Source organism: Streptomyces sp. NPDC001594, assembly GCF_042893675.1.
GTDB lineage: Bacteria > Actinomycetota > Actinomycetes > Streptomycetales > Streptomycetaceae > Streptomyces.
Genome location: NZ_JBIAVB010000002.1, coordinates 223,511 through 587,065, shown reverse-complemented (window position 1 = coordinate 587,065; position 363,555 = coordinate 223,511). Strand labels below are relative to the sequence as shown.

The 363,555-nt window shown below is 73.0% G+C and carries 344 protein-coding genes, 3 tRNA genes, 1 rRNA gene and 3 pseudogenes (1 of these 351 running past the window's edge); 151 read left to right on the top strand and 200 right to left on the bottom strand.

Going from position 1 to position 363,555, the window contains the following annotated elements:
- A 16S ribosomal RNA gene (locus ACFY0O_RS06295) occupies positions 1–88 on the bottom strand; the annotation flags it as partial.
- A gap of 902 nt (positions 89–990) precedes the next feature.
- Here ACFY0O_RS06295 and trpS point away from each other — a divergent pair.
- A complete protein-coding gene (gene trpS / locus ACFY0O_RS06290) occupies positions 991–1,989 on the top strand; it encodes a tryptophan--tRNA ligase (protein WP_388943412.1) in 999 nt (332 codons plus the stop codon).
- A 42-nt stretch (positions 1,990–2,031) separates the two neighbouring features.
- Here trpS and proC read toward each other — a convergent pair whose 3' ends face one another.
- The 5 genes from proC to ACFY0O_RS06265 all read right to left on the bottom strand — a co-directional run bounded on the left by proC (position 2,032) and on the right by ACFY0O_RS06265 (position 5,450).
- The gene (gene proC / locus ACFY0O_RS06285) at positions 2,032–2,841 is read right to left on the bottom strand and encodes a pyrroline-5-carboxylate reductase (protein WP_388943409.1); all 810 of its coding nucleotides are present in this window, start codon (positions 2,839–2,841) and stop codon (positions 2,032–2,034) included.
- A gap of 95 nt (positions 2,842–2,936) precedes the next feature.
- A complete protein-coding gene (locus ACFY0O_RS06280) occupies positions 2,937–3,674 on the bottom strand; it encodes an ABC transporter permease (RefSeq protein ID WP_388943406.1) in 738 nt (245 codons plus the stop codon).
- Positions 3,671–4,489: an ABC transporter ATP-binding protein gene (locus tag ACFY0O_RS06275; RefSeq protein WP_388943404.1), complete on the bottom strand. Its 819-nt coding sequence runs from the start codon at positions 4,487–4,489 to the stop codon at positions 3,671–3,673. The genes ACFY0O_RS06280 and ACFY0O_RS06275 overlap by 4 nt, the downstream gene beginning before the upstream one ends.
- Positions 4,490–4,537: 48 nt before the next feature.
- The gene (locus ACFY0O_RS06270) at positions 4,538–5,065 is read right to left on the bottom strand and encodes a hypothetical protein (RefSeq protein WP_388943401.1); all 528 of its coding nucleotides are present in this window, start codon (positions 5,063–5,065) and stop codon (positions 4,538–4,540) included.
- Between the two features lie 79 nt (positions 5,066–5,144).
- Positions 5,145–5,450, bottom strand: a complete 306-nt coding sequence (locus ACFY0O_RS06265) for a peptidase (RefSeq protein WP_358896804.1) — start codon at positions 5,448–5,450, stop codon at positions 5,145–5,147.
- Between the two features lie 106 nt (positions 5,451–5,556).
- Between ACFY0O_RS06265 and ACFY0O_RS06260 the strand changes: the two genes are divergently transcribed.
- Positions 5,557–7,707 (top strand): protein kinase, encoded by a 2,151-nt coding sequence (locus ACFY0O_RS06260; protein ID WP_388943399.1) that lies wholly within the window; start codon positions 5,557–5,559, stop codon positions 7,705–7,707.
- 155 nt (positions 7,708–7,862) lie between these two features.
- Here ACFY0O_RS06260 and ilvD read toward each other — a convergent pair whose 3' ends face one another.
- The 3 genes from ilvD to ACFY0O_RS06245 all read right to left on the bottom strand — a co-directional run bounded on the left by ilvD (position 7,863) and on the right by ACFY0O_RS06245 (position 11,294).
- On the bottom strand, positions 7,863–9,713 hold the full coding sequence (ilvD, locus tag ACFY0O_RS06255) for a dihydroxy-acid dehydratase (protein WP_358896808.1): 1,851 nt from the start codon (positions 9,711–9,713) through the stop codon (positions 7,863–7,865).
- A gap of 151 nt (positions 9,714–9,864) precedes the next feature.
- On the bottom strand, positions 9,865–10,488 hold the full coding sequence (locus ACFY0O_RS06250; RefSeq protein ID WP_388943396.1) for a TetR family transcriptional regulator: 624 nt from the start codon (positions 10,486–10,488) through the stop codon (positions 9,865–9,867).
- Positions 10,485–11,294 carry a sugar phosphate isomerase/epimerase family protein gene (locus ACFY0O_RS06245; protein ID WP_388943393.1) on the bottom strand — a complete coding sequence of 270 codons (810 nt, stop codon included), beginning with the start codon at positions 11,292–11,294 and terminating at the stop codon, positions 10,485–10,487. Before ACFY0O_RS06245 ends, ACFY0O_RS06250 begins: the two co-directional genes overlap by 4 nt.
- Positions 11,295–11,506: 212 nt before the next feature.
- On the opposite strand from ACFY0O_RS06245, the gene ACFY0O_RS06240 reads away from it, so the two are divergent.
- The gene (locus ACFY0O_RS06240) at positions 11,507–12,043 is read left to right on the top strand and encodes a DUF6879 family protein (RefSeq protein WP_388943391.1); all 537 of its coding nucleotides are present in this window, start codon (positions 11,507–11,509) and stop codon (positions 12,041–12,043) included.
- Positions 12,044–12,069: 26 nt separating this feature from the next.
- Positions 12,070–12,573: a DUF6879 family protein gene (locus tag ACFY0O_RS06235; protein WP_388943388.1), complete on the top strand. Its 504-nt coding sequence runs from the start codon at positions 12,070–12,072 to the stop codon at positions 12,571–12,573.
- Between the two features lie 12 nt (positions 12,574–12,585).
- Here the strand turns inward: ACFY0O_RS06235 and ACFY0O_RS06230 are convergent, their stop codons facing one another.
- The gene (locus ACFY0O_RS06230) at positions 12,586–13,929 is read right to left on the bottom strand and encodes a hypothetical protein (RefSeq protein ID WP_388943385.1); all 1,344 of its coding nucleotides are present in this window, start codon (positions 13,927–13,929) and stop codon (positions 12,586–12,588) included.
- Between the two features lie 155 nt (positions 13,930–14,084).
- Here ACFY0O_RS06230 and ACFY0O_RS06225 point away from each other — a divergent pair, with 155 nt between their 5' ends.
- Positions 14,085–14,243, top strand: coding sequence for a hypothetical protein (locus tag ACFY0O_RS06225; protein ID WP_388943485.1), 159 nt, complete (start codon positions 14,085–14,087; stop codon positions 14,241–14,243).
- 1,597 nt (positions 14,244–15,840) lie between these two features.
- Here the strand turns inward: ACFY0O_RS06225 and ACFY0O_RS06220 are convergent.
- On the bottom strand, positions 15,841–16,767 hold the full coding sequence (locus ACFY0O_RS06220; RefSeq protein ID WP_358896823.1) for a Ppx/GppA phosphatase family protein: 927 nt from the start codon (positions 16,765–16,767) through the stop codon (positions 15,841–15,843).
- Positions 16,768–16,829: 62 nt separating this feature from the next.
- Between ACFY0O_RS06220 and ACFY0O_RS06215 the strand changes: the two genes are divergently transcribed.
- Positions 16,830–17,630, top strand: coding sequence for a hypothetical protein (locus ACFY0O_RS06215; protein ID WP_388943382.1), 801 nt, complete (start codon positions 16,830–16,832; stop codon positions 17,628–17,630).
- Between the two features lie 70 nt (positions 17,631–17,700).
- Here ACFY0O_RS06215 and ACFY0O_RS06210 read toward each other — a convergent pair whose 3' ends face one another.
- The gene (locus ACFY0O_RS06210) at positions 17,701–19,491 is read right to left on the bottom strand and encodes a hypothetical protein (protein WP_388943380.1); all 1,791 of its coding nucleotides are present in this window, start codon (positions 19,489–19,491) and stop codon (positions 17,701–17,703) included.
- A gap of 647 nt (positions 19,492–20,138) precedes the next feature.
- Between ACFY0O_RS06210 and radA the strand changes: the two genes are divergently transcribed.
- Both radA and disA read left to right on the top strand, forming a co-directional pair.
- Complete coding sequence (radA, locus tag ACFY0O_RS06205; protein ID WP_388943377.1) at positions 20,139–21,563, top strand: DNA repair protein RadA; 1,425 nt, start codon at positions 20,139–20,141, stop codon at positions 21,561–21,563.
- A 356-nt stretch (positions 21,564–21,919) separates the two neighbouring features.
- Positions 21,920–23,044 (top strand): DNA integrity scanning diadenylate cyclase DisA, encoded by a 1,125-nt coding sequence (gene disA, locus ACFY0O_RS06200; protein WP_358896829.1) that lies wholly within the window; start codon positions 21,920–21,922, stop codon positions 23,042–23,044.
- A gap of 33 nt (positions 23,045–23,077) precedes the next feature.
- Here the strand turns inward: disA and ACFY0O_RS06195 are convergent, their stop codons facing one another.
- Positions 23,078–23,866: a hypothetical protein gene (locus ACFY0O_RS06195; RefSeq protein WP_388943375.1), complete on the bottom strand. Its 789-nt coding sequence runs from the start codon at positions 23,864–23,866 to the stop codon at positions 23,078–23,080.
- 159 nt (positions 23,867–24,025) lie between these two features.
- Between ACFY0O_RS06195 and ACFY0O_RS06190 the strand changes: the two genes are divergently transcribed.
- The 7 genes from ACFY0O_RS06190 (at position 24,026) to ACFY0O_RS06160 (ending at position 30,510) form a co-directional block, all read left to right on the top strand.
- Entirely contained in the window at positions 24,026–24,640 is a 615-nt protein-coding gene (locus tag ACFY0O_RS06190; RefSeq protein ID WP_388943372.1) for a phosphatase PAP2 family protein, read from the top strand.
- Between the two features lie 23 nt (positions 24,641–24,663).
- Positions 24,664–25,563 carry an A/G-specific adenine glycosylase gene (locus ACFY0O_RS06185; protein ID WP_388943370.1) on the top strand — a complete coding sequence of 300 codons (900 nt, stop codon included), beginning with the start codon at positions 24,664–24,666 and terminating at the stop codon, positions 25,561–25,563.
- Positions 25,564–25,821: 258 nt separating this feature from the next.
- Positions 25,822–26,382, top strand: coding sequence for a SigE family RNA polymerase sigma factor (locus tag ACFY0O_RS06180; RefSeq protein ID WP_358814434.1), 561 nt, complete (start codon positions 25,822–25,824; stop codon positions 26,380–26,382).
- On the top strand, positions 26,370–27,083 hold the full coding sequence (locus ACFY0O_RS06175) for a hypothetical protein (protein ID WP_388943368.1): 714 nt from the start codon (positions 26,370–26,372) through the stop codon (positions 27,081–27,083). The genes ACFY0O_RS06180 and ACFY0O_RS06175 overlap by 13 nt, the downstream gene beginning before the upstream one ends.
- 45 nt (positions 27,084–27,128) lie before the next feature.
- Positions 27,129–27,842 (top strand): two-component system response regulator CseB, encoded by a 714-nt coding sequence (gene cseB / locus ACFY0O_RS06170; protein WP_388943365.1) that lies wholly within the window; start codon positions 27,129–27,131, stop codon positions 27,840–27,842.
- 10 nt (positions 27,843–27,852) lie between these two features.
- Positions 27,853–29,166: a two-component system sensor histidine kinase CseC gene (gene cseC, locus ACFY0O_RS06165; RefSeq protein WP_388943362.1), complete on the top strand. Its 1,314-nt coding sequence runs from the start codon at positions 27,853–27,855 to the stop codon at positions 29,164–29,166.
- A gap of 258 nt (positions 29,167–29,424) precedes the next feature.
- Positions 29,425–30,510: a LamG-like jellyroll fold domain-containing protein gene (locus ACFY0O_RS06160; protein ID WP_388943359.1), complete on the top strand. Its 1,086-nt coding sequence runs from the start codon at positions 29,425–29,427 to the stop codon at positions 30,508–30,510.
- Positions 30,511–30,520: 10 nt separating this feature from the next.
- On the opposite strand, the gene ACFY0O_RS06155 is transcribed toward ACFY0O_RS06160, so the two are convergent.
- Together ACFY0O_RS06155 and ACFY0O_RS06150 are read right to left on the bottom strand one after the other, a co-directional pair.
- Positions 30,521–31,102 carry a M23 family metallopeptidase gene (locus ACFY0O_RS06155; protein ID WP_388943357.1) on the bottom strand — a complete coding sequence of 194 codons (582 nt, stop codon included), beginning with the start codon at positions 31,100–31,102 and terminating at the stop codon, positions 30,521–30,523.
- A gap of 954 nt (positions 31,103–32,056) precedes the next feature.
- Positions 32,057–34,582: an ATP-dependent Clp protease ATP-binding subunit gene (locus tag ACFY0O_RS06150; RefSeq protein ID WP_351890196.1), complete on the bottom strand. Its 2,526-nt coding sequence runs from the start codon at positions 34,580–34,582 to the stop codon at positions 32,057–32,059.
- Positions 34,583–35,033: 451 nt separating this feature from the next.
- Here ACFY0O_RS06150 and ACFY0O_RS06145 point away from each other — a divergent pair, with 451 nt between their 5' ends.
- Positions 35,034–35,624, top strand: a complete 591-nt coding sequence (locus ACFY0O_RS06145; protein WP_388943353.1) for an SCO3374 family protein — start codon at positions 35,034–35,036, stop codon at positions 35,622–35,624.
- Here the strand turns inward: ACFY0O_RS06145 and ACFY0O_RS06140 are convergent.
- The 12 genes from ACFY0O_RS06140 to ACFY0O_RS06085 form a co-directional block, all read right to left on the bottom strand.
- The gene (locus ACFY0O_RS06140) at positions 35,603–35,941 is read right to left on the bottom strand and encodes an Lsr2 family protein (protein ID WP_358896846.1); all 339 of its coding nucleotides are present in this window, start codon (positions 35,939–35,941) and stop codon (positions 35,603–35,605) included. The two genes, ACFY0O_RS06145 and ACFY0O_RS06140, sit on opposite strands and share 22 nt — an antisense overlap.
- A 163-nt stretch (positions 35,942–36,104) precedes the next feature.
- The gene (locus tag ACFY0O_RS06135) at positions 36,105–36,635 is read right to left on the bottom strand and encodes an amino-acid N-acetyltransferase (RefSeq protein ID WP_358896848.1); all 531 of its coding nucleotides are present in this window, start codon (positions 36,633–36,635) and stop codon (positions 36,105–36,107) included.
- Positions 36,636–36,645: 10 nt separating this feature from the next.
- Positions 36,646–37,131, bottom strand: a complete 486-nt coding sequence (locus tag ACFY0O_RS06130; protein ID WP_388943350.1) for a BlaI/MecI/CopY family transcriptional regulator — start codon at positions 37,129–37,131, stop codon at positions 36,646–36,648.
- A gap of 79 nt (positions 37,132–37,210) precedes the next feature.
- Positions 37,211–37,375, bottom strand: coding sequence for a hypothetical protein (locus ACFY0O_RS06125; RefSeq protein ID WP_167747589.1), 165 nt, complete (start codon positions 37,373–37,375; stop codon positions 37,211–37,213).
- 14 nt (positions 37,376–37,389) lie between these two features.
- Entirely contained in the window at positions 37,390–38,169 is a 780-nt protein-coding gene (locus ACFY0O_RS06120; RefSeq protein ID WP_388943347.1) for a hypothetical protein, read from the bottom strand.
- Between the two features lie 88 nt (positions 38,170–38,257).
- Positions 38,258–38,446 (bottom strand): DUF397 domain-containing protein, encoded by a 189-nt coding sequence (locus tag ACFY0O_RS06115; RefSeq protein ID WP_388943344.1) that lies wholly within the window; start codon positions 38,444–38,446, stop codon positions 38,258–38,260.
- Positions 38,447–38,576: 130 nt separating this feature from the next.
- On the bottom strand, positions 38,577–39,329 hold the full coding sequence (locus ACFY0O_RS06110; protein ID WP_358896856.1) for a GntR family transcriptional regulator: 753 nt from the start codon (positions 39,327–39,329) through the stop codon (positions 38,577–38,579).
- A gap of 166 nt (positions 39,330–39,495) precedes the next feature.
- Positions 39,496–40,305, bottom strand: a complete 810-nt coding sequence (locus ACFY0O_RS06105; RefSeq protein ID WP_358896858.1) for a type III pantothenate kinase — start codon at positions 40,303–40,305, stop codon at positions 39,496–39,498.
- A gap of 3 nt (positions 40,306–40,308) precedes the next feature.
- Positions 40,309–41,277: a carboxylating nicotinate-nucleotide diphosphorylase gene (gene nadC / locus ACFY0O_RS06100; protein ID WP_388943340.1), complete on the bottom strand. Its 969-nt coding sequence runs from the start codon at positions 41,275–41,277 to the stop codon at positions 40,309–40,311.
- 35 nt (positions 41,278–41,312) lie between these two features.
- Positions 41,313–43,067, bottom strand: a complete 1,755-nt coding sequence (locus ACFY0O_RS06095) for an L-aspartate oxidase (protein WP_388943337.1) — start codon at positions 43,065–43,067, stop codon at positions 41,313–41,315.
- Positions 43,064–44,071 carry a pantoate--beta-alanine ligase gene (panC, locus tag ACFY0O_RS06090; protein WP_358896864.1) on the bottom strand — a complete coding sequence of 336 codons (1,008 nt, stop codon included), beginning with the start codon at positions 44,069–44,071 and terminating at the stop codon, positions 43,064–43,066. The genes ACFY0O_RS06095 and panC overlap by 4 nt, the downstream gene beginning before the upstream one ends.
- Entirely contained in the window at positions 44,068–45,015 is a 948-nt protein-coding gene (locus ACFY0O_RS06085; protein ID WP_388943334.1) for a Rossmann-like and DUF2520 domain-containing protein, read from the bottom strand. The genes panC and ACFY0O_RS06085 overlap by 4 nt, the downstream gene beginning before the upstream one ends.
- 168 nt (positions 45,016–45,183) lie before the next feature.
- Here ACFY0O_RS06085 and ACFY0O_RS06080 point away from each other — a divergent pair, with 168 nt between their 5' ends.
- Both ACFY0O_RS06080 and ACFY0O_RS06075 read left to right on the top strand, forming a co-directional pair.
- Positions 45,184–46,308, top strand: a complete 1,125-nt coding sequence (locus tag ACFY0O_RS06080; protein ID WP_388943331.1) for a threonine aldolase family protein — start codon at positions 45,184–45,186, stop codon at positions 46,306–46,308.
- A gap of 149 nt (positions 46,309–46,457) precedes the next feature.
- Positions 46,458–47,054 (top strand): hypothetical protein, encoded by a 597-nt coding sequence (locus tag ACFY0O_RS06075; protein ID WP_388943328.1) that lies wholly within the window; start codon positions 46,458–46,460, stop codon positions 47,052–47,054.
- 27 nt (positions 47,055–47,081) lie between these two features.
- Here the strand turns inward: ACFY0O_RS06075 and ACFY0O_RS06070 are convergent, their stop codons facing one another.
- Entirely contained in the window at positions 47,082–47,294 is a 213-nt protein-coding gene (locus ACFY0O_RS06070; protein WP_358896872.1) for a hypothetical protein, read from the bottom strand.
- Positions 47,295–47,458: 164 nt separating this feature from the next.
- Between ACFY0O_RS06070 and ACFY0O_RS06065 the strand changes: the two genes are divergently transcribed.
- Positions 47,459–48,583 carry a DUF5937 family protein gene (locus ACFY0O_RS06065; RefSeq protein WP_388943325.1) on the top strand — a complete coding sequence of 375 codons (1,125 nt, stop codon included), beginning with the start codon at positions 47,459–47,461 and terminating at the stop codon, positions 48,581–48,583.
- Between the two features lie 211 nt (positions 48,584–48,794).
- Positions 48,795–50,345, top strand: a complete 1,551-nt coding sequence (locus ACFY0O_RS06060) for a M28 family metallopeptidase (RefSeq protein ID WP_388943322.1) — start codon at positions 48,795–48,797, stop codon at positions 50,343–50,345.
- A gap of 111 nt (positions 50,346–50,456) precedes the next feature.
- Here the strand turns inward: ACFY0O_RS06060 and ACFY0O_RS06055 are convergent, their stop codons facing one another.
- On the bottom strand, positions 50,457–51,443 hold the full coding sequence (locus tag ACFY0O_RS06055) for an SAM-dependent methyltransferase (RefSeq protein WP_388943319.1): 987 nt from the start codon (positions 51,441–51,443) through the stop codon (positions 50,457–50,459).
- A gap of 107 nt (positions 51,444–51,550) precedes the next feature.
- Here ACFY0O_RS06055 and ACFY0O_RS06050 point away from each other — a divergent pair, with 107 nt between their 5' ends.
- Both ACFY0O_RS06050 and ACFY0O_RS06045 read left to right on the top strand, forming a co-directional pair.
- Positions 51,551–52,756, top strand: a complete 1,206-nt coding sequence (locus tag ACFY0O_RS06050; protein WP_388943316.1) for a sensor histidine kinase — start codon at positions 51,551–51,553, stop codon at positions 52,754–52,756.
- Positions 52,757–52,759: 3 nt separating this feature from the next.
- A complete protein-coding gene (locus tag ACFY0O_RS06045) occupies positions 52,760–53,437 on the top strand; it encodes a response regulator transcription factor (protein ID WP_358896879.1) in 678 nt (225 codons plus the stop codon).
- A gap of 14 nt (positions 53,438–53,451) precedes the next feature.
- Here ACFY0O_RS06045 and ACFY0O_RS06040 read toward each other — a convergent pair whose 3' ends face one another.
- From ACFY0O_RS06040 to ACFY0O_RS05975, 14 genes are all read right to left on the bottom strand, one after another.
- Complete coding sequence (locus ACFY0O_RS06040; RefSeq protein ID WP_388943313.1) at positions 53,452–54,066, bottom strand: hypothetical protein; 615 nt, start codon at positions 54,064–54,066, stop codon at positions 53,452–53,454.
- Positions 54,067–54,179: 113 nt separating this feature from the next.
- The gene (locus ACFY0O_RS06035) at positions 54,180–55,595 is read right to left on the bottom strand and encodes a DUF6177 family protein (protein ID WP_388943311.1); all 1,416 of its coding nucleotides are present in this window, start codon (positions 55,593–55,595) and stop codon (positions 54,180–54,182) included.
- Between the two features lie 4 nt (positions 55,596–55,599).
- The gene (gene eccCa, locus ACFY0O_RS06030; protein WP_388943310.1) at positions 55,600–59,652 is read right to left on the bottom strand and encodes a type VII secretion protein EccCa; all 4,053 of its coding nucleotides are present in this window, start codon (positions 59,650–59,652) and stop codon (positions 55,600–55,602) included.
- The gene (locus ACFY0O_RS06025) at positions 59,649–60,938 is read right to left on the bottom strand and encodes a hypothetical protein (protein ID WP_388943307.1); all 1,290 of its coding nucleotides are present in this window, start codon (positions 60,936–60,938) and stop codon (positions 59,649–59,651) included. The genes eccCa and ACFY0O_RS06025 overlap by 4 nt, the downstream gene beginning before the upstream one ends.
- A gap of 16 nt (positions 60,939–60,954) precedes the next feature.
- Positions 60,955–62,295, bottom strand: coding sequence for a type VII secretion integral membrane protein EccD (gene eccD / locus ACFY0O_RS06020; protein WP_388943483.1), 1,341 nt, complete (start codon positions 62,293–62,295; stop codon positions 60,955–60,957).
- A gap of 22 nt (positions 62,296–62,317) precedes the next feature.
- Positions 62,318–62,560 (bottom strand): hypothetical protein, encoded by a 243-nt coding sequence (locus ACFY0O_RS06015; protein WP_358896885.1) that lies wholly within the window; start codon positions 62,558–62,560, stop codon positions 62,318–62,320.
- A 29-nt stretch (positions 62,561–62,589) separates the two neighbouring features.
- Positions 62,590–63,384, bottom strand: a complete 795-nt coding sequence (locus tag ACFY0O_RS06010; RefSeq protein WP_388943304.1) for a hypothetical protein — start codon at positions 63,382–63,384, stop codon at positions 62,590–62,592.
- Between the two features lie 98 nt (positions 63,385–63,482).
- Positions 63,483–64,508 carry a hypothetical protein gene (locus ACFY0O_RS06005; RefSeq protein ID WP_388943302.1) on the bottom strand — a complete coding sequence of 342 codons (1,026 nt, stop codon included), beginning with the start codon at positions 64,506–64,508 and terminating at the stop codon, positions 63,483–63,485.
- The gene (locus ACFY0O_RS06000) at positions 64,505–66,895 is read right to left on the bottom strand and encodes a hypothetical protein (RefSeq protein ID WP_388943300.1); all 2,391 of its coding nucleotides are present in this window, start codon (positions 66,893–66,895) and stop codon (positions 64,505–64,507) included. Before ACFY0O_RS06000 ends, ACFY0O_RS06005 begins: the two co-directional genes overlap by 4 nt.
- Positions 66,892–67,269, bottom strand: coding sequence for a DUF6507 family protein (locus ACFY0O_RS05995; protein ID WP_388943297.1), 378 nt, complete (start codon positions 67,267–67,269; stop codon positions 66,892–66,894). Before ACFY0O_RS05995 ends, ACFY0O_RS06000 begins: the two co-directional genes overlap by 4 nt.
- A 49-nt stretch (positions 67,270–67,318) precedes the next feature.
- The gene (locus tag ACFY0O_RS05990; RefSeq protein WP_358895935.1) at positions 67,319–67,630 is read right to left on the bottom strand and encodes a pore-forming ESAT-6 family protein; all 312 of its coding nucleotides are present in this window, start codon (positions 67,628–67,630) and stop codon (positions 67,319–67,321) included.
- A 21-nt stretch (positions 67,631–67,651) separates the two neighbouring features.
- On the bottom strand, positions 67,652–67,984 hold the full coding sequence (locus ACFY0O_RS05985; protein ID WP_388943294.1) for a hypothetical protein: 333 nt from the start codon (positions 67,982–67,984) through the stop codon (positions 67,652–67,654).
- Between the two features lie 126 nt (positions 67,985–68,110).
- On the bottom strand, positions 68,111–69,439 hold the full coding sequence (locus ACFY0O_RS05980; protein WP_388943291.1) for a PH domain-containing protein: 1,329 nt from the start codon (positions 69,437–69,439) through the stop codon (positions 68,111–68,113).
- Positions 69,436–69,927 carry a PH domain-containing protein gene (locus ACFY0O_RS05975; protein ID WP_388943288.1) on the bottom strand — a complete coding sequence of 164 codons (492 nt, stop codon included), beginning with the start codon at positions 69,925–69,927 and terminating at the stop codon, positions 69,436–69,438. Before ACFY0O_RS05975 ends, ACFY0O_RS05980 begins: the two co-directional genes overlap by 4 nt.
- Positions 69,928–69,958: 31 nt before the next feature.
- Between ACFY0O_RS05975 and ACFY0O_RS05970 the strand changes: the two genes are divergently transcribed.
- The 3 genes from ACFY0O_RS05970 (at position 69,959) to ACFY0O_RS05960 (ending at position 72,347) form a co-directional block, all read left to right on the top strand.
- On the top strand, positions 69,959–71,101 hold the full coding sequence (locus tag ACFY0O_RS05970) for an NADH-quinone oxidoreductase subunit D (RefSeq protein WP_388943285.1): 1,143 nt from the start codon (positions 69,959–69,961) through the stop codon (positions 71,099–71,101).
- Positions 71,102–71,179: 78 nt separating this feature from the next.
- Positions 71,180–72,076 carry an arylamine N-acetyltransferase gene (locus ACFY0O_RS05965; protein WP_388943283.1) on the top strand — a complete coding sequence of 299 codons (897 nt, stop codon included), beginning with the start codon at positions 71,180–71,182 and terminating at the stop codon, positions 72,074–72,076.
- A 58-nt stretch (positions 72,077–72,134) separates the two neighbouring features.
- Complete coding sequence (locus ACFY0O_RS05960) at positions 72,135–72,347, top strand: hypothetical protein (protein ID WP_344169714.1); 213 nt, start codon at positions 72,135–72,137, stop codon at positions 72,345–72,347.
- A 13-nt stretch (positions 72,348–72,360) separates the two neighbouring features.
- Here ACFY0O_RS05960 and ACFY0O_RS05955 read toward each other — a convergent pair whose 3' ends face one another.
- Positions 72,361–73,236, bottom strand: a complete 876-nt coding sequence (locus tag ACFY0O_RS05955) for an NAD(P)-dependent oxidoreductase (protein WP_388943280.1) — start codon at positions 73,234–73,236, stop codon at positions 72,361–72,363.
- Positions 73,237–73,374: 138 nt separating this feature from the next.
- Between ACFY0O_RS05955 and ACFY0O_RS05950 the strand changes: the two genes are divergently transcribed.
- A complete protein-coding gene (locus ACFY0O_RS05950; RefSeq protein ID WP_388943276.1) occupies positions 73,375–73,998 on the top strand; it encodes a TetR/AcrR family transcriptional regulator in 624 nt (207 codons plus the stop codon).
- 51 nt (positions 73,999–74,049) lie between these two features.
- Here ACFY0O_RS05950 and ACFY0O_RS05945 read toward each other — a convergent pair whose 3' ends face one another.
- The 4 genes from ACFY0O_RS05945 to ACFY0O_RS05930 form a co-directional block, all read right to left on the bottom strand.
- Positions 74,050–75,060, bottom strand: coding sequence for a hypothetical protein (locus ACFY0O_RS05945; RefSeq protein ID WP_388943274.1), 1,011 nt, complete (start codon positions 75,058–75,060; stop codon positions 74,050–74,052).
- 97 nt (positions 75,061–75,157) lie between these two features.
- Positions 75,158–76,141, bottom strand: a complete 984-nt coding sequence (locus ACFY0O_RS05940; protein WP_388943272.1) for an ABC transporter substrate-binding protein — start codon at positions 76,139–76,141, stop codon at positions 75,158–75,160.
- A gap of 55 nt (positions 76,142–76,196) precedes the next feature.
- Entirely contained in the window at positions 76,197–76,871 is a 675-nt protein-coding gene (locus tag ACFY0O_RS05935) for an ABC transporter permease (RefSeq protein WP_358895927.1), read from the bottom strand.
- Positions 76,872–76,875: 4 nt separating this feature from the next.
- A complete protein-coding gene (locus tag ACFY0O_RS05930) occupies positions 76,876–77,568 on the bottom strand; it encodes an ABC transporter permease (RefSeq protein WP_388943480.1) in 693 nt (230 codons plus the stop codon).
- A 162-nt stretch (positions 77,569–77,730) separates the two neighbouring features.
- On the opposite strand from ACFY0O_RS05930, the gene ACFY0O_RS05925 reads away from it, so the two are divergent.
- A complete protein-coding gene (locus ACFY0O_RS05925; RefSeq protein ID WP_388943269.1) occupies positions 77,731–78,696 on the top strand; it encodes an ABC transporter ATP-binding protein in 966 nt (321 codons plus the stop codon).
- Between the two features lie 89 nt (positions 78,697–78,785).
- On the opposite strand, the gene ACFY0O_RS05920 is transcribed toward ACFY0O_RS05925, so the two are convergent.
- A complete protein-coding gene (locus ACFY0O_RS05920; RefSeq protein ID WP_388943266.1) occupies positions 78,786–79,895 on the bottom strand; it encodes an alpha/beta hydrolase in 1,110 nt (369 codons plus the stop codon).
- A 152-nt stretch (positions 79,896–80,047) separates the two neighbouring features.
- Here ACFY0O_RS05920 and ACFY0O_RS05915 point away from each other — a divergent pair, with 152 nt between their 5' ends.
- The 6 genes from ACFY0O_RS05915 to ACFY0O_RS05890 all read left to right on the top strand — a co-directional run bounded on the left by ACFY0O_RS05915 (position 80,048) and on the right by ACFY0O_RS05890 (position 84,969).
- Positions 80,048–81,895 carry a phosphatidylglycerol lysyltransferase domain-containing protein gene (locus tag ACFY0O_RS05915; protein ID WP_388943263.1) on the top strand — a complete coding sequence of 616 codons (1,848 nt, stop codon included), beginning with the start codon at positions 80,048–80,050 and terminating at the stop codon, positions 81,893–81,895.
- A gap of 80 nt (positions 81,896–81,975) precedes the next feature.
- On the top strand, positions 81,976–82,848 hold the full coding sequence (gene folP / locus ACFY0O_RS05910; RefSeq protein ID WP_358895923.1) for a dihydropteroate synthase: 873 nt from the start codon (positions 81,976–81,978) through the stop codon (positions 82,846–82,848).
- 46 nt (positions 82,849–82,894) lie between these two features.
- Entirely contained in the window at positions 82,895–83,338 is a 444-nt protein-coding gene (locus ACFY0O_RS05905) for a nuclear transport factor 2 family protein (RefSeq protein ID WP_079428079.1), read from the top strand.
- 131 nt (positions 83,339–83,469) lie between these two features.
- Entirely contained in the window at positions 83,470–83,829 is a 360-nt protein-coding gene (gene folB / locus ACFY0O_RS05900) for a dihydroneopterin aldolase (RefSeq protein WP_042809414.1), read from the top strand.
- Positions 83,826–84,434: a 2-amino-4-hydroxy-6-hydroxymethyldihydropteridine diphosphokinase gene (folK, locus tag ACFY0O_RS05895; protein WP_388943259.1), complete on the top strand. Its 609-nt coding sequence runs from the start codon at positions 83,826–83,828 to the stop codon at positions 84,432–84,434. Before folB ends, folK begins: the two co-directional genes overlap by 4 nt.
- A gap of 49 nt (positions 84,435–84,483) precedes the next feature.
- Positions 84,484–84,969, top strand: a complete 486-nt coding sequence (locus ACFY0O_RS05890) for a DUF3180 domain-containing protein (RefSeq protein ID WP_388943257.1) — start codon at positions 84,484–84,486, stop codon at positions 84,967–84,969.
- Positions 84,970–84,980: 11 nt separating this feature from the next.
- On the opposite strand, the gene ACFY0O_RS05885 is transcribed toward ACFY0O_RS05890, so the two are convergent.
- The 7 genes from ACFY0O_RS05885 to dacB all read right to left on the bottom strand — a co-directional run bounded on the left by ACFY0O_RS05885 (position 84,981) and on the right by dacB (position 92,808).
- Positions 84,981–85,373, bottom strand: coding sequence for a hypothetical protein (locus ACFY0O_RS05885; RefSeq protein WP_388943255.1), 393 nt, complete (start codon positions 85,371–85,373; stop codon positions 84,981–84,983).
- A gap of 4 nt (positions 85,374–85,377) precedes the next feature.
- The gene (folE, locus tag ACFY0O_RS05880) at positions 85,378–85,986 is read right to left on the bottom strand and encodes a GTP cyclohydrolase I FolE (RefSeq protein WP_358895920.1); all 609 of its coding nucleotides are present in this window, start codon (positions 85,984–85,986) and stop codon (positions 85,378–85,380) included.
- Between the two features lie 93 nt (positions 85,987–86,079).
- A complete protein-coding gene (ftsH, locus tag ACFY0O_RS05875) occupies positions 86,080–88,113 on the bottom strand; it encodes an ATP-dependent zinc metalloprotease FtsH (RefSeq protein WP_388943252.1) in 2,034 nt (677 codons plus the stop codon).
- A gap of 194 nt (positions 88,114–88,307) precedes the next feature.
- On the bottom strand, positions 88,308–88,868 hold the full coding sequence (gene hpt / locus ACFY0O_RS05870; protein WP_007264874.1) for a hypoxanthine phosphoribosyltransferase: 561 nt from the start codon (positions 88,866–88,868) through the stop codon (positions 88,308–88,310).
- A 67-nt stretch (positions 88,869–88,935) separates the two neighbouring features.
- A complete protein-coding gene (gene tilS, locus ACFY0O_RS05865) occupies positions 88,936–89,970 on the bottom strand; it encodes a tRNA lysidine(34) synthetase TilS (protein WP_388943249.1) in 1,035 nt (344 codons plus the stop codon).
- 191 nt (positions 89,971–90,161) lie between these two features.
- A complete protein-coding gene (locus ACFY0O_RS05860; protein ID WP_388943246.1) occupies positions 90,162–91,307 on the bottom strand; it encodes a zinc-dependent metalloprotease in 1,146 nt (381 codons plus the stop codon).
- A gap of 58 nt (positions 91,308–91,365) precedes the next feature.
- Positions 91,366–92,808 (bottom strand): D-alanyl-D-alanine carboxypeptidase/D-alanyl-D-alanine-endopeptidase, encoded by a 1,443-nt coding sequence (gene dacB / locus ACFY0O_RS05855; RefSeq protein ID WP_388943244.1) that lies wholly within the window; start codon positions 92,806–92,808, stop codon positions 91,366–91,368.
- 151 nt (positions 92,809–92,959) lie between these two features.
- Here dacB and ACFY0O_RS05850 point away from each other — a divergent pair, with 151 nt between their 5' ends.
- Positions 92,960–93,454, top strand: coding sequence for an inorganic diphosphatase (locus ACFY0O_RS05850; protein WP_042818871.1), 495 nt, complete (start codon positions 92,960–92,962; stop codon positions 93,452–93,454).
- A 169-nt stretch (positions 93,455–93,623) separates the two neighbouring features.
- A complete protein-coding gene (locus ACFY0O_RS05845; protein ID WP_388943241.1) occupies positions 93,624–95,264 on the top strand; it encodes a threonine/serine exporter ThrE family protein in 1,641 nt (546 codons plus the stop codon).
- Positions 95,265–95,359: 95 nt separating this feature from the next.
- On the opposite strand, the gene ACFY0O_RS05840 is transcribed toward ACFY0O_RS05845, so the two are convergent.
- The 5 genes from ACFY0O_RS05840 to ACFY0O_RS05820 form a co-directional block, all read right to left on the bottom strand.
- A complete protein-coding gene (locus tag ACFY0O_RS05840) occupies positions 95,360–96,073 on the bottom strand; it encodes a DedA family protein (protein WP_388943238.1) in 714 nt (237 codons plus the stop codon).
- Positions 96,074–96,207: 134 nt separating this feature from the next.
- Positions 96,208–96,966 carry a MerR family transcriptional regulator gene (locus ACFY0O_RS05835; protein WP_388943235.1) on the bottom strand — a complete coding sequence of 253 codons (759 nt, stop codon included), beginning with the start codon at positions 96,964–96,966 and terminating at the stop codon, positions 96,208–96,210.
- A 97-nt stretch (positions 96,967–97,063) separates the two neighbouring features.
- A complete protein-coding gene (locus tag ACFY0O_RS05830; protein WP_388943234.1) occupies positions 97,064–97,579 on the bottom strand; it encodes a DinB family protein in 516 nt (171 codons plus the stop codon).
- 97 nt (positions 97,580–97,676) lie between these two features.
- Positions 97,677–99,134: an aldehyde dehydrogenase family protein gene (locus ACFY0O_RS05825; protein ID WP_388943231.1), complete on the bottom strand. Its 1,458-nt coding sequence runs from the start codon at positions 99,132–99,134 to the stop codon at positions 97,677–97,679.
- Positions 99,135–99,226: 92 nt separating this feature from the next.
- Positions 99,227–100,105 carry a helix-turn-helix domain-containing protein gene (locus ACFY0O_RS05820; protein ID WP_388943228.1) on the bottom strand — a complete coding sequence of 293 codons (879 nt, stop codon included), beginning with the start codon at positions 100,103–100,105 and terminating at the stop codon, positions 99,227–99,229.
- Positions 100,106–100,467: 362 nt separating this feature from the next.
- On the opposite strand from ACFY0O_RS05820, the gene ACFY0O_RS05815 reads away from it, so the two are divergent.
- The gene (locus ACFY0O_RS05815) at positions 100,468–100,962 is read left to right on the top strand and encodes an ATP-binding protein (protein WP_358895909.1); all 495 of its coding nucleotides are present in this window, start codon (positions 100,468–100,470) and stop codon (positions 100,960–100,962) included.
- A 102-nt stretch (positions 100,963–101,064) separates the two neighbouring features.
- Here the strand turns inward: ACFY0O_RS05815 and ACFY0O_RS05810 are convergent, their stop codons facing one another.
- The gene (locus ACFY0O_RS05810; protein WP_042811861.1) at positions 101,065–101,310 is read right to left on the bottom strand and encodes a DUF397 domain-containing protein; all 246 of its coding nucleotides are present in this window, start codon (positions 101,308–101,310) and stop codon (positions 101,065–101,067) included.
- 107 nt (positions 101,311–101,417) lie between these two features.
- A complete protein-coding gene (locus ACFY0O_RS05805) occupies positions 101,418–103,466 on the bottom strand; it encodes an FUSC family protein (protein ID WP_388943225.1) in 2,049 nt (682 codons plus the stop codon).
- A 134-nt stretch (positions 103,467–103,600) separates the two neighbouring features.
- Between ACFY0O_RS05805 and tatA the strand changes: the two genes are divergently transcribed.
- On the top strand, positions 103,601–103,774 hold the full coding sequence (gene tatA / locus ACFY0O_RS05800) for a Sec-independent protein translocase subunit TatA (protein ID WP_045946127.1): 174 nt from the start codon (positions 103,601–103,603) through the stop codon (positions 103,772–103,774).
- Here the strand turns inward: tatA and ACFY0O_RS05795 are convergent, their stop codons facing one another.
- On the bottom strand, positions 103,775–104,944 hold the full coding sequence (locus ACFY0O_RS05795) for a DUF2786 domain-containing protein (protein ID WP_388943477.1): 1,170 nt from the start codon (positions 104,942–104,944) through the stop codon (positions 103,775–103,777).
- A 231-nt stretch (positions 104,945–105,175) separates the two neighbouring features.
- Here ACFY0O_RS05795 and ACFY0O_RS05790 point away from each other — a divergent pair, with 231 nt between their 5' ends.
- Positions 105,176–106,900, top strand: coding sequence for a bifunctional 3'-5' exonuclease/DNA polymerase (locus ACFY0O_RS05790; protein ID WP_388943222.1), 1,725 nt, complete (start codon positions 105,176–105,178; stop codon positions 106,898–106,900).
- 10 nt (positions 106,901–106,910) lie between these two features.
- On the opposite strand, the gene ACFY0O_RS05785 is transcribed toward ACFY0O_RS05790, so the two are convergent.
- The 14 genes from ACFY0O_RS05785 to bldG all read right to left on the bottom strand — a co-directional run bounded on the left by ACFY0O_RS05785 (position 106,911) and on the right by bldG (position 125,444).
- Positions 106,911–107,375, bottom strand: coding sequence for a GNAT family N-acetyltransferase (locus ACFY0O_RS05785; RefSeq protein WP_388943219.1), 465 nt, complete (start codon positions 107,373–107,375; stop codon positions 106,911–106,913).
- Between the two features lie 94 nt (positions 107,376–107,469).
- Entirely contained in the window at positions 107,470–108,729 is a 1,260-nt protein-coding gene (locus ACFY0O_RS05780; protein ID WP_388943216.1) for a hypothetical protein, read from the bottom strand.
- Positions 108,730–108,799: 70 nt separating this feature from the next.
- Positions 108,800–109,315, bottom strand: coding sequence for a SigE family RNA polymerase sigma factor (locus ACFY0O_RS05775; RefSeq protein ID WP_388943213.1), 516 nt, complete (start codon positions 109,313–109,315; stop codon positions 108,800–108,802).
- Between the two features lie 153 nt (positions 109,316–109,468).
- Positions 109,469–109,542 (bottom strand) — tRNA-Thr (locus ACFY0O_RS05770).
- A 106-nt stretch (positions 109,543–109,648) separates the two neighbouring features.
- Entirely contained in the window at positions 109,649–111,184 is a 1,536-nt protein-coding gene (locus ACFY0O_RS05765) for an alpha/beta hydrolase (protein WP_388943210.1), read from the bottom strand.
- A 141-nt stretch (positions 111,185–111,325) separates the two neighbouring features.
- Positions 111,326–112,537, bottom strand: a complete 1,212-nt coding sequence (locus tag ACFY0O_RS05760) for a DNA polymerase III subunit delta' (RefSeq protein ID WP_388943208.1) — start codon at positions 112,535–112,537, stop codon at positions 111,326–111,328.
- A 103-nt stretch (positions 112,538–112,640) separates the two neighbouring features.
- Positions 112,641–115,916 carry a dTMP kinase gene (gene tmk, locus ACFY0O_RS05755; RefSeq protein WP_388943205.1) on the bottom strand — a complete coding sequence of 1,092 codons (3,276 nt, stop codon included), beginning with the start codon at positions 115,914–115,916 and terminating at the stop codon, positions 112,641–112,643.
- A gap of 162 nt (positions 115,917–116,078) precedes the next feature.
- On the bottom strand, positions 116,079–118,943 hold the full coding sequence (topA, locus tag ACFY0O_RS05750) for a type I DNA topoisomerase (protein ID WP_388943203.1): 2,865 nt from the start codon (positions 118,941–118,943) through the stop codon (positions 116,079–116,081).
- 267 nt (positions 118,944–119,210) lie between these two features.
- Positions 119,211–119,408 (bottom strand): hypothetical protein, encoded by a 198-nt coding sequence (locus tag ACFY0O_RS05745; RefSeq protein ID WP_388943201.1) that lies wholly within the window; start codon positions 119,406–119,408, stop codon positions 119,211–119,213.
- A gap of 198 nt (positions 119,409–119,606) precedes the next feature.
- The gene (locus ACFY0O_RS05740; protein ID WP_388943198.1) at positions 119,607–121,121 is read right to left on the bottom strand and encodes a methyltransferase; all 1,515 of its coding nucleotides are present in this window, start codon (positions 121,119–121,121) and stop codon (positions 119,607–119,609) included.
- Positions 121,122–121,219: 98 nt separating this feature from the next.
- The gene (locus ACFY0O_RS05735) at positions 121,220–121,774 is read right to left on the bottom strand and encodes a small secreted protein (RefSeq protein ID WP_388943196.1); all 555 of its coding nucleotides are present in this window, start codon (positions 121,772–121,774) and stop codon (positions 121,220–121,222) included.
- 123 nt (positions 121,775–121,897) lie between these two features.
- Entirely contained in the window at positions 121,898–124,303 is a 2,406-nt protein-coding gene (locus ACFY0O_RS05730; protein ID WP_388943193.1) for a sodium-translocating pyrophosphatase, read from the bottom strand.
- 257 nt (positions 124,304–124,560) lie between these two features.
- Positions 124,561–125,001, bottom strand: coding sequence for an ATP-binding protein (locus ACFY0O_RS05725; RefSeq protein ID WP_358895896.1), 441 nt, complete (start codon positions 124,999–125,001; stop codon positions 124,561–124,563).
- A 101-nt stretch (positions 125,002–125,102) separates the two neighbouring features.
- A complete protein-coding gene (gene bldG, locus ACFY0O_RS05720) occupies positions 125,103–125,444 on the bottom strand; it encodes an anti-sigma factor antagonist BldG (RefSeq protein WP_358895895.1) in 342 nt (113 codons plus the stop codon).
- An 80-nt stretch (positions 125,445–125,524) separates the two neighbouring features.
- On the opposite strand from bldG, the gene ACFY0O_RS05715 reads away from it, so the two are divergent.
- Positions 125,525–127,972, top strand: a complete 2,448-nt coding sequence (locus ACFY0O_RS05715; protein WP_388943189.1) for a DEAD/DEAH box helicase — start codon at positions 125,525–125,527, stop codon at positions 127,970–127,972.
- A gap of 75 nt (positions 127,973–128,047) precedes the next feature.
- Here the strand turns inward: ACFY0O_RS05715 and ACFY0O_RS05710 are convergent.
- From ACFY0O_RS05710 to ssd, 7 genes and pseudogenes are all read right to left on the bottom strand, one after another.
- Positions 128,048–128,245, bottom strand: a pseudogene (locus ACFY0O_RS05710) (Rv3654c family TadE-like protein); the annotation flags it as partial.
- Between the two features lie 59 nt (positions 128,246–128,304).
- Complete coding sequence (locus ACFY0O_RS05705) at positions 128,305–128,682, bottom strand: TadE family type IV pilus minor pilin (RefSeq protein ID WP_388943187.1); 378 nt, start codon at positions 128,680–128,682, stop codon at positions 128,305–128,307.
- Positions 128,669–128,866 carry a DUF4244 domain-containing protein gene (locus ACFY0O_RS05700; RefSeq protein ID WP_358895892.1) on the bottom strand — a complete coding sequence of 66 codons (198 nt, stop codon included), beginning with the start codon at positions 128,864–128,866 and terminating at the stop codon, positions 128,669–128,671. The genes ACFY0O_RS05705 and ACFY0O_RS05700 overlap by 14 nt, the downstream gene beginning before the upstream one ends.
- A gap of 114 nt (positions 128,867–128,980) precedes the next feature.
- Positions 128,981–129,760: a type II secretion system F family protein gene (locus tag ACFY0O_RS05695; RefSeq protein WP_388943184.1), complete on the bottom strand. Its 780-nt coding sequence runs from the start codon at positions 129,758–129,760 to the stop codon at positions 128,981–128,983.
- Positions 129,760–130,644 carry a type II secretion system F family protein gene (locus ACFY0O_RS05690; RefSeq protein WP_388943181.1) on the bottom strand — a complete coding sequence of 295 codons (885 nt, stop codon included), beginning with the start codon at positions 130,642–130,644 and terminating at the stop codon, positions 129,760–129,762. Before ACFY0O_RS05690 ends, ACFY0O_RS05695 begins: the two co-directional genes overlap by 1 nt.
- A complete protein-coding gene (locus tag ACFY0O_RS05685; protein WP_388943179.1) occupies positions 130,641–131,789 on the bottom strand; it encodes a TadA family conjugal transfer-associated ATPase in 1,149 nt (382 codons plus the stop codon). The genes ACFY0O_RS05690 and ACFY0O_RS05685 overlap by 4 nt, the downstream gene beginning before the upstream one ends.
- The gene (gene ssd, locus ACFY0O_RS05680) at positions 131,786–132,949 is read right to left on the bottom strand and encodes a septum site-determining protein Ssd (RefSeq protein ID WP_388943474.1); all 1,164 of its coding nucleotides are present in this window, start codon (positions 132,947–132,949) and stop codon (positions 131,786–131,788) included. Before ssd ends, ACFY0O_RS05685 begins: the two co-directional genes overlap by 4 nt.
- Before the next feature lie 492 nt (positions 132,950–133,441).
- Between ssd and ACFY0O_RS05675 the strand changes: the two genes are divergently transcribed.
- Positions 133,442–134,311, top strand: coding sequence for an HAD family hydrolase (locus ACFY0O_RS05675; protein ID WP_388943177.1), 870 nt, complete (start codon positions 133,442–133,444; stop codon positions 134,309–134,311).
- Positions 134,312–134,667: 356 nt separating this feature from the next.
- Here the strand turns inward: ACFY0O_RS05675 and ACFY0O_RS05670 are convergent, their stop codons facing one another.
- Complete coding sequence (locus ACFY0O_RS05670) at positions 134,668–135,489, bottom strand: oxidoreductase (protein WP_388943174.1); 822 nt, start codon at positions 135,487–135,489, stop codon at positions 134,668–134,670.
- Between the two features lie 109 nt (positions 135,490–135,598).
- Between ACFY0O_RS05670 and ACFY0O_RS05665 the strand changes: the two genes are divergently transcribed.
- On the top strand, positions 135,599–136,609 hold the full coding sequence (locus tag ACFY0O_RS05665; RefSeq protein WP_388943171.1) for an ATP-binding protein: 1,011 nt from the start codon (positions 135,599–135,601) through the stop codon (positions 136,607–136,609).
- On the opposite strand, the gene ACFY0O_RS05660 is transcribed toward ACFY0O_RS05665, so the two are convergent.
- Positions 136,566–137,873 (bottom strand): hypothetical protein, encoded by a 1,308-nt coding sequence (locus ACFY0O_RS05660; RefSeq protein WP_388943168.1) that lies wholly within the window; start codon positions 137,871–137,873, stop codon positions 136,566–136,568. The two genes, ACFY0O_RS05665 and ACFY0O_RS05660, sit on opposite strands and share 44 nt — an antisense overlap.
- A gap of 234 nt (positions 137,874–138,107) precedes the next feature.
- Between ACFY0O_RS05660 and ACFY0O_RS05655 the strand changes: the two genes are divergently transcribed.
- From ACFY0O_RS05655 to ACFY0O_RS05630, 6 genes are all read left to right on the top strand, one after another.
- Complete coding sequence (locus tag ACFY0O_RS05655; protein WP_388943165.1) at positions 138,108–140,621, top strand: bifunctional SulP family inorganic anion transporter/carbonic anhydrase; 2,514 nt, start codon at positions 138,108–138,110, stop codon at positions 140,619–140,621.
- A gap of 267 nt (positions 140,622–140,888) precedes the next feature.
- Positions 140,889–142,844 (top strand): acetate--CoA ligase, encoded by a 1,956-nt coding sequence (gene acs, locus ACFY0O_RS05650; protein WP_388943162.1) that lies wholly within the window; start codon positions 140,889–140,891, stop codon positions 142,842–142,844.
- 224 nt (positions 142,845–143,068) lie between these two features.
- Entirely contained in the window at positions 143,069–144,514 is a 1,446-nt protein-coding gene (nhaA, locus tag ACFY0O_RS05645; protein ID WP_388943159.1) for a Na+/H+ antiporter NhaA, read from the top strand.
- A 54-nt stretch (positions 144,515–144,568) separates the two neighbouring features.
- Entirely contained in the window at positions 144,569–145,027 is a 459-nt protein-coding gene (locus ACFY0O_RS05640) for a phage holin family protein (RefSeq protein WP_388943157.1), read from the top strand.
- Complete coding sequence (locus ACFY0O_RS05635) at positions 145,024–145,998, top strand: alpha/beta hydrolase (RefSeq protein WP_358895880.1); 975 nt, start codon at positions 145,024–145,026, stop codon at positions 145,996–145,998. The genes ACFY0O_RS05640 and ACFY0O_RS05635 overlap by 4 nt, the downstream gene beginning before the upstream one ends.
- A gap of 160 nt (positions 145,999–146,158) precedes the next feature.
- On the top strand, positions 146,159–146,335 hold the full coding sequence (locus tag ACFY0O_RS05630) for a hypothetical protein (RefSeq protein ID WP_388943154.1): 177 nt from the start codon (positions 146,159–146,161) through the stop codon (positions 146,333–146,335).
- Between the two features lie 57 nt (positions 146,336–146,392).
- On the opposite strand, the gene ACFY0O_RS05625 is transcribed toward ACFY0O_RS05630, so the two are convergent.
- The 3 genes from ACFY0O_RS05625 to nth all read right to left on the bottom strand — a co-directional run bounded on the left by ACFY0O_RS05625 (position 146,393) and on the right by nth (position 149,280).
- The gene (locus tag ACFY0O_RS05625; protein ID WP_388943471.1) at positions 146,393–147,595 is read right to left on the bottom strand and encodes a MarP family serine protease; all 1,203 of its coding nucleotides are present in this window, start codon (positions 147,593–147,595) and stop codon (positions 146,393–146,395) included.
- Between the two features lie 13 nt (positions 147,596–147,608).
- A complete protein-coding gene (locus ACFY0O_RS05620) occupies positions 147,609–148,328 on the bottom strand; it encodes an NUDIX hydrolase (RefSeq protein ID WP_388943152.1) in 720 nt (239 codons plus the stop codon).
- A 115-nt stretch (positions 148,329–148,443) separates the two neighbouring features.
- A complete protein-coding gene (nth, locus tag ACFY0O_RS05615) occupies positions 148,444–149,280 on the bottom strand; it encodes an endonuclease III (RefSeq protein ID WP_388943149.1) in 837 nt (278 codons plus the stop codon).
- A 335-nt stretch (positions 149,281–149,615) separates the two neighbouring features.
- Here nth and ACFY0O_RS05610 point away from each other — a divergent pair, with 335 nt between their 5' ends.
- The gene (locus ACFY0O_RS05610) at positions 149,616–150,290 is read left to right on the top strand and encodes a Crp/Fnr family transcriptional regulator (RefSeq protein ID WP_042811540.1); all 675 of its coding nucleotides are present in this window, start codon (positions 149,616–149,618) and stop codon (positions 150,288–150,290) included.
- A gap of 130 nt (positions 150,291–150,420) precedes the next feature.
- Positions 150,421–151,230: a nucleotidyltransferase domain-containing protein gene (locus tag ACFY0O_RS05605; protein ID WP_388943147.1), complete on the top strand. Its 810-nt coding sequence runs from the start codon at positions 150,421–150,423 to the stop codon at positions 151,228–151,230.
- On the opposite strand, the gene ACFY0O_RS05600 is transcribed toward ACFY0O_RS05605, so the two are convergent.
- From ACFY0O_RS05600 to ACFY0O_RS05580, 5 genes are all read right to left on the bottom strand, one after another.
- On the bottom strand, positions 151,227–151,523 hold the full coding sequence (locus tag ACFY0O_RS05600; RefSeq protein ID WP_388943144.1) for a ribosomal protein L7/L12: 297 nt from the start codon (positions 151,521–151,523) through the stop codon (positions 151,227–151,229). The two genes, ACFY0O_RS05605 and ACFY0O_RS05600, sit on opposite strands and share 4 nt — an antisense overlap.
- Positions 151,520–152,365: an MBL fold metallo-hydrolase gene (locus ACFY0O_RS05595; protein ID WP_358897656.1), complete on the bottom strand. Its 846-nt coding sequence runs from the start codon at positions 152,363–152,365 to the stop codon at positions 151,520–151,522. The genes ACFY0O_RS05600 and ACFY0O_RS05595 overlap by 4 nt, the downstream gene beginning before the upstream one ends.
- Positions 152,362–153,273, bottom strand: coding sequence for an NUDIX hydrolase (locus ACFY0O_RS05590; RefSeq protein WP_388943141.1), 912 nt, complete (start codon positions 153,271–153,273; stop codon positions 152,362–152,364). The genes ACFY0O_RS05595 and ACFY0O_RS05590 overlap by 4 nt, the downstream gene beginning before the upstream one ends.
- A gap of 125 nt (positions 153,274–153,398) precedes the next feature.
- Positions 153,399–153,872, bottom strand: a complete 474-nt coding sequence (locus tag ACFY0O_RS05585; RefSeq protein ID WP_358897652.1) for a RidA family protein — start codon at positions 153,870–153,872, stop codon at positions 153,399–153,401.
- On the bottom strand, positions 153,869–154,030 hold the full coding sequence (locus ACFY0O_RS05580) for a DUF4177 domain-containing protein (protein WP_007264966.1): 162 nt from the start codon (positions 154,028–154,030) through the stop codon (positions 153,869–153,871). Before ACFY0O_RS05580 ends, ACFY0O_RS05585 begins: the two co-directional genes overlap by 4 nt.
- A gap of 46 nt (positions 154,031–154,076) precedes the next feature.
- On the opposite strand from ACFY0O_RS05580, the gene ACFY0O_RS05575 reads away from it, so the two are divergent.
- Both ACFY0O_RS05575 and ACFY0O_RS05570 read left to right on the top strand, forming a co-directional pair.
- Positions 154,077–155,063, top strand: a complete 987-nt coding sequence (locus tag ACFY0O_RS05575) for an ArsA-related P-loop ATPase (RefSeq protein ID WP_358897650.1) — start codon at positions 154,077–154,079, stop codon at positions 155,061–155,063.
- Positions 155,060–156,349: an ArsA family ATPase gene (locus tag ACFY0O_RS05570; RefSeq protein WP_388943137.1), complete on the top strand. Its 1,290-nt coding sequence runs from the start codon at positions 155,060–155,062 to the stop codon at positions 156,347–156,349. Before ACFY0O_RS05575 ends, ACFY0O_RS05570 begins: the two co-directional genes overlap by 4 nt.
- A 38-nt stretch (positions 156,350–156,387) precedes the next feature.
- Here ACFY0O_RS05570 and ACFY0O_RS05565 read toward each other — a convergent pair whose 3' ends face one another.
- Entirely contained in the window at positions 156,388–156,738 is a 351-nt protein-coding gene (locus tag ACFY0O_RS05565) for a WhiB family transcriptional regulator (RefSeq protein ID WP_052713450.1), read from the bottom strand.
- Between the two features lie 397 nt (positions 156,739–157,135).
- Here ACFY0O_RS05565 and ACFY0O_RS05560 point away from each other — a divergent pair, with 397 nt between their 5' ends.
- Complete coding sequence (locus tag ACFY0O_RS05560; RefSeq protein ID WP_388943134.1) at positions 157,136–159,460, top strand: transglycosylase domain-containing protein; 2,325 nt, start codon at positions 157,136–157,138, stop codon at positions 159,458–159,460.
- Positions 159,461–159,524: 64 nt separating this feature from the next.
- On the opposite strand, the gene ACFY0O_RS05555 is transcribed toward ACFY0O_RS05560, so the two are convergent.
- A complete protein-coding gene (locus ACFY0O_RS05555; protein ID WP_358897644.1) occupies positions 159,525–159,986 on the bottom strand; it encodes a GatB/YqeY domain-containing protein in 462 nt (153 codons plus the stop codon).
- 68 nt (positions 159,987–160,054) lie between these two features.
- Between ACFY0O_RS05555 and ACFY0O_RS05550 the strand changes: the two genes are divergently transcribed.
- Both ACFY0O_RS05550 and ACFY0O_RS05545 read left to right on the top strand, forming a co-directional pair.
- Positions 160,055–160,993 (top strand): metallophosphoesterase, encoded by a 939-nt coding sequence (locus ACFY0O_RS05550; RefSeq protein ID WP_388943130.1) that lies wholly within the window; start codon positions 160,055–160,057, stop codon positions 160,991–160,993.
- Positions 160,994–161,102: 109 nt separating this feature from the next.
- Positions 161,103–161,176: transfer RNA gene (locus ACFY0O_RS05545), tRNA-Pro, on the top strand.
- Between the two features lie 131 nt (positions 161,177–161,307).
- Here ACFY0O_RS05545 and ACFY0O_RS05540 read toward each other — a convergent pair.
- The gene (locus ACFY0O_RS05540; protein ID WP_388943127.1) at positions 161,308–161,538 is read right to left on the bottom strand and encodes a hypothetical protein; all 231 of its coding nucleotides are present in this window, start codon (positions 161,536–161,538) and stop codon (positions 161,308–161,310) included.
- A 309-nt stretch (positions 161,539–161,847) separates the two neighbouring features.
- Here ACFY0O_RS05540 and ACFY0O_RS05535 point away from each other — a divergent pair, with 309 nt between their 5' ends.
- A complete protein-coding gene (locus tag ACFY0O_RS05535) occupies positions 161,848–162,372 on the top strand; it encodes a potassium channel family protein (protein WP_388943124.1) in 525 nt (174 codons plus the stop codon).
- Positions 162,369–163,700: a chloride channel protein gene (locus ACFY0O_RS05530; RefSeq protein ID WP_388943122.1), complete on the top strand. Its 1,332-nt coding sequence runs from the start codon at positions 162,369–162,371 to the stop codon at positions 163,698–163,700. Before ACFY0O_RS05535 ends, ACFY0O_RS05530 begins: the two co-directional genes overlap by 4 nt.
- Before the next feature lie 75 nt (positions 163,701–163,775).
- Here ACFY0O_RS05530 and ACFY0O_RS05525 read toward each other — a convergent pair whose 3' ends face one another.
- The 3 genes from ACFY0O_RS05525 to ACFY0O_RS05515 form a co-directional block, all read right to left on the bottom strand.
- Entirely contained in the window at positions 163,776–164,369 is a 594-nt protein-coding gene (locus tag ACFY0O_RS05525) for an HD domain-containing protein (RefSeq protein WP_388943119.1), read from the bottom strand.
- Positions 164,370–164,379: 10 nt separating this feature from the next.
- Positions 164,380–165,681 carry a cytosine deaminase gene (codA, locus tag ACFY0O_RS05520; protein ID WP_388943116.1) on the bottom strand — a complete coding sequence of 434 codons (1,302 nt, stop codon included), beginning with the start codon at positions 165,679–165,681 and terminating at the stop codon, positions 164,380–164,382.
- A 79-nt stretch (positions 165,682–165,760) separates the two neighbouring features.
- Positions 165,761–165,928, bottom strand: coding sequence for a hypothetical protein (locus tag ACFY0O_RS05515; protein ID WP_388943114.1), 168 nt, complete (start codon positions 165,926–165,928; stop codon positions 165,761–165,763).
- A 100-nt stretch (positions 165,929–166,028) separates the two neighbouring features.
- Between ACFY0O_RS05515 and ACFY0O_RS05510 the strand changes: the two genes are divergently transcribed.
- Both ACFY0O_RS05510 and ACFY0O_RS05505 read left to right on the top strand, forming a co-directional pair.
- Positions 166,029–167,855 (top strand): prolyl oligopeptidase family serine peptidase, encoded by a 1,827-nt coding sequence (locus tag ACFY0O_RS05510; protein WP_388943111.1) that lies wholly within the window; start codon positions 166,029–166,031, stop codon positions 167,853–167,855.
- A gap of 43 nt (positions 167,856–167,898) precedes the next feature.
- On the top strand, positions 167,899–168,750 hold the full coding sequence (locus tag ACFY0O_RS05505; protein WP_388943108.1) for an SURF1 family protein: 852 nt from the start codon (positions 167,899–167,901) through the stop codon (positions 168,748–168,750).
- Here the strand turns inward: ACFY0O_RS05505 and ACFY0O_RS05500 are convergent.
- The 7 genes from ACFY0O_RS05500 to ACFY0O_RS05470 form a co-directional block, all read right to left on the bottom strand.
- Positions 168,728–169,873, bottom strand: a complete 1,146-nt coding sequence (locus ACFY0O_RS05500; RefSeq protein ID WP_388943106.1) for a hypothetical protein — start codon at positions 169,871–169,873, stop codon at positions 168,728–168,730. The two genes, ACFY0O_RS05505 and ACFY0O_RS05500, sit on opposite strands and share 23 nt — an antisense overlap.
- Complete coding sequence (locus tag ACFY0O_RS05495; RefSeq protein ID WP_388943103.1) at positions 169,870–170,589, bottom strand: SigE family RNA polymerase sigma factor; 720 nt, start codon at positions 170,587–170,589, stop codon at positions 169,870–169,872. The genes ACFY0O_RS05500 and ACFY0O_RS05495 overlap by 4 nt, the downstream gene beginning before the upstream one ends.
- 256 nt (positions 170,590–170,845) lie before the next feature.
- Positions 170,846–171,934: an aspartate-semialdehyde dehydrogenase gene (locus ACFY0O_RS05490; RefSeq protein WP_388943100.1), complete on the bottom strand. Its 1,089-nt coding sequence runs from the start codon at positions 171,932–171,934 to the stop codon at positions 170,846–170,848.
- Complete coding sequence (locus tag ACFY0O_RS05485; protein ID WP_358897607.1) at positions 171,931–173,211, bottom strand: aspartate kinase; 1,281 nt, start codon at positions 173,209–173,211, stop codon at positions 171,931–171,933. The genes ACFY0O_RS05490 and ACFY0O_RS05485 overlap by 4 nt, the downstream gene beginning before the upstream one ends.
- 89 nt (positions 173,212–173,300) lie before the next feature.
- Positions 173,301–173,948, bottom strand: coding sequence for a DUF5063 domain-containing protein (locus ACFY0O_RS05480; RefSeq protein WP_388943097.1), 648 nt, complete (start codon positions 173,946–173,948; stop codon positions 173,301–173,303).
- Positions 173,941–174,540, bottom strand: a complete 600-nt coding sequence (recR, locus tag ACFY0O_RS05475; protein ID WP_388943094.1) for a recombination mediator RecR — start codon at positions 174,538–174,540, stop codon at positions 173,941–173,943. Before recR ends, ACFY0O_RS05480 begins: the two co-directional genes overlap by 8 nt.
- Before the next feature lie 68 nt (positions 174,541–174,608).
- Entirely contained in the window at positions 174,609–174,956 is a 348-nt protein-coding gene (locus tag ACFY0O_RS05470) for a YbaB/EbfC family nucleoid-associated protein (RefSeq protein ID WP_358897602.1), read from the bottom strand.
- 277 nt (positions 174,957–175,233) lie between these two features.
- On the opposite strand from ACFY0O_RS05470, the gene ACFY0O_RS05465 reads away from it, so the two are divergent.
- A complete protein-coding gene (locus tag ACFY0O_RS05465) occupies positions 175,234–175,959 on the top strand; it encodes an SLATT domain-containing protein (RefSeq protein WP_388943090.1) in 726 nt (241 codons plus the stop codon).
- Positions 175,960–175,974: 15 nt separating this feature from the next.
- On the opposite strand, the gene ACFY0O_RS05460 is transcribed toward ACFY0O_RS05465, so the two are convergent.
- The 3 genes from ACFY0O_RS05460 to ACFY0O_RS05450 form a co-directional block, all read right to left on the bottom strand.
- Positions 175,975–176,625 carry a hypothetical protein gene (locus ACFY0O_RS05460; protein ID WP_358897598.1) on the bottom strand — a complete coding sequence of 217 codons (651 nt, stop codon included), beginning with the start codon at positions 176,623–176,625 and terminating at the stop codon, positions 175,975–175,977.
- 110 nt (positions 176,626–176,735) lie between these two features.
- Positions 176,736–177,398 carry a GntR family transcriptional regulator gene (locus ACFY0O_RS05455; RefSeq protein ID WP_358897596.1) on the bottom strand — a complete coding sequence of 221 codons (663 nt, stop codon included), beginning with the start codon at positions 177,396–177,398 and terminating at the stop codon, positions 176,736–176,738.
- 108 nt (positions 177,399–177,506) lie between these two features.
- The gene (locus ACFY0O_RS05450) at positions 177,507–178,859 is read right to left on the bottom strand and encodes an aspartate aminotransferase family protein (protein WP_388943087.1); all 1,353 of its coding nucleotides are present in this window, start codon (positions 178,857–178,859) and stop codon (positions 177,507–177,509) included.
- Between the two features lie 172 nt (positions 178,860–179,031).
- Here ACFY0O_RS05450 and ACFY0O_RS05445 point away from each other — a divergent pair, with 172 nt between their 5' ends.
- The 3 genes from ACFY0O_RS05445 (at position 179,032) to ACFY0O_RS05435 (ending at position 182,127) form a co-directional block, all read left to right on the top strand.
- Positions 179,032–179,691, top strand: coding sequence for a DJ-1/PfpI family protein (locus ACFY0O_RS05445; protein ID WP_388943085.1), 660 nt, complete (start codon positions 179,032–179,034; stop codon positions 179,689–179,691).
- A gap of 55 nt (positions 179,692–179,746) precedes the next feature.
- Entirely contained in the window at positions 179,747–180,217 is a 471-nt protein-coding gene (locus tag ACFY0O_RS05440; protein WP_388943468.1) for a MarR family winged helix-turn-helix transcriptional regulator, read from the top strand.
- A 185-nt stretch (positions 180,218–180,402) separates the two neighbouring features.
- Positions 180,403–182,127 (top strand): serine/threonine-protein kinase, encoded by a 1,725-nt coding sequence (locus ACFY0O_RS05435; RefSeq protein WP_388943083.1) that lies wholly within the window; start codon positions 180,403–180,405, stop codon positions 182,125–182,127.
- Between the two features lie 20 nt (positions 182,128–182,147).
- Here ACFY0O_RS05435 and ACFY0O_RS05430 read toward each other — a convergent pair whose 3' ends face one another.
- Positions 182,148–182,624: an HIT family protein gene (locus tag ACFY0O_RS05430; protein WP_388943465.1), complete on the bottom strand. Its 477-nt coding sequence runs from the start codon at positions 182,622–182,624 to the stop codon at positions 182,148–182,150.
- A gap of 174 nt (positions 182,625–182,798) precedes the next feature.
- Here ACFY0O_RS05430 and ACFY0O_RS05425 point away from each other — a divergent pair, with 174 nt between their 5' ends.
- The 5 genes from ACFY0O_RS05425 to ACFY0O_RS05405 are packed head-to-tail and all read left to right on the top strand — an operon-like array spanning position 182,799 to position 188,226.
- Positions 182,799–183,827: an alpha/beta hydrolase gene (locus ACFY0O_RS05425; RefSeq protein WP_388943080.1), complete on the top strand. Its 1,029-nt coding sequence runs from the start codon at positions 182,799–182,801 to the stop codon at positions 183,825–183,827.
- Entirely contained in the window at positions 183,820–185,004 is a 1,185-nt protein-coding gene (locus tag ACFY0O_RS05420; protein ID WP_388943077.1) for an acyltransferase, read from the top strand. The genes ACFY0O_RS05425 and ACFY0O_RS05420 overlap by 8 nt, the downstream gene beginning before the upstream one ends.
- Before the next feature lie 10 nt (positions 185,005–185,014).
- Entirely contained in the window at positions 185,015–186,337 is a 1,323-nt protein-coding gene (locus ACFY0O_RS05415) for a histidine kinase (RefSeq protein WP_388943074.1), read from the top strand.
- Positions 186,334–186,999 (top strand): response regulator, encoded by a 666-nt coding sequence (locus ACFY0O_RS05410; RefSeq protein WP_388943072.1) that lies wholly within the window; start codon positions 186,334–186,336, stop codon positions 186,997–186,999. Before ACFY0O_RS05415 ends, ACFY0O_RS05410 begins: the two co-directional genes overlap by 4 nt.
- Before the next feature lie 9 nt (positions 187,000–187,008).
- A complete protein-coding gene (locus tag ACFY0O_RS05405; RefSeq protein ID WP_388943069.1) occupies positions 187,009–188,226 on the top strand; it encodes a cytochrome P450 in 1,218 nt (405 codons plus the stop codon).
- A gap of 21 nt (positions 188,227–188,247) precedes the next feature.
- Here ACFY0O_RS05405 and ACFY0O_RS05400 read toward each other — a convergent pair whose 3' ends face one another.
- Positions 188,248–188,889, bottom strand: coding sequence for a diacylglycerol kinase (locus ACFY0O_RS05400; RefSeq protein WP_388943067.1), 642 nt, complete (start codon positions 188,887–188,889; stop codon positions 188,248–188,250).
- 373 nt (positions 188,890–189,262) lie between these two features.
- Between ACFY0O_RS05400 and ACFY0O_RS05395 the strand changes: the two genes are divergently transcribed.
- Positions 189,263–190,546: an adenylosuccinate synthase gene (locus ACFY0O_RS05395; RefSeq protein WP_358809560.1), complete on the top strand. Its 1,284-nt coding sequence runs from the start codon at positions 189,263–189,265 to the stop codon at positions 190,544–190,546.
- A gap of 78 nt (positions 190,547–190,624) precedes the next feature.
- Here ACFY0O_RS05395 and ACFY0O_RS05390 read toward each other — a convergent pair whose 3' ends face one another.
- Together ACFY0O_RS05390 and ACFY0O_RS05385 are read right to left on the bottom strand one after the other, a co-directional pair.
- On the bottom strand, positions 190,625–191,701 hold the full coding sequence (locus ACFY0O_RS05390; RefSeq protein ID WP_388943064.1) for a serine hydrolase domain-containing protein: 1,077 nt from the start codon (positions 191,699–191,701) through the stop codon (positions 190,625–190,627).
- Between the two features lie 57 nt (positions 191,702–191,758).
- Entirely contained in the window at positions 191,759–192,430 is a 672-nt protein-coding gene (locus tag ACFY0O_RS05385) for a DUF4097 family beta strand repeat-containing protein (protein ID WP_388943062.1), read from the bottom strand.
- A 226-nt stretch (positions 192,431–192,656) separates the two neighbouring features.
- Here ACFY0O_RS05385 and ACFY0O_RS05380 point away from each other — a divergent pair, with 226 nt between their 5' ends.
- The 3 genes from ACFY0O_RS05380 (at position 192,657) to ACFY0O_RS05370 (ending at position 195,061) form a co-directional block, all read left to right on the top strand.
- Positions 192,657–193,406 (top strand): helix-turn-helix domain-containing protein, encoded by a 750-nt coding sequence (locus ACFY0O_RS05380; RefSeq protein ID WP_388943059.1) that lies wholly within the window; start codon positions 192,657–192,659, stop codon positions 193,404–193,406.
- A 99-nt stretch (positions 193,407–193,505) separates the two neighbouring features.
- Positions 193,506–194,012 (top strand): carboxymuconolactone decarboxylase family protein, encoded by a 507-nt coding sequence (locus ACFY0O_RS05375; protein ID WP_388943056.1) that lies wholly within the window; start codon positions 193,506–193,508, stop codon positions 194,010–194,012.
- Positions 194,013–194,338: 326 nt separating this feature from the next.
- Complete coding sequence (locus ACFY0O_RS05370; RefSeq protein WP_388943053.1) at positions 194,339–195,061, top strand: hypothetical protein; 723 nt, start codon at positions 194,339–194,341, stop codon at positions 195,059–195,061.
- Between the two features lie 507 nt (positions 195,062–195,568).
- Here the strand turns inward: ACFY0O_RS05370 and ACFY0O_RS05365 are convergent.
- Genes ACFY0O_RS05365 through ACFY0O_RS05355 form a run of 3 tightly spaced genes read right to left on the bottom strand, consistent with a single transcriptional unit; the run spans position 195,569 to position 197,114 of the window.
- Complete coding sequence (locus tag ACFY0O_RS05365; RefSeq protein WP_388943050.1) at positions 195,569–195,994, bottom strand: hypothetical protein; 426 nt, start codon at positions 195,992–195,994, stop codon at positions 195,569–195,571.
- Between the two features lie 20 nt (positions 195,995–196,014).
- A complete protein-coding gene (locus ACFY0O_RS05360; protein WP_388943048.1) occupies positions 196,015–196,260 on the bottom strand; it encodes a DUF397 domain-containing protein in 246 nt (81 codons plus the stop codon).
- Positions 196,257–197,114: a helix-turn-helix transcriptional regulator gene (locus ACFY0O_RS05355; protein WP_388943045.1), complete on the bottom strand. Its 858-nt coding sequence runs from the start codon at positions 197,112–197,114 to the stop codon at positions 196,257–196,259. The genes ACFY0O_RS05360 and ACFY0O_RS05355 overlap by 4 nt, the downstream gene beginning before the upstream one ends.
- 126 nt (positions 197,115–197,240) lie before the next feature.
- On the opposite strand from ACFY0O_RS05355, the gene ACFY0O_RS05350 reads away from it, so the two are divergent.
- Positions 197,241–197,726 carry a hypothetical protein gene (locus ACFY0O_RS05350; protein ID WP_388943042.1) on the top strand — a complete coding sequence of 162 codons (486 nt, stop codon included), beginning with the start codon at positions 197,241–197,243 and terminating at the stop codon, positions 197,724–197,726.
- Here ACFY0O_RS05350 and ACFY0O_RS05345 read toward each other — a convergent pair.
- The 5 genes from ACFY0O_RS05345 to ACFY0O_RS05325 form a co-directional block, all read right to left on the bottom strand.
- On the bottom strand, positions 197,651–198,544 hold the full coding sequence (locus tag ACFY0O_RS05345) for an alpha/beta hydrolase family protein (RefSeq protein ID WP_388943040.1): 894 nt from the start codon (positions 198,542–198,544) through the stop codon (positions 197,651–197,653). The two genes, ACFY0O_RS05350 and ACFY0O_RS05345, sit on opposite strands and share 76 nt — an antisense overlap.
- A 193-nt stretch (positions 198,545–198,737) precedes the next feature.
- Entirely contained in the window at positions 198,738–199,976 is a 1,239-nt protein-coding gene (gene kynU, locus ACFY0O_RS05340) for a kynureninase (protein ID WP_388943038.1), read from the bottom strand.
- The gene (locus ACFY0O_RS05335) at positions 199,969–200,817 is read right to left on the bottom strand and encodes a tryptophan 2,3-dioxygenase family protein (RefSeq protein ID WP_358897929.1); all 849 of its coding nucleotides are present in this window, start codon (positions 200,815–200,817) and stop codon (positions 199,969–199,971) included. Before ACFY0O_RS05335 ends, kynU begins: the two co-directional genes overlap by 8 nt.
- A 128-nt stretch (positions 200,818–200,945) precedes the next feature.
- Positions 200,946–201,359, bottom strand: a complete 414-nt coding sequence (locus tag ACFY0O_RS05330; protein WP_358897930.1) for a DUF3151 domain-containing protein — start codon at positions 201,357–201,359, stop codon at positions 200,946–200,948.
- Between the two features lie 4 nt (positions 201,360–201,363).
- Entirely contained in the window at positions 201,364–202,632 is a 1,269-nt protein-coding gene (locus ACFY0O_RS05325; RefSeq protein ID WP_388943462.1) for a CE1758 family FMN-dependent luciferase-like monooxygenase, read from the bottom strand.
- Between the two features lie 237 nt (positions 202,633–202,869).
- Here ACFY0O_RS05325 and ACFY0O_RS05320 point away from each other — a divergent pair, with 237 nt between their 5' ends.
- Positions 202,870–204,072 (top strand): IS701 family transposase, encoded by a 1,203-nt coding sequence (locus ACFY0O_RS05320; protein WP_388943034.1) that lies wholly within the window; start codon positions 202,870–202,872, stop codon positions 204,070–204,072.
- On the opposite strand, the gene ACFY0O_RS05315 is transcribed toward ACFY0O_RS05320, so the two are convergent.
- The 9 genes from ACFY0O_RS05315 to ACFY0O_RS05275 all read right to left on the bottom strand — a co-directional run bounded on the left by ACFY0O_RS05315 (position 204,045) and on the right by ACFY0O_RS05275 (position 213,903).
- Positions 204,045–206,000: a helix-turn-helix domain-containing protein gene (locus tag ACFY0O_RS05315; protein ID WP_388943031.1), complete on the bottom strand. Its 1,956-nt coding sequence runs from the start codon at positions 205,998–206,000 to the stop codon at positions 204,045–204,047. The genes ACFY0O_RS05320 and ACFY0O_RS05315 overlap by 28 nt on opposite strands.
- Positions 206,001–206,100: 100 nt before the next feature.
- Positions 206,101–206,808 carry a BTAD domain-containing putative transcriptional regulator gene (locus ACFY0O_RS05310; protein WP_388943029.1) on the bottom strand — a complete coding sequence of 236 codons (708 nt, stop codon included), beginning with the start codon at positions 206,806–206,808 and terminating at the stop codon, positions 206,101–206,103.
- 81 nt (positions 206,809–206,889) lie between these two features.
- Positions 206,890–207,618: a ScbR family autoregulator-binding transcription factor gene (locus ACFY0O_RS05305; RefSeq protein ID WP_388943026.1), complete on the bottom strand. Its 729-nt coding sequence runs from the start codon at positions 207,616–207,618 to the stop codon at positions 206,890–206,892.
- Between the two features lie 188 nt (positions 207,619–207,806).
- Complete coding sequence (gene fbaA, locus ACFY0O_RS05300) at positions 207,807–208,829, bottom strand: class II fructose-bisphosphate aldolase (RefSeq protein WP_388943023.1); 1,023 nt, start codon at positions 208,827–208,829, stop codon at positions 207,807–207,809.
- Between the two features lie 326 nt (positions 208,830–209,155).
- The gene (pyrE, locus tag ACFY0O_RS05295) at positions 209,156–209,695 is read right to left on the bottom strand and encodes an orotate phosphoribosyltransferase (RefSeq protein ID WP_388943020.1); all 540 of its coding nucleotides are present in this window, start codon (positions 209,693–209,695) and stop codon (positions 209,156–209,158) included.
- 21 nt (positions 209,696–209,716) lie between these two features.
- A complete protein-coding gene (locus ACFY0O_RS05290; RefSeq protein ID WP_388943017.1) occupies positions 209,717–210,505 on the bottom strand; it encodes an aldose 1-epimerase in 789 nt (262 codons plus the stop codon).
- Between the two features lie 79 nt (positions 210,506–210,584).
- Positions 210,585–211,445: a CoxG family protein gene (locus ACFY0O_RS05285; RefSeq protein ID WP_388943015.1), complete on the bottom strand. Its 861-nt coding sequence runs from the start codon at positions 211,443–211,445 to the stop codon at positions 210,585–210,587.
- A 159-nt stretch (positions 211,446–211,604) separates the two neighbouring features.
- Positions 211,605–213,245, bottom strand: coding sequence for a polyamine aminopropyltransferase (locus ACFY0O_RS05280; protein ID WP_388943012.1), 1,641 nt, complete (start codon positions 213,243–213,245; stop codon positions 211,605–211,607).
- A gap of 139 nt (positions 213,246–213,384) precedes the next feature.
- On the bottom strand, positions 213,385–213,903 hold the full coding sequence (locus ACFY0O_RS05275) for a DUF2617 family protein (protein ID WP_358897945.1): 519 nt from the start codon (positions 213,901–213,903) through the stop codon (positions 213,385–213,387).
- 693 nt (positions 213,904–214,596) lie between these two features.
- Between ACFY0O_RS05275 and ACFY0O_RS05270 the strand changes: the two genes are divergently transcribed.
- A complete protein-coding gene (locus ACFY0O_RS05270; protein WP_388943009.1) occupies positions 214,597–215,781 on the top strand; it encodes a pyridoxal phosphate-dependent aminotransferase in 1,185 nt (394 codons plus the stop codon).
- Positions 215,782–215,788: 7 nt separating this feature from the next.
- Entirely contained in the window at positions 215,789–216,937 is a 1,149-nt protein-coding gene (locus ACFY0O_RS05265) for a hypothetical protein (protein ID WP_388943006.1), read from the top strand.
- Positions 216,938–216,958: 21 nt separating this feature from the next.
- Here the strand turns inward: ACFY0O_RS05265 and ACFY0O_RS05260 are convergent, their stop codons facing one another.
- Positions 216,959–217,501: a YbjN domain-containing protein gene (locus ACFY0O_RS05260; protein ID WP_388943004.1), complete on the bottom strand. Its 543-nt coding sequence runs from the start codon at positions 217,499–217,501 to the stop codon at positions 216,959–216,961.
- Positions 217,502–217,624: 123 nt separating this feature from the next.
- On the bottom strand, positions 217,625–220,216 hold the full coding sequence (clpB, locus tag ACFY0O_RS05255) for an ATP-dependent chaperone ClpB (protein WP_388943001.1): 2,592 nt from the start codon (positions 220,214–220,216) through the stop codon (positions 217,625–217,627).
- Between the two features lie 112 nt (positions 220,217–220,328).
- Here clpB and ACFY0O_RS05250 point away from each other — a divergent pair, with 112 nt between their 5' ends.
- Positions 220,329–220,748 carry a pyridoxamine 5'-phosphate oxidase family protein gene (locus tag ACFY0O_RS05250; protein ID WP_388942999.1) on the top strand — a complete coding sequence of 140 codons (420 nt, stop codon included), beginning with the start codon at positions 220,329–220,331 and terminating at the stop codon, positions 220,746–220,748.
- Positions 220,749–220,933: 185 nt separating this feature from the next.
- Here the strand turns inward: ACFY0O_RS05250 and ACFY0O_RS05245 are convergent, their stop codons facing one another.
- Together ACFY0O_RS05245 and ACFY0O_RS05240 are read right to left on the bottom strand one after the other, a co-directional pair.
- Complete coding sequence (locus ACFY0O_RS05245; protein WP_042820115.1) at positions 220,934–221,248, bottom strand: (2Fe-2S)-binding protein; 315 nt, start codon at positions 221,246–221,248, stop codon at positions 220,934–220,936.
- Entirely contained in the window at positions 221,248–221,520 is a 273-nt protein-coding gene (locus ACFY0O_RS05240; protein ID WP_388942996.1) for a hypothetical protein, read from the bottom strand. The genes ACFY0O_RS05245 and ACFY0O_RS05240 overlap by 1 nt, the downstream gene beginning before the upstream one ends.
- Positions 221,521–221,622: 102 nt before the next feature.
- Here ACFY0O_RS05240 and ACFY0O_RS05235 point away from each other — a divergent pair, with 102 nt between their 5' ends.
- Positions 221,623–222,690, top strand: a complete 1,068-nt coding sequence (locus ACFY0O_RS05235; protein ID WP_388942994.1) for a helix-turn-helix transcriptional regulator — start codon at positions 221,623–221,625, stop codon at positions 222,688–222,690.
- Between the two features lie 143 nt (positions 222,691–222,833).
- On the opposite strand, the gene ACFY0O_RS05230 is transcribed toward ACFY0O_RS05235, so the two are convergent.
- The 4 genes from ACFY0O_RS05230 to dnaK are packed head-to-tail and all read right to left on the bottom strand — an operon-like array spanning position 222,834 to position 227,018.
- Entirely contained in the window at positions 222,834–223,298 is a 465-nt protein-coding gene (locus ACFY0O_RS05230) for a heat shock protein transcriptional repressor HspR (protein ID WP_388942991.1), read from the bottom strand.
- Between the two features lies 1 nt (position 223,299).
- Positions 223,300–224,478: a molecular chaperone DnaJ gene (gene dnaJ, locus ACFY0O_RS05225; RefSeq protein ID WP_388942988.1), complete on the bottom strand. Its 1,179-nt coding sequence runs from the start codon at positions 224,476–224,478 to the stop codon at positions 223,300–223,302.
- A gap of 39 nt (positions 224,479–224,517) precedes the next feature.
- Positions 224,518–225,174, bottom strand: coding sequence for a nucleotide exchange factor GrpE (grpE, locus tag ACFY0O_RS05220; protein WP_388942985.1), 657 nt, complete (start codon positions 225,172–225,174; stop codon positions 224,518–224,520).
- Entirely contained in the window at positions 225,174–227,018 is a 1,845-nt protein-coding gene (dnaK, locus tag ACFY0O_RS05215; RefSeq protein ID WP_358897967.1) for a molecular chaperone DnaK, read from the bottom strand. The genes grpE and dnaK overlap by 1 nt, the downstream gene beginning before the upstream one ends.
- Positions 227,019–227,257: 239 nt before the next feature.
- On the opposite strand from dnaK, the gene ACFY0O_RS05210 reads away from it, so the two are divergent.
- The 3 genes and pseudogenes from ACFY0O_RS05210 to ACFY0O_RS05200 all read left to right on the top strand — a co-directional run bounded on the left by ACFY0O_RS05210 (position 227,258) and on the right by ACFY0O_RS05200 (position 231,819).
- Complete coding sequence (locus tag ACFY0O_RS05210) at positions 227,258–227,827, top strand: sugar transferase (RefSeq protein WP_388942982.1); 570 nt, start codon at positions 227,258–227,260, stop codon at positions 227,825–227,827.
- 111 nt (positions 227,828–227,938) lie between these two features.
- Positions 227,939–230,155, top strand: a pseudogene (locus ACFY0O_RS05205) ((Fe-S)-binding protein); the annotation flags it as partial.
- Positions 230,156–230,871: 716 nt separating this feature from the next.
- Positions 230,872–231,819, top strand: a complete 948-nt coding sequence (locus ACFY0O_RS05200) for a Yip1 family protein (protein ID WP_388942980.1) — start codon at positions 230,872–230,874, stop codon at positions 231,817–231,819.
- A 63-nt stretch (positions 231,820–231,882) separates the two neighbouring features.
- Here the strand turns inward: ACFY0O_RS05200 and ACFY0O_RS05195 are convergent, their stop codons facing one another.
- Both ACFY0O_RS05195 and dcd read right to left on the bottom strand, forming a co-directional pair.
- Positions 231,883–232,380 (bottom strand): phosphoribosyltransferase, encoded by a 498-nt coding sequence (locus ACFY0O_RS05195; protein ID WP_358897974.1) that lies wholly within the window; start codon positions 232,378–232,380, stop codon positions 231,883–231,885.
- Positions 232,377–232,964, bottom strand: coding sequence for a dCTP deaminase (gene dcd, locus ACFY0O_RS05190; protein ID WP_388933269.1), 588 nt, complete (start codon positions 232,962–232,964; stop codon positions 232,377–232,379). Before dcd ends, ACFY0O_RS05195 begins: the two co-directional genes overlap by 4 nt.
- Before the next feature lie 470 nt (positions 232,965–233,434).
- On the opposite strand from dcd, the gene ACFY0O_RS05185 reads away from it, so the two are divergent.
- From ACFY0O_RS05185 to ACFY0O_RS05175, 3 genes are all read left to right on the top strand, one after another.
- Positions 233,435–233,505, top strand: a tRNA-Gly gene (locus tag ACFY0O_RS05185).
- A 280-nt stretch (positions 233,506–233,785) separates the two neighbouring features.
- Positions 233,786–233,986: a hypothetical protein gene (locus ACFY0O_RS05180; RefSeq protein WP_388942976.1), complete on the top strand. Its 201-nt coding sequence runs from the start codon at positions 233,786–233,788 to the stop codon at positions 233,984–233,986.
- A gap of 285 nt (positions 233,987–234,271) precedes the next feature.
- A complete protein-coding gene (locus ACFY0O_RS05175; RefSeq protein ID WP_388942974.1) occupies positions 234,272–235,048 on the top strand; it encodes an alpha/beta fold hydrolase in 777 nt (258 codons plus the stop codon).
- Here ACFY0O_RS05175 and ACFY0O_RS05170 read toward each other — a convergent pair.
- Positions 235,045–235,352 (bottom strand): annotated as a pseudogene (locus ACFY0O_RS05170) (PRC-barrel domain containing protein). The gene ACFY0O_RS05175 and the pseudogene ACFY0O_RS05170 overlap by 4 nt on opposite strands.
- Positions 235,349–235,840, bottom strand: a complete 492-nt coding sequence (locus tag ACFY0O_RS05165; RefSeq protein ID WP_388942971.1) for a DUF5994 family protein — start codon at positions 235,838–235,840, stop codon at positions 235,349–235,351. Before ACFY0O_RS05165 ends, ACFY0O_RS05170 begins: the two are co-directional and overlap by 4 nt.
- A gap of 306 nt (positions 235,841–236,146) precedes the next feature.
- Here ACFY0O_RS05165 and ACFY0O_RS05160 point away from each other — a divergent pair, with 306 nt between their 5' ends.
- The 9 genes from ACFY0O_RS05160 (at position 236,147) to ACFY0O_RS05120 (ending at position 243,058) form a co-directional block, all read left to right on the top strand.
- Entirely contained in the window at positions 236,147–236,752 is a 606-nt protein-coding gene (locus ACFY0O_RS05160; protein ID WP_388942968.1) for a DUF5994 family protein, read from the top strand.
- Positions 236,740–236,949 (top strand): hypothetical protein, encoded by a 210-nt coding sequence (locus ACFY0O_RS05155; RefSeq protein ID WP_388942965.1) that lies wholly within the window; start codon positions 236,740–236,742, stop codon positions 236,947–236,949. Before ACFY0O_RS05160 ends, ACFY0O_RS05155 begins: the two co-directional genes overlap by 13 nt.
- Positions 236,950–237,164: 215 nt before the next feature.
- Entirely contained in the window at positions 237,165–237,440 is a 276-nt protein-coding gene (locus ACFY0O_RS05150; protein ID WP_388942962.1) for a hypothetical protein, read from the top strand.
- A gap of 233 nt (positions 237,441–237,673) precedes the next feature.
- Positions 237,674–238,873: a PP2C family protein-serine/threonine phosphatase gene (locus ACFY0O_RS05145; protein ID WP_388942960.1), complete on the top strand. Its 1,200-nt coding sequence runs from the start codon at positions 237,674–237,676 to the stop codon at positions 238,871–238,873.
- Between the two features lie 524 nt (positions 238,874–239,397).
- Positions 239,398–239,601 carry a cold-shock protein gene (locus tag ACFY0O_RS05140; protein ID WP_388942957.1) on the top strand — a complete coding sequence of 68 codons (204 nt, stop codon included), beginning with the start codon at positions 239,398–239,400 and terminating at the stop codon, positions 239,599–239,601.
- 299 nt (positions 239,602–239,900) lie between these two features.
- The gene (locus tag ACFY0O_RS05135) at positions 239,901–241,328 is read left to right on the top strand and encodes a DEAD/DEAH box helicase (RefSeq protein ID WP_388942955.1); all 1,428 of its coding nucleotides are present in this window, start codon (positions 239,901–239,903) and stop codon (positions 241,326–241,328) included.
- 46 nt (positions 241,329–241,374) lie between these two features.
- Positions 241,375–241,785, top strand: coding sequence for a CBS domain-containing protein (locus tag ACFY0O_RS05130; protein WP_388942952.1), 411 nt, complete (start codon positions 241,375–241,377; stop codon positions 241,783–241,785).
- 66 nt (positions 241,786–241,851) lie between these two features.
- On the top strand, positions 241,852–242,163 hold the full coding sequence (locus tag ACFY0O_RS05125) for an SCO5918 family protein (RefSeq protein WP_388942950.1): 312 nt from the start codon (positions 241,852–241,854) through the stop codon (positions 242,161–242,163).
- A gap of 553 nt (positions 242,164–242,716) precedes the next feature.
- Positions 242,717–243,058, top strand: coding sequence for a MerR family transcriptional regulator (locus tag ACFY0O_RS05120; RefSeq protein WP_388942948.1), 342 nt, complete (start codon positions 242,717–242,719; stop codon positions 243,056–243,058).
- A gap of 84 nt (positions 243,059–243,142) precedes the next feature.
- Here the strand turns inward: ACFY0O_RS05120 and ACFY0O_RS05115 are convergent, their stop codons facing one another.
- The 9 genes from ACFY0O_RS05115 to ACFY0O_RS05075 all read right to left on the bottom strand — a co-directional run bounded on the left by ACFY0O_RS05115 (position 243,143) and on the right by ACFY0O_RS05075 (position 254,203).
- Positions 243,143–244,273 carry a S1 family peptidase gene (locus ACFY0O_RS05115; RefSeq protein WP_388942946.1) on the bottom strand — a complete coding sequence of 377 codons (1,131 nt, stop codon included), beginning with the start codon at positions 244,271–244,273 and terminating at the stop codon, positions 243,143–243,145.
- A 28-nt stretch (positions 244,274–244,301) separates the two neighbouring features.
- A complete protein-coding gene (locus tag ACFY0O_RS05110) occupies positions 244,302–245,981 on the bottom strand; it encodes a DUF6297 family protein (RefSeq protein WP_388942945.1) in 1,680 nt (559 codons plus the stop codon).
- A complete protein-coding gene (locus ACFY0O_RS05105) occupies positions 245,978–246,667 on the bottom strand; it encodes an ABC transporter ATP-binding protein (RefSeq protein WP_388942943.1) in 690 nt (229 codons plus the stop codon). Before ACFY0O_RS05105 ends, ACFY0O_RS05110 begins: the two co-directional genes overlap by 4 nt.
- Positions 246,664–246,903, bottom strand: coding sequence for a hypothetical protein (locus ACFY0O_RS05100; RefSeq protein ID WP_388942942.1), 240 nt, complete (start codon positions 246,901–246,903; stop codon positions 246,664–246,666). The genes ACFY0O_RS05105 and ACFY0O_RS05100 overlap by 4 nt, the downstream gene beginning before the upstream one ends.
- Positions 246,904–246,947: 44 nt before the next feature.
- Positions 246,948–248,771 (bottom strand): ABC transporter ATP-binding protein, encoded by a 1,824-nt coding sequence (locus ACFY0O_RS05095; protein WP_388942941.1) that lies wholly within the window; start codon positions 248,769–248,771, stop codon positions 246,948–246,950.
- Positions 248,768–252,085, bottom strand: a complete 3,318-nt coding sequence (locus tag ACFY0O_RS05090; protein ID WP_388942938.1) for a lantibiotic dehydratase — start codon at positions 252,083–252,085, stop codon at positions 248,768–248,770. Before ACFY0O_RS05090 ends, ACFY0O_RS05095 begins: the two co-directional genes overlap by 4 nt.
- Before the next feature lie 50 nt (positions 252,086–252,135).
- Positions 252,136–253,488, bottom strand: a complete 1,353-nt coding sequence (locus ACFY0O_RS05085) for a lanthionine synthetase C family protein (protein WP_388942935.1) — start codon at positions 253,486–253,488, stop codon at positions 252,136–252,138.
- A gap of 95 nt (positions 253,489–253,583) precedes the next feature.
- Positions 253,584–253,760 carry a hypothetical protein gene (locus ACFY0O_RS05080; RefSeq protein ID WP_388942932.1) on the bottom strand — a complete coding sequence of 59 codons (177 nt, stop codon included), beginning with the start codon at positions 253,758–253,760 and terminating at the stop codon, positions 253,584–253,586.
- A gap of 158 nt (positions 253,761–253,918) precedes the next feature.
- A complete protein-coding gene (locus ACFY0O_RS05075) occupies positions 253,919–254,203 on the bottom strand; it encodes a helix-turn-helix transcriptional regulator (protein WP_388942929.1) in 285 nt (94 codons plus the stop codon).
- 331 nt (positions 254,204–254,534) lie between these two features.
- On the opposite strand from ACFY0O_RS05075, the gene ACFY0O_RS05070 reads away from it, so the two are divergent.
- On the top strand, positions 254,535–255,275 hold the full coding sequence (locus ACFY0O_RS05070; protein WP_388942926.1) for a response regulator: 741 nt from the start codon (positions 254,535–254,537) through the stop codon (positions 255,273–255,275).
- Here ACFY0O_RS05070 and ACFY0O_RS05065 read toward each other — a convergent pair.
- Both ACFY0O_RS05065 and hisS read right to left on the bottom strand, forming a co-directional pair.
- On the bottom strand, positions 255,250–256,368 hold the full coding sequence (locus tag ACFY0O_RS05065; protein WP_388942923.1) for a sensor histidine kinase: 1,119 nt from the start codon (positions 256,366–256,368) through the stop codon (positions 255,250–255,252). The genes ACFY0O_RS05070 and ACFY0O_RS05065 overlap by 26 nt on opposite strands.
- Before the next feature lie 163 nt (positions 256,369–256,531).
- Entirely contained in the window at positions 256,532–257,848 is a 1,317-nt protein-coding gene (gene hisS, locus ACFY0O_RS05060) for a histidine--tRNA ligase (protein ID WP_388942921.1), read from the bottom strand.
- A gap of 256 nt (positions 257,849–258,104) precedes the next feature.
- Here hisS and ACFY0O_RS05055 point away from each other — a divergent pair, with 256 nt between their 5' ends.
- The 8 genes from ACFY0O_RS05055 (at position 258,105) to ACFY0O_RS05020 (ending at position 265,445) form a co-directional block, all read left to right on the top strand.
- The gene (locus ACFY0O_RS05055; protein WP_388942919.1) at positions 258,105–258,821 is read left to right on the top strand and encodes a YqcI/YcgG family protein; all 717 of its coding nucleotides are present in this window, start codon (positions 258,105–258,107) and stop codon (positions 258,819–258,821) included.
- Positions 258,822–258,823: 2 nt separating this feature from the next.
- On the top strand, positions 258,824–259,654 hold the full coding sequence (locus ACFY0O_RS05050; protein WP_388942916.1) for an arginase family protein: 831 nt from the start codon (positions 258,824–258,826) through the stop codon (positions 259,652–259,654).
- 81 nt (positions 259,655–259,735) lie between these two features.
- Positions 259,736–260,704 (top strand): cysteine synthase A, encoded by a 969-nt coding sequence (gene cysK, locus ACFY0O_RS05045; protein WP_388942914.1) that lies wholly within the window; start codon positions 259,736–259,738, stop codon positions 260,702–260,704.
- A 1-nt stretch (position 260,705) separates the two neighbouring features.
- Positions 260,706–261,980: a homoserine O-acetyltransferase gene (locus tag ACFY0O_RS05040; protein ID WP_388942912.1), complete on the top strand. Its 1,275-nt coding sequence runs from the start codon at positions 260,706–260,708 to the stop codon at positions 261,978–261,980.
- Positions 261,872–262,597, top strand: coding sequence for an SDR family oxidoreductase (locus ACFY0O_RS05035; protein ID WP_388943459.1), 726 nt, complete (start codon positions 261,872–261,874; stop codon positions 262,595–262,597). The genes ACFY0O_RS05040 and ACFY0O_RS05035 overlap by 109 nt, the downstream gene beginning before the upstream one ends.
- Before the next feature lie 27 nt (positions 262,598–262,624).
- On the top strand, positions 262,625–263,551 hold the full coding sequence (locus tag ACFY0O_RS05030) for a RimK family alpha-L-glutamate ligase (RefSeq protein WP_388942910.1): 927 nt from the start codon (positions 262,625–262,627) through the stop codon (positions 263,549–263,551).
- Positions 263,552–263,556: 5 nt separating this feature from the next.
- Positions 263,557–264,522, top strand: a complete 966-nt coding sequence (locus ACFY0O_RS05025; protein WP_388942907.1) for a DMT family transporter — start codon at positions 263,557–263,559, stop codon at positions 264,520–264,522.
- Positions 264,523–264,743: 221 nt separating this feature from the next.
- Complete coding sequence (locus ACFY0O_RS05020) at positions 264,744–265,445, top strand: LuxR C-terminal-related transcriptional regulator (protein WP_358891349.1); 702 nt, start codon at positions 264,744–264,746, stop codon at positions 265,443–265,445.
- Between the two features lie 110 nt (positions 265,446–265,555).
- On the opposite strand, the gene ACFY0O_RS05015 is transcribed toward ACFY0O_RS05020, so the two are convergent.
- Positions 265,556–266,509 (bottom strand): UbiA family prenyltransferase, encoded by a 954-nt coding sequence (locus ACFY0O_RS05015; RefSeq protein WP_388942904.1) that lies wholly within the window; start codon positions 266,507–266,509, stop codon positions 265,556–265,558.
- A 120-nt stretch (positions 266,510–266,629) separates the two neighbouring features.
- A complete protein-coding gene (locus ACFY0O_RS05010) occupies positions 266,630–267,562 on the bottom strand; it encodes an alpha/beta fold hydrolase (protein ID WP_388942902.1) in 933 nt (310 codons plus the stop codon).
- A gap of 104 nt (positions 267,563–267,666) precedes the next feature.
- Between ACFY0O_RS05010 and ACFY0O_RS05005 the strand changes: the two genes are divergently transcribed.
- Complete coding sequence (locus ACFY0O_RS05005) at positions 267,667–268,284, top strand: TetR/AcrR family transcriptional regulator (RefSeq protein WP_388942899.1); 618 nt, start codon at positions 267,667–267,669, stop codon at positions 268,282–268,284.
- Positions 268,285–268,302: 18 nt separating this feature from the next.
- Here ACFY0O_RS05005 and ACFY0O_RS05000 read toward each other — a convergent pair whose 3' ends face one another.
- The 12 genes from ACFY0O_RS05000 to ACFY0O_RS04945 all read right to left on the bottom strand — a co-directional run bounded on the left by ACFY0O_RS05000 (position 268,303) and on the right by ACFY0O_RS04945 (position 282,341).
- Positions 268,303–268,491 (bottom strand): hypothetical protein, encoded by a 189-nt coding sequence (locus ACFY0O_RS05000; protein ID WP_358891353.1) that lies wholly within the window; start codon positions 268,489–268,491, stop codon positions 268,303–268,305.
- Positions 268,492–268,617: 126 nt separating this feature from the next.
- A complete protein-coding gene (locus ACFY0O_RS04995) occupies positions 268,618–269,838 on the bottom strand; it encodes a JmjC domain-containing protein (protein ID WP_388942897.1) in 1,221 nt (406 codons plus the stop codon).
- On the bottom strand, positions 269,835–270,845 hold the full coding sequence (locus tag ACFY0O_RS04990) for a thiopeptide-type bacteriocin biosynthesis protein (RefSeq protein WP_388942894.1): 1,011 nt from the start codon (positions 270,843–270,845) through the stop codon (positions 269,835–269,837). The genes ACFY0O_RS04995 and ACFY0O_RS04990 overlap by 4 nt, the downstream gene beginning before the upstream one ends.
- 1 nt (position 270,846) lies before the next feature.
- On the bottom strand, positions 270,847–272,316 hold the full coding sequence (locus ACFY0O_RS04985) for a hypothetical protein (protein ID WP_388942892.1): 1,470 nt from the start codon (positions 272,314–272,316) through the stop codon (positions 270,847–270,849).
- A 13-nt stretch (positions 272,317–272,329) separates the two neighbouring features.
- Positions 272,330–274,312, bottom strand: a complete 1,983-nt coding sequence (locus ACFY0O_RS04980) for a TOMM precursor leader peptide-binding protein (protein ID WP_388942890.1) — start codon at positions 274,310–274,312, stop codon at positions 272,330–272,332.
- Entirely contained in the window at positions 274,309–276,147 is a 1,839-nt protein-coding gene (locus ACFY0O_RS04975; protein ID WP_388942888.1) for a hypothetical protein, read from the bottom strand. The genes ACFY0O_RS04980 and ACFY0O_RS04975 overlap by 4 nt, the downstream gene beginning before the upstream one ends.
- Complete coding sequence (locus ACFY0O_RS04970) at positions 276,144–278,909, bottom strand: hypothetical protein (RefSeq protein ID WP_388942885.1); 2,766 nt, start codon at positions 278,907–278,909, stop codon at positions 276,144–276,146. Before ACFY0O_RS04970 ends, ACFY0O_RS04975 begins: the two co-directional genes overlap by 4 nt.
- Positions 278,906–279,832 carry an ABC transporter permease gene (locus ACFY0O_RS04965; protein ID WP_388942882.1) on the bottom strand — a complete coding sequence of 309 codons (927 nt, stop codon included), beginning with the start codon at positions 279,830–279,832 and terminating at the stop codon, positions 278,906–278,908. Before ACFY0O_RS04965 ends, ACFY0O_RS04970 begins: the two co-directional genes overlap by 4 nt.
- A complete protein-coding gene (locus tag ACFY0O_RS04960; RefSeq protein WP_388942879.1) occupies positions 279,829–280,776 on the bottom strand; it encodes an ABC transporter ATP-binding protein in 948 nt (315 codons plus the stop codon). The genes ACFY0O_RS04965 and ACFY0O_RS04960 overlap by 4 nt, the downstream gene beginning before the upstream one ends.
- Entirely contained in the window at positions 280,773–281,789 is a 1,017-nt protein-coding gene (locus ACFY0O_RS04955; RefSeq protein ID WP_388943457.1) for a hypothetical protein, read from the bottom strand. Before ACFY0O_RS04955 ends, ACFY0O_RS04960 begins: the two co-directional genes overlap by 4 nt.
- A 114-nt stretch (positions 281,790–281,903) precedes the next feature.
- On the bottom strand, positions 281,904–282,062 hold the full coding sequence (locus ACFY0O_RS04950) for a thiazolylpeptide-type bacteriocin (protein WP_094191377.1): 159 nt from the start codon (positions 282,060–282,062) through the stop codon (positions 281,904–281,906).
- 123 nt (positions 282,063–282,185) lie between these two features.
- Complete coding sequence (locus ACFY0O_RS04945; protein ID WP_358891363.1) at positions 282,186–282,341, bottom strand: thiazolylpeptide-type bacteriocin; 156 nt, start codon at positions 282,339–282,341, stop codon at positions 282,186–282,188.
- A 327-nt stretch (positions 282,342–282,668) separates the two neighbouring features.
- Between ACFY0O_RS04945 and ACFY0O_RS04940 the strand changes: the two genes are divergently transcribed.
- The 4 genes from ACFY0O_RS04940 (at position 282,669) to ACFY0O_RS04925 (ending at position 287,772) form a co-directional block, all read left to right on the top strand.
- Positions 282,669–284,216 (top strand): class I adenylate-forming enzyme family protein, encoded by a 1,548-nt coding sequence (locus tag ACFY0O_RS04940; protein WP_388942876.1) that lies wholly within the window; start codon positions 282,669–282,671, stop codon positions 284,214–284,216.
- Between the two features lie 69 nt (positions 284,217–284,285).
- Positions 284,286–285,494, top strand: coding sequence for a 5-aminolevulinate synthase (gene hemA, locus ACFY0O_RS04935; protein WP_358891664.1), 1,209 nt, complete (start codon positions 284,286–284,288; stop codon positions 285,492–285,494).
- Positions 285,491–287,086 carry a long-chain fatty acid--CoA ligase gene (locus ACFY0O_RS04930; RefSeq protein WP_388942874.1) on the top strand — a complete coding sequence of 532 codons (1,596 nt, stop codon included), beginning with the start codon at positions 285,491–285,493 and terminating at the stop codon, positions 287,084–287,086. The genes hemA and ACFY0O_RS04930 overlap by 4 nt, the downstream gene beginning before the upstream one ends.
- Positions 287,087–287,169: 83 nt before the next feature.
- On the top strand, positions 287,170–287,772 hold the full coding sequence (locus ACFY0O_RS04925; RefSeq protein ID WP_388942871.1) for a hypothetical protein: 603 nt from the start codon (positions 287,170–287,172) through the stop codon (positions 287,770–287,772).
- A gap of 66 nt (positions 287,773–287,838) precedes the next feature.
- Here ACFY0O_RS04925 and ACFY0O_RS04920 read toward each other — a convergent pair whose 3' ends face one another.
- The 3 genes from ACFY0O_RS04920 to ACFY0O_RS04910 are packed head-to-tail and all read right to left on the bottom strand — an operon-like array spanning position 287,839 to position 288,996.
- Entirely contained in the window at positions 287,839–288,465 is a 627-nt protein-coding gene (locus tag ACFY0O_RS04920; RefSeq protein ID WP_358891367.1) for a response regulator transcription factor, read from the bottom strand.
- Between the two features lie 33 nt (positions 288,466–288,498).
- Entirely contained in the window at positions 288,499–288,774 is a 276-nt protein-coding gene (locus ACFY0O_RS04915; protein WP_358891368.1) for a hypothetical protein, read from the bottom strand.
- Positions 288,775–288,783: 9 nt separating this feature from the next.
- Positions 288,784–288,996, bottom strand: coding sequence for a hypothetical protein (locus ACFY0O_RS04910; protein WP_388942867.1), 213 nt, complete (start codon positions 288,994–288,996; stop codon positions 288,784–288,786).
- Between the two features lie 318 nt (positions 288,997–289,314).
- Here ACFY0O_RS04910 and ACFY0O_RS04905 point away from each other — a divergent pair, with 318 nt between their 5' ends.
- A complete protein-coding gene (locus ACFY0O_RS04905; RefSeq protein ID WP_388942864.1) occupies positions 289,315–290,244 on the top strand; it encodes a LuxR C-terminal-related transcriptional regulator in 930 nt (309 codons plus the stop codon).
- Positions 290,245–290,355: 111 nt separating this feature from the next.
- Positions 290,356–291,246 (top strand): sigma-70 family RNA polymerase sigma factor, encoded by an 891-nt coding sequence (locus ACFY0O_RS04900; RefSeq protein WP_388942862.1) that lies wholly within the window; start codon positions 290,356–290,358, stop codon positions 291,244–291,246.
- Between the two features lie 23 nt (positions 291,247–291,269).
- Here ACFY0O_RS04900 and ACFY0O_RS04895 read toward each other — a convergent pair whose 3' ends face one another.
- Positions 291,270–291,689 (bottom strand): ATP-binding protein, encoded by a 420-nt coding sequence (locus tag ACFY0O_RS04895; protein ID WP_388942859.1) that lies wholly within the window; start codon positions 291,687–291,689, stop codon positions 291,270–291,272.
- A 410-nt stretch (positions 291,690–292,099) separates the two neighbouring features.
- Here ACFY0O_RS04895 and ACFY0O_RS04890 point away from each other — a divergent pair, with 410 nt between their 5' ends.
- Positions 292,100–293,449, top strand: a complete 1,350-nt coding sequence (locus tag ACFY0O_RS04890; protein ID WP_388942856.1) for an aspartate aminotransferase family protein — start codon at positions 292,100–292,102, stop codon at positions 293,447–293,449.
- Between the two features lie 271 nt (positions 293,450–293,720).
- The gene (pucL, locus tag ACFY0O_RS04885) at positions 293,721–294,638 is read left to right on the top strand and encodes a factor-independent urate hydroxylase (protein WP_388942854.1); all 918 of its coding nucleotides are present in this window, start codon (positions 293,721–293,723) and stop codon (positions 294,636–294,638) included.
- Between the two features lie 58 nt (positions 294,639–294,696).
- Here pucL and ACFY0O_RS04880 read toward each other — a convergent pair whose 3' ends face one another.
- On the bottom strand, positions 294,697–295,152 hold the full coding sequence (locus ACFY0O_RS04880; RefSeq protein WP_388942852.1) for a histidine phosphatase family protein: 456 nt from the start codon (positions 295,150–295,152) through the stop codon (positions 294,697–294,699).
- Between the two features lie 241 nt (positions 295,153–295,393).
- Here ACFY0O_RS04880 and ACFY0O_RS04875 point away from each other — a divergent pair, with 241 nt between their 5' ends.
- The 7 genes from ACFY0O_RS04875 to ACFY0O_RS04845 all read left to right on the top strand — a co-directional run bounded on the left by ACFY0O_RS04875 (position 295,394) and on the right by ACFY0O_RS04845 (position 299,380).
- Entirely contained in the window at positions 295,394–295,609 is a 216-nt protein-coding gene (locus ACFY0O_RS04875) for a CbtB-domain containing protein (protein ID WP_344159961.1), read from the top strand.
- A gap of 41 nt (positions 295,610–295,650) precedes the next feature.
- Complete coding sequence (locus ACFY0O_RS04870; RefSeq protein ID WP_388942850.1) at positions 295,651–296,403, top strand: CbtA family protein; 753 nt, start codon at positions 295,651–295,653, stop codon at positions 296,401–296,403.
- 50 nt (positions 296,404–296,453) lie between these two features.
- Positions 296,454–296,699 carry a hypothetical protein gene (locus ACFY0O_RS04865; RefSeq protein WP_388942848.1) on the top strand — a complete coding sequence of 82 codons (246 nt, stop codon included), beginning with the start codon at positions 296,454–296,456 and terminating at the stop codon, positions 296,697–296,699.
- A 146-nt stretch (positions 296,700–296,845) separates the two neighbouring features.
- On the top strand, positions 296,846–297,841 hold the full coding sequence (locus ACFY0O_RS04860) for a PucR family transcriptional regulator (RefSeq protein ID WP_388943453.1): 996 nt from the start codon (positions 296,846–296,848) through the stop codon (positions 297,839–297,841).
- Positions 297,842–298,067: 226 nt separating this feature from the next.
- A complete protein-coding gene (locus ACFY0O_RS04855; RefSeq protein ID WP_388942845.1) occupies positions 298,068–298,670 on the top strand; it encodes a hypothetical protein in 603 nt (200 codons plus the stop codon).
- 114 nt (positions 298,671–298,784) lie between these two features.
- Positions 298,785–299,141 carry a hypothetical protein gene (locus ACFY0O_RS04850; protein ID WP_388942843.1) on the top strand — a complete coding sequence of 119 codons (357 nt, stop codon included), beginning with the start codon at positions 298,785–298,787 and terminating at the stop codon, positions 299,139–299,141.
- Between the two features lie 56 nt (positions 299,142–299,197).
- A complete protein-coding gene (locus tag ACFY0O_RS04845; protein WP_388942840.1) occupies positions 299,198–299,380 on the top strand; it encodes a hypothetical protein in 183 nt (60 codons plus the stop codon).
- Positions 299,381–299,468: 88 nt separating this feature from the next.
- On the opposite strand, the gene ACFY0O_RS04840 is transcribed toward ACFY0O_RS04845, so the two are convergent.
- Positions 299,469–299,882: a hypothetical protein gene (locus tag ACFY0O_RS04840; RefSeq protein ID WP_388942837.1), complete on the bottom strand. Its 414-nt coding sequence runs from the start codon at positions 299,880–299,882 to the stop codon at positions 299,469–299,471.
- 149 nt (positions 299,883–300,031) lie between these two features.
- Here ACFY0O_RS04840 and ACFY0O_RS04835 point away from each other — a divergent pair, with 149 nt between their 5' ends.
- From ACFY0O_RS04835 to ACFY0O_RS04815, 5 genes are all read left to right on the top strand, one after another.
- Positions 300,032–300,859, top strand: coding sequence for a hypothetical protein (locus ACFY0O_RS04835; RefSeq protein WP_388942835.1), 828 nt, complete (start codon positions 300,032–300,034; stop codon positions 300,857–300,859).
- A gap of 71 nt (positions 300,860–300,930) precedes the next feature.
- Complete coding sequence (locus ACFY0O_RS04830; protein ID WP_388942833.1) at positions 300,931–302,928, top strand: FUSC family protein; 1,998 nt, start codon at positions 300,931–300,933, stop codon at positions 302,926–302,928.
- Positions 302,929–302,967: 39 nt separating this feature from the next.
- Positions 302,968–303,687, top strand: a complete 720-nt coding sequence (locus ACFY0O_RS04825; protein WP_388942832.1) for a hypothetical protein — start codon at positions 302,968–302,970, stop codon at positions 303,685–303,687.
- On the top strand, positions 303,675–304,934 hold the full coding sequence (locus ACFY0O_RS04820; protein WP_388942829.1) for a sensor histidine kinase: 1,260 nt from the start codon (positions 303,675–303,677) through the stop codon (positions 304,932–304,934). The genes ACFY0O_RS04825 and ACFY0O_RS04820 overlap by 13 nt, the downstream gene beginning before the upstream one ends.
- Before the next feature lie 256 nt (positions 304,935–305,190).
- Positions 305,191–306,846, top strand: a complete 1,656-nt coding sequence (locus ACFY0O_RS04815) for a VWA domain-containing protein (protein WP_388942826.1) — start codon at positions 305,191–305,193, stop codon at positions 306,844–306,846.
- An 80-nt stretch (positions 306,847–306,926) separates the two neighbouring features.
- Here the strand turns inward: ACFY0O_RS04815 and aspS are convergent, their stop codons facing one another.
- The gene (gene aspS / locus ACFY0O_RS04810; protein ID WP_388942823.1) at positions 306,927–308,744 is read right to left on the bottom strand and encodes an aspartate--tRNA ligase; all 1,818 of its coding nucleotides are present in this window, start codon (positions 308,742–308,744) and stop codon (positions 306,927–306,929) included.
- A 148-nt stretch (positions 308,745–308,892) separates the two neighbouring features.
- On the opposite strand from aspS, the gene ACFY0O_RS04805 reads away from it, so the two are divergent.
- Together ACFY0O_RS04805 and ACFY0O_RS04800 are read left to right on the top strand one after the other, a co-directional pair.
- Entirely contained in the window at positions 308,893–311,148 is a 2,256-nt protein-coding gene (locus ACFY0O_RS04805; RefSeq protein ID WP_388942821.1) for a SpoIIE family protein phosphatase, read from the top strand.
- Between the two features lie 37 nt (positions 311,149–311,185).
- Positions 311,186–312,319: an AI-2E family transporter gene (locus tag ACFY0O_RS04800; protein WP_388942819.1), complete on the top strand. Its 1,134-nt coding sequence runs from the start codon at positions 311,186–311,188 to the stop codon at positions 312,317–312,319.
- Here ACFY0O_RS04800 and ACFY0O_RS04795 read toward each other — a convergent pair.
- Both ACFY0O_RS04795 and ACFY0O_RS04790 read right to left on the bottom strand, forming a co-directional pair.
- The gene (locus ACFY0O_RS04795) at positions 312,316–313,323 is read right to left on the bottom strand and encodes a pirin family protein (RefSeq protein ID WP_388942816.1); all 1,008 of its coding nucleotides are present in this window, start codon (positions 313,321–313,323) and stop codon (positions 312,316–312,318) included. The genes ACFY0O_RS04800 and ACFY0O_RS04795 overlap by 4 nt on opposite strands.
- Before the next feature lie 98 nt (positions 313,324–313,421).
- Entirely contained in the window at positions 313,422–314,036 is a 615-nt protein-coding gene (locus tag ACFY0O_RS04790; protein WP_388942813.1) for a TetR/AcrR family transcriptional regulator, read from the bottom strand.
- Between the two features lie 103 nt (positions 314,037–314,139).
- Here ACFY0O_RS04790 and ACFY0O_RS04785 point away from each other — a divergent pair, with 103 nt between their 5' ends.
- Positions 314,140–315,177, top strand: coding sequence for an aldo/keto reductase (locus tag ACFY0O_RS04785; protein ID WP_388942810.1), 1,038 nt, complete (start codon positions 314,140–314,142; stop codon positions 315,175–315,177).
- On the opposite strand, the gene ACFY0O_RS04780 is transcribed toward ACFY0O_RS04785, so the two are convergent.
- From ACFY0O_RS04780 to ACFY0O_RS04770, 3 genes are read right to left on the bottom strand one after another with little or no spacing between them, the layout of a single operon-like run.
- The gene (locus ACFY0O_RS04780) at positions 315,174–315,626 is read right to left on the bottom strand and encodes an SseB family protein (RefSeq protein ID WP_358891392.1); all 453 of its coding nucleotides are present in this window, start codon (positions 315,624–315,626) and stop codon (positions 315,174–315,176) included. The two genes, ACFY0O_RS04785 and ACFY0O_RS04780, sit on opposite strands and share 4 nt — an antisense overlap.
- 48 nt (positions 315,627–315,674) lie before the next feature.
- The gene (locus tag ACFY0O_RS04775; protein ID WP_388942807.1) at positions 315,675–315,935 is read right to left on the bottom strand and encodes a DUF397 domain-containing protein; all 261 of its coding nucleotides are present in this window, start codon (positions 315,933–315,935) and stop codon (positions 315,675–315,677) included.
- 1 nt (position 315,936) lies between these two features.
- On the bottom strand, positions 315,937–316,788 hold the full coding sequence (locus ACFY0O_RS04770; RefSeq protein ID WP_388942804.1) for a helix-turn-helix domain-containing protein: 852 nt from the start codon (positions 316,786–316,788) through the stop codon (positions 315,937–315,939).
- A gap of 122 nt (positions 316,789–316,910) precedes the next feature.
- Between ACFY0O_RS04770 and ACFY0O_RS04765 the strand changes: the two genes are divergently transcribed.
- The 5 genes from ACFY0O_RS04765 to ACFY0O_RS04745 all read left to right on the top strand — a co-directional run bounded on the left by ACFY0O_RS04765 (position 316,911) and on the right by ACFY0O_RS04745 (position 321,723).
- Entirely contained in the window at positions 316,911–317,114 is a 204-nt protein-coding gene (locus ACFY0O_RS04765) for a hypothetical protein (RefSeq protein ID WP_388942801.1), read from the top strand.
- On the top strand, positions 317,111–317,497 hold the full coding sequence (locus ACFY0O_RS04760; RefSeq protein WP_388942799.1) for an ATP-binding protein: 387 nt from the start codon (positions 317,111–317,113) through the stop codon (positions 317,495–317,497). Before ACFY0O_RS04765 ends, ACFY0O_RS04760 begins: the two co-directional genes overlap by 4 nt.
- A gap of 94 nt (positions 317,498–317,591) precedes the next feature.
- Positions 317,592–319,418 carry an acyl-CoA dehydrogenase gene (locus ACFY0O_RS04755; RefSeq protein WP_388943451.1) on the top strand — a complete coding sequence of 609 codons (1,827 nt, stop codon included), beginning with the start codon at positions 317,592–317,594 and terminating at the stop codon, positions 319,416–319,418.
- A gap of 171 nt (positions 319,419–319,589) precedes the next feature.
- Entirely contained in the window at positions 319,590–320,327 is a 738-nt protein-coding gene (locus ACFY0O_RS04750) for a hypothetical protein (RefSeq protein ID WP_358891397.1), read from the top strand.
- A gap of 103 nt (positions 320,328–320,430) precedes the next feature.
- Positions 320,431–321,723, top strand: coding sequence for a M18 family aminopeptidase (locus ACFY0O_RS04745; RefSeq protein ID WP_388942797.1), 1,293 nt, complete (start codon positions 320,431–320,433; stop codon positions 321,721–321,723).
- Between the two features lie 36 nt (positions 321,724–321,759).
- On the opposite strand, the gene ACFY0O_RS04740 is transcribed toward ACFY0O_RS04745, so the two are convergent.
- From ACFY0O_RS04740 to ACFY0O_RS04715, 6 genes are all read right to left on the bottom strand, one after another.
- Positions 321,760–323,598, bottom strand: a complete 1,839-nt coding sequence (locus ACFY0O_RS04740) for an NHL domain-containing thioredoxin family protein (RefSeq protein ID WP_388942794.1) — start codon at positions 323,596–323,598, stop codon at positions 321,760–321,762.
- A 57-nt stretch (positions 323,599–323,655) separates the two neighbouring features.
- Positions 323,656–323,886 carry a hypothetical protein gene (locus ACFY0O_RS04735; protein ID WP_215015924.1) on the bottom strand — a complete coding sequence of 77 codons (231 nt, stop codon included), beginning with the start codon at positions 323,884–323,886 and terminating at the stop codon, positions 323,656–323,658.
- 286 nt (positions 323,887–324,172) lie between these two features.
- On the bottom strand, positions 324,173–325,021 hold the full coding sequence (locus ACFY0O_RS04730; protein ID WP_388942790.1) for a helix-turn-helix domain-containing protein: 849 nt from the start codon (positions 325,019–325,021) through the stop codon (positions 324,173–324,175).
- A 12-nt stretch (positions 325,022–325,033) separates the two neighbouring features.
- Positions 325,034–325,552, bottom strand: a complete 519-nt coding sequence (locus tag ACFY0O_RS04725) for a DUF6879 family protein (RefSeq protein ID WP_388942788.1) — start codon at positions 325,550–325,552, stop codon at positions 325,034–325,036.
- Positions 325,533–325,805, bottom strand: a complete 273-nt coding sequence (locus ACFY0O_RS04720) for a hypothetical protein (protein WP_388943448.1) — start codon at positions 325,803–325,805, stop codon at positions 325,533–325,535. The genes ACFY0O_RS04725 and ACFY0O_RS04720 overlap by 20 nt, the downstream gene beginning before the upstream one ends.
- A gap of 472 nt (positions 325,806–326,277) precedes the next feature.
- Positions 326,278–327,588, bottom strand: a complete 1,311-nt coding sequence (locus tag ACFY0O_RS04715) for a recombinase family protein (protein ID WP_388943445.1) — start codon at positions 327,586–327,588, stop codon at positions 326,278–326,280.
- Positions 327,589–327,860: 272 nt separating this feature from the next.
- On the opposite strand from ACFY0O_RS04715, the gene ACFY0O_RS04710 reads away from it, so the two are divergent.
- Positions 327,861–328,367 (top strand): LURP-one-related/scramblase family protein, encoded by a 507-nt coding sequence (locus ACFY0O_RS04710; protein ID WP_388942785.1) that lies wholly within the window; start codon positions 327,861–327,863, stop codon positions 328,365–328,367.
- Positions 328,368–328,414: 47 nt separating this feature from the next.
- Here ACFY0O_RS04710 and ACFY0O_RS04705 read toward each other — a convergent pair whose 3' ends face one another.
- On the bottom strand, positions 328,415–329,194 hold the full coding sequence (locus ACFY0O_RS04705) for a carbon-nitrogen family hydrolase (protein WP_358891401.1): 780 nt from the start codon (positions 329,192–329,194) through the stop codon (positions 328,415–328,417).
- 139 nt (positions 329,195–329,333) lie between these two features.
- Here ACFY0O_RS04705 and ACFY0O_RS04700 point away from each other — a divergent pair, with 139 nt between their 5' ends.
- On the top strand, positions 329,334–330,161 hold the full coding sequence (locus tag ACFY0O_RS04700) for a maleylpyruvate isomerase family mycothiol-dependent enzyme (RefSeq protein ID WP_388942782.1): 828 nt from the start codon (positions 329,334–329,336) through the stop codon (positions 330,159–330,161).
- On the opposite strand, the gene ACFY0O_RS04695 is transcribed toward ACFY0O_RS04700, so the two are convergent.
- Together ACFY0O_RS04695 and ACFY0O_RS04690 are read right to left on the bottom strand one after the other, a co-directional pair.
- On the bottom strand, positions 330,151–331,518 hold the full coding sequence (locus ACFY0O_RS04695; RefSeq protein ID WP_388942780.1) for a nitrate/nitrite transporter: 1,368 nt from the start codon (positions 331,516–331,518) through the stop codon (positions 330,151–330,153). The genes ACFY0O_RS04700 and ACFY0O_RS04695 overlap by 11 nt on opposite strands.
- Positions 331,515–332,180 carry a GntR family transcriptional regulator gene (locus ACFY0O_RS04690; RefSeq protein ID WP_358891404.1) on the bottom strand — a complete coding sequence of 222 codons (666 nt, stop codon included), beginning with the start codon at positions 332,178–332,180 and terminating at the stop codon, positions 331,515–331,517. The genes ACFY0O_RS04695 and ACFY0O_RS04690 overlap by 4 nt, the downstream gene beginning before the upstream one ends.
- 146 nt (positions 332,181–332,326) lie before the next feature.
- Here ACFY0O_RS04690 and ACFY0O_RS04685 point away from each other — a divergent pair, with 146 nt between their 5' ends.
- Positions 332,327–333,502 carry a DUF418 domain-containing protein gene (locus tag ACFY0O_RS04685; protein ID WP_388942777.1) on the top strand — a complete coding sequence of 392 codons (1,176 nt, stop codon included), beginning with the start codon at positions 332,327–332,329 and terminating at the stop codon, positions 333,500–333,502.
- On the opposite strand, the gene ACFY0O_RS04680 is transcribed toward ACFY0O_RS04685, so the two are convergent.
- Complete coding sequence (locus tag ACFY0O_RS04680) at positions 333,486–333,821, bottom strand: protease inhibitor I42 family protein (protein ID WP_388942774.1); 336 nt, start codon at positions 333,819–333,821, stop codon at positions 333,486–333,488. The two genes, ACFY0O_RS04685 and ACFY0O_RS04680, sit on opposite strands and share 17 nt — an antisense overlap.
- Complete coding sequence (locus tag ACFY0O_RS04675) at positions 333,818–335,704, bottom strand: C1 family peptidase (protein ID WP_388942771.1); 1,887 nt, start codon at positions 335,702–335,704, stop codon at positions 333,818–333,820. Before ACFY0O_RS04675 ends, ACFY0O_RS04680 begins: the two co-directional genes overlap by 4 nt.
- Positions 335,705–335,816: 112 nt before the next feature.
- Between ACFY0O_RS04675 and ACFY0O_RS04670 the strand changes: the two genes are divergently transcribed.
- Entirely contained in the window at positions 335,817–336,857 is a 1,041-nt protein-coding gene (locus ACFY0O_RS04670) for a nucleotidyltransferase domain-containing protein (protein ID WP_388942768.1), read from the top strand.
- 102 nt (positions 336,858–336,959) lie between these two features.
- On the opposite strand, the gene ACFY0O_RS04665 is transcribed toward ACFY0O_RS04670, so the two are convergent.
- Positions 336,960–338,174 (bottom strand): FAD-dependent monooxygenase, encoded by a 1,215-nt coding sequence (locus tag ACFY0O_RS04665; RefSeq protein ID WP_388942765.1) that lies wholly within the window; start codon positions 338,172–338,174, stop codon positions 336,960–336,962.
- Between the two features lie 165 nt (positions 338,175–338,339).
- Between ACFY0O_RS04665 and ACFY0O_RS04660 the strand changes: the two genes are divergently transcribed.
- The 7 genes from ACFY0O_RS04660 to ACFY0O_RS04630 all read left to right on the top strand — a co-directional run bounded on the left by ACFY0O_RS04660 (position 338,340) and on the right by ACFY0O_RS04630 (position 344,109).
- Positions 338,340–338,651, top strand: coding sequence for an antibiotic biosynthesis monooxygenase (locus ACFY0O_RS04660; protein ID WP_388942763.1), 312 nt, complete (start codon positions 338,340–338,342; stop codon positions 338,649–338,651).
- 31 nt (positions 338,652–338,682) lie between these two features.
- Positions 338,683–339,411, top strand: coding sequence for a hypothetical protein (locus ACFY0O_RS04655; protein WP_388942761.1), 729 nt, complete (start codon positions 338,683–338,685; stop codon positions 339,409–339,411).
- Positions 339,412–339,458: 47 nt separating this feature from the next.
- Positions 339,459–340,688: an MFS transporter gene (locus ACFY0O_RS04650; RefSeq protein ID WP_388942759.1), complete on the top strand. Its 1,230-nt coding sequence runs from the start codon at positions 339,459–339,461 to the stop codon at positions 340,686–340,688.
- Complete coding sequence (locus ACFY0O_RS04645) at positions 340,583–341,161, top strand: isochorismatase family protein (RefSeq protein WP_388943442.1); 579 nt, start codon at positions 340,583–340,585, stop codon at positions 341,159–341,161. Before ACFY0O_RS04650 ends, ACFY0O_RS04645 begins: the two co-directional genes overlap by 106 nt.
- Positions 341,134–342,339 (top strand): DUF1266 domain-containing protein, encoded by a 1,206-nt coding sequence (locus tag ACFY0O_RS04640; protein WP_388942756.1) that lies wholly within the window; start codon positions 341,134–341,136, stop codon positions 342,337–342,339. The genes ACFY0O_RS04645 and ACFY0O_RS04640 overlap by 28 nt, the downstream gene beginning before the upstream one ends.
- Positions 342,340–342,413: 74 nt before the next feature.
- Positions 342,414–342,827 (top strand): PPOX class F420-dependent oxidoreductase, encoded by a 414-nt coding sequence (locus ACFY0O_RS04635; RefSeq protein ID WP_388942754.1) that lies wholly within the window; start codon positions 342,414–342,416, stop codon positions 342,825–342,827.
- A 133-nt stretch (positions 342,828–342,960) separates the two neighbouring features.
- The gene (locus ACFY0O_RS04630) at positions 342,961–344,109 is read left to right on the top strand and encodes a hypothetical protein (RefSeq protein WP_388942751.1); all 1,149 of its coding nucleotides are present in this window, start codon (positions 342,961–342,963) and stop codon (positions 344,107–344,109) included.
- Between the two features lie 9 nt (positions 344,110–344,118).
- On the opposite strand, the gene ACFY0O_RS04625 is transcribed toward ACFY0O_RS04630, so the two are convergent.
- Positions 344,119–345,531: a DHA2 family efflux MFS transporter permease subunit gene (locus ACFY0O_RS04625; protein WP_388942748.1), complete on the bottom strand. Its 1,413-nt coding sequence runs from the start codon at positions 345,529–345,531 to the stop codon at positions 344,119–344,121.
- A gap of 184 nt (positions 345,532–345,715) precedes the next feature.
- Between ACFY0O_RS04625 and ACFY0O_RS04620 the strand changes: the two genes are divergently transcribed.
- On the top strand, positions 345,716–346,429 hold the full coding sequence (locus tag ACFY0O_RS04620) for a TetR/AcrR family transcriptional regulator (protein ID WP_388942746.1): 714 nt from the start codon (positions 345,716–345,718) through the stop codon (positions 346,427–346,429).
- Here ACFY0O_RS04620 and ACFY0O_RS04615 read toward each other — a convergent pair.
- The 5 genes from ACFY0O_RS04615 to pdhA all read right to left on the bottom strand — a co-directional run bounded on the left by ACFY0O_RS04615 (position 346,416) and on the right by pdhA (position 351,574).
- A complete protein-coding gene (locus tag ACFY0O_RS04615) occupies positions 346,416–346,955 on the bottom strand; it encodes a YcxB family protein (protein ID WP_388942743.1) in 540 nt (179 codons plus the stop codon). The genes ACFY0O_RS04620 and ACFY0O_RS04615 overlap by 14 nt on opposite strands.
- 41 nt (positions 346,956–346,996) lie before the next feature.
- Complete coding sequence (locus tag ACFY0O_RS04610; RefSeq protein WP_388942740.1) at positions 346,997–347,761, bottom strand: hypothetical protein; 765 nt, start codon at positions 347,759–347,761, stop codon at positions 346,997–346,999.
- Positions 347,762–347,890: 129 nt separating this feature from the next.
- Positions 347,891–349,366 (bottom strand): dihydrolipoamide acetyltransferase family protein, encoded by a 1,476-nt coding sequence (locus ACFY0O_RS04605; RefSeq protein WP_388942737.1) that lies wholly within the window; start codon positions 349,364–349,366, stop codon positions 347,891–347,893.
- Between the two features lie 13 nt (positions 349,367–349,379).
- Positions 349,380–350,360: an alpha-ketoacid dehydrogenase subunit beta gene (locus tag ACFY0O_RS04600; RefSeq protein WP_388942734.1), complete on the bottom strand. Its 981-nt coding sequence runs from the start codon at positions 350,358–350,360 to the stop codon at positions 349,380–349,382.
- The gene (gene pdhA, locus ACFY0O_RS04595) at positions 350,360–351,574 is read right to left on the bottom strand and encodes a pyruvate dehydrogenase (acetyl-transferring) E1 component subunit alpha (protein WP_358891422.1); all 1,215 of its coding nucleotides are present in this window, start codon (positions 351,572–351,574) and stop codon (positions 350,360–350,362) included. The genes ACFY0O_RS04600 and pdhA overlap by 1 nt, the downstream gene beginning before the upstream one ends.
- 325 nt (positions 351,575–351,899) lie before the next feature.
- On the opposite strand from pdhA, the gene ACFY0O_RS04590 reads away from it, so the two are divergent.
- Positions 351,900–352,559, top strand: coding sequence for a response regulator (locus tag ACFY0O_RS04590; RefSeq protein ID WP_388942731.1), 660 nt, complete (start codon positions 351,900–351,902; stop codon positions 352,557–352,559).
- Positions 352,560–352,752: 193 nt separating this feature from the next.
- Positions 352,753–353,217: a pyridoxamine 5'-phosphate oxidase family protein gene (locus ACFY0O_RS04585; protein ID WP_388943440.1), complete on the top strand. Its 465-nt coding sequence runs from the start codon at positions 352,753–352,755 to the stop codon at positions 353,215–353,217.
- Here the strand turns inward: ACFY0O_RS04585 and ACFY0O_RS04580 are convergent.
- Positions 353,214–354,830: a protein kinase gene (locus ACFY0O_RS04580; RefSeq protein ID WP_388942728.1), complete on the bottom strand. Its 1,617-nt coding sequence runs from the start codon at positions 354,828–354,830 to the stop codon at positions 353,214–353,216. The genes ACFY0O_RS04585 and ACFY0O_RS04580 overlap by 4 nt on opposite strands.
- 225 nt (positions 354,831–355,055) lie before the next feature.
- Between ACFY0O_RS04580 and ACFY0O_RS04575 the strand changes: the two genes are divergently transcribed.
- The 7 genes from ACFY0O_RS04575 to ACFY0O_RS04545 form a co-directional block, all read left to right on the top strand.
- Positions 355,056–356,738 (top strand): protein kinase, encoded by a 1,683-nt coding sequence (locus ACFY0O_RS04575; protein WP_388942725.1) that lies wholly within the window; start codon positions 355,056–355,058, stop codon positions 356,736–356,738.
- A 140-nt stretch (positions 356,739–356,878) separates the two neighbouring features.
- The gene (locus ACFY0O_RS04570) at positions 356,879–357,376 is read left to right on the top strand and encodes a hypothetical protein (RefSeq protein ID WP_388942723.1); all 498 of its coding nucleotides are present in this window, start codon (positions 356,879–356,881) and stop codon (positions 357,374–357,376) included.
- 59 nt (positions 357,377–357,435) lie between these two features.
- A complete protein-coding gene (locus ACFY0O_RS04565; protein WP_388942720.1) occupies positions 357,436–358,113 on the top strand; it encodes a PadR family transcriptional regulator in 678 nt (225 codons plus the stop codon).
- A gap of 25 nt (positions 358,114–358,138) precedes the next feature.
- Positions 358,139–358,978 carry an ABC transporter ATP-binding protein gene (locus ACFY0O_RS04560; protein ID WP_388942717.1) on the top strand — a complete coding sequence of 280 codons (840 nt, stop codon included), beginning with the start codon at positions 358,139–358,141 and terminating at the stop codon, positions 358,976–358,978.
- Between the two features lie 101 nt (positions 358,979–359,079).
- A complete protein-coding gene (locus tag ACFY0O_RS04555; RefSeq protein ID WP_388943438.1) occupies positions 359,080–361,839 on the top strand; it encodes an FtsX-like permease family protein in 2,760 nt (919 codons plus the stop codon).
- 82 nt (positions 361,840–361,921) lie between these two features.
- Complete coding sequence (locus tag ACFY0O_RS04550) at positions 361,922–362,458, top strand: bacterial proteasome activator family protein (protein WP_388942715.1); 537 nt, start codon at positions 361,922–361,924, stop codon at positions 362,456–362,458.
- A 241-nt stretch (positions 362,459–362,699) separates the two neighbouring features.
- On the top strand, positions 362,700–363,555 hold the 5' portion of the coding sequence (locus ACFY0O_RS04545; RefSeq protein ID WP_388942712.1) for an NTP transferase domain-containing protein. It continues 35 nt past the right edge of the window; the window shows 856 of its 891 coding nt (coding positions 1–856); it begins with the start codon at positions 362,700–362,702; its stop codon lies beyond the right edge, outside the window.

Genomic DNA, 363,555 nt, shown 5'->3' with positions numbered 1-363,555 from the left:
TCCACCCCGAAGGGCTTCATCGTTCGACTTGCATGTGTTAAGCACGCCGCCAGCGTTCGTCCTGAGCCAGGATCAAACTCTCCATGAATGTTTACCGGTAATCCGGTGCACACGCACGAAAGAGCGGGCCAGTCACGGTCGGAATAAGACCGACTGGCCACAACGTCCTCGCTGTGTTTGGTTGCCTGCCAGTGCCCGAAGGCCCGACAGGTCTTTTTCAAAGGAACCTCATCCACCGAAGTGGACGGGGTATCAACTTCTGGCGTTGATTTTTGGCACGCTGTTGAGTTCTCAAGGAACGGACGCTTCCTTTGTACTCACCCTCGCGGGCTTTCCTCCGGGCTTTCGTTCTTGCGATTCAGACTCTATCAGAGTCTTTCTCGCTCGCTTTCCAGTTCCTTCGCTTTCGCGCTTTCCCTTTCCGGCGGTTCCGACTCTATCAGATCCTTTCGGGCCTGACTCCCAGTCAGCGGGATTCACCTTTGGGGCTGTTGGGCCCTTCCGGCGAGTGAGACAGTAGCGGATTCCCTACCCCCGAAGCCAATCGGCGGCTGCGTCCTGGAACGCGGATTCCTCATTCGCAAATACGCATGAAAACGAGACGACAGAGTGCGTCGTTCGTTCGAATGTGTAGTGCGGGATGGCTGTCCGGGGACCGACCGGAGTCGGCGCTCACGTCGGACAACTCGAAGAACCTTACGGACCTGGAACAGGCGTGTCAACCCCGGGCCGGAGCCCCTCGTGTCGGTCCGTCGAAACTCACGTCGTCCACATGCCCCACGGGCTACCCTGCCTCCCATGACCACGCATGCACCCAAGCTCAGCCTTCGCTGGTGGCCCGCCTGACGGCGGCCGACCACCACACGAGCACGCATGCGCTCACGGCCGCCGCTCCGGCGGCCGTTTCTGTTTCTCCCCTCCCGGGAGTGGCGGCCCGCCCGGCGCGGCGGTCCCGACACCACACCGCAGGACACGAGGGAGAGACAGGACATGACGAGGATCTTCAGCGGGATCACCCCGTCCGGGCACCTGACGCTGGGCAACTACCTGGGGGCCCTGCGGCAGTGGGTCGCGGCCGAGCACTCGCCGGCGGACGCGCTGTTCTGCGTCGTCGACCTGCACGCCCTGACCGTGGAGCACGATCCGGCGCGGTTGCGCCGGCTCAGCCGGCAGAACGCCACGCTGTTCCTCGCCGCCGGGCTGGACCCGCGGCGGTGCACCCTCTTCCTCCAGAGCCATGTCTCCGAGCACACCCGGCTGTCCTACCTGCTGGAGTGCACCGCCACCGACGGGGAGCTGCGGCGGATGATCCAGTACCGGGAGAAGACCGCGAAGGCGGAGGCGGCCGGTCAGGGCGTACGGCTGTCCCTGCTGACGTATCCCGTGCTGATGGCGGCCGACATCCTGGCCTACGCGGCGGACGAGGTGCCGGTGGGCGAGGACCAGCGGCAGCACGTCGAGCTGACCCGGGACCTGGCGGTGCGGTTCAACCAGCGGTACGGGCACACCTTCACCGTGCCCAGGGCGACGCTCCCGACGGTGGGGGCGCGGGTCATGGACCTGCAGGACCCGACGTCGAAGATGGGGAAGTCCAGCGCGAACACGGCCGGGATCGTCTATCTGCTGGACGAGCCGGCCGTGATCACCAGGAAGGTGATGCGGGCCGTGACGGACAGCGGCGAGGACGGCGTGGTCTACGACCGGGCCGCGCGGCCGGGGGTGGCGAACCTGCTGGACGTCCTCGCCGCCTGTACCGGCGGTGAGCCGGAGAAGCTGGCCGGGGAGTACGACCGGTACGGGCCGCTGAAGCGGGACGTCGCCGAGGCCGTGGTGGAGCTGCTGCGGCCGCTGCGGGAGCGGCACGCCGGGCTGGCGGCCGATCCGGGTGAGGTGGAGCGGGTGCTGCGGGAGGGCGCCGAGCGGGCGCGGGGCATCGCGCGGCCGGTGGTGGACCGGGCGTACGAGGCCATCGGGCTGTTGGCACCGTGAAGGGAGGGGGAGGGGCCCGCCTCGGAGTCCCTCCCCCCTTTCTCAGCTGTTGCCGGAGGCGAGTTCGCGGCTGCGGTCGCGGGCCGCTTCGAGGGCGGCGATGAGGGCCGCCCGTACGCCGTGCTTCTCCAGTTCGACGATGGCGTTGATCGTCGTACCGGCCGGGGAGGTGACGGCCTCGCGGAGCTTGACCGGGTGTTCGCCGCTGTCGCGGAGCATGACGGCGGCGCCGATGGCGGCCTGGACGATGAGGTCGTGGGCCTGGGCGCGGGGCAGGCCGAGCAGGATGCCCGCGTCGGTCATGGCCTCGACGAGGAAGTAGAAGTAGGCGGGGCCGGAGCCGGAGAGGGCGGTGGCCGCGTCCTGCTGGGACTCGGGGACGCGCAGGGTCTTGCCGACGCCGCCGAAGATCTCCTCGGCGTGGGCGAGGTGTTCGGCGGTGGCGTGGCTGCCGGCCGAGATGACGGACATGGCCTCGTCCACGAGGGCGGGGGTGTTCGTCATGACGCGCACGACGGGGGTGCCGGGGGCCAGCCGCTCCTCGAAGAAGGCGGTGGGGATGCCGGCGGCGCCGCTGATGACGAGGCGGTCGGCGGGGACGTGCGGGGCGAGTTCCTCAAGGAGCTTGCCCATGTCCTGCGGCTTGACGGTGAGGATGAGGGTGTCGGCGCGCTTGGCGGCTTCGGCGTTGGTGACGGCCTCGACGCCGTAGCGGGTGTGGAGCTCGGCGGCGCGCTCCGGGCGGCGGGCGGTGACGAGCAGCTTGGCGGCCGGCCGGCCGCCGCGGATCATCCCGCTGAGCAGGGCCTCGCCGATCTTGCCGGTACCGAGGACCGCGACTGTCTGGGTCATGCCCTATTCACCTCGCCGAACGAACGAACCTTCAGGACTCACGCCCTCATCCTCGCACCCGTCCGCGTGCGGGGGCGGGGGTGTCCGCCCCGTGGTCAGGGCGTGCGGCGGCGGAGGGTGGCGGCGCCGAGGGCGAGGACGAGCAGGGCGCAGGCGGCCACGACGACGGTGTCGCGGACGAAGTCGGCGGTCATGTCGGTGTGGGTGAGGACCTGGGTCATGCCGTCGACGGCGTAGGACATGGGCAGGACGTCGGAGAGGGCTTCGAGGGCGGGCTGCATGGTGGGGCGGGGGGCGAAGAGCCCGCACAGCAGCAGCTGCGGGAAGATCACGGCCGGCATGAACTGGACGGCCTGGAACTCGGATGCGGCGAAGGCGGAGACGAACAGTCCGAGGGCGGTGCCGAGGAGGGCGTCGAGTAGGGCGACGAGGAGCAGCAGCCAGGCGGAGCCGGTGATGTCGAGGCCGAGGACCCAGAGGGCGAGGCCGGTGGCGAGGAGGGACTGGACGACGGCGACGGCGCCGAAGGCGAGGGCGTAGCCGGCGATGAGGTCGCCCTTGCCGAGCGGCATGGCGAGGAGGCGTTCGAGGGTGCCGGAGGTGCGTTCGCGGAGGGTGGCGATGGAGGTCACGAGGAACATCGTGATGAGGGGGAAGATGCCGAGGAGGGACGCGCCGATGCTGTCGAAGGTGCGCGGGCTGCCGTCGAAGACGTAGCGGAGCAGGGTCAGCATCAGGACGGGGACCAGCAGCATCAGGGCGATGGACCGCGGGTCGTGGCGCAGCTGGCGCAGGACGCGGGCGGCGGTGGCGAGGGTGCGGGCGCCGTTCATCGCCGGGCCTCCGTTCCGGGGGTGTCGGTGTGCTCGTTCGCCTCGTCGTTCGCCTCGTCGACGAGGCGGAGGAAGCCTTCCTCGACGGTGGCGGTGTGGGTGCGGGTGCGGAGGGCTTCGGGGGTGTCCTGGGCGAGGATGCGGCCTTCGCGCATGAGGAGCAGGTCGTGGCAGCGCTCGGCCTCGTCCATGACGTGGGAGGAGACGAGGATCGTGACGCCGCGGGTGGCGGTGAGCTCGTGGAAGAGGTTCCACAGGTCGCGGCGCAGGACGGGGTCGAGGCCGACGGTGGGTTCGTCGAGGACGAGGAGTTCGGGGCGGCCGAGGAGGGCGACGGCGAGGGAGACGCGGCTGCGCTGGCCGCCGGAGAGGTTGCCGGCGAGGGCGGTGGTGCGGCTGGTGAGGTCGACGTCGGCGATGGCCCGTTCGACGGCGGCGCGGCGGCGGTCGGCGGCGGCGCGTCCGGGGTCGAGGACGGCGGCGAAGTAGTCGAGGTTCTGGCGGACGGTGAGGTCGTCGTAGACGGAGGGGGCCTGGGTGACGTAGCCGACGCGGGAGCGGAGTTCGGGGTGGCCGGCGGGGCGGCCGAGGACGTCGAGGGTGCCGGTGACGTGGGCCTGGGTGCCGACGACGGTCCGCATGAGGGTGGACTTGCCGCAGCCGGAGGGGCCGAGGAGGCCGGTGATGCGGCCGCGGGGGACGTCGAAGGCGAGGGCGTCGAGGACGGTGCGCGGGGTGCGGCCGGTGCCGCGGCGGACGGTGAGGGCGCGGGCGTGGACGGCGGGGGGCGGACCCTCCGGCGGGTTATTCATCATGTGATGAATAATGCTCCTGGGGGTGCCCGGCGTCAATCAAGCGGGCGGTTACTTCTTGCGCTTGGGGCGGCGGCGGGCGGCCGGGTTGCCCGTACGGGTGCTGCGGCGGCGGTCGTACTCGGCGGCGGCGCGCTCGTACTCGGTGCGGTGGAGCTTCTCGCCGGGGGCCTCGGTGAGGCTGCGCAGGAAGTAGGCGAGGAGGGAGCCGATGAAACCGATCGCCTTCAGCCCCTTGAGGGCGGCCTCGTCGGAGGACGGGGCGGGGCGGCGGCCGAAGGACTCCCAGGTCTTGGCGAAGGCGATGGCGGTGGCGATCGCGAAGAGCACGAGCACGGAGATGCTGAGGAAGGGGCCGACGTTGCCGATCTCCAGGCCCTCGTAGGCGAGGCGCAGGAGGTAGGCGCCGACGGCGGCGGCGACGAGCGAGCCGGCGGCGAGGGCGGCGCGGCGCAGGGCGTAGCCGCCGGTGTGGTCCACCCAGCTGGTGCCGAAGAACCGGATCGGCTCGGGCTGCGGGCCGGCCGGCGGCTCGGCCGACTCGGCCGGGGTGCTCAGGTCTCGCTGCTCTTCGCTCACGTCCGCGATTATCCCACCGGCGGGGCTGCCCGCCGGTGGTGTCTCACCTGGCAGAACGGGTGACCGTCCGGCTACGGCGTCAGCCGCAGCGGCCGGCGACGTAGCCGTCGGCGCCGGTGTGGACGTAGGCGTCGGAGACGAACTGGCCGTTGCCGATGCAGTCCCACAGGTCGGTCGTGCCGTACGGGCCCGAGACCGTCGTGCCGGGGCACTGGCAGCGGATCGTGACGCTCGCGCCCAGCGGCAGGACGCGGGAGACCGAGTAGTTGGTGCCCGGGCCGGTCCGGACGTTCACCTGGTAGCCCGGTGCCACCTGGTAGCTCTGGAAGCCCGCGTCGGCGGCCGCGAGGCTCTCGATCTGGCTGGAATCGTTCTCTACGGACATAAGGAATCTCCCCCCATGGGTGCTGCTCCGCGCAACGCGCGCAGGCTGGCAAGCCCTTGGATGTTCCCACGGGCCATCGACTAGGCTCCGTCGGGGGTGGTGAGCGGTGCAGTCGCGGCGCGCGGACTACGCCGGGTTTCCGGAATACGCCGGGCAGTACCGGCTCGAATCCGTGCTCGGCTCCGGCGGCATGGGCGTGGTCCACCTGGCCACCTCCAGCTCCGGGCTGAAACTCGCCGTCAAGGTCGTGCACGCCCAGCACGCGGTGGACCCCGAGTTCCGGGCGCGGTTCCGGCAGGAGGTCGCGGCCGCGCGGAGGGTGAGCGGTGCGTTCACCGCCCCCGTCGTGGACGCCGACCCCGACGCCGAGCGGCCCTGGATGGCCACCCTGTTCATCGACGCCCCCACGCTGTCCGAGCGGGTACGGGAGCGCGTGCTCGACCCCGCGGAGCTGACGCGGCTCGCGGCCGGGCTGGCGGAGGCGCTGCGGGACATCCACCGGGCCGGGGTGGTGCACCGGGACCTGAAGCCGAGCAACGTGCTGATGGCGCCGGACGGGGTGCGCGTCATCGACTTCGGCATCTCGCGCCCGGCCGACAGCGACCTGCGGACCGAGACCGGCAAACTGATCGGGACGCCGCCGTACATGGCGCCCGAGCAGTTCCAGCGGCCGCGCGAGGTCGGGCCGGCGGCGGACGTGTTCGCGCTGGGTGCGGTGCTGGTGCACGCCGCGACGGGGCGGGGGCCGTTCGACTCCGACAGCCACTACCTCGTGGCGTACCAGGTCGTGCACAGCGAGCCCGACCTGACCGGGCTGCCGGGCCGGCTCGTACCGATCGTGGCGCGGTGCCTGGCGAAGGACCCGGACGCGCGGCCGACCGCCGAGGCGCTGATCGCGGAGGTCCGTGCGGCCACCAGCCCTACGGCGACCGAGGACACCCAGGCCTTCATACCGCAGCCCCGCCTGCCCGCGGCCGACGAGGTCCTCACGCACCAGCGGCGCGCCGGGCTCGCCCCGGCCGCGGGACCGGCGCCGGGCACGGCACCCGCGCCCAAGGCCCGTCGGCGGCGCCGCGCGGCGCTCGCGGCCGTCGCCGGGCTGGTCCTGGCCGCCACGGCCGCGGGCGGCTCCCTGTACCTCGACGCGGACGACGACCCGGGCCGCCCGCAGGCCGTGCAGGCGGCGGAGAAGGAGCCGCCCTTCGCCCCCTGGGCCGCCCAGGTGGGCGACCGGGGTGCGGGCAACCGGGCCGCCGCCTGTTCCTGGCTGGGCGGTGGGCTGTACTGCTCGGCGCAGGGCGTGGCCGTGGCCCGGCTGGACCCCGCGAAGGGCTCCCCGCTGTGGTCCCTGCGGTCGGCGGCCGCCGCCGACCGGACGGCCGCGGACGGCGCCCCCCGGTCCGGCGGCGGGCTGCTCCTCTCGATCCCTTCCGGCAGCCGGCTGCTCCAGGCGCTCGATCCCGGTACCGGTACGGAACGCTGGAAGCGCGCCCTGCCCGACGCCACCCAGACGGTGGTCGTCGGCGACCGGGTGCTGCTGGCCGGGCCGACCGGCGAGGTGACCGTCCTCGACGCGGCCACCGGCGCCGGGCGCTGGACGAAGAAGATCGGCGGCGTGGGCTCCGTCTGGTGGACCGGTCCGGACGAGACCGGTCGGCCCGCGCTGTACGTGGCCTCGCGCGACGCCGAGGGCCGGTCGACGCAGCTGGTCTCCGTCGCCCCGGACAGCGGGGCCGAGCGCTGGCAGCTGCGCACGTCGGGCCTGCTGCGCCCGGCGGGAGCGGCGGGCGGCGGCGCGTACCTGCTGGACGACGACGCGACGGGCAGGACCCGGGCCGTCGTACGGGTGGACCTGACGACCCGCGCCCTGCGCAGGACCGCTCTGGCCACACCGCTGTTCGACGCCGAGGCGGCCGTCGGCAGCGACGGCACCGCCTACGCGTTCGGGACGGGCGGCCGGCTCGTCGCCGTCGGCCCGGACGAGGAGCGGTGGCAGCTGGAGACGGGCATGGCCTCGGCCTCCCGGCCGGTGTTCGCGGACGGGCGGGTCTACCTGAGCGCACCGGACGGCCGCCTGCTGGCCGTCGACGCCGCCGCCGGAAGGCTGCTCGGCCAGACCAAGCCCCGCATGGCCGCCGCCCAGGGCACCTTCAGCGCCACCCTCCCCGCCCCGGTCGTCGCCGACGGCCGGGTCTACGCCTCCGCCCCCGACGGGACGGTGTTCGCCCTGGACGCGCGCAGCCCCGCCGGGTGGTGAGGAGCGGGGCCGCCGGCCGGAGGCCGGCGCAGCGCTCCGACGCCCGGGAGGCGCCCCCGCGCCGAGCGGTGCGAGGGGCGCGTCGAGAAGGGGACACGCGAAACCCCGGCCCGGGGCGGTGGGTTCACCGTCCCGGGCCGGGGTTTCCCTCGTGACTAGCCCAGCTTCGAGACGTCGCGGACCGCGCCCTTGTCGGCGCTGGTGGCCATCGCCGCGTATGCGCGCAGCGCCGCCGAGACCGTGCGGACACGGGTCTTCGGGGCGTAGACGCCGCCGAGCGCCGCGTGGCGGGCGGCCAGCGTGGCCTCGTCCACCAGGAGCTCGATCGACCGGTTCGGGATGTCGATGCGGATCCGGTCGCCGTCCTCGACGACCGCGATGTCGCCGCCCGAGGCCGCCTCCGGGGAGGCGTGGCCGATGGACAGGCCCGAGGTGCCGCCGGAGAAGCGGCCGTCCGTCACCAGCGCGCAGACCTTGCCGAGGCCGCGGCCCTTGAGGAAGGAGGTCGGGTAGAGCATCTCCTGCATGCCGGGGCCGCCGCGCGGGCCCTCGTAGCGGATGACGACGACGTCACCGGGCTGGATCTGCTTCGTGAGGATCTTCTCCACGGCCTCGTCCTGCGACTCGCAGACGACCGCGGGGCCCTCGAAGGTCCAGATCGACTCGTCGACGCCGGCCGTCTTCACCACGCAGCCGTCGGCGGCGATGTTGCCGCGCAGGACGGCGAGGCCGCCGTCCTTGGAGTACGCGTGCTGCACGGAGCGGATGCAGCCGCCCTCGGCGTCGAGGTCGAGGGTCTCCCAGCGCTCGGACTGGGAGAAGGCGGTGGCGGAGCGCTTGCAGCCGGGGGCCGCGTGCCACAGCTCCATGGCCTCCTCGGACGCCGTGCCGGAACGGGCGTCCCATTTCGCGAGCCAGTCCTCCAGGCCCTGCGAGTGGACGGTGGTGACGTCCTTGTTGAGGAGCCCGCCGCGGTGCAGCTCGCCGAGGATGGCGGGGATGCCGCCGGCGCGGTGCACGTCCTCCATGTAGTACGTGCCGCCGGGGGCGACGTTCGGGGCGACCTTGGCCAGGCAGGGGACGCGGCGCGAGACGGCGTCGATGTCCTTGAGGTCGTAGTCCAGGCCCGCCTCCTGCGCGGCGGCCAGCAGGTGCAGGATCGTGTTGGTCGAGCCGCCCATGGCGATGTCCAGGGCCATGGCGTTCTCGAAGGCCTCGCGGGAGGCGATGTTGCGCGGCAGGACGGACTCGTCGCCGTCCTCGTAGTAGCGCTTGGTGATCTCCACGACCGTACGGCCGGCGTCCTCGTACAGGGCGCGGCGGGCGGTGTGCGTGGCGAGGACGGAGCCGTTGCCGGGGAGGGCCAGGCCGATGGCCTCGGCGAGGCAGTTCATCGAGTTGGCGGTGAACATGCCGGAACAGGACCCGCAGGTCGGGCAGGCGTTCTCCTCGATGCGCAGGATGTCCGCGTCCGAGACGTTCTCGTTGGAGGCGTCGACCATGGCGTCGATCAGGTCGAGCTTGCGGACGGTGCCGTCGACGAGCGTGGCCTGGCCGGCCTCCATCGGGCCGCCGGAGACGAAGACGACCGGGATGTTGAGGCGCATCGCGGCCATCAGCATGCCCGGGGTGATCTTGTCGCAGTTGGAGATGCAGATCAGCGCGTCCGCGCAGTGCGCCTCGACCATGTACTCGACGCTGTCCGCGATCAGGTCGCGGGACGGCAGGGAGTACAGCATGCCCGCGTGGCCCATGGCGATGCCGTCGTCGACGGCGATCGTGTTGAACTCGCGCGGGATGGCGCCGGCTGCGCGGATCGCGTCGGAGACGATGCGGCCGACCGGGGCCAGGTGGGTGTGGCCGGGGACGAACTCGGTGAAGGAGTTGGCGACCGCGATGATCGGCTTGCCGATGTCCTCGCTCGCTACGCCCGACGCGCGCATCAGCGCACGAGCGCCTGCCATGTTGCGGCCGTGGGTGACGGTGCGGGACCTCAGCTCGGGCATGCGGTTCACTCCCCATGAGCGCGGCCGTCCCTACGGCCGGCCGCGACTGCGAATATGGCTCGGTTACGAGGCTACGCCCACCGCCCGCGATCCGGACGCCCGGTCCGGATGCCGGGACGGCGGGGTCGCTCCTCGGTCACGCCCGCCGCGCTCAGGCCTCGGTGAGGTAGCGCTGGAGGGTCGGGGCCACCAGCGCCACGATCTCCTCCGGGTCCGCGGACGCCAGGGGCTCGATCTGCACCACGTACCGCACGAACGCGATGCCGATCAGGTGCGAGGCCGCCAGCTCGGCGCGGAAGGTCGGCTCCGGGACGTCGAGGTCGGCGGCGACCCGCTCCAGGACCCGCCGCAGGATCAGGGTCCGCAGCACCTTCGCGGCCGCCTCGTGGGTGAGCGCGGAGCGGATCACCGCGAGCAGCGGGGCGCGCGTGGCCGGGTTCTCCCACACCCCCAGGAAATAGCGGGCCAGCCGCTCCCCGATGCCGTCCGGGCCCTCACCGACGACGGCCGGGACCACCAGGGCGGGCTCCATGGTGACCTCGATGGCGGCGGCGAAGAGGTCGTCCTTGCTGCCGAAGTAGTGGTGCACCAGCGCCGGGTCCACCCCGGCCACCTTCGCGACGCCGCGGACGGAGGTCTTGTCGTACCCGCGCTCCGCGAACACCTCGCGGGCGGCGAGCCGGATCCGCTCCTGCGTGCCCGGCCCCTCCTCCGCCTCGTCCTGCCGCGGCCGCCCGGGACCGCGGCGCCGCCGTACGGGCTCGGCGCCGCTCATCGGGACCCGGCCGCCAGGTGCCGGCGGGTGAAGGCCAGCGCCTCGGCGAGATCGGCCTCACGCTCGGCGGAGGACATGGCGCGCCGCGTGTTGACCTCGATGACGACGTGCCCGTCGAAGCTGCTGCGGGCCAGGCCGGCCAGCAGCTCGGCGCAGGGCTGCGTACCGCGCCCGGGGACGAGGTGCTCGTCCTTGGCGGAGCCGTTGCCGTCGGCGAGGTGGATGTGGGCGAGGCGGTCGCCCATCCGGTCGATCATGGCGGAGGCGTCGGTGCGGGCGGTGGCGGTGTGCGAGAGGTCGACGGTGTAGTGCCGGTAGTCGTCCTTGGTCACGTCCCACTCGGGCGCGTAGGCGAGCATCTCCCTGTCCCGGTAGCGCCACGGGTACATGTTCTCGACGGCGAACCGTACGTCCGTCTCGTCGGCCATCCGCCAGATCCCGCTCACGAAGTCCCGCGCGTACTGCCGCTGCCACCGGAACGGCGGGTGCACGACGACGGTGGACGCCCCCAGCTTCTCGGCGGCGGTCTGGGCGCGCTGCAGCTTGGTCCAGGGGTCGGTGGACCACACCCGCTGGGTGATCAGCAGACAGGGCGCGTGCACGGCGAGGATCGGCACCTGGTGGTGGTCCGACAGCCGGCGCAGGGCCTCGATGTCCTGGCTGACCGGGTCCGTCCAGACCATGACCTCGACGCCGTCGTAGCCGAGGCGGGCGGCGATCTCGAAGGCGGTCGCCGTGGACTCCGGGTAGACGGAGGCGGTGGACAGGGCGACTTTCGGGGCGCTGCTGCTCGGATTACGGACCACGGAGCCAGATTACGGGCCGACCACCCACGCCCCGGCACACAAACCCACTCTCGTCATACTTTTCACATCGACGCCGACGTTCCCCGCCCCGGGGGCGCGGGAACCGGCCACACAGGGCGGAATCGAGCACTCTGCGACGATCCGCCCCCTCCCCGCGACCGCGCGCACCATCCTGGAGCCCCCTGACCAGCCGCCGGGACGGAGCGACGACGATGGCCCCCCTGATCCCCTTCGATGCCGTGGTGCACCACTTCGAGGAGTTCGAGCACACCGCCTGGCGGCTGGAGACCCAGCGGTCGTACGCCGTGGACCGCGCGGGCGAGCGGTGGAAGCGCTGGCAGGAAGGCTCGGCGTTCGGCTACGAACCCGACGTCCCCTGGCACGCACTCGTCCGCAAGGCCACCGAGGGCGGCAAGCGCTTCGAGCGCGTCCGCCTCGTCGACACCCCCGCCACCGACGGCCAGCGCTACCTGCTGGCGACGGGGGCGGGGAACGTCGAGGCGGGCGAGGACATCCGCAACCTCACCCGCGCCGACGCCGTACGACACGGCCTGCCGGACTTCGACTTCTGGCTCTTCGACTCCCGCACGGTGATGCGGTTCGAGTTCGGCCCGGAGGGCCACACCCTCGGCGTACGGCTGATCGAAACCCCCGAGGCCGTCCTGTCCGCCTGCCAGACCCGCGACCTGGCCTGGCACTTCGCGATCCCGACGGCCGAGTTGAGCGCCTCACTGCCCTCCGCCCGGTAAGCCGTCGCCCCGAAGGACCGCCGCCTGTGCCCCGATTCATCACCCTCGCCGACTTCGACGGCATGTTCTCCGGCCTCGCCCATTCGGCATGGCGCCTGGAGAGCCGTCGCCGCTACGCCTCCGACGAGGCCACCAACACCTACCGGCAGTTCGCCGCAGGCCTGCCCGTGGCATGGGACCTCACCGACCCGTGGTGCACCGAGCGGCGCGAGCAGGTGGCCCTGGGCAGGAGGTTCGAACGCGTCCGGATCCTCGACGACCCGGCGACGGAAGGACAGCGCTACCTGCTGGACAACGCCCGCCGCAACCGCGCCGCCGGCGAGGACGTCCGCACCCTGACACGTGCGCAGGCGGACAAGCTGCGGCTCCCCGACGAGGACTTCTGGATCTTCGACGCGCGGGTGGTGACCCGCCTGCACTTCGACGCCGACGACGACCTCACCCGCGTCGAACTCATCACCGACCCGGGCACCGTACTGCGCTACTGCCAGGCCCGCGAAGCGGCCTGGCAGTACGCGAGGACCACATAGCCCACCCGTACGTCACCCCTTGAGCGCGCCCACTGCCCGGGCGCGTTCTCCCAGGTCACGGACCGCGCGGATGGTGCCGTACGGGCGCAGGCGGAGGTTCATCACCTCGAAGTGCTCGTCGCCGCGCGACGACGAGAGCACCTCGTACTCGTCCAGGAACCTCCCCCACGACTCGCACGCCGCCTCCACGTGCCCGATCGACAACTGCCGCTGCGCCAGCAGCCCGTACGCGTGCAGGCGGCCCTGCCGCTCCTGCGCCGGCTGGACCCGGATCGACTCCCGCAGCGTGCGGACCGACCCGGCCACGTCCTTGGTCTCGTTCAGGACGTGCGCGACGTGGAAGAGGTATGCCGTCCGGTCGTACCCGCCCACCGACTCCCGCCGGTCGTCGGCCTGCGCCAGCGCCTCCTCCGCCTCCCGCAGCCGGGCGAAGGCCTGCCGCTTGTCCCCCACCATCGCCGCCCCGTGCGCCTGCTGCCCGCGCAGGAACGCCACCAGGCGCGGCCCGGCGACCGGGGCGGCCTCGGCCGCCGAGTCCGCGAGTTCCAGGGCCCGGCGGCCGTAGCCGAGGTTGGAGGCCTGGAGCGACATCCCGCGCAGGGTGCGGCAGTACGTGACGTGGTCCTCCGCTTCCCCGGCGAGCTTGAGCGCGGACACGTAGTAGTCCTGCCCGAGCCGGTGCTGGCGCTCGTACATGGCCATCCACCCGGTGAGGTAGACGAGGTCGGAGGCGGCCGCGAGCAGGCTCCTCTTCACGGGGGCCGCCGCCTCGGCCTTGAGCCAGGGCCCGGCCGTGTTCACCAGGAAGGCCGCCGCCATCGGCCGGGCGTGCCCGGCGCCCAGTTCGTCGAGGATGTCGGCGATCCGGTCCGTCATCGCCGCCACGGAGTCCACCTGCGCCTGCCCGACCCGGGTCGTCGCCTTCCCGGGCCTGATCGGCTCGGGGCTGTCGGCCCGCGCCAGGGTCGGGAAGAGGGGGATGGCGACGGCGGCGGAGAAGACACCCGCCGCGATCACCCGCCGCCGCGAGGGGTCCATGTCCGCCCGCCCGAGGTCGACCAGTTCCCGGACGGTGTCCCCGTCGTCCGCCGCGCCCGGCGGCGTGAGACCGGCCTCGGCGTAGCTGACCGGCCGGGCGAGCTTGCGCTCGAACGCCTCGATGATCAGAGCCCTGACCTGCGGGCGGGGCTGGTGTCCCGCCACCCACTGGGAGACGGCCGGCTGCCCGTACGTGAGGGCCAGCCCGGCCTCCGCACCGACGCGGTTCACGATCGAGGCGAACTGGCTTCTCGACCATCCGGCCTGCTCCAGCAGGCCGTTCAGACCGGTGTTGGGCGTACGTGAGCGTCGAGCCATGACAACTCCCCACACGTGCATGACTTGCATGCTTCTCCGACTCCCCCACGGTACTCGCGGAGGGGGTGCGCGCGGTTACCTCTTCACATCACGCAGTGACGGGACGGCAGTTGGCCGTGCCGTCCGCTGGACGAAAGCAGGGGAGCGACCGACCCATGACCAGCCGCACCACCGAAGGCCCTTCCCGGGGCGTACTCGGCATCGACACCTCGGACGGCCCCCAGCCGAGCCGTGACCTCCTCGAACGCGCACGGCGCGGCTGGGAGCGTTTCGTGGCCTCCCTGGACGAGGGGGCAGCGTCCGACGAGCGCTGAGCGGTACGAGTACGTAGAGCACTGGGTGGAACTGGCCTACATCCGGGGAGCCTCGGGCCGCGAGTTCACCACGGCGGCGGCCAACGTCGTACCGGCCTGACCCGGGGGCCGGGAGGCCGGGCGGGGTCGGGGGATGACCGGCTTCCGGCGGGGCGGTCTCAGGGAGGGGTTGGGGCTTTCCCGCCAGTCTCATCGTCCTTCCGGTTCGGGCCGGCCTGTCAAGGGCGCTCCTTCGTCGCGTCGCTTCGCGATGGCCTTCGGCCACCCTTGACAGCCCGTCCCGCCCCGGAAAAACGAAGACTGCCGGGAAACCCCCAAAGGAACGGGACGGTGGATTGATGGACATGCGGCGGACTCAGCGACCAGGCGGGATGGTCGGGGGTCGGCAGACATCCCATCCAGGCCGACACGGATGCCTTTCGGGACCGCCCTTCGCGCCAGATCGCTACGCGCTTCTCTGGTCTCAGCGTCCGCGCCCCGTCTGGGGCCGCTGCTGTCGCCAAAGGACGACGCAGTCGTCATCGGGGGCCGGTGGGCGCGACAAATCGCTACGCGCTCCTCTCGGCTCAGCGCCTACCAGCCGTCTGGGGCTGATCCCTGCACCAAAGGCCGACGGAATCGTCATCCGAAGCCGCCAGGCGCATCAGATCGCTACGCGCTGCCCAGATTTCGGCGTCTGCCGCCGGTTTTGGGCTGCTACCTGCACCGAATGACGAACAGGCGGCATCCGGGGCCGGTGGGCGCGGCAGATCGCTACGCACTCCTCGAATCTCGGCGTCGAACCGCCGTCTGGGGCTGGTGACGGCACCAAAGACCAATCCGCAGAGCATCCCGGCCCAAGACGGCCGCCGGACGCCGAGGAAAGGGGAGCGCGTAGCGATTTGTCGCGTCTGAGGGTGGCTGATGGTCTTTCTGTCGGCATCTGGCTACAGCAGCGGCCCCAGGCGGCTGGTAGGCGCTGAGACGGGAGGAGCGCGTAGCGATCTGGGGCGCCCACCGGCCCCGGATGACGAATCCGTCGTCCTTTGGCGACAGCAGCAAGGCCAGACGGGGCGCAGACGCTGAGACGGGAGGAGCGCGTAGCGATCTGGTGCGGAGGGCGGCCCCGCATGGCACGCATGTCGGCCCGGATGGAATGTCTGCCGACCCCCGACGACCCCGAAGATCGCTGATCCGGCCGTATGTCCATCTCTGGACCGGACCGTTCCTCTGGGGGCTTCCCGACAGTCCTTGGTCTTTTCGGGCCGGGACGGCCTGTCAAGGGTGGAGCGCAGCGACATCGCGAAGCGACGCGACCGAAGGGAGCGCCCTTGACAGGTCGGCCCGGACCGGAAGGACAGTGGGACTGACGGGAAGCCCCCAGCACATCCCTGAGACCGGGCGGCAAAGGCCCCGCCCTCCCCCGCCCCCCTCAGCCGTCCGCCACCGCCCGGCGGGATCCGGCACCCCACCACCGCCCCGCACCCCGGGAGGCGGGTGGGCAGCCACCGGCCCGCCCCCGGCCCCTCAAGGGGGAGATGGCGGGCCCGCACCGCGAGGGCTCGTACCGACGCACCCCCACCGCGAGGCCGCGTAGAACAGCCGGCGCCCCGCGCCCCTACGGCAGGTGGTCCAGGCGGCGGAGGATGACGCCCTCGCGGAGGGCCCAGGGGCAGATTTCCAGGGTGTCCACGCCGAAGAGGTCCATCGCCGCCTCCGCGACCAGGGCGCCCGCCAGGAGCTGGGCGGCGCGGCCCTCCGAGACGCCCGGGAGGGTGGAACGTTCCGCCGTCGTCATCGCCGCCAGACGCGGGACCCACTCCTCCAGGGACTTGCGCGTCAGGTCGCGCTGGACGTACAGGCCGTCGGCCTCGCGGGCCGCGCCGGCGATGCGGGCCAGCTGCTTGAAGGTCTTCGAGGTGGCCACCACGTGGTCCGGCACCCCGACGCGGTTGAACTCCCCGACCGTGCGGGCGATCTGCGCCCGCACGTGCCGCCGCAGCGCCTTCACGTCCGCCGGGTCCGGCGGGTCGCCGGGGAGCCAGGCGGAGGTGAGGCGGCCGGCCCCCAGGGGCAGGGAGACGGCGGCGTCGGGGTCCTCGTCGATGCCGAACGCGATCTCCAGCGAGCCCCCGCCGATGTCGAGGACCAGCAGCTTCCCGGCCGACCAGCCGAACCACCGCCGGACGGCGAGGAAGGTCAGCCGGGCCTCGTCCTCACCGCTCAGCACCGGCAGCTCGACCCCGGTCTCGGCCTTGACGCGGGCCAGGACCTCGTCGGCGTTGGGGGCCTCGCGCACCGCGCTGGTCGCGAACGGAAGCACGTCCTCGCAGCCCTTGTCCTCGGCCGCCTGCACGGCCTCGGCGATGACGGAGACCAGGCGCTCGACGCCCTCCGGGGTGATCGCCCCGTGCTCGTCGAGCAGCTCCGCGAGGCGCAGCTGCTCCTTGTGGGAGTGCGCGGGCAGGGGGCGCGCGCCGGGGTGCGCGTCCACCACCAGCAGGTGGACCGTGTTCGAACCCACATCCAGGACACCGAGTCTCATACGGGAAACGCTACTGGGCCGGACGCGGGGCGGTGGAGTAAGGGGCGCTTAGGCTGGTGTTTGTGCCAAATACGAAGAAGGCCAGCAAGAACCAGTCGAAGAAGAACAAGGACAGAGTGGCGGACGAGAAGGGGCTCGACTTCCCCCGGGCCTGGGTGGAGTTCCCCGATCCCGCCGACGAGGAGCAGGTCTTCCGCTGCGACCTGACGTGGCTGACCTCCCGCTGGACGTGCATTTTCGGCAGCGGCTGCCAGGGCATCCAGGCCGGCCGGGCCTCGGACGGCTGCTGCACGCTGGGCGCACACTTCTCCGACGAGGACGACGAGAAGCGGGTCGCCGAGCAGGTGGCGCGGCTGACGCCGGAGCTGTGGCAGTTCCACGACGTCGGCAGCGAGAGCGGCTGGACGCAGCTCGACGACGACGGGGAGAAGCAGACCCGCCGCTGGGACGGGGCGTGCATCTTCCTCAACCGGCCCGGTTTCCCGGCCGGGGCGGGCTGCTCGCTGCACATCCTGGCGCTGCGGAACGGGCAGGAGCCGCTGGAGACCAAGCCGGACGTGTGCTGGCAGCTGCCGATCCGGCGTACGTACGACTGGATCGACCGGCCGGACGACACGCGGGTGCTCCAGGTGTCGATCGGGGAGTACGACCGGCGCGGCTGGGGGCCGGGCGGCCACGACCTGCACTGGTGGTGCACGTCGGCGACGTCCGCGCACGGGGCCGGCGAGCCGGTGTACGTGTCGTACCGGGCGGAGCTGACGGAGCTGATGGGCGCGGAGGCGTACGCGGAGCTGGTGAAGCTGTGCGAGGCGCGGCTGGCGTCGCTGCTGCCGATGGCCCCGCACCCCGCCGATCCGGCGTAGCTCCGCTCGTCCCGGCCCGCACCCCCTCGCCGCCCTAGGGCCTGCCCGACCCTGATCCGCCGGACAGGCCCTAGGGCGCGGGGGATGCCGGGTCGGGGGAAACCGTTCCTCCTGGGCCCGCCGACGGTCCCGGGTCCGTGGGCTGGGTCGGCGTCGGGGTGGGCGTGGGGGTCGGGGTCGGGTCCGTCGGCGGGGTCGGCGTGGGGGTCGGTGTGGGCGTGGGGGTCGGCGTCGGGGTGGGGTCCGGGGCCGGCGGGGTCGGTTCGGGGGCGGGGCGGCCGCGGCCCGAGACGGAGACGACGGCCCCGCCCGGGTCGACGCCGACGCGGGCGCTCCAGGCTCCGACGGGCTGGGCCTCGGTGTCGACGGTGATCCGCAGGGTGACCGATTCTCCGGGGGCGAGGATGCCCGCCGTCTGGCTCGCGCGCAGCCAGGGCGCGTCCGACCAGAGCCGCCAGGCGACGGGGCTGCCGCCGGAGGCGTAGAGGGTGAGCAGGGTGGTGCCGCCGCGGGTGGCCGCGGAGACGGTGAGCCGGCCGGGGGCGCCGGGGCCGGTGGCGTCGGGGGCGGCGGGGGCGCCGCTGCTGATGACCTCGACGGAGACGTCGGGAGCGGCGCTGCCGGTGGCGAAGCCGGGTTCGCCGGTGGTGCGGGCGGTGTTGCCGGTGTTCTCGTAGGCGGTGAGCGGGCGGCCCTCGGCGAGCGGGGGCAGGATCTTCGAGTCGCCGGCGGAGATACGGGTGCCGTCGCCGACGGGTTCGCCGATGGTGGGGGCGCCCCGGTAGGCGGCCCACAGGGCGATGACGGGGGCGGCGACGACGGTGGCGACGACGGTGGTCGTCACGGCCCGGGCCCGGAACCGGTCGCGGCGGGCGGCGCGGTCCTTGGGGTCCATGGGAAAGCCGGTGCGGTCGAAGCGCGGGCCGGGGCGCCCGCCGCGGCGCCGGCCGGAACGCAGCATGGCCGCGCGGACGGCCCCGCGCGGGGCGGCGACGAGGGGGAGCGCGGCGTGCAGGCCGCCGGAGCCGGGCCAGGGGGCGGCGGCGCCGACGCGTTCGGCGGCGCGGCGGCAGCGCGGGCAGTCGTCGACGTGCCGGACGAGCTCGGCGCGCAGGGTGCTGGACAGCAGGACGTCGCGGTCGCCGTCCTCGCCGGTGAGGCGGGAGACGGCGGGGCAGTTCCCGGTCTCGACGACGGCGAGGGCGGCGCGGGTGCGTTCGACCTCGCAGGCGGCGGCGGACAGCAGCTCGCGGGCGGCGGCCGGGGCGGTGCCGAGGACGGCGGCGAGTTCGGTGACGCCGAGGCGGTGGCGGACGGCGAGTTCGAGGGCCTCGCGCTGTTCGGGGGTGGTGCCGGCGGCCTCGGGCCAGGCGAGGCGGGCGAGCTCGGTGCGGCGGTAGGCGTCCACGTCGAGGACCTCGCGGGAGACGTGCGGGCGGCGCGTCTGGGGCGCATGGTCGGCTTCCGTGTGCTCCGGCGTGCGCCGGGCGGAATGCGCCCCCTGGCGGGCGCGCCGCTGCTCGGCCAGCCGGCGCAGGCAGGCCCAGCGGGCGAGGGCGTACAGCCAGGCCCGCCGGTCGCCCTCGTCGGGACATCGGCCGGGGTGCCGGTCGGCGACGGCGAGGACGTCGCCGAGCACGTCGGTGGCGGCGTCGTGGTCGCACAGGACCGACAGGCAGTAGGTGAACAGGCCGTCGAGGTAGGGCTCGTAGGGGGAGGCCGGCGTCTCGTCGGGAGCGTCGGCCCGGGCCGCGTCCGCCCGCGGCTCCCCCGACTCCCCCGGCGGCGGGGGCCAGAGCGCCCCCGGGTCCGTACGGCCCGCGGGGGGCTGGGGCCGGGTCGGGCCGGTCGCGGAGGGCATGCGGACGGTCGCGGTCTCCTCGCGCGCCCCTGCGCCCCCGGGGGCCGCGGCGGTCCAGGGCTCCCCGGCCGCACCCGGCGTCCCGGGCGTCGCGGACGCACCCCGCGTCCCCGGTGTCCAGGGTGTCCCAGGCGTCGCGGACACACCCGGCGTCCCGGACACACCCGGGGTCACCGGCGTCCCGAGGGTCCCGGGCGTCGCGGACGCACCCGGTGTCCCGGACGCACCCGGCGCCGCGTACGCACCCGAGGTCACCGGCGTCCCGGGCGTCCCGGGCGTCGCGGACGCACCGGGTGTCCCGGAGGCACCCGGCGTCGCGGACACACCCGGCGTCCCGGGTGCACCCGGCGTCACCGCCGTGTCCTCCGGCGTCCCTGCGCGGGGCGTGCGCCTGTGCGCCCGGTGTGCGCCGGTGCGTGATGCGGGGTCTCCCTGGTCGCTGCTGTCCACCTGGCGAAGGTAGGCGGCAGGCCCGTGGCCCTCCGGAAGCCTTCCCCGGTTTTAGCCCTTACGGGTGAACAGATCGCCGTCCCGCTGACCGCTGCCCTGACGCCGGGGGATGCCCGGGATGCCCGCGGGCCCCCGGGGGCGTCCGCGGGCGACCGGCCCGCACCCCGTTGTCGGTGGCGCCCGATACCGTGGGCGGCATGGCTGCCCGTACCTCTCGCTCATCCGCCAAGGACCGTCCGTCCTTCCGCTGCTCCGAATGCGGCTGGACGACCGTCAAGTGGCTCGGCCGCTGCCCGGAGTGCCAGGCCTGGGGGACGGTGGAGGAGATGGGCGCGCCCGCCGTGCGGACCACGGCGGCCGGCCGCGTCACGGCCGCCGCCCTGCCGATCGCGCAGGTCGACGGCAAGACCGCCACGGCCCGCAGCACCGGCGTGGACGAGCTGGACCGCGTCCTCGGCGGCGGCCTCGTCCCCGGTGCGGTGGTGCTCCTCGCGGGCGAGCCGGGCGTCGGCAAGTCCACGCTGCTGCTCGACGTCGCGGCCAAGGCGGCCACCGGCGACCACCGCACCCTCTACGTCACCGGCGAGGAGTCGGCGAGCCAGGTGCGGCTGCGCGCCGACCGGATCAACGCCCTGAACGACCACCTCTACCTCGCCGCCGAGACCGACCTGTCCGCCGTCCTCGGCCACCTCGACGCCGTACGGCCCTCGCTCCTGGTCCTGGACTCCGTCCAGACCATCGCCTCCCCCGAGATCGACGGCGCGCCCGGAGGCATGGCCCAGGTCCGGGAGGTGGCGGGGGCGCTGATCCGCGCCTCGAAGGAGCGGGGCATGGCCACCCTCCTCGTCGGACACGTCACCAAGGACGGGGCCATCGCCGGCCCCCGCCTGCTGGAGCACCTGGTGGACGTGGTGCTGAGCTTCGAGGGCGACCGGCACGCGCGGCTGCGCCTGGTGCGCGGTGTGAAGAACCGGTACGGCGCGACGGACGAGGTCGGCTGCTTCGAGCTGCACGACGAGGGCATCACCGGGCTCACCGACCCCAGCGGGCTGTTCCTGACCCGGCGCGCCGAGGCGGTGCCGGGGACCTGTCTGACCGTGACCCTGGAGGGCAAGCGCCCGCTGGTCGCGGAGGTGCAGGCGCTGACGGTGGACTCGCAGATCCCCTCCCCGCGCCGCACCACCTCCGGGCTGGAGACCTCGCGCGTCTCGATGATGCTGGCGGTGCTGGAGCAGCGCGGCCGGATCACGGCGCTGGGCAAGCGGGACATCTACAGCGCGACGGTGGGCGGGGTGAAGCTGACGGAGCCGGCCGCCGACCTGGCGATCGCGCTGGCCCTGGCCTCCGCCGCGAGTGACGTGCCGCTGCCGAAGAACCTGGTCGCGATCGGGGAGGTCGGGCTGGCCGGTGAGGTGCGGCGGGTGACGGGCGTGCAGCGGCGTCTCGCGGAGGCGCACCGGCTCGGGTTCACGCACGCGCTGGTGCCGGCGGACCCGGGGAAGGTCCCGGCCGGGATGAAGGTCACCGAGGTCGCGGACATGGGGGACGCGCTGCGGGTCCTGCCGCGCGGCCGCTCCCGCACCCCGTCCAAGGAGCGGGCCGCGGCGGCGCCGGCGGAGTGACCCGAGGCCGCCCGAGCGAGCTGGGCCGGAACCGCCCGAGCGAAGTGGGCCGGAACCGCCCGAGCAAGGTGAGCCGGAACCGCCCGAGCAGGGGGGGCCAGAACCGCCCGAGCGAGGTGGGCCGGAACCGCCCCGGCGGGACGCGCCGGAGCCGGACCGGCGGGGTGTGGCGGACCGCTTCGGCGGAATGAGGGGCTCCGGTGCGTGGGCCGGGTAGGCAGGTCAGCGGGGCCGTACGGGCTGCCGCCGCGGCGCTGCGGGTCAACGCCCGGCGGGCGCACAGGCGGCGCCGGTAGACTTTGTGCTGGTCCGCCCGGCCCTACGCAGGCGGCGCAACCCGCGACCGGAGGAGTGCAGTGGCAGCCAAGGACGGGGCAGCAGCATCCGGGAAGTCGGGCGCGAGCTCCAAGCACGAGGCGTTGATGCGCGCCTCCCTCACCGCGGTCGCACCTGGTCAGCCGCTGCGTGACGGTCTGGAGCGGATCGTCCGCGGCAACACGGGCGGCCTCATCGTCCTCGGCATGGACAAGGCGGTCGAGGCCATGTGCACCGGCGGCTTCGTCCTGGACGTGGAGTTCACCGCGACCAGGCTGCGGGAGCTGTGCAAGCTCGACGGCGCGCTGATCCTGGACAAGGACCTGACGAAGATCCTGCGGGCCGGCGTGCAGCTGGTGCCGGACGCGTCGATCCCCACGGAGGAGACCGGCACGCGGCACCGCACGGCGGACCGGGTGTCGAAGCAGTGCGGGTTCCCCGTGGTGTCGGTGTCGCAGTCGATGCGGCTGATCGCGCTGTACGTGGACGGTGAGCGGAGGGTCCTGGAGGAGTCCGGGGCGATCCTCTCCCGCGCGAACCAGGCGCTGGCCACGCTGGAGCGGTACAAGCTGCGGCTGGACGAGGTCGCGGGCACGCTGTCGGCGCTGGAGATCGAGGACCTGGTCACGGTGCGCGACGTGACGGCGGTCGCGCAGCGGCTGGAAATGGTCCGCCGGATCGCGACCGAGATCGCCGAGTACGTGGTCGAACTGGGCACGGACGGGCGACTTCTGTCGCTCCAGCTGGACGAGCTGACGGTGGGCATCGAGCAGGAGCGGGAGCTGGTGATCCGGGACTACGTTCCGGAACCGACGGCGAAGCGTTCCCGCACGGTGGAGGAGGCGCTCCCGGCGCTGGACGCGCTGACCCATCCGGAACTGCTGGAACTGGCGATCGTGGCGAAGGCGCTGGGGTACACGGGGTCGCCGGAGACCCTGGACTCGGCGGTGTCGCCCCGCGGGTACCGGCTGCTGGCGAAGGTGCCGCGGCTGCCGGGGGCGATCATCGAGCGGCTGGTGGAGCACTTCGGGGGGCTGCAGAAGCTGCTGGCCGCCAGCGTGGACGACCTCCAGACGGTGGACGGGGTCGGCGAGGCGCGGGCCCGCAGCGTGCGCGAGGGCCTGTCCCGCCTGGCGGAGTCCTCGATCCTGGAACGCTACGTCTGACCGCCGCGCGGGCGCGACCCGCGCGGCGGTCGTTCAGTCCTGCTTCAGGACGAAGGACGTGCGGGCCACCGGCAGGCCCGGGGTGCGGGCTTCGACCACGTAGGTGTCGGGGGCCGGGGTGCCCGCCGGAGGCGACTGGCACTGGTCCGCCGCGCTCAGCTTGCGGTCCCACTCCAGCGACTGCTTCGTCTCGCCCTGGGCCGGCAGGCGGAAGTACGCGTTGGCCGGGCCCGTGGGGCAGTCGGCCGAGGACCACACCTGCTTGGCCCCGGTCGTCTGAAAGATCGTCACGACCGCCTGCTTCGGCCCGAGTCCGAACTTGCAGGTGCTGCCCGAGACGTTGCGGACGATCAGTTCGAGGCGCGGCTTCTCGTTCGTCTCGTACTCGTTCTTCACGCTCTTGACCTCCCACTGCACGGCGCTCGCCGCACAGGTGGGGAGGGGGGAGTCCGCCGGGAGGGCCGCAGGGGCGCCCGCGCCGCCGCCGGAGGAGCCGGAGGCCGCGCCGCCGCCCTGGTCGGGGTTCTTCGAGGCGGCGCCGTCCGATCCGGAGGCGGAGCCCCCGCCGCTGCCCGACTCCGCACGCCCGCCCGGGGCCTGACTGATCGCCGGGCCGGAGCCGGAGGGGCCGGGGGTGATCGTGCGGACCGGGCCGGAGCCGTTGCCGCCGCCCTTGCCGTTCGTACTCGTGCCGCCCCCACCGGAACTGACGAACCATACGGCGAGCAGCGCGGCGAGCGCCGCGACGGACGCCAGAACAGCCCTCCGCCGCCAGTAAATGGAGGAGGGAAGCGGCCCGACCGGATTGCGCAGAGATCCCACGTGCAGAACCTTACGAGAACTCGCGCCGCGATCCGTGCCCCACATGCCGCGCATACGGCGCGTTTTGCCGATGATCATCTTGAGGTATGACGCCGGACCGCCGGGATCAGGCCAGGGTCTGACGTGGCCGCGACCAGGCGTTGAGTACGGTCGGTGACCATGGACACCTCCGGCCTCTACCGCGACATCACCGACTTCGCCCACGACACGCCCCACTGGGTGCAGTCGGCCTTCGAGGCCTGGACCGAATTCGGGCTCCTCGTCTTCGGGTTGCTCTACATATCCGTCTGGTGGCGTGCGCGTGGCCGGCGCGATCCGCGGGACGTGGCGCGCGCCGTGCTCGCTCCGCTGGTGACCGCGCTGGTGTACGTCGCCTCCGAGCTGGTGAAGTCGACCGTCGACGAGGAGCGGCCCTGCCGGGCGGTGGCCCGGGCGGCCGCCTCGCTGGTGCCGTGTCCGCCGTACGGGGACTGGTCCTTCCCCAGCAACCACTCCGCCATCGCGGGCGCCGCGGCCGTCGCGCTGGCGCTGGCCGTGCCGCGCCTGGCGCTGCTGACCCTGCCGATGGCCGTGCTGATGGCCTTCTCCCGGGTGTTCGTGGGCGTGCACTACCCGCACGACGTGGGCATGGGCCTGCTGCTCGGCGCTTCGCTGGGCGCGCTGGCCGTGGCCCTGCTGACCGGGCCGATGACCCGGGTGATCGCCGCCGTACAGGGGAGCGGGATCCGGGCGGCCGTCTGGTTCACCGGTCCGGGCCCGGCGCGCCACCCGTAGAACGTGCCAGGATTGCCCCTGACATGACTGCATCCGCCGCATCCACCGCACCGTCCCCGCTGCACGAGCCCGTCATCGCGTGGTTCGACGAGCACGCCCGCGATCTGCCCTGGCGCCGCCCCGAGGCCGGCCCCTGGGGGGTCATGGTCAGCGAGTTCATGCTCCAGCAGACCCCCGTCAGCCGGGTCCTGCCGGTGTACGAGCAGTGGCTCGCGCGCTGGCCCCGCCCCGCCGACCTGGCCGCCGAGGCGCCGGGCGAGGCGGTACGGGCCTGGGGGCGCCTGGGCTACCCGCGCCGGGCCCTGCGCCTGCACGGGGCGGCCGCGGCGATAACGGAGCGCCACGGCGGTGACGTGCCGCGCGACCACGCGCAGCTGCTGGCACTGCCCGGGATCGGCGAGTACACGGCCGCCGCGGTGGCCTCCTTCGCGTACGGGCAGCGGCACGCGGTGCTCGACACCAACGTGCGCCGGGTCTTCGCCCGCGCCTCCACCGGCGTGGAGTACCCGCCGAACGCCACCACCGCCGCCGAGCGGCGCCTGGCCCGGATCCTGCTGCCCGAGGACGAGGCCACGGCGGCCCGCTGGGCGGCGGCCTCGATGGAGCTGGGCGCGCTGGTCTGCACGGCCAAGAGCCCGGACTGCGTCCGCTGCCCCGTGGCCGGGCTGTGCGCCTGGCGGCTGGCCGGGAAGCCCGCGCACGACGGGCCGCCGCGGCGCGGGCAGACGTACGCGGGCACCGACCGCCAGGTGCGCGGGCGACTGCTGGCCGTACTGCGCGAGGCGGCGGGTCCGGTGGCCCAGGCGCAGCTCGACGCGGTGTGGGACGAGCCGGTGCAGCGGGCGAGGGCGCTGGACGGGCTGGTGTCGGACGGACTGGTGGAACCGCTCGCCCACGGGATGTACCGCCTCCCCCAGGGCTAGGGCCTGTCCGGCGGCCATGGAATCCGCAGGCCCGGGCGCCGGAATCCGCAGGTCGGCCGGGCCCTCCCGGGAGGGCGCTGAAGTTGACGGCGGCGTTCCGTTTCGGGCCGGGAAACCGCAGCTCACGGGCGCTGTTACACAACCTACGGGTGTCCGTGCGCCCACCGCAGGCTGACCCGCACAGTGCCGTGACAACCCGTCCGTACCTTCGGATCCGTAAGGCAGCGGGTGACGGGGACGGCAGCGGAGGCGGTCTAGATGGCGCACGGAGATGTACTCGAGTTCGAGGAGTACGTACGCACCCGGCAGGACGCCCTGCTGCGCAGCGCCCGGCGCCTGGTCCCGGACCCCACCGACGCGCAGGACCTCCTCCAGACCGCCCTCGTGCGCACCTACGGCCGCTGGGACGGCATCGCCGACAAGTCCCTGGCCGACGCCTACCTGCGACGCGTCATGATCAACACGCGGACCGAGTGGTGGCGGGCCCGCAAGCTCGACGAGGTCCCCACCGAGCAGCTCCCGGACGCCTCCGTCGAGGACGGCTCCGACCAGCGCGCCGACCGCGCCCTGCTCATGGACATCCTCAAGGTCCTCGCGCCCAAGCAGCGCAGTGTCGTGGTGCTGCGACACTGGGAGCAGATGAGCACCGAGGAGACGGCCGCGGCGCTCGGGATGTCGGCGGGAACCGTGAAGAGCACACTGCACCGCGCACTGGCCCGGCTCCGCCAGGAGCTGGAGAGCCGGGACCTGGACATGCGTGCGCTCGAACGCGGTGACCACACCACGCGGTACGAGGGGCGGGAGCGGTGCGCGGCCTGAACGGCCAAAGCCTGAGTGGCGGAAGCTCGCTGGTACTGACGTCGGCGGGGACGGTCGTCCTCGTCGGCACAGTGCTGTTCGCGGCCGGCTGTTCCGCCGGCGGCACCGGCCTGCGTGACGGCGGCCCGGCCCGTACGGAGTCGGTGTCCCGCAACAACCAGCCGAACCAGCCCACCGCCGCGCCCAGCGGCCCCGTGGCCCTGGGCCACACCCCCGCCGCGGGGACGGGCAGCCCCCTCAAGAAGGTCGACCCCGTGGCCCTGCTGAAGGCGGACCCGAAGGTCAGCGCCGAGGTCAAGCGGGACCTCAAGCCCTGCACGGGCAAGGAGTACCCGGTCGACGTCAGCTACGGGAAGGTCACCGGGAACAGCGTCGTCGACATCGTCGTCAACGTCCTGTCCTGCGCCGACGCCCTGGGCCGGGGGTCGTACGTGTACCGGTCGGACGGCGGGAAGTACGAGAATGTCTTCGCCGACGAGCAGCCGCCCGTCTACGCCGAGATCGACCGGGGCGACCTGGTCGTCAGCAAGCCGGTCTACGGCAAGAGCGACGCGCTCTCCTACCCCTCCGGCGAGGACGTGATCACGTACCGCTGGAACGGGGAGCAGTTCGCCGAGCAGGACCGCGTCCACTCGGAATACAGCAACGTCGGAGACGGCGGGGGCCAGCCGGCCCCGGCCGTCACCCCCCCGAAGAACTGACCGCACAAGCACCAGCAGACGCACAAGACCGGAGTGAGGCTGCGCATGGCCGAGACCCACGTGCTGTTCGTGGAGGACGACGACGTCATCCGCGAGGCCACGACCCTGGCGCTGGAGCGCGACGGGTTCGTGGTCACCGCCATGCCCGACGGCCTGTCCGGACTCGAGTCCTTCCGGGCGGACCGGCCCGACATCGCCCTGCTGGACGTCATGGTGCCCGGCATGGACGGCGTGAGCCTGTGCCGGCGCATCCGTGACGAGTCCACCGTCCCGGTGATCATGCTCTCGGCGCGCGCCGACTCCATCGACGTGGTCCTGGGCCTGGAGGCGGGCGCCGACGACTACGTCACCAAGCCCTTCGACGGCTCGGTCCTCGTCGCCCGGATCCGCGCGGTCCTGCGCCGCTTCGGGCACGCGGGCGGGGCGCAGAACGGCGGCAACGGCTCGGGCGACGACGACGGCTCCGACGAGCGCGGGGTACTGTCCTTCGGCGACCTGGAAGTCGACACCGAGGGCATGGAGGTCCGCCGGGCCGGCGCCCCCGTCGCCCTGACCCCCACCGAGATGCGGCTCCTGCTGGAGTTCTCCTCCGCGCCCGGCACCGTGCTGTCCCGCGACCGGCTCCTGGAGCGGGTCTGGGACTACGACTGGGGCGGCGACACCCGCGTCGTGGACGTCCACGTCCAGCGGCTGCGCACCAAGATCGGACAGGACCGGATCGAGACGGTCCGCGGCTTCGGATACAAGCTCAAGGCATGAGAACCACAGCATGAGGCGTTTCACCCTGCGCACGGGGATCCGCTGGAAGATCACGCTCGCCATCGCCGCCGTCGGCGCCCTCACCGCGCTCGCCCTGAGCCTGGTGGTGCACAGCGCCGCCCGCGTGTCGATGCTGGAGAGCGCTCGCGACTCCGAGCTGGAACGGGTGCAGTACATCGCCCGCACCCCCGACGCCGGCCGCAAGCCCATCTGGGGTGCCAAGCTCAACGACCCCGAGCTCCCCGCCGAACTCCGCGAGAAGGCCCGCTCGGGGCGGCGCGGCACGTACATCCAGGAGACCCCCAAGCGGGCCCCCGAGGTGTGGGCGGCCGTACCGCTCGGCAACGGGCAGGTGCTGTCCATGCACCACCGGTTCCAGGAGAGCGCCAACATGGTGCGGGACCTGGACCGGGCCCTGGTGGTCGGCTCCCTCGCCGTCGTGATCGGCGGTTCGGCGCTCGGGGTCCTGATCGGCGGGCAGATCTCCAGCCGGCTGCGCAAGGCGGCGGCCGCCGCCCAGCGGGTGGCGCACGGGGATCCGGACGTACGGGTGCGGGACGCGGTGGGCGGTGTCGTACGCGACGAGACGGACGACCTCGCGCGGGCGGTGGACGCCATGGCCGACGCCCTCCAGCAGCGGCTGGAGGCCGAGCGGCGGGTCACCGCCGACATCGCGCACGAGCTGCGGACCCCGGTGACGGGGCTGCTGACGGCCGCGGAGCTGCTGCCGCCGGGCCGGCCGACGGAGCTGGTGCGCGACCGGGCGCAGGCGATGCGGGCGCTGGTGGAGGACGTCCTGGAGGTGGCCCGGCTGGACGGGGCCTCCGAGCGGGCCGAGCTGCAGGACGTGGCGCTGGGCGAGTTCGTCACCCGCCGGGTGACGGCGCTGATGCCGGAGGCCACCGTGCGGGTGGTCGCGGACGAGATCGTCAGCACCGACCCGCGCCGGCTGGAGCGGATCCTCGGCAACCTGCTGGCCAACGCCGCGCGGTACGGGCAGGCGCCGGTCCAGGTCGACATCGAGGGCCGGGTCGTCCGCGTCCGGGACCACGGACCGGGCTTCCCCGAGGCGCTGCTGCGGGAGGGCCCGAGCCGGTTCCGCACCGGTTCGACGGACCGGGCGGGGGTCGGGCACGGGCTCGGCCTGACCATCGCCGAGGGCCAGGCCCGCGTCCTGGGCGCCCGCCTCACCTTCCGCAACGTGGCGGCGCCGGGCGGCGCGGACACCGAGGGCTCGGCCGCCGGGGCGGTGGCGGTCCTCTGGCTCCCGGAACACGCCCCGACGACGACGGGCAGCTTCCCGATCGTCCAACTCCCCGGCTGACCCCTGTTCCTCACGGGGGCGGGGTCGGCGGGGCCGGCGGGGTCGGGGGTGGCCGGGGTCGGGGCCGGGGTGGGGTGCCGTCCGGGGCGGGCTTCGATGTTCGGCGCTCCGAGCCGGGCCGGAGTGGTCCGGCGGTGCATGGCGCCGAAGTCATCTCGTTTTAGCCCCGGACGACACCCCACCCCGTCCCCGCCCCCGGCCGGGTCGTCTCGATGCCGGGGGATCACGGGTTCGCGGGGATGTTCTAGCATCCGTGCCATGACTGACGGTATGGATCGCCCGCACAACCCCCAGCCCCCCGCCTCCGGCGGGTACGGCTATCCACAGCCCGGGCCGTCCAACCCCTACCAGCCGGAGCCGGCGGCCGGGCAGCAGGGGCAGGGCTTCGGGCCGCCGCCGACGGCGGATGAATCGTTCCCGCCGCCGATACCCGAGACCTTCGCCACCGCCTCCACCCCGGACTGGCAGGCGATGGCCGACGCCTCCGAGGCCCAGCGGCGCAAGCGCCGGATGCTGGTCATCGGCGGCGGCGCGCTCGCGGTGGTCCTCGTCGCGGCGGGCACGGCGTTCTTCCTGATGGGCGGCGGCGAGCCGACCGACAAGCCGGTCGCCTCCTCCTCGGGCTCCCCCAGCCCCTCCGGCTCGGCGCAGCCCCCGTCGAAGACCCCCGCCGACGACTCCCCCACCGTCCCCGGCGAGCCGAACCTGCTGCGCGACTTCAACGGCAAGATGGGCATCGCCCTGGGACCGGGCGCCTCACTGGGCGAGCTGAACCAGCGGACCGAGGTCCGCTTCAAGGGCGCGGCGGACTCGTACGCGCAGGGCGCCGAGGCGGCCGTGGACGTGTCGAAGAGCTTCACCGTCTCCACGCGCGCCTACAACGTGACCGAGGGCGGTTCGCGGATGGCGGTCAGCCAGGGCGACGGGGACTCGTACTCGTTCGAGCTGGGCTTCGAGGTCGTCGGCGGCAAGAAGGCCTGGGTGTTCCGGGTGCAGACCGGGGACAAGGGCCAGGCGGCCACGGCCCAGCAGGTCGTGGCGGACAACGTGGACACCACGAAGAAGTGGGCGCTGCTGACGGGCACCTACGACGCGGAGAAGAAGACCATCGCGCTGTGGGTCGACGACAAGCAGGCCGGTCAGGCGCAGGTCTCCGGCATCTGGGCGGGCCCCGGGCCGCTCCAGCTGGGGCGGGCCCGCCACCACGGCATCTGGAGCGCGGCGTGGGACGGGGCCCTCGACCACATCCGGGTCTTCGACCAGGCACTGGGCCAGGAGCAGATCACGGGCCTGAAGAACAACAAGCTCGGCAAGACCAAGCCGACCCACTCCTGGCTCATCTGAGCCGGGAGGATCAGACGGTGATGCCGGCCTTGCGCAGGAAGGCCACCGGGTCGATCGCGGAGCCGTAGTTCGGGGTGGTGCGGATCTCGAAGTGCAGGTGCGGACCGCTGGAGTTCCCGGTGTTGCCCGAGAGCGCGATCTTCTGGTCCAGGGTGACCTTCTGGCCGACCTTGACGAGGATCTTCGACAGGTGCGCGTACTGGGAGTACGTGTTGTCCGCGTGCTTGACCACGATGGCGTTGCCGTAGGCCGGGCCGTCGCCGCCGCCGTTGGGGCCGGCCTTGACGACGGTGCCGGCGGAGGCGGCGTGCACCGGGGTGCCGACGGGGACGGCGAAGTCCTGGCCGGAGTGCTTGTGGGCCCACATGCTGCCGCCCTTGCCGAAGGTCGCGGAGAGGGTGTAGCTCGCGACCGGCTTCTCCCACAGGCCGGCCTTCGCGGCGGCGGCCTGGGCCTGGACGGCGGACAGCACGGTGGGGGTCTCGTCGGCGAAGGCGGCGGTCGTCCCGGCCCCGAGGGCCAGCGTCGCACCGAGGGCGGTGGCGACGAGGGCGGTACGGGTACGACGGGTGCTGACGCGCTTCGCGGACATGCGGGGACCTCCGGGGCCGGGGACAAGGGCATAGGGGCAAGAAAGATCCCGGCACGGCGGCCTGAGCCGTCACTGCCGGGCTTGCCCCACCTTGGTAACCCGCGCCCCCTCCCTTCCCCAAACACCCGATTTACTACCCCGCCTCGTAGCCGAACCCCGGCCGCCGACCCCGTTGACGCCGCCCATCCAGCCCGGACGCGTGGACATTTCGGACGCCGAACCCTACGAGAAGGCCTAGTAGGTCCGATTTGTTCTGTGCGGCTTGTCACCGCCCCGGGCCCTTCGCTCCTCCCCGCCCCGCCCTTCCTCCGTTCCCAGGGACTCCGCCCCTGCCCCCTCCCGGCCACTCCGCCTCGAACTCCCCCAGCTACCGCTGGGAGGGATCTGACGCGCCTGAGGGCGCCCGAGGGTCCTTCCGTCGGCATCCGGCGACAGCAACGGCCCCAGACGGCCAAGAGCCGCCGAGACAGCAGGAGCGCGCAGCGATCTGACGCGCCCACCGGCCCCGGATGGCGAATCCGTCGTCCTTCGGCGACAGCAGCAACCCCGGACGGGGCGCAGACGCTGAGACGGGAGGAGCGCGTAGCGATCTGGTGCGGAGGGCGGCCCCGCATGGCACGCATGTCGGCCCGGATGGAATGTCTGCCGACCCCGACGACCCCGAAGATCGCTGATCCGGCCGTATGTCCATCTCTGGACCGGCCCGTTCCTCTGGGGGCTTCCCGACAGTCCTTGTCTTTCCGGGCCGGGACGGCCTGTCAAGGGTGGCCGAAGGCCATCGCGCAGCGACGCGACGAAGGAGCGCCCTTGACAGGTCGGCCCGGCCCGGAAGGACAGTGGGACTGACGGGAAGCCCCCAGCACATCCCTGAGACCGCTCGACCAAAAGGGGCCGGCCCCCGAGACCAAGGTCTCGGGGGCCGGCCCCTTCGCGCACGCACCTACCGCCTACCGGCTACGCGCCCTTCGACAGGTCCGGGCCGGAGCCCGTGGCCTCGATCGGGGGGAGGTCCGGCAGGGCCGACTTCTCCTCGCCGCGGAAGGTGAACTTCGCTTCCTCACCCTCACCCTCGACGCCGACCACCACGATGTGACCGGGGCGCAGCTCGCCGAAGAGGATCTTCTCCGACAGCAGGTCCTCGATCTCACGCTGGATGGTCCGGCGCAGCGGGCGGGCGCCCATGATCGGGTCGTAGCCGCGCTTGGCCAGGAGCATCTTCGCGTCGCCGCTGAGCTCGATGCCCATGTCGCGGTCCTTAAGCCGCTCGTCCACCTTGGCGATCATCAGGTCGACGATCTGGATGATGTCTTCCTGCGACAGCTGGTGGAACACGACCGTGTCGTCGACGCGGTTGAGGAACTCGGGCCGGAAGTGCTGCTTGAGCTCCTCGTTGACCTTGGCCTTCATCCGGTCGTACCCGGTCTTGACGTCACCCTGAGCCGCGAAGCCCAGGTTGAAGCCCTTGGAGATGTCCCGCGTACCCAGGTTGGTCGTCATGATGATGACCGTGTTCTTGAAGTCGACGACCCGGCCCTGGGAGTCGGTCAGGCGACCGTCCTCCAGGATCTGGAGCAGCGAGTTGAAGATATCCGGGTGCGCCTTCTCGACCTCGTCGAAGAGGACGACGGAGAACGGCTTCCGGCGGACCTTCTCGGTCAGCTGGCCGCCCTCTTCGTAGCCCACGTAGCCGGGGGGCGAACCGAAGAGACGCGAAACCGTGTGCTTCTCGCTGAACTCCGACATGTCGAGGGAGATCAGCGCGTCCTCGTCGCCGAAGAGGAATTCGGCGAGCGTCTTGGACAGCTCGGTCTTACCGACGCCGGACGGGCCGGCGAAGATGAACGAGCCGCCGGGGCGCTTCGGGTCCTTCAGGCCGGCCCGCGTACGGCGGATGGCCTGCGAAAGGGCCTTGATGGCGTCCTTCTGACCGATGACGCGCTTGTGGAGCTCGTCTTCCATGCGGAGCAGTCGGCTCGACTCCTCCTCGGTCAGCTTGAAGACGGGAATGCCGGTCGCGGTGGCGAGCACCTCGGCGATGAGCTCGCCGTCGACCTCGGCGACGACGTCCATGTCGCCGGCCTTCCACTCCTTCTCGCGCTTGGACTTCGCGGCGAGCAGCTGCTTCTCCGAATCACGGAGCGAAGCCGCCTTCTCGAAGTCCTGGGAGTCGATGGCCGACTCCTTGTCGCGGCGCACGGCCGCGATCTTCTCGTCGAACTCGCGCAGGTCCGGCGGCGCGGTCATCCGGCGGATGCGCATCCGGGAGCCGGCCTCGTCGATCAGGTCGATCGCCTTGTCCGGGAGGAAGCGGTCCGAGATGTACCGGTCGGCCAGCGTGGCGGCCTGCACCAGGGCCTCGTCCGTGATCGACACGCGGTGGTGGGCCTCGTACCGGTCGCGGAGACCCTTGAGGATCTCGATGGTGTGCGGCAGCGACGGCTCGGCGACCTGGATGGGCTGGAAGCGGCGCTCCAGCGCGGCGTCCTTCTCCAGGTGCTTGCGGTACTCGTCGAGCGTCGTCGCGCCGATGGTCTGGAGCTCGCCGCGCGCCAGCATCGGCTTGAGGATGCTCGCGGCGTCGATCGCGCCCTCGGCGGCGCCCGCACCGACCAGCGTGTGGAGCTCGTCGATGAACAGGATGATGTCGCCGCGGGTGCGGATCTCCTTGAGGACCTTCTTCAGGCGCTCCTCGAAGTCACCGCGGTAGCGGGAACCCGCGACCAGTGCACCCAGGTCGAGGGTGTACAGGTGCTTGTCCTTGAGGGTCTCGGGCACCTCGCCCTTGACGATGGCCTGGGCCAGCCCCTCGACGACGGCGGTCTTGCCGACGCCGGGCTCGCCGATGAGGACCGGGTTGTTCTTGGTCCGGCGGGACAGCACCTGCATGACCCGCTCGATCTCCTTCTCGCGCCCGATGACCGGGTCGAGCTTGGATTCGCGGGCAGCCTGGGTGAGGTTGCGGCCGAACTGGTCGAGGACCAGCGAGGTCGAGGGGGTGCCCTCGGCCGGGCCGCCTGCGGTGGCCGACTCCTTGCCGCCCCCGGTGTAGCCGGAGAGCAGCTGGATGACCTGCTGCCGGACCCTGTTCAGATCGGCGCCCAGCTTCACGAGGACCTGGGCGGCGACGCCCTCGCCCTCGCGGATCAGGCCGAGCAGGATGTGCTCGGTGCCGATGTAGTTGTGGCCGAGCTGGAGGGCCTCTCGGAGCGAAAGCTCCAGGACCTTCTTCGCCCGCGGCGTGAAGGGGATGTGGCCGGACGGGGCCTGCTGGCCCTGACCGATGATCTCCTCAACCTGCTGGCGAACAGCCTCGAGCGAAATCCCGAGGCTCTCCAGGGCCTTAGCGGCGACACCCTCACCCTCGTGGATCAAGCCCAGGAGGATGTGCTCGGTGCCGATGTAGTTGTGGTTGAGCATCCGGGCTTCTTCCTGAGCCAGGACGACAACCCGCCGCGCGCGGTCGGTGAACCTCTCGAACATCGTTTATCGCTCCTCAGAGCGGTCGGGCAGTTCGGGGTCGGTCCCCGCCCTGTCCTTCCGCATGCTAGTCCCGCGGGACGGGACAGCTCATTCCAACTGCCGACATCCGTCCACGGCTCACCCCCACGTCGGTGAGGAAAACCGGCTGTAAGAGCCGACTACTGCTCCAACCTGATGGTGCGAGACGATGTTCCCGCAGGCCAGGCAGATACCCGTCACACGTGTACGCCGATGGCGAACGGAAGCCGCTCAAATCAGCGTGTCGCCCCGATCCACTAGGAATGTCTTACCCGTAAGGACTGACACTCCATGCCGGTGAGCACGGTTCCCTCCGCTACGGGCGAACACGCTTGTGTCCCGAATGTGGGACTCCGCTCCGCGGATGTTTACGTTCCGCATTGAACCGGGTGCACAACGTAACCCGCCGCCGCCACTCGGAGTTCATCCGTTCATGGCCATCGTCAACGTCGTGGACGCCGTTCCCCCGCCCCGTCTCCCCTCCGGCCCGGACACCCGTACCTGGTACGAGCGCGTGCTCGGCTGGGCCGTGGTGGCCGGGCCGCCCGTGCGGCTGGTCACCGGGGTCCGGTTCGACGTGCTGGAGCTTCCGGCGGACGCGGGGGCCGGGCTGCTGCGCCGTCCCGGCCTGGCCACCGGTCCGGTGGCCCTGGAGGGGCGCAGGATGCGCTTCCTGGTCGCCCCGGGGACCGCCGAGGAGCTGGAGGGGCTGCTCGACTGGCTCGAGTGGGGCGGGGTGGCGCTGGAGCTCACCGCCCTGGGTGCGGGGGGCGGGATCACCGCCCCCGTGCCGCCCGGGCGCGAACCGGGAGGAGATCCCCGGAGGGCCGCCGTGTGGCTGCGGCCCCCCGAGCTGGGGTGCGAGGCCTCGCTGCCGGCCCTGCCGGGTCCGGGGCGGGGTACCGGGGCCGGACCCGGGGGGTCCGGCGGGCCCGATCTCGTACGCCTGGTGGCCGCGGCGGCGACGGAATGCCACCGCGCCCGCCTGTGGCGGCGTACGGATCAGCCCTTGGCGTTCTCGTAGGCCTCGCGGATCTCGGCCGGGACGCGGCCGCGGTCGTTGACGCTGAGGCCCTGGGCCTTCGCCCACGCGCGGATCTCGGCGGTGTCGGGGCTGCCCGCAGAAGCCGCGGCGCGGCCCTTGGCGCGGCCGGCGGAGGCGCGGCCGCCGGTGCGGCGGCCGCCCTTGGTGTACGGGTCGAGCAGCCCGCGGAGCTTTTCGGCGTTCGCGGTGGTGAGGTCGATCTCGTAGGTCTTGCCATCCAGAGCGAACGTCACGGTCTCGTCCGCCTCGCCACCGTCGAGGTCGTCGACAAGAAGGACCTGAACCTTCTGTGCCACCGGATTTCCTTTCATCGAAAATGCAGTACGCGGAAAGGAAACCGCTTTTGCCTGGAAAACACAAACCCCCGGGAGAGGTTCAGGAGCTCAACAAGGCGGGAAACGTACGCGATTCGGACATAGGCCACGGGCGGCTGCGGCCTGGAATACCCCTCGCGACCGATCACAGGTGCAGCAGCATCCGGCTGTTGCCCAAGGTGTTCGGCTTCACTCGTTCGAGACCGAGGAACTCGGCGACTCCCTCGTCATAGGAACGCAGGAGCTCCATGTAGACATCGGTGTCCACGGCGGTCTCGCCGATCTCGACGAACCCGTGCTTCGCGAAGAAGTCGACTTCGAAGGTCAGGCAGAATACCCGGCTCACCCCGACCCGGCGGGCGGTCTCCAACAACTTGGCGAGCACCTGGTGCCCCACTCCGGCGCCCTTCAGCTCGCGGTCGACCGCGAGCGTGCGCACTTCGGCGAGGTCTTCCCACATGACGTGGAGAGCTCCGCAGCCCACCACCTGGCCGTCGGAGTCGCGCTCCGCGACCCAGAACTCCTGGATGTCCTCGTAAAGGACGACCGGGGCTTTGTCGAGGAGGATCCGCTGCTGCACGTACTGGTCCAGCAGGCGGCGCAGTGCCGGAACATCTCCGGTGCGCGCGCGGCGGATGGTCACTGTTTTCGCGTCTGCGGTGGAAAGCTCTCCCATAGGCCGGACGCTATCGCCCCGGCTCGCTCCGGCGCGCGCCGGAGCCCCCTTCCTCCCCGGGTGCGGAGGGGGTCGCGCCCGGGCCGGCGGCGGGCGGCGCGGCCTCGGGGGCGCCGGCGGCCGGGGGCTCGGGCTCGTCGTGCTGGACGATCCGTACGGCGTCGCGGAGGGCCTCGCGCTGTTCCGGGGACATCATGCCGAAGAAGGCGACGAGGGCGGCCGCGGGGTTGTCGCTCGTCGACCAGGCTTCGTTCATGAGTGCGGCCGAGTAGGCGGCGCGGGTGGAGACCGCCGTATATCGATAGGCGCGGCCTTCCGCTTCCCGGCGGACCCAGCCCTTCTGATGGAGATTGTCCATAACGGTCATGACCGTGGTGTACGCGATGGACCGTTCCTGCTGGAGGTCTTCCAGGACTTCCCGAACGGTGACCGGGCGGTTCCACTGCCACACCCGCGTCATGACTGCGTCTTCGAGTTCTCCCAAGGGGCGAGGCACAGCAGCACGATAGTGCGGAATGGGCGGAATTGCCCGACTATTCGCGGGGCAACGCGCGGCCAATACCCGGGCGGCGGTCCTACTTCTGCGGCTGACCCGCTTCGGCGCGGGCGAGCACGGCGTCCACGGCCGCGTCTTCCTTGGCCTTGTTGGCGCCGCCCTGGCTCTTCACGATCGTCCTCACGAGGAAGATGAAGAACGTGGCCATCACGATGGGGGGCACGAGCGCGGAAACGTAGTCCATGCCCCCCAGCGTAGCTATACGGCCGCGAGCCCCGCCGCCGGGGGCGGGGCGGGCTTGCGGCGCGGCGGGAAGACCTCGCCCGGGGTGGGCACGGGCCGTCCGGGGCGCGGGGACTCCTTCGGCGAGGGGTCCTTCGGGGGCGGGTCATTCGGGGAGGGGTCCGCCGGGGACGGCCCCTCCGGCGCGGGCTCGGAGCGGGGCCGCTCGGAGCGGAGCCGCTCGGAGCGGAGCCGCTCGGGGCCCGGTCGCTCGGGGCCCGGCCGCTCGGAGCGTGGCCGCCCGGGGCCCGGGGCGACGGCGACCGGTGCGGCGGCGCCCGGGGCGGTGGCGCACGGCTCCTCGCGGCCGCCGGCCAGGGCGAGCAGGCGGGTGCGGGGCGCGGGGGCCGCGGCCGCGAGCCGGCGGCGCACGGAGCGCTCCGCGACGCCCTGGGCCCGTTCCAGCACGGCGGCGGCGACCGGGTTGGCCCGCAGGGCGCGCAGGGCGGAGAGGTCGTCGGGGTCCGGCTCGTACCCGGCGGCGAGGGCGTCCTGGAGCAGTTCCAGGTAGCCCGACAGGCTCCCGGGCAGGGCTCTGCGGTAGCGGGCGAGGTCGTCGAGCAGGAAGGCTCTGAGCCGGCCCGCCTCCCGGACCGCTTCGTCCACCGACGCCGCGAGGCGCAGGCAGTCCTGGACCTCGGCGGCCGCCAGGGGGGCCGTGGAGGACTGGAGGGCGTGGGCGAGGCTACGCCTGAGCACGAGCAGCTCGGCGGCGCTGAAGGCCATGCCGCCGCGGGATCCGTAGGGCGTGGGCATGGGGCCGAAGATACGCGCTAATCGGACAAAATCCCCTGATGGTGGGGACGTGCGGCGCGGCGCACCGGCGCGCCGCGCGCCGCGGTGATCAGCCGGTCTCCTTCACTGCCTCGACGAAATCGGCCCAGGCGGCGTGGGTGGTGGCCATCACGAGGTGCGCGGGGTCGGCCCGGTCGGCCACCCGTACGAGGGTGCCGGGGGCGGCCGCCACGTAGACGCAGGCCTCCCCCTCACCGCAGTACGACGATTTGCGCCACTCGGTCGGGGCGTTCGTCATGGTGTCTCCTCCCTTGGGGACGAGGCCGCGTTGCCTCTCCAGCGGGACGCTACCTCCGGCTGAGTCACGCTCCGGCCACTTCCCGTAAAAAAACACGGCCGATAAATATCACGCCACCGTCACGCCGCCGTCACTCGACCGGGAAGGCGTAGGCGATCTCGTAGCGGGAATCGGGGATCACCAGATCGGCGGTCTCCACCGGCCGGCCGTCCGCGTCGATGTAGGTCCGCTCGATCCGGGTGATCATCGAACCGAGGCTGATCCCGAGCAGGTTGGCCTGGTTCTGGTTGGCGCGGGCCGGGCGCGGCACCTCCACCACGGAGGTCACGGTGATGCCGATGGACCGCATCCGCGCCACCACCCCGGCGCCGCGCATCTCGCCGGCCTCGGGCAGCACGACCGGGGTCCCGGAGGTGATGGCGAGGGGCTCCCAGGACTCCGAGAGCTCGGCGGGGCTGCCGTCGGCCATGAACTCGTAGCGGGTCAGCACGCAGGGCGCGCCGGGCTCGATGGCCAGCCGGGCGGCGATCCGCTCGGGCGCGGGGACCTGGGGGTGGGTCCGGGAGTCCCAGGAGGCGGCGATGCCGTGCGCGGCGGCCTCGGAGCGGAAGGTGTTGCCGGAGCCGGGGACCCGGCGGCGGGTGCGGAGCATCCGCATGCGCCGGCGCGGGGTGCGCACGTAGGTGCCGGATCCGGCCCTGCCTTCGAGGAAGCCCTCGATGATCAGCTGCTCCATGGCCCGCTGGGTGACGCCCTGGCCGACCTCGTACTCCTCCGCGAAGCGGGCGCGGGAGGGGAGCCGGTCCCCGATCTTCCACTCGCCCGCCTCGATGCGGGCCCGGAGGGATTCGACCACCTTCAAGTACGGTGATTCACGGGGCATTCGGGCCGTCCTCTACCGTCTCGACCGTGCCGCTCGGGAGCGTGTGCGTCCGACGCCGACAAGCTAACCGATCAGCTTGAAGCTGAGGATTCGGGATGACGGTGGGTGCGGAACGCCCGTCCGCCGCGCCCCGGACGGGCGGACGGACGGGCGGAGTCCCGTGCGCTCAGTCGAAGTTGGGCGCGTTGCGCTCGTACACCAGGCGCAGGCCGATCAGGGTCAGCCACGGCTCGTGCTCGTCGATCACCGAGGTCTCGCCGAGGACGATCGGGGCCAGCCCGCCGGTGGCGATGACGCGGACGTCGTCCGGGTCGCCGTCCGGGCCCACCAGGTCCCGGGCCATGCGCTGCACGATCCCGTCGACCTGGCCCGCGAACCCGTAGACCACGCCGGACTGCATCGCCTCGACGGTGGACTTGCCGATCACGTTGCGCGGCCGGGCCAGTTCGATCTTGCGCAGCTGCGCGCCGCGCATCCCGAGCGCCTCCATCGAGATCTCGATGCCCGGGGAGATCACCCCGCCCACGTACTCGCCGCGCACGGAGATCGCGTCGAAGGTGGTCGCCGTCCCCATGTCGACGACGATCGCCGGCCCCCCGTACAGCTCGACGGCCGCGACCGCGTTGACGATGCGGTCCGCGCCCACCTCCTTGGGGTTGTCCATCAGGATGGGCACGCCCGTCTTGACGCCGGGCTCCACCAGCACCGCCGGCACGTCGCCGTAGTAGCGGCGGGTGACCTCGCGCAGCTCGTGCAGGACGGAGGGGACCGTCGCGCAGATGGCGATGCCGTGGATCCCGTCGCCCAGCTCGCTGCCGAGCATCGGGTGCATGCCCATCAGGCCCTGGAGCAGGACGGCCATCTCGTCGGCCGTGCGGCGCGGGTCGGTGGAGACCCTCCAGTGCTCGACGATCTCCTCGCCGTCGAACAGGCCCATGACGGTGTGGGTGTTGCCCACGTCGATGGTGAGCAGCACGGACTACACCGCCTCGCGCAGGTCGAGGCCGATGTCGAGGATCGGCGAGGAGTGCGTGAGCGCGCCCACCGCCAGGTAGTCCACGCCGGTCTCGGCGTAGGCGCGGGCGGTCTCCAGGGTGAGGCGGCCCGAGGACTCCAGGACGGCGCGGCCGGCCACGATCGTGACGGCCTCCTCGGTCTCCGGGACGGTGAAGTTGTCCAGCAGGATCAGGTCGGCGCCCGCGTCCACGACCTCGCGGACCTGGTGCATGGTGTCGACCTCGACCTCGACCGGGACGTCCGGGAAGGCCTCGCGGACGGCCTTGAAGGCCTGGGCGACCCCGCCGGCCGCGACCACGTGGTTGTCCTTGACCAGCGCGGCGTCCGACAGGGACATGCGGTGGTTGACGCCGCCGCCGCAGCGGACAGCGTACTTCTCCAGCGAGCGCAGGCCGGGGGTGGTCTTGCGGGTGTCGCGGACCTTGGCCTTCGTGCCCTCCAGGACGTCCGCCCAGCGGCGGGTGGCCGTGGCGATGCCGGACAGGCGGCACAGGATGTTCAGGGCGCTGCGCTCGGCCGTCAGCAGGTCGCGGGTGCGGGAGCGGACCGACAGCAGCAGCTGCCCGGCCTCGACGCGGTCGCCGTCCTCGGCGTGCCGCTCGACTTCGAAGGCCTCCGTGCACACCACGGAGAACACCGCCTCGGCGATCCGCAGACCGGCCACGACGCCGGCCTCGCGGGCCACGAAGTCGGCGATGGCCTCGGCCTCTTCGGGGACGGTGGCGACGGTGGTGACGTCGACCCCGCCGTCCAGGTCCTCGGACAGCGCCATGTGCGCGATGTCCTCGACCTCGATCGGGTCGAGGCCCGCTTCCACGAACAGCTGGACCAGCGCGGGGTCGAGGCCGCTCTCCTCGCCGTCGCCGCAGCCGCAGTCGTCGCCGCAGCCGCCTTCGTTCTGCTCGATCAGGGGGAGTTCGGGGGTGCTCACGGTCGGTGCTCCTGGCTTGAGGGGTGGGGGAACGGCTACGGGCGGGGGGCGCCGGAGGGGGCGTCCGCGTCCACGGGCGGGAAGTCCGCCGAGTCGGTGGGGGTGACGACCAGCGCGCGGCGCTCGGTGGCCGACAGCCGCACCACCAGGTGGCGGCGCCAGGCGTCGTCGCGGTCGGGGTGGTCCTCGCGCCAGTGGCAGCCGCGGGTCTCGGCGCGCCGCTGGGCGGCGGCGACCAGGACGCGGGCCACGCACAGCAGGTTGGTCGCCTCCCAGGTGTCCACGCCCGGTTCGGCGGTCTTCCCGTGGCCCTCCAGCTCGCCCAGAGCCGTCGTGTAGAGGGTCTCCAGCGCCTCGGCGGCCTCGGCCAGGGACTCGGCCGAGCGCACCACGCCCGCGCCCTGGGTCATGATCCGCTGGATCTCGTAGCGGGCGCTGGCGGGCTGGAGCGGGCCGGTGGCGGGCACGGGTATGCCCGGGCCGCTGCCCTCGGGGGCCCGGGCGGCGATGTCCTCGGCGATCCGCTCGGCGAAGACCAGGCCCTCCAGGAGGGAGTTGGAGGCCAGGCGGTTCGCGCCGTGCACCCCGGTGCAGGCGACCTCGCCGCAGGCGTACAGGCCCGGGACGGTGGTGCGGCCGTGCAGGTCGGTGCGGACGCCGCCGGAGGCGTGGTGCGCGGCGGGCGAGACCGGGATCGGCTCGGTCACCGGGTCGATGCCGTGGGCGCGGCAGGCGGCGAGGATGGTGGGGAAGCGGTTCTCCCACATCTCGGCGCCGAAGTGCCGGCCGTCCAGGTACATGTGGAGCGTGCCCTGCTCCTGCATGCGGCGGGTGATGGCCTTGGCGACGATGTCGCGCGGGGCGAGCTCGGCGAGCTCGTGCTGGCCGACCATGAAGCGGACCCCGTCGGCGTCGACGAGGTGGGCGCCCTCGCCCCGTACGGCCTCCGAGACCAGGGGCTGCTGGCCCTCGGCCTCCGGGCCGAGGAAGAGGACGGTCGGGTGGAACTGGACGAACTCCAGGTCGGAGACCTCGGCGCCGGCGCGCAGCGCGAGGGCGACGCCGTCGCCGGTGGAGACGGACGGGTTGGTCGTCGCGGAGAAGACCTGGCCCATGCCGCCGGTCGCCAGGATCACGGCGGGGGCGTGGACGGCGCCGACGCCGTCGTGCTGGCCCTCGCCCATCACGTGCAGGGTGACGCCGGCCGTGCGGCCCTCGGCGTCCTGGAGCAGGTCCAGGACCAGCGCGTTCTCGACGGTCTCGATACCGGCGGCGTGGACGGCCTCGACGAGCGCGCGGGAGATCTCGGCGCCGGTGGCGTCGCCGCCCGCGTGCACGATCCGGCGGCGGTGGTGGCCGCCCTCACGGGTCAGCTCGATCTCGCCGGTCTCGGCGGAGGTGTCGAAGACGGCACCGGCCTCGATGAGCCGGCGCACCGCGTCCGGGCCCTCGGTGACCAGGACCCGTACGGCGTTCTCGTCGCACAGTCCCGCACCGGCGACGAGGGTGTCGTCCAGGTGCTGCTCGGGGGTGTCGCCCTCGCCGAGCGCGGCCGCGACGCCGCCCTGGGCCCAGCGGGTGGAGCCGTCGTCGAGGCGGGCCTTGGTGACCACGACCGTACGGCGGCCCGCGGCGGCGCAGCGCAGCGCCGCGGTCAGGCCCGCGATGCCGGATCCGACGACCACGACGTCCGCCTCGACGGCCCAGCCGGGGGCGGGGGCGTGCAGCCGTATGCGGGTGCCTGCGGCGCCCTGGGGGGCTGGGCTGCCGGGAGTGCCTGTGGTGCTCACGCGTGTACTCCGAACTCCAATGGGATGTTGTCGATCAGCCGGGTCGTGCCGACCTTCGCCGCGACGGCCAGCACGGCCTGTCCGGTGAAGTCGGGGCCGACGTCGGTGAAGTCCGCCGGGTCCACCAGCGCCAGGTAGTCCAGGACCAGCGGCGGCTCGTGGCGGCCCGCCTCCTCCAGGACGTGCCGGGCCGCGGCCCGGACGGCGTCCGGCAGGCCGCTGCCGGCGGTGGCGGCCGCGGACACGGCGTGGGCGTCGGCGGAAGCGCGGATCTCGCCGAGGCGGGCCAGGGCGGTGGCCCGCTCGTCGCTGGCGGGCGCGGCCTCGGCGCGGGCGCGCAGCGCGGCCTGCGCCGCGAGCCGGTCGCGGCCGGCGAACAGGGCGCGGGAGAGGGCGAGGGCGACGGGGCGCTCGGCCGCGGAGAGGTAGCGGTTGCGGGAGGACAGGGCGAGCCCGTCGTCCTCGCGGACGGTGGGGACGCCGGCCACCTCGACGGGGAAGTTGAGGTCGGTCACCATGCGCCGGATCAGGGCCAGTTGCTGGGCGTCCTTCTGGCCGAAGAGGGCCAGGTCGGGGCGGGTGAGGTGGAGCAGCTTGGCGACGACGGTGAGCATGCCGTCGAAGTGGCCGGGGCGGGTGGCGCCCTCCAGGCGTTCGCCCATCGGCCCGGCCGTGATCCGCACCTGCGGGTCGCCGCCCGGGTAGACCTCCTCGACGGAGGGCGCGAACACGGCGTCGGCGCCCGCCGCTTCGGCGATCGCCAGGTCGGCGTCGAGGGTGCGCGGGTAGCGGTCGAGGTCCTCGTTCGCCCCGAACTGGAGCGGGTTGACGAAGACGGTGACCACGACCTGCCCCTCGGGGCCGGCCTGCTCGCGCGCGGTGCGCACCAGGGTGGCGTGGCCCTCGTGCAGGGCGCCCATGGTCATCACGACGGCACGGCGGCCGGTGCGCGGCAGCTTGTGCAGCTCTTCGGCGGTGTTCAGCAGCTGGAGCGGGCCGGTCATCGCTCCCCACCCTTCGGGTCGGCGGTGTCGGTGTCGCCGGGGCCGGTGTCGCCGGGGGCGTCGGCGAGCACGCCGAGCAGGTCCTCGGCGAGCTCGGGCTTGAGCAGTCCGTGCGCGAGGGCCCGGTCGGCGGTGGTGCGGGCCATGGCGAGGTACCCGGCGACGGTGCCGGGGGCGTGCTTGCGCAGCTCGGAGACGTGCGCGGCGACGGTGCCGGCGTCCCCGCGGGCGACGGGGCCGGTCAGGGCGGCGTCGCCGGAGCGCAGGGCGTTGTCCAGGGCGGCGCCGAGGAGCGGGCCGAGCATCCGGTCGGGGTGCCCGACGCCGGCGGTGCGCAGCAGCTCCATGGCCTGGGCGACCAGGGTGACCAGGTGGTTCGCGCCCAGGGCGAGGGCCGCGTGGTAGAGCGGACGGCTCTCCTCCGCGATCCACTCGGGCTCCCCGCCCATCTCGATGACCAGCGCCTCGGCGGCGAGCCGCAGCTCCTCGGGGGCGGTCACGCCGAAGGAGCAGCCGGCCAGCCGCTGCACGTCGACCTCGGTACCGGTGAAGGTCATCGCGGGGTGCAGGGCCAGCGGCAGGGCGCCCGCGCGGCGCGCCGGGTCGAGCACGGCGGTCCCGTAACGGCCGGAGGTGTGCACGAGGAGCTGCCCGGGGCGCACGGCACCGGTCTCGGCGAGCCCCTCGACCAGCCCGGGCAGGGCGTCGTCGGGGACGGTGAGGAGCACCAGCTCGGCCCGCTCCAGCACCTGCGCAGGGCTGACCAGGGGGACGCCGGGCAGCATCCGGTCGGCCCGGCGCCGGGAGGCGTCGGACACGCCGGAGACGGCGACGGGGTGGTGCCCGGCCTGCTGCAGGGCGCGGGCCAGCGCGGGCCCGACGCGGCCGGCGCCGACGACTCCGACGGAGAGCCGGGCGGGGCGCTCTTGCTGCGATGAGTTCACGCGGGGAATGCCTTCCGTTCCAGTCCGCGGGGGGTACCGGACGATACGTCGCCATGCTAGGCCCTCCGGGCGGGGGACCGCCGGTCAGCCCGTCCCCCTCGGGCCGCCCCCCGGCCCCGGCCGGAAATTCCCCCGGCCGGGCCGGACCCGTCGGCGATGATCGGGAACATGACTGATGACGCGGAGCGGACGAAGCGGGTCGTGGCGGCGTGGCGCGGAGCCGGGCGGAAGCTGACACACGGCATCCGGGAGGCGACCGTCGGGGAGCTGCTGGCGGAGCTGGCGGACGCCCCGTACGCCATGGACGCGCCCGCCGACCTCTACGGCGACGGGGTCGTCGCCGACCTGGAGCGGCGGGTCGCCGAGCTGCTCGGCACCGAGGACGCGGCCTTCTTCCCCTCGGGCACGATGGCCCAGCAGATCGCCCTGCGCTGCTGGGCGGCCCGCACCGGGAACCCGGTGGTCGCGATGCACCCGCTGGGCCACCCCGAGCGGTGGGAGGGCGGCGCGCTGTCGGCGGTGTCGGGGCTGCGCACGGTCCACCCGGTGCGGGAGCCGCGCCAGCCGACGCCGGAGGAGGTCCGGGACCACCCCGAGCCGTTCGGCACGCTGATGCTGGAGCTGCCGCTGCGGGACGCGGGCTTCCTGCTGCCCACGTGGGAGGAGCTGACGGAGCTCGTGGACGCCGCCCGGGAACGGGACGCGGTGGTCCACTTCGACGGGGCCCGGCTGTGGGAGTCCACCGTCCACTTCGGCCGCCCCCTGGCGGAGGTCGCCGGGCTGGCCGACTCGGTCTACGTGTCCTTCTACAAGTCCCTCGGCGGCCTGAGCGGGGCCTGCCTGGCGGGGGCCCGCGGCTTCGTGGAGGAGACCCGCGTCTGGCGCCACCGGTACGGGGGCCAGGTCTTCCGCCAGTTCCCCCAGGCCCTGTCGGCCCTGGCGGGGCTGGAGCGGGAGCTGCCCCGGCTCCCGGCGTACGTCGAGCAGGCCCGGATGGTCGCGGGGGCGCTGCGCGAGGGCTTCGAGGCGGCCGGGGTGCCGTGGTTCCGGATCAACCCGGAGGTACCGCACACGCACCAGTTCCAGGTGTGGCTCCCGCACGAGCCGGACCGCCTGACCGATGCGGGCGTCCGGCTGGCGGAGGAGGAGGGCACGGCGCTGTTCGGGCGGTGGGGCGCGGAGGGCCTGGCGCCGGGCCTGTCGATGACGGAGGTCACGGTGACGCGGCCGGGGCTGGAGTGGACCCCGGAGGCCGTGCGGGCGGCGGTGGCGGGGTTCTTGGGGCGGGTCTAGCTCTCCAGGGGGGCGGCAGGGGCCGGAGGGCGGGCGGTCAACGGGGATGTCGGCCAGGCACGTTGTCGCGCGGGCTCCCGTTCGACAGGCCCCGGCGGGCGGGAGAGCATGAAGGGAGGACCCCCTCCCCCCACAGGTGAGGAACGCCGATGAACCAGCGAACCCGTAGGACCCTGTGCACCACCCTGATGGCCTGCTCACTCGCCGTCGGTCCGGCCGCCGCGGCATGGTCCGCCGGCGCCCCGGCGGGGCCGTCCGGCTCGGAGTGCTTCGTCGAGGCGAAGGCGGGCGACGCGACGAAGGCGACGGTCACCGGCGGGGGGTTCCTGAAGACCAGGGGCGAGGTCTTCCTGGAACAGACCGACGGCCACGGCCACGGCGACGCCTCCGCGACCGCGACCGTGGCCGACGACGGCAGTTTCACCTCCGGTGACCTGCCGGCCGGGCAGTACGTCGCCTTCCAGCACCGTGGTCCCCGCGTGGCCTGCGTGGGCGGACAGCAGGCCCGGGACGTCGTCGACCAGAAGCTGATCCTCTCCGAGCAGGCCCGCGGTACCGACGAGGGCCGGGCCCAGGGGAGGAAGCTGGCCGCGTCCGGTGCCTGTGACGCCGAAGCCAAGCCGCCGAAGCCGAACCTCCACGGCCTCACCCCCGACGCGGAGGCCCGCAAGAAGGCCGAAGAGGCCTACAAGAACGCGTACTCGGTCGCGTTCGACGAGGCGATCGCCCGCTCCTGCCACCACTAGGCCGTGACCCCCGGGTCGCCCCGCCCCTCAGCACGGCCGGGTCCCGGGGAAGAGCAGCCGGGCCAGGGCGTGCCGCCAGGGGTGGGTGGTGGGGGCGCCCTCGACGGCGGCTTCGAACTGGGCCGCCGTGCGGAGCGAGCGCAGCACGGCCACGTCGTCACGGCCCGGGGGCGGGGGCAGGGGGGTGCCGTGCTGCGAGGCGCGGTAGGTGTCGATGAGGTACTGCTCGATCGCGGTCATGACTCCACCCTCACCCCGTCGGCCGCAGTCCGCTCGTCGATTGACGCGAGACGTCAATCGACGCCCTCCACCTGCGGCGCGACCCCCCGCACGCCCCCGGACGGCCCCGGCGCCGGCCCCGCCCCGGGGGTCCGGGCGGGGGTGCCGGACGTCAGAATGGGGTGATGAGCGTGACCATCGACATCGCCGGGCTCCCCGCGGAGCGGATCGCCTTCGCGCCCTCCCCGCTCGCCGAGCTCTGCATGACCCTGCACGCGCTCTCGCAGCCCGCCCACCACCCGGCGCTGCATTCCTGGACGAGGACCACCACGGCCTCGCTCGACCCCTGCTTGGCCGAGCGGCTCCTCGAGGCCGATTTCATGTGGCGCAGTTCCTTCTCCGACATCTTCATGGCCTTCGCCGGCATCCCCGGCGGCAGCGGCCGCCCCGGGGCGACCCTGGCCGAGGAACTGGACGTCCTCGACCGGATGGACGACGAGCGGTTCGTGCTGGCCGCGCTGGAGCACTGCTGGCTGGCGCTCTACAACGAGGGCGGCGCCCCCTCCCCGCTGACCGACCCCGCCGCCCGGGCCAAGGCGCTGGAGACGGCGGCCGCGCGCGGTCCCGGGCGGCTGGAGTTCACGCGGCGGCTGCTGGACGACACCGGGGGCGTTCGGGTCTGGCTGCGGCGGCTGCTGGAGGACTGTGACGAGGCCTTCTTCGCGGAGACCTGGCGGCGGATCGAGCCGCGCCAGACGGCCGACGCCCGGCACAAGACGGAGGTGCTGCGCCACCGGGGGCTGCCGGCGGTGCTGAAGGAGGTGTCCTCGGCGCTGAGCGTGGACGAGGCGCACACCGTGATCACCGCCGACAAGATGGTCAACGGCCAGGCCACCGCCACCGATCCGGAGGTCGGGCCCGGTCTGCTCTTCGTCCCGACGAACTTCGGCTGGCCGCACCTGCTCGTGCTGCACGCGCCCGGCTGGATGCCGGTGGTCCACTACCCGCTGGAGTCGCCGGAGCTGGCCGCGGAGCCGCCGTCGGTGGAGCAGGTGCAGCGCCGGATGGAGGCGCTGGCGCACCCCCTGCGGATGCGGCTGTGCCGCAGCCTGGCGCGGGCCCCGTACACGACCAGTGAGCTGGCCCGGGTGTACGGGATAACGGCGCCGGAGGTCTCCCGGCACCTGGCCGTGCTGAGGCGGGCGGGACTGATGCAGACCAGGCGTCAGGGGCGCTACGTGCAGCACCAGTTGGACCTGTCGGTGGTCGCGCGGATAGGCCCCGACCTCATCGAGGGGATCCTCCGCTGAACACCCCGTCCGCCGGCTCCGGCTCCGGGGTGCGGACGGTGGCCGGTTTTCGCCGTTCCCCCTCGGCGCGGACCGACCGATATCCGGATTTCACAAACCGGAAGCAGTGAAAAGTCTGGCGACGGCGGCCGATTGCTGCCTAACGTGCCCCCACCGCTCACCCCGCAGGCCGCTCCACCCGCAGTCGCTCCCGTGCCGTGAAAGGACCTTCATGCCTTCTCGCCGTATAGCCGCAGCCACCGCCGCCCTGGCGGCCGCGGCCCTCGTCTCCCCGCTGCTCCTCGCCGGCCCGGCCGGCGCGTCGAGCCCGCAGAGCGATGCCGCCCGGGGTGACGCCCTGGCCAGGAAGCTGGTCAAGGACGCGACCGGCAAGGGGGCCGAGAACCACCTGAAGGTCTTCCAGTCGATCGCCGACTACAACAACGGCACCCGCGTCGCCGGGTCGAAGGGCCACGAGCAGTCCGCCAAGTACGTCGAGGGCGTGCTCAAGGCCGCCGGGTACGAGGTCTCGCGGCACGAGTTCGACTTCGTCTACGTCGAGACGGTCGCGGAGACCCTGAAGGTCAACGGCGCGAACGGACGGGACGTGCCGCTCAAGCTGATGACGTACACCGCGAGCGGCCCGGAGGGCGGGGTCACCGCCCCGGTCGCGGTCGCCCCGGTCGACGCGGACGGCTCCAACGGCTGCGAGGCCGCCGACTTCGCCCCCGGCGCCTTCACCGGGAAGATCGCCCTGGTCAAGCGGGGCGGCTGCACCTTCGCCACGAAGCAGGCGAACGCGGCGACGGCCGGCGCGGTCGGCGCCGTCATCTACAACAACACCGCGGGCGCCCTGAACGGCACCCTCGGCGACCCGAACGCGGGCAAGGTCCCCACCGGCGGCATCAGCCAGGCCGACGGCGAGAAGCTGGCCGCGGAGGCCGCCGCCGGACCGGTGGAGGTGACCCTCGACGTCCGCCAGTTCCGCGAGAACCGCAAGACCTGGAACGTCGTCGCGGAGACGAAGGGCGGCGACGCGGACAACACGGTCTTCCTCGGCGCCCACCTGGACTCGGTCGCCGCCGGCCCCGGCATCAACGACAACGGCTCCGGCTCGGCCGGCATCCTCCAGGTCGCGCAGCGCCTCGCGAGCGAGCAGAAGAAGGTCAAGAACAAGGTCAAGTTCGCCTGGTGGTCGGCGGAGGAGTTCGGCCTGCTCGGCTCGGAGGCGTACGTGGCCTCGCTGACCCCGGAGCAAAAGAAGCAGATCAAGCTCTACCTGAACTTCGACATGATCGCCTCGCCCAACGCCGCCTACTTCGTCTACGACGGCGACGACTCCGACAAGGTCGGCTCGGGCCCCGGCCCGGAGGGGTCGGCGCAGCTGGAGAAGCAGATCACCGACTTCCTCGACGCGCAGAAGATCCCGCACGAGGGCAGTGACTTCACCGGCCGCTCGGACTACGGCCCGTTCATCGAGGCGGGCATCCCGTCCGGTGGCACGGACACCGGCGCCGAGGGCATCAAGACCGCCGCGCAGGCCGCGAAGTTCGGCGGTCAGGCGGGGGTCGCCTACGACGTGAACTACCACGGCAAGGGCGACACCATCGACAACATCGACCGCAAGGCCCTCGACATCAACGTCGACGTGATCGCGAACGCGGTGGGCCACTACGCCTACGACCTGGCTCCGCTGTCGCAGCCGGTCGTCTCGAAGCCGACCACCGGCTCGGGCAACGGCGGCGGCCTGCGCCCGGGCCACGACCACGAGGCCGCCGAGTAACAGCGGCGACGGGCAGGGCGGGGCGGCCACCGTCACGGAGGGGCCGGCGTTCGGGGGGATGCCGGCCCCTCCGCCATGCCCGGCCCGCGCCGCCGTCCCCGGCCCGCGCCGCTAGGTTCCCAGGGCCGGGACCGGGACGCCGACCGGCTGGAGCAGCCAGCCGAAGTCGCCGAGACCGCCGCGCGCGGTGAGCTCGGCCGCCTCACCCGCCGAGGCCAGCGCGCGGACGTAGCCCGCCGGATCGGTGGAGGCCAGGGCCAGCGGCGGCCGGCCGCCCGAGACGCCGAGGGCGGTGAGGGCCTCGCGCTGGGTGAGCAGCCGGGCGCCCGGGCCGGCGCAGGAGTCGAGGGCGACGTGCGCGGTGACGTCGCGGCCGCCGTCCGGGACGGGCGCGACCTCGCGGCCCTCGCGGAAGCCGGTGAGGGTGCCGTACGGGGGCCGGGCCTCCCGGGTGTGGGCGTAGTCCACGGCCACCGCCAGGCCCCGCTCCAGGGTGGCGACGGCCGCCGCCCAGGCCTCGTCGCGGGCCCGGCCGATCTCCGCCCGGCCCTCCCGCTCCCCGCCCGGCCACCACCGCTCCAGCCAGGCGCGGTCGGCCGCCTCCAGCGGGCCCCCGGGGGTCTCCGTGCCGTCGGGGGCGACCAGGACGTACCGTCCGTCCTCGGCGACGTCCAGCGGTACGTTGTCCAGCCACTCGTTCGCGAACAGCAGGCCCGTCGTCCCGGCGGGCGGCGCGTCCACCCAGCGGATCCGCGGGTCCAGCCCCTCGGGGGCGGCGGCCCGCTCGACGGCGTACGGGACCACCCGCGCGGCCGTAGCCTCCGGCAGGGCGGCGAGCACCCCGGCCAGCAGCTCGCCCCGCCCGGCGCCCACGTCCACCAGGTCGAGCCGCCGCGGACGCCCCAGCTCCGCGTCCACCGAGGCCAGCAGCCGGGCGACGGCCCCCGCGAACAGGGGGGAGGCGTGCACCGAGGTCCGGAAGTGCCCGGCGGGCCCGGGACCGCCGGGCCGCACGTAGAAACCGCCCGGCCCGTACAGCGCGGCCTCCATGGCCTCCCGCCACCGGACCGGCCCCCCGACACCACCCTGAGCGTTCATCCCGCCCAGGTTAAGGCCCCCCTCCACCTTGGGGAGTACTCCCCCGTCACACGGATCGCACCTGTGGTTGACTCCAGCACCTATCTCCTTTCCCTACGCTGGGTTACGTGCAGCGCCTCTACGACTTCATCCGCAGACACCCGACGGGCGTCGACAGCTTCTGGGCTGTCCTCTTCTTCGGGTTCTCGATGCTGAACGTCGCCGACCTCGGCGGGGCGAGCCGGACGCTGCGGCTGGCGACGGTGCCCGTCGTCGTCGCCCTGACCGCCGTCATCGCGCTGCGCCGCAAGTGGACCGGACAGATGTTCTGGCTGACGGTGGGGGCCGGCCTCTACCAGCTGGCCATCGGGTCGCAGGCACAGTTCTGCGACCTCGCCATGCTGGTGATCCTCTACACGGTCGCGGCCTCCGGCGACGTCCCGCGCTGGATGTCGCGGACGGCGCTGGCCTCCGGGCTGCTGGCCTCCCCGCTCTACTTCGCGCGGTTCGGCGTCGACAAGAACGAGAGCCATGCGCAGGAGGTCCTGTTCGTCCTGTTCATGCTGGTGCCCTTCGCCCTCGCCTGGGTGCTGGGCGACTCGCTGCGCACCCGCCGCGCCTATTACGCCCAGCTCGTGGAGCGCAACCAGCGGCTGGAGAAGGAGCGCGAGGCGCAGGCGAAGGTGGCGGTGGCCGCCGAGCGGGCCCGCATCGCCCGCGAGCTGCACGACGTCGTCGCGCACAACGTGTCGGTGATGGTGGTCCAGGCCGACGGCGCGGCCTACGTCATGGACGTGGCGCCCGAGCAGGCCAAGGAGGCCCTCCAGACCATCTCCGGGACGGGCCGGCAGGCCCTGGCGGAGATGCGCCGGCTGCTGGGCGTGCTGCGCACGGGCGAACCGCAGGAGTCCGAGGACTACGTGCCGCAGCCGGACGTGGAGCAGATCGAGGTCCTGGTCGAGCAGGTGCGGGCGGCCGGGCTGACGGTGGACTTCGAGGTGGAGGGCGCCCCGCGCAAGCTGCCCAGCGGGGTGGAACTGACCGCGTACCGGATCGTGCAGGAGGCGCTGACGAACACGCGCAAGCACGGCGGCCCGGACGCGCGGGCGAGCGTACGGCTGGTCTACTTCGACGACGGGCTGGGCCTGCTGGTCGAGGACGACGGCCGGGGCGCCGCACACGAGTTGTACGAGGACGGCGGCGCGGACGGCGCCGGGCACGGACTGATCGGCATGCGCGAACGCGTCGGTATGGTCGGAGGCACCCTGGACGCGGGCCCCCGACCCGGCGGCGGCTTCCGGATCAGTGCGCTGCTCCCGCTCAAGAAAAGGTGATTGATGTCCATCCGAGTGATGCTGGTCGACGATCAGGTGCTGCTGCGCACGGGTTTCCGGATGGTGCTCGCCGCACAGCCGGACATGGAGGTCGTCGCGGAGGCCGGGGACGGTCTGGAGGCGTTGGAGGTGCTGCGGGCCACGAAGGTGGACGTGGTGCTGATGGACGTGCGCATGCCCCGGCTGGACGGGGTGGAGGCGACGCGGCGGATCTGTGAGCCGGAGGAGCACCCGAAGGTGATCATCCTGACCACCTTCGACCTGGACGAGTACGCGTTCTCCGGGCTGAAGGCGGGGGCGAGCGGCTTCATGCTGAAGGACGTCCCGCCGGCGGAGCTGCTGGCGGCGATCCGCTCGGTGCACAGCGGGGACGCGGTGGTGGCCCCGTCGACGACGCGGCGGCTGCTGGACCGGTTCGCGCCGATGCTGCCGACGACCACGCAGGAGCCGGAGAACAAGGAGATCGAGCGGCTGACGGAGCGCGAGCGGGAGGTCATGCTGCTGGTGGCGCAGGGCCTGTCGAACGGGGAGATCGCGGGGCGGCTGGTGCTGTCGGAGGCGACCGTCAAGACGCACGTGGGCCGCATCCTGACGAAGCTGGGGCTGCGCGACCGGGTGCAGGTGGTGGTGCTGGCCTACGAGACGGGCCTGGTGCGGGCCGGCGGCGGCCCGCAGCTGTAGTCCGGAGGGCGCGGTCAGCCGCGCTGGACGTACTCACAGGTGTGGGGGACGAGGTGGTCCAGGGCGGCCTGGTCGGCCAGGAGGATGTCGAGGTCGGCGAGGCTCTCGCCGCAGTCGATCCTGTCGTGGCCGCCGTTGCGGCTGACGATCGTGTCGTTGCCGCCGCGCCCCTGGAAGGTGTTGGAGCCGGGTACGGCGTTCCAGCCGTCGGCGTCGATGAGCCGGTCGGGGCCGCTGCCGCCGATGAGCGTGTCGTCGCCCGGCCCGCCGGTCAGGTCGCTCGGGATGGACGTCTCGTTCCTGACCACGTCGTCCCGGTCGCCGAGCGAGGCCTGCAGGCGGGTGACGGCAGCGGAGTGCCCGCAGCGGATGATGTGCGGGTCGTTGTTGAACCGGGAGCAGCCGGAACCGGGGACCATCCTGCTGGTCCTGTCCTCCACTTGGAGCCAGCCGCCGGGGGTGCTGAAGGTGACGGTGTTCGTCGCCCCGGGCTGCGCGGTGAAGACCACCTGGTTGTTGTCGCGGGACACGATGGCGGGGGCGGCGCAGGCCGGGCTCGCGAGGACCGTGGTGAGGGTGAGCGCGGCCAGGGCGGGGGCGGCGAGGCGGGCCGGGCGGGAGAGGTGCATCGGGGCTGTCCTTCGGTTGCGGGGCGCGGACCGGATCGAGGGTCCGTCCCGTGCGGCCCTACCCCGGGCAGCCGTCGGATTCGTGTGCTGATCGTGGAGTTACCCCGACCGGCCTACGGCAGCGGGGGGATCGCCGTGCGCAGGTGGGTCAGCAGGGTGGAGAGGGTCTCCCACGCGGCGGGGGCGGTGCCGTCGCCCAGCGGGTAGTGCAGTCCGGGCCGGCGCTCCGGGCCCACCTGGACGGGCTTGAGCGCCAGCGGGGGCCGGCGGGCCTGCGTGAGGGTGACCTCGGTGACGCCGCGGGCACCCAGGGTGAAGGACACCGGTACGGCGGGGGCGGTGAGGCGGGGGGTCAGGCTCAGGTCCCGGCGGCCGGGGCCCAGCGAGACCAGCATGCTGACCAGCCCGTGCCCGGAGACCAGGGCCCCGGCGAGCTCCTCCAGGGCGTCGAGGGGCAGCTCCTCGTCCGGCCCGTACCCGAGGGACAGGGTGACGTCCTCCTCGACCCCGGTCGCGGTGCGGGTGACGCGGACGGTGGCCAGCGCGGGCCGCTCGGGGCGGCCGACGGCGGTGACGAGGGTGGGCTCGGGCATCCGGCCGCGGGCGAGGTCGGTGAACTGGCGCGGGGACCAGGGCAGGTTGACGGGTTCGGCGGTGCCCCAGCCGGCCGGGCCGGCGCCGGTGAGGGCCTGCCAGGCGGTCTCCAGCGCGCCGCCGAGCAGCGTGTCGGCCTCGGCGGGGTGCTCGGTGCGCAGGTGGACGGTCAGCCGCCGCTCCCCGGCGCCAGTGGCGGGCCGCCGGAAGGCGTCGGCGAGCCGGGCCTGGCCCTGTTCGTCGCGGGCGGGGGCGAAGGTGCCGTCCTGCCAGGCCAGGACGGCTCCGGAGAGGCCGTCGTAATAGCCGCAGTCGGGGTCCTGGACCACCCACCGGTTCGGGACGCCGGTCAGCACGGTGCGCAGCGGCAGGCTGAGCCGGCAGTGGGCGGGGGTGACGATGTGCAGGGCCGCGCCGAAGGCGGCCGTGGTGCGCAGGACGTCCGACAGCCAGGCGGTGAGCGGGACGACGGGCCGGTCGGCGAGGACGACGGCGGTGGACTCGGTGACCACGTCGACGGTGGGCAGGGCTCCGACGGGCGCGGGCGCCGCCGAGGCCTCGGAGCCGACGGCGACGGTGGTGACCCGGCCGGCGCCCTCGGGCCAGACGGCGCCGCCGAGGACCTCGGCGAGCCGTCCGGCGACGGCCCCGGCGAGGTCCGCCGCCTCGGGCACGGCGGTGGAGGCGCGGGTCTCGGTCCACCAGACGGGGGTGGCGGCCGGGGTGCCGAGGAGCCGCTGGGCCTCGCCGGGGACCTGGACGAGGACGGGTGCCTCCACGGAGACCAGGGGCCGGCCGCCCGCGCCGAGGAGCTGGACGACGGCGCCCTCGCCGGCGCTCGCCGCGTCCAGGTCGGCGCCGCCGGCCGCGAGGGCCACGAGGAGGGCGGCGGCGTCGGGCATCTTCGGGGTGAGGGCGATGACGTCCTTGGTCACGGTGTCAGGGCGCTTCCTGGGTCGGCGGGGGGGCGAGAGCGGTCTGGACGACCTGGTGCGGGCGGCCGCGCCGCACGAGCGTGCCCCGGCCGGGCGGCTGGGCACTGGCGTACAGCTGCGGGAACAGCTGGCCCTCGGAGCGTTCGCCGTTCATGACGAGGGCTGTGGTGCCCGATTCGCGCAGGGTGGTCAGCAGCGGTTCGTACAGGGCCCGGGAGGAGCCGGCGACGCGGCGGGCGATGACGAAGTGCAGCCCGATGTCCTGGGCGGACGGCAGGTAGGGCACGAAGGCCTGGAGCGGCTGTTGTCCGGCGGTGGTGAGGATGTCGTAGTCGTCGACGAGGACCACGATGCGCGGTCCGGCGAAGCCGGGGCCTTCGCCGGGGTCGGCGTCGGGGTCGAGGCCGTCCTCGGGGAGGCGCTTGTCGAGTTCCTTGGCGATCCCGGCCGACAGCGCGGCGGCGATCTTCGCGTTGTGGGCGTAGCCGCCGCGGTAGGGCTCGGGGACGACGCCGCGCAGTCCGCGCCGGGGGTCGTAGACGGCGAAGACCAGTTCGTCCTCGCCGTGGCGGGCGATGAGCTGGCGGGCGACGAGGGCGAGGAGGTTGGTCTTGCCGCACTCGTTGTCGCCGAGGACCAGCAGGTGCTGGTCCTGGCCGAACAGGTCGAGGAGGACGGGCGCGAGGACGTCCTGGTCCACTCCGACGGGGATGCGGTGGGGTTCCTCGTCGGCGGAGGGCAGCCGGTCGGCGGGCAGCCGGGAGGGCAGGACGCGGACGGGGGAGGCGAGTTCGCCGTGCCAGGTGGCGCCGATGGTGCCGGCGGCCTCCTCCAGGGCGGCGGCCAGGTCGGTGGTGCCGCTGCGGGAGTCGATGCGCGGCAGCGCGGTCTGCGCGAAGAGCTTGCCGTCGGTGAGGACCCGGCCGGGGGTGTCCGGGGAGATGGTCTCGGACAGTTTGCGGTCGATGGCCGAGTCGGAGGGGTCGCCCAGGCGCAGTTCGACGCGGCCGCCGAAGAGGGACTGGTTGGCGATGCGGACGTCGTTCCAGCGCAGCATGCCGGCGACGACGTGGATGCCGTAGCCGCCGCCGCGCTTGAGCAGGTCGGTGACGGCCTCGTCGAGGGCGTCGAACTCCTCGCGCAGGGCCCCGTATCCGTCGACGAGCAGGACGATGTCGGTGGAGCGGAGCTCGGGCAGCCGGCCTTGGGCGCGCAGGGACCGCAGCTGGTCGACGGAGTCGATGGAGTGCTCGCGGAACAGCTGCTCGCGCTGGGCGAGCATGGCCCGTACCTCGGCGACCGTGCGGGCGGCCCGTTCGCGGTCGGCGCGGCCGGCGATGCCGCCGACGTGCGGGAGCCCGGCGAGGGCGGCGAGGCCGCCGCCGGCCAGGTCGAGGCCGTATATGGCGACGTCCTGGGGGGTGTGGGTCAGGGCCAGGGAGAGGGCGAGGGTGCGCAGGAGGGTGGTCTTGCCGGACTGGGGGCCGCCGGTGACGGCGGTGTGTCCGCCGGCGACGGTGAGGTCGAGCTCCCAGGGGCCGCGCCACTGCCGGGCCGGGTCGTCGAGGACGCCGAGCGGTACCCGCAGGGGGGCGCGGCGCGTCTTGTCGAGGAGGCCGGCGGCGCCGGGGCCGAGCCGCAGCCCGTGCTCGGTGACGGACAGGGGTCCGGCGGCGGCGTCGAGGGGGACGGCGTCGGGGAGCGGGGGCAGCCAGATCCGGCGGACGGGCGGGGCGGCGTCGGCGAGCTGGTCGACGATGACGGAGAGCACGCTGGGCCCGGTCTCGCGGGCGGTGGCGGTGGGCTTCTCCTCGGCGGGGTCGGCGGGGCCGGTCTCGTCCTGGAGGGTGTTGAAGGTCGGGTAGGCCAGGGCGAGGGGGCCTTCTTCGGCGGTGCCGGGTCCGGCGGCCGGGCCCCGGTAGCGGCCGGAGACGTAGCCGGCCTTGAAGCGGGTGTAGGTGGAGGTGTCCACCTTGAGGTAGCCGAAGCCGGGCAGCGGGGGCAGCAGGAAGGCGTCGGTGGTGTCGAGGACGGTGCGGGACTCGTCGGCGGAGAAGGTGCGCAGGCCGAGCCGGTAGGAGAGGTAGGTGTCCAGGCCCTTGAGCTTGCCGCCCTCGATGCGCTGGCTGGAGAGCAGCAGGTGCACGCCGATGGAGCGGCCGATGCGACCGATGGACAGGAACAGGTCGATGAAGTCGGGCTTGGCGGTGAGGAGTTCGCCGAACTCGTCGATGACGACGAACAGGTGCGGCAGCGGCTCCAGTTCGGGCTTCTCGGCGCGCAGGACGGCGTAGTGGCCGATGTCGGCGACGTGCCCGGCGTCCTTGAGGACCTGCTGGCGGCGTTTGACCTCGCCGGCGAGGCTGGTGTGGACGCGTTCGACGAGCCCGGCCTGGTTCTCCAGGTTGGTGATGACGCCGGCGACGTGCGGGAGCTTCTCGAAGGGGGCGAAGGTGGCGCCGCCCTTGTAGTCGACGAGGACCATGGCGAGGTCTTCGGGGGCGTGGGTGGTGACCAGGGCGAGGACGAGGGTGCGCAGGAGTTCGCTCTTGCCGGAGCCGGTCGCGCCGACGCACAGGCCGTGGGGGCCCATGCCGAGCTGGGAGGACTCCTTGAGGTCGAGGAGGACGGGGCCGTGCCGGTCGTCGATGCCGATGGGGACGCGCAGGAAGTCGCGTTCGCCGCGGGGCGCCCACATCCGGTCGACGTCGAGCTTCGCGGGGTCGGTGATGCCGAGCAGGCCCATGAAGTCGACGGGGCCGGAGACGGGGGTGCCCTCGGCGACGGACTCGGCGGACAGCCGCAGCGGGGCGAGCATCCGGGCGAGGCCCTCGGCGGTGGCGGGGCCGAGGGCGTCGGTGAGGCCCTCGGCGGCGGGGGCCTGGGGGGTGCGCAGGTCGCGGACGGTGACGTGGCAGCCGTCGGGGCCGCCGGAGCCGGTGACGGTGATCCGTATCGCCACCTCGTCGGGTTCGTGGACCTGTTCGGCGAGGAGGTGGATGACGGTGGTGTTCATGTCGGCCAGGCCCACCGCGCTGTCGGGGCGGGGCAGTTCGACGGCGTTGTCCCCGTACTCGTCGCTGACGACGAGCAGCCGGCCGGCGAGTGCCAGCGCGCGCCTGTCGGACAGGCCGCGGCGCACCTCGGCCGCGTACGAGGCGCGGCGGCGCAGGTCGGGGGCGAGGACCCCGGCGGCGAGCTGGGGCAGGCTGGGGGCGATGCGGCGGGCGGCGACCGGCCCGTCCTGTTCCTGCTGGTCGAGGACGTGGGGCAGCCACTTGGCCCACTCCCAGTCGTCGAGCCGCTCGCCGGGCACGCCGAGGGCGATGGCCACGTCGTCGGGGGCGTGCAGGACGGCGGTGTGCGCGAGGAGGGCGCGGGCGACGCCGAGGACGCCTTCGCGGTCGCCGATGATGCTGACGTTCCCGGCCCGGTCGAGGGGGACGGTCAGCGGGAAGTCGCTGGCGCGGGCGAAGCGGGCCATGAGGGCGCCGGCCTCGTTGAGCATGAAACGGTCGGGCGGGGTGAGGACGTTCCCGGCGCCCGGCGCGAGGGCGACCTCCTGGACGGCGACGGCTCCGGTGCCCAGCCGGGGGCGCAGGAAGTCGGCGTCGGCGCGGCGGCGTTCCCACAGCCGGGCGGGGTCCCGTACGAGGTCGTAGAGGGCTTCCGGCGGGGGGTTGAGGCGGCGGGCCTCTTCGCGCAGCGCCTTCTCGCGGGCTCCGAGTTCCTCGCGCTGCTCCTCGAGGTACTCCAGGTAGCGCTCGCGCTGGGCGCGGCGGGTGCGCTGGGCCTTGCCGCGCTGGGACCAGAACAGGGCGATGGCGCCGACCAGAGCGAAGACCAGCACGAGGGCGCCGACGGCGGCGAACTGGCTGTTGCGGACGACGGTCATCATCACGACCGAGCCCATGACGCCGGCCATCGGCAGCAGGGCGGTGGCCGGGCTGCCGATCTTCCCCTCGGGGAGGTTCGGCGGGGCTTCGACGACGCGGGGTTCGGCCGGGGCGAGGGGGAGGGTGCCGCGGGCCGGGCGGTGGACGAGCTGCTGGGTCACCGGGCGCCGCCGGCCGCCGGGAGGGCCACGGCCCGCTGGAGGACCTCGGCGGCCAGCCGGACGGCGGCCTGCCGGGTGCCCTCGCCGAGGAGTTCGGTGCGGACGGAGCCGCCGGAGGCGAGGTGGCGGTCGTAGGGCAGGACGACGACGCCGGCGCCGGTCGCGGCGAACTTCTCGGTGGCCTTGGCGAGGTCGACCGCCGGGTGCGGGGACTGCACGGTGAGCACGACGACGGTGCGGGGCAGGACGGGCACGGGCAGGGTGGCCAGCCAGTCGAGGACGGCGTGGGTGGAGACGAGGCCCTCGGCGGTGGCGGGGGTGGTGAGGACGCGGGCGTGCGCGGTGTCGAGGGCGGTACGGGCGACCTCGCCGGGGAGGGTCTCGCAGTCCACGACGGTGACGCCGAAGTAGCGGCGCAGGGCGACCATGACGGTCCGGTAGGTGGCGACGTCGACCTGGGCGCCGATGCGGCCCTGGCTGCCGGGCAGCAGCCAGCCGCCGTCGGGGAGTGGGACGAGGTAGCCGGTGATGTCGGTGAGCTGCATGGAGGGGCGGACGATCTGGGCGAGGTCGCCGCAGGTCCAGCGCAGGGACTCGACGCCGAGCCGGACGGGCAGGGTGCCGAGGGCGGCGTCGGCCTCCAGGGTGAGCACCGGGTCGTGGCGGAAGTGGTTGTAGGTGCGGCTGAGGAGGGCGGTGACGGTGGTCTTGCCGGAGCCGCCGCGGATGCTGGTGACGACGATGTGCCGCCCGGTGGTGACGGGCTGCTGCACCTGGGTGGCGAGCCCGGTCTCGGCGGCGACGGCCTTGGCGGCGGAGGACCCGAGGGCTCCGCGCAGGGTGCGCAGGGTGCGCCGCATCAGGGGGTCCCCGTGCCGGGGCCGCCCGACGGGCGCGCCGGCCCCGAGGACGGGCACGGTCTCGGGCGCGGCCCGCCTCCCGGCCGGGGCGTAGCCGTACTGCGGCTGCGCGTGCACGGGCTGGGCCTGCGGGTACCCCTGCGCGCCGGCCACCCCGGCGGGGCCGCCGGGCCACCGGCCTTGGTCCGGACCGGCGTGCGGGAGCGGGCCGCCGGGGGCCTGGTCCCGGGTGTCCTGCGGGGCGGGGGCGGCGGTGGGGCCGTCCGGCCACCGGCCCTGGCCGGCGCCGGCGTTGGCGTGCGGGAGCGGGCCGCCGGGGGCCTGGTCCCGGGTGCCCTGCGGTGCCGGGGCGGCGGTGGGGCCCGTGGCCGTCAGTTCGCCGAGGACGCCGGCCTGCCAGTCGTCCTGGCGGTTCGTGTCTGACATGTCTGAGTCGCAACCCTTACGCGAAGGTGCCGAGCAGCCGCCCGTACACGCCGAACACCCCGATGAGCAGCGGGAACAGCACGATGACGCCGAAGGACTCGGCGGCGTCCCCGAAGCGCCGCAGCCGGACCCGTACGTGCTCGGGCGGCTGGACGGCCAGCACCCCGAGCGCCCCCAGCGCCAGGGCCAGGAGGACGGCCAGCGGCCCGGCCGCTCCGGCCCGCCCGGCCCACACCAGCAGCGCGGCCACGGTGACGGCGGCCCCGGCCAGCAGCAGCGCGACCACCTCGGCGACGAGCGGGAAGGCCCGCGCGCGCAGCCACAGCACGGCGGCGACCGCCGAGGCGAGGGACACCGTCCAGACGTCGGGTTCCGTCAGCGCGAGCACCCCCGCCGCACCCGCCGAGACGGCGGTGGCGAGGGTGGCCAGGGCCATGCCCCGGTGGGTGGCGCCGAGGGCGGTGGCGACCTTGTACCGGCTGACGGAGGCGCCGCGGGCCCGCTGATCGTCCAGACCGGTGAGCCCGGCCGCCGCCAGCGCGAGCCGCGGCAGCAGTCCGAGCAGGACGACGGAGACCACGGCGAGCACGGCTCCGGTACGGGCGCCCGCCTGCCCCTGGGCCAGGGCCACGCCCTCCCAGATCACGGTCAGCCCGGCCACGGCGGCGGCCCCGACGAACCCGCCCCGCCCGAGCGGCGTGAACCACCCCAGCAGCGCGAGCGCCACGGCCAGCGCGAGCGCGACGCCGGCCAGCCGGCCCAACGCGTGCCAGTGCTGCGCGTCGCCCAGGGTCCACGCCCCGAGCACCCCGACCGCACCGGCGGTCGCGAGCAGCGCGGCGGCGAGCCCGGAACCCTTCATCCGGCCCGCGACGGCCCCGACGACCCCGCACACGGCGGCGGTCGCCAGCAGCACCCCGGCGACGGTGCCGGGCGCGAACGCGGCCCGGGCGAACCAGGCGGCGACCAGCGCCCACAGCACCAGCCCGGCCCCGGCGGTGACCCGCCGCGCGGACGGCCGCCAGCGCCAGGCCCGTACGTCCAGGTCCTCGGCGGCCTCGTCGGTGACGTCGTGCACCACGGGCGCGGACGGCACGTCCTGCACCCGTACGAGCCGCAGCACGGCCCCGTCGGCGACGCCCGCGTCCTCCAGCGAGACCCCGTGCTCCAGCACGGACCCGTCCGCGGTGACCAGATGACGCAGCATCGGCTGCGTGGCCACCCGGTCGTCCAGCATCCGTATGACGTCGGGCAGCAGCCGCCCGACGGGCTCCCGGGAGGGGAGCACGAGATCCATCCGCCGCCGCTGACCGACCAGAGTCACCCGGCTGAGCGCCGTAGCGCTTCCCGCCCCCATGCTCACCACGCGTTCGAACCTATCACCGAGTTCTGACCTGTCCTGGCGTCCCGACCTTGCCGATCAGCCGGTGCGAGATGAAGGACCAGCCGACGCATCCGGCGCACAGCACGGCCGCGATGACCAGCCCCGCGACGGCCTTGCCGATGCGCTCGTCCGCGATCCGCCGGCCCCGCTGCGCACCGAACAGCACGGCGTCGCGCAGCCTGCGCCGCCGCACCGCGACGGACTCCAGCAACTGGCTGTCGTAATCCTCAGCCGCCACCCCGGCCTCCTCCCTGTCGCGGCTGAACGCTAGTACGACCCGTGACGACGAGGAAACCGGGAACTCCGGTTGCGCCCTTTCGCAAGGTCTCCACCCGGCGCACCGCCTGCGGCCATGTCCCCGATCCGCCGGGCCGCCTCCACGTGGTCGATCGCGGCCCGACCGGCCTCCTCCTCCGCCGCCGGGTCCACCGGCTCCCAGCGCAGATCGGGCCCGAGCACCTCATCGACCCGGCCGTACCTCAGCACCCGCCGCCTGAGCAACGGCCCCCGGCCGTCCTCGGCAGCGTAGTACGTGATGCGGCCCTCGCCCTCCAGTGCGTCGAGAACGGCGTCACCGAGCACGCCGACGGGGCGGCCGCCGAGGAACCCCCGCAGCGGTCCGGGCCGGTACAACAGCCCGACCAGGTCGAGGTGGACACCGGAGCAGTCGCGGGTGAACGACCCGCCGCGCTCGTAGAACAGCAGGAGCGGCTCGTACGGATCCGGCAGCCCGGCCACCGCGGCCGGGCTCCGCTCCCGCAGCGCCGCCAGCCGCACGGCCCCGGCACAGGTCCGCCGGAGCTCCTGCCCGAGGACCGCGCGCAGCAGCTCCTCCAGCTCGGCCGCCTGCGCGGAGTGGAGCTCGAACTCCGGGTCCAGGTAGGGCGTGACGTCGTAGAACGGCCACGCCTCCTCGGCCCCGCACGCCTTCGCCCACACCGCGGCCCGCCGCAGGTACTCCCACATCAGCACCCGCCGGGACTGGCGGTGCTCGAACGCGAGGTCCCACCGCATGTCCCAGTCCACGGCCCGCAGCCGCTCCAGCACTGGATGGGACGTCATCACAGGAACGCCACGCGCGCCTCGCTCAAGAAGGAAGCACCCTCACCTTCGCACTCTTGCCGTTCAGCCACGACTCCAAGTCGGCACCACCACGCCCATTACTCCTGGGCCAGTTCCGCCAGATTCCGGAACTCGTCCACGTCGACCGCTGCTTTTACCTCGGCCCGGCCCGCTACGGGATCACCGCAACTCCTGCCCACCTCGACGAGTGCCGCGGTCGGAGACAGCCCCTTTTCGTACGCCTCCTGGAGCCGGTCCAGCCAGAGCAGGCCGGCCCGGTAGCCGTCCGGGTCGACCGCCTCGCGCGGCTCGAAGCTCGCAGCGCCCTCGGCGTCCGAGGCCCACAGGTAGCCCAGTACCCCATGGGCTGCGACGACCGGGATGTACCGCACCGGTCCGGACGCCTGCCGCCCGTATCCGGCCTTGAATGTCGGGGTCTGACTGAAGATTCCGTACCGGTAGGGAATCTCGAACCGCCCCCATACGTCGGACGGGGAGCCGTCGTCGTCCTCGACGTGGTTCTCGATGCCCGATTCCGTCGGAACGCCGAGCCGAGTGGGGTCCTCGGGGTCGATCTCCACGTCCAGTACTTCGGCGATCTCCGCGAGTGCCGAGGCCAGGCGGGGCCCGTTTGCCGCGAACACCGCCTCCTGCGGACGCCCGCGCAGATCGAACGGCATCCAGGCATCGGAGAAGGCCCTGAGAGCCACGTTGAAGTACCCCTCCGACACCGCGACGGACAGCGCGAAGAGCCCTTCCACCCCCTCGGCGCCACCGGTACCGCTCTCCACGAGGCCATCGCACGACGCGTACAGCTCCACGCTCCCGATCTCGCCGGGCGCGACGCCTTCCTTGATCCGCGCCACCAGCATCTCGGTGGGCGACGTTGCCTCCATGGCGCCCACCGTCGCTGCGCGGACGGGGAATTCCGCGCGGAGCAGGATGCTCCGGCGGCCCATCTCAGGTACCTCTACGGCCACGCGACTCCCGTGCGGGGTACCGAGGTGATGCCGCTCCAGGACTTCGAGCGCGGACATGAACCGACGGACGGCCTCGCGGACCAGGTCGGTCTCATGGCCGGGCTCCCCCCACGACCACCGTGCGACGGGTGTGCTGGCGATCAAGGCCTTCCTCCTGGCATAAAGCGGGCGCCGGGCGGATACATGAGCGTTCCGTCCTCGACACGAAGTACGACGATCACACCTTGCTCGGTGTGAATCCTGGCGAGATTCTTCTCGATGCCCGAAGCCAGCATGTCCGCCACGCTGCCCTTGGTGTCGACGACGAAGACCTTGACGTCAGCACCGGACTGCGCGAGCTGCCCCATGTTCTTCCACATCTTGTCGACGACCTTCTTCGGGTTCGCGACCTCCTTGAACTGGTACCCGTAGATTTTCCCGTCAGCGTCACGGGCCATCACGTCCATGTCGGTGAGCTCGCCGGTCTTCACCCCTGGCTTGATCTCGACATCCTTCTTGATCTCGAAGCTGATGTCCCTGACACCATTGTCGTAGAGCTGATCGGCCAGTCGGAGCTGCTCAATGCCTCCCGCCATCGCGTCCTTCTGGCTGAGACTGCCCACGACCTGCTCGAAATTCGTCATGCCCTTGAACTTGCCCGACGCGATCAGATTGGCCACTTCCTGGCCTGCGGGGTCGTTCGCCAGATTGGCGAGCGCCTTCTCCAGGTCCGGCGGCTTCGGCTTCCCGGGACGCAGATTGGCCCGGATCTGCTGCTCCGTCTCGCCGCCGCGCTCGAAGGGGCGGGGCTCTTCGCGGGGCAACGAGTCGTCCGCGTGGCCACCTGTCGGCGGCTGGCCTCCGTTGCCGTCCGCACCACCGTGATCGCCCCCACCGCCGCCGGGGCCGTCGCCCTGGTGGGGGATGGTCGGGCCGTCGCCGTGGCCGCCGCCGGTGGGGGTGTCCGTGTGGTGGGTGCCGCCGCCCGTGGGGGTGGTGTCCGTGCCGCCATGGCCGCCCGTGGTGCCGCTGGGGTCGGTGTGGCTGTTGTGCGGGGTGTGGTCGGCGGTGCCGCCGGGGGTGTGGGTGGTGCCGCCCGCTATGGGGTGGTCGGCGGTGCCCGTGACGTGGTGGGTGTTGCCGCCGCCGACCGTGACTTCCTGGTGCTTGGGCGCGCCGACCGTGACGTCCTCGTGCTTGGGCACCTCCGCCAGGGGGTGGTCGGGGCCCTTGGGGACGGTGGTGAGGTCCTGCTTGGGGAGGCCCTTGTGGTCGAGGAGTTGGTGGGTGGTCTTGTCGTAGAACTGGGGGCGGCCCAGGGCGTCGTCGGGGAGGCGGACGGTGTCTTCGGGGTGGGGGAACTTGACGCCGGGCATGTCGGCCTTGGGCAGGTCCTTCCACACCACGTCGGTGATCTTCGGGAAGGCGCCGTCGACCTTGCCGAAGTTCGCGAAGAGGTCGCCGACCTTGACCTTGGCCAGGGATCCGGCTTTGCCGATGTAGGTCATGGGGTCGATGAGGCGGCCGGCTTTCCCGGCGACGCTGATGACCTTGGCGACGGTGCCGGCCTTCGCGGCGGTGCCGGCGCCGCCGGTGAAGACGGTGGTCAGCACGTTGAAGGTGACCGCGCCGGCGGCGCGGGCGGGGTTCTTGCCCCACTCGTCCCAGGCGACCAGGGCCTTGCCGGTCTCCTTCACCGCGGTGCGCGAGTCGCGGATCCAGGAGGGGAGGTCTTTGTCGGGGAGCAGCCAGAACGCGGTGCCGACGCCGGGGATGGAGGCGAGTGTCAGGCCGGTGGCGAGTTTGGCCAGGCCGGTCCAGGCCTGGCCGGCCTTGTCCCAGCCGTCGACGCCGATCAGGGTGCCAAGGCCCCGGATGGTGCCCCAGATCCCGTCGACGATCAGACCGTCCCACACGAACGACTTGACCCAGTAGCCGATCTCCCAGGCGCGGTGGGTCTCCTCCAGCTGGGAGCCCCAGGGCAGGTCCTGGGCCTTGTTGAGGTCCTCGCCCTTGTAGCCGTACATGTTCGCGCCGTGGCTGCCGTCGTCGGCGACCAGGGGGGCGGCGCAGTACAGGGCGCGGATCTTGTTCGCGCAGGTGCGTTCGGCGGCCCAGAACGCGGAGACGGCGGCGTTGACGTCGTGGATCAGATCGTTGTTCTCATCGATCTTGTCCCCGTCGTCCTTCCAGTGCGCATCGCCGCTGATCTTGCTGGAGAAGGTGGTGGCCTTCGCCTGGAGTTCCTTCAGCCGCGCCACGATCGGGCGGGCCTCGGTGATGTACTCGCCCAGGGCCTTGGCCGCGGATTCCAGCTGGTCGGCGAAGAAGTCGCTGTCGGTCTTGACCGGTTTGGTCGTCGCGAACAGCTTCTCCGCCTCCGGAGCGGAGTAGAACGCGGACAGGCCCTGGAACTCGGAGTCCACGTTCGCACCCGCGTCACGGAACGTCCCCGCCGCCGTGTCGATCGCCGTCTTGTTCTTCTCCAACGCGTCCAGGTCACCCGTGAACAACGGAATCGTGCACGGATTGATCGGTACGTGGTCGGTCATTTCTTGTCCGCCCCCGGCAGGTCGACCTTCGGCTCCTTGAGCGCCTCGCGCTGGGCGTTCTCCGCCTGCTCGATGTTGCCCTGGACGTACGCCGTCGTGGCCTTGATGGCCCCGTTCAGCGAGGCCTCCGTGCGCGCCGAGATGAAGCCCAGCCGCTGCTGGTGGGAGGCCATGAGCTCACCCAGCGCGCCGGCGATCGGGCCCATGCCGCCGCTCTCGCCGGCGCCGCCGCCGGGCGAGACGGTGCCGGCGTGCTTGGCCGCCTCCGGCAGCTCCTTCTGGAGCGACGTGCCCGCCTTCTGGAAGCCTTCCGCCGCAGTGATCGTCTTGTTGACGACGCCCTGCACACCGGACGGCTTGATGTCCCAGTCCATGACCTACCCCCGTGTCCCCGTGAACCTGCGTCCGGTGCTCCGGCCGGCGTCAGCCGATGCCGTCGACCGCCGCCTTGGCCTTCGCGAGCGTCGCCTGCGCGGTCGCGTCGTTCTGCTCCAGCGTGGTGCGGACGAGACGGATGATGTCGCGCACCTCGTTGGCCGCCTTGTTCCAGCGGACTTCCTTGCCGTGGTACTCGTCCGAGACCCCGTCGGCCGTGAACTCGGCCATCGCCGCCTTCACCGCCGCGTCACGGTCGCCGAGCACCCGCTCCAGCTGGCCGATGATCCCGCCGAGGCCGCCCTGGACCTCCACGGAGGCGGCGACGTCGTACGAGGTGCGGTCCTGGTTCTGTCCCATGTCTCCTCAATCCCCCGGGTTTCAGCGGGCGCCGAAGCGGGCGGCGTCGAAGTTGGCGGAGCCCATGTTCTGGTGGGCGTTGTCGCCCTGCTCGTGGGCACCGGTGGTGAAGGAGGTGTCCATGCCGCGCTGGCCGCCGAGGATGGCGCGCAGGGAGGCGTTCAGCTCCGCGGTGATGGCGTCCGAGCGCCGCTTGAACGAGTCGAACGCGGTCCGGCCGACCCCGTTGAACTTGCCCTCCAGCGGGTCCGCGGCCGCGATCAGCAGCTTGATCAGCGTGCCGAGGTCGTCGCTGGAGCCGCTCGTGGCCTTGCCCAGCTCGGACAGCGTGGTGCTGCCCATGTCGAACTTCATTCACCCACCCCTGACGTGTTGAGCCGTCACTTGCGTTCGTGACCTGTCTACCGAAGGGACGTTGCGAACACAAACACGGTTTCAGCTGGCCGGAACCTCTGTCCGAAAATCGACCTGCGCCCTGTTTCAGGCCATCCAGCGGTCGGGCCTCGCCGTCGCGCGGGAGGTGCGGGAGCGGTTCGCCTGGGCGTGGAGCAGAGCCCCGGCCTCCTGCGCCGCGCGGAGCCGGGCGGTGACGGTGTTGCCCGCGCCGGTGTCCACGTGCACGTCGGCCACCCCCCGGATCCGCTCCCAGGGGCCCCGCGTCAGGCGCACGCTCTGGACTTTCGCGTGCGGGACGATCTCCGTACGCCGGCACAGCAGCCCGCGCCGGGCCGCGAACAGCTCCGGCGAGACGGCCAGCCCGTACCCCTTCCACCACACCGGCACCACCCACCGCGCCCCGCGGCGCGGGGACGGCGCGAACACCAGGGCCGCGGGGTCGGCCCCCGGCAGCACCCGGGCGATCAGGGCGTGGGCGGCCTCGCGGCCGGCCACCGGGACCAGGATCCCGTTCTTGGAGCCCGCGACGTTCAGCTCCACCCGCACCCAGCCGCGCCGCCGCCACAGCAGCGGCTCCACGATCCGCACGGTCTGCACGCGCCCCGGCGGGACGGTCTCGTGCGCCCGGTCCAGCAGCCCGTGGTCCAGGCGCAGCCCGTCGGGGGACTCGGCGACCCGCCAGTCGTAGCCGGTGAGGAAGCGGGTCGCGCTGCCCTTCCAGCCCGCGCCCAGCAGCGGCAGCAGGGCGATCAGGGCCGCCCACGGGTTGGAGCTGAGCGCCCACACGAGCACCGGGCCGCCGGCCCCGGCGACGATGGCGGCCCACACGTCGAGGCTGAGCAGCAGGGAGACCACCAGGTCGCGGACCGGAACCCGCAGCAGCTCCCGCTCGGGGGCCTCGCCGAGGACGGTGGCCTCGGCGGGGGCGAAACCGGCGGCCCGGGCCAGCAGCTCGGCACGCAGGGCGACGGCGTCGCGTTCGGCGAGGAAGGCCAGCTCGTCCTTGTCCTCGGTGCCGATGACGTCGATGCGCAGGGTGGCGACCCCGGCCACGCGGGCCAGCAGCGGGCGGGTGACGTCGATGGCCTGGACCCGGTCGAGGCGGATGTGGGCGGTGCGCCGGAAGACCAGGCCGGTGCGGATGCGCAGCTCGGTGTCGGTGACGGCGTAGTGGGTGAACCACCAGCTGAGGAAGCCGTACGTGCCGAAGGCGAGGACGAGGCCGGCCAGGACGGCCACGCGCAGCCACACCGGCAGGGCCAGCGCCCACTCCTGGGCCCGTTCGCCCTGCTGGGCGACGAGGCCGACGGTGGCGCCGATCGGCACCCAGGCCCGCCGCAGCGGGGTCAGGACGTGCAGCCGCCGTTCGGCGCCCGGCGCGGACGGGGCGGGGGCGGGGGCGGGGGCGGTCACAGGCCGGCCGATCGGGCCTCGCCGAGCTCCGTCAGCCGGTCGCGCAGCCGCTCCGCCTCGTCCGGGGCCAGGCCCGGGATCTTGGCGTCGGTGGCCGCCGCGGCCGTGTGCAGCTGGACGGAGGCCAGCCCGAAGCGCCGCTCCAGCGGGCCCGAGGTCACCTCCACCAGCTGCATCCGCCCGTACGGGACGACCGTCTCCTCCCGCCACAGCACCCCCCGGCTGATCAGCAGGTCGTCGGCGCGTTCGGCGTAGCGCCAGGAGCGCCAGTTCCGCCCGAGCAGCACCCAGCCCCAGGCCAGCGGCAGCAGCCATATCGCACCGAAGGCCGCCCACCCCGCTCCGGCCAGCAGCCCCAGCGGGAGGGCGGTCGCCAGGGCGAGCACGACCGTCCACAGCACCAGCAGCAGCCGCCGGAGGGACAGGAGCCCGCCCGGCAGTCCGGCCCATGCGGGCCGCTCCGTCTCACCCGTCGTCCCCGTTTCCATGGCCCCAGCGTAGGGCTGCGACAATGCGCGCATGACGGAGACCACGGTCGGCATCGGCGGCGCGGCGGAGAGCACCGACATGGTGCTCAACATCGGACCGCAGCACCCTTCCACCCACGGCGTGCTGCGGCTGCGGCTCGTCCTGGACGGCGAGCGGATCGCCAGCGCCGAGCCCGTGGTCGGCTACATGCACCGCGGCGCGGAGAAGCTGTTCGAGGCCCGTGACTACCGGCAGATCGTCATGCTCGCCAACCGCCACGACTGGCTGTCCGCGTTCTCCAACGAACTCGGCGTCGTCATGGCCGTCGAGCGGATGCTGGGCATGGAGGTCCCCGAGCGGGCGGTGTGGATGCGCACGCTCCTCGCCGAGCTGAACCGGGTCCTCAACCACCTGATGTTCCTCGGGTCCTACCCCCTGGAGCTGGGCGGCATCACCCCGATCTTCCACGCGTTCCGGGAGCGCGAGGAGCTCCAGGCCGTGATGGAGGAGATCTCCGGCGGCCGCATGCACTACATGTTCAACCGGGTCGGCGGCCTCAAGGAGGACCTCCCGGCCGGCTGGCTGGGCCGGGCCCGGGCGGCGATCGCCGACGTCCGCACCCGGATGGACGTCTACGACAAGCTGGTCCACGGCAACGAGATCTTCCGCGGCCGCACCCGCGGCGTCGGCGTCCTGTCGGCGGAGGCGGTGCACGCGTACGGGGTCTCCGGCCCGATCGCCCGCGCCTCCGGCGTCGACTTCGACCTGCGCCGCGACGAGCCGTACCTGGCGTACGGGGAGCTCCAGGACGTCCTGAAGGTGGTCACCCGGACCGAGGGCGACTGTCTGGCCCGCTTCGAGGTGCTCCTCGACCAGACGCACAACGCCCTGGACCTGGCGGTGGCCTGCCTGGACCGGATGGCGGAGCTGCCGCCGGGGCCGATCAACCAGCGGCTGCCCAAGGTCCTGAAGGCGCCCGAGGGCAGCACGTACGCCTGGACGGAGAACCCGCTCGGCATCAACGGCTACTACCTCGTCTCCAAGGGCGAGAAGACCCCGTACCGGCTGAAGCTGCGCAGTGCCTCCTTCAACAACATCCAGGCCCTGGCGGTGCTGCTGCCGGGGCAGCTGGTCGCGGACATGGTGTCGATCCTCGGCTCCCTGTTCTTCGTGGTCGGCGACATCGACAAGTAGGCCGGGGGGCGGCCCGGACCTGACAGTCGGCGGCCGACCACCTCCGGGCGCGGGCGCCGGCGCCCTACCGTCGCCCCCATGACCACAGTCACCCGCGACGACCTGGCCGGCTACCTCCGCAGGCTCGGCGTCGCCGATCCCGGCTCCCCCTCCGTGGAGGGGCTGTACGCCCTCGCCCGCGCGCACGTCGAGCGCGTGCCGTTCGAGAACCTCGACATCCAGCTCGGGCGGCCGCCGGGCATCGACCCGGCGCTGTCCGTGCGCCGGATCGCCGCCGGGCACGGCGGGTACTGCTTCCACCTCAACGGGGCTTTCGCCGCGCTGCTGGAGGGGCTCGGGTACGAGGTGACGCGCCACCTCGGCGGCATGCACGCCGATCCGGAGGCCCGGGGGGCGGGCGGCGACCACCTCGCCCTGACCGTCCGGGTGGGGGGACGGGAGCTCTTCGTGGACGTCGGCATGGGCGACGGCCCGTACGAGCCCCTGCCGCTGCGCGGGGGCGCGTACGAGCAGGGCTTCGCGTACCGGCTCGAACCGGCGTCCGTGACCTGGGGCGAGGGTGAGGGCGAGGACGAGGGCGAGGGCTGGAGCCTGCGCCGGGACGGGGTGCCGACGCCGCGCATGAACTTCCGCGCGGCGCCGGCCGCCATGGCCGACTTCGAGCCCGCCCACCGGTGGCTGTCCACCGCCGAGGGGTCTCCGTTCCGGCAGTCGTTCGTGATGCTCCGGCGCAGCGGGCGGGGCATCGACAGGCTGCACGGCCGGATGCTGATCCACACCGCGGTGGACGGTGCGCGCACCGTCCGGGAGCTCACCGGCGCCGAGGAGTTCTACGGGGCCGTCACGGAGGTGTTCGGCCGGGCCCTGGACGACGTCACCCCGGAGGACCGCGCCGCCCTGTGGGAGCGGGTGACCCGGGCGCACGAGGCGTGGCGGGCGGCCCAGGCGGCGGCCGCGGCGGCGCCCGCCGGCTGAGGGGGCGGGCCGACGGGCCGGCGGGGTGGATGTCGGTGGGGCAGGGCAGACTGGGGGCATGTCCGCTTCCCCCCGACGGGCCTGCCCGTCCTGCGGCCGCGACTGCGCGGTGACGGCCGGCCGGATCGCCCGGCACGACCCTCCGGCGGGCCGCCGCGCAGGGCTGGTGTCCTGCCCCGGCTCCCGGGCGCGCGTCGTACTGGGCGCCTCCGCCCCGACCCTGGACGGCTTCACCCTGGGCCCGCACCCGGGCCAGCTCCCGCTGTTCTGAACGCCCCGGCCTCCTAGGCTGCCGCGGACACCGCCTGGGGCGCGCCCAGCAGGCCGAGGAGGCGGGTGGTGCCGTCGGCGCCGAAGCCCGCGTCGACCCCGCGCCGGTACAGCTCGGCGTGGGCGGCGAGGATCCCGGTGTCGACGCCGGCGTCGGCGGCCGTGTGCAGGACGTGCTCCAGGCTCGCCGCGCACATCGCGAGCCGGGCGGCGGCGCCGTCGTGGTCGTCCGCGTCGGCGAGCGGGGTGGCGCCCTCGTAGAAGGCGCGCATGCTGTCGGCCGTGTAGCCGGCGTAGGGGAGGATGTCGGCCGCCGTCAGGCCGTTGGCGCGGGCGACGGCGACGGCCTGGTACCAGCCGGTGTACGCGGTCCAGAACATGATCATGTTGAGCTGGTAGTACAGCTGCGCGTGGCCGGGGTCGGCCCCCCGGTAGTCGGTGGCGCCGAGCACGTCGAGGGCGGCGCGCTGCTCCTCGTACACCTCCTCGGGGCCGCTGACGAAGATCGAGGAACCCTCCTGGCCGATGCCGGCCGGCGGGACGTTGACCCCGCCGGTGAGGTACGAGGCCCCGCGCTCCCGGGCCCACCCGGCGGCGGCCCGCGCCTTCTCCGGTACGTCGGAGGAGAGGTTGGCCAGCACCCGGCCGCCGAGGTCGGCGTCGCCGAGCGCGGTGTACGCGGCGTCCACGTCGATGAGGCTGACGACGCTCAGCCGGCTCGCGGCGACGGCCTCGGCGGCGGTGGCGGCGCGCCGTGCGCCACGGGCCAGCAGGGCGGCGTCCTTGCCGGGGCTGCGGTTCCAGACGGTGACGGCGTAGCCGGCGTCGAGGTAGGCGGAGGCCATGGCCTGGCCCATGGGACCGAGACCGATGATCGAAACCTGGTTCATGACGGAGTTCTCCCCACGAAGTAGCTCTGGAACAGCTCTGGAACAGTTCTGGAACGAACGCTCTATCCAGCGATCGGGACGACCGTAGCACGGGACTAGAACGAGCGCTCTATCCAATCCCCGGGGTAGACTCCCCGCATGGCAGCGACAGCGGCGGACACGACGAAGCGGCGGCAGCGGAAGCAGGAGGCGGAAGAGGGCACGCGCGACCGCCTGGTCCGCACCGCCTCACGCCTGATGCAGCACGGCGGCTACGAGAGCACCCCGGTCAAGCAGCTCGTGCGCGAGGCGGAGGCCACCTTGGGCTCGCTCTACCACTTCTTCCCGGGCGGCAAGCAGGAGCTCGCCGTCGCCGCGATCGGCTACGGCGACGGGGAGTTCGCGGACATGCTGCGCGCGGCGCTGGACTCCGACCCGGACGCGGCCCGCGCGGTCGAGGCGACGGCCGGGGTACTGGCGGACGCCCTCGCGGCCTCGGACTGGCGCGACGGCTGCCCGGTCACGGCCACCGCCCTGGAGTCGGTCGGCCGGCTGCCCGAGCTCCAGGAGGCCTGCGCGCGCTCCTTCGGGCACTGGCAGGAACTGGTGGCGGCGAAGCTGCTGGCCTCCGGCATCCCGGAAGAGGACGCCCGCGACCTGGCGGTCACCGTCATCGCCACCCTGGAGGGCGCGGAGATGACCTCCCAGGTCACCCGCTCCCGCACCCCCCTGCTCCTGGCGGGCCGCCACCTCGCCCGCCTGGTGGGTTCGTACACCCCCTGACGGGGGCGGGGCCGGCTAGGGCTTGTCCGGCGGATCATGGCCGGACAGGCCCTAGGAGATGGCCGTACGGAGGCGGACCACCTCGATGGGCTCGGTCTCGTCGTGGGCCGTCAGGTCGATCACCTGGCCGGTGGCGTCCTCCGCCTTCTCCGGCTGCGGCCCGGCCTCGCCGTCCGCGGCCTCCGCCTCGTGCGCGGCCAGCGCCTCCGCCCCGACCACGTCCGCGAGGTCCTCGTGCTGCACGGACTCGATCGCGGCCCGCGCCTGCGCGGCGTTCTTCGTACCGAAGAAGTCGAAACCCCCCTCGACCCGCGAGGTCGTCCGCCGCTGGGCCGCGTAGGGGGCCACCGGCGCCGCCGGGCGCCGCGCCGGGACGGGAACGGGAACGGGGGCCTCGGAACCGGCCGCCGGGGCCAGCTCCTTCGGGGCCGTCGCCTTCGCGGCCGTCGCCTTCGGGGCCGCGGCCGCCGCCTCGGCGGCCGCCCGCGCCTCGGACTTCCGCAGCAGCGCGGCCATCGCCGCGTTGGCCCGGGCGTAGCCCACCGCGGTCGGCGCCCCGCTGCCGGTCCGCTCCTGCGACACCGCCGGGAGCTCCTTCGGGCTGCCCGCGTTCTCCAGCGCCAGCAGCCGCCGCTTCTCCAGCGCGCCGGCCCGCTCGGTCTCGGCGGTGGCGTAGCGGCGCAACAGCGCCGCGTGCTCCCCGCGCAGGCCCGCGAGTTCGACCCGCTTGGCCCGCAGCTTCGCGTCCAGCTTGGCGCGCAGCACGCGCGCTTCCTCGAGGTCGGATTCGAGCTCGGCTATCCGCTCGTCCGTCTTCCACTCGTCCTTGACCCGCTCGCGGGCCAGCTCCGCGACCCGGCGGCCGGCCGCCCGGTCCCAGGAGCGCATCAGGACGGCGCCGCCGGCGCCCGCGGCCGCCGTGAGGGCCACGAGCAGGCGCAACGCGAGGGGTTCCGCGAGCAGCCAGGCCGCACCGGCGCTGGCGACGGAAACCCCGCCGACGGCCGTCGGCGTGAGAAGTCGGTGCAGGGGCTCGGGATTGCGGTGACGTCCACGGGGCATGGCCTGAAATTTACAGGGCGTGGGCCCCGCTTGGGGTACCCGCCCGGCAATCTCTGCCGGGCGGATACCGCACAATTCGCCATCGATCCCGTAACTGCTACTTCGTCAGGAGTCCCTTGGACTCCAGGTAGGCCTTCGCGACGTCCGCCGGCTTCGCCCGCTCCGCGTCCACCTTGCGGTTGAGTTCGACGAGGTCGGCGGTGGTCAGCACCTTGGTGAGGTCGGCCAGCGCCATCGCCACCTCGGGGGAGCCGGCGCGCTTGATGTTGACCACCGGCAGGACGTTGTCGGCGTTCTGGAGCTTCTTGTCGTCCTCCAGCAGGACCAGGCCGTAGCCGTCCAGGGTGGCGTCGGTGGTCGTGGTCAGCACGAGCTGGTCCACCCCGTCCTTGACGGCCTGCTTGGCCTGCGGGGTACCGACGCCCTTGGGGTCGACACCGGAAACCTGGATTCCGTACGTCTTCTCCAACCCGGGGGCGCAGAAGGGGCGCACGGAGCATTCGTCCCCGGCCGCGATCTTCACCTTCAGCCCCGACTTCCCAAGATCGGAAAGCGTCTTGAGATTGTTCTTCTGGGCGAATTCCCGGCTCACGGCGAAGGCGTTCTGGTCGACGGCCTCGCCGGCCTCCAGGGGCTTGATGCCGAGCGGGACCGCGAGCTTGTCCAGCGCCGCCACCGTGGCCTTCGCGTCGCTGGACGCCACCGGCTTGTCCTTGGGCGCGTCCTTGCCGTTGACCTTGGCGTTCAGGAACTCGGCGAGCGTGGCCGCGTACTCCGGGACCACGTCGATCTCCCCCTTCTCCAGGGAGGGTTCGTACAGCTCGCGGTTGGCGACCGTGGTGATGGAGGTGCCGTAGCCCGCCTTCCCCAGGAGCTGGGCGTAGAGCTCGGCCAGGACGTTGGACTCGGTGAACCCGGCCGCGCCGATCACCAGCTTCCCCTTGCCGCCGCCGGACGGGGCGGCGGCGGAGGAGCCGCCGTCCTTGCTCTTCTCCAGGCTGTCGCCCCCGCAGGCGGCGAGCGAAACGGTCAGGGCCACCGCGCCCAGGGTCGCGCCGAGGATGCGCGTGGACTTGCTCATCATGCTCCTTGGAGATGTGGAGATCAGGGGGAAGCTGCGGAAAGGGGGTGGGGGCTCACCGCGGCGCCGGGCGGCCGCGGCGCAGCAGCAGCCGGTCCGCCGCCACCAGCAGCCCCTCCACCAGCAGGGCCAGCAGCGCGACCAGCAGGGCGCCCGCCACCACCTGCGGGGTGTCGTACGTGTTGAAGCCGGCGGTGATGATCCGGCCCAGGCCGCCCTGGCCGACCATCGCGGCGATCGTGGCGGTGGCGATGACCTGCACGGCGCCCGACCGCAGCCCGGTCATCACCAGCCCCCGGGCCAGCGGCAGTTCCACCCGCCAGAACAGCTGCCGGCCGGACATGCCCATGCCCCGGGCCGCCTCGACCACCGAGCGGTCCACCTCGCGCACGCCGACGTACGCGTTGGTCAGCAGCGGCGGCACGGCGAACAGCACCAGGGCGACGACGGTCGGCAGGTAGCCGGCGGTGCGCAGCGGCGAGACCATGAACAGGGCCAGCACGGCGAACACGGGCACGGCCCGGCCCACGTTGGAGAGGTTCACGGCGAGCGCCCCGCCCCGGCCGACGTGCCCGAGCCACAGCCCCACGGGCAGGGCGACGGCGCAGGCGACGCCCAGGGCGATCCCGCTGACCAGGAGGTGTTCGGCGAGCCGGTGCCAGACACCGCTCTCGCCCGACCAGTTGGCGCCGTCGGCCAGCCAGTCGACGGTCGCGCCCAGGACTCCCACCGGCTCAGACCCCCTTCGTCCGGGCCGGGCGGCCGGCCCGGGTCCAGGGCGTGAGCAGCCGCTGGAGCCCGAGCAGCAGCAGGTCGGCGGCCAGGGCGAGCAGGACGCACAGCACGGAGGCGGTGAGCACCTGCGCCTTGAAGGAGCTGCTCACGGCCGGGGCGATCAGGTTGCCCAGGCCGCCCTTGCCGACGATCGAGCCGACGGTGGTCAGCGCCACGGTGGAGACGGTCGCGATCCGCACCCCGGCGAGCAGCGCGGGCAGCGCCAGCGGCAGTTCGACCTGCCACAGCAGCCGGACCGGGCCGTAGCCCATGCCGCGCGCGGCCTCCCGCACCTCCTCCGGGACGGCTTCCAGGCCGGCCAGCACGTTGCGGACCAGGATGGTCAGCGAGTACAGCACCAGACCGGTCACCACGAGCGCCGCCGAGAGCCCGAAGAAGGGCAGCAGCAGGGAGAACATGGCGAGGGAGGGGATCGTGTAGAGCAGGGTGGTCAGACCGAGGACGGGGGCCGCCCAGCGGCGGCCGCGGCGGGCCAGCAGCGCCAGGGGGACGGCCACGGCGACGCCGATGAGCACCGAGACCGCCGTGATCCAGACGTGCTCAAGGGTGGCGTCGGTGAGTTCCGGGGCGCGGGAGGTGACGTAGTCCCAGCAGATCCAGTCGTTCGCCACCAGGCAGTTCGACACCGCCACACCGCTCACCCCATTCCCTGCTCGCACACGCGTACCCGAAGACCCGGCCAGTGCGACCATAACCCCCGGTGCCCTCTCTGGCCGGAATCATTCGCACACGTGCAACACTCCCCTTACAAAGCCTTCGCCCATCCGCGCACACCGGTGGGGGAGGATGGCGGGGTGATCCGATTCGAGCATGTGACCAAGCGGTACCCCGACGGGACGACGGCCGTCGCGGACCTGTCCTTCGAGGTCCAGGAGGGCGAGCTGGTCACGCTGGTGGGCCCGTCCGGCTGCGGCAAGACGACCACGATGAAGATGGTCAACCGGCTCATCGAGCCCACCTCGGGCCGGATCCTGCTGAACGGCGAGGACATCTCCGCCGCCGACCCGGTCGAGCTGCGCCGCCGCATCGGCTACGTCATCCAGCAGGTCGGCCTCTTCCCGCACAAGACGGTGCTGGAGAACACGGCGACCGTGCCGCAGCTGACCGGCACCCCGAAGGCGAAGGCCCGCGCCCGGGCGGCCGAGCTCCTGGAACTCGTGGGACTTGATCCGGCCGTGTTCGCGGACCGCTACCCCGAGCAGTTGTCGGGCGGGCAGCGCCAGCGCGTGGGGGTCGCCCGGGCCCTCGCGGCGGACCCGCCGGTGCTGCTGATGGACGAGCCGTTCGGCGCGGTGGACCCGGTGGTGCGCGAGCGACTGCAGAACGAGTTCCTCGCCCTGCAGCGGACCGTCCGCAAGACGATCCTGCTGGTCACGCACGACCTGGAGGAGGCCGTCCGGCTCGGCGACCGGATCGCGGTCTACGGGGAGGGCACCATCGAGCAGTTCGCCCGCCCGGCGGCCGTCCTCGGCGCGCCGGCCACCGACTACGTGGCCTCCTTCGTCGGCGCCGACCGGGGCCTCAAGCGGCTCGCGGTCACCCCGGTCGGGGAGGCCGACCTCACGGCGGTCCTGGACGGGGAGGCGCCGGCCGCCTCGGTGGCGCTGGGGGCCTCGCTGCGGGAGGCCCTGGCGGCCCTGCTCCAGCAGGACGCGGGCCGCGTCGGGGTCACGGACCCGGCCTCCGGCGCGCTGGTCGGCGTCCTGACCCCCGAGGGCGTCCACCGGGCCCTGCGCCGGGCCGAGCCGCCCGCGGCATGACTGAGCCGCCCGCGGCATGACGAAGGGCCCGACGGACGTCGGGCCCCGATGAACGCGCGGGCGGGATCCGCCCGGTACTGCTCCCGGCCTCAGGCCTGCATGCGGCTGCTCATCCACACCAGCATCGGCGGGATCTCCCGGCGCCAGGTGTTGAAGTTGTGGCCGCCGCTGTCGAGGATGATCGAGGAGACCCGGTCCGGACCCTTGACCAGCTTGATGAACTTCTTGGTGTCGTTCAGGTTGTCCTCGCCCTTCTCGCTCGTGGTCACGAGGAAGGAGGTACCGGTCGGCTTCTTGTTCTCCACGCTCCACAGCACGTCCGCGGCCTTCTTCAGCTTCTCGTCGCCGTGGAAGAGGTCACCGGTCGTCGGGTCGTCCGCCGCCTTGTAGTACGCCGACAGGCCCGCGGCGGCGCCGAAGACCTGCGGGTGGTGCGCGGCGATCTTCAGGGCGCAGTAGCCGCCCGTGGAGTTGCCGATGAAGCCCATGTTCTGCGGCTTCTTGCCGACCCGGAACGTGCCCTGGATGGCCTGCGGCAGGTCCTGCGCGAAGAAGGTCTCCGTCTGCGGGCCGCCCGGTATGTCCACGCACTCGGTGTCGCGCGGCGGCGCGATGGTCGGGCGCAGCATGACCAGGATCATCGGCTTCATCTTGCCCTGCTTGGCCTGCTTGAAGGCCGTCATGGGGTAGTTCAGCCCTTTGATCAGGTTCTCCGCCGTACCCGGGTAGCCTGTCAGGACGATGGAGGCGGGGAAGTTCTTGTCCTTGTGCTGCGGCTGGAAGTACTCCGGCGGGAGCCAGACGTAGCCGGGACTCGTTATCTTCGACTTCTGCCCGGTGATGGCGACCTTCAGTATCTGACCACCGACCTGGGGCTGGGCTCCGCCGGGGACGTCCAGCTTCTGCTTGTCGAGGACCTTGATGTCCTTGCTGCTCATCGAGTGGTCGACGACCTTGCCGATGGCCGTCTGCTGACCGAACAGGTCGGCCCAGGAACCGTAGAAGAGGAACGACTTGTTGGCGGCGAGACCGACTGCCGAGAACAGCGCCAGCTGGGTCGCGAGCAGGAGGCCGACCCGGCCGAGGACCGACCCGAAGGTGCGGCCCGAGAGCTTCGGCCAGAGCCAGACCGTCACCGCGAACAGCGCTACACCCGCGATGATGGCCAGGACCAGAACGGCATTACTGGTGAGACCCATGAGCAGTCAGTCGACTTTCTGATGGCAGGACCGGATTTTTCCGACGGAAGAGTGAACCCGCTCCTCCTGGATGTCGTCCTAGTGGACGCACCACACCCCGGAGGCTGTCGCGGCCTTCGGCCACATGATCTCTCGCGGAGCAACGGGAAGCGATGTCTAGCAGGATAGATGGCGATAAGTCGGGACAGGTTCCGAGTAAGGTCCGGCGAATCTTCCGCGGACCCAGGCCGGAGTCGGTGCCCGGTCTCGTAGGTACGGCCGTCATGATCGTCGGCCTTCTGGACATCGCGGCGGGCGTCTTCCCGCGATTCCGCCACAGCCGGTTCCACGCGGTCACCGAGGTGCTGCCCGGATCCCTGGGCCCCTTCGCCGCGGCCCTCTCCATCAGCGCGGGCGTCCTGATCCTGCTGCTCGCGCACGGGCTCAAGCGCAACAAGCGGCGGGCCTGGAGGGCCGCCGTCATCCTGCTGCCGGCCGGTGCGGTGGCCCAGTTCATCTACCGCCACTCGATCATCAGCGTGGTCATCTCGGCGGTGCTGCTCGCCCTGCTCGTACGCCACCAGGGTGAATTCAAGGCCCTGCCGGACCCGCGCAGCCGCTGGAAGGCGCTCGCAAACTTCGTGCTGATGAGCGCCGGCTCCATCGGCCTGGGCCTGGTCATCGTCAACGTCCACCCGAACAAGGTCGTCGGCCACCCCAGCCTCTACGAGCAGATCACCCACGTGGTCTACGGCCTCTTCGGCTTCGAGGGCCCGGTCGACTACGCCGGACGGGTCAGCTGGACCGTCGGCTACTCCCTCGGCGCCCTCGGCATGCTGACCGCCGTCACCACGATCTACCTCGCCTTCCGCCCCGAGCACCCGGCCGCGCAGCTCACCGCGGACGACGAGGCCAAGCTGCGCGAGCTCCTCACCAGGCACGGCGGCCGCGACTCCCTCGGCCACTTCGCGCTGCGCCGCGACAAGGCCGTCGTCTTCTCCCCCAGCGGCAAGGCCGCCGTCACCTACCGCGTCGTCTCCGGCGTGATGCTCGCCTCCGGCGACCCCGTCGGCGACGTCGAGGCCTGGCCCGGCGCCATCGAGCGGTTCATGGAGGAGGCCAAGGCCCACTCCTGGACCCCCGCCGTCGTGGGCTGCAGCGAGACCGGCGGCGAGGTCTGGACCCGCGAGACGGGCCTGGACGCCCTGGAGCTCGGCGACGAGGCCATCGTCGACGTCAAAGACTTCTCCCTCGCCGGCCGCCCCATGCGCAACGTCCGCCAGATGGTCAAGCGCATCGAGCGCAACGGCTACACCACCAAGGTCCGCCGGGTCAGCGAGCTGAACGAGTTCGAGCTGTCCCAGGTGCGCGGCGCCGCCGAGGCCTGGCGCGGTACCGACACCGAGCGCGGCTTCTCCATGGCCCTGGGCCGCATCGGCGACCCGGGCGACGGCGACTGCATCATCGCCACCGCGCACCGCGTGGAGGAGGGCGACAGCAGCCCCTTCGGCGACCTCAAGGCCATCCAGCACTTCGTGCCGTGGGGCAAGGACGGCATGTCGCTGGAGATGATGCGCCGCGACCGCGGCGCCGACCCCGGCATGAACGAGCTGCTGATCGTCGCCTCGCTCCAGCAGGCCCCCGAGCTGAACATCGAGAAGGTCTCCCTGAACTTCGCGATGTTCCGCGCGGCCCTGGCCCGCGGCGAGAAGATCGGCGCCGGCCCGGTCCTGCGCGCCTGGCGCAGCCTGCTCGTCTTCCTCTCGCGCTGGTTCCAGATCGAGTCCCTGTACAAGTTCAACGAGAAGTTCCGCCCCCGCTGGGAGCCGCGCTTCATGGTCTACCGCCACCACCGCGACCTGCCCCGCATCGGCATCGCCGTGATGCAGGCCGAGGGCTTCGTCACCCTGGCCCTCCCCCGCCTCTTCGAGAGCCGCCGGCGCCCGAAGCAGCCCCGCCCCTGCGCCCACACGCACACCGAGATCCCCGCCCAGGCGGACCGCGAGGTCCAGGCGGCGTAACCCCCCCCCGGCACCCCGAACGCCCCCGCGCCCACCAGGGCCCGGGGGCGTTCCGCCGTCCGGGATCTACCCTGGACCCCATGAACACGAACCGCGGGCCCGCACCCCGGGGCCTGGTGGCCGGGCTCCCCGACTGGGACCGCTGCGCGGTCATGGGCGTCGTCAACGTCACCCCCGACTCCTTCTCCGACGGCGGCCGCTGGTTCGACACCACCGCCGCCGTCAAGCGCGGCCTCGACCTCGTCGCCCAGGGCGCCGACCTCGTGGACGTCGGCGGCGAGTCCACCCGGCCCGGCGCCACCCGCGTCGACGCCGAGGAGGAGCTGCGCCGGGTCGTCCCCGTCGTCCGCGGCCTCGCCTCCGAAGGCGTCGCCGTCTCCGTCGACACCATGCGCGCGACCGTCGCCGAACAGGCCGTCGCCGCCGGCGCCCGCCTCGTCAACGACGTCAGCGGCGGCCTCGCCGACCCCCGCATGATCCCCGCCGTCGCCGCCGGCGACGTGCCCTTCGTCGTCATGCACTGGCGCGGGTTCAGCGACAACATGAACAGCCTCGCCGTCTACGACGACGTCCTCGGCGAGGTCACCGCCGAGCTCCGCGCCCGCATCGACGCCGTCGTCTCCGGCGGCATCGCCCCCGAGCGGATCGTCGTCGACCCGGGCCTGGGCTTCGCCAAGAACGCCGAGCACGACCTGGCGCTCGTCGCCCGCCTCCCCGAACTGCGCGCCCTCGGCTTCCCCCTCCTCGTGGCCGCCTCGCGGAAGCGTTTCCTCGGCCGGGTCCTGGCCGGCGCCGCCGACGCCGCCCCGCCGCCCGCCCGTGAACGGGACGCCGCCACGGCCGCCGTCTCGGCCATCGCCGCCCACCAGGGCGCCTGGGCCGTCCGGGTGCACGAGGTACGGGCGACCGCCGACGCGGTTCGGGTGGCCCGCGCCGTGGAAGGGGCTCTGTGACCCGCCGGACCGAACGGGCCGACCGGACGCACAGGGAAGGGGCACGGTGAGCCTTACCGACATCGAAGCCGTCGAAGAGGTCAACGCGGCCTTCTACGAGGCCATGGAGCGGGGGGACTTCGACGCGCTGTCGGCGCTCTGGCTCGAGGACGAGATCTCCTGCGTCCACCCCGGCTGGCCGGTGCTCTCCGGCCGGGGCGAGGTGCTGCGCTCGTACGCGCTGATCATGTCCCACACCGAGTACATCCAGTTCTTCCTCACCGACACCAAGGTGACCCTCATAGGCGACACCGCCCTGGTCACCTGCACCGAGAACATCCTCAGCGGGGGCCCCGCCGAGGAGGCCGGGGAACTCGGTCCGCTCGTCGGCCAGCTGGTGGTCGCCACGAATGTGTTCCGACGCACACCGGAGGGCTGGCGGCTCTGGTCCCACCACGGTTCTCCGGTGCTCACGGACTCCGATGACGAGGAGGAAGAGGCCTCCGACTGACCCCACGGGCGGGGGCGGAGGTTTATCGCAGGTAAATTCGAAGGTGGACGACGCCGACCGCACTCGGCGTAGGCCCAAGGGCCCGGGCAGTCCCGGGACCGGAAGCACCTACGAAAGCAGGAGTGATTCGCGTGGATCGTGTCGCGCTGCGCGGCCTCAAGGCTCGCGGGCACCACGGCGTCTTCCCCCGGGAACGCGAAGAAGGCCAGACCTTCATCGTCGACCTCGTGCTGCACCTGGACACCCGTCCGGCGGCCGCCGGCGACGACCTGGCCAAGACCGTGCACTACGGGGTCGTGGCCGAGGAGGTCGTCGACGTCGTCCAGGGCGAGCCCGTGGACCTGATCGAGACCCTCGCCGAGCGGATCGCCCAGCAGTGCCTCAAGCACGAGGCCGTGGCCCAGGTGGAGGTCGTCGTCCACAAGCCGGACGCGCCGATCACCGTCCCCTTCGACGACGTGACCATCACGATCACCCGGAGCCGCGTGTGAACAACGGACAGCACGCCCAGAGCGACCCCACGGTCCAGCCCGTCCCCGCGTCCGTCGTCCAGGCGGTCGACGCGGCCGACGTCACCCTCTCCAACCCCAAATGGGCCGTGATCGCGCTCGGCGCGAACCTCGGCAACCGGCTGGAGACCCTCCAGGGCGCCATCGACGCCCTCGGCGACACGCCCGGCCTCCGGGTCAAGGCCGTCTCCCCGGTCTACGAGACCGAGCCGTGGGGCGTCGAGCCGGGCTCGCAGCCCTCGTACCTCAACGCGGTCATCGCGCTGAAGACCACCCTCCCGCCGTCCTCGCTCCTGGAGCGGGCGCACGCCGTCGAGGAGGCCTTCGACCGGGTCCGCGAGGAGCGGTGGGGGCCCCGCACCATCGACGTGGACATCGTCACGTACGCGGACGTTGTCTCCGACGACCCCGTGCTCACCCTCCCGCACCCCCGGGCACACCTGCGGGCCTTCGTGCTGGCCCCCTGGAACGAGATCGACGCCGAGGCCCAGCTCCCCGGCCGCGGCTCCGTCGCCGGCCTGCTGGCCGCGATCGGCATGAGCGGGGTCGCGCCGCGCACCGACCTGGAACTCCGTCTCCCTGAATAGCCGTTAGCGTGTTCAGGTAGCCGACTGCACTGAACAGGGGACGGGCAACGTGAAACAACTGAGGCCGGCGGTCCTGGCGGGCATCTTCGTGATCGCCGGGGTGCTGTCCTGGGCGGGCGCCCGCCTGTGGAACGCCTACGGCACCCTGCCGGGCGTCCCACTGGCCGCGCCGATCGTGCTGGCGGTCATCGCGGTGGTGCTGTTCGCCACGGCCCTGTCCCTGCGCGGCCGCCTCAAGGCCCAGCGCGAGCGCCGGCCGGGGGCCAAGGGCGTGGAGCCGCTGATGGCGGCCCGCGCGGTGGTCTTCGGCCAGGCCAGCGCGCTGGTGGCGGCCCTGGTCGCCGGCATGTACGGCGGGGTCGGCGTCTTCCTCCTGACGGACTCCCTGGACGTCCCGGCCCGCCGCGACCAGACCTGGTACGCGGGCGGCTCGGTCCTGGCGGGCGCCGCGGTCATCGCGGCCGCCCTCTTCCTGGAGCACGTCCTGAAGCTCCCGGACGACGAGGACCCCGCGAAGGCCCAGGCGGCGGCCTGAGCCGCCGGAGCTCAGCCGTAGCGGGGGCCCAGCCACTCCCAGAGCGGGCGCGGCCCCGGCCCGTGGCCCTCCCAGTCGCAGAACTGGAGGTCCTCCAGCACGCCGTCGTGCGCGAACAGCGTGGCCTCCCCGTCGTAGCCGCCGTCCGCGTCCAGCAGGGGCGCGCTCGCCACCGGCCCGAGCCCCCGGGCGGCCGGGGCGGCCTGCCGTGCTCGCGGGGCCTGCGCCGCCACCCTCAGGTACACGCAGGGGCAGGAGCAGCCGCTGTCGCGCATCTCGGCGTAAGGGATCTGTGCCCGCAGCCCCCGGTGGAGGTCGGACGGGCCGTCGAGCAGCAGCTCCAGAGTGCGGCGCACGTCCTCGCCCAGCGGCTGCCAGCCGGCCTCCCCGGCCGACGGCTCCACCGGGTCAGCGCGCCATGATCAGGCTCATGGCCTCGTTGCGGGTCGCGGGGTCGCGGAGCTGGCCGCGGACCGCCGAGGTGATGGTCTTGGCGCCCGGCTTGCGGACCCCGCGCATCGTCATGCACATGTGCTCGCACTCGATGACCACGATGCAGCCGCGCGGGTCGAGGATCTCCATCAGGGAGTCGGCGATCTGCGTGGTGAGGCGCTCCTGCACCTGGGGGCGGCGGGCGAAGACGTCGACCAGCCGGGCCAGCTTCGACAGGCCGGTGATCTTGCCGTCGGTGGACGGGATGTAGCCGACGTGGGCCACGCCGTGGAACGGGACCAGGTGGTGCTCACAGCTGGACATGACCTCGATGTCCTTCACCAGGACCATCTCGTCGTGGCCGAGGTCGAAGGTCGTCGTCAGGACGTCCTCGGGCTTCTGGTACAGACCGGCGAATATCTCCCTGTACGCCCGCGCCACGCGCGCGGGGGTCTCCAGGAGGCCCTCGCGGTCCGGGTCCTCGCCGACCGCGATCAGGAGCTCGCGGACGGCCGCCTCGGCGCGCTTCTCGTCGAACTCGCCGATCGTGCCCTCGTCACCGGTCAGGGTCACTGGGTCGGTCATCTCTTCCTCGTTCCTGTGTGCGCGGGCGGCGTACAAATGTGCCGCGCCCCCCAGGCTAGAACCTGGGGGGCGCGGCATCCATTCCGGACCTGATCAGGCCTCCGGGCGCTCCTCCGGGGAGGACTCCGGGGACTTCTCCACCGACACGGCGGTCTGGGCCGAGGCCGAGGTGCCGTTGGCGGCGTTCGTCAGCTGGAGCTCCTTGGGAGAGAGCACCGGCGGACGGGTGGAGGGGGTACGGCGGGCCGAGCCGGTCCACGCCGGGCGGGCCGGGCGCTTCACGATCGTGGAGAAGATCTCGGCGATCTCCTCCTTGCCCAGCGTCTCCTTCTCCAGGAGCGCGAGGACGAGGTTGTCCAGGACGTCCCGGTTCTCGACCAGGATCTCCCAGGCCTCGTTGTGCGCGGTCTCGATGAGCTTCTTGACCTCTTCGTCGACCAGCGCCGCGACCTCCTCCGAGTAGTCCCGCGGGTGCGACATCTCGCGGCCCAGGAACGGCTCGGTGTTGTCCCCGCCGAACTTGATCGCGCCGAGGCGCTCGGTCATGCCGTACTGGGTGACCATCGCGCGGGCCGTCGCCGTGGCCTTCTCGATGTCGTTCGCGGCGCCCGTGGTCGGGTCGTGGAAGACCAGTTCCTCGGCCGCGCGGCCGCCCAGCATGTACGCGAGCTGGTCGAGCATCTCGTTGCGGGTGGTCGAGTACTTGTCCTCGTCGGGCAGGACCATGGTGTAGCCCAGGGCCCGGCCGCGGGACAGGATCGTGATCTTGTGTACCGGGTCGGAGTTCGGGGAGGCCGCCGCGACCAGGGCGTGTCCGCCCTCGTGGTACGCGGTGATCTTCTTCTCCTTGTCGGACATGATCCGGGTCCGCTTCTGCGGGCCCGCCACCACGCGGTCGATCGCCTCGTCCAGCATCGAGTTGTCGATCAGCTTCTTGTCCGAGCGGGCGGTCAGCAGAGCCGCTTCGTTCAGGACGTTGGACAGATCGGCACCCGTGAAACCGGGGGTGCGGCGGGCGACGGCCGAGAGGTCGACGTCCGGTGCGACCGGCTTGCCCTTCTGGTGGACCTTGAGGATCTCCAGACGGCCCTGCATGTCCGGGCGGTCGACCGCGATCTGCCGGTCGAAGCGGCCCGGGCGCAGCAGCGCCGGGTCGAGGATGTCGGGGCGGTTCGTGGCGGCGATCAGGATGACGCCGCCCTTCACGTCGAAGCCGTCCATCTCGACGAGCAGCTGGTTGAGGGTCTGCTCGCGCTCGTCGTGGCCGCCGCCGAGGCCCGCGCCGCGGTGCCGGCCGACGGCGTCGATCTCGTCGACGAAGACGATCGCCGGGGCGTTCGCCTTGGCCTGTTCGAACAGGTCGCGGACGCGGGAGGCGCCGACGCCGACGAACATCTCGACGAAGTCGGAACCGGAGATCGAGTAGAACGGCACGCCGGCCTCGCCCGCGACGGCGCGCGCGAGCAGGGTCTTGCCGGTTCCGGGCGGGCCGTAGAGCAGCACACCCTTGGGGATCTTGGCGCCGACGGCCTGGAACTTCGCCGGCTCCTGCAGGAACTCCTTGATCTCGTGGAGTTCCTCGACGGCCTCGTCCGAGCCCGCGACGTCGGCGAACGTCGTCTTCGGGGTGTCCTTGGTGATGAGCTTCGCCTTGGACTTGCCGAAGTTCATGACCCGGGAGCCGCCGCCCTGCATCTGGTTCATCAGGAACAGGAAGACGACGACGATGAGGACGAAGGGCAGGAGCGAGAGCAGCACGCTCAGGAACGGGCTGGTCTTGTCCGGCGTGACGGAGTAGCCGTCCGGGATCTGACCGGCTTCGTACTTGGTCTGGAGGTTCTGGGCGAGCTGGACGCCCTGGTCCCCGATGTAGTTGGCCTGGAACTTGGTGCCGCTGTTGTTGTCGAGCTTCTGGCCCTTCTTCAGCTCGATCTTGATCATCTGGCTGTCGCCGGTGGTCAGCTTGGCGCTCTCGACCTGGCCACTGTTGATCGCCTTGATGACCTCGCTGGTCTCCACCGACTTGTAGCCGCCGCCGGAGCCGACGACGTTCATCAACACGACCACGGCGAGGACGGCCAGCACGATCCACATGACCGGCCCACGGAAGTATCGCTTCACGTCCATCCATACGGGGTGCCAGGCACCCCGTCCCTCCTGCCCGTAGGTAAATGCTGCTGTGAGTAAAGACTGTTCTTCGGAATGTACCCCTGTATTGTCACCCGCCGCCCCGTGGGACGGCCGACAGACCCGCCTTCTCCTCCAACGGCGGGAATCGCCCCCGGGTTCCCCCCGGGGGCGATCGCGGTGACGACGGGGGTTCAGCCGCCGTAGACGTGCGGGGCGAGCGTCCCGACGAACGGCAGGTTGCGGTACTTCTCCGCGTAGTCGAGGCCGTAGCCGACGACGAACTCGTTGGGGATGTCGAAACCGACCCACTCGACGTCGATGGCGACCTTGGCGGCCTCGGGCTTGCGCAGCAGCGTGACGACCTTGAGGGAGGCCGGCTGGCGGGAGCCGAGGTTCGACAGCAGCCAGGACAGGGTCAGGCCGGAGTCGATGATGTCCTCGACGATCAGGACGTGCTTGTCCTTGATGTCGGTGTCCAGGTCCTTGAGGATCCGCACCACGCCAGAGGACTGGGTCCCGGCGCCGTACGAGGACACCGCCATCCAGTCCATGGTGAGCGGGGTGGACAAGGCACGCGCCAGGTCCGCCATCACCATCACGGCGCCCTTGAGCACACCGACGATGAGCAGGTCCTTGCCCGCGTACTCCGCGTCGATCTTCGCGGCCAGCTCGGCCAGCTTCGCGTCGATCTCTTCCTTGGTGATGAGCACCGACTGGAGGTCGTTGCCCATGTCCTTCTCGTCCACCCGCATCACTTTCGTTGTCGGCCGGGGGCTCCGGAGTGTGCCCCCGGAGGACTCAGCCGTGTTTCAGCACCAATCAGCCCTGCCGGATGACAAGTCTGCCACCCTGCCGCTGGGCCTCGACGCGGCCGGGCAGGTTGATGGCCCCCTGGCCCCGCCATCCCGTGATGAGCCGGTCGACTTCCTCGATGTGGCGGGCGAAGAGGGAGCCGGCGGGGGAGCCCGCCGCGACCACGGCGCGGCGCAGCACGCGGCGGCGCACGGCGGGCGGCAGGGCGTACAGCTTGGCGCACTCCAGGCGGCCGTCCGCGTCGCGCACGCCGGCCTCGGCGTCGGCGGCCCAGGCGTCGAGGGCGTCGGCGTCGTCGCGGGAGAGCTGGGCGGTGCGGGCGAGCGCCTCCACGACCCCCTTGCCGAGCGCCTTCTCCAGGGCGGGCAGTCCCTCGTGGCGCAGCCGGGAGCGGGTGTAGGCCGGGTCGATGTTGTGCGGGTCGTCCCAGACGGGGAGGGACTGGACCATGCAGGCCTTGCGGGCGGTCTGCCGGTCGACGTGGAGGAAGGGGCGGCGGTAGCGCCTGGTGCGGCCGGGGCCTCCGGAGACTTCGGCCATGCCGGACAGCGAGCGGATGCCGGAGCCGCGGGCGAGGCCCAGCAGGACGGTTTCCGCCTGGTCGTCGCGGGTGTGGCCGAGCAGCACGGCGGCGGCGCCGAGCCGGTCGGCGGCCTCGTCGAGGGCGGCGTAGCGGGCGTCCCGGGCGGCGGCCTCGGGTCCGCCGTCGCGGCCGACGCGCACGGCGACGGACTCCACCGGGTCGAGGCGGAGCGCGGTCATGCGGCTGACGACCTCCGCGGCGCGCAGGTCGGAGCCGGGCTGGAGGCCGTGGTCGATGGTGATGCCGCCGGCCCGGATGCCGAGCTTGGGGGCTTCGAAGGCGAGGGCGGAGGCGAGCGCCATGGAGTCGGCGCCGCCGGAGCAGGCGACGAGGACGAGCGGCGGGGTGGCGGCCGCGCGGCCCGTGGGGGCGGTCGGGTCGGTCAGGTCGGTGAGGACGTCGTGGAGTACGCGGCGGACCGCCAGGCGTATCGCCGCGACCGCAGGATGGGGACCCATGTCCGGTGCCCTTCGTGGAGTTCGGATGCTCGGAGGCTTCGGGGTGTGCTCGCGCGGGAGTGGTCACTCAGAGTGCGTCGATGGTGACAGAAGCGAGCCGTTCTCCGAGCATCGCACGCCCTTCAACGGCTCACGGTCCCTCGGAAGGGTGATGCTGCTTCCCCCAGTGAGACATGTTTACGCCTCCCGAGTCACCCCTCTTCGCGCCCCGCGCTCCCCTTGCGGTGCACGCGTGCCACCCAGTCCGAGGGCTTGGCGATCTCCGCTTTGGTCGGCAGCGTGTTCGGGGAGGTCCACACGCGGTTGAAGCCGTCCATCCCGACCTCGCCGACGACGGCGCGCACGAACCGCTCGCCGTCGCGGTACTGGCGGAGCTTGGCGTCGAGGCCGAGGAGCTTGCGCAGGGCGGCGTCCAGGCGGCCGGCGCCGGTGGCGCGGCGCTGCTGGAACTTCTCGCGGATCTCGGCGACGGAGGGGACCACCTCGGGGCCGACGCCGTCCATGACGAAGTCGGCGTGGCCCTCCAGCAGGGACATGACGGCGGTGAGCCGGCCGAGCACCTCGCGCTGGAGGGGGCTCTGGACGAGATCGACGAAGGAGTGGGCCTCCTCGCCGCGCTCGCCGTCGGGGCGGGCGCCGGCGAAGGACTGGACGGCTTCACGCAGCCGTTCCAGGAGGGCTCCGGGTTCCATCTCGGTGGCGCCGAGGAAGGTCTGGATCTCGCCCTCCAGGTGGGCGCGCAGCCACGGGACGGCGGTGAACTGGGTGCGGTGCGTCTCCTCGTGGAGGCAGACCCAGAGCCGGAAGTCGTGCGGGCTGACCTCCAGCTCGCGCTCCACGTGGACGATGTTGGGGGCGACCAGCAGCAGCCGGCCGCCGGTGGCGGGATCGCCGGGCAGGGCGCCGGCGACCTGCGCGAAGGTCTCGTACTGGCCGAGGACGCGGGAGGCCAGGAAGCTGAGCAGCATGCCGAGCTCGACGCCGGTGACCTTGCCGCCGACGGCGCCGAGGACGGCGCCGCCGGGGGCGCCGCCGCGGCGGTCCTGCATCTTGGCGAGGAGCGGGCCCAGCAGTTCGCGGAAGCCCTCGACGTTGGCCCGGACCCAGCCGGCCCGGTCGACGACGAGGACGGGGGTGTCGGGGAGGGGGGCGCCCTCGGGCATCATCCGGGTGAACGCGCGCACGTGCTCCTCGGAGGTCCTGGCGTGCCGGCGCAGTTCCGCCACCACGGCCCGGGCCTCGTCGCGGCTGACTTCCGGACCCGGCCGTACGAGCCGGGTCGCGGTCGCCACCGCGAGGTTCCAGTCGACCATCTCCGCACCACCGATGCTCGTCATGCGTCAACGGTACGTGGACCTGCGCCGCTGCGGATCCCCCCGGCGCGGGGCCCGGGGGTCAGGGGGTGGAGGCGACGGCGGCCGCGAGCTTGTCGAGGCCCTTCTCGGCGGCGGAGCCGTCGGGGGCGTTCGCGGTGAGGAACGCGAAGGCCAGGAGCCGCCCGGACGGGGCGACGACGGTGCCCGCGAGGGAGTTCACGCCGGTCAGGGTGCCGGTCTTGGCACGGAGCAGGCCGGCGGCGGGGGAGGTGCCGGCGTTGCGGGTGCGCAGGGTGCCGGTGAAGCCGGCGACGGGCAGTCCGGTGAGGACGGGCCGCAGCTCCGGGTGCTGGGGGTCGGCGGCCTTGGCGAGGAGGCCCGCCAGGAGGCGGGCGCTGACCTTGTCGGCCCGGTTGAGGCCGCTGCCGTCGGCGAAGCGGGTGCCGGTGAGGTCGACGCCGAGGGAGCCGAGCCGCTGGGTGACGGCCTGCTCGCCGCCCTCGAAGCTGGCGGGTTTGCCGGTGGCGAGGGCGGTCTGGCGGGCGAGGGCCTCGGCGATGTCGTTGTCGCTGTTGGTCAGCATCCGCTCGACGAGCCCGGCGAGGGGGGTGGAGAGGGTGGTGGCCAGCGGGCGGGCGTCGGCGGCGGGCTTGGCGGGGGCGGGTTCGCCGGTCACCTTGATGCCCCGGTCGCGCAGCAGGGCGGCGAAGGCGCGGGCGGTGTCCTTGGAGGGATCCTCACCGCGTTCGACGGGTCCGGCGGTGGAGTCGTCGGGGCGGGCCTCGTCGGCGGTGAGCGCGGTGACGGGCGCGAGGTTGTCGTTGCGGCCGATGGGGTGGCGGACGGGGCCCGAGTAGAGGGTGTCGTCGTAGCCGAGGGCGACGGTGTCGGTGCCGGCGGCCTTGAGGGCCTGGGCGGTGTCGGCGGCGAGGGCGACGAGGCTGCCGCCGGAGCCGGCCGGGCTCTTCTTCTTGGCGGTGAGGGAGGGGTCGCCGCCGCCGACGAGGACGACCTGGCCGGCGTCGGGGCCGGGGACCACGGTGGTGCGGATGCGGTGCTCGGGGCCGAGGGCGGCCAGCGCGGCGCTGGCGGTGGCGATCTTGACGGTGGAGGCGGGGGTCATGGGTTCGGCCGCCCCGGATTCGTACAGCACGGCGCCCGTGGCGGCGTCGATCACGGCGGCCCCGCGCACGGTCCCGAGCGCGGGGTCGGCCAGCAGCGGCCCCAGGGCCCCGGCGAGGGCGGCGGCGGAGGCGTCGGAGGTGCGCGGGGCGATGCCCTGGAGCACCCCCGGGGCGCTCGGGGCCGCCTGCGGGAGGGACCCGGCCGCGTGATCTGCGCCACCCGTCGGGCTCCAGGAGGCGGCCCTGTCCCGCTCGGCCTTACGCTGGCCGGAGTCCCAGGGGCCGGCGGCGGTCACGGCCGCGGCCGACAGGGCGAGGCCGGCGACGGCCGACCCCGCGATGAGCTGCCACGTCTTGACCAATGGCACCTCGGACCAGCCCCTTTCGCGATCACACATATGCGTGAGGGACACTTAACCACTGCGTCTTGCCGCGAGCATGGCACCCCACCCCAGGGATGGGCCGGACGCGCACGCTTTTGAATCAAAAGCCATCTCGGAGCAGTCAAGCTCCGGCAGAGGGCCGGAGCTGATCATGGAGGAGCAGGACGTGGAGTTCGACGTCACCATCGAGATCCCCAAGGGTTCGCGGAACAAGTACGAGGTGGACCACGAGACCGGCCGGATCCGTCTGGACCGTCGCCTCTTCACCTCGACCAGCTACCCGACGGACTACGGCTTCGTCGAGAACACCCTCGGCGAGGACGGCGACCCGCTGGACGCGCTGGTCATCCTGGACGAGCCCACCTTCCCGGGCTGCCTGATCAAGTGCCGCGCGATCGGCATGTTCAACATGACGGACGAGGCGGGCGGCGACGCCAAGCTGCTGTGCGTCCCGGCCTCCGACCCGCGTGTCGAGCACCTGCGCGACATCCACCACATCTCGGAGTTCGACCGCCTGGAGATCCAGCACTTCTTCGAGGTCTACAAGGACCTGGAGCCGGGCAAGTCGGTCGAGGGCGCCAACTGGGTGGGCCGCGCCGAGGCCGAGGCCGAGATCGAGGCCTCGTACAAGCGCCTTGAGGCCCAGGGCGGCCACCACTGAGCTCCGCTCGGTGAGCGCTAGAGCCTGAACAGCGGGCGGCATCCCCCACGGGGGTGCCGCCCGCTGTGGCGTTCGCGGGGGCCTCCGCGTCCTCCCGGCGGCCTGTCTCGCCACGGAGGAATCGATTCCGCATACTGATACCGCCAGGTGATCAAGGGTGGGAGGATGCGTGGCGGAGGCCGAAGGGCCCGGTCCCGAAGACCGGAAGCCGAAGTCCGACGAGGCGCGCAGCGCCTTCACCCCGCCGCCCGGGATGGAACCGGAGCTCCCCGACGCGGACCAGGCCACGTCGGAGTTCGCCCGCCCCGAGGGGCTGCCCCCGCCGCCCGCCGGACCGGAGGGCTCCGGCTTCAGCACCCCGGCCACCTACAGCGCCCAGCACGCCCCGCCCGCGCACGCCCCGGCCCCGCTGCCCGCCTTCCCCGCCTCCTCCCCCTGGCAGGACCGCATGCGCATGATGCTGCGCATGCCGGTGGACGTCCGCCCGGTCCCCGAGCCGGCACAGCGGCAGAGCGAGTCAGGCCCCGCCGTGGGCCGCGTCCTCGACCTCACCCTCCGCATCGGGGAGCTGCTGCTGGCCGGCGGCGAGGGCGCCGAGGACGTGGAGGCCGCGATGTTCGCCGTGGCCCGCTCCTACGGCCTCGACCGCGCCGAGCCGACCGTCACGTTCACCCTGCTGTCGATCACCCACCAGCCCTCCCTGGTCGGCAACCCGGTCTCCGCCAGCCGCACCGTGCGCCGGCGCGGCACCGACTACACCCGGCTCGCCGCCGTCTTCCGGCTGGTCGACGACATCAGCACGCCCGAGGTGGAGATCTCCCTGGAGGAGGCCTACCGCCGCCTCGCCGAGATCCGCCGCAACCGCCACCCCTACCCCACCTGGGTGCTCACCGCCGCCGCCGGGCTGCTCGCCGGGGCCGCCTCCACCCTGGTCGGCGGCGGGGTGACGGTGTTCTTCTGCGCCGCCCTCGGCGCCGTGCTGGGCGACCGGCTGGCCTGGTACTTCGCCGACCGCGGGCTGCCGGAGTTCTACCAGTTCGTGGTCGCGGCGATGCCCCCGGCCGCCATCGGGGTGGCCCTCAAGGTCGCCGAGATCGACGTCCGCTCCTCGGCCGTGATCACCGGCGGCCTGTTCGCCCTGCTGCCCGGACGGGCCCTGGTCGCGGCCGTACAGGACGGCCTGACCGGCTTCTACATCACCGCGTCCGCCCGGCTGCTGGAGGTGATGTACCTCTTCATCGGCATCATCATCGGCGTCCTCGTGGTGATCTACGTGGGCCTCCAGTTCGGCGCCTCCCCGAACCCGGACGAGGTGCTCCAGATCCCCCACCGGCCGCTGCTCCAGATCCTCGCCTCGATGGTGCTGGTGTTCACGTTCGCGATCCTGCTCCAACAGGAACGCTCCACCGTGTGGATCGTGACCCTCAACGGCGGCGTCGCCTGGGTCACCTTCGGCGCGCTGCGGGCCGCCGGCCTGCCGCCGGTTCCGTCCACGGCGATCGCGGCCGGGCTCGTCGGCCTGTTCGGGCAGCTGTTCTCGCGGTACCGGTTCGCCTCCGCGCTCCCGTACGTCACCGCCGCCATCGGCCCGCTGCTGCCGGGTTCGGCGACCTACTTCGGGCTGCTGTCGATCGCCGAGAACCGGCTCGACACGGGGCTGGCCTCACTCACCAACGCCGCCGCGATCGCACTCGCGATCGCCATCGGCGTGAACCTGGGCTCCGAGAGCTCACGGCTGTTCATGCGGATCCCGGGGGCCCGCAGCGCCGCCAAGCGCCGGGCGGCGGCGAAACGGACCCGCGGCTTCTGAGACCCCCGCCGGGCCGTGGCGGCCCGGCACCCCGCCCGGACACGCGTGTGCCCCGGAGACGGTCCGTCTCCGGGGCACACGGGGCCTCGGCGGGGTCAGCGCTTGGCGTGGCGGCCGCGCTGGCCGGGGGCCGGCGGCTGCTCCTCCATCGGGTGGCGGGGCTGCACCGGGGCGGAGGCGGCGGCCTTCTTGGCCTTGCGGGCCTTCAGGAACTCGAAGATCACCGGGATCACCGAGATCAGCACGATGCCGATGAAGATCGCCTCGATGTTGTTCTTGATGACGTCGAAGCGGCCGAGCTGGTAGCCGAGGACGGTGACGCCCGCGCCCCAGGCGACGCCGCCGATGACGTTGTACGTGAGGAAGACCCGGTACTTCATCGCACCGGCGCCCGCGACCATCGGCGCGAAGGTGCGGATGATGGGCACGAAGCGGGCGAGCACGATGGCCTTGGGGCCGTGCTTCTCCATGAAGTCGTGCGCCGAGTCCAGGTTCTCCCGCTTGAAGACCTTGCTGTTCGGCCGGTTGAACAGCTTCGGGCCGAAGAACTTGCCGATCAGGTAGCCCACCTGGTCACCGATGATCGCGGAGGCCGCGATCAGCGTGCACACGAGCCACAGCGGCTCCTTGATGCTCCCGCTGGCCGTGAACAGACCCGCCGTGAACAGCAGGGAGTCGCCGGGCAGGAAGGCGAAGAGACCCGATTCCGCGAAGACGATGACCAGGATGCCGATCAGGCCGAACTGCCCGATCAGGTAGTCCGGCGACAGCCACTGCGGGCCGAGGGCAAGCGTGTAGAGGGGTTCCACGTTTCCGGGCTCTCCTGGATCAGCAGGGGGACGTCTGCGGTGGGGGACGCGACGATGCAGGCGGTCTAATTATGAACGCACACCGCCCCCACCGGGTTCCAGGGACCGGAGGGGGCGGCAGGGGCGGGGTCGCGCTACGCCTTGCGCACCGCGTTGGCGGTGATCGAGTCCCGCAGGTGCTCGGCCACGCCGGCGCCCATGGCGTCGTAGAAGGCCTTGAACCGCTCGTCGGACACGTACATCTCGCCGAGGCACACGTGCATCTCGTAGCCGCACTCGTAGTACCGGTCGCAGATGTGCCGCCGGTGCTCCTCGGCCATCTCCATGGCCGCCTCGCCGTCGGCGGGCTCGCCGGCCGCCACCAGGGCCGCGTACCGGGTACCCCAGTCGGCGACCTCGTCCTGGATCCGCTGCCAGTCCTCCTTGGTGTACGAGGCCGCCCGGCGCTGCGACTCGGCGTAGGCCTCGGTGCCGCCCCAGCGGCGTTCGGCCTCCTCCGCGTACTGCTCCGGGTCCTTGTCCCCGAACACCTCGAACCTCTCCTCGGGCGTGAGGTTGATGCCCATCTTGTTCGCCTCCATGGCGTGCTCCACGGCCTTGGCCATCTGCTGGAGCCGGGCGATCCGGTCGGACAGGAGGGCGTGCTGCCGGCGCAGGTGCTCCCTCGGGTCCGAGTCCGGGTCGTCCAGCAGGACCGCGACCTCGTCGAGCGGGAAGCCGAGCTCCCGGTAGAACAGGATCCGCTGCAGCCGGTCCAGGTCGGCGTCGTCGTAACGCCGGTGGCCCGCGCCGCTGCGGCCGCTCGGGCAGAGCAGGCCGATCTCGTCGTAGTGGTGCAGGGTGCGCACCGTCACTCCGGCGAAACCGGCGACCTGGCCCACGGAGTAGCCCATCGCTTCCGCTCCCTTCGGTTGGGTACGCACCCCACTGTGGTTCCTCACGCCGCGTGAGGTGCAAGCCCGGATCCGCGGGGCCCTGGGGGAGGCGGGCTCAGCCCATCGCCTTCGTGCCGTCCAGGGTCTCGCGGATGATGTCCGCGTGGCCCGCGTGCCGGGCGAACTCGCGGACCAGGTGCAGCAGCATCCAGCGCATCGAGACCGTGGCGTCCTGGGGGAACCAGGGGGCCGGCGGCAGCGGGAACTCGTCGTCCAGGCTGGGGAGCGACTCGACGAAGCCGGTCGTCTGCTCCTTGACCGTGTCCCAGAAGGCGAGGGCGGACTCCAGGGTCTCCCCCTCGGTCAGCCGGAAGCCCTCGTGCCACTCCTCGGGGGCGCGGCGGTGCTCTCCCCCAGGCTTCTGCTGGGCCATGCGGAGCCAGTTCAGCTCGACCTCGGCCACGTGCTTGATCAGCCCGGCCAGGGACAGCTCGCTCGCGGTGGGCCGGCTCGCGGTCTGCTCCGCGGTCAGACCGGCCGCGGCCCGCCTCAGCGCCTCGCGCTGGTCCTCGACGAAGAGGAGCAGGGTGGCGCGCTCGTCTCCCGCGACTTCCTGGGTGGGGTGTGCCATGGCCGACCGCCTTTTCCGTGGTGGGGTGCGGGGTCTCCCCCGCCGACACCCACCACGCTACGAGCCCTTGCGGTCAGCTCCTGTCCTTGATGGACCCCTAGAACGGAAAAGTCGTCCGGCCGTGCTGGATGGAGATCCACTTCTGGGTGGTGAAGGCCTCCACCGTGGCCTCGCCGCCCAGCCGGCCCAGCCCCGAGGCCTTCTCCCCGCCGAAGGCGGTCAGCGGCTCGTCGCCGATGGTGGAGTCGTTGACGTGGATCATCCCGGTCTCGACGCGCTGTGCGAAGCGGACCCCGCGCTCCACGTCACGGGTGTGCACGGCGCCGCTGAGCCCGTACGGGGTGGCGTTGGCCAGGCGTACGGCCTCCTCCTCCCCGTCGAAGACGACCAGCAGGGCGACGGGGCCGAAGATCTCCTGTCCCAGCAGCGGGGAGTCCTCGGGCAGGCCGGCCAGGACGGTCGGCTCGACCAGGTTGCCGCGCGTAGAGCCCCGGACGAGGGCCGTGGCCCCGGACTCGACGGCACGGTCCACGAGGGCGGTCAGGGCGTCGGCCTGGAAGGAGTTGATCAGGGGCCCGATGTGGGTGTCGGCCTCGCGCGGGTCGCCGGTCTTCAGGGCGCGGACCCGGGCGGTGAACTTCTCGGTGAACTCCTCGGCGACGGCGGCGTCGACGAGGATCCGGTTGGCGGCCATGCAGACCTGGCCCTGGAAGACGAAGCGGCTGAAGACGGCCGCGTCCACCGCGTAGTCGACGTCGGCGTCGTCGAGGACGACCAGGGCGCTGTTGCCGCTGAGTTCCAGGACGGTCCGCTTGAAGTGGCGGGCGGCGACCGCGCCGACGTGCCGTCCGGTGCGGTCGGAGCCGGCGAAGGAGATGACCTTCGGGACGGGGTGGGTGAGGATCGCGTCGCCGATCTCGGCGATGTCCGTGACCAGGACGTTCAACAGGCCGGCGGGCAGGCCCGCGTCCTCGAAGATCTTGGCGATGATCCCGCCGCCGGAGACGGGGGCGTTCTGGTTGGGCTTGACGACGACCGCGTTGCCGAGGGCCAGCGCCGGGGCGACCGACTTGAGGGTCACCAGGAGCGGGAAGTTGAAGGGGCTGATCACGGCGACGACGCCGACGGGCAGGCGCTGGACGCGGTTCTCCTTGCCCGCGACCGTCGAGGGCAGGATGCGGCCCTCGGGCCGGACGGCCAGCCGGATCGCCTCGCGCAGGAACTCCATCGCGAGGTGGACCTCGTACTCGGCCTTGGGACGGGTCCCGCCGAGCTCGTCGATCATCGCCTCGACGATCTCCTTCTGGCGCTCCTCGGTGATCCGCAGGGCGCGCTCCAGGACGGTGCGTCTGGCGTAGGGGCTGGTGGCGGCCCAGTCGCGCTGCGCCCGCTCGGCCGCCCGGTAGGCCCGGTCGACCTGCTCGACGGTGGCCACGGTGACGGCCGCGAGCTTCTCCCCGTTGTAGGGGTTGACGTCGATGATGTCCCACGAGCCGGTGCCGGGCAGCCATTCGCCGTCTATGTACTGGTGAGCCAGGTCGGTGAATATGGACATGCCATCCCTTACTGCGAGCGCGCACCCCTGCGCTGCACCGGAGACCGATCGTTCGTCGTCAAGCTCTGATCAGACGTCATAGTACGTGCGGTTCAAGACAGTTGGAGCAGTCCGCGCAGGAGGTCACGGGTCTGTCCGGGGTCGGGGCAGTCGGCCTGGAGCCGCTCCATCGCCCGTGCGTACTGCCCCACTTCCTCTTCCTTGTCCAGGTAGAGCGCGCTGGTCAGCTGTTCCAGATAGACGATGTCCTGGAGGTCGGACTCGGGGAAGCGCAGCAGGGTGAAGGCGCCGCTCTCACCGGCGTGGCCGCCGAAGGAGAAGGGCATCACCTGGAGCTGTACGTTGGGCCGCTGACCGATTTCGATCAGGTGTTCCAACTGCCCGCGCATCACGTCGCGGTCGCCGTACGGGCGGCGCAGCGCGGCCTCGTCGAGGACGGCGTGGAAGACGGGCGCGTTCTCGGAGACGAGGACCTTCTGGCGCTCCAGGCGCAGCGCGACCCGCCGGTCGATCTCGGCGGCGGAGGCGTTCGGCATGCCGCGCTTGACGACGGCCTGGGCGTAGGCCTCGGTCTGGAGGAGGCCGTGGATGAACTGGACCTCGTAGATGCGGATGAGGGAGGCCGCACCCTCCAGCCCGATGTAGGTCTGGAACCACCCGGGGAGCACGTCCCCGTAACTGTGCCACCAGCCCGCGGCGTTGGCCTCGCGGACCAGCCCCAGGAGGGACTCCCGCTCCGCGCCGTCGGTCACCCCGTAGAGGGTCAGCAGGTCTTCCACGTCCCTGGCCTTGAAGCTCACCCTTCCCAACTCCAAGCGGCTGATCTTCGATTCGGATGCGCGGATCGAGTAGCCGGCCGCCTCACGGGTGATGCCGCGGGATTCTCGGAGTCGCCTGAGCTGTGAGCCCAGGAGGATGCGGCGCACCACAGAACCGCTGGCTTCTGCGGTCACTAGTCCTGCCCTCCCCATCGCAATGGTGTGCGCGTGGTGTGCGCGTGCCTCGTCGGGGCCCCCGTATCCCCGGTGCCGCAGTCTGCCACCAAAACGCATCGGCCCGTACTCGTTCTGTAACGGAATCCGGCGTCCCGGAAAAGAAGTCCGTAAGTATGCGTAGGAAGAAATGAGCAAGAACCGTCACGGGAGTGGACAGGTCCGGCGCGTGCACGTGCATCTGCCCTTGCATCCGGCTTCGCCATTCGGAACGATGGTGCCGCGCACCTGCGTGCTCTTCGCGCCGGCGCCGGACCCACCCCGCAGTTCTCTTTGGCCGAAGCCGACCGCTTCGTCCGCGAATCCCGGGAGTGCCTCGCATGGGGACGATTGGATCGGTCATGCTCGAGCCGTTACGGCAGGGGCTGCCCCCGGTCGATCCCACGGCCGTCTCCGGGTCCGCCTCCTGTGCCCTGCCGGCCCGCTTCGAAGCGGTGCGGGGCGCCCGCTCCTTCACCAGATCGACCTTGTCCCAGTGGGGCCTGGACGACCGCTTCGACGACGTCGCCCTGGTGGTCTCCGAACTCGTCACCAACGCGCTGCGGCACGCCCTCCCCGACGACCCGCGCCCCTGCGGCGGCGAACAGCCGGAGTCGGCGGCGGTGCGGCTGCACCTGATGCGGTGGAGCACCCGGCTGGTGTGCGCGGTGCGGGATCCGAGCGAGGACCGGCCGGGGGGCTCGTTCGCGCCCGAGCGCACGGACGAGAACTGCGACCTGGAGTCGGGGCGAGGACTGTTCCTGGTGGACTCCTACAGCGACAGCTGGGGCTGGCACCCGCTCGCGGGACGGCTCACCGGCAAGGTGGTCTGGGCGCTGTTCCTGCTCCGGGACTGACGCGCCCTCGGGGGCCGACGACACGCACGACCGGCCGGGCCCGATCCTTTCGATCGGTTCCGGCCGGTGCACGTGCATGGCCTGATTCTCCGCGCTGTGCTTTCAGCCGATCAGATGATCGAACTCGCCGTCCTTGACGCCCAGCAGCAGCGCCTCTATCTCGGCCGGCGTGTAGACGAGCGCCGGCCCGTCGGGGAACCGGGAGTTGCGCATGGCGACGTCGCCGCCGGGCAGTTTGGCGAACTCCACGCAGGATCCCTGCGAGTTGCTGTGTCTGCTCTTCTGCCAGGTCAGCTCATACAGGGTAGTGAGCTCTGCAGCTGCCGTCCCGTTGTACGCGTGGTCCACAGGAAGCCCCCGATAGTGCAGATGTCAACTCCACCGGATCATAGCTGCGTTCACCGTCGCATGCATGGGCAGATGCACGTGCACGCGCGGTGGGGCAGTGATCACCCTCAGGGGCGGAGGGCCTGCGAGACCTCCTCCAGCGAGTCCAGCAGCCGCTCCGCCGCCTGGCGTACGACGCCCGATTCCGGCACACGGTTCCCCCCGTCCAGCAGGGCCCGCACCCCGTCCCACTCCGGAACCCGGCGTTCCCGCACCGCCCGCGCCGCCTCCCCGGTCGCCTCCCGCAGCGACCCGGCCAGCTCGGCGGCGCCCGGCGCGGGCGCGTGGGCCCGGTCCGGGAGGTGGGCCTCCAGCAGCATGGCGCCCCGCCCGAAGGCGGCCACGGCCTCCCCGGCCCCCTCGGCTGCCGCCCGGGACAGGCCCCGGTGGCGCACCGGCTCGCCCTCCGCCCGCGCGAGCGCCTCCTGCCAGGCGATGCGGGCGTCCCGGGCCGCCAGCAGCGCCTCCCGCACGTCCGCGCGCCGGGCCCCGGCCGGGTCGGCGTACTGCCCGAGCACCGCGGCCGCGTACCGCCCGTCGGCGGCGAGCCAGTCGGCCAGCCGGGTGCGCAGCCGCGGGGTCTCCCAGGCCGGGTACACGGCGTAGGCGAGCATCGCGAGGACCCCGCCCACGAGGGTGAGGGCGATCCGGTCGGGGACGGTCTGGTCCCAGCGGACCCCTCCCATGCCGAGCAGGAACACGACGTACGCGGAGACGCACACCTGCGAGACGGCGTACCCGGTGCGCATCAGCGCGTACATCAGCCCGGCGCTGACCACCGCGAGCAGCCCCGACAGGTACATCCCGGGCCGGGCCAGCTGGACGACCGCGGTGGCCGCCCCCACCCCGACCAGGGTCCCGCCGAAGCGGGCGACGGCCCGGGACCAGGTCTGCGTGAAGTCGGGCCGCATCACCATCACCGACGCCATCGGCGCCCAGTACCCGTGCCCGAACGGCAGCACCTGCCCGACCAGGTACCCCGCGCACGCCGCCCCCGTCACCCGCACGGCGTGCCGCAGGACGGGCGAACCCGGCCGCAGCTCGGCCCGCACGGCCCGCAGCACCAGCGGCACCAGGGCCGGCACGGTGGGACGCAGCCGGGCCTCCCCGGGGTCGGCGGTGCGCCCGGTGCCCGGCTCGGCCGTCTCCAGCACGTCGTCCAGCAGCGCGGCGAGCCTGCGCGCGGCCCGCAGCGCCGCCCCCTCGAACACCTCCGGCAGGTCGGGGGCCTTCAGCACCTCCAGGGCCGGGCCGGGCAGCCGTACGGGGTCCCCGTGGCGGATGGCGTGCGCGGCGGCGTCGAGCACGGTCCCGGCGGCGTCCAGCAGCGCCCGCACCCGGTCCCGCCCCGGCCCCTCGGCGGGGGCCCCGACGGCCGGGTCGGCGAGGGAGGCCAGGACGGGCCGGATCCGCTCCGCCAGCCCCCGCGCCCCGTGCAGCTCGGCGGGGCGCCGGCGGGCCTGGCGGGCGGTGACGGCGGCGGCGTCCCGAGCCTTCATCAGGGGCGCGGGGTCGAAGGCGCTGACCGGGTCGTGGCGCAGCCGGCGGGCGTAGTCGGCCTCGGCGGCGAGGGCGTCGGCCAGGGCGTCGCGCTGGGCGCCCCAGCGGCGGACGGGGAAGAGCACGATCAGCAGCGCCTGCACCAACCCGCCCGCGGCGATCATCGCGGCGTGCCCGGCGGCCTGCGGCACGGAGGTCGGCAGGGTGACGGTGACCAGCATGACGGCGACGTTGCCGGAGGCGATCATCCCGGCGGTGGGACCGGCCGCCCACAGCAGCCCCGCCCCGAAGGCCCACAGGGCCAGCATCGGCAGGAACAGCCCCACGTCGGCGGAGCCGACCAGGTACCCGAGGAAGGTGGAGACGGCCAGGGTCAGCCCGGAGGCCAGGGCGAGCACCGGCCGGGGGCGCCAGCTCTGCTGGAAGGTGGCGATGGCGGCCATGAAGGCCCCGAACGCGGAACTCGCGGCCGCGCCCGGCCCCAGGAAGGCCAGCCCGGCCCCGATGACCACCGCCAGCCCGGCGGCGGCCCGCAGCGCGACGAGCGGCTCCAGCCGGCGCCGCTCGACGGTCATGGCAGCGCGCCCGGCGTCCTTCAGCGCGCGCAGCCAGCCCATGGCGCCGAGCCTAACGGCCCCGACGGTTTTCAGGATTTCTTCAGATTTGTACGGGACCCTTGCCGCGCTGTTCGATGAGCCGAATCATCGATGCGTCCCCTGTCCTCCGCCCCTCACCCGAATGTAGGTATCCCATGCTGCGCAACGGCCTGGAGCCCTGGCACCTGATCATCGTCCTGGTGGTCTGCCTGATGCTGTTCGGTTCGAAGAAGCTGCCCGACATGGCCCGCTCCCTCGGCAAGTCGGCCCGCATCCTGAAGTCGGAAGCCCGCGCCATGCGCTCGGAGAACTCCCAGGACCCCGCCTAGCTAGCGCCGGTCCGGCAGGGCGGCCCGCCTGCCGCCCACATGGGCGGCGTCGGCCGCCGCGGTCCCGTCCTCCCAGCCTGCGTGATCGGTGGCCCCGCGCAGCCGCGTGGTCGTGGTCCGCGGGAACATCTCGTCGGCCCTGGACGTCACGGCCACGTCCCGGGCCACCAGCGCCGGCAGGTTGTCCGGCGCCTCGCCGGCCGTGTGCTCGGCGGTCTCGGCGAGGCGCCGGCCGAGCCGGCTGGCGTAGGCGAGCAGGAACGATTGCCGGAAGGTCTTGGTCCGCTTGCGCCCGCCGGCCCGCTGGGCGGCCTCGGCCCGCGTCATGGCGGCCGTCCCCTGCACGAGCAGCGAGGTGTACAGCAGCTCGACGGCCTCCAGGTCGCTCTCGAAGCCGACCACGGTCGAGAACTCGAACGCGCTGTTCCACACCGCCCGGCAGCGGTTCGCGGTGGCCACCGCGTCCAGCAGCACCGCCTTGGCCTCCTCGTACGGGGGCTCCACCCCGATCCGGCAGGCCCCCGGCACCCGCACCGGCCCGCCGCCGCGCACCGCGAGCAGCGCCTCGTCCACGGTGTGCCGCGCCATCAGCTCCTGGGCCTTGGCACTGAGCGCCTCGGCCTCCTCCGGATAGGTGGTGGCCTCGGCCTTGGCGAGCAGCGCCCGGATCCGCCCGAGCATCCGCGGCTCGATGTGCGCGTGCTCCGCGAGGTCCCCCGCCGGGTCGCCGGGGACGGGCCCCACCGGCTCGATCGTCGGCAGCCGGACCAGCAGCCGGTACAGCTCCAGGACGGCGGTGGCCAGGGTGAACCGGTCGGCCCGCTCACGCCGCGCGAGCGCCTCGGCGTACGCCTCGTCCCCGGACCACCACACCTCCCCCGCGCCCCACCCGTCGGGCAGCCGCCCGTAGCGCCGCGCCTCGGCGGCGACCAGGTCCCCGAGGACCCGCTGGTGCGCCTCCCCGAGGTCCCGCCGTACGAGCCGCTCCACATCGGCGGGCCGCCACCCCCGTTCCCAGGCCCGCCGCAGGAACCCCTCCCCGCGCCGGACCAGCTCCCGCCCGACGTCCCCCCACGCCCCGGCGGCCAGCACGGAGGCCCCGCTGTCGAGCCCGGCATCGTCCTGGGCGTACAAGGCGGCGGCGAAGGCCCGGTCGACAAGGGCGGCGATCTCACTCACCCCTTCAGGGTGTCACGGCCACCTCCACCGCCCGGACGGGCCCGCCGCCCCCGACCCAGCCCACCCACCCCAGCCAAAATCCAGCCCCGCCGGCGCTTGAGGCGCTGGGGGCACCTCCCAGCGGTAGCTGGGGGAGGGTCCGGGGCGGAGCCCCGGGTTCCTCCAGCCCCGCCGGCGTTTGAGGCGGCCCCCCTGTCAGCCCCCGGTGGGACACTCGCACCCGTGAGCGACCACCCCACCCCCTGGGCCCTGACCGAAGCCCCCGACGGCCGGTGGCACGCCACCCCCGTACCCCCGACCGGCCAGGTCACGGGCCCCCTCACCTTCGCCACCCCCGCGGAGGCGATCCGCACCGCACCCCCCGCCACCCGCTGGATCTGGCGCTCCACCCCCGCCGTCTACCCCCGCCTGCTCGCCGCCGGCCTCCGCGTGGACCGCTGCTACGACATCGAGGACGCCGAACTCCTCCTCCTCGGCCACGAGGGCCGCTCCGGCGAGCCCCGCTCGGCCGCCGCCGCCTGGGCCCGCCTCACCGGCGCCCCCGTCCCCCCGGACCCCCCGCAGCGCACCGCCGCCCCCGCCACCGCCCGCACCCAGGACTCCCTCTTCGACGCCGCCGGGCTCGCCGACCCGCACCACCGCCCCACCACCCACCTCCCCCTGGACGCCCTCCTCGCGGTCCACGCCGACCAGGCCCGCCGGCACGCCGCCACCGCCCACCCCGACCGGCTCCGCCTCCTCACCGCCGCCGAGTCGGCGGCGTTCCTCATCGCCGCCGAGATGCACCACACCGGCCTGCCCTGGCGGGCCGACGTGCACCGGGCCCTGCTCACCGAGCTGCTCGGCGAGCGCTACGCCGGCGGCGGCGAACCCCGCCGCCTGGCCCAGCTGGCCGACGAGGTCTCCGCCGCGTTCGGCCGCCGGGTCCGCCCCGACCTCCCCGCCGACGTGCTCAAGGCGTTCGCCGAGGCCGGGATCAAACTCCGATCGACCCGCCGCTGGGAGCTCCAGGAGGTCGACCACCCGGCGGTCGAGCCGCTCCTCCTCTACAAGAAGCTGTACCGGATCTACACCGCCCACGGCTGGTCCTGGCTCACCGACTGGGTCCACGACGGCCGCTTCCGCCCCGAGTTCGTCCCCGCCGGCACCCTCACGGGCCGCTGGGTGACCCACGGCGGCGGGGCCCTGCAGATCCCCAAGGTGATCCGCCGGGCCGTCGTCGCCGACCCGGGCTGGCGGCTCGTCGTCGCCGACGCCGACCAGATGGAGCCGCGCGTCCTGGCCGCGATCTCCCGCGACCCCGCCTTCATGGAGGTGGCGGGCCGTCCGGAGGACCTCTACACGGCCGTCTCGCGCCAGAGCTTCTCCGGCGACCGGGAGAAGGCGAAGATCGCCGTGCTCGGCGCGGTCTACGGCCAGACCTCCGGCGACGGCCTCAAGAACCTCGCCGCCCTCCGCCGCCGCTTCCCCCGCGCGGTGGCGTACGTGGACGACGCGGCCCGGGCCGGCGAGGAGGGCCGCCTGGTGCGCACCTGGCTGGGCCGGACCTGCCCGCCCCCGGCCGGCGCCGCCGAGGACGGCGAGGCGGGCATCCCGCAGGACCGCGACGACGAGGCCGCGCCCACGGGCTGGACCCCGTCCTACGCCTCGACCGACAGCCGCGCCCGGGGCCGCTTCACCCGCAACTTCGTCGTCCAGGGCAGCGCCGCCGACTGGGCCCTGCTGATGCTCGCGGCGCTGCGCCAGGCCACCGCCGGCATGCGCGCGGAGCTGGTCTTCTTCCAGCACGACGAGGTGATCGTGCACTGCCCGGCCGAGGAGGCCGAGGCCGTCGCCGCGGCGATCCGCGCGGCGGGCGACCGCGCGGGCCGCATCGCCTTCGGCGACACCCCGGTCCGCTTCCCGTTCACCACGGCGGTCGTGGAGTGCTACGCGGACGCGAAGTAGGAACGGACCCTCACCCCAGCTCCCGGAAGTAGATGTAGTACCCCTCCCGGACGAACCCCTCCGACTCGTACAGCCCCTGCGCGACCGCGTTGTCGAACCCGGTCTCCAGCTGCACGCCCGCCACCCCGGCCTCCCGCGCCCGCTCCAGCACCTCGCGCAGCAGCGTCCGCCCGGCGCCGGTGCGGCGGCCCGACGGGGCGACGTAGAGGTCCCCGAGGACCCAGACGGGCCGCATCGCCAGCGACGAGAACGTCCGGTAGACCTGCGCGAACCCGACCGTCCCCGCGCCCTCCACCTCGGCGAGCAGCACCAGCGACTCGTCCTTGGCGATCCGCTCGGCGAGGAACTCCCGGGGCCGCCCGGGTTCCTCCACGGCCACCTCGTAGAACTCCAAGTACCCCCGGAACAGCTCGGCGGCCACATCGAGGTCCTCCTCGACGGCGACCCGAACGACAACCCCACCCTGCTCAGCCATCCGACGCTCCTCGCTCACTCGCACCTGACGGCCCATTGTGCGCGCGACCCGGAATCCGGGGCCACCAAGTTCTCCGGCCCGCGACCGGGGCCGGCTAGCGGGCGGCCTGCGCCCACTTGTCGCTCGTCGCCATCTCCTTCAGCTGCGCCATCGTCAGCGCCGGCTCCTTGCGGGTCGCGTCGCTCTCCTGGTTCCTGGAGTTGAAGGCCGAGACGATCACGCGGGTGCCGTCCGTCCGCAGCGTGTCCACGTTCCACCAGACCACGTTCCTGCCGCCCTTCTCCCCGACCGTCTGGCGGGCCACCACCTTCGTGCCGTCCGGCATCACCGTGGCGTCCGCGAAGAGGCCGTCCACGCCGCCGCCGCGCTTCCCGTACGACTGGACCTCCGCGGTGACCATCGACTTGCCCTTGCCGTCGTCGAGGACGGCGTAGGCGCTGCCGACCTCCTCCCCCTTGGCCGCGACCGGGATGCCGTACCCGGCCAGCAGGGCGTCCAGGACCGGCGCGACCGACGCCGCCGGACGCGAGGAGGAGCGCGGCGACTCCGGATGGGCCGCCGACAGGTCCGCCAGCGCGGGGTGCCACAACGGCGAGAGCGCGAAGGCCTTCAGCCGGGCCGGGTCCAGCGGAGGATCGGTCCGCGAGACGGGCTCGCCCTTCTCCGCGGCCGCGTTCCACTCCTGCACGTCCACCAGGTAGCCCTGCGGGGTCACCAGCGTGGCCCGCCACGCCTTCGTGGGCTCGCGTCGGTCGGGGTACTCGTAGCCCTGGTAGACCATGATCTTCGACCCGTCCGCCAGCGTCTCGGACGTGCAGCCGTCGTAGTCGAACTTGTTCTTGTCGGGGCAGGTGACCAGCTCGGCGGTGCTCGCCCCGTTCGGGTCCACGCGGTTGAGGCCGACCCCGACGGCCCCCTTGCCCTTGCCGTCGTCGTACACCGCGGAGGCCGTCGGGATCCCCCCGAATCCGGGCCCGGTCCCGTGTCCCTTGACCTCGGTCAGCTGTCCGTCGGGCAGCAGCTGCCTGAGCCAGGCGGCCATCTGCTCGTCGGAGACGGCACCGGTGCCCGACCCCGGCGCCCCCTTCGCGGGCGGGGTGCTCGACAGGGCCGGCGGGGCCGCGACCTCCGCCGTCCCTCCCCCGCCCGAGCCGCTCAGCAGCCCGCCCGCGAAGGCACCGGCGGTACCGATCAGCGCCAGCCCCAGCGCCGATCCGCCGATCACGGCGGCCCGGCGGCGGACCACCAGCCTCCGTCCGCGCCGCTCACCGCCTGCGACAAGGGCCTGCCGGTCAGGCGTGAAGCCGCTCCCCGCCTGCCGCAGGGCTTCACCGAGCTCATCTTCAAAGGACATACGGACCCAGACCTTCCACTCAGTAGCGAGGAGGAACGAGGAAAACGACGAAACAGGGCACCCGCACCACTTACCCGGCGGCCAACTCGGCCAGTGAGCCCCCCAGTTGCCCGCGCAGCCGGGTCAGCGCCCGCGAGGTCCGGGTACGGACCGCCGCCGAGCTGACGTCCATCGCCTCGGCGGTCTCCTCGACGCTGCGGTCCTCCCAGTACCGCAGCACCAGCACCGCCCGGTCCTTCGGCGCCAGCTGCCCCAGCGCCTGCAGCAGGGTCACCCGCAGCTCGGGGTCGGCCCCGCCCGCTTCCGGGACGCCCGACTCGGGGAACTCCCCGACCGGACGCTCCCCCGCCGACCGGCGCCGCTGGTGCGTCAGGAAGGACCGCACGAGCACCGTCTGCGCGTAGGCGGCCGGATTGTCGATGCGGGAGATCCGCCCCCACAGCAGGTACATCCGCCCCAGGGTCTCCTGCACCAGATCCTCCGCGAGGTGCACGTCACCGCTCGCCAGCAGACAGGCCGACCGGTACAACGGCCCCGACCGCCCCGCCGCGAACTCCCGGAACCCGTCCCTGCGCCCCTGCCGCATCCACTCCCCCTCGCGTCCGTCTCACCCCTTCGACGCGATGACGGCCCGGGAATGTTTCACCCGAGTTCGCGGAAGCAGGTAAGCGGGGGCCCACACGGGCAGAGGGCATGAAAAAGCCCCAGGTCACGGCGAGTGAGTCCTGGGGCTGATCCGAGCCGCCTTCGGGATTCGAACCCGAGACCTACGCATTACGAGTGCGTTGCTCTGGCCAACTGAGCTAAGGCGGCACCGCTGGGAAGACGAGAAAAATCCCCCTCGGGGGCTTCTCATCAGCAGCGTCGCCAAGTCTACAGGGTCCGGACCGATGCCCCGAACCGGGTTCCGGCGCAGGGGTCAGCAGCGCTTGTCGGCGGCGGGGGCCCGGCCGTCCAGGAGGTAGTGGTTGATCGCCGTGTCGATGCAGTCGCTGCCCCGGCCGTACGCCGTGTGGCCGTCGCCGTCGTAGGTGAGGAGCGTGCCCGAGTCGAGCTGGTCCGCCAGGGAGCGGGCCCACTTGTACGGGGTCGCCGGGTCGCGGGTCGTGCCGACCACCACGATGGGGGCCGCGCCGGGGGCCTTGAGGGGCTTCGCCGTGCCCGTGGCCTTCACCGGCCAGTACGTGCAGTTCAGCGAGGCCCAGGCCAGCCCCGCGCCGAAGACCGGCGAGGCCTTCTCGAAGGAGGGCAGGGCCTGGTCCACCGCTTCCGGGCCGCTGAAGGCGGGGGGCTGGTCGAGGCAGTTCACGGCGGCGTTCGCGAACATGAGGTTGGCGTACTTGCCGTCCCCCTCGCGTTCGTAGTAGCTGTCGGTGAGGCTCAACAGAGCGGCCCCGTCGCCGTTCATCGCGTCCGCGAGGGCCTGGCGCAGGTGCGGCCAGGCGCTCTCGTCGTACAGGGCCGCGATCACACCCGTCGTGGCCAGGGACTCGCCCAGCGGGCGGCGCGGGTCGCCGGAGGGGACGGGCTGGGCGTCGAGCTTGCGGAAGAGTTCCTTCAGGCGGCGGCCCTGCTCCTCCGGCGTGCCCTGTCCCAGCGGGCAGTCGGCCTGCTTGGCGCAGTCCTTCGCGAAGGAGCGGAAGGCCGTCTCGAAGCCCGCCGTCTGGTCGCGGTTGAGGTCGAGCGCCGGGCGTGAGGGGTCCATCGCCCCGTCCAGGACCATCCGGCCCACGCGGCCGGGGAAGAGGTCCGCGTAGGTGGCGCCGAGGAAGGTGCCGTAGGAGGCGCCGACGTAGTTCAGCTTCCCGTCGCCCAGGACCGCCCGGAGCAGGTCCATGTCGCGGGCGGCGTCCACGGTGGAGACGTGCGGCAGGATCCGCGCCGAGCGCTGCTCGCAGCCCGCCGCGAACTCCTTGAACGCCGCCACCAGCCGGGCCCGTTCCGCCTGGTCGTCCGGGGTCTGGTCCACCTGCGTGAACCGGTCCATCGCCGGGCCGTCCAGGCACTCCACGGGACTGCTGCGGGCCACCCCGCGCGGGTCGAAGGAGACCATGTCGTAGCGGGCGCGGACGGGCGCCGGGTAGCCGATGCCCGCGTACGCCTGGAGGTAGCCGATGCCGGAGCCGCCGGGGCCGCCCGGATTGACCACCAGGGAGCCGAGCTTCTTGCCCGGGCCGGTGGCGGTGCGGCGGGCCACCGCGATGTCCACGTCCTGGCCGACGCCCGGGTGCGCGTAGTCCAGCGGCGCCCTCATCGTGGAGCACTGGAAGCCCGGGACACCGCAGTCGCGCCAGCCCAGCTTCTGCGTGTAGTACGGGCGCAGCCCGGCCGGGACCGCGGACGGCTCGGCCGAGGCGGAGGCCACGCCCGGGCTGCCGGAGGTGCAGCCGGAGAGCAGCAGCCCGGCGGCTGCGAACACGGTCCCGGTGGTACGCAGCAGTCGCCTGGTGTCCATGCGGCGAGCGTACGTCCTGCCGGGGGCCCTGTCCGTCGGCCGCCGCCGGGGCGGCGGCCCGCCGACCGGGCGCGGACCGGCCGCCCGGCGACCGGAACGGATGCCCCGCGCACGGCCCGGAACCGCTCGTACGGGTGAAGGTCAGCCCGCGCGCAGGGCCATCGTCATGGCCTCCACCGCCAGCAGCGGGGCCACGTTCCGGTCGAGGGCCTGACGGCAGGCGATGATCGCCTCGATGCGCCGCAGGGTCCGCTCGGGGCCCGAGGCGCGGGCGATCCGGTCGAGATCGGGGCGTATGTCCTCGTTCGCGATGGCCAGGGCCGAGCCGAGCTGGAGGGCCAGGACGTCCCGGTAGAAGCCCGTCAGGTCGGTGAGGGCGAGGTCGAGGCTGTCGCGCTGGGTGCGGGTGCGGCGGCGCTTCTGGCGGTCCTCGAGCTCCTTCATCACCCCGGCCGTCCCGCGCGGCAGCCGCCCGCCGGCGCCCGCTCCGGCGCCGAGCGCGGCCCTCAGCTCCTCGGTCTCCTTCGTGTCGACCTCCTCGGCGACCTGCTTGGCGTCCTCCGCGGCCGCGTCGACCAGCTCCTGGGCGGCCTTGAGGCAGCCGCCGACGTCGTCCACCCGCAGGGGCAGCTTCAGCACGGCGGCGCGGCGGCTGCGGGCGGCCTCGTCGGTGGCGAGCCGGCGGGCCCGGTCGATGTGGCCCTGGGTCGCGCGGGCGGCGGCCGCGGCGGCGGCCGGCTCGACGCCGTCCCGCCGGACCAGCACCTCGGCCACCGCCGCCACGGACGGGGTGGTCAGCGTCAGGTGCCGGCAGCGGGAGCGGATGGTGGGCAGCACGTCCTCCAGGGACGGCGCGCACAGCAGCCAGACGGTGCGCGGGGCGGGCTCCTCCACGGCCTTGAGCAGGACGTTGCCCGCGCCCTCGGTGAGCCGGTCGGCGTCCTCCAGGACGATGACCTGCCAGCGGCCCACGGCGGGCGACAGCTGGGCGCGGCGGACCAGGTCGCGGGTCTCCTTCACACCGATCGACAGGAGGTCGGTGCGGACGATCTCCACGTCGGCGTGCGTCCCGGCCATGGTGGTGTGGCAGCCGTCGCAGAACCCGCAGCCCGGTTCGCCGCCGAGGGCGCGGTCCGGGCTGACGCACTGGAGGGCCGCCGCGAAGGCCCGGGCGGCGGTGGCCCGTCCGGAGCCGGGGGGGCCGGTGAACAGCCAGGCGTGGGTCATCTTGGAGCCGGGCGGCAGCGGTTCGCCCGCGGCGGCGGCCGTGACCAGGGCGTCGGCGTCGCGGGAGGCGGCGGCCAGCTGCGCGTGCACGCGCTCCTGTCCCACCAGGTCGTCCCACACGGGCATCCCGCCCACCGCCTTTCACCGTCCGTGGATGCTCCGCACCCGTCTGCTCACATTGTGGCGCCCGCCACCGACAAACCGTCCGCGGCGGGAGGGGACCGCCGGGTCAGCGGCGGCGGCGCCGGCCGCCGCGGCCGTCGTCGTCCGCGCGCTCGTCGCCGTCCCGGTCCCCGGGGCGGGGGCCCAGCAGTTCGTCCGCCAGGGTCGGCAGGTCGTCCATCGGGGTGGGCTCGGCCCAGTCGGACGGGGTCCTGCGCGGCCGGCCGTCCTCGTCGAAGACGGGGAGCTCGCGGGTCACGTCGTTGTCGGAGTCCCGGAAGATGCCCGGCGGCACCCGGTCGGCCGGGGCCTCCTGGGAGTGGGGGGCAGTCGGACGCTCCGCCGGCCGGGTCCGCCCGCCCGGGGCGGCGGCCGGGGGCGGCCCGTCGGGCCGTACGGCGGGCAGGACGGCCGTCTCGTCCGAGGGACGCGACGTGGACGCCGGGTCGATCTTGGGCACGGGAACGGTCTGCGTCACGTCGTCGGGCTGGACCACGCGCCGCACCACCGGCGTCTCGACCGTGACGGCCTCGTCCGCCGGGAGCGCGTCCTTGCGCATCCCGACCTTCGGCGCGGGCGCCTCGGCGGCCTTCGCCGCGGCCTCGGCAGCGGCTGCGGCGGCCGAGGCCTCCGCCAGCTTGCGTGCCTCCTCCGCCCGCAGCAGGGCCTCCTCGGCCCGCCGCTGCTTCTCCAGCCGGCGTTCCTCCGCCTCGGCCCGCAGCCGGGCCTCTTCCGCCTCCTGGAGCCGGATCCGCTCCCGCTCGGCGGCAAGGGCCCGCTCCTCGGCCTCCGCGCGCAGCCGTTCGGCCTCGGCCCGGGCCCGGGCCTCCGCCTCGGCCTTGCGCCGCTCCTCCTCCGCCCTGAGCCGCTCCTCCTCGGCCTTGAGGCGGGCCTCCTCCGCCTTGCGGGCGGCCTCCTCCTGGGCCAGCCGACGGGCTTCCGCGGCCTCGCGCTCCGCCTGGAGCCGCGCCGCCTCGGCCTCCTGCTCGGCCTTGATCCGGGCCTCCTCGGCGAGGCGCTCGGCCCTGAGCCGGGCCTCCTCGGCCTCCTTGGCCAGGCGGGCCTCCTCCTCGGCCTTCAGCCGGGCCTCCTCCGCCTTGCGCGCGGCCTCCTCCTCGGCCTTGCGCCGGGCCTCCTCCTCGGCCAGCCGGCGCGCCTCCAGCTGCGCGGCCACCTCGGCCTCGGACAGCGGGAGCATCCGGTCCAGGCGGTGGCGCACCACGGTGGTCACGGAGCCGGGGTCCTGGCCGGCGTCCACCACCAGGTAGCGGCCGGGGTCGGCGGCGGCGAGCGTCAGGAAGCCGGCCCGCACCCGCTGGTGGAACTCGGTCGGCTCGGACTCCAGCCGGTCGGGGGCCTCCGTGAACCGTTCCCGCGCGGTCTCCGGGGAGACGTCGAGCAGCACGGTCAGGTTCGGCACCAGGCCGTCGGTGGCCCAGCGGGAGATCCGGGCGATCTCGGTCGGGGACAGGTCGCGCCCGGCGCCCTGGTAGGCCACCGAGGAGTCGATGTAGCGGTCGGAGATGACCACCGCGCCCCGCTCCAGGGCGGGCCGGACCACCGTGTCCACGTGCTCCGCGCGGTCGGCGGCGTACAGCAGCGCCTCGGCGCGGTTGGACAGCCCGGCGGAGGAGATGTCCAGCAGGATCGAACGGAGCCGCTTGCCGACCGGGGTGGCGCCCGGCTCCCGGGTCACGACGACCTCGTGGCCCTTGCCCCGTATCCAGTCGGCCAGCGCCTCGACCTGGGTGGACTTGCCGGCGCCGTCGCCGCCCTCCAGGGCGATGAAGAAGCCGGTCGCGGACGGGGCCTGGACGGGCTCCCCGCCGCGCAGCGCCTCGCGCAGGTCGCGGCGCAGCGGTACGCCGCCGCGGTCGTCGGCCCGGGTGAGGACCACGACGGCGACGGGCAGCAGCAGCGCGCCGACCAGCATCAGGGTGTAGGCGGCGCCGCCGTGGGTGAGGGTGATCCGGCCGGCCTCCAGCCGGTGCGGGCCGATCGCGGCGGCCAACAGCGGCGCGGCCACGGCGCCGAGGGCCACGGCCACCCGGACCACGGCCTGCAGGTGCGCGGTGACCCGGGCGCGGCGGAACTCCTCGGTCTCCTGGTCGAGCAGGGTGTGGCCGGTGTTGGCGGCCACACCGGCGGCGGTGCCCGCGAGCAGCGCCAGGAACAGCACGGTCGCCGTGTCCCGGACCAGTCCGGCCAGCAGCAGCGCCACTCCTGCGACGGCGATGGCGAGGGCGAGCAGCCGGCGCCGGGACAGCCCGGGCAGTACCTTCCCGGCCTGGGTGGCGCGGATCCCGGCGGCGGTGCCTCCGACGAGGGCGAGCACCATCAGGGCGTACGAGGAGGGCCCGCCGCCCAGGTCCAAGGCGTGCAGCACGGCCACGGAGGCGGCGGCGGCGACGGCGGCGGCCACGGCGGCGCAGGCCAGCACGAGCAGCCGGATCGAGCCCGTACGCCCCTTCTCGGTCCGGTCGCCCGCGCGGGGGGCGCGCAGCCCCTCCAGCGGAGAGCGCGGCCTCGGGGTCTTCACCTCGGGCAGGGTCAGCGGGAGCAGCAGCGAGAGGGACGCGGCGAACAGGCCGGCGGCGACGTAGGAGCCCAGCGCCGACCGGTTCACGGCGAACCAGTCCACGCCCAGGCCCAGCGCCCGCCCGACCAGCGTCGCGACGAGCAGGGCGGCGGCCGCGACGGGCATCGCCGCGAAGGCCGTGCGCAGGCTGAGGCGGCGCAGGGCGTCGAGGTGGTCCGGGAGCGGTCGTACCGTCGCCCCCTCCGGCGGCGGCGCGGGCAGCAGCCCGGGCGCGGCGCTCTCCTTGGCCAGGGTCCAGACGCGCTCGGCGGCTCCCGAGACGAAGACGGTGGCCAGCAGGGCGACCGTGGCGTGCGCCGGGATCCAGTCGAGCCAGAGCGGGGCGACGACGAACAGCACGATCCGCAGCCCGTCGGCGCCGGCCATCGTCCAGCGGCGGTCCAGCCTGCCGCCGGGGGCGGTGAGCCGGGCGAGCGGGCCGAGCAGGACGGCGCCGAACAGGACGGTGGCGAGGACGCGCACCGCGAAGACGGCGGCGACGGCGAAGGCGGCGCCCCGGTAGCCGGTGCCGAAGAGGCCGCCGGCGGCGTCCGTGACGGTCGCCTGGAGGGTCAGCAGCACGAGGACCAGCAGGGCGAGGGCGTCACCGATGCCGCTCACCAGCTGGGCGCTCCACAGCCGGCGCAGCCCGGGGGTGCGCAACAGGGCGCGCACCGCTCGCTCGCGGGAGTCCGCGGCTAGGGCTTCGTCGTAGGCGGGGTTCTCGGAGGCGGTCACGACCGGTGGCTGCTCGGCTCGCGTCATCCGCCCAGCCTATCCGCTGCGCTGGGCCGTTGCCGTGGCCTGTGGACAGGGCCCCGTGTGACCCCGCACCCACCTTCCGGGACCGCTGCGCGGAGCGAGGTCCCCGCGGAACGGGCGAAGGGCGGGGCGGAGCGCCGCAGCACCCCGGCCCCGCCCGTGCGCCTACTCGTCCGCCGCAGCGTCCGCCGCAGCCGCCGCCTTCTTCGCGGCCGCCGTCGTCGTCTTCTTCGCCGCGGTCGCCTTCTTGGCCGCCGCCGTCGTCGTCTTCTTGGCCGCCGTCTTCTTCGCCGCCGTGGCCGCGGCCTTCTTGGCCGGGGCCTTCTTGGCCGGGGCCTTCTTCGCGGTGGCGGCCTTCTTCGCCGGGGCCTTCTTCGCGGTCTTCTTCGCCGGGGCCTTGGCCCGCTTCTCCGCGAGCAGCTCGTAGCCGCGCTCCGGCGTGATCGTCTCGACGTCGTCGTCCCGCCGCAGCGTCGCGTTGGTCTCGCCGTCCGTGACGTACGGGCCGAAGCGGCCGTCCTTGACGACCACCGGCTTCTCGCTGACCGGGTCCGTGCCCAGCTCCTTGAGCGGCGGCTTGGCCGCGGCCCGGCCCCGCTGCTTGGGCTGGGCGTAGATGGCGAGGGCCTCGTCCAGGGTGATGGAGAAGAGCTGGTCCTCGGTCTCCAGGGAGCGCGAGTCCGTGCCCTTCTTCAGGTACGGGCCGTAGCGGCCGTTCTGGGCCGTGATCTCCACGCCCTCCGCGTCGGCGCCGACGACGCGCGGCAGCGACATCAGCCGCAGGGCGTCGTCCAGGGTGACCGTGTCCAGGGACATGCTCTTGAACAGGGAGGCCGTCCGCGGCTTGACCGCGTTCTTGCCCGTCTTCGGGGTGCCCTCGGGCAGGATCTCCGTCACGTACGGCCCGTAGCGGCCGTCCTTGGCGACGATCTGGTTGCCGCTGACCGGGTCCGCGCCGAGCGCGAACTCGCCGCTCGGCTTCGCGAACAGCTCCTCCGCGTAGGCGGTCGTCAGCTCGTCCGGGGCCAGGTCGTCGGGGACGTCGGCCCGCTGGTGGCCCTCCGCGTCCTTCTCGCCGCGCTCCACGTACGGCCCGTAGCGGCCGACGCGCAGCACGATGCCGTCGCCGACGGGGAAGGAGGAGATCTCCCGGGCGTCGATCGCGCCCAGGTCCGTGACCAGCTCCTTGAGGCCGCCGAGGTGGTCGCCGTCGGCCGGGACGACCTCGGTGGCGTTCTCGGAGCCGAAGTAGAAGCGCTTGAGCCACGGCACGGACTGGGCCTCGCCGCGCGCGATGCGGTCGAGGTCGTCCTCCATCTTGGCGGTGAAGTCGTAGTCGACGAGCCGGCCGAAGTGGGTCTCCAGCAGGTTGACCACGGCGAAGGACAGGAAGGACGGGACGAGCGCCGTGCCCTTCTTGAAGACGTAGCCGCGGTCCAGGATCGTGCCGATGATCGACGCGTACGTCGACGGGCGGCCGATCTCCCGCTCCTCCAGCTCCTTGACCAGCGAGGCCTCGGTGTAGCGGGCCGGGGGCTTGGTCGCGTGGCCGTCGGCGGTGATCTCCTCGGCCCTCAGCGCGTCGCCCTCGGCGACCTGCGGCAGCCGGCGCTCGCGGTCGTCGAGCTCGGCGTTCGGGTCGTCGGCGCCTTCGACGTAGGCCTTCATGAAGCCGTGGAAGGTGATCGTCTTGCCGGAGGCGCTGAACTCGGCGTCCCGGCCGTCGCTCGCCCGGCCGCCGATCTTCACGGTGACGGAGTTGCCGGTGGCGTCCTTCATCTGGGAGGCGACGGTCCGCTTCCAGATCAGCTCGTACAGGCGGAACTGGTCGCCGGTCAGACCCGTCTCGGCGGGCGTGCGGAAACGATCACCCGAAGGCCGGATCGCCTCGTGCGCCTCCTGCGCGTTCTTGACCTTGCCGGCGTAGACGCGCGGCTTCTCGGGCAGGTAGTCGGCCCCGTAGAGCTGCGTGACCTGCGCCCGGGCCGCCGCCACGGCGGTGTCGGAGAGCGTGGTGGAGTCCGTACGCATGTAGGTGATGAAGCCGTTCTCGTACAGCTTCTGGGCCACCTGCATCGTCGCCTTCGCGCCGAAGCCCAGCTTGCGCGAGGCCTCCTGCTGGAGGGTCGTCGTGCGGAACGGGGCGTACGGGGAGCGGCGGTACGGCTTGGACTCGACCGAGCGGACGGCGAAGTCGGCGCCCTGGAGCGCGGCGGCGAGCGCCCGCGCGTTCGCCTCGTCGAGGTGCAGCACCTCGCCCTTGAGCTGCCCGTTCGGGCCGAAGTCGCGGCCCTGCGCGACGCGCTTGCCGTCCACCGTGTTCAGGCGGGCGACCAGCGAGGACGGGTCGGACGCGTCACCGGCGCGGCCGGTGGCGAAGGTGCCCGTCAGGTCCCAGTACTCGGCGGACCGGAAGGCGATGCGCTCGCGCTCGCGCTCGACGACGAGACGGGTGGCGACGGACTGGACGCGGCCGGCGGACAGCCGCGGCATGACCTTCTTCCACAGGACCGGCGAGACCTCGTAGCCGTAGAGGCGGTCGAGGATGCGGCGGGTTTCCTGGGCGTCGACCATGCGCTGGTTGAGCTCGCGCGGGTTGGCGACGGCGTCCCGGATGGCGTCCTTGGTGATCTCGTGGAAGACCATCCGGTGGACGGGGACCTTGGGCTTGAGGACTTCCTGGAGGTGCCACGCGATGGCTTCGCCCTCGCGGTCCTCATCGGTGGCGAGGAAGAGCTCGTCGGACTCGGCCAGCAGCTCCTTGAGCTTCCTGACCTGCGCTTTCTTGTCCGCGTTGACGACATAGATCGGCGCGAAGTCGTGCTCGACGTCCACGCCGAGACGGCGGACCTCGCCCGTGTACTTGTCGGGGACCTCGGCGGCCCCGTTGGGGAGGTCGCGGATGTGCCCGACGCTCGCCTCGACGACGTACCCAGGGCCGAGGTAGCCCTTGATCGTCTTCGCCTTGGCAGGGGACTCGACGATGACGAGTCGGCGGCCGCCCTGTGCGGTCTCGCTAGTCGGGGACAACTTGGCTCTTCTCTCCGGTCGGCACTCGGTCGCAGTACGGCGACGCTGCGGAGTGTGACGGTACAACCCGCCCCCGTGTCAAACGGCACAAGCCCGCAACGGCCACTCGAACGGTAACCCGACAAGTGCCATTTCTGCCGCCCGGATGCCGCGCCGGGCCCCTCGCGGTCACCGGGCCGAGTGGCCCGGGGGCCGTCTGGCCCCGCCCCCGCACCCGCTGCGACGTCGTGTTTCACACCCCGCTGGAGATCATCGCCGGTCCGCGCCTCAGAACCGCTGGAGGCACCACACTCCCAGGGCCAGCGAGCCCGTGCCGGCGAGCAGCGCCAGCGGGACGGCCACGGCGGGGCGCACCCCTTCGGCGACCGGCGCCCGGCGACCGGCCCGCGCCCCCGTCCAGACCAGCAGGGCCGCCCCGAACAGCAGGAACACACCCGCCGCGAAGACCGCCGGACCGCGTTCCATGCCGTTCCCCCTCCACCCGGGCCGCCCGGGGGATCCCCCCGAATCCCCCGCTGCCCGGGAGCCTGCCACCCGTGGGGATACGGCGGGCGAACCCCGGGTTACATCACGGGTTCGCCCGGGTCCGCGGCCCGGGAACGGCTGCCGGGCGCGGTGCCGGCCGGCCCGGCGGACGGCCCGGCGGACGGCCCGGCGGACGGCCTACCGGCCCGGCCCCTGGACGGGCTCCAGGAACCCCTGCTCGACCAGCATCCGGATCGCCTCCGGGGTGCGGTCCCGCAGCAGGACCGGGTCCTCCTCGACCAGCTGGGCGATCGCGTCGAGGATCCGGCCCGCGCTGAGCGAGCCGTCGCACACCCCGGCGAAACCCGCACCGACCGTGTCCACCTTGGTGGCCCGGCGCATCCCGCGGTTCTGCCGGAGCACCACGTGCTCGGGGTCCTCCGCGCCGGGGGCGCCGACCTGCTCCTGGACGACCTCCTCGGTCAGCTGGAAGTACCCGGCCAGCAGCGCGGCGTCGTCGTGTTCGCGCAGGTAGTCCTGGCGGGCGAAGTGGGCCAGGACGGTCTCGCCGAGCGGCTGCTCCACCGTGTGCGGCCACTCCTCGACCACGATCGAGGGCTCGGCCGCGTCGGTGCGGCGCAGGGTGATCCAGCCGAAGCCGACGGCCTTGGTCTTGCGGGACTCGAACTCGTCCAGCCAGTCCTCGTAGCGCGCCGCGTACTCGGCCGGGTCGCTGCGGTGGTCGCCGGCGTCGCGCAGCCACAGCTCGGCGTACTGCGTCACGTCCTGTACGTCGCGCTGCACGATCCACGCGTCGCAGCCGCGCGGCACCCAGGAGCGGACCCGGTCGTGCCAGTCCTCGCCCTCGACGTGCTGCCAGTTGCCGAGGAACTGGGCGAACCCCCCGGGGTTGAGGTGGTCCCCGGCCTGCTGGACCAGGGTCCGGCACAGGTCGTCGCCGCCCATCCCGCCGTCGCGGTACGTGAGCCGGGCGCCGGGGGAGATGACGAAGGGCGGGTTCGAGACGATCAGGTCGTACGTGGCGTCGCCGACGGGCTCGAACAGGGAGCCGGTGAGCAGCTCGGCCTCAGGCGCCCCGGAGAGCGCCAGCGTCAGCCGGGTGAATTCCAGGGCCCGCGGGTTGACGTCGGTGGCGGTGACCCGGGTGGCGTGCTGGGCGGCGTGCAGGGCCTGGATGCCGGACCCGGTGCCCAGGTCGAGGGCCGAGCCGACGGGGACGCGGACGGTGATCCCGGCCAGGGTGGTGGAGGCCCCGCCGACACCGAGGACGACGCCCTCCTCGCGGCTGCCGATGCCGCCGGCCCCGCCGACGGCGCAGCCGAGGTCGGAGACGATGAACCAGTCCTCGCCGTCGGGACCGCCGTACGGGCGCACGTCGACGGTGGCGTGCACCTCGTCCCCCTCCCGCCGCAGCCACCCGTCGGCGAGCGCAGCCTCGACGGGCAGCGCCTGCGCGGCGTGCACGTGGGGCACGGGGCACTGCAGGAGGAACAGCCGCACCAGGGTGGCGAGGGGGCCGTCGCCGTGGCTGCGCGTGGCGCGCAGGGCGGGGACCGTCTCGCTGCGGGCGAGCGCGGCGTAGGCGGGGGCGCCGAGCAGGTCGAGCAGCCCGTCGGCGGTGAAACCGGCGGCGAGGAAGGCTTCGCGGAGCTCGGCGGCGCGGTCGGGCTTGGGGAGGCTGGTGGTACTCACCCGTCCATTGTGGCCGCTGGGGCCGGTGATCCGTGCGATCCCCGGGGCACGGCGGCCGGGCCCGCCCGGGACCCCGGCCGCCACAACCGCGGAAGCGGCTACTTGGGCGCCGAGACCTGGCAGCCCTTCTGGGTGTAGATCACCTTGAGACCGGTCGAGTTGAGCTTCTCCTTGCTCGCCGTCTCGTTGGCCGCGACCTCCGTGAGACCGCCGGCGACCTGCTGGAGGCCGTCCGCGAACTTGCTCTGGTCCTTGGGGTCCAGGGCGTCGATCTTCGTCTTGAGGTCGGTGTAGCTCTTGGAGATCTCGCCGTAGCTCTTGACCACCGAGTCCTGTGCGGCCTTGCCGTCCTTGACCGGGGCCTCACCGGCCGCCGTCAGGGAGGAGGCCATGTTCTTGTAGGAGTCCGAAAGGGTCTGGAACGCGGCCGAGTCGGTCTTCTGGACCTCCTCCGGCTTGCTGCTCTGGGAGGCGACCCGCTTCAGCTCGTCGTTGGTGCCCTTGATCTTCGTGAGCTCGGGCTCCCACTTGTCGCAGACCTTCTTGGCCCACGCGTCGGCCTTCTTGTCGCCGCTGTCGTCACCGCCGCAGCCGGACAGCACGAGCATCAGTACAGCACCGCAGGACACCGCGGCCGCAAGCTTCTTGTTCACCGGATTGGTCCCTTCGAAGGCTCTCGGCCGGAAGATACACGCCCGCCTTCCGAGACGTGGAAAAGCGGACGGACGGCGCGTCAGTACGCGCCGCCCGTCCGCCGTTCGGGCGCACCCGGTGGATCAGGAGACCGTCGCCGGGTCCGCCGGCTGGGCCACGCGCTCCGCTCCCGCGCTCCCCGCCTCGTCGTCGCCGACGGCGATGCCGCGGCGCTTGGACACGTACACCGCGCCGATGATGACGAGCAGCGCGATCGCCGCGACCACGGCCCGCACGGTCGCGCTGGTGTCCGGGCCGTAGCTGAACTGCACGACGGCCGGGGCGATCAGCAGGGCCACCAGGTTCATGACCTTCAGCAGCGGGTTGATGGCGGGGCCGGCGGTGTCCTTGAAGGGGTCGCCGACGGTGTCGCCGATGACCACCGCGGCGTGGGCCTCGCTGCCCTTGCCGCCGTGGTGGCCGTCCTCGACGAGCTTCTTCGCGTTGTCCCACGCGCCGCCGGAGTTGGCCAGGAAGACCGCCATCAGGGTGCCGCAGCCGATGGCGCCGGCGAGGAAGGAGCCGAGGGCGCCGACGCCGAGGGTGAAGCCGACCGCGATCGGGGTGAGTACGGCGATCAGGCCCGGGGTGGCCAGTTCGCGCAGGGCGTCCTTGGTGCAGATGTCCACGACGCGCCCGTACTCGGGCTTCTCGGAGTAGTCCATGATCCCGGGGTGCTCGCGGAACTGGCGGCGCACCTCGTAGACGACGGCGCCCGCGGAGCGGGACACGGCGTTGATGGCCAGGCCCGAGAACAGGAACACGACGGCCGCGCCGAGGATCAGGCCGACCAGGTTGTTGGGCTGGGCGATGTCCAGGCTGAGGTTCATCTCCCCGGCCTTGGCGCCGACGGACTTGACCGCGTTGCCGATGGCGTCGTTGTACGAGCCGAAGAGCGCGGCCGCGGCCAGCACGGCGGTGGCGATGGCGATGCCCTTGGTGATGGCCTTGGTGGTGTTGCCGACGGCGTCGAGGTCGGTGAGGACCTGGGCGCCGGCGCCCTCGACGTCGCCGGACATCTCCGCGATGCCCTGGGCGTTGTCGGAGACCGGGCCGAAGGTGTCCATGGCGACGATGACGCCGACGGTGGTGAGCAGGCCGGTGCCGGCCAGGGCCACCGCGAAGAGCGCGAGCATGATGGACGTGCCGCCGAGCAGGAAGGCCCCGTAGACGGCGAGGCCGATGAGCAGCGCCGTGTAGACGGCGGACTCCAGGCCGACGGAGATGCCGGCGAGGATCACGGTGGCGGGTCCGGTCAGCGAGGTCTTGCCGATGTCCCGGACGGGGCGGCGGTTGGTCTCGGTGAAGTAGCCGGTCAGCTGCTGGATCAGGGCCGCGAGCACGATGCCGATGGCGACGGCGACCACGGCCAGGATCCGCGGGTCCCCGGAGTGGTTCAGGATCGCGGCGTCCTCGACCCCGGTGAGCTCCTTGTAGGTGGCCGGGAGGTAGGCGTAGACGGCGGCCCCGACGAGCACCAGGGAGATCACGGCGGAGATGAAGAAGCCGCGGTTGATGGCGCTCATCCCGCTGCGGTCGGCGCGGCGCGGGGCCACGGCGAAGATGCCGATCATGGCGGTGACCACACCGATGGCGGGCACGATCAGCGGGAAGGCGAGGCCCAGGTCGCCGAAGGCGGCCTTGCCGAGGATGAGGGCGGCCACGAGGGTGACGGCGTAGGACTCGAAGAGGTCGGCCGCCATCCCCGCGCAGTCGCCGACGTTGTCGCCCACATTGTCGGCGATGGTCGCGGCATTGCGCGGATCGTCCTCCGGAATGCCCTGCTCGACCTTGCCGACCAGGTCGGCGCCCACGTCGGCGGCCTTGGTGAAGATGCCGCCGCCCACGCGCATGAACATCGCGATGAGCGCGGCGCCGAGGCCGAAGCCCTCCAGCACCTTGGGGGCGTCGGCGGCGTAGACGAGCACGACGCAGGAGGCGCCGAGCAGGCCGAGGCCGACGGTGAACATGCCGACCACGCCGCCCGTGCGGAAGGCGATCTTCATGGCCTTGTGGGCGACTTCGGTCAGGTCCTTGGCGGGCTCGCCCTCGGCGGGGGTGGCCTCGCGGGCGGCCGCGGCGACGCGGACGTTGGCGCGGACCGCGAGGCGCATGCCGATGTAGCCGGTGGTGGCCGAGAAGAGGGCGCCGACGAGGAAGAAGGCGGAGCGCCCGGAGCGCTGCGTCCAGTCGTCGGCGGGGAGCAGGAAGAGCAGGAAGAAGACCACGACGGCGAAGATGCCGAGGGTGCGCAACTGGCGGCCCAGATAGGCGTTCGCGCCCTCCTGCACCGCCGCGGCGATCCTCTTCATGCTGCTGGTGCCCTCGTCGGCCGCGAGGACCTGGCGGACCAGGATCTGGGCGACGACGAGAGCGGCCAGTGCGATGCCCGCGATGGCGAACACGATGAGCCGGTTGTCATCCGTGAGTACTGCGGCCGCCAGATCATCGGTGTGATCCACGGCGTTGGGGGTGAAGAGCCCCGTCATTCGTCCTCCTTGACGTGATGAGCTCAAGATGTGGACGGATTGTAGGGAGCGCGCCCTGATCAAAACAGTGGGCGTGAAACGGAATTGGCGCGCTCTTGCTCCTCAGCAATAGATCGCGTCACTCCTTTACCCTCGAAAGAGGTAATGGGGCAAAAGCATTGACTGCTGATCAACGATCTAGAGGATTTCCCGGGAAATGGAAAAGGCCCTGCTCAGCAGGGCCTTGATAAAGATCGGAAGATAGGACGGGCGCAGCCCTACGGGAGATCGGAAACCCCGGCGACGGGCCAGCGCATCCGGATCGTTCCGCCCGATTCCCCACTGGTCACGGAGACGTCGTCGACGAGTCCGCTGATCACGGCGAGGCCCATCTCGTCCTCGCCGTCCGCGTCCGGGTCCAGGGCCGCTTCCATGCCGGGCACCGGTTCGGAGGAACCGCCAGCCGGCCCGGGCACCTCGTCGCCGACCTCGATGGAGAACACCTTCTCCTCCTCGGTCAGCACCACCCGGACGGGCGCGTCCAGTCCGTTGCTGCGGTGCAGTCCGACGGCACGCGAACAGGCCTCACCCACGGCGAGGCGGACCTCGTCGAGGACGGCTTCCTCCACCCCGGCGCGGCGCGCCACGGCGGCCGCGACCAGGCGGGCCGTGCGGACGTGCTCGGGCTGGGCGCTGAAACGCAGTTCAACAGTGGCCATGTGCGTCCCCCTCGGACTACAGGCGTGCCTTGACAGGGGCCCGGACCACCCAGGGTCCGGGTACCCCCTCCTCGGCGGCTCCTCGTATCCGGAGCCGTATGTCAGTCGATGGCCTGGACGGCGTCGTCCACCGAGGTGTGGATCGGGAACACCTTCGTCAGACCGGTGATCCGGAAGATCTTCAGGATGCGCTCCTGGTTGCAGACCAGACGCAGCGAGCCCTCGTGCGCGCGGACGCGCTTGAGGCCTCCCACGAGCACACCGAGGCCGGTGGAGTCGAGGAAGTCCACTCGCTCCATGTCGACAACCAGGTGGTAGCTGCCGTCGTTCACCAACTCCACCAACTGCTCGCGCAGCTTGGGCGCGGTATACACATCAATCTCGCCACCGACCTCTACGACCGTGCGGTCGCCGACAGTGCGAGTCGACAGGGACAGGTCCACGGATCCTCCAGCACCTTGCTATCGAGCGGCGCCCCCCAGGGGCCTCCCACCCGAAGGTAGGGGAGGGATCGGCTGCCGCGATGGCATTCAATCACTTACCGGCAGGCGCGCACGACGCCTTGAGTCCATTGTCCCGCACGCCGGTGACACACTCGGTTCCAATGGCCAACACTCACCGCCCCGGTCCGGCCACGGCACCGGCGGACCCACGACCCACCCCCGGCACCGTTCTGGACCGCCTGTCACGGGGGCCTTCCCGAGCTGCGCGCATCACCCATACGGAGCACTTGCCCCCTCGGGCGGGCCGTCATGCGGTCTGGCCGCACCGGGTCCGAACGGATGTAGTAGCCGCGATCCAGGCGGCGGGCATCGAACACCCGTGGGAACACCAGGCCGCGGCCGCCGAGCTCGCCCTGGACGGCGAGTCTGTGGTCATCGCCACAGGAACCGCCTCGGGCAAGTCGCTGGCCTACCTGGCCCCCGTGCTGTCGGCCCTGGCCGACGGAGCCGAGGCACCCAACGGGCGGGGTGCGACCGCCCTCTACCTGGCCCCGACCAAGGCTCTGGCCGCCGACCAGCGGCGCGCCGTCCGGGAACTCGCCGCCCCCCTCGGGAACGCCGTGCGACCGGCCGTGTACGACGGGGACACGCCCGTCGAGGAACGCGAGTGGATCCGCCAATACGCCAACTACGTGCTGACCAACCCCGACATGCTGCACCGGGGCATCCTGCCCTCCCATCCCCGCTGGTCCTCCTTCCTCAAGGCCCTGCGCTACGTCGTCGTCGACGAGTGCCACAGCTACCGGGGGGTCTTCGGCTCGCACGTCGCCCAGGTCCTGCGGCGGCTGCGCCGGATCTGCGCCCGCTACGGCTCGGAGCCCGTGTTCCTGCTGGCCTCCGCCACGGCGAGCGACCCGGCGGCCGCCGCCTCCCGGCTGACCGGGGTCCCGGTCACCCAGATCACCGACGACGCCTCGCCGCGCGGCGAGGTGGTCTTCGCCCTGTGGGAGCCGCCCCTGACCGAGCTCAAGGGCGAGAAGGGCGCCCCGGTGCGCCGCACCGCCACGGCGGAGACCGCCGACCTGCTGACCGACCTGGTGGTCCAGGGGGTCCGGACGGTGGCCTTCGTCCGCTCCCGGCGCGGCGCCGAGCTGATCTCCGTGATCACCCAGGAGCGGCTGGCCGCCGTCGACCGGTCCCTGCCCCGGCGGGTCGCCGCCTACCGGGGCGGCTACCTGCCCGAGGAGCGCCGCGCCCTGGAGCGGGCCCTGCACTCCGGGGAACTCCTGGGGCTGGCCGCCACCACGGCCCTGGAGCTCGGCGTGGACGTGTCCGGCCTGGACGCCGTGCTGATCACGGGGTATCCGGGCACCCGGGCCTCGCTGTGGCAGCAGGCCGGGCGCGCCGGCCGCGCGGGGCAGGGCGCCCTGGCGGTGCTGATCGCCCGCGACGACCCGCTGGACACGTATCTGGTCCACCACCCAGAGGCCCTCTTCCGGCAGCCGGTGGAGGCCACCGTGCTGGACCCCGACAATCCCTACGTCCTGGCCCCCCACCTGTGCGCGGCCGCCGCCGAGCTGCCCCTGACCGAGGCCGACCTGGACCTCTTCGGACCCGCCACGGCCGGGCTGCTGCCCCAGCTGGAGGCGGCGAAGCTACTGCGGCGGCGGACCGCGGCCTGGCACTGGACCCGCCGGGAGCGGGCCTCGGACCTGGCCGACATCCGCGGCGGCGGGGGCCGCCCGGTGCAGATCGTCGAGGCCGGGACCGGACGGCTGCTGGGCACGGTGGACGAGTCCGCCTCCCACACCGCGGTCCACGAAGGCGCCGTCCACCTCCACCAGGGCCGCACGTACCTGGTGCGGCGCCTGGACCTGGAGGAGTCCGTGGCCCTGGTCGAGGAGGCGGACCCGCCCTTCTCCACCACGGCCCGTGACACCACCTCGATCACCATCCTGGAGACCGAGACCGAGGTCCCCTGGGGCGCGGCCCGGCTCTGCTACGGCTCCGTCGAGGTCACCAACCAGGTCGTGTCCTACCTGCGCCGGAAGCTGATCACCGGCGAGGTGCTCGGCGAGGCCAAGCTGGACCTGCCGCCGCGCACCCTGCGCACCCGGGCCGTGTGGTGGACGGTCACCGAGGACCAGCTCGACGAGGCCCGGATCAACCCGGAGATCCTCGGGGGCGCCCTGCACGCCGCCGAGCACGCCTCCATCGGCCTGCTCCCGCTGTTCGCCACCTGCGACCGCTGGGACATCGGCGGGGTCTCGGTGCCGCTGCATCCGGACACCCTGCTGCCCACGGTGTTCGTGTACGACGGCCACCCGGGCGGCGCCGGTTTCGCGGAGCGGGCCTTCCATACGGCCCGGGAGTGGCTGACGGCCACCCGGGACGCCATCGCCGCCTGCGAGTGCGAGGCGGGCTGCCCCTCCTGCATCCAGTCCCCCAAGTGCGGCAACGGCAACGACCCCCTCCACAAACGCGGCGCGATCCGGCTCCTCACCCGCCTCCTGGCTCCGTCCCCCTGACCCCCCGGCCAGGGGCGGGCCCGCCCGGGCGGCGACCGCCGGGGCGAAGGGGCCGGCCCGGACCACGGCGGTGACCTCGGCCACCTCGCCCCCGAGCCGGCACCGGGCCACCACGGCCCCCTGGGCCGCGGCCACCCGCCCGGCCGCCGCGCAGGCGGCCCGCGGGCCGTGCGCCCAGCCGGCCGCCGCCGCGAGGGCCGCCAGATCGGCCGCGGCGCCCGCCCGGTGCCGGGCCACCACCGCCTGCCCGAGCAGCAGCACGCCCCCGAACACCGCCACCAGCGCGGTGGCCACCACGGTGGCCCACACCGTCGCGGAGCCCCGGTCCCGGCTCACGGCGGCGGCCCCACGCTGTCCTCGGCCAGGGCCGCCGCCCGCGCCCCGAGCCGCACCGGCAGCCCGGCCGGCCCCGGGGCGGGCGCCGCCACCCGCACCCGCCACAGGTCCCCGTCCCGCTCCACCTCCACCTCGGCCCCCGGCGGGGCCGCCTGCCGGGCCGCCGCCCGCACCGCCCCGGCGGGTTCCGACCGGGCCGCCGCCCTGGCACCCGCCCGGGCGGCGTCCACACACCGGATCTGCGCGGCCGCCGCCATCAGCGCCCACACCAGCAGGGCCGCCAGCAGCACCAGGGCCGGAATGACGAGTGCCGCCTCCGCCGTGACATAACCCCGGTCCCCGGCGACCGGCGGCCTTCCCTCAGAAGGGCGCATCGAGCGCCTTCCCGATGGTCGACTGAAGGGCCGTCGCGACCACGTCACTCGTCACCACCTTGTACAGGACCGCGGCGAACGCACAGGCCGCGATCGTGCCCATGGCGTATTCCGAAGTCGACATCCCCCGGTCGCTCCCGCGACCGCTCAGCGCCGCCCGCAGACGAAACCAGATGATCCTCATGACAACCTCCTGTGGGATTACGTTCTTGATGTGATTTCAGTGATTCCAGTGATTTCAGATGGTGATCGTGAAACTCCCGGCCGGAACACCCCGGCTCCGGAGGGCTCCGGGAATTCAGCCTGCCGCCAGCAGGCCGGAGGCCATTCCGATCACCACCGGCGCCACCCCGAGTGCCAGGAAGGCGGGGAGGAAGCACAGCCCGACCGGTGCGGTGACGAGCACCGCGGCCCGCTGCGCCCGGGCCCCCGCCCGCCGGGTGCGGTCGGCCCGCAGGGCAGCCGCCAGCCGGGACACCGGCTCCGCGGCGGGCGCCCCCGTCCGCGCGGCGCGCTCCAGGCACTCCGCCAGCCCCCGGGCCCCCGGTATGCCCGCCAACCTCCCCCACGCCGCGCCCGGTTCACCGCCCAGCCGCAGCTCCGCCCCGGCGAGCGCCAGCCGCTCGCCCACCGGACCGCCCAGCGACTCCCCCACCACCTCGGCCGCCTCCACCGGCCCCGCACCCGCCGCCAGACAGGCGGCCAGCAGATCCGCCGCGAACGGCAACTCCCGCTCCGCCGCCCGCGGGTCGAGCCCGGCGGGCGGACGCGGCCGGGCCGACCAGCACCGCACCCCGGCGGCCGCACCGCACCCGGCGAGCAGCCCCCACACCCCGCCGACCAGCACCCAGCCGGCCACCAGCGCCCCGGCGGGCGCCGCCCAGGCCACCGCCATCCCCCGCACCCGGCGGCCACCCGGCGGCCCCCGCCGTACCGGCCGGGCCGTCCGGAACACGGCCGCCAGCCTGCGCCGCGCCGCCCGCCGCCCCAGCCGCGCCCACGCCGCCGAGGCCGGCCACCACACCGCCAGCGCCAGGCACAGCACCGTCCCCAGCCCGTGGACCACCGGCCCGTCCATCACCGCTCCCCCGTCCGTACGATCCGCCGGCACCACAGCAGCCCCAGCGCCTCCAGCACCCCGCCCGCCACCAGGCAGCCCCACCCCACCGGGGAGTGCAGCAGCACCTCCAGCGGATCCGCCCCGAGCGCGGTCCCCATCAGCAGCCCCACCAGCGGCAGCAGCGCGAGCACCACCGTCGTCGACCTGGCCCCCGCCAGCTGGGCCCGCAGGGACTCCTTCCGGTCCCGCTCGGCCCGCAGGGCGCCCTCCAGCCGGTCCAGGCCCGCCGCCAGGCCGGCGCCGCCGTCCACCGAGACCCGCCAGCAGGCCGCCATCGCGGCCAGCCCCTCGGCGCCCGGCTCCCGCGCCGCCTCATGCAGCGCACGGGCCACGTCCCCGCCGAAGGCCGCAGCCGCCAGCACGGCCGCCTCCGCCGGGCCCGGACCGCCGGGACCGGCCGCCGTACGCCGTATCGCCGCCGTCAGCGCCTGCCCCGGCTGGGCACCCGCCCTCAGCTCCCCGACCACGGCCCCGCACAGCTCCACCACCCCGGCGGCCCGCGCTTCCCGCGCCCGCTCCCGCTCCCGGGCCCGCAGCCACCGGCGCAGCAGCGGCACCGCGGCGGCCCCCAGCACCAGCGGGATCACCGAGCCGCCCAGCACCGCCACCAGCAGCCCGGCCGCGACCACCGCCCCCTCCCGCCACCAGGCGGCCCGGCCCCGCACCGCCGCCACCAGCCGCCACCCGGCCGGCGGCCCGCACGGCAGGGCGGGCACCCCTCCCGCCAGCACCAGCCGGGTCCGGCGGGACGCCCCGTCACCCCCGGCCAGCCCCCAGGCGGCCGCCCCCGCGCAGAGCACCCCCGCGAACACCGGCACCGACCCCAGCACCCCGGCGCTCACCGCGCACCCCGCAGCAGCGGACCGAGCCGCTCCCAGCCCCGCTCCCGCAGGAACCCGCGGGCCCCCCAGCGCAGCGCGGGGACGGTCACCACGAGCCCGTCCGCATCCCGCTCCAGCACATGGACCTCCGCCACCCGCCGCCGCCCCGACCGGTCCCGGACGAGATGGACCACGAGGGTCAGCGCGGCAGCCAACTGGCTGTGCAGGGCGGCCCGGTCGAGCCCGGCGGCGCTACCGAGCGCCTCCAGCCGGGCGGGGACGTGCTCGGCGGCATTGGCATGGACCGTGCCGCAGCCCCCCTCGTGCCCCGTGTTCAGCGCGGCCAGCAGATCGGCCACCTCGGCTCCGCGCACCTCGCCGACCACCAGCCGGTCGGGGCGCATCCGCAGGGCCTGGCGGACCAGATCGGCGAGGGTGACCAGACCCGCGCCCTCCTGGTTCGCGGGCCGGGTCTCCAGCCGCACCACATGGGGATGGTCCGGCCGCAGTTCGGCGGAGTCCTCGGCCAGCACGATCCGTTCGGCCGGCCCGACCAGCCCGAGCAGGGCACTGAGGAGGGTGGTCTTGCCCGTGCCCGTCCCGCCGGAGACGAGGAAGGACAGCCGGGCCTCGACCATCGCCCGCAGCAGCCGCTGCCCGCCCGGCGGAAGGGTCCCCGCGGCGACCAGCTCCTCCAGCGTGAACGCCTTGGGCCGCACCACCCGCAGGGACAGGCACGCCGACCCGACGGCCACCGGCGGGAGGACGGCGTGCAGCCGGGTGCCGTCCGGCATCCGGGCGTCCACCCAGGGCCGGGCGTCGTCCAGCCGGCGCCCCGCGACGGCGGCCAGCCGCTGGGCCAGCCTGCGCACCGCCTCGGCGTCGGCGAAGGTCACCTCGGTCAGCTCCAGCCCGCCACCCCGGTCCACCCACACCCGGTCGGGGGCGGCCACCAGCACATCGGTGACCCCGGGATCCCCCAGCAGCCGCTCCAGCGGGCCCGCACCGACCAGCTCGGAGCGCAACTCGGCCGCGACGCCCAGCACTTCCGCGTCCCCGAGCAGCCGACCCTGCGCCCGCAGCGCCGCCGCCACCCGGGCCGGAGTGGGCTCCGCGCCGCTCTCGGCCAGACGCCGGCGCACGGCGTCCAGCAGGACCGCGCTCATGCCGGCACCCCCTGCACCGGGCCGAGGGCCCGCTGCCAGAAGCCGTCGCAGAACCGGGCCAACGCACCCCGCGCACCCGGCGGTTCCCCCTCGGCCACCCGCCCCGGGAGCCCCACCTCCACCGGCACCTCCCCGGCCAGCGGCGCTCCCAGCAGCCCCGCGACCGCTTCGGCGTCGAGCCCCTGCCGGCAGCGGCCCCGCACGACCACGCGGACGTCCCGGGCCACCATCCGCACCCCGGCCGCGACCCGCCCCGCCGCGGCCACCGACCGCAGCTCACCGGGGACCACCAGCAGGACGAGGTCCAACTGGGCCAGCACCTCCGCCACCGCCTCGTCCACCCGCCGGGGCAGGTCGACCACCACCACCCCGCCGCGTCGCCGGGCGGCGGCCACCACCGACCGCATCGCGGCGGGCGGCACCACCACCCGGTCCCCGCGGTCCCAGCTCAACACCCGCAGCGCGTGCAGTTCGGGGAGGGACTCCTCCAGCGCCCCGGCCCCGACCCGGCCGCGCGAGGCGGCGAAGTCCGGCCAGCGCAGCCCCTCGGCGCCCTCACCGCCGAGCAGGACGTCCATGCCGCCGCCGAGGGGATCGCCGTCGACCAGGATGGTGCGCTCCCCGGCCCGGGCGGCCCGCAGCGCCAGGGCGCAGGCGAGGGTGGACGCCCCGGCCCCGCCGCTGCCGCCGATGACGCCGACGGTGAGAGCAGGCCGTCCGGCCCCTTCGACCACGTCGGCGAGGCGGTCGACGAGCCGGTTCTCGGCGTCGGGCAGCCGCAGCACCTCCTCGGCGCCGATCTCCACGGCCCGCTGCCACACGAAGGGGTCGTCGAGGTCCCGGCCGACGAGGAACACCCCTTCCCTGCGCGGTGCCCCGCGCACCCGGCGGGCGGCGTCGTCCCCGACCAGGACCAGCGGGGCCGTCTCCCATCCGACGCCCCCGCCCGGTGCGGCGGCGTCCACGCCGCCCCCACCGCCGTCCCCCGCGGTTCCGCTTTGCTCCGGCACCGCATGGTGCACATGCGGCTCGGCGCCCGCGGCGGCGCACAGCCGCAGCAGATCGTCCAGGAGCAGCGGGTCCTCGGTGATGATCAGCGGCCGCCCGCCGCCGGGCCCGGCCCCGCCGGCGCGGGCCGCCGGCCCGCCCCCACCCGCCACGCCGGGCTCCGGCGCTCCACACGACTTCGATCCAGCCACGATCTCCGCCCCCTTCTCACTGCAAATCCACGTGCCGCGGACTTCGCGGCTGGAATCACGGTGCAGGGGCCCGGAAAAAGAAGTGGATCTTGCCGGAAAACTGTGGAGAAGAAGGTGCTTGTGAATATCTTCCCCACCCTCACGAGTGAGTTCCGGAGCGCGCCGGAACAACTACGCAGAGTTACGCGTCGGAGGGGGTGAGGGGCCGCGCCGTGCGGGCCCGCCGAAGAGGGAGGGCCGGGAGGATGTCCGTCGGAACCCGAAGGAGTGGGGCGCGAACCGCGTCCGGACATGCGACGACCCCCGCCGGGGGGGAGAGCGGGGGTCGTCCCCACGGTCCGACTCGGGGGGGGAGGAGCCAGACCGGGTTAGCACGGTCGCGAACGATCCGTGACTTCCATGGTGTACCCGAGAGCCTTCTCAGGCAAACCCACGCGCCACACCTTACGCCGAATGGTGGGCGCATATGCTCGGTGCGTGGAAAATCAGCCCTTGCCGCACTCCTCGCCTCGGACCGCCGCCTTCTTCGACCTGGACAAGACGGTCATTGCGAAGTCGAGCGCCCTGACGTTCAGCAAGTCCTTCTACCAGGGTGGCCTGATCAACCGGCGGGCCGTGCTGCGGACCGCGTACACCCAGTTCATCTTCCTGGCCGGCGGCGCCGACCACGACCAGATGGAGCGGATGCGCGAGTACCTGTCCGCCCTCTGCAAGGGGTGGAACGTCCGCCAGGTGCGGGAGATCGTCGCCGAAGCGCTGCACGACCTGATCGACCCGATCATCTACGACGAGGCCGCGTCCCTCATCGAGGCCCACCACACGGCGGGCCGTGACGTGGTGATCGTGTCCAGCTCGGGCGCCGAAGTCGTCGAGCCCATCGGCGAGATGCTCGGCGCGGACCGGGTCGTGGCCACCCGCATGGTGGTCGGCGAGGACGGCTGCTTCACCGGGGAGATCGAGTACTACGCCTACGGCCCCACGAAGGCGGAGGCGGTGCGCGAGCTCGCCGAGTCCGAGGGCTACGACCTCGCGCGGTGCTACGCGTACAGCGACTCCATCACCGATGTACCGATGCTGGAGGCGGTCGGGCATCCGCACGTGGTCAATCCCGACCGGGCGCTCAGGCGCGAGGCGGTCGCGCGGGAGTGGCCGGTGCTGGTCTTCAGCAAGCCGGTACGGCTCAAGCAGCGGCTGCCCGGCTTCTCCGTCACCGCCCGGCCCGCGCTCGTCGCCGCCGCGGCGGTCGGCGCGGCGGCGGCCACCGCCGGGCTGGTCTGGTACGCGAGCCGCCGCCGCGCGGCGGCGGCCTTCGCGCCCGCCTGATCCGTCCCGATCTGGTGCGATCCGGGGTGTCCGAATCGCCCCGGATCACCCCGGAAAGTAAAGAAGTCAGGCCAGGGGTTTCACTCCGCTCCCAAGCGAGGTACAAAGGAGTCACGGCCCGCGAGACCAAAGAACATCCGAGAGGATCATCTTTAAAACGCAGTAAGGCCCACGGACCGAAGCAGGAACGCCGAGCACCCACGCGACGTCGACCCGTCGATTACGGGCCAGCCGCACCAGGCGACGGGCAAAGTACCCGGCCTGATGGGCAACATCGAGGACGCTTGGTAACTGGGCGTGAATGCCAGCGGCGACACCAGAGCAGTACGGTGTCGCCGCAACCCTTTGTCCGGCCCCTATGCCGCGCCGCGCTGGAGCGCCTCGCAGACCGCCGTCGACTCACGCGCACCGAGCTCGACCGCGCGGCCGCAGTGCGCGATCCAGGCCGCCATCCCCTCCGCCGTGCCGGAGACGTAACCCTTGAAGGCCTCCAGGTAGGCCTCCGCCCCCTGTTCGGCGTGGCCGACCTCCGCCGGGCAGATCGCCTTCGGGTCGAGCCCGCTGTTGATCAGCACGATCCGCTCCGCGGCCCGCGCGACCAGTCCGTTGTAGGAGGCGAACGGACGCAGCGCCAGCAGTTCGCCGTGCACCACCGCGGCCGTGACCAGGGCCGGGGCCGACCCGCCCGCGATGACCAGGCGGGCCAGCCCGTCGAGCCGGCCCGCGACCTCCTCGGCGTCCGGGAGCGGCAGATCCACCAGGGGCTCCTCCACCGGCTCACCGGCCAGGCGCGGGCGGCCCACCACGTCCCCCGCCACGGCCGAACCGGACGCCACCAGGTGCAGACGGGCGAGGACCCGCATCGGCGACTGGCGCCAGATGCTCAGCAGCTGGCCCGCCTCCGCCGTCAGGCGCAGGGCCGCGCCGACCGTCAGCGCCTCCGCGTCCGCGCTGAAGTCGGTCCGGCGGCGCACCTCCTCCAGCGCCCAGTCGGCCGCCGACAGCGCCGCGCTGCCCCGGGCGGCGCGCAGCGCGGCCTCGGAGGTGATCTCCCCGCCGCGCCGGCGCATGACCCGGTGCCCGTAGACCCGGTCCACGGCCTTGCGTACGGATTCCACGGACTCTGCGACGCCCGGCAGGGCGCCCAGGGCCGCCAACGGGTCGGAAGCGCTACTCATAAGTAGGGAGCCTACGCACTGCGGCCCCATAGCACCGCCCCCTCCTTGGAGTGGTCTTCTTCACTCACCTTGACCACACCCCGCTGTCACTCCACTACCCTTGGTGAACATGAAGATCGCTTTCGTGGGAAAGGGAGGCAGTGGGAAGACGACGCTGTCCTCCCTCTTCATCCGCCACCTCGCAGCCAGTGGAGCCCCCGTCGTCGCGGTGGACGCCGACATCAACCAGCACCTCGGAGCCGCCCTCGGGCTCACCGAGGAGGAGGCGGCCGCGCTGCCCGCGCTGGGTGCGCACCTGCCCCTGATCAAGGAGTACCTGCGCGGTTCGAACCCGCGCATCGCCTCGGCCGACAGCATGATCAAGACGACGCCGCCCGGGGCGGGTTCGCGCCTGCTGCGGGTGGACGAGGACAACCCGGTCTACGAGGCCTGCGCGCGCACGCTGCCGCTCGACGGGGACGCGGTACGGCTGATGGCGACGGGTCCGTTCGCCGAGTCGGACCTGGGGGTGGCCTGCTACCACTCCAAGGTCGGAGCGGTCGAGCTCTGCCTCAACCACCTGGTCGACGGGCCGGACGAGTACGTCGTCGTCGACATGACGGCCGGCTCGGACTCCTTCGCGTCCGGCATGTTCACCCGCTTCGACATGACCTTCCTGGTGGCCGAGCCGACCCGCAAGGGCGTCTCCGTCTACCGCCAGTACAAGGAGTACGCCAGGGACTTCGGGGTCCGCCTGCGGGTCGTGGGGAACAAGGTGCAGGGGCCCGAGGACATCGAGTTCCTCCAGGACGAGGTGGGCGAGGACCTGCTGGTCACCTTCGGGCACTCCGACTGGGTGCGGGCGATGGAGCGGGGCCGCCCGGCCGCGTTCGAGCTGCTGGAGTCGGCCAACCGGCGCGCACTGCAGGACCTCCAGGAGGCGGCGGAGGACTCCTACTCCGGCCGCGACTGGGCCAGGTACACCGAGCAGATGGTCCACTTCCACCTGCGCAACGCCGAGAGCTGGGGCAACGCCAAGACCGGGGCCGACCTGGCGGAGCAGGTCGACCCCGGCTTCGTCCTGCACGAGGGCCTGGTCAGCCCTCGTCCGGCTCGCCGGCCGGCCCCGCAGCCGGCTTGACCTTCCCGGCCGGGGCGGCCGGCGCGGCCGGCGGCCCCGCGGTGAGGAACTTCGTCCAGCCCTCCTTCGGCGTCTGGCCGACCTCGAGGGTCCGCAGCCAGTCCAGGGTCTTGGGGTCCTGGGCGTCCAGCCAGTCGGCCAGTTCGCGGAAGGGCACGCAGCGGACCTCGGGCTGTCCGCACATGCTCTTGATGGACTCCTCGACGGCGCGCATGTAGGTGCCGCCGTTCCAGGACTCGAAGTGGTTGCCGATGATCAGCGGTGCGCGGTTGCCCTGGTAGGCCCGGTCGAAGGCCTGCTTGAGGCCGTCGCGCATCTGGTCGCCCCAGTACTGGTGCTGCGAGGGGTCGCCCTGGGTGGTCGTCCCGGACTGGTTGACCATGTAGTTGTAGTCCATGCTCAGCGTGTCGAAGGCCCGGCCGGGCATCGGCACCAGCTGGAGCGGGAGGTCCCAGAGCCCGTCCGTCTTCTTGGGCCAGACCTGCTTGCTGATCCCGCTGGAGTCGTAGCGGAAGCCCATGTCCTTGGCCGCCAGCATGAAGTTCTTCTGCCCTTCAAGGCAGGGGGTGCGGGCTCCGATGAGCTCTTTGTCGTAGTCGAAGGGGAGCGGGTCCATCTCCTTCAGGCCGGCGTTCGTCTTCCAGTTCTTGACGAAGGACTTGGCCTGGTTGATCTCGCTCTTCCACTCCTCGACGGACCAGGTGCCGACGCCGCCGTCGGGGCCGCAGAAGTGGCCGTTGAAGTGGGTGCCGATCTCGTTGCCCTCCAGCCAGGCCGCGCGGACCTGGGTGGCGGTGTCCTTGATGCCCTGGAGGTCGCCGAAGCCGATGTCGGAGCGGCCCGGGGAGTGCTGCGGCGCGGTGTAGAGGTCGCGCTTCTCCTCCGGCAGCATGTACACGCCGCTGAGGAAATAGGTCATCCGGGCGTTGTACTCCTTGCCGACCTCGCGGAAGTGCGAGAAGAGCTTCTGGCTGTCCTCGCCGGCCCCGTCCCACGAGAACACCACGAACTGCGGCGGCTTCTCACCGGGCTTCAGCTTCTGCGGCTTCTGGAGGTGCGGCTGCGGACCGGTGTAGGCGGTCGAGCCGTCGCCGATGGGCCGGTTGACGCTGCCGGGCGCCTCGGGGGCGGCGGCGCCCTTCCTCCCGTTCGGCGAGCCGGGAGCCCCGTGCCCGGCGGACCCCGAGCCGCTGCACCCGGCGGCACACAGGACCAGGGCCGTGGCGACCAGCCCGCCGGCGATCTTCTTCGTGGCGGCCATCATCCGCACACCTCTCCCTCGCAGTACCGATGCAGGACGTTCCCGACGCAACGTCCCACGCGGTGTGGTCTTAGGAAGGTGTGACAAGCCCGACAAAATGCTTAATCACTCTCAGGGGTGGGTTTCTAGGCTCTTTGCCCGCATTACCTCCCACCCTTCTTTACTCTCCATTACCATCCATTTACCGAGTGTTGAGAATCCCGCCGCTTCATCCCTCCCCAGAGGAGACGGGAACCCATGACAGCCACCGCCCCAGCCCCCTCCGCCCTCCGGCGGCCCTCGCGCGGCAGGAACGTCCGCAAGGACCTCCCGGCCGATCTGTCCGCGTCCGCGGCCGTCTTCCTGATCGCCCTGCCGCTCTCCCTCGGCATCGCGCTCGCCACCGGCGCCCCCCTGCAAGCCGGTCTGGTCGCCGCGGCGGCGGGCGGGATCGTCGCCGGACGGCTCGGCGGCGCGCCCCTCCAGGTGAGCGGTCCCGCCGCCGGACTCACGGTCGTGACGGCCGAGTTGATCCAGCGCTACGGCTGGCGGACCACCTGCGCCATCACCGTTCTCGCGGGCTGCTGCCAGCTCGGGCTCGCCTTCCTGCGCACCGCGCGGTCGGCGCTCATGGTGAGTCCGGCCATCGTGCACGGCATGCTCGCGGGCATCGGCGTGACCATCGCGCTGGCCCAGCTGCACATCGTGCTCGGGGGCACCCCGCAGAGCTCCGCCGTGGCCAATGTGCTCGGTCTGCCGGCCCAGTTGGCCGATCCGCATCCGGCCGCGCTGGCGGTGAGCGTGCTGACGCTGTGCGTCCTGCTCGGCTGGAACCGGCTGCCCGGCCGGGCGGGCCGTGCCCTGCGCAAGGTGCCTGCGGCCCTGGCCGCCGTCGCCTCCGCCACGGCGTTCGCGGCCCTGGCCGGGCTCACCCTGCCCCGGGTCGACCTGCCGTCCTGGAGCAGTCACGCCCTGCCCGAGCTGCCCGAGGGGCCGGCGCTCGGACTGATCGCCGCCGTCCTGACGATCACGCTGGTGGGCAGTGTGGAGTCCCTGCTGTCCTCCATCGCCACCGACAAGCTGATCGCCTCCGAGCGGGGTACGGAAGACCGCCCGCCCCGGGCCGACCTCGACCGCGAACTGCGCGGCCAGGGCGCGGCGAACATCGTCTCCGGGCTGCTGGGCGGACTGCCGATCACGGGCGTGGCCGTGCGCAGCGTGGCGAACGTCAAGGCGGGTGCCGTCAGCCGGAAATCAGCCATGTTCCACGGGCTGTGGGTGGTGCTCGCGGCCGGCCTGCTCGTCCCGGTCCTCGACCTGATCCCCCTCGCGGCGCTGGCCGCCCTGGTGATGTTCGTCGGCATCCAGATGGTCAGCATCACGCACCTGCGGACCGTCTCCCGGCACCGGGAGGTCCTGGTCTACGCGACCACGATCGCGGCCGTGGTGCTGGGCGGGGTGCTGGAGGGCGTGGCCGTCGGGATCGCGGTGGCCGTGGCCCTGGCCCTGCGGCGGCTGGCCCGCACCCGGATCACGGTGGAGGAGTCCGAGGGCGTCCACCGGATCGCGGCGCGCGGACAGTTGACCTTCCTGGCGGTCCCCCGGCTGAGCCGGGTGCTGAACCAGGTTCCGCACGGCGGGCACGCGGTGGTCGAGCTCGACGGCTCGTTCATGGACCACGCCGCCTACGAGACCCTGCACGACTGGCAGGAGTCGCACCTGGCGCACGGCGGGACGCTCGAACTGACCGGCCGGGGCGGGGCGGCGATCACGAGCGGGGTCCCGGCCGAAGCCTGGGCGACCGGTACCGGTACCGGTACCGGCAAGGAGGAGAGCACGTCGGCCGACGGCCCGCGGGGAGAGGCGGGCCGGGGGGCGCACCAGTGCTGCCGCCCCTGGACGCCCTGGCAGAACCACTGCGACCACCGAGCCGCCCGGGCCGCCCAGACTGCCCAGGCCGCCCAGGCCGCCCCGCCGGGCGCCCGGCCCGCACCGGACGGCCCGGCACGCCAGGGCGGTGCCGGCCCCGCGGGCGCCGCCGCCCGTACGGGTCCGGGCGCGGCCGGGGTCCCCGGCGCCGCGGCGGCCGCATCCCGGCGGCCCGGCGCGGGCCAACTCGCCAGCGGCATCGGCGCCTTCCAGCGGGACACCGCCCCGCACGTACGCGAGGAGCTGGCCCGGCTGGCGCGTGAGGGGCAGCGGCCCTCGCAGCTCTTCCTGACCTGCGCGGACTCCCGCCTGGTCACCAGCATGATCACCGCCAGCGGTCCGGGCGACCTGTTCACCGTGCGCAACGTGGGCAATCTCGTCCCGCTGCCCGGCGCGGAGTCCGGCGACGACTCCGTGGCGGCGGCCATCGAGTACGCGGTGGACGTGCTGCAGGTCGCCAGCATCACGGTGTGCGGGCACTCGGGCTGCGGGGCCATGCAGGCCCTGCTCGACTCCCGGCCGGGCGCTCCGGCGACCCCGCTGAGCCGCTGGCTGCGGCACGGCCTGCCCAGCCTCCAGCGGATGGGCAGCCGGCACCACGCCTGGGCGCGGATCGCTGGGCGGCTCCCGGCCGATGCCGTGGAGCAGCTCTGCCTGACCAACGTGGTGCAGCAGCTGGAGCACCTGCGGGCCCACGAGTCGGTGGCCCGGCGCCTCGCCGAGGGCACCTTGGAGCTCCACGGGATGTACTTCCATGTGGGCGAGGCCCAGGCCTATCTCCTGTCCGCAGGGGAGGACTTCTTCGACTGTCGGGTTTTCGACAGCGTCGGACAGAACGCCTGACCAGAGGCCCTCCCGAACCGATACCCTCCCGTATCCGTGCAAGCCGTCGGCCCCCTCCCGCACCTGCGGCGGGAAGGGGCTCTCGGCGCGCCGCCGCCCGGGCGCCCGACACACCGCGCGGGCGTAGGCCGGGCACGGGCCCAGTCGTGGTATAGGTCTAAACCAATTTTCGGCAACCCCTTGTCACCTGGGCGTCTGACTGATGAGCTGTCCCCGGGGACTCAGCTATGCCCGGGGACAACGGACACCCTGGGAAAGGGAGATGTCGTGAGCAACGAGAGCCTGGCCAACCTGTTGAAAGAGGAGCGGCGGTTCGCACCGCCCGCCGATCTGGCCGCCGCCGCGAACGTGAAGGAGGCCGCGTACACGCAGGCCGACGCGGACCGGCTGGGCTTCTGGGCCGAGCAGGCCCGACGGCTTTCCTGGGAGACCGAGCCCACCGAGACGCTCGACTGGAGCAACCCGCCCTTCGCGAAGTGGTTCGCCGACGGCAAGCTGAACGTCGCGTACAACTGCGTGGACCGGCACGTGGAGGCCGGCAACGGCGACCGCGTCGCCCTCCACTTCGAGGGCGAGCCCGGCGACAGCCGCTCGATCACCTACGCCCAGCTCAAGGACGAGGTCTCGCAGGCCGCGAACGCCCTCACCGAACTCGGTGTCCAGGCGGGCGACCGGGTCGCCGTCTACCTCCCGATGATCCCCGAGGCCGTCGTCGCGATGCTGGCGTGCGCCCGCGTCGGCGCCGCGCACTCGGTGGTCTTCGGCGGCTTCTCCGCCGACGCCGTCGCCTCCCGCATCCAGGACGCCGACGCCAAGCTGGTCATCACGGCCGACGGCGGCTACCGCCGCGGCAAGCCCAGCGCGCTCAAGCCCGCCATCGACGAGGCCGTCGCCAAGTGCCCGCAGGTCGAGCACGTCCTCGTCGTGCGCCGCACCGGCCAGGACACGGCCTTCACCGAGGGCCGCGACCTGTGGTGGCACGACCTGGTCGGCCGCCAGTCCACCGAGCACACCCCGCAGGCCTTCGACGCCGAGCACCCGCTCTTCATCCTCTACACCTCGGGGACCACGGGTAAGCCGAAGGGCATCCTGCACACCTCGGGCGGCTACCTCACCCAGGCCGCGTACACCCACAACGCCGTCTTCGACCTGAAGCCGGAGAGCGACGTCTACTGGTGCACCGCCGACATCGGCTGGGTCACCGGGCACTCCTACATCGTCTACGGCCCGCTGGCCAACGGCGCCACTCAGGTGATGTACGAGGGCACCCCGGACACCCCACACCAGGGCCGCTTCTGGGAGGTCGTCCAGAAGTACAAGGTCACCATCCTCTACACCGCGCCGACCGCGATCCGGACGTTCATGAAGTGGGGCGACGACATCCCCGCGAAGTTCGACCTGTCGAGCCTGCGCGTGCTCGGCTCGGTCGGCGAGCCGATCAACCCCGAGGCGTGGATCTGGTACCGCAAGCACATCGGCGGCGACCGCTGCCCGATCGTGGACACCTGGTGGCAGACCGAGACCGGCGCGATGATGATCTCCCCGCTCCCGGGCGTCACCGCGACCAAGCCGGGCTCGGCCCAGCGCGCCCTGCCGGGCATCGGCGCCACCGTCGTCGACGACGAGGGCCACGAGGTGGCGAACGGCGGGGGCGGCTACCTGGTCCTCACCGAGCCGTGGCCGTCGATGCTGCGCACCATCTGGGGCGACGACCAGCGCTTCGTCGACACCTACTGGTCCCGCTTCGAGGGCCGCTACTTCGCCGGTGACGGTGCCAAGAAGGACGACGACGGCGACATCTGGCTGCTGGGCCGCGTCGACGACGTGATGCTCGTGTCGGGCCACAACATCTCCACCACCGAGGTGGAGTCGGCGCTCGTCTCGCACCCCGCCGTCGCCGAGGCCGCCGTCGTCGGCGCGGCCGACGAGACCACCGGCCAGGCCATCGTGGCCTTCGTCATCCTGCGCGGCAGCGCCTCGGAGTCGGAGGGCCTGGTCGCGGAGCTGCGCAACCACGTGGGCGCCACCCTCGGCCCGATCGCCAAGCCGAAGCGGATCCTGCCGGTGCAGGAGCTGCCGAAGACCCGTTCCGGCAAGATCATGCGCCGTCTGCTGCGCGACGTGGCCGAGAACCGCGCGGTCGGCGACGTCACCACCCTCGCCGACTCCTCCGTGATGGACCTGATCCAGACGAAGCTGCCCAGCGCGTCCGACGAGGACTGACCTGCGACAGGACGGAACCGGCCCAGGAGGGCGTCCGGCGCACAGCGCGCCGGACGCCCTTCGTCCGTTTAAGGTGAAGATCACCCGATGCGACGGAACGGACCCTGTAAAATATGAGAAGCGTCAAGATTTGACGCTCTAAAAGTCTCCACGTCCATAGGTGCGCCGGGAAGTCTGGTCGGCAACTGCATGAGTCATGCCGTCGACCGACCGGAGGTCCCCCTGTGGCCACGCCCGCACCCCGCCGCAAGCTCCTCGGACGGCTCTCCCTCCCCGAGCGCCGCTTCGTCGCTGACGCGTTGCGCACGGAGACCGTCGGCGGCGTCCTGCTGCTGGTGGCGGCGATCGCCGCGCTCCTGTGGGCGAACATCCCCGCGCTGTCGGACAGCTTCGACACCGTCCGCTCCTTCCACATAGGCCCCGCCTCCCTCGGCCTGGACCTCTCGCTCCAGCACTGGGCGGCCGACGGCCTCCTCGCGGTCTTCTTCTTCGTCGCCGGCATCGAACTCAAACGCGAACTCGTCGCGGGCGACCTGCGCGACGCCAAGGCCGCCGCCCTCCCCGTCATCGCCGCCGTCTGCGGCATGGCCGTACCCGCCCTGGTCTACTTCCTGGTCAACACCCTCGGCGGCGGCTCGACGGCCGGCTGGGCGGTCCCCACCGCCACCGACATCGCCTTCGCCCTCGCCGTCCTCGCGGTCATCGGCACCTCGCTGCCCTCCGCGCTGCGCGCCTTCCTGCTGACCCTGGCCGTCGTCGACGACCTCTTCGCCATCCTGATCATCGCGGTGTTCTTCACCGGCAGCATCGACTTCGCGGCGCTGGGCGGGGCCTTCGCCGGTCTGGTCCTCTTCTGGTTCCTGCTGCGCGCCGGGGTCCGCGGCTGGTACGTCTACGTGCCGCTGGCCCTGGTCATCTGGGGCCTGATGTACAACAGCGGCGTCCACGCCACCATCGCCGGCGTCGCCATGGGCCTGATGCTGCGCTGCACACGCCGGGAGGGTGAACGGCACTCCCCCGGCGAGCACATCGAGCACCTGGTCCGGCCCCTGTCGGCGGGTCTGGCCGTGCCCCTCTTCGCCCTGTTCTCCGCCGGGGTGTCCCTCTCCGGCGGGGCGATCGCGCAGGTCTTCACCCGCCCGGAGACGCTCGGCGTGGTGCTCGGCCTGGTCGTCGGCAAGACGGTGGGCATCTTCGGCGGCACCTGGCTGGCCGCCCGCTTCACCCGGGCCGAGCTGAGCGAGGACCTCGCCTGGCCGGACGTGCTCGCCGTGGCCTCCCTGGCCGGCATCGGCTTCACCGTCTCCCTCCTGATCGGCGAACTCGCCTTCGCCGGGGACCCCGTCCTCACCGACGAGGTCAAGGCCGCCGTCCTGCTCGGCTCGTTGATCGCGGCGGTCGTCGCCTGCGTCATGCTCAAGCTCCGCGACCGCAAGTACCGGGCCCTGACCGAGGCGGAGGAGCGTGACGAGGACCTCGACGGGATCCCGGACATCTACGAGGAGGGCAACCCGGAGTACCACCTGAGGATGGCGCGGATCCACGAGGAGAAGGCCGCGGAGCACCGCCGCCGGGCCACCGCGCTGGCCCTGCAGAGGAATCCGGAGCCGGACGACGGCACGGGCGAAGCCACGGGCGGGTCCAGCACTCCGGCCGACCGTCCGGCATGATCTGACTGACGACGGAGGACAGCCGCCGGCAGACGACGACAGAGGGAGACAGAGATGAGCGCAACGGACCAAGGGGCTCCGGGGGCCGAGCGCACCCTCGGCCAGCTCGTCGCCGCGGCCACCGCCGAGATGTCCGCCCTGGTGCACGACGAGATCGCGCTGGCCAAGGTGGAGATCAAGCAGGACGTCAAGCGCGCGGGCATCGGCAGCGGCGCCGGGATCTCGGCGGGCGTGCTCGTGCTCTTCTCCCTCCCCGTACTGAGTTTCGCCGCGGCCTACGGCATCCACAACCTCGGTCTCGGGCTGGCCTGGTCCTTCCTCATCGTCGGCGGGGTGTTCTGGCTGCTGGCGGGGCTGGTCGGGCTGCTGGCGGTGGCCAAGTTCAAGAAGATCAAGCCGCCCGTGAAGACGATGGACTCCGTCAAGCAGACCGCCGCGGTGGTGGCAACCGTCAAGCCGCATCCGCGGCCGGTGAGTGACCAGGCCGTGGGTGTGGCACGCTCGTCCTCATGACAGCCCCCTCGCCGGACTCCAGCACTCCGCCCACCGCCGCGACGGCGGTACGGATCGACCTGCCGGACGGCAGGGCGGTGACCCACCGGGACGTCGCCGCCAACGGCGCCCGGTTCCATGTCGCGGAGCTCGGCGACGGGCCGCTGGTCCTCCTGCTGCACGGCTTCCCGCAGTTCTGGTGGACCTGGCGGCACCAGCTGACCGCACTGGCGGACGCCGGGTACCGCGCGGTCGCGATGGACCTGCGCGGAGTGGGCGGCAGCGACCGCACCCCGCGCGGCTACGACCCGGCGAACCTCGCGCTCGACATCACCGGGGTCATCCGGTCCCTCGGCGAGCCGGACGCCGCCCTCGTCGGACACGACCTGGGCGGCTACCTGGCCTGGACGGCCGCCGTGATGCGGCCCAAGCTGGTGCGCCGGCTGGCCGTCTCCTCCATGCCGCACCCGCGCCGCTGGCGCTCGGCCATGCTGGGCGACCTCGGCCAGACCCGGGCGAGCTCCCACATCTGGGGCTTCCAGCGGCCGTTCGTCCCCGAGCGGCAGCTGGTCGCCGACGACGGGGCCCTCGTGGGCGAGCTGATCCGGGAGTGGTCCGGGCCGCGGCTCCAGGAGGACGGAGCGGACGAGGAAGCGCTCGGCGTGTACCGGCGGGCGATGTGCATCCCGTCCACCGCGCACTGCTCGATCGAGCCCTACCGCTGGATGATGCGCTCGATGGCCCGGCCGGACGGGCTGCAGTTCTACCGCCGGATGAAGCGGCCCGTACGGGTGCCGACGCTGCACCTGCACGGATCGCTGGACCCGGTGATGCGCACGCGCAGCGCCGCCGGATCCGGGGAGTACGTCGAGGCCCCCTACCGCTGGCGGCTCTTCGACGGGCTCGGGCACTTCCCGCACGAGGAGGACCCGGCCGCGTTCTCCGCCGAGCTGGTGAACTGGCTCAAGGACCCGGAGCCCGACCGCCCCTGACGGACCTTTGGCCAGAACCTGACGGGTCGGTGACCGGTTCCTGACGGTCCCGCAGTTTATTCGTACGACAGGCTTACGGTCGTTCAATTGCCCGGCGCATAGGCCAATTGGCCGCCCCGGACGGGGTTACCGACCTTGGAGGCCGGGCACAGCTCGTTGTATGGGCTGGACGCACGACCACGGTGACACCGCACGCGAACGCCGCTCGGCCACGGTGCCGGGCACGCACGACAGGGGGACGGGCCGCGAAGGCCACGACCCCCGCCTCGGGATTCCGCGCATCCTGCGCCGCCGCGCCCGCTGGGTGTCGGCGCGGCTGCGCCATCCACGGGTGTAGCGGCACCGCGCCCCGCTTTCCGGGGCCGGTCCCCGGGAGGCGGGGCGCAGCCCCGGGTCAGAGGGCGCAGCCCTGGGTGTCGACCCGCCGGTCGGCGATCCTGCCGACGCGGATGTCGTCCCGGATCTCGTCCGCCGTCAGGGCGTAGCCGGTGTTCGGGTCGTCGAGCGACTTCGCGAAGACGACCCCGTACACCCGCCCCTCGGGCGTGAGCAGCGGGCCGCCGGAGTTGCCCTGGCGGACGGTCGCGTAGAGCGAGTAGACGTCGCGGCGGACGGTGCCCCGGTGGTAGATGTCCGGGCCGTTGGCGTTGATCCGGCCGCGGACGCGGGCGGCGCGGACGTCGTAGCCGCCGTTCTCCGGGAAGCCCGCGACGATCGCGTCGCTGCTGCTCGTCGCGTCCTTCTCGGTGAACTCCAGGGCCGGGGCGCGCAGCTTCGGCACGTCCAGGACGGCGATGTCGCGCTCCCAGTCGTAGAGCACCACCTTGCCGTCGTAGAGCTTGCCCTCGCCGCCGACCTGCACGGTCGGCTCGATGACCCCGCCGACGACATGGGCGTTGGTCATCACCTTGCCGGGCGCGAAGACGAAACCGGTGCCCTCCAGGACCTTGCTGCAACTGGGCGCGGTGCCGACGACCTTCACGATCGAGAGCCTGGCCTGCTGGGCGACGGCGCTGCCGGCGAGCGCCGGGTCGGGCGGCTTCACCTCGGTGATGGGCTCGTTAGAGAACGGGCTGAAGACCTGCGGGAAGCCGTTGCGGGCGAGGGTGGAGCTGAAGTCGGAGAACCAGGTGTTCGCCTGGGTGGGCAGCACGCGCGACACGCCCAGGAGCACCTTGGAGTTGCGGACCTCCTTGCCCAGGGTGGGCAGGGAGGTGCCGGCCAGGGCGGAACCGATCAGCCAGGCGACCAGCAGCATCGCGACGACGTTGACCAGCGCTCCGCCGGTCGCGTCGAGCGCGCGGGCCGGCGACCAGGTGATGTGGCGCCGGAGCCGGTTGCCCAGATGGGTGGTCAGGGCCTGGCCGATCGAGGCGCAGATGATGATGACCACGACGGCGATCACCACGACCGTGGTGGACACCTGGGTGCCGTTGTCCGTCACCCGGTCCCAGATCAGCGGGAGCAGGGACACGGCGATGAGGCCACCGCCCAGGAAGCCGGTCACCGACAGGATGCCGACGACGAAGCCCTGGCGGTAACCGACGATCGCGAACCACACGGCCGCGAGCAGCAACAGGATGTCCAGCACGTTCACGAGGGTCACCGTCTCATGCGTGCCAGTCGAGCGGGACCTGACGTGAGCGGTCCCACGGGCGTTCCCATCCGGCGAAGTGCAGGATCCGGTCGATGACCCCGGCGGTGAAACCCCAGACCAGAGCTGATTCCACGATGAAGGCGGGCCCCTGATGGCCCCTCGGATGGACCACGGTGACCCGGTGGGCGGGGTCCGTGAGATCCGCCACGGGCACCGTGAAGACCCGGGCGGTCTCCGCCGGGTCCACCGGGCCGACCGGCGAGGGCTCCCGCCACCAGCCGAGCACCGGGGTCACGACGAACTCGCTGACCGGGATGTAGAGCCGGGGCAGTACGCCGAAGAGCTGCACGCCCGCCGGGTCCAGCCCGGTCTCCTCCTCGGCCTCCCGCAGCGCGGCGCGCAGCGGGCCGGTGGTGTGCGGGTCGCCGTCCTGCGGGTCCAGGGCGCCGCCGGGGAAGGAGGGCTGGCCGGCATGCGAGCGCAGGGTGCCGGCGCGCTCCTGGAGCAGGATCTCGGGGCCGCGCGGGCCCTCCCCGAAGAGGATGAGCACGGCGGACTGGCGGCCCCGGCCGTCCTCGGGCGGCAGGAAACGGCTGAGCTGGCGGGGCCGGACCGTCCGGGCCGCCTCGACGACGGGGTCCAGCCAGCCGGGCAGGCCGGCGGTCGTCAGCTCCAGGCCGTCGGCCCGGTGCCCGGCCTCGGCCGTCGTCTCGTCCTGCGTACCGCGCGTCATGGGCAACCCCTGTCCGTGTTCTCCCCGTCCGCTGAACGCGGCCCGGGTACCGATTCGTTCCGCCGGGGGCGTGCGGCGGCCGCGCCCCACGCCCCCGGCGTCACCCGTGCCCCGCTCAGGCCTCCGTACGGGCCCCCAGGGGCGCGGCGGGCAGGCCCGGGTAGTCCGGGGGCGGGGAGAGCCGCTGGCCCGGCTGGCCGCCCTTCTCGTACTTCAGCAGCTTCTTCGCCTTCTCCGGGTCGGTCTCGCCCTCCCCGTAGGCCGGGCAGAGCGGGGCGATGGGGCAGGCGCCGCAGGCGGGCTTGCGGGCGTGGCAGATCCGGCGGCCGTGGAAGACGACGCGGTGCGAGAGCATCGTCCACTCACTCTTGGGGAAGATCCCGCAGATCTCGGCCTCGACCTTCTCCGGGTCCTCCTGCTCGGTCCACTTGAACCGGCGCACCAGCCGTCCGAAGTGGGTGTCGACGGTGATCCCGGGGACGCCGAAGGCGTTGCCGAGGACCACGTTCGCCGTCTTGCGGCCGACGCCCGGCAGCTTCACCAGGTCCTCTATGCGGCCCGGGACCTCGCCGCCGAAGTCGTCCCGCAGGGCCTGCGAGAGGCCGAGGAGGGACTTCGCCTTCGCCCGGAAGAACCCGGTCGGCCGAATGATCTCCTCCAGTTCCTCCGGGACGGCCGCCGCCATGTCCTCGGGGGTGGGGTACTTGGCGAAGAGGGCCGGGGTCGTCTGGTTCACCCGCAGGTCGGTGGTCTGCGCCGAGAGGACGGTGGCGACCAGGAGCTCGAAGGGGTTGCGGAAGTCCAGCTCCGGATGGGCGTACGGGTACACCTCGGCGAGCTCGCGGTTGATGCGGCGGGCCCGGCGGATCATGGCCAGGCGGGACTCGGGCTTGGCAGCGGGGCGCGGCCGCACGGCCCCGGCGGCCCTGGCGGCCCCGGCGGCCTGCTTCACGGTCTGCGATTTCTTGGCCGAAGCTTTGCCCTGGGGGGCAGGTCGGGGCGTTTCGGACGCCGCCGCGGGGGCCTGTTCGCCCACGGCTGAATTCTGGGCCGCCGTCACTCCCGCGGACCCCTTGGCCTGTGCTCTCACCGGCTTATTGGACACCCGGCCAGCCTAAGGCCGGACGCTGACACCCCGCCCGGACCTCAGGTAACACCACCCCGATCGGCCTCTCGCCGCACAGCACGCCCGTCCGTCCGGCATCCTTGTGATTGATCGCACTGTTTGAGCCGTCCGGCAAAATGGGGAACGGTCCCCACTGGCCGGTCGACATAGGAGAGAGACTCGTGGACGACGTTCTGCGGCGCGCCCCGCTCTTCGCGGCGCTCGATGACGAGCAGGCCGCGGAGCTCCGCGCCTCCATGGGCGAGGTGACCCTCGCACGCGGCGACGCCCTGTTCCACGAGGGCGACCCCGGAGACCGGCTGTACGTCGTGACCGAGGGCAAGGTGAAGCTGCACCGCACCTCCCCCGACGGCCGCGAGAACATGCTGGCCGTCCTCGGCCCCGGCGAGCTGATCGGCGAGCTCTCGCTCTTCGACCCGGGCCCGCGCACCGCCACCGCCACCGCCCTGACCGAGGTCAAGCTCCTCGGCCTCGGCCACAGCGACCTCCAGCCCTGGCTGAACGCCCGGCCCGAGGTCGCCACCGCACTGCTGCGCGCCGTCGCCCGGCGCCTGCGCAAGACCAACGACCAGATGTCCGACCTGGTCTTCTCCGACGTCCCGGGCCGCGTGGCCCGCGCGCTCCTCGACCTGTCGCGCCGCTTCGGCGTGCAGTCGGAGGAGGGCATCCACGTCGTCCACGACCTCACGCAGGAGGAGCTCGCCCAGCTCGTCGGCGCCTCGCGCGAGACCGTGAACAAGGCCCTCGCCGACTTCGCGGGCCGCGGCTGGCTGCGCCTGGAGGCGCGCGCCGTGATCCTGCTGGACGTGGAGCGGCTCGCCAAGCGCTCGCGCTGACGCGGCACGCAGTTCCACGGAGGGGCCCCGTCCGGGTGTCGGAGGGGCCCCTCCGTGCGTGCGCGGCGCGGGCGGGCCCCCGGCCGTAAATGCCCGCGCCCCGGGCCGTCCGCCGGGCACAGTGGGGATCATGGATCTCAGAGGGCTGGACGCCGCCGGGTACTTCGAGCGGGAGGGCTCCCTCGGGCGGGTCCAGCCCGCGTTCGCCGACCTCGTCGCCGCCGCGCGCGGCCGGCTGGTGGAGGCGTACGGGAACCGGCTCCACAGCGCCTACCTGTACGGATCCGTGCCGCGCGGCACCGCCCGCCCCGGGCGCTCCGACCTCGACCTGCTGATCGCCCTGCACCGGGAGCCCACCGACGAGGACCGGGACACCGCCGAGGTGCTGGGCCGCGGGCTCGACCAGGACTTCCCGCAGATCGACGGCGTAGGGATCCTGCTCTACGGCAAGGACCGGCTGCTGAGCGAGCAGGAACGTTACGACCTGGGCTGGTTCCTGGCCTGCCTGTGCACCCCGCTGCTCGGCGCCGACCTGGCCGAGCACCTGCCCCGCTACCGTCCCGACGGCCTGCTCGCCCGGGAGACCAACGGGGACCTGGCCGCCCTGCTGCCCCGGTGGCGGGAGCGGTTCGAGGCGGCTTCGGAACCGGCCGAGTTCCGCCGGATGAACCGGTTCTTCTCCCGGCACCTGGTACGGACCGCCTTCACGCTGGTCATGCCCGAGTGGGGCGGCTGGACCAGCGACCTCACCGAGTCCGCGCGGGTCTTCGGCCGCTACTACCCCGAGCGGGCGGCGCAGCTGCGCGAGGCGGCCGCCGTGGCCCTGGAGCCGGTCGAGGACCCGGCCGTGGCCCGCCGCTACCTGGACGACCTCGGGCCGTGGCTGGCCGCCGAGTACGAGGCCCGGCACGGCACGAAGGCTCCGCGCCCGGAAGGCTAGGAGACCTTGAGGTCGAGGGACTCGACGGCCTGCTTGGCCTCCGCGAGGCCCGCGCCGGTGATCTCGCGGTAGGCCTTGATCGCCGAGACGGTCCGGCCCTCGCGCATCAGCGCGCGTACGCGATCCAGCCCGGCCGGCTCCGGCTCCTCGATGCCCAGGTGCTCCAGCACCAGGCCGAGCCGCCGCTCCAGCCGGTCCGCCCGGTCCTGGAGGGCCCGCATGCGCAGGGTCACCGTGGAGGTGATCCACCCCGCGGCCGCGATCAGTGCCAGCAGGACGTAGAGCGTGTTCATTCGGGCCCCCCCGGGATCAGTCCGTGATCCCGAAGGTACTCGAGCTGGGCGCGGACGGACCATTCGGCGGCGGGCCACAGCGAGCGGTCCACGTCCGCGTAGACGTGGGCGACGACCGCCTCGGGGGTGACCAGGCCGTCCTCCACCGCCGTCTCGACCTGGGCGAGCCGGTGGGCGCGGTGGGCCAGGTAGTACTCCACGGCGCCCTGGGCGTCCTCCAGGACCGGTCCGTGGCCGGGCAGCACGGTGTGCACCCCGTCGTCGACGGTGAGGGAGCGCAGGCGGCGCAGGGAGTCCAGGTAGTCGCCCAGCCGGCCGTCGGGGTGGGCGACGACGGTGGTGCCGCGGCCCAGGATGGTGTCGCCGGTCAGCACGGCCCGGTCGGCCGGCAGGTGGAAGCAGAGGGAGTCCGAGGTGTGCCCGGGGGTGGGCACGACGCGCAGTTCCAGTCCGCCGGTGCGGATCACGTCCCCGGCGGCCAGGCCCTCGTCGCCCAGGCGCAGCGCCGGGTCCAGGGCCCGCACCTTGGTGCCGGTCAGCTCGGCGAAGCGGCCGGCGCCCTCGGCGTGGTCGGGGTGGCCATGGGTGAGGAGGGTGAGCGCGACGCGCTTGCCGGCCCGCTCGGCGGTGGCGACGACGGCGCGCAGGTGCGCCTCGTCGAGGGGGCCCGGGTCGATGACGACGGCGAGGTCGGAGCCGGGTTCGGAGACCAGCCAGGTGTTGGTGCCGTCCAGGGTCATGGCCGACGGGTTGGGGGCCAGGACGTTGACGGCGCGGGCGGTGGCCGGTCCGGAGACGACCGCTCCGCGGGGCTGGCCGGGCAGGGCCGCTGCGTCGGTCATGCGGGGCCACCTCCGAGGGTGACGCGCTTGGTGAACTCCTCGTGGCCCGGCCAGCTGAGCACGACCACGCCGTCCTCCAGCGCGGCCTCGGCCAGCACCGGGGTCAGGTCCTGCGCGCCGGACGCCGCGAGGGCCTCGGCGGCGGCCCCGTACGGCTCCAGGGAGCGCAGGGTGGAGATGGTGGGCGGCATCATCAGCAGCTCGCCCGCGTCGTAGCCGGCGGCGGCGTCCCGCGGGCGGATCCACACGGTCCGGTCGGCCTCGGTGGAGGCGTTGCGGGTGCGCTGGCCCTCGGGGAGGGCGGCGACGAAGAACCAGGTGTCGTAGCGGCGGGGCTCGAACTCGGGGGTGATCCAGCGGGCCCACGCCCCGAGCAGGTCGGAGCGGAGCAGCAGGCCGCGTCGGTCGAGGAACTCGGCGAAGGACAGCTCGCGGCCGACGAGGGCCTCGCGGTCGGCCTCCCAGTCGTCCCCGGTGGTGTCGCCGACCACGGTGTCGGGGGTCGTCCCGGCGAGGAGGACGCCGGCCTCCTCGAAGGTCTCGCGGACCGCGCCGCAGACGATGGCCTGGGCGGTGGCGGCGTCGGTGCCGAGGCGGGCCGCCCACGCCTCCTGGTCCGGGCCGGCCCAGCCGATGCGGTGGTCCTCGTCGCGGGGGTCGACCCCGCCGCCGGGGTAGGCGTAGGCGCCGCCGGCGAACGCCATGGAGGCGCGGCGGCGCAGCATGTGCACGGCGGGGCCGGCGGGGGTGTCGCGGAGCAGCATCACCGTGGCGGCGCGCCGGGGCTCCGCCGGGACGAGGGCGCCTTCCGCGAGGGCGCGGATGCGGGCGGGCCACTCCGGCGGGTACCACTGGCCTCCGGCGGGGGGCTGCTCGGGCGAGGGCTGTCCGTGCTGACCATTCGGCATGGCCGGATGCTACGACCATCCGGCCCGATGTTCGAGGCCCCCCTGGCGGGGGCCGCCGCCCGGGGCCGTCCCCGGGGGAGGGTGCACCGGGCGGGACCGGATCCTCCAGCCCCGCCGGCGGTGGGTCAGGCGTCCGGGGTGAGTTCCACCTGGATCTCGATCTCGACCGGGGCGTCCAGCGGGAGGACCGCCACGCCGACGGCGCTGCGGGCGTGCACGCCCTTCTCGCCGAGGACCTCGCCCAGCAGCTCGCTCGCGCCGTTGAGCACGCCCGGCTGCCCGGTGAAGTCGGGGGCCGAGGCGACGAAGCCGACGACCTTCACCACGCGGGCGACCCGGTCCAGGTCACCGGCGACGGACTTCACGGCGGCCAGCGCGTTCAGCGCGCACGTCGCCGCCAGCTCCTTGGCCTGCTCCGGCGAGACCTCCGCGCCGACCTTGCCGGTCAGCGGGAGCTTGCCCTGCACCATCGGGAGCTGCCCCGCGGTGTACACGTACGCGCCCGAGCGCACCGCCGGCTGGTACGTGGCCAGCGGCGGGACGACCTCGGGAAGTGTCAGGCCGAGCTCGGCGAGCCGGGCCTCGACGGCGCCGCTCATGCCTTCTCCCGCTTGAGGTAGGCCACGAGCTGCTCGGGGTTGTTCGGGCCGGGCACGACCTGGACGAGCTCCCAGCCGTCCTCGCCCCAGGTGTCCAGGATCTGCTTGGTGGCGTGGACCAGCAGGGGGACCGTCGCGTATTCGAACTTCTTGGTCATGGGGGCGAGCGTAACGCCTGAGCGGGAGTGGTTAGGCTCGGAGGTTGTGAGCAGGCTCCAGGTGGTCAGCGGCAAGGGCGGCACCGGCAAGACCACGGTCGCCGCCGCACTCGCGCTGGCCCTCGCGCGCGAGGGCAGGCGGACTCTACTCGTGGAGGTCGAGGGCAGGCAGGGCATCGCACAGCTATTCGGCACGGAAGCGCTCCCCTACGAGGAGCGGAAGATCGCCGTCGCCCCGGGCGGGGGCGGCGGAGAGGTGTACGCGCTCGCCATCGACGCGGAACGGGCGCTGCTGGACTACCTCCAGATGTTCTACAAGCTCGGCTCGGCCGGACGCGCCCTGAAGAAGCTGGGGGCCATCGACTTCGCGACGACCATCGCGCCCGGCCTGCGGGACGTCCTGCTGACCGGCAAGGCGTGCGAGGCGGTGCGCCGCAAGGACAAGTCCGGGCGGTTCGTCTACGACCACGTGATCATGGACGCCCCGCCGACCGGGCGGATCACCCGCTTCCTGAACGTCAACGACGAGGTGGCCGGGCTGGCCCGGTTCGGGCCGATCCACAACCAGGCGCAGGCCGTCATGAAGGTGCTCAAGTCCCCGGACACCGCCGTGCACCTGGTGACCCTGCTGGAGGAGATGCCCGTCCAGGAGACCTCCGACGGCATCGACGAACTGCGCGCGGCCGGACTTCCGTTCGGGCGGGTCATCGTCAACATGGTGCGCCCGCACCACCTGGACGAGGACACCCTGCGCACGGCCGCCGAGGGCCGCCGCCCCGAGATCGCCAGGGCCCTGTCCCGGGCGGGTCTGGGCGGGGCCCGGCGGGGCGGGCTGGCCGAGCGGCTGGTGGAGCCGCTGCTGGCACAGGCCGCCGAGCACGCGAGCCGCGTCGAGCTGGAGCGGGAGCAGCGCGCGGTGCTGGCGGGGCTGGACGTGCCGACGTACGAACTCCCCCTGCTGGGCTCGGGGATGGAGCTGGCCGGGCTGTACGAGCTGGCGACGGAGCTGCGCAAGCAGGCGGACGCGCGATGAGCGGGGACGGGAGCACCATGGGGCTGGACACGCCGCAGCAACTGGCGGTCGACGCGCTGCTGGACGACCCGAAGACCCGGATCGTCGTGTGCTGCGGCGCCGGCGGGGTCGGCAAGACCACGACGGCCGCGGCGCTGGGCGTACGGGCGGCCGAACGGGGGCGCAAGGTGGTGGTGCTGACCATCGACCCGGCCCGGCGGCTGGCGCAGTCGATGGGCATCGACTCGCTGGACAACACCCCGCGCCGGGTCGAGGGGGTGGGCGGCGACGGCGGTGAACTGCACGCCATGATGCTGGACATGAAGCGGACCTTCGACGAGATCGTCGAGGCGCACGCGGACCGCGAGCGGGCGCGGGCCATCCTGGCGAACCCCTTCTACCAGTCCCTGTCGGCCGGCTTCGCGGGCACGCAGGAGTACATGGCGATGGAGAAGCTGGGCCAGCTGCGGTCGAAGGACGACTGGGACCTGATCGTCGTGGACACCCCGCCGAGCCGGTCCGCGCTGGACTTCCTCGACGCGCCGAAGCGGCTGGGGTCGTTCCTGGACGGGAAGTTCATCCGGGTGCTGATGGCGCCGGCGAAGGTCGGCGGGCGGGCCGGGATGAAGTTCCTGAACGTCGGCATGTCGATGATGACCGGCACGCTGAGCAAGCTGATGGGGGCCTCGCTGCTGAAGGACGTGCAGACGTTCGTGGCGGCGATGGACACGATGTTCGGCGGCTTCCGCACCCGCGCCGACGCGACGTTCCGTCTGCTCCAGGCGCCGGGCACGGCTTTCCTCGTGGTCGCGGCGCCCGAACCGGACGCCCTGCGCGAGGCGGCGTACTTCGTGGAGCGGCTGGCCGCGGAGAGCATGCCGCTGGCGGGTCTGGTGCTGAACCGGGTGCACGGGAGCGACGCGCGGCAGCTGTCCGCGGAGCGGGCGCTGGCGGCCGCAGAGAATCTTGAAGAAGGCGGCATTGTCGATCAGGAGCCCGGGAAAGCTGGACTTCGTGACGCCGCCGACGACGGCTCCCCCGCCGTGGACGACAGCACCGCCGAGAGTGGCACGGAGGGCACGGACAGCCCCGGTGAAGACGACGCGATCACCGCGGGGCTGCTGCGCCTGCACGCCGAACGCATGCAGGTGATCGCGCGGGAACAGCGCACGCGCGATCGCTTCACCTCGCTGCATCCCGAGGTGGCGGTGGCCGAAGTGGCCGCCCTGCCCGGCGATGTGCACGACCTCGCCGGGCTGCGGGCCATCGGAGAGCGACTCGCGGCCGGGGTTCCGGCCGGAGCTTGACCAGGGGTACGAGTGGTGCCTGCGCGGTGTCCGGGTGGCTACCCGGCCGCCGCGTAGGTCTCGTACGCCACGTCGATCTCCGCGCCGACATCCACGGTGAGGATGCCGGTACTGCGCTCGTACTCCGTGCGAGCGGTTTCGAGCAGCCGTCGCCACGAGGTGACGGTGGGACGCCGGCGCAGCAGCGCACGCCGTTCCCGCTCGGTCATTCCGCCCCACACTCCGAACTCGACACGATTGTCGAGCGCGTCGGCCAGGCACTCGGTCCGCACCGGGCATCCGGTGCACACCGCCTTGGCCCTGTTCTGTGCCGCTCCTTGAACGAACAGTTCATCCGGATCGGTAGTGCGGCAGGCTGCCTGCGCACTCCAGTCGGTTACCCAGCCCATCCCGGTGCCGTCCTCTCCCGAATCGAGGCTCCCCCACGGCGGTAGCGGCATATTCACCGCTGCCAGTTGAGGACGTTACGGAAGGCGAGGACGCCGCAACACCCCCGACGGGCCCAATCTTGAATGGTCCGAACGGACTATGGGTAAGCGGCAGATCACCCGACGGAGTGATCCGGCGACATGCCCGGCCATTCCGGCGATTCGGGTGAAATCAGGGAAGCGCCGGTGAGCGGCCGTCAGAGCGAAGGGCGAGATTCGGACATGCGTCCACCCCATTCGGGAAGGGTGAAAATCAAGCCGAAGGGTTGATGTCGCACCACACTCCTGTGACAGTTGGGGACAGCTTAGGCCAAGGCATTCGCATGTGTCCGGCGAATGAGAACGTAGGCTGCCCTCCATGGGAAAGAAGCGCTCTGGCGCAGGGCTCACGGGGCCGCAGCAGGCCACCAGGTTCCTCGGTTTGTCGGTTCTCTCCGGAGTCGTTCTCGCCGGCATCGCGATCCCGGGCGCCGGTGCGCTGGGCCTCGCCGCCAAGGGCACCGTCGAGGGCTTCGATGAGATCCCGGCCAATCTCAAGACGCCTCCGCTGAGCCAGCGCACCACCATTCTGGACGCCGAGGGTGGCCTGATCGCCACGGTGTATTCGAGGGACCGGCAGGTGGTCCCGCTCACGGCCATCTCGCCGTACATGCAGAAGGCGATCGTCGCGATCGAGGACTCGCGTTTCTACGAGCACGGCGCCGTCGACCTCAAGGGCATCCTGCGCGCGGTCAACCGCAACGCGCAGGAGGGCGGCGCCGCGCAGGGCGCCTCCACGCTGACGCAGCAGTACGTGAAGAACGTCTTCGTCGAGGAGGCCGGCGACGACCCGGCCAAGGTCGCCGAGGCGCAGCAGAAGAGCCTGGGCCGAAAGATCCGCGAGCTGAAGTACTCGATCCAGGTCGAGGAGGAGCTCGGGAAGAAGAAGATCCTCGAGAACTACCTCAACATCACCTACTTCGGGCAGGCGGCCTACGGCATCGAGTCCGCGGCGCAGCGGTACTTCAGCAAGCCGGCCAAGGACCTGACCCTGGACGAGTCGGCCCTGCTGGCCGGCGTCGTCCAGTCGCCGAGCCGGTTCGACCCGGTGAACGACGCCCAGGAGGCGATGAAGCGCCGCAACGTCGTCCTCCAGCGGATGGCCGACGTGAAGGACATCTCGCAGGCCGAGGCGGACGAGGCGAAGAAGCTGCCGGTCACCCTGAAGGTGACCCGCCCGAAGAACGGCTGCATCACCGCCGTCAAGGGCGCCGGGTTCTTCTGCGACTACGTGCGCAACACCTTCCTGTCGGACCCGGTCTTCGGCAAGACCCGCGAGGAGCGGGCGAAGGTCTGGAACCAGGGCGGCCTGACGGTCCGCACCACCCTGGACCCGCAGTCGCAGGACGCCGCGAACAACTCGATCCGCGACCACGTCAACCAGGACGACTCGATCGCCACGGCCGTGACCATGGTCCAGCCGGGCACGGGCCGGATCCTGGCGATGGGCCAGTCCAAGCCGTACGGCTTCGGGAAGAACGAGACGCAGATCAACTACTCCGTCGACAAGCGGATGGGAGGCTCCAACTTCGGCTTCCAGGTCGGTTCCACGTTCAAGCCCTTCATCGCGGCCGCGGCCATAGAGAAGGGCATGGAGCCGACGAAGGTCTACTCGGCCCCGAACAAGATGGACTACCCGAGCCCGGTCTCCCGGTGCGAGGGCACGCCGCCGTGGCAGAACCTGCCGCTGGACGGCGGGAAGCTGCAGACCGCCCAGAACGAGACGGCGGACGAGGTCGGTCCGTACGCGCTGAAGACGGCGATGGAGAAGTCCATCAACACCTACTTCGTGCAGATGATCTCCGACATCGGGCTCTGCCCGGTGACGGAGATGACGCAGAAGCTCGGCGTGGTCCCGGCCAGCGGGGTGAAGCTGCCCGAGGAGCCGTCCATCGCCCTCGGCTCCGCCGAGATGTCCCCGCTGACGATGGCCAACGCGTACGCCGCCTTCGCCAACCGGGGCGTCTACTGCACCCCGATCGCCCTGGAGTCGATCACCGACGCCCACGGCAAGGCGCTCGCGGTGCCCAAGAGCAAGTGCGACCGGGCCATGTCCCAGGACACCGCCGACACGATCAACAACCTGCTGCGCGGTGTGGTCGACTCCGGCACCGGTGAGAAGGCGGGCCTGACCGACCGCGACAACGCGGGCAAGACCGGTACCACCGACGGCCGCTACAACGCCTGGTTCGTGGGCTACACCCCGAACATGTCCGGCGCGGTGTGGGTCGGCTCGGGCGGCGCGAAGAAGATCACGATGGAGGACATCACCATCGGCGGGCAGTACTACCCGAAGGTCTTCGGCGGCGGCCTGCCCGGCCCGATCTGGAAGGACGCGGTCTCGGGCGCCCTGTCCGGCCGCGAGGCACCGCCCTTCGCGAACGTCCACGTCCCGGAGCCCTCGGTCGGGGGCGGCGGGACCGGCGGCGGTGGCGGTGGCGGGGCCGGCGGCGGCCGGGGCAACACCCCGAACCAGCCGACGACCCCGCGCAAGCCCGGGAAGCCCGGGAAGCCGGGCGGTGACGGCAAGCCCGGCGACAGCCGGCCCGGCGGCGGCACCGGCACCCCGGCGGACCCGCCGGTCAACCCGATCCCCGGCCTCCCGACGGACCCGGGCCTGATCGGCGGCAACGAAACCCAGTAGCACGCACGCGGGAGGGCCCCGGCCGGATCATCCGGCCGGGGCCCTCTTCTACTTCTACTCCGCCTTACGAAAGCTGCTTCTTGACGGCGGCGGCGACGCGGCCGCCCTCCGCCAGACCCGCCACCTTCGGGTTCACGATCTTCATGACGGCGCCCATGGCCCGCGGCCCCTCGGCACCGCCCGCCTTGGCCTCCTCGACCGCCTGCGCCACGATCGCGGCGAGCTCGTCGTCGCTGAGCTGCTTGGGCAGGTAGGCGTCGAGGAACTCGCCCTCCGCCGTCTCGCGCGCGGCCTGCTCGTCGCGGCCGCCCTGGGCGAAGGCCTCCGCGGCCTCACGGCGCTTCTTCGCCTCCTTCGCGATCACCTTGAGGACCTCGTCGTCGGAGAGCACGCGTGCCTCCTTGCCCGCGACCTCCTCCTTGGTGATGGCGGCGAGGGTCAGGCGCAGGGTGGACGAACCGAGTTCGTCGCGCGCCTTGATGGCGGTGGTGAGGTCTTCCTGGAGCTTGGCCTTGAGCGTGGTCATGCCCTTGAGTCTGCCAGGTGCGGGGGCTGCGGCGCCCATCGGTTTTCCGCGTCTGCGACGATGGGGCCATGCGCGCGCGTTACGGAGTACCCCTGAAGGTCACCGCCGGAATCGCTGCGGTGGGGGCCGCGGGAGTGGCCTACGCCGCCGGGTTCGAGGCCCGCTCCTTCCGGCTGCGCCGGGTCACCGTTCCGGTGCTCCCCGCCGGGGCCCGCCCGCTGCGCGTCCTGCAGGTGTCGGACATCCACATGGTCGGCGGGCAGCGCAAGAAGCGCGCCTGGCTCCAGTCCCTCGCCGGCCTGCGCCCCGATTTCGTCGTCAACACCGGCGACAACCTCTCCGACACCGAGGGCGTGCCGGAGCTCCTCGACGCGCTCGGCCCGCTGATGGAGTTCCCGGGCGTGTACGTGTTCGGCTCCAACGACTACTACGGGCCGCGGCTGCGCAACCCGGGCCGCTACCTGATCGAGAAGGCCCAGGGCCGGCACGGCCTGAACGGCAACAAGCCGGTGGTCGGCGCCGTCCACAACCCGTGGGAGGGCATGCGGGACGCCTTCGACGCGGCGGGCTGGCTGAACCTGACCAACACCCGGGGGCGGCTGAAGCTGGGCGGCATGGAGCTGGCCTTCACCGGCCTGGACGACCCGCACATCAAGCGCGACCGCTACGAGCGGGTCGCGGGGGGCCCGGAGGCGGACGCGGACTTCTCGATCGCCGTGGTGCACGCCCCGTACCTGCGCGTGCTGGAGTCCTTCACCGCCGACCGCTACCCGCTGATCCTGGCCGGGCACACGCACGGCGGCCAGCTGTGCGTCCCCTTCTACGGGGCCCTGGTCACCAACTGCGACCTCGACACGAAGCGGGTGAAGGGCCTGTCGACGTACGAGACCGGGGGCGAGCGCTCCTACCTCCACGTCTCGGCGGGCTGCGGCACCAACCGCTTCACCCCGGTCCGCTTCGCCTGCCCCCCGGAAGCCACCCTCCTGACCCTCACCCCGAAGGCCTAGAACCCGGGCGGGACCCCGGCGGGCACCCCGCGAAAACCGGATTTCGTCTCCGGCGCCGGGTCCGCTAGAGTAATCGATGTCGCCAGGCGGAAACGCCGAGGGTGACGATCGGGGTGTAGCGCAGCTTGGCAGCGCGCTTCGTTCGGGACGAAGAGGTCGTGGGTTCAAATCCCGCCACCCCGACAGAGTAAGAACAGGTCGGCCACCTACCAGTACTGGTAGGTGGCCGACCTGTTTCTGTTGGCCGACTAGGTGTTCCCGCCCAGGGCCAGGCCTTCGCGGACGTGCCGCGGCCGCTCAGCGCCCGGTGGTGGTCACCCCGAAGACGTCCGGCTCCTCGTGCTCCACGCGCGGTAGGCCCATCGGGCGAGTGCCCCGACCGCCAGGGAGACGAGGATCGCGCCCCAGTCGATGACGTGGGGGAGGCCGGGGAAGAACGCGAAGAAGGCGAGGGAGGCGAGGGTCCCGACGGCGAACGCGATGACGCCGACGCGGCCTCGCTTGGCGGCCTGGTGCGGATCTTCCTGGGTGGGCTCGGTGGTCATCGGCTGCTCACTTCGTGATGTGGTGGCACTGGCTGGCCCGGCGGACCCCATTGACGCGGTCTTGTTGTCCGTGTCGGCGTACGTGAAGTCGATGCGCCAGTTGCAGAAGCCCGAGTTGAGGGCTCCGACGAACCCGCAGTCGACGCAGGCGTTCTGCTGGGTGATCGCTGGCCGCCGGCATGGAGCCGATGGCTCCGGGGTGACGCGAGCTACGAGCGGGCCTGCCATGTCCGGGGTCGGCGAGGTGCGGGTGGGGGCGGGGGGTGTTGGAATGCCCGGAGGGGGGTGGGGGTGTGAGGAGGTGTGGGTATGGGTGGTCGGGTTCGGGTCGGGGGTGTGCTGGGGCACCTGCTGCTGGCCGTCGCGACGGTCGGGCTGATCACCTGGCTGTACTACCTGGCTCCGCTCGACTACGGCTTCGGGGCCGTGGCGGTCCTGGCGCTGGCCGGGGGGCTGCTGCTGTTCGGGGGCCTGGTGCTCTGGCAGGTCGGCGCCATCGCCCGTGCGGTGCATCCGCGGTTGCGGGCCCTGGAGGCGATGGCCACCGCCGTGCCGTTGTTCCTGGTCCTGTTCGCGTCCACCTATTTCCTGCTGTCGCGTGACCGGCCGACGTCGTTCTCGGAGCCCCTGACCAGGACCGATGCCCTGTACTTCGCGGTGACGGTGTTCGCGACCGTGGGGTTCGGGGACATCGCGCCGGCCGACGGGACGGCGCGGGCGCTGACCACCGTGCAGATGGTGGCCGACCTGATCGTGGTGGGACTGGTCGCCAAGGTGCTCCTCGGCGCCGTCCAGACCGGGCTGTCCCGGCAGCCCGAAAGGAGCGGGCCATGACCGCGACGCAGGCGGGGGAGGCCGAACTGCTGCGGGGGCTGCTCAAGACGCCTCCGTACCGCAAGACGCTGGCGCTGTGCGCCCTGGTCGGGATCCCGGTGTCGCTGGTGTGCTTCTGGTTCCTGGCCGGGCTGCACGAGTTGCAGCACCTGGTGTGGGAGAGCCTGCCGCGCGGGCTGGGCTGGGACACCGCGCCGTGGTGGTGGCCGTTGCCGTTGCTGCTGGTCGCGGGGGTCGTGGTGGGCTGGGTGGCCGCCCGGCTGCCCGGGGCGGGCGGGCACGTGCCGGCGGCCGGGCTGGCGGTGGGCGGGGCCTCGACCACGGCGCTGCCCGGGGTGGTGCTCGCCGCGGTCGCCAGCCTGCCGCTGGGTGCGGTCCTGGGGCCCGAGGCCCCGCTGATCGCCCTGGGCGGCGGGCTCGCGCTGCTGCTGCGGGACCTGGCGCGTGGCCCGGGGACCCCTCAGGCCAGTGTGCTCATGGGGGTGGCCGGGGCCGCCGCCGCCATCTCGGCGATCTTCGGGAGCCCGCTGATCGCGGCGGTGCTGCTGATCGAGGTGGTGGGGGTGGGCGGGCCCCAGCTGGTCGCCGTCATGCTGCCCGCGCTGCTGTCCAGCGGGCTGGGCGCGCTGGTGTTCACCGGCTTCGGGCGGTGGACCGGGCTGAAGACCGGCGGGCTGTCCGTGAAGATCCCCGAGGCGGTGCCCCGGCTGGACGCGGCGGACGTGGGCTGGGGGCTGCTGCTGGCGGTGGCCGTGGCGGTGCTGCTGCGGCTGACGGTGGCCGCGGGTCAGGGCGTCGCCGCCTTCGTGACCCGGCAGACCGTCGCCCGTACGGCGCTGTGCGCGCTCGGCGCCGGGGTGTGTGCGGCGGTGTACGCCCTGGTCACCGACCGGTCCCCGGCGGAGGTCGCCTCCTCGGGCCAGGCCACGATGGCCTCGCTGGTCGGGAATCCGCACGCCTGGGGAGTGGGCGTGCTGGTGGCGGTGCTGCTGTGCAAGACGGCCGCGTACGCGCTGTGTCTCGGCAGCCTGCGCGGCGGTCCTATCTTCCCGGCCCTGTTCCTGGGGGCCGCGGCCGGGGTGCTCGCGGCGCCGCTGCCGGGCCTGGGCGTGGTGCCGGCCGTGGCGGCGGGGCTGGCCGCGGCCGGCGTCAGCGTGCTGGGGCTGCCGGTCAGCAGCGCGGTGATGGCGCTGCTGCTGATCGGCAGCCCGTCGATGACCCCGGTGGTGATCCTGGCGACGGTCGCCGCGCTGATCACCGCCGAACTGCTGCCGGTGGGCCGCGGACGCCGCCGACCGGCGCGGCCCGCCGCAGCTCAGCGGGCCTGATCCCGGAAACCCGTGCCGGGCACTCTGCGCAACGGGCGCACTGGGCCATCCCTCAACGCGGCAGCAGAGCGGGCGTTACGCGTCCAAGGGGTTGGCCGCGATGCGGGTGGCCGCGCCGCTCGCCACGTAGGCGGCCGCCGCGCAGGCGGGCTTGCGGGCCGCCTGGTCCTCGACGAGGGCGAGGAAGGAGGGGCCGAAGCCGAGGCGGGGGTGGGCGGCCAAGAGGGCGGTGCGGAAGTCCGGGTCGAAGTCGGGGACGCGCAGGCCCGAGACGTCCGCGCTGGTGCCCACCTGGAGGAGGTGGCTCTCGACGTCCTCGGCGGCGGTGACGTCGTCCCGCATGTGCAGCACGATCACCTCCTCCGCCCGCGCCCGGCGGGCCGGATCCCAGCCCAGGCCCGCCGTGAAGACGCGGGCCACGTGGCCGCCGGCCTCCTCGAAGGGCAGGGTGTGGCTGTCGAACGGCGCGGTCAGGCCCAGGTCGTGGAGCAGGGCGCTGACGTAGAACAGCTCGGCGTCATGGGCGAGGCCGTGCTGGCGGGCGTACTCGGCACCGAAGGCGTAGGAGCGGACGGAGTGGTTGAGCAGGGCGGCGTCCGCGTACTCCGAGGCGATCTCAAGGGCCCGGTGGGCCGCGTCGGAGTCTGGTTGGTGAAGGGTCCACGTCATGCACCGCACCTTAGAGGGGCGGGGTGAAGTCCACTTCCGACGGGCCCCGTTGCCCCGGCCACCACAGCCTGGCCGGGGCGGGCGGGTTCTCGGCGAGGACGGTGCCGCGCGCGACCACGTACCTCGGGCGGACCTGGCGGCGGACCGCCTCCCCGGGGGTGGGCGCCGGCAGGAGGACGAAGGAGGCGGGGGCGCCCTCGGCCACCCCGTACTCGTCGGGGCCCAGGCCCAGCACGCGGGCCGCCCGCTCGGTCACCATCGAGAAGGCGAGCGGGATCTCGTCGGCCCCGGTGAGCTGGGCGGCGTACAGGCCGACGAGGGCGGTCTGGAGCGGGTTGGCGGTGCCGAGCGCGTTCCAGGGGTCCATCACGTCGTCGTGGCCGAAGGCCACGTTGACCCCGGCGGCCAGCATTTCCTTGACCTGGGTGAGACCGCGCCGCTTGGGATACGCGTCGAAGCGGCCCTGGAGGTTGAGGTTGGCGAAGGGGTTGGAGACCAGGTTGATGCCCGAACGGGACAGGAGCCGCTGGAGTTTGTAGGCGTAGGCGCCGTTGTAGGAGCCCATGGCGGTGGTGTGGGAGGCGGTGGCCCGCTCGCGCAGTCCCGTGCGCAGCGCGAGGGTGGCCAGCACCTCCACGAAGCGGGACTGTTCGTCGTCGATCTCGTCGCAGTGGGCGTCCAGCCGCAGCCCGTGCTCCTCGGCCAGCGCGAAGGCCGTCCGCAGGGAGGCGATCCCGTCCTCGCGGGTGTCCTCGAAGTGCGGGATCGCGCCGACCACGTCCGCGCCGCGCGCCACGGCCTCGCGCAGCAACGCCTCGCCGTCGGGGAAGGAGACGATCCCCTCCTGCGGGAAGGCCGTGATCTGGAGGGTCATCACCTCCCGTACCCGGTCGCGGACTTCGAGCAGGGCGTCGAGGGCGGTGAGGGAGGGGTCGGTGACATCGCAGTGCGTGCGGACGTGCAGCACGCCCTGGGCCGCTTGCCAGCGCAGCACCTCCGTGGCCCGCGTGATCACGTCCTCGCGGGTGAGGGTCCGCTTGCGCTCGCTCCAGCAGGCGATGCCCTCCCAGAGGGTGCCGGAGGCGTTCGGGCGCGGCTGCCCGGCGGTCAGGGCGGTGTCCAGGTGGATGTGCGGCTCCACGAAGGGGGCGCTGAGGAGCCCGCCGTGGGCCTCGATGAGCACGCCCGTCGCAGGCGGCTCCTTCTGGTCGTCGTACGGCAGGACGCGCGCGATGCGTCCGTCCTCGGCGACCTCCACGTCGTGGAGGCCCTCCTCGTGCAGCAGCCGGGCACCCCGGACGATCATCCGCATGGCGTCAGGCTAGGGCGGCACGCTCCATGTTTCACGTGAAACACGGAGCGTGACCGAAGGCCGCGACCGGTGTCGCGGCTCAGCCGCGCTTGGCCTGGGCCTTCTGGTGCATGCCCCGCGTCTTCGCCGAGAGGGACTGGGCGTCCCTGCCCGCAGCCTTGGCCCGCGCCTCGGCCGCCGTGTTCTTCGCCATCGCCTGCTCGGAGTCCTGATGGCTGTGGTGACCGGTACGAGCCTTCTTGGTCATGATCAACACCCTCTCGGGAAGCGTTCGGTTCACGCCCTCCACGATGCGCCCGTTCGGAGCAGTCGGCACCCCGGCGGCCCGTCGGGCCAGAATGGGACGCATGACCAGCAGCGACAGCGATCTGACCCCCGCTTCCGAGATGCCAGACTGGGAGAAGAGGTTCCGGGCCCCGCGCGTGGGGCTCCCCGAATGGGCCGAGGACGCCCCGGACCGCTCGCTCTTCGTCTCGAACGCCACCGGGACCTATGAGCTCTACGCCTGGGACCGTGCCACCGGCACGCAGCGCCAGGCCACCGACCGCCCCAACGGCACCACCGACGGCACCCTCTCCCCCGACGGGGAATGGATCTGGTGGTTCTGCGACACCGACGGCGACGAGTTCGGCACCTGGGTCCGCCAGCCCTTCGCGGGCGGCCCCGACGAGCCCGCCACCCCCGGCCTGGACCCCTCCTACCCCGCCGGACTGGCCATCGGCCGCGACGGGACGGCGGTCGTGGGGCGGTCCACCGACGAGGAGGGCTCCACGATCCACGTCGTCCGCCCCGACGGCAGCGCCCCGGTCGTGATCTACCGGCACCGCGAGTCGGCGGGCGTCGGCGACCTCTCCCGCGACGGCACCCTGGTCGCGATCGAGCACACCGAGCACGGCGACGCGATGCACTCGGCGCTGCGCGTGGTCACCCTGGACGGGACCACCGTCGCGGAACTGGACGACTCGCACGGCGGCACCGAGGAGCTGGGCCTGGAGGTGCTGGGCTTCGCCCCGGTCGAGGGGGACACCCGGCTGCTGGTCGGCCACCAGCGGCGCGGCCGCTGGGAGCCGATGGTATGGGACGTGGCCACCGGCGCCCAGGAGGACCTCGCGATCGACCTCCCGGGCGATGTGAGCGCCGAGTGGTACCCGGACGGGACGGCGCTGCTGGTGGAGCACAGCTTCGAGGCGCGCGACGAGCTGTGGCGCTACGACCTGGCCGCGCGGGAGCTCGTACGGGTGGACACTCCGCCGGGGTCGCTGTCGGGCGCCACCGCGCGCCCGGACGGCACGGTGGAGTACCAGTGGTCCTCGGCGGCCGAGCCGGCCTCCGTACGGTCCACCGCGGGCGGGGTGGTGCTGGACCCGCCCGGTTTCCGGCCGCCCGGCTCGGTGCCGGTGGAGGACGTGTGGGTGGAGGGCCCGGGCGGGCGGATCCACGCGCTGGCGCAGCGGCCGCAGGGGCACGGCGAGGGCCCCTTCCCGACGGTCTTCGAGGTCCACGGGGGCCCGACCTGGCACGACTCCGACTCGTTCGCGGCGGCCCCGGCGGCCTGGCTGGACCACGGGTTCGCGGTGGTCCGGGTCAACTACCGCGGCTCGACCGGGTACGGCCGCGAGTGGACGGACGCCCTCAAGCACCGGGTCGGCCTGATCGAGCTGGAGGACATCTCGGCGGTCCGCGAGTGGGCCGTCTCCTCGGGTCTGGCGGACCCGGCGCGGCTGGTGCTGTCCGGCGGCTCCTGGGGCGGCTACCTGACCCTGCTGGGCATCGGGACGCGCCCCGACGACTGGGCGGTCGGCCTGGCCGCCGTACCGGTGGCGGACTACGTGACGGCGTACCACGACGAGATGGAGGCGCTGAAGTCCCTGGACCGCACCCTCTTCGGGGGCACGCCGGAGGAGGTGCCGGAGCGCTTCGAGGCTTCCTCGCCGCTGACGTACGTGGACGCGGTGAAGGCTCCCGTGTACATCGCGGCGGGCGTGAACGACCCGCGCTGCCCGATCCGGCAGATCGACAACTACGTCGACCGGCTCGCGGCGCGCGGGGCGGTCCACGAGGTGTACCGCTACGACGCGGGACACGGCTCGCTGGTGGTGGAGGAGCGGATCAAGCAGGTCCGGATGGAGCTGGAATTCGTCCTCAAGCACCTGCCGCAGGGGCTGCCGCGCTGACCCGGCCCCGGACCCCCGGTGCACCCCCCGTACCGTTGGTGGGGTGCACCGGTTTCTCCTGACCCCGCGCTGGTGGGGGATCAACGTCTTCGTCGCGCTCGCCATCCCGTTCTGCCTGTTCATGGGGACCTGGCAGCTCGGCCGGTTCGAGGACCGCGTCGGCAGCCACCGGGAGGCGGGCTCCGAGCGGCCCGCCGAGGAGGCGGCCGCGCCGCTGGACTCGCTGCTGCCGGTGGACACGAAGACCTCCGGGCGGCTCGCCTCCGCCTCCGGCGAGTACGGCCAGCAGCTGCTCGTCCCCGAGCGGGACCTCGACGGCAAGAACGGTTTCTACGTCCTGACCCTGCTGCGGACCGACTCCGGCAAGACCGTCCCCGTGGTCCGGGGCTGGCTGCCGGGTACGGCGGACGCGTCGAAGGCCCCGGCCCCGCCGGCGGGCCGGGTCGAGGTGACGGGGGCGCTGCAAGCCTCGGAGAACGCCGGCACGAAGGGCGTGCACGCACAGGGCGGGCTGCCGCCGGGCCAGCTCGGGGTCATCGGGTCGGCCACCCTGGTCAACCTGGTGCAGGACCCGCTGTACGACGCCTGGCTGACGGTGCAGACCCCGTCGGACGGGATGGTGCCCGTCCCGGCTCAGGCGCCGAGCAACACCGGGCTCGACCTGAAGGCCTTCCAGAACCTCGGCTACACCGGCGAGTGGTTCGTCTTCGTCGCCTTCGTGCTGTTCATGTGGTGGCGGCTCTACCGGCGCGAGCTGGAGACCCAGCGCGACGCCGAGGCCGGGCTGCTGCCCGCCGCGAGCCCGGCCGACGCGCCCGCGGCCTCCCCGAAGACGGCCTCCCCGGAGACGGCCTCCTCGAAGACGGCCTCCGCTACGGCGCCGGCTGGGGAATGAGCCCCGTCCGGTAGACCGTGCCGCCGCAGGCCTGCGGGATGGTGGTCTGGGTGACGGGGGCGCCCGTGGCGGTGGCCGGGGCGTGGGAGACCGCCACTCCGGCCGGGTCCGGGTCGGCCGGCCGTTGCGCGCCGCCCGCCGTGTCCCCGGCCGGGACGCCCGCGGTTCCGCCGGCCGGGGTGTCGGCCGCACCGCCGTCGGCCTGGCCCGCCGGGCGCTGCGCCGGGCCGTCCTGCTGCCGGGTCGTGGCCGTGGGGCCGGGGGTGCCGGCCGGGCAGGACTGTGCGGAGGGCACCCAGGCGAAGAGGACCTCGTACGCCTGCTTCGGCTGGAGCACCAAGGCCGGCGCCTCCTCGGAGGGGTCGGGCAGCCGGCTCGCCGGGTCCCCCGCCGTGTGGCCCGTGACCGTCACGCCGCGGGGCTGTGCGGGCGGCGGGCCGTGCGTCAGGGAGGAGGCCGTCACGGTGTCGGGGCCGGTGACCGTACAGCCGCGGCCGGAGACGTTGGTGACCTTGAAGCTGCCGTAGACCTTGCCGTCGGTCTCGGGGGCGCGGGCGCTGCCCGCCACGCCGAGCTGGTCGGCGGTGCATTCGGGGGCCGCTGCGGCCACTCCGGCCGGGGGCTGCGGGCCGTTGCCGAGGGCGGCCGTGGGGAGTCCACTGCCGGAGGGGCCCGCCGACACGCCTCCGGAGGGGGAGCCGCCGGGCTGCGGGGAGGGCCGCTCGCCGGTACCCGCCGTCTGCCCCCGGTCGGCGGGCCGCACCGGCTGGGGCCGCGTCCCGCCGGCGGGTCCGTCGTGGTGCGGGTCGCCGGGGAAGCCTCCCTGGGCCTCGCCGTGGCCCGCCATCGCCGAGTGACCGGCGGCCGCGCCCTCGTCCTCGTCGCCCAGGTGCAGCGCGGCCGGGATCCCGGTGCCGGCCAGGAGCACGGCCACGGCCGCGCCGACGAGGGTCTGCCGTTTGCGGGCCCGGCGGGCGGGCACCGCGTGGCGCAGCCGTTCCAGTGCCCCTTCGGAGGGCTCCAGACCCTGTACGGCCCCGGCGAACAGGCTGCGCAGCACCTGCTCGTCCCCGGCGGTCGGGGCGGCGGGGCCCGGCGGCGGGTTCGTGTGGTCGTCCCTCATGACTGCGCAGCCTCCATCGCCACCCTCAGCGCGGCAATGCCCCGCGATCCGTACGCCTTGACCGAGCCGAGCGATATGCCGAGCGTCTCGGCGACCTGGGCTTCCGTCATGTCCGCGAAGTAGCGCAGCACCAGCACCTCGCGCTGGCGTCGCTGGAGTCCGCGCATGGCCTTGATCAGGTCGTCGCGCTCGAGCTGGTCGTACGCCCCCTCCTCCGCGCTGGCCATGTCCGGCATCGGCTTCGACAGCAGCTTGAGGCCGAGGATGCGGCGGCGCAGCGCCGAGCGCGAGAGGTTCACGACGGTCTGGCGGAGATAGGCCAGGGTCTTGTCGCGGTCGCGCACCCGGTTGCGGGCGGAGTGGACGCGGATGAAGGCCTCCTGGACCACGTCCTCGCAGGAGGCGGTGTCGTCGAGGAGGAGGGCGGCCAGGCCGAGGAGCGAACGGTAGTGGGCCTGGTAGGTCTCGGTGAGGTGGTCGACGGTGGTCCCGGCCACGACCGGCGGCGCGTCGGCGGCGCCCTCGGCGGCGAGGGCGGTCTCGCGGGCGTCGGTACCGGCGGCGGGGCCGTCGGCGACCGCGGTGTCGGCGACGGCGGCCGGCTCGGCGGCGGGGCTCCCGGCCTGGTCGGCGGGGTCCCGGGGCGCGGGCACACGGCCGCCCGGGGCCGCCCCTGCGGGCGGCGCGGCGGGTGCGCCCGCCGGCGGGACGGGCATGATCACAGGAAAGCCGCCGTATGCGCCGGTGCGCCGGCGCGGCGGGAGGATCCCCGAGCGTGCCGGTACGACGGCGAAGTCCAAGAGTGCCTCTGCCACGCCCGTTGGACACGCGTGCCCCCGTGAGGGTTGTACGCGTGAGGCAGAGTATTCAGCAATTTCCCCATTGCCTTCATGCGTACCCGCTCTTCCCGATTGCCCCATTCATCCAGGCGGCAGTCGGGCCATCACCTTGATCAAGGGATCGCCACCGATCCTACAAAGCGAGTTGCGCGAATTCACCCGCGATCAGTTCCGAGATCTGAGCGGCGTTGAGCGCGGCACCTTTGCGCAGATTGTCCGCGCACACGAAGAACTCCAGGGCCCGCGCGTCGTCCAGCGAGCCCCTCAGCCGGCCCACCCAGGCCGGATCCGTCCCGGCCGCGTCGGCCGGCGTCGGCCACTCCCCCGCCGCCGGATCGTCCACGAGGACCACCCCGGGGGCCGCCTCCAGGATCTCCCGGGCGTGCGCCGCGACCACCTCCCGCTCGAAGCGGGCCCGCACGGTCAGGGAATGCCCGGTCACCACGGGAACCTGGACGCAGGTCACGGAGACCGGCAGGGTCTCCAGGCCCAGGATCCGCCGGGTCTCCGCCCGTACGGCCAGCTCGTGCGAGGACCAGCCGTCCGCGCGCAGCTCCCCGGACCACGGCACCACGTTCAGCGCGAGCGGGGCCGCGAACGGCCCGGTGTCCTCGCCCACCGCGCGGCGGACGTCCCCGGGGTGCTCGCCCAGCGGGCTCCCCGCGACCAGCGACAGCTGGCGGCGCAGTGCCTCCGCGCCGGCCCGGCCCGAACGGCTGGCGGCCTGGTACGAGGAGACGGCCAGGTCGGCCAGCCCGTACTCGGCGTGCAGCGCGCCCAGGGCGGCGATCATCGCGGCGGTCACGCAGTCCGGGCCCGCGACGATCCCGCGCGGGCGGTTGCGTACGGCGGGGGCGTTGACCTCGGGCACCACCAGCGGCACCTCGGGGTCCTCCCGGAAGGCCGGGGACTGGTCCACGACCACGGCCCCGCGCGCGGTGACGACGGGAGCCCAGCGCGCCGACACCTCGGCCGGGGTCAGGAAGAGCACGACGTCGCCCTTGCCGAGGCCCTCGAAGGCGTCCTCGGTGAGGGCGAGCACCTCGGTCTCCTGGCCGCGGACGGCCAGCACGCGGCCGGCCGAGCGCGGGGAGGCGATCAGGCGTATGCCGCCCCAGACGTCCGCCCGCTGGGACAGGATCTGGAGCAGGATCGATCCGACCGCCCCGGTCGCCCCGACCACGGCGAGCGCCGGGGCCGGGGCCGACCGGTGCGGACTCATCGTCCGGTGCCTCCGTAGACGACCGCCTCGTCGCTGTCGGAGTCGAGGCCGAAGGCCGTGTGGACGGCGATGACGGCCGCGTTGACGTCGTCCTGGCGGGTCACCACCGAGATGCGGATCTCGGAGGTGGAGATCAGCTCGATGTTGACGCCCGCGTCGGACAGCGCCTGGAAGAAGGAGGCGGTGACGCCCGGGTTGGTCTTCATGCCCGCGCCGACCAGGGAGATCTTGCCGATCTGGTCGTCGTAGCGCAGGGAGTCGAAGCCGATCTGCCCCTTGGCCTTCTCCAGGGCGTCGATGGCCTTGTGGCCCTCGGTCTTGGGGAGGGTGAAGGAGATGTCCGTCAGGCCCGTGGAGGCCGCCGACACGTTCTGGACGATCATGTCGATGTTGATCTCGGCGTCCGCGATGGCGCGGAAGATGGCCGCGGCCTCGCCCGGCTTGTCCGGAACGCCGACGACGGTGATCTTGGCTTCGGAGACGTCGTGGGCGACTCCGGAGATGATGGCGTGCTCCACCTGCTCGTCCCCTTGCGACTCGGGCTTTTCGTTGCTGACCCAGGTACCCGGCAGTCCGGAGAAGGACGAACGGACGTGGATCGGAATGTTGTAGCGGCGCGCGTACTCGACGCAGCGGTGCAGCAGCACCTTGGAGCCGGAGGCGGCGAGCTCCAGCATGTCCTCGGAGGAGATCCAGTCGATCTTCCGGGCCTTCTTCACGACGCGGGGGTCCGCGGTGAAGACGCCGTCGACGTCGGTGTAGATCTCGCAGACCTCGGCGTCCAGCGCCGCGGCCAGCGCCACGGCGGTGGTGTCCGAACCGCCGCGGCCGAGGGTGGTGATGTCCTTGGAGTCCGCGGACACGCCCTGGAAGCCGGCGACGATGGCGATGTTGCCCTCGTCCAGCGCGGTGCGGATACGGCCCGGCGTCACATCGATGATGCGCGCTTTGTTGTGGACCGAGTCGGTGATCACGCCTGCCTGGCTGCCGGTGAACGACTGGGCCTCGTGGCCCAGGTTTTTGATCGCCATGGCCAGCAGGGCCATGGAGATCCGCTCTCCGGCGGTCAGCAGCATGTCGAATTCGCGCCCCGCAGGCATCGGAGATACCTGCTCGGCGAGATCGATCAGCTCGTCCGTCGTGTCGCCCATCGCGGAAACCACGACGACCACCTGGTGGCCGTTCTTCTTGGCATCCACGATCCGCTTGGCGACGCGCTTGATGCCCTCGGCATCGGCTACGGAGGAGCCTCCGTACTTCTGCACGACAAGGCCCACGTGCGCTCCTCGCTCGGTCCGTCTCATTGCGGGTGCAGTCTAACGAGCGGTCGGGATCCGACCGCCTCGTACCACATCATGAGATGGAATTATTTACGGCCGAGACGGCCGAGCTCCTGCTCCATCACCTGTCCGGCCTGCTCCACGAGGTCCTCCTCGGTGAGGTCCTCGTCCGTGTCCAGGCCGTCGAGGGCCGCGAGCGGCTGGTTGAGGCGGACGTGCGAGATCAGCGACTGAAGGGCCCGCAGGGTGGCCGAGGCCGTCGGCCCCCAGTTGGTGAAGTACGAGAACTGCCACCACCACAGCGCCTCGGTGATCCGGCCCGCAGAGTGGTGGATGAGCCCGTGCCGCAGGTCGGCGACCACGTCGGCCAGGTCGTCGGAGATCCGGTGCGCGACCGGGGCCTTGCGCGGCTCGTACGGGTCGAAGACCTCGGAGTAGACGTCGACCGGCTCCAGCATCACGGCGAACCGCTCGCGCAGGTCGTCCACGTCCGGCTCCGGACCCAGGTCGGGCTCGTAGCGCTCCTCGGGCAGGACGTCCTGGTACGCGCCCAGCCGGCCCCCCGCCAGCAGCAGCTGCGACACCTCCAGGAGGAGGAAGGGGACGGCGCTGTCCGGGTCCTCGCCCTTGGCCACCTCGGTGACCGCGACGATGAAGGACTCGATCTGGTCCGCGATCGAGGCGGCGAAGTCGTCCGGATCCTGTCCCAGGGCGTGCAGCGTTGCGTCAGACATCGAGAAGTCGCCTTCCTTCAAAGGCCCGCCCGAGCGTGACCTCGTCCGCGTACTCCAGGTCTCCCCCGACGGGGAGCCCGCTGGCCAGGCGGGTGACCTTCAGGCCCATGGGCTTGATCATGCGGGCGAGGTAGGTGGCGGTCGCCTCGCCCTCCAGGTTCGGGTCGGTCGCGAGGATCAGCTCGGTGACCGTCCCGTCCGCGAGGCGCGCCAGCAGCTCGCGGATGCGCAGGTCGTCGGGGCCGACGCCCTCGATCGGGCTGATCGCGCCGCCCAGGACGTGGTACTTGCCCCGGAACTCGCGGGTCCGCTCGATCGCGACCACGTCCTTCGGCTCCTCGACCACGCAGATGACCGTGGTGTCGCGGCGCGGGTCGCGGCAGATGCCGCACCGCTCCTCCTGCGCCACGTTCCCGCAGACCGCGCAGAACCGGACCTTCTCCTTGACCTCGAGCAGCGCGTGCGCGAGGCGGCGGACGTCGGTGGGCTCGGCCTGCAGGACGTGGAAGGCGATCCGCTGCGCGCTCTTGGGCCCGACGCCGGGCAGCCTGCCCAGCTCGTCGATCAGGTCCTGGACCACGCCTTCGTACAACGGACTGCCTTCTTTCGGTTCTGGAGCTGTGTTCTACAGGGAACGGGGGCGGGACGGGAAGGGACGCGCTAGAAGGGAAGGCCGGGGATGCCGCTGCCGGCGCCACCCAGGCCCTGGGCCAGCGGGCCCAGCTTCTGCTGCTGGAGGGCCTGCGCGTTCTCGTTGGCCGCCTGGACCGCCGCGACGACCAGGTCGGCGAGGGTCTCGGTGTCCTCCGGGTCCACGGCCTTCGGGTCGATGACCAGGGCCCGCAGTTCGCCGGAACCCGTGACGGTGGCCTTCACGAGGCCGCCGCCGGACTGGCCCTCGACCTCGGTACGGGCCAGCTCCTCCTGGGCCGTCGCGAGGTCGCGCTGCATCTTCTGGGCCTGCTGGAGGAGCTGCTGCATGTTGGGCTGGCCGCCACCGGGAATCACGGGTACTCACTCCATCTGCGCATCGGCCTGGCTCAGGCCGTCGGGAACGCTCGGTCAGTCCGAGCCTACGTGCTCCCCGGGCGCGGCGCCCTACGCCGGGAGGACCAACTCTTTCGGGTGAGAGACGGGGCGTGCGCGTACCTGATGGCGCCCTCCTTGCGGGCGGAAAACCGGGGATTCGTTGTCCATCGCGTGTCATTCGAAGGTAGGAAGAGCATGCGCACCATTGCGCACACGCGCACCACGACACGTCAGTGCAGGCAGAGGGAGTGCCCGGGTGAGTCAGCCGGAGATGCAGCCCGAGGGGCCACCCCGGGATCCCGCAGAGGACGGCGACCTGACCGGCCGGCCGTTCCCCCTCGGCGACTGGGGCGAACCCGCCGAGCGGCTCGACGAGCTCTACCGGCGGGTGGAGGCCGACGCGCTGCGCACCGCCGAGTGGTACCTGTCGGACCGGGCCTGGAAGCGGCGGGGCGCGCGGACGCTGCGGGCGGGCGCGGCCGTGGGCGCCGTCACGGGCGCGGCGATGCCGCTGCTGGAGCTGACCGGCTCGGCCCCCGGGGCGGCCCCCTACGGCTACCTCTCGCTGCTGCTGGCCGCCGCCTGCCTGGCCTGCGACCGGTTCTTCGGGCTGACCTCGGGGTGGATGCGCGACGTGGCGACCGCGCAGGCGGTGCAGCGCAGGCTCCAGACGCTCCAGTTCGACTGGGCCTCGGAGAACGTGCGCGAGGTGCTGGGGCCGACGGAGGGCACGGCGAGCGAGGCCGCCGAGCGCTGTCTGACGGTGCTGCGGCGGTTCTCCGAGGACGTCACGGAGCTGGTGCGCTCCGAGACGGCCGACTGGATGGTGGAATTCCGGGCGGGGCCGACGCCGCTGGCCATGCAGTCCCTGGGCGCCGCCCCGGCCCGCCCGGAGCCGGGGGTCCCCCCGGCCCGTTTCCCCCTCCCGCCGGGCACCCGCCCGAACATGCCGCGCCAGCGACCCCCGGAGCAGCCCCGCTGAACGGGGCGGGCCCCCTCAGCTGAAGATGATCATCGAGCCTTGGCCCAGGCTCCGGGTGGCCGCCGCGTGCAGGCCCAGCCAGACGTGCCGCTCCCGCGCGAACGGGCTCGCGTCGTACGGCATCGGCCCCGCGGGCTCCTCCAGCGCCGTCGGGCCGCCCGGCGGGGCCGGCGCGGCGGGGGGATTCATCGGGTCTATCCCGATCGCGGGGGCGACGAAGGCCAGCTCCCGCAGCAGCCCCTGCGCCGACCCCAGCGGGCCGCCCCCGGCCAGCAGCTCCTCGTTGGCCAGGGGCGCGGGGAAGTCCACCGGGACGTAGGCCCCCGCGTGGTCGTAGTGCCACACCAGGTGCGACTGCTGCGCGGTGGCCTCGAACATCTCCAGCAGCTGCTCGTAGTCCCCGCCCAGCTCGTCCACCGGCGTCACCGGCAGCCCGCAGATCTGGAGCAGGTACGCCCGCCGCAGGAAGTGCAGGGCGTCGTAGTCGAAACCGGCCACCGGAGCCACGTCCCCGCTCAGGCCCGGCATGTAGGCGAACACGGGCACCGACGGCAGACCCGCCTCGCCCAGCGCCTTGTCGTACGCGGCGATCTCCTCCGCGAAGGGGTTGTCGGGGCTGTGGCACAGCACGTCGACAAGGGGGACCAGCCACAGGTCACAGGCCACGCGGGCTCCGATCAGTCGTTGCCGCCGATCCGGTCAGCGTAATGCGCCGGACACGCTCCGCGAAGGGGTGCGCAGAACCCGGCGTGACGGGCCGGCGGCCGGCCCGCGCCTCAGAGGGTCGCGGCCCAGTCCAGCCCGTGCTGGTTGTAGGCGCGCACGATCCGGCGGACCTCGTCGGCGTCGGCCAGCGTCACCGCGTCGACCAGCTCGCCGTGCCCGTCCCACAGGGCGGTCCCCAGCTCCGCCCCCTGGAGGTGCGGCACGGAGAAGACCCAGCACTGCACGCGGATCCGGTGCAGGAACTCGGTGATGTACGTGTTGCCGACCAGCCCGCTGAGCTCCCGCCAGAACCGCAGGTCGTAGCCGATCAGCACTTCGAGCGAACCGCTGCGCGCGGCCCGCCGCGCCTCCTCCGCGCGGCGGCGCACGGACACCAGCCGCTCGGCGGAGCCGGGAGCGGTCCCGCATTCCACGAGCCGGCGGAAGATCCCGTCGAGTATGAGCATCCGGGCCTCGATCATGCCCCGGTAGTCGTCCACGCTGTAGACGCGGACCCGGAAGCCCCGGTGCTGCACCGATTCCAGCAGGCCCTGCGCGGAGAGGTCGACCAACGCCTCGCGGACCGGGGTCGCGGAGACCTCGTACTGCTCGGCGATCTGCTTGACCGTGAACTCGGTGCCCGGGGGCAGCCGGCCCGCGAGCACCTCGTCGCGCAGCGCGTCCGCGATCTGCTGTCGCAGGGTGCTGCGGGTGACACCGCCGCTGCCTGGCATAGGGGTCCGTCTCCTCGGTAGAACTTCGGACACCTTAGGCCAGGCAGCGCGGCCGAAACCGATCGGTTCCCCGCCGTTATGCGGATATACCGACCGGCATGCGGACGATCAGGACCCCGTGGTGTGGCGGTCGGCGACGCCGAGGGCCTCGTCCAGGAGGGCCAGGCCCTCCTTGGCCTCGGCGTCCGTGACGTTGCACGGGGGGACGACGTGCGTCCGGTTCATGTTGACGAACGGCCACAGTCCGGACGCCTTGCAGGCCGCCGCGAACTCGGCCATGGGCGCGTTGTCGGCGCCGGCGGCGTTGTACGGGACGAGCGGCTCGCGCGTCTCCTTGTCCCGGACGAGCTCCACCGCCCAGAAGGTGCCGAGCCCGCGGACCTCGCCGACGGACGGGTGGCGCTCGGCGATCTCGGCGAGCCCGGGGCCGATGATCTCGGCGCCGACGCGGGCGGCGTTCTCGACGATGCCCTCCTGCGCCATCGTGTTGATCGTGGCGACGGCGGCGGCGCAGGCCAGGGGGTGACCGGAGTAGGTCAGTCCGCCCGGGTAGGGGCGGGTGGCGAAGGTCTCGGCGATCGCGCCGGAGATGGCAACGCCGCCCAGCGGCACGTATCCGCTGTTCACGCCCTTGGCGAAGGTGATCAGGTCCGGGGTGACGTCCCAGTGCTCGGCGGCGAACCACTTGCCGGTGCGGCCGAAGCCGGACATGACCTCGTCCAGGATGAACACGATCCCGTAGCGGTCGCAGAGCTCGCGCACGCCGGCCAGGTAGCCGGGCGGCGGGGTCATGATGCCGGCGGTGCCGGGCACCGACTCCAGGATGATCGCGGCGACGGACTGCGGGCCCTCGAACGCGAGGGTGTCGGCGAGGTGGGCGAGGGCGCGCTCGCACTCCTCGGCCTCGGTGGTCGCGTGGAACGGCGAGCGGTAGAGGAAGGGGCCCCAGAAGTGCACGACACCGGCGGAGGCGGTGTCGGAGGGCCAGCGGCGCGGGTCGCCGGTGAGGTTGATCGCGGCGGCGGTGGCGCCGTGGTACGAGCGGTAGGTGGACAGCACCTTCTGCCGGCCGGTGTGCAGCCGGGCCATGCGGACGGCGTTCTCCACGGCCTCGGCGCCGCCGTTGGTGAAGAAGATCTTGTCGAGGTCGCCGGGGGTGCGCTCGGCGATCAGCCGGGCCGCCTCGGAGCGGACGTCCACGGCGAAGCCGGGCGCCAGCGTGCAGAGCTTCGCGGCCTGCTCCTGGACGGCCGCCACCACCTTGGGGTGCTGGTGGCCGATGTTGGTGTTGACCAGCTGCGAGGCGAAGTCGAGGTAGCGGTTCCCGTCGTAGTCCCAGAAGTAGGAGCCCTCGGCCCCGGCGACGGCCAGCGGGTCGATCAGGGCCTGGGCGGACCACGAGTGGAAGACGTGAGCGCGGTCGGCGGCCTTGACGGTCGCGCCGGTGACATGAGGGGTCATGGCGTCACGCTAGAAGTGCGCAGGTGGGGAGGGATATCGGCGGACTGTATGGGGGTGGGGGGCCGCCCTCGGCAGTCTGTCTGCCCGGGGAGGCATTGACAGCATGCTGTCAACGGTGGAGCGTGGTGGGGTAGCTCCACACTCCGCCCGCCCGTGCCCCCGGAGGCGTCCCGTGAGCAGCACCCCGAACACCCGGAGCGGTGCGACCACCGCGGCTCACCCGCCCGTGCACCTCGCGGTGTACGACACCTACGCGGACTGGGAGACCGGCCACACCACCGCCCACCTCACGCAGCGCGGCCACCGCATCCGTACCGTCGGCCCGGCGGCCGGGGTGCCGGTCACCACCATGGGCGGCCTGAGCGTCCTGCCCGACCTGTCCCTGGCCGGCCTGCGCCCCGAGGACTCCTCCCTGCTGATCCTGACGGGCGCGCGACTGTGGGACACCGGCGACGAGCTGGCCCCCTTCGCGGCCAAGGCCCGCGAGTTCCTGGCGGCCGGGGTGCCCGTCGCGGCGATCTGCGGGGCCACCGCCGGGCTCGCCCGGGAGGGCCTGCTGGACGACCTCCCGCACACCAGCGGGGCCGCCGCCTACCTCGCCGCGCAGCCGGGGTACGGGGGCGCCGCCCGGTACGTGGAGGCCGACGCGGTCACCGCGGGCGACCTGATCACGGCGGGGCCGACGGAACCGGTGGCCTTCGCCCGGGAGGTGTTCGCCCGGCTGGGGGTGTACGAGCCGGGGGTGCTGGACGCCTGGTACCGGTTGTTCCACGACTCCGACGCCAGTGCCTTCCCGGTCCTGATGGCGGCGGCGGAGGCCGGCGGTGCCTGAGCCGCTGCCGCGGGTTCCGGTGGCGGGGGACCTGCCGGGGCGGGAGGGGTCAGCGGTGCGGGAGGGGCTGTCGGTGCGGGGGCGGCAGGAGTTGCTCAGCCGGACCGCGCTCGGCGTCTTCCGGCTGAACGGCCAGTTCCTCGCCGTCTCCGAGGAACTGGCCCGGCCGGCCGGGCTGACGGCTGCGTGGTGGCAGGTGCTGGGCGCGGTGCTGACGCGGCCGCTGCCCGTCGCGGAGATCGCCCGCACGATGGGGATCACCCGGCAGAGCGTGCAGCGCGTGGCGGACCGGCTGGCCGCCCAGGGGCTCGCCGAGTACCTGCCGAACCCCGCGCACCGCCGGGCGAAACTGCTCCGGCCGACGGAGGAGGGCCGCGCGGCGATCGCCCGCATCGGCCCGGGCCACGCGGAGCTGGCGGCCCGGCTGACGGACCTCCTGGGCGAGGCGGCCTTCGCGGAGACGGCGGCGGCACTGGAACGGCTGTCGGAGGCACTGACCGCGCTGGCGTCGGAAACCGGCGTCTGAGCGGGGCGGGACCCGGGGTCTGAACGGGCCGGGACCCCGGGTCTGAGCGCGCCGGGACCCCGGGTCTGAACGGGCCGGGACCCCGGGTCTGAGCGGGCCGGGACCCGGCCCCCCTCCCCCGCGCCCTCGGCCGGGGCTACGCTCGCCCAGACCGGCACCCCAGGGGGAAGGGACTCGCCCCGGCGATGGAACAGCTGCACCCGTCCGACCCGCACCACATCGGCCCGTACCGCATCCTGTCGCGGCTCGGCGCCGGAGGCATGGGCCAGGTCTACCTCGCCCGCTCCGACCGCGGCCGCACCGTGGCGGTCAAGCTCGTCCACCCCGGCCTCGCCGCCCGCGAGGAGTTCCGCGCCCGCTTCCGCCAGGAGGTCGCCGCCGCCCGGCGCGTCGGCGGCACGTGGACCGCGCCGGTCCTGGACGCCGACACCGAGGCGCCGGTCCCATGGTTCGCCACCGGTTACGTCGCCGGGCCGAGCCTGCGGCAGGCCGTCGCCCACGACTTCGGCCCCCTGCCCGCCCGCACGGTACGGATCCTGGCCGCCGGGCTCGCGCACGCCCTCCAGGAGATCCACCGCGCCGGGCTCATCCACCGCGACCTGAAGCCGTCCAACGTCCTGCTCACGCTCGACGGACCCCGCGTCATCGACTTCGGCATCGCCCGCCCGCTGGAGGACCCCGCCGGCGGAATGACCCGCACCGGGGAACTCGTCGGCTCGCCCGGGTTCATGGCGCCGGAACAGGTGCGCGGCGAAACGGTCACCCCGGCCTGCGACGTGTTCTGCCTCGGCGCCGTCCTGGCGTACGCGGCCACCGGACGGCTGCCCTTCGGCGACGCGGAACGGCCCGGCGGGACCGCGGGGCTGCTGCTGCGCATCGTCGAAGCGGAACCCGAACTGGAGGGTGTGCCGGCCGAACTGCGGGAGCTCGTCGCACGGTGCCTGCACAAGGATCCCGCCGCGCGCCCCGCCCCGGCGGACGTCCTGGCACGGATCGGCGCGGGCGACACGGTGGCGGACGGGCGTGGCGGGGAACCGTGGCTCCCGGGGGCGCTGGTGGCGCAGCTCGGGCGGCACGCCGTCCAGCTCCTCGACCGCGAGGACACCGGCCCGAACCGCGCTCCCGCGCCGGACGGCGTCCAGGGGCCGGACGGCGTGCCCGTTCCCGGGCCGTACGGCACCGCCGGTCCGTACGGCGGCCCCGGTCCGTACGGCGGCCCCGGTCCGTACGGCGGTCCTGGCCCGGGGGCGGCGCCTGCCGCGGTGCCCGCCACGCTGGCGGCTCCCGCGCGCTCCTTCTACGGGCCGCCGCCCGGGCCTCAGCAGCCGCCGCCCGGCTACCCGCCGCCCCCGTCCGCCGCACCGGCGCCCCGTTCGCGCACCGCGTCGACGGCCTTCCTGGTCGCCACCGCCCTGGTGGTGGCGACGGCGGCGGGTGGCACCGTGTACGCCCTCATGAACGGGGACCGGGCGCCGCGGTCCCCCGACGGGACCCGGCCCCCGGCCTCGTCCCCCGCTTCCGGCTCCTCGTCCGGGTCCGGGTCCGCGTCCGGGTCCGCGTCCGGAAGCGGAACCCCGGCGGGGCCGCCTGGAACGCTGCCCTCCGGCTATGCCGGCAGCTGGCGCACCACCTCCGGCGCCGCCGCCTGGCACCTGGTCCTCACCCCGGGCGCGGTGGGCGACTCCGTCATGACCCTGAGCGTCGACGCCCCCGGCTACTCCTGTTCCTGGCGGGCCACCCTGCGCAGCGCCCCCGACCCGGTCGAGCTCAGCTCGTCCACGGTGGTGTCGGGCGCCCCGCCCACCTGCACCCCGGGCGGCTGGAGCCGGCTGCGGCTGCTGCCCGACGGGAGCCTGCGCCGCGAGCTGGACGGGTCGGCCAGCGCCCCTCTCACGTATGAGCGGGACTAGGTCGACGGGGGCGGCGCGCGTCATGCGGTGAGCCGGTCCAGCTCCTCCGTGATGGCGGTGCGCAGCGCGTCGTGGCGGGGTGCGAGGGCGTGGCGGTCGCCGCGCCAGTACTCCTCGTCGCGGTAGAGCCAGACCGGCATGCGCACCAGGTCGGCGGGCTCCCAGTCGTAGCGGGGCCAGATGTGGGGGTGCAGGTAGGGGTCGGTGTTGCCCAGGATCTCTATGTTGACGCGACGGAAGGCCGGGTCGAGGCGGGCGCAGGCGCGCTCGACGGCCTCGGCGAACCGTTCCAGGTCGGTGAGGTAGGCGGCGCGGCGGTCCGGCGGGAGGTCGGAGAGCCGGGTCACGGCGGGGTCGTCGGTCAGCAGGACGGAGTAGCCGGGCAGGAACTGCCGGTCGCCGATCGCCGCGAACCCGGCTTCGAGGCGGCGCAGGACCGTGGGGTTGCGCCCCCGGTGCGCGCTGCCGATGCGGTCGTGTCGCCAGTCGCTTTGGATGTCGGTCATTCCCGGACCCTAGCCGCGGCGTTGGCTCTCAGGTACGGCGCGTCATACCTGAGAGCTACGTCGAAGGCGGCTCCGCAGTGTGATGCCGATCAGGGGTCCGGATTCCTAACTTCATTACCGGAGCGGGCGAGTGCCCGATCGGAGCGAAGCACGGGGGGCACCGCCATGGACAGCCGGCTGAACAGCGTGAACGGCGACGAGAGCGGCGACGGCGGCAACGGTAACGGCGACAGCGGCCGCGACGGCCGGTTCGGTGGCCGCCGGGGCCGGCTGCGGCGCACGCTGTTGGCGGGGCTGGTCGCCGCGGCCGTGGTGGTCCCGGTGTCCGCCGCCGCTTCCCCCCAGGTACCGGCGCCGGCGCCGGCCGTGTTCGCCGAGTCCGCCACCGCGCAGGAGCGATATGCCGCCAACCTCGCCAATCTCGCCGCATCGGCCCGGACGGCCGAGCGGGCGGGGCGGGGCGAGCGGGCGGCGAAGCTGCGGGAGATGGCCTCGGCGGGGGCGGGGGACGCCAGGTTCCTCACCTTCGACGGGCGGGGCAGGGGCCGGGCCATAGAGGTGTTCGGCGATCTCGGCACCGCCGACCGGATAGCGGTGCTGGTGCCCGGCTCCGACACCACCCTGGACACCTACCGGCGCTTCCGCGACGGCGCGCTCAGCCTCCAGCGGCGGCTGACGGAGGAACACCCGCGCTCCGCGGTGGTCGCCTGGCTCGGCTACGACACCCCGGGCACGGTCAGCACCACCGTGCTGACCGCCGACCGCGCCGACGAGGCCGCCGCCGAACTGGGCCCGTTCCTGACCCGGTTGACGGGTCTCGCTCCGGCCGGCGCCCGCCTGTCGCTGCTGTGCCACTCATACGGCTCGGTGGTCTGCGCCCGCACGGAGACCGGCCCCGGGGTGAGCGACCTCGCCCTGTTCGGCAGCCCGGGCACGGGCGCCGCTTCCGCCGCCGGCCTGCCGACCCGGGCCCGGGTGTGGGCCGGGCGGGGCAGCGGGGACTGGATCGCGAACGTCCCGCATGTCCGGCTCGGCGGAGTCGGGTTCGGCACCGATCCCGTGGACCCCGCCTTCGGCGCCCGGGTCTTCGCCGCGGGCACCGCCGGACACAGCGACTACCTCAAGCCCGGCACCGCGTCCCTCGACAGCCTGGCCCGCATCGTCCTCGGCTCGGAGGTGGTCCCCCATGTCTGAGGTACGCGACCGGTGGGGCGCCCTCGCGGAGCGGGTGGACCGTGCGACCCCGGCCGGGCGGGACCGGGCCGTGGACGCCCTGCGGGCCTTCGCGATCCTCGGGGTGGTGCTCGGGCACTGGCTGGTCACCGCCCTGACCACGAGTGACGGCGCCCTGCAGGGTACGAGCCCGCTGGTGCGCATGCCCTGGCTGGCCCCGGTGTCCTGGGTGTTCCAGACCCTGGCCGTGTTCTTCCTGGTCGGCGGCCATGTCGCGGCGCGCGGGTACGGGTCGGCGCGGGCGCGCGGGGTCGCGTACGGGGCCTGGGTGCGGCAGCGGCTGGGGCGGCTGTTCCGTCCCGTGGCCGCGGTGGTCGCCCTGTGGGTGGTCGTCGCGGGCGGGCTGCTGCTGGGCGGGGCCGGAGGGGAGACCGTGCGGACGCTACTCACGCTGGTGTGGTCGCCCCTGTGGTTCCTGCTGGTGTTCGCCGCACTGACCGCCGCGACTCCGCTGGTGGCCCGGCTCAGCCCGGTGTGGCCACTGGCCGTGGTGGCGGGGGTCGACGTGTGGCGGTTCTGGCTCGGCGGGCCGCAGTGGGCCGGCTGGGTCAACGTGGCCGCGGGCTGGCTCGTCCCCTACACCCTGGGGGCCGCCTGGGCCCGGGGGGCGTTCGCCCGGAGGCGCCCGGCCCTGCTCCTGCTGGGCGGTGGGGCGGCCGCCACCGCCGTGCTGGTCGTCTGGGGCGGGTACCCGGCGTCGATGGTGGGGGTGCCCGGGGCGGCCATATCGAACCTGAACCCGCCGACGCTGGCCGCCGTCGCCTTCGGTCTGGCCCAGTGCGGGCTGGCCCTCCTGGTGCGCGAGCCGCTGGCGCGGGCCGTGCGCCGGCCCCGGACCTGGGCGAAGGTGGCGCTGCTGAACCTGTCGGCGATGACCGTGTTCCTGTGGCACCAGACCTCGATGATGGCCGTCACCGCGCTCGGGCTGCTGGTCTCCACCGATCTGCCCGGGCTGCACACGGTGCCCTCCTCGGCGGGCTGGATCGCCGCCCGGCTGCTGTGGCTGCCGGTGTTCGCCGGGGTCCTGGCCGTCTGCTGGGCCGCGTTCCGGGTCCACGAACGGCCCCGGGGGCGGGCGGCCGCCCCTGCCCGCGGTGAGCGGCGTCCGGCTGCGGCCCCGGGGGGCTCCCGTGCCTAGGGTGGGCGGCGTGAACGAACAGAGCGTGCCCCCGCCACCGGTGACCTCCCCCGAGCGGGAGGACGGCTCCGTGCGCGGTGTGGCCCGGCAGTTGTTCACCCTCCGGCGGGATCCGCTGCCGCCCATGAAGCGGCCCCGGTGGCTGGCCCGGCTGCCGCACGGGCTCGTCCTGTACGCGGCGGTCCTCTTCGGGTTCCTGACGTCCGTACAGCTCCAGGACCACTACGGCGTGCACGATCCGCGCATCGTCGCCCTGTCCCTGCTGACGGGGTTCTCGATCGTGGCGGCGCTGTTCCGGCCGGTCGCCGCCTGGTGGCTCGGGCTGGTGACGGCCGGGTTCATCGCCTCCACGATCCACGGCACCGTCGGTCAGGGCCAGAGCTGGCCCTGGACGCCGATCGGGCCCTTCGCCTTCGCCCCGCTGGTCCTGCTCGTGGCCCTGCGTGTCCCGCCGAAGGTCACGGCCGCGGTGATCGGCGTCTCCGTCGCCGCCACCGGCGTGGCCGAGGCGGTGTTCCGGCCCGAGCACGGCCGCAGCAGCGCGATCGGCGCGCTCCTGGTCTTCGGCTTCGCCGGGCTGCTCGGGTACGCCCTGCGGGCCACCCGGCTCGCCCGCAGCCAGCTCGTCGCGCAGGAGAGCCTGACCGAGGAGGAGCGGGCCCGGCGGACCCTGCTGGAGGAGCGCAGCCGCATCGCCCGCGAACTGCACGACGTGGTCGCCCACCACATGTCGGTGATCTCCATCCAGGCGCAGGTGGCCCCGCACCTGGTGGAGAACCCCTCCGAGGAGCTCAAGGAGAACCTGGCCGGCATCCGCGAGAACGCCCTGGAGGCCCTGACGGAGCTGCGCCGGGTGCTGGGCGTGCTGCGGTCCGAGCAGGCCGGGGACGCGGCCGGCCCGCACCATCCGCAGCCCACCCTGGCCGAACTGGACGGGCTCGTGGACAACGTGCGCGGCGCCGGGCTGGAGGTCACCCGGGAGGTGGCGGGGATCCGGCGGCCGCTGACCCCGGGGGTGGAGCTGACCGCGTACCGGATCGTGCAGGAGGCGCTCAGCAACTGCCTGCGGCACGCCCCCGGTTCCCGGGTGGAGGTGGGCCTCGCCTACGGGCCGCGCGACCTGCACCTGTGCGTGGCGAACTCGGCCCCGACCCGGCCCGTCCCGCCCTCGCCGGGCACCGGGCACGGGCTGCTCGGGATGCGGGAGCGGGCGGGCATGCTGGGGGGCGAACTGGCCGCCGGGCCACGCCCCGACGGCGGGTACGAGGTCACCGCCGTCCTCCCCCTGGACCCGCCCGGCCGGTCCGCCCACGAAACGAAGAAGGACGCATGAGCACTCCGATCAGGGTGATGATCGCCGACGACCAGATGATGGTCCGGCAGGGCTTCACCGTCCTGCTGAACGCCCAGCCCGACATCGAGGTGGTCGGGCAGGCCGTCGACGGGTCGGAGGCGGTGGCGAAGGCGGCCGAACTCGGGCCGGACGTGGTCCTGATGGACATCCGCATGCCAGGGATGGGCGGCATCGAGGCCACCTCGGTCATCACCGCCGTCCCGGACTGCGCGGTGAAGGTGCTGGTGCTGACCACCTTCGACCTGGACGAGTACGTGTACGAGGCGCTGCGCGCCGGCGCCTCCGGGTTCCTGCTGAAGGACGCCTCGGCCGATCAGCTGGCCGAGGCGGTACGGGTGGTGGCGGCCGGGGAGGCCCTGCTGTCGCCGAACATCACCAAGCGGCTGATCACCGAGTTCTCCCGGCTGGGCGCCCCGCGCGCGCCGTCGAAGGCGCGGCTGCGGGACCTGACGGAGCGGGAGACGGAGGTGCTGTCCCTGATCGCCCAGGGGCTGTCCAACGCGGAGATCGCCGGGCATCTGGTGCTGGCCGAGCAGACGGTGAAGACGCATGTGAGCCGGATCCTGGTGAAGCTGGGCCTGCGGGACCGTACGCAGGCGGCGGTGTACGCCTACGAGACGCGGCTGGTGACACCGGCTTAGGGTGCGGGGATGGGCTTTGATCCGTGGGACGCCGCTTTCGTCGCCGATCCGTACCCCGCCTACCAGGAGTTGCGGGAGCGGGGGCGGGCCGAGTGGTCGCAGGCGACCGGGCAGTGGCTGGTGTCGCACCACGCCGATGTGAGCGCGCTGCTGCGGGACCGCAGGCTGGGGCGGACATACCTGCACCGGTTCAGCCACGAGGAGTTCGGGCGGCAGGCCCCGCCGCCGGAGCACGAGCCCTTCCACGTGCTCAACGGCAACGGGATGCTGGATCTGGAGGATCCCGCGCACGGGCGGGTGCGCCGACTGGTGTCGAAGGCGTTCACCCCGCGCACCGTGGAGCGGCTCGCGCCCGCCGTGGACCGGCTGGCGCGGGAGCTGGTGGCCGGGCTGCTGGCCGAGGGCGGCGGGGACCTGCTGACGGCCGTCGCCGAGCCGCTGCCGGTGGCGGTGATCGCGGAGCTGCTGGGGATCCCGGAGGCGGACCGGGGGCTGCTGCGGCCCTGGTCGGCGGCGATCTGCGGGATGTTCGAGCTCCGGCCGGACGAAGGGACGGCGCGGCGGGCGGTGACGGCCAGTGTGGAGTTCAGCGCCTATCTGCGGGAGCTGATCGCCGAGCGGCGGCGGCGGCCCGGCACGGATTTGATCTCCGCGCTGATCGCCGCCCACGATGAGGGGGGCCGGCTCAGCGAGCAGGAGATGATCTCCACCTGCGTCCTCCTGCTGAACGCCGGGCACGAGGCGACGGTCAACACCACGGTCAACGGCTGGTGGGCCCTCTTCCGCCATCCCGCACAGCTCGCCGGGCTGCGCGCGCTCCCCGGATCGGCCGATCCCGAAAAGTTGTCCACAGCTGTGGACGAACTCATGCGCTACGACACCCCCCTCCAGATGTTCGAGCGCTGGGTGCTCGACGACATCGAGGTGGGGGACACCCTGATCCCGCGCGGCGCCGAGGTCGCGCTGCTCTTCGGGTCCGCCAACCGGGACTCCGCGCGCTTCGCGGACCCGGACGCGCTCGACCTCGGACGGGCCGACAACCCGCACCTGACCTTCGGCGCCGGCATCCACTACTGCCTGGGCGCCCCGCTGGCCCGCCTGGAGCTGGTCTCCTCCTTCGGCGCGCTGCTGGACGAGAAGGTCCCGCCGATGCGGCTCGTCCGGGAGCCGCAGTGGCAGGAGGGCTACGTCATCCGCGGGCTGCGGGAGCTGCTCGTCGAGTTCTAGGCCGTGGCCGCCCCGCCCCGCTCAGGGGCGGGGCAGGGTCAGGGACCAGGCCGAGGGGTGGCGGGTCCAGGTGCGGCGGCGGGTCGGGGCGCCGGGCCGGTCGTGGTCGGCCCGGTAGTGGAACGCCGCGGCGGGCCCCGTCACGGACACCGTCACCGAGTCCCCGTGCCCCGTCAGCGGCGCACCGCCCCTAACCCGGACCACCACCCGGGCCGGGCCGCCGTCCTCCCGGGGCCGTACGGCGACGTCCTCCACCGGGCGGTCCTCGTCCACCAGCACCACCCCGTCCACCTCCACCCGCAGCCGCTGCACCGGCCGCGCCGCCGCCCCCGGCGCCACCGCCGGAGCCGGCAGCAGGGTCCGCAGCAGCGACCGGTACCCCCCGGCCCGCCGCGCGGCCGGCGGCGACGGAGCGGTGATCCACAGCCCGCCCAGCACCACCCCGCCGCAGTCGTCCACCAGCAGGTCCCGCGGCCGCGTCACCCCGTCCAGCGCGGCCCGCGCCGCGAACACCGCCGACAGCGGCACCCCCAGCGATCGCGCCAGCGCGAGCGACCCCACCGGCCCCACGGGGACGAGGGAGACGGCGGCGTCCCCGGGTCCCGGCTCGCCGTGCAGCAGCCCCACGGCCCGCACCAGCGCCCGGTCGTCGCCGACCACCACCGGCCGCCGATGACCACGGCGGGCGAGCGCCCGCGCAAATTCCTCCTGCGAATCCGGGAGGCAGATTTTCGCCGCAGCTCCCGCTGACAACACATCCTTCGCGATTCGCACGGACTCGCCGTCAAGACGGCGGGCGACCGGGTCGACGAGCACGAGCAGACCGCCTACCGGCGCGCCCGCATGGCTCATGGTGGGCTCTGGAGCCGACACCTCGGTCCTTCCTCGGGTAGCATCTTTGTGCAAGAGGCCCTTGCGCTATTGCGCCAGGGCCTTCGTCTATTCCGGGGCACCGGTCCGACGGCTCAGCCTGCGGTGTACATCGTCGTACGCCCCCTGACCTTGGACATGCCCCATCCGGAAGAGGTGTACGCCTGTGCCCGCTCTTGTGCTGCTCGGAGCTCAGTGGGGTGACGAGGGCAAGGGAAAGGCCACCGACCTGCTCGGTGGTTCCGTTGACTATGTGGTGCGCTACCAGGGTGGCAACAACGCCGGCCACACGGTGGTCGTCGGCGACCAGAAGTACGCGCTGCACCTCCTCCCCTCCGGCATCCTCTCCCCCGGATGCACGCCGGTCATCGGCAACGGTGTCGTCGTCGACCCGGCCGTCCTGCTCTCCGAGCTGCGCGGCCTGAACGAGCGCGGCATCGACACCTCCAAGCTGCTCATCAGCGGCAACGCGCACCTCATCACGCCGTACAACGTCACCCTCGACAAGGTCGGCGAGCGCTTCCTCGGCAAGCGCAAGATCGGTACGACCGGCCGCGGCATCGGCCCGACCTACGCGGACAAGATCAACCGCGTCGGCATCCGCGTCCAGGACCTGTACGACGAGTCGATCCTCACCCAGAAGGTCGAGGCTGCGCTGGAGAACAAGAACCAGCTGCTCGCCAAGCTCTACAACCGCCGCGCGATCGAGGTCGGCGCGATCGTGGAGGAGATGCTCCAGTACGCGGAGCAGATCAAGCCCTACGTCGCCGACACCACCCTGATCCTCAACAACGCGCTGGACGAGGACAAGGTCGTGCTCTTCGAGGGCGGCCAGGGCACCCTGCTCGACGTCGACCACGGCACGTACCCCTTCGTCACCTCCTCGAACCCGACCGCCGGCGGCGCCTGCACCGGCACCGGCGTGGGCCCGACGAAGATCAGCCGCGTCATCGGCATCCTCAAGGCCTACACCACCCGTGTCGGCGCCGGCCCGTTCCCGACCGAGCTGTTCGACGAGGACGGCGAGGCGCTGCGCCGCATCGGCGGCGAGCGCGGCGTGACCACCGGCCGCGACCGCCGCTGCGGCTGGTTCGACGCCCCGATCGCCCGCTACGCCACCCGCGTGAACGGCCTGACGGACTTCTTCCTCACCAAGCTCGACGTGCTGACCGGCTGGGAGGAGATCCCGGTCTGCGTCGCGTACGAGATCGACGGCAAGCGCGTCGAGGAGCTGCCCTACTCGCAGACCGACTTCCACCACGCGAAGCCGATCTACGAAACCCTGCCGGGCTGGTCCGAGGACATCACCAAGGCCAAGACCTTCGCGGACCTGCCGAAGAACGCGCAGAACTACGTGAAGGCGCTGGAGGAGATGTCGGGCGCCCCGATCTCCGCCATCGGCGTCGGCCCCGGCCGCACCGAGACGATCGAGATCAACTCGTTCCTGTAAGCCGTACGGCAGTACGACGGAGGGGCGGGGCACGCATCGTGCCCCGCCCCTCCGTCGTGTACCACGGCCCCTCCCCGCTCAGAAGACCTCGGCGACGAGCCGCTTCTGGGCCTCCCCGAACAGCTCCCCCACCCGCATCATGTCGAGCCGGGCGTCCCCGCAGGTCACGGACGCGGTGAAGGTGGTGGTGCCGTCGGGCGAGCTGAACATCAGCGCGCCCCAGCCCCACATGCCGCCGTTGTGGGTGTAGACGGTGCGGCCGTCCTCCGTCTCCTGCACGAACAGCCCGAGGCCGTAGCCCAGCTTGGGGTGCGGGGTGCGCATCTCCTCCAGCAGCCCGGCGGGCAGGATCCGGCCGCCCATCAGGGCGGAGAAGAAGACGTGCAGGTCGCGGGTGGTCGAGATCATGTCACCGGCGGCGGAGATCCAGGAGGGGTTCGAGCGGGTGACGTCGAGGGTCTTCCACTCCTCCCCGTCCTGGTAGGCGTACGTGGCACGGGCGTGCGGCTCGGGGATCTCCGGCGAGCCTTCCGGCAGCACCGTGCCGGTCAGGCCCAGCGGGGTGAGGATCCGGCGCCGCATCTCCTCGGCGAAGGGGCGGCCGGTGGCCTTCTCTACCAGCAGGCGGAGCAGGACGTAGTTGGTGTTGGAGTAGCTCCAGTCGGTCCCCGGCTCGAACCGCGCGGGCCTGGACAGGGCCAGCCGGACCAGCTCCTCGGGCCGGTAGGTGCGCAGGATGTTGTCCACCCATTCCTGGCCCTCCCAGGCGATGCCGGGGGCGGTCGTCCCGTCGTCGTAGTACTCGCCGGTGAAGTTGAACAGCCCGCTGGTGTGCTGGAGCAGCATCCGGAGGGTGATCCGCGGGTCCAGCCCGTACTCGGGGAGGTGGTCGGCGACCGCGCCGTCGAGCTCCAGCCGGCCGTCGGCCACCAGGAGGAGGACGAGGGTCGCGGTGAAGACCTTGGTGTTGCTCCCGATCCGGAAGTGCCCGTCGGTGGGCGGCGCGGCGCTCCCGCCCGGCTCGGCCGGCCCGGCACTGCCGACCCACTCGCCGTGCGGGTCGTTCACCCTCAGCTGCACCCCGGCCCAGCCGGAGTCGACGATGTCCTGGAGGGCCTGCTGGAGCTCGGGGCGGAGGTGGCGGTCGTCGGTCATGGTGGTTCGCTCCTTGAGTGCGGATGCGGGGCGGGGGCGGTACGAGTGCGGGGCCGGTCAGTTGCTGCGGGCGGTGATGTCGCCGTAGGCGGTGGTGGCGCGGATGGTGAGGGCGGCGGCGGAGCCGTCGGTGTTGTTGAGGGCGTTGTGGATGCGGCCGTAGCCGGTGCCGGCGTCGAGGGTGGCGGAGACTCCGCGGGCGGCTCCGACGGTGATGGCTCCGTGCTGGGTGGTGAGGGTGACGGCCCCCTTGGCGGCCTCGGCGACGGTGATGTCGCCCTTCTGCGTGCTGATCTCGGCGGGCCCGTTCAGCCGGCCGAGCACGATGTCGCCGGCCTGGACGGTCAGCCGCGCGGAGGTGGCCTCGTCGACCTCGACCTCGGCCTGCGCGCCCTCGAGGACGACCTCCCCGAGCGGTCCGGCGGTGTGGAAGCCGGCGGCGGCGACGGTCGCGGTGACGTGGGAGCCGGCGGGCAGCTGCACGGTCACGTCCACGCGGCCGGAGTTGCCCATGATCCGGCTGCTCGCGGGAGCGGCGGCGATCCGCAGGACCCCGTCGCGGAACTCGACGGTGGTCTCCTCGGCAGCCTTCACGTCCCGTCCCTTGGAGGCATCGGCCGGACGGACCTCGACGGTGGCGTCGGAGCGGTCGGCGGCGACGAGCCGGATGTGCCCGGCGGGGATGTCGAGGACGGTCGAGACGGCGGTGGCGGTGGCGAAGGTCTGCATCGTGGGCTCCTGTGCTCGTCGTTGTTTCTGACAAGAGAAACGCTAAGTTGCGTTCGCGGGTGCGGCAACAGTCGTGTTGCACAGAATCCCTATTCCAGCAGATCAATGCAGTGAAATCGTTGCATCGGTTCCAGATCTAATGCAACGAAACCCAGCCATTCATTGCAATGAACTGCAACTAAACGCTATGCTGGCCGCCTCACCGCGCACCACCGAGGAGGACGCAATGCCGGGAGGCAGACTCACCCAGTCCGAACGCCAGCAGATCGCGCTGGGACTGGCCGACGGGCTCGCCTACGCCGAGATCGCCCGACGGCTCGACCGTCCGACCTCCACCGTCACCCGGGAGGTCATGCGCAACGGCGGCCCCGCCTCCTACCGCGCCGACCTGGCCCACCGCGCCACCGAACACCGCGCCCACCGCCGCAAGCAGGCCGCGCCCCGGGGCCCCGAAGCCCCGCCGCTGGCCCACGGACGCGACCCCGAGGCGGTGGCCGCGTACGAGGAGACGTTCACGACGGTCCTGATCGCGACGGGGACGCCCAAGATGATGGCCCGGGTGATGACCTGCCTGTACACGAGCGACTCGGGCAGCCTCACCGCGGCGGAACTCGTCCAGCGGCTCCAGGTCAGCCCGGCGTCCATCTCCAAGGCGATCGCCTTCCTGGAGACGCAGGGCCTCGTCCGCCGGGAACGCGACGAGCGGCGGCGGGAACGGTACGTCTGCGACAACGACGTCTGGTACCAGTCGATGATCGCCAGCGCCAAGGGCACCGCCCAGCTCGCGGAGACCGCCCGTGAGGGCGTGGGCGTCCTCGGCCCCCAGACCCCGGCGGGCGTCCGCCTGGAGAACATCGCCCGGTTCGTCGACTTCGTCTCCGAGAGCATCGCCCGGGCGGCGGAACAGGCCCGCGAGATCCTCCACACGAAGCCGGAGGCCGGCTCGGAGCCGGAGGATCCGGACGAGACGGCCTGAGGCTCCCCTCCCGGGGCTGTCACACCGGGCTCCGCCCAGACGTCAGTGAGGTGAGGCCGACGCACACGGCGCCGGCCACCACCCGAGGAGACGGCAGCCATGACGGACACCCCGACCACCGCGACCCCCTCGATCTCCCGCATGCCGAACCCGGGCGAGTTCGTGCCGGAACTGGCCGACATCAGCGGCGCCCTCTTCCGCGCCACGGGCAACCGCTCGGTGCCCCGCAGCACCATCAGCCTGGTGCACCTGCGTGCGGGGCAGATCGTCAACAACACCTACCTGACCATCCTGAACACGGGCTTCCTGCGGAAGGCGGGGGTATCCGAGGAGCAGATCACCGCCGTCGCCTCATGGCAGGACGCCCTCTGCTTCAGCCCGGCGGAACGCGCCGCCCTCGCCCTGGTCGAGGCCACCCTCCAGCCGGCGGCACCGGGCGGGGAGCGGGTCTCGGACGAGCTGTACGCGGAGGCGGCGAAGCACTACGACGAGAAGGCGCTGGCCACCCTGACCATCGCGATCGGCCAGATCAACTTCTTCATCGCCCTCGCCGTCATCGGCAAGCCGCACCCGGTCGAAACGCTGGCCGCCCGGCAGTGGGCCTGAGGGGCGGGGTAGGGGAGGGCGGAGTCCCGGCGGGGCGGTCTCAGAGTGGGGTTGGGGCTTTCCCGTCAGTCTCCGACAGATCGCTACGCGCTCCCCCCGTCTCAGCGTCTACCAGCCGCCTGGGCTCGCTGCCATCATCAGCGGCCGACGGGATCGTCATCCGGAGCCGGTGGGCGCGACAGATGGCTACGCGCTTCTCGAATTTCGGCGGGTGACAGCCGTCTTGGGTTGATACCCGCACGACAGGGCGAGCGAATCGGCGTCCGAAGGCCGGAGTTGGCCTTTTCGGGTGGTTTGCGGCCTGTCGGGTCGGGTTTCCGCTTGGCGTGTCCACGCCGCTGGCTTTGCTGTGTCCCGAAGATCTCGCATCGAAGGGAATCAACGACGTGAAGCGCATCGCACGCAGGATCGCAGTCTTCGGCTCGGCAGCAATGACCCTGTTGGCCACTGCCGTTCTCCCGTCCCCCCACGCGCTGGCCCAGGATCGCCTCTCCCCCGCGGAGATCGGCATCCGGTTCAACCCTGACGGCGATCCCGGTCAATGCGGTGGCAGAACCGGAGACCAGTGGGCGGCGGAGACCCACTGGACCGATCTGATCCGCTTCGACACGGACGGACGCCGGGGCGGTTGCCAGCTCGCCTTCGGCATCTTCGATCCGGAGGGCTTCATGCAGAACGCGGGCATGACGTACGAGTGGAGGGCCACGCCGTTCTCGGACCCCAACCAGTGCGGCAACCAGGGCGAACACCGCGTGCCGGTCCGGTCGGACGTCCGGACCTTCGGCCCTGGCATCCGCATCGACACCGACGACCGCATGGGCGGCTGCGAGCTCACCTTCGCCCTGCAGGAGAGTGGAGTCACCGTCGTCCAGCTCGACTTCCAGTACTACGCCGACGGAAACGCCGGCCAGTGCCGGAACGCCTTGCCTCCGGGCTCGACCCGTACCGTGATGGCCGATCGGGGCCCGGAGACCATCGGCATCGACACCGACAGCCGCCCGGGGGGCTGCACCCTTCGCCTCCGGCTGCGGATCGGCCCCGAGGCCTGACGGGCCGCCGAGCTGCTCGGCGTCCGTTGCGGGTAAGAGGACGATCAACCCGGGACGGGCGGCAGACGCCGAGACGAGAGAAGCGCGTAGCGATCCGGTGCGCCTGAGGTCGCCCGATGGTCTCTGCGACGACGTCTGGCGACAGCAGCGAGCCCAGACGGCTGGCAGGCGCTGAGACAGGAGGAGCGCGTAGCGATCTGGGGCGGGGTGGCCGCGCCCCCGGGCCGGGGGAATGGGCCTGGGGCTCGGATGCCCGATCTGCCGGCCCACGGCCGGGCCGTCTGGTCTGCTGATTCCGCCGTATGTCCGACTCTGGACCGGACCGTTCCTCTGGGGGCTTCCCGACAGTCCTTGTCGTTTCGGTCCGGGACGGCCTGTCCAGGGTGGAGCGCAGCGACATCGCGAAGCGACGCGATGAAGGAGCGCCCTTGACAGGGCGGCCCGGACCGGAAGGACAGTGGGACTGGCGGGAAGCCCCCAGCACTTCTCTGAGGCCGCCCGAGGGGGTCAGGCCAGGTCGTCCCGGCCGAGCCATGCAGGGCGCTCCGGGATGTCGACCTCCCGTGGCGGGGCCGGGGGTTGTGGGGGCTTCGGGGGTTTGGGCGAGCGGGGGCTCGGGGGCTGCCACCGCTCCACGGGCTTCGGTTCCCGCGTGGGGGGCCGTGGGGGTGGCGGAGGGGCGCTGTCCTCGAGCAGCTCGGCGAGCTTGAACCGGTAGTGCCACGCGCGTGCGAAGCGGCCCTCGACGAGCAGCATGAAACCGTCGCCGTCGCCGTAGAGCCGTCGCCGTGTCACCTTGGTGAAGAGCGCGGGGTCGAACCCGTCCGCCCGTGCGCGGAGGGCGGCCAGGGCGTCTTGCCTGGTCCCGTCCACGTGCCCCAGGACCGTGAGCGACCAGGTCGAACCGTGCCGCCCGTGGATGTTCTGCTCCATGAGGAGCGCCCAGGTCGGCACTACCCCTGCCCGGCCGCCCAGTCGGCGAAGTCGGCCCAGGCCGTGGGTGCCAGGGTGAGGGTGGGGCCGAGGTTCTTGGAGTCCCGGACGTGCACGGCGTGCGGGCACCCCGCCACCTCCACGCAGTTGCCGCCGCCGTCGTCGCTGTAGCTCGACCTGCGCCAGTCGTAGGCCACTTCGACGCAGTTGCCGCCACCGCCGTCGCTGTAGCTCGACTTGAACCACCGCAGGGTGCTGGTGTTCATTTCCGTTCTCCCGCCAACTGCTTGATGAGCCCCAGGGATTCGTCAGGGCTGAGCGCCTGTGCGCGGATCTTCGCATACCGCTGGATCAGCCGAGAGACCTTGGCCCGGTTGCTGATCAGGATGCTCTCGTCCTCGATCTCCATGTAGACGACGTGCTCGTGGTCCTTCGTCTCCACCAGTTTCATCGGCCCACGGTCCCCGGCATAAGTCCCCTTGAGGCCCCGGTCGAGGGGCAGCACCTGGACCGTCACGTTGTGGCGCTGGGCGTCGTCCGCCAGCGCGTGCAGCTGCTCGCGCAGGACGTCCCAGCTGCCGAAGGGACGGCGCAGCACCGATTCCTCCACGATCAGCTCGATCATCGCGGTCGGAACACGGTCGAACAGCGCCCTGCGGGCGAGCCGCGCGTCCACCAGTTCCTGCACCTTGGCCGGGGAGACCTGCGGATAGCTGCCGGAGATCAGCGCCCGCGCGTACGCCTCGGTCTGGAACAGGCCGTCCACGACCGTCGTCTCGTACGACGAGATCATGTGCGCCGACGCCTCCATCTGCGAGAACCCCCGGAACCGCACCGGGTACTTCTCCATCAGCACGTACTTGCGCCCCGCCTCGAAGATGCCCCGATTGTCGCCGATGGCGCCCTCCAGGCGCTCCAGCATCTTGTCGCTGACCGGCTGGGCGCCCGTCTCCATGGCGCTGATCGCCGAGCCCGTGTAGTTCGTCAGCCGGCCCACGGCCTCCTGGGTCAGGCCCTTCTCCAGCCGCAGGATGCGGGCGATGTCGGCCATCAGCTGGGTGGCCGGGCGCTCCTCCTCCTGGTCCTGCTCCCCGTCCTTGCTGCCTTCCGCCTTCGGCATGCCGAACACCCCCGAACTCAAATGAACTCAAACGGTCTCAAGCGCAGCGCAGTGCGATCCCATGACTCACGGGCCTTCAAGTCCGGGCTCTGGAAAACGGTAGACCTGAGCCATCACGCTTGTTCCATGAACACTGAAAGTGACACCCCGGCTACTCTCGAAGCGCCCGCCCCCACCTGGCTCCCGCCCGCCGGTATCGCGTTCCGCAAGGCCGGGGTGCAGTTTGACGCGCTACGTGTGGACGGTGACATGGGACGGGATCTCGCCGATCTCCTCGTCACGCTCACGGGCGGTGACCCCGGCCCCATCGTCGTGCAGGCCAACGGACGCCGGCCCGTCTACTTCCTGATCCCGGTCGGCAGCGCCCAGTACCGCATGTGGCCGCCCGGGTTCCGCCGCCTCACGGCCGGGCCGCGCCGGACCACGTACATCCCCGTCCCGGCCCTCGACGGGGCCTGGCCGCTGGCCTGGCGGTGTCCGCCCAAGGCCGAGGACCGGTTCGTGCACGCGCTGCTCCTGCACCGCGCGGCCGGGCTCTACCAGGCCAGCTGCGAGATCTCCTCCGCCACCACCGCGCAGGCGTCCGCCGCCGGGTCGATCAGCGGGAAGTGACCGACCCCCTCGACCAGGGTCAGCCCCACGATCTCGCCCGCCTTCGCCGCCGCGGCCGCGTACGACTCCGCCACCGCCGGCGGGACCACGATGTCCTCCCTGCCCTGGACCACCGTCGTCGCGATGCCCGTCGGCAGCAGCGAGGCGGGGTCAGCCGACGGGCGGCGGGCGTCCCAGTGGGCCGGGCCGCCCAGCAGCTGGGCGCATGCCCCGCCGCACACGCCGAGCTGCTCCGCGACCTCGAAGTCCGCGATGGGGGCCAGCGCCACCACGCCGCGCAGTTCCGGCGGGGAAGGCAGCCGCCAGGGGGAGCCGGACGGCAGGACGTGCCGGGCGGCGGCCCACAGCGCGAGGTGCCCGCCCGCCGAGTGGCCGGTGACGACCGTCCTGCGGGGGTCGGCCGCCGGGAGGGCGGACGCGAGCAGCCCCGGCAGGGCGTCCATGGCGGCGGCGACGTCGTCGAAGGTCTCCGGCCAGCGGCCCGCGACCGGACCCTCGGAACCCTGGTGCGGCAGGGAACTGCCGCGCCGGTACTCGACGTTGGCGACGGCGAAACCGCGCCGGGCGAGGAAGTCGGCGAACGGGGTGATGTGCTGACGGTCGTACGGGGCGCGCCAGGCGCCCCCGTGCAGCACCACGACGAGCGGGGCCGTACCCGCACCCGCACCCGCACCCACGGAGTCCCCGCGCGGGGCGTAGAAGTCGACGACCTGGTCGGGGTGGTCCCCGTACGCGGCGCTCGCGTCCGGTGCGACCGGGGGGTGGGCGAAGGCCGCGGCGGCCTCGGCGGCGTCCCGTTCGACTGCGGGGTCCGTCATCGGCTCGACCTCTCGGTAACGCGTACGCGTGTGACAGCAACGCGTGTGACAGCGGGGACAGATGTTCCGGTGTTTCCGGCAGAGCGGGACCGTATCAGGCTGCCACGTGCCCCTGGCCTCCGGGACGAGTCCACACAGAGGCGGGCGGAGCCACAGCCCCGCCCGCCTCGTGGTGTGACGTTTCGCTACCGCGTCACCCGAAAATGTGACCCAGTGTGCGCGCCGCGCGCTCGGCGTCGGCGAAACCGACGTAGAGCGGGGTGAAGCCGAAGCGCAGGACGTCGGGGGCGCGGAAGTCGCCCACCACGCCCCGGGAGACGAGCTCCGCCATCACCTCGCGGGCGCCCTCCGTACGCAGGGAGACCTGGCTGCCGCGCTCGGCGTGGTCCTCCGGGGTGACCACCTCGACCGCGCCCCGCGGGACGTACGCGGCCACGCAGTCGAGGAAGAAGTCGGTCAGCGCGAGGGACTTGGCGCGGACGGCCTCGACGTCCACGTCCTCCCAGGCGTCCAGGGCCGACTCCAGGGCCAGCATGGACAGGATGTCCGGGGTCCCGACACGGGCCCGGGCCGCGCCCTGGGCGGGCGTGTAGTCCGGGCTCATCGCGAAGGGCTCGGCGTGGCTGTTCCAGCCGGGGAGCGGGGAGTCGAAGGCACCCTGGTGGCGCTGGGCCACGTACAGGTACGCCGGGGAACCGGGGCCCCCGTTGAGGTACTTGTACGTGCAGCCGACGGCGAGGTCGACGGCGTGCGCGTCGAGGCCGACGGGGAGGGCGCCTGCGCTGTGGCAGAGGTCCCAGACGATCAGCGCGCCCGCGGCGTGGGCGGCCGCCGTGAGGCCGGGCAGGTCATGGAGCCGGCCGGTGCGGTAGTCGACGTGGTTGAGGAGGACCACCGCCGTGTCGGAACCGAACGCGTCCGCCGCTTCGGAGGGCTCGACCGGGACGAGGTCCAGGCCGGTCATCCGGGCGGCGGAGGCGGCGATGTAGCCGTCGGTGGGGAAGGTGGTGGCGTCGACCAGCATCCTGGTGCGGCCGGGCGCGGCCAGGCGGGCGGCGCCGACCAGGGCCTTGAAGAGGTTGACGCTGGTGGAGTCGCCGACCGTGACCTGGCCGGGGGCGGCGCCGACGAGCGGGGCGATGCGGTCGCCGATCCGCTCGGGGGCGGTCCACCAGCCGCTCTCGTCCCAGGAGCGGATGAGCAGCTCGCCCCACTGGCGGCCGACCACGTCGGCCACCGCGCCGGGGACGCCCGCCGGGAGGGCGCCGAGGGAGTTGCCGTCGAGGTAGACCAGCCCGTCGGGGAGGGTGAAGCGCCCGCGGTGCTTGCCGAGCGGGTCCTCGGCGTCGAGCCGGGCGGCGCGGGCCTGGAGGTCCTGGGGGTCCTGGAGGTCCTGGAGGTCCTGGAGGTCCTGGGGGATCGCGTCAGACATGGCTGCGGGCCGTCCAGAGCTCGGGGAAGACGTTCTTGGAGGCGCGCTTCTCCAGCCAGGTCACCCCGGCGGAGCCGCCCGTGCCGGTCTTGGCGCCCATCGCGCGGCGGGTGGCGACCAGGTGGTCGTTGCGCCAGCGCCAGACCAGTTCGGCCACGTCGGTGAGGATCTCGCCGAGGCGGTGCAGGTCGGCGTGGGCGCCGGAGGGGTCGGCGTAGAGCCCGGTCCAGACGGCTTCGACCGCGGCGGAGGGCTCGTAGCGCTGGGTGAGGTCGCGGTCAAGGACCGACTGCGGGACGGGCAGGCCGCGGCGGGCGAGCAGGCGCAGGGTCTCGTCGTAGAGGCCGGGCTCGTGGAGGGCCTTCTCCAGCTCGGCGTGGACGCGCGGGGCGCCGCGGTGCGGGACCAGCATGGACGCGGACTTCTCACCGAGGAGGAACTCCATCCGGCGGTACATCGCGGACTGGAATCCGGAACCCTCGCCGAGTGCGCCGCGGTAGGCGTTGAACTGCGCGGGGGTGAGCTGGGCCAGCGGCCGCCAGGAGTGGTTGAGCGCCTCCAGCTCCCTGAGGGATCGTTTCAGCGCGTCCGTCGCCACCGGGATGTCGTCCTCGCGCAGGGCGCGGGCGGCGGTCTCCCACTCGTGGACGATGACGGTGAACCACAGCTCCATGACCTGGGTGGTGACCAGGAAGACCATCTCGCCGGGATCGTCCGAGCGCAGGTGCTGGAGGTGGGTGAGGACGTCCGCCTGGACGTAGTCCTCGTACGGGGTGGTGCCGGCGAAGTCGAGGTTCGGGGTGTCCGAACCGGCTCCGGAGGCATCAAGGGCGTGCGACATCTCTGTCTCCTCGACACGTGCTTCCGGGTAGCGGTCCGCTCCTTCCGATGGGTGAGTGGAGCCCCGGTCCCCTGCATCGCATCATAAACAGGAGATCCGGGGCCCCTCTAGGGCACTCGGCCCGGCCGTTACGCGAGCGTGTCCGCGGCGGTCGGGGAGGAGTCGCGCAGGAAGGTCGAGCAGCGCTCGTACTCGTCCTTCTCGTCGATGGCGCCGGCGGCGCGGGCCAGGGCGTGCAGGGCGCGCAGGAAGCCGCGGTTCGGCTCGTGCTCCCACGGCACCGGGCCGTGGCCCTTCCAGCCGGCCCGGCGCAGGGCGTCCAGGCCGCGGTGGTAGCCGGTGCGGGCGTACGCGTAGGACTCGACGGTCCGGCCGGCGGCGAAGGCCTCGTCGGCGAGGGCGGCCCAGGCGAGGGAGGAGGTCGGGTGGGCGGCGGCCACCTCGGCGGGGGCGGTGCCGGCGGCGAGGGCCTCGCGGGGCGCGGGCTCGTCGGGCAGGTGGGTGGGGGCGGGGCCCCCGAGCAGGTTCTGGTGAATCGACATGCGTTCAGTGTGTCCGATGGGGCTGTCCGACGCGGCCGGGTGGCAGGGCGCTCGCCCCGGTGAGGTGCCTCGGCGGGGCGGGCCGGGCGGGCTCGGCCGTCCGGGTGGCTGCGGGGGCCGGGGGGTAAGCCGGGGGGCGAGCCGGGCGGTCCGCCGCCGGACGGCCCTCGGCCCGTAGGCCGTCCGCCGCCGGGTGGGCCTGGGCCTGGCGGCCGTCCGCCGCCGGGTGGCGGGGGGCCGGGGGGACCGTGGGCGGGCGGGTGGCGGCCAGTTCGCGGCGCAGGACCGGGACGATCCGCTCGCCCAGGATGTCGATCTGTTCGAGCGCGGTCTCCAACGGGATGCCGGCGTGGTCCACGGTGAACAGCTGGCGCTGGTAGTGCCCGTAGACCTCCCGGAAGCCGAGGATCTTCTCGATGGCCTCGTCGGGGCTGCCCACGGTCAGCGGGGTGCGGGCCGCGGCCTCCTCCAGGGACCAGTGCAGGGCGCGGGCCGGGGAGCGGTCGAAGTAGGGGCGGAACCCGCTCAGCGCGTCCTGCGAGCGGGCCCGTACGAACAGCTGTCCGCCGAGCCCGACGATGGCCTGTTCGGGGGCGCCGTGGCCGTGCTCGGCGTACCGGGTGCGGTAGAGCTCGACCAGCCGGGCGTAGTGCCCGACGGGGGCGAGGAGGTGGTCGGCGAAGAACCCGTCGCCGTAGTGGGCGGCCCGCTCGGCGGTCTCCGGGGAGCGCACCGAGGCGTGCCAGACGAAGGGCGGTACGCCGTCCAGCGGGCGGGGCGTGGAGGTGAAGCCGTCCAGCCGGGCGCGGGAGCGGCCCCGCCAGTCGACGTCGGTCTCCCGCCAGAGGCGGTGCAGCAGGGCGTAGTTCTCCCCGGCGAGGGCGCCTGCCTCGCGCAGGTCCTGGCCGAACCAGGGGTAGACGTCGGGGGTGTCCCCGCGGCCGGCGATCAGGTCGAGGCGGCCGCCCGCCAGGTGCTGGAGCAGCGCGTACTCCTCGGCGACGCGCACCGGGTCGTTGGTGGTGATCAGGGTGCTGGCGGTGGAGAGGATCAGCCGCCGGGTGCGGGCGGCCAGGTACGCGAGCAGCGTGGCCGGCGCGGAGCACACGTAGGGCGGGCTGTGGTGCTCGCCGGTGGCGAAGACGTCGAGGCCGGCCTCCTCCGCGCGGACGGCGAGGGCGGTCATGGCCCGGATGCGCTCGTGTTCGGTCGGCATGCGGCCGGCCCGGGGGTCGGGCGCGAGCTCACCGACCGAGAAGATGCCGAACTGCACGCCGCTGCCCCGCTTTCCCACGCCTCCCGTGCCGCCGTCGAGGGTCCCGACCGTGCCCGGTCTGCGGTGATCCGGCCAGTTCCGGGCCGACAGTCCGTCAAGTCGAGGAGGTGGTGGGGACCCCACCACCTCCGGGGCGATCGCGGTGACCGGCACACCTCCCCCAACGGGGGGTGCTCGTCGGACGGTAGAGGGGCAGTGGACGCACGCCGAGGGGGGCATGTCGTGGAAGCGGTCATGGGCAGCAGCAGCACCAGCACGGGGATGGGCACGGGGAACGGCACCGGGAACGGGAACGGGCGGCCGGATCCGGCCCGGGAGGTGGCCGACGACCTGTGTGCCGCCGTCCTGTCCTCCCTGCGCCGCAAGGACCAGCGGGAGAAGGGCCGCCAGTACGTACAGGGGCTGCTCGCCCTTCCGGGGCGCAAGTCGATGCGCGGGATCGCGGGGCAGGTCGGCGGCGGGGCGGCCGAGCAGAGCATGCACCACTTCATCTCCGGCTCCACCTGGGACTGGCAGCCGATCCGGGCCAACCTCTCCCGTTTCCTGGAGGCCGCGAGCCCGCTGACGGCGTGGGTGGCGCAGCCGATGGCCATCCCGAAGGGCGGGGAGCACTCGGTGGGCGTGGCCAACCGGTTCGACCCGCACCAGGGGCAGATGTTCCGGGGGCAGCAGGCGTTCGGCACCTGGTTCGCCTCGGCCGCGCTGGCCACTCCGGTGGGCTGGGAGATGTTCCTCCCGGAGGCCGAGCAGACCGATCAGCCGGGGGAGCACGCCGCCCGGGCCGCGTACGAGGAGGCCGCGGCGGCCGCCGTGATCTCCACGGTGCGGCGCAGCGGGAGCCCGGTGCGGCCGGTGGTGCTGGACATCCGGCAGATCGGGACGCGCTCCACGATGAACCGGTTCGCGGAGGCGGGGCTGCCCGTCATCGCCCGGATCAGCCCGTCCACCCCGCTGCTCGTCACCGATCCGGCGCTGCCCGGGCACGGGGCGGGGGCCCGCTGCGCGCGGGACGTCCTGCAGGCGGTGAAGGGGCTGAGCACCCCGGTGGAGTGGACCGACCCCGATCCGGCGGCCGGTCCGGGCCGGCACCGCAGCACCCTCGCGGTCGCGGTGCGGGTGATGATGCCCGACCCCTCGCCGGCCCGCCGCCGTCATCTGCTGCTGGTCGGGGAGTGGGCGGATCCGCGGCGCGCCCCGTCGCAGCTGTGGGTGACGGACCTGGTGCGGCTGCCGGTGGGCCCGCTGCTGCGGCTGACGAAGCAGGGCCGGCGGGTGGCGTTCGCCGCCGAGCACAGCGGTCAGGAGGCGGGGCTGCGCGACTTCGCGGGGCGGGCGCTGCCGGGCTGGCACCGGCACGTGACGCTGGCCTCGGTGGCGCACGCCGCCCGGGCGCTGACGGCGACGGAGGGCTACGCGCTCTCGTACGGGGCCGCGTAGGGGGCGGCGCCCGAGCGGTCGGCGGCGGTGCGGCGGTCGTGCAGGACGGCACGGGTCTTGCGCAGCCGCAGCGCCATCTGGACCTCCAGTGCCCGGCCGGGCTTCTGCCAGTCGGGGCCGAGGAGTTCGGCGATGCGCTCCAGGCGCCGGGAGACGGTGTTGGGGTGGACGTGCAGGGCCTCGGCGGCGTGGGTGGGGCTGGCGCCGGAGGCGAAGTACGCCTCCAGGGTGCGGGTCAGCTCGGCCGGGCGGCCGGAGTCGTACTCCAGGACGGGGCCGATGGTGCGGGTGATGTACGCCTCCACGTCGTGGTCGGCGGACAGCAGCAGGCCGAGGAAGCCCAGTTCCTGGAGGGAGGCGGTGCCGCCGACCCCGTCGAGGGCGGTCAGCGCGTCGAGGCAGCGCACCGCCTCCGCGTAGGTGCGGGCCACGTCGCCGGGGCCCTTGGTGGGTCCGGCGGCGCCGGTGGACACGGCGTGGCCGAGCAGGGGCGACAGCTCTCCGGAGGCGCGGTGGGCGGCGGCGGAGGCATCGGTGCCGGGCAGCACGAGGACGAGGCAGCCCCGGCGGACGCCCTTGAGGCCGCCCATCCGGTAGGCGTACGAGGAGGCCCAGGCCACGGCCTTGCCGAGTTCGCCGCCCTCGGGCCGGGCGACGACCACCACGTGCGGGCGGTCGAGGTCGATGCCGAGTCGGCGGGTGCGTTCCAGCAGGTGCAGGTCGACGGTGTGGGGCCGGTCGAGGAGGTCGGCGAGGAGTTCGTCGTGGACGGGGCCCTCGGCGGCGGCGGTGCCGCGCTGGATGAGCATCAGGGAGGCCACGGACTGGGCGGCCAGCTGGAGCAGCCGGACGTCCTCGTCGGCGAGCGGGGCGGAGGGGCTGAGCAGCAGGACCCCGAGGTCCTCGGCTCCGGCCAGGACGGGGGCCAGCCACAGGCAGCCGGGCAGCCGGACGGGGCGCCGCAGGGTCAGGGCCTGCAGGGCCCCCTTGGTGACGGCCTCCTCGTCCAGGTCCGGGAGTTCACCGGTGGCGGTCAGCGGCCGTCCGCCCGGGTCGCGTACCTGGAGGACGCCGTCCAGCGCGTCGGCGGTGGCCCGGGCGAGGGTGGGCAGGCCGGCGCCGTCCAGGACGAGTCCGGCGAGGCGGGCGTGGCACTCCCACAGGTGGCGGACGCGGGTGAGGGCGGTGTGGGTGCGGGAGCCGAAGGCCTCCAGCTCGGTGACCTGGTCGCGGGTCTGCTCCAGCAGGCGGGCCTTCTCGATGGCGACGGCGGCCAGGTCGGCGAGGGAGAGCATGATGCCGATCTCGTCCGGGCTGAACTGCCGTACGGCGCGGTCGGAGCCGTAGAGGGCGCCGAGGGTGGAGTCCCCGCGGCGCAGCGGCACGGCGATGATCGCGTGGAGGCCCTCGGCCTCGACGACGGCGTCGATGCCGGGGGCGTGCGCGATGGTGGGGTCGGCGAGGTAGTCGGGGGTCCACACCGGGGAGCGGCGGGCCTGGGCGATGCTGCCGAGGCCCCGGCCGGTGCCGAGTTCGAGGCCGACGTTGAAGGCGGTGGTCTCGCCCTCGGAGGTCCGCACGTACGCCGTGCCGTCGGGGCGGCTCAGGGACAGCCAGGCCATGTCGAAGCCGAGCAGACGCCGGGCGCGGCGGGTGATCAGCCGCAGCAGGCCGTCGATGTCGTACGGGGAGGTCAGGTCGTGCGCGGTGTCGACGAGGGCGGTGAGGGCGGCTTCGCGCTGGCGGCTGCGGCTGGCGCGGGCCTGGACCGAGCGGGCCAGTTCCAGGGCCCGGCTGAGCCCGTCGAGGGCGGCGGCGTCGGCTCCGGCCGCGCGGGCGTCGGTGAGGAGCTCCTCGTACCGGCCCGGCGGGGCGTCCGCCGCGAGCAGCTCCAGTACGGCCAGTGCGCCCGCGTCGTCCCCGCGCATCCTGCCGACCCCCTCCGACCAGCTGTTTTACCCGCGTCCCGCCCCGAACCTAGGTTCCGGGCGGCGAAGGGTCAAGCACGGGTCACAGGGTGGCCGGCCGTCAGCGGCGTACCGCGCCGGCCAGGGTGAGGCCGGGGCCGGGGAGGGCGGCGCGCAGGGCGGCGACGCGGGTCTCGGCCCGGCGCAGGGCGGCGGGGTAGGTGCCGTCGGGGTGGCGGCCCTCGGCGCCGCGCAGGCCCGCGAGTTCCAGGAGCAGTTCGCGGTGGCGGCCGAGGGCGAGTTCGGCTTCGACCCACTGGCCGAGTACGGACAGCCGGTCGGCGTCGAGGGAGGCGGTGCGGCCGCGCAGCCAGCTCCCTGCGTCGATGCCGTCGAGGGCCGGGCCGGTCCACAGGTCGAGGGCGCGGCGCAGCCGGGCGGCGGCCTGGGCGAAGTCCCCGCGGCCCATGGCCCGGTAGCCGGCGCCGGCCTCGCGTTCGAACTCGCGGACGTCGCAGCGGCCGCCGCCGGTGTCGAGGAGGTATCCGCCGGGACGGGCGGCGAGGACGGTCTCGGGGGTACGGACCGAGCCGGCCCCCAATGCTTCCGCGAACCGTTCGCGCAGCCGGCGCACGGCGGTGTACAGGGCGGCGCGGGAGTGCTCGGGCGAGGTGTGGCGGGCCAGCTCCTCGGCGAGCACGGAGACCGGGACGACCCGGTCGGGGCTTGCCGCGAGGGCCGCCAGGACGTGCCGGGACTCCGGTGTGGGGGCGGTGATGGGCACGCCGTTCTCCGTGACCCGTGGTGCGCCGAGTACCTCAATGTCCACAGTGTTCTCCCTGGGCAGGCGAGCAGAAAAAATAATACCCGGGGGGATCTTTTTGGGAAGGGGTGGGGCGCGTGGGGCGGTTCAGGCGGCCGGGTCCTGCGGGTCGGCGAACTCCCCGGTGGGAACCACCCCGTTGACGCAGCCGGTCCGGCAGGAGTGCGTGCCCAGCGGCCCGTGGAGGGCCCGGGACCCCCGCCCGGGGGCGGTGTCCAGCCGGATGGCCACCGCCGGGACCACCACGTTCGGCATGACGTGCGTGTAGAGCTCGGCGACCTGGGCGTCCAGGTCGAGGCCGAGGGTGTGGGACATGGTGTTCAGGCCCGCGTACGCGCCGACGATCAGCCGGGCGGGCACGACCGGTTCCACTCCGGGCAGCAGCTCGCCCCGGTCCCGGGCCTCGGTCAGCAGGCCGGCGCACAGCTCGATCCAGGTCTCGTAGGGGGTCGCCCGGTCGAGGTGGGGGCCCGTCTGGTCCAGCGTGAGCCGGGCGCTCGCCCGGATCAGCACCTCGTGCCGCATCCGGTGCGAGAAGACCATGCCGATGTCGACGAACTCCTGCGCCTTGTACGGCTGGGGCAGCGCCTGCGGCTGCCCGTCGTTCTGGGCGTCGATGACGGCCTGGGCCAGGCCTTCCTTCGACTCGAAGTGGAAGTAGAGGGCGCCCTTGGTGACCTTGGCGATGTTGACGATGTCCGAGAGCTTGGCCGCGTCGTAGCCGTGCTCCTCGAACACCACGGCCGCCGCCTGCAGGATGGCGTGGCGGGTGCGCACCGCCCGGTCCTGCTTCACCTGGGGTCTCTCGGTCCTCATATGGGGCGTCGCCTCTCCTGTCCCGCCGGCATCACATTCCCACGGGTACGTTTTCGGTATTCCACACCATCGCGCGGGCGGACGTCCACCGGCGATGTCACCTCACGCACACGAAAGAGGGGTCCGCCCGTCCGGTTCCGGACGGACGGACCCCTCGGGGAAGTCCGTGGCGCGCTGGGCGCCGGGGACTACTTCAGCTTGGTGCCCGTGGAGCGCAGGTCGCCGCAGGCCTGGACGACGCGCTTGGCCATGCTCGCCTCGGCCAGCTTGCCCCAGGTGCGCGGGTCGTAGGTGTTCTTCTTGCCGACCTCGCCGTCGACCTTCAGGACACCGTCGTAGTTGCGGAACATGTGGTCCGCGACCGGGCGGGTGAAGGCGTACTGGGTGTCGGTGTCGAGGTTCATCTTCACGACGCCGTTCTCCAGCGCGGTGGCGATCTCCTGCTCGGTGGAGCCGGAGCCGCCGTGGAAGACGAAGTCGAACGGGCTGCTCTTGCCGTACTTCTCGCCGACGCCCTGCTGGAGGTCCTTGAGCAGCTCGGGACGGAGCACGACGTTGCCCGGCTTGTAGACGCCGTGCACGTTGCCGAAGGAGGCGGCCAGCAGGTAGCGGCCCTTCTCGCCCAGGCCCAGGGCCTCGGCGGTGCGGATGGCGTCCTCGACGGTGGTGTACAGCTCGTCGTTGATCTCGTGGCTGACGCCGTCCTCCTCGCCGCCGGTCGGGGTGATCTCGACCTCAAGGATGATCTTCGCGGCGGCGGCCTTGGCGAGCAGCTCCTGGCCGATGGCCAGGTTGTCGGCCAGGGTCTCGGCGGAGCCGTCCCACATGTGCGACTGGAACAGCGGGTTCAGGCCCTTGGCCACGCGCTCGGCGGAGATGTCGAGCAGCGGGCGGACGTAGCCGTCCAGCTTGTCCTTGGGGCAGTGGTCGGTGTGCAGCGCGACCGTGATGTCGTACTTGGCGGCCACGACGTGCGCGAACTCGGCCAGGGCGACCGCGCCGGTGACCATGTCCTTGTTGTACTGGCCGCCCAGGAACTCGGCGCCGCCCGTGGAGATCTGGATGATGCCGTCGCTCTCGGCCTCCGCGAAGCCGCGCAGCGCAGCGTGCAGGGTCTGGGTCGAGGTCACGTTGATCGCCGGGTAGGCGAACTTGCCTGCCTTCGCCCGGTCGAGCATCTCGTTGTAGACCTCGGGGGTTGCGATGGGCATCTGTCCGCTCCTTGGATGTGCGGGGAGTGTGCTTATTGCGGGCCCTGACCTGGGGGCGACGTCAGACGTCGCGCCTATCTTTCCAGACTCGGCGCGACACTCCACCCCGCGTGACGGCCCTCGTACGGCGAGAAGGGTGGGGTGTTTCACGTGAAACACCCCACCCTTCCGAAAAGGTGCAGGTCAGGAGCGGAGTACGGGCTTCCGAGGACCTTCGTCACCCGTTGCGCCGAGCCCGCTCCAAGGCCCCGTCACCACCCCTTCGCGACCACACTCCGAGACGGCCGGGGCCGCGGAGGGCCGCCGGGAGGGGCCGCCGGGGAGGCTCAGGCCAGGCCCAGGTCGCCGAGCTGGTAGCCGGTGAGGTAGGGCAGGCCCGCTCCGGCGATGGCCTCGGCCGCGCCGCGGTCCACGATGGTGGCGACGGCGACGACCTCGCCGCCGGCCTCGCGGACCGCCTCGACGGCGGTCAGCGGGGAGCCGCCGGTGGTGGAGGTGTCCTCGACGACCAGGCAGCGCTTGCCCTTGACGTCGGTGCCCTCGATGCGGCGCTGCATGCCGTGCGCCTTCTGCGCCTTGCGGACCACGAAGGCGTCCAGGCGCTGCCCGCGCGCGGCGGAGGCGTGCAGCATCGACGTGGCGACCGGGTCGGCGCCCAGGGTCAGGCCGCCGACGCAGTCGAAGTCCAGCTCCGCGGTCAGGTCGAGCATGACCTGACCGACCAGCGGGGCGGCCTCACCGTCGAGGGTGATGCGGCGGAGGTCGATGTAGTAGTCGGCCTCCTTGCCGGAGGAGAGGGTCACCTTGCCGTGCACGACGGCCTTGTCCTTGATCTGCTGCAGAAGCGCATCGCGTACGTCACTCATGACGTCGAGCTTAAGGGGGCGCTAGCCGAGGCGGCGCCAGGTCCAGGTCGTGGAGACCTCCAGCGGGTCCACCGGGGTGACCAGGCGCGGGAGGGTGTTCAGTCCGTTCGGCGGGCCCGACTGCGGCTCCACGCAGACGGCCTCGGGCTGCTCGTCGTACACGACCACCCATTCGGCCGGGCTGGTGACCTTCAGCTCCAGCTCCCCGGGCCAGGTGAGGGTGGCGTCGACCCCGTAGGGCATCCCGAAGCAGTCGTCCCATGGGCCCGGGGCGGGGTCGATCCGGCGGCCGGTCGGCAGGTGGTCCGCGCCGCGCTCCTCCTGCCAGGCCGGCTCGAAGGCGAGCTGCGCCTCGGCGCCCCCGTCGGTCAGCGTGCGGTTGAACCAGGGGTGCCAGCCGGCCTGGGCCGGGAAGGAGTCCTGGTACGTCTCCACCCCCATGGTGATCTTGAGGGAGTCCCCGCTCAGCTCGAAGACCTGCGTCACCCGGCCGGCGTGGGGCCAGGGATCGGCGAGGTCGAAGTAGAAGGAGGCCCCGGTGTCGCTCACGGAAGCGCTCCGCCAGGGCAGGTCGCGGCCGAGTCCGTGGATGGCGTGCGGGGGGTGGTTGACGGGCAGCTGGTGGACGGTGCCGCCGTCGCGGAACCGTCCGTTCGCGGTGCGGCCGCACCAGGGGACCATCGGGAAGGCGCCGTAGCGCGGGCCCTGGCGCAGCAGCTCGGTGCCGTCGACGCGCAGGCTGCCGATGCGGCAGCCGTTCTCCTGGTCGATGGTGATGTCGGCGCCGCCGGCGCTCAGTTGCGTACTCATACGGCCGACCCTACGGCGATCGGGGTCGGCTGCCGCTCAACGGAGGCTCGGCGGCGGCTCGGCGCCGTTCGGCGGCCGTTCAGCGGCGGCGGCGCAGGGCCCGTCCGACGACCACCGCCGAGGCCAGGGCCAGGGCCGCGGCCGGGGCGATCCAGCGCAGGACGGGGGTGCTCCCGCCGGAGGAGGGGGCCGGGACGGGGGCGTAACGGCCGCGCGGGGGTGCGTGGTCGACCTCCTCCGCGCTGCGGCCGATCATCGTGCGGCGGGCGTGGGCGGCCTCGGCCGGGGGGTTCGTGGGCGCGGTGGGATCGTCGGCGGCGCCGTCCCCGAGCCCGGGGGCCTGCGGGAGTTCGCCGAGCCCGGGCAGGTCGGCGAAGTCGGGGAGGTCGGGGAGGTCGGGGAAGTCCGCGCCCGGGAACGGGTCGAGGGAGGACGGCGGCACCTCCGTGTCGAACACGGACGCCGCGCCGGGCCCCGGCTCCCCCTCCGCCCCGGGCTCCCGGGATCCGGCTTCCTCGGCCAGGTTGGCGCAGAGCCGGTCGAGCAGCTTCCGGACGGCGGCGGTCAGGGCCTCGGGGTCCAGGGCGGCGGTACGCCCCTCGGCGCCGCCCTCCCCGGTGAACTCCAGCCGGGTCCCGCCGTCGTGGGAGGTCAGCCGCAGCACGGCCGACAGCTTGACGCTGCCGTGGCCGCGCACCTCGGCGCCCTCGCACTCGGCGATGAAGTGCTCCGGGTCCCGCTCGGCGAGCGCCAGCGTCCCCCGGTAGGTGACGCTGCTGGAGCCGACGCGCAGCCTGAGCCGCCCGGTCACGGTCCCGGCGGCCGCCTCCGCGTCGGCGTCCTGCTGGAGTCCGGGCACGCAGCGCGCCACCCGGGCGGGGTCGCGCAGCACGGCGCGCAGATCGTCTGCCGGTACCGGTACGAACACCTGATGCTCCATGCGGCCGAGCCTACCGACGCGAGCCGCCCCTGCACACGGACGCGGCGGCACGGGCTGCCCAGGCGGACACCCCTAGGGCCTGTCCGGCGGATCACGGCCCGGGCCGCGGCGCCCGGCACGGCGCCGCGGCCTGTCCGACCCTGATCCGCCGGACAGGCCCTAGGAGTAGCGCGGGTGCGGGAGGGTGGACGGGGGCAGGCCGGTGAGGCGGGCGCGGGCCGCGTCGCGGGCGGCGTCCTGCAGGCCCCGGGTGGACACCGCTCGCAGGGCGGGCGTGTCGCGGTCCACCCGCAGCTCGGGGGGCCCCTCCCGGGCGGCGAGGACGAAGCCCCAGTCCTGCGGCGGGGCGTCGGCGGCCCCGAGGGTGCGGTCGGGCCCGGCGGCGAAGCCGGAGAGGCGGCCGCCCGCGCTGTAGGGGGTGGTGCGCAGGCCGGCGGCGCGCAGCGTGGACTCGACGGTCCAGTACGTACGGGGCCTGGTGCCCAGCGGGCCGGCGTGGACGGCGATGCGGCCGCCCCGGTTCAGGGCCCGCGCGGCCAGCCCGTAGAACTCCTGCGAGTACAGCTTGGTGCTCGGGGTGATGCCGGGGTCGGGGAGGTCGGAGACGATCACGTCGAAGCGGGCGCGGGCGGCGGGTCCGCGCAGCCAGCGGAAGGCGTCCTGGGAGACCACGCCCAGCCGCGGGTCCTCGTAGGCGCGGCCGTTGAGGGCTGAGAGCATCGGGTCGGTCCGGGCGAGCTCGACCACCCCGGGGTCGAGCTCGACGACGGTGACGGAGACGACGTCCGGGTAGCGCAGGACCTCGCGGGCGGCGAGCCCGTCGCCGCCGCCGAGGACCAGGACCCGGGCGTGCGGGCCGGTCATCGCGGGGTGGACCAGGGCCTCGTGGTAGCGGTACTCGTCGTAGCCGCTGACCCGCAGCCGCCCGTCGAGGTAGAGGTCGAGGGAGCGCGGGGAGCCGGTGGAGGGGCCGGTCAGCACCAGTTCCTGCACCCCGGTCTGCACGGCCACCCGCACCTCCGCGCCGTAGACCGCGGTGCGCGCGACGCGCTCGAAGTCGTCGGCGAGCAGGGTCGCGCAGGCGAGCCCGGCCAGGACCGCCGCGTTGACGGCGAAGAGCAGCCAGCGGCAGCGTCGGCTGAGGTCGCGGCGGAACAGCCACAGGACGAGCCCGCCGCCGACGACGGCGTTGACGGTGCCGGTGAGCATCGCCCCGGTGAGCTGGCCGAGGACGGGCAGCAGCAGGAAGGGGAAGGCGAGCCCGCCGACCAGGGCGCCCACGTAGTCGGCGGCGAACAGGTCGGCGACGGCCCCGCCGGCGTCCTGTCGGCGGATGCGCTGGATGAGGACCATCAGCAGCGGGATCTCGGCGCCGATGAGCACCCCGATGGCGAAGGAGAACGCGACGAGCGCGGGCCGGGACTCGCCCAGCCAGGCGAAGCTCGCATAGAGGGCCATGGCGGAGAACCCGCCGAGCAGCGCGAGCCCGGCCTCGATGGCGGCGAAGCCGAAGGCGGGGCGGGTGCGGAGCCGTTTGGCGAGGAGGGAGCCGACGCCCATCGCGAAGACCATGACGGACAGCACGACGGACGCCTGGGTGACGGAGTCCCCGATGAGGTACGAGCCGAGGGCGAGCAGCTCCAGCTCGTACACCAGTCCGCAGGCGGCGCAGACGAACACCGTGGCCAGGACGAGGAGTCGGCCGGTCCGGGGCTGTACGGGCAGGGCGGCCGGAACGGTCTGCACGCCCCGCGGCTCCGCCGCCGGGAGCACCCCGCGGGGGGCGGAACGGTCGATCATGCAGCGAACCGTACGTCACCACCCACGGACACCCTGTCACCCACATGGGTGCAAGTACCGTGTCGATCCCGCCAGTTGGCGTAACACGTACGCAACCCGGCCGTACGGGACGGCCGGCCCGACGCCCTAGACCGGCGCCCTAGACCGGCGCCCCCATTCGGACGCCCACCCGGGTCCGGGTGGCCACCAGCTGCCCCTCCTGCGGGTACGCGTGCCAGGTCCGCCAGCGCACCTGTCCCTCGTGCCGCTGGGCGAGCATGGCGGTGAAGGCGTGCGGGTCACCCGGGAAGGTGCCCGCCAGTCCGTTCGGGTGATCCGCGACCAGCGCGAGGAGTTCCTGGGCCCGTCCCGCGAAGGAGCCGCGCGAGAGGGTCTCCACGCGCGCCGCGAACTCGTACTCCCAGTCCCCCACCCGCTTCGCCACGCCCAGCGGCAGCGGCGTACGGCTGCCGGGCATGCAGGCGACCGTCTCCGAACAGAGCACCTCGCCCTCCTCCAGGAGCACCTGATGGGAGGCCCCGAGCAGGCGCAACTCCACCTTCGCGTCCTGGAGCTGGAGGTTCAGTACGGCCAGGGCGGGCAGCCGGTCCCGTCCCAGGGCCCAGGCGAGATCGGCGGCACGCGTGTCGGTGTAGGTGGTCTGGAGGGTCGTGAGCATGAGTCGGCTCCGCAAACGCGCGAGGGAGAGGGGCCGGACCCCGCCAGCGGTAGGCAACGGGTGGGGGGACACCGGCACGGGTCCACTGGGGGTCCAGGGAGGTCCTCCGAGGACTGGTCTACTCAACCGAGGGAATCATGAAAGGCACGGCACTCACAGCGCATTTACCCAACTTGACGGGGTTTACATCCCCCCGGGGGCTACCCGGTTCACGTGTTCAACCGCAGGCCGTCCGTACGCCTTCGTACACACCCGAACAAGAAGACGCCCGAAGGAAGTTGTCCCCGCCGGGCGTCCTGTCCACGCGGCGGCCTCCGCCCCGCTCCAGTGTCAGCTCCCCCCGCATCCCCCGCCACCGCAGGAGGAACCGCAGGACGACCCGCAGGAGGACGACGAACCGCACGAGGACGAGGAGCCGCAGGAGGAGGAAGACCCCCCGCCGCCCGCCCACCAGCTGCCGCCGGAGCTCCCGCCGCCGCCGGACCCGCCCCCGCCGGAGAGCTTCCTCGCGACCCAGACGACCACCGCGGCGATCGCCCCCACGACCAGTACGACGACGACCATGGCCATCACCCCCTTCCTGACACCCCGGTCCCCCGGGGAACGGGATCCCCGCGTCCCGCGTGGAGGGGGGATGCCCGCGGCCCGAACCCGCCAAAGCACACTTGAGCAACTCCAGAGGTTCCCCGCAGGATGGCGCCCATGAGCGCACCCGCGGACAGCGACCGCCCCTTCCTCAACCGCCGCCTGGCGGCCTTCGGCACCACGATCTTCGCGGAGATGTCGGCCCTGGCCGCCCGCACCGGGTCGATCAACCTGGGCCAGGGCTTCCCCGACACCGACGGCCCCGCCGAGATCGCCGAGGCGGCCGTCCGGGCCATCCGCGACGGCCGGGGCAACCAGTATCCGCCCGGCCCGGGCGTCCCCGAGCTCCGCGAGGCGATCGCCGCCCACCAGCAGCGCTTCTACGGACTCGGCTACGACCCCGACACGGAGGTCCTGGTCACGGCGGGCGCCACCGAGGCCATCGCCGCCGCCCTCCTCGCCCTCCTCGAACCGGGCGACGAGGTCATCGCCCTGGAGCCCTTCTACGACTCCTACGCCGCCTGCATCGCCATGGCCGGCGCCGTCCGCGTCCCGCTGACCCTGCGCGCCCCCGACTTCCGCCCCGACCTCGACGCCCTGCGCGACGCCGTCACCCCCCGCACCCGCCTGCTCCTGCTCAACACCCCCCACAACCCGACCGGCACCGTCCTGACCCCGGAGGAACTCGCCGCCATCGCCGAGCTGGCCATCGAGCGCGACCTGCTCGTCGTCACCGACGAGGTCTACGAGCACCTGGTCTTCGAGGGCGGCCACACCCCGCTGGCCTCCCTGCCCGGGATGCGCGAGCGCACCGTCACCATCTCCTCCGCCGGCAAGACCTTCTCCTTCACCGGCTGGAAGGTCGGCTGGATCACCGCCCCGCCCGCGCTGGTCTCGGCCGTCCGCTCGGCGAAGCAGTTCCTCACCTACGTCTCCTCCGGCCCCTTCCAGTACGCAGTCGCCGAGGCCCTCGCCCTCCCCGACGCCTACTACGACGCCTTCCGCGCCGACCTCGCCGCCAAGCGCGACCTGCTCACCGAGGGCCTCACCGCCGCCGGCCTGCGGGTCTTCCGCCCGCAGGGGACGTACTTCATCACCACCGACATCTCCCCCCTCGGGGAGAAGGACGGTCTCGCCTTCTGCCGCGCCCTGCCCGGGCGCTGCGGGGTCGTCGCCATCCCCAACCAGGTCTTCTACGACGACCAGGAGGCCGGTGCCACCCAGGTCCGCTGGGCCTTCTGCAAGAAGACGGAGGTCCTGCGCGAAGCGGTGGACCGGCTGAGGGCGCTCTAGGCCGGCCGTGGGCGTCTCGACGCAGCGGACCGCGCCCGCCCCCGCGCGGACCTTCCCGGGACCGGACCCCGCCCGCCCGGCCGGGCTCGCGCTCGCCGTGTTCGCCGGGGTGCGCGGCGCCGGGGCGCTGGTGGTCTCCCTGGGGGCCTGGTGGGCCGGGCGCGACCCGGTCAAGGTGCTGGGGGGCTCCTGGGACTCCTTCTGGTACCTGTCCATCGCCGCCGACGGCTACGGCCGCACCCAGATGTGGCCCGCCTCCGACTCCATCCAGAGCGACGCCGCCTTCTTCCCGCTGTACCCGGCCCTGGTGCACCTCTTCGGCGGCGGCCCCGTCGCCGGGCTCGCGGTGGCGTGGACGGCCGCCGCGGTGGCCGCCGTGGGCGTGTACCGGGTCGGGGAGCGGGTGCTCGGGGCGCGGGCCGGGGTGCTGCTCGTCGCGCTGTGGGCCTCGCTGCCGCACGCGGTGGTGCTGGACCTCGGCTACACCGAGCCGCTGCTGTGCGCGCTGGCCGCCTGGGCCCTGTACGCGATGCTGTGCGGGCGCTGGGTGGGGGCGGCCTCCCTGGCGGTGCTCGCGGGGCTGACCCGGCCGACCGGGATCGCCGTGGCCGCCGCCGTGAGCCTGCCGGCCCTGCGGGAGCTGCTGCGGGGCAACCGGGCGCCCGAGGTGTGGGCGGCCGGGCTGCTGGCGCCCGCGGGCTGGGCCGCGTACGTGCTGGCCGTCGGGGCGCGCCGGCACGAGCTGCTCGGCTACTTCACCGTGCAGCGGCAGTGGGGCTCGCGCTTCGACTTCGGCGCGGGCACGGTCTCCGTCGTGGACAAGGTCCTGACCGGCGGGAACGTGACGGTGCCGGTGGCCGTCACGGTGGCCACGCTGGCCGTCGCGGGGCTGTGCGCCGTGCTCCTGCTGCTGGACCGGGCGCCGCTGCCGCTGCTGGTGTACACGGCGGTCCTGCTGGTGATCACCATCGGCGGGGCGGGGTTCTTCGAGTCGAAGCCGCGGTTCCTGCTGCCCGCGTTCCCCCTGCTGCTGCCGCTGGCCGCCGCGACGGCGAAAGCCCGGCCGCGCACGGCGGTCGCGGTGACCGCCGGCATGGCCGGGCTGTCGTTCGGCTACGGGGCGTACCTCCTGCTCGTCGCGAAGGTGCCCCTGTAGCGGGCCGGGGGGCGGGGACGCCTACGCGTCGTCCCCGTCCTCGGAGCCGGAGTCGCCCTCGGCGGAGTCGATCTCCTTCTCCAGGCCGAGCTGCTCCACGAGCCACTTGTCGAACTCGATCGACGCGCGGACCCAGCTGACCGTGGAGGACACGAAGTGCTCCAGGCTGACGCCGGTGCCGATCAGCATCTGCGCCTCGCCGATCAGCCGGACCGAGCCGTCGTCGTGGGTGTGGCTGTAGACCTTGGGCCACAGGGTGCGGCGGTTCCAGTCGTCGATCGACTCGAGCAGCTGCGGCTTGTCGTCGAGGGCGTGGGGGCGGTCGTAGAAGGTCCGGACGGAGAAGACCTGCTGCTCGCCCTCACCGCGGAACATGAAGTACGTGCGGAAGTCCTCCCAGGGCGCCGCGAGGTCGCCCTCGTCGTCGAGGACGTACTTCAGCTCCATCTGCTCCAGGAGCTGCTTGACCAGGTCCTGGTCGGGGACGACGGGGCCCGCCGGTCCTGTCGCCTGCGGTTCGGGCTGCCCCCCGAAGTTCGGAATCGAGGCCGGGTCGATGCTCACCGTGTACTTCCCTTCGTGCGGATACAGCCATCCTCCACCATCGCGCCCACCCCGTGTCCACCCCCGCACCACCGATCCGCTCCGGGCGGACACGGGGGCGCGGCGGTCCTTACCGGTGCGGGGCTACAGGGCCCGGCCGACCAGCAGGTCGTCGCCGGCCACGTCGACCCGTACGGTGTCCCCGTCCCTGACCTCGCCGGACAGGATCTCCTTGGCCAGCCGGTCCCCGACGGCCGTCTGGATCAGGCGGCGCAGCGGGCGGGCGCCGTACGCGGGGTCGTTGCCCTTGTCGGCCAGCCAGGCCAGGGCCTCGGGCGTGACGTCCAGGGCGAGGCGGCGGTCGGCGAGGCGCTTGGCGAGGCGGGCGATCTGCAGCTCGGCGATGTGCGCCAGCTCGTCCCGGGTGAGGGCCGAGAAGACCACGAGGTCGTCGAGGCGGTTGAGGAACTCCGGCTTGAAGCTCGCCCGGACCACCTCCAGGACCCGCGCCTTCTTGTCCTCGGGCGAAATCACCGGGTCCACCAGGAACTGGCTGCCCAGGTTGGAGGTGAGGATCAGGATGGTGTTGCGGAAGTCGACCGTGCGGCCCTGGCCGTCGGTGAGGCGGCCGTCGTCGAGGACCTGGAGCAGGATGTCGAAGACCTCGGGGTGGGCCTTCTCCACCTCGTCCAGCAGGACGACGGAGTACGGGCGGCGCCGGACGGCCTCGGTGAGCTGGCCGCCCTCCTCGTAGCCCACGTATCCGGGCGGGGCGCCGACGAGCCGGGCCACGCTGTGCTTCTCGGAGTACTCCGACATGTCGATGCGGACCATGGCCCGCTCGTCGTCGAAGAGGAAGTCCGCGAGGGCCTTGGCCAGCTCGGTCTTGCCGACGCCGGTGGGGCCCAGGAAGAGGAAGGAGCCGGTCGGCCGGTCCGGGTCGGCGATGCCGGCGCGGGTGCGGCGCACGGCGTCGGCGACGGCCCGCACCGCCTCGGTCTGGCCGATCAGGCGGCGGCCCAGCTCGTCCTCCATGCGCAGGAGCTTCTGGGTCTCGCCCTCCAGGAGCCGGCCGGCCGGGATGCCCGTCCAGGCGCCGACCACGTCCGCGATGTCGTCGGGACCGACCTCGTCCTTGACCATGCTGTCCTTCGACGGGCCGGCCTGGGCCTCCTCCTCGGTGGCCTCGGCCAGCTCGCGCTCCAGGGAGGGGATCTCCCCGTAGAGCAGCTTGGAGGCGGAGTCGAAGTCGCCGTCGCGCTGGGCGCGCTCGGCCTGCCCGCGCAGGTCGTCCAGGCGCTCCTTGAGCTCGCCGACCCGGTTGAGGGACTGCTTCTCCTTCTCCCAGCGGGCGGTGAGCCCGCGCAGCTCCTCCTCCTTGTCGGCGAGGTCCTTGCGGAGCTTGTCCAGGCGCTCGATCGAGGCCGGGTCGGACTCGTTCTTCAGCGCCAGCTCCTCCATGCGCAGCCGGTCGACGGAGCGCTGGAGCTCGTCGATCTCCAGCGGGGACGAGTCGATCTCCATGCGCAGCCGGGAGGCGGCCTCGTCGACGAGGTCGATGGCCTTGTCGGGCAGGAAGCGGGAGGTGATGTAGCGGTCGGAGAGGGTGGCGGCGGCGACGAGGGCGCTGTCGTTGATGACGACCTTGTGGTGGGCCTCGTAGCGGCCCTTGAGGCCGCGCAGGATCGCGATGGTGTCCTCGACGGTGGGCTCGGCGACCAGCACCTGCTGGAATCGGCGCTCCAGCGCCGGGTCCTTCTCGATGCGCTCGCGGTACTCGTCGAGGGTGGTGGCGCCGACCATGCGCAGCTCGCCGCGGGCCAGCATGGGCTTGAGCATGTTGCCCGCGTCCATGGCGGAGTCCCCGCCGGCGCCGGCGCCGACGACGGTGTGCAGCTCGTCGATGAAGGTGATGATCTGGCCGTCGCTCGACTTGATCTCGGCGAGGACGGTCTTGAGGCGCTCCTCGAACTCGCCCCGGTACTTCGCGCCGGCGACCATGGCGCCGAGGTCGAGGGAGACGAGCCGCTTGTTCTTCAGGGACTCGGGTACGTCGCCCTTGACGATGCGCTGGGCGAGGCCCTCGACGACGGCGGTCTTGCCGACGCCGGGCTCGCCGATGAGCACCGGGTTGTTCTTGGTGCGGCGCGAGAGGACCTGCACGACGCGCCGGATCTCGTGGTCGCGGCCGATGACGGGGTCGAGCTTGCCCTCGCGGGCGGCCGCCGTGAAGTCGGTGCCGAACTTCTCCAGGGCCTTGTACTGGCCCTCGGGGTCGGGGGTGGTCACCCGCCGTCCTCCTCGTGCGTTCTCGAAGGCGTCCAGCAGCTTCTTCGCGCTCGCGCCCTGGGCGGAAAGGACCTCACCGGCCGCGCCGCCCTTGGCGGCGATCGCGATGAGGAGGTGTTCGGTGGAGAGGTAGTCGTCGCCGAGGGCCTTCGCCTGGGCGTCGGCCTCGGCGAGCACCGCGAGCAGGTCCCGGCTGGGCTGCGGGGGCGCGACCGTGGAGCCGGTGACGCTGGGCAGGGCGGCGAGCAGCCGTTCCGCGCCGGCGCGGACGGCGGCCTGGTCGGCCTCGGTCGCGGCGAGCAGGTCGGTGATGTTCTCGTTGTCCTCGCCGGCGAGCAGGGCCAGCAGCAGGTGCGCGGGGGTCAGGTCGGCGTGGCCGTCCTTGACGGCCCTGCTGGTGGCCGCGTTCAGGGCGTCGCGGCTCTTGTTGGTCAGCTCGGCGTCCACTCTCGGTTTCTCCTCTCCGGCGGGACTCTCACAACTCTGACTGGTTCAGCGTCTGCAAAGTTGAGTCTATTCCACTCAAGGCCGGATTGGGCCCGGACATATGCTTCGGGCCATGTCTGTTTCGAAGCCGGTCCACGACGTACTCAACCCGACGCCCGACTACCTCGCCTTCTGGCGGGAGCGGCACGTGTGCACCCTGACCACCCCGCGGCCCGACGGCACCCCGCACGTGGTCCCGGTGGGGGTGACGTACGACCCGGAGGCCGGGCTCGCGCGGGTGATCAGCAACAAGCACAGCAAGAAGGTGCGCAACGTCCTGGAGGCACCCGGCGGAGCGGCACGGGTGGCGGTCTGCCAGATGCAGGGCCGGCGCTGGGCGACGCTGGAGGGGCGCGCGGTGGTCCGCGCCGACGAGGCCTCGGTCGCGGAGGCGGTGGCGCGCTACGCGGAGCGGTACGGGCGGACCCCCTCGCCCAACCCCGACCGGGTGGTCCTGGAGATCACACTGGACCGGGCCATGGGGCGCGCCTGAGGAAGACGGCCGGATTCGAGCGGTCCTCGAGCGGGCCCCGAGCGTTTCTCAGCGGATCCTCACCCGGATGTCCTGTTCGGGCACTGGACGCGGACAACACAACGGCGCCATCGTGGTCAGGTCCACGATGGCGCCGTTGTGTGGGGGAAGCACCTGGAGCGATCTGCAACGACGGGGGAATCGCCTCAGGCACTGCGGGGGGTGGCGGTGGTGATATCGGGTTCGAAGAGCTGGTGATCACGCTGATCGAGGTTGACGAAGACCATGCCGTACCGCACTTCGCAGCGGACGGGCTGCGGTGCGCCCCGGGGGCGGCGCAGGCAGCGGTAGGCACGGACGTCCTCGTCCTCCTCGCGCACGATGACGATCGGCTGGCCGAACAGGGTGACCATCAGCGAGTCGCCGGCATAGGGGATCGCCGTGGCGAGATCGATGAACTGCCAGCCGGAGCGGTACGCCGAAGCCATCTCGCGCCGGAAGTCGCGGTCGTCGGGGGTCATCAGGCGGCCGACTTGGGGGTGAAGTTCCAGCCGCTGTCCGGCTCGCCGTTCGTCGTGGCGACCGAGCCACCGTCCTTCGGCGCGGTGTTCCAACCGCTGTCGCCGGAGGCCAGGTTGTTCCAGCCGCTGTCGCTCTCACTCGCCGGTGCGGCGTTCCAACCGCTGTCGGCCCGAGCGCTCCCCGCATCGCCATGGACGGCGCTGACTGCCCCAAAGACCGCAACAGCGGAGAAAACAACGGCAAGCGCCGAGCGAAGCATTCTCTTGTACATGGTCGGCTTCGTCCTCACTTGATGGAATCCTCTCCCCCGCACGTCAGACCATGGCTCATTCAGGCACGTTACGGCCACAGGGACGATGCATCATGTTCTTGCATGTTCAGGACCCTGGGGGGTGGAGATTTGCCCATAACAGACACAAACCCGACACATCCCCACCCCGTCACATCGATGTGCGACGAAGGTGCACGACTCTACGCAGCGGCGCTCAGCACGGGCCGCGTGCCTCGGAGCGAAGTGGCAAACGCCCCCTGCCTGCTCGAATTCGCACTCCTGCGACCCGATCCGGATGACGCGAACCAGCTCCGCGCAGTTCCACCCTCGGTGGCACTCGCACAGCGGCTGCAGCCGCTGGAGCGCGAGATCCAGGAGCGGCGGCGCAACGCCATCGACCTCACCGATGCATTCGAGCCGTTCTTGACCATCAGCGCACAGAACCCCGCCAACACCCACGCCATCACGGTGCTGGAGGGGTTCGACCAGATCAACGCCGCCCTCGACCTGGCCACGGCCGAGTGCCACACGGAGATGCTGACGGTCCAGCCGGGCGGCGCGCGGCCGTCCTCCGCCCTCAGCGAGGCCCTGGAGCGCGACGCCCCGCTGATCGACCGCGGCGTCAGCATCCGCACGCTCTACCAGCACACGGCCCGGCACAGCCAGGGCACGCTCGCCTACGTGGACCGGATCTCCGCGGGCAAGGTGGAGATCCGCACCCTCGAAGAGCTCATCGAGCGGCTCATAGTGTTCGACCGGACCGTCGCCTTCATCCCCGCCAGCGACGACCGGCGCGTGGCGCTGGAGCTGCGCCACCCCGGACTGGTGGCCTACCTCATCAAGGTGTTCGAGCAGCTGTGGCGCAGGGCCGTGCCGCTGACCGACGAGGTCACCTACACCCACAGCCCCGACGGCATCTCCGGCGTACAGCGCTCCATCGCCCAGCTCCTCATCGAGGGGCACGTGGACGAGGCCATCGCCCGCCGGCTGGGCATGAACGTACGCACCTGCCGCGCGCACATCGCCAAGCTGGCCACCGCCCTCGGCAGCGGCAGCAGGGCCCAGCTGGGCTACCTCATCGCCCAGTCCGGCATCCTGCACAGCGGGAGCGACGGGGAGGCGGCCACGGGCTGCCAGGGGCCCGCTGAGGGGCTCGCCGCGCCCCGCTGAGGAAATCCCCCGTGGGATATGCCGAAGGCCCCGCCGGGCCCCCGCGAGGGGGCCGGACGGGGCCTTCGGACGTACGGCCGGGCCCCGCCGGGCCCCCGCGAGGGGGCCGGACGGGGCCTTCGGACGTACGGCCGGCCGGTGCGTCAGTCCATCGGGCGCTTGGGGCGCCAGACGACCAGGGCGCTGCCCGGCTGCGGCGACTGGTACGGGACCAGGTCGCGGCGGTACGAGGCGTGCACCGCGGCCTCGCGGGCCTGGAGGGCGGCGGCCGCCCCGTCCACCGCGGCGGACAGCTCGGCGACGCGCTGCTGGAGCGCGGCCACCTGGTTCTCCAGTTCGATGATCCGCTTGATGCCCGCCAGGTTGATGCCCTCGTCCTGGGACAGCTGCTGCACGGTGCGCAGCAGCTCGATGTCCCGGGCCGAGTAGCGCCGGCCGCGCCCGGCCGTGCGGTCCGGGGAGACCAGGCCGAGGCGGTCGTACTGGCGGAGGGTCTGCGGGTGCAGTCCCGAGAGCTGGGCGGCCACCGAGATCACGTAGACCGGGGTCTCGTCGGTCAACTGGTACGCCCCGTCACCGAAACGGGTCTGTCGCCGGCGGCCTTCCATGTCAAGCTCCCTTCGCGGACTCGAACAGCAGAGCGCGCGGGTCCTCGGACCCGGTGGCGTCCCGGTACATCTCCAGGGCCTCGCGGGCCTTGTCGGACAGTTCCGCCGGTACCGCGACCTCGACCGTGACGAGCAGGTCGCCGCGGGTGCCGTCCTTGCGGACCGCACCCTTGCCGCGGGCCCGCATCGTACGGCCCGTCGGGGTGCCCGGGGGCAGCTTCAGCGTGACCGGCGGGCCGCCCAGGGTCGGGACCTTGATCTCGGCGCCCAGGGCCGCCTCCGTGAACGTGACGGGCACGGTCACCGTGAGGTTGTCGCCCTTGCGGCCGAACACCGGGTGCGTCCCGACGTGCACGACGACGTAGAGGTCGCCCGCCGGGCCGCCGCGCTCGCCCGGGGCGCCCTTGCCGCGCAGCCGGATCCGCTGGCCGTCGGAGACGCCCGCCGGGATCCGGACCTGCATGGTCCGGGAGGACTTGGCGCGCCCGCTGCCCTTGCAGACCTCGCAGGGGTTCTCCGCGATCAGCCCGCGGCCCTTGCAGTCCGCGCAGGGGTCGGTCAGCGAGAAGCCGCCGCCGCTGCCGCGGGAGACCTGTCCGGTGCCGACGCAGGTCGGGCACACCCGGGGGGTGCCGTTCTTGTCGCCGGTGCCCGAGCATGCCTTGCAGGGGGACTGCGAGGACATCCGCAGCGGGACCGTCGCCCCGTCCACGGCCTCCGTGAAGGAGAGCGTGACCTCGGACTCGATGTCCTGGCCGCGGCGCGGCTGGGTGCGGGTGCCCGCACCGGCGCCGGCGCCGCGGTTGAACAGGCCGCCGAAGACGTCGCCCAGGCCACCGCCGAAGCCGCCCTGGCCGCCGCCGCCCTGGGCGCCCCCGAAGAGGTCGCCCAGGTCGAAGTTGAACGAGCCGCCCCCGCCCGGACCGGGGCGGAAGCCCCCGTTGCCGAACAGGGCGCGGGCCTCGTCGTACTCCTTGCGCTTCTTGGCGTCGCCGAGGATGTCGTTCGCCTCGGAGATCTCCTTGAAGCGCTCCTCGGCCGAGGCGTCGCCCTTGTTGGCGTCCGGGTGGAACTCGCGGGCGAGCTTCCGGTACGCCTTCTTGATCTCGGCCTCGGTGGCGTCCTTCGGGACACCGAGGACCTTGTAGTAGTCCTTCTCGACGAAGTCCTTCGTGCTCATCCCCGGTGACCCTCCTCCCGGATTCCTACATGGTGTGCGTCAGCCCTTGTCGGGGGCATCCGTGTCCTTGTCGGACGGCGTGTCGCCGTCGGCGGACTCGGACTTCCCCGCGGGGGCCGCGCCCGGCTGGGGCTCGGCCACCGCGACCCGCGCGGGGCGGATCGTGCGCTCGCCGATCCGGTACCCCGGCTGCAGGATCGCCACGCAGGTCGTCTCGGTGACGTCCGGCGCGTACGAGTGCATCAGGGCCTCGTGGATCGTCGGGTCGAAGGGCTCGCCCTCCTTGCCGAACTGCTGCAGCCCCATCTTGGCGGCGGCCGTCTCCAGCGACTCGGCGACGGACTTGAAACCGCCCACCACCTCGCCGTGCTCCCGGGCCCGGCCGATGTCGTCCAGGGTCGGGAGGAGCTCCGACAGCAGGTTCGCGACCGCGATCTCCTTGACGGCGACCCGGTCCCGCTCCACGCGGCGGCGGTAGTTCTGGTACTCGGCCTGGAGCCTCTGGAGGTCCGCGGTGCGCTCGCTGAGCGCGGTACGGGCCTGGTCCAGCTGCGCCAGGAGGGCAACATCCTGAGCTGCGTCCCCGGCCGGGGCCGCCTCCTTCTCCTCGGAGGAGTCGGCGGCCTTCGGCTCGGCGTCGTCCGCGCCGGTGGGGACTTCGGGCTTCTCGTCGAAGCCCGGGGTCTCCTCCGACATCAGGCCTGGCCGCCCTTCGGCTTGTCCTCGTCGACGATCTCGGCGTCGACCACGTCGTCATCGGCCTTGGCCTGGCCCGCGTCACCGGCACCGCCGGCGGCCTGGGCGGCCTGCGCGTCGGCGTAGATGGCCTGGCCCAGCTTCTGGCTGACCGCGGCGAGCTTCTCGGTGGCGGTGCGGATCTCGGCGGTGTCGTCGCCCTTGAGCTTGTCCTTCAGCTCGGTGACGGCCGTCTCGACCTCGGTCTTGACCTCGGCCGGGACCTTCTCCGCGTTGTCCGCGAGGAACTTCTCCGTCTGGTAGACGAGCTGCTCGCCCTGGTTGCGGGACTCGGCGGCCTCGCGGCGGCGGTGGTCCTCCTCCGCGTACTGCTCGGCCTCCTGGCGCATGCGGTCGACCTCGTCCTTGCCGAGCGAAGAGCCGCCGGTGACGGTCATCTTCTGCTCCTTGCCCGTGCCGAGGTCCTTGGCCGTGACGTGCATGATGCCGTTGGCGTCGATGTCGAAGGAGACCTCGATCTGCGGGACGCCGCGCGGGGCCGGCGGCAGGCCCGTCAGCTCGAACATGCCGAGCTTCTTGTTGTACGCCGCGATCTCGCGCTCGCCCTGGTAGACCTGGATCTGCACGGACGGCTGGTTGTCCTCGGCCGTCGTGAAGATCTCCGACCGCTTGGTCGGGATGGTCGTGTTGCGCTCGATGAGCTTGGTCATGATGCCGCCCTTGGTCTCGATGCCGAGGGACAGCGGGGTCACGTCGAGGAGCAGGACGTCCTTGACCTCACCCTTGAGGACACCGGCCTGGAGGGTGGCGCCGATGGCGACGACCTCGTCCGGGTTGACGCCCTTGTTGGCGTCCTGACCGCCGGTGAGCTCCTTGACGAGCTCGGCGACGGCCGGCATGCGGGTGGAGCCGCCGACCAGGACCACGTGGTCGATCTCGGACAGGCTGATGCCGGCGTCCTTGATGACGTTGTGGAACGGGGTCTTGCAGCGGTCGAGCAGGTCCGCGGTGAGCTGCTGGAACTGCGAGCGCGTGAGCTTCTCGTCCAGGTGCAGCGGGCCCTCGGCGGAGGCCGTGATGTACGGCAGGTTGATGGTCGTCTCGGTGGACGACGACAGCTCGATCTTCGCCTTCTCGGCGGCCTCGCGCAGACGCTGGAGCGCCATCTTGTCCTTGGACAGGTCGACGCCGTGGCCGTTGGCGAACTGCTTCACCAGGTAGTCGACGACGCGCTGGTCCCAGTCGTCGCCACCGAGGTGGTTGTCACCGTTGGTGGCCTTGACCTCGACGACACCGTCACCGATCTCGAGGAGGGACACATCGAAGGTGCCGCCGCCGAGGTCGAAGACGAGAATGGTCTGGTCGTCCTTGTCGAGACCGTAGGCCAGGGCGGCGGCCGTCGGCTCGTTGACGATGCGCAGGACGTTGAGGCCCGCGATCTCGCCGGCCTCCTTCGTCGCCTGGCGCTCGGAGTCGTTGAAGTAGGCCGGGACGGTGATGACCGCGTCCGTGACCTTCTCGCCCAGGTACGCCTCGGCGTCGCGCTTCAGCTTCTGCAGGATGAAGGCGCTCATCTGCTGCGGGTTGAAGTCCTTGCCATCCAGGTTGATCTTCCAGTCAGTGCCCATGTGGCGCTTGACGGAGCGGATGGTCCGGTCAACGTTCGTGACCGCCTGGCGCTTGGCCACCTCGCCGACGAGGACCTCGCCGTTCTTGGCGAAGGCGACGACGGACGGCGTGGTCCTGGCACCCTCGGCGTTGGTGATGACGGTGGGCTCGCCGCCTTCGAGAACGCTGACGACGGAGTTAGTGGTGCCCAGGTCGATGCCGACCGCACGTGCCATTTCGATTCCTCCAGCTGACTTGAGTGGAACAGACTCAAGGATGCCCGAACGCTGCGCCGGCGTCAACAGAGGTGAGCCGGGTTGGCTCAACCTTTAGGTGTTGCTTAGGCTCAGGGTGGCTTGACCGGGGTCGGGGGCGGAGCCCCAGACCCCGGCGCGGCACCCGAACGGGTTCCCAGGACGGCCGGAGCCGCGCGGCGCGCCCGCCGGGCGGACGGGGTTCCGGCAGCGTGCCCGGCATGCACCTGCACCTCACCCCACCCGCCCGGCCGGACTGGCTACGGGTGCCCAGCCTCCGGATCCGGCTGCGATGGCCGGCCAGGCCCCCGGCCAAGCGGGTCTGCGACCTGATCGGCGCGGTCCCCCTGGCCCTCCTCTGCGCGGCCCCCCTCCTCCTGGCGGCCGCCGCCCTGTACGGGGCCACCCGCGCCGACGTCCTCGTACGGGAGCCCGCGCTCGGCCTGGGCGGCCGCCCCTTCCGCACCTGGCGGCTGCGCACCGAGGGGGCCGGCCGCCCCGGGACCTGGGTACGGCGGTGCGCCCTGGACGGGCTGCCCCAGCTGCTGAACGTGCTGCGGGGCGAGATGTCGCTGGTCGGGCCGCGCCCCGAGCCCCGTACGGACCACCCCGAACGCCTGCTCGTACGCCCCGGAATGACCGGATTGTGGCAGGTCAGCGCCCGCTCCGACCTCCCCTGGGAGGAGATGCCCCTGCTGGACCGGCACTATGTGGAGAGCCACTGGCTGGGGATGGACCTCGCGATCCTCGCGAAGACCCCTCGGGTCGCCTACGAACGGAGGCGCGCCTGAGCGACACAGATCACCGCCCACTCACCTACAGTGCGGCGCGGGAAATGGGTAACCTCAAGCCTTGACTCAATAAGTTACCGCTTAGTAAGTCCCCGCCCGAGGAGCCCCTCCATGCAACTCGCCGCGATCATCGTGTCGCTGGTCCTGACCGTGGTCGGCGTCGCGCTGATCGCCCGAGCCGTGGCGCAGATCTACCGCTTCGTGAAGATCGGCCAACCCGTCCCCGCGGGCAGCCGCACCGACGATCCGGCCGCCCGGAGCGTCACCCTGGCCAAGGAGTTCGTCGGCCACACCCGTATGAACCGCTGGGGCGTCGTCGGCGTCGCGCACTGGTTCGTCGCGGTCGGCTTCCTCACCCTCGGCCTGACGATCGTCACCGCCTACGGCCAGCTGTTCAAGGCCGACTGGGTGCTGCCGGTGCTGGGCGGCTTCCTGCCGTACGAGCTCTACACCGAGTTCATCGCGCTGGGGACGACGCTCGGCATCGTCGTCCTGATCGCGATCCGGCTGCTGAACCTGCCCTCGAGGGCCGGTCGCAAGTCGCGCTTCGCCGGCTCGAAGGCATGGCAGGCGTACTTCGTCGAGTACGTCATCCTCGTCATCGGCATCTGCATCATGTCCCTGCGCGGTCTCGAAGGCGCCATCCACCACGTGGAGGGCTACGAGGCGTCGTACTGGGCCTCGTACCCGCTGGTGCTGGCCTTCAAGGGGCTGAGCCTGGGCACGCTCCAGAACCTCGTGTACTTCTTCGCGATGGTCAAGCTCGGCGTGACCATGACGTGGGCGATCACCATCAGCCTCAACACCAACATGGGTGTGGCCTGGCACCGCTTCCTCGCGTTCCCGAACATCTGGTTCAAGCGCAACGCGGACGGCGCGACCGCGCTCGGCGCCCTGCAGCCGATGACCAGCGGCGGCAAGGAGATCGACTTCGAGGACCCGGGCGAGGACGACGTCTTCGGCGTCTCCCAGGTCGAGCAGTTCTCCTGGAAGGGCATCCTCGACTTCTCCACCTGCACCGAGTGCGGCCGCTGCCAGTCGCAGTGCCCCGCCTGGAACACCGGCAAGCCCCTCTCCCCCAAGCTCCTGATCATGTCGCTGCGCGACCACGCGCACGCCAAGGCCCCGTACCTGCTCGCGGGCGGCGGCAAGACCATGGAGGGCGAGGAGAAGGCCACCGCCGAGCAGCTCGCCGACGTCCCCGCCGCCGCGCTCGCCGAGGCCGAGCGCCCGCTCATCGGCACCGTCGAGGAGAACGGCGTCATCGACCCCGACGTGCTGTGGTCCTGCACCACCTGCGGCGCGTGCGTGGAGCAGTGCCCCGTCGACATCGAGCACATCGACCACATCGTCGACATGCGCCGCTACCAGGTCATGATCGAGTCCGCGTTCCCGTCCGAGGCGGGCACGATGCTCAAGAACCTGGAGAAGAAGGGCAACCCCTGGGGCCTCGCCAAGAAGCAGCGGGTCGAGTGGACCAAGGAGGTCGACTTCGAGGTCCCGATCATCGGCAAGGACGCCGAGGACCTCACCGAGTTCGACTACCTGTACTGGGTCGGCTGCGCGGGCGCCCTGGAGGACCGCGCGAAGAAGACGACGAAGGCCTTCGCCGAGCTGCTGAACATCGCGGGCGTGAAGTTCGCGATCATGGGCGGCGAGGAGAAGTGCACCGGTGACTCCCCGCGCCGCCTGGGCAACGAGCCGCTGTTCCAGCAGCTGGGCCAGGAGAACGTCGCGATGCTGAACATGGCGTTCGGCGAGGACGACGAGGACGCGTCGACGAAGAAGCCGAAGTCGGCGAAGCGGATCGTCTCGACCTGCCCGCACTGCTTCAACACCATCGCCAACGAGTACCCGCAGCTGGGCGGCGAGTACGAGGTCATCCACCACACCCAGCTGCTCCAGCACCTCATCGACGAGGGCCGGCTGACGCCGGTCACCCCGGTCGAGGGCCTGATCACGTACCACGACCCCTGCTACCTGGGCCGACACAACAAGGTCTACACGCCGCCGCGCGAGATCATGTCCGCCGTCCCGGGCCTGCGCCAGCAGGAGATGCACCGCCACAAGGAACGCGGCTTCTGCTGCGGCGCCGGCGGTGCGCGGATGTGGATGGAGGAGCGGATCGGCAAGCGCATCAACAACGAGCGCGTGGACGAGGCCCTGTCCCTCAACCCGGACATCGTCTCCACCGCCTGCCCGTTCTGCCTGGTCATGCTGACCGACTCGGTCAACGGCAAGAAGAACGACGGCCAGGCCAAGGAATCCGTCCAGGTCGTCGACGTCGCCCAGCTCCTGCTGGAATCGGTGAAGGCCCCGGAACCGACGGAGGAGGAACTGGCCGCAGCGGCCGCAGCCGCCGAGGCGGAAGCGAAGGCCGCCGCCGAGGCGGAAGCCAAGGCCAAGGCCGACGCCGAAGCGAAGGCCGCCGCCGAAGCGGAAGCCAAGGCCACGGCTGAGGCGGAAGCGAAGGCCAAGGCTGAGGCTGAGGCCAAGGCCACGGCTGAGGCGGAAGCGAAGGCCAAGGCTGAGGCTGAGGCCAAGGCGAAGGCAGACGCCGAAGCGAAGGCCGAGGCGGAAGCCAAGCCCGAGGCCGAGGCGGAAACCGAAGCAAAGGCCCCGGCCGAGACCGAGGCCGACGCGGCGGACGCGGCCGGCACGGCTGCGGACGCCAAGGCCACGGAAGCGGAGGTCAAGGCCGAGGTCGCCGAGGACGCCGCGAAGCCCGAGGTGTCGGACGTCACGGCGGAAGGCGAGGCGGAGGCGCCGGCCGAGGCCGACTCGGGTGCGGACGCCAAGGCCGCTGCCGAGGCGGCGGACGCGAAGGCCGACGGCGCCAAGTAGGCACCGCCGGTAGCCCGGTAGCACCGGAACGACGACGGCCGGTCCCCTCCCAGGGGGCCGGCCGTCGTCGTTCGCCCAGCAGCGGGGTACTGCGGGTACCCACCCGGACTCCCCCTAGGGGATGTCACAGCTCAGCCGCAAAGGCCCCGTTTCCACCGCCCCGGCCCCGGCCGCCCGCGCGAGCAGGTACTTTCGATCACGTGGCTGGATTCAGGATCGGACGGGGCCGGGACGACAACCGCCCCCCGCAACAACCCCCGCACGCACCGCGGCAGCAGCAGCCGTACGGTCAGCAGCAGGCGCCCCAGGCGCAGCCGCAGGCACCGTACGGCCATCAGCCGTACCCGCCCGCCGGCGGTCCGCCGCCACAGCAGCACTGGCCGCAGCCGGGCGGGAGCACCGGCGGCCACGGGGAGCCCGAGTACTTCGACCCGTACGGCGGCGGTGCCCACGGCGGCCACCACCAGCAGCCGCCGCACCACGCCGCCCCGCACGAGCCCTCGTACGCGGACGACCCGGGCCACACCCAGGCCTTCTCCGTCGGCGAGGACCCGTACGGCCAGGCCACGGCCTACCACGCGGGCGCCGCGGCCCCCGCCCCCTCCGGGCCGCGCCTGCACTGGAAGGACCTGCTGCGCGGCATCGTGCTGCGGCCCGGGCCGACGTTCCTGCAGATGCGTGACTACGCCGTCTGGGGCCCCGCGCTCACGGTCACCTTCATCTACGGCATGCTCGCGGTCTTCGGCTTCGACAAGGCCCGCGAGGACGTGATCAAGGCGACCCTCACCCAGGTGGTCCCGATCGTCCTGAGCACGGGCGTGGCCTTCGTCATCTGCGGCCTCATCCTGGGCGCCGTCACCCACACGCTGGCGCGCCAGCTGGGCGGCGACGGGGCGTGGCAGCCGACCGTGGGCCTGTCGATGCTGGTCATGTCCATCACGGACGCGCCGCGCCTGCTGGTGGCGGTGTTCCTCAGCGGCGACAACATGGTCGTCCAGGTCCTGGGGTGGGTGACCTGGCTGGCGGCCGGCGCGCTGTTCACCTCGATGGTCAGCAAGTCCCACGACCTGCCCTGGCAGAAGGCGCTGGGCGCGTCCGCGATCCAGCTGGTCGCCCTGCTGTCGATGATCAAGCTCGGCACCCTCTGACGACACGCGGAAGGGCCCGCCGCGCACCAGCGCGGCGGGCCCTTCCCGTTGCCCTCGACCACCTCAGGCGTCGAGGATCTGCCCCTCGCGCTTGACCACCGGCGGCTCCGTGGACCACGGGAACTCGATCCAGTCGTCGGTCTTCTTCCACACGTACTCGCACTTCACCAGCGAGTGCGACTTCTCGTAGATCACCGCGGAGCGCACCTCGGCGACGTGGCCCAGGCAGAAGTCGTGGACGAGCTTGAGCGTCTTCCCGGTGTCGGCCACGTCATCGGCGATGAGGACCTTCTTGTCGGTGAAGTCGATCGCCTCGGGCACCGGCGCCAGCATGACCGGCATCTCCAGCGTGGTGCCCACGCCGGTGTAGAACTCGACGTTCACGAGGTGGATGTTCTTGCAGTCCAGCGCGTAGGCCAGACCGCCCGCGACGAACACCCCGCCCCGGGCGATGCTGAGGATGATGTCCGGCTCGTAGCCGTCGGCGGCGATGGTCTGCGCCAGCTCGCGGATGGCGCTGCCGAACGCCTCGTAGGTCAGGGTCTCGCGTACGTCGCTCATGCCTCGTGCCTCACCTGGGTGCGGTGGAAGTTCTGGAAGGAGCGCGAGGCGGTCGGCCCGCGCTGCCCCTGGTACCTGGAGCCGTACCGTTCGCTGCCGTACGGGAACTCCGCGGGCGAGCTGAGGCGGAACATGCACAGCTGCCCGATCTTCATCCCCGGCCAGAGCTTGATCGGCAGGGTGGCCAGGTTGGACAGCTCCAGGGTCACGTGGCCCGAGAACCCGGGGTCGATGAACCCGGCCGTCGAATGCGTCACCAGACCCAGGCGGCCCAGGCTGGACTTCCCCTCCAGTCTGGAGGCGATGTCCTCGGGCAGCGAGATGACCTCGTACGTCGAGGCGAGGACGAACTCACCCGGGTGCAGGATGAAGGCCTCGTCCCCCTCGGGCTCGACCATGCGGGTCAGGTCGGGCTGCTCGACGGCGGGGTCGATGTGCGCGTAGCGGTGGTTCTCGAAGACCCGGAAGAACCGGTCGAGCCGTACGTCGATGCTGGAGGGCTGCACCATCGACTCGTCGAAGGGGTCGATGCGAACCCGTCCGCTGTCGATCTCGGCCCGGATGTCTTTGTCGGAGAGAAGCACGTCCCGAGGATACGCAGAGCGCGCGGGCCGCCCCCAATCGAGAGCGGGCCCGCGCGCCCCGGAAGCCGTGCGTGACGGCCCTACCGCTTGATGCCGCCCACGGGCACCGCGTGCCTCAGCCGCGCGCACCGCGGACACCGCAGCAGCCGCCCCGGTCCGATCCGGCCGGCACCGAGGTGCTGCAGCGGGAAGGAGGCGGTGCTGAAAACGTGCCCTTCGGCACAACGGACGACTGTGCGCTCCATCGAGTCCCTTTCCCCAACGAGCCGTACTGCGATGAATCGCCACATTAGGGGATGAACGAGACCCACTCCAGCCGCCGCTCCGCACCCCCAAGGTACGCCCCAACTCCCGCCCGCATGACGCCTGGTACCCCACCCGGAAGACGGCGACCCCGCGGGCGGATTCACCGGGGGTCGATCATGGGGTACAGTGTGCAACGGTAGGGAGCCAGGCAGCTGGCCCTCCACGCGGATGTAGTTTAATGGTAGAACATGAGCTTCCCAAGCTTATAGCGCGGGTTCGATTCCCGTCATCCGCTCTTGGACGAAGGCCCTGGTCAGAGACCTGGGCCTTCTTCGTTGTCCAGACCGCCGACGGCCGCCGTCCGGTCAGTCGCCTTTCACGCTGAGGCCGACGGGCGGGGGGCGGATCGCGTACTCCTCGGCGCTGGAAGGATGCCCGGCCTTTCGGCGCTGCCCATGGGGGAGGGGCGTCCTCCGTCCGCCTCGCTTCGCAGTCGACATGATGCGGGCTGTCGCTGTGCGTGTCAGCGTGATCCGAGAGGAATCCGCACCCCGTCATCAAGAGGAGTCGCCGTCATGGACGGTAGGCAGGACAAGCGTCAGGAACCAGGCAAGGGCCACGAGGCGCAGGAGCACCATCGCTCCGGAGACCCCGCGCGGCCCCGGCCGGGTAAGTCGTCCCGCGAGAAGGGACAGAAGCCCGGCCCGGAGGAGACCTCGCGCCGCCGTGAGGACGACCTGCTGCGCGAAGAGGACCTGCACGACGAGGGGCTCTGACCAGCGCACGACTCGCCCACACGCCCGGCGCCCGGCCGACGTGAACGCAAGCCCCACCGAACAGGTGCTCCGGGTCCTGTACGCAGCCGTCGAGGGAAACCGCCTCCTCGGCGTCACCGGAGCGCAGCTGCGGCGCGACCTCCACGTGCCGGAACGGGATCTGGCCGCCGCCTGCACCTACCTGGCGGACGCAGGGCTGATCACCGTTGACTGGGATACGCCGTTGGGGCGAAGCCTCCGGCCGGCGGGATTCCGGGCCGGGCCCGACAGGGGAGACCCAACATCGTGGCAAACCGTGGAGCAGGAAACGTCATTCCGTACGAGGTACAGGGCAGCGGTCCGGAGCAGGTCATCGCACTCCACCACTGGCTCAGCGACAGGTCGAGTTTCGGTCATCTGCGGCCGCACCTGGACGGAGGCGCGTTCAGCTACGCGTTCGTGGACTGCCGTGGGTACGGCGAGGCGATGGACACCCCCGGCACATACACGATGGAGGAGGTCGCGGCGGACGTCCTCGCCGTGGCCGACGACCTCGGCTGGGACACCTTCTCGGTCATCGGTCACTCCATGGGCGGCAAGGCGGCCCAGCAGTTGTTGCTGGACGCCCCCTCACGGATCCGCTCGATCATCGGCATCTCGCCCGTGCCCGCGTCCGGGTTCCCGCTCGAAGGGGAGATGTGGGAGCTGTTCAGCGGGGCCGTGGAGGATTCCGGCAACCGCAGGACGATCTTCGATGCCCTCACCGGCAGTCGGCACGACGACGCGTGGCTGGACGCCAGGGTGAACGGCTCGGAACACTCCTCGCAGGCGGCCCTGCGCGCGTACCTCGAATCCTGGACGCGCGGCCCCGACATCCACGAGCTGGTCAAGGGAAACGCGACGCCAGTGCTTGTAGTGGCCGGTGCGAGCGACCCGGCGATGGGCCCCGACACCATGCGATCCACGTGGCTGCAGTGGTATCCGAACGCCGAGCTCGAGGTCCTCGACGACGCCGGTCACTTCGCCCCCGACGAAAGTCCGCAGGCCCTGGCGACGGCGGTCGAGAGGTTCCTCGGCCGCTAGACGGCCGGCCGAGCGCGACGGGCCAGTTGCCGTTCACCGTTCGCACCAGGTCGGTAGGCGAGGCCGTAGTGGCGGAAGACGGCTTCCTCGTCCTCGAAGGGCAGGACACCGTCCATGCCGATAGAGGGGCTCCGTTTCACCAGTTTCCTGTCGTGGGCGACGCGCACGTACCCCGGCCCCACCGTCGCCCCGGTTCGCCGGTGCTGGTGTCGACGTAGACGGATTCCAGTTCGCCGATCTTGTGACCGCCGGGGTCCATCACGGCCTGGTTGGGCCACTCGCGGATGTCCGCCGTCTGGATCATGCCTTTCCTCCCTCTTCGGTCGCCGGTGGGGGAAGCGCGGCGACGAGGAGCTCGGTGGCCTCGGTGATGTTGTCGGCGTGGACCGCGCGGGCCATGGCCGAGCGGGCGGCATCGGGCTCCGTGTCCGGCGGCACCACCATCAGCGCGAAGTGGTCCTTGTCGCCGCGGGTGATCAGGACGGTGTCGTCTCCGACGGGGAAGGAGTCGAGGTGGACGACCCGGTCGTCGATGACCAGCCGGGTCGGAATCTCGTTCCACGCGGTGGCGTCCAGGCCGACCCGGGTGATGGGTCCGAGGTGTTCGGTCAGGGCTGCCACCAGCGCGGGAACCTCCCGCTCCACATCGCGGGTGCGCGGCCACCATGCCCCGTCGAGGACGCCCTGCCGGGAGTGCGTCGTCTCCAGCCGGAGCAGAGCCGTACCGGGGCGCACCGCCTGGTGGATCTCGTCCGGCAGGAGCAAGGGGGGCGGGATGTCGGAGTCGGCCATGGTGGATCCGCTCGTCTGTGGATGTGGCGCCGCGGCCCGCCACGGCCGCCCCTGAGGGGCGACAGGCCGCCGGCGGGGCGACTGTGCCGTCATCTCACGGTAACGCCGGCTCCCGCAGGTCCGCCCGTCACCGCACACTCATTCGTTCGAACCGGAAGCCCCTCCCCGTATCAGGTCGGAAATGGACTGATCAGACGTACGCTGGAAGTACCGGAAGTACTTCGAGCACCAGCTTCCACGCAGGTGTCATTTCCGGGGAACACGAAAAACCGGGCTGCCGACGGGCAATCCGGGGGCAGGTTCGCCATGACCACCACGCTCCACAGGACAGGGAACCGCGCCCTCACCCCAGGACTTCCGGCGCGCTTGTCGCTCACCCCGAAGACCACGCTCGCCGGTCGGCTCGATGGCGCCTGGTGGCCCCGTTCACGCGACCTGGCAGCCGAGCTGCCGGCGTTGGCCGACGCCCTCGAAGAACGCTGGGGCCGCATCACCCGCGTCCTGGTGAATCCAGGCCACTGGCCCGTCGTCCCGCACAAGGTCGCCGTCACCGGCCACGCCCTGCACGTGGGCTGGTTCACCGAGCAGGACCCGGACAAGATCATCTTGCTGTCCTACACGACCGGCCGCTGCGACCTGCTCGTGATTCCGCCCGACACGGAACACACCTCCGCGGGCCGGCTGATGAGTGCCGCCGCACTCCCCGGCAGCGTCCTCACAGCGGGCGCGCTCATGTCCGACGAAGCCACGACCGGCCGCCGTATGCGCGCGGCGCGGAGCAGCGAAGACGCCTGGGAGAACGACGGCGGGGCCGCCCCGGCGCCGCAGCCGCACCCAGCGGCGCCCCCAGTCGTCGGCGCGCGGATGATCCCCCTGCCCGGGAACATGCGGGTGACGACATGGAGATCGTGATCACGCTGTTGGCAGGCGCACTTCTGATCGCGCTCGGCACACGCTTGATCCACCGGCTCAACGCCCAGCACGACGCACGCATAGCGGCCCGCCACTTCAGCGACCCCTACACCTCCCTCAGCCGTCCCCCCGGCCACAGCCACCCCAGGACACCCGAACGGATGGCCGATCGCCGGCCTACGGGCACCTGGCCCTGACCTGCCTGACCTCAGACCCCACCGAGAACGCACCACTGCCGCAGGGGGCACACGCCGCCGCCGGTGCTTCGCCGGGACGGAGCAGCGCAGCTACCCCGCGCCGGGCGGCGGCACACGGCTCCACCTCACCGTCGACACCGAGACCGCCGCCGGACCCGCTCGCACCTGGCTCACCACCTACGAACGACAACACACGACGACAGGATCACGCGGCCATGGCGACACTCCACGAGCGGCAGCGGTACCGCCGACAGATCCTCCAGGCCCTCTACACGGCGGCCGAAGGCAACCGCCTGCTCGGCGTCACCGGAGCCGCGCTCAGCCACGACCTGCGCATCCCGGAGCAGGACCTCGCCGCCGCCTGCTCCTACCTCGCGGGCGAGGGACTGGTCACCGTCGACTGGGAGCCGGGAAACACACCTGCGATGGTCTCGCTCACCCACCAGGGCATCCGCCTCATGGAAGCGGAGGAGGGGGAAGAGGGCGACTGAACCGGGTTCGCTCTCCGGACCTGGCGGGCTCGAACGTGCCCGGAGAGGGAGGCCCGGCCACCTGCAACCGGTGTTCCCGCACGGTGGCCGGGTGGCGTGACCTGCCGCCGAGAAGCATCCTGGAGGCCACATCTCTCTTTGGTGCGGGCCGCTCCGGACCCGGTCGCCGCGCGGTCGCGGCACCCGCCCCGTACCCCGGGTGAGGTCATCGCCGCTCGGTTGGAGGCAACGGGATGACCGTCGGACGGCTCGGGCGACCCGATCGCTCGGAGAGCTTCGGGGAGGGACTCCTGGGAACGATCCTGGACCGGGCGCACGAGCTGCCGCCCGACCGGGTCGGGCTGGTCGTCGCCCAGACGGTGGGCCGGTTGGGGGGCAGGAATCCGCAGATCCTGCTCCAGGACTACGGGCAACAGAGGCTGGTCCCCCTGTCCGCCGAAGGGCTGACGGGCGGCGAGCCGCTGTCCATCGACGGCACGGAGGCCGGCCGGTGTTTCCTCACGTCCCGCCCGGTCGAGCTGGCGCTGGCCGACGGGGTACGCGTCCACCTACCGCTGCTCGACGGCGGCGACCAGGCCGGCGTCCTGGCCGTCACCCTGGACACGGTCGACGAGGACGACCGCCGCATCCTGCGCAGGATCGCGGGGCTGGTCGCCGACCTGCTGCAGACGAAGAACGGCCACACCGACCTTTTCTTCCGCACCCGCCGCAGCGAGCCGATGAGCGTCGCCGCGGAGATCCAGTGGGCGCTCCTGCCTCCGCTGACCACGACCATGCCGCGCGTCGCCGTCGCCGGAGTCCTCGAACCCGCCTACGACATCGCCGGCGACAGCTTCGACTACGCCCTGAACGGCGACACCTTCCACCTCGCCGTGATCGACGCCATGGGCCACGGCCTGAACGCGGCCACCATGGCCACCGTCGCCATCGGCGCCTACAGGCACGCCCGCCGCATCAGTGTCGAGCTGTCCGAGATCTACCTCTTCATGGACCGGGCGGTGGCCGAGCAGTTCGCCCCCGACCACTTCGTCACCGCCCAGATGATGCGCCTGGACACGACCACCGGCCGTCTGCAGTGGGTCAACGCCGGACACCCCGCCCCCGTCCTGATCCGCGAGCACCGTGTCATGGGCCGCCTGGACAGCCCCACCACCCTCCCCGTCGGCTTCGGAGGAGCACAGCCACAGATCAGCAGTGTGATGCTCGAACCGGGGGACCGCGTCCTCTACTTCACCGACGGCCTGATCGAGGAGCACGAGAGCGGGCAGGAACAGTTCGGCGAGGACCAGCTCATCGACTGGGTGAACCAGCTGGAGAAGGCGGACCGAGGAGTCCGCGCTGTGGCACGGGACCTGTCCCACACGCTCAAGCGGGCACGCGGCGAAGCCACCTCGGACGATGCCACTCTCGTCCTGGTCGAGTGGCGTGGCTGATCTGCCGTCGTGCCACAACGTGCCAGTAGGGGCGGTCAGCAGCGGACAACAAGGGAGCCGAGGAGGCAGCGAAGAAGCGGTGCCAGGCTAACGTTTCCGCAGGTCAGAGCCCATTCGAAGGCTAAGTGCCGGGTGATTCCCAAGCTTGTAGCGCGGGTTCGATTCCCGTCATCCGCTCCACAGCCAAGCCCCAGGTCAGCGACCTGGGGCTTGTTCGTTTGCCCCGGTGAGGTCCGCCGCAAGGATTCGATATCTGCGTCCGCCATCACAGAATTTACCGGGCACCGCACACAGCATTTTTATGCTGTCGCACACGCCGCGAAATTCACCGGGCGAAACCCTCCGTAGCATGCTACTGTCGATCCAGTTGCAGTTTTGGTACCCAAAATTTCGAACGTATTCGACCGGCCTCGCGCCGCGCCGAAAACGCTTCATTTTCCGGTTGTATTCCGGCAGGGCATCATCGCGGCGACACGGCACCCGCACGGTGCGGACGCCGGCGTAATGCCCCAAAGGAGAAAAACATGGCTGCTGGTACCGTGAAGTGGTTCAACGCGGAAAAGGGCTTCGGCTTCATCGCGCAGGACGGTGGCGGGGCTGACGTGTTCGCCCACTACTCCAACATCTCCGCGCAGGGCTTCCGCGAGCTCCAGGAAGGCCAGAAGGTCACCTTCGACATCGCGCAGGGCCAGAAGGGCCCGACGGCTGAGAACATCGTTCTCGCCTGACGCGTACCCGCGTTTCGCAGCTGGGGCCCGCATCCTTCGGGGTGCGGGCCCCAGCTGCACGCGTTTCACGGGTAATACACCCGTACGGGCACATGACGTGCAGCCCGCCGCCCACCCGGCCCCCAGGTCAGCCGGATCGTAAGATCTCCGGCCTTGTCGTGCCGCCGTCGCGGCTCGGGTTCCGCTGGAATACGACGGGCAGTACAGCCTCCGCATTTCATTCGGCCGTTCTCGTGATTCCCTGCCCTGGTCTCGATCGCGGGAATTCCCTGACACGTGCCGCGCCAGGGAAGGTTCTGATGAACCGCACACGTACGAACGACCGCTCCCACCGCACTCCCCGCCGTCCGGGCACCTCGACACCGAGCCGTTCCGGCGCCCCCCGCCACGACGCGGGCCCCGGCCGCCGGCCCGGCGGGCTGAAAGGCGAGTTCGCCCTGCCGGAGACCCGCACCCCGGCACTGCCCGCCGCCGGCGCCTTCGCCGACCTCGACATGCCGGCGGGGCTGTTGGCCGCCCTCGGCGTGCAGGGCGTGACCGTTCCCTTCCCCATCCAGGCGGCCACGCTGCCCAACACCCTCGCGGGCCGTGACGTACTCGGCCGTGGCCGCACCGGCTCCGGAAAGACCCTGGCCTTCGGCCTCGCCCTGCTGGCCCGTACCGCCGGTCAGCGCGCCGAACCGCGCCGCCCGCTCGCCCTCGTCCTCGTCCCCACCCGCGAGCTGGCCCAGCAGGTGACCGACTCCCTCGCCCCGTACGCCCGCGCCGTGCACCTGCGCATGACCGCGGTCTTCGGCGGCACGCCCCTCCGCAGGCAGGTCGGCGTGCTGCGCGGAGGCGCGGAGGTCGTCGTGGCCACACCCGGACGGCTCCAGGACCTCGTCGACCGGGGCGCCTGCCTGCTCGACCAGGTCGCCATCACCGTCCTCGACGAAGCCGACCAGATGGCCGACATGGGGTTCATGCCCCAGGTCACCGCACTTCTGGACCAGGTGCGGCCCGGGGGGCAGCGGATGCTGTTCTCCGCCACCCTCGACCGCAACGTCGACCGGTTGGTCCACCGCTACCTGGCCGACCCGGTCGTGCACTCGGTGGACCCCTCCGCCGGTGCGGTGACGACGATGGAGCACCACGTGCTGCACGTCCACGCCGCCGACAAGCACCGGACGACGACGGAGATCGCGGCGCGCGAGGGCCGGGTGATCATGTTCCTGGACACCAAGCACGCCGTCGACCGCCTCACCGAGGACCTGCTGAACAGCGGGGTGCGCGCCGCCGCCCTGCACGGCGGGAAGTCGCAGCCGCAGCGCACCCGGACGCTCGCACAGTTCAAGACCGGCCATGTGACGGTGCTGGTCGCGACGAACGTGGCAGCGCGCGGCATCCACGTCGACGACCTCGACCTCGTCGTGAACGTCGACCCTCCGACGGACCCCAAGGACTACCTCCACCGGGGCGGCCGTACCGCCCGCGCCGGGGAGTCCGGCAGCGTCGTCACCCTGGTCACCCCCGGCCAGCGGCGCGACATGACCCGCCTGATGGCGGCGACGGGCATCACCCCGCTGACCACCTGGGTCCGCTCCGGCGAGGAAGCCCTGAACCGCATCACCGGAGCCCAGGCACCCACCGGCGTGCCCGTCGTCCTCACGCCGCCGGCCGGCGAGCGTACGAGGCGGGACGTGTCCGCGCGGACCCGGCGCGGACGCGGCTCCGACCGGGCGGCGTGAGAGCCGCATGATCAGAAAACTGGCACATCTCAGCAGGAGGCACCTTGTGACGCTGGTCCGGATGCAGCCCCGCGCGTGCGACGACGACCCCACCCCCTCGCACCAGACGGTGGACCAGGCCATGGAAGCGACCGGCCCGCAGGTCGGTGACGACATGACGGTCGAAGTGGCCCTGGCCGTGATGGCCGGCGCCCGCACCGACCGGCTGCTCGTCAGCGATGAGCACGGCCTGTGCACCGGGCTGGTCAGCCACGCCCGGCTCGCCGCCCTCCGCGGCAGCGCTGCCTGGACCGACGCGGCACGGCTGCGCGACGTCCTGGGCGTCCCCGGGCCGTTCCCCTCGCCCATGACCACGATGGCCGACGCGGAACGGGCCATGCTCCAGGGCAGGCTCGACGCGCTTCCCGTCGTCGACGAGGAAGGCAGCGCCGTGGGCATCCTCGCCCTCACGCGCTGAACCGCCGCACCTCGCCCAGCCCCGCTCCCCCTCCCCCTTCCTCCTCCTTCCTCCTGTGAGGCCCTCATGCGCTGTGTCATCGCCCGATTCCCGTTCGACCTCACCAAGAGCGGCGTCCTCGCCTCGATGAAGGACGTCAGGCCCGAGCCGGTCACCGACGCGTCGGTGACCATCGGCCGCCGCACCTACCCCGCGAAGCAGGTCGGCCGGGTCGTCACCGGCCAGGACCCGCGCGACTTCAGCGCCAGTGAGGTGGTGCGGGCCATGACCCGGCTCGGGTTCACCTGCCGTACGGCTCTTTCGGCCACCGGGCCCACGGGGCCGCAGAGCCCGATCGAGCGGGCTTCCGCACTGCTCGGTGCCCAGTCCGGCACCTGACCGACAGCGCGCTCCCGTCGAGAGAGGCCCGGCTACCGTCGCCAGACACAAAAACCTATCGTGTCGGAGGTAGATTTTTCGCGGCCTCGGGGCTATGGTTTCTCTCGTAACCCCGACAGTCCGCAGGGCCTGGCAGAGGCGAACTGCCAGGAGCAGTACCAGCAGTTGCAGTACGCAGGACGGTGCGGTGGTGGAGCTTCGAAGCCAGGATGGACGCAGGACGGCGACGGGGCTGATCACCGCACCGGGTGGCTCGCAGGATCAGGAGCCGCCGCAGTGAAGTCAGCACACCAGAGGGAAGAACGGAGGAACCGAGCGCCATCAGGATCGCCCGGGTCGAAGGATCGAGCCCGGGTACCGCAGGACATCGATAGTGAGGTGGTCTCCGGTCAAGCAACCGCGATCCCCGCACTCCCGGCGCCATCTGGGCCGGGTCGGCGGAAACACAGGGTCGGCGCATTATCAGGGCCGACAGATGGTGTAGTAGTTCCTTCGGGGCCCTGGTGCCGTACGGCGCCAGGGCCCCTCAACGCGTTTCACGGGAGAGGTGCAGATGACAGCACACGAATCGTTCGACGATCGTCTCGACGACGACGACTATCCGGCCTACACCATGGGCCGGGCCGCCGCCATGCTCGGCACCACCCAGGGCTTCCTGCGCGCGATCGGCGAGGCCCGCCTGATCACCCCGCTCCGCTCCGAGGGCGGCCACCGCCGCTACTCCCGGTACCAGCTGCGCATCGCCGCCCGGGCCCGGGAGCTCGTCGACCAGGGCACTCCCATCGAAGCCGCCTGCCGCATCATCATCCTCGAGGACCAGCTCGAGGAGGCCCAGCGCATCAACGCCGAATACCGCCGCGCGGCCGAAGACTCCGTCCAGCCGCCCGCGATCTGACGGCCGCCGCCCGTGCCACCACGTGCCGGCGCCGAGTTCTTCCCCGACGGCCCGGACAGCCCCGTCGTCACCCGCATGGGAGACCTACGGCCGCAGCCGGGTGCCCGTGGTCTTCAGTACCGCCGTGAGGTCCGTGAAGTAGACCCGCCACGAGCAGGTGCGGCCGTTGCCGGTCGGGGCGCCGGAGCAGGGGGTCGTCTGCCGGCCGTCGTAGGCCGTGATCATGCCGTGTGCCAGGACGGGGCCCGTGGCCGTGGTGGCAGAGTAGACCGGTCCGCCGCTGTCACCGTTGCCGGCTGACGCGATGTGGCCGACCTGTTCGGCCTCGATCTGGCCGGGAACGTCCGTCCCCGCGATGGACAGCACCACGCCGGTCCGGGTGACGCGCAGGCCGCAGTGGGTCCCGGAGACGGCGCCCGAGGTGCACAGGTACTGGCCGACCTCGGGGGTGCGTGCCCCGGTGACCGGCCGGGCCCTGTCGTCGATGCCGTCGAGGGTCTCCGTCACGGCGCCGTGCCACACCCGGTCGGAGCTGTCCGCGTCGATGACGAGGGCGTCGGCCTCGGGGTGGCGGGCCACCGCGTTGCCGAGGAAGTCGCCGTCCCCGTTGAACCAGGGGCTGCCGACGGGGCCGCAGTGACCGGCGGTGAGCAGCTGCCGCTTCCCGGTCGCCTCGCTGACCACGCCGAAGCCGGTCGTGCAGGTTTCGGCCTGGGTGATGATCAGAGCCCCGCCGGACACGGGTGACCTGTCGTTCGCCCGGCCCGGCGGGCGGGGCGCGGGGTCGGTGGTCCCGGTCGCCGGACCGGCGGCCGCCGACGCCTTGGGGGCCTCGCCGGTCCCGCCGGGCCGCGGGGAGGGCGGGCGGCCCACCTCGATGCGGACGGAAGGCCGCCGCAGGTGGCGCACCTCGCTCCGGACCGGCTCCGGGACGGGGCCGCGCCAATACAGGTGGAGGGTGGCGCGCTCCGGGTCGACGGCGATGCCGGCGAACCCGGGCAGGGAAGCCGCACCCGCCTGCCGCAGCCGGTGGGCGGCATCCAGCAGGGGTTCCTGGCGCCGCATCAGCGCGACCGCCGCGGCCTCCGAGGCCGGGCCGGCGTACGGGCCGTCCGGCGTGAGGGGCGCGGCGGACGCGGGGGCCGTCGCTCCGGCCAGCAGGCCGAAGGCCAGGGCTCCGGCGCACAGGGATCCGAACAGGGACGTGGACTTCACAGGGCTCCTCAGGGGCATGGGGTGCGGCTCAGCCGCGTACGTGGGACCAGGCGCGCACGCCGGCCCAGGCCGTGAGAGCGGTGGTGCCGAGCAGCAGGCCGCCGCCCAGGAGGGAGCCCGCCAGCAGGCCCGGCGCACCGCTTTCGGCGTAGCGCACGCCGTAGGTCAGGACGGGGAACAGCACCACGCAGGCCGCGAGCGGGCCGCGCAGGTACCAGACGGCCACCTGGAGCACGGCGGTGTTCCCCATGGCCGTGTCGGCGCCGACCAGGAGTTCGTGGGGCAGCGTCCCGCGGCAGGCGGAGACCAGCGCCGCGCCCACGAGGGCGGGGAAGCAGCACAGCAGCAGCACCGCGGGCAGTACGGGCCGGGCGAGTGCGGCGATCAGCGCGCAGGCGGCGCCGCCGGCCGGCAGGAGCACCATGAGCGGCAGCACCGCGTGGCGCAGGATGATCCCTGGGAACGGCCAGGGCAGCGCCCGGGAGCGGTTCACGTCGTCACCGTCCAACCGTGCCGCCTCCAGGAGCCCGACGGCGGCGCCGTACCCGGCGGCCAGGGCCGTCAGCACGGTCGCCACCCGGTCCAGGCCCTCGGCGGCGGGGGCGAGCGTCACCGCCGTGTACGCGCCCGCCAGCCATACGGCCGCCCATCCCGCACGGGCCGGCCTGTCGAGCCAGCCGACCGCGGTGCGCCAGGGAACGATCAGGGCGGGGCGGCGCGGCGGGGGCAGCGCGGACCGGCGGGAGGGGCGCCCGGCCGCCTCGGCCTGGCGGGCTGCCAGGCGGGCCAGCCGGAAGTCCACGCTGAGCACCGCCGCGGAGACCGAGGTCGCCGAGCGGATCCGCCGGAACAGGACGTCCACGGGCAGGGCCGCGACCGCCCGGTCGGCCCGGCCGACCACCCAGGCGGCGCAGGCCGCGAGCAGTGCCGCGGCCGCGGGCCAGCCCGCGGGCGGGCTGCCGGACGCGGCGGCCAGACACTGGGTCACCCAGCCCCACGGGCCCGACCACAGGAGGACCGCCTGCAGCCAGGACGGGGCGTCCAGCACCGCGCAGAGCAGCGCCGAGGCGGCCAGAGCGGTCAGTGCGGCGGCCGCCCGGCGCGCGTGCGCGATGGCGTCGCGGCACACGATCAGCCCGGCGGTCCCGACGGTGAGCGCGCCGAACGCGGCCGCGGCCGCCGCGGCGAGGGCGATGCCCGCCGTGGGCCTGCCCAGGATCACCAGGTTCAGGAAGTACCCCGCCACCGCGGTCAGCAACCCGGCCACCGTCGCGTGCAGCAGGACGGCTCGGCGGAGCCTGGGCCGCAGCAGCCGCCCCCGGTCGACGGGGGCGGGCAGCAGCCAGGCCACGGTGGCCGGGTCCAGGAGGACGGGGCCCCGCCACCGGGCGTCGCCCACGACGACGCGGAGCCAGGCCAGGGCGAGCGCCGTCCCCGCGCAGGGGAGGGCGTCGCGCGCGTACGAGGCCCAGGGCTCCATCGGGCGGCCCGCGGCCCCGTAGGCGATCGCTCCGAAGGGGACGAGGTACACGGCCGTGAGGAGCAGGGCGACGTAGAGGTGGAAAGCCGTGTCCCCGCGCTTGCGCAGGCGGTGCGCCCGGCGGGCGTCGTGGAGCAGGGCGAACGCCTCGTCGGTCGCGTCCCGCCACCCGGTCCGGCCGGCCGCCGGTGCGGCCTGCGCCGTGGGGGCCGGGGGCACTCGGGTCATCGGGCGGTCCCGCGCAGGACGCTCCCGGGCGGCCCCTCGTCGACGAGACGGCCGTCCGCGAGGACGAGCACCCGGTCGGCGGCGCCCTCGGCCAGTTCCGTGTGGTGGGTGGCGAACACGACCGCGACGCCACGGAGCCGTTCCCGGCGGATGTGGTCCATGAGCCGGGTGCGCGCCTCGGGGTCCAGCCGCTGTTCGGGCTCGTCGAGGACGAGCAGATCGCGGGGGCGTACCAGCGAGGCGGCGAGGAGGAGCTGCTGGGCCTGCCCGGAGGAGAGGGCGGACGGCCTCAGGTCCGCCTGCGGGGTGAGGCGGGTGTGTTCCAGTGCGTGGTCCACGAGGGCGGCGGCCCCGGTGCCCGCCCCGTGGGCCACGGCCACCAGCTGCAGGTGCTGGCGGGCCGTGAGGTCCGGGTAGAACGAGGGGCCGTCGGCGACCACGGCGATACGGGCCCGGACCCGCGGGTCGTCCTCGTGCAGCGGGCTCCCGTCGAAGGTGACGGTGCCCTCGCTGGGCCGGTCGCGGCCGATGGCGATCCGCAGCAGGGTCGACTTCCCGGACCCGTTCGGCCCCATCAGGGCGACGCACTCGCCGGGCCGCAGCGTGAGGTCGAGGGGGTGCAGCACCGTGCGCTCGCCGTACGTCTTGCGTACGCCCGCGAGCTGGAGCAGGGGGGCTCCCGTCATGTGCGCTTCCGGCCCCGTACGAGGCACCACGCTCCGCCGCCGATGAGCAGGAAGGTCACCGCGCGCATCCCCAGGGTGGCGATGAAGCGGATGTCCTGCGACATGTCGTCGGCGTAGACCTGCGTCAGGCGGATCAGGACGACGCCGAGGACGACGAGGACCACACCGCCGGTGATCCAGGCGGCCCTGGAGGCAGCGGAGTTGGCCGTGGGCTGGTCGTGGTGCTCGGAGGGCATGGTGGATTCGCCTTCGTGTGGGGGGATCACTGACGGGGAGCTGATCACTTCGCATCCGCCGACGGCTCGTCCAGGTATCCGGCGGCCTGAAGGCGGAACAACTCGGCGTAGGTGCCCTCCCGTTCCATCAACTCTACGTGGGTGCCCTCTTCGAGCACCCGGCCGCGCTCCATCACCACGATGTGATCGGCCACGCGGACGGTGGAGAAGCGGTGGGCGATGAGCAGCGTGGTCGCCTGGCCCGAGATCTCCCGGAGCTTCTCGAAGATCTCGGCCTCCGCCGCCGCGTCGATGGCGGCGGTGGGCTCGTCGAGCACCACCACGGGTGCGTTGCGCAGGAAGGCCCGGGCCAGGGCGACCTTCTGCCACTGGCCGCCGGAGAGCTGGCGCCCGCCTTCGAACAGGCGCCCGAGCTGGGTGTCCAGGCCCTGCGGCAGCCGGTCGATGAAGCCGGTCGCGTCGGCCTGCGCGGCGGCACGGCGGATGCCCTCCTCGTCCTGGAGGTCCGTCACCTTGGCGTAGCCGATGTTGGCGCGGGCGGACTCCTCGTACTGGACGAAGTCCTGGAAGATGACCCCGATGTTGGAGCGCAGCTCGTCGAGGTCGTACTCCTCCAGCGGGTGACCGTCGATGAGGATCGTTCCGCTGTCCGGCTCGTACAGCCGGGAGAGCAGCTTCACGATGGTCGTCTTCCCGGCGCCGTTCTGGCCGACCAGCGCCACGCAGCGGCCGGCGGCGAGGGTGAGGTCGAAGCGGTCCAGGACCGGAGCGGTGCCACCGGGGTAGGTGAAGGTGACCCCGCGGAACTCGATGCCCTTGCCGAGCCGTGCGGGGAAGGGCCTGGTTCCGGAGGTGAGGGCGCGCTCGGGGATGTCCAGGAACGAGAAGAGGTTGCCCAGGAACAGGTTGTGCTCGTACAGCTCGCCGAAGCCGGCGAAGAGCGCGTGGGCGGAGCCCTGCACCACGGTGACGGCGGCCATGTAGCCCGCGAGCTGCCCGATGGTGCCGCTGTCGATCGTGCTGCTGATCGCGAAGAGGACGGCACCGCTGGTCGCGGCGACACTGAGCAGTCCCAGCAGGGCGTTGGCCGTGGACTGCCGGCGCGCCACGGACCGGTCGACCTGGTAGAACCGTCCGATCAGGTCGCGGTAGCGGTCGAGGAAGAAGCCCCCGAGGCCGAAGAGCCGGGTCTCCTTGTAGGTGCGGTCGTTGGTGACCAGGTACTGGAGGTAGTTGGTGCGGCGGCGGTCGGCGGACCGCTCGTTCTCCACCTGCCAGGTGACCCGGCTGAAGAACATGGTGGCGCCGACCGAGGGCAGGGGTGCGCACAGCACGGCCACGCCCACCCAGGGGTCCCACGACAGCAGGACCACGGCGACCGACACCAGGGTGACCCCGCTGGACATCACCGAGATCAGCTGGGTGAAGAGCTGGTAGGGGCGGTAGGCCGCCTCCCGGTTGGCGAGCTGCAGGCTGTCGTACGTGCCCGAGTCCTCGAAGTGCTCCAGCCGCAGGCGTACGGCCTTCTCCATGATCCGGGTGTTGATCCCGTTGGCCATGCGGTACTGCAGCAGCGCTTCGAGGTAGTTCTGGGCCGTGGAGCACAGGTGGCCGAGGAGGGCGACGACGGTCAGCAGGATGCCCGCGGCCACGGCCGCGCGTCCGGCGGCGGCGTCACCGGCGACCGCGTCGGCCACCTTCTGCACCGCCTGGGTGGTCAGCTGCACGGAGGCGGCCGGCACCAGGGCGCTCAGTACGGTGGTGGCGACGACGCCCGTCATATGGGTGGGGCTCACCTGCCACAGCAGGCGCAGCGTCCGGGCCCAGTGCCGCCCGGACGGCACCGCGTCCTCGCCGGCAGCGGTCATCGCCCGTCTCCCCGGCCCGCGGTGGTCGCGGCGGGACGCCGGCGTATCGCCTCGGCGGCCAGGATCCACAGGTCGTGGCAGAGCCGCTCGCGGTCCTGCCCCAGTCCCAGGAACCGGTTGGCGTGCATGTGCGCCAGACTTGCCAACATCTGCCGTTCGTCCCCCACGAGCTGGCCCGCGGATGCCAACGCGCGTACCTGGTCACTCACTTCGGCCAGCACCCCTTGCTGCCGGGAAACTATACCTTCTACATATTCTCGGCTGATTCGTGCGGTCTCGTCCGGGTATGCGTCCCAGGGGACGAGCAGATCGCACAACTGCCGCTGGACCCGCCGGAAGTGCTTGCGAGCCGCCTCGGGGATCCGCCGGCCGGAGGGCGGGGGCAGCAGCTCCAGGGGGTCGAGCCCCCAGTCCCGGTAGAGGGCGTGCATGCCCAGGACGCACAGGACCTCGTCGTCCACCCGCAGGCCACCCTGGCGCCGGGCCGCCACCAGTTCGGCGCAGACCTCGCTGTTGGCCTGGAACAGGCGCTCCATGGCGTCGATCGCCCCGGGGCCGCCGTAGCGCTCCACCTCGCGGTCGTAGGCGACGACGGCCACGTCGTGGGCGAGGCCGCCGGCGATCAGGCCGTTCGCCCAGTCCAGACAGGCGGCGAGCACGGGCGCCGCCAGCTCCGGCCGGGCCGCACGGAAGCGGATGCGCAGGTGGGGCATCGGATCGGCGTACCGCAGGAAGAACCAGCGGTCGACGACGCCCTGGGAGGCCAGGCTCCCGGCGAGCTCCCGCAGGGGTCCGGCGACCACGTCGTCCTGCCCTCCCACCGGGCAGTAGAGCTTCAGGTAGCTCCACTCCCCGCCCGGCGGGAACGTACGCGGGTGCGCCGGGGCGGTGACGTCGGTGAGCGGCGCCGCGTCCGGGCCGGGCTCCGGGCGGGCGGCCCGGGCCGGGACGGCGGAACGGCGGCACCGCTGCGGATCGGTGGCCAGCAGGGGGACGACGACCTCGCTCAGGTACTGCCCGCCCTCCGGGTCCCGCAGCCAGGTCCCGGGGAAGCCGGCCAGTGCCTCCTGGATGACCACGTGCTGCCGGTCCGCGCCGGCCAGTCCGGCCACCTCCTCGTACAGCTCGTCCACGGACAGGGGGTGCTCCAGGTCCAGCGCCAGCCAGTTGTCCATGAACACCAGCGACACGTACCGCGGCACGCTCCACCGCTCGCGCCAGCGCTGGACGGCCGCGTAGAACTCGTCCCGGCCGGGCAGCGCGCCCTTGCCGGAGGGCAGCCCCAGGCGCTCGGGTGTGAGCGACCACTGCGCGGGGTGCAGCACGGCGCGCCCGCGGGTCACCCGGGGCAGGAAGGGGGACATGCGCAGCGGCCCCCAGTCGAAGCCGGCGAGGGGCGCGTAGCCGTCGTCGGAGAGCTCCAGGAGGAGCCTGCACGCGTTCGGCGCCTGGAAGGCGCTGAGCATGTGCCCCTGGGAGACCACCAGTTCCTTGCCCAGCCGGGCCGAGCGCAGGAAGAAGCGGTTCGCGGTGGCGCCCACCAGGATGTCGCTGAGCGGGATCTGCCGGTCCGGGGGGAGGGTGGGGGCCGTGTTGACGCAGATCTCGTAGCCGCGCAGTCCGGGGTGGAGCGCCACGTTCGCCGACCGGCCGTGCGGATGCAGGTAGTTGAGGTCGACGAAGACCACGTCGGGGCAGAGCTCCTCCTCGGCCCGCGCGTACTGCCGCAGGCGCTCGAGCGACCCTTCGTCGAACAGGTCGAAGAAGCGGCCGAAGGTGCGCCCGCCCTCGGCCATCCCCGCGGGCGCCAGCACCAGCTGCCAGTCGTCGCCGGCCAGCGCCTCGGGCGACTCGGCCGCTACCTGCGCGTACAGGTCGATCGCCGGACGTACGCGGGGCTGCGCCTCGCCCGCCTGCCACACCGACAGCTGCCCGAGCCGCTCGTCGGTGACCTCCAGCTCGTACGCGCCCGTCCGCAGCGCCTCCGTGAGGAGCGCGGCCAGGCGCATCTCCTTGCCGACGGCGCGGTCCTCGCCGACCGGCGGCAGCGGGAACGCCCGCACGGGGTTGGTGTACGAGTTGGGCGCGTCGAGCCCGGCCTCGGGGCTGAGCAGCTGGAGCAGCGGGATCTCGGAGTCGACGCCGAACCGCTCCAGGAAGGCGGAGTGGTACTCCGCGATGTGCTGGGGGCGGGGCGGGAAACTCCCCATGCGCAGCAGGGCCTCGGCCGTGTCCGCCGCCGTGGCGCCGATCTCCCGCGGCAGCCCGGTGCCGGTGACGGCGAGGGCGGTGTCGAGCTGGTAGGTGTCCCTGGCGTAGTCCGGCGCCATCGACTTCTGGTGCGCGGTGAGTTCGCGGAGCAGGGACACCGGTGCCGTGCCGCGCGCGGAGTCGACCCGGCCGGCCAGTTCGCGGAAGGTGCGGAGCCCGTCCAGGACCTCCCGGGTGCCGTCCAGCCCGGTCAGCCGGCCGGCGAGCTCCCGCTCGGGGTGCGGCTCCACGAGCGAGGGCCGCAGGTCGCTGGTGAGGGCGTGCAGGTCCCACAGCTGGGCGAGGAACGCCCCGGCCTTGTCGCGGGTCGCTCCCGCGACGGTGGCCGCGATCTCGTCGAGGATGTCCCCGTAGGTGGCTTCCGGGAGGCCTGCGAGGCGCATCGCCAGCTCCGCCGGCTCGGTGAGACGGAACCCGGCGAGCCGGTTGTCCTCCTCGCCGTAGACGTCGGCGCCGGGCAGCACCCCGCGGCCGCCCGCGCGGTAGAGGGCGGAGTTGACGCGGACGCCCAGCCGCGGTCGGACGGCGGGATCGTTCTCCAGCTGCTTGAGGAGGCCCAGGAGCCAGCCCAGGTCGGCCCGGGTGCGGGTCCTGGCGACGGGATCGGCCTCCATCCCGAGGACGGCCGCGTCGGTGAACAGGCCCGTGGCCACGCCGGAGAACAGCCCGTACGGAGTGGCCCTGGTCGACATGCGGGTCACGTACCGGAACAGCGTGGAGTACGTGCGCCGGGTCCGCTTGTCCTCCTGCGGAGCCTCACCGAGCCGGTCGAGGCCGGCGGTGACGGAACCGCTGGCGATGTGCAGGGCCTGGGCCACCCGTGGACGGCGCACCATCTCCCGCAGCAGACCCCGGCCGTGCCGACGCATGCGGTCGAGCCGGTCCGGGTCCCCGTGGCCGCTCGCCGGGTCGTGCGGCCCGGGACCGGCGGTGATCGCCAGGAAGTCCTGTACGGGCAGCACGGGGGCGCGCAGCAGGAAGAAGTCGGCGGCCCGGTAGAGGGGGCCGCCGTCGGAGGCGGAGGGGCGGGGTGCTGCCTGCAAGTGAATGAACTCCTCGATGACCCGTCGGTGTCCTGGCGGCGTACGTGCGCTCACGCGATCAGCAGCGCACGCGTCCACCGGGGTTCGACGGGGGTGGAGACCGCCCACAGGGCGAGGGCCACACCATCCGCACCGGTCAGGATGCCGGGGCTGTCCAGGAGGACACCCGGCTGTTCCAGGTCCTGGACGCCGAGCGGCAGGTCGGGATCGCAGTGCGTCAGGAGGTGCTCGGTCAGCTGGACGAGGGACGTCCTGGCCTTCGGGCTCGCGGTGCGGCGCGCGAACTCGGCGCACATGACCACCAGGCCGGCCGCTCCGTGGCACACGGTGGCGGAGGGGAAGCCGTCGCTCGCGTCGAACCGGCGCAGCACCGCCTCGAAGGCGTCGACCGCGACGGCGCGCAGGGACTCGTCGCCGAGCGCTTCGGCGGCGTTCAGCAGGGCGCAGGCGATGCCGGGGGAGCCGTAGCACCAGGTGGCGCGGGCGGGCTTCAGTCCGGTGGGCTGCTCGGCGCCGGCGGGGTCCAGCGGGATGCCCGTGGGCCAGTTGCGGCCCCACGGGTCCTCGAAGGAGACCGAGACCACGTAGTCGGCGATCCGCCGTACGGTCTCGGCGAGTCGCGGTGTGCGGTCGCCGCCGGACAGGGCGAGGGCGAGGGCGGAGAGGATGCCCGGCACGCCGTGGGCCAGTCCGAGGTTCACATAGCCGTGCGGGAACGATTCGCGGTAGCTGTCGAGCGGGTAGTGCCGCGGGGGCACGTACCAGCTCGGGCGGCCTTCTACGGTGCGGGAGCCGGACAGGGCGGTCAGCTCCCGGGTCAGCGACTGCGCCGCCCCCTGTACGGCAGCGCCTCCCGCTCCCCGTCTGCTGGGCGTGGTGGCGAGATGGGCCAGCACGCCGGACAGGCCGGCCACCGCGTCGTACGTGTCGAAGCCGACGCCGTCCGACGCCGTCGTGTGCCCGGGCGGCAGGTCGGCGATCTGGGCGGCCAGCTGGGCGTCGATCCCGGCGAGGGCCGGCGCGTAGCGGGGATCGTCGGCGGCGAAGTCGGCGAGGGCCAGCGCGAGGCCGGCGGTGCCGCCGGCCATCCCGGGGGTGCCGATGGGTTCGTCATGGGTGGAGCGCACCACGGCCGCGAGGCGCTCGTGGGCGAGGCCCGACCAGTATCCGGCCTCATCGGGAACGGCACGGGCCGCATACCGGAAGGTAAGAGCGCTCCCCGCTTCCCCGGCGAGCAGGGATACGCCACCCCACATGAAGGGGTTGGCGGCGTTCTGCTCGCAGGAATTCAGCGACCGGCGCACCAGTTCCGGGTCGGCCAGGCGGCGGACGATGATTTCCGCGAATTCCCGGGAGCGCGCCGCGAGGGCGTCCGGAACGAGGGGCAGCACACTTGTGGACACGGCCAGGGCGTTCTTTCAGGAGGGGGAGGAAAGGGCGGGTGTGCCGCCGCGGGCGGCGGCACACCCGGGGGGCCGCGTCGGCGGCCCCGCGCCGACTAGCAGCTGATCGGCGTCATGGTCACGCAGGAGGCACAGGTGCAGCTGTGGCAGGTGACCTTGGTGACGACCTTCGCCGTGGTGCGGACGACGACGGTCCACGAGGCGGGCTCGGCGCCCGTCTGCTGCGGGGTGGCGACGCGGACGTCCAGGTTGAACGGGTCGTTCGCAGACATGGGATTCTCCCTCGGAAAACACTCACTGGAATAACGGAAACGAGTACGGGCACATACGTGCGTACTCATGTCGCCGAAACGAATCGGGATCGCCGCGTGCCGTGCGGCGGCACCCGGCGGAATCCGGTTCGCTGGACGATTCCTCAAGCATTTCCGGATCAGGCCGCGGCCGGTAGTGGACCTTGGTACACACCGGCGGATCCGAGCGGGTGGCACAGCATGTCGTGATAGCGGAGGGCGACGATCGCGCTCTCCGTCCGGGACCCCAGCCCGAGCTTCGCCATGATGCGCGTCAGATGCGCCTTGGCCGTCCGTTCGGTGATGTGCAGGCTCCGGGCGATGGCCCGGTTGGTGTCGCAGAGGGCCAGCCGGCTCAGCACCTCCCGCTCCCTCGGCGTGAGTTCGGACAGCTCCTGCATGAAGTCCTCGGTGATGGCGGGCACTCCGCCCAGACATCGACACTCCTGGCCGAACAGCACCGGGTCGGGCCCGGCCCCTTCCGCTCCGCAGTGTCGCCCGTCCCCCGTGACGTGCCTCAACTTGGCTCTCCCTGTGCGATGAACCCCGTGGGAAGCACCCGGCCGGCGGCGGGCTGAGCCCGCGATGCACCGGTCCACCGGACGCTTCCTGCCGCTCACGCGCTCTGCCCGAAGACGCCGGCTGGTCAGGCCGTTGCCACGGAGGCGTCTGTGAGAGCGGCATAATGATCACGTCAATGATGGCCCGGTGCCCGGCCGCCGGGTTCCGACCGCAGGATGACATCGGTTCTACGACTTGAGGTCGGTCGCCGACGGGGAGACGGAAGTCATGGTCCGCGTGCTGGTGGTCGACGACGAGGAACTGGTACGGGCCGCGCTGCGGGCCGTCCTCGGCTCCGCCCCGGACATAGAGGCGGCGGCCTGCGACGGCCCCGAAGCCGTCGCACTCGCCCGTCGCACGGCACCCGACGTCGTCCTGCTGGACGTCAACATGCCCGGGGAGGACGGCTTCTCCGTCCTGCGCGAGCTGCGCGCACTGCCCGAGCCGCCCCCGGTCGCCATGCTGACGCTCATGGGTTCCGACGAGTACCTGGACGCCGCCCTGCGGTTCGGAGCCTGCGGATACCTCCTCAAGGACACCGAGCCGCACCTGCTCATCGACTGCGTGCACATCCTCGCCAGGGGCGGTGTCGTCTACGTGCCGCCGCAAAGCCGGGCCGTGATGGGCGTCCGCGTCAGCGACCCGCTGCCCGCGCCGGTGCCCGCGCCGGCCCCCGCCGGCCTGCGGGACCTGCTCACCCGCCGGGAACAGGAGGTACTGGCCCTTCTCTCGGCAGGACTGACCAACACGGAGATGGCCGAGCACCTGGGTGTGGGCATGACCACGGTCAAGACGCACATCGGCTCCCTCAAGAGGAAGCTGGGCGCCCCCAGCCGGGTCGCGCTCGCCGCCATCGCCCACCGGGAGGGCCTGATGGAGCCCCTCTCCGCCCCAGCGCGACGGAAGACCGTCAGCCCACCGGAAGCAGCGCGCTGACGAGGAAGCCGCAGTCGCTCGTGGGACGTGCCTCCAGGGTGCCGCCCACGTCGTGCGCCCGCTCCTTCAGCCCCACCAGCCCGTGTCCGCCACCGCTGCCGCACGGAGGCACCTCACCCGGCGCGGAGGGACCGTTGCGCACCTCTATCCGCAGGGTCCGGCCGTCGCCCTCCAGGGCGAGCACGACGTGCACCCGCGCGGCCGGTGCGTACCGGCGCGCGTTCGTCAGCGCTTCCTGCACGGTCCGGTAGGCGGCCCGCTCGACACCGGTGGACAGGCGGGTGTCCTCGGGGATCTCGTTGCGGTACGCGACGTCGAGTCCCGACTGGCCGATCATCCGGGACACGTCCTCCAGGCGCGGCCTCGGTCCGGGGCGGGCCCGGCCGCCGTCGGTTCCGCGCAGCACCCCGACCATGTGCCGCAGTTCGTCCAGGGTGCGCGCCGACAGTTCCCGGATCGTCCGGGCGCGCTCCTGCGCCTGCGGGTCGTCCGTGGTGAGCTCCAGGGCTCCCGCCTGCATGCTGATCAGGCCGACCTGGTGGGCGACCACGTCGTGCATCTCCCGGGCGAGCCGGGCCCGCTCCCCGGCCGCCACCTGTTCGGCGAGCAGCTGGCGCTCAGCGGCCCGGCTGCTCTGCAACGCCGCCAGGCCGGCGACCAGCTCGGCGCGGGTCCGGGCGAGCAGCCCGAGCGCCAGCGGGACGGCCACCGCGCCACAGGTGTCGATCACCGCGAGCGCGGTCTCCCGCGGTGAGTGCGCGGCGAGTTCGGCGACCGGGTACGGAACGAAGTGCGCGACGGCGAACAGCACCCCGGCCACCGCCAGCCGCCAGTGGCCCCTGCGCGTGGAGGCCACGGTGTACAGCGCGATCAGCGGGGCGAACCAGACGTAGCCGAGGTACAGACCGGGCAGCGTGGCCAGGAACACCACCGTGGGCCGGCGCCGGCGCGCCGCCAACACCACGGCCGCCACGAGCCCCGCGGCCATCCCCGGCCCCACGTCCCTCCCGTGCACCAGCAGGGCGTCCACCAGGCCGAGCAGCACCGGCGTGATCAGACAGGCCCATCGCACCCGGGCAGAACTTGCTTTCAAGGCTGGCAGCACCTCATGTCCGCGGCTTTGCCGTCTCGGGAAATGCGTCAGATGCCGGACGGATCCAGCAGATTGGAAGGCCTACATGGTACTTCGCCCTCAGATTCCACGGGCGCGTCGGTCGACGGAGGCGGTACGGGCCAGTGACACGCGAGCCGGGCGGTCACGGGCGCCAGGCCGTCGGGTCGGCCGGGGTCTGCTCGCCCGTCGTCAGGTTCTTGACCTCGTGGTTCCCGCCCTCCTCGAAGGGCGGGAACCACACGAACGGGATGCCCTTGCGGGAGGCATAGCGGAGCTGCTTGGCCAGCTTGTCGGCCTGGTGGTAGAGCTCGACGTTCATCCCCCGCGCGCGCAGGCTCGCCGCCGTGGCCCCGGCCGCGCGGCGCAGGTCGTCGCGCGGGACGGCCACGAGGACCTGGCTGGGGCACTTGGGGCCGGCTGCGAGGAGGCCCTCCGCCAGGAGCTTGGCGAAGATGCGGGTCAGGCCGATCGACATGCCGACCCCGGGCAGGCTGCGCCGGATGAAGGAGCCGGTCAGGCTCTCGTAGCGGCCGCCCGAGCAGATGCTCCCGTAGTCCGGCCAGTCGGTGAACTTCCCCTCGTAGACGGTCCCCGTGTAGTAGTCGAGGCCCCGGGCGATCGACAGGTCCGCGACGATGCCGCCCGCGGGCAGGTCGTCCAGGGAGTCCAGGACGTACGCCAGTTCGGCGAGGCCCTCGTCGAGGAGGTCCGAGCTGACCCCGAGGCCCTTGACCGCGTCCACGACGGCACCCCCCTCACCGCGCAGCCGGGCGAGGGCCAGGCAGGAGTCGACGGTCCGGGCGGGCAGGCCGAGTTCGCCCGACAGGACCGCGGCGACGCCCTCCGGGCCGGTCTTGTCGAGCTTGTCGACGGCACGGATCACCGACAGCGGATCGTCGATGCCCAGCCCCTCGTAGAACCCCTGCAGGACCTTCCGGTTGTTGACGCCCAGCGTCCAGGCGGGCAGGTCCAGCCCGGTCATCACCTCGTGGATCATGCGCGGCAGTTCGGCGTCGAAGTGGAGCGGGAGCCGGTCCACGTCGATGACGTCGATGTCGCACTGGGTGAACTCCCGGAAACGGCCCTCCTGGGCCCGTTCGCCCCGCCAGACGCGCTGTATCTGATAGCGCTTGAACGGGAAGACCAGCTCGTTGAAGTGCTGGGCGGTGTACCGCGCGAACGGCACGGTCAGGTCGAAGTGCAGACCGATACGGGAATCCCCCCGGTCGTCGGCGTCCTCCTGGACCCGGCGCAGCGCGTAGACCTCGTTCGAGGTGTCGCCCTTGGCCGTGAGCACGGAGAGGGGCTCGACCGAGGGCGTCTCGACGGAACAGAATCCGTACCTCTCGAATCCGGCGCGGACCAGGTCGAGCCACTTCTGCTCGACCATGCGGATTTCCGGCAGCCATTCGGGAAATCCGCTCACCGGAAGGGGGCGGAGCAGTTGTGAGTCGCTCATCGGACGACCCTATCCGCGGCCCGCCCGGGCGGGCCACCCGTTAACCGGAGCGGGGGTCCCGGGCACCGTCTACAACTTTCGTTGCAGGGGTTTCCCCTCTGCCCTCAACCCTTCGTTCCCATCCATTGCGGCACTCCGATTCCGCAGGTCACGATGGCCGTCGCCACAGCCCGTAACCGCAGAAACGGATGGCTCGGTGCACACGTCGCAGCACACCACAGCAATTGTTCCCCAGGCTCAGACAATCGAATTCGAAATGGACTGGCAGCGCACCGCGGTCGAGGAGATCACGGGGCGGCTGACCGACCCGGACTTCCCCTGTGTGTTCTCGCGGAACGCCTTCCGCAAGCAGCTCCTCCGGTTCGTCTTCGTGCCCGACGGCGGGAGCGACGGCATCCGGCACCTGGCGGCGGCGCTCACCGAGTACGTCGCGGAGGCCAAGGCCTGGGACGGGTCGCTGGACACCGCGTACCCGCTGGTCGCGGTGTTCGCGCCGGACGCCGTGGCCGGGGACTCGGTCGAGGCGCACCACGCCTTCGGCTGGCACGTGCTGCAGGAGCTGCACCGCGTCGACCCCGGGCCCTGGCCGGCCGGCGTCGCCCGGGACCCCCGCTCCGAGGCGTGGTCCATGTGCTTCGACGGGATGCCGCTCTTCTGCAACATGAGCAATCCCGGGCACCGGGTCCGCCGGAGCCGGAACCTCGGCCGGTCGTTCGTCCTCGTCATCAATCCCCGGGAACGCTTCGACGTATTCGCCGGAGACACTCCGAGCGGCCGGAAAGTGCGCGCCAACATTCGCAGCCGGATAGGCCGGTACGACGGCGTCCCGCATTCCCCGCAACTGGGTTCCTACGGCATAGGCGCCCTCGAATGGCACCAGTACGGGCTGATCGAGGAGAACGCCGGGCGGACCGACGTCTGCCCCTTCTCACCCCGTACCGACGCCGGCACCGACACGCAGAGGACTTCCTGACCATGATCGAGCTCATCGTCTCCCAGGGCCGGGTGGCCGACCGCAAGCCCCGGATGATCGAGGGCGCGGCCCGGATCGCCCGCGCCCTCGAACAGCGCTACGGGCTGGCCGGCCGCTGGATCGGGGAGCCCGCGCCGGCCGCCGACGACGACTGGACCGAGAGCCTCCCGCAGGCCGAGGGGCAGCTGACCGCGCTCGGCCGGGCCGTCGGGGAGAGCATCCGGGCCGGCCGCCGGACGGTCCTGGTCTCCAACACCTGCCCCGCGAGCATCGGCACGCTGCCGGTGGTGGCCCGGGAGCTGCCGGAGGCCGTGGTGCTCTACATCGACGGTCACGGCGACTTCAACGTCCCGGCCACCAGCAGCGGCTACCTGGGCGGCATGGTCCTCTCCGCCGCGTGCGGCCTGTGGGAGAGCGGCCACGGCGGCGGGCTGCCGGCCGCGCAGGCCGTGCTGGTCGGCACCCGGGACATCGACGCGGGCGAGGCCGAGCTGATCGCGCGGGCCGGGGTCCGGGTGATCCCGCCCGCCGAGACGACGGCGGAGAACATCCTGGACGCCATCGGCGACCGCCCCGTCTGGGTGCACATCGACTGGGACGTCCTCGAACCGGGCCACGTGCCCGCCGACTACACCGTCCCGGACGGTCTGCTGCCCGAGCAGATCCGGATGGTCTTCGAGACGATCCCCGCCGACCGGCTGCTCGGCGTGGAGCTGGCGGAGTTCGACGCCACCACGGACGAGGCGGTCAACGAGCGGGCCGTCGCCGTGGTCCTCGACATGGTCGCCCCCGTCTTCGAGAACGCCCGCGAGGGCGCGTTCGCCGGCCGGTAGGCCGCTCCCGCCAGTAGGCCGTTCCCGGGCGGCAGGCCGCCCCCTTCCCTCCCCCTCACCAGCCCGCCAGGAGAGATCCCCATGCCCCTGTACGACAGCATCCTCGACACCGTCGGCCGTACCCCCATCGTCAGGCTGAACCGGCTCGCCCCCGCGCACACCTCGGTCTACGTGAAGGTGGAGGCGTTCAACCCCGGCGGCTCCGTCAAGGACCGGCTCGCGCTGTCCGTGGTCCTCGACGCCGAGGCGAAGGGCCTGCTCAAGCCCGGGGACACGATCGTGGAGTGCACCTCCGGCAACGTCGGCATCGCCCTGGCGATGGTGGCGGCGGCGCGCGGCTACCACTTCGTCGCCGTCATGGGCGACACCTACTCGCTGGAGCGGCGCCAGCTCATCCGGGCGTACGGCGGCAAGGTGATCCTCTTCCCCGGGGCGCTCGGCAGCAGCGGCGGCAACCGGATCGCGGACGAACTGGCCGAGAAGCACGGCTGGTTCCGGGCCCGCCAGTTCGACAACCCGGCCAACCCGGCCTACCACCGGGAGACCACGGCGTCGGAGATCCTCTCCGACTTCGCGGGCAAGCGGCTGGACTACTTCGTCACCGGCTTCGGCACGAGCGGCACCCTCACCGGCGTCGGCCAGATGCTGAAGGCGGCCCGCCCCGGCGTCCGGGTGGTCGCCACCGAGCCGGAGAACGCCGCCATCCTGGGCAAGCAGGAGTGGAACGTCCACCGGATCCAGGGCTGGTCCCCGAACTTCGTGCCCAGCGTGCTGGACGACTCGGTCATCGACGAACTGGTCACCGTCGACGAGACGGTGGGCCGGGACACCTCCCGCCGGCTCGCCGCCGAGGAGGGCATCTTCGCCGGCATCTCCGCCGGCGCCACCCTGGCCACCGCGCTGCGCGTCGCCGAGACCGCGCCGGAGGGGTCGGTGCTGCTCGCCATGCTGCCGGACACCGGGGAGCGGTACCTGTCGACCTTCCTCATGGAGGGCGTCAACGAGGGCTCGGACGACGAGTGGCTGGCGTCGCTGGACGCCGGGAACTGACGTGAGCCAGGAATTCGTCCCCCCGGGCGCCCGTTTCACCGCGCTGCCCGACGCCTTCCCGCTGCTGCGCGGCGGGACCCTGGACGGCGCGCGGGTGGCCTACGAGACGCTCGGCCGGCTCTCGCCCGAACGCGACAACGCGATCCTGGTCCTCACCGGCCTCTCCCCCGACAGCCATGTCGCCTCCCACCCCGGCGACCCCTCGCCGGGCTGGTGGGAGGCCATGGTGGGGCCGGGCAAGCCCGTGGACACCGACCGCTGGTACGTGATCTGCCTGAACGCCCCGGGCAGCTGCAAGGGCTCCACCGGCCCCGCGTCCGTCGATCCGGCGACGGGCGAGCCGTACGGGCCCGACTTCCCCGAGCTGTCGATGGAGGACATCGCCGACGCCGCCGCGCACACCGTGCGCGCCCTGGGCGTCGAACGGCTGGCCTGCGTCATCGGCACGTCCATGGGCGGGATGAGCGCACTGTCCCTGCTGGCCCGGCACCCGGGGCTGGCCCGTGCCCACCTGAACATCTGCGGGGCGGCGAGCGCGCTCCCGTTCGCGACGGCGGTCCGCTCGCTGCAGCGCGAGGCGATCCGCTGCGACCCCGGCTGGAACGGGGGCCGCTACGAGGGCCACGACACGGAGAACTACCCGCACCGCGGCATGCTCACGGCACGCAAGCTGGGCATGACCACCTATCGCTCGGCCCGGGAGTGGGACCGCCGGTTCGGCCGCGACCGGATCCCGGCGGAGCGCCGGGGGGCGGACGTGCCCTTCGGTCCCGAGTTCGAGGTCGAGGCGTACCTCGAACGCCACGCCCGCAGGTTCTCCGGCCGCTTCGACCCCAACAGCTACCTGCACCTCAGCCGCTGCATGGACCGGTTCGACCTGGGCGAGTCCTGCGGCTCCACGACCGAGGCGGCGCTGGCCGCGATCCGGCTGGAGAAGGCGCTGGTCATCGGCGTGGAGACGGACATCCTCTTCCCGCTCGGGCAGCAGCGGCAGATCGCCGACGGACTCGGCGCCGGCGGCACCGACGCCGAGTTCCTGGCCCTGGAGTCGGACGAGGGCCACGACGCCTTCCTCGTCGACATCGACCGCTTCGGCCCGCCCGTCAGCACATTCCTCACCTCGCTCTGGCTCTCCGGAGGTCCGACATGTCCCCCCACCCCTTCCGGCTGGCACTGGTCACCGGCGCGAACCGCGGCATCGGCTTCGAGACGGCGCGCCAGCTCGCCGCCGCCGGCGTCCGCGTCCTGCTCTCCGGCCGCGACCGCGAGGCGGTGACCGCGGCGGCCGAGGAGCTGCGCGGCAGCGGGCTCCCGGTGGAGCCGCTGGTCCTCGACGTGACCGACGCCGACAGCGTCCGGGCCGCGGCCGCCGAGGTCGAGCGGGAGTACGGCCGGCTCGACGTCCTCGTCAACAACGCGGCCGTCCGCGTCGAGGAGTACGGCCGGAAACCCTCCGAGCAGCCGCTCGAACAGTGGCGCCGGACCTTCGACACGAACCTGTTCGCCGTCGTCGAGGTGACCCGCGCCTTCCTGCCGCTGCTGCTGCGCTCCCCGGCCGGCCGCGTCGTCAACCTGTCCAGCCTGCTGGGGTCCGTCGGCACGCACGGCGACCCCTCCTCCTACGCCTACAGCGACATGTTCAAGTCGCTGCCCGCCTACAGCGCCTCCAAGAGCGCGCTCAACTCCTGGACGGTGCACCTCGCCTACGAACTGCGCGACACCCCGGTCAAGGTGAACGCCGTACACCCCGGCTACACCCGGACCGGCCTCAACGACGGCGAGGGAGACCTCGACGTCCCGGACGGGGCGCGCACGGGCGTGGCCATGGCGCTGCTCGGCGACGACGGCCCCACCGGCACGTACACGCACCGCGGCGACACCGTCCCCTGGTAACCCCCGGTACATCAATGGAGACCATCTATGGGCAACCACGTGGCCCTGGCCACCGACATGACCAGCCTGCCGATCGACTACGACATGCCCCTGCTGCTGGAGGCGTGCCGGGAGGCCGGGGTGCGGGCCGAGATATGCAGCTGGGAGGACCCGGACATCGACTGGGCGGCCTTCGACGCCGTGCTGCTGCGGTCCCCCTGGAGTTACGTCGAGCAGCTGCCGCGCTTCCTGGCCTGGTGCGAGCGCGTCACCGCCGTGACGCACCTGCTCAACCCGCTGCCGGTGGTCCGCTGGAACCTCGACAAGAGCTACCTCGGGGACCTGGACGCGGCCGGGGTGCCCGTCGTACCGAGCAGCTTCGTGGCGCCGGAGGCCGAGCCGGCCGACGCCCTGCGGGCCTTCCTCGAACGGTATCCCGATGCCGCCGAGTTCGTCGTGAAGCCGACCGTCGGCGCCTACTCGCGCGACGTGCAGCGGTTCTCCCGCACGCAGGGGCCGGAGGCGACGCGGCACATCGCCAAGCTGCTGGAGCAGGGCTGCGACGCGCTGATCCAGCCCTACATGGACGCCATCGACCGCGACGGCGAGACCGACCTGATCTATTTCGACGGCGAGTACAGTCACGCCATCCGCAAGCGGGCGCTGCTCCTGCCCGACGGCACGGTCGACGTGCCCTCGCAGGACGCCCGCACCGCGCGGGACGCCGCCCCGGACGAACGGGCGGTGGCCTCGGCCGCGCTGAAGGCGGTCGTGGCCCGGCTGGACCTGGAACGGCCGCTGCTCTACGGCCGCGTCGACCTCATCCGCGACGGCGAGGGCAGGCCGGTCCTGCTCGAACTCGAAGTGTGCGAGCCGTCGCTGAGCATGCCCTTCGCGGAGGGCTCCGCGGGCCGGTTCGCGCGGGCCATCGCCGCACGCCTGGAAGACATCTCCCGAGAACGCAAGAACGGATGACGAGCATGGCAACGACAGAACAGGCCTCGGCGGCCGACGCTCCGGCCTCGGTGCCGGCCCCGGCCGCCACTCCCGCCACCCCCGCCGCACAGGCCGCCGCGGCCGCCCCCGTCGGGGCGCGCGGCACCCTCTACGCCGCCCTCGGCGTGCTGAGCTTCTCGTTCAGCTTCCCCGGCACCGTGTGGGCCCTCGACGGGTTCGGCCCGTGGAGCGCCATCGGGGTGCGCGGGGTGCTCGCCGCCCTGATCGCGGGGACGGCGCTGCTGGTGACACGGGCGCCGCTGCCGGCCCGGGGCGACTGGCCCGCGCTCGCCGTGGTGGCGGGCGGCTGCGCCATCGGCTTCCCGCTGCTCACCACGCTGGCCCTGCAGACCTCCTCGACGGCCAACTCGGCGATCGTCATCGGGGCGCTGCCGATGGCCACGGCGGCGTTCTCCGCGGTCCTCACCCGGCGCCGGCCCTCGAAGGTGTTCTGGGCCGCGGCGCTGACCGGCGGGGCGACCGTGATCGCCTTCACCCTGACGCAGAGCCACGGCAAGCCGACGGTCGCGGAGCTCTACCTCTTCGGCGCCCTCGTCGTCTGTGCGGCCGGGTACGCCTTCGGCGGGCGGCTCTCGGCCCGCATGCCCGGCTGGCGGGTCATCGCCTGGGGCGTGGTGCTGGCGGCTCCGGTCAACATCGCCGTGTCCCTGTGGGCGCTGCCGCACGAGCCGGTGCACCTGACGACGAAGGCCCTGGTCGGCATGGCGTACATCGCGGCGGTCTCCCAGTTCGGCGGGTTCGTGGTCTGGTACAAGGGCATGGGCCTCATCGGCGTGGCCCGGGCGAGCCAACTCCAGCTGGCGCAGCCGTTGTTGACCCTGCTGTGGGCGGTGCTGCTGATGGGCGAGGAGATCGGCGCGGCCGTGCCGCTGACCGCGTGCATCGTCCTGGCCTGCATCGTCGTCACCCAACGGGCCAGGACGTCCTGAGCGGACCGGGCCACCGTCCGGGCCAGTCCGTAACGACGAAATACATCGGTCCGGCGACCTTCGCACCACGAAATCCGTGGCAGTGGAGGCGCCGGACCGATGCTTTCTCACTCTTCGGACGGTCGTTTCCCTCGGATCCCCAGGGTGTTAGGTTCGCGGGGTTCGCGCAGCGGTCCGACCTGCAAGGTCCCGCCGCGGTCCCGGGGGAAGGTGAGCGAGAGTTGAGTCGTCAGGCAGCCGCGCAGCAACTCCGGACCGCCGCGCCCGCGGTCATCGAGGCCTACCGGGCGGAGCTCCAGAGGCTCGGCAGCCCGCTGGCGACCCGTGACGACGCCTGGCAGCAGTGCCGTTACCAGGCGCAGAACATCGTGGCCGAGTGCGCGCAGTCGCTGGAGACGGGCCGGCCGGCGGAGGTCACCGGGGTCGGGGAGTACTCCCGGCTGCTCGGGGCGCACCGCGTCACGCAGCGGATCCCGGTGTCGGAGTCGGTCCGGGCGGCGGAGGTGCTCTGGGAGGCCATGCGGGAGGCGGTCGCCAAGGCGGCGGCCGAGCTGCCGGCCGGTCAGCGGCACTCCGTGCAGCAGGAGATCAGCACCACCTTCCGTACGGTCACCGGGGCCCGGCTCTACCAGGGGATCCGGGGCTACGAGGAGGCCGCGCGGCCGGAGGCCCCCGCCGAACGCCCGGGGCCGTCCGGGCTGAAGGAGCAGGGGGACCTCGAACCGCAGGCCCTGGAGGTGCTCACGCTGCGCGAGCGGGAGATCCTGGAGGCGGTCCGGGAAGGGCTGACGAACCGGCAGATCAGCCGACGCTTCGAGATCACCGAGGCGACCGTCAAGCGGCACCTGCACAACGCGTACCGCAAGCTGGGCATCAGCTCCCGGGTGCAGGCGCTGAACAAGATGTTCCCGGAAAACAGGTGACCGCGCCGCTGGTGCGGCGCGGTCGGTGATCGTACTCGGCGGCGATCGTGGCGGTCGGTGATCGTGGTGAGCGGTGATCGTGGCGGGCGGTCAGGGGCGGGCGGACGGGTTCATCCCAGGAGCCCCGCCAGGGCCAGGCCGGTCAGTGCGGTCAGGTTCGCGGCGTACTGGGTGACCATGAACGCCCGGTAGGCACCACGCCGTTCCGCGCGGCCGTCGCCCTCCCGGCGCGCCCCCCGCAGCACCCGGACGACCACCCAGAGCGACCCCAGGGCCACCGGCACCGCCACCGTGAGGGCGGGGGGCGCCCACAGCAGGGCCAGCGCCGGTGCGGCCGCGCCGACGGCGAGGGCACCGGCCACCGCCAGGGCCCGCGCGGCGGCCGGCCCGCGGACGACCGCGACGGTACGGCGGCCCCCGGCGGCGTCACCGCTGACGTCGCCCAGGTCCTTGGTCACGGCGCCGACCAGCGCCATCCACGCCGACATCACCCCGGCGACCAGCGCGCCCGTCCCGGTCCAGGCCCCGCCGGACGCCGCGACCCCGGCCCCGTAGGCGGTCGCGCCCAGCCCGAAGACCACCGCCGCGCAACGCCCGCTGGAGCACTTCGCCTTCACCGGGTCGGCCGAGTAGGCCCAGCCCAGCACCAGGAAGGCTGCCGTCCAGGCGACCACCGCGGGCCCGGCGAGCCCGCCGAGGAGGAGGGAGGCGCAGGCCAGCAGGACGGTCCCCCGGGCGGCGGTCGCCTCGGCGAGGTCGCCGCGGGCGATCGGACGCCGCGAGCCGTTGACCCGGTCCTCGTGGACGTCGGTGACGCCGTTGAGCAGGTAGGCGCAGACCACCGCGCACCACAGGGAGGCCATGCCGAGCACGGCCCGCCCGAGCGACTGCGGCAGCTGCCCCGCCGACACCGCGCCGACCGCGAACCGCAGCAGGAACGCGACCTGGACGACGGGCCGGGCTTCCTCCCAGCACAGGCGGACGGTGTCCGCGAGGGAGTGCCAACGGACGTCCAGGACCCGCACCGGCCTGGCGACGATCACTTGCCCACTGAGATTGATCACGGGCGCCACCCTAGGAAGTGGATCACCGCCTCAGCCATACAACCATGGGCGTACGCCGGTGTACCCCGGAGTGAGCCAATCCGCTTGAAAACAGCGGAGGTTGAGATTCCGGCGTGCAGGTCAGGCGACGGTGCGTTCCAGGCTGTCGGCGTCGTCCATGAAGGTCAGCATGCGGGCGTTGACCACGTCCGGGTGGTCGATCTGGGGCCCGTGGCCCGTGGCCGTGACGATCTCGGCGCGGGCGCCGGGGACCAGCCGCGGTACGCGCTCCACCTGCCGCTTGGGGTGCACGAGCAGGCTGTGCTTGCCCATGATCACGTAGAGCGGGGTCCGGACGGAGCCCAGCTCCTCGTCCGTGAGCGGCAGGGGCGCGGGGCGGCGGATCCGGTAGGCGCGGGCGCCGAGCTGGACCCACCTGCGCATCTCGGGACTGGCGAGGACGGGCTGGTCCAGCCAGACGGCGAAGCGGCGGCGCAGCGCCTTGGGGGCGAAGCTGGCGAAGAGGCTGACGAACACCCAGGCGAAGAAGCGCAGTCCGACCTTCTCCAGGCCCCCGGGGTCGAGGGCGGTCACCGAGGCGAGCCGCCCGGGCCGGCGGTGGGCCTGGTTGAGGACGAGCCAACCGCCGTAGGAGGAGCCGACGAGGTGGACCCGGTCCAGGCCGAGGGCGTCGAGGGCCTCGTCCATCCACTGCGCCGCGCGCTCGGGCTGCCACATGGGCTCGCGGTGGACGCTGCGGTTCGCGTCGCCCGGGGTGTCGAGGGCGTAGACGGGGCGGTCGAGGCTGAGCCCGGGGGTGTTCGGGTACCACATCGCCGAGCTGTAGCCCGCGCCGTGAATCAGGACGATCGGCGTGCGGGACTCGGCCGCCGGGTCGGCGGGGCCGTACCGGTACACGTGCGTGGTGCCGAAGCTGGTCTCGACGTCCGTCTCCGAGCGGATGGGGGCGCCCATCGCGTAGAGCACGTCGGCCGCGGCGAAGTAGCGGTCGCGGAGCGCGTCGTTGACGTAGCGGCCGACGTCACGGCGTACGCGGGTCCTGTTCTCGGGCACGGCGGCACCTCCGTTGCAGATCCGATCTTCGTGATACGACCGTACCATATTGGTGGTACAGCGGTACCATGAAGGGACGGCGACGACGGTGGAGGTGCCAGGACATGCCCAAGCGCGTGGACCACGAGGAGCGGCGCGGGCAGATCGCCGAGGCGCTGGTGCGGGTGGCCGGACGGCGCGGGCTGCACGCCGTCGGCATGCGGGACGTGGCCGCCGAGGCCGGGGTGTCCCTGCGGCTGGTGCAGTACTACTTCGAGACCAAGGAGAAGCTGCTCCTCTACGGGCTCCAGCACCTCACCGACCGGTTCACGGCCCGCGTCGGCGCCCGCCTCGCCGCCGCCGGCCCGGCGCCGGGTCCGCGGGCGACCGCCGAGGCACTGGTCCTGGCCTCGCTGCCCACCGACGAGGAGAGCCGCACCTTCCACCTCCTGTACTCCTCGTACGCGATCCTCTCCGTGACCGACGAGGCGCTGGCCGCCCAGCCGTTCATCGAGAACCCGGACGCCGCCGAGGACGCCCTGGCCGGGCTGATCGCGGGGGCGCAGGAGGCGGGGCTGGCCGACCCCGGGGCGGACGCGCGGACGGAGGCGGTCAGCCTGCTCGCCATGGCGGCGACCCTGGGCACGAGCATCCTGGTGGGCCAGCGCGGCCCCGACTCGGCCACCGCCGTGCTCCGCCACCACCTGGACCGGATCTTCACGGTCCCGGAGGACGCCGCGTAGAGACGGCCTGAAGACGGCCTAGCGGGAGGTCTTCGGGGCGGCGGTCCGAGGGCGGCGCAGGGTGTAGATCACGGTCGAGATGCCGATGGCCAGGGCCAGGATGCGGGGCATCGGCTGCACGTCGTGGGGCAGCGCGCCGATCGCCACGACGACGGCGAGGGTGAGGGCGACGACCAGGGCGACGGTGATCACGGGACGGGACTGCATGGCGGTTCTCCTTCGGAAGGGTCTGCGGAAGGGGGGCTGCGGTCGGGCTGGGGGAGGGGGGCTGCGGTCGGAGCTGCGGTCGGGGCGCCCCGTGCGCCGGGGGAAGGCGCACGGGGCGGGGTCGGGTCAGGCGCGGGTGAGGAGGCCCTCGTGCCACAGGCGGCGGACGACGTCCTCGGCGACGGGGAGTTCGGCCGGGGTGAAGCGGGGGCGGGCCAGCAGCTCCGCGAGGACCGGGGCGGCCGCCCCGGGGAAGGTCAGCACCCGGTCCGCCAGGTGGATCAGCAGGTTCCCGCCCTCCACCACGGCCCGGAGCACCGTCTCGCGGTGGACCTCGAACACCGTCTCCCGGGTGATGGGCTCGTCGGCCAGCACCGCCGAGACCTGGCGCAGCGGCGCCGGGAACTGCCGGACGGCGGCCTGGGCCAGGAGGGCGGCCAGCTCCTCGTCGGAGCTGCCGGCGAACCAGTCGGCCAGACCCCGGCGCAGGTCCGCCACCGCCTCGGCGGCGGTGGCCGGGTCCCGGACGAAGTCCGCGGGGAACGTCGTACGGCCGGGCACGTCCACGATGCGCGCGAGCAGCTCGCCCAGCGCCCAGTGCTCGGTCCACGCCGTGAGGCTGAGGGTCAGGTGCAGGGAGGAGACGCCCTCGCTGCGCGCCGAGTGCACCCAGCCGCGCGGCAGCCACAGCACGTCACCGGGTTCGAGGGTGAGGACCTTCCACGGCTCGATCCCCTCCAGGCGCTCCGTCGTCCACTCGGGGCGCTCGCGCAGCCGGTCCCAGGACTCGTGGGCGAGCGGGGCGGGCAGCACCGGCTCGCGCAGGGTCCACACCTTGGTGCCCTCGACCTGCACGATGAAGGAGTCGCGCGGGTCGAAGTGGGCGGCGAACCCCTGCGACTTGGGCGGGGTGATGTACGCGTTGACGTGCACGGGCCGCGAGGTGTCGTGGGCCAGTGCGCGGGTGAAGCGGGCGAGGGGCTCGCTGTACTCCTGCAGGCCCTGCATCACCAGCGAGGCTCCCTCGGCGAGTTCACCGGCCGTCCGGCGCACGTCGGGCGCGTCCGCGTACATCAGGGTGGGGCGGGTGTAGCGCTGGTCGGCGATCTGGGCGCCGCCGCTGATCACCCGGAAGTCGGGCAGGCGGCGGCCGGACGCGGCGAGGCAGTCGTCCAGCGCCGCCCAGCCGAACAGGTCCGAGAAGGTCCCGGGGGCGCGGAAGACCACCGGCTCGGCCGGGGTGTCGGCGCGGAAGGCCTCCGGGTCGGCGGTCAGCCGGCCGAGGGCCGCGAAGGCCGGCCGGGACAGCCCGGAGGCGGTGGTGGTCGGGGTCGTGGTCGTCGTCATGCCGTCCTCGCTGCGGTCGGGAGGGGGGTGGGGAAGGAGACCGGGCCGGGAGCGGCCGCCGGGGTGGCCGCCGGAGTGGCCGTGGCCGCCGGGGTCGCGGCCCCGGCCTGGCGGGCCAGGAGCAGGTAGCTGCGCAGCTCGTCGAGCGTGCCCAGGCCGAGCCGGTTGTGGAGCATGTGGACGTGGGAGAACACGATCCGCGCCGTGTACGCGCCCGCCGAGCCGAGCGGCCCGGTGACCGCGTCCGACAGCGCCGCCCGCCAGGAGGCCAGCGGGCCCGGGGAGGAGGTGGCCCGTGCGATCAGGTCGTGGCCGTCGGCGGTGAGCCGGTCGGCCGCGATGACGCACTCCGCCTCCAGCGCCGTCAGCACCTCCTGCGGGTAGCCCGCCTTCAGCGCCCAGTCGCTCCAGGAGCCCGCCCCGAAGGCGGCGAAGAGACCGGCGTCGAGGACGGAGGCGGCCACGGCGGTGGCCCGCAGGGCGAGTGCCGTCCGCGCCCGGTCCGAGGGACCGGTGCGCAGGAAGGCCAGGCACAGCGCGCTCGAACTGCCGAAGAGGTCCTCGGAGACGCCGATCAGCCCCGGCCCGCCGTAGCGCCCGTACTCGGGGACGTACGGGGTCTCGTACACCCCGGGTGCCAGCAGCTCCCGCTCCTCGACGGGGACCCCGCCCTCCCCCGCCGTGGCCAGCCGCCGGGACTGGACGGCGAACCGGGCCGGGTCCACGGGCGTCTCGCCGGGCCGCAGGACGTTCGCGGCCGCGAGCCGCTCCCGCAGTACGCCGCCCAGCGCGGCAGCCTCCGGCTCCGCGAGGTCGCGGGCGCGCAGGCGGACGTGCGGGCCGCCCTGCCAGTAGCGCATGAAGAACCAGCTGCCGGGCGGGAGCGCGGCCGTGGCGGGACCGACCACCTCGGTGACGACGCGGTCGCCCACGGAGCGGTCCGGGGACGCCAGGTGCAGGTGCCAGGAGGTCCAGCTGCGGGCCGGGGTGTTCGGGGTCTCGTTCATGTCACAACCTCAGGTCCAGGGGGAGTCCGTTGAAGCGCGGGGTGCCGCTGATGACGGACAGCAGGACGGTCTCGTCGGGGGCGAGCCCCAGGGGCCGCTGGACGGCGAGCCCGTCGAAGGCGCGCGCCGGGCGGGCGTAGAGCCCGTGGGCGGCGGCGTTCAGGCACAGGCCCTGGGTGATCCAGCCGGCCACGTACTGGGCCAGGGTCCAGGCGCCCGGGCCGAGTTCGGCGACGAGCTCGTGCTGGCGCACGGAGCAGAACCAGACGGCGGAGGCGTGGCGGACGTCGCAGCCGTTGCCCGGGGCCAGGTGGTAGCCGTAGTCCCGCTCCAGGGCCGCCAGGGCGCCGGGGCCGGGGCGGTGCGGCAGCAGCCGGCCGCCGGTGAGGCGGTGGACGCCGTCCTCGAACCCGTCGGTGGCCTGCACGGCCACGGTCACGTTGACGTGCTCCGCGACCCGGCGCAGCAGTTCGCCCGGCGGCGGGACGGCGGCCCATGCGGCGGCGCCGGCGAGGGAGCCCCGCGACACCTGGCGCAAGCGGCCGGCCATGCCGGTGAGGCCGCGTGGCATGCGGCCGGAGCCGCGCTCCCAGAGGGCCTCGGCCCAGGAGAGGTCGCGGGCGGCGGCGTCCGGCGGGATCGCGGGGGTGAGGGGGGCGGGGGCGGTGGTTCCGAGGGCCGCCTGGGTGCGGTTGACCGCCAGGATCTCGTCGAGGGAGGGGTCGGGGAGGGCGGCCGCGCGCAGCTGGTCCCCGACCCGTGCTCCCTCCGGTTCCGGGGGCTCCGCCCGTGACCCCGCCGGCTCGGTCGGCTCGGCCAGGTCGATCGTCAGCGGCCAGCTCCATTCGCCGTCCGCCAGGCCCAGTTCCCTCAGGGATCCGCCCGACGCCGGGAGGGTCAGGCGGCCCCGCACGCCGAAGAGTTCCAGGCCCACCGCGAGCGCGCGCAGCGAGATGCCCAGTTCCAGTTCGGTGAGGGTGCCGCGCAGCGGGCCGTAGAAGGCCGGGAGCCGGGTGTAGCGGCCGGCCAGCAGGACGCGCCGGGCGGTGTCACGGGTGGTGCCCGGGAGTTCCGTCAGCGCGTGCCGGTGCACGTCCAGGACGCGGGCGGGGCCCTCGCCGGTGAGGAAGGCGTGCACCGGGAACAGGCTGCGTACGGACGGCAGGGCGCGGTGCTCGAAGTACGGGTTGGTCAGCTCGGCCCGCTGGAGCCCGAACGCCGCCAGCAGCGCCCGCTCCTGCGGCCGGTCTGCGCCCGTGACCCGGCCCGCCGGGAACGCGGCGCGCTCCAGCAGCTCGGTGGTCCCGTACGGCAGCGCCGCACCGGGCGCCCCGGCCGCCCCGTCGGGGAGCGGCCCGGAGGCCTCGGCGACCTGGGCCGGGGTGGGGAACTGCGAGCGGCCGGTGCCCTGCGCGTGGGCGTAGCGCAGCACGCGGCGGGACAGGGTGGCCGGCGGCGTCGACGTGCTCATCGGGGCCTGCCTCTCAGGGGAAGGGGTGGGGGTCGTAAGGGGCGCTGCGGTGTTCCTGCGGGGTGCCGCGCAGCGCGGCGGTGAGCCGGGGCAGGCCGGTGAGGCGCTGCTGGGCGTGGCCGAAGCACATCGGGAGGATCCCGGGCACGACCGCCTTGGCCACGGCCAGGCCGAGGTCGGTGTGGTCGCGGGTGGACTGGTCGACCAGGACGATCCGGTCCAGGCCGGCGTCGGCGAACCGGGCCCGTACGAATTCCAGCGCGCCCCGTACGGTCCCGCCGGCGGCCCGCAGGAGCCGGTCCGGCCAGCCCGGGAAGGCCTCCTGGAGGGTGACGCGGGGGCCGCCGAGGACGGCCGTGACCCGGGGCAGGGTCTCGGGCCGGTTGTAGAGGTCCACGTGGTCCTCCAGCAGGTCCACCTGCCAGGGGTCGGCGACCATCGCGGCGCCCGCCTCGGGGTCGGCCGGGGGCCGGGTGCACATCTGGGTGAGTTCCCACAGCGCGGCGCGCACCGCGGACTCGGGGTCGGCGCCGGAGCCGGCCGCGGACCAGCTGGCGGGGTGGCCGCCGGTGCGGTTGACGGCCATCGCCCACACCAGGGGGATGTCGATGTCCTGGGTGGCGACCAGCAGGTGGGCGTCGTAGCCGTGGATGTCGATGGTGTCCAGGAGCCGGCGTGAGACCGGGTCGGTCAGGCTCGCCGGGTCGATGGCGGGCAGCGGCCGCGCCCGGTGCCAGGACAGCAGGAACGCGTCCCGCTCGGCGAGTTCGAGGAGGGAGTGCAGGGCCGCCTCGGTGAGCCCGGAGCCCAGGGCGCAGCCGCTGGAGGAGTCCGGGAAGTGGCTGCGGCGCCGGTCGGCGTGCTGGTCGCGGCGGGCCCCGTGACGGTCGTGGCGGTGCAGGTACTCGTAGCGGTAGAAGCCGATCTCGGCCGGGACGAGGGTCGGCTCGCCCGTGGCGAGGTCATGGCCCCACACCCAGTCCATGGGGGTGTCGGGGGTGCTCGGGATGACCCGGGAGAGGGGGTGGGCGAGCTGCTCCTCGGTGTACGTGCCGAGGGTGACCGGGTCGAGGGCGCGGTCGGCGACGTCCCGGTAGGACAGGCCGGTGAGGACCTGCCCGTGGTGCGGGAAGCTGCCCATGCGCTCGTACGCCTCCAGGACCGCGACGGACTCGGCGCGGTCGAAGGTCAGCGCCCGGCCGTAGCCGTGCGCGGGCGACTCGGGCAGGACGGCGTTGCTCATCGCGTACGGGGCGTCGAGGTCGCGCATGACCTGGAGGACCGGGCCGAAGCGCTGGTCGACCAGGCGTCGGCGCAGCACCCCCGGGGCGAGCAGCGCGTCGCCGCCGGTGCCGCGCACCGGGTCGCCGGGCGAGGCGGCCGGGTCGTCGAGGACCAGGCGGGGCGGGCGGGCCGCCGGGTCGGGGGCGGGGGCCGGGGCGGCGCACACGGCGCAGTTGAAGGTGCGGACGATCCGGTGGCGGGAGATGCCGGAGCCGCCCGCCGCGAGGAGCTCGCCGGGGGCGAGGGGGGCGGTGGTGAGGGTCTCCAGGGCCGCCGCGAGCGCCTCCGCGAGGAAGGGCCGGGGCGGTCGGGCCCCGCGCACGGGCTGGTCGATCCGGTCGGCCAGCGGGTGGTCGACGGCGATCCGAGCCCGGGTCTCGGCGCAGCCGGGGCACCCGGAGTCGGTGCCGGGCGCCCACAGGGGCCCGATCAGGGCCTCGTCACCGGCGATCCGGACCGACAGGTACGGCCGCCCGTCCGCGAGGGCCCGCCGGTACAGCTCCCGCTCCCGGCCGAGGGCCCAGCCGGTGTGCAGGACGACGTCCCCGGCGTCCAGCCCGGCGGCCCGGGCGTACGCACCGAGCAGCCCGGCGAGATCGGGGAGCGTGGCCGACGTGTCGAGGCCGGCCGGGCCCGCCGATGTTTCACGTGAAACGACGCCCGGAGCGGCCGGGGCCGCGGGGGTGGGCAGGAGGTCGGGGGCGGTCGTCATGCCAGGACCTCCTTCGGGAGGGCTTCCTCAAGCGTGTCCGTGGCCGGGCGGGCCGTCACCGTGCCGAACCACAGCGGGGTCTCGCCCGCCACGGGATCGGCGGTGCGGAGGCCGGCCGGGGTGAGCCAGAGCCGGGTCTGGGCGGCCAGTGCGGTCAGCTCGGCGGGGCCGGCGTGCAGCAGGGCGCTGGTGTCGGGTCCGGCGGTGACGAGTTCCCGCCCGCGGATCCGGCGGGTCTGGACCCGGGTCAGCGCCGTGCTCAGGGCGGCGACGGCCGCGGCGGCGCGGTCGGGGCCCCAGGCGGAGGCGACGTCGTGGCCCGTGGCCCGGTCGTGGACCACGGCCAGCGGCCAGTCCACGCCCGGCACCCGCAGCAGTCTCAGCCCGACCGTGAGGAACTCGTGGTCCTCCAGGGTGCGCCAGAGCACCTGGGCGGCCTGGTCGAGGTCCTCGAACGCGGGGGTGTCCCCGGCGGGTTCGGCCCGTGCGGCGAGCAGCCGCAGGGTGCCGTCGAGCAGCCAGCCCTGCTCGCTGGTGCCCGCGGCGGCGACGGCCTCGGGGGCCGTCCGCTGCTGGGCGCGCAGGGCCGCGAGGGCGGCGGCCACCGAGGAGGAGCGCTGGTTGGCGCCCCAGGCGGCGACGGAACCGGGGGTGCCGTCGCGGTGCTCGGCCTCGGCGACGCCCAGCGGCAGCTGGGGCAGGTTCTCGGGGGTGACCAGGGCGAAGGGGCCGGTCCACCGGGCGCCGACGGCCTGGACACGGGCCACGGCCTCGTCCAGGCCGTCGGCCGGGCCCGCCGCCGGCAGCGGGGTCAGGTCGAGGCGGGAGGCGTTGAGTTCGGCGCCGTGGACCACGTACGCGCCCGCGTCGGGCGCGCCGGCGGTGCCGGTCAGCACCCGGTAGGCCAGCTGCCCGGCGAGGGCTCCGGCCAGCGCGCCGGCGGCCGCGCCCAGCGGGGCGGCGCCGGGGGCGTCCACCCAGTGGCCGACACGGGCGGCCACCGCCTCCAGGCGTCCGGAGGCGCCGGAGAGCTGCGGGCCGACGAGGTGGAAGCGGGTGTCCTGGCGGACCGGCACGACCGGGCAGCCGGGCGGCAGCAGCGCGGCCACCCGCGCCAGCTCGGTGCCGAGCAGCTCGCCCGGCGCGCAGACGATCGCCACGTCGGCCGGCACGGTGGCGGCCGTCGCGCCGGGCGCCGGCGTCGCGGCGGGCGCCGGCGTCGCGGCGGCCGGCGGCGTCGCGGCGGACTCCGCTTCCGGCCGCGCCGTCCCCGGAGCGGTCGCCGCCGGGGCGGACTCCGCGCCCAGGACCAGCAGTTCCGCGCCCAGCCGGTGGGCCGCGTCGGCCGCGGCGGCGTGCTCCTCGGCGGGTACGGCCAGGACCAGGCGGCCCGCGCCGGTGCGGGCGAGGCCGCGGGCGGCGGGCAGTACGGCGGCGGCCGGGCCGGCGACCAGCACCGTGGCGGCGCGCAGCCGGGCGAAGGCCGCGTACGGGTCCTCGTGCAGGGTCTCCAGGTCCGCGAGGACGTCCCGGTACCGCTCGCGGGTCTCCGCGTCCGGCTCGGGGACGCTCAGCGCGTCGAGGTGCAGGAGCAGGCCCTGGCGGCTGAAGGTGTTCAGCAGGGTGGCGACCACGGGCCGGGCGGCCTCGCTGCCGAGGGCCGCGACGAGGGAGTCCTCGTCGGCGCCGTCCTCCAGCAGCGGCACGCACACGTCGGCCACCCGGAACAGCGCCGCCGGGCCGCGCACCACGAACGAGGTGCCCTCGGCCCCGAAGTAGACGCCGTCCCGCACCGGTGCGTAGTGCAGGGCCGGGCGCAGCCTCATCCTCATCATCGCTCTCCCTGGTCCTTGTCGTCGGTGGGCCCGTCGCCGGGCCGGGTGTAGGTGAACCGTCCGCCGGACGGCCTGCTGATCTCGACCGCCCACTCGTAGGCGTGCGGTGACGCGCCCGCGGCGGGCAGGGCCTCCTCCACGAAGCCGCTGCCGTCGCGGTCGAGGAACCGCGGCAGCACACGGCCGAGCAGGGCGCTGGTGAGGTCGACGTACTGCGGTTTGCGCTGCTTGGCGGGTCCACGGCCCGAGCCGGCCCCGGCGTTGCCGGCCGGGGCGGGCTTGAGGACGACCTCGGCCGGCACCCCGTGGCGGGCGCGCCAGCGGGTCAGCGCCAGCAGCCGGTCGGCCTCACCGGGCCCCTGCTTGACGGCCTGCTCGAAGTCCTCGCCCGGGTACCAGCGGCGGCGCTGGAGGACGACCGACCCGGCGAGCAGCCGGGGCGTGGCCGGCTCGGTGGCCACGCCGCCGATGCCGGGGCCGCCGAGACCGCCGGGCATGCCCAGGTCGGGCAGCAGCCGGCCGCCCATGACGAGCCAGTTGGCCAGGCGCAGCGGCGGCGGCAGCAGTTCGGGGTGGCCGGTGCCGAGGGTGAGGACGTGCAGCGGGCGGCCGTCGGCGTCCTCGACGTGGAGCCGGTCGAGGTCGGGGTCGTGGACGAGCCGCAGCCCGTACCAGTCGTCGGCGCGCAGCCGCCGGTCGAGGACGGGCGCGTGGGCGTTGACGCTGACCCCGTGCAGGCCGCGGTCCTCGGCGAGGACGGTGCCGTGGGTGGCGTGCCGTTCCGTCAGGCGGCGGCGCAGCCGGGACAGGGCCTGGCCGCCGAGTTCGGCGTCGTGGCCGAGGAAGCGGCCGTAGAGCATGCCGTGGCCGGGGTAGGAGTCGTTGACGACCAGCCGGTCGCCGGCCGGCTGGACGAGGACGCTGTAGGCGACGGCGTCGCGGCGGAACCGGTCGGGCAGCGGGGCGGCCAGCTCCGCGAGCCACTCGGCGTCCCACACCACCTCGGTGTCGCCCGCGCGGGCGGCGAGGTCGGCGCGGAGCGCGCCGAGCATCCGGGTGCGCAGGGCGCGCAGCGGCGTGAGGCTGTCGCTGCCCGCGATCACCCGCTCGTTGACCGTGCGCACCAGGTGGCGGGCGTGGTCGGTGAGGTTCACGGAGGCCCCGCGGCCGTGGAGTTCGACGAACACGTCGGTGAGCACGGCGCGGATGTCGTGCAGCCGGTCGAAGGCGGACAGGAACTCCATGGCGTGCGCGAGGTCGCGCAGCTGCCGGTCCAGGCCCCGGGTGTCGACCTCGGCCGGGGGCAGGAGGTAGTTCTCGGAGACGGGGAGGACGGCCGGGCGGCGGGTCTCCTCGGTCAGCGCCTTGGTGTGGGCGTCGATGCCGCGCAGGGCTTCGGCGCGTTCGGCGTGCCCGGCGTCGGCGAGTCCGGCGAGGGCGGTGCGCAGGGCTGCGTGGCGCGCTTCCCCGGCGAGGGGGTCGGCGGCGCAGTCCTCGGGGCCGTCGGTGGTGCACAGCAGCCCGGCCTTGAGGGAGCCCAGGACGACTCCGGCGGCCTGCTCCGGGGTGGTGCCGAGGGTCCGGGCGAGGTCGCCGGCGATCGAGCCGACGGTGCGGGGGCCCATGTCCGTGGCGTTCAGGAGCCGGCGCAGGGGTTCGGTGAGGGCGGTCGACAGCAGCCGGCTGCTGTCGTCGCCGGCCTGCACGAAGGAGATCCGGTCCGGGCCGGGGCCCGGGGAGAGGCTGGGCGACTGGCGCACCCAGGTGCCGGGGCCCGGCGGGAGCGCGGGGTCGGCGGTGCGGGCGACGTAGCCGAGCATCGCCTGGTCCAGGTGCGGGAAGGAGCGGGCCCCGGCGAAGGACACCTCGTCGGGGCGGGCGCCGTCGGGGGAGGGCACGGCCAGGCCGACCGCCGTGAAGCGGGCGAGGGGGCTGGTGCGCATCATGGCCCGGGTCACGTACTGGAGCAGCCCGCGCTCGGACTTGGCGGCCCGCGAGAGGGTGCCCTCGCGGTAGCCGACGGCGGCCCGGTGCACCTCGGGGGCCAGCAGCGCGAGCGAGCGCAGCAGGTCCTCGTCGCCGAGGAGGCCGGAGAGGGTGCCGCGTTCGCGGGCCAGGGCCCGGGGGTGCTCCTCGGCCGCCTCGGCGAGGAGGCCGTCGCGCAGGACGCGCAGCTCCAGCCAGGCGAGGAACTCGGCCGGGGCCGGGTCCGGGAGCCGGGCCGGGACCTTGTCGTTGTGCACGGCCCGGCGCACGGCGACCAGCGCGGCCCGCTCGTCGGCGGGGGCGGCGCCGATCCGCTCGTAGAGGGCGTCGGTGCAGGCGGCGGCCCGCACGGCCAGCTCGGCCTCGACCCGGGCCAGCTCGTCGAGGACACCGGCGAGGGCCGGATCGGCGAGCCGGGTGCGGCGCAGCGGGTTGACCCGCAACATCCACACGGGCTCGACCCCACCCCCCGGCGCCCCCGGCAGGACCGCCGCCGAGGCCTCGACCAGGGGGCCGCCCCCGGCGGTGGCCTGCGCGGCGGCGGTTCCGGCGGCGGTGGCCCGCAGGGCCGTCGCCGAGGCGCTCACCAGGGGATCGCCCCCGGCGGTGGACTCCGTGGCGGGCTCCCGCAGAAGGGTCGCGGAGACGCTCACCGGGAGGGCGCTCCCGGCGGTGGCCTGCGCGGCGGCGGTGGCCCGCAGGGCCGTCGCCGAGGCGCTCACCAGGGGATCGCCCCCGGCGGTGGACTCGGTCGGGCGTTCTTCTGTGATCGTCACCGGAAGTCCTTCCGGATCCGGTGCGTGCGCGCCGCGACGCACAGCAGCAGGCCGCCCACGACCCAGGCGCCCAGCACGAGGGCGACCCGGCCGAGTTCCCAGCTGTGCGCGGGCTCCAGCGCGGCCATGTCGTCGGGCAGCAGCGCCGCCCGCATGCCCTGGGCCATCCACTTCAGCGGGAAGACCGCGCCGATCCGCTGCACGGTGTCCGGCAGGCCGGAGAAGGAGTAGTAGACCCCGGAGACGAACTGGAGCAGGACGAACGGGAACTGGACGGCCGCGGTGATGGTCCGCCGGTCGGTGATCAGCGAGCCGACCGCGATGCCCAGCAGGGCGGTGGCGGCCGAGCCGAGCAGGAACACCCAGGCCAGGGTGGCCCAGCGGCCGGCGGTGGTGGGCAGCTGGAAGTCGAAGACGATGACGGCCAGGGCCAGCACGGCGACGGACTGGAGCAGCGCCAGGACCAGCACCAGGACGGTCTTGGCCAGGAAGTAGGAGCCCGTCGCGAACGGGGTGCCGCGCAGCCGCTTGAGCGAGCCGTCGCCGCTCTCCAGGGCGATCCCGGTGGCGAGGACGCCGAACGCGGCGGACATGACGCCCGACGCGAGGACGCCGGCCACGACCACGTCGTGCATGGAGACGGTGTGGTCGCCGGCCTTCATCGTGAAGATCGAGCCGAACAGCAGCATCAGGACCACGGGCAGGGCCATGTTCATGGCCACCGCGGTGCGGTTGCGGAAGAAGACCCGCAGCTCGGCGCGGGCGCGCAGGACCCCGGTGCGCAGGACGCCCGGCAGCGGGCCGCGGGCCGTCACCGCGCCGATCGGCGCCTTCGCGGGGGCCGCCGCGGCGGTGGCGAGGGAACCAGCCGCACCGGCGGCACCGGCGGAGCCGCCGGCTTCGAGGGTCGGGGTGGGCGTCATCGGGTCCTGCTCCTTTCGTGCGTGCCGTCGCCCTCACGGTGGCGGCCGGCGTCCTCGATCAGCCGCAGGTAGCGGCTCTCCAGGGAGGGGCGGCGGATCTCCAGGCCGGGGACGTCCGTGCCCAGCCGGGCGCGCAGGTCCTCCAGGACGGGGCCGACCTCGGTGGTGGTGACGGTGCGGGTGCGGCCGCCCTCGCGCCAGGACACCTCGGTGCCCGCGTCGCCGCCGCCCAGTTCGGCGGGCGGCGCGACCTCACGTACCCGGCCGGCGGCGAGGACCGCGACCCGGTCCGCGAGCCGTTCGGCCTCGTCGAGGTAGTGGGTGGTGAGCAGGACGGTGGTGCCCTCGTCGCGCAGCCGCTCGATCATGGCCCAGCAGTCGCGCCGGGCCTGCGGGTCGAGGCCGGTGGTCGGCTCGTCGAGGAACAGCAGCTCGGGGCGGCCCACGACCGCGAGGGCCAGGTCCAGGCGGCGGCGCTGGCCGCCGGAGAGGGAGCCGAGGAGGGCCTGGGGGCGGTCGGCGAGGTCCACCAGCTCCAGCGCCTCCCGGACGGGCAGCGGGTCGGAGTAGCACAGCCCGATCTGCTCGACGAGTTCGCCGACCCGCCAGCCGTCGTGGTCGGTGCCGCTCTGCTGGACGATGCCGATGCGGTTGCGCCAGGCGCGCCCGGCCTGGCCGGGGTCCTCGCCGAGGACGCTGACGGAGCCGCCGGAGCGGTGCCGGAAGCCCTCCAGGATCTCGATGGTGGTCGTCTTGCCGGCGCCGTTGGGGCCGAGCACGCCGAACACCTCGCCGCGGCGGACCTCCAGGTCGACGGAGCCGACGGCGACGTGGGTCCCGTACGCCTTGTGCAGGCCGGAGGTCCGGATGGCGAGGTCGCCGGCGTCCCCGGCGGTGGCCGTGGCCGGGGCCGGGCCGGCCACCGGCGTGCTGAGCGGGCTCATGCCGCCTTCCTCTCCGCTGCGCGCCGCAGCCGCTCGCGCCAGTCCTCCCCGTACACCTCGTCGACGGTCTCGGCGATGGCGAAGCACAGGTAGTAGCGCTGGATGGGTGTCACGCCGAGCAGGGGGAGCCGGCTGTAGAACAGGTTGATGAGGAGCCGGTACGAGGCGAACCAGGACGGCGTCCGGTCCGCGACCCGGCTCTCGGCGATGGTCGCGTGGAACTCGCTGCGGCCCTCTCCGACGGGGCCGCGGTGTCCGGGCGGGGCCGTGGACGCGCGGTCCTCGACGGGGGCCAGCCCGTCGAGCAGTTCGGCGCTGAGGTCGCCGCGGGCCGCCGCGGTGTCGAAGACCCCCATGCCGTAGGCGAACGCCGCCCGGAACTCGGCGGCTTCGGAGCTCTCGGCGCCGTCCCGGGCCCGCTCGACGACCGCGCGCAGCATGGGCGCGTCGGCCTCGCGGCGGCGGGCGAACGAGGGGCGCGGGTCCTTGACGGAGCTCGCCCAGTGCAGGAACGCCTCGGCGTGCGAGCGCAGCGAGAACACCCCGTAGGCGGGGCCGCCGGGGTGGGCCGTGCACAGGGCGGTGAACGCCTCGGCGAGGGCCGTGACGGGAACGCCTGCGTCCCGGCCGGCTGCGAGGTCCATCAGCCGTGCCAGGGGGGTGAACATACGGGTCAGCGCCAGGTCGCGGGGGTCCTCGAGGGCTTCGGGCCAGGTGATGCCGGGGTGGCGGTCGAAGAAGCCGAGGGTGCCGCGCGGGTGCAGCGGGAGGTAGGGGGGCTCGACGCGTTCCAGCCGGCCCAGTTCACGGGCCTGGGCGAGGTACTGCTCCCCGGTCATGGGTTCCGGGAGGTCCTCCAGCCGCCAGTCGACGGAGCCGGCGATCTCCCGCCACGGAATTCCGTCCGGGCCGCGGGCGATCAGCTCGACGTGCGGGCCGTGCTTCCAGCCACGGGCCAGATAGGCCACGGTGGCGTTGTGCTCGATGCGCAGGGACCGCACCACCGGTACCATCACCTGCGAAATCCATGAGGGTCCGATCGGTGATTGCGCATGAAAGCGCAGGCCGATCGTGCGCTCGTTCGGGGCGCCTTCCACGTGTGTCACCTCTCGTACGGGATTACGTCGTCAGCAGCAGGACGAACCGGACGACGACGAGGAGCAGCACAGCCAGCTGCCCAGGTTGGAAGCACCCATCTCGGGGAGGGCGACGCCGTCGACGACGTCGAGAATCTCCAGGTCCTCCAGCTCGAAGGAGGCGAAGTCCTCGGCGGTCAGGTTGTCCATGCGAATTCCCTTTCTTTTTCTCGGCTTCCACGGATACAGCGGGGCAGGCGCCCGCCCGCCGTCTCGCGACGGAGGGCGGGGCGCCTTGCTCGGTCGTGCCTGCGGCGTACCGCCGTCGTCAGCTCAGCAGCAGGACGAGGAGGACGACGAGGAGCAGCACAGCCAGTCACCGCTGGAGGCGCCGACCTCGGGGAGGGCCGCACCCTCGGCGACGTCCAGGACCTCGATCTCCTCGAGCTCGAAGGAAGCGAAGTCCTCGGTACCCAGGTTCTTGTCCATGTGAATTCCCTTTCAGGTTTTCCGTTTGCCTGGCCGGTCGGCCTGACGAGAAGAATCATTGCCCGCTCGAATCGGCTTCCGGAAGCCCTCGAGGACTTCCCCTGACACAGGTAATGGCGCCCCGTTACATTCGTCACGCGGGCCTTTCACACCTACGCGCGCGCGATTCCCCTGACTGTCCCGTGAGCGTCCCGCCAGGCTTTGGAATGACATATGTCACGACCTGGCGTGACCCGTGTCAGCCGTTCTCCGGAAAACCTTGTCCGGCCCCCCTTCCGCGATCGAGCATGCGAGGGACTCGGCTTCACAGGGAACGGAAATGACGGCGTGACCGGACCATCCACTGCGCAAGGGCACTACGTCTCCCGGATACTCGGCGTACTCGCCGGGGACCCTGGGCGGGCGCGCTTCCAGGGCCGGGCCGGCTCCCTCGACGGGGCCGCGCTCGTCCGCTCCGCGCACCGGGCCCACGAGGCGCTCCGCGCGGCGGGCGCCGGGCCGGGCACCATGGCCGGGATCCTCACCGCGGCCAACCACCCGCTGACCTTCACCGCCCGGTACGCGGCCCACCTGCTGGGCGCCGGGGTGATGTACGTGCGGTCGGTGAACCCCGGCTCGGACCTGCCGCTGCCGGCCGCCGAACAGGCCGCTCTCCTCGCGGAGTGCGGGGTCTCGGTCCTCGTGACGGGCCGGGCCCACGCCGCACGCGGCGCCGAGCTCGCCGCGCTGCTCCCGCGGCCGACGGCGGTCACGGTGCTCGACGACCCCCGCGCCGAGGAGGGCGGCGAGACCCCGGAGGGTCCCGCCCCCCACACCCCCGACTGCGCGGTGGTCACCTACACCAGCGGCAGCAGCGGCCGGCCCAAGGGCGTACGGCAGTCCTTCGCCGCCTGGAACCGGCTCGTGCTCGACGACGCCGCCTCCCTCGCCGGACGGCCGCGCGAGCGGATGCTGATCGTCACCCCGACCAGCCACACCGTCGCCGTCATGGCCGACGTGGTCCTGGCCGCCGGCGGCTCCCTCGTCGTCCACGAACGCTTCGACGCCACCGAGGTGCTGCGGGCCCTGGCCGCCGAACGGATCACCCGGGTCTACCTGACCGTCCCGCAGCTGTACCGGCTGCTGGACCACCCGGACACCCCCGGCACGGACCTGTCCGCCCTGCGCCAGCTCATCTACAGCGGCTGCACGGCCTCACCGGCCCGACTGGCGGAGGCCGTACGGGTCTTCGGACCCCGCCTGGTGCAGTGCTACGGCTCCACCGAGGCCGGCCGGATCACCCTGCTGGACCAGCTCGACCACTTCGAGCCGGAGCTGCTGCCCAGCGTGGGCCGTCCCTTCCCGGGCGTGGAGGTCCGCGTCTGCGACCCCGCCACCGGGCAGGAGGTCCCCCCGGGCGAGTGCGGCGAGGTCCAGGTCCGCTCCCCGTACGCGATGGCCGGCTACCAGGGGCTGCCCGCCGAGAGCGCCGCCGCCCTGCTGCCGGACGGCTGGCTGCGCACCGGCGACCTCGGCCGCCGGGACGCGTACGGCTGCCTCCACCTGGCCGACCGCATCGGCCGCGTGATCAAGGCGGCCGGGGTCAAGGTCCGGCCCGCCGAGGTCGAACGCGCCCTGCTGACCCACCCCGCCGTCGCCGACTGCGCGGTGTTCGGCACCCCCGACCCGCACACCGGCGAGGCCGTGCACGCCGCCGTGGTGCTGCGCGTCCCCTGCGAACCCGACGAGCTGCGGCGGCACGTCGCCGGAGCCCTCTCCCCCGCCCACGCCCCCGCGCGGATCGTGCGGTGGCCCGAACTCCCCCTGACCGAATCCGGAAAGCCCGACCACAGGCGCCTCGCGGGCGCGGCGGTCTCCGGCGCGGCCTCGAACTGAAGAAGAAAGCGAGCTGACATCGTGACGACTTCCACGACCCCGACCCTCCTGGCGTCCCCCCAGGCCCACCTGGCGTTCTTCACGGACCGCGCCGCCGCCGCGATCGCGGACGGCAAGCGGGAGTTCCTGGAGCTCGGCCGCCGGGCCGGCCGCTTCCCCAGCGCCTCCACCTCCACCGACCCGGCCGACGCCACGGCCGAGATCAGCGTCTGGTGCAGCAACGACTACCTCGGCATGGGCCAGCAGCCGAAGGTCATGGCGGCGATGCGCGAGGCGCTGGAGCGCTTCGGCGCCGGCTCCGGCGGCTCCCGCAACATCGGCGGCACCAACCACGTCCACGTGCAGCTGGAGGCGGAACTCGCCGCGCTGCACGGCAAGGAGGCGGCGCTGATCTTCACCTCCGGCTACACCGCGAACGACGGCGCCCTGACGGTGATCGCCGGAGCGGTCCCGGACTGCGTGGTCTTCTCGGACGAGCTGAACCACGCCTCGATCATCGACGGGCTGCGGCACAGCGGCGCCGCCAAGCGGATCTTCCGCCACAACGACGCGGCGCACCTGGAGGAGCTGATCGCGGCCGAGGACCCCGAGCGGCCCAAGCTGATCGTGCTGGAGTCGGTGTACTCGATGTCCGGCGACGTCGCGCCGCTGCGCGAGGTCACCGAGATCGCCCGCCGGCACGGAGCGACGGTCTTCCTCGACGAGGTCCACGCGGTGGGCATGTACGGGCCGCGCGGCGCCGGCATAGCGGCCCGCGAGGGACTGGCCGACGAGATCGACGTGGTCATGGGCACCCTCGGCAAGGGCTTCGGCACCGCGGGCGGCTACATCGCGGGGCCGGTCGCGCTGATCGACGCCGTACGGACCCTGTCGCGGCCGTTCGTGTTCACCACCTCCCTCCCCCCGGCGGTCGCGGCGGGCGCGCTGGCCGCCGTACGCCACCTGGCGGGCTCGGACACCGAGCGGACCGCGCTGCACCGCAACGCGAAGCTGCTGCACGGGCTGCTGCGCGAGCGCGGCATCCCGTTCCTGTCGGACGAGTCGCACATCGTGTCGGTGCTGATCGGCGAGGACGCGGCCTGCAAGAAGGCCTCGGCGCTGCTGCTGGAGCGGTACCGGATCTACGTGCAGTCCATCAACGCGCCGAGCGTCAGGACCGGTGAGGAGATCCTGCGCATCGCCCCGGGGGCGCTGCCCGAGCCGGCCGAGGTGGAGAAGTTCGTCGAGGCCCTGGACTCGGTCTGGCTGGAACTGGGCCTGCCGCGGACCGGCGCATGAGCCTCGCCTCCCCGCCGGCGTCCGGGTCCGTGGCCTCCGTCCTGGCGGAGTCGGCCGCCCGCAGGCCCGCGCACCCCGCGCTGGTCTTCGGGGACCGCTCCTACTCCTACGCGGAGCTCTGGGACGGCGCCCTGCGGTACGCGGCCGCGCTGCGCGCCCGGGGCCTGGGCGCCGGGGACCGGGTGGCGCTGCTGCTGCCCAACTCCCCTGCGTTCCCGATGGCCTACTACGGGATCCTGGCCCTGGGCTGCACGGCCGTACCGGTGCACGAGCACTCCCGGGCCCCCGAGATCGCCCACGTCCTGCGGGACTCGGGCGCGGCGGCCCTGGTGTGCGCCGCGTCCCTGCTGCCCGAGGCGGCCGCCCCCGCCCGGGCGGCGGGGACGGCGCTGCTCGTCGTCTCCGACGGGGAGGCCGACGGCGGTGCCGGTGCCGATGCCGGCACGGGCGCCGCCGCCGGGGAGTTCGCGCCGCTCGACCGGGAGGCGGAGCTGGCCGAACCCCTGGCCGGGGCCGTCCCCCGGGCCGCCGGGGACATCGCCGTCGTCCTCTACACCTCCGGGACCACCGGCGCCCCGAAGGGCGTGATGCTCACCCACCACAGCGTCCTCATGAACATCACGACCACCGCCCGCACCCCCTTCGCCTTCGGCGCGGACGACGTCCTGCTCGGCACCCTGCCGCTGTCCCACACCTTCGGCCAGATCTGCGGGATGGGCGTGTGCTTCCACGCCGGCGCCACCCTGGTGCTGATGTCCCGCTTCTGCGGCACCCGCGCGCTGGAGCTGATGGACGACCACCGCTGCACGGTCGTCATGGGCGTCCCCACCATGTACCTCGCCCTGTTGGACGCGGCGGCCCGCGATCCGCGGCGCCCCCCGCTGGAACGGGCCTACTCCGGCGGCTCCTCGCTGCCCCCGGCGGTGCTGCGGCGGGTCGAGGAGGTGCTGGGCGCACCCGTCTACGAGGGGTACGGGCTCACCGAGACCTCCCCCAGCGTCAGTTACAACCAGCCGGGCCACGAGCGCCGCCCGGGGACCGTCGGCCTGCCGATCCCGGGCGTGGAGGTCGCCATCGCGGCGGCGGACGAGCCGCGGAGGATCCGGCTGCTGCCGGCCGGGGAGCGCGGGGAGATCGTGGTACGCGGGCACGGCCTGATGGCCGGCTACCTGAACCGCCCGGAGGCCACCGCCGAGGTGCTGGTGGACGGCTGGCTGCGCACCGGGGACATCGGCGTGCGGGAGGAGGACGGCTACCTGCGCGTCCTGGACCGCAAGAAGGACGTGGTCATCCGCGGCGGCTACAACGTCTATCCGCGCGAGGTGGAGGAGGTCCTCCTCGGCCACCCGTCGGTGGCGCAGGCCGCGGTGGTCGGCGTCCCCCACGAACGGCTCGGCGAGGAGGTCTGCGCCGTACTGCGGGCCGTCCCGGGCGTACGGCCGGATCCGGGGCTGGCGCAGGAGATCGCCCTCTGGAGCGGGGAGCGGCTGGCGCGGTACAAGTACCCGCGCCGGATCGTCTTCACCGAGGCCTTTCCCGTGGGCCCCACGGGGAAGATCCTGAAGTCCGAACTGGCCGGATTCTTCCGGTAGACCGCCGCGACCGGTCTGCGCGGGAGGGCCGGTAGACCCGCTGCGCGAAGATGTAAGACCCACGCACTCAGGAGGCAACACCCGTGGAAAAGACCGCCGCCCGCCCCGTCATCCGGACCCGACGGGACCAGCTCAAGAACGGTGGCCGGGCATCGCTCATCGGCACCGCCTTCGGCGTGATGTGGTTCGCCCTGGGACAGGCCGTCGTCCACGGGGCCGCCCGCCCGTTCGTCCTCGCGGCCGGGGCCCTCCTGTTCGCCGCGAGCGCCGCCACGGTCGTGCGCCTGTTCCTCCTGGCCCGGAGCACCCCCGCGAGCGTGAAGGGCGCGCCCCCGGCGCCGGGCGGCGGCGGCCCGAAGTTCCTCACCGTCCTGCTGGTGGAGGTGGCCGTCCTCGGCGCGGGCAACAACTACATACGCACCACCCTGGACCGCCCCGAGATGATGCTCAGCTGGTCGGCCCTGGTCGTCGGCGCGCACTTCTTCCCGCTGGCCCGGACCCTGCGCGCCCCGATGCTGCGCTGGGTGGGCGCCGCGATGCTGGCCACCGTCGCCCTCGCCGCCGTCGCCGTGCTGGCGCTGGGCGCGGACAAGGAGGCCTGGCGGTACGTGCCGGGCCTGGGCTGCGCGGCCGTGCTGTGGGCGGGTACCGCCTTCAGCGGGCTCCGGGCGGGCCGCAAGGCCTGACCCGGCCCGCCGGGGCGGTGCGGGGTCAGGCCTCGCGGCCCGGGCGGAGCCCGGCGGGCGGCCGCCTCAGATCCAGCCCTGCTCCACGGCGATGCGGGCCGCGTCGAAGCGGTTGCGGCCGCCGAGCTTCTTGATGGACGCCGAGGTGACGTTGCGTACGGTTCCGGCCGCCAGGTAGAGCTCCGCCGCGATCTCCTTGACGGTGGCCCCGCCGGCCGTGAGCCGCAGCACCTGGGACTCCCGAGTGCTGAGCTTCGTCACCGGACCGGCCCCCGGCGAGCCCAGCCCCATGGCGCTGCTGGCCAGGGAAGGGGCCATCGTCACGCAGCCGGCCGCCACGCCCTTGAGCGTGGCGATGAGCCGGGGCAGGCCCGTGTCGGCCGGAACGATGCCGTGTACTCCGGCCGCCATCGCGCGGCCTACCACGGCAGGGCGATTTCCGGCCATCATGAGCACGATTCCGCACCCGGGCACCCTGGCTCGTACCGCCGCCGCGAGACGCAGTACGTCATCGCCCACCGGGGTGTCTTCCAGGAGAACGACATCGGGCGAATGACGGTGGACAAGTGATAGGACGTGCTGCGGATCGGTCTCCGCGGCGAGCACCTCTATGCCGCCGGCCGACCGCAGGGCCTCGACGAGCGCCTCGACAAAGAGAATCCGGCTGCCGCCGACTATGACGCTGATAGCCATGTGAATCCCCTGAATGAACCGTGGGGCCGTGTTCTACCGTTCGGTTTCCACGGTCCAGCCACTGAGCTGTTGGGTTATCTCCAGTGCCCGGCGGCAAATGATGTCGCCTGACGCCGGTGGTTCCGGCCCGTCGTTGACGGTCTGGAACAGGACGAGCTCGACGCGCCCGTCACGAGGGCGGACCGCCACGTGTTCCAGGCCGTCCGCCGGCGTGGCCACGGACCGCAGCAACGAGGCGAGAAGGAGCGGATCCGGCGGGCAGCCCGTCATGCTGGCCGGTGCGCGCAGGGAAACCGCGGTCATAAGCATGCGAGTCGACTAGTCCCAGTTCTGGTTGACGAAGGAGACGAAGGAGGCCCCCACCGGCGCGTCCATGTCCGGGGCGACGATGTCCCAGTTCTGGTTCCCGGCCTCGACGGCCACCCGGTTTTCCACGCCCTGCCCGTCGGCGTGGGCCGTACCGAAGAGGAACAGGCCGGCGGCGAGAGCGGCGATACAAGCGGCACCGGAGACACGACGGAACTTCAGCATGGTTTTCCCCCTGGAAAAGCGTTCGTAAAGCGGGAGCCAACCGGGCGTTCGGCACCGGGTGCTCCTTCGTTCTGCAACCAGCTTGCTTTACGGCGGACCCCCACCGGAAGCAGATCCGCTGGCAGGAAGAACCCCGTGGCAGCTCGGTGCCAACCTCGCAACGGACGGCACGTGGAAGTAGCCATCCACCTGCGGCGTCTCATATGTTGGCGGGTATCGGCGCGGCTCAGTGCAGAGTGAGCGGCGGGGGACCGAAGAGGAACGACAATGCTGGAACTACTGGGACTGGACGCACAAACAGCGGATGTGTACGGACTCATGCTGGCGAATCACGCATGGGGCGTCACGGAGATCGCACGCCGGCTCCGCCTCACACCCGCCGACGTGCGGGAGTCACTGGAGAAACTGACCGATCTACGCCTTTTGCACAGATCGGCCGTCACGGACGAACTCCAGCCCGCCGACCCGGCGTTGGGTCTGCGCGAGCTGCTCAACGAACGCAAGCGGGAGCTGGAGAGCAGGCAGGAGGCGGTGGCCCGCTGCGAAGCCGACATGGCCCAGCTGGTCAGCACCTACAGCGAGCTCTACACCGGCCAGGCCCAGCGCCACTCCCAGCAGTTCCTCGGCGTCGAGTCGGTGCAGAACCGGATCAGGGAACTGTCCACCGAGGCTACCTCCGAGTGCCTGACCTTCAACCCCGGCGGCGCGCAGTCTCGAGCGAGCCTCGAGGCCAGCAAACCCCTGGACCGGGACTCCCTCGACCGCGGGGTCCGGATGCGCACCGTCTACCTGGACAGCGTCCGCAACGACGCGGTCACCACCGAGTACGCGGAGTGGCTCACCGACCTGGGCGGCGAGGTGCGCACGGTGCCCTCGCTACCCCTGCGCATGCTGATCTTCGACCGGAAGACGGTCATCGTCCCGGCCGACCCGGAGAACACCCGCAAGGGCGCCGTCCAGCTGACCGAACCGGGCGTGGTCGTCGGCCTGGCCGGGCTGTTCGACCAGATCTGGGAGTCGGCCGTACCGCTGGGCACCCGCCAGGACCGCGACGACCGGGGCCTGACCCGCCAGGAGAAGGAGCTGCTGCGCCTGCTGGGCAGCGGGCTCACCGACGAGGCCGCCGGCCGCCAGCTGGGGCTGTCCCTGCGCACGGTGCGGCGGATGATGGCGGAGCTGATGAAACGTCTCGGCGCGGGCAGCCGCTTCGAGGCGGGCCTGCGCGCGGCCCAGCGCGAGTGGGTCTGACCTGACGAACTCCGCCGTACCGGTGGGACACGCGCCCACCGGTGGCTAGCGTCCCCCGGGGGATCGGAAGATCGCCGAAGCCGACGACGATCAGTGCCGGGGGACGTGACAGTGGACGAGCAGGACGATCTGGCGCGGCGGTTCGACGCGCACCGGCCCCACCTGCGGGCGGTCGCCTACCGGATGCTGGGCTCGCTCGGCGACGCCGACGACGCCGTGCAGGAGACGTGGTTCAAGCTCAGCCGCTCCGACGTGGGCGCGGTGGAGAACCTGGGCGGCTGGCTGACCACCGTCGTGGGCCGGGTGTGCCTGGACATGCTCCGCTCGCGCGCCACCCGGCGCGAGGACTCCCTCGACGCGGCGGACGCGCCGCCGCGGATGCCCGACCCGGTGGTCGGCGACCCCGACCGGATCGACCCCGAGCAGGAGGTCCTGCTCGCCGACTCGGTCGGCATCGCGCTGATGGTCGTACTGGAGACCCTGGCCCCGGCCGAGCGGCTGGCCTTCGTCCTGCACGACCTGTTCGCCGTGCCGTTCGACGAGATCGCCCCCCTGGTGGAGAAGTCCTCGGCCGCGACCCGCCAGCTCGCCAGCCGTGCCCGGCGCCGCGTCCAGGGCGCGGCGCCCGCCCCCGACAGCGACCCGGTCCGGGTGCGGCAGGTCGTCGACGCCTTCCTGTCGGCCGCCCGGGGCGGGGACCTGGAGGCCCTCGTCGCCGTCCTCCACCCGGAGGTCACCGCACGCTCCGACGGCGGCGCGCTGCTGCCCGGCGCCGTGCTGCGGGGGGCCCGGAAGGTGGCCTCCCAGGCGATCACGTACGCCCGGTACGCGCAGGACGGCCGCCCGGTCCTGGTCAACGGCACCCCTGGGGTGCTCGCGCTCGACGCGGAGGGGCGGCCGGTGTCCCTGATGGCCTTCACCGTCCGGGACGGACTCGTCACCGCCCTGGACTTCCTCACCGACCGCGACCGCCTCGCCCGCCTCGGCCTGGGAGCGGCCTGACGGCGGCCCGCCCCGCCGGCCCGCTACCCCTCCGGGAGCGGGGACGGCAGTTCCAGCCAGACGGTCTTGCCCGGCCGGGCGCCGTCGGACAGCGGCGCCGACCCCCAGTTCTGCGCCAGGTGGTTCAGCAGCACCAGCCCGTGCCCTCCGGGCCGGGAACGGTCCGGTGCGGCCCGGGGCCTGGGCGGTTCGGGGCTGTCGTCCGTCACCTCCACCCGCAGCCGCCCGTCCGGGCCGTGGCGCAGCACCAGCTCCCGCGGTCCTCCGGCGTGCAGGCAGGCGTTGGTGACGAGCTCCGACACCAGCAGGAGCACGTCTTCCTCGGCCTCGGTCCCGGGCGCCCAGCGCCAGTCGGCGAGGGCGTGGCGGGTGAAGTCCCGGCACCGGGTGACGACGCCCGCCGTGGCTCCGCCCAGGACCAGCCGCCTCGTCTGTTCCGCCACCGGCGCACTCCCGTCTACGGCCTCACCCGTCCCCTCGGCGCCGCACCTACCCCCGACCAGGATGGACAAATCCCACGGTTTCGGCCACCAGGTCGCCACAGCCGCCCCACAGTGGTGCCCCAGCACCGCCGGAACCCCCGCCGGAGTGCGCCCCGCGGCGCGGGGACGGGGCCCGGCGGGGGCCTCCCGCCGCCTTCCAAGCGGGGTCCCGAAGGCACGCGAAAGGCCCCCACCAGGGGTTTTCGGCCGCTCTCCCCCGTGGAGCGGCCGGTCCGGGCGACGCTAATCCGGCCCCGCGCGCACCGTCGAGGAAGGCCGGCCCGATCCGTCAAGTCCTTCCGCCGCCACCCCGGGCCCGCCGCGCCCGCGGGCAGCCCTCTGTCCACATCCTGGACAACTACCCTCGGTATATGAACACAGATGCCGACGCCCTCCGCACCGTGAAAGACGCCGACCGGAAGCACGTCTTCCATTCCTGGTCGGCCCAGGAGCTCATCGACCCCCTCGCCGTCGCCGGGGCCGAGGGCTCGTACTTCTGGGACTACGAGGGCAACCGCTATCTCGACTTCTCCAGCGCGCTCGTCTACACCAACATCGGCTACCAGCACCCCAAGGTGGCCGCCGCCATCGCGGAGCAGGCCGGGAAGCTCTGTACCGTCGCGCCCGGCTTCGCCGTGGACGTCCGCTCCGAGGCGGCCCGGCTGATCGCCGAGCGCACCCCCGGCGACCTCGACAAGATCTTCTTCACCAACGCCGGCGCCGAGGCCGTGGAGAACGCCGTCCGCATGGCCCGGCTGCACACCGGCCGGCAGAAGGTGATGTCCGCGTACCGCTCGTACCACGGCGCCACCACCACCGCGATCAACCTCACCGGCGACGCCCGCCGCTTCGGCAACGACAGCGCGACCGCCGGCGTCGTGCACTTCTGGGGCCCCTTCCCCTACCGCTCCCCCTTCTACGCCGGCGGCGAGGCCGAGGAGTGCGAGCGCGCGCTGCGCCATCTGGAGGACACGGTCGTCTTCGAGGGCCCGCAGTCCATCGCGGCGATCATCCTGGAGACGGTCGGCGGCGCCCCCGGCGTGCTCGTGCCCCCGGACGGCTACCTGGCCGGCGTCCGCGAGATCTGCGACCGCCACGGCATCGTGTTCATCCTCGACGAGGTGATGGTGGGCTTCGGCCGCACCGGCAGGTGGTTCGCCGCCGAGCACTGGGACGTCACCCCCGACCTGCTCTGCTTCGCCAAGGGCGTCACCAGCGGCTACGTACCGCTCGGCGGCGTCGCCATCTCCGGCGCGATCGCCGAGACCTTCGCGCGCCGCCCCTACCCGGGCGGACTGACCTACTCCGGGCACGTCCTGGCCTGCGCCGCCGCCGTCGCCACCATCAACGTGATGGAGGAGGAGGGCGTCGTGGAGCGGTCGGTCCGCACCGGCGCCGAGCTGCTGGGCCCCGGCCTGCGCGCGCTCGCCGAACGGCACCCGTCGGTGGGCGAGGTCCGCGGTCTGGGCACCTTCTGGGCCCTGGAACTCGTACGGGACGCCCGCACCCGCGAGCCGCTCGTCCCGTACAACGCCTCGGGCGCCGAGAACGCTCCCATGGCGGCCTTCGGCGCGGCCCTGAAGAAGGGCGGCCTGTGGCCCCTGCTCGCCGGGAACCGGATGCACGTCGCCCCGCCCTGCACCATCTCGGCCGAGGACGTGGCCAAGGGGCTGGCCATCCTCGACGAGGCCCTCACCGTCACGGACGCGCACATGGCCTGAGCTGCACGCTTGTGGGGTCGCCCAAGCCCCGGGGGACGGTGTTCGGAGGTTCCGTGCGGTGGTCAACCCCCCGTACACATGGTGCAATCCCGTCAGTACTTCAGTACGACTCAGCACCTACGGACCGGGATGCACGTCAGTCCCGGGGCGGTCCCCCTCCGGGGCCGAACGGCGGGGAGCGGGACGTCCCCAGGGGGCGGGCGCTGGACGCCGGGCGTACGGGATCCAGACCAACGGACTCCGTGTTCCCGAGTACCCGAAGGAAGACAGCATGAGCAAGCACGTCCTGGGCCAGAACCAGTACGGCAAGGCCGAGAACCGCATCGTCGTGGTGACCCGCAAGGGCAGCGACGGCTCCTGGGCCGAGATCCGCGACCTGAACGTCTCCGTCGCCCTGCGCGGTGAGTTCCGCGACGTCCACCTCACCGGGGACAACGCCAACTGCCTGCCCACCGACACCACCAAGAACACGGTGTACGCCTTCGGCAAGGAGCACGGCATCGACTCCCCCGAGGCCTTCGGCATCCTGCTCGCCAAGCACTTCGTCTCCTCCCAGGCCCCCATCCGCGAGGCGCAGATCCGGATCGAGGAGTTCGCCTGGGAGCGGATCCCCGTCCCGACGCGCAAGGAGCAGCACTCCTTCGTCCGCAAGGGCCAGGAGGTGCGCACCGCGCAGGTCACCTACAGCGAGACCACCGGCCTCCAGGTCGTCTCGGGCCTGAAGGACCTGACCGTGATGAACTCGACCAACTCCGAGTTCCACGGCTTCATCAAGGACAAGTACACGACCCTCCAGGAGGCGTACGACCGCATCCTGGCCACCAAGGTCACCGCCCGCTGGGCGCACTCCGCGCTGGCCGCCGACGAGGCCGGGTACGACTGGGACCGGTCGTACAAGAAGGTCCGCAAGCACATGCTGGAGGCCTTCGCGGAGACGTACTCCTACTCGCTCCAGCAGACCCTGAACCAGATGGCCGAGCGGGTGCTCGACCACTGCCCCAAGGTCAACGAGGTGCGCCTCAACCTGCCCAACAAGCACCACTTCCTCGTCGACCTGGAGCCCTTCGGCCTCAAGAACGACAACGAGGTCTACTTCGCGGCGGACCGGATGTACGGCCTGATCGAGGGCACCGTCCACCGTGACGGCGTCCAGCCCGTGATCGCCACCTCCGACTGGATCGTGGCGTAACGCCCGGTTCCTCCGCCTGGGTTCGGCCCGGACCGCGTCGCGGGGTCCGGGCCGTCCCTCATGCCGGGTCCTGCCCGACCAGCAGGTTCCAGCGGCCGGCCCGGCCACTGAGGACGGTGACGGTGCCGGGGCGGACGTCGAGCCGCCAGAACGCCGCCGCCGGCAGCTCCAGGGCGGACACCACCGCCGCCCGGACGACGGCCTGGACGGCCACCGCGTGGTGCCGCCCGGGCTCCAGCCCCGCCAGGTGTTCCCCCGTACGGGTGATCAGCGCGGCCACGGACTCCCCGCCGCCGGGCGGGGCGAAGTCCGGGTCGGTGAGCCAGCGCCGGACCGCCTCCGGGTCCTCGGCCGCCACCTCGTCCAGGGTGCGGCCGGCCCACGCGCCCATGTCCGGCCCGGCCAGGCCCTCGTGCTCCGGGCAGGGCCGCGCGGGGGCGAACCGCCCCTGGCGGGCGGCGTCGTCCAGCGGGGGCGTGGTCAAGTGCAGGCGCACCGGAGGAGTCGGGGGCATAAAAAGAGCGTAAAGCGCACGCCCGGGGCGTGAGACAGCGGCCACACGCCGTGGTGTTCGAGCCAGGAGCGCGCTACCGTCTCGGACGACATGAAGAAGGTATGACGGAAGTACCGGTGAGAATCCGGCACGGTCGCGCCACTGTGAATCCTCCCGCGGCGACGGGGGAGGGAAGTCAGACCCGCCCGCCTTCGACGAGAGCACCACTGACCGGGACGCGTGTTCCCCTGGAGGTTCTGCCATGGCCCACTCCGCCGTGCCCGCTTCGGCCCCTGTAGCCGTAGCCCCCATCTCGCTCTCCGCGCTGGCCCCCTGGGCCGCCTTCGCCGCCGTCGTGACCCTCTTCCTGCTCTACCTCGTCGGCGTCGAGCAGGGTGCCGCCGCGATCTTCCAGGGCGAGAACGTCCACGAGTGGATGCACGACGGCCGCCACCTGCTCGGGTTCCCCTGCCACTGACCTCCTGCTGATCTCCCCCCGATCACGCAAGGAGCTCCTACGTGAACACCATCTCCCCCCGGGCCCTCCTGGTCCGGGGCATGCTGGCCGGCCTGCTCGCGGGCGTCGCCGCCTTCCTCGTCGCGTACCTGCTCGGCGAGTCCAAGGTGGACGCGGCGATCGCCATCGAGGAGGCCGGCGAGGCCGCGCACGGCCACGCCGAGGCCGCCCCGGTCAGCCGCGCCCTCCAGGCGACGGCCGGCCTCGGCACCGGCACCCTGCTCTACGGGGTCGCCCTCGGCGGCATCGCCGCGCTCCTCTTCTGCTTCGCCCTCGGCCGCATCGGCCGCTTCGGCCCCCGGGCCACGGCCGCCCTGGTCAGCGGCGGGCTGTTCCTCACCGTCGGGCTGGTGCCGTTCCTGAAGTACCCGGCCAATCCCCCCGCCGTGGGCGACCCGGACACGGTCGTCCGCCGGACCACCCTCTACCTGCTGATGATCGCCCTGAGCGTGCTGCTGGCCTCGGCCGCCCTGATCCTGGGCCGCCGGCTCGCCCCGCGCCTGGGCAACTGGAACGCCTCGGTCGTCGCCGCGCTCGCCTTCGTCGTGGCCGTCGGCACCGCCTACGCGCTGCTGCCCGGGATCAACGAGGTGCCGGCGGACTTCCCGGCGGCGCTGATCTGGCAGTTCCGGCTCGCCTCGCTGGCCATCCAGGCCGTGGTGTGGGCTGTTTTCGGCCTGGCCTTCGGTTTTCTAGCCGAACGCGCTATTGCCCCGGCCGCCGCCCCCAAGGAGGCTGTACAGCCGACGAGTTGAGGACGGCACTCCGGTTGCGGACGTGCCGGTGCGAAGGGGTGGGACCGGGCATGCAGTCCGCGATCCGGGAATGGCGGGGCTGGACCGGCGCCGCACCGTTCTGGCTGAACTCGGTGCTGCTGAGCCTGGCCCCGTTCACCGCGGTCCCCCTCCTGGCCCAGATCGGCGTCATCGCCGGCCTGGCCGCCCTCGGCGGACTCGCCCGCCAGCTCTGGTACGGGGACTACGGCCACCCCGCGATGCACCTCGCCGCCGCCCTCATGGGGGCGGCGGCGGTGGTTTTCGTGGTCCTCTGAACCCGCCGCCCGCGCCCGTCTCCTCCGCCGTGCACCCGAACTTCCCGCCGGACGAGGAAGAATGGGGCCTTTCGAGCGGAGTGGGGACTGGTGTGACGGCGGCGGGGCGGGACATACCCGAGGAGTACCTGACCGGGTACGTACGCATGCTCGCGGAGGTCTCGGCCACCGGCCGGGAGCCCGCGGAGGAGGAACTCGACGCCCTCCGCGACCTCGGCGAGCATGCCGCCGGGGCGGGCCACGGCCTCGGCGCCCTGCTCGGCGCCCTGGCCGCCGCCCGCGCCGCGCTCGGCGACCGGGCCGCGGCCGGCCTCCGGCCCGCCGTGGTGGAACGGGCCGTGGACGCCGTCGCCGAGGGCCACGGGCGGGCCGCACGGCTGGCGGCGCGCCAGGAGGAAGCGGCCCGCCGCGAGTTCCTCGACGCGCTCCTGCTCGGCCACGACGACCTCGACCGCCTCGCGGAACACGCCGGCCGCTTCGGCCTCCGCCCGGCCCCGACGCACACGGTGGCCGTCGCCCGGGCCCTGACCCCCTACGCGGACGGCGGCCCGGAGGTCCGGCGACTGGAGCGGGCCCTGGCCGGGGCGGCGCTGCTCGCCGTCAAGGAGGGCCGGCTGATCTGCGTGGCCCCCGGCGACGACGCCGCGGTACCGGACCGCTTCGCACAGCTGGCCGTCGCGGGCTCCGGCCCCGGCGGGCTCGTCGCGACCGGGCGCCCGCACCCCGGTACGGGCGGGGTGGCCGCCTCGTACGCCGAGGCCCTGCGCGCCCTCGGCCTCGCGGACCGCCTCGGCCTCGACGGCCCCCTGCTGCGCGCCGCCGACCTGCTGGTCTACCCCGTGCTGACCCGGGGCGGGGCCGCCCTGGCAGACCTGGTCCTGACCGTGCTGGGCCCCCTGCGGGCGGGCCGCGGCGGAGCGGTCCCCCTGCTCGACACCCTCACCACCTACTTCGACGCGGGCTGCGTCTCGGCGGAGGCGGCACGGCGGCTGGACCTGAGCGTCCGGGCCCTGACGTACCGCCTGGAACGCATCCACAGCCTGACCGGCCACAACCCCGCCGACCCCGCCCACCGCTACACCCTCCAGACGGCCACCCTCGGCGCCCGCCTGCTGAACTGGCCCACGGACCCCCTCCCGTAGGGCTTCGCGACCGCGCCGGAGGAGCAGCACCTCACCCGTTCGGCCGCACCGCCCCCCGGTTTCGCAACCGCCCCCACCCCCCACCGCCAGCTGCGAAGACTCCCCCGCGCCCGCCGACACACCGGTGACACACCGTCAACTCGTCGACGTCGGCGACGTGCCGACCCCCCGCCCGTGGGCCACGCTCCCAGGGACCGGCCGTCCGAGCCGGCTCAGGAGGAATGCCATGTCCCGCGCCCGATGGGCGGCCGCCGCACTGACGGTCACTCTGCTCTGTACCGGCATCGGCCTGTTGCGCGGCGCGGACGGAGCGGACGGAGCGGGTCAGGAACCGGGAACCTCGAACATCGTCGACGCCCTGCCCTCCCGCGCCCTCGGCCTGTCCGGCCACCGCCGCCTCGTCCGCGAGCTGGAGCACTCCGGCGGCCACGGCCACTCCCCGGCCCGCAGGAGCCGTACCGGAGCCGCCGGCCCCCTGCGCCCCGCACGGCCGCTCCGGCTGCACATCCCCAGCCTCGGGGTGGACCTCCCACTGGCCGAGGGCGCCCCCGCCGGTGAGGACACCGCCGGTTGGGACGGCTCCGGCCCGGCCCCCGGGTCGGCCGGGACCGCCGTGGTCACCGGCAACGGGCTCCCGCTCGCCGAACTCCGGCGGGGCCGGATCATCGAGATCCCGCGCGCGGACCACCGTACGGCCGTCTTCACCGTCGAGCGGGTCTCCCCGTACGGGGTGACCTGGCCCGACCGGGGCGGACGGGCCCGGCTGCGGCTGGTCAGCGGCGAGACCTCCGTCCTCGCCCGGCTGACCGGCCCCCTGCGCACCGGCTGAACCCGAGTGCGCGGCGGCCTCCCGTCAGCCGAGGGGGGTGTTCTCGTCCCCCGGTCGGGGGCTTCTTCGGGACGGCCGGGGAGCCGGCGGGGGCGGTGGGGCAGGGAAGAGCCCATGAGCGGTGCGCGGTACGCACGGACGGTGACGGCGCGGGCCCTGACGATGGCCTGCGTCGTTCTGCTGTGCCTGTTCACCGCCGGTCCCGCGGCGGCCGCCACCGCCGACGCCGATCCCCGGGCCGCCTCCTCCGCCCCGGCAGATCCCGCCGAGGGGCAGCCGGACCCGGCCGCGGACCCGTACGCCCGGGCCGACGTACGGACGGTGCTGCGCGCGGCCCCGGCCCCGCGCGGGCTGCCGCAGGGCACGTTTCACGTGAAACACGCGGGCGATTCCACCCGGGTGGCCCAGGGCGGGCCGGTCGGGGCGGCCGAGTCCGCGCGGACGGTACGGAGTGTGGTCCTGCGCTGCTGAGGGAGCCGAGCGGCAGAACTCCCCCACACACACCCGGACCACCGTGAGGTTCCGTCATGCCCATCGACCCGTACGCCGCCCTGAACGCCCTGATCCGCGCGGAGGCCGCCCGCTACTCGCCGGCGGCCCGCGAGGACCGGCCCGCACCGCAGGTCCCGGCCCGCGAGAGCGCCACCGAGGCCTGCGAGACCGCCCCGGGCGGCGAGCCGCAGCGGCACCCCTCGGGCCCGGCCGCGTGACCGGCCCGGCCCCCGTATGAGGCGGCGCCGGTTCCCGTGCCCCCGGCAACGGGCACGGGAACCGGCGCCGCGGCCCGGTCCGCGGGGCTCAGTCCTCCCGCGTGTAGTACCGGTAGAAGGCGACGACCCCGACACCGATGCCCGAGAACAGCCCGACGACGGCCGCGCGGAGGATCGACTGGTTGGTGAGGCTGTGCAGATAGCCGACGGCGCAGCCGATGAACACCCCGTAGGCGGCGGCGTGCACCTCCCGCTTGAGCCTCGGGCCGACCCGGGCGAGGGCGAACATGATCCCGGCGAAGACGACGCCGCAGAGGATCCCGTAGAAGACGTTGCCCGCGTCGACCGGGCCCATCTGGCGGTTGATGAAGGCCGCCCAGACTCCGTAGACGAGGCCGGCCAGCAGCGGGCCGACCAGGGTGCTCTTGCTGATGTGGTGCGCTTGCGCCGACGCCATCGGGCGGTGGTGCCGCCGGGGGGCGGTGGGGGCCGCGTGTGCCATGGCGGGGCTCCTCTCTTCCAGCCTCCAGGGCACACCCGCCGCCCCCGGGCGGCAAGTGGATCACTCGTCCGGGCGGACTCCACCGCGAGCGCCCCCCGTACGCAGCAACGGGGGTGGCGCCCGGCCCGGAGCCCGCCTTCCCTGGTGACGTGCGCACCTGTCTGTCGGCGGCCCTCATCGTGCTCGTGGCCCTCCTCGTGCCCGCGAGCGCGGTCGCGTACTGGGCCGACCGCCAACTGGGTGACGCCGACCGCTACACCGCCGCCATGTCCCCCCTCGCGACGAACCCCGCCGTGCAGGAGGTGGTCGTCACCCAGGCCGGCCGCGCCCTGTCCGGGCAGATCGACGCCGGCCCCTTCCAGGGCGGGGTGGACGCCCTGCTCGGGGAGGCCCTGCGCTCCTTCGCCGGGACCCCCGCCTACCGGACCGCCTGGGACGCGGCCAACCGGGCCGCCCACACCGCCTTCCTGGAAGCGCTGACCAGCGGCCACGGGAACGCCGTCACCATCGACCTCGCGCCGGTGATCGCACAGGTCAAAGGGGAGCTGGTGGACGACGGGGTGCCGTTCGCCGACCGCATCCCCGAGACCCACCTGTCCGTGAAGGTCATGGAGTACGACAACCTCGGCGCACTCCGGAAGGGGTTCCGCATGCTCCAGATCGCCGGGGTCTGGCTTCCCGTGCTGACCCTGCTGCTCGCCGTCGCGGCCGTGGCGGTGGCCGTGCGGCGGCGCCGCGCCGTGCTGGCCACCGGTGTCGGCATCGCCGTCGGGGCCGTCCTCCTGGGGATCGCGGTCGCCGTGTGCCGCCGCCTGACCCTCGACGACCTGCCCGCCGACATCGACCGGGCGGCCGCCGGAGCGGTGTACGACGCCCTCACGGCGTTCCTGCGCACCACCGCCTGGGTGGTCCTCGTCGTCGGACTGGCCACCGCTCTCACCGCATGGCTGACCGGCCGGCTGCGCCGCACCCCATAAGCTCAGAAGGTACCCATCCTCCGCAGAACATCCCAGAAGAACCGATTCGCGAGCGGTGACACGGAAGCGGAATGACCACCGAACGACGCACCGAGCACATACCGCACGAGCCGGCCCGGGCCCACCCCCTGGCTCCCCCCGCCTGGCTGCTCGCGGGACTGCGGCCGAGCACCACCCCCGTCAACTGGGCGGCGGTCGTCCGCGCCGGCATCGCGATGGCCGTCCCGCTCGCCGTCGGGTTCGCCGTGGACGAGCCCGAGTACGGGGCGCTCGCCTCGATGGGCGCCCTGTCCGGGGTGATCGGCGACACCGCCGACGCCTACCGGATGCGGATCCTGAACATCGCGCTCCCCCAGCTCCTCGGCGCGATCGGGGTGGCCCTGGGCACCCTCGTCTACGGCCACGGCTGGGTCGCGGTCGCCGTCCTCACCCTGATCGCCCTGCTGTCCGGGATGATCTCCTCGATCGGCACGGTCGCCTCCGCGTCCGGGCTGGTGTTCCTGCTCAACGCCGTCGTCGGGGCCGGTCTGCCGATGCCCGAACCCTGGTGGACGGCCCCGCTGCTGCTCGCCGCGGGCGGCCTCTTCGTCCTGCTGCTCACCCTGCTGGGCTGGCCCCTGCGCGGCCGGCAGCCCGAACGGGCCGCCGTCGCGGCCGGCTACCGCGCCGTCGCCGACGCCCTGGAGGCCGCGGGCGGACCGGCGCCGGTGTACGACGAGCGCCGGCAGCAGGTGACCCACGCCCTCAACCAGGCCTACGACCTCGTCCTGGGCCGCCGCGCCCGGGTGCACGGGCGCAGCCCGTCCCTGGTGCGGGTCCTCGCCCAGCTGAACGTGCTGATCCCGCTGGTCGAGGCCGCGCCCGCCGCCCACCTGCGCGGCCGCCCGCTGCCGCCCGAGGTCCCGGCCGCGGTGCGGGAGCTGGCCGCGGCCGTCGAGGAGGGCCGTACCGGGACCCCGGTCCTCGGCCTGCCCGCCCCGCAGAGCCCGTCCGAGCGGGCCGTCGACGCCGCCCTGCGGCACGCGGCGAAGATCGTGCACCTCCCGGAGCCCGATCCGTTCAACGTCGACGACCGGCTGGGCCGGCCCGCCGCCCTGCGGGTGCGGGCCCGGCGGGTGGTGCGCGACATGATGCTGTCCGAGGCCTCCTGGCGCTACGGGCTCCGGCTCGCCCTGTGCATCGGCCTGGCCCAGTCGCTGGTCTCCCTGATCCCGGTGGAACGCTCGTACTGGGTGGCGCTGACGGTCACCTTCGTCCTCAAACCGGACTTCGGCTCGGTGTTCTCCCGCGCCGTGCTGCGCGCCCTGGGCACGGCGGCCGGACTGGTCCTGGCCGCCGCCGTGCTGGCGGAGGTGCCGCGCGGCTGGTGGGACGTCCCGGTGATGGTGGTGCTCGCCGCGCTGATCCCGGCGTTCTCCGCGAAGGGGTACGTCTTCCAGACCGCAGCCATCACCCCGGTGATCCTGCTGCTGTCGGACCTGCTCAACCACCAGGGTTTCGACCTGATCCGGCCCCGGCTGCTGGACAGCCTGATCGGCTGCGCCATCACCCTCGTCGCCGGCTACCTGCTGTGGCCCGAGAGCTGGCACACCCGGATCGGCGACCGGCTCGCCGACGCCGTGGACGACGCGGCCCGCTACGTGGAGTGCGCCTTCGCCCCCGTCGCGGACGAGGCCGAGCTGCGGACCGCCCGCCAGTCCCGGCTCCAGGCCCGGCGGCGGATCTACCGCGACCTGTCGGGCGTCCGCAGCGAGTTCCAGCGGGCCCTGACCGAGCCCCCGCCGACCGGCAGCCGCGCCGCCGCCTGGTGGCCGCTGGTCGTGGCCGTGGAACGGATCGTGGACGCCACCACGGCGGCCCGCGTCCGCGTCAACCACGGAGCCCCCGCCCCGCCCCCGTCCGAGGTGGCCCGCATCGCCGGGCAGCTGCGCGCCCTGGCCGAGGGGGTCCGCAGCAGCCCCGTCCTGTACCGGGTCGACATCCCCCCGGAATCCGAGGAAGCCGGCGTCCTGTCCCCCCTCCACCAGGAGGTGGCGGCCGCCCGGGCCATCGCCCAACCGGAGCACTAACCGGGGGCCCCGGCCCCCGCCGCACGGCAGCATCGAAGCATGCGCCCCCGCCACCGTCTGGCCGCCCCGGCCCTGGCCGCCCTCCTGGCGGTCGCGGCGGCCGGGTGCGCGGACGTGGAGGGGCTCGACGACCAGGGCGATCAGGGCACCGTCCACGCCCCCAGGACCCTGTGGAAGGGCTACTTCCCCGACCCGCCCGGCCCCGGGCAGCAGCCCGGTGCGGCCGCCGTGGTGCCGGGCCTGCCCAAGGTCCCGGGGCTGAGCATGCGCGGCGTGGACGCGCTGGCCGTCGTACGGGCCGACATCACCTCCGCCACCGCCGAGGACGGCGGCACCGGCCGGCTCGTGGACCCCAGGGCCGTCCGGCGGCTCGCCCTCTGCACACAGGCTGTGGACGGCGGCCCCTATTGCCCGGTGCGGCCCGGGGTCCTGCACGACCTGACCGGCAACGGCAGGGAGGAGCTGATCACCGCCCTGGACGTGGACGGCCGCCTGAGCGAACTGCGGGTCTACACCGTCCAGGACGACGGCAGGATCGCCCGCATCCTGTCCCGGCGCGGTGTCCTGGAGGGCGTGGAGGTGGCCGCGGAGCACCTGGCCGTCCGCGAGCCGACCTCGAACCCGGTCTACATCTCCGTCTCCGACTACGTCTGGGACCCCAACACCAAGAGCATGAGCCTGTCGCAGCTGACCCTCGACGACTGCCCCACCCTGACCGACGTCCCGTTGAGTGCGGACCGGCAGCGATGCGCGCGCTGAGCAGCCTGCGCTGGAAGATCGCCCTGACCACCACCCTGGTGTGCTGCACGGTGGCCGCCGCCCTGGGAATCGCCGTGCACAACGTGGTCGCCCGGCAGGTCGTCGGGGAGGTCCGCAAGGAAGTGGACCGGGAGCTGGAACACGCCCTCGGGCACTACGAGTACGGCACCGCGCACGGCGACGTGCACGCCGCCCTCGACCCGCCCGGACTCCCGGCCCCCCTGCGCGAGCTCGTCGCACACGGGCGCACCGGCAGCATGGTCGGCACCTACCAGGGCAAGTCCGTCATGTGGGGCGCCGGTCCTGCCGACCAGCAGGCCCTCGCGGTCTGGATCCCGTACGAGAGCACCCGTACCCGGCTGCGGGACCTGGACACCGCCATCCTCCTCTCCTCGGCCCTCGCCGCCGGTGTGGTCGCCCTGGCCGGCCTGTTCCTCGCCAACCGGATCAGCCGCCGCCTCACGACCACGGCCGCGGTCGCCCGCCGGATCAGCGCGGGCGACCTGGACGCGCGGGTCGGCCTCCCCGGCGAGGCGGGCGCCCGGGGCACCCACCGCTCCCGCGACGAGGTACGGGACGTCGCACACGCCCTGGACTCGATGGCCGCCTCGCTCCAGGAACGGCTGGAGGCGGAGAAGCGGTTCACGGCCGATGTCGCGCACGAGCTGCGCACCCCGCTGACGGGTTCGCTGGCCGCCGCCGCACTGCTGCCGGAGGGCCGGCCCAAGGAGATGATCGAGGACCGGCTGCGGGCCCTGCACCTGCTCACCGAGGACCTGCTGGAGATCTCCCGGCTCGACTCCGGGGTGGAGCGGGCCGACCTGGAGCGGGTGGAGCTGGGCCGGGCCGTACGGCGGGCCGTCGCCGGGTCGCGGCTCACCGCCGAGGTCCGGGTGGTGCGGGACGCGGTGGTGCTCACCGACCGGCGGCGGCTGGACCGGATCCTGACCAACCTGCTGGTCAACGCCCACAAGCACGGGCGGCCACCGGTCGAAGTGACGGTGGAGGGGCCGGTGGTGGTGATCCACGACCACGGCTCCGGCTATCCCGCCGAACTGGTCGAACAGGGCCCCCAGCGATTCCGCACCGGAGATCCCGGCCGCGGCCGCGGCCACGGCCTGGGGCTGACGATCGCGGCGGGCCAGGCGGCCGTCCTGGACATCGACCTCGGCTTCGCCAACGCCCCCGACGGCGGCGCCCTGACCACCCTCCGGCTCCCGGTGGGGCGGCTTCCGGAGGGGAGTTGAGGAGCACTGTTTCACGTGAAACGTCGCTGACGGCCGGATCGGGGCGGCGGTGGGGGGATGAACGGTGGATGAACCCGGCACGGCGGAGGGCCAGTTCGTGCGGGCGGCCGGGTTGGGTGGTAGGACGGGCACCACAAAGGGCGCCCCTCCCGTCGTTCCAGCCAAGGGGCCGATAACCTTACGTGTCCACTCTGGGCAGGGATCAACCGCGCAGCACGGACAAATGACGCACGCACTCATGCGAAAGGCCTGGCCCATGGGTATTCGGAGCTTGTTGCGCAAGGTGTTCGGAAGGACTGCGGAGCCGGTCCCCGAGACGTCGGACGTCCCGACGGCGGCCGTTCCCAGCCAGGCCGAACGCACGCCCCTGGACGTCGCGGCCGAGCTGGTGGCGGCGTCCTTCGACAACCCGACGGTGCCGCCGCAGTCGGCACCGCGCGACCGTGAGGCGGGCACCCTCCTCACCGCCCCCGCCCCCACCACGGACTCCACCGTCCCGGAGGCCCGCCGCCCCACCCCGCAGGGCCCCACCCCGCCCCCCGGGGCCGCCGCGGCGGCCCCGGAGCCGGAGGCCACGGCCGAGCCCCTCGAGGCAGAGCCCCCGACCGCCGCCCAGCCGGCGACCGCACCCGTCGCGGACACGGAACCGGCCAAGGCGGCCGCGAAGCCGGAGGCCGAGCCGGTCGGCGCCGCGACGGAGCCCGCCGCGCCGCAGCCGCAGGAGGACACCGCCCCGCAGGCGGAGCAGGTGACTTCCGCCGAGGCGGCAGCGCAGCCGGAGGCGCAGGAAGATCCCCTGGCCGCCGAGGCCGGCGCCACCCGGCCGGAGACCGCGACCGAACCCGCCACGGACGCCGAGCCCGTGGCCACCCCGGCCGCCACCGAGCCCTCCGCCCCGCGGGACGAGGCCGTCGCGGAGCCCGAACCCCTCGCCACCGAGCCCCCCGCCCCGCAGGCGGAGCCGGAAGCCGAGCCCCTGGCCGCCCGGGCCGACACCGAGGCCGAGTCGGCCCCCGTCGACCCCGCGCCGCAGGCGCAGGACACCCCCGAGCCGACCCCCGCCGCGCCGCAGGCGCAGAAGGACACCGCCCCGCAGGCGGAGCCCGTGGCCGAGCCGGAGCCGGCGGCGGCCGAGTCCGTGGCCGCCCAGGCCGAGCCCGAGGCAGTGCCCGAGCCGGAGGCAGCGGCCGCACAGGCCGACCCCGAGCCGGAGGCTGCGGCCGCCCCCGAGCCCCAGCCGGAGGCGGGCGGCGGGCCCGCCCTGCCCGCTTCGGCGGTGCGGCGCAAGGGTGGGGCCGTCGGGGCGGCCTACAAGGCCGCCGGGCAGGTGCTGCGGGCCCGGGGCAAGACCGGGGCCCGGGCCAAGGTGTACCTGGTCCTCGACCGCTCCGGCTCCATGCGCGGGTTCTACAAGGACGGCAGCGTCCAGTACCTCGCCGACCACGCCCTCGCCCTGGCCGCGCACCTGGACGAGGAGGCCACCGTGCACACGGTGTTCTTCTCCACCGAACTCGACGGCACCGCCGAACTGACCCTCGACGCCCACGACGAGTCCTGGGTCGAGGCCCGCCACGCCGAGCTCGGCCGGATGGGCCGCACCAGCTACCACGTCGCCGTCGAGGCCGTCGTCGAGCGCTACCAGAAGGACGGCGGCACCGTCCCGGCCCTGGTCGTCTTCCAGACCGACGGCGCGCCCGACAACGTCCGCCCCGCCCGCCAGGCGATCGCGGACGCCGCCGCCACCGCCCCCGGCCTCCACTGGCAGTTCGTCGCCTTCGGCGACCACGACGCCAAGGCCTTCGACTTCCTGCGCAAGCTGGACGCCGAGAACGCCGGCTTCTTCCACGCCGGCCCCGCCCCGGCGGAACTGACCTCGGCCGCCCTCCTCAAGGGCGTCCTCGACCGGTTCTGACCACCGGCGCCGCGCACGGCGAAGGGCCCGGGATCCGTGAGGATCCCGGGCCCTTCCCACTCCCTACGAGAGCGGCAGCGTCACCGCGCGGCGTCCGGGTGGACGGCCTCGGCGACCGGCTTCGCGTCCGCCGCCTTCGTCTCGACCGGCTTGCGCAGCGCGATGTTCAGCTCGCGCAGACGGCTCTCCTCCAGCACCGTCGGCGCGCCCATCATCAGGTCCTGGGCGTTGCCGTTGAGCGGGAAGGCGATGGTCTCGCGGATGTTCGGCTCGTCGGCCAGCAGCATCACGATGCGGTCCACGCCCGGGGCGATGCCACCGTGCGGCGGGGCGCCGAGACGGAACGCGCGCAGCATGCCCGCGAACTCGCGCTCGACGGTCTCGGCCTCGTAACCGGCGATCTCGAAGGCCTTCAGCATGACCTCGGGCTCGTGGTTGCGGATGGCGCCGGAGGACAGCTCGATGCCGTTGCAGACGATGTCGTACTGCCACGCCAGGATGTCCAGCGGGTCCTTCTCCTCCAGGTCCTTCATGCCGCCCTGCGGCATGGAGAACGGGTTGTGGGAGAAGTCGATCTTGCCGGTCTCCTCGTCCTTCTCGTACATCGGGAAGTCGACGATCCAGCAGAAGCGGAAGACGTTCTCCTCGAAGTGGCCGGCGCGCTTGGCGGCCTCGACCCGGACCGGGCCCATGATCTTCGAGACCTCGTCGAACTCGCCCGCGCCGAAGAACACGGCGTGCCCGCCGGCCAGGCCCAGACGCTCGGTGAGGACCTTGACGTTGTCCTCGGTGAGGAACTTGGCGATCGGGCCGGTCAGCGAACCGTCCTCGCCCACGCGCACCCAGGCCAGGCCCTTCGCGCCCAGCGAGACCGCGTAGTCGCCGAGGCCGTCGAAGAACTTGCGCGGCTGGTCGGCGGTGTCCGGCACGGCCAGCGCACGCACGTGCTTGCCGGCGAACGCCTTGAACTCCGAGCCCTCGAAGACGTCGGAGATGTCGACGAGCTCCAGCTTGGCGCGCAGGTCGGGCTTGTCGTTGCCGTACTTGAGCATCGACTCGCGGAACGGGATCCGCGGGAACGGCGAGGTGACCTCGCGGCCGCCGCCGAACTCGGTGAAGAGCTCGGTCATCAGCTTCTCGATCGGCTGGAAGACGTCCTCCTGCTCGACGAAGGACATCTCCACGTCGAGCTGGTAGAACTCGCCCGGCGAACGGTCGGCGCGGGCGTCCTCGTCGCGGAAGCAGGGCGCGATCTGGAAGTACCGGTCGAAGCCGGAGATCATCAGCAGCTGCTTGAACTGCTGCGGGGCCTGCGGCAGGGCGTAGAACTTGCCCGGGTTCAGACGGGACGGGACGACGAAGTCACGGGCGCCCTCGGGGGAGGTCGCGGTGAGGATCGGGGTCGCCATCTCGTTGAAGCCGAGGGCCACCATCTTCGAGCGGATCGACGCGATCACGGCCGAGCGCAGCATGATGTTGCGGTGCATGCGCTCGCGGCGCAGGTCGAGGAAGCGGTACTCCAGGCGCCGCTCCTCGTTCACCCCGTCGTCGGTGTTGATCGTGAAGGGCAGCGGGGCGGAGGCGCCGAGCACCTCGACCTCGGAGACCTCGATCTCGATCTCGCCGGTGGCGAGCTCGGGGTTGACGTTGTCGGCACCACGGGAGACGACCTTGCCGTCCACGCGGACGACGGTCTCCTTGGTGACGCTGCTGAGGGCCTCGTTCGCCGCGGTACCGGGGCGGGCCACGAGCTGCGTGATGCCGTAGTGGTCCCGCAGATCGATGAAGAGGATGCCGCCCAGGTCTCGACGATTGTGCACCCAGCCGCTCAGCCGGACGTCGGATGCGACGTCGGAGGCACGGAGCTCGCCGCACGTGTGGGACCTGTACCGATGCATCAGTCATCCAGTTCTACGCGTTTTCCAGGTGGACTCAACCCTCCCAAGGTTACCGTCCGGCAGCAGTACGTACCGGGCGCGCCCGGTGGCGCAGCGGCGCGGGCCGCCGGACGGGCGCGCCGGCCGGGTGACCTGTAAAGATGGCCGGGTGCGCACCGAGGACGTCCTGGCCGCCATCGCGACCGGCCTGTGGCGGTGGGACAACGCTTCCGGAACGGTCACCCTCGACGGCGAGGCCGCCCGGCTCCTCGGCCTGCCCGCCGAGCCCGTCGTCCTACCCGAGGCGGCCGCCCGCGCGCGTTTCCACCCGGTCGACTGGAACGAGATCAACGGCATCGTGAACCTGGCCGTGGCCGAGGGCACCCTCGCCGAGGCCCGGCTGCGGATCATGGACGAGGACGGGCGGGTGCTGCGCACCGTCCGCAGCCGCTCCAAGCCGCTGGAGAACCGGACCGCCGACGGCCGCGTCGACTACGAGCTGATCGGCACCATCCAGGAGATCGCCGAACCCCAGCCCGGCACCACGGCCGCGCACACCCCGATCACCGGCGACTGGCGGCGCTCCCGCGAGGCCTTCCTGCTGGACGCCGGCCGGGCGCTGGCCGAGGCGCGCTCCACCGCCGAGGTGCTGCGGGTGGCCGCCTCGCTGTCCATGCCGGGGTTCAGCCCGGACGGGCTGGCGGTCTTCGGGATGGAGGGCGACCAGCTGTCCGTCATCGGGCACCACGGGCACGCCCCGGGCGACGAGGGCCCCTTCTCGGACATGGCCCTGGACACCGACTACCCGGCGGCCGAGGTGGTCCGGACCGGGCGGGCGATCTACCTCCCCACGCCGGAGGACTACAAACGGCGCTTCCCGGTCACCTGGCCCCTCGCCCAGCCGTTCGACCGGGCCTCCTGGGCCTTCCTGCCCCTGATCGTGGCCGGGCGGACCATGGGGGCCTGGATGGCCGCGTTCAAGCACCCGGTGACCTTCTCCCCGGACGAGCGGTCGGTGCTGACGACGGTGGCCCGGATGCTCGCCCAGGCCCTCCAGCGGGCCGGGGTCGCCGAATCGGAGCGCGAGCTGACCACCGGCCTCCAGCGGTCGATGATGCCGCAGCTCGGCCCCGAGATCCCCGGCATGACCATCGCCGCCCGCTACGTCCCCACCGGCGGCGGGCTCCAGGTGGGCGGCGACTGGTACGACGTGATCCCGCTGCCGTCGGGCCGCTTCGCCCTGGTCATCGGCGACGTCCAGGGGCACGACGTACGGGCCGCCGGGCTGATGGGCCAGCTGCGCATCGCCGTCCGCGCCTACGCCTCCGAGGGGCACCGGCCGGACGCGGTGCTCTCGCGCGCCTCCCGCTTCCTGGCCGGGCTGTGCTCCGCGCCGGCGCCGGACGAGGCCCCCGGCACGGCGTCCGGTCCCGGTCCCGGCGCCGACGCCGACGCCGACTTCGGCAGCCCCCGGTTCGCGACCTGCCTGTACGTGGAGTGCGACCCGCGGACCGGCACGCTGGAGTTCGCCCGGGCCGGGCACCCCGACCCGGTGGTGCGGATGGCCGACGGCACGGTGCTGATGCGGCCGACGGCGGGCGGGTTGCCGCTCGGCATCGTCCCCGACACCGACTACCCCACGACCCGGTTCGCCCTGGAGCCCGGCGAGACGCTGATGCTGTGCACCGACGGGCTGATCGAGACCGGCGGGCACGACCTGGACACGGGCTGGGCGCGGCTGCGGGCGATCCTGGAGTCCGACGCGCACGACCGCGCCGCCCCGGGCGAGGGCGGCCGGGCCGGCGGGGACACGGACAACCATCTGGAGCGCCTCGCCGACCTGCTGGTCCAGGCCGTGCACGGGCCGTCCTCGCACCACACCACGGGCCCGCTGGCCGACCGCCGCGAGGACGACATAGCCGTGGTGCTGCTGTGCCGCGAGAGCCCGAGCTGCGGCTGCGGCACCCCCACCGAGCACCTCGTACGCCCCGCCCGGCGCACGATGCTCACCGTGGCCCAGGCCGAGCCCTCGCGGATCGCGGGCGCCCGCCGGCAGGTGCGGGAGCTGCTGCACGACTGGGCGGACGCGGAGCAGGTGGACTCGGCGGTGCTGATGGTCTCCGAGATGGTGACGAACGTGCTGGTCCACACGGACGGGGACGCGCTGCTGGTCGCGGAGGCGGTGGGCGAGCCGGGCGCGCGGCGGCTGCGCGTGGAGGTGGCCGACGCGAGCGACGAGCTGCCGCACAAGCGCCACCCGGGCGAGATGGCGTCCAGCGGGCGCGGCGTGCTGCTGATGGAGATGCTGGCCGACGCGTGGGGCGTGGACCCGCGCGGCGAGGGCAAGTCGATCTGGTTCGAGCTGTACGAACAGGCCAAGCCGGACGGTGACGAGGACCGGGAAGCCCCCGGGCCCGCGGACTGACCGGTCGGCCCCGGTAACCGAAAGGCGGCCCCCGGCCATGCCGACCCCGCCCCAGAACCCCACCCCGAACCCGGCGCCGCGGGGCGTCCCCGCCGGGCCCCGGCCGCTGCTGCCCGATCCGGTGCGACGGCTGGCGGCCTGGTGCGCCGCCGTCCTGCTGGTGGCCGGCGTGGCCGCCCTCGGCGTCTGGCTGTGCGTGGTCTTCAAGACGGCCGTCACCCCGGTGCTGTTGGCACTGCTGGGCACCGCCCTGCTCGGGCCGCTGCACCGGTGGCTGGTCCGGATGCGGCTGAACCGCTCGCTGGCCGCCGCGCTGACCTGCCTGGCGGTGGTCGCGGTGGTCGGCGGGGCGACGTACGTGGTGGTGACGGCGCTCATCGAGACGGGCGACCAGATCGTCGGCGCCCTCAAGCGGGCCGGCCAGAGCCTGACCGATCACTTCGGGGCCGCCGGCACCTCCCTCCAGGACCTGGCGGCCAACGCCAAGCAGCTGCTCGCGAAGTTCGGCGGCACGGCCGCGTCCGGGGTGATCAGCGGGATCAGCGTGGTCGGGGAGGTGATCGCGACCGCCGTCCTGGCGCTGCTGCTGATCTTCTTCTTCCTGCGCGACTCCGACCGGGCGTCGGGCGCCCTGCGCTCGCTGGCGCCGCGCTCGACCGGGGACACCGTCGAGGCCGTCGCGCGGCGGGCCTACAGGGCCGTCGAGGGGTTCATGCGCGGGACGACGTTCATCGCCGCGATCGACGCCGTCTGCATCACCGTGGGGCTGCTGGTGCTGCGGGTGCCGGGGGCGGTGGGGCTGGGCGCGCTGGTGTTCGTCGGCGCGTACATCCCGTACCTGGGCGCCTTCATCTCCGGCGCCGTGGCCGTGCTGGTGGCCCTCGCCGACCGGGGGTGGGTGATCGGGCTGTGGGCGCTGGGGGTGGTGCTGGCGGTGCAGGTGCTGGAGGGGCACGTGCTCCAGCCGATGATCCAGAGCCGCACGGTGCAGATGCACCCGGCGGCGGTGCTGCTGGCGATCACCGCCGGGGCGAGCGTCGCCGGGATCCTGGGGATGCTGCTCGCGGTGCCGCTGACGGCGGCCGCGTTCGGGGTCCTGTCGGAACTCCGCGCCCGCCACGCCGCTCCGGCCGCGGGACCCGGGGGCCCCGCGGCGGAGGACGTGACCTAGGCGGTCTCCTCCGGCTCCGCCTCGCCGGCGCCGCGGTGGCCGAGGCCGGTCACGTCGGTGCTGGGGATGACGCCCAGGCGGCCGGCCTGGAAGTCGTCGAAGGCCTGCTGGAGCTCGGCGTGGCTGTTCATGACGAACGGCCCGTAGTGCGCCATGGGCTCGCGGATCGGCAGTCCGCCGAGGACGACCACCTCGAAGTTCTCGCTGCGCGAGTCCTGCCCGGCGTCCGCCCGGATGGTCAGGCCGTCGCCGGAGCCGAAGACCACGGTCTGGCCCAGCTTGAACGGGCGCCGCTCGGCGCCGGCCGCGCCGCTGCCCGCGAGGCCGTAGGCGAGGGCGTTGAAGTCGGACCGCCAGGGCAGCGTGACCTCGGCGCCCGGGCTGACGGTCAGGTGGATCATCGTGATCGGGGTGTGGGTGGCGCCGGGGCCGGCGTGGCCCGCGAGGTCGCCCGCGATCAGGCGGATCAGGGCGCCGCCGTCCTGCGAGGCGAGCAGCTTGACGGTGCCGCCGCGGATGTCCTGGTACTTCGGCGCGAGCATCTTGTCCTTGGCGGGCAGGTTCACCCACAGCTGGAGGCCGTGGAAGAGGCCGCCGGACATGACGAGTTCCTCGGGCGGGGTCTCGATGTGCAGCAGGCCGGAGCCCGCCGTCATCCACTGGGTGTCGCCGTTGGTGATGACTCCGCCGCCGCCGTGCGAGTCACGGTGGATGAAGGTGCCGTCGATGATGTAGGTGACGGTCTCGAAGCCGCGGTGCGGGTGCCAGGGGGTGCCCTTGGGCTCGCCGGCCGCGTAGTCCACCTCGCCCATCTGGTCCATCATGATGAACGGGTCGAGGTACTCGTACTTGATCCCCGCGAAGGCGCGTCGCACCGGGAAGCCCTCGCCCTCGAAGCCGGAGGGCGCGTCCACCACACCCAGCACGGGGCGGGCCTGGGCACCCTCGGCGGGAGCGATGACGCGCGGCAGCGCGAGCGGGTTCTCAACAGTCACTGCGGGCATGGTCAGGACCTCCTTCTGGCTGATCCGAGTTTAGTTGAATCTCGAACTTCCTGCCACCCGCACAGAACATCGCACCCCCCGCCGCCATTCCCGACACCTCAGCCGCGCACGTACACCCCCGCCCGCGCGGCCGCCGCCGCGGCCGCCGCGGCCCGGTCGGCGGCCGCCTCGTCCAGCGGGGCGTCCGTGGTCAGCAGCCGGTAGTAGAGGGGGGCCGACACCGCGCGGACCACCTCCCGCGGGTCGGTGCCCGCGGGCACCTCACCCCGGACGGCCGCCTGCTCGACACACGGCGCCCACTCCGCGACGCGCACGGCGTAGAAGCCGTGCAGCGCCTCCGCCGCCTTCGGGTCGCAGACGGCGGCCGCGATCACCGCCTTGAACAGCGCCCCCTGCCGGGGATCGGCGAGCGTCCGCGCCACCAGACGGGCGTTGGCCGTCAGATCCCCCAGCAGCGACCCGGTCTCCGTACGCGGCAGGGACTGGCCGGCCATGTCCGCCAGCAGGTCGGCCACCAGGCCGGTGGCCGAGCCCCACCGGCGGTAGACGGTCGTCTTCCCGACCTCCGCGCGGCGCGCGACGTCGGCCAGGTCGAGGTGGGCGAACCCCCGCTCCGCCAGGACGTCCCCGGCCGCCTCCAGCACGGCGGCCCGCACCCGGGCCGTACGCCCGCCGGGCCGCACGGCCCCCGGCTCTGCCGTCGACAACTCCATAACGGGTCTCCTGTTCCATTAACGGCCGCGACTTGTTACGGTGAACCCATCTTAACGGGACTGCGGATCCATTAAGTACCGCAGGGGAGAGTGGGGACACGTCATGGAATACAGGCGACTGGGTACGTCCGGGCTCCAGGTCCCGGCGCTGAGCTTCGGTGCCGGCACCTTCGGCGGACAGGGACCGCTCTTCGGCGCGTGGGGCACCACCGGCGTCGAGGAGGCCCGCCGCCTCGTCGACATCTGCCTCGACGCCGGGATCACCATGTTCGACACCGCCGACGTCTACTCCGCCGGCGCCTCGGAAGAGGTACTCGGGGCCGCCCTCAAGGGCCGTCGCGACCGGGTGCTCATCTCCACCAAGGCCGGCCTCCCGATGGGCGACGGCCCCGCCGACGCGGGAACCTCACGCTCTCGGCTGATCGGCTCGGTGGACGCCGCCCTGCGCCGCCTGGGTACGGACCACATCGACCTCTTCCAGCTGCACGCCTTCGACGCCGGGACCCCGGTCGAGGAGGTGGTGTCCACCCTGGACGACCTGGTCCGGGCCGGGAAGATCCGTTACGTCGGCGTCTCCAACTTCTCCGGCTGGCAGACGATGAAGTCCCTGGCCGCCGCCGACCGCCACGGCCGGGAGCGCTACGTCGCCCAGCAGGTCTACTACTCGCTCATCGGCCGCGACTACGAGTGGGAGCTGCTGCCGCTCGGGCTCGACCAGGGGCTGGGCGCGATCGTCTGGAGCCCGCTCGGCTGGGGCCGGCTCACCGGCAAGATCCGCCGCGGCCGGCCCCTGCCCGCCGGAAGCAGGCTGCACGACACCGCCGACTACGGCCCGCCGGTGGAGGACGAGCACCTGTACCGGGTGGTCGACGCCCTGACCGAGATCGAGGAGGAGACCGGCAAGGCCGTCCCGCAGATCGCCCTGCGGTGGCTGCTCCAGCGGCCCACCGTGTCCTCGGTCATCATCGGCGCCCGCAACGAGGAGCAGTTGCGCCAGAACCTCGGCGCGCTGGACTGGACGCTCACCGCCGACCAGATGGCACGACTGGACGCGGCCAGCCACCGCCCGGCCCCGTACCCGTACTTCCCGTACGAGCGCCAGGAGGGCTTCGCGCGGCTCAACCCGTCGGCGCTCGCCTAGCCATACATGCGGCGCATGGCGAAGTCGACCATCTGCTCGACCGCCTTCGCGTCGAAGACCATCCGGTGGTCGCCCTCCATGTCCAGGACGAAGCCGTAGCCGGTGGGCAGGAGGTCGATCACCTCGGCGCCGGTGATCACGAAGTACTTGGACTCCTTGCCGGCGTACCGGCGCAGCTCCTTGAGCGTGGTGAACATCGGGATCACCGGGTGCTGGGTGTTGTGCAGCGCCAGGAACCCGGGGGTCTCGCCGCGCGGGCAGTAGACCTTCGAGGTGGCGAAGATCTGCTGGAAGTCCTCGGCCGCGAGCTGCCCGGTGGTGAAGGCCCGTACCGCGTCCGCGAGGGAGGGCGGGGACGGCTCGGGATACAGCGGCGGCTGCTGCGCGTAGCCCTGCTGCGGCGGGGCGTACTGCTGCTGGGCGCCGGGATTCTGTTCGTAGCCGTACATGCGCGACAGCCTACCGAGGCCGGGGGCGCCCGGGGCGACCAGTTCGGGTCAGCGGGCCTTGAGGGTGGCTACGAAGGGGGCCCACGCCGCCGCCGGCAGCAGGAGCACGGGGCCGTCCGGCCTCTTGGAGTCCCGAACCGGGACAAGACCGGTCAGCCCGTCGGCTACTTCGACGCATTCACCGCCGGTGCCGTTGCTGTGGCTGCTCTTGCGCCAGCGGGCTGCGCCGAGGAACGCTTCGGCGATCTCGACGCAGTCGCCGCCGGTGCCGTTGCTGTAGCTGCTCTTGCGCCAGCGGGCGGACGCCAAGTCAATTTCGGGCCATACCATTTCGGAAGTCCTCTGCAGCTGCGTCGATTACCGCGAGGGACGCCTCAGGTGACAGCGCGGCAGCCCTGAGCAGATCGTACGACCTGCGGTAGTCCTTCACGAGCGCCGGATAGTCGATGAGTTGCCCGCTGTGCAGGCTCTCGGTGTACACCACCGGGGGCGCGTCCGTGAACGTCATCACCTTGGCCATGCCCATCATGAAGGGATGGGCGGCGGCTGTTTCCGGAACGATCTGGAAAACAGAGCGGGTGGCCCGGACGACTCGGGCGATGTGCTCCAGCTGTTCGGCCATCGGCTCAGGTGCCAGGACGCGCCGGCGGATCAGCGACTCGTCGGCGATCACCCAGTACTCCGGGGGCGTCTCGCTCTCGAAAAGGCGAGCCCGCGCCATGCGAGCACTCACCTTCGTCTCGACCTCCCCGTCGAGGGCCCGGGGCATCGCCGCCCGAGTCAGGGCCCGCGCGTATGCGGCTGTCTGCAACAACCCCGGCACCAGCATCGGCGCCCATTCCTCGATGGTCTCGGCGTACGGCTCCATCTCCGCAACGTCCGCGAAGTACTCGGCGTGCCCCGACTGCTTCGCCTTGCGGGCATCTTCACAGCGGCGCCCGAAAAAGCCGTCCGTGCCCAGCTTCTCGTCCACGTGCCGGGCCAGATCCAGCGGCATCCGGCGTTCCCCGCGCTCGATCTGGCTCAGAAACGGGACGCCCCGGAAGCTGCCGTCCGCCAACTGCTCCAGTGTGAGCCCGGCGGCCTCGCGCTTGTAGCGCAGCTCCGCGCCGTAGAAGGACGGCACATTCGCCGACGCGTCAGTGTCCTTACGAGAGGGCACAACAGACCACCGCCATTTGCCACTTGCCCAGCGCAACCCGAAACCCTTCCCACCGTACGCCGCGCAACGCCACGCTGTGAGGGCTTCGTCACACTCCGCACCCACAGGAAGGCGCCCCCCACATGAGCCCCGCCCACGACCGTGAAGCCCGTGAATGCCTCGACCGGCTCCGCGAGGCACTCCGCCGGCACGGGATCACGCTGCCCTCCCTCGACCTGCACCTCCTCTCCTACGCCGGGAGCTACACCACCCCGCCCCTGATCTCCCTCGGCAACTGCAACCTGGCCACCGCCCGGCTCCTCACCGACGCGCTGGCCGCCCGGTGACGCTCACCATCCGGCTGCTCGCCGCCCCCAAGGCCGCCGGACTGCTCCGGCACGCCGTCCGCGAGCACCTCGGGGCCGACGACTCCGCCGATGCCGAGCTGTGCGTCAGCGAGCTGCTCGGCAACGTCATCACCCACCTCGGCGAGGGCACGCCCGTCACCCTGCGGGTCACCGGAAGGGCAACCCGTACGCGGGTCGAGCTCACCGACCCCGAGCCGCACGCCTGGCCCGTACCGCCGGCGGCCACCGCCGACACCGACGAGTCCGGGCGGGGGCTCGCCCTCCTGGCCGCCGTATCGCTGCGCTGGGGGGTGCGCCGCGAGCCCGGCGGCAAGACCGTGTGGTGTGACCCGCCGAGAGAGTCGTCACAGTCGGAGCGCTAGGGGTTGCGCCTTATTACTCGCGGGTAGCATCATTACGTTACCGATTGGTATGTACGAGGAACCTGTCTCCCCGAGCCTTAACGGAGCCGTCGCCATGGGGCACTACAAGTCGAATCTCCGCGACATCGAGTTCAACCTCTTCGAGGTGCTCGGCCGCGAAAAGCTGTACGGCACCGGCCCGTTCGGCGAGATGGACACCGAGACCGCCAAGAGCATCCTGTCCGAGCTCACCCGCCTCGCGGAGAACGAGCTCGCGGAGTCCTTCGCGGACGCCGACCGCAACCCGCCGGTCTTCGACCCGGCCACCAACACCGCCCCGGTCCCGGCCTCCTTCAAGAAGTCCTACGAGGCCTTCATGGACTCGGAGTACTGGCGCCTGGGCCTGCCCGAGGAGATCGGCGGCACCACCTCCCCGCGCTCCCTGATCTGGGCCTACGCGGAGCTGCTGCTCGGCTCGAACCCGGCCGTGTGGATGTACTCCTCCGGCCCGGCGTTCGCCGGCATCCTGCACGCCGAGGGCAACGAGGCGCAGAAGAAGATCGCGCAGATAGCGGTCGAGAAGCGCTGGGGCTCCACCATGGTCCTGACCGAGCCCGACGCGGGCTCCGACGTCGGCGCCGGCCGCACCAAGGCCATCCAGCAGGCCGACGGCTCCTGGCACATCGAGGGCGTGAAGCGCTTCATCACGTCCGGTGAGCACGACATGGAGGAGAACATCCTCCACTACGTCCTCGCCCGCCCCGAGGGCCACGGCCCGGGCACCAAGGGCCTGTCCCTCTTCCTCGTCCCGAAGTTCCACTTCGACTGGGAGACCGGCGAGCTGGGCGAGCGCAACGGCGTCTACGCGACGAACGTCGAGCACAAGATGGGCCTCAAGGCGTCCAACACGTGCGAGATGACCTTCGGCGACCAGCACCCGGCCAAGGGCTGGCTGATCGGCGACAAGCACGACGGCATCCGCCAGATGTTCATGATCATCGAGTTCGCCCGCATGATGGTCGGCACGAAGGCCATCGCCACCCTCTCCACCGGCTACCTCAACGCGCTGGAGTACGCCAAGGAGCGCGTGCAGGGCCCGGACCTGGCGAACTTCATGGACAAGACCGCGCCCAAGGTCACCATCACGCACCACCCGGACGTGCGCCGCTCGCTCATGACGCAGAAGGCGTACGCCGAGGGCATGCGCGCCCTCGTCCTCTACACCGCCTCCGTCCAGGACGCGATCCAGCTCAAGGAGGCCGCCGGCGAGGACGCCTCCGCCGAGATCGGCCTGAACGACCTGCTCCTGCCGATCGTGAAGGGCTACGGCTCGGAGAAGTCGTACGCGCTGCTCTCCGAGTCCCTGCAGATCTTCGGCGGTTCCGGTTACCTCCAGGAATACCCGATCGAGCAGTACATCCGGGACGCGAAGATCGACACCCTCTACGAGGGCACCACGGCCATCCAGGGCCAGGACTTCTTCTTCCGCAAGATCGTCCGCGACCAGGGCGCCTCGCTGAACGTCCTCTCCGAGACGATCAAGAAGTTCCTCGCCGAGGGCGTGGGCGGCGAGGAGCTGGCCCCGGCCCGCGACGCGCTGGCCAAGGCCGCCGTCGACCTGGAGGCCATCGTCGGCCAGATGATCGTCGACCTCACCGCCACCGGCGAGGACGTCAAGAACATCTACAAGGTCGGCCAGAACACCACCCGCCTGCTGATGGCCTCCGGTGACGTGGTCGTCGGTTACCTGCTCCTCAAGGGCGCCGCCGTGGCCGCCGAGAAGCTGGCGACCGCCTCCGCCAAGGACGTGCCCTTCTACACCGGCAAGATCGCCGCCGCGAAGTTCTTCGCGGCCCAGGTCCTGCCGGGCGTCTCGGTCCAGCGCGCGCTGGCCGAGTCCGTCGACAACTCCCTCATGGAGCTCGACGAGGCCGCCTTCTAAGGCAGCCCCCCTTCTGTACGCGGTGTACGTACGCACCGGTGGCCGGACCCCTCCTGTCGAGGGTCCGGCCGCTGGTGTATCCGGGCTCCGGCACCTCCCGGCCGCCGGTGTGTCCGGGGGCACGGCGCCCGCGTGCCCCGGTTGTCAGCGGTTCATGGGACGCTCGTAGACATGAGTCCACAGGAGCAGCAGCACGGCGGCCGGGGGTACACGGTCCCCACCGGGCGCCCCTACGCCCTCAAGGAGCTCCAGGCCGCGGTGGGGGCCCTCGGCGACCGGATCAAGGACCTCTACGACGGGTCCCACCCCGCCGAGTACGACCCGGTGGCCGACGCCCTGTACGTGGCCTTCCAGACGGCCGCCGGCCTCGCCCCCGCCAAGAGCTACACCGGCTGCCCCGAGCACCCCAACGGCGCCCTCGACCCCGAGGCGCCCGAGGGCTGGGGCCGCTGCCTGATCTGCAACGACCGCCGCCGCCTCGGCAGCCGGCTGCGCGGCGGCCGCCCGGCCGCGCCCGCCGCCCCCGTGGAGCAGCGGCGCCTGGGCTACCCCGTCCCGGAGCCCCCGTACAGCCTCGACGTCCTGCGGCGGTACCTGCGCGGCATCGACGAACAGCGCTTCCACCTCACGCTCGGTTCGCCCGACCAGGACTTCGTCCGCCTCGCCGACGACCTCCACCGCGCGTTCATCGTCGCCCGCGAGCTGTCCCGCCCGCGCAACGCCTCGGGGTGCTCCGAGCACCCCGGAGCGCCGATCGACCCCGATGCCCCGCCCGGCGAGGCCTGTATCTTCTGCGCCGGACGCAAAAGACGTGCCCAGCGCCCGCCGCAGACCCCCGAGATGCTCCCGCGCATCCGCCGGGGCGAGCGCAGGCAGCTGCAGCGCCGATTCGAGCGTCCGCCGGGCTGAGGACCACGGAGCCCGCGGGCCACGCACCCCGCGGTCCCCGACCCCCTCGGCCATCAGCCGCAGTCCGGCCATGACGAACACGACCGTCGTTAAGGTGAACCACATGAGCTCTCCCGCCCGCTTCGACCGCGGCCACACCGACGATCTGATGACCTTCCTGACGGCCAGTCCGTCGCCGTACCACGCCGTGGCCAACGCGGCCGAGCGGCTGGAGAAGGCAGGCTTCAGGCAGTTGTCGGAATCGGACGCCTGGGACTCGGGCACGGGAGGCCGGTTCGTCCTGCGCGGCGGCGCGCTCATCGCCTGGTACGTCCCCGAGGGCGCGGCCGCGCACACCCCGTTCCGGATCATCGGGGCGCACACCGACTCCCCCAACCTCCGCGTCAAGCCCGTCCCGGACACGGGCTCGCAGGGCTGGCGGCAGGTCGCCGTGGAGATCTACGGCGGCACCCTGCTCAACACCTGGCTCGACCGCGACCTGGGCCTGGCGGGCCGGCTCTCGCTGCGGGACGGCACCGACCGGCTCGTCAACATCGACCGCCCGCTGCTGCGCGTCCCCCAACTCGCCGTGCACCTGGACCGCTCCGTCAACACCGACGGCCTCAAGCTGGACAAGCAGCGGCACATGCAGCCGATCTGGGGCCTGGGCGAGGCCCGCGAGGGCGACCTGATCGCCTTCCTGGAGGAGGAAGAGGGCCTGCCCCAGGGCTCGGTGGCGGGCTGGGACCTGATGGTCCACTCGATCGAGCCCCCCGCCTACCTCGGCCGCGACCGCGAACTCCTCGCCGGCCCCCGCATGGACAACCTCCTGTCGGTGCACGCGGGCGTGGCCGCCCTCGCCGCGGTCTCCGCCTCCGACAAGCTGGACCACATCCCGGTGCTCGCCGCCTTCGACCACGAGGAGAACGGCTCCCAGTCGGACACCGGCGCGGACGGCCCGCTCCTGGGCAACGTGCTGGAACGTTCAGTCTTCTCACGCGGCGGCACCTACGAGGACAAGGCCCGCGCCTTCGCGGCGACCATCTGCCTCTCCTCCGACACGGGGCACGCCGTCCACCCCAACTACGCGGAACGGCACGACCCTTCGCACCACCCGCGCGCCAACGGCGGCCCCATCCTGAAGGTCAACGTCAACCAGCGCTACGCCACCGACGGCAGCGGCCGGGCGGTCTTCGCCGCGGCCTGCGAGCGGGCCGGGGTGCCGTGGCAGACGTTCGTCTCCAACAACTCCATGCCGTGCGGCACGACCATCGGCCCGATCACCGCGGCCCGCCACGGCATCCAGACGGTCGACATCGGCGTGGCGATCCTCTCGATGCACTCGGCCCGCGAACTCTGCGGCTCCGACGACCCGTTCCTCCTCGCGAACGCCCTGCTGTCCTTCCTGGAGGGCTGAGGCCCCCGGAAGGACAGCGGGCCGTCCGCCGCCGCCTCAGCCGTCCAGGCCTGCCAGTACCAGGGGCAGGCGGGCGGCGCCGGTGGGGGTGACGGTGACCGGGACGCCCCAGTCCTGCTGGTGGACGTGGCAGGCCGGGTACTCGTTCGACGGGTCGTCGTCGCAGGACGCGGCCATCGCCGAGACGTGCAGGACCCCTTCGGCGACCTCGGGGTTCAGCTCCAGGTCCCGGAACAGGTCCGTGCCCGCGCCCTCGCCCGCCGCGAGGAGCTCCGGCGGGGTCGAGGAGACCAGCAGGCGGGTGGAGGGGCCGTAGCGGGTGTCCAGCTTCTGGCCCGCCGGGGCCTGGAAGACCACGTCCAGGCGGAGCGTGCCCGGGGCCACCTCGGTGGCGGCCCGCTGGGTGCGGTGGGCGACCGCGTCGACCCGTACGGCCTCCTCCGGCAGCCGCAGCCGGGTCAGCCGGTGCCGGGCGGACTCGACGACCACGATGTCCTCGCCGACGAGGACCGCGTCGCTGGGCTCGCGCAGGTCGGTGGCGAGGGTGGTGACCTGGCCGGTGGCGGGGTCGTAGCGGCGCAGGGCGTGGTTGTAGGTGTCGCAGACCGCGACCGACCCGTCCGGCAGGGCCGTCACCCCGAGCGGGTGCTGGAGCAGGGCCTGGGCGGCGGCGCCGTCCCGGTGCCCGAAGTCGAAGAGGCCGGTGCCGACGGCGGAGCGGACGGCGTACCCCTCGCCCTCCGGCTCCACGTAGCGCAGCGCGCTGGTCTCGGAGTCGGCGATCCACAGCCGGTCGTCAGCGGCCGCGAGCCCGGACGGCTGCGCGAACCAGGCCTCGGCGGCGGGACCGTCGACCAGCCCCTCGTTGGTGGTCCCGGCGGCGACGGCGACGGTGCCGGCCTCCGGGTCCCAGGTCCACAGCTGGTGCACGCCGGCCATGGCGATCCACACCCGGCCCTGCCACCAGGCCACGTCCCACGGCGAGGACAGGTCCACCTCCAGGGCCGGCCCGGAGGTCGGGGACCCCTGCCACCACTGCCGCCCGGTCCCGGCGACGGTCTCCACCGCCCCCGTGGCGGGGTCGAAGACCCGCAGCGCGTGGTTGACGGTGTCGGCGACCACGACCCGGCCGTCGGGCAGCAGCGCCAGCCCCTGCGGCTCGCTGAAGGCCTGCGGCCCGAAGCCGCGCTCCCCGCTGCCGATCCGCCGCACGACGCTCTCCCCGTCGGCGGCGAGCTCCACCAGCTGGTGCCGCGTGGAGTCGGAGACCAGCAGGTTCCCGGAGGGCAGCACGACCGCCTTCCCGGGGAAGCGCAGGTCGGTGGCGACGGGCTCGGGCGCCACGTAGGGCCCGTCCCCGCGCCGCAGCGTCCCCTTGGCCCCGTGCTCGGCCTCCAGCTCCTCCACGAGCCGCTCGATGGCGTGCGCGTGCCCCTCGCCGGCGTGCTGGGCGACGACGTACCCTTCGGGGTCGATCACCACGAGCGTGGGCCAGGCCCGGACGGCGTACTGCTTCCAGGTGGCGAGCTCGGGGTCGTCGAGCACCGGGTGGTGCACCTCGTACCGCTCGACGGCGTCCACGACGGCGGCGTGCTCGGCCTCGTGGACGAACTTCGGCGAGTGCACGCCGATGATCACCACGGTGTCGCGGTGCTTCTCCTCCAGCTCGCGCAGCTCGTCGAGGACGTGCAGGCAGTTGATGCAGCAGAAGGTCCAGAAATCCACAACAACGCACTTACCTCGCAGGTCGGCGAGGGTCAGCTCTTTGCCTCCCGTGTTCAGCCAGCCGCCCTTGCCGATCAGCTCGGGGGCACGGACACGGGCACGCTTGCGGGGTGCGGGCGCAGGGGTGGGCGCCGAAGCAGCATCGTTCATCCTTCAAGCTTGCCATCCGCCCGTGAACGCAGGATCACGCCGGTGCGAACCGCCCGCTCAGGGCATGCGCTCCACCACGGCCACCTCCGAGAACTCTCGCAGGAAGGTCATGTGGCCCGTCCGGCCCGTGTGCTCGATGCACATGTCGGTACACACGTCCGCGTTCCCGGTCGGCGCGGCAGTCCACTGGCAGTCCGGGTTCAGGCACCGCGCCGTGGCCGTCGTCTCCGCCGAGGGGTGTCGGTGCATGACGTAGCTGACGTACCTGAGCACCGCTCTCACGGTCATGGCGCTTCCCCGGGGTGCGGGTGGTTCCGAAGCTCCACGTTGCAATCACTGGCCGTGGAGTAGTCACCCCGGAGACGCGCTTCCCGGCGCTGTGCGGCCAGGGCGGCGCAGACCCCGCAGCCGGCCGCCGGTGCGGGTTCCGGGTCTGTTCGCCACGGCAGTTCTACCGGGGGTTGCGCATACGTGATCGTCTTCACGGCCCCGCTCCTCATTTCGTCCGCGTAGCGACCACACTAGGAACGGCGGAACTGCAACTCCCAGTTGATTGCATGAGGTTGCACGGCCGTCACCTGAGCGTCTGAATGGCGCTGGTGATCAGCGCGCGGGCCTTCGCCCCATGAACGGCCATCTCGGCCAGTTCCGTGAATGTGTGCGCATACGCGGCAACCTCGCTCGGTTGGGTCAGCGTGAGGTAGCCGGAGACCAGCTCCACGTTGACCTGTTCCCTGTCGAAGATCCAGAAGCCTTCCACCGGCATCCGGGACCGATCGGTCCGCGTGGGCACCACGCCCAGACTGACGCTGGGAAGGGAGCCGACCGTGAGCAGGTGGCTGAGCTGTTCCTCCTGCACGTCCGGCCCACCGAGACCGTTACGCAAGACCGACTCCTCAACAAGGAACGCGAACCGGCGATCGCCCTCGTAGAGGACGCGCTGACGCTCCATGCGCACGGCGACGGCATCGGCCACGTCATCGACCTCGACCCGTCTCCGCTGGACCGCACGCAAGACGGCTTCGGTGTAGCCGTAGGTCTGGATCAGGCCCGGAACGAACCACGAGGAGTAGGAGTGGAACCGGCGGGTTCGCTCGAAGAGCGGCAGGCGGGCTTCCTGCGCCTGCTTGAGCCCGGCGCGCTCCATGCGTCGCCAGCCGATCCACATGTCTTCAACGGTCCGCAGCGAGGCGATCAGGTCGTCCGTCTGCCCTTCGACCCCGCACGCACGGCACCAAGCCCGGATGTCGTCGGCGGACGGAGGCGTACGGGCGTTCATGATCCGGGATGACTTGGACGGGTGCCATCCGCAGAGCCGGGCGAGATCGCGCCCGTTCAGGCCGGAGTCCCGGCAGAGCTCAGCGAGTCGGTTCGCCAGAGCCTGCCGGGCATGCTGGGCACTCGAAGAAGGAGAGACAGCCATGGTGGTGACCGATCAGCGCGGCTTGTACTCCTCGTGCGGGATGGCTCGTTGCCAGACGGCCTCGAACGCCGTGGCGCACAGGTGGACCCGCGCAGGATCGTCGGTGTACTCCCGCCCGTCCTCGTCCAACTGCCCCTCTCCGGTGAAGTGGTGGAAGAGGGCTTGGCTGCCGTCGAAGACCCAGAAGTCCGTACCTGGCAACGCCAAGTCCGTCGTCTGCCGGCGGGGCAGCCACCGGACCAGTTCACCCGCAGCGAGATTGGTGAAGGTGCAGTCGTACTCGTAGCGCACGTAGTCACTGATCGGCTCGGACACGATGCGCACCCGGCGGACCACCACCCCGCGCGCCGTGGCAGCGCTCACCACGTTGTGCCAGCCGCCCCACCACGACGACCGATCAGCCGGGTCCAGCCGCTTGCCCTGCTGCCAGGCAAGGAACTCCGGGTCATCGAGCATGTAGCTGTCACGCAACTCAAGATGCACGGCCGAGTGCTGCGCGCGGGCCAGTGCGTTACGCGCGGGTGGCTGCACTTCCGGCTTCTCCGTTCTCGTCCGGGCGCGGGATGTACTTCAACATCACCGCAGGGAGCCTGATGATCGTTTCGTGGTCCGGCACGTCCGTGGAGTGCCCGGGGATCGAGCCGATCTCCTGGCAAGCCTTCACCTCTTCCGCCGTCGCCCTGTACGACTGGATCAGCAGGTCACCGGTCTCTTCATCAAGCCAGATGGTCGGGGACTCGTCGGTCGGTGTGTTCGGGATGATGCCGAGGAACCTTAGGTTCACGATCACTCCAGGTGTCGAGCCAGTTGCACGAACGTGCACGAGCCTCACCCCTGTGACTGACCGGCGCAAGAGGGCGTCAGGAAAAGCCGGTTGGTTCAGGGTGCGGGTACGACGAAGCCCCCGACAGCCACCCCAGTAGAGGCAGCCACCAGGGGCTCAGCACCGCTTCGCGCGGCCTATCGGCCCCTTAGCGGGGTCGTTTTCAGGGGCTCGAGGAGGCCCTTACTCAGTGGCTGCCTGGGTAGGCAGTCCAAAAACGGGGCGCACCCAGGGCGCGTTTTTCGAGCTGGGGCCAGGGTCGCTGTGAGGGCTGTGCTTGAACTTTGGACGTGACGAAGTGACGGAATGACGATTACTTCTGATCCACTCATGGAAACAACAACACTTCTATAAGAGGTAACCGGGCGGGAGCGTCATTTCGTCACTTCGTCACGCCTGTCCGCTGCTGACAGCGGGGGGCTTGCCGTTGCGCTTAGCTGGCGGTGTTGGCCACCGTCAGCTTCGCCCAATGGATCTGGATGCGTTGCTCGGGGATGATCCGCTGTCCGCGCACTCCCTTGCTCACCTCAACGCGGTCTATGGCGAGCGACAGCCGTTCGCGCCTGTCCTCGTTCGTCGCATCCGCCCACGCCTCTCGCAGAGTGATGCCGTCGAGCATCGGAGACACGTCCACGGACGGCACGGGAAGCCTCTGAAGATCGATGCGGAGGCCGTCGATCCGTCCCCTCAGGCGCTCTGAAAGCCGGTTGTAGCGCTCGACGGCAGCCGCGCCACTGAACTCACCACGCACGTAGCGTGCATCCTCCAGATCAGCCAGGCGGGCTTCCTCGTCCTGAATCTCCGCAGTGAGAGCATCACGTTTCGCAAAGGTCTCCGGGTCCACGCGGTGCACCCAGCGGTCTGCGATCGCGACAAGCAGCGGATCGTCCGGTTCGAGCGCCGGAAGCTTCGTGAGGAACTGTTCCGTCACGTACTGGTCAACCGCATCAGCCAGTGCCGACGCTCCGATGCACTGGTTACCCGCACGGCGTGCCATGCACTGGTAGCTGACGCCCACACGGTGCATCCGGCGACCGCAGTCAGGAACCGCGCAGAAGACGAGTCCCGTGAGCAGCGCCGTCCCGTCGGGCTTCGGACGCCGCTTTCCTGCGTGTACGAACGTCCTGGATTCCAGCGTGCGGATGATCTGCTCACGCTCCCCGACTGTGATGACCCCCTCGCCTATATCGACCGTGTCGAGCGTCTCGGGATCTCGATACGGAAAGACCCTGCCCGTGTACTTCCGCTCACCGTCGTCCGTCTCGACGGTTTCGGTCTCCGGCATCAGGCCGGCGAACGCAGGGGAGCGCAGGAGCTGCATGATGCTGGCCGCATTCCACTGCCCACCCCGGGGCGAGAGGATCTCGTACTCGTTGAGGAGTCGGGCGATCTTGACCAGCGATGTCCCGGCAAGCGCTTCATCCGCGATCAGGCGGGCGTAGACGGCGTGTTCCGGGTCGTGGATGAGCTTCTTGCTCTTCGGGTCGATGAGCAGCCCGTACGGGGGCTGGCCACCGATCCACTGGCCCTTGCTACGCAGGTAGCGCTTGGCATGGCCGACGCGCGTACCCAGATTCCTGGACTCGGACCGGGCAAGCTCAGCCAGCATCGCGACGACCATGCGCGCCGAGTCATTCGAAGTGTCGAGACCGTCCAGAACGGAGACGAGACGGCCGCCGGCCTTCTCGATGTCGTCCAGCACCTTGCCCACTTGGCCGATGCCCTTGCGGGAAAGCCGGTCCAGCTTCCAGACGATCAGAGTGCCGACGACACCCGCCGTGACTGCCGCCAGTGCGACCTCGGAAGTCGGCGAGCTTCAGGTCCTTCCCGCCGGTGTTGAGCCAGCCCCCCTTGCCGATCAGCTCGGGGGCACGGACACGGGCACGCTTGCGGGGTGCGGGCGCGGGGGTGGGCGCCGAGGCAGCATCGTTCATCCTTCAAGCTTGCCATCCGCCCTCCCGACCGATCACGTGTGCGGCGGCATGGTCGTGGTACGTCCCGGGAAGCGATGCCCGTATGAAATACCTCGTTCGGGACAAAATGCTGGCCATCGGGGACGACTACTGGATCGAGGACGAGGAGGGCCGGCACGCCTTCCTCGCCGACGGGAAGGCGCTGCGGCTGCGCGACACCCTGGAGCTGCGGGATCCGCAGGGGCGGGTCCTGATCACCCTGCGGGAGCGGCTGTTCGGCGCGCTCGGGCTGCCGGGGCTGCCGGAGGCGATGACCCTCGAACGGGACGGGAAGCGGCTCGCGGTGATCCGCCGCAAGCGGCTGTCGCTGCTGCGCAACCACTTCCGCGTGACCATGTCCGAGGGGACGGAGCTCGACGTCAGCGGGCGGATCCTGGACCGGGAGTTCAAGGTCGAGTACGAGGGGGAGCTGATCGCGCTGATCTCGCGCCAGTGGTACCGCGTCCGGGAGACGTACGCGGTGGACGTGGTCCGGGAGGAGGCGGACGCGGCGCTGATGGTCGCGGTCGCGGTGTGCGTGATCCGGATGGCGGAGCGGGAGCGGGAGTGAGGAGGGGGGCCGGCCGGGGGCCGCTGTCCGCGGCCCCCGGCCCGGGGTCAGCGGCCCAGGGCGCGGTCCTTGAGGGCCGGGAACTGCTCGCGGGTCTCCGCCACCTTCGCCGGGTCGAGCTCCACGGTCAGGACGCTCTCGCCCGGGCCCGCCTCCGCGAGGACCTCGCCCCACGGGTCGACCACCAGGCTGTGCCCGGACTGCTCGACGCCCGCGTGGGTGCCGGCCGTCGCGCAGGCCAGGACGTACGCCTGGTCCTCCACCGCCCGGGCCCGGTTCAGCAGGGTCCAGTGCTCGCGCCGCCGGGCCGGCCAGCCCGCCGAGACGACCATCGTGGTGGCGCCCGCGTCGACCAGGCCCCGGAACAGCTCGGGGAAGCGCAGGTCGTAGCAGGTGGCCAGGCCCAGGGTCTGCTCCGGCAGGGCCACCGTCGTCAGGGAGTCCCCGGCGGACATCAGCACCGCCTCGCCCTGGTCGAAGCCGAAGCGGTGGATCTTGCGGTAGGTCGCGGCGAGCTCGCCCGACGGGGACAGCACGAGCGCGGTGTTGTAGAGGGAGCCGTCGCCCGCGCGCTCCACGACCGAGCCGGCGTGCAGCCAGACCCCGGCGTCGCGGGCGGCCTTGGACATGGCCTCGTACGTCGGCCCGTCCAGCGGCTCGGCCTCGGTCTCGAACAGCTCGTAGGCGAAGGCGCCCACCGTCCACAGTTCGGGCAGCACGACGAGGTCGGAGTCGCCCTGTTCCCGTACGAGTTCGGCGGCCCGGGACCGCCGGGAGGCGACCGACTCTCCGTCGGTCACCGCGATTTGGATCAGCGAGGCGCGCACAGTACCACCGTCCTGGCATGTCAGCCGGTCAAGTCAAGGCCTACGATCGTCACACGAAAGCGCTGTCGGGGTGCTCATCGGCAGCGTAGTTTTGGGAATAGTCCACAACGCGCCACTGAACAGCCAGCGAGGGGTCCCGTTGACCGTCCATCCCAGTCTTGAGCCGTACGTCGACGCGTGGACGCACTCGATCGAGGCGATAACCGAGCTGGTCCTCCCCCTGACGGAGGGCCAGTGGAACCAGCCGACGCCGTGCCCGGGCTGGTCCGTGCGCGACGTCGTCTCGCACATCATCGGCCTGGAGCTGGAACAGCTCGGCGACCCGCGGCCGATCCACACGCTGCCGCGCGACCTGCGGCACGTGGTGGACGAGTTCACCCGCTACATGGAGGTTCCGGTGGACGTCCGCCGGCACCACACCGCCCTGGAGATGACCTCCGAGCTCGAATACACCGTCATCCGCCGCCAGCGCCAGCTGCGCAACGACAAGCGGGATCCGGCCACGACGCTGGTGCGCGGGCCGCAGGGCGACCAGATCCCCCTGGAACTCTCGATGCGGCTCCGGGCGTTCGACGTGTGGATCCACGAGCAGGACCTGCGGACGGCGCTGGGCGTGCCGGGCAACTGGGACGCGCCCGGGGCGCATGTGGCGCGGGACCTCCTGCTGTCCGGGCTGCCGAAGGTGGTGGCGAAGGGCGCGGGCGCGCCGCCGAACACGGCGGTGGTGCTCGACGTGCACGGCGAGCTGGAGTTCCTGCGGACGGTCCGGGTGGACGCGACGGGCCGGGCCACCCTGGACCCGACGCCCTCGCTGGGCCCGGCGGTGTCGCTGTCGCTGGACTGGGAGACGTACGTCCGCCTCGCCGCGGGCCGGGTGCGGCCGCGGACGGTCGCGGACCGGGTGAAGGTGGACGGCGACCGCGAGCTGGCGGACGCGATCCTGGCGAACTTCGCCGTCACGCCGTAGGGGCGGGGGCGGCGGGCGCGGCGGGGCCGGCGGGAGCGCTCACCGGGAGCGGGCGCTCCTGTTCGCGTTCCCGTTCCCGCTCGCGTTCCCGTTCCCGTTCCCGCTCGCGCCCGAGGGCCTTCGGGCGGAGGCGGAGGATCTGGCTGAGGCCGAGCAGTTCCACGACGAACACCGACGCGAAGGCGATCCGGTAATCGTCCCCGGTGGCGTCCAGCAGGACCCCCACCGCCAGCAGGGTGGTCATCGAGGCGAGGAAGCCGCCCATGTTGGTGATCCCGGACGCGGTGCCCTGCCGTTCGGCGGGGTTGGCCGGGCGGGCGAAGTCGAAGCCGATCATCGAGGCCGGCCCGCAGGTGCCCAGGACCACGCACAGGGTGCCCAGCAGCCACATCGGGGCGTGCGCCCCCGGGTAGAGCAGCACGGAGGCCCACAGCAGCGCGGTGACGCCGACCGTGCCCAGGGCCAGCGGCAGTCGCGCGGCCGGGCGGCGGCCGATGAGCTGCCCGTAGACCAGGCCCCAGCCCATGTTGGCGGCGACGATCAGGGTGAGCAGCCCGGCGGCGGTCGTGCGGTCCAGGCCCTGCGCCTCGACCAGGAACGGCATGCCCCACAGCAGCAGGAACACCATGGCCGGGAACTGCGTCGTGAAGTGCACCCACAGCCCCAGGCGGGTTCCGGGCTCCCGCCAGGAGTCGCGTATCTGGCGGCGTACGAACCCGCCGCCGCCCGAGGGCGCGGGCGGCAGGGCGTGCCCCTCGGGGTGGTCGCGCAGGAACAGCGTGAGCGGGACCAGGACGACCAGACCCGCCACCGCGCTGCCCGCGAAGGCCGGCACCCAGCCGGCGCCGTGCAGCACGGGCGCCAGGACGAGCGTGGAGACGAGGTTGCCCGCCATCCCGACCAGCCCGGCCAGCTGCGCCATGAGCGGCCCGCGCCGGGCGGGGAACCAGCGGGTGCCGAGCCGCAGCACGGAGATGAAGGTCATCGCGTCCCCGCAGCCCAGCAGGGCGCGGGCGGCCAGCGCCATCGCGTAGGTCGGCGAGAGCGCGAAGCCGATCTGCCCGGCGGTGAACAGGACGGCGCCCAACGTCAGCACCTTCTTGGTGCCGAGCCGGTCCACCATCAGCCCGACCGGGACCTGCATGCCCGCGTAGACCAGGAGCTGGAGGAGGGAGAACGTCGACAGGGCCGAGGCGTTGACGTGGAAGCGGTCGGCGGCCTCCAGTCCGGCCACGCCCAGGCTGGTACGGAAGATCACGGCGACGAAGTAGACGGCGACGCCGATCGACCAGACGGCCGCGGCCCGCCGCCCGCCGGGCGGGTCCTGGACGGCCGCCGGGCCGGCCGGGGTGCTCATCGGTCCGCCCCCCGCACCAGCGCCTCGACCCGCCCGATGTGCCCGCGCACGGCGGCCGCGGCGGCCTCCCGGTCGCCGGCGCGCAGCGCGTCCAGGATCTCGGCGTGCTCCGCGAGGGTGCGCTCCACCCGTTCGGGGTGCGCGTGCAGCAGGGCCACGCCCATGCGCAGCTGGCGGTCGCGGAGCTGGTCGTAGAGGCGGGAGAGGATCTGGTTGCCGGCGTTGCGGACGATCTCGGCGTGGAAGCAGCGGTCGGCGGCCATCATCTCGGCGAGGTCGCCCGCGGCCGCGTGCCGCCGCAGCTCCGCCAGCAGGGCCGTGAGCCGCTCCAGCAGTGCGGGCGGCGCCGGGACGGCCCTGCGTACGGTGAACTCCTCCACCAGCAGCCGGGTTTCCACCACGTCGGCGATCTCCTGCGCGGAGACCGGCAGCACCAGGGCGCCCTTCTTCGGGTACAGCTTCAGGAGCCCCTCGGTCTCCAGCCGCAGCAGCGCCTCGCGCACGGGGGTCCGGGAGACCCCGACGGCCAGGGCGAGCTCGCCCTCGGTGAGGAGCACCCCGCCCTCGTAACGGCGGTCGAGCACGCCCTGCTTGACGTGCCGGTAGACGCGTTCGGCGGCGGTGGGGGCCTGAGTGGCGGGCGGCGTGGCGGCGGATGGCATGCGCACAGGATAGATACATGAGGGATACATGCGCCCTCCCCGTCCGCGATGTGGACCGCGCGCTCCCGCCGCTCCGCCGAAGGATGTAGCGCGGCTTCCTCCACCGGCAGGACGTACCGGGCCCGGCCCGCCGCGAGGCTGGGGAGATGGCCCACACCACCCTCGCCGCCCCCGGGGTGACCGCGACCCGGCTCCCGCTCCTCGACGTCCTGCGCGGCGCCGCCATCCTCGGCACGCTCATGACCAACGTCTGGATCTTCGCCTCCCGCGGCTCCGAATGGAGCGTGCTCCGGGGGAGCATGCAGCTGCCCGACCCGCTCGCCGACCCGTCCGCCGCGACCGTCGCCGAAGCCGTCTTCCGCTTCCTCGCCGACGGGAAGTTCCTCTCCCTCCTGACCGTCCTGTTCGGGGTGGGCCTGGCCATCCAGTACGACTCCGCCGCCCGTCGGGGCGAGCGCTGGCCCGGCCGCTACCCGCGGCGAGCCGCGTTCCTCTTCCTGGAGGGGACCCTCCACTTCGTCCTCCTCTTCGCCTGGGACGTGCTGATGGGATACGCCGTCACCGCCCTGCTCGTCGCCTGGCTGCTGGCCCGCTCCGAGCGGGTGCGGCGGGTGGTGATGTGGGGCGCGGGCGGGCTGCACCTGAGCCTGATCGGCCTGGTGACGCTGGGCGAGGTGCTCACCCCGGACTCCGCGCCCGAGGGCCCCGACCCGCGGGCCGTCCGGCTGTACGCGCACGGCGGCTGGGCCGAGCAGATCGGCTTCCGGCTCGACCACGCCCTCGCGCTGCGCATCGAGCCCGTCTTCTCCTTCGGGCTGCTCGTCTTCCTCTTCCTCCTCGGTGTCCGCCTCCACCGCGCCGGCGCCTTCGCCCCGACCGACGCCGGGCGCCGGATCCGGGTCCGGATGGCCGCCTGGGGGCTCGGCCTCGGCCTGCCGCTGGGCGCCGCCGCCGCGCTCGGCGGCCACGACTTCTTCGTCCTCGGCCGCTACGGCATCGCCCCGCTGATCGCCCTCGGGTACGCCGGGCTGATCGGCTGGGCCCTGGACCGCGGCGCCGTCCCCGGGGCCCGCGCGCTCGGCTCCGTCGGCCGCACCGCCCTGTCCTGCTACGTCGGCCAGAACCTGCTGTGCGTGCTGCTCTGCTACGGGATCGGCCTCGGGCTCGCCGACCGGTTCGCCGGGTCCGGCCCCTGGTGGGTGATGGGCCTGTGGGCGGCGGTGAGCCTGACCCTGGTCGCCGCGTCGGGGCTGTGGCTGCGCCGCTTCGAGCGGGGCCCGCTGGAGGCCGTGCAGCACTGGGCGCTCAGGCCCCGCCGGTGACCACCTCCACGTCCAACACGAACTCGTCGAACGGGGCCTCCTCGGGGTAGGGCGGCCGGACCTGCGCGAACCGGATCCGGGCCCGCCCGCCCGGGCTCCGGCCGAGGACCTCGTACCTCCGCTCCACCGCCTCCCCGGGCAGGGCCCGCGCCGCCCGCCCGGCCCCGGTCTCCCGCACCGAGACGGCGTCGGCGTTCCCGGAGACCTGCCAGGTCCACACGTACCCGCGTGCCCCGCGGCCGGCCAGCCGCAGCTCGTACGACTCCCCGGCGCCGAGGACGATCCTGCGCACCTCCACCCGTGGGACCTCCTGGTTCACGCCGGGCCGATGACGGCCCCCTCGTGCCATCCCGCGCCGTCGCGCCAGTAGTGCTGGAGCAGGCGGTCGGTGCGCAGGACGACGACTTCCAGGTTGAACCCGAAGCTGCCCTGGAGCATCCCGGTCACGGCCAGCACGTCGTGCCCGAACACGGCCCCGCGCGCCCACGGCGCCCCGGCGGCGTTGCCCCGCCACCAGTGCTCGACTCGCCCGCCGGCGACGGCCACGCACAGTTCGTAGTTCCCGGCCGTGTCCTCGTCCGCCGCCCCGTACTGGCCCTCGATCAGGCAGGGCGCGGAGGTCGCCCCGCTGCCGAAGACCTCCCCCGGCTTCCAGGCGAAGCCGTTCGGGTCGTCGCGCCACCACAGCTGCATCCGGCCGTCGGTACGGGCGGCGACCAGGTCGAGGGTGCGGGCGCGGGTCTGGACGAGGGCGGGGCCGTAGTGGGCGATGCCGGAGCCGAAGCGGCCGCCGTCGGTCCAGGTCCAGGGGGCGCCGTTGATCCGCCACCAGTGGTTGAGGCGCCCGTCGGCGGTGCGGACGACCACCTCGAAGTTGCCCGGTTTGCCGTAGTCGCTCTGGATGAACGCGGGGGTCGAGCCGATGGCCGCGTCGCCCGGGCCGAAGGCCCCGCCGTCGCGCCAGACGCCGACGGCCTGCTCGTAGTACCAGTGGCGGAGCCGGCCGCCCGTGGTGACGTGCAGGGTCTCCATGTTCCGGTTGTAGGTGGTGCCGGTGAAGGCGGGCTGGCCCGAGGCGTCACTGGCGAAGGTCTCGGCGCGGGACCAGGCGTAGGGGGCGTCGCCCTCGCGCCACCAGTGCCGCAGATGGCCGCCCCCGGCGGTCGCGGCCATCTCGAAGTTGCGGTGGGCGCGGCCGTTGCCGCTCTCGTAGACGCTGCCCGCGTGCAGGCGGCGCTTGCTCCAGGGGTCGATGTCGGTGCCGCGCAGGCCGCACTTGGCCCAGTAGTCGATGTTGACCTCGCCGTAGGCGATCCGGCCGTAGCCGCCGACGTGGTAGCCGGTGCCCCAGGAGTTCTTGAACAGCCAGCAGCCGGCCGCGTCGTCGTAGCCGACGACCAGCACGCAGTGGCCGCCGGCCAGGTGGTCGCTGGTGCGGTGGTAGACCCCGGCGCCGAGCGCGAAGAAGTCGTCGTACACGTCGAAGCAGGCGGTCAGCGGCCCGACCGTGTCCAGCCAGACCTTCTGCTGCTCGACGTCGCCGAGGCGCACGTGGTCGCCGATCCGCACGGTCCGCCCCGAACGGTCCCAGCTGGGCGTGTACTCGGCCCGCCAGGCGTCGCGCCGCTCGGCGGGCAGGCCGGGCGGCGGGGTGCTGTACGGCCAGCAGTCCGGGTCGGCGAGGCCGCCGCTGTCCCTGACCCAGGCCAGGGCGGTCTCGGGGTCCCCGCTCTGCCCGCAGCCGCACTTGAGCCCGTCGTGGACGTCGCCCTCGGAGCGCACCGCCCACACGTCGTGCTCGATCCGGGCCATCGACTCGACCAGCCCGGCCGCCCCGAACGCCCAGCAGGAGCCGCACGGGTTCTGGTCCTTGACCTTCGTCAGCCACGGCCACCCCCACCGGCTCCGCCAGTCCACGGCCACCGGCCGCCCGGGCCCCGGAGCCGTCCCCGGCAGCAGCCCGTGCGCGGCCCTGCGCCGCGTCAGGTCCGGGTTGCCGCTCTCCCTCCCCACGAGCGCCCGCAGGTCGACCGTCCCCGCCTCGGCGGCGGGCGTCAGGTTCGGCCCCGGATCCAGACCGAGCGCCGGCCTCGGTACGGGGTCCCCGTCGGCGAGGTGCTCGCCGACCGACCACCGCGCCCCCAGCGCCACGAGCCGCGCCCGCAGCTCCCCCACCGTCCGGACGACAGACTCCTGCGGCATCACGGCCCCCCAGCCACTCGTGTGTGAGCCCGGGGAGCGTCTCCCCGGCGCCGGACCCCGTCAAGGGGGGCCGCGCGGTCGCGCGGACGCACGGGGGTCGTACGGTTCCGGCATGGACGCACGGCGCACGGAGCGGCAGCTCGCGATGATCGGGGAGGTCCGCGCCCTCGGCCCCGCGGTCTGGCTGCGGGGCGGCTGGGCGATGGACTTCTGGCTGGGCGAGGTCACGCGGGAGCACGAGGACGTCGACTGGTTCGCGGGGGCCGAGGACGCGGAGCGGCTGCGGGACCTCCTCGTGGCCCGCGGGTACGAGGTCCTGGGCGCGGACGACCAGCAGCTGGACGTCGTGCGCGACGGCGAGGAGCACGCCTTCGCGTTCGTCACCCGGCGCCGGTCGGACGGCCGGGTCCTGGTCGCGGGCGGCCCGTGGGCGGGGACGCCCTGGCCGGAGGGGCTCCTGGACGGGGTGGAGCCGGGGCGCCTCGGCGGACTGGAGTGCCCGGTGGTGTCACCGGAGGCGCAGATCGAGATCAAGCGGATGATGCCGGTGTGGGTGCCGGAGCGCCCGCGCCGCGAGAAGGACGCGGTGGACGCGGCCCGGCTGGAGGCGGCCCTGACGGCCCTGCACGCCACGGACGACACCCTGGTCCACGAGGGGGGCGCCTTCCTCAACTTCCGTTTGTACGGCCCGGGGGAGGACTGGTACCACGGCTTCCGCTGGCTGCACACCAAGCACTTCCGCCTCCCGGCCGCCCCGCTCCCGGACGAGGACCTCCTGGCCGCCCTCATCTCCCACGAACAGTTCCGGGACGACTATGCGGGCGGCGGCGTCCTGCCGCTGGGCCGCCGGCACGGCTCGTTCTGGCGCCGCCTGATCACCCCGGCCGCGTACACCCCGGCCTCCGCCACCGACGCGGCACGCCTCCTGCGCACCTGGGCGGACCAGTACGGCCCGGTCCCGGCCGCCCTGGAGGCGGACCTCGGCCGCGAGGCGTTCACCCGCCTGACCTCTGCGACCACGATCCACCACCTGACGGGGGTCGGGGAGGACGACTTCCACGACTGGGGCGGCGTACACGGCGAGTTCCACGAACTGGTCACCATCGACCGCACCACCGGCCACCTCACGCTCCTGGTCGCAGCCGACGACTGAACTGAACGGGCGGGTAGGGGACCGGCTCCGCGCAGCGGCACCACCGCCACCCCCACCCACCCGCACCCGCACCGCACCCGCACCGACGCCCCCACCCCGTCCCTACGAGGACATGGCCTGGCCCCCGATCCCCGCCGCCCCCGCCAGCTGCCCGGCCCACCACCCCGCCACCTCGTCGGGACTCATCCGCCCCCACACCGGCGTCTCCTCCACCTGCGCCCGCCCCAGCCGCCGTGCCAGCGCGACCAGTTCCCGCCCGGCCCCGCCCCGCGCCGCCTGGTAGCGGGCGACGAGCCCCTCCCAGGACCCCGCCCCCGCCCACGCCGCACCGAACGCGGTGGCGTCCTGGAGGGCCTTCGCCGCCCCGCTCGTGTTGTGCGGCCGCACCACGCTCGCGGCGTCCCCGGCCAGCAGCAGCCGCCCCGCCGCCGCGGGCTCCGTCACCAGGTCGTAGATGGGCTGCACGAACGTGTCCGCCGGCGGCGTCAGCGCCAGCGCCCGCCCCCAGTACTCCGGGAACTCCCGCTCCAGCAACGCCCGCAGGTGCCCCGCGAGTTCCTCCCCCAGCGCCCCCGGCGGGAAGCTCGTCGGATCGTCGAACCGCAGCCCCGCGCCCTGCGGCGGCGCCGCGTACAGCACCCAGTTGACCCGCAGCCCCTGCGGCCCGGGGATCCGGTAGATCACACAACTCCCGCCCGGGAAGCAGACGGTGGTCACCGCCTCGGGGTACGACTCCGCCCCCGCCGGCCCCTCCAGCAGCGCGGCGTCGAAGTTCCCCCGCCAGCACACGTACCCCGCGTAGTGCGGCGCCGCCCCCGGGCTCACCGCCTCCCGCACCACCGACCGGTACCCGTCGGCCCCGACGACCAGGTCGAACCGCCCGCCGCCCCCGTCCCCGAAGCGCACGCGCACCCCGTCCCCGTCCCCCTCGACCGCCCCGACGGCCACCCCCTGCCGGTAGTCCACCGCCCCCGGGACCGCCTCCCGCAGCCCCCGCCACAGCAGCCCCCAGTGGTACGAGTGGAAGGGGAACGGCTGCTCCCAGATGAGCCGGCCCCCGGGCCCCGCCGCGACGTCCCGCACCACCCACCGCCGCCGCTCCAGCCGGTGCGCGGGGATCCCGGGCGGCAGCGCCCCGGCGGCGACCAGTTCCGCGGCCCGGTCGTCGTGGACGCACAGCCCGACCCCGCGGTCCGCGAGCCGCCCGCGCGTCCGCTCCAGTACGACCACCTCCGCGGCCCCCGCCCGCACCGCCGCCGAGGCGAACGCACACCCGGCGATGCTCCCGCCGACCACCGCGACACTCCCACCGCGCACAACGCCCTCCACCCGCCGCCGAGTTGTCCGACCGGCCAGCCTACTGACGCACACGCCCCGCACCGGTGCGACGCAACGGATCCGGCCACCGCGCCCCCGGCTCCGGCCGGGGCGCCGACCCGCCGGGGCGCGCGTAGCGTGGAGAGGGGCGAGGAGATGAGGACCATGACCGGACAGGTGTTGAGCGAGGTCAGCGGAGTCGTCGCCGCCGAACACGAGGCCGCGCTCGTCGCGGCCTACCGGGAGCTCGTGACCCACCCGCTCCCCGACGGGCTGCTCCGGACGGAGCTGCTGGGCGGCCAGAACGGCCACTGGCGCATCCAGAGCCTCTGGCGGGACCGGGCCGCCCTGGACGCCGTACGCTCCGCCCCGGGCGGCGCCCCGGCCCCGCGCCTCCTGCGCGACGCGGGCGCCGAGCCCGCCCTGGCGGTCTTCGAGGTCAAGGTCCACCTCACGGTGCAGACGGGCCCCACCTGAGGGTCCGGGGGCCGCCCCCTAGGCTCGGGACATGAGTGAACCCGCGGACGATCCCGAAACCGAACCCGAAGCCGGAACCGGCGCCGGAAACGCAGACGAGGACGCGGACGCGGACGAGGCGCTCGCGGAGCTCTGCGCCGCCCTGGCCCCCGCCCACCGGCGCCACACGGCCGTACTGGCCCTCTGGCGGCTGCGGGCACCCCTGCTGATGCTCGGCCTCGACGACACCTGGGGCATCCACCGCACGGCCGTGGAGCACGCCTTCGACGCCCTGCTCCTCAGCCCCGGCGCGGCGGCCCGGACGGACGGGGCGGCCGGCCTGGCCCCGCTCCTCACGGACCCCCCGGAAGGCGAGCCGGAGGACACCCTCGCCGAGTTCCAGCTGGAGGTCCTGGCCGAACTGTCGCAGTGGCCGCCCGACGCGGACCCGGACGCGGAGCACACCGAGCGGACCCTCCGCCTGGCCCGGGACCTCTCCCGCCACCTCGACCGCCTCGTCGAGGACTCCCTGTGGGACCACCCGGCCCACCGCGCCCACGCCCACCACCTCTCGACCCTGCCCGCTGGCTCCCCCACCGGCTACCACCACGCCCGCGGCCTCGTCGTGGAAGCCGCCTGCCACGACCTCGTGACCGCGCTCCCTCCCGGCCCGGACCCCCTCCCCGCCACGGCCGCCGGGCGACAGGCGCTCGCCCTCTGCGAGGCGTTCGCCGCCGAGCTCACCGCGACCCTGGCCTGGCTGAAAACCCAGGGGCGCTGACGCCGCCCCGGCCCTAAGGTGCTCACCGCACCGAGCCGAGGGAGATCATGCAGACCACCGTCCAGCCGCCGCAGACCACCACCGCCGCACCCTGGCGGATCCCGGCCTTCCGGCGCTTCACCTCGGCCAACCTCATATCCGCCGCCGGGTCCGCCATGGCCCCCCTGGCCCTGGCCTACTCCGTCATCGAGCAGGGCGGCGGCGCCGGCTCCCTCGGCCTGGTCCTCGCCACCAACACCCTCCCCACGATCGTGTTCCTCGTCGTGGGCGGTGTCTTCGCCGACCGGCTCTCCCGCAGCCGGATCCTCTTCCTCGGCAACCTCCTCGCCGCCGCCGCGCAGGGCGCGCTCGCCGTGACCGTGGCCACGGGGCATGCGACGACGCTCTCCATAGCCGCCTGCGGCCTGGTCTCGGGCACCGCCGCCTCGTTCATCGTTCCGGCCATGCAGGGCGCGGTCGCGCAGATAGTCCCCGCCGCGCACCTCCAGCAGGCCAACGCACTGCTCAGGCTCCCCACCAACACGGTCAAGGTGCTGGGTCCGGTCGTCGGCGGTCTCGTCGTCGCCGCGAGCGACGCGGCATGGGCCCTGGCCTGGGACGCCCTCACCTTCGCCGTCGCCGCCGTCCTGCTCCTCACGCTCCGCCTGGAGACCCCGCCCGCCCCGCGCACGGGTGTCCTGGCCGACCTGCGGGCGGGCTGGGACGGCTTCCGGTCCCGTACCTGGCTGTGGACGTACACGGCCGCCGGCGCGGTCCTCGTCGCCGCCTGGCTGGCGGGCTTCCAGCTCCTCGGGCCCCTGGTCGCCGCCCGGGAGTACGCGGGGGCGCGCGACTGGGGCCTGGTCCAGGCGGCGTTCTCCGCGGGTCTGCTGGCCGGCACCCTGGTCTGCCTGCGCTGGAAGCCGTACCGCCTCCTCACGGTCGCGGTCGCCACCTCCGGCGCCCTCGCCCTCCCCCTGGCCGCCCTGGCCGCGGCCCTCCCGCTGCCCGTCGTCCTGGCGGCGGCCCTGCTGGCGGGGGTCGGCCTCGACGTGGCGATCGTCGCCTGGAGCACCGCGTTCCAGCAGCACGTCCCGCAGGCGGAACAGGGCCGCATGAGCGCCTTCAACGGCATCGGCGAACGCCTGGCCATCCCCCTGGGCTACCTCGTCACGGCCCTGGCGGCCCACCTCTGGACCCCCCGCACGGCCCTCCTGGCCTGCGCAGCCCTGATCACCGCCGCAGCCGCCCTCAACCTCTGCGTCCGGGACGTCCACCGCATCAACCGCCGCGCCTAGCCCGGCGGATCTGTCCGGCGGTGGCGCCCCGGCCGGGCGATGCCGTGCTGGACAAGGACAGCGCCGACTCCTTCCTCGACACCGGGCTCGACGCGCTGCTCCACGAGGGGGCGGTGCGTCGGGTGATCGTCACCGGCTTCGCCACCGAGTACTGCGTCGACTCCACCAGCCGCGCCGCGCTTTCCCGTGGCTATGACCTCGTGGTGGTCGCCGACGGACACACCACGCCAGAGCGTCCGCCCGGTGCCGCGCCGACGGCCGCCCAGGTCATCGCCCACCACAACGCGACCTTCTCCGCCATCCAGTACGCCCGGCGTTCCATCACCGTGACACCGGCGGCCGAGATCCGCTTCACCGCCGCGGCCACGGGCTCGGTAGACGAGACGAGGCGGGCGGCCGGGGCCCGTCCACGGGGGCTGGGCGGGGCCCCGTATAGGGTCCCCGTGTGGACGAGTGGACGGCGCCGAGCGTGATCGAGCGCGAGCTGTACGGGGCGAAGGCGCGCGGGGACTGGAACGGGTACATGGACGCCCTCGCCCGGGCCGAGCTGTTCCTCCCCCAGTCCCGGGCGCAGATCGACGCCGACCCCGCCGCGGCCCGCTTCCACCGGGCCCCCGACAACACCCTCGCCGTCTTCACCCGCGGCATGCTCCCCGCCCCCGACGACCACACCGTGTACCTGCGCCAGAGCCTCGCCTGGTTCGCCAACGCCTGGGACCAGCGGGACCCCGCCCATCTGGCCGTGAACCCCGGCAGCCCCGTCGAGGCCTACCTCACCACCACCCCCGCCGACCTCGCCCGCTGGCGCGCCCACTGGGACGCCGCCCCGTCCTGGGGCCTGGCCCCCGGCGCGGTGCACGCCCTGCACACCGGGGGCCCGCTGCACGGCCCGGTGGCCCGGGGCCTGGCCGTCGGGGCGCACCTGGCGGTGGCCAACGGCGAGTTCTGGAACGCCCTCGCCTACCACGGCAACGGCTACACCCGTGAGCGCGAGCGCCTGCGCACCTCGTGGGAGATCGGCGACCCCGCGGGCTGGCTGAGCGTGCTCCAGCGGATGCTGAACGCCGACGTGGTGAGCCCCGTCTGGGAGTTCGCCCTCCGCGTGCGCCGCGTCCTCGCCTCCGACTTCGCCGGTCCGGTCGACGTCGAGCACTGGCGCCACGCCGCCGAGGTCAGCCTGCGCCGCAGCGCCGAGCAGGCGGCCCAGCCCCGCCTCACCCCCGACGGGGTGACCGTGGCCGAGCCGCGGCCCTCCGCCGAGGTCGAGGGCGAGATCGCCGGGGTCCGGCGCCTCATCGGCCGGATCACCCGCTACGAGCAGCGCTTCCGCGCCGACGGGCTGCTCCCGGCCGACGGCTGGGTGCGCTCGGTCGAGGGGTGGGACTACGGGCGGGCCTCGCAGATGGCCCGCTGGGGCGTCGCCTGCCGCTACGGCTCCCTCCAGGACGCCGAGCGGGCCGTGCTCCGCGCGGGCGAGAAGGCCCGGGGCGCGTACCGGTCGTGGGCGGACTTCTCCGCCGGGTACGCGCTCGCGCGCTGCCTGCACTTCGACGAGGAGGAGTTCGGCAGCTGGTACGACTCCTCCCTCGCCACCCACCTGACGCTGACCACCGACCCGGCCAGCCCCTTCCTCAACATCCCCTGGGAATGACCGACTTCGGGTAGTGCCGCGTCGTTCGGGCGTTGTCCGGGTGGCGCTTCCCGGGTGCAACTAGCCTCGTGCCCATGACTATTGCCCTGAACGACGCCGTGCGACAGCTGCTCGACTCCCCGCACCCCGCCGTACTCTCGACCCTCAACCCCGACGGCAGCCCGCAGAGTTCCGTGGTCTGGGTGATGCGCGACGGGGACGACCTGCTGGTCTCCACCGAGCGCGGCCGCCGCAAGGAGCGGAACCTCGTCCGGGACGGCCGGGTCGGCCTGACCGTGTTCGACCTGACGAACCCCTACCTGTACGCCGAGATCCGCGGCACCGCCACGATCAGCGAGGACACCGACCGGGCCGTCGCCGTCCGGATCGCCGAGCAGTACCTGGGGCCGGGCGCCGGCAAGGAGTACGGGGACGCCGCCGACGGGGCCGTACGGGTGGTCGTGCGGATCACCCCGTCCAAGGTGCTCGGCAACGCGGCCAAGGGCTGAGCCGGGCCGTACCGCCTTACGGCAGGCGGGCGGTTCGCGGGCGAGCCGTGGGGGCGGCACGGGCAGGGGCGGAAAATAGCTGATATCCCGTCATGTGCCGCCCGACCGCCGCCCACCGAGAGGGGCCCGGCCCATGCCGCACACACCGACGACGATCCGACGACGCCTGCGCAGAATCCTCACCGCGTCCCTGGGGGCCCTCCTCGCCTTCGCCGCCGCCACCGCCCCGGCCCACGCCGGGACGGTGCGCGTGGGGGACATCACGGAGTTCCCGCTGACCACCCCCGACAGCTTCCCCGCCGACATCACGGCGGGCCCGGACCGGGCCGTGTGGGTGACCGAGTCCGGGGCGAACCGGATCGCGCGCGTCACGCACGACGGCGCCGTCACCGAATACCCGGTGCCGACCCCCGACAGCCTCCCCAGCGGCATCACCCAGGGGCCCGGCCGCGCCCTGTGGTTCACCGAGGGGCTCGCCTCCAAGATCGGCAGGATCACGGCGAAGGGCCGGATCACCGAGTTCCCGCTGCCGGGCCCGGACCGCTTCCCCCTGGACATCGCGGTCGGCGGCGACCACGCCCTGTGGTTCACCGAGGCGGGGACGAACGCGATCGGCCGGATGACCTCCGACGGCAAGGTGACCGAGTACCCCGTCCCCACGCCGGGCGGCTTCCCGTACTACATCGCCGCCGCACCCGACGGCTCCCTGTGGTTCACCGAGCAGAGCGCCGGCAGGATCGGCCGGATCACCCCGTCCGGGCGGATCACCGAATTCCCGCTGGCGAGCGACTCCTCGTTCCCCGCCGGCATCGCGGCCGGACCCGGCGGGATGTGGTTCACCGCCGACGATCCGAACGCGGTGGGGCGCATCACCCCCCGGGGTGAGATCACCCTCTTCCCGATGCCCGGCTCCGACAGCCTGGTCTACGACATCACCCGCGGCCCGGACGGGCGCATGTGGTTCACCGACCAGGCCGGGCGCATCGGCCGGATCAGCCGCGACGGTGCGATCACCCGGTACGACCTCCCCGGCCCGGCGGCGGCGGACAAGGTCGCCTTCAGGATCACCACGGGCCCCGACCGGAACGTCTGGTTCACGGAGCTGGTGGCCGGCGCGGTCGGCCGGGTCGAGGCCCTCCCGCGCCGGGGCGGCGGCCACACGACGCTCCCGGCCCCGGTGACCCTGCCCGCTCCCACCCGGCACGCGGCCCCCACCGCCGGGCGCCCCCTCCGCCTGGCCCCGGCCGTGGAGCGGCTCCTCCGGCAGAAGGGCCTGCGGTAGCTCCCCGCCCTACCCCCGCCGCCGTCCCGGCAGCCGCAGGGCCGGGACCAGGGAGAGGGCGAGGAGGACCGCCGCGACCGCGTACGCGGTGCGGAAGCCGGCCGGGGTGGTGCCCGCCGCGCCCAGGACCACCGAGGTCAGGGCGGTACCGACCGAGGCGCACAGCTGGGAGTTGATGCTGAGGGCCGTGCTCGCCGCCGCCATGCGGGCGGCGGGCAGGTCCCGGCCGGCGGTGGTCATGGTCGGCATCAGCACCATCCCGGCGCCGACGCCCATCAGCATCAGCGAGCCCACGACCTGCCACCCCGCCACCCCCTCGGCGCCGGTCCGCACCCCCGTGAGCAGCATGCCGAGGGCCGCCACCGCCACCCCGGCGGGGATCAGCCGGCGCGGGGCGACCCGGTCCACGCGCCGGGACGCGATCTGCATGGTCGTCCCGACCACGAGCCCGACCGGCGCCACCAGCAGCCCCGCCGCGCTCGCGCTCAGCCCGCGCACCTGCTGCCAGTACACCGGGGCCAGCAGCATGGAGCCGAAGTAGCCGCAGGTGAACGGCGCGAGCGTGCCGATGGCGGCGGCGAAGGTGCGGTCGCGCAGCAGCCGCAGGTCGAGCAGGGGCTCCGGCACCCGCAATGCGCGCCGGACGAAAGCCGCGACGAGGACGGCCCCGCCCAGCAGGGGGAGCAGCACCCCGGGGGAGCTGAACGCGCCGCTCCCACCGCCCCGGGACAGCCCGTACAGCAGCAGTGCGAGGCCCGGGGAGAGGCTCAGCAGGCCGGGGAGGTCGAGCCGCGGCGAAGCCGCCGCGCCCGGGGGGGAATCCGGGCGCAGCAGCTTCGCCGCGAGTACCAGGGCGACCGCTCCGACGGGCAGGTTGACCAGGAAGATCCACTGCCAGGAGGCGGTGTCGATCAGCCAGCCGCCCAGCACCGGCCCGGCCACCGGGCCGACCAGTACGGGCAGTCCCAGCAGGGCCATGGCGCGTCCGAGCCGGTCGCGGTCGGCGGCCCGCATCACCATCGTCATGCCGACCGGCATGAGCAGTCCGCCGCCGAGCCCCTGGACGGCGCGGAAGGCGATCAGGCTGCCGGCGTTCCACGCGCAGGCCGCGAGCAGGGAGCCGAGGGTGAACAGGGACAGGGCCGTCAGGTAGGTGCGCTTGGCCCCGATCCGGCCCATAGCCCAGGCGGCCGCCGGGATGACGGCCGCCAGCGCCAGGGTGTAGGCGGTGGCGGTCCACTGGATGGTCTCCAGCGGGGACCCGAAGGATGCGGAGAGCCGGTCCAGGGCCACGTTGACGATCGTCATGTCGAGGACGGACATGACGGCGCCGGTGATCACGACGGTGAGGATGCGCCCGAGCTGCCCGGGCGCGGCCCCTAACGCCGCGGGGGAGTCCTCGGCGGTGGGTGTGGTCGGCATCGTGCGGCGTCCCCTCCCTCGGAAAACCAGACCGGGCGGTTTGTTTTCAAAAACAGACCACGTGGTTCGTTTTTCTGACCAGACCAGACGGTTGGTTTCCACGCCCTTCCGGTAAAGTACAACGACCGTTGTAATATGCACAACGGCCGTTGTGGAAGGTCACTCGAGAGCCAGTGGAGGCGTGATGGACGGGCAGGTCCCGGGCCGCGTACCGGAGGGGACGGCGGACGCGTCGCTCCCGCCCCGGAAGCTGGCCAAGCGGATGGCCCTCGCGCGCGCGGCCTGCGCGCTCTTCGGCCGCGAGGGGTACGCCCGCGCCTCCGTCGACGCCCTCGCCGCGGCGGCGGGCGTCTCGACGCGGACGCTCTACAACCACTTCCCCGGCGGCAAGTCGGAACTCTTCCGGGCCGTCGTCACCTGGAGCTCGGGCGAGGTCCGCGACGCGCACGTGGCCGTCGTCCGCACCCTGCTGGACCCCGCGCGCCCGCCGCACCCGGACGACCTGGAACGGGACCTGGCCGCCCTCGCCCGGGCGCTGATCGACGTGATGGTGGACCACCCCGACCACTTCGCCCTCGTGCGCCACATCCACGCCGAGGCCGACCACGTACCGCCCGAGGTGCTCGCGGCCTGGAAGGACGCGGGCCCCGGCCCGGTCGCCGACGCCCTCGCCGGCGCCTTCACGGCCCTGGCGGAAGCCGGCCTGCTCGACCTGCACGGCGACGCGGAGCTGGCGGCTGCCCACTTCACGGCGCTGACCACCACCTCCGTCGCCCAGCTCTCCCACTACGGGGTGCTGCCCCTGTCGGCGGCGCAGACCGACCGGCTCGTCCGGGGCGGCGCCGCCGCCTTCCTGCGCGCCTACCGGGCGGGCCGGGGGGCCGTCACAGCCGCTTGAGGTTCCGGTCGAGGACCTCGCGCACCCGGTCGACGTCGGCCGGGTCCTGGGCGCCCCGCTTGGGCAGCGCGAAGAAGATGCCGGTCTGCTTCGTCGTGAGCACGAAGAGGGTGTCCGTCTCGAAGTACCGGGGGAAGACCCGCCATTCGATGCTGCTGCTCAGCTCCCCGCCGGTGGTGGTCAGGCCGTCCTCGGTGACCGTGGTCCGGCAGGTCCCGTAGTCCTCCATGCCCTCGTACTGCTCGCGCGCCTTGCGGGCGCCGACGCGGGGGACGATCACGCACAGCGACAGGCTCACGGCGATCAGCACGAAGGCCGTCGCGTTCGCCGAGAAGCCCCGCAACCAGGAGATCAGGCTCCCCAGTCCGACGCCCACGACCGGCCCGGTCGCGAGGCTGCCCCGGCCGGGCCAGGTCGCGAAGTTGAACCGCCAGAACGCCGTCCGGTAGTCCTCCGGCGTCGGGTCGTACACGAACTCGATGGTGGTGGTGCCGGTGCCGCCGCTGGTGTCCCCGCCTGTCTGCATGGCAGCGGAGCGTATCCCAGCCACGATGGCCGGAAAAGACCTCAGGGGAGTTCTCTACACACCCGTGACCAGGCGTCCAAGGCCACGGCCAGCGGGTCCCCGGCCGCCAGGTACGGCCGGGCCGCGCCCGCCCACCGCAGCAGGTTCCTGATCAGCCGCAGGTGCACGATCCCCTCCCGGGGCAGCGCCCGCCAGTCGCCGGCCCGCGCGGCCGCCTCCGCCGGGGTGAGGTCGACCAGCGCGAGCGCCTCCCGGCACACGGCGGCCGGGTCTCCGCCCGGCCCGGGCCCGAACTCCCGCAGCAGGTAGGCCCGTACGAAAGCCAGCTCGATCCCCCGCACCAGGTCGGACGCCCCCTCCGCCGCCGCGCAGCGGTACGCCGCCGCCAGGGCCACCCGGCCCCAGCGCAGCCGCACCCCGTCCGGCAGCCGCTCGTCCCGCATCCCCCCGACGGCCAGGGAGCGCAGGGTCCGCGGCAGGGGTTCGTCCGCGAGCGGGGGAACGGCGGCCAGCCAGGCCTCCAGTTCCGCGAGGCCGTGCCCGTCGGGCGGTACGGAGGTCAGCACCTGGCCCCGGCTGAGCAGCGCGACCACCGCCCCGGCGAGGCGGACCCGGGCGGTGTGGCCGGCCACGAAGGAGCCGACCGTGCGCCCGTACCGCTCTATGTCCCGCAGCCAGACCCGCGACTCCCCCGCCGCGTACACCTGTCCGGACCGGGCCGTGCCGCCGACGCACCGGACGAGGCAGACCCCGCCGCTGCCGTCGGCCTCCTCCACGGAATACACCTGCAACTCGGCGATGGGCATGGCCGGGAGGCTACCGCCCCGGCCGCCGGGCGGGGCCGGCTTCCCCCCACCGGCCCGCGAACGCCCGACGGCCGGGCGCCCTCCCTGCGGAGGGGCCCGGCCGTCGGCGGGTGTCGGCCGTCCGGGCGGCTACGCCCAGGTGACCAGCCGGCGCGGGTGCTCCAGGACCGCCGCGATGTCCGCGAGGAACTTGGAGCCCAGCTCGCCGTCGATCAGGCGGTGGTCGAACGACAGGGCCAGGGTGGTGACCTGACGCGGCTTCACCTTGCCCTTGTGGACCCACGGCTGGAGCTTGATCGCGCCGACCGCGAGGATCGCGGACTCGCCGGGGTTGATGATGGGCGTACCGGTGTCGACGCCGAAGACGCCGACGTTGGTGATGGTGAAGGTGCCGTTCTGCATGTCGGCCGGGGAGGTCTTGCCCTCACGGGCGGTGCCCACCAGGTCCGACAGCGAGGTCGACAGCTCGGCCAGGGTCTTGGCCTGGGCGTCCTTGATGTTCGGGACGATCAGGCCGCGCGGGGTGGCCGCCGCGATGCCCAGGTTGACGTAGTGCTTGAGCACGATCTCCTGGGCCGCCTCGTCCCAGGACGCGTTGACGTCCGGGTTGCGGCGGATGGCGACGAGGACCGCCTTGGCGATCAGGAGCAGCGGGTTGATCCGCAGACCGGCGAGGTCCGGGTCCTCCTTGAGCTCCTGGACCAGCTTCATCGTGCGCGTCACGTCGAGGGTGATGAACTCGGTGACGTGCGGCGCGGTGAAGGCGGAGCCGACCATGGCCTGGGCGGTGACCTTGCGGACGCCCTTGACCGGGATACGGGTCTCCCGCGCGCCCGGCGCCGCCACGGCCGCGGCCGTCTCGGCGGGAGCCGCCACGGGGGCCTGGACCGGCGCGGGGGCCGCCGCCGGGGCCGGGACCTGGACGGGGGCCTGCGGGGCGAGCGCGGCCGCGGCGGCGGCGTGCACGTCCTCGCGGGTCACGACACCGCCGTCACCGGTGGGGACCACCGAGGCCAGGTCGATGCCGAGGTCCTTGGCGAGCTTGCGCACGGGCGGCTTGGCGAGCGGCCGCTCGGCGGTGGCGACGCCGTTGCCATTGGCGTACGCGGTGCCGTTCGTGCCGTTCGGCCCCGCCGGAGCGGGCACGACCGGAGCGGGGGCCGCGGGCGCCACGGGCGCGGCTGCGGCGGGGGTGCCCGCCACCGCCTTGCGCGGGCGGCGCTTCGTGGAGGACTGGGAGACCCCGTAGCCCACCAGCACGGGCTGACGGCCCTCGGGCGCGGGTTCCTCGGCGGCCTCGGCGGCCTCCGAGCCCGTCGGGGCGACGGCCGCGGCCGGGGTCGCGGTCGCCGGGGCGCCGGAGGCCCCCGTCTCGACGGAGATGATCACCTGGCCGACGTCGACCGTCACGCCCTCCTCGAAGAGCAGCGCGTGTACCACTCCGTCGAAGGGGATCGGCAGCTCGACGGCCGCCTTCGCCGTCTCCACCTCGCAGACGACCTGCCCGTCGGTGACCGTGTCACCCGGCTGGACGTACCACTTGAGGATCTCGGCCTCGGTCAGGCCCTCGCCCACGTCGGGCATCTTGAATTCGCGGATCGTCATGGGGCGGCTCTCCTCAGAACGCCAGCGAGCGGTCGACGGCGTCGAGCACGCGGTCCAGGCCGGGCAGGTACTCGTCCTCCAGGCGGGCCGGCGGGTACGGGGCGTGGAAGCCGCCGACGCGCAGCACCGGCGCCTCCAGGTGGTAGAAGCACCGCTCCGTGATGCGGGCGGCGATCTCGGAACCGGTGCCGAGGAAGACCGGGGCCTCGTGGACCACGACCAGCCGGCGGGTCTTCTCCACCGAGGCCTGGATCCCGTCGAAGTCGATCGGGGACATCGAGCGCAGGTCCAGGACCTCGACCGACTTGCCCTCCTCGGCGGCCGCGGCCGCCGCCTCCAGGCAGACCTTCACCATCGGGCCGTACGCGGCCAGCGTGAGGTCGGCGCCCTCGCGGACCACCCGCGACTTGTGCAGCTCGCCGGGGATGGCGTCGGTGTCGACCTCGCCCTTGTCCCAGTAGCGGCGCTTCGGCTCGAAGAAGATCACCGGGTCGTCGCTGAGGATCGCCTGCTGGAGCATCCAGTACGCGTCGCTCGGGTTCGACGGGGAGACCACCTTCAGGCCCGCGACGTGCGCGAAGAGCGTCTCGGGGGACTCGCTGTGGTGCTCGACCGCGCCGATCGCGCCGCCGTAGGGGATGCGGACGACGACCGGCAGCTTGATCTTGCCGAGGGCGCGGGCGTGCATCTTCGCGAGCTGCGTGACGATCTGGTCGTACGCGGGGAAGACGAACCCGTCGAACTGGATCTCCACGACCGGCCGGTAGCCGCGCAGGGCCAGGCCGATGGCGGTGCCGACGATGCCGGACTCGGCGAGCGGGGTGTCGATGACCCGCTCCTCGCCGAAGTCCTTCTGCAGCCCGTCGGTGATGCGGAAGACACCGCCCAGCTTGCCGACGTCCTCACCCATGATCAGGACCTTGGGGTCGGTGTCCATGGCCTTGCGCAGGGACTCGTTGAGCGCCTTCGCGATCGACATCTTCACGGCAGCCATCAGTGACCCTCCTCGGCCTCGAAGGAAGCGAGGTAGGCGGCGAACTGGGCGCGCTCCTCGTCGACGAGCGCGTGCCCGTCCGCGTAGACGTTCTCGAAGATCGCCATGGTGTCCGGGTCGGGCATGGCGCGCACGACCTCGCGGACCCGCTTGCCGAGGGCCTCGCTCTCCGCCTCCAGCTCCTCGAAGAACGCCTCGTCGGCGCCCCCGGAGGCCAGCAGGTGGGCCTTCAGGCGCAGGATCGGGTCCTTCGCCTCCCAGGCCGCCGTCTCCTCGTCCGCCCGGTACTTCGTCGGGTCGTCGGAGGTGGTGTGGGCGCCCATGCGGTAGGTGAACGCCTCGATCAGGGCCGGGCCCTCGCCGCGGCGGGCCCGGTCCAGCGCCCAGCGGGTGACCGCGAGGCAGGCCAGGACGTCGTTGCCGTCGACGCGGATGCCCGGGAAGCCGAAGCCCTGGGCGCGCTGGTAGAGCGGCACGCGCATCTGGCGCTCGGTCGGCTCGGAGATCGCCCACTGGTTGTTCTGGCAGAAGAACACCACGGGGGAGTTGTAGACCGCGGAGAAGTTGAACGCCTCCATCACGTCGCCCTGGCTGGACGCGCCGTCGCCGAAGTAGGCGATGACCGCGGAGTCCGCGCCGTCCTTGGCCACGCCCATGGCGTAACCGGTCGCGTGCAGCGTCTGCGAGCCGATGACGATCGTGTAGAGGTGGAAGTTGTTGGTGTTCGGGTCCCAGCCGCCGTGGTTCACGCCGCGGAACATGCCGAGCAGGTTCGTCGGGTCGACGCCGCGGCACCAGGCCACGCCGTGCTCGCGGTAGGTCGGGAAGACGTAGTCGTCGTCGCGGAGTGCCCGGCCGGAGCCGATCTGCGCGGCCTCCTGGCCCAGCAGCGAGGCCCACAGGCCCAGCTCGCCCTGGCGCTGGAGGGCGGTCGCCTCGCCGTCGAAGCGGCGGGTCAGGACCATGTCGCGGTAGAGACCGCGCAGGTCCTCGGTGGTGACGTCCGCGACGAAGGCCGCGAACTCGGCCACCTCGGGGTGGCTGTCGACCTCGACCCGTTCACCTTCGGGCGTCAGCAGCTGTACGAGCTGAGGCTCGGCGTCGTGCGGCTGTGCGGTGGCAGCGGCGGTCTTGCGGGCGCTCGCCGCGCCTGCCGCCCGCTTGGTGCCGCTGCTGCGTCGCGGCTTGCGCGCGGCAGTGCTCTCCACGGTCACGTGTGCTCCTCCGTCGGTCCGGCACCCGGGTTCTCCGGGGACCAGTGCGGCTCACCTGTATCCGTACCCGTACACGGGGTGGGTGCACGGCGCGTTTCGGATTCAGGCGTGACAGGTGCCCCGGCGAGTGCCCTGCGCACAGCACGTTACCCAGTGCGACGCATAACTGCGAAACCCCGTTTGACCTGCGATTTTGCTTGGATATCCAAGTAAATCGGCCGCTGCGGGAACAACCACTGGTCACAGCCTTGCAGGCGGCCGGAACAACGGCACGTTATCCCGGGTAACTCCGGCAGGGAAGAGGTGAGTGTGTGAAGATGAGCTTGTGCGCGAAAACGGAAAAATCAAGGTATTTCTCCTGGACGACCACGAAGTAGTACGTCGGGGCGTTCATGAGCTTTTGTCGGTCGAAGAGGACATCGAGATCGTCGGCGAGGCCGGCAGCGCCGCGGACGCCCTGGTCCGCATCCCGGCGACCCGCCCCGACGTTGCCGTCCTCGACGTGCGCCTGCCCGACGGCAGCGGTGTCGAGGTGTGCCGCGAGGTCCGCTCGCAGGACGAGGACATCAAGTGCCTGATGCTCACCTCGTTCGCCGACGACGAGGCGCTGTTCGACGCGATCATGGCAGGCGCCTCGGGCTACGTCCTCAAGGCCATCCGGGGGAACGAGCTGCTCAGCGCGGTGCGCGACGTGGCGGCGGGCAAGTCGCTGCTGGACCCGGTGGCGACCGCGCGGGTGCTGGAGCGGCTGCGCGACGGCAAGAACGGCAAGGGCGACGACCGGCTCGCGAACCTCACGGAGCAGGAGCGCAAGATCCTCGACCTGATCGGCGAGGGCCTGACGAACCGGGTCATCGGTGAGCGGCTGCACCTGGCCGAGAAGACCATCAAGAACTACGTCTCCAGCCTGCTGTCGAAGCTGGGCATGGAGCGCCGCTCCCAGGCCGCCGCGTACGTCGCCCGGCTCCAGGCGGAGAAGCGCTAGCCGCACTCGATCCGGCACCGAGCGGGGGGCAACCCCGTTCGAACGCGTCACGAGCGGGAGCCGAGTGGACGCCCAGTGGATGCCGACGGGAGTCCGAGCGGCCTTCGAGGCGCGCCGATTCGGGACCAACGTCCTCGGTGGTGGGGGCGGGATCCTCTTTCCCGACCGTCTGTCGGGGTCAGAGAGTGGTCGCATGTCACCGGAGGAAATACCTGCCGTCGAGTTGCTGCGCCGTGTGCCGTACGGCCGGGTGGCCACCAGCATGCGCGCGCTTCCGTTCCTCGCCGTCGCCCGCCACATCGTGGTGGGCGGCCGGATCGTCCTGAGAATGCACGCCGGTTTCGGATATCACCACGCCTGCAACGGAAGCGTGGTCTCCTACGGGGCCGACAACGTCAATTCGGGTGCGTCCCGGCTGTGGTCCGTGCAGGTCACGGGCACGGCGGAGCTCACCGAACCGACCACCGCGGAACTGGAACTTTTCGGTCCGGCGCCGCATTTCGTGGATGGCGAGGTGTTCGACCCGGTCTACATGCGAATCGAACCCCAGCTGGTCACCGTGCACACCCTGGGGGCGGACGGGGCGGAGGGGGCGCACGGAAAAGGGGCCCGGCGGAATTCCCCTTCCGCCGGGCCCCTTTCACGCATCCGCCGCTAGTCGGCGCCCTCGGCACCGGCCGGGCTGCCGCCGCCGCCCCCGCTGGGCGGGGTCGGCTTGCTGGTCGGCGGCTCCACCGGGGTGGGCTTCGTCGCCGGGGTCGTCGGGTTCTTGGTCTCCGGGCTCGACGAGCCGCCCGAGGAGGCCGACGGGGTGGTGCTCGGCGTGAACCTGCTCTTGCTCGGGAGGGGCGTGAAGGTGTCCTCGTCGTGCGAACGGCCCGTCTCCGGGCTGGACGAGGACGACGGGGTGTCCTGCGAGCTCGGGCTGCTCTGCGAGGTCCCCGGGCTGCTCACGGTGGTCTTCGGCTTGCCGCCGCCGCCCGTGCCGATGCCGTTCTTGACCGCGTAGGCGGCGCCGCCGGCGATGGCCAGCACCGCGAGCAGGACGAAGAGCCAGACCTTCCACTTCCCGCCGCCGGAGTGGCTGTCGTACCCGTCGTAGCCGTCGTACCCGCCGTGGCCGCCGTGGCCGGCCGGGCCGCCGCCGTGCCCGCCGCCGGGGAAGGCCGTGCCGTCGTCCGGGTTCAGCGGGGGCACCATCGGCTGCTGGAACTGCGAGGTGGTGTGGTGCGAGGGGTACGGGGTGTGGGGGCCGCCGTTGCCGCCCGCGGGCATCATCGAGGTCTGCGCGCCGCCGGGCTGTCCGTGCGGGAGCGCCATGACGACCGGACCGGTGTTCCAGGTGCCGGTGTTCGGGCCCTGGTCCTGGAGCATCTGGAGGGCGTACTGGACGAGCCCGCGCATCTCCTCGGCGCTCTGGAACCGGTCGTCCGGGTCCTTGGCGAGCGACCGCATGACGAGGCCGTCGAGTTCCTGCGGGATGTGGTGGCCCTCGGGCAGCTGCGAGGGCGGCACCGGCGCGTCCTGGACGTGCTGGTAGACCACCGACAGGGGGGTCTCACCGGTGAAGGGGGGTCGCAGCGCGAGGAGTTCGTAGAGCAGGCAGCCCGTCGCGTACAGGTCGCTGCGGTGGTCGACCGCCTTGCCGAGGGCCTGTTCCGGCGAGAGGTACTGCGGGGTGCCCATGACCATGCCGGTCTGGGTCATCGTGGACTGCGCGCCGTGCAGGGCGCGGGCGATGCCGAAGTCCATCACCTTCACCGCGCCGGCGTTGGTGATGATCACGTTCGCGGGCTTGATGTCGCGGTGCACGATGCCGTGCTGGTGCGAGTACGCCAGGGCTTCCAGCACGCCCGAGACGATGATGAGCGCCTGGTCGGGCCCGGGGGCCTCCGCGCTGAGCAGCAGCTCGCGGATGGTGCGGCCCTCGACCAGCTCCATCACGATGTACGGGACCACGTTCGGGCCGACCCGGTCCTCGCCGGAGTCGTACACGGCGACGACGGCGTGGTGGTTCAGGCCGGCGACCGACTGTGCCTCACGGGTGAAGCGGGCCTTGGACACCGGGTCCTCGGCCAGGTCGGCGCGCAGCAGCTTCACGGCCACGGTGCGGCCCAGCCGGACGTCCTCGGCGGCGAAGACCTCCGCCATGCCGCCACGGCCCAGGCGGTGGGTCAGCCGGTAACGGCCGTCCCCCACGAGGCCGCCCGCGCCCCAGTGCTCAGGACCGTCGGCCATCCCGGCGCCGTTTCCCTCGGGTTCGGGTGCCATCAGTCCTCGCCGTCGTCTCTCTCGTCCGCTCTAGCGGTGGGCCTCTTCGGGTGCTCCGGTGAACGCTACAGCCTCCGAACGCGTCACCGTTCGGCTACGGACACGGCGTAGGCCCGTGGTCACGCAGCGGGCACCGGCTTGACGTGTGCTTGCCCTCCGGCAGACTGGGCGCGACATGCGCTCAGCCGGACGCGTAGCAACAGATCCCGAGGGGAAGCAACAGTCATGAGCCAGGACGGCACACAGGGCCGGTACGCAGGCGGCTCCCTGGCCGGTGGCCGTTACCAGCTAAGGGATTTGCTGGGCGAGGGGGGCATGGCCTCGGTCTACCTCGCGTACGACTCCGCCCTCGACCGCCAGGTCGCCATCAAGACGCTCCACAGCGAGCTGGGGCGCGAGGCGTCCTTCCGCGAGCGCTTCCGGCGCGAGGCGCAGGCTGTTGCGAAACTGTCGCACACCAACATCGTCTCGGTCTTCGACACGGGTGAGGGAACCGTCACCTTCGGCGCCGGCGGCGGCGACGAGGCGGTCATGCCGTACATCGTCATGGAGTACGTGGAGGGCCGGCCGCTCGGCTCCGTCCTCGATGCCGACGTGCGGCAGTACGGCGCGATGCCCGCGGACAAGGCGCTGAAGGTGACGGCCGACGTGCTGGCCGCGCTGGAGACCAGCCACGAGATGGGCCTGGTCCACCGCGACATCAAGCCCGGCAACGTGATGATGACCAAGCGCGGCATCGTCAAGGTGATGGACTTCGGCATCGCCCGGGCCATGCAGTCGGGGGTCACCTCGATGACGCAGACCGGCATGGTCGTCGGCACCCCGCAGTACCTGTCGCCGGAGCAGGCGCTGGGGCGCGGCGTGGACGCCCGCTCCGACCTGTACTCGGTCGGCATCATGCTGTTCCAGCTGCTGACGGGCCGTATCCCCTTCGATGCCGACTCCCCGCTGGCGATCGCGTACGCGCACGTCCAGGAGGAGCCGGTGGCCCCGTCCTCCGTCAACCGCTCCATCACCCCGGCGATGGACGCGCTGGTGGCGCGGGCGCTGAAGAAGAACCCGAACGAGCGCTTCCCGACGGCCACGGCCATGCGGGACGAGATCATGCGGATCATGTCGGCCGGCCACACCGGCGCGCCGTCGATCGTCCCGGGCGCTGCCCCGGGCGGCAGCGGCGCGGGCGTGGGCGCGACGGTGTTCCCGCCGGTGGACGCCGGCTTCCAGGCACCGCCGCCGCACTCGCTCCAGCAGCCGTACCAGAGCCCGCAGACCCCGGCGCCGTCCCCGTACGCGCAGCCCGCGCCGACGCAGCAGCAGCCGGGGTACGCGTACCCGCCCACGGCTCAGGCGCCGCAGCACCAGCAGCCGCAGCACCAGCAGCAGTACGGGCCGTCGACGCCGCCGCCGTTCACCATCTCGCCCAGCGCGGCGCCCGCTGCGGCGGCGTCCTCGGGCGGCGGGAAGAAGAACACGCCGGTGGTGGTCGGCGCGATCGTGGTGGCCCTGGTGGCCATCGGCGGGCTGATCGCCGTGCTGAACATGGGCGGCGACGACGAGAACAAGGGCAACTCGGCGAGCCCCGCCGCTTCCTCGTCGGCGTCCTCCTCGGCCGTGGCGGGGCACAAGGGGCCGGACCCCTCGCGCACGATCGACGCGGACAAGTGCAAGAGCCCGACGAAGTCCTTCCGGGACGCGACGAAGGTCGTGGCCCCCGACTTCCGGTACAAGAACCTGCTGTCGATCAAGCAGTGCATCCAGGCGGCCGGCTGGAAGTACAAGATCACCGAGCGCGACGAGACCGTCTACGGCCAGGACACCGTCCTGGAGCAGCTGCCCGAGGCGGGGACGGACGTGGCCAAGGACGGCACCGAGTTCACCCTGATCGTCTCGACCGGTGATCCGTCGTAGCGGACGGCCGCTGAGCTGCCGGGCATCCCGGGGCACCCTGACGGGTGTCCCGGGATGCCCGTTTTGCCCCCCTGTGCCAATCTGAGGGCGGCGCCTCGACCACCCGGCGCCCCGGCCGCACGGAACGGGAGGGGCACCCCGTGAACCGACGCCTCCGCGCCCCGCACTGGACGGCCGGAGCCGCACTGGCGGCCGCCGCGCTGCTGGTCACCGCACCCGACGGAGCGACCTCCGCCCGCCTGCCCGTCACCGCGGTGCGCGCCGACACCGACCAGGACGATCCCGTACCCGAAGAGGCCTACGAGGAGCTCGCCGGCAGTGCCGGAGGGGTCGGGCGGGAGCACCCGGGGCGGCCCGCGAACGCCCCGGCCGACCCCGAGGTGGCCCCCGTCTCCCGGCCCGTGCACCCGGTCCGGCCCGCCCCGCGCCCGGAGCACCGCGAGCCCGGCACCGTCCAGCGGTCCACCGCCGCGCCGAGCCCCTCGCCGAGCCGCAGCACCCCCGTCTCGGCGCTGGGCACCGAACCGAACGAACGGGTCGCCGACCTGGCCGCCCACCTGCTGCCCCTCGGCACCGGACTGGCCCTGATGGGCGTGGGGCTGGGGTACATGGGCGTCCGGCTCCGGCGGGGCCGCTAGGCCGTCCCGCGGGCATACCCGGTATACATACCGAGTATGCCCGTGTATACATACTGAGTATGTCGATCCGCCACGGCCTTCTCGCGCTCCTGGAACGGGGCCCCCGTTACGGCTCCCAGCTGCGCACCGAGTTCGAATCCCGCACCGGCTCCACCTGGCCCCTCAACGTCGGGCAGGTGTACACCACCCTGGCCCGCCTGGAACGCGACGGGCTCGTCGCACCCGGCGGCGAGGACCCTGCCGGGCACACCCTCTACGCCATCACCGACACCGGCCGCACCGAGCTGCGCGCCTGGTACGAGCGCCCGGTGGACCGCACCAACCCGCCCCGCGACGAGCTGGCCATCAAGCTCGCCATGGCCGTCGGGGCCCCCGGCGTGGACATCCGCGCCGTCATCCAGTCCCAGCGGCACGCCACGATCGGGGCGATGCAGGACTACACCCGGCTCAAGGCCCAGGCCTTGGCCGCCGTCGAGAGCGGGCGGGCGAACGAACGCGACGACGTGGCCTGGCTGCTGGTCCTGGAACAGCTGATCTTCCAGACCGAGGCCGAGGCCCGCTGGCTCGACCACTCCGAGGCCCGGCTCGTCCGACTGGCCGCGCTCGGCGCGGTCACCGGCCCTCCCGCCGCGCCCGCGGCCGACGACGGCCTCACGCCGCCCACACCGCCCACGGCCGCCGCGACCGGCCCGACCACCGGCACCACCGGACCCGCCCCCCGCACGCGGCGGGGCTGAACGACCCTTCCAAGGGGGACCCTTCATGCCCGACCAGCAGAACAGCTCCCACCCGAACCACCCGGGGTACCCGGGCCAGCCGAACCACCCGAACCAGCCGGGGCACCCGAACCACCCGGGCCACTCCGCGTCCGCCGCCGCCCAGCCCGTGCTCCGGCTGGAGAAGCTGGTCCGCACGCACGGCAGCGGCGCCACCGAGGTGCACGCGCTGCGCGGGATCGACCTCGCGGTCCACCCCGGCGAACTGGTCGCCGTGATGGGCCCCTCCGGCTCCGGCAAGTCCACCCTCCTCACCCTCGCCGGCGGGCTCGACACCCCCACCAGCGGCCGGGTCGTGGTCGAGGGCGTCGACATCACCACCGCGGGCCGCCGCAAGCTGGCCGCGCTGCGCCGCCGCAGCATCGGCTACGTCTTCCAGGACTACAACCTCATACCAGCCCTCACCGCCGCCGAGAACGTCTCCCTCCCCCTCGAACTCGACGGGACCTCCGCCCGCAAGGCCCGCGCCGCCGCCCTCGCCGCCCTGGAGGAGATCGGCCTGCCCGCCCTCGCCGACCGCTTCCCCGACGAGATGTCCGGCGGCCAGCAACAGCGCGTGGCCATCGCCCGCGCCCTGGTGGGCGAGCGGCGCCTCGTCCTCGCCGACGAACCCACCGGCGCCCTCGACTCCGAGACCGGGGAGTCCGTCCTCGCCCTGCTGCGGCTGCGCTGCGACGCGGGCGCGGCCGGAATCCTGGTCACGCACGAACCCCGCTTCGCCGCCTGGGCGGACCGGGTCGTGTTCCTGCGCGACGGCAGCGTCGTCGACGAGACCCTGCGCAGCCGCGCCGACTCGCTGCTCACCGGGCGGGCGGCCGGCCTGTGACCTCCCCGCTCGTCTCCTGGTACCACTCCTGGATCGCGGCCCTGCGCATCGCCCGCCGCGACGCCTGGCGCGCCAAGGGCCGCAGCGCCCTGGTCCTCGCGATGATCACCCTGCCGGTCGTCGGGGCCAGCGCCATCGACCTGACCCTGCGCAGCGGCGAACTCACCCCCGAGCAGAACCTCACCCGTGAGATCGGCGCCGCCGACGCCCGGATCGACCGGACCGGGCTGGACGGCCCCGCCTACCAGCGCCCCGACGCCCAGAGCTGGGCACCCGTCGGCGGCTACGAGAAGTACCGCCCCGACCCGGAGAAGAAGGAAGTCCCGCTCAAGACCGCGGTCCCTGCCGGTGCCGAAGCCGTCCAGATGAGCTATTCCGACGTCAAGGTCCACACCCGGCACGGCCTGCTCGACACCCAGCTGCGCGAGCTCGACGTCCACCACCCGGTGGCGCAGGGCATCGTCACCCCGCTGCGGGGCCGGCTGCCCCACGGCCCCGGCGAGGTCGTCGCCACCGCCGCCTTCCTGGAGCACTCGGGGCTCTACGTCGGCTCCTCCGTGACCCCGCGCGGCTCCACGGCCCGGTACGAGATCGTCGGCTCGTACGAGCTGCCCTCCGAGCTGGCGCGCGACGAACTGCTCGCCCTGCCCGGCACCCTGCTCGCCCCCCTCGACAAGGCGCTGGCGGCCACCGGCACGTCCGGGCTGAACGTCACCGACTCCTTCCTCGTGAAGGTCGGCGGGGATGGTTTCACGTGGAACATGGTCAAGGAGGCCAACACCAAGGGGGCGCTCGTCCTCTCCCGCGCCGTCATGGCGCACCCGCCCGCCGACTCCGAAGTGCCGCTGTACCAGGAGCAGGGCAAGGAGCGGTTCGCCGGGCCGGGCCTGAACACGGGCCGGTTCACCGAGAAGGCCACCGTGGCCACCGTCGTGGGGCTCGCCCTGCTGGAGGTCTGTCTGCTCGCCGGGCCCGCCTTCGCGGTCGGCGCCCGGCGCTCGCGCCGCCAGCTGGGCCTGGTCGGCGCCAACGGCGGCGACCGCCGGCACATCCGGGCCATCGTCCTGTCCGGCGGTCTGGTCATCGGCGCCGTGGCCGCGGTCGTCGGCTCCGCGCTCGGCGTGCTCCTCACCATCGGGCTGCGCCCGCTCCTGGAGGAGAAGATCGGCGCCCGCTTCGGCGCCTTCGACTTCCGCCTCCCGGAACTCCTCGGCATCGCCCTGCTCGCCGTGCTGACCGGCCTGCTGGCCGCGTTCGTCCCCGCCGTCACCGCCTCCCGGCAGACCGTCCTCGCCTCCCTCACCGGTCGCCGCGGCGTCCGGCGCGCCAACCGGGTCCTGCCCGCGATCGGCCTGCTCGCCGTGGCCGGCGGCGCCGCGATCGCCCTGTACGGGACCCGCTACCGGGTCAGCCCCACCCTCGTCGCGGCCGGCAGCGCCCTCGCCGAGCTGGGCGTCGTGGCCCTCACCCCGCTGCTGGTCGGCCTGTTCGGGCGGCTGGGCCGGTGGCTTCCGCTGTCGCCGCGGCTCGCGCTGCGCGACGCCGTCCGCAACCGGGGGCGTACGGCCCCGGCCGTGGCCGCCGTGCTGGCCGCCGTCGCCGGAACCGTGGCGGTGTCCACGTACCAGCACAGCCGGGACGTCCAGGCCCGCCACGAGTACGTCGCCGAACTCCCCGCCGGCACCGGCCTGCTGAGCATCAACGACAACAGCGCCCACAAGGAGGTGCCGACGGCCCGCGAGACCCTCTCCAGGACCCTGCCGGTGGCGGTACGGGCCGACGTGGACCGCCTGTCGCTCGGCAACCCGAACTGCGAGGACTACGGGACGGCGCCGGGCTGCGGACGGGTCGAGCTCATCGTCCCCAAGGAACAGCGCTGCCCGCTCTACGAGTCCGAGCACGGCCCCGCCGACTTCCCGGCGGAGGAGGCGAAGAAGCTCCGCCGGGACCCGCGCTGTGCCCAGCGGGGCCACCGGGGTTCGACCTTCGACACGCTGGTGGCGGACGAGAAGCTGCTCCAGGTGCTCGCGGTGACGGATCCGGGCTCGGTGGCGGCCCTCAAGGCCGGACAGCCGGTCGCCTTCGACCGCCGCGCCGTGAAGGACGGGAAGATCACCCTCCGGCTGGTCACCGACCCGGTCGCGGCGCAGAAGGCCGAGGCGACCCACGCCGAACTGCCCGGACAGGACAAGGTCCTCGCCGTCCACCAGGCGCCCGAGGGCGTCGACTCCTGGGGTGTTCGGATCGTCCTGCCGCCCTCCGCCGCGAAGGCCGCCGGCATCGCCACCTCTCCGGTCGGGTCGTACTTCAGCCTGGAGCAGGCCGCCACCACCGAACAGCGGCAGCGGCTCGACGGGGAGATCGACCGCACGGGCGCCGACGTCCGCGTCCGGATCGAATGCGGCTTCCGGAGCGAGAGCACCATCGGGACGCTGGCCCTCGCCGTCTTCGCGGGGCTGGTCACCATCGGTGCGGCCGGCATCGCGACCGGCCTGGCCCAGGCCGACTCCGAGGCCGACCTGAAGACGCTGGCGGCCGTCGGCGCGGCCCCACGCGTGCGGCGCACCCTCAGCGGCTTCCAGTGCGGGGTGGTCGCCCTCATGGGCGTCGTGCTCGGCTCGGCGGCGGGCATCCTGCCGGCGGTCGGCCTGCGCCTCACCCAGGAACAGGAGCAGCGCAGCCTGCTGCTGCACAGCATCGAGGCGGGCTACTCCTCCCCGGACGAGACCCTCTACGTCCCGATCGCCGTCCCCTGGGACACCCTGGCCGGCCTGCTGGTCCTCGTCCCGCTCGGCGCGGCGCTCCTGGCCGCGCTGGTCACGAAGTCGAGCGGAGCCCTGGCCCGCCGCGCGACCGGATGACGTTGCCGCCCCCGCACAGGGTGGATCACGCCCGTGCGGGGGCACACCGTGTGAGAACGAAGGTGTGCGAGAGAATGACGGCATGGAGATGCCGAGGAGTGAACGGTCGCAGGACAGCCCCCCGCACGTCCTGATCGTGGGACAGGACGGGGAGGCGGTCGGCGGCGCCGATGACGAGTCGCGCGAGGTCCCGGTGACGGAGATGGTCGAACAGCCCGCCAAGGTCATGCGGATCGGCAGCATGATCAAGCAACTTCTGGAAGAGGTCCGCGCCGCACCTCTGGACGAGGCCAGCCGGGTCCGTCTCAAGGACATCCACGCGGCGTCGGTGAAGGAACTGGAAGACGGCCTGGCTCCGGAGCTGGTCGAGGAGCTGGAGCGCCTCTCCCTCCCGTTCACGGAGGAAACGGTCCCGTCCGAAGCCGAACTCCGCATCGCCCAAGCCCAGTTGGTCGGCTGGCTGGAAGGCCTCTTCCACGGCATCCAGACGGCCCTGTTCGCCCAGCAGATGGCGGCCCGGGCCCAACTGGAGCAGATGCGCCGCGCCTTGCCCCCCGGCGGCCCCCACGACGACGAAGACGGCCCCCACGGCGCCATCCGCTCGGGCCCCTACCTGTAAGACCCCGGCGGGGCTGGAGTGTCCGGCCCCGCCTGGGGGCGCCTCCCAGCGGTAGCCGGGGGAGGGTCTTGGGGGCGGATCCCCCAGGGGGTCCGGGGCGGAGCCCCGGAGAACGGGTGAAGGGCGGGGCGGGGAGACGGCTCCGCGCAGCGGCCCCTCCGCAGCCGCCCCGCAGGCCCCGCGTAAGCGACGGGTAAGGCGGCTCCGGCGGAACCCACAACCCCCGCGCATACTCATGGGCATGACCTACGACGCCATCGTCCTGGCGGGCGGCGCCGCGAGGCGCCTGGGCGGGGCCGACAAGCCCGCCCTCCCGGTGGGCGGCCGCACCCTCCTCGACCGCGTCCTGGCGGCCTGCCAGGACGCCGCCGCCACCGTCGTCGTCGGCGCCCGCAGGCCCACCGCCCGCCCCGTCGACTGGACCCTGGAGTCCCCGCCCGGCGGCGGCCCGGTGGCCGCACTCCACGCCGGGCTGCGGCGCACCACCACCCCCGTGGTCCTCGTGCTCTCCGCCGACCTGCCCTTCCTCGACCCCGACACCGTCCGCGCGCTGCTGACCGCGGCCTCCGACGGCCCGGGCGACGGGGCCCTGCTGCGGGACCCCGAGGGCCGCGACCAGCCCCTCGTCGCCGCCTACCGCGCCGAGTCCCTGCGCCGCGAGATCGCCCTGCTCGCGACCGAGCACGGCACCCTCCACGGGCTCCCGCTCAAGGCCCTCACCGCCGAACTGGACCTGGTCGAGGTCACCACCGCTGCGCCACTCGCCTCCTTCGACTGCGACACCTGGGAGGACCTGGCGACGGCCCGCGCCCGGATCAGGGAGCATGGGAACGTGCTGGATCAATGGATCAACGCCGCCAAGACCGAGCTCGGCATCGACCTCGACGTCGACACCAAGACCCTGCTCGACCTCGCCCGTGACGCCGCCCACGGCGTCGCCCGGCCCGCCGCCCCGCTGACGACCTTCCTCGTCGGCTACGCGGCCGCCCGCGCCGAGGCCGCCGGCGCCGACCCCGCCCAGGCCGTCGCCGAGGCCTCCCGCAAGGCCGCCGACCTGGCGCTGCGCTGGGCGGCGGAAGCCGAGTCCTCCGCCCCCG

Bases quoted from the DNA above. Each gene is read 5' to 3' on its own strand.
- ACFY0O_RS05030 (WP_388942910.1), top strand. From the start codon at position 262,625: ATGGGCAACCACGTGGCCCTGGCCACCGACATGACCAGCCTGCCGATC.
- ACFY0O_RS04710 (WP_388942785.1), top strand. From the start codon at position 327,861: ATGAAATACCTCGTTCGGGACAAAATGCTGGCCATCGGGGACGACTAC.
- ACFY0O_RS04825 (WP_388942832.1), top strand. From the start codon at position 302,968: ATGCGCCCCCGCCACCGTCTGGCCGCCCCGGCCCTGGCCGCCCTCCTG.
- ACFY0O_RS05785 (WP_388943219.1), bottom strand. From the start codon at position 107,375: ATGGCTGAGCAGGGTGGGGTTGTCGTTCGGGTCGCCGTCGAGGAGGAC.
- ACFY0O_RS04630 (WP_388942751.1), top strand. From the start codon at position 342,961: ATGCCGCACACACCGACGACGATCCGACGACGCCTGCGCAGAATCCTC.
- cseB (WP_388943365.1), top strand. From the start codon at position 27,129: ATGGCCGAGACCCACGTGCTGTTCGTGGAGGACGACGACGTCATCCGC.
- ACFY0O_RS05920 (WP_388943266.1), bottom strand. From the start codon at position 79,895: ATGGGTCTCACCAGTAATGCCGTTCTGGTCCTGGCCATCATCGCGGGT.
- ACFY0O_RS05120 (WP_388942948.1), top strand. From the start codon at position 242,717: ATGACAGCACACGAATCGTTCGACGATCGTCTCGACGACGACGACTAT.
- codA (WP_388943116.1), bottom strand. From the start codon at position 165,681: ATGCGGATGATCGTCCGGGGTGCCCGGCTGCTGCACGAGGAGGGCCTC.
- ACFY0O_RS04875 (WP_344159961.1), top strand. From the start codon at position 295,394: ATGGCCCACTCCGCCGTGCCCGCTTCGGCCCCTGTAGCCGTAGCCCCC.
- ACFY0O_RS05745 (WP_388943201.1), bottom strand. From the start codon at position 119,408: ATGGAACGCGGTCCGGCGGTCTTCGCGGCGGGTGTGTTCCTGCTGTTC.
- tilS (WP_388943249.1), bottom strand. From the start codon at position 89,970: ATGGGTCCCCATCCTGCGGTCGCGGCGATACGCCTGGCGGTCCGCCGC.
- ACFY0O_RS04880 (WP_388942852.1), bottom strand. From the start codon at position 295,152: ATGCCCCCGACTCCTCCGGTGCGCCTGCACTTGACCACGCCCCCGCTG.
- ACFY0O_RS04865 (WP_388942848.1), top strand. From the start codon at position 296,454: ATGCAGTCCGCGATCCGGGAATGGCGGGGCTGGACCGGCGCCGCACCG.
- ACFY0O_RS05245 (WP_042820115.1), bottom strand. From the start codon at position 221,248: ATGACCCCCGACGACCGCGACTTCCGGCGCGAGATGGCTTCGGCGTAC.
- ACFY0O_RS06055 (WP_388943319.1), bottom strand. From the start codon at position 51,443: ATGAACGCTCAGGGTGGTGTCGGGGGGCCGGTCCGGTGGCGGGAGGCC.
- ACFY0O_RS05095 (WP_388942941.1), bottom strand. From the start codon at position 248,771: ATGACCGCTGCCGGCGAGGACGCGGTGCCGTCCGGGCGGCACTGGGCC.
- ACFY0O_RS05150 (WP_388942962.1), top strand. From the start codon at position 237,165: ATGGCGACACTCCACGAGCGGCAGCGGTACCGCCGACAGATCCTCCAG.
- ACFY0O_RS05940 (WP_388943272.1), bottom strand. From the start codon at position 76,141: ATGAGCAAGTCCACGCGCATCCTCGGCGCGACCCTGGGCGCGGTGGCC.
- ACFY0O_RS04915 (WP_358891368.1), bottom strand. From the start codon at position 288,774: ATGCTTATGACCGCGGTTTCCCTGCGCGCACCGGCCAGCATGACGGGC.
- ACFY0O_RS04965 (WP_388942882.1), bottom strand. From the start codon at position 279,832: ATGACGCCCACCCCGACCCTCGAAGCCGGCGGCTCCGCCGGTGCCGCC.
- ACFY0O_RS05815 (WP_358895909.1), top strand. From the start codon at position 100,468: ATGCTCGAGCCGTTACGGCAGGGGCTGCCCCCGGTCGATCCCACGGCC.
- ACFY0O_RS04550 (WP_388942715.1), top strand. From the start codon at position 361,922: ATGGAGATGCCGAGGAGTGAACGGTCGCAGGACAGCCCCCCGCACGTC.
- ACFY0O_RS04600 (WP_388942734.1), bottom strand. From the start codon at position 350,360: ATGGCTGCCGTGAAGATGTCGATCGCGAAGGCGCTCAACGAGTCCCTG.
- ACFY0O_RS06070 (WP_358896872.1), bottom strand. From the start codon at position 47,294: ATGACCGCGATCGAGCAGTACCTCATCGACACCTACCGCGCCTCGCAG.
- ACFY0O_RS05210 (WP_388942982.1), top strand. From the start codon at position 227,258: ATGCACCTGCACCTCACCCCACCCGCCCGGCCGGACTGGCTACGGGTG.
- ACFY0O_RS04860 (WP_388943453.1), top strand. From the start codon at position 296,846: ATGCTCGCGGAGGTCTCGGCCACCGGCCGGGAGCCCGCGGAGGAGGAA.
- ACFY0O_RS04580 (WP_388942728.1), bottom strand. From the start codon at position 354,830: ATGGCACCCGAACCCGAGGGAAACGGCGCCGGGATGGCCGACGGTCCT.
- ACFY0O_RS05605 (WP_388943147.1), top strand. From the start codon at position 150,421: ATGGATCTCAGAGGGCTGGACGCCGCCGGGTACTTCGAGCGGGAGGGC.
- fbaA (WP_388943023.1), bottom strand. From the start codon at position 208,829: ATGCCCATCGCAACCCCCGAGGTCTACAACGAGATGCTCGACCGGGCG.
- ACFY0O_RS06220 (WP_358896823.1), bottom strand. From the start codon at position 16,767: ATGAGACTCGGTGTCCTGGATGTGGGTTCGAACACGGTCCACCTGCTG.
- pucL (WP_388942854.1), top strand. From the start codon at position 293,721: ATGAGCAAGCACGTCCTGGGCCAGAACCAGTACGGCAAGGCCGAGAAC.
- ACFY0O_RS05000 (WP_358891353.1), bottom strand. From the start codon at position 268,491: ATGCAGTCCCGTCCCGTGATCACCGTCGCCCTGGTCGTCGCCCTCACC.
- folP (WP_358895923.1), top strand. From the start codon at position 81,976: ATGAACACGAACCGCGGGCCCGCACCCCGGGGCCTGGTGGCCGGGCTC.
- ACFY0O_RS05320 (WP_388943034.1), top strand. From the start codon at position 202,870: ATGGGCAGCAGCAGCACCAGCACGGGGATGGGCACGGGGAACGGCACC.
- ACFY0O_RS05565 (WP_052713450.1), bottom strand. From the start codon at position 156,738: ATGGGCTGGGTAACCGACTGGAGTGCGCAGGCAGCCTGCCGCACTACC.
- trpS (WP_388943412.1), top strand. From the start codon at position 991: ATGACGAGGATCTTCAGCGGGATCACCCCGTCCGGGCACCTGACGCTG.
- hisS (WP_388942921.1), bottom strand. From the start codon at position 257,848: ATGAGCGACTCACAACTGCTCCGCCCCCTTCCGGTGAGCGGATTTCCC.
- ACFY0O_RS05350 (WP_388943042.1), top strand. From the start codon at position 197,241: ATGAACACTGAAAGTGACACCCCGGCTACTCTCGAAGCGCCCGCCCCC.
- ACFY0O_RS05725 (WP_358895896.1), bottom strand. From the start codon at position 125,001: ATGGCCACTGTTGAACTGCGTTTCAGCGCCCAGCCCGAGCACGTCCGC.
- proC (WP_388943409.1), bottom strand. From the start codon at position 2,841: ATGACCCAGACAGTCGCGGTCCTCGGTACCGGCAAGATCGGCGAGGCC.
- ACFY0O_RS05945 (WP_388943274.1), bottom strand. From the start codon at position 75,060: ATGCCCCGTGGACGTCACCGCAATCCCGAGCCCCTGCACCGACTTCTC.
- ACFY0O_RS05270 (WP_388943009.1), top strand. From the start codon at position 214,597: ATGGCGCCCATGAGCGCACCCGCGGACAGCGACCGCCCCTTCCTCAAC.
- ACFY0O_RS06180 (WP_358814434.1), top strand. From the start codon at position 25,822: ATGGCGCACGGAGATGTACTCGAGTTCGAGGAGTACGTACGCACCCGG.
- ACFY0O_RS05580 (WP_007264966.1), bottom strand. From the start codon at position 154,030: ATGACCAAGAAGTTCGAATACGCGACGGTCCCCCTGCTGGTCCACGCC.
- ACFY0O_RS05640 (WP_388943157.1), top strand. From the start codon at position 144,569: ATGAGCGCAACGGACCAAGGGGCTCCGGGGGCCGAGCGCACCCTCGGC.
- ACFY0O_RS04620 (WP_388942746.1), top strand. From the start codon at position 345,716: ATGGACGGGCAGGTCCCGGGCCGCGTACCGGAGGGGACGGCGGACGCG.
- panC (WP_358896864.1), bottom strand. From the start codon at position 44,071: ATGACCGGCCCGCTCCAGCTGCTGAACACCGCCGAAGAGCTGCACAAG.
- ACFY0O_RS05180 (WP_388942976.1), top strand. From the start codon at position 233,786: ATGGACGGTAGGCAGGACAAGCGTCAGGAACCAGGCAAGGGCCACGAG.
- ACFY0O_RS05390 (WP_388943064.1), bottom strand. From the start codon at position 191,701: ATGACCGACGACCGCCACCTCCGCCCCGAGCTCCAGCAGGCCCTCCAG.
- ACFY0O_RS05455 (WP_358897596.1), bottom strand. From the start codon at position 177,398: ATGCCAGGCAGCGGCGGTGTCACCCGCAGCACCCTGCGACAGCAGATC.
- kynU (WP_388943038.1), bottom strand. From the start codon at position 199,976: ATGTCTGACGCGATCCCCCAGGACCTCCAGGACCTCCAGGACCTCCAG.
- ACFY0O_RS05195 (WP_358897974.1), bottom strand. From the start codon at position 232,380: ATGAGCGACGTACGCGAGACCCTGACCTACGAGGCGTTCGGCAGCGCC.
- ACFY0O_RS05385 (WP_388943062.1), bottom strand. From the start codon at position 192,430: ATGCAGACCTTCGCCACCGCCACCGCCGTCTCGACCGTCCTCGACATC.
- ACFY0O_RS04675 (WP_388942771.1), bottom strand. From the start codon at position 335,704: ATGCCGCAGGAGTCTGTCGTCCGGACGGTGGGGGAGCTGCGGGCGCGG.
- ACFY0O_RS05950 (WP_388943276.1), top strand. From the start codon at position 73,375: ATGGCAGCGACAGCGGCGGACACGACGAAGCGGCGGCAGCGGAAGCAG.
- ACFY0O_RS04625 (WP_388942748.1), bottom strand. From the start codon at position 345,531: ATGCCGACCACACCCACCGCCGAGGACTCCCCCGCGGCGTTAGGGGCC.
- ACFY0O_RS04650 (WP_388942759.1), top strand. From the start codon at position 339,459: ATGCAGACCACCGTCCAGCCGCCGCAGACCACCACCGCCGCACCCTGG.
- ACFY0O_RS05805 (WP_388943225.1), bottom strand. From the start codon at position 103,466: ATGGGCTGGCTGCGCGCGCTGAAGGACGCCGGGCGCGCTGCCATGACC.
- ACFY0O_RS05050 (WP_388942916.1), top strand. From the start codon at position 258,824: ATGATCGAGCTCATCGTCTCCCAGGGCCGGGTGGCCGACCGCAAGCCC.
- ACFY0O_RS05435 (WP_388943083.1), top strand. From the start codon at position 180,403: ATGGAACAGCTGCACCCGTCCGACCCGCACCACATCGGCCCGTACCGC.
- ACFY0O_RS05410 (WP_388943072.1), top strand. From the start codon at position 186,334: ATGAGCACTCCGATCAGGGTGATGATCGCCGACGACCAGATGATGGTC.
- ACFY0O_RS04670 (WP_388942768.1), top strand. From the start codon at position 335,817: ATGGACGCACGGCGCACGGAGCGGCAGCTCGCGATGATCGGGGAGGTC.
- ACFY0O_RS06280 (WP_388943406.1), bottom strand. From the start codon at position 3,674: ATGAACGGCGCCCGCACCCTCGCCACCGCCGCCCGCGTCCTGCGCCAG.
- ACFY0O_RS05630 (WP_388943154.1), top strand. From the start codon at position 146,159: ATGGGCTGGACGCACGACCACGGTGACACCGCACGCGAACGCCGCTCG.
- ACFY0O_RS04585 (WP_388943440.1), top strand. From the start codon at position 352,753: ATGTCACCGGAGGAAATACCTGCCGTCGAGTTGCTGCGCCGTGTGCCG.
- ACFY0O_RS05685 (WP_388943179.1), bottom strand. From the start codon at position 131,789: ATGAGCGCGGTCCTGCTGGACGCCGTGCGCCGGCGTCTGGCCGAGAGC.
- ACFY0O_RS05590 (WP_388943141.1), bottom strand. From the start codon at position 153,273: ATGCCGAATGGTCAGCACGGACAGCCCTCGCCCGAGCAGCCCCCCGCC.
- ACFY0O_RS06155 (WP_388943357.1), bottom strand. From the start codon at position 31,102: ATGTCCGCGAAGCGCGTCAGCACCCGTCGTACCCGTACCGCCCTCGTC.
- ACFY0O_RS04655 (WP_388942761.1), top strand. From the start codon at position 338,683: ATGAGTGAACCCGCGGACGATCCCGAAACCGAACCCGAAGCCGGAACC.
- ACFY0O_RS05335 (WP_358897929.1), bottom strand. From the start codon at position 200,817: ATGTCGCACGCCCTTGATGCCTCCGGAGCCGGTTCGGACACCCCGAAC.
- ACFY0O_RS05535 (WP_388943124.1), top strand. From the start codon at position 161,848: ATGGGTGGTCGGGTTCGGGTCGGGGGTGTGCTGGGGCACCTGCTGCTG.
- ACFY0O_RS05655 (WP_388943165.1), top strand. From the start codon at position 138,108: ATGACAGCCACCGCCCCAGCCCCCTCCGCCCTCCGGCGGCCCTCGCGC.
- ACFY0O_RS05775 (WP_388943213.1), bottom strand. From the start codon at position 109,315: ATGCGGCAGGGGCGCAGGGACGGGTTCCGGGAGTTCGCGGCGGGGCGG.
- radA (WP_388943377.1), top strand. From the start codon at position 20,139: ATGGCTGCCCGTACCTCTCGCTCATCCGCCAAGGACCGTCCGTCCTTC.
- dnaJ (WP_388942988.1), bottom strand. From the start codon at position 224,478: ATGAGCACGAAGGACTTCGTCGAGAAGGACTACTACAAGGTCCTCGGT.
- ACFY0O_RS04610 (WP_388942740.1), bottom strand. From the start codon at position 347,761: ATGCCCATCGCCGAGTTGCAGGTGTATTCCGTGGAGGAGGCCGACGGC.
- ACFY0O_RS06010 (WP_388943304.1), bottom strand. From the start codon at position 63,384: ATGACGTCCCATCCAGTGCTGGAGCGGCTGCGGGCCGTGGACTGGGAC.
- ACFY0O_RS04755 (WP_388943451.1), top strand. From the start codon at position 317,592: ATGGGGCACTACAAGTCGAATCTCCGCGACATCGAGTTCAACCTCTTC.
- ACFY0O_RS05995 (WP_388943297.1), bottom strand. From the start codon at position 67,269: ATGGACTGGGACATCAAGCCGTCCGGTGTGCAGGGCGTCGTCAACAAG.
- ACFY0O_RS04975 (WP_388942888.1), bottom strand. From the start codon at position 276,147: ATGATGAGGATGAGGCTGCGCCCGGCCCTGCACTACGCACCGGTGCGG.
- ACFY0O_RS04945 (WP_358891363.1), bottom strand. From the start codon at position 282,341: ATGGACAAGAACCTGGGTACCGAGGACTTCGCTTCCTTCGAGCTCGAG.
- ACFY0O_RS05550 (WP_388943130.1), top strand. From the start codon at position 160,055: ATGCGCGCGCGTTACGGAGTACCCCTGAAGGTCACCGCCGGAATCGCT.
- ACFY0O_RS06275 (WP_388943404.1), bottom strand. From the start codon at position 4,489: ATGATGAATAACCCGCCGGAGGGTCCGCCCCCCGCCGTCCACGCCCGC.
- ACFY0O_RS05025 (WP_388942907.1), top strand. From the start codon at position 263,557: ATGGCAACGACAGAACAGGCCTCGGCGGCCGACGCTCCGGCCTCGGTG.
- ACFY0O_RS04955 (WP_388943457.1), bottom strand. From the start codon at position 281,789: ATGGTACCGGTGGTGCGGTCCCTGCGCATCGAGCACAACGCCACCGTG.
- ACFY0O_RS05290 (WP_388943017.1), bottom strand. From the start codon at position 210,505: ATGAGTACGCAACTGAGCGCCGGCGGCGCCGACATCACCATCGACCAG.
- ACFY0O_RS05660 (WP_388943168.1), bottom strand. From the start codon at position 137,873: ATGATGGCCGCCACGAAGAAGATCGCCGGCGGGCTGGTCGCCACGGCC.
- ACFY0O_RS05055 (WP_388942919.1), top strand. From the start codon at position 258,105: ATGGACTGGCAGCGCACCGCGGTCGAGGAGATCACGGGGCGGCTGACC.
- ACFY0O_RS06265 (WP_358896804.1), bottom strand. From the start codon at position 5,450: ATGTCCGTAGAGAACGATTCCAGCCAGATCGAGAGCCTCGCGGCCGCC.
- ACFY0O_RS05355 (WP_388943045.1), bottom strand. From the start codon at position 197,114: ATGCCGAAGGCGGAAGGCAGCAAGGACGGGGAGCAGGACCAGGAGGAG.
- ACFY0O_RS05695 (WP_388943184.1), bottom strand. From the start codon at position 129,760: ATGGACGGGCCGGTGGTCCACGGGCTGGGGACGGTGCTGTGCCTGGCG.
- folE (WP_358895920.1), bottom strand. From the start codon at position 85,986: ATGACCGACCCAGTGACCCTGACCGGTGACGAGGGCACGATCGGCGAG.
- ACFY0O_RS05100 (WP_388942942.1), bottom strand. From the start codon at position 246,903: ATGCCCTCCGAGCACCACGACCAGCCCACGGCCAACTCCGCTGCCTCC.
- ACFY0O_RS04830 (WP_388942833.1), top strand. From the start codon at position 300,931: ATGACCACCGAACGACGCACCGAGCACATACCGCACGAGCCGGCCCGG.
- ACFY0O_RS04790 (WP_388942813.1), bottom strand. From the start codon at position 314,036: ATGGAGTTGTCGACGGCAGAGCCGGGGGCCGTGCGGCCCGGCGGGCGT.
- ACFY0O_RS05715 (WP_388943189.1), top strand. From the start codon at position 125,525: ATGGCATTCAATCACTTACCGGCAGGCGCGCACGACGCCTTGAGTCCA.
- ACFY0O_RS05955 (WP_388943280.1), bottom strand. From the start codon at position 73,236: ATGAACCAGGTTTCGATCATCGGTCTCGGTCCCATGGGCCAGGCCATG.
- ACFY0O_RS05820 (WP_388943228.1), bottom strand. From the start codon at position 100,105: ATGGGGAGGGCAGGACTAGTGACCGCAGAAGCCAGCGGTTCTGTGGTG.
- ACFY0O_RS04615 (WP_388942743.1), bottom strand. From the start codon at position 346,955: ATGCAGACAGGCGGGGACACCAGCGGCGGCACCGGCACCACCACCATC.
- ACFY0O_RS06120 (WP_388943347.1), bottom strand. From the start codon at position 38,169: ATGCCCACGCCCTACGGATCCCGCGGCGGCATGGCCTTCAGCGCCGCC.
- ACFY0O_RS04930 (WP_388942874.1), top strand. From the start codon at position 285,491: ATGAGCCTCGCCTCCCCGCCGGCGTCCGGGTCCGTGGCCTCCGTCCTG.
- ACFY0O_RS06160 (WP_388943359.1), top strand. From the start codon at position 29,425: ATGACTGACGGTATGGATCGCCCGCACAACCCCCAGCCCCCCGCCTCC.
- ACFY0O_RS04995 (WP_388942897.1), bottom strand. From the start codon at position 269,838: ATGACGACGACCACGACCCCGACCACCACCGCCTCCGGGCTGTCCCGG.
- ACFY0O_RS04960 (WP_388942879.1), bottom strand. From the start codon at position 280,776: ATGAGCCCGCTCAGCACGCCGGTGGCCGGCCCGGCCCCGGCCACGGCC.
- ACFY0O_RS05635 (WP_358895880.1), top strand. From the start codon at position 145,024: ATGACAGCCCCCTCGCCGGACTCCAGCACTCCGCCCACCGCCGCGACG.
- ACFY0O_RS05540 (WP_388943127.1), bottom strand. From the start codon at position 161,538: ATGACCACCGAGCCCACCCAGGAAGATCCGCACCAGGCCGCCAAGCGA.
- dacB (WP_388943244.1), bottom strand. From the start codon at position 92,808: ATGTGTGATCGCGAAAGGGGCTGGTCCGAGGTGCCATTGGTCAAGACG.
- ACFY0O_RS05730 (WP_388943193.1), bottom strand. From the start codon at position 124,303: ATGACGGGGCTCTTCACCCCCAACGCCGTGGATCACACCGATGATCTG.
- ACFY0O_RS06225 (WP_388943485.1), top strand. From the start codon at position 14,085: ATGACCAGCCGCACCACCGAAGGCCCTTCCCGGGGCGTACTCGGCATC.
- ACFY0O_RS05975 (WP_388943288.1), bottom strand. From the start codon at position 69,927: ATGGAAACGGGGACGACGGGTGAGACGGAGCGGCCCGCATGGGCCGGA.
- ilvD (WP_358896808.1), bottom strand. From the start codon at position 9,713: ATGCCCGAGCTGAGGTCCCGCACCGTCACCCACGGCCGCAACATGGCA.
- ACFY0O_RS05275 (WP_358897945.1), bottom strand. From the start codon at position 213,903: ATGCTCACGACCCTCCAGACCACCTACACCGACACGCGTGCCGCCGAT.
- ACFY0O_RS05240 (WP_388942996.1), bottom strand. From the start codon at position 221,520: ATGTACAAGAGAATGCTTCGCTCGGCGCTTGCCGTTGTTTTCTCCGCT.
- ACFY0O_RS04740 (WP_388942794.1), bottom strand. From the start codon at position 323,598: ATGAACGATGCTGCTTCGGCGCCCACCCCTGCGCCCGCACCCCGCAAG.
- ACFY0O_RS05570 (WP_388943137.1), top strand. From the start codon at position 155,060: ATGAGCGGGGACGGGAGCACCATGGGGCTGGACACGCCGCAGCAACTG.
- ACFY0O_RS04765 (WP_388942801.1), top strand. From the start codon at position 316,911: ATGAGCCCCGCCCACGACCGTGAAGCCCGTGAATGCCTCGACCGGCTC.
- ACFY0O_RS05525 (WP_388943119.1), bottom strand. From the start codon at position 164,369: ATGACGTGGACCCTTCACCAACCAGACTCCGACGCGGCCCACCGGGCC.
- ACFY0O_RS05765 (WP_388943210.1), bottom strand. From the start codon at position 111,184: ATGGACACCAGGCGACTGCTGCGTACCACCGGGACCGTGTTCGCAGCC.
- ACFY0O_RS05700 (WP_358895892.1), bottom strand. From the start codon at position 128,866: ATGAGGATCATCTGGTTTCGTCTGCGGGCGGCGCTGAGCGGTCGCGGG.
- ACFY0O_RS05105 (WP_388942943.1), bottom strand. From the start codon at position 246,667: ATGACGGGAGCCCCCCTGCTCCAGCTCGCGGGCGTACGCAAGACGTAC.
- tmk (WP_388943205.1), bottom strand. From the start codon at position 115,916: ATGACGCGAGCCGAGCAGCCACCGGTCGTGACCGCCTCCGAGAACCCC.
- ACFY0O_RS05915 (WP_388943263.1), top strand. From the start codon at position 80,048: ATGTCTAGCAGGATAGATGGCGATAAGTCGGGACAGGTTCCGAGTAAG.
- pyrE (WP_388943020.1), bottom strand. From the start codon at position 209,695: ATGAGTGACGTACGCGATGCGCTTCTGCAGCAGATCAAGGACAAGGCC.
- ACFY0O_RS05595 (WP_358897656.1), bottom strand. From the start codon at position 152,365: ATGACCGACGCAGCGGCCCTGCCCGGCCAGCCCCGCGGAGCGGTCGTC.
- ACFY0O_RS05375 (WP_388943056.1), top strand. From the start codon at position 193,506: ATGACGGACACCCCGACCACCGCGACCCCCTCGATCTCCCGCATGCCG.
- cseC (WP_388943362.1), top strand. From the start codon at position 27,853: ATGAGGCGTTTCACCCTGCGCACGGGGATCCGCTGGAAGATCACGCTC.
- ACFY0O_RS04850 (WP_388942843.1), top strand. From the start codon at position 298,785: ATGAGCGGTGCGCGGTACGCACGGACGGTGACGGCGCGGGCCCTGACG.
- ACFY0O_RS05705 (WP_388943187.1), bottom strand. From the start codon at position 128,682: ATGCGCCCTTCTGAGGGAAGGCCGCCGGTCGCCGGGGACCGGGGTTAT.
- ACFY0O_RS04855 (WP_388942845.1), top strand. From the start codon at position 298,068: ATGTCCCGCGCCCGATGGGCGGCCGCCGCACTGACGGTCACTCTGCTC.
- ACFY0O_RS05490 (WP_388943100.1), bottom strand. From the start codon at position 171,934: ATGAGTCCGCACCGGTCGGCCCCGGCCCCGGCGCTCGCCGTGGTCGGG.
- ACFY0O_RS05600 (WP_388943144.1), bottom strand. From the start codon at position 151,523: ATGAACACGCTCTACGTCCTGCTGGCACTGATCGCGGCCGCGGGGTGG.
- ACFY0O_RS05165 (WP_388942971.1), bottom strand. From the start codon at position 235,840: ATGGCCGACTCCGACATCCCGCCCCCCTTGCTCCTGCCGGACGAGATC.
- ACFY0O_RS05360 (WP_388943048.1), bottom strand. From the start codon at position 196,260: ATGAACACCAGCACCCTGCGGTGGTTCAAGTCGAGCTACAGCGACGGC.
- ACFY0O_RS06250 (WP_388943396.1), bottom strand. From the start codon at position 10,488: ATGAGCGGCGCCGAGCCCGTACGGCGGCGCCGCGGTCCCGGGCGGCCG.
- ACFY0O_RS05965 (WP_388943283.1), top strand. From the start codon at position 71,180: ATGACCACAGTCACCCGCGACGACCTGGCCGGCTACCTCCGCAGGCTC.
- ACFY0O_RS05985 (WP_388943294.1), bottom strand. From the start codon at position 67,984: ATGAAGTTCGACATGGGCAGCACCACGCTGTCCGAGCTGGGCAAGGCC.
- ACFY0O_RS04555 (WP_388943438.1), top strand. From the start codon at position 359,080: ATGATCACCCTGCCGGTCGTCGGGGCCAGCGCCATCGACCTGACCCTG.
- ACFY0O_RS05620 (WP_388943152.1), bottom strand. From the start codon at position 148,328: ATGACGCGCGGTACGCAGGACGAGACGACGGCCGAGGCCGGGCACCGG.
- ACFY0O_RS05450 (WP_388943087.1), bottom strand. From the start codon at position 178,859: ATGACCCCTCATGTCACCGGCGCGACCGTCAAGGCCGCCGACCGCGCT.
- ACFY0O_RS04605 (WP_388942737.1), bottom strand. From the start codon at position 349,366: ATGACGATCCGCGAATTCAAGATGCCCGACGTGGGCGAGGGCCTGACC.
- ACFY0O_RS05330 (WP_358897930.1), bottom strand. From the start codon at position 201,359: ATGTCGATTCACCAGAACCTGCTCGGGGGCCCCGCCCCCACCCACCTG.
- ACFY0O_RS06025 (WP_388943307.1), bottom strand. From the start codon at position 60,938: ATGTCAGACACGAACCGCCAGGACGACTGGCAGGCCGGCGTCCTCGGC.
- ACFY0O_RS05780 (WP_388943216.1), bottom strand. From the start codon at position 108,729: ATGTCCTTTGAAGATGAGCTCGGTGAAGCCCTGCGGCAGGCGGGGAGC.
- ACFY0O_RS06040 (WP_388943313.1), bottom strand. From the start codon at position 54,066: ATGCACCTCTCCCGCCCGGCCCGCCTCGCCGCCCCCGCCCTGGCCGCG.
- ACFY0O_RS06190 (WP_388943372.1), top strand. From the start codon at position 24,026: ATGGACACCTCCGGCCTCTACCGCGACATCACCGACTTCGCCCACGAC.
- ACFY0O_RS06150 (WP_351890196.1), bottom strand. From the start codon at position 34,582: ATGTTCGAGAGGTTCACCGACCGCGCGCGGCGGGTTGTCGTCCTGGCT.
- ACFY0O_RS05425 (WP_388943080.1), top strand. From the start codon at position 182,799: ATGGACAGCCGGCTGAACAGCGTGAACGGCGACGAGAGCGGCGACGGC.
- grpE (WP_388942985.1), bottom strand. From the start codon at position 225,174: ATGTCGGAGGAGACCCCGGGCTTCGACGAGAAGCCCGAAGTCCCCACC.
- ACFY0O_RS05420 (WP_388943077.1), top strand. From the start codon at position 183,820: ATGTCTGAGGTACGCGACCGGTGGGGCGCCCTCGCGGAGCGGGTGGAC.
- ACFY0O_RS05230 (WP_388942991.1), bottom strand. From the start codon at position 223,298: ATGGAAGGCCGCCGGCGACAGACCCGTTTCGGTGACGGGGCGTACCAG.
- ACFY0O_RS05155 (WP_388942965.1), top strand. From the start codon at position 236,740: ATGGAGATCGTGATCACGCTGTTGGCAGGCGCACTTCTGATCGCGCTC.
- ACFY0O_RS05480 (WP_388943097.1), bottom strand. From the start codon at position 173,948: ATGTCTGACGCAACGCTGCACGCCCTGGGACAGGATCCGGACGACTTC.
- ACFY0O_RS05305 (WP_388943026.1), bottom strand. From the start codon at position 207,618: ATGAGGACCGAGAGACCCCAGGTGAAGCAGGACCGGGCGGTGCGCACC.
- ACFY0O_RS04920 (WP_358891367.1), bottom strand. From the start codon at position 288,465: ATGGCTATCAGCGTCATAGTCGGCGGCAGCCGGATTCTCTTTGTCGAG.
- ACFY0O_RS06210 (WP_388943380.1), bottom strand. From the start codon at position 19,491: ATGCCCTCCGCGACCGGCCCGACCCGGCCCCAGCCCCCCGCGGGCCGT.
- ACFY0O_RS05080 (WP_388942932.1), bottom strand. From the start codon at position 253,760: ATGTCTGCGAACGACCCGTTCAACCTGGACGTCCGCGTCGCCACCCCG.
- ACFY0O_RS05825 (WP_388943231.1), bottom strand. From the start codon at position 99,134: ATGTCCATATTCACCGACCTGGCTCACCAGTACATAGACGGCGAATGG.
- ACFY0O_RS05830 (WP_388943234.1), bottom strand. From the start codon at position 97,579: ATGGCACACCCCACCCAGGAAGTCGCGGGAGACGAGCGCGCCACCCTG.
- dnaK (WP_358897967.1), bottom strand. From the start codon at position 227,018: ATGGCACGTGCGGTCGGCATCGACCTGGGCACCACTAACTCCGTCGTC.
- ACFY0O_RS04685 (WP_388942777.1), top strand. From the start codon at position 332,327: ATGGCCCACACCACCCTCGCCGCCCCCGGGGTGACCGCGACCCGGCTC.
- ACFY0O_RS05250 (WP_388942999.1), top strand. From the start codon at position 220,329: ATGTCTGTTTCGAAGCCGGTCCACGACGTACTCAACCCGACGCCCGAC.
- aspS (WP_388942823.1), bottom strand. From the start codon at position 308,744: ATGCATCGGTACAGGTCCCACACGTGCGGCGAGCTCCGTGCCTCCGAC.
- ACFY0O_RS04985 (WP_388942892.1), bottom strand. From the start codon at position 272,316: ATGAGCACGTCGACGCCGCCGGCCACCCTGTCCCGCCGCGTGCTGCGC.
- ACFY0O_RS05135 (WP_388942955.1), top strand. From the start codon at position 239,901: ATGAACCGCACACGTACGAACGACCGCTCCCACCGCACTCCCCGCCGT.
- ACFY0O_RS05860 (WP_388943246.1), bottom strand. From the start codon at position 91,307: ATGACGAGCATCGGTGGTGCGGAGATGGTCGACTGGAACCTCGCGGTG.
- ACFY0O_RS05835 (WP_388943235.1), bottom strand. From the start codon at position 96,966: ATGGGCTACTCCGTGGGCCAGGTCGCCGGTTTCGCCGGAGTGACGGTG.
- ACFY0O_RS06080 (WP_388943331.1), top strand. From the start codon at position 45,184: ATGACTGATGACGCGGAGCGGACGAAGCGGGTCGTGGCGGCGTGGCGC.
- ACFY0O_RS04730 (WP_388942790.1), bottom strand. From the start codon at position 325,021: ATGGCTGTCTCTCCTTCTTCGAGTGCCCAGCATGCCCGGCAGGCTCTG.
- ACFY0O_RS04815 (WP_388942826.1), top strand. From the start codon at position 305,191: ATGGGTATTCGGAGCTTGTTGCGCAAGGTGTTCGGAAGGACTGCGGAG.
- ACFY0O_RS05145 (WP_388942960.1), top strand. From the start codon at position 237,674: ATGACCGTCGGACGGCTCGGGCGACCCGATCGCTCGGAGAGCTTCGGG.
- ACFY0O_RS05560 (WP_388943134.1), top strand. From the start codon at position 157,136: ATGGGAAAGAAGCGCTCTGGCGCAGGGCTCACGGGGCCGCAGCAGGCC.
- ACFY0O_RS06045 (WP_358896879.1), top strand. From the start codon at position 52,760: ATGTCCATCCGAGTGATGCTGGTCGACGATCAGGTGCTGCTGCGCACG.
- tatA (WP_045946127.1), top strand. From the start codon at position 103,601: ATGCTGCGCAACGGCCTGGAGCCCTGGCACCTGATCATCGTCCTGGTG.
- ACFY0O_RS04785 (WP_388942810.1), top strand. From the start codon at position 314,140: ATGGAATACAGGCGACTGGGTACGTCCGGGCTCCAGGTCCCGGCGCTG.
- ACFY0O_RS06110 (WP_358896856.1), bottom strand. From the start codon at position 39,329: ATGCCCCGTGAATCACCGTACTTGAAGGTGGTCGAATCCCTCCGGGCC.
- ACFY0O_RS04780 (WP_358891392.1), bottom strand. From the start codon at position 315,626: ATGTACGGCTACGAACAGAATCCCGGCGCCCAGCAGCAGTACGCCCCG.
- ACFY0O_RS04840 (WP_388942837.1), bottom strand. From the start codon at position 299,882: ATGGCACACGCGGCCCCCACCGCCCCCCGGCGGCACCACCGCCCGATG.
- ACFY0O_RS05970 (WP_388943285.1), top strand. From the start codon at position 69,959: ATGACGGAGACCACGGTCGGCATCGGCGGCGCGGCGGAGAGCACCGAC.
- ACFY0O_RS04795 (WP_388942816.1), bottom strand. From the start codon at position 313,323: ATGCCCGCAGTGACTGTTGAGAACCCGCTCGCGCTGCCGCGCGTCATC.
- ACFY0O_RS04750 (WP_358891397.1), top strand. From the start codon at position 319,590: ATGAGTCCACAGGAGCAGCAGCACGGCGGCCGGGGGTACACGGTCCCC.
- ACFY0O_RS04890 (WP_388942856.1), top strand. From the start codon at position 292,100: ATGAACACAGATGCCGACGCCCTCCGCACCGTGAAAGACGCCGACCGG.
- ACFY0O_RS04910 (WP_388942867.1), bottom strand. From the start codon at position 288,996: ATGCTGAAGTTCCGTCGTGTCTCCGGTGCCGCTTGTATCGCCGCTCTC.
- ACFY0O_RS05555 (WP_358897644.1), bottom strand. From the start codon at position 159,986: ATGACCACGCTCAAGGCCAAGCTCCAGGAAGACCTCACCACCGCCATC.
- ACFY0O_RS05315 (WP_388943031.1), bottom strand. From the start codon at position 206,000: ATGCGCGGGGACGACGCGGGCGCACTGGCCGTACTGGAGCTGCTCGCG.
- ACFY0O_RS06075 (WP_388943328.1), top strand. From the start codon at position 46,458: ATGAACCAGCGAACCCGTAGGACCCTGTGCACCACCCTGATGGCCTGC.
- ACFY0O_RS05670 (WP_388943174.1), bottom strand. From the start codon at position 135,489: ATGAGTAGCGCTTCCGACCCGTTGGCGGCCCTGGGCGCCCTGCCGGGC.
- ACFY0O_RS05515 (WP_388943114.1), bottom strand. From the start codon at position 165,928: ATGACCAAGAAGGCTCGTACCGGTCACCACAGCCATCAGGACTCCGAG.
- ACFY0O_RS05125 (WP_388942950.1), top strand. From the start codon at position 241,852: ATGCGCTGTGTCATCGCCCGATTCCCGTTCGACCTCACCAAGAGCGGC.
- ACFY0O_RS04745 (WP_388942797.1), top strand. From the start codon at position 320,431: ATGAGCTCTCCCGCCCGCTTCGACCGCGGCCACACCGACGATCTGATG.
- ACFY0O_RS04690 (WP_358891404.1), bottom strand. From the start codon at position 332,180: ATGCCATCCGCCGCCACGCCGCCCGCCACTCAGGCCCCCACCGCCGCC.
- ACFY0O_RS06115 (WP_388943344.1), bottom strand. From the start codon at position 38,446: ATGACGAACGCCCCGACCGAGTGGCGCAAATCGTCGTACTGCGGTGAG.
- ACFY0O_RS05005 (WP_388942899.1), top strand. From the start codon at position 267,667: ATGCCCAAGCGCGTGGACCACGAGGAGCGGCGCGGGCAGATCGCCGAG.
- ACFY0O_RS06230 (WP_388943385.1), bottom strand. From the start codon at position 13,929: ATGGCTCGACGCTCACGTACGCCCAACACCGGTCTGAACGGCCTGCTG.
- ACFY0O_RS06125 (WP_167747589.1), bottom strand. From the start codon at position 37,375: ATGGACTACGTTTCCGCGCTCGTGCCCCCCATCGTGATGGCCACGTTC.
- ACFY0O_RS05665 (WP_388943171.1), top strand. From the start codon at position 135,599: ATGAAGATCGCTTTCGTGGGAAAGGGAGGCAGTGGGAAGACGACGCTG.
- ACFY0O_RS06135 (WP_358896848.1), bottom strand. From the start codon at position 36,635: ATGGGAGAGCTTTCCACCGCAGACGCGAAAACAGTGACCATCCGCCGC.
- ACFY0O_RS04695 (WP_388942780.1), bottom strand. From the start codon at position 331,518: ATGAGCACCCCGGCCGGCCCGGCGGCCGTCCAGGACCCGCCCGGCGGG.
- ACFY0O_RS06240 (WP_388943391.1), top strand. From the start codon at position 11,507: ATGGCCCCCCTGATCCCCTTCGATGCCGTGGTGCACCACTTCGAGGAG.
- ACFY0O_RS04990 (WP_388942894.1), bottom strand. From the start codon at position 270,845: ATGAACGAGACCCCGAACACCCCGGCCCGCAGCTGGACCTCCTGGCAC.
- ACFY0O_RS04820 (WP_388942829.1), top strand. From the start codon at position 303,675: ATGCGCGCGCTGAGCAGCCTGCGCTGGAAGATCGCCCTGACCACCACC.
- ACFY0O_RS05585 (WP_358897652.1), bottom strand. From the start codon at position 153,872: ATGAGCGGCGCCGTCGAGGCCCGGCTCGCCGAGCTCGGCCTGACACTT.
- ACFY0O_RS06060 (WP_388943322.1), top strand. From the start codon at position 48,795: ATGCCTTCTCGCCGTATAGCCGCAGCCACCGCCGCCCTGGCGGCCGCG.
- ACFY0O_RS05675 (WP_388943177.1), top strand. From the start codon at position 133,442: ATGGTGGGCGCATATGCTCGGTGCGTGGAAAATCAGCCCTTGCCGCAC.
- ACFY0O_RS06145 (WP_388943353.1), top strand. From the start codon at position 35,034: ATGGCCATCGTCAACGTCGTGGACGCCGTTCCCCCGCCCCGTCTCCCC.
- ACFY0O_RS05235 (WP_388942994.1), top strand. From the start codon at position 221,623: ATGTTCAGGACCCTGGGGGGTGGAGATTTGCCCATAACAGACACAAAC.
- ACFY0O_RS04560 (WP_388942717.1), top strand. From the start codon at position 358,139: ATGCCCGACCAGCAGAACAGCTCCCACCCGAACCACCCGGGGTACCCG.
- ACFY0O_RS05280 (WP_388943012.1), bottom strand. From the start codon at position 213,245: ATGATCGACCGTTCCGCCCCCCGCGGGGTGCTCCCGGCGGCGGAGCCG.
- ACFY0O_RS05285 (WP_388943015.1), bottom strand. From the start codon at position 211,445: ATGGAGCATCAGGTGTTCGTACCGGTACCGGCAGACGATCTGCGCGCC.
- ACFY0O_RS04980 (WP_388942890.1), bottom strand. From the start codon at position 274,312: ATGACGACCGCCCCCGACCTCCTGCCCACCCCCGCGGCCCCGGCCGCT.
- ACFY0O_RS04905 (WP_388942864.1), top strand. From the start codon at position 289,315: ATGCTGGCGAATCACGCATGGGGCGTCACGGAGATCGCACGCCGGCTC.
- ACFY0O_RS05990 (WP_358895935.1), bottom strand. From the start codon at position 67,630: ATGGGACAGAACCAGGACCGCACCTCGTACGACGTCGCCGCCTCCGTG.
- ACFY0O_RS04845 (WP_388942840.1), top strand. From the start codon at position 299,198: ATGCCCATCGACCCGTACGCCGCCCTGAACGCCCTGATCCGCGCGGAG.
- cysK (WP_388942914.1), top strand. From the start codon at position 259,736: ATGCCCCTGTACGACAGCATCCTCGACACCGTCGGCCGTACCCCCATC.
- ACFY0O_RS05365 (WP_388943050.1), bottom strand. From the start codon at position 195,994: ATGGAGCAGAACATCCACGGGCGGCACGGTTCGACCTGGTCGCTCACG.
- ACFY0O_RS06185 (WP_388943370.1), top strand. From the start codon at position 24,664: ATGACTGCATCCGCCGCATCCACCGCACCGTCCCCGCTGCACGAGCCC.
- ACFY0O_RS05500 (WP_388943106.1), bottom strand. From the start codon at position 169,873: ATGAGGGACGACCACACGAACCCGCCGCCGGGCCCCGCCGCCCCGACC.
- ACFY0O_RS04575 (WP_388942725.1), top strand. From the start codon at position 355,056: ATGAGCCAGGACGGCACACAGGGCCGGTACGCAGGCGGCTCCCTGGCC.
- ACFY0O_RS04565 (WP_388942720.1), top strand. From the start codon at position 357,436: ATGTCGATCCGCCACGGCCTTCTCGCGCTCCTGGAACGGGGCCCCCGT.
- ACFY0O_RS05760 (WP_388943208.1), bottom strand. From the start codon at position 112,537: ATGCCCGTGTGGGACGACCTGGTGGGACAGGAGCGCGTGCACGCGCAG.
- ACFY0O_RS05110 (WP_388942945.1), bottom strand. From the start codon at position 245,981: ATGACCCGAGTGCCCCCGGCCCCCACGGCGCAGGCCGCACCGGCGGCC.
- ACFY0O_RS05140 (WP_388942957.1), top strand. From the start codon at position 239,398: ATGGCTGCTGGTACCGTGAAGTGGTTCAACGCGGAAAAGGGCTTCGGC.
- ACFY0O_RS05160 (WP_388942968.1), top strand. From the start codon at position 236,147: ATGACCACCACGCTCCACAGGACAGGGAACCGCGCCCTCACCCCAGGA.
- ACFY0O_RS04800 (WP_388942819.1), top strand. From the start codon at position 311,186: ATGCCGACCCCGCCCCAGAACCCCACCCCGAACCCGGCGCCGCGGGGC.
- ACFY0O_RS06065 (WP_388943325.1), top strand. From the start codon at position 47,459: ATGAGCGTGACCATCGACATCGCCGGGCTCCCCGCGGAGCGGATCGCC.
- ACFY0O_RS05380 (WP_388943059.1), top strand. From the start codon at position 192,657: ATGCCGGGAGGCAGACTCACCCAGTCCGAACGCCAGCAGATCGCGCTG.
- ACFY0O_RS04735 (WP_215015924.1), bottom strand. From the start codon at position 323,886: ATGACCGTGAGAGCGGTGCTCAGGTACGTCAGCTACGTCATGCACCGA.
- ACFY0O_RS04660 (WP_388942763.1), top strand. From the start codon at position 338,340: ATGACCGGACAGGTGTTGAGCGAGGTCAGCGGAGTCGTCGCCGCCGAA.
- hpt (WP_007264874.1), bottom strand. From the start codon at position 88,868: ATGCGGGTGGACGAGAAGGACATGGGCAACGACCTCCAGTCGGTGCTC.
- ACFY0O_RS04950 (WP_094191377.1), bottom strand. From the start codon at position 282,062: ATGGACAACCTGACCGCCGAGGACTTCGCCTCCTTCGAGCTGGAGGAC.
- ftsH (WP_388943252.1), bottom strand. From the start codon at position 88,113: ATGGACGTGAAGCGATACTTCCGTGGGCCGGTCATGTGGATCGTGCTG.
- ACFY0O_RS05530 (WP_388943122.1), top strand. From the start codon at position 162,369: ATGACCGCGACGCAGGCGGGGGAGGCCGAACTGCTGCGGGGGCTGCTC.
- ACFY0O_RS06000 (WP_388943300.1), bottom strand. From the start codon at position 66,895: ATGACCGACCACGTACCGATCAATCCGTGCACGATTCCGTTGTTCACG.
- ACFY0O_RS05960 (WP_344169714.1), top strand. From the start codon at position 72,135: ATGTCCGCTTCCCCCCGACGGGCCTGCCCGTCCTGCGGCCGCGACTGC.
- ACFY0O_RS04635 (WP_388942754.1), top strand. From the start codon at position 342,414: ATGACTATTGCCCTGAACGACGCCGTGCGACAGCTGCTCGACTCCCCG.
- ACFY0O_RS05495 (WP_388943103.1), bottom strand. From the start codon at position 170,589: ATGCCCGTCCCGCCGGCGGGCGCACCCGCCGCGCCGCCCGCAGGGGCG.
- ACFY0O_RS05405 (WP_388943069.1), top strand. From the start codon at position 187,009: ATGGGCTTTGATCCGTGGGACGCCGCTTTCGTCGCCGATCCGTACCCC.
- eccD (WP_388943483.1), bottom strand. From the start codon at position 62,295: ATGGGGGCGGGAAGCGCTACGGCGCTCAGCCGGGTGACTCTGGTCGGT.
- ACFY0O_RS05510 (WP_388943111.1), top strand. From the start codon at position 166,029: ATGACCAGCAGCGACAGCGATCTGACCCCCGCTTCCGAGATGCCAGAC.
- ACFY0O_RS05345 (WP_388943040.1), bottom strand. From the start codon at position 198,544: ATGACGGACCCCGCAGTCGAACGGGACGCCGCCGAGGCCGCCGCGGCC.